The organism is Lysinibacillus sp. ACHW1.5, assembly GCF_022014815.1.
GTDB classification, from domain to species: domain Bacteria; phylum Bacillota; class Bacilli; order Bacillales_A; family Planococcaceae; genus Lysinibacillus; species Lysinibacillus capsici.
The window spans coordinates 461,373-922,745 of record NZ_CP091777.1; the positions used below are offsets into that span (position 1 = coordinate 461,373).

At 37.5% G+C, this 461,373-nt stretch carries 420 protein-coding genes, 3 pseudogenes, 4 riboswitches and 2 other annotated features (2 of these 429 running past the window's edge); of the genes and pseudogenes, 315 read left to right on the forward strand and 108 right to left on the reverse strand.

The window, feature by feature from the left end; all coding sequences use genetic code 11:
- From L6W14_RS02150 to L6W14_RS02175, 6 genes are all read left to right on the forward strand, one after another.
- Window positions 1–113, forward strand: partial view of a VanZ family protein gene (locus L6W14_RS02150; protein ID WP_131520724.1) — the 3' portion only. The gene continues 541 nt to the left of window position 1, outside the view; 113 of the gene's 654 nt are visible here — the last part of the coding sequence; its start codon lies beyond the left edge, outside the window; it ends in the stop codon at window positions 111–113.
- A gap of 326 nt (window positions 114–439) precedes the next feature.
- Window positions 440–1,165, forward strand: coding sequence for a hypothetical protein (locus L6W14_RS02155; RefSeq protein WP_237899204.1), 726 nt, complete (start codon window positions 440–442; stop codon window positions 1,163–1,165).
- Window positions 1,166–1,189: 24 nt separating this feature from the next.
- Window positions 1,190–1,684, forward strand: coding sequence for a Cys-tRNA(Pro) deacylase (gene ybaK, locus L6W14_RS02160; protein ID WP_131520726.1), 495 nt, complete (start codon window positions 1,190–1,192; stop codon window positions 1,682–1,684).
- Window positions 1,685–1,804: 120 nt separating this feature from the next.
- Window positions 1,805–2,440 (forward strand): YczE/YyaS/YitT family protein, encoded by a 636-nt coding sequence (locus L6W14_RS02165; RefSeq protein ID WP_131520727.1) that lies wholly within the window; start codon window positions 1,805–1,807, stop codon window positions 2,438–2,440.
- Window positions 2,441–2,541: 101 nt separating this feature from the next.
- Entirely contained in the window at window positions 2,542–3,618 is a 1,077-nt protein-coding gene (locus L6W14_RS02170) for a nucleotide kinase (protein WP_131520728.1), read from the forward strand.
- Window positions 3,619–3,676: 58 nt separating this feature from the next.
- Entirely contained in the window at window positions 3,677–4,876 is a 1,200-nt protein-coding gene (locus L6W14_RS02175) for a glycine C-acetyltransferase (protein ID WP_193767354.1), read from the forward strand.
- Between the two features lie 131 nt (window positions 4,877–5,007).
- Here L6W14_RS02175 and L6W14_RS02180 read toward each other — a convergent pair whose 3' ends face one another.
- From L6W14_RS02180 to L6W14_RS02205, 6 genes are all read right to left on the reverse strand, one after another.
- Window positions 5,008–6,204 (reverse strand): CaiB/BaiF CoA transferase family protein, encoded by a 1,197-nt coding sequence (locus tag L6W14_RS02180; RefSeq protein ID WP_131520730.1) that lies wholly within the window; start codon window positions 6,202–6,204, stop codon window positions 5,008–5,010.
- Entirely contained in the window at window positions 6,201–7,361 is a 1,161-nt protein-coding gene (locus tag L6W14_RS02185; RefSeq protein WP_237899207.1) for an alpha-hydroxy acid oxidase, read from the reverse strand. Before L6W14_RS02185 ends, L6W14_RS02180 begins: the two co-directional genes overlap by 4 nt.
- Before the next feature lie 14 nt (window positions 7,362–7,375).
- Window positions 7,376–8,155 (reverse strand): enoyl-CoA hydratase/isomerase family protein, encoded by a 780-nt coding sequence (locus L6W14_RS02190; protein ID WP_131520732.1) that lies wholly within the window; start codon window positions 8,153–8,155, stop codon window positions 7,376–7,378.
- A gap of 13 nt (window positions 8,156–8,168) precedes the next feature.
- Window positions 8,169–8,840, reverse strand: a complete 672-nt coding sequence (locus L6W14_RS02195; RefSeq protein ID WP_004225517.1) for a methionine ABC transporter permease — start codon at window positions 8,838–8,840, stop codon at window positions 8,169–8,171.
- Window positions 8,833–9,858 (reverse strand): methionine ABC transporter ATP-binding protein, encoded by a 1,026-nt coding sequence (locus L6W14_RS02200; protein WP_131520733.1) that lies wholly within the window; start codon window positions 9,856–9,858, stop codon window positions 8,833–8,835. Before L6W14_RS02200 ends, L6W14_RS02195 begins: the two co-directional genes overlap by 8 nt.
- Before the next feature lie 106 nt (window positions 9,859–9,964).
- Window positions 9,965–10,795 carry a MetQ/NlpA family ABC transporter substrate-binding protein gene (locus L6W14_RS02205; protein ID WP_131520734.1) on the reverse strand — a complete coding sequence of 277 codons (831 nt, stop codon included), beginning with the start codon at window positions 10,793–10,795 and terminating at the stop codon, window positions 9,965–9,967.
- An 88-nt stretch (window positions 10,796–10,883) separates the two neighbouring features.
- Window positions 10,884–10,988, reverse strand: a riboswitch (SAM riboswitch).
- Between the two features lie 122 nt (window positions 10,989–11,110).
- Between L6W14_RS02205 and L6W14_RS02210 the strand changes: the two genes are divergently transcribed.
- Window positions 11,111–11,614 carry a PPC domain-containing DNA-binding protein gene (locus L6W14_RS02210; protein WP_131520735.1) on the forward strand — a complete coding sequence of 168 codons (504 nt, stop codon included), beginning with the start codon at window positions 11,111–11,113 and terminating at the stop codon, window positions 11,612–11,614.
- A 41-nt stretch (window positions 11,615–11,655) separates the two neighbouring features.
- Here L6W14_RS02210 and L6W14_RS02215 read toward each other — a convergent pair whose 3' ends face one another.
- The gene (locus L6W14_RS02215) at window positions 11,656–12,825 is read right to left on the reverse strand and encodes a pyridoxal phosphate-dependent aminotransferase (protein ID WP_131520736.1); all 1,170 of its coding nucleotides are present in this window, start codon (window positions 12,823–12,825) and stop codon (window positions 11,656–11,658) included.
- A gap of 96 nt (window positions 12,826–12,921) precedes the next feature.
- Between L6W14_RS02215 and L6W14_RS02220 the strand changes: the two genes are divergently transcribed.
- A complete protein-coding gene (locus L6W14_RS02220) occupies window positions 12,922–13,716 on the forward strand; it encodes a carbon-nitrogen family hydrolase (RefSeq protein WP_131520738.1) in 795 nt (264 codons plus the stop codon).
- 52 nt (window positions 13,717–13,768) lie between these two features.
- Here the strand turns inward: L6W14_RS02220 and L6W14_RS02225 are convergent, their stop codons facing one another.
- Window positions 13,769–15,337 carry a PucR family transcriptional regulator gene (locus tag L6W14_RS02225; RefSeq protein ID WP_237899210.1) on the reverse strand — a complete coding sequence of 523 codons (1,569 nt, stop codon included), beginning with the start codon at window positions 15,335–15,337 and terminating at the stop codon, window positions 13,769–13,771.
- Between the two features lie 233 nt (window positions 15,338–15,570).
- Here L6W14_RS02225 and L6W14_RS02230 point away from each other — a divergent pair, with 233 nt between their 5' ends.
- From L6W14_RS02230 to L6W14_RS02295, 14 genes are all read left to right on the forward strand, one after another.
- Window positions 15,571–16,983 carry an amino acid permease gene (locus L6W14_RS02230; protein WP_237899213.1) on the forward strand — a complete coding sequence of 471 codons (1,413 nt, stop codon included), beginning with the start codon at window positions 15,571–15,573 and terminating at the stop codon, window positions 16,981–16,983.
- A 23-nt stretch (window positions 16,984–17,006) separates the two neighbouring features.
- Window positions 17,007–18,536, forward strand: coding sequence for a CoA-acylating methylmalonate-semialdehyde dehydrogenase (locus L6W14_RS02235; RefSeq protein ID WP_237899215.1), 1,530 nt, complete (start codon window positions 17,007–17,009; stop codon window positions 18,534–18,536).
- Window positions 18,537–18,560: 24 nt separating this feature from the next.
- Window positions 18,561–19,913: an aspartate aminotransferase family protein gene (locus L6W14_RS02240; RefSeq protein ID WP_237899217.1), complete on the forward strand. Its 1,353-nt coding sequence runs from the start codon at window positions 18,561–18,563 to the stop codon at window positions 19,911–19,913.
- 483 nt (window positions 19,914–20,396) lie between these two features.
- On the forward strand, window positions 20,397–21,980 hold the full coding sequence (locus L6W14_RS02245; RefSeq protein WP_048393390.1) for a glutathione ABC transporter substrate-binding protein: 1,584 nt from the start codon (window positions 20,397–20,399) through the stop codon (window positions 21,978–21,980).
- A gap of 66 nt (window positions 21,981–22,046) precedes the next feature.
- Window positions 22,047–22,970, forward strand: coding sequence for an ABC transporter permease (locus L6W14_RS02250; RefSeq protein WP_237899218.1), 924 nt, complete (start codon window positions 22,047–22,049; stop codon window positions 22,968–22,970).
- Window positions 22,971–22,983: 13 nt separating this feature from the next.
- Entirely contained in the window at window positions 22,984–23,880 is an 897-nt protein-coding gene (locus L6W14_RS02255) for an ABC transporter permease (protein WP_131520745.1), read from the forward strand.
- 11 nt (window positions 23,881–23,891) lie between these two features.
- Window positions 23,892–24,884, forward strand: a complete 993-nt coding sequence (locus tag L6W14_RS02260) for an ABC transporter ATP-binding protein (protein WP_237899220.1) — start codon at window positions 23,892–23,894, stop codon at window positions 24,882–24,884.
- Window positions 24,877–25,842 carry an ABC transporter ATP-binding protein gene (locus L6W14_RS02265; RefSeq protein WP_237899223.1) on the forward strand — a complete coding sequence of 322 codons (966 nt, stop codon included), beginning with the start codon at window positions 24,877–24,879 and terminating at the stop codon, window positions 25,840–25,842. Before L6W14_RS02260 ends, L6W14_RS02265 begins: the two co-directional genes overlap by 8 nt.
- Before the next feature lie 18 nt (window positions 25,843–25,860).
- Window positions 25,861–26,739: a sugar phosphate isomerase/epimerase family protein gene (locus L6W14_RS02270; RefSeq protein ID WP_112117293.1), complete on the forward strand. Its 879-nt coding sequence runs from the start codon at window positions 25,861–25,863 to the stop codon at window positions 26,737–26,739.
- 13 nt (window positions 26,740–26,752) lie between these two features.
- Window positions 26,753–27,811 (forward strand): Gfo/Idh/MocA family protein, encoded by a 1,059-nt coding sequence (locus L6W14_RS02275; protein WP_237899225.1) that lies wholly within the window; start codon window positions 26,753–26,755, stop codon window positions 27,809–27,811.
- A 1-nt stretch (window position 27,812) separates the two neighbouring features.
- Window positions 27,813–28,694 carry a sugar phosphate isomerase/epimerase family protein gene (locus L6W14_RS02280; RefSeq protein WP_103117394.1) on the forward strand — a complete coding sequence of 294 codons (882 nt, stop codon included), beginning with the start codon at window positions 27,813–27,815 and terminating at the stop codon, window positions 28,692–28,694.
- 14 nt (window positions 28,695–28,708) lie between these two features.
- Window positions 28,709–29,860: an ROK family transcriptional regulator gene (locus L6W14_RS02285; protein WP_237899227.1), complete on the forward strand. Its 1,152-nt coding sequence runs from the start codon at window positions 28,709–28,711 to the stop codon at window positions 29,858–29,860.
- A gap of 18 nt (window positions 29,861–29,878) precedes the next feature.
- Window positions 29,879–30,880 carry an asparaginase gene (locus L6W14_RS02290; protein WP_237899229.1) on the forward strand — a complete coding sequence of 334 codons (1,002 nt, stop codon included), beginning with the start codon at window positions 29,879–29,881 and terminating at the stop codon, window positions 30,878–30,880.
- Between the two features lie 12 nt (window positions 30,881–30,892).
- On the forward strand, window positions 30,893–31,873 hold the full coding sequence (locus L6W14_RS02295; RefSeq protein WP_131520751.1) for an N-acetylglucosamine kinase: 981 nt from the start codon (window positions 30,893–30,895) through the stop codon (window positions 31,871–31,873).
- 56 nt (window positions 31,874–31,929) lie between these two features.
- On the opposite strand, the gene L6W14_RS02300 is transcribed toward L6W14_RS02295, so the two are convergent.
- Window positions 31,930–33,096: an FtsW/RodA/SpoVE family cell cycle protein gene (locus tag L6W14_RS02300; RefSeq protein ID WP_227744921.1), complete on the reverse strand. Its 1,167-nt coding sequence runs from the start codon at window positions 33,094–33,096 to the stop codon at window positions 31,930–31,932.
- 243 nt (window positions 33,097–33,339) lie between these two features.
- Here L6W14_RS02300 and L6W14_RS02305 point away from each other — a divergent pair, with 243 nt between their 5' ends.
- The 3 genes from L6W14_RS02305 to L6W14_RS02315 all read left to right on the forward strand — a co-directional run bounded on the left by L6W14_RS02305 (window position 33,340) and on the right by L6W14_RS02315 (window position 38,123).
- Window positions 33,340–35,010 carry a methyl-accepting chemotaxis protein gene (locus tag L6W14_RS02305; protein ID WP_131520753.1) on the forward strand — a complete coding sequence of 557 codons (1,671 nt, stop codon included), beginning with the start codon at window positions 33,340–33,342 and terminating at the stop codon, window positions 35,008–35,010.
- 351 nt (window positions 35,011–35,361) lie between these two features.
- Complete coding sequence (locus tag L6W14_RS02310) at window positions 35,362–36,315, forward strand: L-threonine 3-dehydrogenase (protein ID WP_004225462.1); 954 nt, start codon at window positions 35,362–35,364, stop codon at window positions 36,313–36,315.
- Window positions 36,316–36,503: 188 nt separating this feature from the next.
- Window positions 36,504–38,123 carry a long-chain fatty acid--CoA ligase gene (locus L6W14_RS02315; RefSeq protein ID WP_131520754.1) on the forward strand — a complete coding sequence of 540 codons (1,620 nt, stop codon included), beginning with the start codon at window positions 36,504–36,506 and terminating at the stop codon, window positions 38,121–38,123.
- A 43-nt stretch (window positions 38,124–38,166) separates the two neighbouring features.
- Here the strand turns inward: L6W14_RS02315 and trpB are convergent, their stop codons facing one another.
- Both trpB and L6W14_RS02325 read right to left on the reverse strand, forming a co-directional pair.
- Entirely contained in the window at window positions 38,167–39,330 is a 1,164-nt protein-coding gene (gene trpB, locus L6W14_RS02320; protein WP_131520755.1) for a tryptophan synthase subunit beta, read from the reverse strand.
- 58 nt (window positions 39,331–39,388) lie between these two features.
- Window positions 39,389–39,588: a binding site (T-box leader), on the reverse strand.
- 68 nt (window positions 39,589–39,656) lie between these two features.
- Complete coding sequence (locus tag L6W14_RS02325; protein ID WP_131520756.1) at window positions 39,657–40,139, reverse strand: QueT transporter family protein; 483 nt, start codon at window positions 40,137–40,139, stop codon at window positions 39,657–39,659.
- 6 nt (window positions 40,140–40,145) lie between these two features.
- A riboswitch (PreQ1 riboswitch) is annotated at window positions 40,146–40,190 on the reverse strand.
- Between the two features lie 321 nt (window positions 40,191–40,511).
- Here L6W14_RS02325 and L6W14_RS02330 point away from each other — a divergent pair.
- The 3 genes from L6W14_RS02330 (at window position 40,512) to L6W14_RS02340 (ending at window position 43,435) form a co-directional block, all read left to right on the forward strand.
- Window positions 40,512–41,534 carry an ABC transporter substrate-binding protein gene (locus L6W14_RS02330; RefSeq protein ID WP_237899231.1) on the forward strand — a complete coding sequence of 341 codons (1,023 nt, stop codon included), beginning with the start codon at window positions 40,512–40,514 and terminating at the stop codon, window positions 41,532–41,534.
- A gap of 85 nt (window positions 41,535–41,619) precedes the next feature.
- Window positions 41,620–42,648 carry an ABC transporter permease gene (locus tag L6W14_RS02335; protein WP_009371612.1) on the forward strand — a complete coding sequence of 343 codons (1,029 nt, stop codon included), beginning with the start codon at window positions 41,620–41,622 and terminating at the stop codon, window positions 42,646–42,648.
- On the forward strand, window positions 42,641–43,435 hold the full coding sequence (locus tag L6W14_RS02340; protein WP_054549124.1) for an ABC transporter ATP-binding protein: 795 nt from the start codon (window positions 42,641–42,643) through the stop codon (window positions 43,433–43,435). Before L6W14_RS02335 ends, L6W14_RS02340 begins: the two co-directional genes overlap by 8 nt.
- A gap of 477 nt (window positions 43,436–43,912) precedes the next feature.
- Here the strand turns inward: L6W14_RS02340 and ilvA are convergent, their stop codons facing one another.
- Window positions 43,913–45,175, reverse strand: coding sequence for a threonine ammonia-lyase IlvA (gene ilvA, locus L6W14_RS02345; RefSeq protein WP_131520758.1), 1,263 nt, complete (start codon window positions 45,173–45,175; stop codon window positions 43,913–43,915).
- 289 nt (window positions 45,176–45,464) lie between these two features.
- Here ilvA and L6W14_RS02350 point away from each other — a divergent pair, with 289 nt between their 5' ends.
- Complete coding sequence (locus L6W14_RS02350; RefSeq protein WP_131520759.1) at window positions 45,465–46,208, forward strand: TerC family protein; 744 nt, start codon at window positions 45,465–45,467, stop codon at window positions 46,206–46,208.
- Between the two features lie 40 nt (window positions 46,209–46,248).
- On the opposite strand, the gene bshB2 is transcribed toward L6W14_RS02350, so the two are convergent.
- The 3 genes from bshB2 to L6W14_RS02365 form a co-directional block, all read right to left on the reverse strand.
- Complete coding sequence (bshB2, locus tag L6W14_RS02355) at window positions 46,249–46,938, reverse strand: bacillithiol biosynthesis deacetylase BshB2 (RefSeq protein ID WP_131520760.1); 690 nt, start codon at window positions 46,936–46,938, stop codon at window positions 46,249–46,251.
- Window positions 46,939–46,951: 13 nt separating this feature from the next.
- The gene (locus tag L6W14_RS02360) at window positions 46,952–47,302 is read right to left on the reverse strand and encodes a YojF family protein (RefSeq protein WP_004225428.1); all 351 of its coding nucleotides are present in this window, start codon (window positions 47,300–47,302) and stop codon (window positions 46,952–46,954) included.
- Window positions 47,303–47,848: 546 nt separating this feature from the next.
- Window positions 47,849–48,130, reverse strand: coding sequence for a hypothetical protein (locus L6W14_RS02365; protein WP_048393429.1), 282 nt, complete (start codon window positions 48,128–48,130; stop codon window positions 47,849–47,851).
- A 196-nt stretch (window positions 48,131–48,326) separates the two neighbouring features.
- Between L6W14_RS02365 and L6W14_RS02370 the strand changes: the two genes are divergently transcribed.
- Complete coding sequence (locus tag L6W14_RS02370) at window positions 48,327–48,875, forward strand: acyl-CoA thioesterase (RefSeq protein ID WP_131520761.1); 549 nt, start codon at window positions 48,327–48,329, stop codon at window positions 48,873–48,875.
- Between the two features lie 43 nt (window positions 48,876–48,918).
- On the opposite strand, the gene thiD is transcribed toward L6W14_RS02370, so the two are convergent.
- Window positions 48,919–49,749, reverse strand: a complete 831-nt coding sequence (gene thiD / locus L6W14_RS02375; protein ID WP_131520762.1) for a bifunctional hydroxymethylpyrimidine kinase/phosphomethylpyrimidine kinase — start codon at window positions 49,747–49,749, stop codon at window positions 48,919–48,921.
- 175 nt (window positions 49,750–49,924) lie between these two features.
- On the opposite strand from thiD, the gene L6W14_RS02380 reads away from it, so the two are divergent.
- The 5 genes from L6W14_RS02380 (at window position 49,925) to L6W14_RS02400 (ending at window position 52,866) form a co-directional block, all read left to right on the forward strand.
- Complete coding sequence (locus L6W14_RS02380; protein ID WP_131520763.1) at window positions 49,925–50,602, forward strand: uracil-DNA glycosylase; 678 nt, start codon at window positions 49,925–49,927, stop codon at window positions 50,600–50,602.
- Window positions 50,603–50,677: 75 nt separating this feature from the next.
- On the forward strand, window positions 50,678–50,854 hold the full coding sequence (locus L6W14_RS02385) for a hypothetical protein (protein ID WP_048393435.1): 177 nt from the start codon (window positions 50,678–50,680) through the stop codon (window positions 50,852–50,854).
- On the forward strand, window positions 50,854–51,120 hold the full coding sequence (locus L6W14_RS02390) for a YwdI family protein (protein WP_131520764.1): 267 nt from the start codon (window positions 50,854–50,856) through the stop codon (window positions 51,118–51,120). Before L6W14_RS02385 ends, L6W14_RS02390 begins: the two co-directional genes overlap by 1 nt.
- Before the next feature lie 26 nt (window positions 51,121–51,146).
- Window positions 51,147–51,527 (forward strand): DUF423 domain-containing protein, encoded by a 381-nt coding sequence (locus tag L6W14_RS02395; RefSeq protein ID WP_048393440.1) that lies wholly within the window; start codon window positions 51,147–51,149, stop codon window positions 51,525–51,527.
- A gap of 163 nt (window positions 51,528–51,690) precedes the next feature.
- Window positions 51,691–52,866 carry an amidohydrolase gene (locus L6W14_RS02400; protein ID WP_131520765.1) on the forward strand — a complete coding sequence of 392 codons (1,176 nt, stop codon included), beginning with the start codon at window positions 51,691–51,693 and terminating at the stop codon, window positions 52,864–52,866.
- A gap of 82 nt (window positions 52,867–52,948) precedes the next feature.
- Here L6W14_RS02400 and gerQ read toward each other — a convergent pair whose 3' ends face one another.
- Together gerQ and L6W14_RS02410 are read right to left on the reverse strand one after the other, a co-directional pair.
- Window positions 52,949–53,284 carry a spore coat protein GerQ gene (gene gerQ, locus L6W14_RS02405; protein ID WP_004227629.1) on the reverse strand — a complete coding sequence of 112 codons (336 nt, stop codon included), beginning with the start codon at window positions 53,282–53,284 and terminating at the stop codon, window positions 52,949–52,951.
- Between the two features lie 22 nt (window positions 53,285–53,306).
- Window positions 53,307–53,732, reverse strand: a complete 426-nt coding sequence (locus L6W14_RS02410; protein WP_004227631.1) for a cell wall hydrolase — start codon at window positions 53,730–53,732, stop codon at window positions 53,307–53,309.
- A gap of 245 nt (window positions 53,733–53,977) precedes the next feature.
- Between L6W14_RS02410 and L6W14_RS02415 the strand changes: the two genes are divergently transcribed.
- On the forward strand, window positions 53,978–54,148 hold the full coding sequence (locus L6W14_RS02415; RefSeq protein WP_004227634.1) for a hypothetical protein: 171 nt from the start codon (window positions 53,978–53,980) through the stop codon (window positions 54,146–54,148).
- A gap of 471 nt (window positions 54,149–54,619) precedes the next feature.
- Here the strand turns inward: L6W14_RS02415 and hemQ are convergent, their stop codons facing one another.
- Entirely contained in the window at window positions 54,620–55,369 is a 750-nt protein-coding gene (hemQ, locus tag L6W14_RS02420; RefSeq protein WP_004227638.1) for a hydrogen peroxide-dependent heme synthase, read from the reverse strand.
- 155 nt (window positions 55,370–55,524) lie between these two features.
- On the opposite strand from hemQ, the gene L6W14_RS02425 reads away from it, so the two are divergent.
- Window positions 55,525–56,358: an octanoyl-[GcvH]:protein N-octanoyltransferase gene (locus L6W14_RS02425; protein ID WP_237899234.1), complete on the forward strand. Its 834-nt coding sequence runs from the start codon at window positions 55,525–55,527 to the stop codon at window positions 56,356–56,358.
- 36 nt (window positions 56,359–56,394) lie between these two features.
- Here the strand turns inward: L6W14_RS02425 and L6W14_RS02430 are convergent, their stop codons facing one another.
- The gene (locus L6W14_RS02430; protein WP_004227650.1) at window positions 56,395–57,045 is read right to left on the reverse strand and encodes an RsfA family transcriptional regulator; all 651 of its coding nucleotides are present in this window, start codon (window positions 57,043–57,045) and stop codon (window positions 56,395–56,397) included.
- Window positions 57,046–57,280: 235 nt separating this feature from the next.
- Here L6W14_RS02430 and L6W14_RS02435 point away from each other — a divergent pair, with 235 nt between their 5' ends.
- Both L6W14_RS02435 and L6W14_RS02440 read left to right on the forward strand, forming a co-directional pair.
- On the forward strand, window positions 57,281–57,505 hold the full coding sequence (locus L6W14_RS02435) for a YuzB family protein (RefSeq protein WP_004227652.1): 225 nt from the start codon (window positions 57,281–57,283) through the stop codon (window positions 57,503–57,505).
- Window positions 57,506–57,706: 201 nt separating this feature from the next.
- A complete protein-coding gene (locus L6W14_RS02440; RefSeq protein ID WP_131520767.1) occupies window positions 57,707–59,014 on the forward strand; it encodes an HD domain-containing protein in 1,308 nt (435 codons plus the stop codon).
- A gap of 79 nt (window positions 59,015–59,093) precedes the next feature.
- On the opposite strand, the gene L6W14_RS02445 is transcribed toward L6W14_RS02440, so the two are convergent.
- Window positions 59,094–59,279 carry a 2-hydroxymuconate tautomerase gene (locus tag L6W14_RS02445; RefSeq protein ID WP_004231516.1) on the reverse strand — a complete coding sequence of 62 codons (186 nt, stop codon included), beginning with the start codon at window positions 59,277–59,279 and terminating at the stop codon, window positions 59,094–59,096.
- A 166-nt stretch (window positions 59,280–59,445) separates the two neighbouring features.
- Here L6W14_RS02445 and L6W14_RS02450 point away from each other — a divergent pair, with 166 nt between their 5' ends.
- Window positions 59,446–59,964 (forward strand): YwhD family protein, encoded by a 519-nt coding sequence (locus L6W14_RS02450; RefSeq protein WP_131520768.1) that lies wholly within the window; start codon window positions 59,446–59,448, stop codon window positions 59,962–59,964.
- Window positions 59,965–60,318: 354 nt separating this feature from the next.
- On the opposite strand, the gene L6W14_RS02455 is transcribed toward L6W14_RS02450, so the two are convergent.
- A complete protein-coding gene (locus L6W14_RS02455) occupies window positions 60,319–62,373 on the reverse strand; it encodes a transglycosylase domain-containing protein (RefSeq protein ID WP_048393764.1) in 2,055 nt (684 codons plus the stop codon).
- Window positions 62,374–62,673: 300 nt separating this feature from the next.
- Between L6W14_RS02455 and speB the strand changes: the two genes are divergently transcribed.
- The 21 genes from speB to L6W14_RS02560 all read left to right on the forward strand — a co-directional run bounded on the left by speB (window position 62,674) and on the right by L6W14_RS02560 (window position 89,402).
- On the forward strand, window positions 62,674–63,546 hold the full coding sequence (gene speB, locus L6W14_RS02460; RefSeq protein WP_004231519.1) for an agmatinase: 873 nt from the start codon (window positions 62,674–62,676) through the stop codon (window positions 63,544–63,546).
- Between the two features lie 164 nt (window positions 63,547–63,710).
- Window positions 63,711–63,986, forward strand: coding sequence for a hypothetical protein (locus L6W14_RS02465; protein ID WP_004231520.1), 276 nt, complete (start codon window positions 63,711–63,713; stop codon window positions 63,984–63,986).
- Between the two features lie 24 nt (window positions 63,987–64,010).
- The gene (yidC, locus tag L6W14_RS02470; RefSeq protein WP_131520769.1) at window positions 64,011–64,643 is read left to right on the forward strand and encodes a membrane protein insertase YidC; all 633 of its coding nucleotides are present in this window, start codon (window positions 64,011–64,013) and stop codon (window positions 64,641–64,643) included.
- A gap of 156 nt (window positions 64,644–64,799) precedes the next feature.
- The gene (locus L6W14_RS02475) at window positions 64,800–65,231 is read left to right on the forward strand and encodes a YwiB family protein (protein ID WP_131520770.1); all 432 of its coding nucleotides are present in this window, start codon (window positions 64,800–64,802) and stop codon (window positions 65,229–65,231) included.
- Window positions 65,231–66,898 (forward strand): arginine--tRNA ligase, encoded by a 1,668-nt coding sequence (gene argS, locus L6W14_RS02480; RefSeq protein ID WP_131520771.1) that lies wholly within the window; start codon window positions 65,231–65,233, stop codon window positions 66,896–66,898. The genes L6W14_RS02475 and argS overlap by 1 nt, the downstream gene beginning before the upstream one ends.
- A 232-nt stretch (window positions 66,899–67,130) precedes the next feature.
- On the forward strand, window positions 67,131–67,520 hold the full coding sequence (locus L6W14_RS02485) for a MerR family transcriptional regulator (RefSeq protein ID WP_227744927.1): 390 nt from the start codon (window positions 67,131–67,133) through the stop codon (window positions 67,518–67,520).
- On the forward strand, window positions 67,513–69,015 hold the full coding sequence (locus tag L6W14_RS02490; RefSeq protein WP_131520773.1) for a class I adenylate-forming enzyme family protein: 1,503 nt from the start codon (window positions 67,513–67,515) through the stop codon (window positions 69,013–69,015). Before L6W14_RS02485 ends, L6W14_RS02490 begins: the two co-directional genes overlap by 8 nt.
- Window position 69,016: 1 nt before the next feature.
- Complete coding sequence (locus L6W14_RS02495; protein WP_131520774.1) at window positions 69,017–70,684, forward strand: acyl-CoA dehydrogenase family protein; 1,668 nt, start codon at window positions 69,017–69,019, stop codon at window positions 70,682–70,684.
- A gap of 57 nt (window positions 70,685–70,741) precedes the next feature.
- A riboswitch (cobalamin riboswitch) is annotated at window positions 70,742–70,925 on the forward strand.
- Window positions 70,926–71,061: 136 nt separating this feature from the next.
- A complete protein-coding gene (locus tag L6W14_RS02500) occupies window positions 71,062–72,030 on the forward strand; it encodes an ABC transporter substrate-binding protein (protein WP_237899237.1) in 969 nt (322 codons plus the stop codon).
- The gene (locus tag L6W14_RS02505) at window positions 72,027–73,028 is read left to right on the forward strand and encodes a FecCD family ABC transporter permease (RefSeq protein ID WP_237899238.1); all 1,002 of its coding nucleotides are present in this window, start codon (window positions 72,027–72,029) and stop codon (window positions 73,026–73,028) included. The genes L6W14_RS02500 and L6W14_RS02505 overlap by 4 nt, the downstream gene beginning before the upstream one ends.
- Window positions 73,025–74,485 (forward strand): adenosylcobinamide amidohydrolase, encoded by a 1,461-nt coding sequence (locus L6W14_RS02510; RefSeq protein ID WP_237899242.1) that lies wholly within the window; start codon window positions 73,025–73,027, stop codon window positions 74,483–74,485. The genes L6W14_RS02505 and L6W14_RS02510 overlap by 4 nt, the downstream gene beginning before the upstream one ends.
- Before the next feature lie 12 nt (window positions 74,486–74,497).
- On the forward strand, window positions 74,498–75,061 hold the full coding sequence (locus L6W14_RS02515) for a cob(I)yrinic acid a,c-diamide adenosyltransferase (protein WP_004231536.1): 564 nt from the start codon (window positions 74,498–74,500) through the stop codon (window positions 75,059–75,061).
- A 361-nt stretch (window positions 75,062–75,422) separates the two neighbouring features.
- A complete protein-coding gene (locus tag L6W14_RS02520; protein WP_237899243.1) occupies window positions 75,423–77,654 on the forward strand; it encodes a heterodisulfide reductase-related iron-sulfur binding cluster in 2,232 nt (743 codons plus the stop codon).
- Window positions 77,655–77,850: 196 nt separating this feature from the next.
- Complete coding sequence (locus tag L6W14_RS02525) at window positions 77,851–79,056, forward strand: acetyl-CoA C-acetyltransferase (protein ID WP_131520777.1); 1,206 nt, start codon at window positions 77,851–77,853, stop codon at window positions 79,054–79,056.
- Window positions 79,056–79,907, forward strand: a complete 852-nt coding sequence (locus tag L6W14_RS02530) for a 3-hydroxybutyryl-CoA dehydrogenase (RefSeq protein ID WP_004269435.1) — start codon at window positions 79,056–79,058, stop codon at window positions 79,905–79,907. Before L6W14_RS02525 ends, L6W14_RS02530 begins: the two co-directional genes overlap by 1 nt.
- Window positions 79,908–79,966: 59 nt before the next feature.
- Window positions 79,967–81,103 (forward strand): acyl-CoA dehydrogenase, encoded by a 1,137-nt coding sequence (locus L6W14_RS02535; RefSeq protein WP_131520778.1) that lies wholly within the window; start codon window positions 79,967–79,969, stop codon window positions 81,101–81,103.
- A 155-nt stretch (window positions 81,104–81,258) separates the two neighbouring features.
- On the forward strand, window positions 81,259–82,395 hold the full coding sequence (locus L6W14_RS02540) for an acyl-CoA dehydrogenase (protein ID WP_016993589.1): 1,137 nt from the start codon (window positions 81,259–81,261) through the stop codon (window positions 82,393–82,395).
- Window positions 82,396–82,398: 3 nt separating this feature from the next.
- A complete protein-coding gene (locus tag L6W14_RS02545; RefSeq protein ID WP_131520779.1) occupies window positions 82,399–83,031 on the forward strand; it encodes a TetR/AcrR family transcriptional regulator in 633 nt (210 codons plus the stop codon).
- A 92-nt stretch (window positions 83,032–83,123) separates the two neighbouring features.
- Entirely contained in the window at window positions 83,124–86,372 is a 3,249-nt protein-coding gene (icmF, locus tag L6W14_RS02550; protein ID WP_131520780.1) for a fused isobutyryl-CoA mutase/GTPase IcmF, read from the forward strand.
- Window positions 86,373–86,822: 450 nt separating this feature from the next.
- Complete coding sequence (gene rpoE, locus L6W14_RS02555) at window positions 86,823–87,365, forward strand: DNA-directed RNA polymerase subunit delta (RefSeq protein WP_131520781.1); 543 nt, start codon at window positions 86,823–86,825, stop codon at window positions 87,363–87,365.
- Between the two features lie 444 nt (window positions 87,366–87,809).
- Complete coding sequence (locus L6W14_RS02560) at window positions 87,810–89,402, forward strand: CTP synthase (RefSeq protein ID WP_048393729.1); 1,593 nt, start codon at window positions 87,810–87,812, stop codon at window positions 89,400–89,402.
- Between the two features lie 51 nt (window positions 89,403–89,453).
- Here the strand turns inward: L6W14_RS02560 and L6W14_RS02565 are convergent, their stop codons facing one another.
- On the reverse strand, window positions 89,454–89,984 hold the full coding sequence (locus tag L6W14_RS02565) for a DUF2529 family protein (RefSeq protein ID WP_237899245.1): 531 nt from the start codon (window positions 89,982–89,984) through the stop codon (window positions 89,454–89,456).
- A gap of 155 nt (window positions 89,985–90,139) precedes the next feature.
- Between L6W14_RS02565 and L6W14_RS02570 the strand changes: the two genes are divergently transcribed.
- From L6W14_RS02570 to L6W14_RS02805, 48 genes are all read left to right on the forward strand, one after another.
- Entirely contained in the window at window positions 90,140–90,499 is a 360-nt protein-coding gene (locus L6W14_RS02570; RefSeq protein WP_004269444.1) for a response regulator, read from the forward strand.
- Between the two features lie 510 nt (window positions 90,500–91,009).
- Entirely contained in the window at window positions 91,010–91,864 is an 855-nt protein-coding gene (locus tag L6W14_RS02575; protein ID WP_004269446.1) for a class II fructose-bisphosphate aldolase, read from the forward strand.
- Window positions 91,865–92,013: 149 nt separating this feature from the next.
- Entirely contained in the window at window positions 92,014–92,664 is a 651-nt protein-coding gene (fsa, locus tag L6W14_RS02580; RefSeq protein ID WP_004269447.1) for a fructose-6-phosphate aldolase, read from the forward strand.
- Window positions 92,665–92,726: 62 nt separating this feature from the next.
- Window positions 92,727–94,013 carry a UDP-N-acetylglucosamine 1-carboxyvinyltransferase gene (locus L6W14_RS02585; protein WP_131520783.1) on the forward strand — a complete coding sequence of 429 codons (1,287 nt, stop codon included), beginning with the start codon at window positions 92,727–92,729 and terminating at the stop codon, window positions 94,011–94,013.
- A gap of 94 nt (window positions 94,014–94,107) precedes the next feature.
- Window positions 94,108–95,064 carry a class II fructose-bisphosphatase gene (gene glpX, locus L6W14_RS02590; protein WP_004269449.1) on the forward strand — a complete coding sequence of 319 codons (957 nt, stop codon included), beginning with the start codon at window positions 94,108–94,110 and terminating at the stop codon, window positions 95,062–95,064.
- Window positions 95,065–95,287: 223 nt separating this feature from the next.
- Window positions 95,288–96,571 (forward strand): transcription termination factor Rho, encoded by a 1,284-nt coding sequence (rho, locus tag L6W14_RS02595; RefSeq protein WP_016992739.1) that lies wholly within the window; start codon window positions 95,288–95,290, stop codon window positions 96,569–96,571.
- A gap of 132 nt (window positions 96,572–96,703) precedes the next feature.
- Window positions 96,704–98,605: an AraC family transcriptional regulator gene (locus L6W14_RS02600; RefSeq protein WP_237899247.1), complete on the forward strand. Its 1,902-nt coding sequence runs from the start codon at window positions 96,704–96,706 to the stop codon at window positions 98,603–98,605.
- A 76-nt stretch (window positions 98,606–98,681) separates the two neighbouring features.
- Entirely contained in the window at window positions 98,682–100,406 is a 1,725-nt protein-coding gene (locus L6W14_RS02605) for an ABC transporter ATP-binding protein (RefSeq protein ID WP_237899249.1), read from the forward strand.
- A 37-nt stretch (window positions 100,407–100,443) separates the two neighbouring features.
- Window positions 100,444–101,238 (forward strand): ABC transporter ATP-binding protein, encoded by a 795-nt coding sequence (locus L6W14_RS02610; RefSeq protein WP_237899250.1) that lies wholly within the window; start codon window positions 100,444–100,446, stop codon window positions 101,236–101,238.
- Window positions 101,239–101,270: 32 nt separating this feature from the next.
- A complete protein-coding gene (locus L6W14_RS02615) occupies window positions 101,271–102,323 on the forward strand; it encodes a FecCD family ABC transporter permease (protein ID WP_054548709.1) in 1,053 nt (350 codons plus the stop codon).
- A complete protein-coding gene (locus tag L6W14_RS02620; RefSeq protein WP_009371943.1) occupies window positions 102,320–103,354 on the forward strand; it encodes a FecCD family ABC transporter permease in 1,035 nt (344 codons plus the stop codon). The genes L6W14_RS02615 and L6W14_RS02620 overlap by 4 nt, the downstream gene beginning before the upstream one ends.
- 123 nt (window positions 103,355–103,477) lie before the next feature.
- Complete coding sequence (locus tag L6W14_RS02625) at window positions 103,478–104,527, forward strand: NAD(P)/FAD-dependent oxidoreductase (protein ID WP_131520787.1); 1,050 nt, start codon at window positions 103,478–103,480, stop codon at window positions 104,525–104,527.
- Window positions 104,528–104,730: 203 nt separating this feature from the next.
- Window positions 104,731–104,934 (forward strand): 50S ribosomal protein L31, encoded by a 204-nt coding sequence (gene rpmE, locus L6W14_RS02630; RefSeq protein ID WP_004269457.1) that lies wholly within the window; start codon window positions 104,731–104,733, stop codon window positions 104,932–104,934.
- Between the two features lie 116 nt (window positions 104,935–105,050).
- Complete coding sequence (locus tag L6W14_RS02635) at window positions 105,051–105,623, forward strand: thymidine kinase (protein WP_048395608.1); 573 nt, start codon at window positions 105,051–105,053, stop codon at window positions 105,621–105,623.
- A gap of 173 nt (window positions 105,624–105,796) precedes the next feature.
- A complete protein-coding gene (gene prfA / locus L6W14_RS02640; RefSeq protein ID WP_004269459.1) occupies window positions 105,797–106,873 on the forward strand; it encodes a peptide chain release factor 1 in 1,077 nt (358 codons plus the stop codon).
- Window positions 106,860–107,720, forward strand: a complete 861-nt coding sequence (prmC, locus tag L6W14_RS02645) for a peptide chain release factor N(5)-glutamine methyltransferase (RefSeq protein WP_131520788.1) — start codon at window positions 106,860–106,862, stop codon at window positions 107,718–107,720. Before prfA ends, prmC begins: the two co-directional genes overlap by 14 nt.
- Window positions 107,721–107,764: 44 nt before the next feature.
- Complete coding sequence (locus tag L6W14_RS02650; RefSeq protein WP_237899252.1) at window positions 107,765–108,358, forward strand: stage II sporulation protein R; 594 nt, start codon at window positions 107,765–107,767, stop codon at window positions 108,356–108,358.
- Window positions 108,359–108,459: 101 nt separating this feature from the next.
- Window positions 108,460–109,494 carry an L-threonylcarbamoyladenylate synthase gene (locus L6W14_RS02655; protein WP_131520790.1) on the forward strand — a complete coding sequence of 345 codons (1,035 nt, stop codon included), beginning with the start codon at window positions 108,460–108,462 and terminating at the stop codon, window positions 109,492–109,494.
- A 163-nt stretch (window positions 109,495–109,657) separates the two neighbouring features.
- Window positions 109,658–110,155, forward strand: a complete 498-nt coding sequence (locus L6W14_RS02660; RefSeq protein WP_131520791.1) for a manganese efflux pump MntP — start codon at window positions 109,658–109,660, stop codon at window positions 110,153–110,155.
- A gap of 22 nt (window positions 110,156–110,177) precedes the next feature.
- The gene (locus L6W14_RS02665; protein ID WP_131520792.1) at window positions 110,178–110,618 is read left to right on the forward strand and encodes a low molecular weight protein arginine phosphatase; all 441 of its coding nucleotides are present in this window, start codon (window positions 110,178–110,180) and stop codon (window positions 110,616–110,618) included.
- Window positions 110,619–110,626: 8 nt separating this feature from the next.
- A complete protein-coding gene (locus tag L6W14_RS02670) occupies window positions 110,627–111,910 on the forward strand; it encodes a methyl-accepting chemotaxis protein (protein ID WP_004269465.1) in 1,284 nt (427 codons plus the stop codon).
- A 327-nt stretch (window positions 111,911–112,237) separates the two neighbouring features.
- A complete protein-coding gene (gene rpiB / locus L6W14_RS02675; RefSeq protein ID WP_237899254.1) occupies window positions 112,238–112,675 on the forward strand; it encodes a ribose 5-phosphate isomerase B in 438 nt (145 codons plus the stop codon).
- 86 nt (window positions 112,676–112,761) lie between these two features.
- Entirely contained in the window at window positions 112,762–113,304 is a 543-nt protein-coding gene (locus tag L6W14_RS02680; protein ID WP_237899256.1) for a TIGR01440 family protein, read from the forward strand.
- 58 nt (window positions 113,305–113,362) lie between these two features.
- On the forward strand, window positions 113,363–114,604 hold the full coding sequence (glyA, locus tag L6W14_RS02685) for a serine hydroxymethyltransferase (RefSeq protein ID WP_237899257.1): 1,242 nt from the start codon (window positions 113,363–113,365) through the stop codon (window positions 114,602–114,604).
- Window positions 114,605–114,888: 284 nt separating this feature from the next.
- Complete coding sequence (locus L6W14_RS02690; protein WP_237899267.1) at window positions 114,889–117,045, forward strand: EAL domain-containing protein; 2,157 nt, start codon at window positions 114,889–114,891, stop codon at window positions 117,043–117,045.
- Between the two features lie 124 nt (window positions 117,046–117,169).
- Window positions 117,170–117,799, forward strand: coding sequence for a uracil phosphoribosyltransferase (upp, locus tag L6W14_RS02695; RefSeq protein WP_237899268.1), 630 nt, complete (start codon window positions 117,170–117,172; stop codon window positions 117,797–117,799).
- Window positions 117,800–117,956: 157 nt separating this feature from the next.
- Entirely contained in the window at window positions 117,957–119,078 is a 1,122-nt protein-coding gene (gene wecB / locus L6W14_RS02700) for a non-hydrolyzing UDP-N-acetylglucosamine 2-epimerase (protein WP_131520796.1), read from the forward strand.
- A gap of 536 nt (window positions 119,079–119,614) precedes the next feature.
- Window positions 119,615–119,986, forward strand: a complete 372-nt coding sequence (locus L6W14_RS02705) for an ATP synthase subunit I (protein ID WP_004269472.1) — start codon at window positions 119,615–119,617, stop codon at window positions 119,984–119,986.
- 36 nt (window positions 119,987–120,022) lie between these two features.
- Complete coding sequence (gene atpB / locus L6W14_RS02710; protein WP_004269473.1) at window positions 120,023–120,733, forward strand: F0F1 ATP synthase subunit A; 711 nt, start codon at window positions 120,023–120,025, stop codon at window positions 120,731–120,733.
- A 63-nt stretch (window positions 120,734–120,796) separates the two neighbouring features.
- Window positions 120,797–121,021 carry a F0F1 ATP synthase subunit C gene (atpE, locus tag L6W14_RS02715; protein WP_004269474.1) on the forward strand — a complete coding sequence of 75 codons (225 nt, stop codon included), beginning with the start codon at window positions 120,797–120,799 and terminating at the stop codon, window positions 121,019–121,021.
- A 172-nt stretch (window positions 121,022–121,193) separates the two neighbouring features.
- The gene (gene atpF, locus L6W14_RS02720) at window positions 121,194–121,715 is read left to right on the forward strand and encodes a F0F1 ATP synthase subunit B (RefSeq protein WP_016992759.1); all 522 of its coding nucleotides are present in this window, start codon (window positions 121,194–121,196) and stop codon (window positions 121,713–121,715) included.
- On the forward strand, window positions 121,712–122,248 hold the full coding sequence (locus L6W14_RS02725; RefSeq protein WP_036076089.1) for a F0F1 ATP synthase subunit delta: 537 nt from the start codon (window positions 121,712–121,714) through the stop codon (window positions 122,246–122,248). The genes atpF and L6W14_RS02725 overlap by 4 nt, the downstream gene beginning before the upstream one ends.
- A 28-nt stretch (window positions 122,249–122,276) precedes the next feature.
- Window positions 122,277–123,785 (forward strand): F0F1 ATP synthase subunit alpha, encoded by a 1,509-nt coding sequence (gene atpA / locus L6W14_RS02730; RefSeq protein WP_004269477.1) that lies wholly within the window; start codon window positions 122,277–122,279, stop codon window positions 123,783–123,785.
- A 47-nt stretch (window positions 123,786–123,832) separates the two neighbouring features.
- The gene (gene atpG, locus L6W14_RS02735; protein ID WP_004269478.1) at window positions 123,833–124,690 is read left to right on the forward strand and encodes an ATP synthase F1 subunit gamma; all 858 of its coding nucleotides are present in this window, start codon (window positions 123,833–123,835) and stop codon (window positions 124,688–124,690) included.
- A 51-nt stretch (window positions 124,691–124,741) separates the two neighbouring features.
- Window positions 124,742–126,157: a F0F1 ATP synthase subunit beta gene (atpD, locus tag L6W14_RS02740; protein WP_004269479.1), complete on the forward strand. Its 1,416-nt coding sequence runs from the start codon at window positions 124,742–124,744 to the stop codon at window positions 126,155–126,157.
- A 24-nt stretch (window positions 126,158–126,181) separates the two neighbouring features.
- Complete coding sequence (locus L6W14_RS02745) at window positions 126,182–126,589, forward strand: F0F1 ATP synthase subunit epsilon (protein WP_016992762.1); 408 nt, start codon at window positions 126,182–126,184, stop codon at window positions 126,587–126,589.
- Window positions 126,590–126,670: 81 nt separating this feature from the next.
- Window positions 126,671–126,910, forward strand: coding sequence for a DUF1146 family protein (locus L6W14_RS02750; protein ID WP_004269481.1), 240 nt, complete (start codon window positions 126,671–126,673; stop codon window positions 126,908–126,910).
- Window positions 126,911–127,375: 465 nt separating this feature from the next.
- Window positions 127,376–128,686: a UDP-N-acetylglucosamine 1-carboxyvinyltransferase gene (murA, locus tag L6W14_RS02755; protein WP_036076091.1), complete on the forward strand. Its 1,311-nt coding sequence runs from the start codon at window positions 127,376–127,378 to the stop codon at window positions 128,684–128,686.
- Window positions 128,687–128,767: 81 nt separating this feature from the next.
- Window positions 128,768–129,706: a stage II sporulation protein D gene (spoIID, locus tag L6W14_RS02760; RefSeq protein ID WP_237899270.1), complete on the forward strand. Its 939-nt coding sequence runs from the start codon at window positions 128,768–128,770 to the stop codon at window positions 129,704–129,706.
- A 37-nt stretch (window positions 129,707–129,743) separates the two neighbouring features.
- Complete coding sequence (locus L6W14_RS02765; RefSeq protein ID WP_048395635.1) at window positions 129,744–130,421, forward strand: M23 family metallopeptidase; 678 nt, start codon at window positions 129,744–129,746, stop codon at window positions 130,419–130,421.
- A 156-nt stretch (window positions 130,422–130,577) separates the two neighbouring features.
- A complete protein-coding gene (locus L6W14_RS02770) occupies window positions 130,578–130,838 on the forward strand; it encodes a sporulation transcriptional regulator SpoIIID (RefSeq protein ID WP_004269485.1) in 261 nt (86 codons plus the stop codon).
- Between the two features lie 210 nt (window positions 130,839–131,048).
- A complete protein-coding gene (locus L6W14_RS02775; RefSeq protein ID WP_004269486.1) occupies window positions 131,049–132,044 on the forward strand; it encodes a rod shape-determining protein in 996 nt (331 codons plus the stop codon).
- 21 nt (window positions 132,045–132,065) lie between these two features.
- A complete protein-coding gene (locus L6W14_RS02780; RefSeq protein WP_237899271.1) occupies window positions 132,066–132,899 on the forward strand; it encodes a flagellar hook-basal body protein in 834 nt (277 codons plus the stop codon).
- A gap of 24 nt (window positions 132,900–132,923) precedes the next feature.
- Window positions 132,924–133,763, forward strand: a complete 840-nt coding sequence (locus L6W14_RS02785) for a flagellar hook-basal body protein (protein WP_237899273.1) — start codon at window positions 132,924–132,926, stop codon at window positions 133,761–133,763.
- Window positions 133,764–133,810: 47 nt separating this feature from the next.
- Window positions 133,811–134,101: a DNA-directed RNA polymerase subunit beta gene (locus tag L6W14_RS02790; protein WP_004269489.1), complete on the forward strand. Its 291-nt coding sequence runs from the start codon at window positions 133,811–133,813 to the stop codon at window positions 134,099–134,101.
- 56 nt (window positions 134,102–134,157) lie between these two features.
- Complete coding sequence (gene fabZ / locus L6W14_RS02795) at window positions 134,158–134,601, forward strand: 3-hydroxyacyl-ACP dehydratase FabZ (protein ID WP_131520801.1); 444 nt, start codon at window positions 134,158–134,160, stop codon at window positions 134,599–134,601.
- 147 nt (window positions 134,602–134,748) lie between these two features.
- Window positions 134,749–135,132, forward strand: coding sequence for a hypothetical protein (locus L6W14_RS02800; RefSeq protein ID WP_004269491.1), 384 nt, complete (start codon window positions 134,749–134,751; stop codon window positions 135,130–135,132).
- Window positions 135,133–135,241: 109 nt separating this feature from the next.
- Window positions 135,242–135,667 (forward strand): hypothetical protein, encoded by a 426-nt coding sequence (locus L6W14_RS02805; protein WP_048395642.1) that lies wholly within the window; start codon window positions 135,242–135,244, stop codon window positions 135,665–135,667.
- 277 nt (window positions 135,668–135,944) lie between these two features.
- On the opposite strand, the gene L6W14_RS02810 is transcribed toward L6W14_RS02805, so the two are convergent.
- Window positions 135,945–136,370 (reverse strand): YwpF family protein, encoded by a 426-nt coding sequence (locus tag L6W14_RS02810; RefSeq protein WP_131520802.1) that lies wholly within the window; start codon window positions 136,368–136,370, stop codon window positions 135,945–135,947.
- A 297-nt stretch (window positions 136,371–136,667) separates the two neighbouring features.
- On the opposite strand from L6W14_RS02810, the gene L6W14_RS02815 reads away from it, so the two are divergent.
- Window positions 136,668–137,066 (forward strand): single-stranded DNA-binding protein, encoded by a 399-nt coding sequence (locus tag L6W14_RS02815; protein WP_131520803.1) that lies wholly within the window; start codon window positions 136,668–136,670, stop codon window positions 137,064–137,066.
- A 244-nt stretch (window positions 137,067–137,310) separates the two neighbouring features.
- Here L6W14_RS02815 and L6W14_RS02820 read toward each other — a convergent pair whose 3' ends face one another.
- Both L6W14_RS02820 and L6W14_RS02825 read right to left on the reverse strand, forming a co-directional pair.
- The gene (locus L6W14_RS02820; protein WP_131520804.1) at window positions 137,311–140,073 is read right to left on the reverse strand and encodes a DEAD/DEAH box helicase; all 2,763 of its coding nucleotides are present in this window, start codon (window positions 140,071–140,073) and stop codon (window positions 137,311–137,313) included.
- Entirely contained in the window at window positions 140,070–141,644 is a 1,575-nt protein-coding gene (locus tag L6W14_RS02825; RefSeq protein ID WP_131520805.1) for a hypothetical protein, read from the reverse strand. Before L6W14_RS02825 ends, L6W14_RS02820 begins: the two co-directional genes overlap by 4 nt.
- Window positions 141,645–141,848: 204 nt before the next feature.
- Between L6W14_RS02825 and L6W14_RS02830 the strand changes: the two genes are divergently transcribed.
- The 3 genes and pseudogenes from L6W14_RS02830 to L6W14_RS02840 all read left to right on the forward strand — a co-directional run bounded on the left by L6W14_RS02830 (window position 141,849) and on the right by L6W14_RS02840 (window position 144,585).
- Window positions 141,849–142,325: an IDEAL domain-containing protein gene (locus tag L6W14_RS02830; RefSeq protein ID WP_004269498.1), complete on the forward strand. Its 477-nt coding sequence runs from the start codon at window positions 141,849–141,851 to the stop codon at window positions 142,323–142,325.
- A 503-nt stretch (window positions 142,326–142,828) separates the two neighbouring features.
- Window positions 142,829–143,488, forward strand: a complete 660-nt coding sequence (locus L6W14_RS02835; protein WP_131520806.1) for a ribbon-helix-helix domain-containing protein — start codon at window positions 142,829–142,831, stop codon at window positions 143,486–143,488.
- A gap of 256 nt (window positions 143,489–143,744) precedes the next feature.
- Window positions 143,745–144,585 (forward strand): annotated as a pseudogene (locus tag L6W14_RS02840) (flagellin).
- A 26-nt stretch (window positions 144,586–144,611) separates the two neighbouring features.
- On the opposite strand, the gene csaB reads toward L6W14_RS02840, so the two are convergent.
- The 5 genes from csaB to L6W14_RS02865 all read right to left on the reverse strand — a co-directional run bounded on the left by csaB (window position 144,612) and on the right by L6W14_RS02865 (window position 152,111).
- The gene (gene csaB / locus L6W14_RS02845) at window positions 144,612–145,691 is read right to left on the reverse strand and encodes a polysaccharide pyruvyl transferase CsaB (protein WP_237899278.1); all 1,080 of its coding nucleotides are present in this window, start codon (window positions 145,689–145,691) and stop codon (window positions 144,612–144,614) included.
- Entirely contained in the window at window positions 145,691–147,604 is a 1,914-nt protein-coding gene (locus L6W14_RS02850) for a DUF5693 family protein (RefSeq protein ID WP_237899279.1), read from the reverse strand. Before L6W14_RS02850 ends, csaB begins: the two co-directional genes overlap by 1 nt.
- A gap of 20 nt (window positions 147,605–147,624) precedes the next feature.
- The gene (locus tag L6W14_RS02855) at window positions 147,625–149,181 is read right to left on the reverse strand and encodes a putative polysaccharide biosynthesis protein (protein WP_237899282.1); all 1,557 of its coding nucleotides are present in this window, start codon (window positions 149,179–149,181) and stop codon (window positions 147,625–147,627) included.
- Window positions 149,178–149,918: a WecB/TagA/CpsF family glycosyltransferase gene (locus L6W14_RS02860; protein WP_227744922.1), complete on the reverse strand. Its 741-nt coding sequence runs from the start codon at window positions 149,916–149,918 to the stop codon at window positions 149,178–149,180. Before L6W14_RS02860 ends, L6W14_RS02855 begins: the two co-directional genes overlap by 4 nt.
- A 342-nt stretch (window positions 149,919–150,260) precedes the next feature.
- Window positions 150,261–152,111: an S-layer homology domain-containing protein gene (locus tag L6W14_RS02865; RefSeq protein ID WP_131520810.1), complete on the reverse strand. Its 1,851-nt coding sequence runs from the start codon at window positions 152,109–152,111 to the stop codon at window positions 150,261–150,263.
- 625 nt (window positions 152,112–152,736) lie between these two features.
- Between L6W14_RS02865 and L6W14_RS02870 the strand changes: the two genes are divergently transcribed.
- From L6W14_RS02870 to L6W14_RS02905, 8 genes are all read left to right on the forward strand, one after another.
- Entirely contained in the window at window positions 152,737–156,030 is a 3,294-nt protein-coding gene (locus tag L6W14_RS02870; protein WP_227744923.1) for an S-layer homology domain-containing protein, read from the forward strand.
- 87 nt (window positions 156,031–156,117) lie between these two features.
- Window positions 156,118–158,508 carry a hypothetical protein gene (locus L6W14_RS02875; RefSeq protein ID WP_237899283.1) on the forward strand — a complete coding sequence of 797 codons (2,391 nt, stop codon included), beginning with the start codon at window positions 156,118–156,120 and terminating at the stop codon, window positions 158,506–158,508.
- Between the two features lie 1,305 nt (window positions 158,509–159,813).
- The gene (locus L6W14_RS02880; protein WP_237899284.1) at window positions 159,814–161,001 is read left to right on the forward strand and encodes an Ig-like domain-containing domain; all 1,188 of its coding nucleotides are present in this window, start codon (window positions 159,814–159,816) and stop codon (window positions 160,999–161,001) included.
- 175 nt (window positions 161,002–161,176) lie between these two features.
- On the forward strand, window positions 161,177–161,530 hold the full coding sequence (locus L6W14_RS02885; protein ID WP_131520813.1) for a hypothetical protein: 354 nt from the start codon (window positions 161,177–161,179) through the stop codon (window positions 161,528–161,530).
- A gap of 96 nt (window positions 161,531–161,626) precedes the next feature.
- Window positions 161,627–161,998 carry a hypothetical protein gene (locus L6W14_RS02890; protein ID WP_131520814.1) on the forward strand — a complete coding sequence of 124 codons (372 nt, stop codon included), beginning with the start codon at window positions 161,627–161,629 and terminating at the stop codon, window positions 161,996–161,998.
- A 230-nt stretch (window positions 161,999–162,228) separates the two neighbouring features.
- Window positions 162,229–163,992, forward strand: coding sequence for a transglutaminase domain-containing protein (locus L6W14_RS02895; RefSeq protein WP_237899286.1), 1,764 nt, complete (start codon window positions 162,229–162,231; stop codon window positions 163,990–163,992).
- A 422-nt stretch (window positions 163,993–164,414) separates the two neighbouring features.
- Window positions 164,415–166,307: a stalk domain-containing protein gene (locus tag L6W14_RS02900; protein ID WP_237899289.1), complete on the forward strand. Its 1,893-nt coding sequence runs from the start codon at window positions 164,415–164,417 to the stop codon at window positions 166,305–166,307.
- Window positions 166,308–166,373: 66 nt separating this feature from the next.
- Window positions 166,374–168,866, forward strand: a complete 2,493-nt coding sequence (locus L6W14_RS02905; protein WP_237899293.1) for an S-layer homology domain-containing protein — start codon at window positions 166,374–166,376, stop codon at window positions 168,864–168,866.
- Window positions 168,867–169,349: 483 nt separating this feature from the next.
- Here L6W14_RS02905 and L6W14_RS02910 read toward each other — a convergent pair whose 3' ends face one another.
- Together L6W14_RS02910 and L6W14_RS02915 are read right to left on the reverse strand one after the other, a co-directional pair.
- Window positions 169,350–170,606, reverse strand: a complete 1,257-nt coding sequence (locus L6W14_RS02910) for an HlyD family secretion protein (RefSeq protein ID WP_237899294.1) — start codon at window positions 170,604–170,606, stop codon at window positions 169,350–169,352.
- Complete coding sequence (locus L6W14_RS02915) at window positions 170,606–171,283, reverse strand: hypothetical protein (RefSeq protein ID WP_237899295.1); 678 nt, start codon at window positions 171,281–171,283, stop codon at window positions 170,606–170,608. Before L6W14_RS02915 ends, L6W14_RS02910 begins: the two co-directional genes overlap by 1 nt.
- 344 nt (window positions 171,284–171,627) lie before the next feature.
- Here L6W14_RS02915 and L6W14_RS02920 point away from each other — a divergent pair, with 344 nt between their 5' ends.
- The 4 genes from L6W14_RS02920 (at window position 171,628) to L6W14_RS02935 (ending at window position 180,206) form a co-directional block, all read left to right on the forward strand.
- On the forward strand, window positions 171,628–175,638 hold the full coding sequence (locus L6W14_RS02920) for a rhoptry family protein (protein WP_237899297.1): 4,011 nt from the start codon (window positions 171,628–171,630) through the stop codon (window positions 175,636–175,638).
- A gap of 199 nt (window positions 175,639–175,837) precedes the next feature.
- Entirely contained in the window at window positions 175,838–176,905 is a 1,068-nt protein-coding gene (locus tag L6W14_RS02925) for a CAP and S-layer homology domain-containing protein (RefSeq protein ID WP_131520821.1), read from the forward strand.
- A gap of 221 nt (window positions 176,906–177,126) precedes the next feature.
- Entirely contained in the window at window positions 177,127–178,038 is a 912-nt protein-coding gene (locus tag L6W14_RS02930; protein WP_009371892.1) for a C40 family peptidase, read from the forward strand.
- Between the two features lie 233 nt (window positions 178,039–178,271).
- Window positions 178,272–180,206: an N-acetylmuramoyl-L-alanine amidase gene (locus L6W14_RS02935; protein ID WP_237899301.1), complete on the forward strand. Its 1,935-nt coding sequence runs from the start codon at window positions 178,272–178,274 to the stop codon at window positions 180,204–180,206.
- Window positions 180,207–180,534: 328 nt separating this feature from the next.
- Here the strand turns inward: L6W14_RS02935 and L6W14_RS02940 are convergent, their stop codons facing one another.
- Window positions 180,535–182,505 (reverse strand): S-layer homology domain-containing protein, encoded by a 1,971-nt coding sequence (locus L6W14_RS02940; protein ID WP_237899303.1) that lies wholly within the window; start codon window positions 182,503–182,505, stop codon window positions 180,535–180,537.
- 276 nt (window positions 182,506–182,781) lie between these two features.
- Window positions 182,782–184,326 (reverse strand): L-glutamate gamma-semialdehyde dehydrogenase, encoded by a 1,545-nt coding sequence (gene pruA / locus L6W14_RS02945; RefSeq protein ID WP_131520825.1) that lies wholly within the window; start codon window positions 184,324–184,326, stop codon window positions 182,782–182,784.
- A 180-nt stretch (window positions 184,327–184,506) separates the two neighbouring features.
- On the opposite strand from pruA, the gene L6W14_RS02950 reads away from it, so the two are divergent.
- Entirely contained in the window at window positions 184,507–185,844 is a 1,338-nt protein-coding gene (locus tag L6W14_RS02950; protein WP_237899304.1) for an AAA-type ATPase lid domain-containing protein, read from the forward strand.
- A 60-nt stretch (window positions 185,845–185,904) separates the two neighbouring features.
- Here the strand turns inward: L6W14_RS02950 and L6W14_RS02955 are convergent, their stop codons facing one another.
- Window positions 185,905–186,879 (reverse strand): proline dehydrogenase family protein, encoded by a 975-nt coding sequence (locus L6W14_RS02955; protein ID WP_036074906.1) that lies wholly within the window; start codon window positions 186,877–186,879, stop codon window positions 185,905–185,907.
- 578 nt (window positions 186,880–187,457) lie between these two features.
- Between L6W14_RS02955 and L6W14_RS02960 the strand changes: the two genes are divergently transcribed.
- The gene (locus tag L6W14_RS02960) at window positions 187,458–188,057 is read left to right on the forward strand and encodes a TetR/AcrR family transcriptional regulator (protein WP_131520827.1); all 600 of its coding nucleotides are present in this window, start codon (window positions 187,458–187,460) and stop codon (window positions 188,055–188,057) included.
- A 38-nt stretch (window positions 188,058–188,095) separates the two neighbouring features.
- On the opposite strand, the gene L6W14_RS02965 is transcribed toward L6W14_RS02960, so the two are convergent.
- Window positions 188,096–189,463, reverse strand: a complete 1,368-nt coding sequence (locus tag L6W14_RS02965) for a S41 family peptidase (protein WP_237899306.1) — start codon at window positions 189,461–189,463, stop codon at window positions 188,096–188,098.
- Window positions 189,464–189,643: 180 nt separating this feature from the next.
- Window positions 189,644–190,963, reverse strand: a complete 1,320-nt coding sequence (gene brnQ / locus L6W14_RS02970; RefSeq protein ID WP_131520829.1) for a branched-chain amino acid transport system II carrier protein — start codon at window positions 190,961–190,963, stop codon at window positions 189,644–189,646.
- Window positions 190,964–191,213: 250 nt separating this feature from the next.
- On the opposite strand from brnQ, the gene L6W14_RS02975 reads away from it, so the two are divergent.
- Window positions 191,214–192,107, forward strand: coding sequence for a C40 family peptidase (locus L6W14_RS02975; protein WP_131520830.1), 894 nt, complete (start codon window positions 191,214–191,216; stop codon window positions 192,105–192,107).
- An 84-nt stretch (window positions 192,108–192,191) separates the two neighbouring features.
- Here the strand turns inward: L6W14_RS02975 and L6W14_RS02980 are convergent, their stop codons facing one another.
- On the reverse strand, window positions 192,192–193,091 hold the full coding sequence (locus L6W14_RS02980) for an accessory Sec system S-layer assembly protein (protein WP_131520831.1): 900 nt from the start codon (window positions 193,089–193,091) through the stop codon (window positions 192,192–192,194).
- Window positions 193,091–195,454 (reverse strand): accessory Sec system translocase SecA2, encoded by a 2,364-nt coding sequence (gene secA2, locus L6W14_RS02985; RefSeq protein ID WP_131520832.1) that lies wholly within the window; start codon window positions 195,452–195,454, stop codon window positions 193,091–193,093. Before secA2 ends, L6W14_RS02980 begins: the two co-directional genes overlap by 1 nt.
- A gap of 225 nt (window positions 195,455–195,679) precedes the next feature.
- On the opposite strand from secA2, the gene L6W14_RS02990 reads away from it, so the two are divergent.
- The 3 genes from L6W14_RS02990 (at window position 195,680) to L6W14_RS03000 (ending at window position 198,685) form a co-directional block, all read left to right on the forward strand.
- Complete coding sequence (locus tag L6W14_RS02990; protein ID WP_131520833.1) at window positions 195,680–196,747, forward strand: glycosyltransferase family 4 protein; 1,068 nt, start codon at window positions 195,680–195,682, stop codon at window positions 196,745–196,747.
- Between the two features lie 456 nt (window positions 196,748–197,203).
- Window positions 197,204–197,650 carry a hypothetical protein gene (locus tag L6W14_RS02995; protein WP_227744924.1) on the forward strand — a complete coding sequence of 149 codons (447 nt, stop codon included), beginning with the start codon at window positions 197,204–197,206 and terminating at the stop codon, window positions 197,648–197,650.
- A gap of 3 nt (window positions 197,651–197,653) precedes the next feature.
- Window positions 197,654–198,685 (forward strand): hypothetical protein, encoded by a 1,032-nt coding sequence (locus L6W14_RS03000; RefSeq protein WP_227744925.1) that lies wholly within the window; start codon window positions 197,654–197,656, stop codon window positions 198,683–198,685.
- 204 nt (window positions 198,686–198,889) lie between these two features.
- Here L6W14_RS03000 and L6W14_RS23170 read toward each other — a convergent pair whose 3' ends face one another.
- The 8 genes from L6W14_RS23170 to L6W14_RS03035 form a co-directional block, all read right to left on the reverse strand.
- On the reverse strand, window positions 198,890–198,952 hold the full coding sequence (locus L6W14_RS23170) for a hypothetical protein (RefSeq protein WP_131520845.1): 63 nt from the start codon (window positions 198,950–198,952) through the stop codon (window positions 198,890–198,892).
- A gap of 172 nt (window positions 198,953–199,124) precedes the next feature.
- Entirely contained in the window at window positions 199,125–199,328 is a 204-nt protein-coding gene (locus L6W14_RS03005; protein ID WP_131520834.1) for a hypothetical protein, read from the reverse strand.
- A gap of 120 nt (window positions 199,329–199,448) precedes the next feature.
- A complete protein-coding gene (locus tag L6W14_RS03010; RefSeq protein ID WP_131520835.1) occupies window positions 199,449–200,192 on the reverse strand; it encodes a LytR/AlgR family response regulator transcription factor in 744 nt (247 codons plus the stop codon).
- Between the two features lie 4 nt (window positions 200,193–200,196).
- On the reverse strand, window positions 200,197–201,306 hold the full coding sequence (locus L6W14_RS03015) for a sensor histidine kinase (RefSeq protein ID WP_237899308.1): 1,110 nt from the start codon (window positions 201,304–201,306) through the stop codon (window positions 200,197–200,199).
- A gap of 185 nt (window positions 201,307–201,491) precedes the next feature.
- Window positions 201,492–201,638: a hypothetical protein gene (locus tag L6W14_RS03020; protein ID WP_193767357.1), complete on the reverse strand. Its 147-nt coding sequence runs from the start codon at window positions 201,636–201,638 to the stop codon at window positions 201,492–201,494.
- Complete coding sequence (locus L6W14_RS03025; protein ID WP_237899310.1) at window positions 201,635–202,237, reverse strand: accessory gene regulator ArgB-like protein; 603 nt, start codon at window positions 202,235–202,237, stop codon at window positions 201,635–201,637. Before L6W14_RS03025 ends, L6W14_RS03020 begins: the two co-directional genes overlap by 4 nt.
- Window positions 202,238–202,705: 468 nt before the next feature.
- A complete protein-coding gene (locus L6W14_RS03030; protein WP_004227597.1) occupies window positions 202,706–203,764 on the reverse strand; it encodes an LCP family protein in 1,059 nt (352 codons plus the stop codon).
- Between the two features lie 147 nt (window positions 203,765–203,911).
- Complete coding sequence (locus L6W14_RS03035; protein ID WP_131520838.1) at window positions 203,912–204,547, reverse strand: YigZ family protein; 636 nt, start codon at window positions 204,545–204,547, stop codon at window positions 203,912–203,914.
- A gap of 165 nt (window positions 204,548–204,712) precedes the next feature.
- On the opposite strand from L6W14_RS03035, the gene L6W14_RS03040 reads away from it, so the two are divergent.
- The 35 genes from L6W14_RS03040 (at window position 204,713) to prfB (ending at window position 238,722) form a co-directional block, all read left to right on the forward strand.
- Complete coding sequence (locus L6W14_RS03040; RefSeq protein ID WP_131520839.1) at window positions 204,713–205,861, forward strand: sensor histidine kinase; 1,149 nt, start codon at window positions 204,713–204,715, stop codon at window positions 205,859–205,861.
- Between the two features lie 35 nt (window positions 205,862–205,896).
- Window positions 205,897–206,571, forward strand: a complete 675-nt coding sequence (locus L6W14_RS03045) for a response regulator transcription factor (RefSeq protein WP_131520840.1) — start codon at window positions 205,897–205,899, stop codon at window positions 206,569–206,571.
- A gap of 285 nt (window positions 206,572–206,856) precedes the next feature.
- Window positions 206,857–207,402 (forward strand): DUF3225 domain-containing protein, encoded by a 546-nt coding sequence (locus tag L6W14_RS03050; RefSeq protein WP_004227588.1) that lies wholly within the window; start codon window positions 206,857–206,859, stop codon window positions 207,400–207,402.
- Between the two features lie 747 nt (window positions 207,403–208,149).
- The gene (locus L6W14_RS03055; RefSeq protein WP_131522742.1) at window positions 208,150–208,992 is read left to right on the forward strand and encodes a DegV family protein; all 843 of its coding nucleotides are present in this window, start codon (window positions 208,150–208,152) and stop codon (window positions 208,990–208,992) included.
- Between the two features lie 44 nt (window positions 208,993–209,036).
- The gene (locus L6W14_RS03060; RefSeq protein ID WP_237899311.1) at window positions 209,037–210,422 is read left to right on the forward strand and encodes an ATP-dependent helicase ComFA; all 1,386 of its coding nucleotides are present in this window, start codon (window positions 209,037–209,039) and stop codon (window positions 210,420–210,422) included.
- Complete coding sequence (locus L6W14_RS03065) at window positions 210,419–211,009, forward strand: ComF family protein (protein ID WP_237899312.1); 591 nt, start codon at window positions 210,419–210,421, stop codon at window positions 211,007–211,009. Before L6W14_RS03060 ends, L6W14_RS03065 begins: the two co-directional genes overlap by 4 nt.
- Before the next feature lie 77 nt (window positions 211,010–211,086).
- A complete protein-coding gene (locus tag L6W14_RS03070) occupies window positions 211,087–211,500 on the forward strand; it encodes a TIGR03826 family flagellar region protein (protein WP_036076801.1) in 414 nt (137 codons plus the stop codon).
- 121 nt (window positions 211,501–211,621) lie between these two features.
- Entirely contained in the window at window positions 211,622–211,882 is a 261-nt protein-coding gene (flgM, locus tag L6W14_RS03075) for a flagellar biosynthesis anti-sigma factor FlgM (protein ID WP_016994952.1), read from the forward strand.
- Window positions 211,883–211,909: 27 nt separating this feature from the next.
- On the forward strand, window positions 211,910–212,410 hold the full coding sequence (locus L6W14_RS03080) for a flagellar protein FlgN (protein WP_131522738.1): 501 nt from the start codon (window positions 211,910–211,912) through the stop codon (window positions 212,408–212,410).
- Between the two features lie 16 nt (window positions 212,411–212,426).
- Entirely contained in the window at window positions 212,427–213,989 is a 1,563-nt protein-coding gene (gene flgK, locus L6W14_RS03085) for a flagellar hook-associated protein FlgK (RefSeq protein WP_237899313.1), read from the forward strand.
- Window positions 213,990–214,014: 25 nt separating this feature from the next.
- Entirely contained in the window at window positions 214,015–214,941 is a 927-nt protein-coding gene (gene flgL / locus L6W14_RS03090; RefSeq protein ID WP_237899314.1) for a flagellar hook-associated protein FlgL, read from the forward strand.
- 93 nt (window positions 214,942–215,034) lie between these two features.
- Window positions 215,035–215,601, forward strand: coding sequence for a DUF6470 family protein (locus tag L6W14_RS03095; protein ID WP_237899315.1), 567 nt, complete (start codon window positions 215,035–215,037; stop codon window positions 215,599–215,601).
- Between the two features lie 31 nt (window positions 215,602–215,632).
- Entirely contained in the window at window positions 215,633–216,073 is a 441-nt protein-coding gene (fliW, locus tag L6W14_RS03100) for a flagellar assembly protein FliW (protein ID WP_237899317.1), read from the forward strand.
- Window positions 216,073–216,294, forward strand: coding sequence for a carbon storage regulator CsrA (gene csrA / locus L6W14_RS03105; protein ID WP_237899319.1), 222 nt, complete (start codon window positions 216,073–216,075; stop codon window positions 216,292–216,294). Before fliW ends, csrA begins: the two co-directional genes overlap by 1 nt.
- Before the next feature lie 77 nt (window positions 216,295–216,371).
- Entirely contained in the window at window positions 216,372–217,532 is a 1,161-nt protein-coding gene (gene fliB / locus L6W14_RS03110) for a flagellin lysine-N-methylase (protein WP_237899323.1), read from the forward strand.
- 204 nt (window positions 217,533–217,736) lie between these two features.
- Window positions 217,737–218,975: a flagellin N-terminal helical domain-containing protein gene (locus L6W14_RS23140; RefSeq protein ID WP_269897325.1), complete on the forward strand. Its 1,239-nt coding sequence runs from the start codon at window positions 217,737–217,739 to the stop codon at window positions 218,973–218,975.
- 135 nt (window positions 218,976–219,110) lie between these two features.
- Window positions 219,111–221,999, forward strand: a complete 2,889-nt coding sequence (locus tag L6W14_RS03125) for a 6-hydroxymethylpterin diphosphokinase MptE-like protein (RefSeq protein ID WP_237899324.1) — start codon at window positions 219,111–219,113, stop codon at window positions 221,997–221,999.
- Window positions 221,996–222,331 (forward strand): DUF8042 domain-containing protein, encoded by a 336-nt coding sequence (locus L6W14_RS03130; protein WP_237899325.1) that lies wholly within the window; start codon window positions 221,996–221,998, stop codon window positions 222,329–222,331. The genes L6W14_RS03125 and L6W14_RS03130 overlap by 4 nt, the downstream gene beginning before the upstream one ends.
- Window positions 222,332–222,348: 17 nt before the next feature.
- Entirely contained in the window at window positions 222,349–223,347 is a 999-nt protein-coding gene (locus L6W14_RS03135) for an NAD-dependent 4,6-dehydratase LegB (protein ID WP_237899326.1), read from the forward strand.
- The gene (locus L6W14_RS03140) at window positions 223,344–224,501 is read left to right on the forward strand and encodes a LegC family aminotransferase (protein WP_237899335.1); all 1,158 of its coding nucleotides are present in this window, start codon (window positions 223,344–223,346) and stop codon (window positions 224,499–224,501) included. The genes L6W14_RS03135 and L6W14_RS03140 overlap by 4 nt, the downstream gene beginning before the upstream one ends.
- A gap of 85 nt (window positions 224,502–224,586) precedes the next feature.
- Window positions 224,587–225,045, forward strand: coding sequence for a polysaccharide deacetylase family protein (locus tag L6W14_RS03145; protein ID WP_237899342.1), 459 nt, complete (start codon window positions 224,587–224,589; stop codon window positions 225,043–225,045).
- Between the two features lies 1 nt (window position 225,046).
- Window positions 225,047–226,168: a UDP-N-acetylglucosamine 2-epimerase gene (gene neuC / locus L6W14_RS03150; RefSeq protein ID WP_237899344.1), complete on the forward strand. Its 1,122-nt coding sequence runs from the start codon at window positions 225,047–225,049 to the stop codon at window positions 226,166–226,168.
- Window positions 226,165–227,241, forward strand: a complete 1,077-nt coding sequence (neuB, locus tag L6W14_RS03155; protein WP_237899346.1) for an N-acetylneuraminate synthase — start codon at window positions 226,165–226,167, stop codon at window positions 227,239–227,241. Before neuC ends, neuB begins: the two co-directional genes overlap by 4 nt.
- Window positions 227,234–227,857, forward strand: a complete 624-nt coding sequence (locus tag L6W14_RS03160) for an acetyltransferase (protein WP_237899348.1) — start codon at window positions 227,234–227,236, stop codon at window positions 227,855–227,857. The genes neuB and L6W14_RS03160 overlap by 8 nt, the downstream gene beginning before the upstream one ends.
- Window positions 227,858–227,860: 3 nt before the next feature.
- Window positions 227,861–228,910 carry a nucleotidyltransferase family protein gene (locus L6W14_RS03165; protein ID WP_237899349.1) on the forward strand — a complete coding sequence of 350 codons (1,050 nt, stop codon included), beginning with the start codon at window positions 227,861–227,863 and terminating at the stop codon, window positions 228,908–228,910.
- Window positions 228,907–229,590: an acylneuraminate cytidylyltransferase family protein gene (locus tag L6W14_RS03170; protein ID WP_216486513.1), complete on the forward strand. Its 684-nt coding sequence runs from the start codon at window positions 228,907–228,909 to the stop codon at window positions 229,588–229,590. Before L6W14_RS03165 ends, L6W14_RS03170 begins: the two co-directional genes overlap by 4 nt.
- A 129-nt stretch (window positions 229,591–229,719) precedes the next feature.
- Window positions 229,720–230,094, forward strand: coding sequence for a flagellar protein FlaG (locus L6W14_RS03175; protein WP_131522097.1), 375 nt, complete (start codon window positions 229,720–229,722; stop codon window positions 230,092–230,094).
- Between the two features lie 30 nt (window positions 230,095–230,124).
- A complete protein-coding gene (fliD, locus tag L6W14_RS03180; protein WP_237899356.1) occupies window positions 230,125–231,678 on the forward strand; it encodes a flagellar filament capping protein FliD in 1,554 nt (517 codons plus the stop codon).
- A gap of 35 nt (window positions 231,679–231,713) precedes the next feature.
- Window positions 231,714–232,079 carry a flagellar protein FliT gene (locus tag L6W14_RS03185; RefSeq protein WP_237899359.1) on the forward strand — a complete coding sequence of 122 codons (366 nt, stop codon included), beginning with the start codon at window positions 231,714–231,716 and terminating at the stop codon, window positions 232,077–232,079.
- 276 nt (window positions 232,080–232,355) lie between these two features.
- The gene (fliS, locus tag L6W14_RS03190; RefSeq protein ID WP_131522094.1) at window positions 232,356–232,766 is read left to right on the forward strand and encodes a flagellar export chaperone FliS; all 411 of its coding nucleotides are present in this window, start codon (window positions 232,356–232,358) and stop codon (window positions 232,764–232,766) included.
- 180 nt (window positions 232,767–232,946) lie between these two features.
- A complete protein-coding gene (locus L6W14_RS03195; protein WP_048392058.1) occupies window positions 232,947–233,330 on the forward strand; it encodes a PilZ domain-containing protein in 384 nt (127 codons plus the stop codon).
- A gap of 90 nt (window positions 233,331–233,420) precedes the next feature.
- Window positions 233,421–233,972 (forward strand): ribosome hibernation-promoting factor, HPF/YfiA family, encoded by a 552-nt coding sequence (gene hpf / locus L6W14_RS03200; protein ID WP_131522093.1) that lies wholly within the window; start codon window positions 233,421–233,423, stop codon window positions 233,970–233,972.
- Between the two features lie 144 nt (window positions 233,973–234,116).
- The gene (gene secA / locus L6W14_RS03205; protein WP_066036288.1) at window positions 234,117–236,627 is read left to right on the forward strand and encodes a preprotein translocase subunit SecA; all 2,511 of its coding nucleotides are present in this window, start codon (window positions 234,117–234,119) and stop codon (window positions 236,625–236,627) included.
- A 325-nt stretch (window positions 236,628–236,952) separates the two neighbouring features.
- Window positions 236,953–237,495 carry a competence protein ComK gene (locus tag L6W14_RS03210; protein ID WP_131522092.1) on the forward strand — a complete coding sequence of 181 codons (543 nt, stop codon included), beginning with the start codon at window positions 236,953–236,955 and terminating at the stop codon, window positions 237,493–237,495.
- Window positions 237,496–237,617: 122 nt separating this feature from the next.
- Window positions 237,618–238,722, forward strand: a protein-coding gene (gene prfB, locus L6W14_RS03215) for a peptide chain release factor 2 (RefSeq protein ID WP_237497242.1) whose coding sequence is annotated in 2 segments (ribosomal slippage) — window positions 237,618–237,692 and window positions 237,694–238,722 — 1,104 coding nt in all. Because the reading frame shifts where the segments join, the coding sequence is not laid out codon by codon here.
- Between the two features lie 43 nt (window positions 238,723–238,765).
- Here prfB and L6W14_RS03220 read toward each other — a convergent pair.
- A complete protein-coding gene (locus tag L6W14_RS03220; protein ID WP_131522091.1) occupies window positions 238,766–239,275 on the reverse strand; it encodes a competence protein ComK in 510 nt (169 codons plus the stop codon).
- Between the two features lie 227 nt (window positions 239,276–239,502).
- On the opposite strand from L6W14_RS03220, the gene L6W14_RS03225 reads away from it, so the two are divergent.
- From L6W14_RS03225 to L6W14_RS03280, 12 genes are all read left to right on the forward strand, one after another.
- A complete protein-coding gene (locus tag L6W14_RS03225; RefSeq protein WP_131522090.1) occupies window positions 239,503–239,751 on the forward strand; it encodes an IDEAL domain-containing protein in 249 nt (82 codons plus the stop codon).
- A gap of 450 nt (window positions 239,752–240,201) precedes the next feature.
- A complete protein-coding gene (uvrB, locus tag L6W14_RS03230) occupies window positions 240,202–242,181 on the forward strand; it encodes an excinuclease ABC subunit UvrB (RefSeq protein ID WP_237899361.1) in 1,980 nt (659 codons plus the stop codon).
- Between the two features lie 7 nt (window positions 242,182–242,188).
- Window positions 242,189–245,056: an excinuclease ABC subunit UvrA gene (uvrA, locus tag L6W14_RS03235; protein ID WP_131522088.1), complete on the forward strand. Its 2,868-nt coding sequence runs from the start codon at window positions 242,189–242,191 to the stop codon at window positions 245,054–245,056.
- Between the two features lie 283 nt (window positions 245,057–245,339).
- Window positions 245,340–246,527, forward strand: a complete 1,188-nt coding sequence (locus L6W14_RS03240; protein ID WP_131522087.1) for a DUF4097 family beta strand repeat-containing protein — start codon at window positions 245,340–245,342, stop codon at window positions 246,525–246,527.
- 241 nt (window positions 246,528–246,768) lie between these two features.
- Window positions 246,769–247,455, forward strand: coding sequence for a cell division ATP-binding protein FtsE (gene ftsE / locus L6W14_RS03245; protein ID WP_016991524.1), 687 nt, complete (start codon window positions 246,769–246,771; stop codon window positions 247,453–247,455).
- Window positions 247,445–248,329: a permease-like cell division protein FtsX gene (ftsX, locus tag L6W14_RS03250; protein WP_004227513.1), complete on the forward strand. Its 885-nt coding sequence runs from the start codon at window positions 247,445–247,447 to the stop codon at window positions 248,327–248,329. The genes ftsE and ftsX overlap by 11 nt, the downstream gene beginning before the upstream one ends.
- Window positions 248,330–248,382: 53 nt before the next feature.
- Complete coding sequence (locus tag L6W14_RS03255) at window positions 248,383–249,690, forward strand: murein hydrolase activator EnvC family protein (RefSeq protein WP_131522086.1); 1,308 nt, start codon at window positions 248,383–248,385, stop codon at window positions 249,688–249,690.
- Window positions 249,691–250,107: 417 nt separating this feature from the next.
- On the forward strand, window positions 250,108–250,740 hold the full coding sequence (locus tag L6W14_RS03260; RefSeq protein ID WP_131522085.1) for a hypothetical protein: 633 nt from the start codon (window positions 250,108–250,110) through the stop codon (window positions 250,738–250,740).
- Entirely contained in the window at window positions 250,737–251,324 is a 588-nt protein-coding gene (locus tag L6W14_RS03265; protein ID WP_131522084.1) for a redoxin domain-containing protein, read from the forward strand. The genes L6W14_RS03260 and L6W14_RS03265 overlap by 4 nt, the downstream gene beginning before the upstream one ends.
- 198 nt (window positions 251,325–251,522) lie before the next feature.
- The gene (locus tag L6W14_RS03270; RefSeq protein ID WP_131522083.1) at window positions 251,523–252,965 is read left to right on the forward strand and encodes a S41 family peptidase; all 1,443 of its coding nucleotides are present in this window, start codon (window positions 251,523–251,525) and stop codon (window positions 252,963–252,965) included.
- 122 nt (window positions 252,966–253,087) lie between these two features.
- Window positions 253,088–254,269: a PDZ domain-containing protein gene (locus tag L6W14_RS03275; RefSeq protein ID WP_237899362.1), complete on the forward strand. Its 1,182-nt coding sequence runs from the start codon at window positions 253,088–253,090 to the stop codon at window positions 254,267–254,269.
- Window positions 254,269–254,490: a DUF2198 family protein gene (locus tag L6W14_RS03280; RefSeq protein ID WP_237899364.1), complete on the forward strand. Its 222-nt coding sequence runs from the start codon at window positions 254,269–254,271 to the stop codon at window positions 254,488–254,490. The genes L6W14_RS03275 and L6W14_RS03280 overlap by 1 nt, the downstream gene beginning before the upstream one ends.
- Window positions 254,491–254,524: 34 nt before the next feature.
- On the opposite strand, the gene L6W14_RS03285 is transcribed toward L6W14_RS03280, so the two are convergent.
- Together L6W14_RS03285 and L6W14_RS03290 are read right to left on the reverse strand one after the other, a co-directional pair.
- Window positions 254,525–254,851, reverse strand: coding sequence for an AzlD domain-containing protein (locus L6W14_RS03285; protein ID WP_048392045.1), 327 nt, complete (start codon window positions 254,849–254,851; stop codon window positions 254,525–254,527).
- Complete coding sequence (locus L6W14_RS03290; RefSeq protein ID WP_131522081.1) at window positions 254,848–255,582, reverse strand: AzlC family ABC transporter permease; 735 nt, start codon at window positions 255,580–255,582, stop codon at window positions 254,848–254,850. The genes L6W14_RS03285 and L6W14_RS03290 overlap by 4 nt, the downstream gene beginning before the upstream one ends.
- Before the next feature lie 124 nt (window positions 255,583–255,706).
- Between L6W14_RS03290 and L6W14_RS03295 the strand changes: the two genes are divergently transcribed.
- From L6W14_RS03295 to L6W14_RS03330, 8 genes are all read left to right on the forward strand, one after another.
- Entirely contained in the window at window positions 255,707–256,258 is a 552-nt protein-coding gene (locus tag L6W14_RS03295; protein ID WP_048392043.1) for a helix-turn-helix domain-containing protein, read from the forward strand.
- 11 nt (window positions 256,259–256,269) lie between these two features.
- A complete protein-coding gene (locus L6W14_RS03300) occupies window positions 256,270–256,908 on the forward strand; it encodes a TVP38/TMEM64 family protein (RefSeq protein ID WP_004227497.1) in 639 nt (212 codons plus the stop codon).
- A 324-nt stretch (window positions 256,909–257,232) separates the two neighbouring features.
- Window positions 257,233–260,742, forward strand: coding sequence for a helicase-exonuclease AddAB subunit AddB (addB, locus tag L6W14_RS03305; RefSeq protein WP_237899366.1), 3,510 nt, complete (start codon window positions 257,233–257,235; stop codon window positions 260,740–260,742).
- Window position 260,743: 1 nt separating this feature from the next.
- A complete protein-coding gene (gene addA / locus L6W14_RS03310) occupies window positions 260,744–264,460 on the forward strand; it encodes a helicase-exonuclease AddAB subunit AddA (protein ID WP_237899368.1) in 3,717 nt (1,238 codons plus the stop codon).
- A gap of 82 nt (window positions 264,461–264,542) precedes the next feature.
- The gene (locus L6W14_RS03315) at window positions 264,543–265,709 is read left to right on the forward strand and encodes a DUF418 domain-containing protein (RefSeq protein ID WP_237899370.1); all 1,167 of its coding nucleotides are present in this window, start codon (window positions 264,543–264,545) and stop codon (window positions 265,707–265,709) included.
- Between the two features lie 124 nt (window positions 265,710–265,833).
- Window positions 265,834–266,736: a fumarylacetoacetate hydrolase family protein gene (locus tag L6W14_RS03320; protein ID WP_048392038.1), complete on the forward strand. Its 903-nt coding sequence runs from the start codon at window positions 265,834–265,836 to the stop codon at window positions 266,734–266,736.
- A 201-nt stretch (window positions 266,737–266,937) separates the two neighbouring features.
- Window positions 266,938–267,306, forward strand: coding sequence for a YisL family protein (locus L6W14_RS03325; protein ID WP_004227486.1), 369 nt, complete (start codon window positions 266,938–266,940; stop codon window positions 267,304–267,306).
- Window positions 267,307–267,489: 183 nt separating this feature from the next.
- Window positions 267,490–268,956 carry an alpha-amylase family glycosyl hydrolase gene (locus L6W14_RS03330; protein ID WP_237899379.1) on the forward strand — a complete coding sequence of 489 codons (1,467 nt, stop codon included), beginning with the start codon at window positions 267,490–267,492 and terminating at the stop codon, window positions 268,954–268,956.
- 50 nt (window positions 268,957–269,006) lie between these two features.
- On the opposite strand, the gene L6W14_RS03335 is transcribed toward L6W14_RS03330, so the two are convergent.
- Both L6W14_RS03335 and L6W14_RS03340 read right to left on the reverse strand, forming a co-directional pair.
- Entirely contained in the window at window positions 269,007–269,864 is an 858-nt protein-coding gene (locus tag L6W14_RS03335; RefSeq protein WP_036076685.1) for a DegV family protein, read from the reverse strand.
- Window positions 269,865–270,006: 142 nt separating this feature from the next.
- Window positions 270,007–270,816, reverse strand: coding sequence for a Cof-type HAD-IIB family hydrolase (locus L6W14_RS03340; RefSeq protein ID WP_066036276.1), 810 nt, complete (start codon window positions 270,814–270,816; stop codon window positions 270,007–270,009).
- 121 nt (window positions 270,817–270,937) lie between these two features.
- On the opposite strand from L6W14_RS03340, the gene L6W14_RS03345 reads away from it, so the two are divergent.
- On the forward strand, window positions 270,938–271,702 hold the full coding sequence (locus L6W14_RS03345) for a prolyl oligopeptidase family serine peptidase (protein ID WP_237899381.1): 765 nt from the start codon (window positions 270,938–270,940) through the stop codon (window positions 271,700–271,702).
- Between the two features lie 53 nt (window positions 271,703–271,755).
- On the forward strand, window positions 271,756–272,064 hold the full coding sequence (locus L6W14_RS03350) for a metal-sulfur cluster assembly factor (protein WP_004227477.1): 309 nt from the start codon (window positions 271,756–271,758) through the stop codon (window positions 272,062–272,064).
- Between the two features lie 60 nt (window positions 272,065–272,124).
- Here L6W14_RS03350 and L6W14_RS03355 read toward each other — a convergent pair whose 3' ends face one another.
- The gene (locus L6W14_RS03355; RefSeq protein ID WP_103117492.1) at window positions 272,125–272,811 is read right to left on the reverse strand and encodes a Crp/Fnr family transcriptional regulator; all 687 of its coding nucleotides are present in this window, start codon (window positions 272,809–272,811) and stop codon (window positions 272,125–272,127) included.
- 269 nt (window positions 272,812–273,080) lie between these two features.
- On the opposite strand from L6W14_RS03355, the gene L6W14_RS03360 reads away from it, so the two are divergent.
- Window positions 273,081–275,207, forward strand: a complete 2,127-nt coding sequence (locus tag L6W14_RS03360; RefSeq protein WP_082148127.1) for an ATP-dependent Clp protease ATP-binding subunit — start codon at window positions 273,081–273,083, stop codon at window positions 275,205–275,207.
- 49 nt (window positions 275,208–275,256) lie between these two features.
- On the opposite strand, the gene L6W14_RS03365 is transcribed toward L6W14_RS03360, so the two are convergent.
- On the reverse strand, window positions 275,257–275,451 hold the full coding sequence (locus L6W14_RS03365; RefSeq protein WP_004227469.1) for a YjzD family protein: 195 nt from the start codon (window positions 275,449–275,451) through the stop codon (window positions 275,257–275,259).
- A 465-nt stretch (window positions 275,452–275,916) separates the two neighbouring features.
- On the opposite strand from L6W14_RS03365, the gene L6W14_RS03370 reads away from it, so the two are divergent.
- From L6W14_RS03370 to L6W14_RS03380, 3 genes are all read left to right on the forward strand, one after another.
- Window positions 275,917–276,855, forward strand: coding sequence for a beta-ketoacyl-ACP synthase III (locus L6W14_RS03370; RefSeq protein WP_048392032.1), 939 nt, complete (start codon window positions 275,917–275,919; stop codon window positions 276,853–276,855).
- 30 nt (window positions 276,856–276,885) lie between these two features.
- Window positions 276,886–278,127 carry a beta-ketoacyl-ACP synthase II gene (gene fabF, locus L6W14_RS03375; RefSeq protein ID WP_048392031.1) on the forward strand — a complete coding sequence of 414 codons (1,242 nt, stop codon included), beginning with the start codon at window positions 276,886–276,888 and terminating at the stop codon, window positions 278,125–278,127.
- A 106-nt stretch (window positions 278,128–278,233) separates the two neighbouring features.
- Window positions 278,234–278,455 (forward strand): YuzI family membrane protein, encoded by a 222-nt coding sequence (locus L6W14_RS03380; RefSeq protein ID WP_016994330.1) that lies wholly within the window; start codon window positions 278,234–278,236, stop codon window positions 278,453–278,455.
- Window positions 278,456–278,457: 2 nt separating this feature from the next.
- Here L6W14_RS03380 and trpS read toward each other — a convergent pair whose 3' ends face one another.
- Window positions 278,458–279,447 (reverse strand): tryptophan--tRNA ligase, encoded by a 990-nt coding sequence (gene trpS, locus L6W14_RS03385; protein ID WP_048392030.1) that lies wholly within the window; start codon window positions 279,445–279,447, stop codon window positions 278,458–278,460.
- A gap of 115 nt (window positions 279,448–279,562) precedes the next feature.
- Window positions 279,563–279,784: a binding site (T-box leader), on the reverse strand.
- 491 nt (window positions 279,785–280,275) lie between these two features.
- Between trpS and spxA the strand changes: the two genes are divergently transcribed.
- The 4 genes from spxA to pepF all read left to right on the forward strand — a co-directional run bounded on the left by spxA (window position 280,276) and on the right by pepF (window position 284,954).
- Entirely contained in the window at window positions 280,276–280,671 is a 396-nt protein-coding gene (spxA, locus tag L6W14_RS03390; RefSeq protein ID WP_025116803.1) for a transcriptional regulator SpxA, read from the forward strand.
- Window positions 280,672–281,104: 433 nt separating this feature from the next.
- Entirely contained in the window at window positions 281,105–281,773 is a 669-nt protein-coding gene (mecA, locus tag L6W14_RS03395; RefSeq protein WP_004227456.1) for an adaptor protein MecA, read from the forward strand.
- A 193-nt stretch (window positions 281,774–281,966) separates the two neighbouring features.
- Entirely contained in the window at window positions 281,967–283,085 is a 1,119-nt protein-coding gene (locus L6W14_RS03400; protein WP_237899383.1) for a competence protein CoiA, read from the forward strand.
- A gap of 51 nt (window positions 283,086–283,136) precedes the next feature.
- Window positions 283,137–284,954: an oligoendopeptidase F gene (gene pepF / locus L6W14_RS03405; RefSeq protein WP_112117412.1), complete on the forward strand. Its 1,818-nt coding sequence runs from the start codon at window positions 283,137–283,139 to the stop codon at window positions 284,952–284,954.
- Window positions 284,955–285,345: 391 nt separating this feature from the next.
- Here the strand turns inward: pepF and L6W14_RS03410 are convergent, their stop codons facing one another.
- The 4 genes from L6W14_RS03410 to L6W14_RS03425 all read right to left on the reverse strand — a co-directional run bounded on the left by L6W14_RS03410 (window position 285,346) and on the right by L6W14_RS03425 (window position 288,150).
- Window positions 285,346–286,155, reverse strand: a complete 810-nt coding sequence (locus tag L6W14_RS03410) for a DsbA family protein (protein WP_004227450.1) — start codon at window positions 286,153–286,155, stop codon at window positions 285,346–285,348.
- The gene (locus L6W14_RS03415) at window positions 286,148–286,555 is read right to left on the reverse strand and encodes a globin domain-containing protein (protein WP_004227447.1); all 408 of its coding nucleotides are present in this window, start codon (window positions 286,553–286,555) and stop codon (window positions 286,148–286,150) included. Before L6W14_RS03415 ends, L6W14_RS03410 begins: the two co-directional genes overlap by 8 nt.
- A gap of 220 nt (window positions 286,556–286,775) precedes the next feature.
- Complete coding sequence (locus tag L6W14_RS03420; protein ID WP_237899385.1) at window positions 286,776–287,534, reverse strand: lytic transglycosylase domain-containing protein; 759 nt, start codon at window positions 287,532–287,534, stop codon at window positions 286,776–286,778.
- Window positions 287,535–287,562: 28 nt separating this feature from the next.
- Entirely contained in the window at window positions 287,563–288,150 is a 588-nt protein-coding gene (locus L6W14_RS03425; RefSeq protein WP_131522067.1) for a CYTH domain-containing protein, read from the reverse strand.
- Between the two features lie 126 nt (window positions 288,151–288,276).
- Here L6W14_RS03425 and L6W14_RS03430 point away from each other — a divergent pair, with 126 nt between their 5' ends.
- From L6W14_RS03430 to L6W14_RS03455, 6 genes are all read left to right on the forward strand, one after another.
- On the forward strand, window positions 288,277–288,660 hold the full coding sequence (locus L6W14_RS03430) for a UPF0738 family protein (RefSeq protein ID WP_004227440.1): 384 nt from the start codon (window positions 288,277–288,279) through the stop codon (window positions 288,658–288,660).
- Between the two features lie 56 nt (window positions 288,661–288,716).
- Window positions 288,717–289,388, forward strand: coding sequence for a GTP diphosphokinase (locus L6W14_RS03435; RefSeq protein WP_004227437.1), 672 nt, complete (start codon window positions 288,717–288,719; stop codon window positions 289,386–289,388).
- The gene (locus L6W14_RS03440) at window positions 289,385–290,179 is read left to right on the forward strand and encodes an NAD kinase (RefSeq protein ID WP_004227435.1); all 795 of its coding nucleotides are present in this window, start codon (window positions 289,385–289,387) and stop codon (window positions 290,177–290,179) included. The genes L6W14_RS03435 and L6W14_RS03440 overlap by 4 nt, the downstream gene beginning before the upstream one ends.
- Window positions 290,154–291,089, forward strand: a complete 936-nt coding sequence (locus L6W14_RS03445) for an RluA family pseudouridine synthase (protein ID WP_131522066.1) — start codon at window positions 290,154–290,156, stop codon at window positions 291,087–291,089. The genes L6W14_RS03440 and L6W14_RS03445 overlap by 26 nt, the downstream gene beginning before the upstream one ends.
- A 423-nt stretch (window positions 291,090–291,512) precedes the next feature.
- Window positions 291,513–292,889: a magnesium transporter gene (gene mgtE, locus L6W14_RS03450; RefSeq protein ID WP_048392024.1), complete on the forward strand. Its 1,377-nt coding sequence runs from the start codon at window positions 291,513–291,515 to the stop codon at window positions 292,887–292,889.
- A 53-nt stretch (window positions 292,890–292,942) separates the two neighbouring features.
- Window positions 292,943–293,344 carry a hypothetical protein gene (locus tag L6W14_RS03455; protein WP_227744987.1) on the forward strand — a complete coding sequence of 134 codons (402 nt, stop codon included), beginning with the start codon at window positions 292,943–292,945 and terminating at the stop codon, window positions 293,342–293,344.
- 62 nt (window positions 293,345–293,406) lie between these two features.
- Here the strand turns inward: L6W14_RS03455 and L6W14_RS03460 are convergent, their stop codons facing one another.
- On the reverse strand, window positions 293,407–293,931 hold the full coding sequence (locus L6W14_RS03460; protein WP_004230953.1) for a CotY/CotZ family spore coat protein: 525 nt from the start codon (window positions 293,929–293,931) through the stop codon (window positions 293,407–293,409).
- Window positions 293,932–294,064: 133 nt separating this feature from the next.
- Here L6W14_RS03460 and L6W14_RS03465 point away from each other — a divergent pair, with 133 nt between their 5' ends.
- The 6 genes from L6W14_RS03465 to L6W14_RS03490 all read left to right on the forward strand — a co-directional run bounded on the left by L6W14_RS03465 (window position 294,065) and on the right by L6W14_RS03490 (window position 296,908).
- Entirely contained in the window at window positions 294,065–294,469 is a 405-nt protein-coding gene (locus L6W14_RS03465) for a YhcN/YlaJ family sporulation lipoprotein (RefSeq protein WP_227744986.1), read from the forward strand.
- Complete coding sequence (gene spoVAC / locus L6W14_RS03470; protein ID WP_004230957.1) at window positions 294,470–294,925, forward strand: stage V sporulation protein AC; 456 nt, start codon at window positions 294,470–294,472, stop codon at window positions 294,923–294,925.
- The gene (locus L6W14_RS03475) at window positions 294,919–295,914 is read left to right on the forward strand and encodes a stage V sporulation protein AD (RefSeq protein ID WP_131522064.1); all 996 of its coding nucleotides are present in this window, start codon (window positions 294,919–294,921) and stop codon (window positions 295,912–295,914) included. The genes spoVAC and L6W14_RS03475 overlap by 7 nt, the downstream gene beginning before the upstream one ends.
- Before the next feature lie 16 nt (window positions 295,915–295,930).
- Window positions 295,931–296,290 carry a stage V sporulation protein AE gene (gene spoVAE, locus L6W14_RS03480; protein ID WP_369700615.1) on the forward strand — a complete coding sequence of 120 codons (360 nt, stop codon included), beginning with the start codon at window positions 295,931–295,933 and terminating at the stop codon, window positions 296,288–296,290.
- A gap of 65 nt (window positions 296,291–296,355) precedes the next feature.
- Window positions 296,356–296,529, forward strand: a complete 174-nt coding sequence (locus L6W14_RS03485; RefSeq protein WP_004230967.1) for a YjcZ family sporulation protein — start codon at window positions 296,356–296,358, stop codon at window positions 296,527–296,529.
- 130 nt (window positions 296,530–296,659) lie between these two features.
- The gene (locus L6W14_RS03490; protein ID WP_004230969.1) at window positions 296,660–296,908 is read left to right on the forward strand and encodes a stage VI sporulation protein F; all 249 of its coding nucleotides are present in this window, start codon (window positions 296,660–296,662) and stop codon (window positions 296,906–296,908) included.
- 120 nt (window positions 296,909–297,028) lie between these two features.
- Here L6W14_RS03490 and L6W14_RS03495 read toward each other — a convergent pair whose 3' ends face one another.
- The 3 genes from L6W14_RS03495 to L6W14_RS03505 all read right to left on the reverse strand — a co-directional run bounded on the left by L6W14_RS03495 (window position 297,029) and on the right by L6W14_RS03505 (window position 298,779).
- Complete coding sequence (locus L6W14_RS03495) at window positions 297,029–297,457, reverse strand: GNAT family N-acetyltransferase (protein WP_054549889.1); 429 nt, start codon at window positions 297,455–297,457, stop codon at window positions 297,029–297,031.
- Window positions 297,458–297,460: 3 nt separating this feature from the next.
- A complete protein-coding gene (locus L6W14_RS03500) occupies window positions 297,461–297,976 on the reverse strand; it encodes a YjcG family protein (protein WP_131522063.1) in 516 nt (171 codons plus the stop codon).
- A gap of 83 nt (window positions 297,977–298,059) precedes the next feature.
- Window positions 298,060–298,779, reverse strand: a complete 720-nt coding sequence (locus tag L6W14_RS03505; protein ID WP_131522062.1) for an alpha/beta hydrolase — start codon at window positions 298,777–298,779, stop codon at window positions 298,060–298,062.
- 113 nt (window positions 298,780–298,892) lie between these two features.
- Between L6W14_RS03505 and L6W14_RS03510 the strand changes: the two genes are divergently transcribed.
- On the forward strand, window positions 298,893–299,474 hold the full coding sequence (locus tag L6W14_RS03510) for a phosphatidylglycerophosphatase A family protein (RefSeq protein ID WP_131522061.1): 582 nt from the start codon (window positions 298,893–298,895) through the stop codon (window positions 299,472–299,474).
- 61 nt (window positions 299,475–299,535) lie between these two features.
- Here L6W14_RS03510 and L6W14_RS03515 read toward each other — a convergent pair whose 3' ends face one another.
- The 3 genes from L6W14_RS03515 to L6W14_RS03525 are packed head-to-tail and all read right to left on the reverse strand — an operon-like array spanning window position 299,536 to window position 304,300.
- Complete coding sequence (locus L6W14_RS03515) at window positions 299,536–301,347, reverse strand: ABC transporter substrate-binding protein (protein WP_237899387.1); 1,812 nt, start codon at window positions 301,345–301,347, stop codon at window positions 299,536–299,538.
- A 12-nt stretch (window positions 301,348–301,359) separates the two neighbouring features.
- Window positions 301,360–302,856: an ABC transporter permease gene (locus L6W14_RS03520; RefSeq protein WP_131522059.1), complete on the reverse strand. Its 1,497-nt coding sequence runs from the start codon at window positions 302,854–302,856 to the stop codon at window positions 301,360–301,362.
- A 13-nt stretch (window positions 302,857–302,869) separates the two neighbouring features.
- Window positions 302,870–304,300, reverse strand: coding sequence for an ABC transporter permease (locus L6W14_RS03525; RefSeq protein WP_131522058.1), 1,431 nt, complete (start codon window positions 304,298–304,300; stop codon window positions 302,870–302,872).
- A gap of 121 nt (window positions 304,301–304,421) precedes the next feature.
- On the opposite strand from L6W14_RS03525, the gene L6W14_RS03530 reads away from it, so the two are divergent.
- Window positions 304,422–306,161 carry an ABC transporter ATP-binding protein gene (locus L6W14_RS03530; protein ID WP_237899389.1) on the forward strand — a complete coding sequence of 580 codons (1,740 nt, stop codon included), beginning with the start codon at window positions 304,422–304,424 and terminating at the stop codon, window positions 306,159–306,161.
- A 133-nt stretch (window positions 306,162–306,294) separates the two neighbouring features.
- A complete protein-coding gene (locus tag L6W14_RS03535) occupies window positions 306,295–306,915 on the forward strand; it encodes a thermonuclease family protein (RefSeq protein WP_237899390.1) in 621 nt (206 codons plus the stop codon).
- 542 nt (window positions 306,916–307,457) lie between these two features.
- On the opposite strand, the gene L6W14_RS03540 is transcribed toward L6W14_RS03535, so the two are convergent.
- Complete coding sequence (locus tag L6W14_RS03540; RefSeq protein ID WP_131522055.1) at window positions 307,458–308,333, reverse strand: glycine betaine ABC transporter substrate-binding protein; 876 nt, start codon at window positions 308,331–308,333, stop codon at window positions 307,458–307,460.
- A gap of 220 nt (window positions 308,334–308,553) precedes the next feature.
- Here L6W14_RS03540 and L6W14_RS03545 point away from each other — a divergent pair, with 220 nt between their 5' ends.
- From L6W14_RS03545 to ssuE, 8 genes are all read left to right on the forward strand, one after another.
- Window positions 308,554–309,126: a manganese efflux pump gene (locus tag L6W14_RS03545; protein ID WP_131522054.1), complete on the forward strand. Its 573-nt coding sequence runs from the start codon at window positions 308,554–308,556 to the stop codon at window positions 309,124–309,126.
- Between the two features lie 313 nt (window positions 309,127–309,439).
- On the forward strand, window positions 309,440–309,967 hold the full coding sequence (locus L6W14_RS03550; protein WP_131522053.1) for a YceI family protein: 528 nt from the start codon (window positions 309,440–309,442) through the stop codon (window positions 309,965–309,967).
- A 187-nt stretch (window positions 309,968–310,154) separates the two neighbouring features.
- Window positions 310,155–311,096, forward strand: coding sequence for an NAD-dependent epimerase/dehydratase family protein (locus tag L6W14_RS03555; protein ID WP_131522052.1), 942 nt, complete (start codon window positions 310,155–310,157; stop codon window positions 311,094–311,096).
- A 105-nt stretch (window positions 311,097–311,201) separates the two neighbouring features.
- Window positions 311,202–312,479, forward strand: a complete 1,278-nt coding sequence (locus L6W14_RS03560) for an AAA family ATPase (RefSeq protein ID WP_131522051.1) — start codon at window positions 311,202–311,204, stop codon at window positions 312,477–312,479.
- Complete coding sequence (locus L6W14_RS03565) at window positions 312,476–313,051, forward strand: RloB family protein (protein WP_131522050.1); 576 nt, start codon at window positions 312,476–312,478, stop codon at window positions 313,049–313,051. The genes L6W14_RS03560 and L6W14_RS03565 overlap by 4 nt, the downstream gene beginning before the upstream one ends.
- Window positions 313,052–313,176: 125 nt before the next feature.
- Window positions 313,177–315,258, forward strand: a complete 2,082-nt coding sequence (locus L6W14_RS03570) for a catalase (RefSeq protein WP_193767415.1) — start codon at window positions 313,177–313,179, stop codon at window positions 315,256–315,258.
- A gap of 198 nt (window positions 315,259–315,456) precedes the next feature.
- Window positions 315,457–316,794, forward strand: a complete 1,338-nt coding sequence (gene lpdA, locus L6W14_RS03575) for a dihydrolipoyl dehydrogenase (RefSeq protein ID WP_237899398.1) — start codon at window positions 315,457–315,459, stop codon at window positions 316,792–316,794.
- 163 nt (window positions 316,795–316,957) lie between these two features.
- Window positions 316,958–317,491 (forward strand): NADPH-dependent FMN reductase, encoded by a 534-nt coding sequence (gene ssuE / locus L6W14_RS03580; RefSeq protein WP_131522047.1) that lies wholly within the window; start codon window positions 316,958–316,960, stop codon window positions 317,489–317,491.
- Window positions 317,492–317,537: 46 nt separating this feature from the next.
- On the opposite strand, the gene L6W14_RS03585 is transcribed toward ssuE, so the two are convergent.
- Window positions 317,538–317,693: a hypothetical protein gene (locus L6W14_RS03585; RefSeq protein WP_193767414.1), complete on the reverse strand. Its 156-nt coding sequence runs from the start codon at window positions 317,691–317,693 to the stop codon at window positions 317,538–317,540.
- A 209-nt stretch (window positions 317,694–317,902) separates the two neighbouring features.
- Between L6W14_RS03585 and L6W14_RS03590 the strand changes: the two genes are divergently transcribed.
- From L6W14_RS03590 to L6W14_RS03620, 7 genes are all read left to right on the forward strand, one after another.
- Entirely contained in the window at window positions 317,903–319,291 is a 1,389-nt protein-coding gene (locus L6W14_RS03590; protein WP_237899400.1) for an aldehyde dehydrogenase, read from the forward strand.
- A gap of 318 nt (window positions 319,292–319,609) precedes the next feature.
- On the forward strand, window positions 319,610–321,076 hold the full coding sequence (locus L6W14_RS03595) for a UDP-N-acetylmuramoyl-L-alanyl-D-glutamate--2,6-diaminopimelate ligase (protein WP_131522045.1): 1,467 nt from the start codon (window positions 319,610–319,612) through the stop codon (window positions 321,074–321,076).
- 135 nt (window positions 321,077–321,211) lie between these two features.
- Window positions 321,212–322,789, forward strand: a complete 1,578-nt coding sequence (locus L6W14_RS03600) for a peptide chain release factor 3 (protein ID WP_237899403.1) — start codon at window positions 321,212–321,214, stop codon at window positions 322,787–322,789.
- A 195-nt stretch (window positions 322,790–322,984) separates the two neighbouring features.
- Window positions 322,985–326,038: an efflux RND transporter permease subunit gene (locus L6W14_RS03605; RefSeq protein WP_237899405.1), complete on the forward strand. Its 3,054-nt coding sequence runs from the start codon at window positions 322,985–322,987 to the stop codon at window positions 326,036–326,038.
- Window positions 326,039–326,057: 19 nt separating this feature from the next.
- Entirely contained in the window at window positions 326,058–327,143 is a 1,086-nt protein-coding gene (locus L6W14_RS03610; protein WP_237899407.1) for an SDR family oxidoreductase, read from the forward strand.
- A gap of 325 nt (window positions 327,144–327,468) precedes the next feature.
- Window positions 327,469–328,224: a TerC family protein gene (locus L6W14_RS03615; RefSeq protein ID WP_048391999.1), complete on the forward strand. Its 756-nt coding sequence runs from the start codon at window positions 327,469–327,471 to the stop codon at window positions 328,222–328,224.
- Window positions 328,225–328,335: 111 nt separating this feature from the next.
- Window positions 328,336–329,691, forward strand: coding sequence for a TrkH family potassium uptake protein (locus L6W14_RS03620; protein ID WP_036075771.1), 1,356 nt, complete (start codon window positions 328,336–328,338; stop codon window positions 329,689–329,691).
- A gap of 342 nt (window positions 329,692–330,033) precedes the next feature.
- Here L6W14_RS03620 and L6W14_RS03625 read toward each other — a convergent pair whose 3' ends face one another.
- Window positions 330,034–331,773: a B12-binding domain-containing radical SAM protein gene (locus L6W14_RS03625; RefSeq protein WP_048391998.1), complete on the reverse strand. Its 1,740-nt coding sequence runs from the start codon at window positions 331,771–331,773 to the stop codon at window positions 330,034–330,036.
- 311 nt (window positions 331,774–332,084) lie between these two features.
- On the opposite strand from L6W14_RS03625, the gene L6W14_RS03630 reads away from it, so the two are divergent.
- Together L6W14_RS03630 and L6W14_RS03635 are read left to right on the forward strand one after the other, a co-directional pair.
- Window positions 332,085–333,452, forward strand: a complete 1,368-nt coding sequence (locus tag L6W14_RS03630; protein ID WP_237899417.1) for an ATP-binding protein — start codon at window positions 332,085–332,087, stop codon at window positions 333,450–333,452.
- A gap of 122 nt (window positions 333,453–333,574) precedes the next feature.
- The gene (locus L6W14_RS03635; protein WP_004224579.1) at window positions 333,575–334,021 is read left to right on the forward strand and encodes a MarR family winged helix-turn-helix transcriptional regulator; all 447 of its coding nucleotides are present in this window, start codon (window positions 333,575–333,577) and stop codon (window positions 334,019–334,021) included.
- Between the two features lie 84 nt (window positions 334,022–334,105).
- Here L6W14_RS03635 and L6W14_RS03640 read toward each other — a convergent pair whose 3' ends face one another.
- From L6W14_RS03640 to L6W14_RS03650, 3 genes are all read right to left on the reverse strand, one after another.
- A complete protein-coding gene (locus L6W14_RS03640; RefSeq protein WP_131521703.1) occupies window positions 334,106–334,798 on the reverse strand; it encodes a hypothetical protein in 693 nt (230 codons plus the stop codon).
- A 61-nt stretch (window positions 334,799–334,859) separates the two neighbouring features.
- Entirely contained in the window at window positions 334,860–335,477 is a 618-nt protein-coding gene (locus tag L6W14_RS03645; protein WP_131521702.1) for a CPBP family intramembrane glutamic endopeptidase, read from the reverse strand.
- A 79-nt stretch (window positions 335,478–335,556) separates the two neighbouring features.
- Window positions 335,557–335,745 carry a YkvS family protein gene (locus tag L6W14_RS03650; RefSeq protein WP_004224583.1) on the reverse strand — a complete coding sequence of 63 codons (189 nt, stop codon included), beginning with the start codon at window positions 335,743–335,745 and terminating at the stop codon, window positions 335,557–335,559.
- Between the two features lie 123 nt (window positions 335,746–335,868).
- On the opposite strand from L6W14_RS03650, the gene L6W14_RS03655 reads away from it, so the two are divergent.
- From L6W14_RS03655 to L6W14_RS03665, 3 genes are all read left to right on the forward strand, one after another.
- Window positions 335,869–336,057 (forward strand): hypothetical protein, encoded by a 189-nt coding sequence (locus L6W14_RS03655; protein WP_016992451.1) that lies wholly within the window; start codon window positions 335,869–335,871, stop codon window positions 336,055–336,057.
- A 92-nt stretch (window positions 336,058–336,149) separates the two neighbouring features.
- The gene (locus L6W14_RS03660) at window positions 336,150–336,326 is read left to right on the forward strand and encodes an aspartyl-phosphate phosphatase Spo0E family protein (RefSeq protein WP_080717115.1); all 177 of its coding nucleotides are present in this window, start codon (window positions 336,150–336,152) and stop codon (window positions 336,324–336,326) included.
- A 299-nt stretch (window positions 336,327–336,625) separates the two neighbouring features.
- The gene (locus L6W14_RS03665; protein ID WP_131521701.1) at window positions 336,626–337,492 is read left to right on the forward strand and encodes an NAD(P)-dependent oxidoreductase; all 867 of its coding nucleotides are present in this window, start codon (window positions 336,626–336,628) and stop codon (window positions 337,490–337,492) included.
- Between the two features lie 68 nt (window positions 337,493–337,560).
- Here the strand turns inward: L6W14_RS03665 and L6W14_RS03670 are convergent, their stop codons facing one another.
- A complete protein-coding gene (locus tag L6W14_RS03670; protein WP_131521700.1) occupies window positions 337,561–337,953 on the reverse strand; it encodes a DoxX family protein in 393 nt (130 codons plus the stop codon).
- 158 nt (window positions 337,954–338,111) lie between these two features.
- Between L6W14_RS03670 and L6W14_RS03675 the strand changes: the two genes are divergently transcribed.
- From L6W14_RS03675 to L6W14_RS03700, 6 genes are all read left to right on the forward strand, one after another.
- On the forward strand, window positions 338,112–338,432 hold the full coding sequence (locus L6W14_RS03675) for a winged helix-turn-helix transcriptional regulator (RefSeq protein ID WP_016992449.1): 321 nt from the start codon (window positions 338,112–338,114) through the stop codon (window positions 338,430–338,432).
- A gap of 203 nt (window positions 338,433–338,635) precedes the next feature.
- Complete coding sequence (locus L6W14_RS03680; RefSeq protein ID WP_131521699.1) at window positions 338,636–339,958, forward strand: MFS transporter; 1,323 nt, start codon at window positions 338,636–338,638, stop codon at window positions 339,956–339,958.
- A gap of 65 nt (window positions 339,959–340,023) precedes the next feature.
- The gene (locus L6W14_RS03685; protein ID WP_048391990.1) at window positions 340,024–340,926 is read left to right on the forward strand and encodes a chemotaxis protein; all 903 of its coding nucleotides are present in this window, start codon (window positions 340,024–340,026) and stop codon (window positions 340,924–340,926) included.
- A 160-nt stretch (window positions 340,927–341,086) separates the two neighbouring features.
- Window positions 341,087–342,634 (forward strand): Ppx/GppA family phosphatase, encoded by a 1,548-nt coding sequence (locus L6W14_RS03690; RefSeq protein ID WP_131521698.1) that lies wholly within the window; start codon window positions 341,087–341,089, stop codon window positions 342,632–342,634.
- On the forward strand, window positions 342,631–344,787 hold the full coding sequence (locus L6W14_RS03695; protein WP_237899420.1) for an RNA degradosome polyphosphate kinase: 2,157 nt from the start codon (window positions 342,631–342,633) through the stop codon (window positions 344,785–344,787). The genes L6W14_RS03690 and L6W14_RS03695 overlap by 4 nt, the downstream gene beginning before the upstream one ends.
- A gap of 29 nt (window positions 344,788–344,816) precedes the next feature.
- A complete protein-coding gene (locus L6W14_RS03700; RefSeq protein WP_237899428.1) occupies window positions 344,817–346,823 on the forward strand; it encodes a GGDEF and EAL domain-containing protein in 2,007 nt (668 codons plus the stop codon).
- Between the two features lie 46 nt (window positions 346,824–346,869).
- Here L6W14_RS03700 and L6W14_RS03705 read toward each other — a convergent pair whose 3' ends face one another.
- The gene (locus tag L6W14_RS03705; protein WP_237899430.1) at window positions 346,870–347,481 is read right to left on the reverse strand and encodes a TetR/AcrR family transcriptional regulator; all 612 of its coding nucleotides are present in this window, start codon (window positions 347,479–347,481) and stop codon (window positions 346,870–346,872) included.
- Between the two features lie 236 nt (window positions 347,482–347,717).
- Between L6W14_RS03705 and L6W14_RS03710 the strand changes: the two genes are divergently transcribed.
- From L6W14_RS03710 to L6W14_RS03790, 17 genes are all read left to right on the forward strand, one after another.
- On the forward strand, window positions 347,718–348,611 hold the full coding sequence (locus L6W14_RS03710) for an NAD(P)-dependent oxidoreductase (RefSeq protein ID WP_131521694.1): 894 nt from the start codon (window positions 347,718–347,720) through the stop codon (window positions 348,609–348,611).
- 15 nt (window positions 348,612–348,626) lie between these two features.
- Entirely contained in the window at window positions 348,627–350,147 is a 1,521-nt protein-coding gene (locus L6W14_RS03715) for a CoA-acylating methylmalonate-semialdehyde dehydrogenase (protein ID WP_131521693.1), read from the forward strand.
- A 63-nt stretch (window positions 350,148–350,210) separates the two neighbouring features.
- A complete protein-coding gene (locus tag L6W14_RS03720) occupies window positions 350,211–351,527 on the forward strand; it encodes a GntP family permease (RefSeq protein WP_131521692.1) in 1,317 nt (438 codons plus the stop codon).
- Between the two features lie 12 nt (window positions 351,528–351,539).
- Window positions 351,540–352,301, forward strand: coding sequence for a 3-hydroxybutyrate dehydrogenase (locus tag L6W14_RS03725; RefSeq protein ID WP_131521691.1), 762 nt, complete (start codon window positions 351,540–351,542; stop codon window positions 352,299–352,301).
- Between the two features lie 15 nt (window positions 352,302–352,316).
- Window positions 352,317–353,501, forward strand: coding sequence for an iron-containing alcohol dehydrogenase (locus tag L6W14_RS03730; protein ID WP_237899432.1), 1,185 nt, complete (start codon window positions 352,317–352,319; stop codon window positions 353,499–353,501).
- Window positions 353,502–353,652: 151 nt separating this feature from the next.
- On the forward strand, window positions 353,653–354,420 hold the full coding sequence (gene fadH, locus L6W14_RS03735; RefSeq protein WP_237899442.1) for a 2,4-dienoyl-CoA reductase: 768 nt from the start codon (window positions 353,653–353,655) through the stop codon (window positions 354,418–354,420).
- A gap of 63 nt (window positions 354,421–354,483) precedes the next feature.
- A complete protein-coding gene (locus L6W14_RS03740; RefSeq protein ID WP_048391979.1) occupies window positions 354,484–354,723 on the forward strand; it encodes a hypothetical protein in 240 nt (79 codons plus the stop codon).
- Window positions 354,724–354,919: 196 nt separating this feature from the next.
- A complete protein-coding gene (gene cbpB / locus L6W14_RS03745) occupies window positions 354,920–355,360 on the forward strand; it encodes a cyclic-di-AMP-binding protein CbpB (protein WP_237899443.1) in 441 nt (146 codons plus the stop codon).
- 68 nt (window positions 355,361–355,428) lie between these two features.
- Window positions 355,429–356,316: a transcriptional regulator CcpC gene (locus tag L6W14_RS03750; protein ID WP_112117431.1), complete on the forward strand. Its 888-nt coding sequence runs from the start codon at window positions 355,429–355,431 to the stop codon at window positions 356,314–356,316.
- A gap of 161 nt (window positions 356,317–356,477) precedes the next feature.
- Window positions 356,478–358,871, forward strand: coding sequence for a DUF7408 domain-containing protein (locus L6W14_RS03755; protein WP_237899445.1), 2,394 nt, complete (start codon window positions 356,478–356,480; stop codon window positions 358,869–358,871).
- Complete coding sequence (locus L6W14_RS03760; protein ID WP_131521688.1) at window positions 358,871–359,806, forward strand: ABC transporter ATP-binding protein; 936 nt, start codon at window positions 358,871–358,873, stop codon at window positions 359,804–359,806. The genes L6W14_RS03755 and L6W14_RS03760 overlap by 1 nt, the downstream gene beginning before the upstream one ends.
- The gene (locus L6W14_RS03765) at window positions 359,803–360,648 is read left to right on the forward strand and encodes an ABC transporter permease (RefSeq protein WP_103117519.1); all 846 of its coding nucleotides are present in this window, start codon (window positions 359,803–359,805) and stop codon (window positions 360,646–360,648) included. Before L6W14_RS03760 ends, L6W14_RS03765 begins: the two co-directional genes overlap by 4 nt.
- 12 nt (window positions 360,649–360,660) lie before the next feature.
- Window positions 360,661–362,094, forward strand: coding sequence for a hypothetical protein (locus L6W14_RS03770; RefSeq protein ID WP_131521687.1), 1,434 nt, complete (start codon window positions 360,661–360,663; stop codon window positions 362,092–362,094).
- 11 nt (window positions 362,095–362,105) lie between these two features.
- Window positions 362,106–363,101 (forward strand): AAA family ATPase, encoded by a 996-nt coding sequence (locus L6W14_RS03775; protein WP_048391973.1) that lies wholly within the window; start codon window positions 362,106–362,108, stop codon window positions 363,099–363,101.
- Window positions 363,098–363,973 carry a DUF58 domain-containing protein gene (locus L6W14_RS03780; RefSeq protein WP_237899452.1) on the forward strand — a complete coding sequence of 292 codons (876 nt, stop codon included), beginning with the start codon at window positions 363,098–363,100 and terminating at the stop codon, window positions 363,971–363,973. The genes L6W14_RS03775 and L6W14_RS03780 overlap by 4 nt, the downstream gene beginning before the upstream one ends.
- Before the next feature lie 11 nt (window positions 363,974–363,984).
- On the forward strand, window positions 363,985–365,730 hold the full coding sequence (locus tag L6W14_RS03785; RefSeq protein WP_237899454.1) for a vWA domain-containing protein: 1,746 nt from the start codon (window positions 363,985–363,987) through the stop codon (window positions 365,728–365,730).
- Complete coding sequence (locus L6W14_RS03790; RefSeq protein WP_237899464.1) at window positions 365,714–368,311, forward strand: VWA domain-containing protein; 2,598 nt, start codon at window positions 365,714–365,716, stop codon at window positions 368,309–368,311. The genes L6W14_RS03785 and L6W14_RS03790 overlap by 17 nt, the downstream gene beginning before the upstream one ends.
- Before the next feature lie 187 nt (window positions 368,312–368,498).
- Here the strand turns inward: L6W14_RS03790 and thiW are convergent, their stop codons facing one another.
- The 7 genes from thiW to L6W14_RS03825 all read right to left on the reverse strand — a co-directional run bounded on the left by thiW (window position 368,499) and on the right by L6W14_RS03825 (window position 375,282).
- Window positions 368,499–368,999, reverse strand: coding sequence for an energy coupling factor transporter S component ThiW (thiW, locus tag L6W14_RS03795; RefSeq protein ID WP_237899473.1), 501 nt, complete (start codon window positions 368,997–368,999; stop codon window positions 368,499–368,501).
- 94 nt (window positions 369,000–369,093) lie between these two features.
- A riboswitch (TPP riboswitch) is annotated at window positions 369,094–369,201 on the reverse strand.
- 66 nt (window positions 369,202–369,267) lie between these two features.
- Window positions 369,268–370,464, reverse strand: a complete 1,197-nt coding sequence (locus L6W14_RS03800; protein ID WP_048391968.1) for an MFS transporter — start codon at window positions 370,462–370,464, stop codon at window positions 369,268–369,270.
- Between the two features lie 488 nt (window positions 370,465–370,952).
- On the reverse strand, window positions 370,953–372,026 hold the full coding sequence (locus tag L6W14_RS03805) for an ABC transporter substrate-binding protein (RefSeq protein ID WP_131521683.1): 1,074 nt from the start codon (window positions 372,024–372,026) through the stop codon (window positions 370,953–370,955).
- Complete coding sequence (locus L6W14_RS03810; RefSeq protein WP_237899475.1) at window positions 372,023–372,820, reverse strand: ABC transporter permease; 798 nt, start codon at window positions 372,818–372,820, stop codon at window positions 372,023–372,025. The genes L6W14_RS03805 and L6W14_RS03810 overlap by 4 nt, the downstream gene beginning before the upstream one ends.
- Window positions 372,817–373,626 (reverse strand): ABC transporter permease, encoded by an 810-nt coding sequence (locus tag L6W14_RS03815; RefSeq protein WP_048391965.1) that lies wholly within the window; start codon window positions 373,624–373,626, stop codon window positions 372,817–372,819. The genes L6W14_RS03810 and L6W14_RS03815 overlap by 4 nt, the downstream gene beginning before the upstream one ends.
- Entirely contained in the window at window positions 373,616–374,722 is a 1,107-nt protein-coding gene (locus L6W14_RS03820) for an ABC transporter ATP-binding protein (RefSeq protein WP_131521681.1), read from the reverse strand. Before L6W14_RS03820 ends, L6W14_RS03815 begins: the two co-directional genes overlap by 11 nt.
- A 17-nt stretch (window positions 374,723–374,739) precedes the next feature.
- A complete protein-coding gene (locus L6W14_RS03825) occupies window positions 374,740–375,282 on the reverse strand; it encodes a helix-turn-helix domain-containing protein (protein ID WP_004224674.1) in 543 nt (180 codons plus the stop codon).
- 406 nt (window positions 375,283–375,688) lie between these two features.
- Here L6W14_RS03825 and L6W14_RS03830 point away from each other — a divergent pair, with 406 nt between their 5' ends.
- The 7 genes from L6W14_RS03830 to L6W14_RS03860 all read left to right on the forward strand — a co-directional run bounded on the left by L6W14_RS03830 (window position 375,689) and on the right by L6W14_RS03860 (window position 381,017).
- On the forward strand, window positions 375,689–376,231 hold the full coding sequence (locus L6W14_RS03830; protein WP_004224676.1) for a peroxiredoxin: 543 nt from the start codon (window positions 375,689–375,691) through the stop codon (window positions 376,229–376,231).
- Between the two features lie 143 nt (window positions 376,232–376,374).
- A complete protein-coding gene (locus L6W14_RS03835) occupies window positions 376,375–376,830 on the forward strand; it encodes a TlpA family protein disulfide reductase (protein WP_004224678.1) in 456 nt (151 codons plus the stop codon).
- A gap of 138 nt (window positions 376,831–376,968) precedes the next feature.
- Window positions 376,969–377,631 carry a potassium channel family protein gene (locus tag L6W14_RS03840; protein WP_004224679.1) on the forward strand — a complete coding sequence of 221 codons (663 nt, stop codon included), beginning with the start codon at window positions 376,969–376,971 and terminating at the stop codon, window positions 377,629–377,631.
- Between the two features lie 6 nt (window positions 377,632–377,637).
- A complete protein-coding gene (locus L6W14_RS03845) occupies window positions 377,638–378,117 on the forward strand; it encodes a hypothetical protein (protein WP_237899476.1) in 480 nt (159 codons plus the stop codon).
- A 131-nt stretch (window positions 378,118–378,248) separates the two neighbouring features.
- Window positions 378,249–379,352, forward strand: coding sequence for a GNAT family N-acetyltransferase (locus L6W14_RS03850; protein ID WP_237899485.1), 1,104 nt, complete (start codon window positions 378,249–378,251; stop codon window positions 379,350–379,352).
- 172 nt (window positions 379,353–379,524) lie between these two features.
- Window positions 379,525–380,040, forward strand: coding sequence for a GNAT family N-acetyltransferase (locus L6W14_RS03855; RefSeq protein WP_237899494.1), 516 nt, complete (start codon window positions 379,525–379,527; stop codon window positions 380,038–380,040).
- Entirely contained in the window at window positions 380,037–381,017 is a 981-nt protein-coding gene (locus tag L6W14_RS03860) for a S66 family peptidase (protein ID WP_131521676.1), read from the forward strand. The genes L6W14_RS03855 and L6W14_RS03860 overlap by 4 nt, the downstream gene beginning before the upstream one ends.
- 37 nt (window positions 381,018–381,054) lie before the next feature.
- Here L6W14_RS03860 and L6W14_RS03865 read toward each other — a convergent pair whose 3' ends face one another.
- From L6W14_RS03865 to L6W14_RS03875, 3 genes are all read right to left on the reverse strand, one after another.
- On the reverse strand, window positions 381,055–381,597 hold the full coding sequence (locus L6W14_RS03865; protein WP_237899496.1) for a GNAT family N-acetyltransferase: 543 nt from the start codon (window positions 381,595–381,597) through the stop codon (window positions 381,055–381,057).
- Window positions 381,598–381,693: 96 nt separating this feature from the next.
- Window positions 381,694–381,897, reverse strand: coding sequence for a hypothetical protein (locus L6W14_RS03870; protein ID WP_004224696.1), 204 nt, complete (start codon window positions 381,895–381,897; stop codon window positions 381,694–381,696).
- A gap of 176 nt (window positions 381,898–382,073) precedes the next feature.
- Window positions 382,074–383,336, reverse strand: a complete 1,263-nt coding sequence (locus L6W14_RS03875) for a dicarboxylate/amino acid:cation symporter (RefSeq protein WP_048391960.1) — start codon at window positions 383,334–383,336, stop codon at window positions 382,074–382,076.
- A 395-nt stretch (window positions 383,337–383,731) separates the two neighbouring features.
- On the opposite strand from L6W14_RS03875, the gene L6W14_RS03880 reads away from it, so the two are divergent.
- Together L6W14_RS03880 and L6W14_RS03885 are read left to right on the forward strand one after the other, a co-directional pair.
- Complete coding sequence (locus tag L6W14_RS03880) at window positions 383,732–385,333, forward strand: ATP-binding protein (protein ID WP_054549826.1); 1,602 nt, start codon at window positions 383,732–383,734, stop codon at window positions 385,331–385,333.
- The gene (locus tag L6W14_RS03885) at window positions 385,334–386,041 is read left to right on the forward strand and encodes a response regulator (RefSeq protein ID WP_048391959.1); all 708 of its coding nucleotides are present in this window, start codon (window positions 385,334–385,336) and stop codon (window positions 386,039–386,041) included. It abuts the gene before it with no gap.
- Window positions 386,042–386,408: 367 nt separating this feature from the next.
- On the opposite strand, the gene L6W14_RS03890 is transcribed toward L6W14_RS03885, so the two are convergent.
- Window positions 386,409–387,656, reverse strand: coding sequence for an MFS transporter (locus tag L6W14_RS03890; protein ID WP_054549827.1), 1,248 nt, complete (start codon window positions 387,654–387,656; stop codon window positions 386,409–386,411).
- 533 nt (window positions 387,657–388,189) lie between these two features.
- Between L6W14_RS03890 and L6W14_RS03895 the strand changes: the two genes are divergently transcribed.
- Window positions 388,190–389,758, forward strand: a complete 1,569-nt coding sequence (locus L6W14_RS03895; RefSeq protein ID WP_237899506.1) for a glycoside hydrolase family 10-like protein — start codon at window positions 388,190–388,192, stop codon at window positions 389,756–389,758.
- A gap of 59 nt (window positions 389,759–389,817) precedes the next feature.
- Here the strand turns inward: L6W14_RS03895 and L6W14_RS03900 are convergent, their stop codons facing one another.
- On the reverse strand, window positions 389,818–392,907 hold the full coding sequence (locus L6W14_RS03900) for an efflux RND transporter permease subunit (protein ID WP_237899508.1): 3,090 nt from the start codon (window positions 392,905–392,907) through the stop codon (window positions 389,818–389,820).
- Between the two features lie 99 nt (window positions 392,908–393,006).
- Here L6W14_RS03900 and L6W14_RS03905 point away from each other — a divergent pair, with 99 nt between their 5' ends.
- Entirely contained in the window at window positions 393,007–393,840 is an 834-nt protein-coding gene (locus tag L6W14_RS03905) for a TetR/AcrR family transcriptional regulator (RefSeq protein ID WP_237899510.1), read from the forward strand.
- Window positions 393,841–393,886: 46 nt separating this feature from the next.
- On the opposite strand, the gene L6W14_RS03910 is transcribed toward L6W14_RS03905, so the two are convergent.
- The 3 genes from L6W14_RS03910 to L6W14_RS03920 form a co-directional block, all read right to left on the reverse strand.
- Window positions 393,887–394,675 carry a protein kinase domain-containing protein gene (locus L6W14_RS03910; RefSeq protein WP_131521668.1) on the reverse strand — a complete coding sequence of 263 codons (789 nt, stop codon included), beginning with the start codon at window positions 394,673–394,675 and terminating at the stop codon, window positions 393,887–393,889.
- 288 nt (window positions 394,676–394,963) lie between these two features.
- The gene (gene rnjA / locus L6W14_RS03915) at window positions 394,964–396,631 is read right to left on the reverse strand and encodes a ribonuclease J1 (RefSeq protein ID WP_004224711.1); all 1,668 of its coding nucleotides are present in this window, start codon (window positions 396,629–396,631) and stop codon (window positions 394,964–394,966) included.
- 5 nt (window positions 396,632–396,636) lie between these two features.
- Entirely contained in the window at window positions 396,637–396,846 is a 210-nt protein-coding gene (locus tag L6W14_RS03920) for a DNA-dependent RNA polymerase subunit epsilon (protein ID WP_004224712.1), read from the reverse strand.
- 436 nt (window positions 396,847–397,282) lie between these two features.
- Here L6W14_RS03920 and L6W14_RS03925 point away from each other — a divergent pair, with 436 nt between their 5' ends.
- Entirely contained in the window at window positions 397,283–398,053 is a 771-nt protein-coding gene (locus tag L6W14_RS03925) for a Cof-type HAD-IIB family hydrolase (RefSeq protein ID WP_054549831.1), read from the forward strand.
- Between the two features lie 58 nt (window positions 398,054–398,111).
- Here the strand turns inward: L6W14_RS03925 and L6W14_RS03930 are convergent, their stop codons facing one another.
- A complete protein-coding gene (locus tag L6W14_RS03930; protein ID WP_131521666.1) occupies window positions 398,112–398,867 on the reverse strand; it encodes a DeoR/GlpR family DNA-binding transcription regulator in 756 nt (251 codons plus the stop codon).
- A 152-nt stretch (window positions 398,868–399,019) separates the two neighbouring features.
- Between L6W14_RS03930 and L6W14_RS03935 the strand changes: the two genes are divergently transcribed.
- The 5 genes from L6W14_RS03935 to phnX are packed head-to-tail and all read left to right on the forward strand — an operon-like array spanning window position 399,020 to window position 404,295.
- Window positions 399,020–399,772, forward strand: a complete 753-nt coding sequence (locus L6W14_RS03935) for an ABC transporter ATP-binding protein (protein ID WP_131521665.1) — start codon at window positions 399,020–399,022, stop codon at window positions 399,770–399,772.
- Window positions 399,765–401,396, forward strand: a complete 1,632-nt coding sequence (locus L6W14_RS03940; RefSeq protein WP_237899513.1) for an ABC transporter permease subunit — start codon at window positions 399,765–399,767, stop codon at window positions 401,394–401,396. Before L6W14_RS03935 ends, L6W14_RS03940 begins: the two co-directional genes overlap by 8 nt.
- Window positions 401,393–402,379: an extracellular solute-binding protein gene (locus L6W14_RS03945; RefSeq protein WP_237899515.1), complete on the forward strand. Its 987-nt coding sequence runs from the start codon at window positions 401,393–401,395 to the stop codon at window positions 402,377–402,379. The genes L6W14_RS03940 and L6W14_RS03945 overlap by 4 nt, the downstream gene beginning before the upstream one ends.
- A gap of 13 nt (window positions 402,380–402,392) precedes the next feature.
- Window positions 402,393–403,493: a 2-aminoethylphosphonate--pyruvate transaminase gene (phnW, locus tag L6W14_RS03950; RefSeq protein WP_131521662.1), complete on the forward strand. Its 1,101-nt coding sequence runs from the start codon at window positions 402,393–402,395 to the stop codon at window positions 403,491–403,493.
- Window positions 403,483–404,295, forward strand: coding sequence for a phosphonoacetaldehyde hydrolase (gene phnX, locus L6W14_RS03955; RefSeq protein ID WP_131521661.1), 813 nt, complete (start codon window positions 403,483–403,485; stop codon window positions 404,293–404,295). Before phnW ends, phnX begins: the two co-directional genes overlap by 11 nt.
- Window positions 404,296–404,336: 41 nt before the next feature.
- On the opposite strand, the gene def is transcribed toward phnX, so the two are convergent.
- The gene (def, locus tag L6W14_RS03960) at window positions 404,337–404,894 is read right to left on the reverse strand and encodes a peptide deformylase (RefSeq protein ID WP_131521660.1); all 558 of its coding nucleotides are present in this window, start codon (window positions 404,892–404,894) and stop codon (window positions 404,337–404,339) included.
- Between the two features lie 394 nt (window positions 404,895–405,288).
- Between def and pdhA the strand changes: the two genes are divergently transcribed.
- The 5 genes from pdhA (at window position 405,289) to L6W14_RS03985 (ending at window position 411,374) form a co-directional block, all read left to right on the forward strand.
- Window positions 405,289–406,404 carry a pyruvate dehydrogenase (acetyl-transferring) E1 component subunit alpha gene (gene pdhA, locus L6W14_RS03965; RefSeq protein ID WP_004224731.1) on the forward strand — a complete coding sequence of 372 codons (1,116 nt, stop codon included), beginning with the start codon at window positions 405,289–405,291 and terminating at the stop codon, window positions 406,402–406,404.
- Between the two features lie 3 nt (window positions 406,405–406,407).
- Window positions 406,408–407,385, forward strand: a complete 978-nt coding sequence (locus tag L6W14_RS03970) for an alpha-ketoacid dehydrogenase subunit beta (RefSeq protein ID WP_004224734.1) — start codon at window positions 406,408–406,410, stop codon at window positions 407,383–407,385.
- A gap of 47 nt (window positions 407,386–407,432) precedes the next feature.
- Window positions 407,433–408,782 carry a dihydrolipoamide acetyltransferase family protein gene (locus L6W14_RS03975; RefSeq protein ID WP_131521659.1) on the forward strand — a complete coding sequence of 450 codons (1,350 nt, stop codon included), beginning with the start codon at window positions 407,433–407,435 and terminating at the stop codon, window positions 408,780–408,782.
- Window positions 408,783–408,787: 5 nt separating this feature from the next.
- Window positions 408,788–410,203, forward strand: coding sequence for a dihydrolipoyl dehydrogenase (gene lpdA, locus L6W14_RS03980; RefSeq protein WP_004224738.1), 1,416 nt, complete (start codon window positions 408,788–408,790; stop codon window positions 410,201–410,203).
- 388 nt (window positions 410,204–410,591) lie between these two features.
- Entirely contained in the window at window positions 410,592–411,374 is a 783-nt protein-coding gene (locus tag L6W14_RS03985; protein WP_131521657.1) for an SDR family NAD(P)-dependent oxidoreductase, read from the forward strand.
- Between the two features lie 52 nt (window positions 411,375–411,426).
- On the opposite strand, the pseudogene L6W14_RS03990 reads toward L6W14_RS03985, so the two are convergent.
- The 3 genes and pseudogenes from L6W14_RS03990 to L6W14_RS23010 form a co-directional block, all read right to left on the reverse strand.
- Window positions 411,427–412,951, reverse strand: a pseudogene (locus tag L6W14_RS03990) (tripartite tricarboxylate transporter permease).
- Between the two features lie 15 nt (window positions 412,952–412,966).
- Window positions 412,967–413,442, reverse strand: a pseudogene (locus L6W14_RS03995) (tripartite tricarboxylate transporter TctB family protein).
- 131 nt (window positions 413,443–413,573) lie between these two features.
- Complete coding sequence (locus tag L6W14_RS23010) at window positions 413,574–413,699, reverse strand: hypothetical protein (protein WP_255501675.1); 126 nt, start codon at window positions 413,697–413,699, stop codon at window positions 413,574–413,576.
- Between the two features lie 162 nt (window positions 413,700–413,861).
- Between L6W14_RS23010 and L6W14_RS04000 the strand changes: the two genes are divergently transcribed.
- Together L6W14_RS04000 and L6W14_RS04005 are read left to right on the forward strand one after the other, a co-directional pair.
- Complete coding sequence (locus L6W14_RS04000) at window positions 413,862–414,308, forward strand: CidA/LrgA family protein (protein ID WP_227744968.1); 447 nt, start codon at window positions 413,862–413,864, stop codon at window positions 414,306–414,308.
- Window positions 414,301–414,978 (forward strand): LrgB family protein, encoded by a 678-nt coding sequence (locus L6W14_RS04005; protein WP_237899518.1) that lies wholly within the window; start codon window positions 414,301–414,303, stop codon window positions 414,976–414,978. The genes L6W14_RS04000 and L6W14_RS04005 overlap by 8 nt, the downstream gene beginning before the upstream one ends.
- A gap of 230 nt (window positions 414,979–415,208) precedes the next feature.
- Here the strand turns inward: L6W14_RS04005 and L6W14_RS04010 are convergent, their stop codons facing one another.
- The gene (locus tag L6W14_RS04010) at window positions 415,209–416,678 is read right to left on the reverse strand and encodes an aminotransferase class I/II-fold pyridoxal phosphate-dependent enzyme (RefSeq protein WP_004224764.1); all 1,470 of its coding nucleotides are present in this window, start codon (window positions 416,676–416,678) and stop codon (window positions 415,209–415,211) included.
- Window positions 416,679–416,824: 146 nt separating this feature from the next.
- Between L6W14_RS04010 and L6W14_RS04015 the strand changes: the two genes are divergently transcribed.
- Window positions 416,825–417,784 (forward strand): NAD(P)H-dependent flavin oxidoreductase, encoded by a 960-nt coding sequence (locus tag L6W14_RS04015; RefSeq protein ID WP_237899520.1) that lies wholly within the window; start codon window positions 416,825–416,827, stop codon window positions 417,782–417,784.
- Between the two features lie 20 nt (window positions 417,785–417,804).
- A complete protein-coding gene (locus L6W14_RS04020; protein WP_048394723.1) occupies window positions 417,805–418,092 on the forward strand; it encodes a UPF0223 family protein in 288 nt (95 codons plus the stop codon).
- Window positions 418,093–418,195: 103 nt separating this feature from the next.
- On the opposite strand, the gene L6W14_RS04025 is transcribed toward L6W14_RS04020, so the two are convergent.
- Window positions 418,196–418,822, reverse strand: a complete 627-nt coding sequence (locus L6W14_RS04025; protein ID WP_237899522.1) for a YktB family protein — start codon at window positions 418,820–418,822, stop codon at window positions 418,196–418,198.
- A 126-nt stretch (window positions 418,823–418,948) separates the two neighbouring features.
- On the opposite strand from L6W14_RS04025, the gene L6W14_RS04030 reads away from it, so the two are divergent.
- Both L6W14_RS04030 and L6W14_RS04035 read left to right on the forward strand, forming a co-directional pair.
- Window positions 418,949–419,146 carry a hypothetical protein gene (locus tag L6W14_RS04030; protein WP_004224768.1) on the forward strand — a complete coding sequence of 66 codons (198 nt, stop codon included), beginning with the start codon at window positions 418,949–418,951 and terminating at the stop codon, window positions 419,144–419,146.
- A 212-nt stretch (window positions 419,147–419,358) separates the two neighbouring features.
- Window positions 419,359–420,153: an inositol monophosphatase family protein gene (locus L6W14_RS04035; RefSeq protein ID WP_004224769.1), complete on the forward strand. Its 795-nt coding sequence runs from the start codon at window positions 419,359–419,361 to the stop codon at window positions 420,151–420,153.
- A gap of 42 nt (window positions 420,154–420,195) precedes the next feature.
- On the opposite strand, the gene L6W14_RS04040 is transcribed toward L6W14_RS04035, so the two are convergent.
- A complete protein-coding gene (locus L6W14_RS04040) occupies window positions 420,196–420,381 on the reverse strand; it encodes a DUF5325 family protein (RefSeq protein WP_004224770.1) in 186 nt (61 codons plus the stop codon).
- Window positions 420,382–420,519: 138 nt separating this feature from the next.
- Here L6W14_RS04040 and typA point away from each other — a divergent pair, with 138 nt between their 5' ends.
- The 5 genes from typA to L6W14_RS04065 all read left to right on the forward strand — a co-directional run bounded on the left by typA (window position 420,520) and on the right by L6W14_RS04065 (window position 425,557).
- Complete coding sequence (gene typA / locus L6W14_RS04045) at window positions 420,520–422,364, forward strand: translational GTPase TypA (RefSeq protein WP_054549845.1); 1,845 nt, start codon at window positions 420,520–420,522, stop codon at window positions 422,362–422,364.
- Between the two features lie 30 nt (window positions 422,365–422,394).
- Window positions 422,395–422,793, forward strand: coding sequence for a YlaH-like family protein (locus tag L6W14_RS04050; protein WP_131521652.1), 399 nt, complete (start codon window positions 422,395–422,397; stop codon window positions 422,791–422,793).
- 215 nt (window positions 422,794–423,008) lie between these two features.
- Window positions 423,009–424,001, forward strand: coding sequence for an ABC transporter substrate-binding protein (locus L6W14_RS04055; RefSeq protein ID WP_131521651.1), 993 nt, complete (start codon window positions 423,009–423,011; stop codon window positions 423,999–424,001).
- A 1-nt stretch (window position 424,002) separates the two neighbouring features.
- Window positions 424,003–424,770 (forward strand): ABC transporter ATP-binding protein, encoded by a 768-nt coding sequence (locus L6W14_RS04060; protein WP_004224774.1) that lies wholly within the window; start codon window positions 424,003–424,005, stop codon window positions 424,768–424,770.
- Window positions 424,763–425,557, forward strand: a complete 795-nt coding sequence (locus tag L6W14_RS04065) for an ABC transporter permease (RefSeq protein ID WP_004224775.1) — start codon at window positions 424,763–424,765, stop codon at window positions 425,555–425,557. The genes L6W14_RS04060 and L6W14_RS04065 overlap by 8 nt, the downstream gene beginning before the upstream one ends.
- A 54-nt stretch (window positions 425,558–425,611) precedes the next feature.
- Here the strand turns inward: L6W14_RS04065 and L6W14_RS04070 are convergent, their stop codons facing one another.
- Both L6W14_RS04070 and L6W14_RS04075 read right to left on the reverse strand, forming a co-directional pair.
- A complete protein-coding gene (locus L6W14_RS04070) occupies window positions 425,612–425,815 on the reverse strand; it encodes a YlaI family protein (protein WP_004224776.1) in 204 nt (67 codons plus the stop codon).
- A gap of 11 nt (window positions 425,816–425,826) precedes the next feature.
- Window positions 425,827–426,327 (reverse strand): molybdopterin-binding protein, encoded by a 501-nt coding sequence (locus tag L6W14_RS04075; protein ID WP_131521650.1) that lies wholly within the window; start codon window positions 426,325–426,327, stop codon window positions 425,827–425,829.
- Window positions 426,328–426,509: 182 nt separating this feature from the next.
- Here L6W14_RS04075 and L6W14_RS04080 point away from each other — a divergent pair, with 182 nt between their 5' ends.
- From L6W14_RS04080 to pyc, 3 genes are read left to right on the forward strand one after another with little or no spacing between them, the layout of a single operon-like run.
- Window positions 426,510–426,791 (forward strand): Fpa/YlaN family protein, encoded by a 282-nt coding sequence (locus tag L6W14_RS04080; protein ID WP_004224778.1) that lies wholly within the window; start codon window positions 426,510–426,512, stop codon window positions 426,789–426,791.
- 60 nt (window positions 426,792–426,851) lie between these two features.
- On the forward strand, window positions 426,852–428,033 hold the full coding sequence (locus tag L6W14_RS04085; RefSeq protein WP_131521649.1) for an FtsW/RodA/SpoVE family cell cycle protein: 1,182 nt from the start codon (window positions 426,852–426,854) through the stop codon (window positions 428,031–428,033).
- A 12-nt stretch (window positions 428,034–428,045) separates the two neighbouring features.
- Window positions 428,046–431,480 carry a pyruvate carboxylase gene (gene pyc, locus L6W14_RS04090; protein WP_131521648.1) on the forward strand — a complete coding sequence of 1,145 codons (3,435 nt, stop codon included), beginning with the start codon at window positions 428,046–428,048 and terminating at the stop codon, window positions 431,478–431,480.
- 265 nt (window positions 431,481–431,745) lie between these two features.
- Here the strand turns inward: pyc and L6W14_RS04095 are convergent, their stop codons facing one another.
- Window positions 431,746–432,669 carry a COX15/CtaA family protein gene (locus L6W14_RS04095; RefSeq protein WP_048394700.1) on the reverse strand — a complete coding sequence of 308 codons (924 nt, stop codon included), beginning with the start codon at window positions 432,667–432,669 and terminating at the stop codon, window positions 431,746–431,748.
- A 336-nt stretch (window positions 432,670–433,005) separates the two neighbouring features.
- Here L6W14_RS04095 and cyoE point away from each other — a divergent pair, with 336 nt between their 5' ends.
- From cyoE to L6W14_RS04130, 7 genes are all read left to right on the forward strand, one after another.
- The gene (cyoE, locus tag L6W14_RS04100) at window positions 433,006–433,923 is read left to right on the forward strand and encodes a heme o synthase (protein WP_131521647.1); all 918 of its coding nucleotides are present in this window, start codon (window positions 433,006–433,008) and stop codon (window positions 433,921–433,923) included.
- 99 nt (window positions 433,924–434,022) lie between these two features.
- Complete coding sequence (gene coxB, locus L6W14_RS04105) at window positions 434,023–435,111, forward strand: cytochrome c oxidase subunit II (RefSeq protein WP_131521646.1); 1,089 nt, start codon at window positions 434,023–434,025, stop codon at window positions 435,109–435,111.
- A gap of 40 nt (window positions 435,112–435,151) precedes the next feature.
- Window positions 435,152–437,035, forward strand: a complete 1,884-nt coding sequence (gene ctaD, locus L6W14_RS04110) for a cytochrome c oxidase subunit I (protein WP_131521645.1) — start codon at window positions 435,152–435,154, stop codon at window positions 437,033–437,035.
- Window positions 437,035–437,661, forward strand: coding sequence for a cytochrome c oxidase subunit 3 (locus L6W14_RS04115; RefSeq protein ID WP_004224788.1), 627 nt, complete (start codon window positions 437,035–437,037; stop codon window positions 437,659–437,661). Before ctaD ends, L6W14_RS04115 begins: the two co-directional genes overlap by 1 nt.
- On the forward strand, window positions 437,661–438,005 hold the full coding sequence (locus tag L6W14_RS04120; protein ID WP_004224789.1) for a cytochrome C oxidase subunit IV family protein: 345 nt from the start codon (window positions 437,661–437,663) through the stop codon (window positions 438,003–438,005). Before L6W14_RS04115 ends, L6W14_RS04120 begins: the two co-directional genes overlap by 1 nt.
- A 181-nt stretch (window positions 438,006–438,186) precedes the next feature.
- Complete coding sequence (ctaG, locus tag L6W14_RS04125) at window positions 438,187–439,110, forward strand: cytochrome c oxidase assembly factor CtaG (protein ID WP_131521644.1); 924 nt, start codon at window positions 438,187–438,189, stop codon at window positions 439,108–439,110.
- A gap of 40 nt (window positions 439,111–439,150) precedes the next feature.
- Window positions 439,151–439,612 (forward strand): DUF420 domain-containing protein, encoded by a 462-nt coding sequence (locus L6W14_RS04130; protein WP_016992774.1) that lies wholly within the window; start codon window positions 439,151–439,153, stop codon window positions 439,610–439,612.
- A 14-nt stretch (window positions 439,613–439,626) separates the two neighbouring features.
- Here the strand turns inward: L6W14_RS04130 and ytvI are convergent, their stop codons facing one another.
- Both ytvI and L6W14_RS04140 read right to left on the reverse strand, forming a co-directional pair.
- Window positions 439,627–440,688, reverse strand: a complete 1,062-nt coding sequence (ytvI, locus tag L6W14_RS04135) for a sporulation integral membrane protein YtvI (RefSeq protein WP_131521643.1) — start codon at window positions 440,686–440,688, stop codon at window positions 439,627–439,629.
- 145 nt (window positions 440,689–440,833) lie between these two features.
- The gene (locus tag L6W14_RS04140) at window positions 440,834–441,235 is read right to left on the reverse strand and encodes a YugN family protein (protein ID WP_004224795.1); all 402 of its coding nucleotides are present in this window, start codon (window positions 441,233–441,235) and stop codon (window positions 440,834–440,836) included.
- A 147-nt stretch (window positions 441,236–441,382) separates the two neighbouring features.
- On the opposite strand from L6W14_RS04140, the gene L6W14_RS04145 reads away from it, so the two are divergent.
- Entirely contained in the window at window positions 441,383–442,537 is a 1,155-nt protein-coding gene (locus tag L6W14_RS04145) for a CAP domain-containing protein (protein WP_237899524.1), read from the forward strand.
- Window positions 442,538–442,688: 151 nt separating this feature from the next.
- Window positions 442,689–444,161, forward strand: a complete 1,473-nt coding sequence (locus L6W14_RS04150; protein ID WP_131521641.1) for a UDP-N-acetylmuramoyl-L-alanyl-D-glutamate--2,6-diaminopimelate ligase — start codon at window positions 442,689–442,691, stop codon at window positions 444,159–444,161.
- Here the strand turns inward: L6W14_RS04150 and L6W14_RS04155 are convergent.
- On the reverse strand, window positions 444,142–444,642 hold the full coding sequence (locus tag L6W14_RS04155) for a PaaI family thioesterase (protein WP_237899526.1): 501 nt from the start codon (window positions 444,640–444,642) through the stop codon (window positions 444,142–444,144). The genes L6W14_RS04150 and L6W14_RS04155 overlap by 20 nt on opposite strands.
- An 87-nt stretch (window positions 444,643–444,729) precedes the next feature.
- Here L6W14_RS04155 and L6W14_RS04160 point away from each other — a divergent pair, with 87 nt between their 5' ends.
- A complete protein-coding gene (locus L6W14_RS04160) occupies window positions 444,730–445,176 on the forward strand; it encodes a YlbF/YmcA family competence regulator (RefSeq protein ID WP_004224800.1) in 447 nt (148 codons plus the stop codon).
- A 108-nt stretch (window positions 445,177–445,284) separates the two neighbouring features.
- Window positions 445,285–446,337: a tartrate dehydrogenase gene (locus L6W14_RS04165; protein ID WP_237899528.1), complete on the forward strand. Its 1,053-nt coding sequence runs from the start codon at window positions 445,285–445,287 to the stop codon at window positions 446,335–446,337.
- Between the two features lie 90 nt (window positions 446,338–446,427).
- Here the strand turns inward: L6W14_RS04165 and L6W14_RS04170 are convergent, their stop codons facing one another.
- Window positions 446,428–447,339: a glycerophosphodiester phosphodiesterase family protein gene (locus L6W14_RS04170; protein ID WP_131521638.1), complete on the reverse strand. Its 912-nt coding sequence runs from the start codon at window positions 447,337–447,339 to the stop codon at window positions 446,428–446,430.
- A 402-nt stretch (window positions 447,340–447,741) separates the two neighbouring features.
- On the opposite strand from L6W14_RS04170, the gene L6W14_RS04175 reads away from it, so the two are divergent.
- The gene (locus L6W14_RS04175) at window positions 447,742–448,014 is read left to right on the forward strand and encodes a YlbG family protein (protein WP_004224806.1); all 273 of its coding nucleotides are present in this window, start codon (window positions 447,742–447,744) and stop codon (window positions 448,012–448,014) included.
- 2 nt (window positions 448,015–448,016) lie between these two features.
- Here the strand turns inward: L6W14_RS04175 and L6W14_RS04180 are convergent, their stop codons facing one another.
- Window positions 448,017–448,406, reverse strand: coding sequence for a DUF7147 family protein (locus tag L6W14_RS04180; protein WP_036077099.1), 390 nt, complete (start codon window positions 448,404–448,406; stop codon window positions 448,017–448,019).
- 56 nt (window positions 448,407–448,462) lie between these two features.
- Between L6W14_RS04180 and L6W14_RS04185 the strand changes: the two genes are divergently transcribed.
- The 3 genes from L6W14_RS04185 (at window position 448,463) to coaD (ending at window position 451,015) form a co-directional block, all read left to right on the forward strand.
- Entirely contained in the window at window positions 448,463–449,884 is a 1,422-nt protein-coding gene (locus tag L6W14_RS04185) for an RNA polymerase II (RefSeq protein WP_131521637.1), read from the forward strand.
- A 71-nt stretch (window positions 449,885–449,955) separates the two neighbouring features.
- Entirely contained in the window at window positions 449,956–450,522 is a 567-nt protein-coding gene (gene rsmD / locus L6W14_RS04190; RefSeq protein WP_048394681.1) for a 16S rRNA (guanine(966)-N(2))-methyltransferase RsmD, read from the forward strand.
- 1 nt (window position 450,523) lies between these two features.
- A complete protein-coding gene (gene coaD, locus L6W14_RS04195) occupies window positions 450,524–451,015 on the forward strand; it encodes a pantetheine-phosphate adenylyltransferase (RefSeq protein WP_237899535.1) in 492 nt (163 codons plus the stop codon).
- A 58-nt stretch (window positions 451,016–451,073) separates the two neighbouring features.
- Here the strand turns inward: coaD and L6W14_RS04200 are convergent, their stop codons facing one another.
- The gene (locus L6W14_RS04200) at window positions 451,074–451,973 is read right to left on the reverse strand and encodes a hypothetical protein (RefSeq protein ID WP_227744967.1); all 900 of its coding nucleotides are present in this window, start codon (window positions 451,971–451,973) and stop codon (window positions 451,074–451,076) included.
- A gap of 118 nt (window positions 451,974–452,091) precedes the next feature.
- Between L6W14_RS04200 and L6W14_RS04205 the strand changes: the two genes are divergently transcribed.
- Window positions 452,092–453,138, forward strand: a complete 1,047-nt coding sequence (locus L6W14_RS04205; protein WP_131521635.1) for a SepM family pheromone-processing serine protease — start codon at window positions 452,092–452,094, stop codon at window positions 453,136–453,138.
- Between the two features lie 44 nt (window positions 453,139–453,182).
- On the opposite strand, the gene L6W14_RS04210 is transcribed toward L6W14_RS04205, so the two are convergent.
- Window positions 453,183–454,394 carry a nucleotidyltransferase gene (locus L6W14_RS04210; RefSeq protein ID WP_237899537.1) on the reverse strand — a complete coding sequence of 404 codons (1,212 nt, stop codon included), beginning with the start codon at window positions 454,392–454,394 and terminating at the stop codon, window positions 453,183–453,185.
- A gap of 167 nt (window positions 454,395–454,561) precedes the next feature.
- On the opposite strand from L6W14_RS04210, the gene L6W14_RS04215 reads away from it, so the two are divergent.
- The 9 genes from L6W14_RS04215 to rsmH all read left to right on the forward strand — a co-directional run.
- Window positions 454,562–455,095 carry a YceD family protein gene (locus L6W14_RS04215; protein WP_004224818.1) on the forward strand — a complete coding sequence of 178 codons (534 nt, stop codon included), beginning with the start codon at window positions 454,562–454,564 and terminating at the stop codon, window positions 455,093–455,095.
- 24 nt (window positions 455,096–455,119) lie between these two features.
- Complete coding sequence (gene rpmF, locus L6W14_RS04220; protein WP_004224819.1) at window positions 455,120–455,293, forward strand: 50S ribosomal protein L32; 174 nt, start codon at window positions 455,120–455,122, stop codon at window positions 455,291–455,293.
- A 163-nt stretch (window positions 455,294–455,456) separates the two neighbouring features.
- The gene (locus L6W14_RS04225) at window positions 455,457–456,224 is read left to right on the forward strand and encodes an enoyl-CoA hydratase/isomerase family protein (protein ID WP_016992547.1); all 768 of its coding nucleotides are present in this window, start codon (window positions 455,457–455,459) and stop codon (window positions 456,222–456,224) included.
- A 110-nt stretch (window positions 456,225–456,334) separates the two neighbouring features.
- Window positions 456,335–456,712 (forward strand): transcriptional regulator, encoded by a 378-nt coding sequence (locus L6W14_RS04230; protein ID WP_004224822.1) that lies wholly within the window; start codon window positions 456,335–456,337, stop codon window positions 456,710–456,712.
- A 376-nt stretch (window positions 456,713–457,088) separates the two neighbouring features.
- Window positions 457,089–457,991 (forward strand): ketopantoate reductase family protein, encoded by a 903-nt coding sequence (locus L6W14_RS04235; RefSeq protein ID WP_237899540.1) that lies wholly within the window; start codon window positions 457,089–457,091, stop codon window positions 457,989–457,991.
- Window positions 457,988–458,383, forward strand: a complete 396-nt coding sequence (locus L6W14_RS04240) for a DUF3397 domain-containing protein (protein ID WP_131521632.1) — start codon at window positions 457,988–457,990, stop codon at window positions 458,381–458,383. Before L6W14_RS04235 ends, L6W14_RS04240 begins: the two co-directional genes overlap by 4 nt.
- A 394-nt stretch (window positions 458,384–458,777) precedes the next feature.
- Complete coding sequence (gene bshC / locus L6W14_RS04245) at window positions 458,778–460,394, forward strand: bacillithiol biosynthesis cysteine-adding enzyme BshC (protein WP_131521631.1); 1,617 nt, start codon at window positions 458,778–458,780, stop codon at window positions 460,392–460,394.
- Window positions 460,395–460,647: 253 nt separating this feature from the next.
- A complete protein-coding gene (gene mraZ / locus L6W14_RS04250) occupies window positions 460,648–461,079 on the forward strand; it encodes a division/cell wall cluster transcriptional repressor MraZ (protein ID WP_048394670.1) in 432 nt (143 codons plus the stop codon).
- 62 nt (window positions 461,080–461,141) lie between these two features.
- Window positions 461,142–461,373, forward strand: the 5' portion of a protein-coding gene (rsmH, locus tag L6W14_RS04255; protein WP_048394669.1) for a 16S rRNA (cytosine(1402)-N(4))-methyltransferase RsmH. It continues 719 nt past the right edge of the window; the window shows 232 of its 951 coding nt (coding positions 1–232); the start codon lies at window positions 461,142–461,144; its stop codon lies beyond the right edge, outside the window.

Below are 461,373 nucleotides of genomic sequence, written 5' to 3' on the forward strand. Positions count from 1 at the left end.
AATTTATTTTTACCGTTGGTTCTGCGGATATTGATGATTTAATTTTAAATACGATTGGTGCATGGCTTGGTTACTTAGCCTATAAAGGTATATTGATTAGACCCAAAAAATGAGAAAAGCAGTCCAGTATGAAGGGGCTGTTTTTTTATGTTGATTAACACCATTTATTTAGTGTATATAGTAATAAATTTATTGAAAAGGGCATGTAGCTAATAAATGAATATGAAAATATTAGATAGATAAGGTTCTTTATACCTATTTTCGGAAATGATTAGTATCTCTTTAGGAGGTTAGTAGTAATTAGTGCTTGAATTTAATAGTGAAAATTCCGATAATGAGTGTACAGAAACTATTTAAATGGTATAGATAGAGTGTGAGAAAGAATGTTCATATCTATTAACTTATTCGCATATGAAGATAGAAGGGTGAGGTGAAAACTATGAAAATATCAAATTTAATGGAACAAGAAAGAATTTCATCCCAGCATAATCGTAAAAAAATACTTCAGCGTAAAGAGGCAGGAGATGCCTATAGAAAAAATGCGATGTATTTTCAGCCAAAGAAAAATCCATTATTGATTGAACTTGAAAATTTATTATTAGGGCGTACTGACCAAGATTTGTATGACCAGCAGCAAGAAGAGTCAAAAGAAGTAACTCCTCAGCAGAAAGCCATAATGGAAGGTTTACAGCAAACAGAAAAGAATGTAAGGGCCCATGAGCAAAGCTATAAAGTAGGAATGAATGATAACGCTGATCTCTCGCATATATCCGATTCAGAACTAGGTAACACAATGCACATTTTAGAGCAGGTACGTAATGCAGCATTGTCATCAGCAGAGCCTTCTACTCAAGATTTACGTGTGGCGCAAAGCATTGATGCTCAAATACAGCATATGTTAAATAATTCAAATTTTGATGAGGTTGCCACAAATGAAAGTGAACCATCTTTTGTGCGTGACATCATTGAAGTGAAGGTTCCTGAACGTTACTCGAAGGAATTGAAATTGGACCCATTTGCAGATACAATTTTCGGTAAGAACTATGAGACTGCATTCAAGTTAAGAGCATTTAAACAGGTATCAGAAAGATATGCGGCTCACGTTCAAATGGCGAAAAATGGCTATCGTCCAGACAAAGATTCTATGTTCTCTTTGATAGCCTGATGCTGTAGATAGGAGATTGTTGACATGGCAAAGGCAAAGCATGCGAAAACGAATGCGATTCGTTTATTAGAACAACAAAAAATTCATTTTGATGTGATGGAATATGAAACAGGGGACGGTCAAGTAGATGGTGTTTCTGTAGCTGAGAAGATAGGACAGCCTGTTGCTCGGGTATTTAAAACATTAGTAGCAAAAGCAAGTGCCCAAAAGTTATTTGTATTTGTTATTCCAGTAGCTGATGAGCTTGACTTAAAAGCAGCCGCGAAGGTAGTTGGGGAAAAGAAAATTGAAATGTTAGCGGTAAAAGATCTACTTAGCCATACTGGTTATGTTCGTGGTGGATGTTCACCAGTAGGGATGAAGAAGTTATATCCAACGGTCATCGATGCATCTGCTCAAGAACAAGGTAGTATAATCGTTAGTGCAGGGAAAATTGGTATGCAAATTCATGTACAATTAGAAGATCTGAAGAATATAACAAAGGCACAACTTGCCTCAATTACAACTACCCATGAGTGAGAGAATGGGTAGTTTTTTTACGCGGTAAGATAAACGGTTTAGTTCAAGCACTATAGCTTAATTTTGGTTGAAAGTATGATACAGTAATAGCAATATTATTCATAGAGAGAAGGATAAGGAATGCGTAGAATAATGGGGTGGCGTTGGACCTTTTTTATTGGTGGCTTAGTGGTGATGTCACTTGGCATCACGATGTCGATAAAGGGGAAAATTGTTGGCACAAGCCCATGGGATGTTTTACATGTAGGTCTATTTCAAAATTTTGGGTTAAGTATTGGCACATGGTCTATTGTAACAGGACTCTTTATAGTTGCTTCAACATCCATTGTTTTGCGTCAATGGCCAAAGATAGGTACTTGGCTCAATATGCTGTTAATTGGCTCGTTCATTGATGTATTTAACTGGATGTTGCCCTCAACGGATGTATTTGGCTTACAAATTACATATTTTATTATTGGCTTATTTGTTTTGAGCTTTGGCTGTGGAATGTATATCGCACCGAATATGGGCGCAGGACCGAGGGATACCTTAATGATGATACTTGTCGAAAAGTTTGGTGGATCTATTAAAACAGCAAGAATGGGAATTGAAGTACTTGTAACCATTATTGGCTGGCTTCTAGGAGGACCAGTTGGAGTAGGGACGGTATTGATTGCCTTAACTTCAGGCTATATTGTGCAATATTCATTACCGTATTGTCGTAAAATATTGATGAAATGTATTGGAAATATGGAGGGCATGAAGCCATTCTATTAAACCATGAAGCTACTTAGATCTGTAAAGGATAGAAGTAGCTTCTCATTTTTTTTAGGGTTCTTTCATATAATGCATGGCATAAGCTAAAGGAGGAACGACATTTGAACGGAAATGTAACGTATTATTTTGGACACGCATTGACTGGCCAAGGTGTGAAGCATTTATATAAAGAAATGATGGAAGAGGCGTCTCTCGTTTATTTTTTGCAAGGGCCTGCCACATTTAAAGGTTCAGAACTGTTAAAAGAACTAGGATACTTCTATGTGAAACAGGGCTTTGCTGTCGAGTGGTTTAAGCATGCTTTATTAGAGGAGGTTGTTGAGGCCGTTTATATAAAAGGCTGTAACAGACTTTTTGTATGGGCATCTGAGTGGAATATCGAGCCAACTTTACTCGGTACAAAGCATCGTGTCATGTCTTTCTATGAATGCTTAGAAGACATACAGCTTAAAAAGGTTGGAGAACAGCTTGCAGAGGCGATGCAAGAGCGTGCAACATGGCGTGAAAAATGCATAGCGAAACTGGATCGAGCAATCAAGCTACATGATGACTGGGAGGTTGTCACACAAAGCTGTATGAACTGGCAGGCATTAAATGAACAGGTGGAAAATTTAAAGTCGGAAGTGTTCCAATCTATTATTCTGAATAAAACAGGTATGCGGACACATCGTTTACTGGGAACGCTAACTCCTAGAGGTGCGGAAAATACAGTGGATAGTATCACCAAAAGTATCACGACTCGCTTCATGATTAAAGGTAAGCCAGGTACAGGCAAATCTTCACTAATGAAAAGCTTAGCCGATGAAGCAAATGCAAGAGGGCTTGATGCACAAATTGTTTGGTGTGGCTTAGATGCGGGATCTGTAGATATGGTCATTATCCCAGAGCTTAATTTCTGTATTTTTGATAGCACAGAGCCTCATATCTTTGATCCAGAGGATGGTAGGTTAGGGGATAAGATATTTGATATTGGTCAACATTGTGCGCTGTCAGAGGAAGCAGAAACGGCGATCGAGGCAGTGCGAGCACAATACAAAGAAGCTATACAGGATGCGATGGGCCATTCCAAACGATATGCAGAAGCTGAATATACCGTTCGTCGTTTATTAGATAATTGTCTATCGGCTTCTTTATGGCGCGAAAAAACAGCGCCACTATTCGAAAGATTAACAAAGTAATGTAGCTAATGGCTTGCATGTGCTAAACTAGGAGCGAGAACAGTTTTCCTAGGAAAGGATGATACGCTTGTCAAAAGTATTGAATGCATTTTTAGATGAAAACCTACAAGCCCTACATGAACAAGGCTTATACAATGAAATCGATCCAGTAGAGGGAGCAAATGGCCCAATTATTCAGGTCCGTGGCAAAAATCTTGTTAACTTATCCTCTAACAACTATCTTGGTTTAGCAACAAATGAAGAATTAAAGCGTATTGCCAAAGAGACAATTGATAAATACGGTGTTGGAGCAGGTGCTGTTCGTACAATCAACGGGACACTTGACTTGCACGTAAAATTAGAAGAAAAGCTTGCTGAATTTAAAGGAACAGAAGCGGCTATTTCTTATCAATCTGGATTTAATTGTAATATGGCAGCTATTTCAGCTGTAATGGATAAAAATGATGCCATTCTATCAGATCAATTAAACCATGCATCTATTATTGATGGATGTCGCTTATCGAAGGCAAAAATCATCGCGTTTAATCACTCTGATATGGGGGATTTACGTGCAAAGGCAAAAGCGGCAAAGGAATCAGGTTTATACAATAAAATCATGGTTATCACAGATGGTGTCTTCTCAATGGATGGTGATATTGCTAAATTACCTGAAATTGTGGAAATAGCTAAAGAGTTTGATTTAATCACGTATGTGGATGATGCACATGGTTCGGGTGTAACAGGTAAAGGAAAAGGAACTGTGAAGCATTTTGGATTAGAAAAAGAAATTGATTTCCAAATTGGTACATTATCAAAAGCCATTGGTGTAGTAGGTGGCTATGTAGCAGGTAAGAAAAATTTAATTGATTGGCTAAAAGTTCGCTCACGCCCATTTCTATTCTCAACAGCATTACCACCAGGTGATGTAGCCGCTATTACAGCAGCCGTGCAAATGCTGATTGATTCAACAGAGCTACACGATAAACTGTGGGATAATGGTAATTATTTAAAAGCGGGGCTTGAGAAGCTTGGCTTTAATATTGGTGCGTCTGAGACACCAATTACACCATGCATCATTGGGGATGAAAAATTAACACAGGAATTTTCAAAACGTTTATTTGAAGAAGGCGTTTATGCAAAATCAATTGTCTTCCCAACAGTTCCAAAAGGTACAGGACGCGTTCGAAATATGCCAACAGCAGCACATACAAAAGAAATGCTTGATGATGCAATTGCGATTTACGAGAAGGTTGGTCGTGAATTAGGCGTTATTCAATAAGAAAAAGGCTTCCTCATGGATGGGGAAGCCTTTTTTGCATGATAGAAAGAAAAAAGTGAAGGATAGAATCAAAAAAGTGACCGATAGAAGCCTAAATCTAATGGATAGCGATCTAAAAATAGGTAATCTCTTTATTTTGCCCCAATTATTTTGCCTGCCTTGAGCTGTTGAATAGCTTGATCAGAAATATTTAATGCCTGTAAAACTTCTTCATTATGTTGTCCTAATGTAGGTGCTGCACTTGTTAGTTGTCCAGGTGTTTGTGAAAACTTTGCTGGGAATCCCAATGTTCTCATTGGTCCGGCAGTAGGGTGTTCATAGGACAGTACCATGCCACGCTCTAGTATATGGGGGTCATTTAATGTTTGGTCATAAGAATAGATTGGACTAGATGGTACACCGTGCTTATCCAACAGTTCGAGCCAGTAGATAGCCTTATGCTTGATTAGCTCGCTTTCAATTTCTGCTTCTAGCTCCCTCACATGTTGGGCACGTGAATAGTTGGTAGTAAAGAGAGGATTGTCTAACCAATCAGGTCGATTGACAACCTTTACCGCAAAAATCTCCCATAGCTTTTGATTGCCAGCACCTACTAGAATATAGTCATCCTGTGTTTTGAAACCTTGATAGGGCGCAGACACACGATGGGCGGTTCCTGTTCGATCAGGTAACTCACCCCTTCCGAAGTAAGCAGCGGCCTCCCAAACAGTCCACGCAAGACCTGACTCCACTAAGGACACATCAATATATTGACCTTCACCACTACGAAGCTTATAAATATAGGCCATTAAAATCGATTGTAAGGCTGTTTGTGCAGCAGCAATATCATTCACCGCAAAGCCAACTTTTACAGGTCGTCCATCTGCTTCACCTGTCATATGCATTAAGCCACTCAGACCCTGAGCCATAATATCATAGCCACCCTTTTGACTATAAGGACCTGTTTGACCATAACCGGAAATAGAGCAGTAAATTAGGCCAGGATTGATGGCTTTTAATGTATCATAATCAATACCAAGCTTTTTCGTGACACCTGGTCGATAATTTTCCACAAGTACATCAACAGATTGGATCAATTCTTTAAATAAAGCCAGTCCCTCAGTCGTTTTTAAATTGATGCAGACACCCTTTTTATTACGATTAACCATCATATACATATGACTTTCTTCATTAACGAATGGACCCATTGTACGGGTATCGTCTCCATTTGGGTATTTTTCAATTTTGATAACTTCTGCACCCATATCTGCTAATACCATGGTGCAATAAGGACCTGCTAAGACTTGTGATAAATCGATAACCTTTAATCCTTGTAATGCTTGTTTCATTTAACCTCAGTCCCATCCTGTTTGACTAATGTGATATTACGTAATCCTTTGACAGAGGTGGAACCTGCTAATGCGATGGAAACCTTTAATTCATCATAAAGATTGGTCATCACCTTTTCGACGCCTTGTTGTCCTTCAAGGGCTAACCCATAGACGAAAGGACGTCCAATTGCAATGGCATCTGCTCCTAAAGCAAGTGCTTTTAAGGCATCCATACCACGATACACACCACTATCTAATATAATAGGAATTTGTCCATTCACAACTTTCGCAATAGCAGGAAGGGCATCAAGTGAACCAATTACGCCATCTAATTGACGGCCACCATGGTTTGATACAATAATGCCATCAATACCATTGTCGATAGCAAGCTTTGCATCTTCAGGATGTAGAATTCCCTTCAATAAAATAGGAAGGTTAGTACGTTTTTTTAACGCTCGAACATGCTCCCAATTAAGCGTTGGGTGGAAGACATTTTGCAAGACACCTTGTACATAGGACTCGAATGAATCATCAGGTAAAGCGGTTGTAAAAACAGGATCATTCATATAATTACCTCTTGCATAGCCTAGCTTCAATGGTGAAAATTGATTGCGTACATCTTCTTCACGCCAGCCAAGCATTACGGTATCGACAGTTAAAACGATCGCTTCAAATCCAGCTTTCTCCGCACGTGCAGCCATACTAAAAGCAATTTCTTCATTAGTAGACCAATATAATTGAAACCATTTTGTTGCGGAAGGGGCAGCTTGAGCAACTTCTTCAAGAGCAAAAGTGGAAACAGTGCTTTGTATATAAGGGATATTTAAAAACTGGGCAGCACGTGCAACGGCAAGCTCACCTTCATCGTGAACCATTCCATTCATGCCTACAGGAGCAAAAAGCAAAGGAGTTGGATATGTTTTACCAAACAAATGAACCGATGTATCAACGTTTGACACATCATTTAAAAATCGGGGAACAATGGAATACTTCTCAAAAGCTGCACGATTATTGCGCAGTGTTTGTTCACCGCCAGCACCTGAACGGATGTAGCCAAAAGGGCCAGCTTCGATTTTTTTCGCTACGGCCTTTTCTAAATCTGCAAAGCAAATGGGAAAGGGGGCTTGTGCAGTGATATTTTTTAAGAGTAGATCGCCATCAGTTATGTTTGTCATCATTACTACCTCACTTATTTATTGAAAATAGGCTTTCTTTTATTTAAAAAGGCTTGTATACCTTCGTTATAATCGTCTGAACTAAATGAATCCAAAACTAACTGTGCCAGCTCATCGTTTTCTTCATTTTCACCATCAACAATTGCTTGGATAATTTTTTTGATGCCTGCGTTTGCAATGGATGATTTACTTAATAAATGTTCAGCGAATTGCAATGTCGCTTCATTAATATCCTCTGGTTCGTGGAGGGCCGTGATTAAACCAATATTTTTTCCTTCTTTAGCTGTAAAAATAGTAGCTGTGTACAAAATTTCCTTTGCCTTAGCAACACCAACAATATTGATGAGACGTTTCGTGCTTTCTAAATTATAGACAATACCTATGTTTGCAGCGGTGATGCCTAGCTTACTCTTAGGTGTTGCTATTCTAAAATCACAAGCGTTTGCTAACTCTAAGCCACCACCAATTGCTAAGCCCTGAATCATAGCAATTGTCGGGTGCGGAAATTTATAGAGAGCATCGATCGCCTTTAGAGCCAATTCATTATAGGCTTTGGCATTGTCTGTAGCATAACGAACATCTAAAAATTCGCTAATATCTGCCCCGGATGAAAAGGCTACTTCATTGACACCGCGAACAATTAAAAGTTTGATGGAAGAATCTACACGGAGTAGCTCTAGTTGGTCTACTATGGCTTGAAACATTGCCCTTGATAAAGAATTTCGTTTATCTGGGCGGTTTAATACTAACGTTGCAATATAGCCATTTTTCTCTACATAAATTTCCTTTGTCATCTTCATTCTCCTCTTAATCTTTTTTCAACTTCGCGGCGAAGCGGTTACCAATGGATTGAATGCTCTGTACAAGGATGATTAAGATAAAGACAGTTGCATACATCACATCAACCTCATAGCGTAAATGACCATAACGATAGGCAAGGTCACCTAAACCACCAGCACCAACCATTCCTGCCATTGCTGTTGCACCAATTAATCCTATTGTGGCAATTGTTAAGCCTAAAATAATAGATGGTCGAGCTTCACGTAATAGGACATGCCAAATGATATGGCGACGTTTAATACCCATGGCTGTGTAGGCTTCTACCACTCCTGAATCCACTTCTAAAAGCGCAGATTCCATCAGTCGTGCAATATAAGGAGCTGTGTAAACAACTAGCGGAACGATTACACCTTTAACACCAATTGTTGTACCTACAATTAACTTAGTAAAAGGTAAGATGAAGAATAATAAAATGATAAATGGAACAGAGCGAACAATATTGATAAATAGATTAAAAAACTGATAGAAAAATTTATTTTCAAAGGATTGTCCTGGTCGTGTTAAAACGATTAATAGCCCTAATGGAATGCCAATCAGAATGGAGAACAATAATGAAATTCCGACCATTTGAAATGTTTCGATAATTGCTTTGCCAATAACATCTGACCAATCTGTAAAGAAACTTTGGATACTACTCATTGAACGCACCTCCTAATTCTTCCACTGCCACGCCATTTTCTGAAAAATACGTTAACGCTTTTTGGACAATCTGCGTCTCGCCATGTAAATGCACCACAATATTGCCGACAATACCGTTTTTTAATTCAATAATATTAGCTGTTAAAATATTTGGTTGCACATCGTATACCTTAGTGACTTCTGCTAATAATGGCTTACCAGTACTTTCACCAAGGAATGTTAAACGGATTACACTTCCTGAAACATTTAATTGCTCAATAAGAGAAGGGGATAAATTACGTTGTGAAATTGTATTCAAAAACTTTCGCGTTGTAGGGTGCTTTGGTTTTGCAAAAAGTTCAATCGCTGTGCCGAATTCTACAACTTTCCCAGATTCTAGAACAGAAACCTCATCACAAATTTTTTGAATGACATTCATTTCATGTGTAATGAGCAGAATTGTAATTCCTAATTCACGGTTAATCTTTAACAACAATTCAAGAATGGCTTCCGTTGTTTCAGGATCAAGTGCACTTGTTGCTTCGTCACTAAGTAAAATTTCTGGTTCCTGTGCTAAGGCACGCGCAATAGCCACACGCTGTTTTTGACCACCTGAAAGTTGATTGGGGTAACTGTCTAGTTTATCTGTTAAACCGACAATTTCAGCATACTTAGCTACTCGGCTTTTTACTTCCGCCTCTTTATAGCCTAGTAGCTTTAAGGGAACTGCAATATTATTGTAAACTGTTGCTGTTTTTAATAGATTAAAGTGCTGGAAGATCATCCCGATTTTTTGGCGTGTTTGACGTAATTCGTGAAGAGAAAGGGTCGTAATGTCTACATTGTCTATCACTACTTTTCCTGCTGTAGGACGTTCTAGTAGATTAACGCAACGAATGAGTGTACTTTTACCAGCACCACTATAGCCGATTACACCATGAATTTGTCCCTTTTTTACGTGAAGATTGATGCCATCCACAGCTTTTATGATGCCTTTTTTCGACTTGAATTCTTTTGAGATATTTTGTAATTGAATCATGCGATTGTATGCTCCTTTCTCTACCTTCTAAAAAGCAAGAATCTGCTCGTTTTCCTATAGAGGAATTTCGGCAGATTCTTCGGCTTATAGAAGCTTCCTGAATGTATTACCAACTAGGGATTACTGAACCTTTGAATTCCTCTTCGATGAATTGACGTACTTCATCAGATTGGTAGGCCTCAACGAACTTTTTAATTGTTGGATCATTTTCATTTTCAGCACGCACGACAATATAGTTTACGTATGGAGAATCAGTAGATTCCAATAAAATAGAGTCATCTTTAGGGTTAATGCCAGCTTCTAATGCAAAGTTTGTATTAATAGCTGCTACATCTACTTCACTAAGTTGTTTAGGAATTTGAGCGGCCTCTAATTCAATGAATTTTAAATTCTTTTTGTTTTCTTCTACATCACGGATCGAGGCTGTTAAGTCTGCGCCCTCTTTTAACTTAATATAGCCAGCTTCCTGTAAAACAAAGAGGGCACGGGCTCCATTCGTTGGATCATTTGGTAAGCCAAACGTTGCTCCGTCAGGAATGTCATCAAAGGATTTATATTTTTCTGAGTAGATACCCATTGGATTTAAAATCGTTTTGCCCACTGGTACTAACTCTGTATCATGATCTTTATTAAATGTATCCAGGAAAGGCTCGTGTTGATAGCTGTTCGCATCAAGATCACCTTCAGCTAAGGATGTATTAGGTAAAACATAGTCAGAAAATGATTTTAGCTCTACTTCTAGCCCGTTTTCTTTTGCTACTTTAGCAGCTACTTCTGCAATTTGTTCGTGTGGACCAGAAGTGACGCCTACAACGATTTTCTTTTCATCAATTCCTTCAGCTTGGCTTTTACTATCTTCTTTAGAGCCACAGCCTGCTAAAGCTGCTACTAATGTTAAACTTGCTAAACCTACTAAAAATTTATTTTTCTTTTTCATGAAAATACCTCCAAGATTGTTTTTATCGGTTTTTTGAAAATAAAAAAACTCTCTTACAAATTAAGAGAGGCTCATGAAAAGATGTCCTCTCTTATCTATCAAACGAAGATCGTTTGCAGGATTTAGCACCTTCCTTTAAAAAGGAGGTTGCCGAGCTTCATAGGGCCAGTCCCTCAGCTACTCTTGATAAGAGATTTATAATATTTTTTTGTAATTCCGATAGAACTAATATAATTTATAGGGTATAGTAAGTCAATAAATAATTTTTAAATTTTTTATATAATTATAATATTTCGACACAAAAGAGGGATAACAATGTCTGTAAGAGTTAATTATGGTATAGGTTCATTTGGTAAGGTTATTAGTGCTCGTTTTCTAACGGGAACAGATATCATTGAAGGGATTGAAGCGCTTTGCGAAGAGAATAATATAGAGTCAGCAACAATTGTAAGCTGTATTGGCAGCTTTCAAAAAAGTAGCTTTGTTTATTTAGTGCCAGATGCAACAGCTCAAATTCATGTTCGTTTTAGTAATGTGATTGAAAAAGAGGGACCACTAGAATTTATTCAAGGTTCAGGTGTGGTGTGTAAGCGAGATGGTGGATATGAGACACATTTCCATGGTTCTATGAGTGATCAATGTGGTGTAGTATCGGGTGGGCATTTAATAAAAGGGGGAAATCCTGTTATAACTGCTGACATCGTGTTGGCAGAGGTACAAGGTATTCAACATATTCGAAAATGGGATGATGAAACAGGTCATGTTCAATTTTATCCATTAGAAGATGGTTTAGGGCAACCAAGGAAAATTGAAAAATAGTAATAATCCTGTAGCTAGAGATAGCTACAGGATAAGGCACATTATCTATTAAACAATTGTAATTGCTCGATTCTATGGATTGCTTCACGTAAGCGCTCCTCACTAACCAGCAACCCTACGCGCACATAGCCTTCACCATATTGACCGAAGCCATTACCCGCTGCTACAGCGATATCAGCTTTTTCGAGCAATAGATCAGCAAACTGTTCACTTGTATAGCCTAGTGGTACAGGGAGCCATGCGAAGAAGGAGCCTTTTGGAGCCGTAACATGCCAGCCAATTCTTCTAGCTTCTTCAATGAGTACATTTCGGCGACGCTCATAAGTAGCTCGTAGTTCATCCGCACATTGCTGGGAAGCTGTCAGTGCTACTGCTGCAGCTTGTTGAATGGCAGGGAACTGACTACAAAACAGATGATCCTGAATAAGATTAATAGCAGCAATAATCTCGGCATTCCCTACAGCGAAGCCTATACGCCAGCCAGCCATATTATAGGTTTTCGATAATGTATACATTTCAACTCCTACTTCTTTTGCACCATTTGCTTGAAGGAAGCTAACTGGTTTATTACCGTCAAATCCTATTGCCCCATAAGCAAAATCATGTGATACGATAATATTGTGTTCCTTCGCAAAGCGAACGGTCTCTTCAAAAAACGCAAGTGATGCTGTACCACCTGTAGGGTTGTTTGGGTAATTTAAGTAAAGAAGCTTTGCCTTTTCTTTCACTTCATCAGGTAATGCATGATAATCAGGTAAGAAATCATTTTCAGCAAAAAGGGGCATTACTTCAAAATTGACGTCTCCTAGTACGACACCTGATAGGTAATCTGGATAGCCAGGGTCTGGTAAGAGCATCGTGTCACCAGGGTTTAACACAGCTAAAGGTAGCTCTACTAGACCAATTTTTGTTCCACCAAGAATCGCTACCTCTGTATCAGGATCTAGTTCTACCTGATATTCACGTTGATAAAAGTCGGCCGCCGCTTGGCGTAATTCAGCGAGACCTCTAAATGGTGAATATTTGTGGTTTTGAGGATTTTCAGCCGCTTCCTGTAATGCTTGAATGATGTGAGTAGGCGTTGGCTGATCGGGATTTCCTTGCCCAAGGTTAATGACATCACGCCCTTCTTCTAGGGCCAAGTTTACTTTTTGAACGAGTGCTGCAAAAAATTGAGTGGGTAGTTGCTGTAGTTTTTTAGAGAATTCCATGCATAATCACCTTTTTCAGAATATAATAATTATTATTGAAGAATATGAAGCAAATAGTATTACTTTTTCTGTTAATTGTCTAGAGGAGGAATAGAGATGAAAATCGGTTGTATTCAATTAAATGTTGGCTTTGGCAAAGTGGAAGAAAATTTTGCACGTGCTGAAGAGAAGATTCGAGAAGCTGCAAAACAAGGGGCAGAAATTATTGTGTTACCTGAAATGTGGAATACAGGCTATGCTTTGGAAAAACTACCTGAGCTAGCAGATATCGATGGTGAGCGGACAAAAGCCTTTTTAGCTAAACTAGCTAAGGAACTAGATGTACATATTGTAGGTGGCTCTGTTTCAACAAAGAAAGGCGACAAATTTTATAATACGATGTATACCTTTGATCGTAATGGAGAGCTTGTAGGGGAATATAGCAAGGCACATCTTTTCCGTTTAATGGACGAGCATCTTTACTTAGAGGCAGGGAATGAAATGAATCGTTTTGCTCTAGGTGACATTGAAGCTGCTGGTGTTATTTGCTATGATATTCGCTTCCCAGAATGGTTACGAGCCCATGCATTACAAGGAGCAAAGGTATTATTTGTACCAGCGCAGTGGCCAACTCCAAGGATTGACCATTGGAAAACATTGCTACAGGCTCGGGCAATTGAAAATCAATGTTTTGTCATAGCCGTTAATCGTATTGCAAAAAAGATAGAAAACTTTAATGGGCAATCCATGATTATTCAGCCTTGGGGAGAGGTACTTTGGGTTGGTGCTGAGGACGAGGAAGTAGCGGTGATCGATGTAGACTTTTCTATTGTTGATGAAGTACGTGGAAGAATCCCTGTTTACGATGATCGCAGACCTGGACTGTATCAGGATGTAGTTGTGAAAGGGTAATAAAGGGCACGCTTATGAGGGGAGATAGCCTTTTAAGCGTGCCAACTTTTTTCTAGCTCTTATCCTCGATCAATGAATTGGCTAGTAGCATAAATTCAAGTGTAATGCGGTTATGCCCATTCATAAAATTTTTGCCTAGTAAACTTTCAAGCTTTTTTAAGCGGTGATAGAGTGTTTGACGAACAATAAATAATTGATTCGCTGTTTGCTGTTTAGAGCCATTTGTTTGTAAATACACCTGCAATGTTTCGAGAAGCTTACTATTATATTTTTTATCGTATTCAATAACGGGCTGTAAATAGTCGTAAATCACTTCCTGTAAATCCACCTGCATTTGTAATTTATAGATTAAATGATATAAATGCAGATCATCATAAAAGAACGAGGACGTTTGTACTTTTCGACAAATATATAAGGTTTCTAGTGCAGTTTGATAGCTTTTAGGAATTTCATCTACATCACAAACGACCTTCCCAATAGCTATCTGATAACCTTGTGCCTGCTGCTTTTTATAGAATTCAGTTTTGACCAAAGAGGAAAACATGTTGTTTAGCATATCACGAATGGCTTTACTATCTTTTGTATGCAGTAAAATAAAAATAACATAGCTTTTTCTTTCAAATAAAAATGGAATAAAGCCATGTTGCTCAAAGAGATTACGATAATAAAGCTTACTATAGACTACATCCTCCTGTGCCTTTGTCAACGTATTAGGAGAAGCCAAAATAAAGACAGTGCCACTAGAATGTGTATAGTTAGCATAATGGGTAACGATAAATTTATAAATTTCCTCTTTAGACAGTTTTTGATCAATCCAATCAGCTAAAATCGAAGCATCCTCAATATTCTTTTTTTCCTCAATATAAAACTCTCGCATTAAAAGCTGTGCCAATGCTGTTGCCGTGCGATCTAATATTAATAATTCAAATTCGGAGAAAAGCCCATCTTCTCGATAAATTGATAAATCGGCATAATGTTGATCAAATAGAAAAATAGGCTCATGTTTAAACTGCTGAGTCGATGTATTCAATGTTAGGAATTGCTGCCGCTTTTTATGAGCCATATTTGGGAAAAAGACAGGTTCTCTTCCCTTAATGGAGAACATAATTTGTATTTTTAATTCATTATACATATTTTGTAAAATGTCATCCGTGTTTTGTCCCAATACTGCATTTTTGTTCAATGTTTGTGAGTAAGCTTCTAGTGAAGAAATTAATAGATATTGCTGATTGATAATTTGGCTATGTAAATCCTGTGTAATACGAACAAAAGGAACTGCTTCATGGAAAACAATAATAGGAAACTGGTGACGGTTGGCAAGTGTTAAAATCGCCTCAGGTACTGCTTGAATAGAGGTGCCATATTCAATACAAAGGGCAGCACAATTTTTTTGAATGATGGCTTCTATAAAGGATACAAAGTCCTCAATACTATGTTGGAGACTAAGCCCTGTAGTTAATACTAACTCTTCACCAACTAAAAAATTATCAACATGTATGATTTCTAGTACATGTGCCCATTTAACGCTCCTTGTTAATCCCTCATGACCTGCAACTACCTCTGCATTTTGAAAATATTTATTCTGTAAAACGTCTAGTACTTTTAGTTGAAATGGGCTCATTTTTGCCCCTCCTTTTGACATGCGTGTCTGTGGTTAGAATTCAATAATTTCTGCTTGGTGCTAAAAATTTACTCATAAAATCGTTTAAAAATTATTTTAAGAATATTTAGTCTATTTTACATTATGTATAAAACAAAAGTATAGAATTTTACAGTTTGTCTATTACTTCAACGTTATGAAAGATGTAAGATTTTTGTAAGCGATCAAGCAATCTACTAAAAGAGGTGACAGATATGGGGCAACAAACGCATTTACAAAGAGGATTAAAGAAGCGGCATATGACGATGATTGCGATTGCCGGTGTAATCGGTGCTGGACTATTTATGGGGAGTGGCTCGGTCATTAACCTAGCTGGTCCAGGGGCAATTTTATCGTATATATTTGCAGGAATTATCGTTGTATTAGTTATGCGTATGCTAGGTGAGATGGCGGCAGTCAATCCAACGAGTGGCTCGTTTGCTCACTATGCACATGAAGCCATTGGTCCGTGGGCAGGTTTTATGATTGGATGGTTGTACTGGTTTTTCTGGGTGATTGCCATTGCTTTAGAGGCAACAGCAGCAGCTGCCATTATTCAATATTGGTATGATGGGATTCCTTTATGGCTATTAAGTCTGTTATTAACTGTAGCACTTACATTAACAAATGTTCTTTCTGTCAAAGCTTTTGGTGAGTTTGAGTATTGGTTCTCTCTTATTAAGGTTGCAAGTATAGTCGTTTTTCTAGGTCTTGGTGCATTTATTATCTTTGGTATTGCTCCAAACTTTACTGCTGTTGGTATGACCAACTTAGTTGAGCAGGGTGGTTTTTTACCAAATGGTTTTGGTGCTGTTCTAATGGGTGTCGTTATCGTTATTTTTTCATTTATGGGGACAGAAATCGTTGCGATTGCTGCTGGTGAATCGGATGAACCGTTAGCCGCTGTCACAAAAGCTACCAATTCTATTACTTGGCGTATTTTAATTTTCTATGTAGGCTCTATTGCAGTTGTAGTGACGCTATTGCCTTGGCATTCCTCAGATATTTTAACAAGTCCTTATGTAGCGGTACTTGATTATATTGGTATTCCTGCAGCTGCACAAATTATGAATTTTGTTGTTTTAACTGCTGTATTATCGTGCCTAAATTCTGCACTTTATGCTACATCAAGAATGGTATTTTCTTTAGCGGAAAAAGGAGAAGCACCAAAAGCATTTTTAAAATTAAACAAAAATGGTGCACCTGTCAATGCCATACTTGCCGCAACATTTTTCTCATATATTGCGGTCATTATGAACTATGTGTCGCCAGATAAAGTATTTATGTTTTTATTAAGTTCTTGTAGTGCTATTACGTTGATTCTTTATTTAATCATTGCCTTTTCACAATTAAGAATGCGACGGAAGATTGAGCAAGAAAATCCAGAGCTATTAAAGGTGAAAATGTGGCTATTTCCATATTTAACATATTTAACAATAGTAGCAACAACAGCATTACTCATTGCGATGTTCTTTATAGAGTCTATGCGCTCACAAATATTATTTACATGCGTTATTGTGGCCATTGTGATGATTTTCTATATGCTGACTCAAAAGAAAAAGGTGATCAAACAAGCCGAAGAATCAAGTTCTCTTTTCACAAAAGACGAGTTTGATTTTGAACAATAAGACGAAAAAAGGAGTGGTCCATTATGACAGTTCAACAAGAAATGAAAACGCTAACACATTTTATCCAAGGAGAAGAGGTCACAGGCACAAGTAACAGATTCTCTGAAGTATATAATCCGTCAACAGGTGAGGTTATTGCAAGAGTACCCCTTGCTTCAAGAGCCGAGGTAAAGCATGCTATTCAGTTAGCTAAGGAAGCCTTTCCAACATGGAAAAAAACATCAATTGGGAAGCGGGTAGAAGTGCTACATCGTTTCCGTCAGCTGTTAGTAGAAAGACAGGAAGAACTTATCAATGTGATTTGCCAGGAAAGTGGAAAAACTAAGGAAGATGCGAAAGGTGAAATTGTCCGTGGGATTGAATCTGTGGATATGGCGATCAGTGCCCCACAACTGCTAAAAGGAGAGTATTCCGTCAATGTAGGTGGAAATATTAATGCTTTTTCTGCCAAATCGCCTCTTGGTGTAGTAGCAACCATTGCACCATTTAATTTCCCTGTTATGGTACCTCTGGCTATTACAAGTATGGCTGTTGCGGTAGGAAATGCCGTTATTCTAAAGCCATCTGAACGTGTACCTATTTCAGCATTATATTTGAGCCAATTATGGAAAGAGGCAGGTCTACCAGACGGTATTTGGACAGTGGTTAATGGAGATAAAGAGGCAGTCGATGAACTATTAGAAAATAAAGAGATTCAAGCCATTTCATTTGTTGGCTCAACGCCTGTTGCTGAATATATCTATCAAACTGGGACAAAGCACAATAAACGTGTCGCTGCATTTGGTGGTGGAAAGAACTTTATGATTGTTATGCCTGATGCCAATTTAGAACAGACAGCAAATGCCTTTTTAGGAGCAGCATATGGCGCAGCATCTCAGCGTTGCATGGCTATTTCTGGTGCACTCGTTGTAGGGAAGGATACGGAGCAACGATTTACAGAAATATTGAAAAATAAAATTTCCCAACTAAAGGTAGGGCCTTATACAGAGCAAGACGTCGATTTTGGTCCTGTTATCACTAAACAATCAAAGGAAACGATTATACGTTATATCGATGGGGCAGTCAGTGAAGGAGCGAATCTTGTCATCGACGGAAGAAATCCAAAAGTATGTGAATCGTCAAATGGTTTTTATCTTGGTCCTACATTACTTAATCATGTCGCACCAGAAATGACGATCTTCAAAGAGGAGGTCTTTGGTCCAGCACGTATTGTAGTAGGGGTTGATTCACTACAAGAGGCTATTGATTTAATAAATGATCATGAGCTTGGCAATGGTGTCACAATGTTTACAAGCAGTGGTGCGGCAGCGCGTAAATTCCAAGAAGAAATTGAGGTGGGCATGGTAGGGGTAAATGTGCCAATCCCAATCCCCGTTGGCTATCATAACTTTGGTGGGTGGAAACGCTCTAAGTTTGGTGAAGGGCATATGTTTGGTCCAGATCAGGCGAGGTTCTTTACAAAGGCAAAAACGATTTCTGAACGTTGGCCCGACGAGACAGAGGATACAACAAGCTCCTTTGCGTTCCCAAGTAATAACGATGCGAAAAACTAAAATAATAATGAGGGGTGTTTGGCGATGACGCAGATCAATCTTAAAAGTGATGTATTAGCAAAGGATGAGCAATATGTATGGCATTCGATGAAACCCTATAATCCACAAGCCACATATGTAGTAGAGAAATCTGATGGCGCAAGAATCACTGATACAAATGGTACGGAATATATTGATGCGATGGCTGGGCTATGGTGTGTCAATGTTGGCTATGGTCGTAAAGAATTAGCGGATGCAGCACATGAACAAATGATGAAAAATGCTTATGCACCTTTATCTCAGGGACATTTACCAGCAGTCGAATTAGCCGAAAAACTTAATGAAATGCTTGGTGGAGATTATGTTATTTTCTTCTCTAACAGTGGTTCAGAGGCGAATGAAACAGCTTTTAAAATAGCTCGACAATACCACCAGCAAAAAGGACAAAGCTCGCGCTATAAAATCGTCTCTCGCTACCGTGCTTATCATGGGAACTCATTCGGTGCATTAGCGGCAACAGGGCAGGCGGAGCGTAAATATAAATATGAGCCTCTATCACCTGGCTTTATCCATGTTGCACCACCTGATCAATATCGTGAGCATGAAAGTGAGACTATTGCGCCATTAGATTTAGCGAGTGTAAAGGCCGTAGACAAAACGATGACCTGGGAGCTGGGCGATACAATTGCAGCAATGATCTTAGAGCCTATTATTACAGGTGGTGGTGTCATTATGCCTCCAGAAAACTATTTAAAAGGTATTGAAGAAGTATGCAAAAAACACGGCGCTTTAATGATTGTGGATGAGGTTATTTGTGGCTTTGGTCGTACAGGGAAGCCATTTGGATTTATGAATTATGGTGTAAAGCCTGATATTATTACAATGGCCAAAGGAATTACAAGTGCCTATTTACCATTATCAGCTACAGCGGTAAAGCGTGAAATATATGAGGCGTTTACTGGATCAGATGCATACGGCTATTTCCGCCATGTAAATACATTCGGTGGCTCACCGGTGGCATGTGCAGTCGCATTAAAAAATATTGAGATTCTTGAGCAAGAGGCTTTATTTGACCGTTCCAAGGAAATTGGTGCAGCAGCACTAAAAACACTGCAACAAGAATTACAGCATCACCCAAATGTAGGAGATGTACGAGGCAAAGGCTTATTGATTGGAATTGAATTAGTGGTAGATAAAGTTTCGAAAGAACCTTTACCTGTAGAGAAAGTGAATGCTGTCATTGCAGCATGTAAAGGGCAAGGGGTCATCATTGGGAAAAATGGAGCTACTGTAGCAGGATTTAATAACGTCTTAACGTTATCACCACCACTTAATATTGCACAAGAAGATCTTGACCGCATACTAAATGTGGTTGTGAATAGTATAAATACGCTATAGCAACTATTCATGTAGGTTCTAAAAGCCATGTAATAAGGGCTTTTAGAACTTTTATATGGGACTTTGGGGCAAGAAAAAATTCTAGGGATAATTATTATAGTTCTATAAAAATAATTATAAAATTCTGAAATTTATTTAAAAAATAGTGGAAATATTAGATTTCGTAGTTTATAGTTGTTAAAAAATAATTAATTTTCTGATAACAAGAAATATCCTAAGAGGGAATATTTTTTTAATCATTTATTTTCAGCAGTGGAATAAATATACCTTGTATGTTGAACTATACTTTCTGATTAAATGCAATTGTGATAGTTGAGGGAGCAGTTTTTCCTGAAATGAATTGTCTAATCGTAAGAAAATATAGTTTATTTTTTGCCTACTTATTTTCAGCAGTGGAGAAAATAACTGTTTTTTGGTAATTATATTTCTTAATTTAAGTTATAAGAAATATTTTTATATATTTTTACAAAGGGAGTAGATGAGATGAATTATGTTAAAAAATTGGTTTTTGTAATTCTATGTACGTTGCTTTTAGCGGCATGCGCAGAGAAAGACAATTCTAACGCATCAAATACTGGGGACAAGTCTACTACAGATTCAGGTACAGCTAGTTCAAAAAATGAACTTGTTATCGCTGTAAATGAAAACTTTATTTCAATGGATCCGCATAACACAGGGGATACGAATTCGAGTTCTGTACAGGAGACAATGCTAGAAGGATTGTTAGGCTTTAATGCAGATGGTCAAATTATTAAGGTTTTAGCAGATGACTACTCAATTAGTGAAGACGCGCTAGTCTATACGTTCAAACTTAAAGAAGGGGTTACTTTCCATGACGGGGAGCAGTTTAATGCTGAAGCTGTAAAGGTCAACATTGAACGAATCATGAATGATGAAAGCTTACGTTTATATTCTCGTGGTTTTAGCTTAATCAGCAATGTTGAAATTCTAGGTGACTATGAAATTAAAGTTACTTTAAAAGAACCATATGGACCAATGATTACGCGATTCGGCGTTGCCAAAATGATTAGTCCAAAAATGATTAAAGAAAATTCAGCAGACATACCTAAAAAACCTGTTGGTACAGGACCATATAAATTTGTTGAATGGGTACAAGGAGACCATTTAACAATTGAAAACTTTGATGGCTATTGGGATGGGGGAGAACGTGTTGCTAAAATCACCTATAAACCAGTGCCAGAAAACGGCTCGCGCGTAGCGATGCTAAAAGCGGGCGATGCTCAGGTTATCTATCCAGTGCCAGCACAAAATATTGATGAGCTTTCTAATAGTAAAGATGTAGAGGTAAATAAGGTTCCTTCTACAATTGCACATTACGTTTCATTAAATACCTATAAAAAACCTTTGGATGATATTAAAGTTCGACAAGCCTTTAACTACGCAGTGGACAAGGATGCTTATTTAAAAGTGGTGAATGCAGGGCTGGGTTTACCATTAGACTCAATTATTCCTTCCAAAACCGTTTATTATAAGCAGCAAAAAATGTATGAACACAATATTGAAAAGGCAAAAGAATTATTGGCTGAGGCAGGCTATCCAGATGGCTTCGATATTGAAATCTGGGGGAACACAAACTCGGATACGATGAAGGGTATGCAGTTTATTCAACAACAGTTAGGTCAAATCGGTGTAAAAGTAGAAATTAAATCAATGGAAGAAGGAACTTTATCAGACGAAATCTATGGTGCACAAACACCAGATGATGCGAAATTACAAATGTGGTATGTGAGTTGGTCAGCGTATGCTTCGGATATAACGAATGCAACAAAGCCTCTTTTCCATAGCGTATCATTCCCACCGAATGGTGCAAATACAGCTTACTATCATAACACGGAGGCAGATCAATTAATGGATGAAGCTAACTCCATTTCAGATGTAGATCGCCAAGCTGAACTATATGAAAAATTACAGGAAATCGTTTATCAAGATACACCTTGGATTTTCTTAGGGGTAGATGAGGTTGTTTACGGTGTACGTTCAAATGTGAGCGGTGTGCTAGTAAACCCTACAGGTGGACTTGATGTGAAGAATGCCAAAGTGGAGTAATGAACAGTTAAAGGAATTGATGCTCGTCAATTCCTTTTCTACAAAAATAGAAAGGAGGAAGGCCACATGTGGAAGTATATAGCAAGAAGAACGATTGAAATGATACCGATATTAATTGTCATTTCCATATTAACATTCTTATTTATTCATTTCATACCAGGTGACCCTGCAAGATTAGTAGCTGGTAAGGATGCCACGCTAGAAGATGTTGAAAATGTACGCCATGAGTTAGGTTTAGATAAACCCATTCTTAAACAATACATGGATTATATGAAAAATCTTGTGACGGGTGAGCTAGGAACATCTTTAACAACAGGACTACCTGTCATAGATATGTTTAAAACAAGGTTTATGCCTTCTCTTCATCTTACTTTCCTTTCCATGTTTTGGGCTACATTAATGGGTTTGGTGATTGGTGTTTTTTCTGCCATCAATAAAAACAAATGGCCTGATTATTTTGGTATGGTAACGGCTGTTTCTGGCATCTCAATTCCAGGATTTTGGTTGGGCTTATTATTAATTCAATTATTTTCAGTGCAGCTAGGGTTATTTCCGACGGGTGGATTAGATGGCTTTTCTAGTTATATTTTGCCCTCCTTGACCTTAGGGGCTGGCATTATGTCAATGATTGCGCGATTTACTCGTTCTTCCATGCTTGAAACGTTACAAGCTGATTTTATAAGAACAGGGAGAGCAAAAGGATTGAAAGAACACACCGTTATTGTGACCCATGCTTTAAGAAATTCCTTGATTTCTGTGGTAACAGTAGCAGGTCTGCAATTCGGATTTCTCTTAGGAGGATCGGTGGTAGTGGAGACAGTCTTTAGTTTTCCAGGAATGGGACGACTTTTAATTGATTCGATTGCCTTTCGAGATTATCCCGTCATTCAGTCTGCACTGCTGTTATTTGCATTTGAATTTATTTTAGTCAATTTAATAGTTGATGTGCTTTATACCGTGTTAAATCCAAAAATCCAATTAAATTCTTAAGGGAGGGAACAAAATGACTTCACCAACTACTGTGCAAAATAGCCAAGTGCAAAATACACAAAGAAAATACTCTCCTCTTAAAGAATTTTGGAAGTCTTTTAAAAAACAAAAGGCTGCTTTGGTAGCAAGTATCTTTATAGGATTGTTAATTGTAGTCGCTATTATTGGCCCTTATATCGCACCTTACGATCCTTTTGAACCGAATTATAATGCTTTATTAGAGGGACCAAGTGCAAGTCATTTGGCAGGAACGGACGAGTATGGTCGAGATATTTTTAGTCGTTTAATAGTAGGCGCAAAAATATCCTTAATGGTGAGTTTCAGTGCCGTATTTTTAGGCTTAATACTAGGAACTATTTTAGGTTTAATTAGCGGTTACTTCGGTGGGTGGGTTGACAAAATCATCATGCGTAGCTGTGATGTGTTGTTTTCATTCCCTGATTTATTATTAGCGATTGCCATTGTAGCCTTATTGGGCCCTGGTATTAATAATGTCATCATTGCTGTGATGATCTTTAGTGTGCCATCTTTTGCTCGTTTAGTCAGAGGTGCTACATTGAATGCGAAGGAGAATGTCTATGTAGAAGCAGCACAATCTATGGGAGCATCGCATGTTAGAGTGCTGTGGAAACATATTTTCCCTGAAACAATTAGTGAGTTAATCATTTTTGTCACAATGCGTATAGGGACAGCCATTTTAGCTGCTTCTGGTTTAAGTTTTTTAGGCTTAGGTGCAAGCCCTGAAATGCCTGAGTGGGGAGTAATGCTAAGTAGTGGGCGCGACTATTTAGGGACATCTTCGCATGTAGTCATCATGCCAGGTATTGCCATATTTTTAACCGTACTAGCATTTAACTTAATAGGTGATGGATTACGAGATGTGTTAGATCCAAAAATAAAAAATAATTAAGGAGAATGCCTATGCCAGAACATGTATTGCGAGTAAGTGACTTAGAAACGTCCTTTACGCGTGATAATAAGGAAATCAAAATTTTAAGAGGTGTCAATTTTTCCATCCGTAAAGGGGAGATTTTAGGCTTAGTGGGAGAATCGGGGAGTGGAAAAAGCTTAACATCGTTATCCATCATGCAATTATTTCACGGTACTACAGGCAAAATCGTCAATGGCTCTATACATTTTAATGGACATGACTTGACGAAAATGTCCGAATCAGAAATTCGGAAGATTCGTGGCAAGCAAATGGCCATGATTTTTCAAGAGCCCATGACTTCTTTAAATCCTGTCTTAAAAATAGGCAAGCAGTTAATGGAAGCAATTGAGATGCATTTGAAGCTGCCGAAAAACGAAAGTAAGCATCATGCAATCCAAATGTTAAAAAGCGTGGGCATAGGAAGAGCCGAGGAAATCATTTATGAATATCCACATCAGCTCTCAGGAGGAATGCGCCAACGGGTAATGATTGCAATGGCTATGGCCTGCCACCCTAATTTACTTATTGCCGACGAACCAACCACTGCGCTTGATGTCACGATACAAGCTCAAATTTTAGAGCTAATGAAAAAGCTAAAGGAAGAAAATGAGACAGCTATTTTATTAATTACACATGATTTAGGTGTTGTGGCGGAAATGTGCGATAGGGTAGTGGTCATGTATGCAGGGCAGGTTGTAGAGGAAGCAGATGTCTTTGAATTATTTGCTAGCCCCAAGCATCCCTATACAAAAGGTTTAATTGCATCTGTACCGAAAATTGGTGATAACAAAGAAGTATTAGATTCTATCAATGGTCAAGTACCATCCCCACAAAATATGCCGAATGGTTGTAAATTTGCTCCACGTTGTAATCAAGCGATGTCTATATGCCATCAGGAGAGTCCACCGACAGTAAAAATTTCGGCTACACGCCAATGTAGCTGCTGGCTATATGTGAAAAAGGATGTGGAAGTAAATGCCTAACAGTATATTAAAAGTGGAGAATTTAAAAAAGAGCTTTCAAATAGCCGGAGGGTTATTTCAAAAAAAGCAATATGTTAACGCAGTTATAGATGTCTCCTTTGAAATAGAAGAAGGTACGACATTTAGTTTAGTTGGGGAAAGTGGTTGTGGGAAATCTACTACGGGCAGATTAATTACTAGATTACTAGCACCAACGAATGGAAGTATCGAGGTGGATGGGAAGGAAGTAGCTACTGCAAAGCCGTCCGAATTAAGGCACTTAAGGCAAACTGTTCAAATGATTTTTCAAGACCCATATGCCTCATTGAATCCAAGAATGAAGGTCAAGGAGCTTGTTGGAGAGCCTTTAGAAATTCATACAAAGCTTTCGAAAGCAGAGCGTGAAAAACTAGTGCTTGAAATGCTGGAAGTCGTTGGATTAAATGCTGAACATGCTGATCGCTATGCACATGAGTTCAGTGGTGGACAAAGACAGCGTTTGGGTATTGCTCGTGCTTTAATTACAAAGCCAAAATTAATCATTGCTGATGAGCCTGTGTCTGCGTTGGATGTATCTATACAATCGCAAATATTGAATCTATTAAAGCAATTGCAGCAAGAATATAAAATATCTTATCTCTTTATTTCTCACGATTTAAGTGTTGTAGAACATATTAGCCATTATATTGGGGTTATGTATTTAGGATCCATTGTAGAAATTGGGCGTAAAGAAACCATATTTAATGAACCAAAGCATCCCTATACACAAGCGCTCATTGCTTCCGTACCGATTGCAGACCCAACATTACGAAAAAAGAAGATCGTTTTAACTGGTGATATTCCAAATCCTAAAAATCCGCCGAGTGGTTGTACCTTCCACACAAGGTGCCCCTTTGCATCAGATATATGTAAGCAAGCTATACCAGAAATGAGGAAAATTAACGAAGAGCAAAGTGTTGCATGTCACTTTGTTAACTAATGGAGAGGATGTTTATAAATGAAAATAGGGTTAAGCACATACAGTATGGTTAAAAAAATGAGACAGGGAGAGATGGATGTTCTAGATGTTTTACAATGGGTAGCAGACAACGGTGGTCAGCATGTAGAATTAGTGCCCTATGAATTTACGGTTGTAGATAACTATGAACTTGCAACTGAAATTAAAGATAAAGCAGCAGAGCTAGGATTAGAGTTATCCGCCTATTCGTTACCAGCTAACTTTATTCAGGATACGGAGGAAGCTTTTTTAGAAGAAGTTGAACGTTTAAAGAAACATATTGATGTAGTACATCATATGGGTATTCACATTATGCGCCATGACGTTACTCTCTTTACCTTACCAAAGGAGCAAACATCCATTCATTATTACAACGAGCATTTTGAAGAAATGGTTAGAGGCTGTCAGTTAATTGCAGATTACGCGAAACAATTTAATATTACGACAACGATTGAAAATCATGGCTTTAATGTTCAAACAAGTGATCGTGTACAACAATTAATTCATGCGGTAAACAGAGACAACTTTAAAACAACTTTAGATATCGGTAATTTTTTATGTATTGATGAAGAGCCTCTCATTGGTGTTATGAAAAACATTCCTTATGCTGCTACAGTGCATTTCAAAGATTTTTATATTCGTCCTTATTATGAAAATCCAGGTGAGGGCGAGTGGTTCCGTACAGTTCATAACAACTACATCAGAGGTGCTATTGTCGGGCATGGTGATATAAATATTCGAGAAATTATTAAACTCGTAAAAGGCAGTGGATATGATGGCTATCTTACTATTGAGTTTGAAGGAATGGAAGATTGCCAAGTAGGTTCAAAAATAGGGATGGATAATGTACGTCGTTTATGGAATGAATGCAAGCTCTAAAGGAGGAAAGCACATGGATAAATTAAAAGTTTGTGTCATTGGCACAGGTTCTATTTCAGATTTTCACTTAGGTTCCTATACGAATAATCCATACGTTGAATTATATGGCGTGTATGATGCTTCCATTGAACGAGGCAAAGCAAAAGCAGCCCAATTTGGAGCAACACATGTTTTTTCTTCAAAAGAAGAGCTATTCGCAGATAAAAATGTGGATGCTGTCAGTATTTGTACATGGAATAATACGCATGCTGAATTGGCGATTCTTGCTTTGGAAAATGACTTACATGTTCTAATAGAAAAGCCGCTATCTATGACTTATGCAGAGGCTCTAAATATCCAAAAGGTTGCAGAAAAGCATCAGAAAGTATTTCAAGTGGGCTATGTAAGACGATTTGCAACAAATACCAAAGTACTGAAAAGCTTCATCGACGATAACAAATTGGGCGATATTTATTATGCCAAAGCTTCCTGCCTAAGAAGATTAGGGAATCCAGGAGGCTGGTTTGCCGAAATTGATAAGTCTGGCGGCGGACCTTTAATTGATCTAGGGGTACATGTAATTGATATATGCTGGTACTTAATGGGTAGACCAAAAGTGAAACGTATAACAGGTCATACTTACAATCAATTAGGAAATCGAAATCATATAGAAAATTTATCCTTCTACAAGGCTGCAGACTATGATGCAACTAAAAACACAGTAGAAGACTTAGCAAATGCCCTCATTACATTTGAGAATGGAGCATCGCTAATGGTAGACGTTTCCTATACACTACATGCTTTAAAAGATGAAATAAGTATTAAGCTATATGGCACGAACGGTGGAGCAGAGCTAGAGCCTGAATTAAAAATTGTAAGTGAAGAGCATAATACAATTTTAAATATTCATCCTCAAATTAACGATCTAACTTTTGATTTTGCGACAGCCTTTCAAAATGAAATTAATTCATTTGTTGATTGTTGCCTTCATCATTATGATTCAGTTGCACCTGTGGAGGATGGGGTAGAAATTATGAAAATCTTAGAAGGTATTTATATTTCTGCAACTGAAGGAAAGGAGGTTGTTTATTAAAATGGTAAAATTGGATAATAAAATCGGTGTGATAGTAGACAGCTTTCGTTTACCTATTCGTGAAGGTTTATTAAAGGCGAAAGAAGTTGGGGCACAGGGGGTACAAATGTATGCCGTTTCAGGTGAGCTGGACCCCGATAACCTAAATGCTGAACAAAGAGCAGAATTGAAGGCGTATATTTTAGGGTTAGGTCTAGAAATCTCCGCCTTATGTGGAGATTTAGGAGGACATGGCTTCCAAGATAAAGCAGAAAATGCCTGGAAAATCAAGAAATCGAAAGAAATACTGCAATTAGCCAAGGACCTAGGAACATCCATTGTTACAACCCATATCGGTATTATTCCTGAAGATGAAAATGACCCAATCTATCAAACAATGCTGGAAGCTTGTGAAGAATTAGGACAATATGCTACATCATTAGATGCTTATTTTGCGATTGAAACAGGGCCAGAAACGAGTAAAACATTAAAAGAGTTTTTAGATAAGCTATCAACGAACGGTGTATCGGTTAATTTTGATCCAGCCAATATGGTGATGGTAACAAAAGATGATCCTGTAGCTGGAGTCAAACTATTAAAGAAATATATTGTACATACACATGTAAAGGATGGTATTCAACTGCAGTCAACGAATCCTAAAGATGTGTACGGGTACTTAGGATACGATTCTGGAACATCTCATGATAAAATAGAAGAAATGGTGGAAAATGGGGAGTTTTTTAGAGAACTTCCATTAGGTCATGGAGATGTCAATTTCGAGCTTTATTTTTCAGCTTTACAAGAAATCGGATACAATGGCTATTTAACTATTGAACGAGAAGTGAGATCAAATCCCGAAAAAGACATCAAAGAAGCTGTACAATTCATAGAAAAGTTTAAATAGGGGTTGAATCTAATTTGAAAAAGCAAGATCAAGTACAAATGCGAAGACAAAATAAATATATTGTGCTTGACGCAATAAGGCAGATGGCGCCAATTTCAAGAATTCAATTATCAAAATATACAAAAATGAGCCCTACGACCATTACTCGTATTGTGCAGGAGCTAGAAGCGGAAGGCTTTATTCTTGAAGGGGTATCGGAAGAAACAGCCATTGGTAGACGTCCTACGTTAATTCATATGCGAGAAGATGCTTTATATACGATTGGGATAGAAATTGACTGTTTTTCTATTCGGATAGGTATACTAGATTTCTTAGGGAAGCTTATTGCCTTTCAGGAAGTCAAATGTAGCATCAAGCATCAATACGAAGAAGCTATATATCTACTTAAACGATCTATAGAAAATATCATGACAGAATATCAGATTGCTCAGGATAAATTACTAGGCATTGGGATAGGAATTCCAGGAGTAATCAATAACGAGGAAGGAATTATCGTTTCCTCTGAGCAATTGAAGTGGGAAAACTGCCCTATAAGAGAAGATTTGAATGGTGTTTTTGGTTGTGAAGTCATCGTAGATAATGAATTAAAAATGCAAATCATTGCTGAAATTGGTGATATCTATACGCCACAGTATTCAAATTGTATTTTAGTCGGAATTGGAACGGGAATAGGAGCATCCATATTATTAAATGGAGAAGTGTATCGTGGCATTCAAAATAAAGCTGGAGAAATAAGTCATATAACGATTAATCCCTTTGGTGAAATGTGTCACTGTGGTAAAAGAGGATGCTTATCGATGTATGTTTCTGAAGTTACGCTGTTAAAAAGAACACCTAAAAATCTTAATATTCAATCAATAGAAGAGATTTTGCAGTGTGTTGATCAAGGTGAGCAATGGGCGATCGATATTCAACAAGATGTAGCTACTTTTCTAGCTATAGCCATCAATAATCTAGTTTGTTTATACGAACCAGAGGCTGTCATCGTCAGTGGAGAAATTATTGAGCACAATGTGACATTTCAAAAACTACTTAGTGAAAAGTGTAAACAGTATATATGGAAGGAATTACAACCCTACTTTGATTTACAGTTTTCCAATCAATTAAAAGAAGGGGTTGTTAAAGGAGCGGCATTACAAGCACAAAAGCAGTTGCTGTCTGTTTAAAGAAAGGTTGGTTGATTCGTGGCTTACTCAGAATTTTTAAAGGAGTATCGTTCAGGATTAATGGAAAATGTGCATTATGGACAAATGAGTGCTGTGAATCTAACGAAGGAAGAATTCGTCTCTGTAGGTCAAGACTATGAGCCTGTGTATTTTCGTTCTGCAGCAAAACCATTTCAAGCCATTCCCATTTTTATGACTGATTTTATAGAAAAATACGGAATTACTTCAAATGAAAGTGCATTATTTCTGGCTTCACAAAGAGGCGAAATTTATCATCAAGAGGCATTAATCTCTTTGCTGGAAAAACTCCCTATGAATGAAAGTGATTTAATTTGTGCAGCATCCTATCCATTAAATGAGGAACCTAAAACACAGTATATTCAACAGGGATTTGAAAAGAGGAAACTCTTTCATAATTGCGCGGGCAAGCATTTAGGATTTTTAACTGCATGTTTAGCAAATGGCTATGATGTCAAGCAATATTGTCATCCAGAACATCCACTGCAACAGATGATAAAAAAATATATTGCCTATTTAAGTGAATATGAGATAGAGAGAATTCGTACAGGGATTGATGGCTGTGGTGCACCTGTCTTTGCAATTCCGCTAAAAAACATGGCCATTGCCTATTTAAAGTTAGCACGACCAGAATTGATTGATGATGAACTAATTCGTGAAGCAGTAATAAAGCTTACAGCAGTAATGAATCAAGAGAATCATATCATTGCAGCACAAAACTTTATTTGTACAGCATTATTAAAGGATTCTAATATTGTGGCGAAGGGCGGAGCACAGGGCGTATACTGTTTTGCTCTTAGAAATGAAGGAGTAAGTTTCGCCTTGAAAATTATGAATGGTTCAGAAAGTCCATGGCCGAATGTAATTGCTTCTGTATTGGAACAAATGCAGTATAAAAATCAAGAAACAATTGAGCGTATTAAAGCATTGTCTCCTGCATTTGTGCATAATGATGCAGGGATAGAGGTAGGAGAAATTGTATCTACAATTAAAATTGTATAGAGGTGAAGGCACTTGCATGTTTTGGCAATAGATGGTGGTGGAACGAAAACGATTGCAACAATCTCAACATGTCATGGGCAAATTATGGCGCTAGCTGAAACAGGCAAAAGTAATCCCACATCCATGAGCTTCGAGCATTTTACAGAGACGATAACAGAATTAATAAATGATTTAAAAAGACAACAGCCTCACGAATTTCAACACATTACAAAGTGCCATGCGGGCCTGTCTGGTGTAACAGAAAATAATAATGAGAAAATTACCTATGCATTATTAACCTCGCTTTTACCGAAAGGCTGTCAACTATCACTATCGAATGATGGAATGAACGCGCTGTATGCAGGAACCTTGGGGCAGCCAGGCATTGTACAAATTTCTGGTACGGGTGCGATTACACTCAGTATAGATGCATCTGGAAGAATTGAACGTACAGCAGGATGGGGTTATATTTTTGATGATGAGGGCAGTGGCTATGATATTGGCATTCGCACATTAAAAGCGGTATTTAAAGCATTCGATAAAAGAGGTCCTGAAACGCTTCTAACAGCAGCGGTATTAGAATATTTTCGATTACAATCCGTTCCGCAGATAATTGAAGTGGTATATGGTGAAGGACATCCGAGGGATACCATATCTCCTTTAAGTAAGGTTGCAATTGAATGTGCTAAACGTGGTGATGGAGAAGCCAATACGATTATTGATCAAGTGTGCCATGTTTTTTATCAAAGTATAGACGCTTGTTATAATAAAAACCCGTTTGCACATAAGCAAGTCAAAGTAGTGCTAGCTGGTGGCGTTTTTAATGAATTGGAGCTATTTACTAAAAAATTAATCGCTATAGATAAAAAGAGTAGTAATCAGTATCACTTCGTGGGTGCTTATAGCTTACCGGTAGGTGGTGCCGCTTTAGCTGCTTTAAAATTACCATATAATGAAGCAAAGCTATTTATTGATCAATATAATGCAAGTATGAAGAAGTTTTTAACGAGTTAATACCCCTTAACTTTGCAAGTAGAGAAAAGCATGTACATGTCTCTACTTGCATTTTGTCAGTCTCCTACTTTAAACATATACCCCTTATATGAATTATGAATGATCATGACGATTCCGATAAGCATAAAATTGGATAATAACGAACTTCCGCCATAGCTTAAAAAGGGTAGGGTGACACCTGTGACAGGTAAAAGTCCAATGGTCATGCCTATATTTTGAGTAATTTGAAAGGCTAGTAAGCTTGAAATACCTGCCCCCATTAAAGTCATAAAGGGGTCTCGCGCTACTACCGTAATAACAACAATACGATAGATAACAAAAAATAGTAGTGCTATTACAAATGCTCCTCCAATAAAACCTAGCTCTTCCGCAATAGTAGAGAATATAAAATCGGTATGTTTTTCTGGTACATAGACATTGTTATGTAGATAGCCCTTGCCCACAAATTCTCCTGATCCGATAGCCATAAAGCCTTGGCGTACTTGAAAAGAAGAATCTGTATATTCATAAGGCTGAAGCCATCCATAAATTCTAGAAATCTGATGTCCTGAGAGAGCACCTAAAACCTTCTCTGTAAAAAATTCATTAAATCTGACATAGAGCACTACCATCGTACTGATGATAACTAGAGGAACGGCCGTAAATATGGCAAGAAGCTTTCTATGAATACCTGAAAAGAAAATCATTGGTAAAATCATTGCCATATACAGCATGACCATACCTGTATCGGGTTGTCTATAAACAAGTAGCGTAGGAGGAAGGACAATTAGCCCGATTTTTATAAGTAACCAAAAATCTGCTAGATAAGAGGGGCGAACATTTTTCTCTTGATGAGCAATAATGACCTTACTCACAACTATTAAAAAAGCGAATTTTAAAAATTCCGATGGTTGGAGAGAACCTAAAAACGGGATCTGATACCATGATTTTGCCTGATTGATCGTTCGAGCAATGCTTTCAGGTGCAACAATAAGACCAGCCGTTAAAGCAACTATTAGGAAGTAAAATGGCCATCCAATCTTTTTCAATTGTTCAATATCAAGCAAGGAAATTCCAAACATGATGGTGAATCCGATGACATAAAATAAAAACTGTTTGATAATAAAGGAACTTGAATACTGTTCAAAATTTACACTACTAGAATGGACAAAAAGGCAACTAATAGCGCCGAGTAAAAGAAGACTTATTACTAAACTCCAATCTAACTTCTTGAATTGCGTCAAATGTAACACCTCCATTCTCTATTAGGAACGCTGACAATGTATGGAAGGTTGCGAATGTTTTCCTAAAAGTAGTATGAATAAGTAGCAACAATCTGGCTAATTTAGCGAGTTAAATTACCTAAATAAAACTAAATGATGGGTATAAATTCTTAATATTTCGATTAAAATTTACAAAAATATAACACTGGCTTTATATCTCTATACTATCATTATTGGTAAGAGTTGGAGGAGGAGCCAAGGATCATGCATTTTTTCCGTTTCATTAAGGTGAAGGACAAGTTACTTGTACTCATGATTGTTTGTGTATTATCGAATGTATTGCTAGGTGTATTCAGTGTAGATTATTTAAGGAAAATGTCGTGGCATGCAAGTGAGAGTTACACACAGGGACTTGTCCCAATTGGATGGCTAAATGAGCTAGAAGAATCACAGCGTCGATTGGATTTTATAGTAGATTCGAAGGGTGACGATAAAGAAATGACAGCCATTTTACAAAACATGGCCCAGCCTTTAGAGCATCTAGATAGCCAAGAAATTGATAAAAAGATGAGTCATCAAATTAAGAAGTATAAGTCATTGCTTAAGAAGCAGGAAGAAGCCATTGAGAATTTTAAGCAATTGAACCATGGTGAGCTAGATCAGTTTTATGTGCAAACATTTTTACCAATTAGTCAGGAGAGTCATGCATTATTAGAAGATACGCAAAATTATTTGGTTCAACGAGCAAAAGATCAACAGCAGGCTTATCAGAAAGATGTGCAATTTGGCTACTTGTTACTAGGTGGTGTATGCTTAGCGGTTGTCTTGCTTGTTATCCTTATCGGTTTTATCGCAACGAAGGCAGTCAATGTGCCAACCCGTCAACTAAAGTCGTTATTAAAACGTGCAGAACAAGGTGATTTCACTGCCAATGCAAGCTATGTAGCTCATGATGAGCTTGGTGAAGTAGTTCTGTCTTACAATCAAATGGTAACAGAGGTGAAACGACTACTCCATACTGTGACAGACAGTGCCTATGAAGTAGAAGAAATGACTGGGAAATTGCAGAAATCCTCTGAGCAATCATCAACAACGACATTAAAAATAGCGAAGGATGTACAATCTATTTCAGAGTCAACGTCTGCTTCTTCTAGTAAATTAGCTTCGAATACGGCTTCCTTAGAGGAAGTTTTAAATGATGTACAGGTTATTTTAGAAAAGGTTCAGGTTGTAGAAAGTTTTGCACAAAAAACGGCCAGAGATGCAGAAAGCGGAACTGAAATTGTACAGGCTAATTTAACGCAAATGCAAGCTATTAAGCAGGCGGTTGAAAAATCTAATACAGCTATCTTTAATTTAGTAGAGCGAGCTGCATCGATAGATCAAATGATTGAAGTAATAGAAAGAATAACAGCGCAAACAAATTTATTAGCTTTAAACGCGTCAATTGAAGCCGCTAGAGCAGGAGAGCATGGTAAAGGCTTTGCAGTAGTGGCTAATGAGGTTCGTAAGCTTGCAGAGCAAACTGTTCAATCGACACAAACGATTACATCCATTGTACAGAACATCCATTTAGATTCGAGTTATGCGGTACAAATGATGGAAGGCGTTTTAGTGGCGACTGAAAAAGGTGTAGCTGTTACAGGACAAACTGCGTCAAGTTTTGATCAAATTTTAGAAAAAGTACATACTATTAAGCCTTATATTATGGAAGTATCTGCTACGGTTCAAGAGATTGCCAATCACACGAAGAAGGTAAGTGAGGATGCAGGTATGCTGACAGCCTTATCTGATACGAATGCCGTGTCTACTAAGCATGTAGCTACGTTAACAGCTGATCAATTAACAGCTCAGCAACAGTTCCATAATTATATTAAGGAATTGCGCAAAGTATCAAAAGTTTTGCAAATAGCTGTCAAACGTTTTTCGATATAATTTAATATTAAAGAATAATATTCGAAAAGGGTCTTCTTTGCAAAAAATAGCAAAGAAGATTCTTTTTTTGCATGGTTACAAAACTAGCTTATGAAAGTGCAAAAGTTTTGTGTTTTTGAGGTGTACAAATGTGTTTTGTATATTTTTGTAGCACAATATTTTTCATGACCTCATATACTGTGAATAAGGGATTGTATGTTCTTTGTAAGGAATATTGTTAATATAATTGTTGTATTTTCAAAACGAACACATTATAATGAATTTCATTGAAAGTGTTATTAAATCAATGTTTATTAATATATTTTTGTACTTTCAGAAAGTACAATTGTTCACATGTGGAGGTTTTGGGAAATGAAAAAGATTATTGTTACTGGAGCACTTGGTCAAATTGGTTCTGAGCTAGTAGAAAAACTTCGTGGTATTTATGGAGAGGACAATATACTTGCTACAGACATTAGAAAGCTTGAACATACTAAGGGCCCATTTGAAATATTGGACGTGACAGATGGACAAAGAATGCATGATTTAGCAAAGGACTTCGGTGCAGATACGATGATGCATTTAGCAGCATTATTATCAGCTACAGCAGAGAGAAATCCATTGTTAGCTTGGAATTTAAATATGGGTGGATTAATGAATGCGTTAGAAGTTTCACGTGAGTTAAATATGCAATTTTTCACGCCAAGCTCAATTGGTGCGTTTGGTCCGTCTACACCTAAGGAAGATACACCACAGGATACTTTGCAAAGACCAACAACTATGTATGGGGTAAATAAGGTAGCGGGTGAGTTATTATGCGATTATTACTTCAATCGTTTTGGTGTTGATACACGCGGAGTACGCTTCCCAGGGCTAATTTCTTATGTAACACCTCCAGGTGGTGGTACAACAGATTATGCAGTAGAAATTTTCTATGAAGCCATCGAACAAGGCAAATATACATCGTATATTCAGGAAGGTACATTTATGGATATGATGTACATGCCAGATGCCTTACAAGCTATTGTAGATTTAATGGAAGCAGACGGTAGTAAGCTTGTTCATCGCAATGCTTTTAATATTACAGCCATGAGCTTCGAACCTTCGCAAATCGCGGCTGAAATCAAGAAACACTTACCAAATTTTACAATGAGCTATCAGGTAGATCCTGTTCGTCAGGCCATTGCAGATAGCTGGCCAAACTCTTTAAATATTGAAGCGGCTCAAAAAGAATGGGGCTTCAAAGCAGAATATGATTTAGCTAAAATGACGGTAGATATGTTAGAAAAATTGAAAATTAAACTGCATAAAAAAGCAATTTCATAATAGATAGGCAACGGGTGAAGACTAGACTTCATCCGTTTTTTTATATTTAAAAGAAAATTATTGGAATATATAGATTAAATTATGAAATTAAAATATAATAATATTCGGAATATTAATAGTATTCAGTTAAATTGATACTATGATAATTTCACAAGGGGAAATTCACAAATGAAGGGATGATGGGTTTTATGATGCAAGCACCATTAGTTTTAACTAGTTTTTTTAAACGAGCAGAGAGCTATTTTGCAAGAAAATCAATTATTTCACGGACAAGCCCACACAAAATACATCGTTTAACATATGGGCAGTGGGCAAAAAGAACGCGTCGTTTAGCAGATGCCCTTACGAAGCTTGGGATGACAAGAGGAACAAAAGTCGGCTCCTTTGCGTGGAATCAGCATCGACATTTAGAAGCTTATTTTGCTGTGCCTTGCTCAGGGGCAATCTTACACATGGTAAATATTCGTTTATCAGAAGAGCATTTGATCTATATTATTAATCATGCAGAAGATGAGATTTTAATGGTAGATGTAGATTTATTACCGATCATTGAAAATATTGCGCCAAAACTTGATACAGTGAAACATTATATCATTATGACGGATGAACCAGCTTTGCCAAAGACTACATTACAAAATGTTTTATCCTATGAGGACATATTAGCTACTGCTGATGAAGAATTTCAATTTCCAGAGGATATTGATGAAGAAGCACCTGCCGGTATGTGCTATACAAGCGCCACAACAGGGAATCCAAAGGGGGTTGTCTATTCCCATCGGGGTTTAGTATTACACAGTATCATGCTGAGTATGTCTGACTCTATGGGAATTGCGGAAAGAGATGTCGTGATGCCGATTGTACCCATGTTTCATGCAAATGCATGGGGCTTGCCTTTTGCTAGTGTCAATGTGGGTGCTACACAAGTTCTACCAGGTCCACAATTTACTTCAGCATTAATAATGGATTTAATCGAACAAGAAAAGGTTACATTAACTGCTGGTGTTCCAACCATTTGGATAGGTGCCCTACAGGAGCAGGAAAAGAAAGAACGAGATATTAGTTCTTTAAGAGCGATATGCTGTGGTGGATCGGCTTCACCAACTCGACTCATTCGGACATTTGAAGAAAAATATGGGATTCCTTATATTGTTGTCTACGGCATGACGGAAACTACACCAATCGTGGCATTGTCTAATTATATGTCATGGATGGAAGATTGGCCGATTGAAAAGCGTATTGAAGCTCGAGCGATGCAAGGGATGACAATGGCAGGTATCGAATCTAGTATTATTAATGAGGCGGGGGAGGTACCTTGGGATGGCGAAACAATGGGGGAATTACGTTTAAAAGGCCCATGGATTTCCAACGAATACTATCGTGATGAGCGAACAGCAGATGCCTATCGAGATGGTTGGTTATATACTGGTGATATTGCTGTACGAACAGCAGATGGCTTTATTAAAATTACGGACCGTACGAAGGATCTTATTAAATCAGGTGGGGAATGGATTTCCTCTGTTGATTTGGAAAATGCGCTGATGACTCATGATGCCGTTTTAGAAGCGGCTGTCATTGCCATGCCCCATGCTAAATGGCAGGAGCGTCCATTAGCTTGCGTTGTATTGAAAGAGGGACAATCAGTAACTGAACCAGAGCTTCTTGCTTTTTTAGAAAATCAATTTGCCAAGTGGTGGGTACCAGATGCAGTCGTCTTTCTAGAAGAAATTCCAAAGACATCTGTCGGAAAATTCCTGAAAGCGAAGCTGCGAGATAATGTAGCAGAAATTTATCCTAAATCATTGGTATAGGTAAAAGAGCGATTTCCGTAAATGGAAGTCGCTCTTTTTTGAGTTATTTAGTTAGCATATGGAAGACTTGTTCAACGTCTTTATCGCCACGACCAGAGATATTAATAATAATGCTTTCCCCAGATGATAAAGTTGGTGCTAATTTTAGAGCATGTGCGACTGCATGTGAGCTTTCAAGAGCAGGAATAATACCTTCAACCTTAGAAAGTACTTGGAAGGCATCTAAAACCTCTTCATTTGTCACGGTCACATACTCAGCACGGCCGATTGTTTTCAAATGGCTATGCTCAGGTCCCGCACCTGGATAATCTAAACCAGCTGCTATTGAATAGGTAGGGAGTGGGTTACCTTCTGCGTCCTGAAGTACTAAACATTTGAAGCCGTGTAGCTCTCCTGGTGTTCCTTCGTTTAAGGTAGCAGCTTTGTCTGGCTCTATTCCAATAAGACGAACATCTTCGTCTGCAATATAATCAGCAAATGCCCCAATGGCATTACTACCGCCTCCTACACAGGCAAGAACAGCTGTCGGCAGCTTTCCTTCCTTTTCTAATATCTGTTCACGACTTTCGCGGCTAATCACTGATTGAAAATGTTTAACCATTGATGGGAAGGGATGTGGTCCAACTGCTGAGCCTAATAAATAGAAGGTTGTTTCATAGTTTTCTACTAAGTCAGCGAATGCCTCATCTACTGCATCCTTTAAGCGGCCTTGCCCTTTATCGACAGCTACAACTTTCGCGCCGAGAAGTTCCATGCGAAATACGTTCAATGCCTGACGTTTTGTATCTTCCAAGCCCATATAAATCGTGCAATCCATTCCAAACATGGCACACGCTGTAGCTGTTGCTACACCATGTTGACCTGCCCCTGTTTCGGCAATCACGCGATTTGCTCCCATACGTTTAGCTAGTAAAATTTGTCCTAATACATTATTGATTTTATGGGAGCCTGTGTGGTTAAGGTCTTCACGTTTTAAATAGATTTTTGCGCCACCTAATTGCTTTGTTAAATTCTCTGCAAAATAAAGAGGGGATTTACGACCGACATATTCACGGAAATAGTAATCTAATTCTTGCTTAAAATCATCATCCTCTTTATACTTTTGAAAATTCTCATCTAGTCTATTTAAAACATTTTGAAGCTCCTTTGGAACAAAGCTTCCACCAAATTCACCGAAATATCCCTTTTTTTCTACTACTGTACTCATCTTAACTCGACTCCTCTATGCTAATTTTTCCAAAAAAAAAGCCACTCCAATCCCTCATAAAAAGGACGAGTAACCGTGGTGCCACCTTCATTCGCAATTTTTGCGCGCTTTCCTGCTCCGGTAACGGGGAGCGAAACGGCCTTACATTTGATAAGGCTGCTCTGAAGTCCATTCACAAGTCTGTACTACTGGTTTGCACCAACCACCAGCTCTCTAAAAGTAACAATGCTTGCTACTACTCTTCTTCCTTGCATTTATTAGAAAGAATTGTAGAGTATTTTCAGAATAGTGTCAAGAAAAAAGACGAATCTAAAAAGATCCGTCAGTTAAATCAAATTTTTAAAGTCAAGGCGTTTGTTTAATACATACATAATCGGTGCACCTACAGCTAATACAACAAATTCACCCGCCGCGACGGTTAGCCAAGTCCAGAAAAATGGCAACTCTAAAGCCAAGTTCAGCTCAAAGGCAATGATAAACATAGTACATGTAAAGAGCAATGTATTAATAATTAAACGTGCCCAAATATTTTTGACAAATTTACAGATTAAAATAAACAGGCCAAGAGTAATCATTGAATGACCTACACCAAACACTAAATCGTAAATGCCAAGTGGTGAAAAGAGATTAGAAATCAATACACCAATAATAATCCCTACGGCAAAGCGTGGATTAAAGGCCACTAAATGGTTAAACATCTCAGATACTCGGAACTGTACCTCTGTAAAACCAAATGGGGCAACAAGCATGGTTACAGCTATATATAGAGCTGCAATGATACCACTTGCTGCTAAAAATTTTATTTTCATATTCATTTCTCCTTAGTTTTTTTTCGTGGGATGGTTACGAACCACGGTGCTTTCACACAAGTAAATATTCTATTATAGATATCTAGTAGAAGTCAAATGTCAGACTTTGTCTATAATGTCCTATCGTCGCAAAATTGTCATAAATATTTTTTACTATGTTGAAAAAAGAAATCGATTAACTAAAACAGCGTAGTTTAGCGGTTTAAAGCGCCAAATTAAATGAAAAACTAAAATATTTTGTCACTTTTAAAAGTCAGAACATTCATAATGTTGTTGACGGAGCTCGATAATAACGATAATATAGCGATACATTCACACTTTGTTTGGATAAAGTGCGATAGATATTCGAGAATATAATCGGGGGGATTATTTGTGAAAAGCAATGTAAAGAAGTTGTCATTCCTTCTTTTTGGATTAGTGTTGCTTCTTGCTGCTTGTGGTAGCGGTGGCTCAGGTACAGCAGATTCAAAAGGAAATGAAAAAAACAATGCAAGTGAGAGCGGAAATGCAGACGATAAAACATATAAAATCGGGATTACTCAAATTGTTGAGCATCCATCGTTAAACGCAGCAACGGAAGGCTTTAAAAAAGCAATTGAAGATGCTGGCTTAAAAGTTGAATACGATCCACAAATTGCACAGGGAGATAACAGCCTTAACACAACGATTGCTAACAATCTAGTGAGTGCAAACGTAGATTTAATTTTTGCTAACTCTACACCTTCTGCACAAGCAGCTGCAACAGCAACAAGTGATATTCCAATTATTTTTACATCGGTTACAGATGCTGTTGGTGCACAGCTAATCGACTCAATGGAGAAGCCAGGGAAAAATATTACAGGCACAATTGATCTACATCCTGAAACGATTTCTAAAACAGTAGCATTCTTAAAAGACCTTGGTGCGAAAAAAGTAGGGATGGTCTACAATGCGGGTGAGCAAAACTCAGTTGCCCAAGTTTCAGAAGTGAAAAAGGTTATGGATGAACAAGGTTTAACGGTGGTAGAAGCATCAGCATCCACTTCAGCAGATGTAAAGCAAGCGACAGAATCTCTAATTGGTAAAGTAGATGCTTTCTATATTATTACTGATAACACAGTAGTTTCTGCTTTAGAATCGGTAATTGATGTTGCCAATACGAATAAATTACCATTAATCGTAGGAGAATTAGATTCTGTGGCACGTGGTGGTTTAGCGGCTTATGGATTTGAATATTTCGATATCGGTTATGAAGCAGGTCAAATGGCTGTGAAAATTTTAAAAGGTGAAGCAACACCTGCTGATACACCAGCACAATATCCTCAAAATCTGAAACTATTAATCAATAAAAAAGTAGCGGATGATTTAGGCATCGAAATGAAAGATTCTTGGGGTGCAGAAATTCTAGAACAGTAAAACGAAGCGGGGGAGAACTATCCCCGCTTTATCTTCATTTTACAAGCGATATAAATAATAAAGAGATTTAGGAGATGATTCAACGATGTTTTTAGCATTATTTGGCGCAGTGGAGCAAGGAATCATCTATGCAATTATGGCACTTGGTGTATATTTAACATTTCGGGTGTTAGATTTTCCGGATTTAACGGTTGATGGAAGCTTTGTAACAGGGGCGGCAACTGCAGCAACAATGGTTTTGCTTGGCTACCACCCAATCTTAGCGACTTTAGTGGCAATTGTTGCTGGATTTATTGCTGGATGTATGACAGGAATTCTTCACACGAAAGGAAAGATTAACCCGCTTTTATCAGGAATTTTAATGATGATTGCTTTATATTCAATTAATCTACGTATCATGGGGTTAACTGCAGAAAATACGATAGGTCGCCCGAATATTCCACTACTAAACTCTGAAACAATCTTTTCAAAGTTTCAATCTTTTTGGAGTAATTTAGGGATCGATGATGCTATCAATAACCTATTAAAAAGCATAGGCTTTCAGCATGTACCAGGTACATGGAGTGTGCTGATTGTTGTATTAATCATCACGATTTTAATTAAGTTAATAGCAGACTGGTTCTTAAAGACAGAAGTTGGGCTAGCTATCCGAGCAACTGGTGATAATAAACGAATGATTCGCAGCTTCTCTGCAAATACAGATACACTTATCATTTTGGGGCTAGGTCTTTCCAATGCGCTTGTCGCATTTTCTGGAGCTTTAATCGCACAATATTCGAAGTTCTCTGATGTTAGTATGGGGATTGGTATGATTGTGATCGGTCTCGCATCCGTTATTATTGGTGAAGCTATTTTTGGGACTAAAACTATTATCCGTACAACGTTTGCAGTTATTGCAGGAGCCATCATTTATCGTATTATATTAGCTTTAGCATTACGTGTAGATTTCCTTGATTCAGGAGACATGAAATTAATTACAGCGATCATCGTTATTTTGGCGCTGATCTTACCGCAATTTATTAATAAGAGTAAAGAACGTAAACGTAAAGCTAAACGTGCTGCAGAACTTTCACAAGTAAAAAAAGTAGAGCAGGGAGGTAACGGCCTTGCTTAAATTACATGGTATTAATAAGGTATTTAATGAAGGAACACCTGATGAGAAGATTGCACTTGCGGAGATCAACCTACATTTAAAGCCCGGTGATTTTGTGACAATTATAGGTAGTAATGGTGCAGGTAAATCAACGATGATGAATATGATTTCAGGTGCTTTAACACCCGATTTCGGTACAGTATTGATTGATGGTAATGATGTGACAAGTTTGCCTGAATATAAACGCTCTCAATACATTGGGCGTGTCTTCCAGGACCCAATGGCAGGAACTGCACCTACGATGACAATTGAAGAAAATCTAGCATTAGCATACTCTCGAAATAAACATAGAGGGCTACGCAATGGTGTGGACAAAAAGCGTCGTGAATTTTTTAAAGAATCGCTAGCGATGCTTGGTTTGAATCTTGAGAATCGTCTTTCTGCTAAGGTAGGTTTACTTTCAGGTGGGGAACGTCAAGCTTTGTCGCTCTTAATGGCTACCTTCACAAAGCCATCTATTTTATTGCTAGATGAGCATACAGCTGCACTTGATCCATCACGTGCAGAATTAATTACCCGTATTACGAAATACTTAGTGGAAAAAGATAATTTAACCACATTAATGGTAACGCACAATATGCAGCAAGCATTAGACTTAGGGAATCGTCTTATTATGATGGATAAAGGCCAAATCATTTTAGAAGTTGGTGAAGATCGCAAACATGAATTAACAATCCCTGATTTAATGTCCGAGTTTGAACGTATTCGTGGGGAAAAAATGAATTCAGACCGTGCTCTATTAGGTTAATATCGAAACGCTCATACACTTGTATGGGCGTTTTTTTATAGTGTTAGAAAAGTATTTTTATGAATGGTGAAAATACTTGATTTCTTAAGTGGGATTCCGTTCTATCTCATGGGAGTCAAGTAGCCCTCCAATCCAGCTCATCAATTTAGCAAAGGTCCTCACTACTCTTTATGGAGGGGCGTTGTCACACATCGTTTTTCCACAGTGTTAGTATGATAGAAAATGAAAGGACACAGTTTCAAATGGGTTGATTGGAGAGGAGTCAGCTCTTAGGGGATTTAGCGGCTCATCAGATGCCACCTGGACGCTGGCGGAACAGATATCGATCCCTCGCCTTGCCAGAATGTCTCTTTCCGCAGACGATATTGTTTTTTCAACATCAACTAGTTTTAATAATTTTTATTTAGGGAAATAAAACGATTGATAAATTTTATCACATAAAAAAGCCTCACTTTCAGAGAAGTGAGGCTCTTGATTTTAAACGAGTAAGCCAAATAGTTGAATATCGTTGTTTACTTCTTTGTATTTGAAGCCGAATTCATCCATTCGGGCAAGTAGTCCTTCATATTCAGCACGATCACCTAACTCAATGCCGACTAGTGCAGGGCCACTTTCTTTATTATTTTTCTTGGTATATTCAAAGGTAGTAATGTCATCGTTTGGTCCAAGTACACTAGTGAGGAATTGACGTAATGCTCCGGCACGCTGAGGGAAGCTGACGATGAAGTAGTAAAGTAAGCCTTCGTGTATAAGTGACTTTTCTTTAATCTCCTGCATTCGTCCAATGTCATTATTCCCACCACTGATGATGACAACGACTGACTTACCTTTAATTTCTTCTTTATAAAAATCAAGAGCTGCCACTGATAATGCTCCTGCAGGCTCAGCGATAATCGCATGTTTATTATATAGATCTAGAATGGTCGTACATACCTTGCCTTCAGGTACAAGAACAATATCATCTAAATAGCGACGGCAAACATCATAAGTATGATGACCGACGCATTTTACTGCAGCACCATCAACGAATTTATCAATCCAATCAAGAGCAACTGCGCCACCTTCAGCAAAGGCAGCCTTCATACTACCAGCACCAGCAGGCTCCACACCAATAATTTTACTAGTAGGAGAGAGATTTTTAATGTAGGCAGACACGCCTGACATTAAGCCACCACCGCCAATACTTCCGAATACGTAGTCGATTGGCTCCTCCATATCATTCATAATTTCTACCGCTACCGTTCCTTGACCAGCAATGACATCAAAATCATCAAATGGATGAATGAAGATTTTACCATGCTCTTCACAATAGCTCAACGCGCTTTCAGCAGAATCATCGAATGTATCTCCTGCTAAAATAATTTCCACATATTCACGACCAAACATACGTACTTGGTCTATTTTTTGCTTCGGCGTTGTTTGTGGCATAAAAATGCTTGCTTGAATTTTTAATTGGGCACAGGCATAAGCTACACCTTGTGCATGATTGCCTGCACTTGCACAGACAACCCCAGCATTGCGCGCTTCATCCTCGATTTTTTTAATTTTATAATAGGCACCACGAAGCTTGAATGAGCGTACATGCTGTAAATCTTCGCGTTTAATATAAATATTAGCTCCGTATTTCTCGGATAAATAGTCGTTTTTTTGTAGTGGTGTGTGCACAACTACATCTTTTAAAAAATGATGTGCAATCAGGACATTCTCCACTTGCACGGTTCTAGTATCAGCAACTTCCATAGTATTCATCCTCCGTTATACGTTTAAAACATTTATCTATGATAGCACACTTTATTTGCTTTTTGTGATTAATTTTTAGTAAATTCTAAATTTTCCGTGTCTATTTTATGATGTAAGCGTTTTATCTTGATATAGCTAATTATTTTATAAAGAAGCAATGTCTCAGACCTAGAATTAGCTCAATTTAAGGGGAGAAAATCTGTTGTTTCAAATCTAAAAAATACGACTCTCATAACAAAAATGGTCAAGCATATACTAGATTAGCTTAGGACAAGTAGGAGGGTATGTAGTGGAAATCATTCAAGGGATTTTATCAACATATTGGAAGTTTTTTGATTTGGCGATGTGGCAAGAAGTACTAATGGACCCTGTCTCCTGGGGACTAATATCCTCATTAATTATTATAGAAGGTTTGCTGTCGGCAGATAATGCACTGGTATTAGCGGTACTAGTGAAACATTTACCAGATAAACAGCGAAAACGGGCATTAATGTATGGTATGCTAGGTGCCTATTTTTTTAGATTTTTATTTATTGGCATAGGTGTTTATCTAGTAGAATTTTGGTTTATTAAAGTATTAGGTGCTTTGTATTTAGGTTGGCTTTGTGTAGCTCATTTCCTTCACATAGGGAATGAGGATAGTGTAAAAGAGGTAAAGAGGTCAGGATGGATGGTGCGTCTTTTCGGCACGTTTTGGGCAACTGTCATTTCTGTTGAGCTAATGGATATTGCTTTTTCAATTGACTCAATCTTTGCTGCGTTTGCGATATCAGATCAGGTCTGGGTGCTTTTAATTGGAGGGATGTTAGGCATATTAATGATGAGGACGATTGCAGGTGTTTTTTTAATCATCATTGAAAAAATACCAGAGCTTGAAGCAACAGCCTTCATAATTATAGGTGTCATCGGCTTAAAAATGTTAGTAAGTGTTTTCAATATCCACATCCCTCATTATTTATTCTTTCTTTTCTTAGTGATTGCTTTTTTCATCACGATCATTGTGCATATGATGAAGAGGGTAAGAGCTGCCTAATTAAAAAGTACTGTTCTCCAAAATGAGAACAGTACTTTACTTATTTTACATATTTATCTGGGTCAACAATATAGAACTTTTCAACATTAAGCCAGCTCTCGCTCATTGGTTCGCCGTCATCAATACGCTTTTCAGTCTCCTGCATCATCCAACCAGTCTGAGACGCATGGGCTTGTAATGCTTTTAATTTGTCCATTCGCATTTCCCGAATATCATAGACCACATGTGGTTCACCATTTTTTTCAATCGTATCATTGGCGAAGGCACAACCGAATATTTGTGGACGAGCAGCCTTTGGCATACGACGTACAGCTTCAACTACAGCCCGTGCTGTTGCTTCATGGTCTGGGTGAACAGCAAAGCCAGGTAAAAATGTGAAAATTAAAGAAGGCATTAGTTCTTCGATTAGCCCTTCCATTAATTTTACCATTTTCTCATCATCTTCAAATTCTATTGTTTTATCACGTAGACCAAGCATGCGTAAATCTTGAATACCCATTGCCTCTGCCGCTGCAACCAATTCCTTACGACGGATTTCAGGTAAAGACTCGCGTGTAGCAAAGGGTGGATTGCCTAAATTACGTCCCATTTCGCCTAATGTTAAACAGGCATATGTAACAGGTGTATTCATTTTCTTTGTATAGTAGGCGATGGTTCCCGCAACTGAGAAAGCCTCATCATCTGGGTGAGGGTACACAATTAAAATATGACGTTGTGGTTGTAAATTCAAATAGTCGTCCCCCTTAGTAAGTAAATGGCGTTTCACTAATTTCAAGCGCAATCGCCAATTTTCCAGAGTAGTCTAGTCCAGCCATTAATAAACGGCCTAAATCATCTAATTCAAAATGTGTAATGCCTTGAGCATAAACCCAGCCATGAGGTAATTTTAAACCCACACGATGAGGTGCATTATCTACAACCTTAGCAAGCTCATAGTTAATTTTAGCATTGCGAATAAAAGCACCTGCATTAAAAAACTGTTCATCATAGTGTGCTGCATAAGATCCGTTTGTCGTCTCAAGATGAATATAAACGTCTTTGTTGGCGAAAGAATTCAGCAATTTTTGCAACGTCTCTACTTGTACTTCTTGCATCTTAACACTCCTCTCGATCATTTCTCCTTTAAGTATAGTAAAAAAAATTCGCAAAGGGAAATTGATTGCTTTGATAAAAAAATTGATGATTTATATTTACAAACCTTAGCGCCATTTGGTCCAAATTTTTTGAAAGTGTTAGCATCCAGGGAAATAAATCATCATCTCTAAATCTATGACAAGTCCTTAAGCAATATTCTTGAAAAAATTATTGTAATGTATCAATATAGGGAGTGTGAAAATAAATATGTACAAACTGTGTCGTTTCGCATTGTATCCGTTTTCACATATAAAAAGATATTGCAACCATGACTTCTTCCTAATTCGTGTGTGTAAACAGCTCCACCTGTTGAAGTAGTATTATTTCGGAAATAATGAATTCTATCTTGGTACAATAGATGACGTTCCTTGAACAGGTGATGCAAGGTAGCTGTGAAAAAGGGAAGAAAAATGAAGCTCATTATCATAGTATAATAAAAACCGCGACTCTCTTTATGACGGAGAGTCGCGGTTTTTTATTGAAAATTAATGTAGGCTATGTATTTGTTAGTATCGATTGAGCTTTCGTTCTATTGTATCTAAACGATTATTAACATTTTGTAATTGTTTAAACATTTGCTTCATATAAAGATTTTGATCTTGGGTTTCAGTAGTTTTGGCTTGTGCCAATTCTTCCTCCTCCTGCAGAGCCAATATTGTGGCAAGGGTGGATAATGAGTAACCAAGTGTTAATATGATGGAGGCAATTACTTCAACTTTTGAAGAGGTGATTTCTCCAGCTAGTAAACCTGATTCTTCCGTTAAGTCTTCTACCTTGTTTTTTTTCATTTTTTCCCCTCCCATACAGCTAATATATGGGGTATGAGGCATTAACGTATCTTGTCCAATTTTAATCTTTATCGGATAAATACTCATCATTAAATAATTGTTTAGTATTTGTAATTTTCTAATAATTACATTGATTTTTCCATTTAAATATAGCATTATAGTAGGAATAAACAAGATGTTTAGAGGGGGAACTGGAGTGAATAAGGACTTTAAATATTGTAAGGAATCAAGAGTGATGCGTACAAGTCGTGTATTTCCAAACGATGTGAATAATCATAATACATTATTTGGCGGACGGTTGATGAGCGATATTGATCAAGTTGCTTCCATTTCAGCTGCAAAGCATAGCAGAAGAGATTGTGTTACAGCCTCAACTGATTCAGTCGATTTCCTACATCCCATTCGCCCAACAGATTCGGTTTATTTCGAATCCTATGTAGCTTGGACGGGAAGATCTTCTATGGAGGTTTTTGTCAAAGTCATTTCTGAAAACTTGAAAACTGGGGAGAGAAAGGTGGCAGCGACTGCATTATTAACTTTCGTGGCATTGGATGAAAATAACAAACCAGCACTGGTCCCACGAGTAATTCCTGAAACAGTAGAAGAGACAAAATTGCATGAAACAGCTTCAGAACGAGCGAAGGCCCGTGCAGAACGTAAAAAGGAAAGTAAAGCGTTAGCGCAATTTATATCTATGAATGATCCATGGGATTATCGGCTAGAAATGATGGAGAATTATATGTAAAAAAAGGGATGTCTCAAATGACTTTGAGACATCCCTTTCATCCTTATATTTCTGTTACTGTTACGTGTGGAGCACCAAAGCGAGATTTCGCACCATGCATGACAGGACCTACATATTCATTTAGCGCCCAGCCATGTGCAATAGCTGCGGATACAAACTCTTTTGCTTCAATAACAGAATCTTTAATAGTAAGACCATTCGCAAGGTTCGCTGTGACAGAGGCAGCAAAAGTACAGCCTGCACCGTGGTTATTTGTAGATGGAACTTTTTCAGATTCTAATAAGTAGAATGTTTCACCATCAAAGAATAAGTCTATTGCTTTTTCAGTAGCTAGAGCTTTTCCACCTTTAATGACAACAGCTTTAGCCCCTAGTTCATGGATTTTACGAGCGGCAATCTTCATGTCGTCAATGTTTTTGGGTGTACCTGTGCCAGCTAATTGTCCAGCTTCAAAAAGGTTTGGTGTTGTTACTGCTGCTAGTGGTAAAAGATGCTGAATCATGGCATCTGTGTTACCTGGATTCAGTACTTCATCGTCACCTTTACATACCATAACAGGATCGATGACAATATTTGAAGTCCCTGAATTTGCAATAGCCTTTCCAGCAATACGAATAATTTCTTCTGTGGAGAGCATCCCTGTCTTAATGGCATCAATTCCTGTGGAAAGAGCTGTGTCAATTTGTTTTTGTAGTAAATCGGTTGGCAAAGGTGTGACGTTATGTGTCCAGCCATTAGGGTCCATTGTTACGACAACTGTTAATGCCACCATCCCATATGTACCGTGCTCTTGGAATGTTTTAAGGTCAGCTTGCATTCCTGCACCGCCTGATGTATCTGAACCTGCAATTGTTAATGTTTTTTTTAGAGTCATGTAAAGGATCTCCTTTATCGTTAAGAGTTATAAAATTAACATCTAGTATAGTCCGATTCTGATTCTATAAAAATAGCCAGAATACTATATTTTTATATGGTCAGTTTCAACTGATGCTTGAATTCATCTTTCATTTTTTGTACCGTTGTAAGAAGAGAAAGGGGCTTAAAGAACGATGAAACAAGTATTCCCGAATGATTGGCAAGAAGTACTCAAAGAAGAATTAGAAAAACCATATTATCAAAAACTACGTCAATTTGTCGCAAATGAATATTCGACACAAACTATTTATCCACCAATGAATGATGTGATGAACGCATTTTATACAACAGCATATCATGATGTGAAGGTTGTTATTTTGGGACAAGACCCTTATCATGGGCCTAATCAAGCGCATGGGCTAAGCTTTTCTGTTAAACCAGGTATTCCACATCCTCCTAGCTTACGGAATATGTTTCAAGAGCTACAGGATGATTTAGGCTGTCCAATTCCTCAAAATGGAACGCTAACAAAGTGGGCTGAACAGGGTGTTATGCTATTAAATACGGTTCTTACAGTTCGAGCAGGACAAGCGAATTCCCATAAAGAACAAGGGTGGGAGCAATTTACCGATGCTGTTATCGATCTATTAGCTGCAAGGGAAGAACCACTAATTTTTGTATTGTGGGGCAAACCAGCGCAACGCAAAAAGCAATTAATCCGAAAATATAAAACACCACATGTCATACTCGAAGCGCCACACCCAAGTCCATTAAGTGCTTATCGAGGATTCTTTGGTAGTAAACCTTATTCAAAGATTAACCAACAATTAGTGGAGTGGGGCAAGCAGCCGATTGATTGGTGTTTAGAATAGATTGGCACAAATCGTTTGCTTTATACGCTTTAGCAATCATGTTACATTTAATATAGAAGAAAGTGAGGGACATTGATGAAGGTGAATTGTTTTAAGTGTCAATTTTTTAAAGTAACCTGGGACCCTCAAAACCCACGCGCATGTGCAGCTTATGGCTTTAAAACAAAGCAAATACCATCCGTTGTTGTGAAGCAATCCTCGGGTGTAGATTGTTTAAAATTCGTACCAAAAGTAGAAAGCGGGAGAATGTAATGATTTCTTATCAGGCCGTTATACAGCAACTTGAAAAACAATTATCTAACGCAACAAATGCGGGGAATGATCAGCAAATTCGTGAGGCACTTACAGCCATTCGAGCATTATGTGATGTGGTGTTAGATTCTTCAAGTGATGCACCATCTATCACTCCTCATAAGCATGTACCGCAAATGCTTGTGTCAGAGTCAAAACCATCCACTTTATATACAACAAAGATTGAAGAAGATGGAGCAAATGGTGATTCCATTTTTGATTTTTAATCCATTTTAAAGGTAGGGTAACGAAAATGAAAAGATTTATCGTGACAGGTGCTCTTCATGGCCTATTAGCAGTAGCATTCGGTGCATTTGGTGCACATGCTTTAAAGGAAATTTTAGATGAATATAGTCGAGGTATTTGGGAAACGGCTGTTCAATATCAAATGTTTCACGCTACAGGATTACTAATCATTGGTCTGTTAATGAGCTCTAAACTATTAGGTGAAGTGAAACAATTAAATCTAGCAGGTATTTTCTTTAACCTTGGTATTGTTTTCTTTTCTGGGAGCTTATATGTTCTGGCGATAAGTGGTATTAAAGTATTAGGAGCTATTACACCAATTGGTGGCGTACTATTTTTAGCGGGATGGCTACTTATTATTTTAACTGCTCTCAAGCATGCTCGCTAATTTTAAGCTGACTCTCTTACATTATTTGTAGGGGGGTTTTTCTTTGTTATGAGTCATCTTTCAAAGATAGGGATTTAAATCCTATCCATTTTGTAAGAATTTATAGTACACTACTAATATTACTTGCAATATTTCGAAAATACCAAAAGTGAGGTTACGTAGTATGGAAAAACTATTTACATTACTGGATGCTAACTATAATGAGATGGTAGGGATTCGTCGCCATTTACATGAATACCCTGAATTATCCTTTGAAGAAGTCGAAACGCCATCCTATATAGCTACTTTTCATAGAGAATTGGGTCATGTGGTTCGAGAAGGAGTGGGAGGACGTGGCGTCGTAGCGATATTACGTGGCAGAAAGCCTGGCAAAACGGTGGCATTACGAGCTGACTTTGATGCATTAGCGATACATGAAGAAAATGATGTACCTTACAAATCTAAAATAGCTGGAAAAATGCATGCATGTGGACATGATGGACATACAGCTACATTGCTTGGGCTAGCTAAGGCATTGAATGCGATGAGGGACCAAATTGAAGGCACTATCGTATTTATTCATCAGCATGCAGAGGAAGTGGCGCCAGGTGGAGCTAAGCCAATGATTGAGGATGGTTGTTTAGAAGGAGTAGATGTTATTTTTGGTACACATTTATGGGCACCTACACCATTAGGAGAAATATTAGTGAAAGATGGAGCCATCATGGCTGCCGCGGATAAAGTAGAAATAACGGTTCAAGGAAAGGGTGGTCATGGCGCAGAGCCTCATCATTCTATTGATGCAGTTACCCTAGCCTCCCAATTTGTCGTCAATGCTCAACAGCTTGTTTCAAGACGAATTGACCCATTGAAATCAGCTGTTTTAACAATCGGTCATTTTGAGGCAATTAATCCGTTTAACGTTATAGCTGATCGGGTAGTTTTAGCGGGGACAATTCGTACATTTGAAGAAGAAGTACGCATACAAATGGAGCAAGAGCTAGAAGCAGTATTAAATGCGACTTGTCTGGCATTTGGGGCAAGTTACGAATATCGCTACACAAGGGGTTATCCACCTGTTTATAACCATCAGAGAGAAACTGAGTTTTTGGCACAATTGGCGTCGACTGTACCAGGGGTAGATCAAGTAATAACATGTCCGCCATTTATGATTGGGGAAGATTTTGCGTATTATTTAGAAAAAGTACCAGGCACATTTTTCTTCACAGGAGCTAAAAAGCCAGAATGGGAAACGGCCTATCCGCATCATCATGCACGCTTTGATTTTGATGAACGTGCTATGCTAATTGCAGCAAAAACCTTAGGTAAAGCAACCTTAACGTATTTAAATGAAAATTGAACATAGCGAAGGATAAAAATCCGCATACGCCCATCGACTTTTGGTCAGTGAGTGTATTGCGGATTTTTACTTAGAGATAGAATTATGGATTTTGATTAAAGTAAGCCATTTCCTCATCATACTCTGCAAAATCGAAATAAATCATAGGGAAAAGAAAACGATGATTAGACTTAAGCTCACGAATAATGACATGATCTCGACCAGCTGCTTCTACCACACCCCGAACAGTTTTTGTGTTTTTTCCCTGCTCTACTGCGTGCTCAAAAGAAAAATGGAAGGTAGCTGGTTTTCCACGGTTCAAACGTAAAATATTTTCTATATAGGACTCCTCACGGCCGGGTGGTCGTCCGCTCGGAAGTGTGACTGGGGGAGGAGTCATTTGTTGTTGCGTTGTTGGTGTCCAATAATAAGGCATCATCAATTATCAACCTACTTTCTTTTTAAATTTGAGGACAATCTTGTTCAGTTGGCGAGAAAAAACAATGGGATTTGAACCTGCCAGTATTCCATTGGCCATACCATTGTGCAGGACAATCACCTGCTGGCATGAAAAACCACAAAGAGCGGGTAGCTGGATGAAATCTTTCACCCTGAATCACCCTTTTAGCTAGTCGAATATCTTGATCACGTGCTCGTTGATAAAAATAACCCTTTTGTGTTGCCTCAAAGCCTCCCGGACGCTGATAAACCATTTGTTCAATTGTTCGAATATCACCAAAATCTAAACAATCACCTCTTACACGATTAACGCCAACATTCCCAACCATCAGCATGCCTAACTCTCCTTCGCCTTCTGCTTCGGCACGCATTAGTCTTGCGAGTAGGGCTGTCTGTGCATCATTCGTCTTAATAACAGCGATTTTCATACCTCCTCGCAGACAGTATATGCATGAAGGTATAGTAGTCATGTTCAATTTTGTTAAGAAAGACAATCACATATTAAAGTTACTATGCATATAGTAGTAATAACGACAAGTACGTAGAAAATACTTCAAATCCTGCAAGTCCCGATAGTTTTTATAGCAAAAAGGGTAAATAGAAAAAAATAGATTTAGGGGAACGTGAGATCAATGAATTGCATGTGTATCTAATACATGTGAGGTGATGGCTTATGGAAATTGGCGTTTGGTTTGGGATCTTATTAAGTGCAGTGCTGGCATTTTTATTAGGGGAGTTTTATGGACAGCCGCTCCATTGGTATCTCTTTATTGTTATAATAGTGATTGGTTTTTTTATTCAAACGGTCATCTTAATTTTAAAAGTAAAGAACGAGAGCTCTTAATGAAGTATGTAGAAGAAACGTGTTAGGGGGGAAGAAAGTGTCATCGCTAAAAGATGGCACTTTTTTATATTGTGAGTATAAATTTGCTAGTATGGAAAGCAAAGCATTAGCAAAAATGACTTTACAATGCTTGTTTTAGCTGCTATTCAATAAGACATAATTATTCTTACCTAGTAAGTATATTAAAAATATAGCGTGACATACTAAAAATGACTTTATTTTTGCTTTTATGAAGGAGCGTTTCCATGCGTATTTTTAGTATGTTTGTAGCAATCATCATCAGCGCTTTTCTGGCAGTTGGAATAGCAGAATATTATCATCAACCATATAATTGGTATTTAGTTTTTCTTATGATTCTAACTGGGATTTTTATTCATATTATTATTTTAATATTCGAATCCGAGAATGCAGAAGAAAACGAAATTTAAAAATGCGAGTCCGTCAATATGGACTCGCATTTTTAATTAGATTTTAAACAGTTAAGAATTTAACCAATTTATCTTTATCCAGAAGGTTTCCGACGAAAAATTCCCCGAACTCGCCATAGCGTGCTGACACTTCGTCAAAGCGCATTTCATATACTAATTTTTTGAATTGCAGTACGTCATCAGCAAATAAAGTTACGCCCCATTCGTGATCATCGAAGCCTACAGAGCCAGTGATAATTTGTTTTACTTTACCAGCATAGCCGCGACCAATCATTCCATGTGAACGCATTAATGATTTACGCTCATCCATTGATAGCATGTACCAGTTGTCGTTTCCTTGACGGCGTTTATCCATTGGATAGAAGCATACATATTTAGCGCGCGGAAGTTCAGGATATAGACGCGCACGTACATGCGGATTTTGGTAAGGATCTTCATTTGACTCGCCAGCTAAATAGTTTGAAAGCTCTACAACAGATACATAAGAATATGTAGGAATTGTAAAATCTGCAATAGCTAATTTATTGAATTCTGCTTCAAGCTCTTGTAACTCATCCATTGTTTCACGCAATGTCATAATCATAAAGTCAGCTTTTTGACCAACAATTGCATAGAAAGCATGAGCACCTGTTTTAGCTACGTCTGCTTCGTTCAGTTTTTCTAAATAAGCAATAAATTCCTCTACTGCTGCTTGACGTTCCTCAGCAGAAACAAGTTTCCAAGATGCCCAATCAATTGAGCGGAAATCATGTAAAGCGTACCAACCATCTAACGTAATTGCTGCTTCATTCATTATTGAAAACACTCCTTTATAAGTGAATACCATTCAAAAATAGTTTATCATAGTTTGTACAAAATCCCTAAGTTCATGATAGTAATTCACGAATTTGACACCATCTTAAGATCATGTATTCTAAAGAGAAGAGATGTAATAAGAGGAGTACCAATATGAAACATATTTTACAACAGCCAATTTGGCGTTATTATGATCAATCCATTAGTGCGAAGCAAAGATCACCGCTTGAATCTTTTGCGACGGACGATACATTGTGCCAATTAGTCGGCCAATTGATGTCCCCGCCAACAATTCGTACATGGGTTCATGAGGCATCTGTTGTGCTAGGTATTCAAGACCATCGTTTACCTTATGTTCAGCAAGGTATGGAATTACTAGAATCTAGAGGCTATCATCCTATTGTTCGTAATTCTGGTGGACTAGCGGTTGTGCTAGATGAAGGGATTCTTAATATTTCCATTGTATTGTCTGAACAAAAAGAGTCGCTCAGTATAAATGATGGCTATGATGTAATGGTGGACCTTGTGAAGGGGTTGTTCCCAGAAATAGCTGAAAAAATTGAGGCTTATGAAATAGTGGGCTCTTATTGCCCAGGTTCGTATGATTTAAGTATTGATGGGAAAAAATTTGCAGGTATTTCACAAAGACGCTTACGTCAAGGGGTAGCAGTGCAAATTTATTTATGTATTGAGGGGAGTGGCTCGCAACGCGCGGCACTTATCCGTGACTTTTATGAAGCAAGCTTGCAACAAGAGGAAACAAAATTCGCTTACCCTCAAATCGTGCCTGAAGTCATGGCTTCGCTATCAGAGCTTATAGACCCTCATTTAACAGTAGAAGCAGTTGTTATTCGTCTACAGCAACTACTTAATCAGTGGGCCGAGGAAGTACGTCCACAGTCCTTTTATGACGAAGAATTAACGTTGTATGGTTTTTATTTACAGCGCGTTTTTGAGCGCAACACCAAAATGCTTGAACGTAAGTAAGTTGGTTGATTATATGAAACAGAAAAAGCGATGCGGCTAATTTAGCGCATCGCCATTTTCTGGTTGATAAATAGAACTGCTAGTGACAAGATTTCCGTTCTTCTCCATTTTAAAAACAGGTGCAATTCGCTCTTCCTCTTCATCAAGCGTAACAAGACGTCTAGCACGATTCATAATTTGAACAAATTGCTCGTAATCTTTGCGAATCGCTCGATTTTCCTCTTCTAGTTTTGTAATGGTTTTCTCTAGTTTTTTATTTTTCTCAGATGTTACATGTACAAGTTGTCGCCATTTTGAAGATTCATTTCCTACTTCACCAGAATGCTGTAAACGTAGTAAATAAGCTATGACAATATCAAGAGAAAGGGCAGATAGCGGAATTGATTTTCCTTCTGCAGCACTATTATTTACGGTAAACATACTAGAAGCACGGCGTCTTGCTGGCGCTCCTAACACTCGCATTCTCTCTTTTCTTTCCTTTTTAGCTTCTGCTAATTGTTCCTCGTATTCTTTACGAACAACGGCATTCCAACGAAAACCGCATGCTGCCGCAGTACGATTTAATGCATCGCCCGCTTCCTCAAAGGCATTAAGCTGTGTGCTTCCTTCTGTTACATGACGGATTACAGCCTCTGCTAGTAATTCATCGTTTTCTTTTAACCAAGCATCTTGTCTTACTTTACTCATATTAAAATCCTCCCACCTTTATCTGGAACTTGTTATTTAAGACTAGCATGACCAATCTTTTAACCTTTTATTCATCTATGTAGAAGGAATTATGCTTGAATAGAAGGGGAAAAGTACGATACAATACCCGATGTAGGTTTGTGCACATGCTGCATACTTAAATATGTGAAGGTCATGTGTGCAATAGAGCGAGATTATGTTTGAAAAATACTATATAGAAAGGGTTGTTGACAAAATGGCAAACGAATTTAAAGTTTGCGATGAATGTCAGGCCGTTAACTTAAAGACGTTAATTCCAAAATTAAAGGAAATCGATCCTGATGCAACCATCGAAATTGGCTGTCATTCTTACTGTGGTCCAGGACGCAAAAAGACTTTTACCTTTGTAAATAGCCGACCTGTTGCTGCATTAACAGAAGATGAACTAATGGAAAAGGTTTTAGCAAAATTAAAAAAGTAAAACTAAAAGCTATCTCTACTTGGGGGATAGTTTTTGTTTTGCTTTTTTATATGTTGAGAAATTAGACCAATATAAATATAAAAATAATGATTAAGGTAATTGAAATAGGTTGTTAATATCTATAGAAAAATGGCAATAAGTATGCTAGTCCAAGATTTATCGCATATAATAGAACTATAACAAAATGGGGGTGCTATCAAAATGACATATGCAAACGCTAAATTAGAAGAAGAAAAGGTATTTAAAGATCCAGTACACCGTTATGTGCATGTTCGAGATCAAGTGATATGGGATTTAGTGGGTACAAGAGAATTTCAGCGTTTACGTAGAATTCGTCAACTAGGTACCACATTTTTAGTATTTCATGGAGCAGAACATAGCCGCTTTAGTCATTCTTTGGGGGTTTACGAAATTGTACGTCGCATAGTAGATGATATCTTTGTAGGGCGTCCAGATTGGGATGAAAGTGAAAGATTATTAGTGTTATGTGCAGCCCTTTTACATGATTTAGGTCATGGCCCATTTTCCCATGCCTTTGAAAATGTATTTGAGCTTGATCATGAATATTTTACAAGGCAAATTTTGCTGGGAGATACGGAAGTAAATGCGATCTTAAAAAAAGTGGCAGCTGATTTTCCTGAAAAGGTATCCCAAGTAATTGAAAAGACATATCCAAATAAGCAAGTAATTAGTTTAATTTCGAGCCAAATTGATGCAGATCGTATGGATTACTTACAACGTGATGCTTATTTTACAGGTGTAAGCTACGGTCATTTTGATATGGAACGGATTTTAAGAGTAATGCGTCCAAGAAAAAACCAAGTAGTCATCAAAGCAACAGGCATGCATGCGGTGGAAGACTATATAATGAGTCGCTATCAAATGTACTTACAAATTTATTTCCATCCTGTTTCACGAAGTGCAGAGGTAATTTTAAATAATATATTAAAAAGAGTAAAACAATTAAGCTTAGCGGGCTATACATTTAAGCATGAGCCTACTCATTTCCTAGCATTTTTCCGAAATGTTATTACATTAGAGGATTATCTTGCGTTAGACGAGAGTATACTTTTTACATATTTTCAGTTATGGATGCAAGAGGAGGATGCCATTCTAAGTGATCTAAGCCGTCGCTTTGTGAATCGTAAGCTATTTCAATACATTGATTTAGACCCGGGAGTAGAGCTCAATAAATATCAAAAACTCCAAGAGCTTTTCAAAAAGGCAGGATTAGACCCCGATTATTATCTTATACATGATACAACAGCAGATCTGCCATATGATTTTTACAGACCAGGAGAGGAAGAAGTGCGTGTACCAATTTTTTTAGAAATGAAAAATGGTGAGCTACGGGAGCTTTCACGTGAATCCATTATTGTGGATGCTATCTCAGGGCGTATGAAACGAGATCATAAAATCTATTTCCCATTAGATTTCTTAGAGGACGATTCTTCACATCCAACGATCAAACAGCAAATACTAATGATGTTAGGTAAAGATGAAAAATAAGTTGTGTCTGACAATATTACTCCCATGAAATCTTATAAAATAGGGTAGAGCGCTCTCTTGTGCTCTACCCATCTTACTATTATTTGTCGCTAAAACGAACGCCTGCAACGCCGTAATGGTTTTTAGACATTTCTTCAATAAAAACTGTTACATTTTCTGCAGGTGCATTAACGGTGCGAGATACTGCTTCTGTTACTTCTTTTACAAGAGCACGTTTTTGTTCCTCTGTACGACCTTCAAGCATTTTCACTGTTACGTATGGCATAATATTGCCTCCTTTATAGAATAATGTTGTATAGTTAGTTTATAAGAAAGTATAAACTTCTTACTTGCGTTGAGGCATATACGCAATGGTGAAAATAGTGATTGTTTCGACAAAATATGCGTGGATATGCTTTCCTTTATAATAGCAGAATGGAGGATATTTAAGTATGACAAATGAAGAAAAACCAAAACAAAAAATGGGTTTTACCATTATAAAAAATGATCCAACAGATGGACATAAAGGATTTGGTATCGGTTCACTTTCATTAGAGAATGTATCGCCTGTAATAGTGGATGTAGAAGAGGGGACAGCTTCTGTTGAAATTGGTGCCATGCATGCAAGAAGTGACGTAGAGCGTGGTATTAAATTTACAATGGACCGTGCTGATTCAGAGGGTGGAAAACCGTATTGGCTAGTATGGGTGACTATCGATCATAAAGAGGATGGGCCATATTATGCAGGTGTAACGGCTTGTGAAATGGTCGTTAATCGCGAAAAGCGTCGTGGTTATAAAATTTTAGCTGACCATGTAAACAAAATGGATAAATCTATGAAACGTCATATTATTGTAGAGCATATGGATGCACCCTCTAAAAAAGTGTTAGCTTCTTTCCTTAAGCAACTTAATCCAGAATTGTGGGAACGTAGTGAGGAGCAATTGCGTCAAGACTTATTTGTCGAATAGACTCGTAATGATTGAACAATCTGTGACATTTTGCAATCGCTTTCGATATTAGGTTGAAAGTGTGTTTGAAACAAAGTACACTTGAGGCAGAGCTTACATTTTAGTAAGCTAGGACACTTGGTATCGCGAATGTGATGAGCGCTATGCGGCATTTGAACAACCCAAACCCAAGCCAAATGCCCCATGATGCTCATACTTCGCGGACCATAAAAAAGAAAAGCTTTCTGTTCCCACGGACACGTCTCCGGGGAAGAGAAAGCTTTTCTTATTTTTCGTATATCAGTTACTTTGTCGAGAGCCTTCATTGCTTAAAACGTATTAGGTTTAAAAAGGTTTCCGACATTACTTTGTTTTTTAGTCCTTAAATATAGAGAACGGTAGCATATTCCAAAATTCTCCCCATGTATTACTGTCGAGAATATCGAAGTTTGTACATTTTTCAGTTGGTACATCCTTCGACTCTACATAGACTAGACGCTGTTTAGGACAAGCGTCAGTCGCTAATTTACCTGTTTCAATATCAATGACAACGCCCTCTACACCTTTAGGTTTTTTGAAATCCTCATTTTTTGTACCTTTGTTGACAGTTTCCATAAAGTCAATCCAGATTTGCTTTGTGGCAGCAGTATCTTCCTTCGTGGTAAGGTTTTTACCCTGATCATAGCCATTCCATACACCAGCAGTTAGTTTTGGTGTAAAACCAATTAACCATTGATCACTATTCGTAGAACCTGATTTAGCAGCATATGTGTGTGTCATACGTGAACGAATACTGATTCCTGTAGCGGGTGAATAGTCACTGAAAACCGGATCAAAAATACCTGTCATCATTTCTGTTAAGATGTATGCATTTTCTTTAGAAATGGCTGTTTCAGCTTTGCTTGCTACATCTTTGTTTTCATAGATAACATCTCCATGTGCATTTTTAATGGATACAATGGTTGTTGGTGTTGTTTGCTGTCCTTGCGACGCCAAAATATTATATGCATTTGTCATCTCGTATAATGTCGTTTCAATCGTTCCCAGTGCAATGGATAAATTATCCTTCGCGCCAATTCCTACATTAAAACGGTTTGCCATATCATGAAACTCTTTGAAGCCAATGTCCTCTAAGGTTTTTACTGCGTAAATATTATCTGAGATAGCAATAGCTTGTGCCATCGTCATATCATGATCTGCAAATTGACCGTTGACGTTTTTAGGTGCATAAGTGCCACGTCCATTATCATAAGTAAAAGTTGTTTCACCAACATCTAAAAAAGTTAGTGGCGTGTAACCATTTTCTAGCGCCGCTGCATATAAGATCGGCTTAATTGTAGAGCCTGGTTGACGTTTAGCTTGTGTAACTCGGTTAAATGAGCTTACTGAATAATCACGACCACCGACTAGCGCGGTGACAGCTCCTGTTTTAGATTCCATACTTACAAACGCAGATTGCAGATCATTGGCAGGCATATTTTTGGCTACTGCTTCTTCAGCTGCTTTTTGATGCTCCAGATTAAGCGTTGTTTGAATCGTCCAGCCACCTTCACTAATATCAAGGTTTTTGGATTTTAAGATTTCACTGGCTTCTTGCCAAGCCACATCCAGGAAATAAGGGGCAACAGATTTGGTTGCAACCCAGCTATCATTTTTTAAGACGAGCTGTTCATTTTCAGCGCGCGTTTTTTCTTCTTGTGTAATGGCTCCTTGGTCAGCCATAAGTTTTAAAATAACATGTTGACGATTGGTAGCCTTATCTAAATTGGCAATTGGTGAGTAAATACTTGGTCCTTTTGGTACGCCTGTTAGCATTGCTGCTTCAGCAAGCGTTAAATCACTGGCAGATTTTCCGAAATAAAAACGACTGGCAGCTTCTACTCCATACATGCCATGACCGTAATACACAGTATTTAAATAGCCCTCTAGTATTTCGTCCTTGTCATAAAAAACTTCTAATCTATAAGCATATAGGGCTTCGTTTAATTTACGTGTCCAAGACTTTTCATGGGAAAGATAAAGGTTACGAGCATATTGTTGCGTAATGGTACTAGCGCCTTGAACCTTGCCGCCAGCCTTAATGTCCACTAAAATGGCACCAGCAATACGTGAATAGTCGAAACCGCCATGTTGATAGAAATCTTTATCTTCAACAGCAACAACTGCTTCCTTTAAGTAAGGTGACATCTCATCGAGACCGACCCAATATCGTCGTTGATTTGTAAAGTGATCCCCAATTTGGTTCTCATTTTCATCTAAGAAAATAGAAGCCTTTGGTACGGTTAAAGGCGGTGCACCAGCCACTTGAACATAGATGCGGAGTGCGACAAACGCTACGACAATTGCAGATGTAAAGGCCACAAATAACGTAAGGCTTTTGCGTGTGCGCTTTACACGTTGTTGCTTTCGATGATAGCTTTTTCGTTTCATCCGACTTCACCTCGTTTTCTCACAACTTCGAACTTAGCTTTAGTATGTGTTCGAACATTCATCTTTAATCGAAATTCTAACTAAAAACTATTGCACTTTATTCAAAAACATCTATACTTTTTTTGTACTACTTGAAATGCTGGCATTCGACAAAAAATCGCACCTTGTAGATTTTAATCGAAATTTGCTAGACGTTCCAATAATGTATACGAGGATAAAAGGATACAGGTTTCATTACAATCCTGTAAGCCATAATAGAAGAAGACGAAAAATGATGATTAATTATATGGAGGGCTAGCAATGAGATTTGATGAAGCTTATTCAGGAAATGTTTTTATAAAAAGTCATCCTACATATGACGATGCACAGGCAGTAATTTATGGCATGCCAATGGATTGGACAGTAAGTTACCGTCCAGGATCACGTTTCGGTCCACAGCGCATCCGTGAGGTATCCATTGGTCTTGAAGAGTACAGTCCCTATCTAGATCGTGAGCTTGAGGAAGTAAAGTACTTTGATGCAGGAGATATTCCACTACCATTCGGTAATGCACAGCGTTCTTTAGATGAAATTGAGAAATTTATAGAGAAATTATTAGCGGATGGCAAGATTCCTGTCGGCATGGGTGGCGAGCATCTAGTGTCTTGGCCAGTAATGAAGGCTGTATCAGCTAAATATGATGACCTTGCTATTATTCACTTTGATGCACATACGGATTTACGTGTGGAATATGAGGGAGAGCCACTTTCGCACTCTACCCCAATCCGTAAAATTGCGGAACATATAGGACCTAAAAATGTCTATTCATTTGGAATTCGTTCCGGTATGAAAGAGGAATTTGAATGGGCAAAGGAAAACGGCATGCACATTTCAAAATTTGAAGTACTTGAACCGTTAAAAGAGGTCCTACCAACACTAGCTGGACGCAATGTGTATGTAACAATTGATATCGATGTTTTAGATCCAGCACACGCACCAGGCACTGGTACAGTAGACTGTGGTGGTATTACTTCGAAAGAATTACTCGCTTCCATCCATGCTATTGCAGCAAGTGGTGTAAATGTAGTAGGTTTCGACCTAGTTGAAGTAGCACCGATCTACGATTCTTCAGAAATGACAGCAAACACAGCTTCAAAATTATTACGTGAAATGATTTTAGGCTGGGTAAAATAAATAAGATTGGTTGAATGGGGTTTAGCTATGAGCTAGCCCCATTTTATATTTTTGAAATGAAGAATGAACCTTAGCATAAAATTGAAACTTATTTTACTTTGAAGCGTAAATAAGTTAGGTAAAATGTATGTTTCTTCAATTTTAATAAAGGGAGGAGGAGTATTATGATTTGGTCACTTCTCATGAATGATTTATTTATTTTTGTCAGTACAATGGAATACTTTTGGCTATTAGCATCTTTGGTTTTAACTGTATTAAGTGTTCATTTGCATCTGTATCTCGTCAATAAAATAACCGTTCAAGATGTGAAGGACGAGGAGTTTGAAGTTGACTATACTATCACGAATACTTGGACTCCACCTATGCTAACGTGGTTTGTACTGTGTATTAGAATGTCCGAAGACAATGAGGAAGAAAGTGTATCTCCTAGTTTGATTTAAACTTTAAAACTAGGAGGACAACCATTGTTAACATTTTTAGCACAACCTATTATTAACCTCATTCATTTCATCCATTCTTTTACAGGTAGCTACGCACTTAGTGTCATTGGCATTACGATTGCAGTCAGATTAATTCTTATGCCGTTATTTATTCGTTCAGCAAAGCACCAAAAGCACTCAAAAGAATTAATGACGACCATTAAGCCTGAATTAGATGTGCTTACAGACAAATATAAGAAAAGTCAAAGCGAATCTGAAAAAAGAATGGTACAGCAACAAATCCAAGAGCTAACTTCAGATTCATTGAAAAGCTCTTTACTAGGTTGTTTACCAATCATTATTCAATTACCGATATTATTTTCACTGTACTACGCAATTAAGCTAGATTCAGTGATTGCCAGTGAAAATTTCCTTTGGATGAATTTAGGGACGATTGATATTGGGATTTCGATGATTGCTTGTTTGATTTATTTCATTCAAAGTTGTATAGCCCTAGAGAAAAGTCAACCTTTAAATATGAAGATAATGGTATTTATTAATCCAATCATGATCCTCATTTTTAGTCTGTTCAACCCAGCGATTATCCCGATCTATTGGACTGTCAGTGCTTTATTGTTAATAGTTCAACAATTGATTATAAAAAAATGGTATAGATAAAATAAAAACCTTTCTTTCCGTTATTGGGAGGAGAGGGTTTTTATTTTCTCGAATAAACTTGTTGAGGCGCTTTACATCACTTCTATCTTGAAAAACCATAAGTATTCATCCTATAATAAAAAGGTTATAGTAAAAGACTAAAAAGGGGCATCCGTTATGGCGAACGAAGTAAGATCGCAAGTGAACATAAAGCTCATTTCTACTATTCGTCCAAGTGATGGGGAGTCCGAAAGTTATGAAATGTGGCTCAAAGGGCAGCTACTTGAAAAGGCAGGAAGCTTGTATTTGAAATATGATGAGGTGCAGGAGGATAAAACCGTCCGCACAACGATGAAGTTAGGTCATGAGAAGGCACTAATTATGCGTGCTGGAGCGGTTAATATGCGATTACCGCTGAACATAATCGAACAACAAAAAGGGCATTATGAAAGTGAGTTCGGTTCTATGCCCCTCGTGATTGATACGAAAAATATGACGTTTACAAAACTGGCAACAAGCGGAGATTTCCATGTACAGTACGATTTACTAATGGGTGGGCAATCCGTTGGCAACTATACATTAGATATTACATTTACGGAGGTACAATGATGAACGCAGTAGAACAAGTACAACAGGCTATTAAAACAGCGATCGTGCAGGCTGTTGAAAAAGCTGGTCTCGTTGAGGCTGGCACAGAATTATCGATTCACCTAGAAACACCAAAGGATAAAGCAAATGGTGACTATGCAACAAACATTGCGATGCAATTAACGAAGTTAGCTAAAAAGCCACCACGTGCTATCGCCGAAGCTATTTTAGAAAATCTTGATACAACAGGCACAGATATTGAAAAGATTGATATTGCTGGCCCAGGCTTCATGAATATCACAGTGCGTAAAGATTTCCTAACAGAGGTAGTGACACAGGTGCTTGAGCAAGGTAAGGACTATGGCCGCTCAAATGCTGGCGCTGGGGAAAAGATTCAAGTAGAGTTCGTTTCAGCAAATCCTACTGGAGATCTTCACCTAGGACATGCTCGTGGCGCTTCTGTTGGTGATTCCTTATGTAATGTGTTGGATATGGCTGGTTACAGTGTCTCTCGTGAATATTATATTAATGATGCAGGCAATCAAATTAATAACTTAGCTTATTCATTAGAAGCGCGTTATAAACAAGCATTAGGAATGGAAGCTGAAATGCCAGAAGACGGCTATCATGGGCAAGATATTATTGATATTGCAGGTAAATTAGCAAAAGAGCATGGTGATGCAATTTTAGCAAAATCAGATGATGAGCGTTTTGCCTTCTTCCGTCAGCACGGTTTAGCTTTAGAATTAGATAAATTAAAAACAGACCTAGCAAACTTCCGTGTAAATTTTGATGTCTGGTATTCTGAAACGTCACTATATGAAAACGGGAAAATCGAAGTAGCTTTAGATAAATTAAAAGCTAATGGACATGTGTTTGAAGAGGATGGTGCTACTTGGTTCCGCTCTACAACATTTGGTGATGATAAAGATCGTGTGCTAATTAAAAATGATGGGTCATTCACATATTTAACACCAGATATTGCTTACCACGAAGACAAAATTGTCCGTGGCTTCGATAAATTAATCAATATTTGGGGAGCTGATCATCACGGATATATTCCACGTATGAAAGCAGCGATTCAAGCACTTGGTTATGATCGAGATACGTTAGAAGTGGAAGTTATTCAAATGGTTCAGCTTTACAAAAACGGTGAAAAATTTAAGATGTCTAAGCGTACAGGGAATGCAGTAACAATGCGTGAGCTTGTAGAAGAGGTTGGCCTTGACGCAGTTCGTTACTTCTTTGTAAAAACAGCTGGCGATTCTCATATGGACTTTGATCTTGACCTTGCAGTATCACAATCTAATGAAAACCCTGTGTACTATGCACAATATGCACATGCACGTATTTCATCTATTTTACGTTCAGCAAATGAACAAGGCTTTGCTGCTACAACAGAACATCTCAATTTGTTAACAGCAGAAAAGGAAATTGATTTACTGAAAAAGATTGGTGATTTTCCGAAAGTGGTAGCGGAAGCAGCGAAACACCGCACACCGCACCGTATTGCAAACTATATTCAAGAAACAGCAGCTGCATTCCACAGCTTCTACAATGCAGAAAAAGTATTAGATGCTTCAAACAAAGAGTTAACAGAGGCTCGTTTAGCATTAATTACGGCTGTCCGCACAACAATTGCGAACGCACTACGCTTAATCGGCGTATCTGCACCTGAAAAAATGTAATTAAACTTTAGGCTCCTAACATGAAAAGTGTTAGGGGCTTTTTTTAATGGATAGAAGGCTGAAGATGAGAGATAAAGTTCCGAATGTGTTGGATAGAAGGTCAAAAGAAACGAATAAACCGTGGGAAATTAGCTGTCCCAAACTTTATTTTTCTGTTAATTCCGAAAATTTTGTTGAAGTTTACGTTAACGTCAATGGTATACTGTTGCCAATTAGGAAAGGGGAGATGGTTTTGAAGACGATTCAGGAGGTAGCAAAGGAGTTTAATGTGTCTACGCGGACAATTCGTTATTATGAGGAACTTGGACTTCTTTGCCCCCATCGTTCATCTACCAACCAACGAATCTTTTCAAAAAAAGAATTAGCGAAACTCAAGCTTATTTTCAGAGGCAAGCGGTACGGATTTTCGTTGGAGGAAATCAAAGAGATGGTTTTACTATTTGATTTTGATCGCTCAGGAATTCAGCAATTAGAGCGAACGGTTGAATACGGGGAACAAAAAATTCAAGAGATTGACAGTAAAATAGCTGAGCTGACGCAGATGAAGCGTGAGTTACAACAAATGCATGGCATGTTTAGCGAAAAATTAGCGACTTTAAAGGGAGAGATGCAAGATGAATAGTTCCAATTTATTAGCACGTAATGCCCGTAAGTATTCGAAAAATGAAGCCGTTATTTGTCATGGCAGAAGAGTAACCTACCAAGATTTAGATAGGCAGGTGACACGTTTTAGTCATGCTTTACTAGAGCAGGGAGTAAAGCAGGGGGATAAGGTTTTAATTTTTATGCCAAACGTTTTAGAGTTTGTTGTCTGTTACTTTGCTATTCAGCGTATTGGAGCGATCGTTGTGCCAGTCAATGCAAAGTTTACATTGCAAGAAGTAGAGTACGTGGCGCAGCATGCCGAAGCGAAGGCAATTGTCGTACATGAGGTTATTTTTGCAGTAGTTGAACAGCTAGCTGGTATTCCGTTGAAAATTAAAACAGGTCAAGAAAAAGTGGGATGGTATCAGTATGAATCAATGCTTCAAAATGCAAGTACACAAACGATTGATTGTCAGTTACAAGAGGATGACCCTTCCACGATTTTATATACATCTGGCACGACAGGAAAACCAAAGGGTGTGTTATTTAGCTACCGTAATATTTTAACAGTGGCGCAAATGATAGCTGTTGAAATGGAGGTAAAGCCTGAGAGCCGTATTTTGCTTATGATGCCATTAACACACTCTGCACCATTACATTTATTTTTAATGGCGGGTGTATTGGTAGGCTCAACAAATGTATTAACACCAACTTTTACACCCGATTTATTCATTGATTCCATTGAAAAGGAGAAAACAACACATTTCTTTGGAGCACCTGTTGCTTATTTATTAACGGCACAGCTGCCAAGGCTACATTCGGCAGATTTGTCTTCTATGAAATGGTGGGTCTATGGTGGAGCACCGTTATCTCAAAGTGAGGTTCGATTCATTCAGCAGGCATTCCGCACAAATAATTTGACTTGTGTATATGGATTAACAGAGGCAGGTCCAAGTGGTTCATTATTATTTGGCAAGGAGCATGAAGCAAAGGCAGGAAGTATTGGCCAGCGGGCGCCACTTGGTACAGAGTTGCGTATTGTGAATGACAGTGGAGAAGATGTAAATGTAGGCGAAGTGGGGGAAATTGTCTTATTAGGTGAGGGTAACATGCTTGGCTACTATAAGGATGAAGTAGCAACTAATGAAGCCTTTATTGACGGTTGGTTAAAAACAGGGGATCTAGCTCGCAAGGATAAAGATGGTTTTATTTGGATTGTAGATCGTAAAAAGGATGTCATTATTTCGGGTGGTGTCAATATTTATCCGAAAGAAATTGAAGATTGTTTATTGAGTTTTGAAGGGATATTCGAGGTTGCAGTAATTGGTGTACCACATCCGCAATGGGGGGAAACTGTAAAGGCTGTGTATTGTGCTAAACAAGATATTGATGAGGAAGCTTTGAAAGCTTATTTAGAGGAACATCTTGCAAAGTTTAAAATACCACGTATTTTTGAAAAAGTGGAAGCGCTCCCACGCAATGCATCAGGCAAAATATTAAAACAAAATTTGAAGGGGCAAGAGGTGAGATAGCATGAAAGTATTACAACAAGAAGCAATGCGTACTACGAACTTTTTTACGGAAGATGACACGCTTCAAAAAATAGTAGAAATGATGTTAGATAAAGAGTTTTTATCCTATGCCCAACGAGAGTTAACAGATTTTGGTGAGCTATGTGCAGGTGATATTGATGCGAGGGCAAAACATACAGATCGACAGGGTGAGCCTCGCCTTCAAAGATATGATGCCTATGGTGAAGAGATATCGGAGGTTTGGGTTAATGATGGCTATAAAAAAACGATTGAAGAGACATATAATACTGGGATTGTAGGCTATGTACACAAGCATATTCCGCAGCTAGGCCACAAGGGGAATTATGTTTATAGCTTTGCACAAGGTTATTTGCTATCCCATGCAGAACCTGGTTTTTATTGTCCCGTAACATTGACGATGGCTACTGCCTATCTATTAGATCATTATGCAGATGAAGAGGTAAAGCAGCGTTTTTTACCACATGTTTGTGCAACAGGTGACACAGATTTATATGAAGGTGCGACCTTTTTAACAGAACGTCAAGGAGGCTCTGACGTCGGTGCAAATGTGGTGGAGGCGAGAAAGGATGGCACTGCGTATCGTCTATATGGTGAAAAATACTTTGCATCCAATGCGGGCATGTGTGGTGTAGCGATGGTATTGGCACGACTAGAAAGTGCACCAGCAGGTTCCAAAGGCTTAACGTTGTTTGCAGTTCCTTGGCGTAAAGAAGATGGAACAACAAATCATCTACGTATTCGCCGACTGAAAGATAAGCTAGGCGTTCGGGCAGTTCCCTCTGGTGAGGTAGAATTTGATGGTGCTCTTGCCTACGTTGTAGGGGAGCAAAATAAAGGGATTTATTATATGCTAGAAGCACTAAATCTCTCCAGAATTTGTAATGCAGTCGCTTCAATTGGTATTATGCGTCGCGGCTTCTTAGAGGCGAAACATTATGTAAGCAATCGACATGCATTTGGCAAGCCCTTAACACAATACCCTATGATTCAGGATACTTTAGGGAAATTTGCAGCTAAGTTGCACGTGGAAGTAGCGACAGTTTTTGATCTTATTCAATTATACGATAAAGTGACAAGTGGACAGGGCACACAGCAAGATCTTATTATGAATCGTTTATATATTGCCATTATGAAAAAGGAAACGGCAGAGCAAGCTGTTCACTATGCTAGTGAGGCAATTGAATTACATGGAGGTAATGGCTATATAGAAGACTTTGTAACGCCTCGCTTATTAAGAGATGCGCAAGTATTGACGGTGTGGGAGGGGACGGCTAATATTTTGGCCTTGGAACTCATTCGTTTAGTAGATAAGTTTCATGCCCATGAACTGTTTGTACAGGAGATGGAGGAACGATTAGACAAATTAGCTAACAGTTCATTAGTACAAATTGTTAAAGAACAATTGGCGAATATGTCTGTGAAACTCCAAATTTTTAGCGCTTTAGACGAAGCAACGAAAACTTTTGAAGCAAAAGGTGTGGCGGAAAAAATGGCGCACCTTTATGAAAGTGTCATAGCGGTTGAGTGGGCACATAAATTTGGTGGGAAATATGAAAAACTAGCGGACATTTATTTAGAGCAGACATGGTCATTAAGAGAAATGGGTGCACAAATGAAAACAGTTCAATACTTTTCTGAAATTGTATAATGGCCGGGGAGTCGTCTTGAATGGAGGCGACTTCTTTCATTTTCATGTATAATGAAATCAACTGAATATTATAAAGGTTCTTTACTTAAGTAAAGTGAAAAGGGAAATCGGTGTAATTCCGATGCGGTCCCGCCACTGTAAGTGTGAGTTTTTTCAAATGATGCCACTGAAGATTTCGGGAAGGCTTGAAAAATCGCAAGTAGCACTAGCCAGGAGACCTGCCTTTATAACGACATGACAACCTACGAGGATAGGGTGGTGGATTTTGTATCAGTTTTTTTGGTGCGATTTTGCCCCCTCATCGATCAAAGATGAGGGGTTTTATTTTGATGTAGAATAAAGCGAAATGTCGCACGGATCAACGAAGGAGGATTCACATGAAGAAATTTTGGAAAATAGGATTATCAGCATTTTTAGCAGTAGGCTTGCTAGCTGCTTGTGGGCAGGAAGCAAAAGATAACAAGCCATCTAACGAGCAGCAAACACAGCAAGAAACAGCCCAGGTGGATGAAGCAACATTCCCAATGACGATAACAGATGCCCTTGGTAAGGACATTACACTTGAAGCACCTCCTGAGAAAATTATTTCACTTATTCCGAGTAATACGGAAATCCTTTTTGGACTAGGTTTAAATGATGAAATAGTTGGTGTTACGGACAACGACGATTATCCGCCAGAGGCAGCTGAGAAGGATAAGGTTGGCGGTATGGAATACGATATTGAAAAAATTATTGCTTTAAAACCAGATATCGTTTTTTCACACGAATCTAGCATGTCTCTTTCAGAAGAGGCTATTGCACAGCTTGAATCAGCAGGTTTGAAAGTATTTGTTGTAAAAAATGCACAAGACTTTAATGAAACATATACAACAATTGAGCAACTGGGACGTGCTACAGGGAAATTACCAGAGGCAGAAAAAATTGTCGCGAATATGAAGGCAAAAGTAGAAGAAGTTTTGTCTAAAGTCAAGGATGTTGAACCCAAAAAAGTGTTAGTTGAAGCATCAGATGAGCCAGATATTTATACAGCTGGCAATGGTACATTTATGAACGCGATGCTTGAAATGATTAATGCAGAGAATGTAGCTGTAGATGGCGATAATTGGTATAAAATTGATGCAGAACAAATTATCGCAAAAAATCCAGATGTCATCGTGGTGACATATCATTATGTACCAGATATTTTAACGAAAATACCAAAACGTGCGGGCTTTGATACGATTAATGCCGTAAAAAATAATGCGATTGTGCAGGTAGATGAAAGTACGACAAGTCGTCAAGGGCCACGTTTAGCTGAAGGTCTAGAAGAATTAGCAAAAGCAATCTATCCTGAGGTATTTAAGTGAAAAACATAGCACTAGCCTATACATTAACATGTACGCTTCTTCTTATTAGCATCTGGTGTGGCGTAGCGATAGGCTCGGTTCATATTCCATTAGAAGTATTGTGGAATAAGGCGGTTGATGAAACAGCCGCCAATATCTTTTGGAAAATTCGTTTGCCTCGCGTGTTATTAGCGGGACTAGTAGGCGCATCTCTAGCTATTGCTGGAGCAGCTTTCCAAGGTTTATTAAAAAATCCATTAGCAGATCCATATACACTAGGGGTTTCATCAGGGGCTTCTGTTGGTGCTGTTTTAACGATCTTTTTTAGTATTTCTATACCTGTTGTCGGTTTGTATGCGCTGCCAACCTTTAGTATGATTGGTGCTATCATTACGATGGTAGTTGTTATGAGCTTTGCTAGACTCGTAGACCGCTCATTAAAAATGGAAACGTTGATATTAACAGGTGTTATTTTTAGTTCATTTTTAGGTTCCCTCATTTCATTAATGATTGCCTTATCTGGTGAAGAATTACGTCAGGTAATAGGCTGGCTACTTGGTTCTGTTTCGATGCGTGGTTGGCCATATGTCCAAATGATCATTCCATTTGTGATTGTAGGTTCAATAATGCTATGGACACAAAGACGAGAATTAAATGTCTTGTTGTATGGTGAAGAGCGAGCAAAACATTTAGGTGTTAATGTAAAGCGTAGTAAATATTTGATATTAGCAGGTGGCTCCATGCTAACTGGAGCAGCTGTAGCAGTTTCTGGCACAATTGGCTTTGTAGGATTAGTGGTGCCGCATATGACAAGGATGATTTGGGGTTCTGATCATCGCCACTTATTACCATTATCTTTTTTCAATGGTGCAACATTACTCATTATTTGCGACTTAGTAGCACGAACAATCATTGTGCCAAGAGAGCTACCAATTGGTGTCATTACGGCATTTATTGGAGCACCTGTTTTCTCCTATATTTTTTATAAGCAGCGAAGAAGCAAGGGGGTACGGGCATGATTGTTGTTGAACATCTATCAGGTGGCTATGAAGATGTACCAATCGTCAGGGACATTAGTTTTACTGTTGAAAAAGGAAAAATTCTTGGCATTCTAGGGCCGAATGGTAGCGGGAAATCCACATTATTAAAAGTAATGAGTGGTATTTTACCAGCTACTGCTGGAACCGTTTCGATTGATGGACAAAATATTCTTTCTTATCATGCTCGTGCTTTGGCAAAAAAAATGGCTGTATTACCACAGCTTCATGCAAATGCTTTCTCGAACAGTGTGAGAGAGGCAGTTTCACTGGGGCGCTACCCGCATCAAACAGGCTTTTTCTCGAGTTGGTCTGCACAAGATGAGAAGGCAGTTCAACATGCAATGCTTCAAACAGGTGTAAAGCGATATGAGCATACACCGATGGAATTTTTATCTGGCGGTGAACAACAAAGAGTTTTTGTTGCACAGGCATTAGCTCAAACAGCTGAAATCTTACTGCTGGATGAACCAACGAACCATCTTGATATTGCACACCAACGTCAAATTTTAGATATGGTTCGGAAGGAAGCCATGGAGTGTGGTTTAACAGTCGTTATGGTACTACACGATATGAATTTAGCCTCTCTTTATTGTGATGAATTATTGCTGATGGAAAGCGGACAAATGAGAGCACTTGGTGCACCACATGAAGTATTAATTGCCTCCCAAATTGAAGAAGTTTATCAAGCACGGGTGACTACATATGCTCACCCTGAAATACCAAAACCTCAAATTACAATGATGCCCGCAGCTACAGACTATCAGCAGCGAGCTGTCATCAAAAAAGAGCACTTTACGATAACTGAACAATATATCCAACTTCAATCAGAGCTTCCTCTGAAGACCGTATCTTCTGCAGTTCATAACCCAGGTATTGGCTGGCATAATTGCTTATTAAATCGCTCAGTTCCTGGTGATTATGTCATTAGCGATGTGAAACGAGAAGTTAAAGAATTTTTGAAAAGGGAAAATTTTTCATCTACAAATACTGTTGTTATGCTAACAGCAGTACCAACAGCTCTAGTGGCCATCAATGAATTTTCTGCACCTTTTGGCAGTATAATCGTAGCTGTAACAGCTGGCGTAGGCAATGCAGTTGATGTATCTCGAGTACACGAAAGACAAGATGAACCATATATTGGTACTATTAATACATGGGTTATCGTTAATGGTTGTTTATCGGAAGAGGCATTTTTTCAGGCATTGATGACAGCAACTGAGGCAAAAACAAAGGCGTTGCAATCAGAAAATATTCGTGATGAGCGGAGTGGAACAATTGCAACAGGTACTGCTACAGATAGTCTGTTAATTGCTGCAACTCAAAAAGGAGTAGAAATGCTGTATGGTGGCCCAATTACGGAAGTTGGTAAAATGATTGCAAAGGGTGTCTATGAAACAACAGTTCAGGCGATTAGGAATTATAAAAACCATTTTTAGGAGATGAGAGAAATGAAGCTTTACACGAAAACAGGCGATACGGGGAAAACAAGTCTAATTGGAGGACGGGTTGATAAAGATAGTTTACGTGTGGAAACATATGGGGCAATTGATGAATTAAATTCCTTTATTGGAAAGGCTGTAAGTGAATTAGATCAAGCGCTTTTCAAGGATATTTTAACAGACCTAGAGACAATTCAGCATGAGTTGTTCGATGCTGGTGGAGACCTTGCTAATGTGATGAAAGAACGTCATTATAAATTAACAGAACAACCGATTGAAGTACTTGAAGCTCGTATAGATGCTTTATCAGACGAAGCGCCACCTTTACAACGTTTTATTTTACCAGGAGGTGCACCAGCAGCGGCAACTTTACACATTGCACGCACGGTTGCACGTCGAGCAGAACGTGAAATGGTGACACTTATGAAAGAAGTTGAAGATGTACCAAAGGTTGTACAAAAATATTTAAATCGCTTATCGGATTATTTATTTGCAGCTGCACGTGTTGTAAATGCTCGCTTAAACGTAGCAGATGTTGAATATATTCGCAGTGGGAATGTTTTTAAAAAATAAAGTTTGATTTAAAAAATGTTTTTGTACAAAAAGTAAATTGCCAGGTATTAAGCTACGGGGTGGTATAGTTTGTGTGCAATTTTAGCAGATGTTCAAATGTCTACTGAATATGCGACATCCTACTAAGTAAAATAGTTAAGGAAAGTAAAAAAATGCTACTTTGAAAAAATTCAGGGTGGCTTTTTTTCTTGTAAAATGTAAGAATATAAAATTATCAGAAATATTTCCGTTTTATGTTGACTGAATGCTCACTCATTTATTAGAATAGGAATATAATGATAAAGTGAAGTACATTTCTGTATGAACTAGCAAATTCGTCACAAAGAGAGAAAATTACGACAAACTAAAGGGGGGACCAACCATGAGTCCATTATTAATTGCTAACATTGTCTTAACAGTCGTGGTTGTGCTTTATGCAGTAGGATTGTTCTTCTACCTGTTGAAAACACGCTATAAGTATGTGCAATTGGGGAAAAAGGTTGAGTTTGATGAAAGTGTTAAAGAACGACTTCGTTATATTATGGTCAATGTATTTGGTCAAAATAAGCTATTAAAGGATCCAAAGAGTGGTTTAATACATGTTATGTTTTTCTATGGATTTTTGATGGTACAGTTAGGGGCCATTGATTTAATTTGGAAAGGACTAGCACCTGAGTCACATCTGCCACTAGGCATTTTCTATGGTGTCTTTACATTCTTCCAAGAGCTAGTAGTTTTAATGATTTTAATCGCGGTAGTGTGGGCATTTTACCGCCGCTATGTTGAAAAGCTAGTACGTCTAAAACGAGGATGGAAAAACGGCCTTGTATTAATTTTCATTGGTGGCTTAATGGTATCTACATTAATCGCTAATGGTATGGGATTAATTTGGCATGGTGAGGGATTAACTTATACGGAGCCAGTTGCTTCAAGTATAGCTGCCATTTTTGGCTTCCTACCTACATCTGTGGCCGCTGTTGTGTTTTATGTAATGTGGTGGGCACATCTTTTAATTCTATTAACATTCCTGGTATACGTACCGCAGTCTAAACATTTCCACTTAATTGTCAGTCCACTTAATGTTTACATGAATCGTTTAGATCGTACGGGTACATTAACACCAATTGATTTTGAAGCCTTAGAAGAAGCTGGAGAAAATGCTGAAAGCGAAGAGGATATGCCTTCTATTGGGGTAGGACGCATACAGGACTTCACACAAAAGCAAATGCTCGATCTCTATTCTTGTGTAGAATGTGGACGTTGTACAAACATGTGTCCAGCAACAGGAACAGGAAAAATGCTGTCTCCTATGGATTTAATCGTAAAATTGCGTGATCATTTAACATTTACGGGCGCAGTTGTAACAAAACAAAAACCATGGGTGCCTTATCAATTCTTTGCCAATACAAAGGGTAACCAGCTTGCAATGGCAGCTGGTGCTGAAGGTGCTGTAATTGACGATATCTACAGCCCATCTTTAATTGGCGATGTCATTACAGAAGAGGAAATTTGGGCTTGTACGACATGTCGTAACTGTGAGGATCAATGCCCTGTAATGAATGAGCATGTTGATAAAATTATTGATCTACGTCGTTATCTAACAATGACTGAAGGGAAAGTAAATCCCGATGCTCAACGTGCAATGACGAATATCGAACGACAAGGTAATCCTTGGGGCTTGAACCGCAAAGAAAAAGAAAATTGGCGTGATCTAGATCCAACAATCCAAATTCCAACTGTAAAAGAGCTGAAAAAATCTGGCGAGGAAATGGAGTATTTATTCTGGGTTGGTTCGATGGGAGCTTTCGACAACCGCTCTCAAAAAATCGCTTTAGCATTCTGTCGTCTATTAAACGAAGCTGGTGTGAAGTTTGCAATCTTAGGTAATAAAGAGAAAAACTCTGGGGATACACCTCGCCGTTTAGGGAATGAATTCTTATTCCAAGAGCTAGCTACAGCCAATATTGATGAGTTTGAGAAAAATGACGTGAAGAAAATTGTAACAATCGATCCTCACGCCTACAATATCTTTAAAAATGAATATCAAGACTTTGGCTGGAAAGGTGAAGTGTATCATCACACTGAGTTATTAAATCAGTTGATTGAGGAAAATCGTCTAGCGCTAAACTATGAGGTTCATGAAACAATTGTCTTCCATGATTCCTGTTATTTAGGCCGCTACAATGATGTGTACGATGCCCCACGTGAAATTCTTCGAGGAATCCCTGGCGTGAAGCTTGTTGAAATGGAACGTAACCGTGAAACTGCGATGTGCTGTGGAGCTGGTGGTGGATTAATGTGGATGGAAGAACATGTAGGAAATCGCATTAACGTAGCGCGAACAGAACAGGCTCTTGCAACAAATGCATCAGTTATTTCATCAGGCTGTCCTTACTGCCTAACAATGCTAGAGGATGGTACAAAGGCTAAAGAGGTTGAAGACTCTATTGGAACATTTGATGTTGCAGAATTACTAGAACGTTCGGTGTTTGGTGAAAAAGTAAAGGCAGTTAATCCTTCTTCCGAAGAAACAGAAGAAACATACGAAGAAGTGGTGGCGTCTATAGAAAATGTTCAACAAGACGAGAATACGGAAGCGAACGCAGGAAAATGATTGCTATTGCAGAAATATTTTAGTTATCTGAAAAATATAAATTGCACAATAAAAAATTGTTTTGTAGAATAAGATTAAATGGGAATGGGAGTTGAGATAGTAAACTCCCATTTTTCCTCGATAGAAGTCGAGCGAGCGTTCAGTCAATAATGCTTTGCAGCTTCATCGAGAACGTAAAACAAAAGGGGTGTTTTACTTGAATAGAGCTGTAATTTTAGCAGGAGCAAGAACTGCGTTTGGTAAATTTGGCGGTTCATTATCAGCATTACATGCAAGTGATTTAGGTGCGATTGCCATTAAAGGGGCATTAGAGAAGGCAAATCTTGCTCCTGAGCAAGTGGATGAGGTAATTTTAGGTTCTGTTTTACAAGGGGGACAGGGGCAAATTCCTTCTCGACAGGCTGCGCTGAAGGCAAATTTACCAACAGCAGTAAAAACAGAAACAATCAATAAAGTTTGTGCTTCAGGGATGCGTGCGGTGACATTAGCAGATCAATTGATTCGTTTAGGGGACGAAGAAGTGATTATTGCGGGTGGCATGGAATCTATGTCCAATGCACCATATTATCTTCTGAATGGTCGAAATGGGTTGCGTATGGGAGATTCTACAATGGTAGATGGCATGCTATATGACGGCTTAACATGTGCTTTCGATAAAGCAAGACCGCATATGGGTAGCTATGGTAATGCAACAGCTAAAGAGTTCTCGCTAAGTCGAGAAGAACAGGACACTTGGTCAGTACGCAGTCATGAACGCGCGCTAGCCGCAATTGAAGAAGGTTACTTTGCTGAAGAAATCGTACCAGTGGAGATTCCTCAACGAAAAGGTGCACCACTTATTGTTGATACAGATGAGGCACCAAGAGCAGGAACTTCTTTGGAAGTACTGGCGAAGCTAAAACCAGCCTTTGACAAGGATGGCACGATTACAGCAGGTAATGCACCTGGGGTTAACGACGGTGCATGTGCACTTGTCGTCATGAGTGAAGAACGTGCAAAACGTGAAGGTAGAGAACCATTGGCAGTAATCATTGGTCACGAAGAACTTGCGATTGAGCCAGAAAACTTCCCGCAAACACCTGGTCTTGTTATTAATAAATTACTGAAAAAGACTAACAAATCATTAGCAGATGTTGATTTAATTGAAATCAATGAAGCCTTTGCAGCGGTAGCTTTAGTCAGCAAGCAGTTGGCAGATTTAGATGCAGAAAAAGTGAATGTTAATGGCGGTGCAGTTGCATTAGGTCATCCTATTGGGGCATCTGGTGCACGTATAATATTAACACTTGCACAGGAATTGAAGCGTCGTGGCGGTGGCATTGGCATTGCCGCAATTTGTTCAGGTGGCGGCCAAGGTGATGCAATTATGATTGAAGTACCAAAAACAGGGGGACTGAACTAATGGGAATTCAAAAGGTAATGGTCATTGGTGCAGGGCAGATGGGCTCTGGTATTGCCCAAGTTTGTGCACAAGCAGGCTTTGATGTGAAATTGAACGATATCAAACAAGAATTTTTCGAGCGTGGATTAGGGGTTATTACGAAAAATTTATCACGTGATGTAGAAAAGGGTCGTAAAACAGAAGATGAGAAGGCTGCTGTTCTAAGTCGAATTAGTATGTCACTAGATTTACAGGATGCTAGTGATGTAGATATTATCATTGAAGCAGCTGTGGAAAATATGGAAATTAAGCAATCCATCTTTAAGCAACTTGATGGCATTGCGCCAGCACATGCTATTTTAGCTACGAATACATCTTCACTGCCTATTACAGAAATTGCAGCAGTAACAAAGCGTCCAGAGCAAGTAATTGGTATGCATTTTATGAATCCTGTACCAGTTATGAAACTTGTTGAAATCATTCGAGGCCTAGCAACAACAGATGAAGTGTACAAAGCTGTTGAAGAGATGACGGTTAAATTATCGAAAACACCAGTAGAAGTGAATGATTTCCCAGGATTTATTTCAAACCGAATCCTACTACCGATGATTAATGAAGCGATTTATGCACTTTACGAAGGTGTGGCGACAAAAGAAGCAATTGATGATGTGATGAAGCTTGGTATGAATCATCCGATGGGGCCATTAACATTGGCAGACTTCATTGGTTTAGATACTTGTCTTTACATCATGGAAATTTTACATGAGGGTCTTGGAGACAGTAAATATCGCCCTTGCCCACTGCTACGTAAATACGTTGCAGCTGGCTGGCTAGGTAAGAAATCAGGAAGAGGTTTTTACGTTTACGAATAATCCTATGGGGATGGGGTTATTTAGATGTTTCGGGACAACTTAGAGGGGTGACATTATAGATGCATTTGCAATTTACAGATGAGCAAATTATGATGCGCGATATGGTTCGTCAATTTGCTCAGGAAAAAATTCAACCATGGGTGGAGCGAATGGAAGCAGGAGAATTTCCACGTGAGCTTCTACAGCAAATGGGTGAACTTGGCTTAATGGGGATTACGACTCCAGAAGACTTAGGTGGCTCTGGCATGGATTTTACATCTTATATTATTGCGATTAATGAACTATCAAAAGTAAGCGCTGTAATGGGTGTTATTTTATCCGTCCATACTTCAGTTGGAACGAATCCAATTATTTACTTTGGGAATGACGAACAAAAGAAACGTTATGTACCAAAGCTTGCAACAGGCGAATATTTAGGCGCATTTTGTTTAACAGAACCAAGTGCAGGCTCAGACGCTGGCTCTTTACAGTCAAAGGCAGTGCGTGATGGCGATGAATATGTGATTAACGGCTCCAAAGTATTTATTACAAATGGTGGAGAAGCTGATGTGTATATTGTATTCGCATCTACTAACCCAGCTGAAAAAACAAAGGGTATCTCAGCATTTATTGTTGAAAAGGGAACATCTGGTTTAATCATCGGAAAAGATGAGCATAAGATGGGCTTGCACGGCTCACGTACAGTTCAGCTGACATTCGATAATTGTCGCATTCCAGCCGACAACCTACTTGGGGAAGAGGGAGAAGGCTTTAAAATTGCGATGGCCAATTTAGATGTTGGACGAATCGGCATTGCTGCACAGGCGTTAGGAATTGCTGAGGCGGCACTAGAGGCGTCTGCTGCTTATGCTAAAGAACGCATTCAATTTGGCAAGCCGATTGCCGCACAACAAGGTATTGGCTTTAAGCTTGCGGATATGGCAACGGCTGTTGAATCTGCAAAACTGTTAGTCTATCGTGCAGCTGATTTACGTGCAAAAGGTTTACCATGTGGAGCAGAAGCTTCAATGGCTAAACTTTTCTCATCACGAACAGCGGTACAAACGGCAATAGAGGCTGTTCAAATATTTGGCGGCTACGGCTATACGGAGGATTATCCAGTAGAGCGCTATTTCCGCGATGCAAAGGTGACAGAAATCTATGAAGGTACAAGTGAAATTCAACGACTAGTCATTAGTAAACATTTACTGAAATAAAGCCTGATATAAAGCGATGGGAACCGTTCCAGAGTGAGGGGAAAACGTTTCTAGAGGGTGTAGAACTGCTCTGAAATAAGGCAAATCTTCCTAATCCAAACTAACAATAATCAGGTAACACAAAACAGAGTCTAACTAAAAAGGGGAAATGGACAATGAACTTTCAGTTAACAGAAGAGCATGAACAATTACGTGAAATGATTCGTGATTTTGCTATAAATGAAGTGGCGCCAACAGCTGCTGAACGTGACGAAAATGAAGAATTTGACCGTGCGATTTTCGACAAAATGGCGGAGCTTGGGCTTACTGGTATTCCATGGCCTGAGGAATATGGTGGTGCAGGATTTGATTACCTTGCATATGTCATAGCTGTTGAGGAACTTTCACGTGTTTGTGCTTCGACTGGGGTAACTTTATCTGCACATACTTCACTGGCAGGTTGGCCACTCTACAAGTTCGGTACAGAAGAGCAAAAACAAAAATACCTTCGTCCAATGGCTGAAGGCAAACATATTGGTGCATATGGTTTAACAGAACCAGGCTCTGGCTCTGATGCGGGTGGCATGAAAACTTATGCAAAACGTGATGGCGATGATTATATTTTAAATGGCTCAAAAATCTTTATTACGAACGGTGGAGTAGCAGATACATATATTGTATTTGCAGTAACAGATCCAGAAGCAAAACATGGCACATCCGCATTTATCGTGGAAGCTGGATTTGAAGGTTTCTCTGTAGGGAAGAAAGAAAAGAAATTAGGAATTCGTTCATCTCCAACAACAGAGATTATTTTTGATAACTGTCGTGTTCCAAAGGAAAATCTATTAGGGGCTGAAGGAGAAGGCTTTAAGATTGCCATGACGACACTAGATGGTGGACGTAATGGTATTGCGGCTCAAGCAGTAGGAATTGCACAAGGAGCACTCGATGCAGCAGTTGACTATGCCAAAGAACGTGTGCAATTTGGTAAACCGATCACTGCAAATCAAGGCATCTCCTTTAAATTAGCCGATATGGCAACTCAAATTGAGGCTTCTCGACTACTTACATACCAAGCGGCATGGTTAGAATCTAATAACCTACCATATGGTAAGGCATCTGCAATGGCGAAATTAATGGCTGGCGATACAGCGATGAGTGTGACGACAGAGGCGGTTCAAGTATTTGGTGGCTATGGTTATACAAAAGATTACCCTGTAGAGCGCTTTATGCGTGATGCTAAAATTACACAAATTTACGAAGGTACGCAGGAGATTCAACGTCTTGTTATCTCGCGTATGCTAACGAAATAATTGATGACTGATAAAGATAAAAGGCCCCAAGTACAGTCAACCGTAAAAGATGAAAATCTAATCGCCATTCGTCGTGAACAAATGATCCAAGGAGCTATTAAGCTATTTAAAGAAAAGGGCTTTCACCGTGCCACGACGAGAGAGATTGCAAAAGCTGCTGGCTTTAGTATCGGTACTTTGTATGAATACATCCGAACGAAAGAAGATGTTTTATACCTTGTTTGTGACAGTATCTATCACCATGCAATGGAGCGTCTTTCAAGTTATGAGGTTAAAGCAGGAACAATTGATGAGTTAAAAGAAATGATTCGGGAATACTTCCTGCAAATCGATAGTATGGTTGATGAGCTAACAATCATGTATCAAGAAACAAAATCATTGTCAAAAGAAGCACAACGCTATGTTTTTAGTAAAGAGTTTGAAATGGTTGCCACATTTGAACGCTTGTTACAGCGATGTGTGCAGTCTGGCGAACTAACTATGACAGATAAGCAAATCCATTTAGCAGCCAATAACTTAGTTGTTTCAGGACAAAGCTGGGCGTTTCGCAAATGGGCTTTACATCGTCAGCATTCTATTGACGAATTCATTGACATGCAAATCACCTTGTTCATTTCAGGCATAAAGGGGTTTTAATATTTTGTAAGGGGTTTGTCGGCAATTGCATATAGCGATATTGCAATTGCTGGCTTTTTTTATTCAAAAAGGGGAGAAAGTGGGGATTTCATATGACAAAGGTAGAAGTATATCGTCCAAAAAATCACGTACGTTTTGTGACAGCATCGAGTCTTTTTGATGGACATGATGCTTCAGTCAATATTATGCGACGCATTTTACAATCGAGCGGTGTAGAAGTAATACATCTAGGTCATAACCGCTCTGTTGAAGAAGTCGTGAATGCTGCGATACAAGAAGATGCACAAGGGATTGCTGTTTCTTCCTATCAAGGCGGACATATGGAATACTTTAAATATATGTATGATTTACTGCGTGAAAAAGGAGCACCACATATTAAAATTTATGGCGGTGGTGGAGGAGTCATTTTACCTCGTGAAATTAAAGAGCTTCATACGTATGGCATTGCAGGGATATTCTCACCAGAGGATGGCCGTGTTTTAGGGCTACAGGGAATGATTAATGAGCAAATTAAAGGAACAGATTTCCCGACTGCAACAGGTAATTATTTAGAGAAATTAAAGGCTTTAACGACAGAGACACCTGAAATTTTAGCCAATCTAATAACAGCAGCTGAGTCAAATGACGATGAAGCTACGAAAGAAATGCTAGCAGAGGCAAGAAAGCTTTCAAAAGGTACGCCTGTAATGGGGATTACGGGAACAGGTGGTGCAGGGAAATCATCCTTAACGGATGAACTGATTCGCCGCTTCCTAAAAGAATTCCCAGATAAACGTGTAGCCATTCTATCAGTCGATCCAACAAAGCAAAAAACGGGTGGAGCATTGCTTGGGGATCGTATTCGCATGAACGCTATTTTTAATAACCGTGTTTATATGCGTAGTTTAGCAACACGTGGCTCACGTACAGAATTATCTGCATCAATTGGTGATGTGCTAGATGTAGTACGTGTAGCAGGTTATGACTTAATCATCGTAGAAACAAGTGGAATCGGTCAAGGTGATGCCGAAATTACAAAATACACGGATCTATCTATGTATGTCATGACAAGCGAATTCGGTGCACCTACACAACTTGAGAAAATTGATATGATTGACTTTGCAGATGTTATTGCGATCAATAAATTTGAGCGAAAAGGCTCAGAGGACGCCCTTCGACAAGTACAAAAACAATATCAACGTTCCCGCGAGCTTTGGGATGAATCACTTGATAACATGCCAGTCTACGGTACAATAGCTAGCCAATTTAATGACAAAGGCACAAATGCGTTATTCGCCGCCCTCGTTAAAATAATTAACGAAAAAACAGGTTTTAATTGGGAAACAAGCTATGAGCAATTTGCGAAAACGCAAAAGCAAGATGTTATCATTCCAAACGATCGCCGTTATTATTTACGTGAGATTACGGACACTGTCCGTGGCTATCATAAAAAAACTGAGCAGCAGGTGGCATTTGCGCGTCGACTATTCCAATTAGAAGGTGCTATTGCAGCTGTCCAAGAAAAAGCGCCAGATGATGTGCTTGTGGCATCGCTTACTTCTTTAGCAGAAGGTGTTAGAGATGAATTAACAGCAGAATCCAAGCGTATATTGGATAATTGGCAGGCATTAAAAGAAGCGTATGCTGGCGATGAGTTTGTGACTAAAGTTCGCGATAAAGAAATTCGTACCATCTTAAAAACAACTAGTCTTTCTGGCACGAAAATTCCAAAAGTAGCATTACCGAAGTTTGAAGACTATGGGGAAATCTTGCGTTGGGTTTATAAAGAAAATGTTCCTGGCGAATTCCCATATACGGCGGGTGTATTCCAATTCAAACGTGAGGGTGAAGATCCGAAGCGTCAATTTGCTGGCGAAGGCACACCAGAACGTACAAATAAACGCTTCCATTATTTATCCAAAGATGATGATGCAAAACGTTTATCTACAGCATTTGATTCTGTAACCTTGTATGGGGAAGACCCAGATTACCGTCCAGATATTTACGGTAAGGTTGGAGAATCAGGTGTATCGATCTGTACACTAGAAGATATGAAAAAACTTTACGCAGGCTTTGATTTATGTGCACCGTCTACATCTGTATCAATGACTATTAATGGACCAGCACCTATTATTTTAGCAATGTTTATGAATACAGCAATCGATCAACAAGTCCAATTACGTGAGCAAGAGCTAGGACGAACTTTGACAGTTGAAGAGTTTACCGAGACACGTGAAAAAACATTGCAAGTCGTACGTGGAACAGTACAAGCTGATATTTTAAAAGAAGATCAGGGCCAGAATACATGCATTTTCTCAACAGAGTTTGCTTTGCGTATGATGGGCGATATTCAGCAATACTTTATAGACCATAAAGTACGTAACTATTATTCTGTTTCCATTTCTGGTTATCATATTGCGGAAGCTGGAGCAAACCCTATTTCCCAATTAGCCTTCACCTTAGCTAATGGCTTTACGTATGTAGAGTATTATTTAAGTCGTGGCATGAATATTAATGACTTTGCACCAAATTTATCATTCTTCTTCTCAAATGGACTAGATCCAGAGTATACAGTAATCGGCCGTGTGGCACGACGTATTTGGGCTATTGTAATGCGTGATAAATACGGTGCTAATGAGCGCGCTCAAAAGCTAAAGTATCATATTCAAACGTCTGGGCGTAGTTTACATGCACAAGAGATTGATTTTAATGATATTCGTACAACATTACAGGCTTTAATGGCATTACAAGATAACTGTAACTCATTGCATACAAATGCCTACGATGAGGCCATTACTACACCTACGGAGGAATCTGTAAGACGTGCTATGGCAATTCAAATGATTATTACAAAAGAGCATGGTCTAGCAAAAAATGAAAACCCACTACAAGGTGCGTTTATTGTTGAAGAATTAACAGATCTTGTGGAAGAAGCGGTTCTTGAAGAGTTTGATCGTATCAATGATCGTGGCGGTGTGTTAGGTGCTATGGAAACACAATACCAACGTGGTAAAATTCAAGAAGAATCTATGTACTACGAAATGTTAAAACATTCAGGGGAGTTACCAATCATTGGTGTTAATACTTACTTGAACCCAAATCCACCTTCAGATGCTGATATAGATAATATGGAAATTGCACGTGCATCTACAGAAGAAAAAGAGACGCAAATTCAAAATTTACAAGCTTTTTGGAAAGCACATGAAGAGGAAAGTGAAGCTGCAATTGCACGTCTACAAGAAGTGGCTGTCAATAATGGTAATATTTTTGCTGAGCTGATGGAGTCAGTAAAAGTAGCAAGTTTAGGGCAAATTACAAAAGCTTTATATGAAGTTGGCGGACAATATCGACGTAATATGTAAGCAAGGTTGATCAAAACTTCTTGTTTTCTATTTCAAGTATCCTGCTTCTCTAATTTCTAGTGTCTAGTCTTAAGATTAGGCACTTCTTTTTATTTTCGTTATAATAGAAATGTAAAAAAAGGGGAGGCGCAGTAGAGGATGAAATCAGCTATTCACTACATAATTATATTAGCTTTAGTATTGGGAGCCTTTTTCCTGTATAATAAGCAAATTGGCGCTATTCCTTTACTACTATTATCTGTCTATTTGTTTTATCTTGGAATAAAAAAAATGCGTAATATAAAAAACAGTAATTGAAGCTAGCAAAGGGGCTAAAACTTTGTATATAATGGGTATTATGCTTATTGTATGGAAAGAACCTTTTGCGTGGCCTTTTTTGCTGCGCTTGGAGAATAAAGCACCATGTAATTTTAAAACGTCCATTGTGATGAGGGAAAGGAAGTGCACGAATTGAATTTTCGTGAAATGACAAAGGAACAATTAACAGAAGAATCGTTAATTAACTTAGCTTATGCAATTTTAAATGAAAAACGTGCCTCAGTGTCTTTTAATGATTTATTAAAATTAATTCAAGAGCTTGTGGGCTATAGTGATGCAGAAATGAAATCCCGTCTGTTACAATTTTATACAGATATCAATATTGATGGTCGCTTCTTATATAATCAAGAAGCAGGCTGGGGCTTACGTGAATGGTTTAAAGTAGAGCAAATCGAAGAAGAAACAGCTCCTTCTGTTAAGACTCAAAAGAAAAAATCTAAAGCTGCCTTTGATGATGAAGATCTTGATGAAGAGGTAGACTTAGATGAAGAAGATATCGACTTTGATGAAGACTTTGAAGAGTTCATTGATGAAGAAGAACTTGATGAAGAAGAAGATGATAAAGAAGATATTGACTTTGACGATGAAGATTTAGAAGAAATTGATGAAGAAATCGATGAAGAGTTTATTGATGAAGAGGAAGAAGAATTTGAAGAAGAAGAGGAAGAGATTTAATACAGTACTCTTAGAATTTTCTTTCTTTTAAGCTAGAAGCAAAAAATCTTGACTTCTATCACGGTTACGTTTAATCTTTTACTTGGGCTCCTTAAAAGAAGGAGAAAGACCGTGTATATAATACGCTCCCCCTGCAAACCTATGCAGGAGGAGCGTTTTTTTGTTTTTAACTTTAATCATTTTAGTTCTCCCATACTTTTAATATCGATATGAATATAAATGTTTTTAATTATTCATGATGTATAGTAAAAGGTGACTGAATAGTTATTAGAGTTTTATGGTTTAAAGGAAAGTGGAAAAGAGATAGAACCGATTACAGCTTCGAATCGACTACATTGTGTAGACATTCTCGGCTTTTCTTTTTTTAGGGTATTAGAATGTAAATGGTTCTGATCCCCCCTAAACGCACTAATATTTTAGAACATCATAAGGAGGAATTTATTCATGACGAAGTATATTTTTGTAACAGGTGGGGTTGTATCATCACTTGGAAAAGGGATTGTTGCAGCATCTTTAGGCCGTTTATTAAAAAATCGTGGGTTAGAAGTGACGATTCAAAAATTTGACCCATATATCAATATTGACCCAGGTACGATGAGTCCTTATCAACATGGTGAGGTTTTTGTAACAGATGATGGTGCTGAGGCTGATTTAGACTTAGGACACTATGAACGTTTTATTGATATTAACCTAGGGAAACATTCTACAGTAACTTCAGGTCGTGTTTACCAATCTGTATTACAGAAAGAACGTCGTGGAGATTATAATGGTGGAACAGTCCAAGTAATTCCTCATATTACAAACGAAATCAAAGATCGTATCCAACGTGCTGGTCGTGAAACAAATGCAGACGTTGTAATCACAGAAGTTGGTGGAACAGTAGGTGATATTGAATCATTACCATTCCTAGAAGCCATTCGCCAAATGAAAACAAATTTAGGGCATAACAATGTAATGTATATTCACTGTACACTTATTCCCTATATTAAAGCAGCTGGTGAACTTAAAACAAAACCTACACAGCATTCTGTTAAAGAATTACGCTCTTTAGGTATTCAGCCAAATATTATCGTAGTTCGTACTGAACAAGAAGTACCACAAGAGATGAAAGAGAAATTAGCATTATTCTGTGATGTTCAACCACATGAAATTATTGAATCTCGTGATGCTGAGCATTTATATGAAGTACCATTAAACCTACATGCGCAAGATATCGATGATATCGTTTTGGATCATTTTGGTATGGAAGCTCCAGAAGCAGATATGGAAGAATGGCGTGACCTTGTAGAAAAAGTGAAAAACTTACCAAATAAAAGAAAGGTAGCATTAGTAGGGAAATACGTAGAACTACAAGATGCTTACATTTCTGTAGTTGAGGCATTAAAGCATGCTGGATATGCATTTAATTCTGATATTGAAATTGACTGGATTAATGCAGAACACGTTGATGCTAACAATGTGGCCTCTCTATTAAAAGGTGCTGACGCTATTTTAGTACCAGGCGGCTTTGGTGATCGTGGTGTTGAAGGTAAAATCTTAGCAACACAATATGCACGTGAAAATAATGTTCCTTTCCTAGGCATTTGTTTAGGTATGCAATTAGCAACAGTAGAATTTGCACGTAATGTACTTGGCCTAAAAGGTGCTCATTCTACAGAGCTTGATGCAAATACGGAGTATCCAATTATCGACTTCCTACCAGATCAAAATGATACTGTAGATATCGGTGGTACTTTACGTTTAGGTTTATACCCATGTAAATTAAAGGATGGTTCAAAAGCTAGCCAAGCCTATGGTAAAGAGCTTGTTTATGAGCGTCATCGTCACCGCTATGAATTTAACAATGAATATCGTGAGGCAATGGAAGCAGCTGGCCTTGTCTTCTCAGGTACAAGTCCTGATGGCAAATTGGTTGAAATTATTGAGCTACCAGAAAACAATTTCTTTGTAGCATGTCAATTCCACCCAGAGCTAGTGTCACGTCCAAATCGTCCACAACCATTGTTCCGCGATTTTATCGGCTCAACATTTAAATAATTAAAAAGAGTTGTCTCGTTATATACGAGACAACTCTTTTTAATTTGATGACTACAATTCTTCTTCATCCAACCCAAGCATTTCATCATAAGCAATTTTGACAGCTTCATATACAAAGAGTCCTGCAAGTGCATGTGGTACAACAATACGTTGACCTAGATCATTTGGTATTAAACCGCCTTTAATGCGTGTAGAAACATACGTATAGGCTAAATCTGCAAGAGGGTTCTCTACATTAGCTGCTTCACTAGCTATAGCAGCAAAGGGAATAAATTGAGTATTTAATTTTTGTGCTAAGACGAGTGCTTCCTCATCATATGCACTACGAGTAAAAATGCAAACCCGATCAGCTTCTGTTAAGCTTGTGTCTGTAGTCCAAGGTGCTAACTTGCTAAAGGGTTCGATTGCTTGAAGTGCATTTAATGCCACAACCTGCATTTCTCCAAAGCAAGCAAAATAGACATTTCCTTCGCCGATTGCGGCTTGTGCTAATAACCTTGCTGTTTCCTCGATAGCATCTTCTTCATTTTGTATAATTCTTTGTAATAATCCACTTAATTGTGTTGTTAGAATTTTTGACATGTTCCCACCTCTATTCATATTATAGGGGGGTAAAAGGTAGAAAGCAAAAGCAGATAATTTATAATACTAGAAGGTATTAAGCTGAAAAAGGAGAATTATACATAATAAAGAAAGTTTTTGTGTAAGAATAAAACAAAAAAAGGGCGGAATGCGATGTGAAACGATTACTAATTGTCGATGATCAGCAGGGAATTCGTTTACTTTTAAATGAAGTGCTGAAAAAGGAAGGATATATTACATATTTAGCAGCGAATGGTTCAGAAGCATTAAAGTATGCAGACGAACAAGAGATGGATTGTGTTTTACTGGACATGAAAATTCCAGGAATGGATGGTATTGAAATTTTGAGACGTTTAAAAAAGAAGTTTCCGAAGCTGCCTGTTTTTATGATGACAGCATACGGAGAATTGGATGTTGTGCAAGAAGCGTTAGAATTAGGAGCCATTCGTTACTTTACAAAACCGTTTGATATTTTCGAAGTGCGTGATGAAGTAAATAAAGCTTTACAAGTTTAAAAAGCAGGCAGTGGACACACGGCCTGTTTTTTTATGTAGATCAATTTTCAAGTGAGAGGACTTCGTTGCGTTATACTTCACTTCTCGCCCCTGCCGCTACGTTCCACTCCGCTTTCGGGTAGAAAATAATAGCCCCTGCTTTTCAGGAGAGAGGACTTCGTTGCGTTATACTTCACTTCGTCAGCCCCTGCCGCTACGTTCCACTCCGCTTTCGGGTAGAAAATAATAGCCCCTGCTTTTCAGGGGAGAGGACTTCGTTGCGTTCCACTTCACTTCGTCAGCCCCTGCCGCTACGTTCCACTCCGCTTTCGGGTAGAAAATAATAGCCCCTGCTTTTCAGGGGAGAGGACTGCGTTGCGTTCCACTTCACTTCGTCAGCCCCTGCCGCTACGTTCCACTCCGCTTTCGGGTAGAAAATAATAGCCCCTGCTTTTCAGGGGCTATTATTTTTGCTATGATTGAGGAGCATGTTTATGTAGAAAGAATAGTCCTATGAGGAGGATTTTTAGTATGGCATTAGTATCTATGAAAGAGATGTTAATTAAAGCAAAAGCAGAAGGTTATGCTGTTGGTCAATTCAACATTAATAACCTTGAATGGACTCAAGCAATTTTACAAGCAGCTGAAGAAGAAAAGTCTCCAGTGATTCTTGGTGTTTCTGAAGGTGCAGGTAAATATATGGGCGGATTTATTTCTGTTGTTCATATGGTAAAAGGTTTAATGGAATCTTACGGTACGACAGTTCCTGTAGCAATTCACCTTGACCATGGTTCTAGCTTTGCAAAATGTAAAGAAGCAATTGATGCAGGCTTTACTTCCGTGATGATTGATGCATCACATCACCCATTTGAGGAAAATGTGAAAATTACTTCAGAAGTAGTAGAATACGCACATGCTAAAGGCGTTTCTGTGGAAGCAGAATTAGGAACTGTTGGTGGAGATGAAGATGGCGTAATCGGTGGTATTATTTACGCTGATCCAGAAGAGTGTCGCAAAATGGTTGAACTAACTGACATTGACTGCTTAGCGCCAGCACTTGGCTCTGTACACGGTCCTTACAAAGGAGAGCCAAACTTAGGCTTTAAAGAAATGGAGGAAATCTCTAAATTGGCAGACCTTCCACTTGTTTTACATGGTGGTACTGGTATCCCAACAAAAGATATCCAACGTTCTATTTCATTAGGTACGGCTAAAATCAACGTCAATACTGAAAATCAAATTGAAGCAACAAAAGTAATTCGTGAAATTCTGGACAACGATAAAGTAGTTTACGACCCACGTAAATTCCTTGGTCCAGCACGTGAAGCCATCAAAGCTACGGTTATTGGTAAAATTCGTGAATTTGGAAGTGCACAAAAAGCATAATTTTTGCATTTAATATGTTACAAAAGCATAGATAAATACACATAATAAGAGAAGTGTTGATGCTTTCAATCGACCTTCTCTTGTTTTTGACATAAAGAAATTTTGGAAAATATTTAATAATATAAGAAAAATGATCAGGAGGAAATAATATGAAATTTTTCATTGATACAGCAAACTTTGAAGAGATTAAAGAGGCACATGCATGGGGTATTTTATCAGGAGTGACAACAAACCCATCGTTAGTGGCTAAAGAAGAGAATGTTTCTTTCCATGATCGTCTTCGCGAAATCGCTGAGCTTGTTGATGGCTCTGTAAGTGGGGAAGTTATTGCACTTGATGCAGAAGGTATGATTAAAGAAGGTTTGGAATTAGCTGCGATTGCACCAAACATCACCGTAAAGCTTCCTATGACACCAGCTGGATTAGAGGCATGTCGTTTCTTTGCAAACAAAGGTATTAAAACAAACGTGACATTAATTTTTAGTGCTAACCAAGCATTAATGGCTGCGCGTGCAGGTGCTACATACGTATCACCATTTATCGGCCGTTTAGATGACATTGGTCAAAATGGTGTTGAGTTAATTGAAACAATTGCAGATATTTTTACAATCCATAATATCGATACTCAAATTATTGCTGCCTCTGTCCGTCACCCGCAACACGTTACAGCAGCAGCTTTAGCAGGTGCACATATCTCAACTACTCCGTTTAAAGTATTAAAGCAGCTTTTCCACCATCCATTAACTGAAAAAGGAATTGAAGGATTTTTAGCGGATTGGAATAAGAGAAAAGGCGAATAATAAGATTATAAAGTGTGCAAATTGCAAAAATACTACTTTCCAATCATGAGGGAGAACGCAAAATGGATGTTTATAAAATTACTGGCGAAAATCGTCTACAAGGTACAATTAAAGTTAGTGGTGCAAAAAATAGTGCAGTCGCCTTAATTCCTGCATCAATTTTGGCGAACTCTCCAGTGACTATTGGAGGGATACCCGAAATTTCAGATGCTTGGACGTTAAAGGCTCTACTAGAGGAAATTGGTGGGGAAGTTTCATTTGAGAATGGGAAAATGACAATCGATCCAACAGAGATGATTGCATTGCCCTTACCAAACGGCAACGTTAAAAAGTTACGCGCTTCCTATTATTTAATGGGTGCTATGCTTGGACGTTTCAAAAAAGCAGTTATTGGTTTACCTGGAGGCTGTTTTTTAGGACCTCGACCTATTGATCAACATATAAAGGGCTTTGAGGCTTTAGGAGCCAAAATTACTAATGAACATGGAGCCATTTATTTACGTGCAGATGAGTTGATTGGGGCAAAAATTTATTTAGATGTGGCAAGTGTTGGGGCTACTATTAATATCATGCTTGCTGCTGTCCTTGCTAAGGGACGTACTGTCATTGAAAATGCTGCAAAAGAACCTGAGATTATTGATGTGGCGACACTTCTAACAAATATGGGTGCCAATATTAAAGGTGCAGGTACAAGTGTTATTCGTATCGAAGGAGTAGAAGAGCTACATGGTACTGAACATACGATTATACCTGATCGCATTGAGGCTTCCACATTTTTGATTATGGCTGCAGCAGTCGGTGATGGTATAACAATTGATAACGTTATTCCACTGCATTTAGAAGCAGTTATTGCCAAGCTTCGTGAAATGGGTGTGAAAATTGAGATTGGTGAAGAAAGTATTTATGTACCAAAAACAGACCTCTCAACATTACAGGCAGTGGATGTCAAAACATTGGTATACCCTGGATTCCCAACGGATATTCAACAACCACTTGCTGTGTTAATGTCACAAGCATTCGGTTCCTCAAAAGTAACAGATACTATTTACACAGCTCGTTTCAAGCATATTGATGAGCTTCGTCGTATGAATGCAGATGCTCGTGTAGAAGGAAACACAGCAATTATTAAAGGGCCGAGTAGATTACATGGCTCAACTGTAACAGCTACAGATCTTCGTGCTGGAGCAGCTTTAGTGTTAGCTGGACTCTTAGCAGAAGGAGAAACTGAGATTCAGGATATCTATCATATCGAACGTGGCTATAGCTCACTTATTGAGAAATTACGTGATTTAGGCGCTGATATTCGACGTGAAACAATTGTGGCACGTGTAGCTGAGACAAAGGAATAATGAGAGCTAAAAGTTTTCAACCAATTATGTTACAATAGAGGTAATTTGAATGTTTTGGCACGAAAAGGTGCCGATAACGGGAGGCAAAGCAACAATGGAACGTAGTTTATCGATGGAAGTAGTACGAGTAACAGAAGCAGCAGCAATCGCATCCGGGAAATGGATGGGGCGCGGTTTGAAAATTGAGGCAGATGATGCAGCAACAACAGCGATGCGCAAAATGTTCGATACAATTCCAATGCATGCTACAGTAGTAATTGGTGAAGGCGAAATGGATGAAGCACCAATGCTTTATATTGGTGAAGAACTTGGTTTACGAAATGGTGGTCCTAAAGTAGATATTGCAGTGGATCCTTTAGAAGGTACAAATATTGTAGCCAAAGGTACAAATGGTGCTATGACAGTTCTTGCTATTGCAGATAAAGGGAATCTGTTAAATGCACCAGATATGTACATGGAGAAAATTGCTGTAGGACCGGAAGCGGCGGGCAAAGTGGATATCAATGCTTCCGTCACTTATAACTTATTACAAGTAGCAAAAGCTAAAAATAAAGATATTTCTGATGTTGTAGCTACTCTTTTAGATCGACCACGTCACCAAGCGATTGTTGATGAAATTCGTGAGGCTGGTGCACGTATTAAGTTTATCCAAGATGGCGATGTTGGTGCAGCAATCAATACGGCCTTTGATGAAACAGGCATTGATATTATGTTTGGAACAGGCGGTGCACCTGAGGGTGTTATTGCAGCAGTAGCTTTAAAATGCCTTGGTGGTGACTTCCAAGCAAAACTAGTACCAGAAGATGAAGAGCAATTAGAACGCTGCACAAAAATGGGTGTGGATGTTGAAAAAGTTCTTTATTTAGATGACCTAGTAAAAGGTGACGATGCTATTTTTGCAGCGACAGCTGTAACAGATTGTGAGCTTTTAAAGGGTGTTCAATATAAAGGTGCTTATGCCTTAACTCATTCAGTAGTTATGCGTGCTAAATCTGGTACGGTTCGCTTTGTTGAAGGCCGTCACGCTCTTGAGAAAAAACCTAGATATTAATGTTATTTTCTTCTAAAATATACCTAGTACATCTATTGTGCTAGGTACCTTCTTCTTTAAATAACCATCCCATATTTTTAAGGCAATGTTTAGTTATATGGTGGAAGTATTTCAATAGATATTATTAAAGGCAACCATATAAGCGTTAGCAGAGCCAAGCGTAAACTTCAATGATAACCCCTTTAAATTGAATTATATTTTGAAAAAGACTGGAGTTGTGCATATGTCTGCATTGACAATCGCTCAATTAGAAAACATGACGTTAAAAGAGCTTTACGCCCTTGCACGCCAATATAAAATTTCTTATTATAGCAAGCTAACGAAAAAAGAATTGATATTTGCTATTTTGAAAACGCGTTCAGAGCAAGAGGGCTATTTCTTTATGGAAGGCGTACTAGAAATTGTTTCGCAAGAGGGCTTCGGCTTCCTTCGACCAATCAACTACTCACCAAGTAAAGAAGATATTTATATTTCTGCATCCCAAATCCGTCGCTTTGATTTGCGTAACGGGGACAAGGTGTCAGGAAAGGTGCGTCCACCGAAGGAAAATGAGCGCTATTATGGCCTATTACAAGTAGATGCTGTCAATGGCGAAGATCCTGAAGTAGCGAAAGAACGAGTTCATTTCCCAGCACTAACACCTTTATATCCAAATAGACAAATTAAACTAGAAACAACACAACGCAATTTATCTACACGTATAATGGATTTAGTGGCACCAGTAGGCTTTGGACAACGTGGATTAATTGTAGCTCCGCCAAAGGCAGGGAAAACGTCTTTATTAAAAGAGATTGCGAACGCTATTACAACCAATCATCCGCAAGCGGAGTTAATTGTCCTACTGATTGATGAACGACCTGAGGAAGTGACAGATATTGAACGTTCTGTCAATGCAGATGTTGTCAGCTCCACATTTGATGAAGTACCTGAAAACCACGTAAAAGTGGCTGAAATAGTATTAGAACGCGCACGACGTTTAGTTGAACATAAGCGTGATGTAATTATTTTAATGGACTCTATTACACGTTTAGCTCGTGCTTATAACTTAGTAATTCCACCAAGTGGACGTACACTATCAGGTGGTATTGATCCTGCTGCATTCCATAGACCGAAACGTTTCTTTGGTTCGGCTCGTAATATTGAAGAAGGCGGTAGTTTAACAATTTTAGCGACGGCTTTAGTAGATACAGGTTCTCGTATGGATGAAGTTATCTATGAAGAATTTAAGGGAACAGGGAATCTAGAGCTTCATCTTGATCGTCAGTTAGCAGAACGCCGTATATTCCCTGCGCTTGACATTCGACGTTCGGGTACACGTAAAGAAGAGCTTCTTTTGGAGCCAGAACAACTTGAAAAGCTATGGGCAATTCGTAAAACGTTTTCTGATGCACCGGATTTTGCAGAGCGCTTCCTGAAAAAAATACGTACAACAAAATCAAATGAAGAATTTTTTGAAAAGCTAAACGAAGATATGAAAAAAGCAACAAAGGGTAAGGGGCTTTTATAAATGGCATCACCATTGACAAACAAATTGTCAGTGGTGATTTTTTTTTGTATATGTTTATTTTATAAATGTGTATTGAAATTGATAATCATTATCAATATAATGGTAAGTAAATATATTCTGAAGGAGACGAAGATGAATTATGATGCCTATATGCTTCTTTGGCAAAATGCATTTATCCAGTTGAAGCAAATCGATTACATAAATAAATCAGACATTCATGTGTCAAAGGTTTTAACATATAGCTCGTTACTTATTGTCACAGCAGGCGGTGCACAGATTGTCATTGACGATCAATCTTATCATGTGCAGCGCTTCAGTATTTTTCATATAGGTAAATCTCAATGTCTTCACATTAGGGCGCAGCAGAGTGTAAGCTATTTTCTTATTAGCTATAAGGGAGATGTCATATACAAAGACGCCTTTATGCAGCATTTGCACATGCACTATCAACCATTCCAAACACATTTCTCTTGTGTACCCGCAAATCCGATAGTCATTCATAACATCCTTCAAGATATGTTTGGCAAATGGCAATCTGGCTCTATACAAGAGCATTTATCTGTAAGGGCATCCTTCTATGAGCTTATCTATCATGTCTTTCGAGAATTAGCAGAAGGACAAGGGAAACCACATGAAATGGATAAGGCAGAAGCCGCACGATTATTTATAAAGCAACACATTCATCAACCATTATCTATCCAGACATTAGCAGATATGCTTCAGATTAGTACACGACATTTATTACGCATCTTTAAAGCTCGCTATGAAATAGGTCCACAAATATATTTACAACAATTGAGAATAGAGCAGGCTAAGCAGTATTTATTAACCAATCAATATGGCATAAAAGAAATTGCCATATCTCTTGGATTTGAAGATGAATATTATTTTAGTCGTGCTTTTAAAAAAGCAACAAAACTGGCTCCAAGTAGCTTTAGGCTGAAATATGCATCTAATATGTCCGAAATTGCCATTACAAATGAGAATCATTTTCAATACAATAATAATCAGCTCGCGCAAGCAAAACGATTTGAGAATGGAGAAAATGAAATCATGATGAAGAAGAGGATTCACCATATAAAGCTACCTTTTTTATTAAGCCTGTTCGTTTTACTGGCAGCGTGTAATGAAGAGACAAGCCAATCTAAGGTTGATGAACCAACTTCGCCCGAGAAGGCAGAGACTAGAACCGTAACAGATGATAGTGGACGCGAAGTAGAAATTCCAATGCAGGCAGAGAGAGTCGTAACTGATTGGTATCTGGGGCAAATTTTAGCGTTAGATGTTGTACCAGTTGGAGGCGTAACGGCTAACCTTGATTATGCTGCTTTCTTAAAGCAACACTATAAGGATGGTGAAATTACGAATATTGGTACAGATGGTAAGGTGTCATTAGAAAAAGTTTTAGAGTTAAAGCCAGACTTGATTATTACTTGGAATATTGAGGATGTAGCGAAATATGAAAAAATTGCCCCGACAATTGTCTTCGCTGAAGATGCACATCAATCAGCGATTGAGGAGATTAAGGCAATGGGGAATTACTTAGGAAGACAAGAAGAGGCTAAGGCCTTTACAAAAGAATTTGAAGATCGGATCGCAAAAGCTAAAGAAAAAATCATGGATGTGATTCCAGAGGGAGCCACATTTACTATTTATGAAATGTTTGAAAAAAATGCAACGATTGTAGGGCAATCAAGTGTATCGGGCGGTAGAGCGCTCTATCAAATTTTGGGCATGAAACCTCAAGAAAAGGTGCAGGAGATTTTTGATACAAAGGAAGCAAGTAATGGACGCTATGAGATTTCCTATGAGGTAGTAGGTAACTATGTAGGTGACTATAACTTCATGATTAATTTCTTTAACAAAGATGGCCAGTTGCCAGCAACATGGACAAACTTAGATGTCGTTAAAAGTAATCAAGTATTAGTGCTTCCATCTGAATATTATTTTGCTTCTGATCCGCTCTCTGGCTTACACCAAGCTGAAGAACTAGCTGACAAAATAGTTGAATTTACAAAGGCTCATCAACAATAACTGAGATAACAGGAGAGCTATTGTAGATAGCTCATTTATAGATACGTAAAACGAGTTCACGATAGGAGGCTACACCATGTTATTACGGCGATTTTTTTCATATTATAAGCCCTATAAAGGCTTATTTATTTTAGATTTTAGCTGTGCCATATTAGTGGCACTAATAGAGCTTGCGTTTCCGATTGTTTTAAATAAAGTAATTGATGATATTCTGCCAGATGGGGAATTGAAGTGGATTATTATGGCGAGTTTATTGCTGTTTGGATTATATATTTTTAACTCCATTCTTCATTTTATTGTTTCGTATTGGGGACATATGCTGGGCATTAATATTGAGACGGATATGAGAAAAGAATCCTTCAGCCATGTACAAAAGCTATCCTTTAGATATTTTGATAACAACAAAACAGGGCATCTTGTTTCTCGTTTAACAAATGATTTGATGGATATTGGTGAACTTGCTCACCATGGTCCAGAGGATATCTTTATTGCAGCGATGACGATTATTGGAACATTTGGTGTCATGTACTATATTGATCCAACCTTTACGATTCTTATTTTCTTGCTTGTACCGATTATCTTATTCTTAACTATTATTTTCGGGAAATTAATGTCCAAGGCATTCCGTCAAATGTTTGGAGATATTGCAGATTTCAATGCACGTGTTGAAAACAATGTAAGTGGTATTCGTGTTGTACAAGCTTTTACAAATGAAGATCATGAGATTAAACGCTTTAAAGTAAATAATGAAAGATTCCGTATGACAAAGCTGTTTTCCTATAAAGTAATGGCTTGGAATGAAGCTATTTCAGGCATACTCACGAAGGTATTATCACTCTTTACTTTATTTGTTGGGGCTTATTTTGTATTAAATGGGCATTTAACAAATGGCGATTTTATCGCATTTATTTTACTTTCAGGTATTCTCTTAGGTCCAATTAACAAAATCAATATGTTTATAGAAAGCTATCCAAAGGGCATGGCAGGTTTTAGACGCTATATCGAATTCCTCGAAACAGAGCCCGAAATTGCGGACCGTCCAGAAGCGAAAACAATCGATGAAATTGATGGTGAAATTACTTTTTCTAATGTATCGTTTGGCTACGCTGCCAATAATCGTGCCTTACACCAAATTAATTTAAAGGTACGTCCTGGTGAAACGGTTGCCTTAGTAGGACCTTCTGGTGCAGGGAAATCTACGATCTGTAGCCTATTGCCCCGTTTTTATGAGGTAAATGAGGGTTCCATTAAGATTGATGGTGTTGATATACGAGATTTTAAACTGCAATCTTTACGTTCACATATTGGGATTGTCCAGCAAGATGTCTTTTTATTCGATGGTACCATTCGTGAAAACATAGCCTATGGTGATTTAAATGCCAGTGAAGAAGATATTTGGTATGCCGCACAACGAGCACAACTGACGGATGTAATCAATGCTTTACCAGAGGGCATGGATACACGCATTGGTGAACGTGGTGTCAAATTATCAGGTGGACAAAAACAAAGATTATCAATTGCACGTATTTTCTTGAAAAATCCAAAAATCTTAATACTAGATGAAGCAACATCTGCATTGGATACAGAAACAGAACAAGCTATCCAGCAAGCCTTAAACGAGCTTTCTATCGGTCGTACTACATTAGTAATTGCCCACCGTTTAGCAACGATTAAGGATGCAGACAGAATTGTTGTGGTATCGAAAAAGGGCATTATTGAAGAAGGCACACATGAGCAATTAATGGAACGCCAAAATGCTTACTATGGCTTGTATACAGCCCAATTTGGTTTACAAATTTAAAAGTAATAGCATTCTCAAAAGTGAAAGGAAGTTAAAGATGTCAGTACTTGAAATAGATCATGTTGCGATTGGTTATTCTTCAGCGCTCATCGTCAATGATTTAAGTGTGGAGATTCCAAAAGGGGAGATCTCCACGATTATCGGTCCAAATGGTTGTGGCAAGTCTACTTTATTAAAGGCTGTAGCACGTGTATTACGCACACAAAATGGAGCTGTCTATTTAGATGGCAAAGCTATACATCAATTAAAAACAAAAGAAGTGGCCAAAAGAATGGCTATTTTACCTCAAACAGCAACAGCACCAGGAGGATTAACGGTTTTTGAACTGGTATCCTATGGTCGTTTTCCTCATCAAGTAGGGTTTGGTTCATTGCAAAAGGAAGACTATGAATATATCCATTGGGCTATTGATGTTACGGGGCTAAGAGAATTTAGTGATCGACCAATCGAAGCATTATCAGGTGGGCAGCGTCAGAGAGTATGGATTGCCATGGCATTGGCGCAAGGCACGGATATTTTAGTACTGGATGAACCAACAACTTATTTAGATTTAGCACATCAGCTCGATATTTTATTGTTGCTACAAAAGCTAAATAAGGAAGAAGGACGAACAATTATCATGGTATTACATGATTTAAATCATGCATCACGCTTCTCTCATTTTATGATGGCCATGAGAGACGGCAATTTAATGGTGAATGGCAGTCCAAAAGAAGTGATGACAAAAGAAAATTTACAAAGGGTATTTAATATCGATGCAGAAATGGCTGTATGTCCCTATAGTGAAAATCCAATCTGCCTATCTTATCAGTTGTACGATATGAAAAAATAAAAGCTAGTTGGAAGTTATGAGGAGGAAATAAAATGACTACGTCGACAGGAGTAGGAGAGCTCCACGATTTAGAAGAGCTACAGAAGCGATCTCATCCGATCCGTGGAGTAGTGGCTTTAATCGTAGGAGTAATTGGATTAATAGTTGCCATTGGCTTATCAATTTCTTTTGGTGCAGCAGATATTTCATTGGGTACTGTTTGGACAGCGGTTACCCATTTTTCACCAGAATTAACAACACATCAAATTATCCATGATATTCGCTTACCACGGGTACTTGGAGCAGCATTAGTCGGTGCAAGCTTTGCGGTAGCGGGTGCGATTATGCAGGGGATGACGCGTAACCCTTTAGCAGACTCAGGGTTATTAGGCTTGAACTCAGGAGCTGCCTTTATGTTAGCCGTATGTTTTGCCTTTTTCCCTGGGTTGCCTTATATGTATTTAATTTTATGGTCCTTTGTAGGTGCAGGGCTTGGTGTGGCCATCGTTTATGGTATTGGCTCGCTTTCTAAAGGTGGCTTAACACCTATGCGACTAGTTTTAGCAGGAGCTGCTGTTAGTGCGTTACTTGGGGCGCTCGGAGAAGGAATTGCTCTTTATTTTCGGATCGGACAAGACCTCGCATTTTGGTATGCGGGAGGGGTTTCAGGCACAAAATGGAGCCATCTACAAATCTTATCTCCATGGATACTTGTTGCGATGATAGGAGCTCTTATCCTATCGCGTTCCATCACCGTACTAAGCTTAGGTGAAGAAATTGCAGTTGGGCTAGGGCAACGTACTGCTGTGGTAAAAGTATGGGGAATGATCATTGTTTTAGTTCTAGCGGGTGCAGCAGTTTCTGTTGTCGGTGCGGTTGGTTTTGTAGGGTTAATTATCCCTCATTTAACCAGATACATAGTTGGTCATGATTATCGCTGGATCATCGCTTGTTCCTTGGTATATGGAGCATTGCTTGTTGTGTTAGCTGATTTAGTAGCACGTGTTATTAATCCACCTTATGAAACACCCATTGGTGCGCTCATAGCCTTTATTGGAGTACCATTCTTCCTTTATTTAGCGCGAAAAGGAGGGAAAGAACTATGAGTAACAGCTATTTAACACCAAGTCAGCTAAAGGCGAAAAGGAAACATTTTTCCATTCTTGCTACGCTCATTGTGTTAATCGTTATTACCTTTGTCATAAGTATGAATACAGGTGTCATTAAACTGACACCAATGGAGGTTCTTCGGACTCTTTTTGGTCAAGGTGATGCACAACAGCAGCTTATCTTATATGAATTCAGACTTCCAAGAATTGTGATTGCTGTATTAGTAGGTATGGGGTTAGCTATATCAGGCGCTATTTTACAGGGCATTTCTAAAAATGCCTTAGCAGACCCAGGAATCTTAGGGATTAATGCGGGAGCAGGACTAGCGGTTATGCTCTATGTGTCATTTTTTCCAACTACGAAAGCAGCACCTGTTTATTTACTGCCTATACTGGCTTTTGTAGGAGCAGGTTTGACAGCTGTACTGATTTATTCACTTTCTTATCGACGCCATGAGGGGATTACACCAATGCGTTTAATCTTAACTGGGGTAGCTGTGGCAGCAGGGATTAGCTCGGCTATGATTGTGCTAACACTACGTCTATCGCCAGAGAATTATCAATTTGTAGCAACATGGCTAGCAGGTAGCATTTGGGGCTCAAATTGGAGATTTGTTCTGTCGTTATTACCATGGTTAGTTATCTTATTGCCATTCGTCTATTCAAAATCACGTGTATTAAACATATTGAATTTAGGTGAATTAACAGCAGTAGGACTAGGTGCCTCGATAGAAAAAGAGCGACGCTGGTTGTTGGCTGCTGCTGTTGGATTGGCTGGAGCTAGTGTTTCAGTAAGTGGTGGAATTGGTTTCGTTGGCCTTGTTGCGCCACACTTAGCTCGACAGCTTGTTGGGGCTAAACACCAGTTTTTATTGCCAACCGCAGCATTATTAGGAGGTTTTTTAGTGTTAATGGCTGATACAATCGGTCGTTCCATTTTAGAACCTTCAGAAATTCCAGCAGGGATTGTGGTAGCAGTTTTAGGAGCACCTTATTTCTTGTATTTACTAGCACGATTAAAAGAGTAAATGGCACTTTTTCCTTTGTGTGTGAATAGTATTGCCATGAGAGGAAAGAATAGACGGTTATTAGATTAATTCTTGTCAAACAATTTACGTTTGAATAGATTAGAAGGGGATGGAGAAGAGGAAATGTCAGAGGAACTATATGATGTAACAATTGTTGGTGGTGGTCCAGCAGGGCTTTATACTGCCTTTTATAGTGGAATGCGAGATTTAAAAACGAAAATTATCGAGTATAGCTCACAGCTAGGTGGTCGTATGCTAATATATCCTGAAAAAATGATATGGGATGTAGGTGGAGTAACACCTATTTTAGGTGGTCAGCTTATTAAACAACTTGTGGAGCAAGCTGAAACCTTTGATCCAACGATTGTCTTAAATCAAAAAGTGGAAAAATTAGATAAGCAACAGGATGGAACATTTATTTTAACATCCTCTACAGGAGAAAAACATTATTCCAAAACGGTTATTTTAGCAGTAGGCTATGGCGTCCTTTCTATGCAAAAGCTTGAAATTGAAGGAGCGGATCGCTACGAAGTAACGAATTTACATTATACAGTTCAGGAATTAGAAATCTTCCGAGACAAGCATGTGTTGATTTCAGGTGGTGGTAATTCTGCGGTTGATTGGGCAAACGAGCTAGAGGCAATTGCCGCAAGTGTCACGATTGTTCATCGTCGAGATGATTTTGGTGGACATGAAAAAAATGTCTTACGTATGAAAGAATCCTCAGTTCATGTAAAAACACCCTATGAAGTCGTTCAATTGCATGGGGACGGAGATTTAATTCAATATGTATCTATTGTCAATAAAGATACCGATGAAATGGAACGAGTGAAGGTAGATGCTGTCATTGTAAATCATGGTTTAAAATGTGATTACGGTGCGCTTGAAGAATGGGGATTAAACATTCAGAATGGCGTAGCGATTGTTAATGAGAATCGGGAAACGAACGTAGCAGGTATCTATGGAGCTGGTGATTTTATTGATCATCCTAGTAAAGTTAGATTAATAGCTGGTGCATTTACCGATGGAATACTAGCATTAAATAGTGCAAAACTATACTTGGAGCCAGATGCACCGAAAGTAGCCTATGTATCTTCACATAATATTCGCTTTAAAGAGCGAAATGAGAAAATTGGGTTAGTAGACAATGATTATCGTGAAGTTCGCGGTTAGGTATTAGGGATGGTTTACTTTTAATATTTTTTACTTGAAAATGATAAAATATCTATGCTATACTTCAAAAGTATGCAACGTGTACATATGTAGCTGACGTTCCACTTCGACACAAATTTTGTAGTCGACATATTCGGGCTATGTAAGGTACAGTTCGATAATACTCTGTTCCAGATGGTTCAGGGCGAGAGGAGAAAACGAATATGAAACAAGGAATTCATCCAGACTACAAAGAAGCAACAGTAACTTGCTCTTGTGGGAACACTTTCAAAACTGGTTCAGTAAAAGAAAACATCGTTGTCGAGTTCTGCAACGAATGTCACCCATTCTACACTGGCCGTCAAAAATTCGCGTCTGCTGATGGTCGCGTGGATCGTTTCAACAAAAAATACGGTCTTAAAAACTAATGTTAGTTTAATACCTGCCAAGCATGCGCTTGGCAGGTATTTTTTTCAGTAAATAATACACGTTGATGCAAGTCTTTTCAAAATCCAGATTGACACAAAGAAAGGGAGAAGACAAAATGGCACAGCTATATTTTAAACATGGTGCAATGAATAGTGGGAAGTCAATAGAAATTCTAAAAGTTGCCCATAATTATGAAGAACAACAAAAACCTGTAATGATGTTTACTTCAGGTCTAGATACGCGTGATGAGGTGGGCTTTGTTTCCAGTCGAGTAGGTTTACGACAACAAGCCATTCCTGTTTATGAAGATACAAATATTTTTGAAATAGTGAAAACTAATGCTGTCAAACCTTATTGTGTGCTTGTGGATGAAGTTCAATTTTTAAAAAAAGCACATGTTTTACAGCTAGCTAACATTGTGGATAAATTGGACATTCCCGTAATGGGCTTTGGTTTAAAAAATGATTTTCAAAATGAGCTATTTGAAGGTAGCCAGTACATGCTTACATATGCAGATAAAATTGAGGAAATGAAAACAATTTGCTGGTTCTGTCATAAAAAAGCAACCATGAATTTGCGCGTAGATGAAAGTGGAAAGCCAGTTTACACAGGAGATCAAATTCAAATCGGTGGCAATGATTCGTATTATCCTGTTTGCCGAAAATGTCATGCAAATCCACCGCTATAAAGCTAAGTAGCTTTGTTACAGCGCTAAGAAAAAGTAGCATACATGTGAAAATTTCCTTATACTAAGTAGTGGAATAAGAAATGAAAAAACCATTACGCCTTAGCGTAATTTTGATGAAAGCGGCTTCTCTGTAAAAAAGGAGCAATTTAAAAAACTAAATAGAGGTGAAATCCATGTTTGATCGATTACAGGCAGTGGAAGATCGTTATGAAAGGCTTACTGAGCTTTTGAGCGATCCGGATATTGTTAATGATAGTAAGAAATTACGCGAATATTCTAAGGAACAATCAGATATCCAAGAGACAGTAGATACTTATCGTGAATATAAAAGTGTGAAAGAACAGCTAGTAGATACACGAGAAATGTTAGATAGCGAAAAAGACCCTGATATGCACGAAATGGTAAAGGAAGAATTTAACCTTTTAAAAGCACAGCAGGAAGAGCTAGAAGAGCGATTACGTATTTTATTAATTCCAAAAGATCCGAATGATAATAAAAACGTTATTATGGAAATCCGTGGGGCAGCTGGTGGTGACGAGGCTAATATTTTTGCAGGTGACTTGTTCCGTATGTATTCTCGCTATGCAGAAACGCAAGGCTGGAAAATTGATATTATGGAAGCTACACCAAACCCAATGGGCGGCTATAAAGAGGTAATCTTTATGATTAATGGACAAGGAGCCTATTCAAAATTCAAATTTGAAAATGGCGCACACCGTGTACAACGTGTCCCTGCTACAGAATCACAAGGTCGAATTCATACATCAACAGCAACAGTTGCTTGCTTACCTGAGGTTGAGGAAGTAGATGTTGAAATCCATGAAAAAGATATCCGTGTAGATACATTTGCATCATCTGGTGCAGGTGGTCAATCTGTAAATACAACGATGTCTGCTGTTCGTATGACCCATTTACCGACAGGTGTTGTGGTTTCGATGCAGGATGAACGTTCACAAATTAAAAACCGTGAAAAAGCAATGAAAATTCTTCGTGCTCGTGTTGCAGATATGTATATGCAGGAAGCACAAAAGGAGATTGATGCTACGCGTAAATCAGCTGTTGGATCTGGTGATCGCTCTGAGCGAATTCGTACTTACAATTATCCACAAAACCGCGTAACCGACCACCGTATCGGTTTAACGATTCAAAAGCTAGATCAAATCGTTGAAGGCAGACTAGACGAGATTATCGATGCTCTTATTTTAGAAGAACAAGCATCGAAGTTAGAGCGTTTAAATGATGACTTATAAAAATGTGATGGAGGCCCTTGAGTGGGCTTCTTCTTTTTTAGTGGATAATGGTTGTGAACAAACAGCAGCGCGGATTGTTATGCAACATGTGCTTGGTACTAGTTATGGAGAAGTTATGTTGCATTTGCAAGATGAATTAACAGCAGCGCAGCAAATGAAATTTAATGAGCTCATAGAAGAACATGCCAATGGTCGACCTGTCCAATATTGTGTTGGGTATGAGGAGTTTTATGGTCGTTCATTCTTAGTCGATGAATCTGTCTTAATTCCACGACCTGAAACAGAGGAATTGGTGCTTGGAACAATTAATCGACTACCTAAAATATTTACAAAGCAAACATTGAAGCTGGCTGATATCGGTACAGGTAGTGGAGCCATTGCTATTTCAATGAAGCTGGAATGTCCAGCATTAACGGTCATAGCTACCGATTTATCAGAAGCTGCACTAGCAACTGCTCAAAAAAATGCAAAGCAATTAGAGGCAGATATTGATTTTAGATTGGGAGATTTAGCTGCTCCACTTGCAGGAGAAAAATTTGATATTGTTTTATCGAACCCGCCGTATATTGCATTTGATGAGGCACAAGCAATGTCAAGCGTTGTGCTAGAGCATGAGCCGCATAGTGCCCTCTTTGCCGAGGAAGATGGTCTTATTTTATATAGAAAATTAGCCGAACAATTACCAGCTTATATGAATAGGCCAGCGTTGATTGGATTAGAAATCGGTTATACACAGGGGGAGAAAGTAGCTAAATTCTTCCAAGATAGTTTTCCACAGGCAACAGTTTCAGTAGAAAAAGATATTAATGGTAAACCTCGAATGATTTTTTGTGAGCTACATGTATAAAGTTTCTTGATCTTGCCAACAATGTTGAGCAAGGAGGGATTTTTATGTTAAACGAATACAAGATTATTAGATTACCTAAACAAAATATCTTTCTAGCTTTTGCTAGACTAGTATTAATTGCGATTGTTTTACAGTTATGTGTTTTATATATTCCAACATTAGTAGGTTTGGCGAAGGAATCTTCCAATGATGTGCAAGAAAAAGATTTTCGTATACGTGTTATTGCAAACAGTAATACAGCACAAGATCAGCTAGAGAAACAGCAGCTTGTTCAAGATTTGAAGCCATACTTTTTACAAGTTGGTACCGCTGGATTTGCTGGGAATGAGCAAATTCTTTTGTTAAAACAACAAATTGAAGCTGAACTGAGCGAAAATTATCCACAATTGGATACACAGGTTGTTGTTGGGGATAATTTATTCCCACCAAAAAGACAAGATGCTGTACTTTATCCTCAAAATGTCTATCAATCAATTGTTGTAAAAATTGGTGATGCACGCGGAGATAACTGGTGGTGCAGTATCTTCCCATCGATCTGTGAACCTGATAAAGAAGAGGTAAAAGAAGAAGTAGAAGTAGAAGAAAAAGAACAAGTTACATTCTTTATATGGGAATGGATTAAAGGACTTTTTGAATGAATTGTGCACAAATTCAGACAACTTATACACATTTTTTAATAAGTTATAAACAATATGTGGATAATTCAGTGAAAACGAATAATTGAAGGTAGGTATTAATCATGAAAACTGTTTGTAAGGTTGTGGACAGTAATGTGAATAGTCAGATTAATTATACACAAGCTGTGGATATCTTAAATGCAGGAGAGGTAGTGGCATTTCCCACAGAGACGGTTTATGGCTTAGGAGCGATTGCCACAAATGATCTGGCTGTTAAAAAGATATTTGAAGCAAAAGGTCGACCTTCAGATAATCCTTTAATTGTCCACGTTGGTACAAAAGAGGAAGTAGCGATCTATATCGACCATATTTCTGACATAGCTAAACAATGCATGGATTTATTTTGGCCAGGACCATTAACACTGGTGATGCCAGCGAAGCCAAATGTATTAGCTAAAAGTGTCACAGCTGGGTTATCAACAGTAGGCATTCGAATGCCTGATCATCCAGTAGCGCTTGCCTTACTACAACAGCTCCAAAAACCGCTTGCTGCACCGAGCGCTAATCGTAGTGGAAAGCCCAGTCCTACAGAAGCCGTTCATGTTTTAGATGATTTAGAAGGGTACATACCTTATATTTTAGATGGAGGTTCTACAGGCATTGGGCTTGAGTCTACTGTACTAGATGTGACACATGAACCTCCAGTAATTTTACGTCCAGGTGGCATTACGAAGGAAATGCTTGAGGCTAAGATTGGCCCCGTGATTCAACCAACTAAAATAGAACAGAAGCTAGACGCAACGCCTAAGGCACCGGGAATGAAATATACGCATTATGCACCAAATGCTCCCGTGTATTTAATAGACTGTGATGTTGAGAAAGTCAACGAAGCTGTTCTACATCTACAAAGACAAGGGCATAGTGTAGCACTACTGGCACCTGAGAACTTTGAGGGAATTAAAGTGGATTTTTACTTCTCTATTGGTGAAGCGGGAAGTAAAGAAGAAATGGGTGCGGCCTTATATAATGCACTTAGAGCATGTGATAAAACTACCGCTACCGTAATATTAGCAACAACTACTTCAATAGAAGGAGTAGGTGCAGCTATTATGAATAGACTTGAAAAAGCCTCTGGAGGTAAATGGTATTCATTATAATAGAATAATTATAGGCAAAAGACATTGAAGAACCACATGTTTTTTGTCTTTTTTTGTCTAATTATTATATGTTAAAAACGAAAAACAAATAGTAAACAGTTATGATAATAATGTATTTTCGAGCATAAAATGATAAAATATTAGGGAGTGAAGGAGTGCGTTCTTGCAGGGAATTCTTGCAGGTATATTAACGTCTGTTGATGTGATTGGTCTATATGTTTTGCTGCCAAATGTTAGATATCGATTATTTTTATCATTATGGACGGCTGCATTACATATGCTTTTTCCTTTATTAGGGTTTGAATTAGGAAGCTATTTAGTTCGATTTCTATTAGAATGGGGACAATGGATTTCAAGTATTTTATTATTTTGTATCGGTATGCATTTATTATTATTTTCTCACAGAGATGAAAAAGTAACGATTTCACCTGTACTTTTAGCAGTGACTGCAAGCCTAGACACCTTTTCAGTTAGTGTTTCTTTTGGTATGCTTAACTTAGAAAAAACGATTTTTATTATGAGTGCAGGCTTAAGTGCATTAATTTGTGCTTATGGGTCATTAGTTATAGCACGTAGGAGCCAAGTCTTTTTTGGCAATAAAATTCAAATCGTTGCCGGCATTATATTTATAATCATGAGTATTCTAGCTATTCAACAATAGATAAAATTGGAGAGTGATAAGTGTGAAAATATTATTTGTTTGTACAGGCAATACTTGTCGCAGTCCGATGGCAGAAGCTATTTTAAAACATAAACAAATAAACAATGTAGAAGTGCGTTCAGCTGGTATTTATGCGATGCCTAATGCACAAATGTCAGCACTTGCACAACAAGTGTTGAATGAAGCCCAAATGTCCCATCAACATTTTGCGACGCAATTATCCCAAGCTGAAATGGCATGGGCAGACTTAATTTTAACAATGACGACTGCTCACAAAGATACCGTCATTTCCAATTATCCAGAAGCTGAGCATAAGGTATTTACCTTGAAAGAGTATACAAATGAGGGCAGTTTAGAAAATGTAGTGGATCCTTATGGTGGTAATAGAGCAATTTATGAAGCAACATTTGCAGAATTAAAAGAACTGGTCAATCAATTAATACAAAAACTCGAAAAGAATTGAGGGGTCCTATGAAAAAACAATTTGGTTTACGCCTAAAGTTGGTGTTATTTGTTAGTGTTCTTGCACTAATCACCTACAGTGTCAGTTTTATATTCATTGAGTTTTTACAACCTACCTTCTTCCCTGACACAAATCGAAAAGTTTTTGAAGTGATTACGTATGCGTTAGGGATAACTTGGTCAGGGATATTAGCTGCCTTTTTAAGTGTAATCCTCATCAAGCCTTTACAGCAGCTTGAGCATTCAGCAACACTTGTGGCGGAAGGAAAAATAGGACAGGATGTACAAATGCCTAATACAAATGATGAGATTCGATCTGTGGCAGAGGCATTCCAACAAATGGTGTTAAATTTACGTCAAATGGTGGAAAGTATTGATCACAACTTCCAACAAACAAATCAATCGATTATCCAGCTTTCAGATGAAGCAGGAGTGGCAACTAGAAAGGCAGAAGGCATTGCGTCTACTGTAAAGCATATTTCTACAGGAGCAGAAGCATCTGCAACAGCTGTACAAGATACTGCTGAAGCGATTGAAGATGTAAGAACGCTTGCAACAGAGGTAAATAGTAGGGCAGAGGCATCAGCATCACAAACTAAAGAGATTCTACATAATTTATCGACAACAACAAAAGCCATTGAAACATTAGTGAATAGTATTCAACAAATTGCGACAGGTAATAATGAGGCATTAAAAAGCATTCATGCGCTAGAAGAGAATGCTGGACAGGTAGAACGAATAATTAGCTTAGTTGGTGACATTGCAGCACAAACCAATCTGTTGGCACTAAACGCCTCTATAGAAGCTGCTCGTGCTGGAGAACATGGAAAGGGCTTTGCAGTAGTAGCTGAAGAAGTTCGTGGTTTGGCTGATGAAAGTGCAAAAGCAGTGCAAGGAATTACTGCTTTAATTCAAACTATGCAGCAAAACGTAGAAGTAGTTGTGAAACAAATGAACGAACAAGTTGCCTTTGCAACAAAGGAGGCCGATCGAGTTTCTGAAACAACGACAGCAGTAGAAAATATGGCTTCTAATGTACATGAAATGGCAACATCAATTGTTGAGATTTCTTCTTTAATCGAACAGCAAATGCATAATATTGAAACGACAGCTCGACAGTCACAGGAAGTTGCTGCCATTGCGGAACAAACGTCAGCAGGTGCACAGGAAGTTCGTAGTGCAGCTGAAGAGCAAGCCTATGCAATTGAACAAGTCGAGCATCTAGCTCAAAGTTTGAAAAAGCAATCGGAAGCATTGCATAAAATGATCCAACAATTTGATAGACAAGCATAGTCCTGAAGGTTATACATAAATCCCATGAAAAATCGGATTTATGTATAACCTTTTTTATTAAAGGACAATTTATGTCCACTGTAAGTAAAAAGCTAAAAAAACTTCAGTAGATGGAATATTACAACAAAAGACCATTATCCGAACTTATTAACATGATATTCACATTATCCACAAAAAATAAGTTTAAAAGTGAATAATTTTGTGTTAACATACAATTAATGTTCGTCTTTCAGGAAAAATCAACGTAAAAACATAAGAAAAATCGTGTTATTCTTCAGAAAGAAGTGGTACACTAAGGTTGACTATAATTCGAAAAGAGGGAACCCAGTGAGAATAGCAATTTCTTCTGATCACGGAGGCAATAACTTACGTCGTGAGATTATGCAGCTATTAGATGAACTTCAAATTAGCTACGAAGATTTTGGTCCACAATCTTCGGATTCAGTAGACTATCCAGACTATGCAAAACCTGTATCTGAGGGTGTTGCTAACGGAGAATTTGATAAAGGCATTTTAATTTGTGGCACAGGAATTGGTATGTCCATTGCCGCTAATAAGGTCAAGGGCATACGTTGTGCATTAGTACATGATGTATTTAGTGCCAAGGCAACGCGTTGCCATAATGATTCAAATATTTTAGCAATGGGCGAACGTGTAATTGGCCCTGGCCTTGCACGTGAAATCGTACAAGCATGGCTAGAAACCGATTTTGAAGGTGGCCGCCATGTACGCCGTATTGAAAAAATTACTGAACTAGAGCAATAATAGTTTTGTTATTCCATATATGGCATTCGTATAGGATGTCATATATGGCATGATTTTAATGGATATAGATGAAGGAGCTGAGCTTAATGGTTGTAAAACAAATACGAACACATTTGACTCAGTTACTCAGTGAATTTGAAGAGCAAGTAACATTACGACCCCATACAATTTTTGTAGTAGGGTGCTCTACATCTGAAGTGATTGGTCAGAAAATTGGCACAGCGGGAGCATTGGAGATAGCAGAAGCCATTTTTGAGCCGTTACAAGAATTTGCAGCAAAGCATCATTTGCTTTTAGCATTCCAAGGTTGTGAGCATATAAATCGCGCCATTACTATGGAAGCATCAACAGCTGAAAAATTTGGCTATGATCCAGTAGCGGTTGTCCCAGTACGTACGGCAGGCGGCTCAATGTCAGCATATGCCTATACGCAATTTGATAATCCAGTGATTGTTGAAACAATACAGGCACATGCAGGTATTGATATTGGACAAACATTAATCGGTATGCATTTGAAAGCAGTAGCTGTACCTGTTCGAACATCGGTAAAAATGGTAGGAGAAGCTGTTGTGACGATTGCAACAACACGTCCTAAGCTAATTGGCGGAGAACGTGCAGTATATAAATAATTACCACCCTATTTAGTGGTAGAGATGAATAACGATACTTTAGGAGGCTTTTTCAAACATGGCATATGAAAAATTAGCAGTACAAGACAAAGCAGTACTAGATGGAATTCTTGCAGAAAAAACACGTCAGCAAGCAAATATTGAATTGATTGCATCAGAAAACTTTGTATCCGAAGCAGTGATGGAAGCGCAAGGATCAGTACTGACAAATAAATACGCTGAAGGTTATCCTGGTAAACGCTATTATGGTGGCTGTGAGCATGTAGACGTAGTAGAGGATATTGCACGTGATCGTGTAAAAGAACTCTTCGGAGCAGAATATGCAAATGTGCAACCACACTCAGGTGCACAAGCAAACATGGCTGTTTACCATACGATTCTAGAACCAGGTGACACAGTTCTGGGTATGAACCTTTCACATGGTGGTCACTTAACACATGGTTCTCCAGTAAACTTCTCTGGTATTCTATATAATTTTGTAGAGTATGGTGTAACACAAGATACACAAGTGATTGATTATGAAGATGTACGACAAAAGGCTTTAGAGCATAAACCGAAACTGATTGTTGCTGGTGCATCTGCTTATCCACGTGAAATTGACTTCTCTAAATTCCGTGAAATTGCAGACGAAGTCGGAGCCTATTTCATGGTGGATATGGCACACATTGCTGGACTTGTAGCTGCTGGCGAACATCAATCACCAGTGCCATATGCTGATTTTGTTACATCAACTACACATAAAACATTACGTGGACCACGTGGTGGATTAATTCTTGCTTCAAAAGAATGGGAGCAAAAACTAAATAAATCTGTATTCCCAGGCATTCAAGGTGGCCCATTAATGCATGTTATCGCTGCAAAAGCTGTAGCATTTGGAGAAGCTTTACAACCAGAATTTAAAGACTATGCAAAACAAATTAAAGCCAATGCAAAGGCTTTAGCAGAAGTATTAATTGCTGAGGGAGTTGAAATTGTTTCTGGTGGTACAGATAATCATTTATTACTGCTAAATGTTAAATCTCTTGGTTTAACTGGTAAAGTAGCAGAGCACGCACTAGATGAAGTGGGTATTACAACAAATAAAAATACAATCCCTTACGATACTGAATCTCCATTTGTCACTTCTGGAATTCGTATTGGTACTCCAGCGGTCACTTCTCGTGGCTTTAAGGAGGAAGATATGAAAGAAGTAGGAGCGATTATAGCAGCTGTTCTTAAAAACCCTGAAGATGAAACAGTTAAAGCAGATGCAAAAGATCGTGTGAAGGCATTAACTGATAAGCATCCACTATATGTATAATCAATAGAATAATAGCTGTGTTTAAAGTACAAAATTTACTTTAAATACAGCTTTTTATTTTGGAAATCGAGGATTAAACTGTAAAAAACATCTTTTTTCTAACAAAGTAGAATAATCCTCTTATTTTTGAATAAATTTACATAAAAACGGTATAAAGGGATATATTATAGAAGGCAGAGGACAGATAGTGTCCTAGAAAAGAAGTTTTTTTAATAAAAGTGAAAATTTAATTAAATTTTATGTACAATGGAAATGAGATGAATTGATAGAAAAGGAGGGGTTGGATGGTCACTAAATCGTTAAACACAGATTATGATGTATTATTAAACAGCATTCGCAAATTAGGGAATAATTCGAAAGAAAGCTACGTTATTTTTGATGCAACGAAGCATCATTACATAGTAGAGTGTAATGATTCATTTTGTATGCTTACTAATGCTGCACGTTCACAAATCTTAAATACTGAGTATTTTTCATGGCTATCAATGGACGAAAAAAAGACAACCATTGAAATGATGAAAGAAAAAATACATAACGGCATAATGGTGCAGGCGAAGCTATATCATAATGGCATCGATAAACCTCCCTTTTGGGCAGAAATACAAGCATTACCTTTTTGCAATGAGGCAAATATAACGCAATTTGTTTTAGTATTTGTGAAGGATGTTACATATTATCATACGGAAGACTTCTTAATGCGTTTAGAAAATGATATGTATAGGGCGATTGAGAAGGAGTTTTCTTTTGAGCAAAAGATGAAGCTTATTTGTCAAGGACTCGATGAATTTTTTATGCCAAATATTGCAAGTATGGTGCTCATAAAAACAGAAGTAAACCAATTACAAGTTTTCATAGGAGGTAATCAAACAGAGAGCGTACCAAGATGTTGTGCAAACAATGATTTCTTTAAGAAGGTCATGGAATCAGAAACGTCTACTTTCATAGAGAATTTAGATGAAGTGAATATTCCGAAAGAACATAAGCAATATGCTTCGCTAGCTAAAAAGTCACATGGATGGTTTATCCCTATACGTAATCAACAGCGGCAAGTAATAGGTGTTTTTTCAATATTTAGCCAAAAAACACAAAGTGACCAAATGCTTAAAAATATGTTTCGAAAAATGGGTGCTCTTGTTGCATTGGCTTATTCATATGCAAGGACGCAGAAAAAAATTTGGGATTTAGCCTATACAGACATTACAACAGGTCTACCTAATCGTCACAGCTTTGTTAATACGATTGAAAGGGAAGTCCAGCAGGGGCAAAGCGGCTTTATTAAAATATTAAAACCTAGTGAATTTCATCAAGTAGTTGAATTGTACGGTCGTGAAATTGGTGATGAACTTTTAAGACAACTTGCCAAACGTCTTGAGCAAGACAAGTCAGAAAGTAATGAATATGTTGCTAGATTTACTAGCTCTAGTTTGATTATGACTACAATGTCACTTCATGAAGATTTGAATGATTATGAGATGAGAATAAAAGAAACGATTCGCCAGCCTTTTATCATAGGAGGAAAGCAAATCTATATTACATTAAAAACAGGAATTGCTTCATATAATGAAGACATAAATATTAATGATGCGATTCGTTTTGCAGATAATGCGTTATCCTTTGCAATCGATAGGCCAGGCACACATACAGAAATATTTACAACAGAGAAAAACGATGTGCTGGTACAGAAGATGACGATCTTAAATCATTTGTCAGAAGCCATCAAAAATAAAGAAATAACAGTCCACTTACAGCCTAAAGTAGATTTACGCAATGGGGAAATTCAAAGTATTGAAGCACTTGCAAGGTGGATTTCTCCAAAATTGGGCTTTGTTTCACCAGCACTCTTTATTCCAGTAGCAGAGAGTGCTGGTAAGGTGCGAGAAATTGATGTGCTTATTTTAGAGACGGTACTCTCATGGCTTTCAGAACGACAACGCCTGGGAAAGAAATTAGTGAAAATTGCTGTCAATATTTCGCCTGATCATTTTTACTACACGCATTTTGTTCAAGATACACTGAAACTTGTACGGAAGTATAATATTGACCCTAGCTATATTATCTTAGAGGTGACAGAAAATATTGGTTTAGTAGATTTTCAATCAGCCTATAAGATCATTCAAGAGCTAAAGAGCTATGGCTTTAAAACATCCGTAGATGATTTTGGAACAGGTTTTTCTTCATTAAGCTATTTGCAACAGCTACCGTTTGCTGAACTAAAGATTGATCGAAGCTTCATCAATGCTATTGAAGATCCAGCAACTCTGGCTATTGTTCGCTCTATTATTCAGTTAGCATTAAATTTAGGAATGATTTCAGTGGCAGAGGGCATAGAGACAGAGGAACAGGTTGAGATTCTACGTGCGCTAGGATGCACAGTAGGACAAGGATATTTCTATTTCAAGCCAATGCCAATTGAACAATTAGATATAATTCTTGATCAATAACTTAGTTTTGACAAAAGAATAGATGATAAAGGGAGTTGTCCTAAATTTATTTTTGAGGCAACTCCTTTTTTCTGTTATACTAGTTGAGATAAAAATGAATCCGAACGGTGAGGAGAGAATCCCTTTGAGCAAAGTCTATGTATTTGATCATCCACTAATCCAACACAAATTAACTTATATTCGCGACAAGAATACAGGAACAAAAGAATTTCGTGAGCTAGTAGACGAAGTGGCAACACTCATGGCATTTGAAATTACACGTGATATGCCAGTAGAGGAAATTGAAATTGAAACACCTGTAACAATTGCAAAAACAAAAGTACTTTCTGGTAAAAAACTTGCAATCGTACCGATTTTACGTGCAGGTATCGGTATGGTAGATGGCGTATTAAAGCTTATCCCTGCTGCAAAAGTTGGTCATATTGGTCTTTACCGTGATCCAGAAACATTAAAACCAGTTGAATATTACGCAAAACTTCCTGCAGATGTTGAAGAACGTGATTTCATCATTGTAGATCCAATGCTTGCAACTGGTGGTTCTGCAGTGGAGGCAATTCTTTCACTGAAAAAACGTGGAGCTAAAAACATTAAATTCATGTGCTTAATCGCTGCACCAGAGGGTGTGAAAGCTATTCAAGAAGAACATTCGGATGTAGATATTTATATTGCTGCTCTTGATGAAAAATTAAATGACCATGGTTATATTGTACCGGGCTTAGGTGATGCTGGAGACCGTCTATTCGGTACAAAATAAAAATCCATACATGAAATTTCCTCATTTAGGAAACTAATAACTTGTGAAAGCGTCCTTCAAATTGAAGGGCGTTTCATAGTATGTGTAGGTAAGTAATCCTTCATCAACAGGAGATTGGTCTTACCCTACAATAACAAAAAGGACGGTGCAGATCGTTTTGACAAAAAAATGGAAAGTAATGACGATTTTTGGTACAAGACCAGAAGCAATTAAAATGGCTCCTCTTGTTTTGGAGTTACAAAAGTATCCTAAGCAAATAGAATCTATTGTAACTGTAACAGCACAGCATCGCCAAATGCTCGATCAAGTATTAGAAACGTTTAGTATTACACCAAACTATGACTTAAATATAATGAAGGATCGCCAAACATTAATTGATGTAACGACAAACGCATTACAGGGTTTAGATCAAGTAATGAAGGAAGCACAACCAGATATCGTTTTGGTACATGGTGATACAGCAACGACTTTCATTGCAAGTCTCGCTGCGTTCTATAACCAAATCGCTATAGGCCATGTAGAAGCTGGACTTCGAACATGGAACAAATATTCACCATATCCAGAGGAAATGAATCGCCAACTAACAGGTGTGATGGCAGATTTACATTTTGCGCCAACTGAAGTATCTAAAAAGAATCTTTTAGATGAGAATAAAAATCCAGCGACGATTTTTGTTACAGGTAATACAGCAATAGACGCATTAGCAACAACAGTCAGTGAACACTACTCACATCCTGTTTTAGATAAAATCGGGAAAGATCGCATGATTTTATTAACAGCACATCGTCGCGAAAATCTTGGTGAACCAATGCGCCATATGTTTAAAGCGATTACTAGAATACTCGCAGAACATGAGGATGTTCAAGTTGTTTATCCTGTTCATATGAACCCGGCTGTAAGAGAAATTGCTAATGAAATTTTAGGGAATAATAAACGAGTACATTTAATTGAACCGCTTGAAGTATTTGATTTCCATAACTTTGCGGCTAATTCCTATATGATCTTAACGGATTCAGGCGGTGTACAAGAAGAGGCACCTTCATTAGGAAAGCCAGTGCTTGTTCTTAGAGATACGACAGAACGTCCAGAGGGAATTGCAGCAGGAACATTAAAGCTAGCAGGAACAGAAGAGGAAACAATTTACGCCTTAGCAAAGGAATTACTAACAGATAATAATGCCTATGAAGCAATGGCTAAAGCATCAAATCCATATGGGGATGGACATGCATCTAAGCGTATTGTTGAAGCATTGCTAGGATTTTTACAAAAAACTAATTAATATACTATATTTTATATTAAAAATAAGTCTAATGTACCTGTTGAAATGGGTAAGCTAATTTACGAGCATAATCTTGTCGTAAATTAGCTTTTTTAATGCGTGAGAAGGTTGAGAAATTTTGAAACTATGAAATTTCATACACAAATTTGTCAACAATTTGACAAGAGTATAGAGGCTGTGAAGTTTTTCTCCTTTACCAATTGACTTCAAATATCACCTATTGTATGCTTACAAAGGGTAAGAATGATAAGGGTTTCTGTTCATAAATAGGACGTTGAAACACTTGTTATATCAACTTTCTACTAAATTGACAGTTCAAAATAAGACTGTCGATTTGCAACGTTTTGTGCGTTTCGGTTTTTACCGAGTCGGTAAGGGGTGTAAGTTATTTTTTGGGCATTTACACCTGTAATTGAAATGACTCTCCCATTACTATTCCGCTGTGAGTAGTGCTTTTCACTGCTCTTTTCTGATTTCACATAGTGGTCAGCAAACGTTTTCATTACTCGAAAAAATGATTCAGGAGATTACAACCAATGCTAGATTTGCATCACATTTTTGCTGTGCAGAAGAGGGCGTTATTTTTTTTGCTTGCACTCTGCGCATTAGGCTGGGGATTTACCCCCTATCAAACTGTTTTTGCGGGCATCGCAGTCGGTGCATTCTTTGGTACGTATAATTTTTGGATTTTAGTTCGACGTATGGAGAAGTTTGACAGATCCATTAGTGAAGGGAAGAAAATAGGCTCACTTGGTACAGCGCTTCGCTTTGGATCAGGTGTTGCGGCAGTCGCAATAGCCATTTCGTTGCCAAACTATTTTCACTTAATTAGCACGGTTATAGGGCTAATGATTCCGTACGTTTTTCTCTTTGTCGAGAGAATTGTGTCACATGTAAGGAACCGCTAATGTGCTTTAAATTAGAAAGAGAGGTGAAAAATAACAATGAATCATGAAGCTCCGTTACTAGAAGTCGGTTTTTTAACATTTAACTTATCAACAGTTATGATGTTACTAGTTGCAGCAATTATCGTATTTTTAATTGCCTTTATTTCAACTAGAAGCCTAAAGTTAAAACCTACTGGTATGCAAAACTTTATGGAATGGATTATGGATTTCGTTAAGAATATCATTAAAAGCAACATGGATTGGAAAACTGGTGGTCGATTCCACGTTCTAGGCATCACACTAATTATGTTTATCGCAGTATCTAACTTACTAGGTCTTCCTTTCTCAATTGTCTATGGGCATGAGCTATGGTGGAAATCACCAACAGCTGACCCTACAGTAACGATGACATTAGCAGCAATGATATTAGTCTTAACGCATTTCTATGGTGTAAAAATGAAGGGTACAGGTCATTATGTTGGTACATTCTTCAAACCAATGTCATTCATGTTCCCACTTAAAATAGTAGAAGAATTTGCAAACACATTAACATTAGGTTTACGTCTTTACGGTAACATTTATGCGGGTGAGATTTTACTTGGCTTACTTGCAGGTTTAGCATCATCAGGTGCTGTGGGATTCATCGGGGCAATCGTTCCAATGATGGCATGGCAAGGTTTCTCAATTTTCATCGGCTTTATCCAAGCCTTTATCTTCACAATGTTAACAATGGTTTACATGGCTCATAAAGTGAGCGATGACCATTAATATAAAGCATATACCCTATGCTTGAACAACAAAAACAAACAATTCCAAGGAGGAAATTTTCAAATGACAGGTTCATTAGGTTTATTAGCAGCAGCAATCGCAATCGGTTTAGGTGCACTTGGTGCAGGTATTGGTAACGGTCTTATCGTATCAAAAACAGTAGAAGGTATCGCTCGTCAACCAGAAGCTCGTGGCGTTCTTCAAACTACAATGTTCATCGGGGTTGCATTAGTTGAGGCCCTACCGATCATCGCAGTAGTAGTAGCATTCATCGTAATGAACAAATAATTCAGTTGAACACTGAATTTTACTAGTGGCGAAGCAGGATTCTCCAGATGAAACTTCGCCCTTCATTTTGGAACTGATAAAAGCTATGTGTAAATATAGCTTTTTAAAATAGGTAGTTTTTTAGTCACTAAATTATGTTGAAGTTAAAGCTCTTGAAGGGAGTGAAACAATCGTGTTTTTAGATAATCTTGTACTAGGTGCAGGCGGTGCTTCGTTAAATAGTGGAGATATCATCGCAACATTAGTTATTTTCATCGTATTAATGTTACTACTTAAGAAATTCGCTTGGGGTCCACTTATGGGCATTATGCAACAACGTGAAGAATTAGTAGCGAGTGAAATCGAAGCAGCTGAAAAAGCGCGCAAAGAATCGCACCAATTTTTAGAAGAACAAAAGAGCCTTCTTAAGGAAGCTCGTACAGAAGCACAATCGATTGTTGAGGGCGCTAAGAAGCAAGGCGAATTACAAAAAGAAGAAATTCTTACTGTAGCTCGTAATGAAGCAAATCGCTTAAAAGAATCGGCTTTACGTGAAATTGAGTCTGAAAAAGAAAAAGCTATTGCAGCTGTACGTGATGAAGTCGTTTCATTATCTGTACTTGCAGCATCTAAAGTCCTTAGCAAAGAGATTTCTGAGGCAGACAACCGTGCTCTAATTGAAGAGACGATTGCGAAGGCAGGGGAAGCTCGATGAGTAATTCAACTGTAGCAAAACGTTACGCTCAAGCGCTTTTTGAATTGGCGCAACAAAAAAATATTCTTACTGAAGTTGGAGCAGACTTAAGTGAACTAACAAAAGTAGTAAAAGAATCTCCTGATTTTTTAACGCTTTTAAATGCACCTAAGTTCTCCGTTGAACGAAAAAAACAAATGGTAGCTGATATCTTTAACGGTGCAACACCAGAAGTTTTACACACTGTTCAACTTCTAGTTGAGAAAAAACGTGTAAACGAGATGACACAAATTGCTAAGGCATATGCTGAACTTGCTGCGCAAGCACAAGGCACTGCAGATGCAACAGTATTTTCAACACGTGCACTTTCTGCAGAAGAAAGCGCTAATATTTCAGCAGCGTTCGCGAAACTTGTTGGAAAACAATCATTAAATATTACAAACGAAGTTGATCCATCTTTACTTGGTGGTATTCGTGTTCAAATCGGTAACCATATTTATGATAGCTCAGTAGCAAACAAACTAGAGCGTCTAAAACGTGAATTAATCGGTTAATAATTTAGAAATGTGAGAGGTGACATACATGGGCATCAAGGCTGAAGAAATCAGCAGTCTGATTAAACAACAGATTGAGAATTATGAATCTGAACTTAAAGTAAGCGAAGTTGGTACAGTTATCCGTATTGGTGACGGTATTGCTCTTGCTCATGGCCTCGACAACGCCATGGCTGGAGAACTACTAGAGTTCTCTAATGGTGTTATGGGTATGGCTCAAAACCTAGAAGAAGGTAACGTTGGTATCGTAATCTTAGGTCCATACACTGACATCAAAGAAGGCGATGAAGTTCGTCGTACAGGTCGTATCATGGAAGTACCAGTTGGTGAAGAACTAATTGGTCGTGTTGTAAACCCACTTGGACAACCAGTGGATGGACAAGGTCCAATCAACACTACAAAATCTCGTCCAATCGAAAGTCCAGCTTTCGGTGTAATGGCTCGTAAATCAGTACACGAACCACTACAAACTGGTATTAAAGCGATTGACGCATTAGTGCCAATCGGTCGTGGTCAACGTGAGTTAATCATCGGTGACCGTCAAACTGGTAAAACATCTGTAGCTATCGATACAATTCTTAACCAAAATGACCAAAACATGATTTGTATCTACGTAGCAATCGGTCAAAAAGAATCTACTGTACGTGGTGTTGTAGAAACTCTTCGTAAACATGGCGCTTTAGATTACACAATCGTTGTGACAGCTTCTGCTTCTCAACCAGCTCCATTATTATTCTTAGCACCATTTGCAGGTGTATCTATGGCTGAAGAATTCATGTTACAAGGTAAACACGTATTAATCGTGTATGATGATCTTTCTAAACAAGCATCAGCTTACCGTGAACTTTCACTTCTTCTTCGCCGTCCTCCAGGTCGTGAAGCATATCCTGGTGACGTTTTCTACTTACACAGCCGCTTACTTGAACGTGCTGCGAAGTTAAATGAAACATATCAAAATGGTTCAATTACAGCTCTTCCATTCGTTGAGACACAAGCTGGGGATATCTCTGCATACATCCCAACTAACGTAATCTCAATCACTGATGGACAAATCTTCTTACAATCTGACTTATTCAACTCAGGTGTACGTCCAGCGATTAACGCCGGTCTTTCTGTATCACGTGTAGGTGGATCTGCTCAAATTAAAGCGATGAAAAAAGTTGCGGGTACACTACGTCTTGACTTAGCTGCATTCCGTGAGCTTGAATCATTTGCTCAATTTGGTTCAGATTTAGATAAAGTAACACTTGCTAAACTTGAGCGTGGTAAACGTACGGTTGAAGTTCTTAAACAAGACCTTAACAAACCACTAAAAGTTGAAAAACAAGTTGCAATCCTTTACGCATTAACTAAAGGTCACTTAGATGATATTCCAGTACAAGATATCGTTCGCTTCGAATCAGAATTCTTAAGCTGGTTAGATTCAAACCACACAAACGTTTTAGATCATGTTCGTACTACTAAAGAGCTTGCTCCTGATGCGGATTATGAAGCAGCAATCAATGCATTCAAAAAAACTTTCGCTAAATCAGAATAAGTCTTAGCTAGTCACTTGATTAAAAAACAGAAGGTGGTGAAATACCAGTGGTAAACTTACGCGAAATTAAAGGTCGTATTACTTCAACAAAGAGTACGAAGCAAATTACAAAAGCAATGCAGATGGTTTCTTCTTCTAAGTTACGTCGTGCAGAGCAAAATGCTAAAGCTTACGTTCCTTACATGGAAAAAATTCAGGACGTAGTAGGCGCGATCGCTTCAGGGACAAAAGACAGCGGACATCCAATGTTAACTGCTCGTCCTGTTAAGAAAACGGCTTACTTAGTCATTGGTTCTGACCGTGGTCTTGCAGGTGCTTACAATTCAAGTATCCTGCGTCAAGTACAACGTACGATTAACGAGCGTCATAAATCAAAAGACGAATACGTTATCTTAGCAGTAGGTCGTGTAGTTCGTGACTACTTTGTGAAACGTGATCATAATGTCATCAGTAATGTTGTCGGTCTACCTGACCAACCAACTTTTGCTGATATTAAAGAAATCGCTCGTAATGCTGTTGGTATGTTCATTGATGGTACGTATGACGAACTTTATATGTACTATAATCACTTTGTCAGCGCTATTGCTAGCGAAGTGACAGAGAAAAAACTTCTTCCATTAACAGATATTGCCCCTGCAAGCGGTACTGCTTCTTATGAATTCGAGCCATCTGGCGAAGCAATTCTAGAAGTGTTACTTCCACAATATGCGGAAAGCTTAGTTTATGGCGCATTATTAGATGGAAAAGCAAGTGAACATGCTTCTCGTATGACGGCTATGAAAAATGCAACAGATAACGCAACTGATCTTATTTCAGACCTTTCTTTGCAATATAACCGTGCACGTCAAGCGGCGATTACACAAGAAATTACAGAAATCGTTGGTGGAGCTGCAGCCTTAGAATAGGCAAGCAGCTTCCCAATGTCGTATAAGAATACGATAGGAGGGTACACAGTAATGAATAAAGGACATGTTATTCAAGTAATGGGTCCAGTTGTTGACGTTAAATTCGACAATGGCCAATTACCAGCAATCTATAACGCTTTAACAGTTAAGATTGAACGTCCTAATGAAGAACCAACAATTCTTGCATTAGAAGTTGCGCTTCATTTAGGTGATGATTCTGTTCGTACAATTGCGATGTCATCTACTGATGGCTTACAACGTGGAGCAGAAGTAACAGACTTAGGAAAAGCTATCTCAGTACCAGTTGGTGAAGTTACACTAGGTCGTGTATTCAACGTACTTGGAGAAGTAATTGACTTAGGTGAAGAAATTCCAGCAGACGCACGTCGTGATTCAATTCACCGTGAAGCACCAACTTTCGAGAATCTTTCAACTACAGTTGAAATTCTTGAAACAGGTATCAAAGTAGTAGACTTACTTGCACCATATATCAAAGGTGGTAAAATCGGTCTATTCGGTGGTGCCGGTGTAGGTAAAACTGTATTAATCCAAGAATTAATCAACAATATCGCACAAGAGCACTCTGGTATCTCTGTATTCGCTGGTGTAGGTGAGCGTACTCGTGAAGGGAACGACTTATTCTTCGAAATGAGCGATTCAGGCGTTATCAAGCAAACAGCGATGGTATTCGGTCAAATGAACGAGCCACCTGGTGCACGTATGCGTGTTGCTTTAACTGGTCTTACAATGGCGGAATACTTCCGTGATGAGCAAGGTCAAGACGTACTTTTATTCATCGACAATATCTTCCGTTTCACACAAGCAGGTTCTGAGGTTTCTGCCCTATTAGGTCGTATGCCTTCTGCGGTAGGTTACCAACCAACACTTGCAACTGAAATGGGTAAACTACAAGAGCGTATCACATCTACGAACAAAGGATCTGTAACTTCTATTCAAGCGATTTATGTACCAGCCGATGACTATACTGACCCGGCTCCAGCTACAACTTTCGCCCACTTAGATGCAACAACTAACCTTGAGCGTAAATTATCTGAAATGGGTATCTACCCTGCGGTTGACCCATTAGCTTCGACTTCTCGTGCATTATCACCTGAAATCGTAGGCGCTGAGCACTACGCAATTGCTACTGGTGTACAACGTACAATCCAACGTTACCGTGAATTACAAGATATCATTGCAATCTTAGGTATGGATGAATTATCTGATGAAGATAAACAAACAGTAGAACGTGCTCGTCGTATTCAATTCTTCTTATCACAAAACTTCCACGTAGCGGAACAATTCACTGGTCAAAAAGGTTCTTATGTACCTGTAAAAGAAACTGTTCGTTCATTCAAGGAAATCCTTGATGGCAAATGGGATCACCTACCAGAAGATGCTTTCCGTCTAGTTGGTTCAATTGATGAAGTAGTTGAAAAAGCGAAAAGCATGGGCGTAGAGGTTTAATACTAGGGACGAGGAGGAAAAAATATGAAGACAGTTCTAGTCAATATTGTCACTCCCGACGGCCCAGTATACGATTCTGAAGTATCAATGGTAATCGCTAAAACAACTTCAGGAGAAATCGGTGTTCTTGCAGGCCATATTCCAATGGTGGCTCCACTTGCAATTGGTGCAGTGAAGCTTAAAAAAGAAAACGGTTCGACTGATATTGTTGCTGTAAGCGGTGGTTTCATTGAAGTTCGTCCAGAAAAAATCTCAATTTTAGCGCCGTCTGCTGAAATTGCTGAAAACATCGATGTTCAACGTGCTAAAGAAGCCGTTAAACGTGCTGAAGGACGTCTTCAAAGTAAACAAGACAACATTGATTTCAAACGTGCTGACCTAGCATTAAAACGTGCGTTGAATCGTATCAACGTTCATGAGGGTAATATCTAATTCATTTTTAACGGGCAGATATCGCATCTGCCCGTTTTTTAAGGTGAACAAACATATTGAAGGAGAAATGGAGGATGCTATATGGAGATATATGAAGCAATTGGACAAGAAGCTTTATTGGGTATTTTATCCCACCTATTTTTTATTGCTATTACTTTTTATGCTTTACAAGCTTTTATGATCGAAAAACTCTTTAAAAAGAATCGAGTTTTTCAAATTCAACTCATTTATATTTTACTTAGTATTGCGATAGGCTCAGCAGTATCTAATTTCTTTCTTCAAATATCTAGTTGGTCAGGTAAACTTCCTTATTTATTTTAAAAGAATTCGTTTCTTTCTTTCATAAATTTATAGGTCTACATACTTCAAAGGACTTTATAATACCATTTGTGTGGCCCTTTGAACTATGTAAAAAGACGCTAATACATTAAATTCTTATGAATTTTACGCTATTAGCTATCAAGATACCCATTGATAAATGTACGATAATAGGTACCTTCCACTTCATTTTTTATAGAAAAAAGTGAAAAGTTGTTTTTTATTCATATATCTTTGGGTATGTATTAGAAGCGAACGGGTTATTGGTCATTCACAAAAAAAATTTAGCAGCGTACAATAAATAAATAGCAAAAAATCTAATAATGGCTTAAAATAGTGATTTGGACGCTTGAACGAGCGTTAGAAAAGTTGTACTATAGAGTTGTTTGTTTACTGATTATGACATTATACTTCTTTATTAAAATAAAAATTTGGTAGGTTAATAGATTGAATTCGGAGGGACATAGGGTGGATAAAATAATAGTGACTGGCGGCCAAAAACTACAGGGAAAAGTACGTGTAGAGGGCGCAAAAAATGCAGTGTTACCAATCCTTGCAGCAGCTTTACTTGCTTCAAAAGGAGAAAATGTAATTAAAGAAGTCCCTAATTTAGCAGACGTCTTTACAATAAATGAAGTACTTAAAAGTTTAAACGCAGCAGTTACATATATACCTGAAGATAATGCCGTATATATAGATGCAACAAAAGAACTTTCAAGTGAAGCTCAATTTGAATTTGTTAGTAAAATGCGTGCATCTATTTTAGTAATGGGATCTCTACTTGCTCGTAATGGCTATGCTCGTGTAGCACTTCCTGGAGGCTGTGCAATTGGATCACGTCCGATTGAATTACACTTAAAAGGCTTTGAAGCAATGGGTGCAAAAATTTCATTTGGCCATGGCTATGTTGAGGCGAAGACAGAGGGTCGCTTAAAAGGGGCTAATGTGTATTTGGATTTCCCAAGTGTTGGGGCAACTGAGAATATTATGACAGCGGCATCTTTAGCTGAGGGGACAACTGTAATTGAAAATGCCGCGAAAGAGCCTGAAATCGTGGATCTTGCAAACTTTATTAATAGTATGGGTGGCCGTGTAATCGGTGCGGGTACAAATACGATTCGTATCGAAGGAGTCGATACATTATATGGTGTAGAGCATCATATAATTCCTGACCGTATTGAAGCTGGTACATTTATGGTAGCAGCAGCTATTACGAGAGGAGATGTGGTGATTGAAAACGCAGTTCCTGAGCATATGACTGCTTTAATAGCTAAAATGCGTGAGATGGGCGTAGAAATTACTGAGTTGGATGAAGGAATCCGTGTACGAGTTCCTCAAACACTAAAAGCAGTTGATATCAAAACAATGCCACATCCTGGTTTCCCAACAGATATGCAATCACAAATGATGGCGTTAATGCTTACTGCTGAAGGTACGAGTATTATTACAGAAACGGTATTCGAAAACCGTTTTATGCATGTTGAGGAGTTCCGTCGCATGAATGCTGGTGCTAAAATAGAGGGACGTTCTGTGTTTATCGAGGGGCCTGTGGATCTTCAGGGAGCTGAGGTAATGGCAACGGATTTACGAGCTGCGGCTGCATTAATTTTAGCGGGTCTTGTATCAGAAGGAATGACACGTGTCACAAAACTTCATCATTTAGATCGTGGTTATGTTGATTTCCATGGAAAATTAGCATCTCTTGGTGCTAATATTGAACGTATTACAGAAGAAGTAGTGACAATTGAAGATGTAACAGTTGAATTGCCTACAAACTAAATAGATTGTAAAACCCTTTGCTTTTTGTGCAGAGGGTTTTTGTTTTCTCATAACTACAAGAAATCTAGCATATTATTTCTTATGAAAAAATGGATGATTAGTATAGGTGTCATTTGCTTGATTGGGGCATTATATATGCTTCCTATAGTAGGGTTCAGTGAAAGACAAGAGGCTATCATACCTCAAGCTAGTGATAAGAATGCTTGTGAAATATTTATAGAAGTGGAGGGGCAAGAAGAAAAAATCCCTTTGGAAACGTATATTACAGGGGTAGTTGCTGCAGAAATGCCCGTTTCTTTTAAAAAAGAGGCACTGAAGGCACAAGCTATTGCAGCCCGCACATATGCGTTGAAAACGACAAATTACGGTAAAATTGCGATTGCTCCAACTGTGGCAAAGCAAGTCTTCTATGATGAAGAACAAAGAAAGGCGAATTGGGCTAGCAATTTCCTGGGAAATGAAAAGAAAATTGTCGAAGCTATCAATGAAACAAAAGGACAAGTTATTCTTTATAATAATGAATTGATTACAGCCATGTTTCATTCAACAAGCAATGGTAAAACAGAAAGTGCTTATGGATATGGTGGAAATGATATTCCATATTTGCAAAGTGTTACAAGTATATCTGATCAAACATCTCCTAAGTTTGAGGCTGAGCAAGAATGGACATTATCTCAATGGAATAAGCTCTGGCCTATACAATGGCAACCTAGTGATTTTAACCGTATCCAGTTATTTTATAATGATTCTGGGCGAGTAGAACGTTTACAGCTAGGGAATAACGTCTGGACAGGGAGAGAGGTAAGAACGCTCCTTGGTATTCCATCAACTGATTTCACAATCATCTTTAATGCCAATAAAAGAAAGGTTCATGTGAAAACCCAAGGCTATGGGCATGGAGTGGGCATGAGTCAGTATGGAGCTGAGGCAATGGCAAATGAAGGGAAAACAGCTGCCGAAATTTTACACTATTATTATCAAGATATTGAAATAAAAAAAATAGATGCATGTTTAAAATAACTTCTAGTTGTTCACACTGCAACTAGAGGTGATGAAAATGAGAGAGGATAAAAATAATAAAGCTTCTCAAAACCAAGATCCAAATCAAAAGGAAAATGGCCAATTACAAAAGAAACCGTGGTTTTGGCCAGTAGTTTACACAGGTGGTGCACTTGTTCTAGCAGGATTGTTATTTGGTTACAATAGTCTCGTATCAAAAGTAGAAGAGGCTCCTTTACCAGATTTAGCTGAAGTAGATCCAGGTCCTGTAGTGGAAACTAATGCACGAACTGAAAACATGAAGTATCCATTCAAAGAAGAGAATTTTAGTAAAGTACAAGTCTTACAAGAATTTTACGAGTTAGAGGCAAATGAAGAGTCTCGTGAAAATGCACTAATGGTATTTAATCAAACATTTACTACATCTTCTGGAATCTCTATTGCTATGAATGGTGAAGAGTTTGAAGTACTAGCTGCTATGAGTGGTAAAGTACTAGAGGTAAAACTAGACGCATTTACAGGCAATAAGATCGTGATCGAGCATCCAAATGGTATGCAGACACATTATAGCTCTGTGAAGGATATCGCTGTTAAAGAAGGCGATGAGGTTACACAAGGTCAAGCATTAGGAAAAGCGACAGACAACGAGTGGAATCAAGCGGCTGGCGTCCACATGCATTTCGAAATTCTTGAAAACGGAAAATATATCAATCCGAAAAAATTACTAGCTTTTTAATGAGAAAAGCTAGTAACGCATAAAAAGTCAGCATTTTATCAAGAAAATGCAAAACGTGTTCTGAATAGCTTTGTCCTCACATAAGGTGAAGAAATGCGCAAATGTGCATCTGATTGCCAAAGCATTTTGTGAAATTGTGTGGAAAGGACGAAGAACGTGCATGAGCACATTCGGAAGCGCTGCATACGCCTCGGTGAATTACTGATTGAGACGCGTGAGACTGTGCGTGTCCTCGCGAAAATGACTGGTTATTCAAAAAGTACGGTGCACAAGGATTTAACAGAGCGATTACCAACAATTCATGAAGGATTAGCTGACCAAGTGAAAGAAATACTCGCCTACCATAAGGCCGTACGTCATATTCGCGGAGGAGAAGCAACGAAAAACAAGTGGAAAGAAAGAGCGAGTCAAGAATGATTCGTTCTTTTTTGTTGTGTTGGACAAGCATAAGTGGTGATTTTCTAAGGAATAGTAATTCTATATTATAGCCGTTCACTGCCTAAAAAGAAAACAGTCTTATTCACTAAATTTAGGTGAAATTACCAATAGAATATGATAAAATATTCTAGATAAAGAGATAAAATGAACGTTATGTAGTTGGAACTGGCGGGAAGGAGAAATTATAAAATGTTTTCGAAAGATATTGGCATTGACTTAGGGACTGCGAACGTATTAATCCACGTTAAAGGAAAAGGGATTGTCCTCAATGAACCATCTGTTGTGGCGATCGATAAAAAGACAAATAAAGTATTAGCGGTAGGGGAAGAAGCCCGCCAAATGGTAGGGAGAACGCCAGGTAATATCACAGCTATTCGTCCACTAAGAGACGGAGTCATTGCAGATTTTGATGTGACAGAGGCGATGTTAAGACATTTCATCAATAAATTAAACGTAAAAGGATTTTTGGCGAAGCCACGCATATTAATTTGTTGTCCAACGAATATTACGAGTGTTGAACAAAAGGCAATTCGTGAAGCTGCTGAAAAATCCGGCGGTAAAAAGGTATATTTAGAGGAAGAGCCAAAAGTAGCAGCAATAGGTGCTGGAATGGATATCTTCCAACCAAGTGGAAATATGGTAGTCGATATCGGGGGCGGAACAACAGATATCGCAGTTTTATCAATGGGTGATATCGTAACAAGTGAATCCATTAAAGTAGCAGGCGATGTGTTTGATAACGATATTTTGCAATATATTAAAAAAGAATATAAATTGCTGATTGGTGAACGTACTGCAGAGGCAATCAAAATGACAATAGGTACAGTTTTCAAAGGTAGTCGCAATGATACAATGGATATTCGTGGCCGTGATATGGTAACAGGTTTACCACGTACAATTACAATTGAGTCTGAAGAAATTGAACGTGCACTACATGAATCAGTAGCCATGATAGTCCAGTCAGCTAAAAATGTCTTAGAAAAAACACCACCTGAACTATCAGCCGATATCATTGATCGTGGAGTGATTATAACTGGTGGCGGGGCATTGTTACATGGAATGGACCAGCTATTAATAGAAGAGTTAAAGGTACCGGTTTTCATTGCAGAGAGACCTATGGATTGTGTAGCCATTGGTACAGGTATCATGCTTGAAAATATTGATCGTGTGCCAGCATCCTTATAAAAATAAAATGAGGTGATTTCTTTGTTTAAAGGATTTTATACAGTTGCAACAGGTATGATCACGCAACAAAGAAGAACAGAATTACTTACCAATAATTTATCAAATGCAAATACACCAGGATTTAAGGCAGATCAATCTACGATTCGCTCATTTCCAGATATGCTAATGTCTAGCATTGGAAAAACAAATGCTCCTGCTCACCAACAAGCTGGCGCTGAATATATGAGTCAAGTAGGAGCTTTAAATACAGGGACATATTTACAAGAAACATTGCCAAATTACATACAAGGCCAAATCTATAACACTGATTTTACAACAGATATGGCATTGATTAATGGAAACTTACCACAAAATGAAGATGGGGTTATGGGTTCAATTTTCTTCCGACTAGAACATCCTGCTGGTGGTGAGGCTTACACACGTAATGGTAATTTCACGTTAGATGGGCAAGGCTATTTAGTTAACGGTCAAGGATTATATGTACTAAATGATGCTGGGCAACGTATCCAGCTACCAAATGATGATTTCCGATTAGATGAAAGTGGCGCTATCTTTGTAAATAATCAGCAAGTGGCTCGTGTTGGTGTATCATTTGCCGCAAACCCGAACATGCTACAAAAACAAGATAATGGTCTTATTCGTACAGAAAATGGTGAGAACTTGCCAACAGCTTATGGAGCGAATGGAGTTTCCTTTACACTACGCCAAAACTTTTTAGAAGGGTCAAACGTAGATTCTAGTCGCACCATGACAGATTTAATGACGGCCTACCGTGCATTTGAAGCAAATCAAAAAGTATTACAAGCTTATGATCGTAGCATGGAAAAGGCTGTGAATGAAATCGGAAAAATTTAATGGGCGAACAGGAGGCTTTTATCAATGCTACGTACAATGATTACAGCTACAAACACAATGGGGCAATTGCAAAACAAATTGGATACAATTAGTAATAACATTGCTAACAGTAATACAACGGGCTATAAAACAAAGGAAGCATCCTTTAATGAATTACTTTATCAGCAATTTAATAATGATAAGCAGGATCGAGCAGAACGTCAAACACCTGTTGGTATTCGCTATGGATCTGGTGCAATGGTTGGGCAAATTAAATCCAATGAAAAGCAAGGTTCATTACAAACAACTAATCGTGATTTAGACTTAGCTTTCACAAAAGCAAAACAATATTTCAATATTTTGATGCCAGATGGTGAAAATGGAACTAAAACAGTGTATACTCGACAAGGTGACTTTTATTTATCTCCATTGAATAATGGAACAGCTATGCTTGTAACAGCAGAGGGTTATCCAGTAGCGAACGCTGCAGGACAAGCTATTACATTACCAGACACGGTTCAAAAGTTTGCTGTTCGAGATGGTGGCGTATTAGAAGCATCTTATCCAAATGGGGATATTATTCGTACGGATTTAGCTGTAACAGAATTCCAAAAACCGCAATTAATGGAACATGTTGCTGGTTCTTATATGGAATTACCAAATAATTTAGCTGAACTTGGCTATACGCAGGCAGAAGTTTTGACAGAGCTTGTGGGAGCCAACCGTCAGCAAATTGGCATGCAAAGTGGTACACTAGAAATGTCCAATGTTAACCTCTCAAAAGAAATGACAGAACTCATTCAAACACAACGTTCTTATCAATTCAACGCAAGAGCGGTGACATTAGCAGATCAAATGCTTGGACTAATTAATGGCATTCGATAGGAAGTTATCCAAAAACGCATAGTTAGGAATGAAGAGGAGTACAATCTATGACAAACGATTCACGTCGACGTTCTGTGCCGACACAAGAAACCGATACGCAACCGCAACCAGAAAAGAAAGAACGCCGCTCTACTGGAGAGCAACGCGAGGTTCGATGGGTGCAAATCCGACTGATTCCGATTTGGTTACGCATTGTAATTGTTCTCATTTTAGTCGTTGTTGCCGCAGCATTAGGCGCAATGTTTGGCTTTAGCGTTATTGGAGAAGGCAATGCTATGGATATTTTTAAACGAGAAACATGGCAGCATATATTTGATATTATGAATGGTAAAGAATAACATTATTCTTTACCTTACTTTGTGTATACATACTTAATTTTTGAGGGGGAAATGACATGTTAACAGCAGAACAAATTCAAGCAATTTTACCACACCGCTATCCTTTTTTATTCGTAGATCGCATCATTGAATTAGAAGACGGGAAACGTGCAGTAGGATTAAAAAACGTTTCAATTAACGAAGATTTTTTTAATGGGCACTTCCCAGGTTATCCAGTTATGCCAGGTGTATTAATTGTGGAAGCTTTAGCTCAAGTAGGTGGAGTGGCTTTATTAAATGCTGAAGAATTTAAGGGTCGTTTAGCGTTTTTAACGGGTGTTGATAATTGTCGTTTCAAGCGTCAAGTTGTACCTGGCGACCAACTTAAATTGGAAGTAGAATTTGTAAAACTTCGTGGTGCAATGGGGAAAGGTCATGGTGTAGCAACTGTAGATGGAGAACTTGTATGTGAAGCCGATATTCTATTTGCAATTGGGCCTGAACAGCCTAAACAAGCTTAATTTGCATTTGTAGACCAAAAGATATAAAATAGATAAAGTCAAGTCAAAAATTGATTAGTAGGTTCTTAAATTGCGATGGTAAATAAGCGATTGTGAATTGAAATAGATGTAATTTTTAGGTTTTACAAACGTAGGAGGATTATTAAGATGTATAAGGAATTGTCTTCAGGTATTAAAATTAGCATTACTCGTTCGATTTCAACATCTTTTGAAACATACTTAGCAAGTATTGGTTGGGATGAAGAGCGCTTTTCCATGGAAGACTTCATTGCAAGCTGGCAGACTTATTTTCAGGAGAATGCCGCATGGATCGAAAAAATCCCTGCTGATACATTGATGAGTGCACAGTTTCATGAAGAAATGGCACAAAAAATCGATGAGGTTATTGCCAAAATTTTAAATGAAGAACCAACAGCACAGCAAGTCGAAACAATCGAGGCATTGCAAAAAGAGCTAGGCACAAACTATAGCTACGACTGTAAAGCAGAGGCAGCATATATTGAACAGTTATTAAAAGAAAAACAAAAATAGTTTGTACAAAAATCGGATAGTTCCCTCCTTTCTCGGGCAATCTATGTAGGATCACAAATACAGTAGATGTATTTGATGACATAGTACCCAAGAAAGGAGGTTTTTTACTATGTGGAAAATGTCATTTTTAACCATCATTCTTGCAACTGCATTCCTTGGAGGTTGTAACTGGGGAAATAATGCAGTAGAAGATCACCCTGTTCGAGAAGTCGAGAATGACGTACGTCGAGGAGTCGACGATGTCGAGGACGCATTAGATCCGAATAATCGTGACGATGCATACGATCGCAATAATGTAAATGGGAATGGTGTAGATCGAGGTACTGTTAACGATAATACAACATTACCTGAAGCAACAACACCTGGTTCAAATGCCGATATCAACAGCACAAACGGCTATGACAACACACCAAATGCAAACGGTGTAAATGGTGTTGAACGTAATGACAACATGAACGGTAACAATAATAATGATGTTGTCGACGATAAAGTAAACAACACTGAAAAATACCGTGATGGTATGAATAACCGATAACATAAAAAGAGTGTTTCCTCTGCGGAAAACACTCTTTTTTATACCCATGGAAGCGGGAAATGCCAGAAGCAGAATACTCATGAAGGGTAACTAATCACTAATCAAGCATGGCCCTGAGAAAATTCCTATACTCCTATAATGACAAAACGAACATCTCCAACAGCCTTAAAGGCCTCCCCCTCATAGCAATAACCAAATGTAACCCAGCATCTTTAATTGTATTGTCCAGTAAACATAACAGTTGTCCAACAAAAAAACGATGCAAAAATTCGCATCGCTAGTCATTTTTTAATTTGGGCCGCTTTTTCATATCTTGTGTAAAGCGATCCAGTAAATCCTCTAAAGAAACACCCTCAGCAAGTAGCTCGGAAAGTAATTGTTCTGCATATTTTGATCGTTTAATTTTAAGCGTACCTTTTAATAGGACTGAAACATGATCACCGATTTCTTCAACCGTATGTACGATTACCTGAAAAGGAGCGGGTTCATTATCTGGAAATGAAATAACTGCACGTACATTGAAGACGGTAGCATTCGCTAAGAGCTCATCAAAGGTTGAGCGATATTGTTTTTCCATAAACAATTCAAGTACCCATGATTGATGGCTATTTTCCTGATTAATAATGATGCCATCGATTAAAGGGAATGGTTGCACGCCATCTTTCGTGACAAGGTCAAAGGAAAGCATTTTAAAAGTTTTCAATATGTATATTCCTCCTAAGTCTGTCATTCTTTTAGTATAACACATGAGGCAGCAGTTGTTTGTGATGCGCACCTGTGACGGTTTTTCAAAAACTGCGAAATTGCAGATTTCATGAAATAGCATTTGCCATTACAGCCTAAAGCATTCAGCTAAAAAATGAATAAAAAATAGAAAAATAAAAATGCTAATTTACCCAATTTATGCACAAAAACTGAAGGAAATTAACAATACTGATTTTTGCGAATGCTGGAATCATTTTGTAAGATGAGAGCAATCAAAAGCAAAGGAGGTGAATGAATGAATCAAGTCGGATTGGTTGGAAGGTTTACAAAAGATCCGGTGTTACGTTACTTATCTGGAAATCGTGTGCAAACTCATTTCTCACTAGCCATTAATCGTAATTTTAAGAACAATCAAGGAGAAGTAGATACAGATTTTGTTTTCTGTACAGCTTGGGGAAGGCTTGCAGAGAATATCGTTAAATATTGCGGTAAAGGTTCATTAGTCGGTGCCACTGGCCGTATTCAAACAAGGTCATTTGTAAATGAGGAAAGCACTAAGATTTTTATGACAGAGATAGTGGTTGAAGATGTTAGATTTTATCAACTTAAACAAAGAGATAGTGACGAAGCAGTTACGGTACCGCCGCAGCCACCGAATGAACAGGAACACTTAAAGGATTTTGTTTTACCTTAGCAAGTATAGTTTACATACGGGGCAAGAGAACATTCATTGTCTGATCCGCCATTCTCCTTATATTTCTTGCACCGTAACAAACAGAAAGGAGTGATGTGTAACCCTAATAAAAATTGCTGAAGACCGCACAGCAATGAAATTTTCAACACAACTAAATACGAATAATGAAGTAAGTAGGGAAAAGAAGTAGCAAGTTCCACTAAAAGAGCGCCAAGAACTATTTGCTCTTGGCGCATCTCATTTATTATAGATCTAATGTTATTAAATCGCGGAGTTCTTGATCTTCTAACTCGGTCAACCATTGGCTTGATTGAATAAGCTCCTCAGATAATGCAGATTTCTGCACCAGCATTTTATCAATTTTTTCCTCGATCGTGCCAATTGTCACAAACTTATGGACCTGCACAAATTGTGTCTGTCCTATTCGATATGCTCGATCTGTCGCTTGGTTTTCAACAGCAGGATTCCACCAGCGATCTGCATGTAAAACATGATTAGCTGCTGTTAAATTAAGTCCTGTTCCACCAGCTTTCAAAGAAAGGATAAATATAGGGAAATCTCCTGCCTGGAAAGCCTCTACTAAGCGGTCTCGCTGCTGCTTAGGCATGGCACCAGTTAAAAACGGTGCATCTACATTATATATTTCACTAAAGCAATGTTGTAGCAATTGTCCCATTCCAATATATTGTGTAAAGATGAGGCATTGCTCTCCATTGTCCACAATCTCAGCTGCCATTTGTACAATGCGCTCTAGTTTAGTCGAACGCGCAAGCATTGTTTCGGCATCCTCGAAAGGTTCCTTTAAATATAAGGCAGGATGATTACATAGTTGCTTTAATTTACTGAGCATCTTTAAGACGCGACCCTTTTTTTGAAAGCCTGTTAACTGCTCCAGCTGATCAAGCGTCTCTAAAATATAGCCCTCATAGAGTGAGGCTTGCTCTGTTGTTAATGGACAATATTCATTTGATTCTAGCTTATCTGGTAAGTTCAGCTGTAAATGTGGATCTCGCTTTGTACGACGCAATAAGAATGGCTGAATTTTAGCTCGAAGCTTCTGCTTATGCGACTCTGATTCATCCCGTTCAATAGGCAAAATAAATTCTTCATTAAAGCGACCAAAGCTACCTAGATAGCCCTTATGAATGAAATCAAAAATAGCCCATAACTCAGATAAACGATTTTCTACAGGAGTCCCAGTAAGAGCAATGTGATGGTCACCTAGCAATTTACGAATGGCTTTCGATTGTAAAGTTTGCATATTTTTTATGTTTTGTGCTTCATCAAGTACTACCGTTGCCCATTCGATATCCTGTAAAAATTCAGTATCCTGTGACACAGTACCATAGGTTGATAAAATGACATGTGGCCTTTCTGCAGTCACTAGCTTTTTAAACTCTTCATCCTTTGCTCGATTTGCTTGATAATGTGTATGCACAATCAGGGACGGGGCAAATCGAGCAAGTTCTTTTTGCCAGTTCCCAAGTACTGAAGTGGGACAAATAATGATGGATGGCTTTGTGTAAGTGGATGACTCATAAATATGAAGCAAATAGGTAATCAATTGAACCGTTTTTCCAAGGCCCATATCATCAGCTAGACATGCACCGAAACCTTGTTGGCGCATAAAGACTAACCATTCAAAGCCCTCTAATTGATAAGGGCGTAATTCGGTTTGTAGGGACAATGGAATCGAGACGGCAGGCAAGCCTTTCTTCTCCAAAAGTTGCTCCATGTATGATTTTAATGATTGTTGTATTTCCAATGCAAAGATTGGATCATCTCTCAGTGCATCATCTGCATCTTCTTCCTCAAGAGGGGCAGACAGGTCTTCTGGTAACTCCCTAAATAATAATTCTCGAACAGTCCAACTTTCGTCTTCTGCCTGTTGCATCAATTCACGCATTTCTTGCATCCAATTAGCATCTACTCGGAACCATTCAGTGCCAATACGAATAAATTCACGTTTCTCATCCACAAGTTTTTTAAATTGCTCAGCTGAAATCGTTTGTCCGTTCATAGAAAACTGCCATTTAAACGTTAAAATATCATCTAAACCTGCTACCTTCCTTGTAGAAACATTGCTAGTTGTAACGCGTACTCGAATTTTGGATTGTTTTAAATCCTTTAGCCATGCTGGCAGTACAACATCAAAACCAAGTGCCTGCAATCTAGCAAGATCCTCACGTAAAAAAGAGCGAACTTCTAAATCTTCCAGTGTCGCACGAATAAAGATATCACTATTGATTGTATCGGTGGATAGAAGTTCTACAATTTGCTGTTGTTGCTGCGTAATTTCAGTTGCAAACATTCGCCACTTTGTAGGTAGTGCTTCTTCTATAGGTAAGGATTGTTTACGAATAGCAGGTGTCCAGTAGTTTTTTGTTGTAGCAGTGCTTAGGACAGTTTCTAATAACCATACATCGGCATCTTCTTCTGGCTCACTTAACCGTAAAGAAACGGAAACGGCTCCCGCTTGACGAGCTTGATCCAATGGCCAGCCTCCACGTAGGAAAAAGGGAAGTAACTTTGGTAAATCAGCTAGTATTAGCCCAACCTGTGAAAGCTTCTGCTGTACAGCTGTTTCCAATAATGCTGAATCTACATGATCAATAGGGAAAGTTAATGATGAAAAATCATCTGCAATCACAGCATGTGACCAAAGTGATGGCTCTTGCCAGTATGCTTGTAATGCGTAAACTTTTTTTAACCATTCTATACTTTCTTCATTTGCACCACTCCAATTGATGAAAGGGTGCTGGAAGCTTGTTGAAAAAATATCGAGTAACTCAGCTGTAGAAACTTCAATTGTAAAATCAGCTCGATTTGTTAATAATCCATAAACATTTGCCTCATAAGTAAAGAATAGCGAAGAAATTAATGTATCAACATCGATTGTTGTACCATTTGCAGTAAAACCCTGCAACGTAAAATATCCTTCCCGAGCTACTTCAATACGGAGCTGTTGTGTTTTGGAAAAAGGGGAAGGAGCATTTATTGTCATCATACTAAGTTTCCTTTCTCAATTTCTTCTTGTAACGCACGCAGTCGTTTATATTCTGCACGAATGGTTTGCATATATGTTTCAAAATAAGCTGCTTTACCAGCTCGCTTTGCAGCACTACGCATACTTTTCCAAATACGCACAGCCTGTTTATAATTTAAGCGTGATTTTTGCGCAATTTCAGCCATTGCATAGACATGATATAAAGGTAAAACAGTTGCAGGTTCAACCTGTAATACATCCTTTAATCCACACATTTCTAAGTAGGAGAGGGATGATGGGTTTAGTTGATGTAGAGCTGCCCATTCCCGATAGCGACCTTTTTTAATTAAAAAACTTGAGAACGGCTGTAGTCCATACACACCAAAGGCACTATACAGCATTGCTTCCTCTTCCTCCGAAAGCTGAATCTCGTCAAATAAAAGTTGAAATTGCCTTACGTATTGGGCACGCTGAACGACTGGAACGACCTCCTGTAGAAATACTTCAGTCAAAGGTAAGATTGCTCGTAAAATGACTGCTAATGAATAGAACTCTCCGGCACGCTGAGCAAAAGTAGCTAGTTCAAACAAATCCTGCATTTGTGGTAAATCAATCTGTGCCAAACTTTCAAGCAATAAATCCTCTTTCTGTAATAGCACATAAAATAATAATTTTAGTGATTGTAGAGAAATTTCTGCTGAAGAGTGAACAAGATTATTTATAAATGCCAATTCCTGTTCACGTCGAGGCTTCTCATAAAAAAGCACTGCCCATAGTAGCATGTATAGACGAAGGCGATTCGCGAAAAGCCCTTGTCTTTCTAATAAAAATTCTCTTACTAGCTCTTGGATGGCATCATAAAATGGATCTGTCGCAAATAGTCGTGATCGATTAGAAAGCTCTGTAAGAATGCTCTCAAAAGATTGTGTGCTTTGCTCGATAAAATATTTCATATAAGGTGAATCTAACGAATGTCCAGGTGTTTCATTTAAATGCCGCCATATCGAATTAAAAATGGCTAGCTCCATATAGAGCTTATAAAGAGGTTGCCATTCACGCTCAAAGGGCATATGTCGACGAAGACGCTCCAAAGCATCGGTTCTTACAGCGGAAAGCCCATAGCCTTCTAGTATGCGCCCAGGTGGTAATAATCGTTTCATCACCTCATCCACCATCATTGACCAGCTTTGCGGGCTGCGTTCATCTGCTAAAGATTTTAATTGAACTGATTTTTGTGCACGCCAAGCACTCGACCAATTTTGAACCGAGTCAAAATATTGGTAGAGAGCGAGTAAAGCACCTACTTGATGTCGACACCATTTTGCTTGAGGACAGCTACAATGTAGCTCTTCCTTTGAAAAATCAATTTCAACAGAAGCGGGTCTGACATCTTGAACACTTGCATATAATATAGAACTTGCTCCATTAAATCGTTCAAAAACAATGGATTTATTTCTTACTGAAAAGACAGCACGGCGCACTAGTTCCTCATCTTCGGTAGAGGAAGGATGTAACCCTTGTTCAGCTTCTTTTAATTTTGTCAGCACAAATGCTTGATGCTCCTTAGCTAATTGCGATATAGACAATGCCATAACCTCACTCCTTTCATCATGTATGGCTATAGTTAACATTGTTAAATGTAAAAAGGAAAAAAAGACTGTCCTTCCATTATACGATTAAAATGCAGTAATGATAAGCTGAATGATCAGAAAGAAAAAAATGAGGTAAAGATAGTTAACAAGACTTTTAATTTGTGTTAAAATCTGAATAATCAGATAACTAAGGAGGGATGAAGGATGATGCAAGTTCAATACATGAAGCCGTTTTACACAAAAGTTACGGGAGATAAATTACGTCTCGTATTTGCTTATCAATATTTCTCTATTTTAAAAGAGAATGAGATTTTCCATTTCATTCCCATAGAAGGTAAAGAGATGATCATCAACATGAAGACACAGCAGATTGAAAATTTATCTGAGGTTTTTGTTTTCCAAAAAGGAAATCGCTTTATTCGGTTACCACTTTATCAACTATTGCTTATTACCAATGTTCATGAGCATTTAGCACCAATACTTGAAAGCGCTACACCAAAGCAACAAATTCCGATGGTTTCTACTGTGACAGTCGGTGAAATCGATCAGCTTATTGCAGAGCTAGAGGAGAAAAATTTGGATCATTTGATTGATCAGGCATTACTAGAGAATGATAAAGAACTCTTTTTCGAATTGCTACAGCAAAAGAGCCATCAACTTGGGGGTTTCAAAATTGAATAGATGGAATGTCCAGTAAGCACCTACTTATCATAAATGACAAGCAGGTGCTTTTATTTTGTATACGCTGATGTGATTAATCTTACTATAGCTATTAATAGTGAATTGCCAAACAGGACTGGCTAACAGTGTTGAATGCGCCACTTCAGGATGTTTCTTGAGCGAAATGTAAGCAATATATGACGTAATTATCAATGTTCTTGTTAAAACTCAATAATTTTTACTATGGAAATACAATTGTCACAATACAAAAGTTAGTCGCAAAAAAAGATGAAGTATATTGTAAAGCATGTTAACCATTAGGTCTTAACTTTAATAAAAGAAACGAATTAAATTCCCCTTATTATGTTGTTTTACATATTAATACGCTCATTTATTGACTAAGATGTTCCATTTTATAGCGCATAATAAATTAATATTATAATACATATATATATTAATATTAATTAACATATGTATTAATATATGATAGTATTGAGGTATAAAATGATATAGGGGGCTTTAATATGGTTAATTCACTCCAAGAAAGTATAAGAAGGAAATTGAGTGCAGGAAAAGAAGAAGGTGCTAATAAGCAAATTTCTCTTACACTTAATGAACACACACTGCAAAAGGCAGATGCTATTGTGGAACAATTTAAAATATTAACAGACGGTAATGGAGATTTACCTTCTTCTCGTAATCAACTAATTGAAGATGCTATTGAAGAATATGTAAATGCTGCATCAGATGTATTATTAAAAGATTATATGATCAACATAGAGGAAACTATGGATAAAGATGCCGATGATAATGAAGATTCAGCTGTAAGTACAGATTGGGATTTATTCTTTTGCCCAGCAAGAAATGAGGGATTTGAAGAAGTATTTTTAGGAAAAAATCAGTGGTATTCGGTTCGTATTGCATCTTGGCGCATTCCTCAAATAAAATATATTGCTTGTTATCGAGGGGCTCCTTATAGTGCAATCACCCACTATGCGAAAGTAAAAGAGATCAAACTATACGATGATGGAAAGTATATTATTTATTTTGATGGAGAAGCAATCCCTTTGGAAAACCATGTTATTCTTGGGAATAGTAATGTTATGACAGTAAGAAAAACACGATATACAAGTTTGGAAAAACTGAGAAGTGCTACAGAAGTATCTGAACTTTGGTTAGACTAATAAAAACGGTTTAATAATTCAATTGACGAAAAGGCTATCAAAAATTAAGTGATAGTCTTTTTTGACTTCTAAGAAATATTTAAGGATTTATATAAAATAATTCATTTCAAATTTCCAATTGCCTTAGATTAAAATTCATTTAGTTATATTTTCACTTTCGATTATACCAATTACTCTTTTTTAGAAAAAAATTACAGTCCATTGATTAGTAGAGTAAAGAATAGAATGATATATAAGTCAAGAAGGTGGTGAAATCATGCTTGGTAAGTGGTCGGCAACAGGGATGGCAATCCTGAATAATATGAATCGTCATTATGGGGCGATGAGTAAAGCTATGCTCCGAATTTCTTCTGGATATCGAATTAATAGTGCCGCGGACGATCCAGCTGGACTGGCGATTTCTGAAAAAATGCGTGCTCAAATTCGTGGCTTGAATATGGCAGCTAAGAATATACAGGATGGTATTTCGCTTGTGCAGACGGCACAGGGGGCACTGAATGAGACACATGCCATGATTCAGCGAATGCGTGAGTTAGCAGTGGAGGCAGCCAATGATACATTAACAGATGATGATCGTAAAAAATTAGATTTGGAATTTCAGGAATTAAAAAAGGAAATCCAGCGCACATCGACCGATACCGAATTTAATACGAAGACATTACTCAATGGGAATTATGAAACAACTGGCATCAAGATCCAAGCAGACGCCAATGCAGGGCAGAGTATCGAATTACTTATCAACGGGATGGGGTCCGAGTCACTTGGGTTGAAGGATGCTTCCATTACTACTCGTGAGGAAGCGGAAAAAGCCATGTCTTCGATGGATGAAGCCTTAAAACGTGTTTCTAATGAGCGCTCACGTCTTGGGGCCTATCAGAACCGCTTGGAACTATGCCTATAATGCCAATGTGAACACGGCTGAGAATTTACAAGCAGCAGAGTCTCGTATTCGAGATGCAGATATCGTAAAAGAGATGATGAATATGGTGAAGGCGCAAATTTTAATGCAAGCAGGTCAATATGTTTTAGCCATGCATATGCAACAGGCCCAGTCCATTTTAAAAAGAAGTAGGAAAAAAATGATGAATTTCAATTAACATTGAAATTCATCATTTTTTAATATTTATTTTGACAAAGCATCAATTGCTAATTTAGCAGTTGCAGTTGCTTCATCTTGCAATGGGATGACGGCCTGGCGCATTTTTTCTTGAACTGTTGTATAGGATTCAAGAATTGCTACAGCTTGTTCAAACAATGTTACACCATTCCAATCATCAACCTCGACATGACCGATGACAGGCTGATCAACGATATCAGCAAAAGCATCAATTTTCGGATCATACGAAATGGCAATAAACGGTGTTGCATAGATTGCCGAGAAAATTAAGGAATGTAGTCGCATACCTATTAATAGTTGAGATTGACCAATCACTGCGATTTTTTCCTCAATAGATAAATCAGCAGGAGCAATCAAGCTCTTTTCCTTCATAAGTGCTGCTACTTCCTGTGAAGTCACTAAATCATGCTCACCATGCATAGGCAGGAAAACGATTTGCTCACCCTGACGTACTAATTCATCTAGGCTGTGTGCAATTTTTTCCTTGTAGGCAACAGCGGAAGGCCAATCTCGAACGCTTACAGAGATATAGCTATCGGCTGACAAAGATACATTTTCTAGCCAATCACAATGAAAGTCATTACCGTTAAGTCCCATAACAGGATCTGGTACGATCTTGGTTTCTTTTCGTACACCGATCTCTGTTAAAAGAGCTAGAGAGGCTCTATCTCTAACCGTAATTTGCTCGACCTTATTAAAGACTGTACGAACAATGAATTTACTAAGCGGGTGATTGATTGGACCCATGCCTTGGGCGTAAACAAATACTGGCTTCTTCAACCATTTTGCGATTTGAATAACGCCCGCATAGTAAGGAATTGTTTTCATGCCTGTTTGATCCTGCATGAGACTACCACCACCACTAATCAGTCCATCAGCTGTTTTAAGTAATTGACGAATTTCTTTCATTTTCCATCGGTTGATGGCTTTGACACCATATGTTTGCTCAGTAGCTGCTGGGTTATTAGATAGTACCGTGATTTCTATATCACTTTGCCACTTTTTTAAAGATTGGATAATGGACAGTAAAATGGCATCATCTCCGACATTATCAAATCCATAATAGCCAGATAAAACAACGTGCATTATGACCACCTCGCGATTGCCTTAGAAACCCAACGATAACCGATTTTGAAGATTAGGATAAACACAAGTCCTACTACAAGACCTAGAGATACACTGTATAGTGTACGTAATACAGAAACAGCTACTGGGATGTGTAGGTGAGTAAATGTATTCATGATGGATAAGAAACCGATAACACCTGGTACTAGGAGAATACTTCCCCATTTGCGATTAATACCCATTACATATAACGCTAAAATGAAGAATGGGAAACCAATTAAAAATTCCTTTGTTCTTGGTCGAACATACAATGTATTTTCTAGCCATTGTCTAAAGGCTAATTCCATATCACTTACAGAGCCAGAGTTCCCTGTTCGGCTAATGTAAAACAATCCGACACCTGCCAACACAACGAGTAGTAGCACATGCCAATATTTTAACTCTTTATTTAACAATGTTACCGTATTCGATAAAGAGTTCTTAATGTTTTGTTCAGCTAGTCGGTTTACCTCAATCACTGTAAATAGTAAAACACCCATAATTGGAATAAGATAAACAAGCTTAACCCCTTTAAATACAGCAAAGCCTGTCATAAAGGCATTACCATTCAATAAGCCAATGACAATAACAATGCCAATTACACTAATTGCTACTGCCTTTAAGTATTGGACCAATATGTTAGACACCTTCGTAGAACCTTGCGCTGATTTGATAACTGCATAGGTTGGTGCAAGGACTGCAATAATGAGTGCAAATGCTTGTAAGAATAGAGTACTTTTCAGAATAAAGTACGCAATTGCTAGTACAGCCATAAAGCCAGCTGCCGCGATACGAAGAGGCATCCATTTTACTAATTCTGAAATGATAAAGGTAAATAAAATACCTGCTACTAATACGGCTGCTGTGACCCAAGCTGGCACTACTACTTTATCAAATAGCTTTGGTTCACCTGCTTTGAAATGATCTGGCATTGTGTCATGCACACCATTTAAATAATCAATCGTCTCTTCTACATTTTCTTTGGCATTACCTGTTGTTTTAATATGATAGAAGATGGAGCGAATATTACGCTCTTTGACAGCTCGTGTTGTACGATCAATACTTGCATTTAGCTTTAATTTAGTCTCTCTGTTGACATTGATACTATGCAAACGAATCATATTGTAATCCGTCATTTGAGCGATTTTACTTTCACCCTTAAGTGGGTTACTTTCAATTGTGTAGAAGTAATAGCCAGCCTCATTTAATTTTTCAACTAATTGATGGCCGTCTTCTTGTCCAAAACCAATAGCTTCATCACCTTGACCAAGTAAGCGGCCTGCCGAAGCCTCTTTTAAAGCGACTAATTGATTAACTAACTTTTCATTAGCTACTTCATTATCTGCATTTTCCACCTTAAAGATGTGGGCTAGTCCATGCTTACTAATCATGTCAATAGCAGGCTGATCATAGCCAATTGGTGTTTTTAAATCAAAATTGTGGTTAGAAGTAGGGAGGAAATAAAAAGGCTCTTCTCCTATTTGTACTTCCTCTGGTTCAACGCTCTCCATGATCAGCTTTTGGTAGCTTTCATTTTCAGGCACTCGAATATAATAGCCGCTATTAGAGATATCAACAGCATCTTTATAGGGTGTAAACAATAATTGGGCTGCTAACTCACTTTCTTTATAAACAGTAATTAAGTTTTGCTTTTCCATTTCCTTTAATGTTAAGGGCTCTAGACTCACAGTATTCAGCCCAGCATCCTTTAAGGAGGAAAGAATTTCATCCATTGTTAGGTCGCTATTTTTTTCTGCGGTTTGTATTTCATCATAGGGAATAACAATCTCATAAGCATCATTCGATTGCTCCGCATTCCACCTCTTCATGATACCTGTAGAGGAAACGACGAGTAAAAGAACAATGATTCCCCAAAGCCATTTCTGTTTTGACATAAGTGTCCTACCTCTCTTATTTATGAAAATCTTTTTCCGATAACAGGGATTTTCTTTAAATCTTGTTTATGAATAGCTTTCATCAGCCATAGTAGAAGGAAGTAAAGAGCGCCACCAACTACGATTGCGACAGTAAGATAGCCCATTGCCGACATTCTTGACCAATGTGTAAAGTCAAGCCAAAGTGTTGGTAATCCAACTGCTGCTCCCATTACAATGGAAGACACAATCATTTTCACCGTATCCTTTCCAAGGACAGTAAAGCGAATCGTACGATAAATGAAGACAGAATTCACAATAAATAACACAAAATACACTAGTAAGGTTGCATAGGCAGCACCATCTAAACCAAATGCTTGAATAAGGAAGATGTTAGAAAACACCTTAAGGACAACACCGCTCAAAATAATGAGAGCCCCTGTTTTGGCAGCATTCATACCCTGTAGAATACCTGTTCCAAGCAAGGTCAGTGATGTAAAGACAGAGCTTAGATTGATGATGGCTAACATTAAGCTTCCCTCTAAGTCTTTAAAAAGAGCTAGATTTAAAGGCAAGGTTAAGGCTAGTAGCCCAATCGCAGCTGGCCATGAAATAAGGTGTGTCATACGATGAGTTTGCTCAATAATAGTGCGTGTTTCATCCAATTTACGCTCAGCTAGCTTCGTTGTAATCAACGGCACAAGCGGCAAGATAATTGAAGAAGCAAAAACAGTCGTAATTTGAACTAATGTTAGTCCTCGACCATAAATACCATAAAGGTAGCTAATTTCACTCGCATCTGCACCAGCACTTCTTAAGCCATATGTAACCGTAAAGGAATCAACAAAGTTAAAGAGTGCCATTGTCACAGAACCGATCGCAATGGGAATCGAAATTTTTAAAATGGTTTTACTGTATTGAGAGAAATCTTTACCAGAATATTTCTCCTTACTCGTCACTTTTACAGAAGAACGGAAATATTTAAAGAGTAAATAGAAAAGTGATCCGAGGGCTCCTAATACAGAGCCTGCCATAATTCCACCAGCTACGATATCATTTGAATAATCCATTGCTACGAGGAAATACGCTACAATTAAAATTAACGCAACACGTACTAACTGCTCAATCACTTGAGAGATGGCAGTAGGGCGCATATCCCCAAAGCCTTGGAAAAATCCACGATAGACAGCCATATAAGGAGCTACCAGTAATGTAAGGGCAACAATAATTAAGGCAATCTCTGTTGAGGGCCCACCAAGTGCATTCGCTATCTGCTCTGAAAAGCCGTAAATGATTGTAAAACTAATGACGCCAAAGGATAATGCAAGGATTCTTGCAGTCACATAAATTTTCTTAATTTTGGCAGTATCATGACTCGTCCTAGCTTCCGCAATCAGCTTAGAAATAGCGATAGGGATACCCGCAACGGATAAATATAGTGCTACCATATAAACAGGATAGACAAGACTAAAAATACCAAGTACTTCATCACCAGCAATATTTTGAAGTGGTATACGGAAGATACTACCGATTACTTTTGAAAGTAAAGTGGCAATCGTTAGGATAAGTGTGCTTTTAACAAATGTTGACTGACTCATTTTGTTTTGCCCTGACCTTTAAGCTTTAATGCAAATACTTTTAAAGCAAAGCGAGGGAGTACAAGCATTCTGCCAAATCGACTTGGCTGGCGTAACAGTCGATAGAGCCATTCAAGATTTAACTTTTGCCAAAGTACTGGTGCACGTTTTACAGTACCAGCGATGACATCGAAGGAGCCACCTACGCCGATAAATACACCCTTTGAAAATTTTTCAAGGTTTTCGGTTATCCATTTTTCCTGTCTTGGTACACCTAATGCCACAAATACAAGATCAGGCTGTAAAGTTGCAATTTCATTTGCAAAATCATTATTATGCCAGTCGAAGTAGCCATCATGATAGCCAACAACATCAACGTTTGGATAGTTCTTATGAATATTGGCAACCGTCTTTTCGATAGTTTCCTTTTGCGCACCTAATAAATAGATTTTAAAGTGCTTTTGCTGACCAACTTCCAACAGACGTACCATCGTATCATAGCCAGTTACACGCTCAGGAAGTGAATCACCAAGGATTTGTGCAGCCTTAACGACACCAATGCCATCTGCACAAATGTAAGTTGCCTGCTTTAAGTAATTCATGACAGCTGGATTTTCATTTGCCTGCATGACAACTTCAGGATTGGCTGTCACAACGAAAGTTTTTTCTTGCTGTTCAATACGATTAACGAGTAAATCAACAAACCCTTGCTGACCAATATGTAAAAAGGGTACGCCCATAATCGTTACATGCCTCATATAGTGTTCAAACCTTTCTGTAATTCCATTTTCACTGCAATCTATCATACCACAAAAGCAATATTGACAGGAAATTTTCGATAATGGGTTTAACGATGATTACCTAAAGTATAGCTCTGTTCAGTAACGATTTTTACATGGTATAGCAATTGTCCTATTAAGCTTTTTTAGGACACTATTTCGACGTAGAATTTACTAAATTTTAGGGGGATAGTTTGAAAATTATATCCTAAAATTTCGAGTTTCTTCTATTATATAGCGCTTTCATCTCGGTGATAAAAAGAGATGAACAAAAAGAGTGCGAATCATCATCGCACTCTTCTTTTGCGCATCCTATTAAAATCATTTTTTTACAATATAATCGCCATGTACCCAGCCTGTTTTTCCGTTGTAAAGCACCTGATACCAGGCACCATTTTTTATGAATTCACCTTTATCGTCTACAGCCCCGATAATAAAGCCATTTGGTTTAACAGTACCTAAAATAGCACTTGTCGTAGATGGTTCGCTTCGAACATTAAGTGTAATATTCATATTAACAATTTGTAAGCCATTTTCAAGACTTACATAATCATCAATCACCCAGCCCTCTTGTCCATTGACACTTACTTTCAACCAACCACCATTTTCACCAAGAACTTTAAAGGAGGTATCCTTTGGCAAATTCGTCATAATCGAAGCATTATCTGCTGTATTCGGATACGTTCTCATATTGAGATTAATCGTCGTCTTCCCAGTTGCTCCAGCTAACCCTAAATCCAATGCGTATTGCTTCGATGGACTCGGTAATGAAGGAGCGGAAGATTGGCTTTGATAGGCAGGCACATCAAACACTAGATTTGTTGTCGTATGAGCACCAATTAATTCATAAATATCATAGATCTTTTTCGCTTGAATGACAGCCCACATCACATGTGTTGCATACTGGTGAACTGTCGGATTATCAGGATTCCAACGCATTTTATAGAGCGTATCCTGACCCCTGCTAATATACTGATCCTTGACAAATTGGGCACCTCCGATAATGGCATCCTGAACAGTAAACCAGCCATTTGTATAAGCGCGCTCCGCACCATACTTATTAGCATCTGCATCAATAGCGCCAATACCGTAAGCATTGTAGGTTGTCTTAATAGCAGTTAATTTATCACGATTTTCTGGTGTTGCTACCATCGGCTTGCCATTTGTATCTAAGCCAACCTCGATCCCTTTAATTAGTGCAGAACCACCATTCGCTGTTTCATGTAAGGCATGGGAGACTAAATAAATAGCATTGATCTTATTGTCTACACCAGCTTGAATGAAGGCATCCGCTGTACCTGCTAAGCTTCCTTTATTGGCAAGTACTTTATCATTTAGCTCTTTAGCACTCAGATTATTGACGACAGTAGATAATTTTAGGAATTGATAATAAGATGGGCTATCCTGCATAAAGCTTTTTGGGTGTACATAGTATGACACTAGTGCCTCGCTAGCCGTGAAATTGCCCGCACCATCGACCTTTGGATTATTCATTGTTTGTTTACTCACTACAGAGGAGTAATCATGTGAGTAATTCGTCGTCATATATTGCTTACCACCTGTCCCAGGCGCCTCTAAATGGATTAAACGATAGAGCACGGTAGCTGCCTCAGCGCGAGTTGTTTGAGCAAGAGGTGCAAATTGATTATTTGGCTTCCCAACAAGTAGTCCTGTTGTGACGACAGCTTGTACATCTGCATAGGCCCATTTGGCAATACGCGCATTATCACTAAAAGCAATAGGGGAGGAAGAAGTATTGATGTTTTGATAAGTAAGAGCTCTTTTTAACATAGCCGCCATTTCCTGACGATTAATGTGGTTATTCGGATGGAACTTGCCTTGCTCGTCACCTTTAATTAGCCCGTGATAGCTTGCTTGTTCAACTACCCCATAATACCAGTCACCTTTTTTTACATCTGTAAAGGTTGCCTGACTAGAAGCTGCTGGCAAGTTCAGTGTTCTAACAAGAAAGGCTGCAAATTCAGCACGAGTGACAGCATCATTCGGACGATAATGGCCGAATTCGTCACCCTTCATTAAATCGTTGGTAATAAGATAGTTCATTTCATGGTAGGCCCAGTGCTTCGAAATATCTTCTGCTGAAGCAGAAGTTGGCGCAAGATATAACATGCCTGCTAGCACGGCCCCGTAAAGAGGAAATTTACGTTTCATTTTTTAAGCTCCCTTCCATAGCTGATATGTTCTATCAAACTATCAAAAGTGTAGCATAAAAAGTGGCAATCTATTATTACAACATGGGGACATTATTTACTTAATAAAGAAGAAACTCATAAAGTTGGTGAGGAAGAGACAGAATTCGCTAAGAAACGCCTTCTATATTTCTGTTTCTTTACAATTATAACTAAAATATTACGGGAGTCTTTAATTTTTGACAATTTAGTAACCATTCCAGAAAATGCTTGGTTATTATTGAGAGTAAGGTATAATAGGTAACGGAACTATATGTTACCAATACATTTTAGACAATAAATAGATGGTAGCTTATTGGTATCTATTATATACCATAATAGGTATGGTAAAATAAGCTTTCATAACTAAATTTATGTCCCAGTGCTTGAATTTAGGAAAAGTTAGTGTTATATTATTGTAGAAAGTGAATAAACTTACTAGAATGGTATTCTACTACTCTTTTTCTAGTAAATTTACTAACAAATTTGCTTTAGTTTTGTATTATTCAAGAAAGCTATAATACATACATTTAGGTAACTAATAAGGCGGTACTATAGTTTTCGTTGGATTAATATCAATTTAAGGAATTTTAGGGAGGAATACATTAATGGCAAAGCAAAACAAAGGCCGTAAGTTTTTCGCGGCATCAGCAACAGCTGCATTAGTTGCATCAGCAATCGTTCCTGTAGCATCTGCTGCTCAATTAAATGACTACAACAAAATCTCAGGTTACGCGAAAGAAGCGGTTCAATCACTAGTTGACAACGGCGTAATCGAAGGTGATGCTAACGGAAACTTTAACCCACTAAAAACTATTTCTCGTGCAGAAGCTGCAACAATCTTCACAAAAGCATTAGAATTAGAAGCTGATGGATCTGTAGATTTCAAAGACGTTAAAACTGGCGCTTGGTACTACGATGCAATCGCAGCAGCTGTATCAAACGGAATTTTTGAAGGTGTTAGTGCAACTGAATTCGCACCTAACAAATCATTAACTCGTTCAGAAGCAGCTAAAATCCTAGTTGACGCTTTCGGTTTAGAAGGTAGCGAAAGCCTAAGCCAATTCGCTGATGCTTCTTCAGTAAAACCATGGGCTAAATCTTACCTAGAAACAGCTGTAGCTAACGGAATCTTCACTGGTTCTGAAACAAACGGTAAATTAAACCTTAACCCTAACGCATCAATCACTCGTCAAGACTTCGCAGTAGTATTCGCTCGTACGCTTGATCTAGCTGTTGAAACAGTTGACGCTTCAATCAAAGCTATCAACAACACAACTGTTGAAGTAACATTCGACGAAGAAGTGAATGTTGATGACGTAAAAGCTTCAAACTTCAAAATTGATGGTTTAGAAGTTAAAAACGCTTCTGTTAAACAAACAAACAAAAAAGTTGTTGTTTTAACTACTGAAGCTCAAACTGCTGATAAAGACTACGTTTTATCTTACAAAGATGAAGAAATCGGTAAATTCAAAGGTATTGCAGCTGTAATCCCTACGAAAATCGATGTAACAACTGCATCAGTACAAGGAGTTATTGGTAAAGAAGTAACTCTTAAAGCTCAAGTTACTGTAGCTGACGGTCAATCTAAAGCTGGTATCCCAGTAACATTCAACATCGTAAGCGATAACGCTAACGTTAACGCTAAAATCGAAGTTGAAGCTTTAACTGATGAAAATGGTGTAGCTACTTACTCTTACACTCGTTACTACGAGCACAACGATAACGTAGCAGCTTACGCTACTAGCAAATCTTCAGTTTCTTCTACTGGTAAAGTATACTGGGCTAACAAAATTCAATTAGCAGTTTCTGAAATCACAACTGGTAATGAATTAGCTAACAATACTAAAAAATCATACAAAGTAGTTGGCGCTAAAAACACAACTTACTATGTAGCAGTTAAAGAAAACATTGATGTAAACCCAGATAAAATCACAAACCTTTATGTACAAGATCATGCAAACTCAAACAACTTTGTAATTCCTTACGAATTAACAACTGGTTCTGAGAAATTTGCAAAAGTTCAAACAAACGCTAACGGTGAAGCAACATTTACTGTTTACGGTTCTGACTTAACTGCAACACCAATCGTTTACTTACCATCATCAGTAAACAAAACTGCAACTGATTTCTCTTACTCTAAGCTTGCATTACAAGCTGAAGCACCAGCAGTTAAATTCTCAAAAATCGATAAATTAGCGATTACTGTTGCTGCTGAAGGTAAAGCAGATTCTGCAGAATTCTTAAATACACCAGTAGCTTATGACCAAAACTCTGTTGGTGGACGTAACTATACTGTTACTGTAACTGACAAAGACGGTAAATTAGCTCCAGAAGGTACAGCTGCTTATGTAACATTTGATAAAGAAAACCTTTCTTCTATCACTACTGATGCAGTTTACTTCTCAACAGCTAAAGAAAACTTTGTTAAAGTAACAGCTGGTACAGTTTACAAAGTAACTGTAGGTAAAGAAGGTAAAGCTCAATTCCGCGTAGCTGGTAAAGGTTCTACTGCTTTCGCAAAACCAACAGTATTCTTAAACACAGCTGGTAAAACTGCTCCTGTAGAGCTTGACAAAGCTGACGTTCAAGCTGTAGCTGAAGTAACTTACTTCAAAGCTCCAGAAGTAACAAACGCAACATTAAAAGTTACTGATGAGTATGGCCGTACAATTACATCTACAACTGCTGGTAAAGATGCAATCTTCACTTACCAATCTGTAGATCAAAACGGATTCGACTACCGTCCAAATGGTTACAACTCAACTGGTCAAACAACTCAAATCGTTTGGAAACCAGTTACTCAACCAGATGGTACAATCGTATGGGTACAAGAAGTTATCACTAACCCAGGTAACACTGTTTACGAATATGCTTTAGCATTCGATGTAACTTCTACATTCGGTAATGCAAAAGTAACAAATGCTGCTGGTACAGTATTAAACCCATCTCAAAACTTAGGTAACACTAAAACTTACCAAGTGAAATCAGATGCATATGGTAAAGCAATTGTACGTGTTACATCTGACACTGCTGATACAGTAAGTGTAAACGTAACAGGTGCTAGCAACATCCTACCAACTCAAACTGCTTCTGTTTCATTCACAAATTCAACAGTTGTTCCTGCACTTTACACTGGTGTAGTAGAATCATTTGATTCTATCAAACAAACTCTTAAATTTGTTGGTAAAGATTCAGTATCTTATGTTGGTGAGAAAGTATACTACCGCGGTCTTAACAACACACCAATCGCAACTGCTGATGACTTCGTAAAAGCATTAGAAAACGCTACTGGTACTGTTCAAGTTACTTATGAAGTAAAAGACGGCGTAACTACATTCTACATCTACAGCATTGCTGCAACAGGTAACAAACCAGTTGAAACTGGTGCTACAGCAACTTCAGAATTAGCAAAAGCTATCCAAGCTGCTGACGCTGTAACAAACACTGGATACACTCAAGCTTCTTGGGATGCATTCCAAGCTGCATTAACTAATGCTAAAGCAATCGCTAGCAACAGTGCTTCAACTGATGCACAAAAACTTGCTGCTAAAGATGCTTTAAACACTGCACGTGCTAACTTAACTGTACAAACAGGTGAATTAACATCAGTAGTAATTACTTCATTCGAAGCAAAAGCTGCTAACTCAGTTGCTGCTGCATTAGGTATCTACTCTGAGTACGCTGTAGCAGGTACTGTAGCTGACACTGCTATCACTTCTGTGGAACTTGTTTACACATTAGAAGATGGTACTACTGTTCCAGCTCGTACAGTAACAGTAACAAACGGTGCATTCACTGATGCATTACCAGTATCAACTGGTACTGTTAAATCAGTTAAAGCTCAAGTTGGTGGCAAAGCTACTGCTGACAAAGCTGTTACAGTAAAAGTACAACCTTAATTATCATAATTGAATAAAGATATAAACCATTTTAGGTTTATATCTTTATTTTTAATAAAAATTGCCTAATTATAGGAGGACATAGTAATGAAAAAAGGATTTAAAGCGGTAACAGCTGCAGCATTAGCTATCTCGGCATTAACGCCAGTTGCAGCATTTGCAGCAGAAAACACTGTAGAAAACGGTGTTTATACAACTACAAACTTCTACTCACTTGACGCTTTCAAAAAACTTTCAGGCTCAGCTAAAGCAGCAGCTTTAACATCTGAAGGTGCTGTAATCGTTGTGGCTGGTAAAGTTTACACTGGTGCTAACGTACTTAGCCTAAATGATACACAATTAGATGCTTCTGCAGTTACTGTTGATGCTTATAATGCAGCTAATGATAACAAATTAGTTTCAGGTAAACCAATTGGTGGAGGGGATCAAACTGCTGATTTCAAAGTATCATCAGTAAGTGCGATTAATCCAACTACTGTTGAAATTAATTTTAACACAGCAGTTGTTGCTAGCGATGCTGAAGGTGCAACGCCAAGTAATACAACTAACTTATCTAAATTTAGCATTGGTAGTAACAACCCGACTGATGTAAAACTTTCTGAAGATGGCAAAAAAGCAACTCTTACATTTGCAGCATCTGTTGAAGGTGAAAACTTAGCAGTTGTAGTAGAGCCAATCACTACAAAAGCAAATGATAACGTAAAAACTGAACGTTATGCAAATACTTTAACATATAAAGATACTGTAAAACCAACAGTAACAAAAGTTGAGTCAGTTACAGGTGGGGACCAAGCAACTACAGCTACATTAACATTCTCAGAACCTGTGGCATCTGTAGGCGCAATTAAGTTAAATGGTGTGGCGCTAGTATCAGGTACTAATTATACTTTAAATGCTGGTGACACGGAACTAACGCTTACTGGTTTAAATTTAGACTCTTCTAAAGAACATACATTAGAATTAGTAACTTTAGAGGATCAAGCAACAAAAGCTAACGTTACAGATTACATTAAGCAAACTTTCAAACCTGTTGTAGATAAAGTAACTCCTGTAGTAACAGCAGTAGAGGCAAAAAGTGATACTGCATTAGTATTTACTTTCTCTAAGAAAGTTGCTATTGATACAACTGCTAATGCATCAACTTATATTAACTTATATGATGCAAATTTAGCTGATCAAACTGCATTATTAGGAACTGAAAAGTTCTCTGAAGTAGCTGGTTCTAACGGTACAAAGTGGGAAGTTACTATTGGAAACCCATTCACTGGATCTGCCAAATCAGCTGACTTAACAGTAAAAGTTTTAGATAAAGTAATTAGTGATCCACAAGGAAATAAAATCGCACAAGTTCTTAAAAATGTAAAAGTAAGTAAAGATGAAGTAGCACCAAAAATTACAGATGCTAAATATCGTACAGCAGCTGATGGAAAAGTTAAAGAACTAGTATTTACATTTGATGAAGATGTAACTTTAACTACATCAGCAGCCCTTACAGATTTACTATCTGATAAATCTGTAAATGTTGAAAACAGTGTATCAGGTGATTTAGCGGACGCATTAGGTGGATCACTACCAGCAGGAACATTCACTGTAAAAGATAATACAATTACATTTACACTAACAACTCCAATAGCACTTTCAGGTAAATATAGTCTTGAAGTAGCAGCTGGAAAAGTTGCTGATAAATCATTATCAACTAATGCTAACAAAGCGCATGCCTTTACATTAGATTTTGGTGCTGAAAAACAAGAAGAAACGTTTAAAGTTAATACAGCATCAGCAACATCAAATGTAATCACTGTTGCATTTGATGAAGCTGTAAAAGGTGGAACAGGTGCAGGTTCAGCTACTCTTCTTAGCGCATACAAGTTAAACGGTCAAGCGTTACCAGCTGGCACAACAATTACACTTGATAGTACACAAACAACAGCAACAATTACATTACCTGAAGGAACAATTAAAGATTCAGATACAGCAGCAATCTTTGTTGCTGATAATATTGCTTCAAAAGACGGTAAGAAAAACCTTGAGAAATATACTGGTACAATTTCAATTGTTGATAATGTAGCACCAGAATTAACGGGTGTCACATTAACTACAGATAATAACTTAATTGTTACATTCTCAGAAGCATTAAATGGTAATCCAGATATTGATGATCTTGAAATCAGCATTAATGGGACTGTAGTAGACAATACAACAGATGGTCTTACTATAACGACTGGAACTGGTTCAGATTCAGGTAAATATATCATTAATTTAGCTGATCTTATTAAATATGATAATGCATCATCAGGATTAACTGAAGTTGTATTAACTAATGGTAATATCGAAATTGCAAATTCAGATGTAACTTCAACATTCAAATATGCAACTTCTTCTGTTATTGATAGTATCAAAGTTAAAGTTGTAGGAAATGCAACTGAAGACAAAGCTACTAACAAACTTGTAAAAGATACAGAAATTACTGTGAAATAAGATTTAATTCAATATAAGTTCCTAACCAGAGGAATTAAATTAAAAAGTTTATTGGGGAGAAATCTTTGTTAGACTTTCCGTCTTAATAACTAGATTATTAGGCAATTTATAATTTTTTTGATTGAGTACAACTACCATTTATGGTGGTTGTACTTTTTTATTTTTATTGATACTCTAATCTGACTTACATAACTAGTAATAAAAACTTTAAATAGGAGATACAAAAATGGTTCTTCTTCAAAGTGTTTCTAGAATAATATTTACGTTTATTAAATCATCCGAATTCTTTATGCTTATTTTAATATAATTTTTTAGAGTTGTAACTGCTTAATTGTTGGTCTATTAGGATAAAATTTCATATATTGGAATCATTATTAAAATGTTATTTCACAATAAATAAAGTATATTGATTATCCAAGGAATTAAATGGTGCTTTTTTGATTTTAGTTTTTGATTTAGCTTAAATGACCTTTTATAAAACTGCAACATTTTATTAAGAATAAATGTATTATAATTTTATTAAATTTATAAGGTATCTCAATGTCTAAATTTACTTGCGATACACTATAATCCGTTAATTAATGGATGTTATAACCACTACTTTTACTAAAAGTTAGTTGGTTTTTTTCTTTGTTTTGGTTTTTGGAAAATAAGAAAGAGTCACTAATAGATTGTCAGCTATGGTGAATTTATTGTGAATGATTTATTTTGTGGATTTGAGTGGAATCATATTGAACGAGGAGATATTTCTCTTAGCTTGGTAGTTTGTTTTTTTCTATGCTAAGCATGAAGAAGCTTCATACATTAAATCAACAGATAAAACGCTGCAAAATCAGCGAAAGAATAAATTGGAGTATTGAAGGGTCTAATAACATAGTGATAGACTTTAAGGTCTGAGCAAAAGAAGGAAGACTGATAGGATGTTTAGGATGTTATTGAATAATAAGCATTGAATTAACTTAAATGACTTACTGATGGTAGTCAAATGGGGTTTTAAATATGATGTGGTTTAACATTCAATCAAGGAGTAACCCTTAATGTCTAAACATTCAATAAGTGTATAAATTGAAGGAAGTCCATTGAAAAAGGAGAGATTGTGGATAGACAATAAACGATATCACTTATAAGTTTCTTCTATATAATATATAAAATTCTTTCAATTACTCATCTCTAAATTGCTAGATTGAAAAGTATAATAGTGATTTAATTTACTATATATTACATGGAACCGATTGTATTTTAATTATAATTATGTAAAAATTACATATAATGTTGTCAAATTGAAATGATCAATGAGGTGAGTTTTTGAGGAAATTAGTGTTATTAAGTTGCTTGTTCTTATTCTTTGTAATAAATCCACATACTATTTTTGCAAGTGAACCGACCTTTATAAAAGAGAATGTTCCATTAGATAAAGTGTGGACCATTACGTTTAATCAAGAGGTTGATTTTTCGACAGTCAACAACGAAAACATTTATGTAACGGATCGTTACGGGAATAAAATCAGTACTTTTTTCGGAAATGAAATGAATCCACCTAAAAATCAAGTGAAGATATCTAGTACCAGTGGATATGCCTATTCCACTGAATATCAATTGCATCTCACACAGAATCTAAAAGACAAGAACGGAAATAGTCTGAATAAACCTACCGTCCTAAAATTTAAAACGGTCGACAATCCAACCATAGGTGATATAAGTAATATACATACAGCTGAAGAATTGTCTAATTATCTAAATGCTCATTATTCAGTGCTCGATACTGCGGTAGGAAAATGGGGAATGAAATTTACATCATCAGGATCACCGAACAGTAAATTAAGGATTGTTACGAGTTGGCAAGGTGGTTCACCTTATACCTTGCATTATGATGATGATGAGCTAGAAGCTTTGGAGTATGGTAGACCGATCACTAATGAAGAAGCTACCTTGGTGAAGAAGCAGTTGCGAGACTTCCAACGAGAAGTTGCGACAATTGCGATGGCTGTTTTTCCAAATGCAGCCATCGAGGGTGGCTATTATCAGGGTGGTTATAAATATCCTAACTTACAAGTTGGCTATTGGAGTGTACCTTTTCTAAGTTGGAAAAATTTTTATGGTGATGGTTATGATACTACCAATACCTCCAGGGATTTTCATTGGTATCCTAAAAATGATGATTACAACTTTGTAACGAATCAGCCCATAAAGAAAGTTTATGTGATTGATCCAACTACAGGTAAATATATCGCATATGAAGATACCAACAAAGTTATCAAGATAAAAAAGGGTGAACAAGTTCAATTTGCCTTTGACATTCCAATAGATTCCAATTTAACGTATTCCGAAATTGGCTTAAGTTATACCTATTCCGATTACGCTAAGAAAAATATCATTTCTATCGATGAAATGGGCAATATCACTGGTAATAAGGCAGGAGAGCAAAGTATAAGTGTATCTTACTATTGGGACCCTTACGTCTACCATTACTTTACGATTAAAGTAGAAGAATAAGGTTGCTTGTTAATCTCTCAATCATTCCATTTTGAAATGGTATATTTTTTACACTAATATACCAACCATAAATTAATGTAATTTCATTATTTAGCCAATACTGTTCTTGTGGAGAGAGAGAATATCGTTTAAAATATACAATATCAGTAAGAAATAAATTAGCAGGAGGATACGTATGAAGAAAAATATAGGTGTACTATTTTTAGCGATTTTCATGCTTACTACGATTCTTTTACCTACTAGTAATACCGCTTCTGCTGCAAGTGATACGTTAGAGGTTGGTATTTACGTTGATGGGAAGTATCATATTAAATTTGCAGACTTTAAAAAGTTAAAGACTGCTGATAAAGCTAAGTTACTTATGAAGAATGGGGTTTACGTTTCTTTAGGAAAACAACTTGTTGAAGCCAAAAATATTTTTACAATGAATGATAAGCAGTTAGAAAGTTCTAAAATTACTGTAGCCGAATATTTAAACATAATTGGGGGAGGGCAGACCTCAGAATTTAAAGTAGAATCAATTGAGTAATAATTTGAGACCAGTTGAGGAGAAAATCTTCAACTGGTTATTTCATCTTGGTGAAATGAATTGATGTAGACCATATAGAGATAGGAAGTTTTAAAAGTGAAATTGAAATGGATGAGTGCCCTCATGATGGTATTCCTATTAACAACAGGATGTACAGATGATAAAACACCACAGAAGCAGGAAAAGGAAGCTGAAGAATTTCTAGAGCAATTAGAAACTACTAAAAATGAAACACTTGAATCGCAAGTGGAAAATGAAAAGGCGATTATAGAGCATCAACTATTTATTATGGAAAAATTAGATATTGCAGGTGGGAAATTTGTTGTAGGGAAAGAAGTAAAAGACGACGAGGCAAAACATCTTGCAGAAAAATATGCGGAACAAATGAAAAAAGAATATCCCAATCTCTCAGTAGTTATTACCATTATCCGTGATGGAAAAGAAATCACGAGTGTAGAGTTAGATTAATTGGCAGAATAGTGTAAAGTCAATGAAGGGTGTGCGTATTTAAATCGCCGCCCTTTTAGTAGTTTGTTATGAGTACCTTAATATTACTTCTCATACACCGTTGATTAAATAAGCTGGTGAATCATTTTAATTACTTAATCGATTTACCGATAATAAAAGTATTAATAGATAGATTAATCATTTAATAAATTCAGAAAATTTAGTTTTATAAATTAAGGGAGGATCTTCCATTGAACAAACGAAAATTAGCACTGTCTGCCTTTATGACTGTCCCAATCGTAGCAGTATCAGTTGTTCATCCAATAGAGAGTCTTGCGGAAAATCAGGATTGGGTTAATGAAGAAAGTGAAGTAATCGCGAACCCCGACATGAATGGCGTGAATGCTTATAGCGATATACAAGTATTAGCTGAAAGTGTACCGACTTTAACAGCTTCGACAGTTCAGGAACTTAGCGCACTTATTGAGAGTGGAATGAATCAATTTCAGACAAATGTGTCTATCCAATACACAGGCGATAGCTCAATCATTATGGAACAAATTAATGGCATCATAAAAAACAACCTACGCAACAATGATTATTTAAATGGAACAGTTGCAAGTTGGAAATATGGCTATAAGGGTACTGCTAATAATGTTGTCATTAGTATAAATTTCAACTATCATACGACAGCAGATCAGGAGGCCTTTATTCAGTCAGAGGTGAGACGGATTGTACAAAAAGAAATTAATCCATCAATGTCTGATTTTGAAAAAGTAAAGGCTATCAATGATTATATTGTATTAAATTCAACATACTCCTATAATTCATCGACAACACCCCATGCAGCCTATGCCATTCTTAATGAAGGGAAAGGGGTATGTCAGGCATACGCACTACTAGCCTATCGTTTATTGCAAGAGGCTGGAATGGAAGTACGCTATGTTACTGGCTGGGCTGGTGAGGCACATGCATGGAATATCGTAAAGGTAGATGGTCAATGGTATCATCTAGATACAACTTGGAATGATCCAGTATTCTCCGCAAGTGCGGGAGATATGTCTGATTATGTTAGCTATAAATACTTTTTAATCTCGGATAATGCTATTTTCCAAGACCATCAGATTGATGATTTAGGCTATCCAAGTGCAACAAGTGAGCGTTTTGTGGCAATGAGAAATGTAGAAAGCCCAATACAAATTAATAAAGTTTTATATTATCCAAATGGCGCTGACAATCAAAAATTATATAAGATCGATTTAGGGAATATGAATTTACAAGAAGAGAAGGTATCTGATACCCGTGTACAACATTTGTTTTATGCAAATGATTGGTTATATTTTAGTAACTATTCAAATGGTGGATATCTCTATAAAATGAAGGCTAATGGCTTAAATAGTACGATGCTTGCAAACAAACGAGTGACAAAGATAACACGTGAGGATAGCGATTTAGTAGCTTATAATAACAATGTTGAAATCTATCGTGAAAGTTTACAAGAGAATCCTATTGATGATACGAAAATTAACCAAGTTACAGAATTGACGAATCAAATCGTATTTCTCAGCAAAAATTTTAAAATGAAGGCAGAGCAATTAGTTTCATTATTTGGTGATCTCTCGCAATCTGAGCAATCCCGACTTTCAGATGGAGTACAGCAGCGCATTAAGCTCATACAAGAGAAGTATCAAAAAATGGAGTCACTTACCTTTAATGATACAACAGCTTGGATATCTGTGCCGAAGGTGAATGATGCAAAGAAGCCTTGGACAATTCAGTTAAGCCAAGAAGTGTTAAACACACCTGAAAACTTAAAGCACATTGTATTACTTGATATGTTTGGCGACCCAATAGATATTTCTGTTCGAATAGATGGCAAAAAAATTACGGTGACGCCAACTAACAATTATATAGAAGGTATCCCCTACACGCTTGTCATCAATTCCAAATTGAAAAACGCAAATAATCAAACGTTAGATAAAGGCATCCATTTACAATTTAACTATCAAAAATGATTGAATTAAGAGAGAAGAAAATAAGAGTTTCGTGGCCAAATGCGTCACGAAGCTCTTATTTTTTATGGTACAAGCTTGTAGTTTACATTCGTTTGAAGTATTCAGAAGATGGTATTTCAAACACTGCAATACGTCGCAATTGTTCAATTTCTTAAAAGGAAATTAATAATTATGTAACTTTTTGCGGCTATGACAAGTCTACTTTAAAGGGATGTACTAATAGTGTGAAAGCAACCAAAATAAGTTTTATAGAAAATATTCATGGTATTTTAGAATATCATTTGTTCTACATGAAGCTTTTGAAGGAGAAAGGCTAGCACTCTAGTACCGAATTCTACTTTATTCGATAAAAATCCCACATTTTGGGCTTTGTTCATGTTAAGATGGTAGAGACGATTTTAAGAGGAAAAAAGGAGATTGAGATGTTTAGAAAACTAAAGACTACATGTATTGTATCAGCAGTTGCATTGGCTACGATTTTGCCAGGACAAGCGTCTGCATCAGCTACTAGTAACAATGGAATTCAGATAAAAAATAATGTTTCGATTACGATTAATGGAGAGACGATTCAAGTCAATGATCCTATTTTAAATAAATCGGATTTCTTATTATTACCAATGCGTGCATTGTATGAAGCGGTTGGTGCAAGTGTGGATTGGGATAAGGAAACGTTGACGGCATCGGCGATTCGCAATGGTAAGATGGTTGATTTAACGATTGATTCGAATACGGCTTTAGTAGATGGTCAAGAGGTTGCAATGGATGTTGCGCCATTTATGTATAAGGATCGTACCTACATGCCATTACGTTTCGTCAGCGAAAACTTTGATGGTGTTGTTAATTGGGATGAGACTACTCAATCGGTAGATATTACATTATCAGATGAAACAACAGCACCACCGCAGGAAGACCCATATATCTTACATATCAATAACAAACGTATTGTCATGAAAGATCCGATTGTTACAAAGGATGGAAGAACATATCTACCTGCTAGCTATATTTATGATTATTTAGATGATTCATCTGGCACTTGGCAACCTGATGGTTCCTTTGAATTGCTAATTGGTGGTATGAGTTTTATTTTCAATGATAACAGCAATCAGGCTTTGATTAACAATGAGGCAGTGACAATGATCGAAAAGCCATTTATACAAAAAGGCAAAATGTATGTTCCTGCTAAGTTTCTAGTGGATGCATTAGGCGGGAATTTGCGTTATATCACAGAAAAAAAAGAAATGTATATTTATGTATATCGTTATATGTATACAAGCTCTTTCCTTGAAAAATCATACGGCACTACGTCATCGCCAGAGGTTATTCCTTCTGCTCGTTTAGAAGGGGATCGTGATCTATTTATTAGTGATAATCCAGAAACATTAACACGCAAGCTTGTACCAATAAATAATGTAACACTTGCACAATACGACGTGAAGCCAACGAAAGCAATGAACAAGCACCGTGTCTTTGGCTGGCACTATAACACGCTAGGAACAGATGTCAATATTGGTATTACTGTTCAAAACAAGTCTATGATAGAGAGCATTAAAGTGACTGATTCGAAAGGCATTAACCAAAAAACAGGTAACAGCTGGGTAGGTCATGATATTGGTTTAACAATTGCTGATGCTGAATTAAATAATAAGCTAAAAAAATCAGAGAGTAGTGGCATTGTTATCGCACCAGGTGAAACGAAGCTAATTGAAACATATGACCTACACTATGATTATATTATTGGTTTTTTACATGATTTAGATATTCAAGCAGTCAATGGTGGAAAGCCAGAATATACAATACGTACAGTGCTTTCAAAGGATAATACGGATTTAACAACCATCCATTCGGACCAGGTTGCGGTTGATGAGTATGCGAAACACCCAAGAGGTGCGTGGCCAAGTGCTTCAATTCTAGCAGAGCTACCAGCCTATACTGTAGATTCGCCTGAAGTAGGCTATAACATTTCCAATGGCCGTACAGACCATCTTCAAACGGCTGAAAATTCACTTTCTCAAATCAATGGAGCGGTTGGGAACCCAGGTCACTTCGGTATGAACTATAAAGTATCTATTCCTGTTGTCAATCCAACAGGCTCTACAAAAACGATTAAGCTGAAGTTGGCTGGTCGAGGAGGTTTATACAGCGGAGCGATTAAGGTGAATGGCAAAGTGTATTTAGTGCCTTCTTTAAGAGTCGGGGCAGAGTATGTTGAATTACCAGATTTTAAGATGAAGGGCTCGAAAGACACGATTGAATTAGAGCTAATGCATGCTGGTGGTGTCAACCTTCCAGTAGCAATCTATGTAGAAACAAAATAAAAAAGTCACTGGCACGGGCCATGTGACTTGGTACGTGCCATACTTTGAATTAATTCGGAGTGAAAAATGGCAAGAAAACTAATAACGATTATTGTAGTCCTTTTCATGCTTACACTAACAGTTAGCCCCATCAATGGACAAGCTGCTGGTTTAGGCAATAAAGTCAGTGAAGTTAAAACAGAGGTTTCACCACAGGTAATACATTCACAGCAAAACTATACGTCAGGTTCAATACGTCAGTTTGTAAATGTTTTAGATGTTAATTTAAATAATACATATACAAAACTAGAAATTGGTATGCCAAATCCTATTAATTCATTAAAAACAACATCAGCGATGGCTAAGCAAAACACAGTTGATGGGCATCGTGTTGTTGGGGCTGTCAATGCCTCTTACTTTTTAGGAAATGGTATGCCTGCGAACTTGTTAGCAGAAAACAATGAAATTGTGAACTATGGTATTTTGGGAGATACATATGATAGTCCAACACAAAAGCCAGTTGCATTTGGTTTATCGAAATCAGGGAAAGCGATTGCAGATTATTATTCTACAAATCTAACTTTCCAAGTGAATGGCAAAAGCTATCCTATTGATCTTATTAATAGTGAACGAGGAACAAATAAAAACGTTTTATATACACCAGAAAAAAGATCAACAGGGACAAATACATGGGGTGTAGAACTTGTTGTGTCAGGCGCTAGCCAAGATACAAGCACCCTGCATTTTGGTGATCAGTTCTCAGGTACAGTATCTCATGTAACAGCCTATGGAGCAGAAGGTAACTCTTCTGTACCAGCAGATGGCTTTGTTATCTCTGTACAAAATAAAGAGTTAGCCGCTGAATTAAGTAGCATTACAGCAGGTACAAGCGTGGATGTCAGCTTATCGATCGATCAAAAATGGATGGATGCACAGTTCATTTTAGCTGCTGGACCAATGCTTGTGCGTAACGGCAAAGTGGATATTTCTATGCCAACGAATTCAGGGTTTGCTTCTACACGTAGTCCGCGTACAGCAGTAGCTATAGATGCTACAGGTACAAAGGTATCTCTTGTGACGATTGATGGTCGCATAAGTGGTCATAGTAATGGTGTTAATTTATCGGATTTAGCTGCTCATTTAATTTCAGTGGGTGCTGCTTCGGCTATTAACCTAGATGGGGGCGGCTCTACAGCAATGGTGGTGCGTAATCCAGGAGGTTATTTCGCTAATTTAGTGAATAGACCGTCAGAAGGTAGTGAACGTCGTGTATCTGCCATTTTACAGGTAGTGAATACAGCGCCACCAGGGAAAGTAAAATCAATTACGTTAAGTAGTGTTGGTCAAGTAATGAAAGGATCTTCTGTAGATATGCAAGTTGCAAGGGCTTATGATCAATACTTGAATCCAATGACCATCAACCCAGCAAATATGAACTGGACAGTTGAAGGAAATATCGGCAAAATGGACGGTGCAACCTTCACAGCAACACAAAAGGGTGAAGGGAAAATTATTGGGGAGTATGATGGAATTCGTACGTCTGCGGCTGTGAAAGTAGTAGATTTAGCAGAGAAACCAATTGTACTAGATAGCTTTGATAATACTTCTTCTTGGACAACAGAAACAGCGAAAGCCAATGCTTCATTAGCAAGCTCTAAAGAGTATGCTAGACAGGGAACTGCTAGCTTACAAGTAAACTATGATTTTACAACAGCAGGTACAGGCACAAAAGCAGCCTATATGGTTGCGAAAACACCAATTGCTATTTCAGGGCAGCCTAAAAATATCGGTCTTTGGGTATTTGGCGATGCTGGTAAACATTGGCTAAGAGGCGTTGTGATTGATGGTGCTGGAGCTAAGCATACAATTGATTTCACAAGTCAGGGCGGTTTAGACTGGAGTGGCTGGAAGTACGTGACGGCAGATATTCCAAGTGATCTACCACAGCCACTAAAATTCGAACGTTTGTATGTTGCTCAGCCAACAGCTTCTCTTCAAAAGAAAGGTCAGCTGTATTTCGATCAATTACAAGCAGTATATAAAGACAATCATGTGGAATTAGTTTATACAGATGTAACAAAAGGGCATTGGGCATTTTCCGAAATCCAAAGCTTATACGATCAATCTCTTATTAAAGGATACTCAAATGGAACGTTCAAACCTGAGGCATCCATTACACGTGCTGAGGCAGCTACGATCATCGCTAGGGCTTTAAATCTAACTACAACGAAGGATTCCAGCTTTAAAGATGTGAGTAAGAGCCATTATGCATACAGTGCCATTGCCGCAGTTGAGCAGGCTGGCATTATTAAAGGGCAAGAGGCAGGGAAGTTTAATCCAAACGGACAGCTTTCACGTGCTGAAATGTCTGCCATTTTAACAAGGGCCTATAAATTAACAGGTACAAGCAAAGTAAGCTTCTCAGATGTGAAATCAACACATTGGGCGTACAGCCATATCCAAGCACTTGTCGCAAATGATTTAACTGGCGGCTTCCCAGATAACACATTTAGACCAGATGCACAAATTACACGTGCTCAATTTGCAAGCTTCTTAAATAGATGTTTATCATTAAAATAAAGAAGACAAATCCTCTGTAACAGCTACAGAGGATTCTTTATGTTGTCTTGAAAAACAAAACAATTAACAGAATTTTTGTGAAAGGTGAAGTGGATATCCGTTGCTTGCTTACCTGTGGGCTAGCGAAAAGCACAACAACCCACAACTTTTTATAAAGGTTTTCAAATCATTTTATTGAGGAGTGCTGTCACTCAACATTTCTCCACATTTTTCACTACTGTTAGTATGAAAGAAAAGGAAAGACACATTTTCAGAGAGGTTGATTGGAGTGGAGTCAGCGACACTCCTAGGGAATTGAGCGTCATAGATGAGACCCTGGAGCGAACGTAAGTGAGTGAAGCGGCTCATCGGACGCCCCCTGGAAAGGACGCTGGCGGCACGGAAATCAACCCATCGCTCGCTTTGCTAAATGTTTTTTTTAGTGTTATCTTCTTTTCTAACAAAAAAACCGCCTTGTCCATAAAAGGACGAGGCGGTTTTAGATTAGAAAACGATATATTTCACATATTGCTTCCAAGTTAGCTCTTTAAAATGGCTCCAATGTATTTTCTCAACAGGTAATGTTCTGAAGGTATAGGCTTCGAGATTACGTTTCTCATTCGAGAGCATTGGCGTACCTTCATCAAGATAATCCATAAAGATAGCTGACTTAGCCGTTTTAAATTGCACATTGACATCAATTAGCTGTATTTTACCGTCCTGATTGATGATATACAATTTTTTGTTCCCTTTTTTAGCTGTAGCTAGCCACGATTTATCGACTTTATAAGAATCGAATGCTTCGTTAACAATAATAGAGGCTTTGCCAGTTGTTGAAAATGGAATGTCCTCAAGTGGGGCATCCTGCTGTAAGGTCACTTCATAATTAGTTGGTTGTGGCAAGGCAGCCGTTTTAGCTAGCTCATTTGCCCAAACTGTCTGATCGTCAGTAGCAATCGTTTGTTTTTCTAATACGATGCCAGATAGATCATCCTTGACATGCTTCACCTTGAAATCTACAGTTTGTCCTTCCTCCACCTTTTGCCATTCCTTTTCTGATAAATAGGCATACATTGCTTTTTCATTCGAATAGATTTCAAAAGTTAGCGCACCAGCTTCTTCCTTAATCGCTGCCACCACACCATCAATAGGGCTGATAATACCCTGACGAGATTGAATTTGTGTAATTTGGGCTTCAAGTAACGCAATTTGACGATTTGTTTCAGCAATATGTCGATTTAACAGGGCAACTGCTGTAGATGCTGAATTTTGTTGAGCAAGCTCTAATTTTAGCGTTACAGATAGCTTGTCATTGATTTGATCCGTATTAATGGAGCTTTTTGGATTTGAATCGTCTCCATATTCATCCTCAATTTGATCAAGTGCATCCTGTAAATCTTGTAATTCTGTTTCATAGGCAGTGCGTTCAGATTCAAGCTTTGTTAACGCCTCATCCACCTCATCCGTTTTATAGGTAGCAAGTACATCATTCATCATCACTTCTTGGCCACGCTTTACATTCACAGCTGATAAGTTAGTTGCATCAGCAGTAATCGTGTATGTCTCAGCAGGTGCTACAATCGTTTCCTTATGAAGACGCTCTGTATTCGTGCCGATATAAGCTTTTTGAAATTCATCGATAAAGTAGGATCGTGTCACGTTGCTATTATCTTTAAAGACAAAATAAGCATTTATGCCGATTACTAGCATTGCTAACACGATGGTCGTAGTTGTCCATGGTCTTGTTTTGAGAAATGTCATCATCCTAACCCCCTAGCAATCCATTCTTTAATTGGTAGTACACTAATCAAACCAACAAATATGGCCATAAATAGCTGTACTCCAATCAATTTGACTACTAACATTTTTCTACTAGCTTCTTCCTCCCATTTTGATAAGAAGAGAAACTGTACAATAGTGATTAAAACCGTTGTTACCGTCAATTGATTGAGGGTAAATAACACGAAATCTGTTTCAATCACCTGTAGGGCAGCAGGAGCTAAGGAGAAGAAAGAAAACATGGTTGTATAGCCTACTGCATAGAAAACAGCAAAGAGGATTGCTTTTTCAATTAATAGAAAGGCTACAACATAAAGCTGGACTTTTTTTATCCAAGTATAAGGAATGTCCGTTAATAGATGTAATAGATAGGTAACACCATAATAGTGGAAGCAAAAATAGACGATTGCCCATAAAACGGCACCAAGCATCGAAAGGATACGTGCTACATAGTATTCATTTTGTAAATCCATTGCGAATAAGGATGTTAAATTTTCTGTCCCCATTCCCCAATATTCGCGAGCAGCAAACAACAGGATGAAAAGAATGAACACCGTTAGTACTCGTTTTTTATATCCGATGACCTCGCCTTCCTCTACGATGCTAGTAAAGTAGGTAGGATTTTTTAAGCTATGCCAGAACTTATAATGGTAAAACATAAAACAGCGTCCTTTCTTCCAAAATAGGATATCAAAGTTGTAGTATACACCTTGTAAAGATATTATGACATATGAAAAAAGCTGTTTTTTTCCAATAAATTCGAAAAAACATATTTTCTTATTATATGTCGATTGGTGAAAACCTCATATAACACCATTGTATAGTATAATTGAAATAACTTCCTGTTTTTCTAGCTAGTAATTTAGAAAAATTACTTTTGATATGTCTCATTTTGTAAATATATTAGAATGGCTTGAAATCAAGCAATTTACACCGATACTAAAGTCATAAATTCTAAATGAAAATGAATACAATCATTTTCCTATACATAAACGATGAAAGGGTGGTTCGATTGAATCGAAAATTGACAGCAGGGGTCATAACGGGTCTTTTATTGGCACCTACGGCTATAGCGAACGCACAGGAAAATGATGCACAATCTCGCGTCACAACACATACAGAGCAAGTTGCCTATATGAATGAGGTAGCGGCTGCCACGACAAGAGAGCAGCTTATTGCTCAATTTGGTAAGCTGTCAGAGAACTCATCGGCTGATGACATGGTCATTGCAAAAGGAGATCTTCAAGTTTTAAGTGCAGCAGGTTTTAATGAACACGAAGTTGCATTTATTGAAGCGAAGTATCGCTATGTGGAGGAGCAGCGTAGCTTATTAAGTGAGCTACAAAAATTAGGAAAAGAAATGACGGGAATCTCGTTTACAAGTAAAACATTTATTGCAGAGGTAGCCGCTTACGATAAGAAATATGATAACTTTTTAAATATCGGCACGGATAATCTAAAAGCGTATGTAACTGTTCAAAAGGAATTTGAAGCAGCTGTCAATGAGGCGCTAGTGAATAATGCAAAAGACATTGCCAATACAATTCGCGGCACATCTTTACAATACGGCTATACTGATGCAGAACGCAATGCCTACTTTAAAGGCAAGGGAATGGATGTTGACAAATTAAATAAGTTAAAAGTGGATGCGACTAAAGCAGAAGGAGTAGCTACAGAATTAGTTCTGTTAGTTGAGTTATTGGAAAAATCCTCAGATTACTCAGCTGTTTTGCCTAAAATAAATAGTTTTACCGCGAATTATAATGGGTTGACAACAGAGCAAAAGAAAGTAATTGAAGCGTACAATCCAAATGATGATAAGGTTACACCTTTTAAAAAGTATAAGGATGCATTAGCAGGTTTGTCTGCTCTAGAAAAAGTGACTTCTAGTATTGCCGAGCTAAAAGGCAAACAGCCAGCAGATTTCACTTCAGCATCAAGCTTAATTAATGCGGTAGCAGCAATTGATAAAGCCTACAATAATCTGGATGCAGCGTCTAAAAATTTAGTAGAAACAGAATATAAGAGCATTGAACAATATCGTCAGGCGGCCAATATTTCGAAAAGCATTTCTACATTACGTGTATCCAAAGATGACGCTTATCGTATTGCAGTTAATGAGCTAAAAACAAAATACGACGGCCTAACAATTAATAAAGAATTTGTTAAAAATGCGAGTGAATTACAATCATCAATTGACAATATTACTGTGGCTGAAAGTATCGAAGCCCTTATAAAATTGATTGAGCCTAAAGCAGACAGTGAAAAAGTAGCTGCCATTAAAGCAGCACGTGCAGCTTATGATAATCCACCTGCTCCAACTGGAATAACAATCAATCCAAGCAATGTAAAAAAAATCGTCAGTAATTTAGCCGAGCTGACATCTTGGGAGAAAAATTTAGGTGCTGCGTTAAAGGTAGATAAGTTAATTGATAGCTTAAATCCAGCTGAAAAAACTTTTGAAAGTAAGACACTCTCTGCCTGGACTGCCTTTAACAAGTTAAATGAAAATGATAAAGCGTTAGTGCAAGGAGCTGCAAAACTAACACTGTTTCAAAAATACGCTGATCTATCAAAAACAATCAATACATTAAAACCTTCAGCAGATTACAGCGCACAGCTTGCCGCAATAAGAAACCAAGTAGATAAATTAGATGCACAAGGTAGTGGCTATGAAGAAGCTCTTAATAATTTAAAAACACAGCTGATTGTAAAAATAGATGCTTTAATTGATGAAGAAAAAGCGGTAAAAGAAGTTATAGTGGAAATTGATCTGCTAGATAAAAATATAGCTATTGAAAAAATATTAACCGCACGAGCAAACTATAATGCGTTATCACCAACAGCTAAAAAGCGCGTAACGAATATTAAAGAGCTAACAGATTTAGAGAAATCCTATAAATCGGTTGTTAATGTCATCTCTCAATTTGAAAAATTGGATCCTTCCTCTAAAAGCTATATTTCTAAAGCAAAATCAGCTTATACGGCTTACTCCAAACTAGATAATGCTAATCAGGAGTTTGTTTTAAATTATAAGGGCTTGAGTAAAAAAGTACCTGTTATAGATGTTATTGTTCAAATTGATGCTTTAAATACTTCAAAAAAGACCTATAAAGATGATGTGCAAAAGGCAACGGGTGCTTATAACGCATTGAATAATATAGAGCCAAAACTTCAAGACGAGGTCATCAATTATGTACACCTAACAAACGCACAAGGCTATATCAATACGGCCAAAGCATTTGATGACCGTATTATAGCCTTAGCAAATGAAGGCCCTGACACATTTGTCAAAAAGGTAGCCGAACTTACATTAGAATATAAAGCAATGGATAAGAACGCACAGAAGCTAGTGGAGCAAGCCAAAATGTTAAGCTCCTATGAAAAGGATAACAAGGCAGTAATCAAGGTGATTCAAATGATTGATGCCTTAAATCCAACAAATAAGGATTATACAAAAAGGGTTCTTGATGCACGTAAAGCCTATAATGCACTTGATCAAGTTTCCCAAAAGCGTGTAACAAACTATGCTAATCTCACTGCTGTAGAGGATGTTGCTTCCTTGATTGGTCTTATTGCGTCGTTAAAACCAACGAGTAAAACTTTCTATCAAGATATGAAAACAGCGCGCGAGCTTTATGATTCCTTGCCAGCAGAGAAGCAGCAAGCGATCGTAAACTATGATGCACTGGTAGCAGCAGAGAATGAACAGGGGTTAGCACAGAGTGTAGTCGAGCTAATTAACTTAACCGAAGTGCAAGATGCAGACTACTTAACGAAGCTGATGAATGCTCGTGTAGCATATGATAAGCTATCATCTAACCAAAAGAAATTAGTGACAAATATTAAAGATTTAACAACTCGTGAAAAAGCAGTTAAACCAATTTTAAGTGTGATGGTTCAAATTAATGAATTAGATCCAGAATCAACAAGCTTTGTTAGTAAGGTAAACTCAGCACGTAAAGCGTATGATAAACTATCGAAGGAGCAAAAAAAATACATCGATAATATTGATATTCTCTTAAAATTTGAGCCTGTCTCTAGTATAATGGAATTAATTGGTAAATTAAAATCTTCAAGTAACACATTCCTTCAAGATACATCACGAGCACGCTCACTTTACGATGCACTACCTGACGATATGAAGCAATACGTGACCAACTACTACTTATTGCAAGCAGCTGAGTCTAGTATTTTAGGTGCTGGAAATGTTATGCAAATGATTAATGACTTACCGTCCATTGATCCAAAGCAGTATGTGAAACGTATTCAAGAAATCCGTGCTGCATACAATGCTTTACCAAAAGATCAGCAACGGGCTGTTCAAAATTATAAAGTGCTACAAGATCAGGAAAAGCTAATAAAGCCTGTAATGAGTATTGTAGAAGATATCGATCGATTACTAACGGCAAAAGATATGAATAGCCAATACCAAAAGATTTTAAAAGCCTATGATAAGCTTAATGCGGATCAACGTCGCTATGTTTATAACGACCAGCTATTGCTTTCGCTAGATAATGTTATCAAGGTTTATAATAATATTGCTAAATTGAATCCAAAGGATAAATATTACTTTGGCATGGTGGAAGCGGCGCGTAAAGAATATGATAGTTTGAATACGACAGATAAACAACGTATCTCCAATTATTCTCTTTTACTCGAAGCAGAGAAAAGTTTAGCTGATGTGAAGAAGGTTGTGGAGATCATAGCGGGACTGTCTCCAAGCTCGTCGACGTATATTGAAGATGTGGCAAATGCCGTTGCTGCCTATAAGGCATTGGACTCTAAAATTAAAGGACAGGTCATTAATGAGGATGTCTTAAAGCAGGCTGAAAAAGATGTGGCTGCCGTTCTCAAAGTTGTTCAAGCAATCGGCAATATTGATCCAGATAGCTCATCATTCGAGAAAAAAGTGCTAGCAGCTCAAAAAGATTATAGTAATTTGTCCATTGAGCAACAGGGCTTAGTATATAATTACCGCATTCTAGAAGACTATCTTAAAATGATTCAATAGTATGATAAAAAAGGAGTTTTCCCAATGAATATAACGGGAAAACTCCTTTTATAAGTAAGAAAAAATGAATCCTAATATTAATTTCCAAAAAAGTGAAACTATATCATCTGAAATTCGTATCTTATAGTATAAATGGTCGCTTTGATGGGGAGGTACCATTCATACATTTTTATTTTGCCAACGTGAGGAGGTCGCCCTGTTGAAAAAATTATTGAGTATAATGGTACTTTCAATAGCTGCAACCGTAGGAAGTTTAACTAGTTTTAGTCAAGTAGAAGCAGCGTCTGCTAAGGCAGTAGATGTGACAAATTCATACTGGGCAAATGCTTCGATTCAACATATGCTCACAAAACAATATATGACTACATATAACGACAACACTTTTAAGCCAGAGCAAGCTATTACAAGGGCAGAGGCTGCTGCTGCCATTGCTCGATCCCTTCAAACAAACATTGACATTGAGAACCCTGTAAAATTCAAGGACGTTCCTACAACGCATCCATATTACAAGGAAATTTGCCAGCTTGTTAAACTGGGAGTTATTCAAAAAAGTGATGCCTTTCATCCAGAAGAGCCTTTAAAGCGTATGCAGGTGGCAAAAATGCTAGCTCTTGCGTATCAACTTAGGGTAGATAGCAAAAATAACAGTCAATTTGCGGATATTACACGTACGCATTGGGCAAAAGATTATATCGAATCCTTAGCAGATATCGGCATTATTAGTGGGGTAGATGCTAAGCATTTTGCTCCTGACCAATTGGTAACACGTGCGCAGTTTGCTGTATTTGTTGAGCGTAGCATGGCTTTTCAACAAAAAATTAAGGCATTGGAAGTAGCCTATGACTATCTAGCAAAGGATTATATCCCAACTGTAAACCTTTCTTCTGAGTGGTCAAAAAAGGTGATTGAATTAATAAATGTTGAAAGACAGAAGAATAAGCTAGAACCTGTTGCTTATGATTCGGAACTGACACAAATTGCCATTATCAAAGCACAGGACATGGTAAATCGCCATTATTTTGAACACGTTTCTCCATTTTATGGAGCACCTTGGGATTTAGCGACATTATTTGATTACAACTATACAAGTTTTGGAGAGAATATTGCTAGAAATATTAAAACTCCTGAAATTGCTGTTAAGGCATGGATGGCTTCACCTAGCCATCGAGATAATATTTTAAAAGAGCACTATACGAACACAGGTGTTGCAATAGCACAGGATAGCAAAGGAAATTACTATTGGGTCCAAATGTTCTCTAGTCAATAAGTTGTTGTGTAACAAAGAATCGCTAATATTACAGAAATGTTACGAAAGTTCCAAATTACGATAAAAAAATCCCCTTTTTAACGCTGGAAATACCGCCAAACGTTGGTATTACAGCGTTTTTTTGCTGTCTAAAACCGTTACACAATTGAAAAATAACATTCGCCTCTTTTGTGATAGTCTATGTATAGGCAAAAAAGTTTTGAGAGGGGTATAACAAAAGTATGAATAAGAAATGGTTATTACCGATTTTTGCATCATTTATGTTATTTTCAACTACTAATATTAATACTGCTGAAGCAGCGTCTAAAGCAGATTTAACTGATACAGCTTCTAAATATTTAGGTGTTCCATATAAATATGGCGGTACTACAACTAGCGGTTTTGATTGCTCTGGCTTTACTTCTAAAGTATTTTCAGACTTAGGCATTCAATTAAACCGTACGTCAGGATCTCAATATCAACAAGGTACTGCAGTTGCCAAAAGTGATCTTCAAGTTGGCGATTTAGTATTTTTCAATACAAGTGGTAGTGGTATTTCACATGTGGGGATATACATAGGTGATGGTAAAATGATCCACTCTCAAACTGGTCAAGGTGTAAGCTACTCAAATGTTAATGACCCATATTATTGGGGCGATCGTTATGTAGGTGCTAAACGTGTGGCAACATTTGATGCTCAACAACAAGCTGAAGTAAAACAAGCAGCTATTGACTTTTCCGTATATGCTTCTCGTGCAGAGGTAGCAGTACAAATTGCAAAAGCTTTAAACTTAGATACATCTGATACTACTACTAGTTTCGTAGATGTAAAACCTACATATGCGCATGCAGGTGCTATTGCAGCTGTAGCAAAATTAGGTATCTTTGAAGGCGATGCAAATGGTAAATTCAACCCGTCTTCACCGATTACGCGTGCCCAAATTGCTAAAGTATTAGTGTTAGCGTTTGGTCTTGAAAATAATGGTGGAAGTGTAGCATTTAGTGATGTGCCTCAAAAGAGCTGGGCTAATGAATATGTTTCTACTCTAGCGTCAAATGGCATTACAAATGGTGACGGAGACGGTAGCTTCGGTTCCGATGAATTACTAAAAATCGAACAATTAAAAGTTTTTATTGAAAGAATCCAACAATAAGTTCATAAAGTTAACACTTTAATTGTGTCATAGATTGCAAGAAATGATCTTTTGAATAGCGTATAATGGAAGAAGGGTTTGCAATAGCAGACTCTTCTATTTTTATGATAATTTTGTAGGAAAGGATGTGAATTGGAAAATTAAATTTTAACAGTTCTATTGTATGATGCTTTATTTAGCTAATTTTGTTAAAATGGACACGTTAAGAGAACAAGAAGGGAGGAAATAAGACATTGAACATCAAAAAAATTAGTCTTATCTTGTGCGTCTTATTCATTTCGGCTTCTATGTTTACGATACATAGTGCAAGTGTCAGTGCAGCTAACAATTCGAATATAACATTTGAAGATGTTACTAAAAATCACCCAGCCTATGAAGAAATCAATTATTTAGTAAATTTGGGGGTAATTCAAGGTTACTTTGTGAATGGTAAGAGAGTCTTTGGCCCAAATAATAGTGTAACAAGAGGACAAGCAGCCAAAATGGTTGTTGTTGCCTCTGGTAATAAACCATTAGTGGTAAATAAATCTAGCTTTTCAGATGTGACAGTCGGCACTGAAATGTCAGGTTATATAGAACGTGCTGTACAGCTAGGATTTTTCGACAAAAATATAAAAGGTCAATTCTTACCAAATAAGCCTCTAACTCGTGGAGAAATGAGTTATGTATTAACAAAGGCTTTTAATTTAGATACTAGTGAGTATGAGGGGATCGACTCACCTTTTACTGATGTAGGAATCACACATGAATATGTGAAATACATCAATACAATCTATTATAATGGCATTACCAACGGAACAGGTAATACGTATTTACCGAATGGCACTGTAACACGTTCCCAATTCTCACTATTCGTTGCACGTGCAAACAGTGAAAAATATCGCTTAGAGCTTCCTGTAAAAGGTGTACAAGTTCCAGATACATCACAAGTCATTGGCTTAGTGAAGGTCACTACAGATGGGTTAAACATCCGTAAGACAAAAGATTCTACTTCAAGCACGAACATTGTGGGCAAAGTCAATACAGGCGGTAAATTATCAGTCTACGCTGTTGAAAGTAATTGGCTAAAGGTTACTTATAAAGGCGCATATGCCTATATCTATAAGCAATATGCAGAATTTGTAGATGCAGATGGCAATGCGTTAGGAACAGTCGAAAAAGAAGTAACGACAAAAAATGCTGTCAATTTATATGTGAAGCCTACATCTTCAGCAAAAGTCATTTCATCGATTAAAGCGAACGAAAAGCTTCCTGTTTACAAAACAATTGGTGGCTACTATTTAACACAAGTAAATGGTTTACCAGGTTATATTGTAGCGAATAGCACTACGGATATTGTGGAAGAAGAAAAGCCAAATCCAAATCCAAATCCGAATCCAAATCCAGATCCAACGCCACCAGCTTCTGGTGATGTGCTAGGTAGAGTCACAGTGGCTAATTTAAATGTTCGCAGTCAAAGTAACTCTACATCAGCCGTGTTATTTAAGCTGAATAAAGGGGAGTATGTCCAAGTTAATAACATCAATGGTTACTGGGCAGAAATCACCTATAATGGCCAAACAGGCTATGTTCACAAGTCTTATTTGAAACTATTAAATCAAACAGCTAAACCTTTACAAAATCGTATTATCATCCTAGACCCAGGTCATGGTGGTAAAGATCCAGGTACAGTAAAGGGCTCTGCTTCTGAAAAGAACATTACATTAAAAGTCAGCACACAAGTGAAACAATTACTAGAGAATGCTGGTGCAAAAGTTTATATGACACGTACTGGTGATACGTATCCATCCTTACAAGATCGTGTAGACTTTACTCAAGCAAACTATGGTGAAATTTTTGTAAGTGTTCATGTCAACTCTGCTGCTAATACGTCAGCGTCTGGTACTGAAACATATTATGCAATATCTACAGGAGATATGTATCAGGAAGACATTGATTTAGCGACATATGTTAATAATCAAATTGTCAACAATTTAAATATGAAAAATCGTGGTGTCAAGCAAGAGCAATACTACGTAATTCGTAATATGGTGATCCCGTCTATTCTAGTAGAACTTGGTTTCTTAACGAATGCAGAGGATAACAGTAAAATGACAAATGATCAATACGTTAAATTATTTGCAGAATCTATTTATAATGGTATTTTGCAATACTATAAAAAACAATAATTGATTAAAGAGACGATTCCAAAGGTGTACGAGCCTTTGGGATCGTTTTTCTTATTCTCTATATACCCACATAAGAGAAAGACAAACTAATTGATAAAATTAGCTATAAAATTTTTCTAATCATACAAATAATGGGCTAAATTGATCGCTACGGCAAAGATAAGGAAAAGACACATTTGCACATATGATTGGAGTGGAGCCAGCGTCACAGATGAGTACCTGGCGGAACGGAAATCAACCTCCTGCCTTATGAAACGGCCTTTTTCCGCTAGTGACTTTATCAAAAAAAGTAAATGACTGCCTCCTTTATAAGAGGCAGCCATTTACGCTATTTCACGGTATTGATGAATTTAATATAATCCTTACTTATATATCCAGGTTCAGTGTTTAGTTTATCGGAAACAACTTGATACCAACCATTTGAGCTTGTATCTGTAACGATGACAGGCATATTACTTTTACTAAATGTGAAAAGTGGACTTTGACTTGTTGATGCATCTGCACGAACATTTAGTCCAGCTGTTGTTGTGAGAGCAATTTTATAAGGATTATTCGCATCTTTAAAGCCTAAAGCTTTTTCTGCACGATAGTAATGTCCTGCAATTTTTGCGCCCCAGAATGGATCTGAAGCGTATTTTACGTTAAAGCCGATAGCCTTAGAACCAACAACTGCACCATTCGTATAGCGTCCACCTGGCGTAATATAATTTGGCTGAAGGAATTTTTCAACTAGCTCATTAATATTGGCTTCCACACTATCAAACTTCTTGTTTAATGGATTTGTATCATAGACATATAATCCAAATAGATTGTTTAGATTTTGAGCGTGATCACTCATACCATAGGCACTCTCATGCTGTGCTAAGGATAAAATAAGCATAGCATTGATATGAGAATTGGCTTCCACTTCTTTTAATACAGAACCTAAACCAAGTAGTTTACTTTTAGTTGTGGCATTTTTATAAATCGTAGCACCTGAGCTTTCAACCTCTGCTAATTTTCCCACAATATATTGATCTAGCTCTTCTACAGTATATTGAGTTGTTGCACGAGCTGGTAAGAATTGATAGTAGTTATAGGCTTCTCCCTTTGAAGAACCATCAGCATTGGTAAAGTTGATGCCATCCCAGCTAAAGTATTTCTCACCCTGCTTCATAAAGCTAGGTGCCTTTCCATACACGTAACTAGCAGAATATTTATTAGTTTTATAATCATACAAAGTATGTTTTATTTCACCGTACTCATTTGTGTAATAAGAACGGCCTTTCACTAAAGCAGAAGGAATTAAGGTAACGTCAGCCTGCTTTAAATAGCCAGTATGACCAGCTAAGCGTACTTTTACTTGTGTGGCATCGCTACCTAGATATTCCATTTCTGTATTACCAGCAACTGCAATTTGATCCTTAATCGTTTCAGAATTTAGAGCAACATAATTATTCGTTACAACATAACCTGAAGTCATTTTAATAATTTTATCATTTTGAGTAATCACTAAGGAACTAGTCGTCATCGCCTTTTCTGCTGCTTCAAAGCTAGTAAAGGTTTGTTTGTCTACCAAGTTACCATTGGAAACTTCTTTGACGATATAGGCGGTAGTATGACCGTTATTACCAGTATTATTGTTGTTCCCATTATTATTGGTATTACCGTTATTTTCGGAGTTACCATTGTTTTCATTTTTACCAGCGTCAACCTGATCAGCAAGAAGAATTAACCGTAGAATAAATGTCGATGCCTCACCAATTGTGGCATTGTCTCTAGGTAAAAACATGCCGTTGGAGCTTCCTTTAATAAGTCCTAATTGCGCACCGATTGCAACATCCTGTCGGAAATCTTTAAAAATAGTTGCATTGTCTTTGAAGGTAATAGAAGAAGTACCTTTTGGTATTTTTAAATAATCAACTGCTCTAATTAGCATAACTGCCATATGCTCTCTTGAAATACGGTCATCTGGTTTAAATGAGCCATCCGTATAGCCAGTAATAATTCCAGCAGTAGCAGCAAGCTTAATTTCATTTGCAAATAAATATGTGTCTGACACATCTGTAAACGTTATCTCGTTCTTTGTGTCCAAATTTAATGCTTTTGCTATGTATGTGGCGAATTCACCGCGTGTAACCGTAGCATTTGGACGATAGCTTCCATTTGCATCCTTCAGTAATGCATTTTTCTGAATTAAATAGCGTAGACCACTTTCATGCATATGTCCTGATAGCTCGTCTGCATAGGCAGATTGAGGCTGCCAAATGACTAGACTAACAAGCATCATGAGTAACATAAAAATTGATAGTTTTTTCATAGTTTTACCCTCCTAAACTGATATCATTTTAACAAAGTTACACAATCAAGATAAGGGTCAAATGTTAGAAATGCCATAAAATATACCAGCGTTTTATAGGCAATAAGTATGCTTTTATAATTTGATGTGACGGTTAGTTTTAAAGAGGGGAAGAAAAGTGAACCGAAATTCACATGAGTTTCTTCTATTATATATGTCGTTTGTGTTACCCCCAAAAAAATAATGCCGTACATTGCTTACTAAGAAACAATGTACGGCATTTTATTGAAATAATTATTAAAGCATTTCTGAAGTTGTTTTTGCTTGCATATGCAGTTGTAGGTAGTCTGGGCCACCTGCTTTTGAATCTGTACCTGACATGTTGAAGCCACCAAATGGTTGATAACCAACGATTGCACCTGTACAGCCACGGTTGAAGTAAAGGTTTCCTACATGGAATTCTTCACGCGCTTTTTCTAGGTTCATGCGGTTTGTTGTGATAACAGCGCCTGTTAAACCGTATTCTGTATCGTTTGCAATTTCAATCGCATGGTCGAAATCTTTTGCTTTTGCAATGGCTACCACTGGTCCGAAGATTTCTTCCTTCATAATACGAGCAGAAGGATCTACGTCCGCGAACACAGTTGGTTGTACGAAGTAGCCAACTGAATCGTCTGCTGTACCACCAGCTACTAAACGACCTTCGCCTTTACCGATTTCAATGTACTCTGTAATTTTATTGAATGCTGCTTGGTCAATTACTGTTGCCATGAAGTTGCTGTAATCAGTTGGGTCACCCACTGTTAAAGCGTTTGTTAACTCTTCTACGCGATTTACCACTTGCTCATACACATCTTCTACGATGACAGCACGCGAACATGCTGAACATTTTTGACCTGAGAAACCAAATGCTGATTTCACGATGGATTGGGCAGCTAATTCTAAATCTGCTTCTTTATCCACTACGATTGTATCTTTACCGCCCATTTCAGCGATGACACGTTTAATCCAAATTTGGCCTTCGTTTAATACAGATGCACGTTGGTTGATACGTAAGCCAACATCACGTGAACCTGTGAAGCTGATGAAGCGTGTTTTTGGATGATCGACTAAGTAGTCACCTACTTCAGCACCAGAACCTGGTACGAAGTTCACCGCACCTGCTGGAAGACCAGCCTCTTCTAATACTTCGATAAATTTATACGCTACAACTGGCGTTGTAGAAGCTGGTTTTAATAACACTGTATTCCCTGTTACTAAAGCAGCTACTGTTGTACCAGCCATGATTGCAAATGGGAAGTTCCAAGGAGAAATGACAATACCGATTCCTAATGGAATGTAGTCATAACGGTTGTATTCACCTGGACGGCTTTCGACTGGCTGACCGTTTTTAATGCGTAGCATTTGGCGGCCATAGTATTCTAGGAAGTCGATTGCTTCCGCTGTATCTGCATCAGCCTCTGCCCATGGTTTCCCCGCTTCTTTTGTTAATAATGCAGAGAATTCATGTTTGCGACGACGGATAATCGCTGCCGCTTTGAAAAGAACGTCCGCACGAATGGCTGGATCAACTTTTTTCCACGTTTTGAATGTTTCATCTGCCGCTTGCATCGCTTTTTCAGCTAAATCTTTGCTTGCTTTCGAAACGCGACCAATGACTTCTGTTTTCTTTGCAGGATTGTACGAAACGATTTTATCTTCTGTTGTAATGCGCTCGCCACCAATAATTAGTGGGTAGTCTTGACCTAAATAACCTTCAACTTTATTTAAAGCCTCTACATAAGCATTGTAGTTTGCCTCTTGTGAAAAATCTGTGAATGGTTCGTGTTTGTATGGAATCATGTCAGTTTCCTCCCAGGTATAAGTAGTGCCAAATGATTATGCACCTTTTTAGATTGTGTTAATTATATAATGCAATATAATTTGGCATTAATCAACTCAAACTTTTAAAACTTTTTTAATTTTTGCATCTGCTTTTCATATTGGTGTTAGAATAAGCTTAATGGAATACAGGAGGACAAAATGGATAACAATGTACTACTAAGTATTTATAAATACGTCATTGAAAAAGGCGATATGGGAATTTGTGTGGTAGACACAGAGGGCAAATTGCTTATATACAATAAAAAAATGAGAGAATTAGAAGGCGTTAATGAGGATGAATTTGAGGAGAGGCGAGCCTTAGAGATTATTGATTTTGAAATCGAAAAAAGCGATATTTATAAGGTCCTCAGCTCTGAAACGCCAGTGCACAATATAAAAAAAACGTATTGGAATAAAAAAAATCAAGAAGTGACCTACATAAGCAATATTTATCCGTTGCACTATGAAGGCTCTTTAATAGGCGCTGTGGAATTTGCCCGAGATATTACACAGCTTGAATACATGATGTATCAGCCATTGAGAAGGTATGGCGCTCCATTGACATTTGACATCATCACGGCTGTATCACCAGTCATGAAGGATGTCATTGAAAAAGCAAAAATTGTGGCACTAAGTAGAATGCCTGTTGTGTTAATAGGGGAATCAGGTACTGGGATTGATATGGTTGCAGAGGGAATACATCATGATCTAAAGGTACAAAATGATATGTTTATTGCTTTAATTTGCCGTCGAGATGAGAAAACGGTATTAAAGCAATTTGAAAAATATATTGTGGAAAAGGAGAAAATAACCTTCTTTGCTGAGCGCATTGAATATTTATCTCTAGAAGCACAAGAAAAGATTGTTGAACTTTTTAATAATCATCCTAATCATCAGCATGTTTTAATTGCTAGTGTTGGCAAAGATCCAATTGATTTGATTCAAAAGCATGAGCTATCCAAAAAGCTTTACAGACTTTTTTCGGGTATTACGATTTATGTACCTCCTTTACGAGAAAGAAAAGAAGATATTATGCCTTTTATCGATGATTATTTCAAAAGACATCGTGATAGCTTTGGCTCATCTATTCACGGGCTTTCAGAAGAAGTGCGAGATACCTTTTTAAAATATGATTGGCCAGGAAATTTAAAGGAATTAGAAGTACTGCTGGATGAAATAACCTCATTGATCACCAATGAGACGATAGTTGAATCACATATGCTGCCAGTGCATTTCAAATGGAAAATCCAAAGCTCTTGTGAGGAGACGAAAAAAGAGGTTTCTACGAGTGACTTGTTTGTCATTAAAAATCAACAGGATATTCGACCATTAGATGTCTATATGAAAGAGGTAGAGGAGTACTATATTTCAAAGGCATTGGATTTTCATCAAGGCAATATCTCCAAAACAGCTGCTGCCTTGGGGATTCGTCGACAAAGTTTACAGTATCGAGTTAAAAACTATAAGCTCAATAAAAAAAGCGAAAACAATGATTAACAATGTTTTCGCTTTTTGGATAGGTTCCTGAAACTGATGGATAGCTTCATGCTTGTATAATTATTTTCCTTTTTTCGAAAGGCGACCAAGCGCAAATGCTGCTGCTCCTAAGCCGATTGCCATGTTCGTTTTTTTGTTAAACACTTGTTTTGTCACAAGTGCTACATTTTGTGGACGCTCAGCTAAACGGCGCATAAAGTAACCGTACCAATCATTACCGAATGGTAGGTATGTGCAGAAATTATAGCCCTCACGAGCAAGGTCTAGCTGCATTTCTTTACGGAAACCATATAGCATTTGGAATTCGAATTTTTCATTTGGAATATTGTGTTGTTTCACAAATTGTTTTACATGGTTGATCACATTATGGTCGTGTGTTGCAATCGAAGTAAATTTACCATGTAGCAAATGATATTCAATTAGTTTTAAGTAATTATGGTCAATATCAGTTTTAGATTGATAAGCCACATTCTCAGGTTCTTTATAAGCGCCTTTTACAATACGTAAGCGGAAGTTTTTATATTTCTCAATATTTTCCTCTGATTCGAAGAAGTAAGCTTGAATAACTGTCCCTACGTTATCATACTCTTTGTGTAATTCCTCTAATAACTCAAAAGAGCTATGTAAACGCTCGTAGTTTTCCATATCAAAATTCACGAAAATATTATATTGATGTGCAAGAGCTACGATTTCTTTTAAGTTTTCATAGCAAAATGCGTAATCAATATCTAAACCCAGTTGTGAAGGTTTAAGAGAGATGTGTGCATCAAGCTGTTCATCATGAATTGCTTGTACAACAGCTAAAATATTATTTTTGGCAGCAGTTGCCTCTGATTTTTCGTAGACGAACTCGCCTAGATTATCGACTGTACAAGAAATATTGGCCTTGTTTAATTCTTTAATCGATTGCACAACTTCTGGTAGACTTGTGCCAGCAACAACACTTTGCGCACCCATTTTTAAACCATATTTTTGTGCAGCGCTGTTTAATAATTTGTTCTCTGATAAGTAAATGAAAAAGTCACGTAATACCATCATATGCCTCCAAAAATGAAAAATTTAAATTCTTGGCGATTATAACACTTTTTTTGAAAAGTAAAATAGTTTGATTTTCAGAAAAAATATTTTTCAAAGTCAGTTAGTGAGATAAACTATTGCAGTCATTGACTTTTTCATAAAAAAATTTTTCATAAAAAAATTTTTTTCAAAAAAAAAGGACTTTTCAAAATAGTAGATTTGCTTTATGTTGATTAGTATATGTCTAAATTTGCGCATATGTATAATATAGGGCTTTTTGATAGTGGGTTACTTGAATGGCAAGAGAGTATTTAGACTTAAAATATAGAACTATTAGTTTTTTAATATAATTTATTGGTGGGTATTCTTAGAAGTGATTCTTAGATATCCACTTTTTCGTTTTTCAATTTAAATATCATATTAATAGTAGTTTATAGTAAAAAAGGACAGGGTGTATTATAATAAAATGGTATATAATCAAGATTAAATTATGTACGTTTTGTGAATTTATAGTTACTTTTGATTTAGAATAGTGTGTCTATATAAGCAATACAAAAGGGAAAATGACTACTCTAAACTAAGATAAGGTGGAAAGTATGGCAAGAGGCAGAAAAGTTAATTCAAATGGCGAACAAAGTAAACAACTATTACTTGAAAAAGCGATAGAGCTATTTTCTGATAAAGGTTATCATCACACAAAAATTAGTGACATTGTAAAGGCTGCCAATGTAACTCAGCCTACCTTTTATCTCTATTTTAAAAGCAAGGATGCCCTTTATAACGATTTGAATGCGCAATTTCAAAGCGGATTCTTGGCAGTAATGAATAGTAAGTCAACTGACATTATTGAATATGGATTACAGGGTTTTATCACGCTCTTAGAGCAAAAGTTATTGAACTTGTTCGTATACATAATTGAAAATCCTGAATTAACAAAAATAGGTTTTATTGAATCCAAGCAAGCACATTTGGTAAAAAACCAAATGACACAGCAATTGATCCACCTTATTTATCTGCATGATTGTGACAAAGATCTACAATTGTATAGTGTGGATATAAAAATCATGATCGATAGTTTAGTAGGCTCAGTAGAAAGACTCATCATCACGAATTTATTAGAAGAAAAAAGGTTACCTGCAGAACTTGCGAATGATATTGTACAATTATATTTTTGGAAAACCAAAAAAGTGATATAAAAAACTGTCATCGATACTTATTATCGATGACAGTTTTTTTAATTGCTTATTTTTATATGCTGATAGTAGCCCTTCTGATCTTTGCTCTTTGGGTGAATAAGTAGCATATATTCCTGATTCGCTAATAAAGCACTCTTAGGTGTAACAGTTATTGAACGCCCTTCAATTTTAACTGCTACGGGTACTTCCTTAGCTCCTAGAGCAGCCAGTTGAATGTTGCTCTTAGCGATTTGTGAAGTAAGCCCAGCAGGAATTTTTACTGTAAATTTTTGTGTATCAGCTATATTTTTTACCGTGGATAGTTGTTTATATTTAGGATATTTCTCCTTCAATGCATCATAATGTGCCTGGAAAATAGGTGCTGTTGTGGTTTGAACATTTGGCTTAACGCCTACTTCATGAATAGTATGACCCGCAGGACCTGTAAATTTACCAACTGTAAGCTTTAAATAGCTTCCATCCTGTAATGTGTAAAAGCCTTGCATAGCACCTTTCCCATAGGTTGTTTCTCCGTATAAAATAGCAGCCTTTTGGTCTTTCAATGATGCGGAAAGCATTTCAGAAGCACTGGCACTATAGCGGTTTACAAGGATACGGGTATCTTTAGGAAACTTTGTATCTTGTTGAACTGCTGGGATGGTATAAGAGTTATGCGCTTCTTCTAATAAATACGCCACTTTAGCAGATTGGAATAATCCTGTTAGTTCTTCAGCTGTTGTCACATAACCTCCACCATTATTTTGTAAATCTAAGATAAACGATGTTGCACCCCGTTTTTTTAAATCTATCAGTGCATTTTTAACAAGCTGTGCACCATCCTCTGAAAAGGAAGCCAACGAAATATAGCCCACATTCCCAAATAGCAGGTCAGTTTGTACATTCGGTAATGTGAATGTTTTACGTGTAATAGTTTTGGTAGTGTTTGAACCGTCACTATTCTTTAATGTAATTTCCACCTTAGTCCCTTCATTACCGATTAAAAGGGAAGAGGCCTCTTGTGTAGAACGCCCGATAATGGATTCACCATTAACGCCAATTATGATATCTCCAGCCTGAACACCAGCCTCAAATGCGCCACTGCCTTCGATTACTTGTAAAATATGAATTCCATCTTCGCGTTCTTCAATCACCACACCTATACCTATAGTAGCTAGGTTGATGCTATTCATATAATTTTCAAATTCTTGTTTAGTGAAGTAGGTTGAGTAAGGATCAAGCATACTCATGATTTCAGAGATGGATGTAGCCTTCTCTAAGTTTCCATTAATTGTTCCAACGTAAGTATCTTTCACAATCTCCTTAATTTCCTTGATAAGCTGTTGATCATTTTCAGCAGCGTGAGTAGTTGTAAAAGGGAGAAGGAAGAAGCCTAGAACAAATACGAATGACCATAATAACTTTTTCATTGGACACCTCTTTTCTAGAACTCAAAATAGAATGTATCCTTATTAGGTATTAAATGGATGGTTACATTATGCAATTGAGTATCTATTTTTTATTATACATGAAGCCATAGCTATAGTGGTGGACTTATATGAGATAGAAAAAGATCTACTTGTCGCTATGGGCAAGTAGATTCTTGTAAATTATTTTTTTATCAATTTATGAATAATAATACCAATTGATGCACCAACAATAGCTGGTAAAAGCCAGCCTAAATTTTGTTCATACATTGGCAATGCTTTTAGGATAGTTTCATAAGGTGTAATTTCAACTTTCATTTGTTTTAAGCCATCATATAGACTGACAAGGAAAGTTGGAACGAGCGCTAAAATATAAACAATTTGTCCACCTTTAAAGAAATGATCTGCTAGTGACAAGACCATCAATACCATAGCTAAAGGATAAATAATTAATAGTACAGGTAGTGATGCACTAATTATTGTTGAAAGTCCCACATTTGTAATAGCTGTACTAAAAATAGTGAAGACAACTAAAAACGTTTTATATGAAATTTGAGGGAATAGCTTATGGAAAAATTGTGCATTAGCAGTTAATAAACCAACAGCTGTGGATATACAAGCTAGTAAAATAGTCGCAGACAAAATAATACTTCCAAGATTTCCAAAGAGCACCTCAGCTGATTTTGCAATAATATTTCCGCCATTATCAGAAATACCGATTGCATTGATACTTGTATTACCAATATGCCCTAGAGAGATATAGACAAAGGATAAACCTATTGCAGCAACGACCCCCGCAAAAATCGTTGTTTTAACTTGTTTTCTTGTATCTTTCATACCCATATCACGCAAGGCCTGTAAAATGACGATACCAAAAACAAGAGCACTTAGAACGTCCATCGTTAAGTAACCTTGTACAAATCCTTCAGCTAAAGGTGACACTTTATAGTTTCCTACAGCTTCTCCTGGTTCTCCCATAGGAGAAATAAAACTTTTAACAGCAAGCAATAAAATAACGAAAAGTAGGGCAGGTGTCAAAATTTTTCCTACTCGATCAACGAGCTTCGAAGGATTAATAGATAAATAGAGAATTAACGTGAAAAACAAAATAGATGTGATAAAAAGTGGTGCCCAATGATCCCTCATACCTTCAGAGAGAAACGGAGCAATGCCTATTTCGTAGGACACAGATCCTGTTCGTGGTACAGCAAAGAACGGTCCAATTGCTAAGTAAACAATGGAGGTGAAAATCACCCCAAAAGCAGGACTAACACGGTTAGCAAGCAGTTGTAAATCGCCTCCTGCTTTGGCAACAGCAACAATCGCTAACAGTGGTAGACCAACACCTGTTATCAGGAAACCAATCATGGCTACAGTGACGTTTTCACCTGCTTGTTGGCCTAATAATGGTGGGAAAATAATATTACCAGCACCCAAGAACAAGGCAAATAGTAGTAATCCTACTGCTAAATTTCCTTTGATGAAATGCAAGATGTTTTTCATAAGTATATTAACTCCTTTAAGATTGAAAAGATAAAACTTTCTAAAAATTTTAAATACAGAAATGTATGTTATCATAGGAACACTAATCTTGCAATGAAAACAGTATTTCAATATAGTCGGATTTCGTCGTATTCTATAAGTTTCCTATAATGTTTGAAAAATAGTCAGTTTTTCCGATTTTTCATGCAATAATTATCTAGTATGATAGACACACAAGAGAATATTCTAGCACGAACGGAGGCACTTTGGTATGCAAAAGACAAAAAAATGGAGAATTCTTGTTCTAAGTACTTTAGCAACTTCATTTTTAGCATTACAAACAGCAGAAGCAGCAACATATACTGTACAAAAAGGAGATACTTTAACGAAAATCGCTCAAAATCATCAAGTCACGATTGGGGATATTATGAAGTGGAATAATCTATCGAAAGATACGATTTATGTAGCTCAAAAGCTTGAGATTCCAAAACAATCATCGAATGAGGAAGTAAAGCCTTCCACTCCATCAACATCTGGAAAACCAGCAGCAAGTTCTCATACAGTAGCTAAAGGTGACACATTATCAAAAATCGCAAAGCTATATAATGTGACAATTAAGGAGATAATGGATTGGAATAAGCTTGAAAAAGACACAATTTTTGTTGGGCAAGTGTTGAAGCTTTCTCCAGGCGCAGTAATACCCGATGGCGGTACTATACATAATAATGTGACTTCAGGTACGGGCACTCCGTCAAAAGTAACTGCGAAAGACCCTACAGCTAATGGACAAGCGATTTATAACAAAACAGTGGAAGTTGCCAATACATTGGTTGGAACACCCTATCTATATGGTGGAAATACACCTGTAGGGCTTGATTGCAGTGGTTTTATTTTTTATGCCTTTAATCAAGGCGGTTTAAAAATAGGAAGAGCAAGCAGTGAGGGCTATTTTTACGGGAATACTACCCATGTAGAAAATCCAGTACCTGGCGATTTAGTATTCTTTGAGAATACGTATAAAGAAGGTATTTCTCATATGGGAATATATCTCGGTGATAATAAATTCATTCATGCAGGTACAGATGGTGTAGAAGTTTCGGATGTTACGTACTCTTACTGGTCTTCTAAATTAGTAGCATACAAACGTTTTGATAGCGTGAAATAAAAAGTAGCGATTTTTGTCTAGGCAAAAATCGCTTTTAATTTTAGTAAAACCCCCTTCTCTTTTTTAGGAGAAGGGGGTTTTAGGTTATTGTGTTACACGTGCTGTCCAACGAGAGAGGTCAGCGTCTTTAGCATTCACAAGTTCTGCTGGGAAAATAAACGTCCAAGGCTTTGTAGAGTTTGGTTGAACAGTTAAAATTGGATTCATTTTAAATGAACCTTTTGCAATTTGTTTTCCTGTTGCATCAATAATTTCTAACGGTAATTGCTCTAAATTGATTGCTTTCTTATGCCCATTGCGGATAAAAATGGTTGCATTTAAATTACCATTTTCAGCTAGTTTTGCCTGTAAACCAGTGAAGTTTACCTCTGTTTCGCCTAACTCTGGTAAAGTTTTGACGATTTTCGCAAGCTCTTCTTTTTGTGCTTCTGGTAATTGTTCTTCCCATGATGGATCTAATTCTAATTGATGACCACGAAGGGAAACTAGGTTAAAGGCAATTTTCCAACCATCTTCTGGCACTTCATCTGCCTTAATTGTAGCATTTTCAAACTCAAACACCCATGGACGGGCACTTTCTGCTGGAATTGTACCTAGTGCTTTAAAATCGAATTTTTTAGATGCTACAAGCTCATCGTTTTTATCCAAGATGAAAAGCTCAATTTCACCTAGTTCAATTGCTTGGGGTAAGGATGAACGGAAAAATGCACGAACAAGCCATTTACGAGTGAGTATGTCTTCTTCAATACTAATAGAAGATAGTGATAATTGATTTGGTTTCAATGGTTCTAGCTCATTCGCTAGGAAGTTAAAAATGTATTTTTGTTCTTGTGGCACATCCCACTCAGGATGGAATGATAATTTTGTTTCTACATCACGATTATCACCCGTGTTTTTTGCAGTATTTCCTAATAAATCTTTTGAATCAATTGTGTTTTCCTGAACAACTTTATCAGATTTTTTAAAGAATGAAAATAAGCCCATTATTGTGCCTCCTGTTGTGCCTCAACTGTTTTCATGAAGCCTGTAATTTCAATGATTATTGAACGACGTAATTCCTGGAAGTTTTTACCGAATAATTCAAGTCCTTCACGTTGGTAAATACGCATTGGATCTTCTTGCTGATAGTGACGTAAACCGATTCCTTCTTTTAAATGACTCATTGCCTCTAGATGCTTTACCCAACCACTATCAATATGGCTAAGCATGATTTGAGGAAGTACTTCCATTACTCTTTCGTTTTCAGCAAATTTCTCCATATGACTTAACAGTTCTTGTTCAGAAGGCTGAACATCCATTAAAATTTGCTTTACTTTTCCAACTTCGCGATCGATTGTAACGGGTGTGATGAACAGGGAGTTAAGTGCGTACTCCATTTGATCATAATCCCAATCAATAGAAGATACATCTTCAGGTGCAGCGTCATGAACAGCAAATTCAACGGTTTCACGAAGCATTTTTTTTAGCTCACCCATCAAGTCTTCACCAGCTAAAATTTTGTCGCGTAAGCCATAAAGAACCGCACGCTGGTCATTAATGACATCGTCTAGCTTTAAGTTGTATTCACGCATGCTGTACTGTGAACCTTCAACAATACGCTGTGTACGGTCTATAAGCTCTTGTACCTCTTTATTTTGAATAATGCCCTTATCATCTACAATCATTTTTGCAGAGAATTTTTCTACTTCTTCTTTTGCGTAGCGTCGGAACATATCATCTTCAATAGAGAGAATGAAGCGGCTTTCACCTATATCACCTTGACGACCTGAACGTCCACGTAACTGATTGTCTACACGGCGACTTTCATGTTTTTCAGTCCCGATTACATATAAACCTCCAAGTTCATGGACATCATCACCTAGCATGATATCTGTACCACGACCAGCCATGTTTGTCGCTACAGTAATACGACCCTTTTGACCTGCCTGTGAAATAAGTTCAACTTCTTGTTCAACTGTTTTTGCATTAAGTAATTGGAATGTTAATTTTTCCTTTTTCAGATAGTCAGCTACAGTTTCAGACTGTAATATCGATGTTGTTCCAATAAGAATTGGCTGGCCTTTTTCGTGGCGCTTTTTCACCTCAGCTGCAACATACTTATATTTTGCTTCTTGTGTGCTAAAAATAATATCAGGCTGATCAACACGTTGACGTGGACGGTTTGTTGGAATTTGGATAACTTCCATGCCGTACACTTCGCGAATTTCCTTTTCCTGAGTTTTCGCTGTACCTGTCATCCCAGAAAGCTTAGGATACATACGGAAATAGTTTTGAATAGTAATTTGCGCTTGGGATTTATTTTCATCCGTAATGACTACGCCTTCTTTAGCTTCAATTGCTTGATGTAAGCCATCAGAAAGTGAACGACCTTCTAAAATACGACCAGTAAACATGTCAACAAGCTCAATTTTGTCTTCTTTTACAATGTAATCAACATCGCGCTTAAACATAACATGTGCACGCACAGCTTGGATTACATAATGGAAAAGTGTTTGATGCTCTAAGTCATACAGATTGTCTACATTGAAGGCTGCTTCAACCTTTTCTATTCCTTTATCTGTAAGAGAAGTAGCCTTTGTTTCTTCATCGAAATCATAATCTTCGTCTGCTTTAAAGCGTTTCGCTAACATAGCAGCAATACGATGCAATTCATCGTTAGAGGGCATTTTACCTGCGATAATTAACGGTGTTTTTGCTTCATCGATTAATACACTATCCACTTCATCAATAATAGCAAAGTGATAAGGACGCTGTACTTTATCTGCTAAGCTATAAGCCATATTGTCACGTAAATAGTCGAAGCCAAACTCAGTACCCACACCGTATGTAATATCTGCATTGTAGGCTTCTTTCTTTTCACCAGGTTCCATCATCGGTACATTTAAACCGACAGTTAAGCCAAGGAAACGATGGATTTGACCGACTAGCTCATAGTCACGTTTCGCTAGGTAATCATTAACTGTAATGACATGAACACCTTTACCTTCTAATGCACGCACATAAGAGGGGAGAGAAGCAACAAGTGTTTTACCTTCACCAGTAGGCATTTCAGCAATATTACCTTCTGTTAATACTAGACCACCGATAAGCTGCACATCAAAATGACGCATTCCTAATACACGCTTTGAGGCTTCGCGTACTACAGCAAATGCGTCTGGGATGATTGATGTAATAGGCTCACCTTGTTCTAATTGATCTTTGAAAATAAAAGTCATTTCTCGTAATTCGGCATCTGACTTGTTAACATATTTTTCTTCAAGATTGTTAATTTGATCTACTATTTTGTAGTAGCGTTTTAATTGACGAGCACTAGTTTGCTCTTTATTACTTTTGAAAATTGAGAACATGAAATATACGCTCCTTTAAAGTTGTCTACATGCTAGACACTCCATTATTCTATCAAATTTTGCGAATGGTGACTACATTTGACTGTATAGGAATCTATTAATGCTAAAATGTACAAAATATTTGTGAAATCGTGGAAAATGTTTAGAAAAAGTATATTTCAATGCTTGTTCATGCTATAATCAATTTGGATTTCAATGTAGATTATTTATTTGAGGAGGAGAGACATGCTTTACGTGTCTTTAATAGCAGCATTTGTTGCATCCATTTTGTTAACTCCATTAGTGAAACGTTTAGCGTTTAGAATAGGTGCAGTCGACGCACCAAACTATCGAAAAGTACATGCTCGAATTATGCCAAGACTTGGTGGTTTAGCCATTTTCCTTGCCTTTATTATTGGCGTGACGATTTTATACTCATTTTTAGTTCATACAAAACATGGTAGTAACGAGGCTTTATTAGCTATCATTATTGGTGCTTGTATAATCGTTATCACGGGTGTTATTGATGATATGCGTGAGATTTCTGCGAAAGCAAAAATGCTTGGTCAACTAGTTGCAGCACTGATTGTTGTTTTTGTAGGCGGTATTGAAATTGAAATGGTTAATCTACCGTTCTTAGGTACATTAGACTTTGGGTTACTGAGTATTCCATTAACGATTATCTGGATCATCGGTATTACAAATGCCATTAATTTAATTGATGGCTTAGATGGTTTAGCGGCAGGTGTTTCTACGATTGCGCTGATAACAATAGCTGTCATGGCGTTTATTTTGAGCAATGTGTTTGTTTTAGCGTTAGCAGCCATTTTAGCTGTAGCTTCACTTGGTTTCTTATTTTATAATTTCCACCCTGCCAAAATTTTCATGGGTGATACAGGAGCATTGTTCCTTGGATTTATGATTTCCGTGTTAGCGTTACTTGGTTTCAAAAATATTACATTCGTAGCTTTAATCATCCCAATTATTATTCTTGGTGTTCCGATTTCTGATACATTCTTTGCGATTGTTCGTCGTGTTCGCATGAAGAAGAAATGGTCTGACCCAGATAAATCCCATTTACACCATCGATTACTCGATATGGGCTTTACACATCGACAAACAGTTCTAATTATTTACGGAATTGCAGTAATGTTTGGATTAGCAGCTATCATTTTCTCTATGGCAAAGGTTTGGGGAGCTATATTACTTGTAGCGGTCATCCTAACAGCTATTGAAATCTTTGTAGAGGTCATCGGATTGGCTGGTAAAAACTATAAACCATTATTAAATTTTGTACGGATATTTAGTAAATAAAATATAAGCAATCATACAATTTGTATGATTGCTTTTTTGTATTTATAAATAGCGTGGATATAAGGATTTTATCAAATTGAAAACCCTGAACTATATATGAAATGTTCATTTATCGTTTCGTTAGAGTTAGAGATTCTTATTAATATTGCTTAGTTAATGTTATTTATCCATATTCAATAATAGACAAGTTACTAAAACCCAGTTAATAATAAGTACAAAAATACTTATATATGTTTAAAACTAGTAATATGATAATTTCAAATTTCTTTAAAGTGTTTTTCATTCATAATGAATGCGGATAGGATTAAAAAAATCGCAGTTAAGAGAAGAACACCCTTTTTTTTCTATAAATGTTAAAATATTTTTAGTTCTATAATGTTATAGGATGAATGAAAAAATGAAATTGAGAGAAAAGAAAGGAAGATTAGAATGAAGAAAAAAAGTATTTTACGTAGCATGGCAGCTAGCATGGCAGTTGCGGGAATGATGTTTGCTAGTATTCCAGCTTTGGCTGCTGAATCGCCAGAATCGCCAGAATTGCCAAAGTCAATTACTATTGATGGCAAAGAGTATGTCATGGATGAGACAGCAGGTGGTGGAAGCGATACGGCAACACATGACAATAGTATGAGTAAGGTTCAAACTTTTGCTTCTTATAAACTTTTGGGTAGTGACGTTGGGTTATACATTAATCAAAATAACCATGGTGGTGATCATTATGCGTATGGCTGGGTAAGAACAACAGCGCCAACTTTCACAGCTCGAGCTGAAATTTGGTCCAATGGGAAGGTTAACACTACAGGTCCAAATAAGTTAAATTCAGGTGATATCGCCTATGCATTTTCTAATCAAGCTATAGGTCTGGTTCCAAATGCGACACCTCGTATTTTTTATGCTTGGTAATAAATGGTAAATTTATTGTTGCGCTTAGTAAAACCTATTTATTTCATTATAGGAATGATGCTACTTGTTATGTTGATAGCATGTAGCAAAACAGATGAAGTTAGTGTATCAGATATACAACAAACTCAGACCGAAACAGTTGTACCGGAAGAATCCCAAACTATGACACTTGAACCTCCGACATTTGAAGATTACAAGGATTACATAAATTATATCTCTGGCATACCTGCATTTGAACCGTACTATAAAACCGTTTTTGCTTTTGAAGAGGTTTCCGGTGGTATAACAAATGTTCCAATTGATGAGGTAAAGGCTATGTATGAGGAAATGAAATCAACTTTTGATTATATTCATGTGGCCGAATATCCCTTAATTTATAGGGGGTATTATGGACGCAATAAAAGTTTTGTGGATGGATATGATCAGAATCAAACTTCTAATGCTGAGATGGTGACTTCAAACCTAATTAATGTTGTGAAGCAAGATAGGGAAGGCAATGAAATTTTAACGACACCACTAAAGACGGTTTTATTAAGTGAAAGCATTTTCGATCGCTTCGATGACAGTATTGATGAGGGAAGAAACCTTCGGACGTCTGATTTTACGCTTACGGCACCGAGTGAGCCAATTAGTGTTGTATTGGGAAGTGCATATAAGGATATTTATGAACTCGGCGATACGTTTTCCTTGGAAATGATTTCTGAAGTAATGAATTTTCAAGTCGTTGGTTTTTATAAGGCAGGCGTTGGTTTTTCAAATGATGTTGGGGCATTCCATCATGTGAATTTTGATCATACTATAGTTATGCCACATTTTATACCAGAGTACGAACCTGTTGGTGAAGCAGCTGTATTTCAACATGCATTCCACCTCGGTGAATTGCTATCAGGTTATATTCGAATTCCAGAATCAATTGATAAAATTAATGATGTTACCTATGATCATACAGTTGATTTAATGGAAGAGATAGCGGAGAGGAATAATCTCTCTGGTCACTATAAAATTGCAAATTGGCCGGTGGGATTTGTTTGGTAAGACAGAAAAAATGGCTATATCAGTATTAAAAAATTATTTGTAACTGGACTGAAAAAAACGAAGGTTAATGGTATAACTGTATTTGTTATAGCTAGTTCCGAATCAAATTCATTTTTATGTAACCCATAAAAAACTGCGAATAAATTTGGGACTAATCCCTTTATATAAGACAGGATGAACCGGCAACTGGTTGTTTAATTTCGTTTATATTCGAATATAGTTATAATAATTTATATAATCTTTGACGTTTTGTTCTACGATGGCTATTGTAGTACGCTTTCAATTTTCTAAGTAGAACGTTTCAGACATTAATGCAGAAATGAAACGATTTGATTGAGGCATTATCAGCCGGTGTACCTTTACAGGACATGCTGATAATGCCTTTCCCTTTTAGGCTTATTGGTAACGATAGATGTGTATACCGAGCATTAATACTAGGCTACGTACAACCTTCAGGCAAATGATTTAGTTGGGTTAATGTATGCAACACGAAAATCGTATCATGGTGCTCACCAATTGAATAAGCGTTAATCTCACCATTATATAAATCTTGAATACTTGAAAGGTCCGTTGTCGCAAAGTCACGATTGAATAAATTCATGGCGATATAGTAGGGTTGTCTTGTTTGTTTATGTTTTTTCACTTTCTCATAAAAAAGCACCTCCTAATTGAAGTTTAAGTTTTTAATCCCAAATTCAATCCAAGATGCTTTTTTATTTGTATTATTTTATTGGGATCAGTCCCGTTACTATTTAAAGGTTTTTTATAGGACGCGTATATGAGTATTTCTTTTTATGTTTTTTGAATACCTATATGAAACTAAACATTCATGTCCATTATTCATTAGTAGAGATCCACTTTTAGGAGTAAATTCTTTTACATATTCAATATTAATTAAATAGCTATTATGACATCTACAGAATCTACTATCAAGTTTTTCCAATTCCTTTAATTTACCATAGAATTCATAAATTCCGTTTTTTGTATGTAATTTTATTTTATGGGCTACTGAAGCTGTTTCGAAATAATAAATATCTTCAAACTTAATATTTTTAATGCTATCACCAATCTTGATTTGTATGATGTTAGCAGTTTGGGTTTTACCTAAACTTAGGTACCGTTTATAAGCAGTATCTAGAGCTTCAGTAATATTTTTAGATAGAATAGCCTTATCTATTGATTTAACAATATAATCCATAGCAGCTATTTTATATTTAAAGGTCAGTTTTAGTTTATTGGCAAATGCAGTAATAAAAATAATATTAGCAAGTGGATTTTTTTCTCTAATTAATCTAGCTAACTCTAAACCATTCATATCACCTTCTAACTCGATGTCTAAGAAGTAACAATCTCCTTGAGTATGACTAGTATAATTAACAACATCTTCTGCGTTGGAAGCTATTAAGGCAATTTCAATACTAGGTAAATGAAAACTTGCATACGTTTTTATCTCATTTTGAATAAATTGACGCTGAGAATAGTCGTCTTCACAAATGATAACTCTCATTAAATCACTTCCTATTTGTTAATTCGAGTTCCTGAATAAATCTATTATTTTCTAATCTTGTATTTAAAAAAAGGTTCGGATAACCTTTTTTTATATCTAAAACATTTTTTAAACCGTAGCCCCGATTACCACCTTTTGTGGAAAAGCCTTCTTGGAAAATTTTACTAATATCAACTTCTCCATTGAAGGAGTTTTCAAGGACAAATATACAACTATTTGGTGTTTGTAAAAATACGATATTAATTTCTGGTTCATTGGATTTTTCACTAGCTTCTATTGCATTATCAATTAAAATACCTAAAATTCTAGAAAAATCTATTATATCCATTGAAATATCTTTGATTTTATCCGGAATTTCAATCTGGACATTGATATCCTTTTCTGTCGATAAAATAAGTTTTGTCGTTAGTAGCCCTTTTAGCTCAATGATTTCTAAATTGCTAAAGTCTTTCATCATCAAGTTTTTTTTAAATGTTTCTTTTTCCACTTTTATAATTTTATGATTAAAGTAATTTTTTAGTTGTTCCATATCTTCGTTTGCAATATAACTAGATATCGTTGTTAGAATGTTTAAATAATCATGTCTAAACATTTGCATATCACTATTAACTTTTTCTAAAGATTTCATGTAATCGTTGAATTGGGAATGTTTTATTTTTTGGTATTTTAATCGTCTTTTTTCTTTATTATTTTTAATTAGAAACATTGATACTACGAAAATGATAAATAAATAACTTAATTGAATAATTAAATTAATTTTGGTTAATTGCTGTTCTTCAAATGTACTAGGTACAAAAATATTTAAGTAAAGGACAATAATAGTTATACAAGATAATAAGGAAAGGAATACCTTCGAAATAGTTGCTAGAGATGTATATTGATTATTTGTATAAAATTTATGTACAAAAAATTGTAATAGATAAAACAGAATTAGATAAAAGCAAATGAAAATTAATAATTGCAAGTAGTCATTATTTATAGCACTTGTACCTGATATAATTTGGGCTAAATGGTCTGATACCATCCCAATAAATATAATTTCAGTAAAGTCTAAACAAATTTTAAAAAAGCTAGAATTGAGTAATAAAGCAATGAAACTTGTACAAAAAAACACGATTATAGCCATCCAGGGTACAAGAAATACGTAGGTTATCACAGTCAATATACAAATACTTACACTAATTAAAAATGTAATTCTGCTAGGTTTTAATTTTTGCAAATAGAAAAGTGATATTCCAATAGTAAGAAACTCCAATAAAATTGTAAAAACAAGCTTTTCTTCGATTGGTCTTCCTCCTACTATTTGTTAAATTCATGTTGATTTCGTAAAGACTCAGGAACATCTAACTCATTAAATAAAAAAGTACAGCCAAGGACTGTTGCTGAACTTGCAAATAAAATTACCAGACCTGATATTTTATTAAGAATTGTTTTTTTTATTTTCATTTTAGTTTACCTCCTGCTAGTTTTTGAAAAAGAACGAATACTGCTATTAAAGTAACGCCAAATGAAATAAAGTTCGTAATGACATTATTATAGAGTACAAAAATTATTGCCCAAATAATTAATAAACGAATAAGTAACTTCTTTCTTAAAAAAGTTTTATGGCGCTGATTATATACAGGCCTTTTCTTAGTTTCGGCCGGAGCAAATATAGCTAGAATTAGCGATGAGATTGCAGATACTATTGTCATATATTCTTGAAAATAATTCATATTCTTGATGATGTAAACGCTAATTGGTAAAGTTGTGATACTTGCAATTAAGCAAACGAGATTATTTTGAAAGTGAAATCCAAAACAAACTTGCCTTAAGAAATAAAAGACTAAATGTGCTACCAAAGTTGCTAAGAAACAATCTAACAGCATAGCGATTATATATACGATAATAAATTTCCAAAAATCATTCAGTATCATCCTGACACCGAATAAAATTTTCTCCCGTTCAACTTCAAAATGACTTTCTTGAATAAGTATATTTGTAATTCGTTTCTCTAAACTAGAAAAAATACATGCAGCCCCCTTTATAAATAACAAATAATTCAAATTATGACAATTTTTATATTACTAAATAAACTTCTAACAATCAATCTTATTTATAGTAATAAGTGGTAAAACTTTATAATGTTATTTAGTATAGTTTCACAATACGTTTGAAGAGTAGAGCTCTCTTATGGTTATTAGACAAGACAGAACAGTAAGGTTAATTTTAAGATTGGAAAATTAGCGGATAGTGAATATCACTAAACTTTCTTGTAGATGATAAGAAATTATAAATTATTTTGTTTGTTTAATAATGTATCCACTTAGCTGTTGGGCTTTGATCAGCAGTTAATTATGGGGCTATAAAAACTGTCAAGAGGTGAGTATAAGAGGCAAATAGACGGATAGCACTATCTTGATGATGAAATAAGCGTTCTTAGAGTGACTGTTGTTAATACATTGGAGTAGTGTCTAATAAGAGTTCATATAAAAAAGCCTTTCCATGAATTAAAATGGAAAGGCTTTTTAGATTTATTGAGGTTGCTCATTCGTCGAAGATTCTTCGCTTATGGCATTTCTTTCAGTACGGTTACTAGTAAGACTTGATGAAGATTCATTTAATCCAAGATGATTTTTTAATGTTTCTTTCACTTCATTAACAGATTCTTGATTTAATTGATAATAATATATCCCAGTTGATGTATCATTAGTACCATCTAATGTTAAAGTATCGATTCGTGGTACACCCTCTGATAAATAGGACAAGAAAGATTTCATTTCAGTAAATGTCATATTAGTCTTCATGTTATCACCAAGTGCCTTAATAACATCATCGTATTTTGTTATTGTCTTAACAGAGGCAACTTTTTTGATAATAGCTGAAAGAATCTCTTGTTGACGTTTACCGCGCTCAATATCATTATCTTGTTTACGTGTTCTTGCAAGTGCAAGTGCTTGGCTACCGTTTAACTGTTGTAAACCTGGTTGTAGGTTGATTGTATACTTGTCGAATTCATCTAATTCATGTAAAGCATAAGGTACTTCAGCTTCAATACCGCCTAATGCATCAACTACATCAATAAAAGCATTGAAATTCATACGTACATAATAGTCAATTGGAATATCTAATAATTTTTCAACAGTATCAATTGATGCCAGTGTGCCACCATATGCATGAGCATGGGTAATTTTATCTTTATAGCCTACTTCAGGAATATAAACGTATGAATCACGGGGTATGCTTAGCATTTTAATAGTCTGTGTTTTATTATTTAATGTAGCTAAAACGAGTGCATCGGAACGTGAATGGTCCGAACCCTGTCCTCGATTATCACTATCATCAACCCCGACAAATAAAATGGATACATTATCATGTACTGGCTCTACTTTTTCTTCGCGAAGTGTAGAAACTTCTCGGCCTTCTAATTCTTCATGTGCAGAATCGGCAGCATGCTCTACCTGTTTAGTCAGGTAAACAGCATAAGCCGTTACACAAATTACCAAGCTGGCAACTAATAGAAGTGTAACTTTTATAATTAATGAAGCTTTAGAAGACCTCTTTTTAGTCGGACTAACAGATCTTTTTTTCATAATAGATATATTCTCCTCTAATTATTGGGAATAATAATGCGATAAAGCTAACTTTTATTCAATTTTAACTAAGTAATTGTGTGGACAATAAAATAGCTTAACAAAAAAATTATACTATGCATATTTAGTTTCGACAATTAAAACTATTTAATTGACAATAAATTCTACAAATTGAGCATCTTCGAAAGTGATGGAAGCTTGTCCATTAGTCATTTCTGTTATCCAACTTCGGAACTGTTCCTCGTCCTCTTTTAGCACAGAAACAATGATTTCAACACCCTCCAAATAACGTATTTCCTCTAAAGAATATGATGAACTTCTTATTTCATTTTCGACTTTTCCTAGCCATGTATAATCAATAGCTACTTTCATGAAATGATGCAATTTACGTTCAACTATCTGTGCAGCAATTAATCCCTCTGTAGTTGCTTTTCCATAAGCACGAATAAGGCCACCACCGCCGAGCTTAATGCCTCCAAAATAGCGGGTCACAACAACGACCGTATCTTTTAACCCTTGTTTTTTTAAGACCTCTAACATAGGGACGCCAGCAGTACCACTAGGTTCCCCATCATCATTTGCCTTTTGAATATGATCATGCTCTCCAATAATATATGCGGAGCAGTTGTGTGTTGCATTATGATGCAATTTTTTTATACCATCTATAAAAGAAATTGCATCCTCTTCCGTTTCTGCACGTTCTATATAAGTGAGAAAGCGAGATTTGGAAATGACAATTTCGCTTTCACCATATCCTTTTACTGTTAAATAGTTTTCTCTCATTCGTATCAATCTCCTTTTAACTAGAGTTCTATTCTATAATTTTCATGAAGAAAAAGCATTAAATTTTAGCATGGTAATGCTATAATAGGTGTAGACTATGGAATATGTGATTTTAGTCTATTAAATTAGTAAGTAATCATAAGACATTAGACTGGGGAGTATACTATGTTTTCAAATGATACCTTCGATTTAAAGTCGCTTGATGACATTTTTAATCGAATGTTAGATACAATCATGAGCTCAAAGGATGATATCTTTATTATAAGTGAACAAAGCCGCAGAAGCTTTGAAGATATGCAAAAAGAGCTGGAAATTGTTCGAAAACAAATATCAATCGTAATTGATGATGGCGATGCATTGGAAAAAAGTACGCAGCTTGCTAAGCAACGACTTGTGCTAGTGAGTAAAGCTTTTGATAATTATACCGAAGAACAAGTTAGAGAAGCCTATGAAACTGCACATGATTTTCAAGTAAAGCTCTCCGTTATTAGAACACAAGAAAAACAGCTACGGGATAAAAGAGATGATCTAGAGAGAAGATTAAGAGGATTACTCGATACAATTGAACGTGCTGATCATATTGTTAATCAGGTAAATGTCGTTTTGAATTACTTAACTTCAGATTTAAGAAATGTTGGTTTAGCCCTTGAACAAGCAAAAATGAAGCAGGATTTTGGGATACGTATTATTGCAGCTCAAGAGGAAGAGCGTAAGCGTTTATCGAGAGAGATTCACGATGGACCTGCTCAAATGCTTGCAAATGTCCTTATGCGCACTGATTTAATAGATAGAACGTATCGTGAAAAAGGTATTGAAAAGGCTTTGGCTGAAATTGCCGATTTAAAGAAAACGGTACGTAATGCTTTATCTGAAGTGCGACGTATTATTTATGATCTACGACCAATGGCACTTGATGATTTGGGAATTATTCCGACATTAAAGAAGTATTTATCGACAGTGACTGAATATAATCCAGGTGTTGAAATTCATTTCCAATCGAGAAGTACAGAAAAACGTATACCTTCAAATTATGAAGTATCCATTTTCCGATTAGTACAAGAATGTGTAACCAATGCCATGAAGCATGGAAAGTGTAAAGACATTTGGGTAAAGCTTGAATGGTTAAAAGATGCCGTCAACATTGTTGTAAAAGATGATGGCATAGGCTTTGACCCACAAGTAGTAAAAGATCATTCCTTTGGGATTTTAGGAATGAAAGAACGTATTGAAATTTTAAATGGTACAATCACCATTACGAGTGAAATCAATCGAGGGACAACGGTGTTATTTAAAATACCGTTTGAAGTAGAATGATGTAACTGTCGCAGAAATCTAGGGGGTAAAGACAAATGACAAAGATTATTATTGTAGACGATCACCAGCTATTCCGCGAAGGAGTAAAACGCATTTTAGATTTTGAAGATACGTTTGATGTAGTAGCAGAAGGTGATGATGGTACAGATGTGGTTACGTTATATGCTGAAAATGAACCAGATGTTGTACTTATGGATATTAACATGCCAGGTAAAAATGGAGTGGAAGCAACGTCAGAGTTAATTACTGAATTTCCAGATGCAAAAGTGATTATGTTGTCTATACATGACGATGAAACATATGTTACGCATGCATTAAAATCAGGTGCTCTTGGTTATATGTTAAAAGAGATGGATGCAGATGAAATCGTTGAGGCGATTAAAGTTGTTGCCAACGGCGGTTCTTATTTACATCCAAAAGTAACGAAAAACCTAGTAGCAGAATTTAAGCGACTTTCAGAACATGAAAATAAAGGAAACTTCCATCAAACTGAAATTCGTCGTCCATTCCATTTGCTAACTAAGCGTGAATGTGAAGTATTACAATTATTAACAGATGGTCAATCCAACCGTACAATCGGTGAGACACTGTTTATCTCTGAGAAAACGGTTAAAAACCACGTATCAAGTATTCTACAAAAAATGAATGTGAATGACCGTACACAAGCAGTTGTAACAGCCATTAAAAATGGTTGGGTTGAAGTACGCTAATTGCTAAAACTGTTTTTAAAAGCTACTTTTTATTGAAGTAGTTTTTAAAACAGTTTTTTATTGTTTTTTGGTAATAATTTGTATTGGGCTAACTTGATGAAGAATAGGTCATTCACAATTTTGTAACATTACTATTCATTAGTATTAATATGATAACTAGCAATTCGTGCAACATTTTACAGCCTAATGCGTCATAAGGAAGATGTAGCACCTAAATGTTGAAAATGCACAACAAAATTCCTACGAAAGCATTTATATGCTACAATATGCGCGGGAGGTTTTTTGATGTTAAAGAAAAGTTTTCTAGCAGTTCTAATCTTATTAGTATTGACTGCCTGTGGTAATAAAGATGAGAAGATGAGTGATGAAGAACGAGATAAAGTAATAGAGGATGGTACAGTTGGCTTTGAAATGATGGGTGGAAACGTAGAAAAGGCTGATAATGTACCAGCGGAAGATGAAAAGGCGATTTTAGCATCTTTTGATGAGTATATTGCTGCATTAAATGCTGAAGAAATTGATCGTTATATGAATACAATCTCGAAAAACCCAAAAGGTTTTAAATACGATGAAGAAAAAACATATGCATCAGAAGTATTTGATCAATTTGATATTAAGCGTGAAGTAGAAAATGTAACAATTGCAAAGTATGAATCAGAAGAGGCGCAAGTTTTTGCCAACATGAAAATGCACTCACTTCAGCTTGAGACAAATGTCGAACATGAAAGTGCAGGACGTCAGGTAACAGTCTTTGTGAAAGAGGACAATGATTGGAAAGTGACGAGTGTCTTTTATATTGGCGATGACTCACAGTCAAGTACAGGAAATTAACAGAAGCTATCTTCATTCAACATAACAATTGAGTGAAGATATGCCTATTATACATAGACAATGAATGTGAAATGAAAGCTGCTTACTAGCACAACTCAAGAAGGGCGAGAACGGGAATCCGGCGTTCGTCATTCATTTCACATTCATTTCTTTTTGTTTTCCGTAATTTATGCAAAAGCGCCAGCAACAACAGGTTTTGTCTGTGCGAAAGCAAAGCGCCAGCAACAACAAGATTTTGTCTGTGCGAAAGCGAAGCGCCAGCAACAACAGGTTTGTCTGTGCGAAAGCGAAGCGCCAGCAACAACAGGTTTGTCTGTGCGAAAGCGAAGCGCCAGCAACAACAGGTTTGTCTGTGCGAAAGCGAAGCGCCAGCAACAACAGGTTTGTCTGTGCGAAAGCGAAGCGCCAGCAACAACAGGTTTGTCTGTGCGAAAGCGAAGCGCCAGCAACAACAGGTTTGTCTGTGCGAAAGCGAAGCGCCAGCAACAACAAGATTTTGTCTGTGCGAAAGCAAAGCGCCAGCAACAACAGGTTTGTCTGTGCGAAAGCGAAGCGCCAGCAACAACAAGATTTTGTCTGTGCGAAAGCGAAGCGCCAGCAACAACAGGTTTGTCTGTGCGAAAGCGAAGCGCCAGCAACAACAAGATTTTGTCTGTGCGAAAGCGAAGCGCCAGCAACAACAACGAACAACAATTGCACCAAGTAGAAATAGATTGTAAACTAAGAATTATAGGAGAGTGGACATGGATGAGGACGGCAATCGTAACAGATAGTACTGCATATATTACAGCTGAGGAACGTGCACGCTTAAACATTCATATGATACCTTTAAGTGTTAATATCTCAGGTCAATTATTTGCAGAAGAAGTAGATATCACAGCATCTGAATTTTATGATAAGGTGCGTGGAGCTAAAGAATTTCCTAAAACAACACAGCCTCCAATTGGAGAATTTGTGGCTCTTTTTGAAGAGCTAGCAAAGGATTACGATGAGATAATTTCCATCCATTTATCGAGTGGTATTAGTGGAACATACCAAGGTGCAGTACAGGCTGGTGAAATGGTGGAAGGCATTAATGTTCATGCCTTTGACAGTGAAATATCCTGTGCGGTTCAGGGCTTTTACGTATTAAGAGCAGCGGAAATGGCGAAAGAGGGCCATTCAGCAAAAGACATACTTGCAGCATTAGCGGACATGCAGCAGTCTATTCGTGCTTACTTCATTGTAGACGACTTAGCACATTTACAGCGTGGTGGGCGTTTATCTTCTGCAGCTGCATTAATCGGTGGCTTATTACAAGTAAAGCCTGTTTTACATTTTGTGGATAAGGTAATTGTACCTTTCGAAAAAATCCGAACACGTAAAAAGGCATTAAAGCGTGCAGAAGAATTGCTAGCAGTGGATGCAAAAAAGTATGCAGCGATGGACGCTGTTGTCATTCACGGCAATTGCCCTGCTGAAGCCCAAGAATGGCTAGAGCAATTAGCCGAAACGTACCCAAACGTAAACTTTAAATTGAGCTATTTTGGTCCTGTTATTGGTACTCATTTAGGTGAAGGGTCGATGGGATTAGGATGGACAAAAAAATAACGAATTGTGAGAAGTCTCTACAGCAAAAGTAGAGGCTTTTTTCTATGAAAGGGGAGATTTTGATGAGATATAGGGGTTGGTTGTTGCCCCCAGCATTACGTGATTTTCATGAAGGTCGCATTTGGTTAAAAGAACATTCGCCATTTTCATCTGAAGATATTGAGAAAGCAATACAGCGAAAATACGTCTGTATAATAGAAGGAATTCAAATGAAGCCAGTTATAAAATGCAATCGATGCCACAATACAGATCCGCACCTATTCATAAAATTCGATTGCTCAAAATGTCAGCAACAATGTGTGTACTGCCGACACTGTATTAAGATGGGGAGAGTCAGTAGTTGTACACGATTGATGATTTGGACAGGTCCCAAGACGATAAAAATTAACAAGCATTCATTAAAATGGACCGGGCAATACACTGAACTCCAGCAACGGGCAGCTAATGAAACCTTGGCAAGTGTGAAAGTAAAACGATCCCATTTAATTCATGCAGTTTGCGGTGCAGGCAAAACAGAGATACTTTTCCCATCTGTGTATGATGCATTAAAGCGGGGGCTACGTGTTTGTATTGCTACACCACGAACAGATGTAGTGTTAGAACTGTATCCACGCTTTCAACAGGCTTTTCCTGAAACAGTTATTCATGCTTTATACGGTGGAGCTCCTTACCAAAATGGCTATGCCCAGCTTGTTATAGCAACGACCCATCAGCTCTACCGATTTGACAAGGCATTTGATGTCATTATTGTAGATGAGGCAGATGCTTTTCCTTATACATTTGATGAAACTCTACAAAGAGCAGTAGAAAAGGCTAAAAAGGAAAAGGCTCCTCTGGTATTTGTGACAGCAACCCCATCAGCAGCATTACGCCATACTTTCCAGCAAGAAAGCTACTCTTTTATTCCAAAACGCTATCATAATCATCCATTACCAGTCCCACAAGTGCGTTCTTTATGGGGCTATGAAAAATGCTTCAAGCGAGGTAAAATCCCTAAAAGGTTAAAAAAGTGGGTGGAGGAGCGCTTACATCAAAAGGACCCCTTTTTACTATTTTTCCCGACAATTGATTTAATGAAACGTGCAACACCTCTTGTTCAAGAGTTAAATGAAGACATATTAGCTGTACATGCAGCTGACCCTGAGCGGAAGGAGAAGGTGTTAAAGCTACGAAATAAAGAAGTTCCGGGCTTATTAACCACTACGATATTAGAAAGAGGCATTACAATCAGCAAAGTACAGGTGGCTGTTATTGGGGCAGAATCATTGATATTTACCGCCAATGCCCTCATTCAGATTGCAGGCCGAGTTGGACGAGATGTTCAATTTCCAGATGGGGAGGTCTTATTCTTTCATCACGGCATCACGGCAGAGATGGATGAGGCATGCGCAAAAATTCAATTTTATAATAAGAAGGGATTTTCTGAATGAATAAAATAGAATCTCATTGTTTAATGTGCACCCAGCCGTTAAAAATAACTATTTCCTGGAAAATGATTCTAACCAAGCAATTCTCGCCGACTATATGTGAAAGATGTGCTGCTCGTTTTGTGCCTTCTCAATCTGCTACATCCCTTTATCAATATAATGAGGCGATGAAGGATTACTTACACCAGTTAAAGTTTCTTCAAGATGTGGCTCTTGCAAAGGTATTTCGGCAGGAGCTTCATAATCGTCTCACCAAAGAAAAAGCGATAATTCTACCCATTCCAATGCACCCTCTCAAACAACAGGAGCGTACATTCTCGCATACGGATGAACTATTAAAGGCAGCGCATATTCCTTTTATACAATTATTAGAAAAGACAACGACAGAAACCCAAAGCTCCAAAAATAGAGAGCAACGTATACAAGCAGCTCCACTTTTTCGCTTAAAGGAGGGTGCAGAAGTCGAACATAAAAATTATCTTCTTTTTGACGATATAAAAACTACGGGGACAACTTTACAGCATGCTGAACAGGTTTTAATGCAATCGGGTGCTAAAAATGTCCAATACTTCACATTAATTGAAGGATGAAAATACCAATACATTATGTATAATAGTTAATGAGACAGCATTCGTAGATAAGTTTTCTAGAAAGAGGAGGAAGGCCAATGGCAGAGGTTCGTAATTGTCCGAAATGTAATGAATTTTTTAATTATACGGGAGTCCGAGAAGTGTGTCATAAGTGTGCACAATCAGAGGAGGAGCTTTATCAAATCGTTTATCGTTTCTTACGTAAACGTGAAAACCGTGCGGCAACAGTAGAACGAATTGTGGAAGCAACGGGGGCAGATAAAGACTTACTGTTTAAATGGGTTCGTAAAGGCCGTTTACAGCCAGCTATGTTTCCAAACCTAGGTTATCCATGTGATAACTGTGGTCATCTAACGACTACAGGAAAGCTCTGCTCGAAATGTCAAGATGAATTAAAAGCAGACTTACGGACATTTGAAGCTGCCAAAGAGTTTCGCCAAAGTGTTGAAGAACGTGACCGTGTAACCTATCACTCAGATCGTAAACGTTAATTACGCTAAGTGTGTTAATTTTAAACAAAATTAGCACACTTTTTTCTATGTGAAAACTTAACATTATGTGAGACAATCCGAAATAATAGTAAGATAGGATTTAGAGATGGGGGGTATTGAAATGAAAATTACATCTTATGGAGTTAATGCAGTAAACGCCTATAAAAACCAAGTACGCAATGCAAAATCAAATACAAACAAGGCATCTTTCGCCGATAAAATTGAAATTTCAAAGGCTGCGCAGGAAATGCAAGGGGTTTCAACATACAGTACAGAGCGAGCAAACCATGTTCAACAATTGAAAAAGGATATCGCTTCTGGTGAATACAAAGTAGACGCTCGTAAAGTGGCAGAGGATATGCTGAAATATTATCGTTTCTAGGGAATAGCAGAAAGGGTGTATAACGATATGTCTGTAGAAGCAATTAGTTCTACACTAACAATGCTAGAGAGAATGCATAAAAGCTTACTCGAACTAGCCTTTAAAAAAACAGAAATTATTAAAAGTGGCGATATCGAAGCTTTAGACCAATTGCTCAAGGACGAGCAGGCACATGTAGCGGCCATCGATAAGCTCGAGCAACAGCGTCAGAAACAGGTAACGGACTACCTTGAAGCAAAGGGACTTGCTTCATCTGACAAAACAACTGTCGCGGATGTCATCGAGGCTGCTGAACAACAAGCTGACAAAGCAACACTATCAGCAGTTCGCGAACGTTTAATGCAAATTATCAATGACCTACGAAAACAAAATGATCTAAATCAAAAACTTGTTTTCCAATCCTTACAAGTCGTCAACCTAACATTAGATGCAGTAAGACCCCGTACAGAGCAAATGAACTATTCCAGCAACGAAGTACGTGGAACTAATACCATAGCTAAAAAATCATATTTCGATTCACAAGCATAACAAGGGAGGAAGAAAAATGCGCTCAACATTTATGGGCTTAGAAGCTAGTAAACGTGGCCTCTTCACACAGCAAACTGCTTTATATACAACAGGTCACAATATTTCCAACGCCAACACATTAGGCTACTCTCGTCAACGAGTAAATATGCAAGCTACACCAGGTTTCCCAACGGCTGGTTTAAATTCACCTTACTATCCTGGCCATCTAGGGACTGGTGTCGAAGCAACATCTATCCAACGTATTCGCGATGAGTTTATTGATCGCCAGTATCGTCAGGAAACAAATCGACTAGGTTATTGGGAATCCACAGTAAAATCTATCTCGCAAATAGAAGATGTAATGAATGAACCCTCTCAATATGGAATTAACCAGGCATTCACTAATTTCTGGAAATCTATGGAAGATATTACTAAAGATCCACAATTAATGGCTGGGCGTCAGGTGTTGCTTGCTGAAGGAAGAACTCTTGCAGACTCCTTCAATTATATGGATCGGCAATTAAAGAAGATTCAAGGGAATATCGGGAATGAAATAAAGGTTACAACAGACGTCGTCAACTCGCTTCTTAAACAAATTGCTCATATTAATAAGCAAATTGAAGAGGTTGAACCGAATGGCAATGTGCCGAATGATTTATATGATGCACGGGACTTGTTGGTAGATGAATTAAATAAAAAATTGCCTGTGTCCATCCAACGAGAAAAATCTGGTGGGTTAGCAAACGATGTAGCAGAAGGTACTATTACAATTACCTATGAACCATCAGATGGTAGTCCACCAATCACCTTAGTAAACGGCAGGGAATATGCAACACTTGCTGCTGTGGATAGAAACGGTAATCGTATAGATGGTGAAGAAGACGATCCAGCAACAGGAAGTTTTGCAGAGTTTTTGGAGTTTAGAATTTCTGATATTGGGGAACCACCAACTGATCCGATGGTAGGTCCTTCTACTATTAGCTTTGGTCAACTGCATAAAGAAGGTGGGGGTTTTCGAGCGTTAATCGAAGCTTATGGTCACAGTTATAATAATGGCACAGGACAAGGACTCTATTCCGAAATGATAGCTAATCTGGATAAGTTAGCTAATGAATTTATTACCGAATTTAATGCGATTCATCGAGCAGGTTTTGGACTAAACGACACTGTTGGCAATCGTGATTTTTTCAGTGGTACAACAGCCCGTGATTTTAAAATAGTAATTACAAAACCAGAAGAAGTGGCTGCGTCTGATACAGCAGGTGAATCTGGTAATAATAAAAATATGCTTAAATTAGCAGAGTTACAGTCAAAGACAAATGCCAATTTAGGCCAAGCCACATTCCAAAACTTCTATAGAGGAATAACAGGGGACTTAGCTGTCAAAGGAAAAGAGGCAGAAACTAATTTTAAGAACTCACAGGCATTACATTTACAAATCGCTAATAATCGAGCTGCGATGAGTTCAGTTTCTTTAGATGAAGAGATGACCAATATGATTACATTTCAACAAGCATACAATGCTAATGCACGTATGATTACCGTAGTGGATGAAACACTAGACAGAATTATTAATGGAATGGGACGAGTAGGACTATAATCGCTACCTGAAAGGAGAGTTATCGATGCGTGTTACACAATCCATGTTATCTAATAACATGTTACGGAATTTAAATAACAGCTATGGAAAAATGTCCAACTATCAAAATATGTTGACTTCTGGTAGGAAATTCAACAAACCATCTGAGGATCCTGTTGCAGCAGTGGTGGGCATGGGATACCGTGTAGATCTCGGTAAAAACGAACAATACCAACGTAATCTAAGTACAGCGAATTCATGGTTGGATTCAACGGATTCAGCATTTAATGAAGTTGGTTCTGCATTAACCCGTGTCAAGGAACTGATTGTCCAGGCTGCAAATGATACAAATGGGAAGGAACGTCAAAAAATTAATGCAGAAATGAAACAAATTAAGGAGTCTCTCCGAGATGTTGGTAACACACAAATTGCTGGGAATTATATTTTTTCAGGTACACATGTAGATCAGCCGCTCTATACGGATAAAATAAGTCCACAAAATCCAGCTATTACAACATTGGGAAAAGAGAAAAATATTGAGATTGATGTGTTTGACGGAATTAGAATGTCAGTGAATACACCAGGTGCTGAGTTATTCGGGGAACTCGATGACTTTATGGCTCATGTGATAGCTACTTTAGATGATGATACTAAAACAAGTGATGAAGTGAGCGCAGCACTTGGCTTACAAGTAACAGATGGTGGTGGGGCAACAATCCCGGCACTAGATAGTGTTCATGAAAAGACATTGAAACTACAAGCTGATGTTGGAGCACGTCAAAATCGAGTTGAACTGATGGGAAATCGTTTGAAAATTGGTGAAGAACATGCCACAAAGCAAATGTCGCTAAACGAGGATACAGAATACCCTGAAACGATTACCAATATGGTAACACAAGAATCTATTCACCAGGCAGCTCTATCCGTAGGAGCAAAAATTATTCAGCAGACTTTAGTCGATTTTATTAGATAAAATCGACTAAAGCTCTTTTAAAAAGTAATATAGGATGAATTAATCGATTATCCAAATGATGAATTTAGATATTTTAAGAAAGATGTGATGCGTATGAAATTGCCACAAATTCAAATTCGCACAACAGATATTCAAATGGATTGGCAAAAACAGGATCCTATCCAATACATTAAACAACCTTCAGCTGAATTATCTATTTCTCAGCCAGCTGCAATTCTTGAAATGAGTACAACACCAGGTAAATTGACAATTGACTCTTCGGATGCAAGAAGAGATTTAGGATTTTTTCCAACTGGTGAAATGATAGAGCGCTATGCACAGGAGGGGAAGAACGAAGCTGCAAAAGGTCTTGTGCGCCGAATGCAAGAAGGACGACAAATGAGAGAAAGTGCTGGTAAAGGTCAAGAAGGCGCTGTTATTCAACAAATCGCTAAACAAAATCATGGTCCAAAAAGAGCAGGTCCATATAATATTGAATTTGTTCCTTCTGTCGGTTCAGTGAAAACGAATTATCACCCTGGCAAACTAGACATAAATATTACACGTCGTTATCCACAAATTAATGTACAAGTAAACAAAGTAATACATGCTTACACACCTGGTAAAATAACAGGAACAATGATACAAAGACCACGTGTTGATATCGATGTTCTTCGTTAAAGAGAAAATACACAAAAGAAGGGTTTCTATAATGAAAATAAATTCGATTTTTTTGGGGGAAATAGAAATTGCGGAACAAGATATATTAGTTTTTGAACATGGCTTAATGGGCTTAGAGGAGTATAAGAAATTTGTTCTTCTCCCTCTGGATGTTGATTTACCATTAATCCTATTGCAATCAATAGAGTGTGCAGAAATTAGTTTTATTCTTGCGTTTCCTTATGCTTTTAAAATAGATTATCATTTTGATATAAGTGAAGAGGATAAAAAGGAGCTACAAATTGAAAAAGAAGAGGATGTAGTTGCTTATGTAATCATTACATTCAAAGAACCCTTTGAACAATCTACATTGAATTTATTAGCACCAATCGTTATGAATAATAACAAAAAGCTTGGTAAACAAATAGTACTACACGATAAAGATTATCCGCTGCGCTATCCAATCCCAGTGTTAAAAGGTAGGGATAAATAATGCTCGTATTATCAAGGAAAAAAGATGAATCTATTATGATTGGTGATCAAATTGAAATAAAAATATTAGCTGTTGAAGGAGAACAAATAAAGCTTGGGATTATCGCTCCAAAAGCAGTAACCATCCATCGTAAAGAAATATTCGAAGATATTCAAAGACAAAACAAAGAGGCATTAGTATTAAATGTTGATTTATTAGATCAATTAAAAAAATATAAATAATATGGACAAAGGAAGCCTGAAAGATTTCTTTCGGGTGTTTCTTTGTGTGGTAAATACTAAATGAAAGAGGATTAACAATGAAGAAACAAGTATTGCAGCCTACTTATTTTGAAAAATTCTCTTGTATAGGTCCAGCGTGTGAGGATACTTGCTGTGCGGGATGGAAGTTAAGTGTTGATAAACGCACTTTCCAAATGTATCGAAAAGTAACAAGTGGATCGATTGCTAAAGATTTACGCACGAACGTAACAAGAGAGCGCGCAAACCCATCAGATAGTAACTACGCTAAAATAAAATTAGACGAAAATATGAACTGTTCATTTTTAAATGAAGATAAATTATGTAACATTTTTATTGAGCTCGGAGAAAATTTTTTGTGTGATACATGTACATTTTTTCCAAGACAAATTTCAGCTATCGAGCAGCGTGTAGAAAGAGATTTGAGTGTAGCATGCCCTGAAGCTGCGAGATTAATATTGTTAAATCCAGATGGCATTGACTTTGTGATGATGGAAGATGAATTTGCTAAACATACACTATTTGCATACCCGGATGTGACGAGTCGTTTTTGGGATATGCGTATATTTGTTATTCAAATACTTCAAAATCGCCAAGCTTCCATTGAATCTCGTTTACTAGTATTAGGAATATTCATGAGAAAAATGCAAACTACTGAAGAGGGTGACTGGGAACAGCGGCTACCTCTTTATATAAGCGAATGTAACGATATTTTAAATCGTGCAGCGTCTTTTGGTATACACAAATATTTACCAAGCGATGAAGAAATGATTAATATTATATACCGCCTTCTAGAATTCCAAAAAGAATATGAGCTATTTAATCGCCGTTTCGATGAATGTATCGCACAGTTAGAAGAAGGTTTACAATTAAATGGTGGGGATACAGTAGAGCAGTCAGTTGCTTTGTACAAACAGTCCGTACAAAACTATTACAAACCTTTCTTTGAAGAAAAAGACTATATTTTAGAAAATTATTTAGTGAATTATGTGTTTAAAAATAGCTTACCACAAAGTCAAATGAGCTTTGTGAAGGAATATGAGCAATTGTTTATGTGGTTTTTATTTATTAAAGGTACGTTAATAGGTTTGGGAAGTTATCATCAAGGCTTATCGGAGGAAATCGTATTAAAATTCATCCAATCTTTTACGAAGACATTAGAAAATAATAAGGATTTTAGAAAACTAATGAAAAGTATATTGGAGAGAGAAAATGACTAGCATTCGATCACCATATAAATGAATGTCTATGTTTGACGAAGTAGTGAAGTTTGAAATAAATTAATAAAATAATTTATTAAATATATTAAACATTTTAAAAGCATGTCGATATAGAAATTGTGGGAAATAAAAAGTTGAAAAACGCTTTGTTTCCAAACAACCACAAGGACGTGGAAATAAAAAACATTCAAGGAGGAATTCCAAATGAGAATTCAAAATAACATTGCAGCGTTTAACGCACACCGTAACTTAGCAAACAATACTACAAATACGAGTAAACACCTTGAGAAATTATCTTCAGGTTTCCGTATTAACCGTGCTGGAGACGATGCAGCAGGTTTAGCGATTTCAGAAAAAATGCGTGGACAAATCCGTGGTCTACAAATGGCTTCTAAAAACGCACAAGATGGTATTTCATTAATCAAAACTGCTGAGGGTGCGTTAGAAGAAACACACGCAATTTTACAACGTATGCGTGAGTTAGCTGTTCAAGCATCTACTCAAACGAATGAGCGCGGTGATGATGCTACTAAAGCAGCATCAGCAGCAGCAAAAACAGCATCAGCAGCATCAAAAACAGCATCAGCAGCAAGTAAGGGAGCGTCAGCAGCTACTAAATCACAATCTGCTTCAAAAAAAGCAGCATCAGCAGCATCAAAAACAGCATCAGCAACAGTTAAAAAAGCATCAGCTGACGCAATGAAAGCAGCGGGAAGCCTTGCATCAGCAGCAGCTTTAGAAGCATCAGCAGCAACACTTAACGGTTCAGCATCGACAATTAATGGTTCAGCAGCTGTACTTCAACAGTCAGCAGCAGAACTTAAAGGCTCAGCTGATAACATCAATGCATCAGCAGCTGTACTTAAAGCATCAGCAACACTTATTTCAGGTAAAGGTGCTGGGAATAAAGATACTGTAGCAAATAAAGACGTAGGTAAAATTCAAGAAGAATTATCAGCATTACGTAATGAAGTAGATCGTATCGCTGAACAAACTGAGTTCAATAACATGAAGTTATTAGATGGTACGTACCAAGGTAAGAAATTCCACATCGGTGCAAACACAGGTCAAAACATTGAAGTAAATATTGCTGAAATGGGTCTTAAAGGTCTTAATTTAACAGATGATCAAGGTAAAAATTTAATGGAAATTACTTCTCGTGCAGATGCGGATGCAGCAATCAAGAAAATCGATGATGCTGTGACAAAAGTATCTGTTGAGCGTTCTCGCTTAGGGGCAGTACAAAACCGTTTAGAACATACAGTGAAAAACTTAGGTACATCAGCTGAAAACTTACAAGATGCTGAATCTCGTATCCGTGATGCTGATATGGCAAAAGAGATGATGGGCTTCACGAAGAACAACATCTTAATGCAAGCAGCACAATCTATGCTTGCACAAGCAAACCAACAACCTCAAGGTGTTCTTCAATTATTACAATAAGAAATTTAGAAAAAGCCTTCTTTTTGAAGGCTTTTTCTTTATATTTATAAGAAATAACCGATATACATAGGGTAGTAAGGTGAATTTAATTCATTAATACATAAAAAATTAGGAACGTGAAGGAGAAGAGAAAAGGTGGCACATTTAGAATCAATCATTATTCCTGCACACCATACAATATGGAATGGCTATAATAAAAGAGAGTTAAGAATCGAATTTGCGCTACCTGAAAAAGGGACGAACGAGGAAACCGGATTCTTTATTTTTGCTCCTGGTTTTGGTGGACATATCGACTCTAACGTTTATAAAAAAATGCGGAGTCAATTTTCAGATTTATATAATGTAGTGACAATACAATGTGATTATTTTGGGAATCGTTTTATGCAAGGCGTTGACAGATTTACATTTAACGATGAAACTGCTTTTTTAGCTAAAATATTTTTAGATCATGAAATTGCACAAATCCAAAATGATTCATCAAATTTAATACCATTATTGCAAAATAAAGATGCAGAATTTCCTGTCTATGCAAAATTAGACGAAACTTTAGATGAATTTGCGGATATGAGTTATATGCAGGCAATCGACATTATAACCGCTATTGAAGCTGTTAAAGTTGTTTTAACTAAAAATGGTTTTCAATATAATGAACAGCGAATTATCGGATTTGGACAATCGCAAGGGGCCTATTTACTGCATCTTAGCAACCGCTTAGTGCCGCATTTGTTTTCTCATATTGTTGATCTAGCAGCGTGGGTCTCCCCAGTGTATTTAAAGTATGAGAGATGCCTATATACACAAAAATTATGTGTTTCCTTCAATTACTTAGCAAAGGATATTATTCAAGATCAAGAGGCATTAACGTTACACCAACTTTATAAAAATTTTGAAAATGGGGCATTTATTTATTCAGCTAACGGCACAACAGATAATTTAGTGAATCTGGCGGATAAGAAAAAAAGTTTAAGCGAGTTACAACACGTTCAATTTGAAATTATTGACAATACAAAAGTAGATAATGTAATTTTTAAATCGACAAATCACGGTATGGATGCTGATTTCCTTGAACTTGTAAAGTATGTATTAAAAAAGAAACCCCAACATCATAATATAAATGAACGCCAACTATGCTATACAGTTACGAGTGCTAATACGAAAATCCATGTAGATTATCGTTATGGGTTACCACTCTTTCAGTTAGAAGATGGATATGTGAATATAGATGTAGCACTAGATGAGTTGGCAAAACAAACGAAGCGAAATACAAAGGCTTTGGAAGACTATACATTGAAATCGAAAAATATTATTGCAGAAATAAAACAACAACAACCGACAATAGAATATATCGATACAAAAATTGGTTCTCCAACGATTGCATTAGGTGGTTATTTATTACATAGTAAATATGACCCTATAAAAGAGGCAGAAAAAATAGCTGAAAAGGAAATCGAAGAAGATTATTTACATGTATTATTCGGCTATGGCTATGGCTATGTTGCACAAGCGTTAAAAGCGAAATTAAAGGATGCCCCATTACTCGTTTACGAGCCTGCCATGAGTGGCATTGAAAAAACAATGACTGTTGAAGGTGTGACAGTCATTTCTAATAAAAAACTGTTCCAAGAGCAGGTTAGAGCTTATCACAATGAATATGATACAAATATGAAATTAATTTGTTCTCCTAACTATGATAAATTGTTTCCGATGGAGCAGCGCAATATAAATTTAATTGTGAAAGAAAGCTACTTAGCAGATCGAATGAGAAGAAATACGATTAGTTTCTTTAGTGATATTTGGCAACAAAATGTTCGCCGTAATCTTCAATACTTGAATGGTGCAGAAAGCTTGAATCGTTTATATAAACGCTATACACAGCCTGTTATTGTCGCTTCAGGTGGGCCATCATTAACAAAGCAGCTTCCTTTACTAAAGAAAATTGCAGATCAAGTTGTCATTATCGCAGCAGGTTCTACGACTAAATCCTTACTTGCAGCAGGCATTGAACCAGATTATGTCTTGACAATTGACGGTGCACAAATTAACTATGATTTGCATTTTAAAAACCTAGAAATAGGAAAATCAAAATTAATTACGGCGCTTAGTAGCCATTACAAAATAACTGAGAAGTATCAAAATAATTTGTATTTTTATGGTATGGGGATAGAAGATACAATTTTAGATTATTGCGAGGAAAAGTTAGGGATTAAAATACCGATTATGCTCAATGGGGGGAGCTGTGCACATACAGCGCTCCATGTTGCTACGTTTATCTCAAGTGGTCCTGTCGCATTAATTGGACAAGATTTAGCATTTACAAATAATCAAACACATGCAGCAGACAATGCTGGGTATGTAGAAATTGATGAAAATTGGCTAATTAGAAATCATGCTTATGAAGTAGAAGGGTATAATGGAGATAAAGTTTATACAGATTTAACGTTTAATTCAATGCGCCAGCAATTCGAGGAAATTTATGAAGTGTTAAAAAACAACCATGTCATTTATAACTGTACAGAGGGTGGCAGTAAAATTGAAGGAATGCCGCAAAAAACATTCCAAGATTTTTGTCAGGAGTATGCGGACCTTTTACAAACGAAAGAATTGCAAGATGCCAGCTATGAGAAACAAACAGTCTCTTTAACGCAATTAAAAAAATTCTTTGAAGATGAAATGGATGTATATCGTCAATTGGAACATCAACTTCAAAGAGCACTTTCGATATTAAGGGAAAAGAAATCTAACATTCAATTTACAAAACCTGTTCTCAAAAAGCTAGATAAAATTGACGAGAAATTAATTGAATTGTATGATCAAGTACTTCTAGATAGTGTCATATACCTTATTATTTTAGAAACGCGTAAAGATTATAAGAAAGGAAAAAATGAAACACTAGAACAGACATATGAGCGTGTTTATAATCAAAGTAAAGCATTATATGAAAAATTATTAGTGGTATTCCAGAAAGCTAGACGTTATACACAAGAAGTATTATTAGAAATCGAAGAGAGAGGTACACGTTCATGACAGACTTACAAGAAGTGATTGCAAGTTATAATGAGTATATTTACAATATCCCCCACGGTGCACAGTATATAGCAGAACAATTAGCAGCTGGGAAGCATGATGAAGCACTATTAGCTATTCAAGATTTTTCTGAAGGTATGTTATGGTTGATGGAGTTAAAACCATTGTTGAAGGAACATAATATTGAACTTAATTTTCCTATAGAGCAAATTCAAATGTTTTTAACGGAAATTAATGAAGGATTGAGTAAAAAAGATTGGGTGTTAGTAGCAGATTTATTTGAATATGAAATCACACCATTCTTTGAAGAAGAAGTGCAAATAATACAATAATAAGCAGGGGATTTTTTATGGCGAAAATATTAATCACTGGCGCCGACGGGTTCATCGGCTCACATCTAACAGAGCAGCTTGTACGTGAAGGTCACGAAGTACGAGCATTTGTTTACTACAATTCATTTAACTCTTGGGGATGGCTTGACCAAGCGCCGCAAGATATTAAATCACAACTTAACGTATTCTCTGGAGATATTCGCGATCCTTACGGTGTGAAAGAAGCGATGAAAGGCTGTACACATGTGCTAAATTTAGCGGCACTTATTGCAATACCTTATTCATATCACTCACCAGCGACGTATGTTGATACTAATGTAACTGGGACGTTGAATATCGTGCAAGCGGCAAAAGAATTAAATGTAGAAAAGGTTGTCCACACATCTACGAGTGAAGTATATGGTACAGCTATGTACGTGCCAATTGACGAGAATCATCCACTACAAGGACAGTCGCCGTATTCAGCATCGAAAATTGGGGCAGATCAAATGGCGTTATCATTTTATCGCTCATTTGACACACCTGTTTCTATTATTCGTCCCTTCAATACGTATGGCCCACGTCAATCAGCACGCGCGGTAATACCGACAATTATTAGCCAGCTCGCGAGTGGTCAAACGACAATTAAGCTTGGTGCAGTGAGTCCGACTCGTGATTTTAACTATGTGAAAGATACTGTGCAAGGCTTTATTTCTGTTATGCAATCTGAAAAGTCGATTGGGCAAGTTATTAATATCGGTTCGAACTATGAAGTATCGATTGGTGAGACAGCTGAAATGATTGCTGACATTATGGATGTAGATTTGACGATTGAGACAGATGAACAACGCCTACGTCCCGAAAAGAGCGAGGTTGAGCGTCTTTGGGCCGATAATCAAAAAGCGCGAGAGCTATTAAATTGGACACCACAATACGGTGGGAAAAAAGGCTTCCGACAAGGACTAGAAGAAACGATTGAATGGTTTACGAATCCTAAAAATTTAGCACAATATAAGGCGGATGTGTATAACATATGACGAAACAATGGATAGAATTTGCTCATAACATTAAACAGTTATACGGGAAAGAATTTGTTCCATTACACGAACCAACATTCAATGAAAAAGAAGTCGAATACGTAACAGACTGTATAGAAACTGGCTGGGTGTCGTCTGTGGGGGCATATGTCACACGCTTTGAGGAAGACTTGGCGAAATTTGTCGGTGTGAAACGTGCGGTAGCTGTCGTGAACGGTACGGCGTCACTGCATATCGCCCTAAAGGCAGTTGGAGTTGAGGCTCAAGATGAAGTACTCATGCCTTCTTTAACATTTATTGCGACAGCGAATGCAGTGAGTTACTTGCAAGCTGTGCCGCACTTTGTGGATGTGAATGAAGAGACACTTGGTGTAGACCCTGTGAAGCTTGAGCAGTACTTAGTACAAATTGGCGAAATGCGCGGTGGTGTGCTTTTTAATAAACAGACGAACCGTCGTATAAAAGCACTTGTGCCAATGCACACGTTCGGTCACCCTTGTATGATGGACGAGCTCGTCGCTATTTGTGAAAAGTATCATATTGTTCTCGTAGAAGATGCGGCAGAATCACTTGGTAGCTATTATAAAGGGAAGCATACAGGGACATTTGGTAAAGTAAGTGCGATGAGCTTTAATGGCAATAAAATTATGACGACAGGTGGCGGCGGTGCAATTTTGACAGATGACGAGGAGCTCGCTAATTATATGAAGCACATCACAACAACTGCCAAAGTGCCACACAAGTGGGAATTTGTCCACGATGAAATCGGCTATAACTATCGTATGCCAAATATTAATGCTGCGCTGGGGTGTGCACAGTTAGAAAAGCTCCGAATATTTATTGAGCAAAAGCGTTCGCTCACAAACTTCTATGATGAGCTTGTCGCAACTATAGATGGCGTGCGCTTAATGAAAGAACCGGTTCATACGTCAAGCAATTACTGGTTACAGACGATAGTGCTTGATGAAACGTATAAGCGAGATGAAGTTTTACAGTTATTAAATGATGAAGGTATCATGAGTCGACCTATTTGGACGCCGATGCATGAGTTAGGGATGTATAAAGGTTGTCCGAGGATGGATTTGATGGTGACGGAGAAATTAAAGAGAAAGGTTATCAATATACCTAGCACAGCAATTGAGGTGAAATTATGAATAAATTTGATGAAACAAGTCAATGTAACTGAAATTAAAAATAAGAGTGATATTTATTCATATGAGATGAATGAATATAGACGTTATGTCAAATATTTATTTAATTTTTATTGGTCAGAAGCAAAGTCGTCCTTATTTAGAGAGGAAAGTAACTTCTATTTATCACACACTTGAAAACTTTATAGAAGAATTTTATTTATCAGAGAGAGAAATTCTTGAGATGGATGCTAGTGGTATGTCTATAGGTGTTCATAGTGTGAATCACTTACCATATGAAGGGAATCCACAGGGTTTTTATGATAAAGAAATACGTGGTTGTAAAAACTACTTAGAAAAATTATTGAATAAAGAGGTGAAACTGTATACACCGTCTTTTGGTGGTGGTGAGCAGTCAATTCAAATGCAAGTGGAATTGTTGCCGATTTTAATTGAGAATGGTTTTATTTTAGGATTCACTACAGAAAAGGGTTTTACAGATATGAGAAATGGATTTTGGCATAAGCGAATTGATTGTAATCAATTAATTCTAAATGGAGTTGTTTGATATGAAAATATGCGTTATGACAGGTACAAGAGCAGAGTACGGTTTATTATATCCATTGATGAAGAAGATAAAAGAAGATGATGCATTCCAGTTGCAGTTAGTCGTAACTGGGATGCATTTATCTCCTGAATTTGGCAATACATACGAACAAATTGAACGTGATGGCTTTGTGATTGATGAGAAAGTAGAGATGCTGCTGTCGGGGGATAGTGCGAATAGCGTGGTAAAGTCAATAGGGCTTGCGACGATTGGCTTTGCGGATGCCTTCACTCGATTACGACCAGATTTACTCATTATATTAGGTGATCGCTTTGAAATGTTAGCTGCTGCACAGGCCGCTCTCATTATGCAAATCCCAATTGCACATCTGCACGGGGGAGAGTGTACGTACGGCGCATATGATGATGCGATACGGCATTCAATTACGAAAATGGCAACATGGCACTTTACGAGCACAGCATCTCATCGCAAGCGTGTTATCCAACTTGGTGAGAATCCAGAGCGTGTGTTTAATGTTGGAGCGATTGGCATAGAAAATGTTATGACTATTGACTTATTAACAAAAGCTTCGTTATATGAGCAGCTTTCTGTAGATGAAAATAAACCATTGTTTTTAATTACATATCATCCAGAAACGAACGGGGAAACGGGAGGAATCTTTAAGCTTTTAGCAGCATTAGAAAATTATCCAGAAGTTAACTTATTATTTACAAAATCAAATGCAGATAATGGTGGCAGAGCGATCAATGAAGCGATTCAGCAATTCGTTAATGACCACCCAAATGCGCAATTATATGATTCATTAGGGCAATTGCGCTATTTAAGCGCTGTAAAACATGCACAAGTTGTCATTGGTAATTCTTCAAGCGCATTAATCGAGGTTCCATACTTGGAAACACCGACAGTTAATTGTGGGACAAGACAAAAGGGACGAGAGCGACCAAGTTCCGTGTTCGATGTGGCTTTAAGAACGGAAGATATCGTGGATGCGATTGAACAAGCCCTATCATTTAATGAGCCGTATGAACAAATATTTGGAGATGGTCAGGTGTCTAAAAAAATTATAAAAATTTTAAAAGAGTTACCGTCATTTACAGTAGTAAAGGAGTTTTATGATCTATGACTAAAACATACATCATCGCAGAAGCCGGTGTAAATCATAATGGTTCGCTAGAGTTAGCAAAGGAGCTCGTCCTTGTCGCAAAAGATGCAGGCGCGGATGCTGTAAAGTTTCAGACATTCAAGGCTGAAACTTTAGTGACGAAAGAAGCACAACAAGCAGACTATCAAGTTGAAAATCTAGGTGAAGCTACATCACAATATGCGATGCTCAAAAAACTTGAGCTAACATTTGACGAATTTGTAGAACTTCATGCATTTTGTGATGAGCAAAACATCGCTTTTTTATCGACACCTTTTGATTTTGAAAGTGTCGATTTTTTATTAGACCAATTAGCGATGCAGACTGTGAAAATTCCATCTGGTGAGCTAACGAATTCGCCCTTCATCCATTACATTGCGACAAAGCAACGTCCAATTATTTTATCTACAGGTATGGCGACGGTGGATGAGATACATGAAGCACTAGCGTTTATTGCATATGGTCTAGCTTATCCACAGCAGAGTGTTGATACTACTGAAGTTGAAGCGTTTTATAAAACATTGATAGCGAAAGAACTGCTACAAAAATATGTAACAGTGCTACACTGCACAACACAATACCCAGCACCTGTACATTCTATTAACTTAAAGGCTATGGATGCAATACGTACAACATTCCAAGTGCCTATTGGTTTTTCTGATCATTCGGAAGGCATTATTATACCCATCGGAGCTGTAGTTATGGGTGCAACAGTTATTGAAAAACATTTTACTTTAGATAAGAAAATGGAAGGACCTGACCATGTCGCATCATTAAATCCACAAGAATTGAAAACGATGGTACAGGGAATACGTGAAATTGAAGAGGCACTCGGCGATGGTGTAAAAGAGCCGACAGCAGTTGAGCTGCAAAATCGCCAGCCAGCCCGTAAAAGCTTAGTCGCGAAAAAGGCGATACAAGTAGGAGAAGTATTCTCAGAAATGAACTTAACCGTGAAACGTCCCGGTAATGGGATCGCGCCATCAAAGTACTGGGGATATATTGGTAAAACTGCTACTAAAAATTATGCAGAGGATGCGATGATTGATGAATAAACCGCTTATTATTATTGGCAACGGTGGACATGCATCGGTTTTAACAGAAACATTACTAGCGCAAGATGAGAAAATTATTGGCTTTACCGCACTGAATGAAGAAGATAATTCTTTTAACCTTCGTTATTTAGGGCAAGACGATATTGTGCTGCAATATAATCCAAAAGAGATTGATTTAGTGTTAGGAATTGGTATGGTGGGACCTAACAGTTTACGCACTAAAATTTATCAACATTTTACACAGTTAGGTTACAGTTTTAAATCTGTCATCCACCAGACTGCCATTATCGCCTCTTCTGTTACTTTAGGCGAAGGTGTACAAATGATGGCAGGTACAATTGCTCAAACAAACGTCAAAATTGCCGATAATACTATTATTAATACAGGTGCTCAAATTGATCATGATTGCATGATTAGAGAGCACATACATATCGCACCAGGGGCTGTATTATCTGGTGCAGTGACTATAGGTGAAGGGACGCATATCGGTACAGGCGTTACTGTTATTCAAAATATAACGATTGGAAAAGGCTGTTTAATAGGAGCTGGAGCAGTCGTTTTGAAAAATATAGAAGATAATAAGACGGCGTATGGTGTGCCAGCGAAGGAAGTGTAAATAATGAAACAGTGGCAACAAATTATTGTGAAAAAAAATTATACACTACTAGAAACAATGCAAGTTATTGATGCATCTTCACTTCAGTTTGCAGTTGTTGTAGACGACGAACAGCATTTGCTTGGTACTGTGACGGACGGGGATATTCGGCGTGGTATTTTGCGCGGTGAAGGGCTAGATGTATCGATTGATGAAGTGATGAATACAACACCTATTACCGCTCTAGCTGGGCAAAAACCTTATAAGTATAAACAGTTGATGCAAAAAAAGAAGCTGAAGCAGCTACCGATTGTAGATAGTGCAAAACAATTAATCGATATTGTATTTTTTGATAAGTGGCAAAATATTGGTGAAAATAAAAATAGTGTTATTTTAATGTTGGGTGGTTTAGGCACACGTCTACGTCCATTAACGAATGACGTACCGAAACCGATGTTGAAAGTGGGGAATAAGCCAATTGTCGAAACAATCGTTGATAGCTTCAAGCAACATGGCTACACGAACTTTATTTTTTCGGTTAATTATAAAAAAGAGATGATTCAAGAGTATTTCCAAGATGGTGAGCCTTTTGGAATTTCGATTGAATATATAGAAGAACAAAAGAGGATGGGGACAGCCGGGGCATTGTCGTTATTAAAAGAGCGCCCGGTAGCACCTTTTTTTGTCATGAATGGCGATTTGCTGACACAAATTAATTTTGATCAACTCATGCAGTTTCATAAAGAGCACGAAGCGATTGCGACGATGTGTGTGCGGGAGTATGAGTTTCAAATTCCGTACGGTGTGATTGAAACGAACGGCGCGAATCTTGTCAATATAAAAGAGAAACCTATACATCGTAGTTTTATAAACGCAGGTATTTATGTTTTAAGTCCTGAGGTATTAGATTTTATACCACAATATGAGTTTTATGATATGCCGACATTGTTTGAGCAATTGATGGCAAGAGGTAAAAAAACAGCAGCATTTCCAATTCATGAATACTGGTTGGATATTGGGCAGATGGATGATTTTTATCGGGCGAATGAAGAGTTTGGGAGGTTGGATATATGACTGCAAGATGTTTAGCTGTAATTCCTGCGCGTGGAGGATCAAAAGGAGTACCGGGTAAAAATATAAGACTACTAGCAGGAAAGCCACTCATTGCTTGGACAATTGAAGCGGCTAAAAGATCGAAATATATTACGACAACAATTGTTTCGACGGATGATGAAGAAATTAGTACAGTCGCTATTGAATACGGTGCAGAAGTTCCTTTCATTAGACCCGCCCATTTAGCTGAGGATGATACACCAGGTGTAGCGCCCATTTTGCATGCGTTAGAACAATGTCCAGATTACGATTATGTAGTAGTGCTCCAACCAACTTCACCATTAAGAACAGCTGAAGATATTGATGGGACTATCGAAAAAATGTTTAAAAATGATGGGGATTTTTGTGTTTCTGTTGCAGAGGCGTCACAATCGCCATATTGGATGTACACATTAAATAAAGATGATGTTATGCAACCATTAATAGATTCGCCATTAGTAGTAAGAAGGCAAGAATTACCGAAAGCATATATTTTAAATGGCGCTGTATATGTGGCGAAAGTGGAAGAATTAAAGAAAACGGAAAGCTTTATTACCTCAGAAACAGTTGCATATGAAATGCCAGAAGAACGATCTTTTGATATTGATGTGGAGAAAGATTTTTTGGTTTGTGAGAATATCATGCAACCGCTCGTTGAATAAAATATAATTCCTGTGGCGCTTCCTGAAAATTGTGGGGAATTTAGCCGTTTCGCAAAAAAACATGAAACTTATAGAAATTACTTCCGATAATAGAAGCAAGTAAAAAAATATATATGTGAGGTGAATTCAATGCGTATTACATCGCAAGGGCAGCCTACAGAAGGAGGCAACGTAACTCCAACCAAAGCATCAGAGAAAATAACATCTACCGATTATACTCATATAAGTTCAACACCAAGTGGAGAAACAGCGTTAGTTACTGTAGAAGAAAAAGAAATTTCAAAAGAAAAACTACAACAAGCAGTTGATACGATGAATAATGTGTTGGAGGCAAACAGCAATACGGCAAAATTTGTTTATCATGAAGGGTTAGATCGCTTTTATGTAACGGTTGTAAATAAGGAAACGGATCAGGTTGTAAAAGAGATTCCACCTAAAAAGTTATTAGATGCCTTTTATGAAATGCAAAAGATGCTTGGGTTGATAGTAGACGAAAAAATCTAAACGTATTCAATATTAAGGAGGAAAATGATTATGGTAAATCGAATTGGCGGTTTGGTCTCGGGAATGGATATTGATGGACTTGTACAAAAAATGATGAGAACACAACGAGCACCATTAGACAGACTATTTCAAAATAAGCAAATAGGGGAATGGCAACGTGATGCTTACCGAGCTGTTAATACAAAAATCAGAGCATTTGATACGTATATGGCTGACAATTTAGTGTTAAAGGAACTTAATAGCAAGACGGCTTCTAGTTCTAACTCTAATTTAGTCGATGCTAAAGCAACTGGAAGTGCGTCAGGTACAATAAGTATTGAAGAAGTAAAACAATTAGCAACTGCAGGTCGTCTAGTAGGAGCAAAAACAGTAAAAACTGAAACAGCAACTGGCTCAACAAAATTAAGCGATTTGGGTGTAACTAGTTCAACGATTGATATTAAAGCGATTCAAAATAATGGGACACTTGCAAAAGAAGCTACAAAAATTAGCATTATAGAAGATATGACAGTGGATCAGTTTATTAATAAAGTTAATACTAGTAATGCTGGTGTGACAGCCATTTTTGAAAATGGCCGATTCTCCTTTACCGCTAAAAATACAGGTGATGTAATAAATGGGGAGGAAATCGAGCTTGTCGGTGCAGATGCTCTAGGATTTTCAGCAGCTGATTTTGCTAATCCAGATATAAGTAAAAAAGCTAGTGCAACAGCGGGACAAAATGCTGTTTTCACAGTTAATGGTATCGAAACGGAACGTACATCCAACACCTTCTCCATTTCTGGTTATAACATTACATTAAAGGAGAAATTTGACCAAGGTCCTGCTGTTACAATCACTGCGACAAGCAATGTAGATGAGATGGTAGATAAGGTGAAAGATTTTGTGAAAACCTATAACGGGTTTGTCAAAGACTTAATGGATCAAACAAATGAAACAAGATACCGAGATTATCCACCACTAACAGATGAACAAAGGAAAGAGCTGTCTGAGAGTGAAGTAAAACTTTGGGATGAAAAAGCGAAAAGTGGTTTACTAAGTAGAGATAGTATTTTGCGCGATGGTTTATCTAATATGCGTTCTTTACTCTACCAGTCTAATCCTGCAGTAGAGGATACAAACTATAACACCCTTTATAAAATTGGGATTACTACAACTCAAAATTATAACGATGGTGGTATGATTGAGATTAATGAGGAGAAATTGCGTCAAGCCTTAACAGAAAATCCAGATGCTGTTGAGCAGCTCCTTACAAGTACTGGAAATAAAAATGGTACTGTGACAAAAGTGAACCCAGATACTGGTGTAGAGGAGACCATTACAACAGATACACGTGGCTTTGTTAAAAAACTACGTGATTCATTGGAAGGTTTTAAACTTGCTATTGAGGATAAAGCTGGACGAGCAAACATGGCCGATGAAAAATTTAGTATTGGTCGAGATTTGAAAGCAACAACTGAGCGAATGGATAATTTAAAAAGAAGATTAGAAACGATTGAACAAATGTATTGGAAACAATTCACAGCTATGGAGCAAGCAATGAACAAAGCCAGTGAACAATCAAGTATTTTTATGCAAAGGTAAATAAGAGTCGTCATTAAGTGAAATAGAGGTGTACTATGCAACTAGTAGAACAACTATTACAAGTATCGACGAACTTATATAAAGTTTTAGACGATACACTAATTAGTGAAGAACGTGATGAATATATTGCCCATATACATGAGCTTCTGGATCAACGTAAAATTATTATAGAAATGTTAGTACAACAAGAAGGTGGTTTTCGCTTTGACAAGCAAAATCGTATTCACTGTAAATTACTAGAATTAGATAATGGAATTAAAGAAAGATTGGAGATTGTAATAAATTCTATTAAGAAGGATTTAACAAATCTACAAAAAGCTAAAAAAAATGAATCACAATATTATAATCCTTTTGCAAGTGTGCGAGTAATGGATGGGATGTATTATGATAAAAAAAATTAGTAAATTTAAAGATGTGATGTGACTTACTTTTGAATAATCACACATAACATTTAGATAACCAAAATCATATAATCACTGAATTTAGATAAGGAAATTGATGAAGTATAGATAGGGATAAGTGCAAGTTGTACAAATCAATGTTTAATGAATTTATATCTTACAGTCATTTCATTATTCTCAAAAAAGTAAAGACTTAATGGGAGAGTTTTGTGATATATTATGATAATATTCGTAAAAATAAATGTGAATATATTCTAAAAAAGGGGTTGACCTTGTATGTCAGCTAATTTATCGGCGCAAAATGCCTATAAACAAAATACGGTTTCTACTGCTTCTCCAGGAGAACTAACACTGATGCTTTATAATGGTTGCTTGAAGTTTTTACATCTGGCTAAGATAGCTACTCAAGAAAAAAAGATTCAAGCTAAAAATACCAATATTCAAAAAGCGCAAGCTATTATTCAAGAGTTAATAGTGACATTAAACATGGATTATGCTATTTCAAAAAATATGTTAGCATTATATGAATATATGAACCAACGTTTAATGGAAGCTAATATGCTAGATGATGTAGCCATTATTGAAGAAGTGGAAGGATTTGTGACAGAATTTCGCGATACGTGGAAGGAAGTTATTCGCATTAATCGACAACAGCAATTTGGTCAGGGAAACAGCGGACAAATTTAGACACAATTAGAGACCATCGAAAGTGATGGTCTCTTTTTTGTTAATCGCTATTATCATGAAATAGTCATAAATTAGGCTATTCAAAGGTAAAATATGTTACTTATTCCCTGTGGCTGTTAGTTGGGTATCATGGCATAATCAAAGCAATAAACATGTTTAAAAGAGTACTGGGGTGGGAATATGATCTTTAAGCGTCAAGAAGGTTTCCGATTTAAATTTAAGGAGCCTATTCAAATAACTTTTGCTATTTATGAGAATGGAAAGGTCAATCATGGACAAACGGCTATGGCTGACTTGTTGGATATAAGTCCACGTGGATTAAAGATGTTTACGGAAGTGGATTTAGGTATAAATCCTCCTCCACTAGATATCCATTTTGTGCTTGATACACAAGAAGTACGAGCGTATGGAGAAGTGATTTGGAGTCGTCCATTTGGGAGTGGCAAGCAATATGGCATCTATTTCAATAATCAAGGACCCGTGGAAGATTTGATTGTTGAAGAACTAAAGCTTCGACGAAAAAAGGAAGCAGCAGAAGCGAAAAAACAAAATAATAATTTATAAAAATTTTTGTAAAAAAAAGAATGATTTTAGAGGAATTTCACACACTTGTGTAGAAATAGATAGTATAGCAGTTATAAAGGAGGAGTTTACATGTTAAACTTTAACATTCGTGGTGAAAATATTGAGGTAACTCCAGCTATTCGAGAGTATGTTGAGAACAAAATCGATAAAGTTGAACGCTATTTTAACGAAGATGTTAATGCCAACGCTAATGTCAATTTAAAGGTTTACAATGACAAACAAACGAAAGTGGAAGTCACTATTCCAATGAAGAACCTAACTCTTCGTGCTGAAGAGCGTCATAATGATATGTATGCTGCTGTTGATCTAATTGTTGATAAATTAGAGCGTCAGATCCGCAAGCATAAAACAAAAGTAAACCGTAAATTCCGCGAGCGTGAAGGTGCAGGCCTTTATTTTGCTACTACTCAAGCAGCCGCTGATGCTGTGACAGAGGAAGAAGAATACTCAATTGTTCGTACAAAGCAATTTGATTTAAAACCGATGGATCAAGAAGAGGCAGTTCTACAAATGAATATGCTTGGACATGATTTCTATGTCTTTACCGATGCTGAATCGAACGGCACAAATATTGTATATAAACGTAAAGATGGAAAATATGGCTTAATTGAAACAACTTAAAACTTCATGATGACGAAGGCTCTCGCGATGGCGAGGGCCTTTTTTTGGTATGACAATCATATGTAGCTGGGGTGACAGTTTGCATGAAACTGTTACACAATGGTAAAATGAAAGTTGAATCTATATAGGAAGTGAAAAACATTCATGGCAAACCTATTAAATAAATTATTTGATTTCAATAAACGTGAGCTAAAAAAATTAGAAAAAATCGCTGACCAAGTTGAGCGTTTCGCTTCTCAAATGGAACAGCTTTCAGATGATCAATTACAAGCGAAAACAGATGAATTTAAAAAGCGTTATGCTGAGGGTGAGCATTTAGAGTCGATTCGGGCTGAAGCTTTTGCTGTTTGTCGAGAAGCGGCAAAACGTGTATTAGAGATGTACCCATTCCGCGTTCAAATCATGGGGGCTGCTGCTCTTGATGAGGGGAATATCGCAGAGATGAAAACCGGGGAAGGTAAAACTTTAACAGCGACAATGGCTGTTTATTTAAATGCCATCACTGGTAAAGGTGTACATGTTGTAACAGTCAACGAATACCTAGCGAGTCGTGATGCTGCTGAAATGGGACAACTTTATAATTTCTTAGGCTTATCTGTTGGGCTTAATCTGAATAGCCTTTCAAAAGATGAAAAACGAACTGCTTATGAGGCTGATATTACGTATAGTACAAACAATGAGCTAGGATTTGACTACTTACGTGATAACATGGTGCTTTACAAAGAGGAACGTGTCCAACGTCCATTGCACTATGCTGTCATTGATGAGGTGGATTCGATCTTAATTGATGAAGCGCGTACGCCATTAATTATTTCGGGTCAAGCTGGGAAATCAGCACAGCTTTATAAACAGTCGAATGCGTTTGTACGTATGTTAAATGCAGAGACAGACTATACGTATGAAGAGTCAACAAAAGGTGTTACGTTAACAGATGCAGGTGTGGAAAAAGCAGAAAAAGCATTCGGCATTGATAATCTATTTGATTTGACACATGTTCGTTTAAATCATGCGATCAATCAATCATTAAAGGCGCATGTTAGTATGCATAATGATGTCGATTATGTTGTGCAGGATGGCGAAATTGTGATTGTTGATGGCTTTACTGGTCGTTTAATGAAGGGTCGTCGTTATTCTGATGGCTTACACCAAGCAATTGAAGCTAAAGAAGGCGTTGAGATTCAAAATGAATCGATGACTATGGCGACAATTACCTTCCAAAACTACTTCCGTATGTATCAAAAGCTTGCAGGGATGACAGGTACAGCGAAAACAGAGGAAGAGGAATTCCGTAATATTTACAATATGAATGTTGTCGCTATTCCGACGAATAAACCGATTGCTCGTGATGATCGTGCTGACTTGATTTTTGCAACGATGGAAGGGAAATATAAAGCAGTTGCTGCTGATATCGCAGAGCGTCATAGAGCTGGTCAACCTGTTCTTGTTGGTACAGTTGCTATTGAAACGTCTGAGATTATTTCTAAACTATTGGATAAACATAAAATTCCTCATAATGTATTAAATGCGAAAAATCATGAACGTGAAGCTGAAATCATTGCGAACGCTGGTACAAAGGGTGCAGTGACAATTGCAACAAACATGGCTGGACGTGGTACAGATATTAAACCTGGCGAAGGAGTACTTGAAATTGGCGGTTTAGCGGTAATCGGTACAGAGCGACATGAATCACGTCGTATTGATAATCAGCTTCGTGGACGTTCTGGTCGTCAAGGGAATCCAGGGGTTACACAATTCTACCTATCCCTAGAGGATGATTTAATGCGTCGTTTTGGCTCTGATAATATGAAGTCGATGATGATGCGGTTAGGTATGGATGATTCCCAGCCATTGCAATCTAAAGTTGTGTCGAGAGCTGTAGAATCAGCGCAGAAACGTGTCGAAGGTAATAACTTTGATGCGCGTAAACGATTATTACAATATGACGATGTATTACGTCAGCAACGTGAGATTATATATAAAGAGCGTTATGATGTGCTTGAAACAGAAAATATGCGGGTGCTTGTTGAGTCTATGATTCAAGAAACAATCGATAATGTTGTTAGCCTGTATACTCAAGGTGAACAGAAGGATTGGAACCTAAAGGCTATTGAAGACTTTGTAGCGGCTAATCTTTTAGAGGAAGGTCAACTTAAAGTATCTGATTTCCAAGGCAAGTCTGCTGAAGATATTAATCAGTTAATCTCTGATGCTGTTCATGTTCGTTATGATGAAAAAGAGGCAGAACTGACACCAGAACGTATGCGTGAGTTTGAAAAGGTTATTTTATTACGATCAATCGATACAAAATGGATTGATCATATTGATGCAATGGATCAACTACGTCAAGGTATCCATCTGCGTGCTTATGGTCAAAACGATCCTCTTCGCGAATATCAACAAGAGGGCTTTGCAATGTTTGAGGATATGGTAGCCTCTATTCGTGAGGATGTTGCGAAATATGCGATGAAAGCAGAAATCCGCAATAATCTGGAGCGTGAAGAGGTGGCGAAGGGGCAGGCTGTTAATCCAAAAGAAGAAGGTGGCTCTGCGCCGAAAAAGCAACCAGTACGTAAAGCTGAAAACATTGGCCGTAATGATTTATGTCCATGTGGTAGCGGCAAGAAATTTAAAAACTGTCATGGCACAGCTCAATAATATCTAGGTGAAAAAATCATTTTAACTACGTGTTGAAATGATTTTTTCTTTTTTAAAATAACTCAAAAATGAAGAAATTTTAGTAAAAAAAGTCAGAATTTATAGACAATTGAAAAATATGGGTATACAATAGCTGTAATAATAGGTATTTAGTACAAGTTATTTATCCTATTATTATCCTGAATTATTGATTGTGAGACTAAGTCTTAAGAGAGATTGGAATTTTTAAGCAATCTTACTCATTGAAAATAGCGGGAATGTAGAGTAGTATATTCCTTTTTATTTTGACTGGAAGCAACATAAAATGTATGAAGGGGGACTATAGATGCATAAAAAAGATATTATGAATAGTGAAACAATGATGTATATGCCTGTGTATGATTCCTTTGGAAATTTATGTACGCAGGTGTTTGAGAAAAATAATGAGTATATATCTACGCTACCACCAACGAAATTATTGGACTTTAATCTGCGTTATTTTGGTTCTAGTTTAAGAGGAGCGTTCGATGGTTCAAAAATGATCCTAGGCAAGCTTAATAAAAATCCTATTGTCGTGCACGAACGTTGTAATATTTTATGGTTCCCTAGTAGGTCTCCTCTACATCCTGACTGTATCTGGTTCGCTGTCCATCATATAGATGACTATGTCGCTGTGGATAAAAAGATGACAAAGGTTACTTTTATGAATGGCAAGGAATTTATTGTGGATGTCAGTGTGAATGCGTTAGAGTCTCGGATTCAAAGAGCTTTTTTATTAAAATATAGACTAGAGAAACGAACAAAATATTTACTTGTTCAGTATGACCGTGTGAAAGTATTTCAACGTCTTGCCAAAAATATGTTTGAGGACGAGACGCAGGATAGTTGACTTAATTGCACAAAACATCTGCTATATAGTATGTTTTCGTTTCTAAAAACGTTATAATAAAAAGATACGGGGCTTTATGAATAAACTGTTAGCTCCATGACTAACGTTCGGAGGATTTAACGATGATTGAATTAGCAGATGTACGCAATGTGTTAGACACTACAGCCAAAAAATTGGCGGACTTTAGGGGGTCTCTTTGACTTAGAGAACAAAGAGGCACGTATTCAGGAGCTAGATGAAATGATGCTAGAGCCAGGCTTTTGGGATGATCAGCAGGGTGCTCAGGTGATTATCAATGAAGGAAATGGCTTGAAAGCTATTGTCAATGAATATAAAGATTTAGTGGAAACACATGAAAATTTAGATATGACACTGGAACTTTTACGTGAAGAACCAGACGAAGAATTACAAGAAGAACTAGGCAAAGAACTAGCAGAATTCCAACAAAAGATGGCTGATTTTGAGCTTCAATTACTGCTAAGTGGCCCATACGATCAAAACAATGCCATTTTAGAGCTGCATCCTGGTGCTGGTGGTACGGAATCACAGGACTGGGGTTCAATGCTATTGCGTATGTATACACGATGGGCTGAGAAGCGTGGATTTAAAGTGGAAACAGTGGACTATCTACCAGGAGATGAAGCCGGAATTAAATCTGTAACATTGTCGATTAAAGGTCACAATGCTTTCGGTTATTTACAAGCGGAAAAGGGTGTGCATCGTCTAGTACGTATTTCTCCATTCGATTCGTCTGGTCGCCGTCATACGTCTTTTGTTTCCTGTGATGTTATGCCAGAGTTTGACGACAATATTGAAATCGATATTCGTACAGAGGATTTAAAAATTGATACGTATCGTGCTACAGGTGCAGGTGGTCAGCATATTAATACGACAGATTCTGCCGTTCGTATTACGCATATTCCTACTGGTACGATCGTACAATGTCAAGCTGAGCGCTCCCAGATTAAAAACCGTGAAAAAGCGATGACGATGTTAAAAGGGAAGCTATATCAATTAGAACTTGATAAACAGCAGGCACAATTAGATGAAATACGTGGTGAACAAAAAGAAATAGGCTGGGGCTCCCAAATTCGTTCGTATGTCTTCCACCCATACTCAATGGTGAAAGATCATCGTACAAATGAAGAAACAGGTAATGTGGGTGCAGTGATGGATGGCGATTTAGATCCATTTATTAATGCCTATTTACGTTCAAAAATAAATTAATACCCAAATTCCCCAAGAGTGAGATGCTCTTGGGGAATTTTTGTTAAAAGGGTGGGTGATAGGGTGCATCTTGGCTAAGCTGTTTTCGTTCATTCATGTAATATTTATACAGCATAGAAGCGTTAAGAAATTGTTTACTAATAGAAGCATATCGAATAGGTAGTTCGATTTGTTTATTATTTTTTAACGTTACAATACACCCCATTTCACTAGGTGTAATATTAATAATTGCATGAAGCCCTATCCATATATTATGAATGGAGCTGGGAGAATAAGTTGGCAGAAAAATACAGGGATAACCATAATCAAAGGCCACGACGATTGGTAGCTTGTGTTGATTGCCGAAAAAACGTTTAGCCGATTGTTTTGCGGCTTCATAGGTAGATCCTAATGAGAGACAGGATTTTCGAAGGACATGCATCGGTTTGCGTGTAACAATCAGCTCATTATGCTTATCAATCACATGCGTGAAGACTTTGGAGTCATGCTGAATAGGTTGCAGCAAATAAGTATTGAATGACATTAAGTAGCCGTTTACAAAGTTAGTTGTCATATAGGGAGTGCCTCCTTTTTTCTAGTGATAACGGTAGTGTAAAACAAAATATGACTTTCTTAAATTGGATGAAATAGTTGAAAATCGTTCATAAAAGCACGAAATGCCTAGAGAATTTGCTCTAAATATCAATTGATTAATAGCTAATCTAAGATATTTTCGAATCGTAAGCATTGCTTTTTAATTTCAATTTTCATATAATTTAGAAAAGGATCGAGGTGAGATCGTTGGATAAATATTATTCGTATACCGATTTTCTGAAAGCCGTTGGTCAGTCGAAAAAAGTTGATGAGGCAGAGAAATTATTAAACGAGATTTATTTAGATTTATTTTTAAATCGTATCCAGCGTATGCATCGGCAAGAGCAGCTCATGGTTCTGATAGATAGAGCACTCGATGAAAAAGATGAAAACGCATTTTATCAATACGCATCCGAACTAACTTCCTTACTCCAAACAGAAGAAGAATCATATTGACGAACCCGCTCTCCATATCTATTGGAGAGTGGGGTTTTTTTGCTTTTGAAAATAGTTGCAGTGGAAGTAAAGAGTGTATGTGTTGGCTAGAAGAAGTGGTTTTGCTTATAGAATGAGGAAAGTCATTCAAAAAGTTTGAGCCTCTGTTTATAAAAAAGTGAGAGCGCTCCGATAAAGTAGAATCCGCTCATAAAAGGAGGAGAGCCAGGCTCCTGAGAGAGTATGAGCTACACATGAAGCAAAAAGGAAATCCCATCCATCGATGAAGCTTGAAAATCTAATAAAACGGCTATTATAAGAGTAACAAGTTAAATGGACCTTATTATTATGTAATAAAAATTTTAGAGATGAAAAAAAATTTTACAAACATTCGTTCGTTAAATGTTCGAAATTTTAATATTGCTATGCTAAAATATATGTACAAATTGGAAGGAAAGGACGTGGACATGAGTGCAATCATTTGATTTACAAGCGCCATATCAGCCTAACGGGGATCAGCCACAGGCCATTGCGGAATTAGTGGAGGGTGTGAAAGCAGGCAAACGTCATCAAACATTGCTTGGTGCTACTGGAACAGGTAAGACATTTACCATCTCGAATGTCATCCAGCAAGTTAAAAAACCAACACTAATCATGGCACACAATAAAACACTAGCTGGCCAGTTATATAGTGAATTTAAAGAGTTCTTCCCGAATAACGCCGTAGAATATTTTGTCAGCTACTATGATTACTACCAACCAGAAGCTTATGTACCGCAAACAGATACCTATATAGAAAAAGACTCTAGTATTAACGATGAAATTGATAAGCTGCGTCACTCTGCTACCTCTGCATTGTTTGAGCGTGAGGATGTCATTATTATTGCATCTGTGTCCTGCATTTATGGTTTAGGTTCTCCCGAAGAATATCGAGAAATGGTTGTTTCCATTCGTACAGGTATGGAAATTGAACGTAATCAGCTATTACGCAAGCTTGTAGACGTTCAGTATGAGCGAAATGATGTTAGTTTTACACGCGGAACATTTCGGGTACGTGGAGATGTAGTGGAAATCTTCCCAGCCTCTCGTGATGAGCATTGTATTCGTGTGGAATTTTTTGGGGATGAAATCGATCGTATCCGTGAGGTAGATGCACTAACGGGAGAGATTTTATCGGATCGAGAGCATGTTGCTATTTTCCCTGCATCCCACTTCGTTACACGAGAAGAGAAAATGCGTAAAGCGATTGAAAACATTGAAAAAGAATTAGAGGAACGACTTGCTTTATTACGTGCAGAAGATAAATTACTAGAGGCACAACGTTTAGAACAACGTACACGGTATGATTTAGAGATGATGCGTGAAATGGGCTTTTGCTCTGGGATTGAAAACTATTCACGTCATTTAACATTGCGTGAAGCAGGTGCCACTCCATATACGTTGCTAGATTATTTCCCCGAAGACTTTTTACTTGTGGTTGATGAAAGTCATGTAACACTCCCACAGGTTCGAGGAATGTACAATGGTGACCAAGCGCGTAAAGGTGTGCTCGTAGAACACGGCTTTCGCTTGCCATCAGCACTTGATAACCGTCCTTTGCGTTTTGAAGAGTATGAAAATCGTGTACATCAAGCAATTTATGTATCAGCCACACCTGGTCCATATGAGCTGGAGCATACACCAGAAATGGTAGAGCAAATTATCCGACCAACTGGATTATTAGATCCATTAATTAATGTACGTCCTATCGAAGGGCAAATCGATAATTTAATTGATGAAATACAAGATCGAATTGCGCGAGATGAGCGAGTTTTAGTGACAACGCTAACGAAGAAAATGTCTGAGGATTTATCGGCCTACTTGAAGGAAATGGGCTTAAAAGTAGAATACCTACATTCAGAAATTAAGACACTAGAGCGTATTGAAATTATCCGTGAGCTACGCAAAGGAACGTATGATGTGCTAATTGGTATTAATTTATTGCGTGAAGGTCTTGATATTCCTGAAGTGTCCCTTGTGGCCATTTTAGATGCTGATAAAGAAGGATTTTTACGTTCAGAGCGTTCATTGATTCAAACCATTGGTCGTGCTGCTCGTAACGCGAATGGTCATGTCATTATGTATGCAGACCATGTAACAGACTCGATGAAAAAGGCAATTGATGAAACGAAACGTCGTCGTGCGTTACAAATGGCTTATAACGAGGAGCATGGCATAACACCTCAAACGATCATTAAGAAAATCCCAGATGTGATTCGCGCAACACAAGTAGCAGAAGAAGAGGAATCCTATGTAACAAAGGCCACGAAAGGCAAAAAGCTGACAAAGGCGGAAAGAGAACAGCTCTTGGCTTCTCTAGAAGTCGAAATGAAGGAAGCAGCAAAAGCGCTTGACTTTGAACGTGCGGCTGAGTTACGAGATACAATATTTGAATTGAAGGTAGAAGGGTGAATGACTTGTGAAAAATACTGAAATCGTCGTGCAAGGTGCACGTGCTCATAATTTAAAAAATATTAATGTCACAATTCCGCGTGACCAATTAGTCGTTTTAACAGGATTATCGGGCTCCGGAAAGTCTTCTTTAGCATTTGACACAATTTATGCGGAGGGCCAGCGTCGTTACGTTGAGTCCCTTTCCGCCTATGCCCGTCAATTTCTTGGACAAATGGATAAGCCAGATGTCGATGCGATAGAAGGTTTATCGCCTGCTATTTCCATTGATCAAAAAACGACAAGTCGTAACCCACGATCTACTGTCGGTACGGTAACGGAAATCTATGATTACCTACGTTTACTTTATGCCCGCATTGGTAAACCTATCTGTCCAAATCATGGTATAGAAATCACTTCCCAAACAATTGAGCAAATGGTGGATCGTTTATTAACCTATCCTGAGAGAACTAAGATGCAGCTCCTTGCACCAATGGTTTCTGGACGTAAGGGTACCCATGTTAAACTGCTAGAAGATTTAAAAAAGCAGGGGTTTGTTCGTGTACGAATTGATGGAGAATTGCGTGATTTAGATGATGCTATCGAACTTGATAAAAATAAAAAGCATTCCATCGAAGTAGTAGTGGATCGTGTTGTTATGAAGGAAGGGATTGCTGCTCGTCTGAGTGATTCTTTAGAAACGGCTTTACGTCTAGCAGATGGACGTGTGCTTGTCGATGTGATGGAACATGAAGAGTTACTATTTAGTGAGCATCATGCCTGCCCATTATGTGGTTTTTCTATTGGTGAGTTAGAGCCTCGTATGTTTTCATTTAATAGTCCGTTTGGTGCTTGTCCAAGTTGTGATGGCTTAGGTTCAACACAAGAGGTGGATTTAGATTTAGTGGTGCCTGATTGGGATCGTTCCTTGTTAGAGCATGCCATTGCACCATGGGAGCCAACTAGTTCGCAGTACTACCCACAATTACTAAAAGCTGTATGTGATCATTACGATATTCCAATGGACGTGCCTGTGAAGGATTTGCCAAAGGAAAAGATGGATAAGGTTTTATATGGCTCTGGAAAAGACAAGATACACTTCCATTATGAAAATGAGTTTGGCAATGTGCGAGATCAAATGATTGAATTTGAAGGTGTAGTGCGCAATGTTGAGCGTCGTTTTAAAGAGACGACATCCGATTATGTTCGTGAGCAGATGGAAAAATATATGGCACAGCAGGCTTGTCCTTCATGTAAAGGGTATCGTTTAAAGCCTGAAACGCTAGCAGTGAAAGTAGCAGATAAACATATCGGTGAGGTTACACAATATTCGATTCAGGAAGCAGACACATTCTTCAAAGAGCTTGACCTCACTGAAAAGGATATGCAAATTGCTCGATTAGTTTTACGAGAAATCGAAGAACGATTGGGCTTCCTTGTGAATGTTGGTTTAGACTATTTAACATTGAGTCGTGCAGCAGGTACATTATCTGGTGGAGAGGCACAACGTATTCGCCTTGCTACGCAAATTGGTTCACGATTAACAGGAGTCCTCTATATTTTAGATGAGCCTTCGATTGGTTTGCATCAGCGAGATAATGATCGGCTGATTAGCACGTTACAAAATATGCGTGACATTGGGAATACGCTGATTGTGGTAGAGCATGATGAAGATACGATGCTTGCAGCAGATTATCTCATCGATGTAGGACCTGGAGCAGGCGTCCATGGCGGTCAAATTGTGGCAGCAGGAACACCGCAGGAAGTTATGAATAATGCAAAATCCTTAACTGGACAATATTTAAGCGGTAGAAAGTTTATTCCTTTACCAATAGAAAGACGCCAACCAAATGGTCGAAAGCTGTCTATTAAAGGTGCCAAGGAAAATAACTTACGCAATGTTAAAGTAGACGTTCCACTAGGCTTATTTGTAGCAGTGACAGGCGTGTCTGGTTCAGGGAAATCTACACTGATAAATGAAATTTTATATAAATCTTTGGCACAGAAGCTCAATCGTTCAAAGGTTAAGCCTGGCGAGCATAAAGAAGTGACAGGTATCGATGAGCTTGAAAAAGTAATCGATATTGACCAATCGCCAATTGGGCGTACACCTCGTTCAAATCCAGCAACTTATACAGGTGTTTTTGACGATATTCGCGATGTTTTTGCAGCAACAAATGAAGCAAAGGTACGAGGCTATAAAAAAGGACGCTTTAGCTTTAATGTCAAGGGCGGTCGCTGTGAAGCATGTCGTGGTGACGGCATTATTAAAATTGAGATGCATTTCCTTCCTGATGTTTATGTACCATGTGAAGTATGTCACGGCAAACGTTATAACCGTGAAACACTTGAAGTGAAGTATAAAGATAAGAGTATTGCAGATATTCTCGATATGACGATTGAGAATGCAGTAGTGTTTTTTGAAAATATTCCAAAGATCCAGCGTAAGCTACAAACGATTGTTGATGTTGGGTTGGGCTATATGAAATTAGGGCAACCAGCCACAACCTTATCGGGTGGTGAGGCACAGCGTGTAAAACTAGCCTCTGAATTACACCGACGCTCAACAGGGAAATCCTTTTATATTTTAGATGAACCAACAACAGGATTACATGCCGATGATATTGCTCGTTTACTTGTCGTGTTGCAGCGACTTGTTGAAAACGGTGATTCGGTATTAGTTATTGAGCATAACTTAGATGTGATTAAAACAGCTGATTATATCATTGACTTAGGTCCAGAAGGTGGAGACAAAGGTGGTACGATTGTTGCAACTGGTACACCTGAAGAGGTAGTAGAAGTAGCTGGCTCCTATACAGGCAAATACTTAAAACCAATTCTGGAACGTGATCGTATGAGAATGGATGCATTGCTAGCAGAAGCTTCTAAATCTTAAGGATTTTACATTCGAACTGAAATGATTAATCTGGATTGAAAGGTGATCGGAAATTGGAGAAAGTCGCTCAATCCAGATTGAAAATAATCCAAAATGGGAAGAACCCGCTCAAATAAAGGTTAGAAGTGATCCAACTAATCTAAAAAACGAGCAATAAAATCTTCATAGGTAAAAGCCTGACGATGTTGGAATGAAAAGACCCCATTTATTCAATTTTGCAGTGAAACTTTTCACATGATGAATCGTATAAATAGTATAACGAACTGAGGGAGGCTATTTATTTATGCAAAATGAACGTCAACGAATTTTAGAACTTGTAGAAAAAGGAACAATTTCGGCACAAGAGGCGATTACATTATTAGAAGCATTAGAGCAACCTGGCAAGTCTACTCAACATGTTATGAATGATGTGTCGAAAGAGACGCAATCCTTTTCAAGTGAAAAAGAGCCATTATTTGAAGAAAAATCAAAAGATGGTGACAAGAAAAAAGATGATTTTATGAAATACTTCCAAGATGAAATGCAAGATTTTCGTAAAGATTTAACACAAATCGGTTCTCTTTTTATGGATATGATGAATACGGCTGTTAAGAAGGTAAAGGAATTTGATGTAGCTTCTCCATTTGGAGATAAAATTGAATTTACCCATACAGAAGAAGTGGCTGCTGCCAAAGTGGACAATATTATCGCTGAATTACCTAATGGTAACTTCTCATTGGAATCCAGTGAAGGAGAAACGATTCAGGTGATTTGCAAGGTAAAGGCACCTTTGATGAACGAAAGTGAAGAAGAAACTCGTAATCACTTCTTAGAGCAATTTGTTGTGAAAGAGGAAGAGCAATCACTTCGTATTTTGAGCCAATTAAAGCTTGTTCAAGTGAATGTGAAGGTGCTAGTACCAAAGGATAAACTTGAAAAATTATCTGTTCGTCTAATGAATGGTAGTGTTTCATTACAGGATACAGAATTTGAAGAATTAAAAGTGAAAACGTTAAACGGTGCCATTAAAGGAACGAAGTTTAATTTTGGAAAAGCTGAAGTGGATTCTTCTAATGGTTCCATTGAATTAACGAATGTTCGAGGTAAGGATTTAGAGGCTGAAACATTGAATGGACGTGTTTATTTGGATGGTGCATTGGATGAAGTTGAAGCTAAGTCTGTCAATGGACATGTAGTCGTCACAACATGCTCGACAAATTCTTCAAAAATTAAAGCGCAAACAGTTGCTGGGGCAGTAGAATTGTATGTCCCACGAACAATTTCATTGAGCGGTAAAGTCGTAACGAATTTCGGTAAAGTGGATGTGGGGATCCAGGATGTTTCTAAAATAGAGTCGCAAGATCAATTCTTATCCAAAGTAGTCCGTTTCGACAAAGAAGTTGAAAATGCGAATCGCCTATTTATCGAAGGTGAATCGAAAACTGGTGCTGTTTTAGTGCGCTACACAACAACAGATGAACAACAAATTTAACAGTAGGAGCATTCAAGTTAAAGCTTGAATGCTTTTTCTTTTCAAACAGGATTCGGCCTAGCATATAGAGGCGAATCTTGTTTTATTTTTGTCATATTCTTAAGGATAATGGCAAGGAAAGAATGAAATAGAAGGAACTGCCACGGATTGAAATGAAACTGTAATAAAAAAACAGAAATAGAGTGCTATAATAGTAAAAGAAATACCTCTTACATAGATGAGAGTTTTAGGTGGTTTAATCATGATAGAAATGAAAAATGTGACAAAGAAATACCCAAACGGTGTTGTTGCGACAAATGGTATTTCCGTTAATATAAAGCAAGGCGAATTTGTGTATGTAGTTGGCCCAAGTGGGGCAGGGAAATCCACATTTATTAAATTGATGTACCGTGAAGAAAAAGCAACATCAGGACAAATAATTGTAAATGGTATTGATTTAGCAACTTTAAAGAATAAGAAGGTCCCTTTTTTGCGCCGTCAACTTGGTGTAGTTTTCCAAGATTTCAAATTGCTACCTCGTTTAAATGTTTATGAGAATGTAGCGTTTGCGCTTGAAGTAATAGAGGAAAAGCCTGATGAAATCCGACGTCGGGTTATGGAAGTTCTAGAACTAGTTGGATTGAAGCATAAAGCGAGAATGTTTCCAAATGAACTTTCAGGTGGAGAGCAGCAACGTGTATCGATTGCTCGTTCAATCGTCAATGTTCCAAAAGTTGTGATTGCAGATGAACCTACAGGGAACCTTGACCCTGAAACATCATGGGAAATTATGAATTTATTTGAGGAAATTAATGCACGTGGGACAACGATTGTAATGGCAACCCACAACCGTGAAATTGTAAATACGATTCGTCGTCGTGTTATTGCAATTGAAGGCGGCTTAATTGTCCGTGATGAACACGGAGGTGAATACGGCTATGAAATTTAGTACAGTAAAGCGCCACTTCCGGGAAAGTATCAAATCACTTGGTCGAAATAGCTGGATGACCATTGCCTCTGTCAGTGCCGTTACCGTTACGCTCATTCTAGTAGGTGTTTTTGCGCTTATTATGATGAATTTAAATAAAGTAGCAACGGATTTAGAAAACGATGTCGAAATTAAAGTGTTAATTGATGAAACAGCAGATGAAGCTGCGGAAAAAGCACTCATCGAAAAAGTCAAAAAATTGCCTGGTGTCTCCGAGATGACGTATTCCACTAAGGAAGATGAGTTAACCAAGCTAGTAAAAGACTTCGGTGATGATTTTAAACTATTTGAACAGAGTAACCCTTTACGTAACGTTATTTATGTAAAAGCCGCTGATCCACAGCAAACAGCAAAAGTTGCGAAAACCATTGATAAATATGAGTATACATATGATGTAATGTATGGCGAAGGAAAAGTTGAAAAACTATTTAACTTCTTAAATATTAGTCGTAATGTAGGAATCGTACTTATTTTAGGGTTATTATTTACAGCAATTTTCTTAATTTCGAATACAATTCGTATAACGATTATAGCTCGTCGTGATGAAATAGAAATTATGAAACTTGTAGGGGCTACAAATTCATTCGTGCGTATCCCATTCTTATTAGAAGGTATGTGGCTTGGAATTTTAGGTTCAATTATTCCGATTGCAGTTGTCACAACCCTTTACCACAATATATATAAAATTATTGCACCACGTTTACAAGGAGAGCTTGTTCAATTACTAGATTTTTCTCCACTTGTGTATCAGGTAAGCGGTCTTCTGTTACTCATTGGTGTACTGATCGGTATTTGGGGAAGTTTCATGTCAGTACGTAAGTTTTTAAAAATTTAGGGACAACGGATATTTGTGAAAAAGAAAAGAATAGTCGAAGGGGAGTTCAATCGGTGAAAAGTAAGGCGAAAAACACATTAAAAACACTTGCAGTAGCATCTGCTCTAATTCTTTTTATCCAAACTCCATCAGCATATGCAACAAGTCTATCGGATTTAAAAGAAGAAAAGAAACAAGTTGAGACAAAGAAGAATCAGTTAAATTCATCTATCAGCAATAAATCAAATGCAATTACAGCTAATCAAGAAAAGCAACAACAAATCTTAGATCAAATTCAGGCATTGAACGCTGAAATCGACAAAACTAATAGTAATATTAAAAAAGTACAAGCAGATATTCGGGCAACAAATGAGGAAATTAAAAAGTTAGAAGCTTCTATTGAAGAGCTTTTGCATAAAATTGAAGAGCGCGATTTATTGTTACAAGAACGTGCACGTGCCATTCAAGCTGGGGGCTCTGTTAGTTATTTAGATGTATTGCTAGGCTCTAATAGTTTTGTAGACTTTATTGATCGTTTCTCTGCAGTTAATGCATTATTGGAAGCGGATCGTCAAATTATTCAAGATCAAAAAGATGATAAACAAAAATTAGAAGAGCAAAAGCAAATTGTAGAAGAGAAACGTAAAAACTTAGAGGGTAAAAAAGCTGAGCTTGAACGATTAAAAGCATCATTAGATAGTCAAAAAACTGAGAAAAATAAACTAGTCGACCAATTAGAAAAAGAGCAAGAAAAGCTGAAATCAGAAAAGGTATTACTTGAAAAAGAATACTCAGAGGCTTTGGAAGTAAGTCAGGAATTGCAAGATCAAATTATTGCTGAACAAAATCGTTTGGCTGAAATTGCGCGTCAGCAAGAGGCGAAACGTAAAGCAGCTGCAGCGGCCGCGGCAGCAGCTGCTGCTAACAATGGTGGCGGATCATCTGGTGGTACAGTCCATGCGCCTCAATCAAACGGAACTTGGATTAAACCAACAAATGGTCGCTTAACATCACCATATGGTTGGCGAAATCTTGGAGCAGGTCCTGAATTCCATTATGGTGTCGACCTTGCAAATGCAACAGGAACACCAATATGGGCAGCAGCAGATGGCGTAGTTTCTTACGCAGCACCACTTAGTTCGTATGGTAATGTTGTCATTCTGACGCACTCTATCGACGGACAAATTTACACAACTGTTTATGCACATTTAAGTGCATTTAATGTTAGTGTAGGACAAGAAGTAACACAAGGTCAGCAAATTGCAGCCATGGGTAGTACAGGTCGCTCTACTGGCCCACACTTACACTTTGAAGTGCATATCGGTCCTTGGAAAGGACAAGCAGTCGGCAGTGTAAATCCACTGAAATATATTCCGTTGTAAGCATAAAAGCTATACACTAGCATTTTCTAGTGTATAGCTTTTAATATTTCATCGAATGTTTCACCATTCACACTTATAGGTCTACCCATTAATAAGCAATAAACCCTTTTTGCCCTTTTTGAATATGTAATAGCCAATTAATAGGCAACATCAGCTTATTTGTTATTTAATAAGGTTCTTTTTACTCCCCAAGTAATTAAGTCGCTTTGAAAGTATAACTCCTCCCTTTTCTCATTTTGCGAAATATTCGATTGAAAGTTTCATCGCTATTATAAGATTCTAAATAATGTTATGATGAATATATACTTAGTGGGGTATTTTTATTATTGTTATTTCTGAAGATTTTCTTAAAACAGTGTGAAATAGTCTTTTTTTAAAAAGGTTCTATGCTATGCTTTCGGAGGAGGATTCGTTGAATTGATAAATACAGAGTGGTACTCAATCCGAACATTAACTTTACCAGCTACTGCAGTCGCTTTACTAATTACTTTTTTCATTGTGTGGCTTATCTTGCGCTTACAATTTTCTAAAAAGTGGTCTGAGCTATATAGTGATGCCATTTTCACCTTTATTATTGTTTGGAAGTTAAGTTTGCTTGTGACAGATTTCAAAACAGTAGTAAACAATCCAATTACATTGCTTTATTTTAATGGCGGAACAATGGGTGTTCTTCTCGGTGTCATCGTAGCATCTTTGCAAATATTGAGAAAGCGACAGAGTATACAGCTTGAGGAACAAGAGATGATAGCTGGTAGCTGGGCTATTATTCTAACACAATCCATTTATCAAATGCTTGCTGTGCTACTTAATGACAACAACACATCGAGTGAAGTTATAACATTAGCTGTGCTAAGTGTAGTCACGCTCGTCATATTATGGAGATTAGTAGCGGTGAAACAAGCTCTCATACTCTATACAATTAGCTATTTGATCGTGGCTATCTTACAGCCGCTTGGTATAGGGCAAACAGCTGTAGGTGTCAGTGTCATACTACTTTGTTTGGGCTTAACTATACAGCATGAACGAATCAATGTGGGAGGTAAGAAATGAAAAAAAATATTGGACTGCTGGTCGTTGTGCTATTAGTGGTTGCGATGATTGGTACATATGTAAAACAACAAATTGACGAAGAACGTGCCATAGATAAATCGGCTCTAGGTAAGGATATGGAGGAGCTAGAAACCGGCTTAAGCAAAGGCGATATACCGCCTGATTTCACCTTAACAAGCTTAGATGGGGAAGATATCACGTTAAGTGATCTTCGTGGAAAAAAAGTCGTTTTAAATTTCTGGGCGACATGGTGCCCACCTTGTAAGGCGGAAATGCCGCATATGCAAAGCTTCTATGATGAGTATGCAAAAGAGAAAAACGTTGAAATTATAGCGGTCAATTTAACAGAAGCTGAACGTGATGTGACTGCTGATGCCAAAGTGGACACAGTGATGACATTTAGAGATAGCTTCGAGCTAACGTTCCCTATTTTATTGGACCCAGACAATGAAGCTGGCTTGAATTATCAAGTCATCACGATTCCAACCACTTATTTTATTGATTCCAAGGGTCTCATTCAACGCGCCATCAGAGGACCAATGGACGTGGATATGTTAAATGATTATGTAGATGCACTAGATTGATTGATAAAAAATCTGTTCGTTTTCTATAGTGGAAACGAGCAGATTTTTTTTATTTTTCATGAACAAGGTATATCCATGCGAATCAACAACCAACGTGCATGTGTAAAGTGAAATATTCTCTCTTAACAAATTTGAAAGGTAATTTTGTATGTTTGAAAAAATAGAGTCATACAGTAAAAGAGACGGAGGAGGGAAGATTTGCGCAAATTAACAGCCGGTGTCGGAGTCCTACTTAGTAGTTTGGTGGTGGGCAGTGGTATTTACTTTGATTGGTTTAATATTGGCGATAAAAAGGAGCCTGTTACGGAGGTTGATACTATTGGTGAGGCTATGACAATCATTGAAGAAAAATCAGTATACAGTACAAAAAAGGATGCATTGGTGGAGGGGGCTCTTCGTGGGATGGCTGATGCCATTAAAGATCCTTATAGCACGTATTACTCCAAGGAAGAGGCTGAGCAACATCGGCAAATGCTAGCGGAGGAACGGGTAGGCATCGGTATTGAACTAACAGAAAATAAAGGGAAGTTTATCGTTGTGTCACCTGTTCGTTCGTCACCAGCAGAGAAAGCGGGCATGCGTTCACTCGATGAAATTGTACAAGTTGATGGGGTACGGATAGATGGGAAAACAATGAGTGAATTAATGCATTTAATTCAAGGTGAAAAGGGAACGAAAGTAACCATTGTTGTCTATCGTCCAAGTGAAGATAAGCATATTAAGATGACGATGGAGCGCGCAGCAATATCTAATAAAACGGTAACTAGTGAGGTAGTGAAGGTAGAAGATACAGCTATTGGCTATGTAGTGATCTCATTATTCGGTGAAAAAACCGCCAATGAATGGGTGGCAGAAACGAGTAAATTACTTCGTAAAGATGTGGAAGGAATTGTCATCGATGTACGGGATAATCCAGGTGGTTATTTACATAGCGTCGCAGCGCTACTGAGCACAGTATTGGACAATGGCAAAGTATTTGCATATATGCAAAATGCGGAAGGTGCTATGGAACCATTAAAAACGCAAACAAAAGGCTTTGATGAAAAATATATAGAAACGATGAATAAAATTCCAATTGTTGTTTTGCAAAATCAAGGGAGTGCATCTGCTAGTGAAGTATTGAGCGGTGCTTTAAAAGGCTGGGGACGCGCTTCACTTGTTGGAGTTAAGAGCTTTGGAAAAGGGACTGTACAAGAATCTTGGGAGCTTTCCAATGGCGGGGAGCTTAAATTATCAACCAACAAATGGCTAACACCAAAACGTGAATGGATTCATGGGCAGGGCATTGAAGCCAGTTTAATGATCGAGCAAAATGAATTATTTGCTTTTCAACTTCATCCACTAACAGGTAAGTTTAAAGTGGGCGATATGAGTGAAGAGATTTCCTATTCACAAAACGCCTTGCAGAAACTAGGCTATCAAATCGATCGTTTAGATGGCTATCTGGATGAAACAACCGCAGAAGCCGTTAATCTTTATCGTAAACAGAAAAAATTAAAGCTAGCAGAGGACGAATTTTATATGGACACGACTTTCTTTAATAGTTTAAACGAAACGTTAAAGGATTTTAAAGCCGATCGTCAAAATGATCAACAATTCCAAATGGCCACTAGTTTTTTACTGCATACGATTGACCAATAAAACTTGCTGACAGAACAAAAATACTATAATACAAAGCTTTCTATGAGTTTGTACTACGCAAGCGTGTAGTCCTTTGATACAATAAATTCATAGTATTCAAGATAGAAATGGCGGGTGTTCGTATGGTTAGTGAGATATTAATAGAAATTGTAACAGCGATTGGCCGCTTTTTGCTCAACCCATTACTGTATATAGTCATAATATTTGCTATTATTTTAGGTTATCGTCGAGTAAAACAGGAGCGTAAATATTTTAATAGACGTATTATTTGGGGCTGGACGGAGCTAATCGGACAATGGAAAGATGGGTGGCTCTATGCACTAATTATTTCTATCATTAGTATTGGAGCAGGTCTAACTGTCCCAAAGGAATTTTTAATCATTTTAACGGCAGTTTCTATAGTAGCACTTATCTTGTTTGTCATGAATGCAATGTCGCCTATTTTGACAATGGGGATTGCCACACTTGCCATATGGGGTATGTCCTATTACAATTGGTCATTTTCCTGGTGGAAAATTTCGGTAGAGGCTGTCCATTTAGAGAGTGGCGCAATTGTGACAATTACCATTCTTGCGGGCCTTTGTGTTATTGCAGAAGGGCTATTAATTCGACGTATGGCGATGAAGGTTACAACACCTTGTATTGAGAAAACGAAGCGGGGTATGCAGGCAATTGTCTATCGGTCAAAAAATGTATGGGTATTACCTATTTTCTTTGTTATTCCTGGTGATGCGATTTCGGCTATATTCCCATATTGGCCACAGTTTACGATAGGTCATAATAGCTTTGCACTTGTGTTATTTCCACTTGTCATTGGCTTTACTAAACTGACAAGAAAGGAATTACCAGCTTACATGTATCCAAAAATTGGCCGACCTGTCTTTTTACTTGGACAGCTTATTTTAATAGGAGGATTGGCTGCATATTTTGAGCCAGTGATTGGCTTCATTACACTTGCTGTTGGTGTAGTTATCCGGATTATAATTGCTATCTACTTTGCACAACAGGAAAAAACAGATCATTATGCAGTTGCGCCAAGTACGAAGGGTGCTATTATTGCAGCCGTTCTTCCTGATTCACCTGCTGAGAAGATGGGCTTACTTGCAGGAGAATGTATCCGCAAAGTAAATGGTGTGTCAATTTTTACAGAAAATGAGTTATACGAAGCACTGCAATTAAATGCAGCTCATTGTCGTCTAGAGGTTTTAGACAGAAACAATGAATTACGTTTAACACAACATGTGATTTATAGCAATGATCATTACCGTATTGGCTTATTATTAGCTGAGCCGAGGGAAGTATAATGGACGTTTTTGGGAAAATGCTGCTAGCATTATTCATACCAGCTTTATTGGTATTACTATTCACTAGAATTACCTATAACCGCTATGTTGCATTATTATTAGCCATTGCACTTATTGCTGCCTCTGTATATGCAGGCTATACATCCCCACCTATTATTTTCGTTATCGATGCATTTTCATTAACAGTAGGCTTTTGGCTAGCAAGTAAAATGAATAAATAAGGAAAGGTCAGTCCAGGCAATAGGACTGACCTTTTTACATGAAAAATCGCACGGCTGCCATAATGATTACTCCTGCAACTACTGTAATCGATAAGCTTTTTGTGACAAGGGCAATAATAAGAGTAGGAACAAATGTAATAAAGACTGGCCAATCAAGTGTCACTACTTTGCCGCTTTCAGTATCTATTAAATTTTCAATGACAAGAGCACTTAATATACAAACAGGAATAAAACTAAGCCATTTTAGCACAACATCAGGTAGTGTTACACTACGCACAAAAATAAATGGAATGACACGCGGTAGCCATGTTACAAGTGCGCAGCCGATAATAAGCCAGACCATATAAGAAGTTGTTGTCATTTATCTGTCACCACCCCAATTGTTGCGACAATCACAGTTGCCAGTAGTACAGCAACATGTGAAGGGACTACATAAGAAAGACCGTACATAATAACCGCCATATAGCCAATTAACTTGATATAATGCATGATTCTACTTTTACCAACACTGCTCAATTGCAAAACTAAAAGTGCAACAAACATGGCAACCAAGGCAAAATCTAAACCCCATTTTTCAGGATTTGCTACCCACTGTCCTAAAAAGGCACCCGTAACACAGGAAAGAATCCAAAAGATATAGGCTGTTATATTTAACCCATCCATCCATTTACCATATAATTTACCTGTTTGCATTTGCTTTGTTACGGCTACACCAAAGGTTTCATCCGTTAATAATGTACCAAAGCCAACATTTCTAAGCATGGAGTAGCGCGTAAAGTGAGGTGCTAATGTTAAACTCATTAATAAATGGCGTAGATTCACTACGAAAATGGTTACAATGATAGCAGAGGCAGGGCTACTTGTTAAAAGTAGTGCACAAAAAATAAATTGTGCAGAACCTGCGTAAATCAGTATCGTTAATAGCGCGATTTCAAGGACAGATAACCCTGAAGCGGAACCTACAACCCCAAATGCAAGTCCTATACTAATATAACCGAGTAATGTAGGCACGCAATCTTTCACGCCTTGTAAAAAACTGTCATTGGAAGAGCTTGTTGTGTCATCATGTTGAAGCTCTGTTGTACTTGTCATAAATAGGTCATCCTTTCTTGATAATTTCCATGTATACTATTGATGGAATTGTTTGATAGTTCTTGATGTTTATTAAAGTATACATATGTCTGATAAAATAAACAATAGAAATTGGTGAGTAAAGATGGAACAAATGAGTCGAAATTTAGCATTTCAATTAAAGAAAATTAGACAGCAACGTCATTTAAGTCTCGATGATGTGGCCAAAGCGACAGGTGTCAGTAAAGCACAGCTTGCACAAATCGAAAAAGGGGAGGCCAATCCGACTGTTTCAACAATTTGGAAAATTGCAGCGGGTATGCGTATGTCATTCTCTTCATTATTACAGCCGCCAACTGCCCATTACATGCGTTATAGCAGTAAAGATGTACCACATGTCGATGAGGATGAGGGACGCTATCGTGTTTACTCTATAATTCCGTATAATCCAGAGCGAGGCTGGGAGTTTTATAAGGTTGAAATGGAGCCAGGGGCAGTTAGTAGGAGTGAAGCCCATACAGAAGGGGTAGAGGAAACTGTAATGGTTATTAAAGGACAAGCAGTTATTTCTGCTGGAGACATGCATGAATTACTAGATGAAGGGGATACACTAGTATTCTCAGGGCATCAACCCCATGAATATCGCAATACTTCAGAAGGGTTAACAATTTTTCATTTAATTTTACAGTATAAATAGAGGTGTCGATATTGAATGAATGGTTTACTGTAGAAAATATTGAACAGGTTGCGGCACAGTATCGAACGTTCGGCCCAATCATTGGTTTACTGCTCCCGTTTTTAGAGGCGTTTTTACCATTCCTACCATTAGTCGTATTCGTTGTGGCGAATGCCAGTGCATTCGGCTTATGGCTAGGATTTCTATTATCTTGGCTAGGCTCTGTAGCTGGCTCCTATGCAGTTTTCTTACTTGTGCGTCATTTTGGCAAACATCCAAGATTACAATTTTTAACAGGTAGTAAAAAAGTACAGAAGCTTATTAAATGGGTGGATATGAATGGCATCAGCCCTCTTTTTGTCCTCCTCTGCTTCCCTTTTACACCATCTGTGATTGTCAATATTGTAGCGGGATTGTCACATATCCATAAAAAATTTTACTTAATCGTTTTGCTTGCAGGAAAGTTTGTTATGATTTTAGGTATGAGTGTATTGGGCTATGATTTAAAATCGCTTTTGACAAGCCCAGTGAGATTGATAATTGCAGCTGTGGCCATTGTTATTTTATGGTGGGTTGGGAAGTTGATAGAGAAGCGTTTGAATGCCCGTGTAGAAAGAGATTTAAAGCAAGCGCGAAATTTGACGAAAAAGCAGGATCACCATGCCAGTTAGTAAAAATTTGTAGCCTCTTTCATTATCTGAAGAGGCTGCTTTTTTGTGTAATAAATTAACCTTTTTATAGGTAGGTGAAGGTTGATAGATAGTATTTACTAGTTTTTTTCGATAGAATTTAAGATAGATGATTTATGTTGTTTTTAGTAGGCTGGGAAAACTGCTTCACCATAGATGAGAAGCGATCAATAGTCTGGAGAAGCCGCTCCAAAATAGATGAGAAGTAATCAATTCAGTGAAAGAATCGCTCAAATAAAAGTATAAATCTTTATTTCATTAAAAGAGACACTCGCAACAGCAAGTTAATGAGGAGGGGGAAAGCAAATGACATTGCGTATTGTTTCAGGACGTTCGGGAACAGGGAAATCGGCATTTATTCATCAGGAAATTGTTGAGCAATTAAAGACGGATCCATTGGGGCATCCGATTTTCATGATAGTGCCTGACCAAATGTCTTATTCTACGGAATATGAGCTGACAAATAAGCATGGTTTACAAGGCTTGATTCGAGCACAGGTGATGACGTTTAAACGTTTAGCATGGTTGGTTTTACAGGAAACAGGAGGTATTGCTCGTAAAGAAGTAAATGGCTATGGCTATCGAATGCTTATTCGTAAGCTTTTGGAGGAACAAAAAAGCGAGTTTTCCTTATTTCGACAAGCAGCAGGAAAACGTGGCTTTACGGAGGAAATTGAAACCCTTTTAAGAGAATTTAGTCGCTATAGCGTCAATAGCTCAGTCTTGGCAGAGGTAACGGAATCGTTAAAGGCTATAGATGCACCAAATACATTGCAGGCGAAAGCGAATGATTTACATGTTGTTTTGCAGGCACTAGAGGAACGACTTGGTACGACGTATGTTGACAGCGAGGGCTATTATCCGATTTTAACGGAGCACCTGAAATATGCAGAAACGATGAAGCAAGCGACCATTTATATTGATGGTTTCACCGCTTTCACTGTGCGAGAGTTAGAACTGGTTCGTGAATTGTTGAAGGTAACGAAGCAAGTAACGGTCGTCCTTCCCTTTGATCATATGGATGAAGCCTTTGATGAACAAGCTTTATTCCATGAAGCAGCCTTAACGAATCAACGTCTTCATGATATGGCAAAAGAAGAGGGCATTGATGTTGAATTACCATTACATTTTTATAACACTCAAAGATTTCATTCTAAAGATTTACAGCATGTGGAGGCAAAATTTGCTGATTTGGAGCCCCAAACGAAAAAAACTTCAGGAGATGTAACCGTGCTTGAAGCATCCAATCGTCGAGCAGAGATACATGCGATTGCCCGGGAAATAACAAAACTGACAAGAGAAGACGGTTTTCGCTATCAGGATATCGTACTTTTGTATAGACAAGCAGATCTCTATGATCCACTTATTACAAGTATTTTCCAACAATATGAAATTCCTATTTTTACAAATACAAAAAAGACAATGCTACATCATCCATTAATAGAGCTAAGTCGTTCAGCCTTGGAGGTTATGACCTCGAATTGGAAATATGAGCCAGTTTTCCGTAGTGTTAAAACCGATTTGTTTTTCCCATTACAAGCGGAGCTAACAATTTGGCGTGAGCGAGCAGATCGATTAGAAAATTATTGCTTGGCACAAGGCATCTATGGTGAACGATGGTTTGAGGAGGCACGTTGGTTTTATAAAAAATATCGAGGTCTAGAATTCCATTCGCGTGTACAAACAGATGAAGAGCGTGCAATGCAGGCAGAAATCGAGGCCATTCGAGATGAAATTCGCCAACCTCTAAAACTTTTACAAGACAAACTTGATAGCGCCAAGAATGGCAGGGATATTGCGACTGCTTTATTTGAACTTATAGAGTCATTACAGGTATATGATAAACTACAAGCCATGAAAGACCGTGAGCTAGAGCGAGGTGACGCATTAGCTGCAAGTGAACATGAACAAGCTTGGAATGAATGGATTGCTGTTCTGGACCAATTCGTTTATATGTTTGGTGAGCAGGAGATGTCTGTAGAGCAAGCAGCCAAAATTCTTGATGAAGGCTTTGATACATTAGAATTTTCAAGAATTCCGCCAACCCTTGATGAAGTAATGGTGGCTACTGTTGATTTAGCTCGTTTATCCAATATCAAAGTCGCTTTTGTAATAGGAATGAATGATGGTGTTTATCCAACTCGGATGGAGTATGAGGGCTTGTTGTCAGATATCGAACGTGAATGGTTTAGTCAAATTGGCTATGAACTTGCCCCTACCTCTACTAATCGTTTATTACAGGAAAATTTCTTGTTCTATCGTGCTATTACAACGCCATCTAACAAATTGTATATGACCTATCCCACGGCGGATGAGGAAGGTAAGGCACTCCTAGCCTCACTTTATATGAAGAAAATAATAGGAAATGACAAAAAGGCTGGGTTATTAAGTGGTGTATCAATAGAACGAGTGGTAATCGACCCGATTGAATTACTAGATGGAGATGTTTTACCATATTTACGCCATCCAAGGACTGCATTGGCACATCTAATGGTACAGCTACGTCAAGCTGAACATAGCCGTGAACTAGCTCCAGAATGGCTAGCTTTACAAAGATTTTATAAACAAGATCCTTATTGGGCACTCATTTTCGACCGCGTACTTTATCCAATTACCCATAAAAATGAGGCTGAGCCACTTGAAACCTATATTACACAGGAATTATATGGTCAGAAGCTAACATCCAGTGTGTCGCGAATTGAGAAATACTTCAGATGTCCTTTTTCTCATTTCACTACGTATGGCCTACGTCTAGAAGAGCGAGCTGAGTATCGTCTAGAAACGTTTGCAATGGGTGACTTATTCCATGAGGCATTAAAGTGGATTACAGAGGAAACACATCGTCAGCAATTATCTTGGATTCGTTTAACAACAAAGCAAATTAAACAATTAGCACGTCAAGCAGTAGAACAAATTGTTCCAGTCTTTTCCCATCAAATCCTATTATCCAGTGCCCGCTATCGCTATATTCAGCGTAAGCTAATTCGAATTGTTGAGCGTACAATGACAGCACTGACACAGCATGCAAATGTATCACACTTCAAACCAATTGCAATTGAGGCGTCGTTTGGTCCTGGACAACATGAACAGCTACCACCACTAGAGATTGATTTGACTGGTGGCAAGAAAATGTTTATGCGTGGACGTATTGATAGAGTGGATAGTGCAACGATAGATGACCGCTCTTATTTGCGGATTGTCGACTATAAATCCTCAGCTCGTGACCTTGATTTAAATGAGGTTTATTACGGATTATCCTTACAGGTCCTAACGTATTTAGATGTGGCAATGGAAAATAGTTCATACTGGCTATCAGGTGAAGCAGAACCAGCAGGGGTACTGTATGTCCATGTCCATAATCCGATGCTGAAGCTGGATAAAGATTTGACGGACAGTGAAGTAGAAGAGGATCGTTTAAAGCAGTATAAAATGAAAGGTTTGCTATCTGAAAATGCTGAAGCGATTTTATCGATGGACGAGCAATTGGAAGAAAGTAGCGGACATTCAAAAATCATTCCTGTCTATATGAAAAAAGATGGGACACCGTCTGAGTCACAATCGCGTATAGTTCCTGTCAATGATATGAAAAAGTTGCAGCATTTTGTTCGTCGTAAACATCAGGAGGCAGGGAATGGTATCTTATCTGGTGATACGGCCATTAGCCCCTATAAATTAAAAGCCAAAACGGCATGTGATTATTGTCAATTTGCTGCGGTTTGCCAGTTTGATCCATCAGATGGTAAACAAAACTATCGTCAATTAATGCAAGCAAAGCCGAATGATATTGTCGATAAAATTCGGAAGGAGATAGAATAGCATGGTACAAACAATTCCTGTTAAGCCAGTAGATGTCACATGGACAGACGATCAGTGGAAGGCTATTTATGCTAGCGGTCAAGATACACTCGTTTCGGCTGCAGCAGGGTCGGGGAAAACAGCGGTTCTGATCAATCGTATGATTGAAAAAGTCATTGCTACTGAAAACCCGATCAATGTAGATGAACTATTGGTAGTGACCTTTACAAATGCCTCAGCCGCTGAAATGCGCCATCGTATGTCTGAGGCATTAGAAAAGGCGATAGCAGAAAATCCAACATCTAATCATTTAAGACGGCAGCTAAGTCTTGTGAATAAAGCACAAATTTCTACGCTACATTCCTTCTGTTTAGCAATTGTGAAGCAATATGCGTACTTACTTGATATAGACCCAGGCTTCCGTATTGCCAATGAAGCAGAAATAGCATTATTGCGAGATGATGTTTTAGCAGAAGTTTTAGAAGATGCCTACGATGCTGAGGATGAGGCTCACGTACAAGCCATCTATCGTCTTGTCGATAGCTTTACCTCAGATCGTGATGATCAAGCCATCGAAACGCTGATTAGTAAACTTTATGATACGTCTCGTGTCCATGCAGAGCCTCAAAAATGGCTTTGGAGCCTGCCGAAAGCATATGAATTAGCTGAGGAAGTGACAATCGATGATTTAGAGCTATCTCAATATGTCAAATTAACCGTACGTCATAGCCTGGAAGAGGCGTTTATGTTAATTTCTGAAATGCGCGCAATTACATTACAGCCAGATGGACCTGCACCCTATGCAGAAACGGCAGAGGTAGATTTTGCTATGATTCAGGAAGGTATTCGCATTAGTCAAAGTGGGACATGGCAGGCGCTATATGATTATTTTGCTACGGTAAAATGGTCTACCTTAAAGCGGGTATCGAAGGATGCACTAGTTAATGTAGAGCTACAGGAGCTCGCGAAGAAAAAACGAGAAGCAGCCAAAAAAATGATGAATAAAATCAAGGAGACATATTTTGTTCGTACGCCTGCACGGCTACTTGAGGAAATAAGGTTAATGGCACCGACCATTACTACGCTAGTTGGATTGACCACTACATTTAGTGAACAATTTCGACTAGCCAAGTTAGAACGGGGAATCATTGACTTTTCAGATTTAGAGCATTATGCACTTCAAATTTTAACGGTAGAGATAGATGGTGCACTTCATCCATCACCGGTTGCGCTAGATATGAAAAAGCGTTTTAAAGAAGTACTTGTGGATGAATATCAGGATACCAATATGCTACAGGAAACCATCTTACAGCTTGTCAAAACGGGTGAAGAACAAGATGGCAACCTTTTTATGGTTGGGGATGTTAAACAAAGTATTTACCGTTTCCGATTAGCTGAGCCAAAGCTTTTTATGAGAAAATATAGTGAATACTTGGAGTCACCTAGTGTAACGGGGATGCGTATAGATTTAAACGCTAATTTCCGTAGTCGAAAAGAAGTATTAAATGCTACAAACTACGTTTTTGCACAAATTATGGGTGAGCGTGTTGGTGAGATTTCGTATGATGACAATGCGTCACTAAAGCCTGCTGCGCCCTATGATGATAAAGAAATACCTGTTGAGCTGGTCATATTGCATCCACCACAGGAAGAGGAAACACCAGAAGAACTGGAAGAACAAGGTAATGAGGAAACGGAGCTAGAGGAATTAAAAAAATCACAATACGAGGCACGATTTATTATCGATCGTATACGTCAGATGATGGAAGATGGAACAACCGTATACGATACGAAAACAAAAACAGAGCGCCCATTAAAGTATAGTGATATTGTGATTTTAATGCGTTCGATGACATGGTCAACAGACTTAGTGGAGGAATTTAAGCTGGCAGGGATCCCACTCTATGCAGAATCCTCTAAAGGCTATTTTGACGCACTTGAAGTAATGATTATGTTAAATGTCCTGAAGGTAGTCGATAATCCCTATCAGGATATCCCCTTAGCCTCTGTACTGCGCGCACCGTTTGTTGGTTTAACGGAAAATGAGCTGGCGAAAATCCGTTTAGCCGATCAAAAGGTACCTTTTTATGATGCTTTACGACAATTTATTCGTAGTGAAGGACATGGTGTGCAAACCACTACATTTGAGAAGTTGCAACGCTTTATGCTGGCCTTTGAAAATTGGCGTGATTTAGCACGTCGTGGATCATTATCAGATTTAATTTGGAAAATTTATTTAGATACACATTATTATGAAATGGTTGGGGCAATGCCGAATGGCAAACAGCGTCAAGCAAATCTACGCGTATTACATGATCGTGCGTTAATGTATGAAAAAACGGCATTTCGTGGACTATTCCGTTTTTTACGCTTTATTGATCGTATGCGTACGCGTGGCGATGATTTAGGTACTGCCAAATCAATTGGCGAAAAGGACGATGTAGTACGTCTGGTGACAATCCACTCTTCCAAGGGTTTAGAATATCCAGTCGTCTTTGTTGCAGGAATGGGACGTCCGTTTAATAAAATGGATTTTCATCAGCCCTATTTGTTTGATCAAGATTTTGGACTAGCTGTTAAGGCCATTGATCCCGAAAATCGTATCACCTATACATCGTTACCGTTTTTAGCATTGAAGGAGAAAAAAGAACTGGAGATGCGTGCAGAAGAAATGCGTGTCTTATATGTTGCGATGACTCGTGCGAAGGAGCGTTTGATTTTAGTAGGCTCAGTGAAGAACTGGGAGAAAACACGCGACAACTGGCAGGACGCCCAAAGTTTACCAATGGATGCACCGCTTCAAGAATATTTACGTGCAAGAGCTAATAGCTATTTGGACTGGGTTGGCCCAGCAGTAGCAAGACATGGAGATTTTGCAGCAGTAGCAAGCACATCTTATAAAGAAGTGGAGGATCAATCACATTGGTGGGTTCAAGCCATCGATACAAAGCATTATTCATATGAGATAGAGGCGATGGGCGATGAAGTACAGCAAGTGCTTGCGATGCAAGAGGATGAGGACTTGCTGGCTGAAATCACTACCCGCTTTCAAGCGCAGTATGTCTATCAAAAATCTACAAGAAAGCGCTCCAAAACATCTGTTAGTGAAATAAAGCGATTAGAAAATTTACAGCGCCAGGAGGAACCTGAATTTTATTTTGCCTCTCCTATCAAGCAAAAGGCTTCGTCCATTGCACCTCGACCCGCTTTTTTACAGGAGCAACAGCTAACTGGTGCTGAAATTGGTACAGCTGTGCACACAGTGATGCAGCATGTTCCTCAATATGGCTTTAGTCATATCGATGCTGTAAGGGACTTTGTGGAGGATTTAGTGGCAAGACAGCTTTTAACAGAGGCGGAGGGCAAAGTAGTTCCGCAAGCGAAAATTTATCGTTTTTTTGAGACAGAAATAGGGCAACGCTTTCAACGCGCAAGGCAGATACGTAGAGAAATGCCGTTTACAATTAGTAGAATCGATGAAGATGGTGATGCTCAAATTGTGCAAGGGATCATTGACTGCCTATTTGAGGATGAATACGGTAATTGGGTCTTGTTGGATTATAAAACGGATCATATACAATCTCATTTTGCGCAGGAGCCAGCCCTGTCAAAGGAAATACTAGGTCGTTATGCCGTACAGCTTCGTGTTTATAGCGAAGCCATTGAATCTATTTTACACATCAAGGTGAGCGATAAAGTATTATTTTTATTCGATAATGAACAGACAATACATGCATAAAGAACTTGTTACGGGCAAAGTAGGGCAAAGTTTTTTCTTGCCCTGCTTTCACCATAGCTGCTAGTTAAGAGGAGGCTATTTTGTGGAGTTAAAACCAACAATGTTGCAGGAACGAATAGCAACATTAGATATTTTACGAGGTATTAGTTTAGTAGGTATCTTACTTGTAAATATGTATACCTTTTATTTGCCAATGCCGCATATTGATTTGGCATCATGGTTTACAACCCCATCGGATATTGTTTGGCAGAAAAATATTGATATTTATGTGCAAGGTAGCTTTTACCCGCTTTTTGCCATGCTATTTGGTTATGGGCTAGCCATGCAGTGGCAAAAGGCACAAAGTCGTGACCAAAACTTTTATACGCTGGGGCTTCGTAGACTGTCCATCCTGTTTGCCTTTGGCTTTATCCATGCTGTGCTAATTTGGTGGGGCGATATATTAATGATGTATGCATTTTGTGGCGTTTTCTTAGTGCTTTTACTACGTTTGAGTCCTATCTGGCTATTAGCGAGTGCTTTGATTATTAATGGCTTGATGCAAGCTTTTATGCTCTTTGTAGTAGGGATTGTAAATTTTAATACAAAAGTAGATGATTACTTAGATATCGTATCAGTAGAGAAGGCCATCACGGCTTATGGGACAGGGAACTGGGTAGATGCCTTTATGCAACGCTTAACAGATTTATCGACGCAGGCAGGCATCGAGATGTGGTTTGTTGCACTGTTCACGATTTTACCGTATATGTTAATAGGTGCTGCTGCCTCTAAATGGCGTTTAGTAGAACGGGCTAAAGAATTGAAGTGGCTCTGGCTGACGTTTGCAATTGCTGGATTGGTCATCGGTATTGGTATAAAAAGCTTATCTATAATGTTTACAAGAACATATTTACTAGATTATTTAAAAGTATACATAGGGGGACCAGTTCTATCGGTGGGCTATATTGGGGTTATTGTGTTACTTTGCTTAGTGCCAATAATGCCAAAACTACTTAGTCCTTTTGCTAAAATTGGACGCATGTCATTAACGATGTATATTCTTCAATCTATTATAGGTACTTGTTTATTCTACCAATTTGGCTTTGGTTGGTATGGTAAAGTAAGTGTAGAAACAGGGGTATTAATTGCTGTCGGCATTATTGTTGTGCAAATGATCATAGCAGAAATTTGGTTATCTAAGTGGAAACAAGGGCCGTTAGAGACAATATGGCGTAAATTAACATATAAGCAAAAAATAGAAGTGCGTTAATATATTCCTCTTTACATGCATATTTTATGAAGATATAACAACTTATAAAAATGTTGTCGCAAAAATGAGGTAATTTCTATCATATTGTTGTATTATGTAGAAAAAAGAAGGAGCTCTTTCAATCATGAAAATTTTATCATTCAAATTAGGTGGACATGTAAGCTTTGGACCAAAAGTAAAAAAAGAAGAAGCGGTATGGGATGTACTCGCTATTCAAAGTGAACTTCAAGTTCTCCCTTCTTTTTCAAGTTCAATCGTGGATGGCATTGCTTTAGGCTTTGATTTTGTGGAACAGATTCGTAAATTAGTAGAAGCAGCAGAAAAATCAGATAATGCTAATAGTTTTAAACGTGAATTTACAGAGATCGAATGGCTTTCACCAATTCCACGTACCCCTAAAAATATTATGTGTATTGGTAAAAACTATGATGAACATGCAAAGGAAATGGGCGCAGAGGCAGCACCAACGGATTTAATGGTATTCACAAAATCACCAACTGCAATTGCTGCAGATGGACAAACAATTTCCATTCATGCAGATCTTTCTTCAAAAATGGATTATGAAGGTGAGCTAGCTATCGTTATTGGTAAACGTGGCAAAAACATTCCTAAAAACTTAGCGTTTGATTACGTATTTGGTTATACAATTGCCAATGATGTAACAGCTCGTGATTTACAAGAGAAACATAAACAATTCTTCTTGGGTAAAAGCTTGGATGGTACTTGCCCTCTTGGACCATACCTTGTGACAAAGGATGAGATCCCAAATCCACAAGACTTAACAGTAGTGACAAAGGTCAATGATGAAGTACGTCAAAATGGCTCTACGAAAGATATGATGTTCTCTGTTGAAACGTTAGTATCCATCCTATCTCAGCATGTAACATTAGAGCCAGGAGATGTGATTTTAACAGGTACGCCAGCTGGTGTTGGCAAAGGGATGAACCCGCCGCAATTCTTAAAAGCTGGAGATACAGTAAAAGTATCTATTCAAGGAATTGGTACTTTAGTCAACCATTTTGAATAATGATGATATCAATCCGCGAGAGTCTATACTCCGCGGGTTTTTTTACTGCTTTAAGGCATAGTAACAGAAGTAAAAACTATGAGATGCAAGGATTCCAAGTTTTAAATGATGTAAATTGTGTGAACACTATTGTAATATTTGAAACCCTTTCCATCGCATGGTAGGATAGAGTTTGATAGAAAAAGAATGAGGGGGACAAACATGAGTTTTTTAACTAGCCAAACGCATTTGCATATTACTACGTGGGTAGTAGGTATTGTCATCTTTTTAATTGCGGCACTAATGGGCAAGCAATCAAAAGGCTTACATATGACATTACGTCTGTTTTATGTACTAATAATCATCACAGGTGGGGCATTATTTATCGAGGCAATGGACTATGGTAAAGGTATGCTTTACGGATTTAAGTTCTTAGGTGGCATACTTGTAATTGGCATGATGGAAATGGTCTTAGTGCGTCAAAAGAAAAATAAACCAACAGCTATGTTTTGGATTTTATTTGCAGTATTCCTATTAATCACTTTGTTCCTAGGATTCAAACTGCCAATGGGTCAAGATTTCTTAGCATAATGATTTAAAAGTCGTGAAGTAGTTGCTTCACGGCTTTTATTTTGTAAACGAAAACGGAAGACGGAATTGACACCTTTTTGTCGTAATTTATTCGCTTTTACGCAAAATCTTTGGAAAAGATAGCGACGTGACAGAGTTATTTGGTAAAATGACGTTGATTGGTTTGAAAGAGAGGGAATAACAGTGAAATTTAAGAAGTGGATAAGTGCGACGGCTGCATCACTTTTATTAGCAACTTCATTCGTAAGTACTATACCAGTAGCACATGCGGATGAATCAGCGACTAGAACAATAGCAGAAGAAAGCATCTATGATTTACTCGTTGACCGTTTCTTTAATGGCTCGGGCACAAACGATTTTGATACAAATACGCAGGATCCTTCGAAATTTGCGGGGGGCGATTTTACAGGTTTACAGGATAAACTGAAATTTATCGGTGAGATGGGCTATACAATTGTTTCCATTGGGCCTATTTTTTCTACAGAGAAGTATGATGGATCAATGCCCACAAGTTATACTACAATTGAACGTCATTTTGGAACAACGGAAGAATTCCAAAGTATTGTAGAGGCCTACAAAGCTAAAAATATGTCCATTATGGTGGATTTTCCACTTACAAATGTGAGTCCAAATCATGAGTGGGCAAAGGATGCATCGAAAGCGGATTGGATTGCATCTACCAATGATGGACAAGTACAGTGGGATTTATCGAATAAGGATGTGCAAGAAGCACTTATTCAAGCAGTAACTGAATTTGTTTCTACATATGACATCGGTGGTATTCGTTTAACAAATATCGCAGGGGCTGATACAGCGTTTATCAATGCAGTAATAGCTGCATTAAAAGAGACAAAAACATCACTTTATGTGATAGCAAATGAAGAAAGCGATGCTGATTTTGATGCAACTTTCTCACCTGTAACGGCAGATATCTATCGTAATATATTTAAAAACGTGGATATGGATTCTTCAAAATTAATGGAACCTTTCACAGGAGAAAAACCGACACAAATTATGGTGGATTCACTTGAAACCCATCGTTTTACATTTGACTCTGCTAATGAAAATATGTTCCCACCTACCCGCTTAAAAATGGCGATGGGTGCTTTATTTATGCTACCAGGAATTCCTGTCGTACAATACGGGACAGAAATTGCTATGAATGGGGAAGCAAAACCAGATACACACCAGCTTTATAACTTTAAAACAGACGAAGAACTGATTGATTATATTAAAAATGTTCAATCTTTACGTAATCAATCAGCTACTTTACGTAATGGTGATTTTGAAGTCATTACAAATGAAAATGGCCTTCTTGTCTTTACACGTTCTTCTGACGAAGAAAAGTGGGTAATCATGGTTAATAATACTGGTAAAACACAACGCGTCGACTTAACACCTGAACAACTTGGTGAAGGGAAGATGCTGAACGGTATTTTACATGAGGAAAAAGTTCGCATAAATGAAAAAGAAGTCTATCCTGTTATTTTAGACCGAGAAATGGTTGAAATTTATCAAGTTCGCAATGATGAAGGCTTAAACACGCCTTATATGGTGGCTCTTGGCTTAGTATGGGTGATCTTTATTGGCTTTGTTGTCATCATCATTAAACGAGGGAAAGTTCGTCGTCAGGAGCAAGACGTCCACTAATAATAACACGATAAAAAAGCATGCCAGGAGACATCCTAGCATGCTTTTTATTAGCCTTCAAAGCTTTTATTTGTGAAGAAAATCGCAATAGTGCCAGGTCCGACATGTGAGCCGATCGCGGAACCTATCATGGTAATTTGCACAGCTTGGGGTGAAAAACGCTCCTGTATAGAGGCTTTTGCTTCATTCGCAAAGGCAGCGTCGTCACTATGGCTAATACCTACAATTTTATTTGTAAAGCTGCCACCACGCTCCTGCATTAAATCTAACATACGATTAAGTGCTTTTTTTCGACCGCGCGACTTCTCAATCGGTACAAGTTTGCCATCTTCTACATTTAAAATAGGCTTAATGCTAAGAAGACCGCCTAAAAATGCACTTGCTTTTGATACACGACCACCTTTTGCAAGGTAATCTAAGTCTTCTACTGTAAATAAATGCTCAACCTGAGGTGCAAGGGTATTTATTTTAGAGGCCATATCTTCTAGAGATACTCCTATATTTCGCAGTCGAACAGCTTCTTCCACGACAAGGCCATGTCCTAGTGATGCGCATTTAGAGTCGATAATGACTAATTTTAAGGAAGGATACTGCTCAAGTACCTGATTGCGAATCATTTGAGCAGTACTATATGTGCCTGATAATTCTGATGAAAACGCGATATAAATACCTTCTTCATCATTTTTGGCTAACTCCTCAAAATGCTTCAAAAAGAGCTCAGGTGACACTTGTGATGTTTTTGGCTGAGCACCTTGGCGTATTGCATCATAGATCTCTTTGGAATCAATTGAAATCACATCTTCATATTCTTTGTTGTTCAATTGCACTCGTAAAGGGAGTAGCACGACATCATTTTCTTCATAGTAAGATTTTGGTAGATCACATCCACTATCCGTAAAAATCTTCATTCTCTTGTCCCCCTAATTTCAACTTACTTTTAAAGCTTTTTAACTTTCTTCAGTAGATACTCACTTTAGATAAATAGAAGGGGTACCACTGAATAAAGTTAAACTGGTAAAAATGGAATGTTAACTTGAACTTACTACTTAACTATGATAATTTCAAGCGTTCAATGAGTATTTTTGCAATTCCATCATCATTATTCGTTGTCGTAATTTCATTGGCAATGTTTTTAAGACTTGAAATACCGTTCCCCATCGCTACACCAAGTCCAGCATATTCAATCATTTCTAAATCATTGTCTTCATCACCAAATGCGATGATGCGCTCACGAGGAATACCTAAATCTTTTGCCACATGTGCAATACCCACAGCTTTATTTAAGCCGCGACGCACAATTTCAATAATATGAAGTGGCGCGCCCCATCGACGATGTTCAATGACTTCTGCGTGCACAGCCTGCAAATGATCACGTATAATAACTGAATTCGCTTCATTTGCCTGAATTAATAAACTTGTGGGATTATCCAGGAGGTGTGTGTATAAATCCCCAAGTGTAATTTTTGGATTACCCATATTAAAAATATTTAAAATACGATCGTCTTCTGTGTGGACATAAATATCATCTTTTACCTCAGCGATAATATTTTCGTATTCATAACTGTTAATAGAATCAACGACATCATGTACGACACTTAAATCAATTGGTGTGTGCATATGTTGCCAAGAGACATTTTTAGGATGATGCACATATGCGCCATTAAAATTAACAATGGGTGTAGTGAGCCCAAGTTCATGATAATAAAGATCGCTTGCACGGTATGGACGTCCCGTCGCAATCATCACTTGATGCCCTTGTTCCTTAGCCTGCAATAATGTTTTTTTCGTTTTTGCAGAAATTTGCTGTTGATCTGTTAATAAAGTTCCATCTAAGTCTAATACGATTAAATGCGGTTTCATAGCTCGTTGCCCCTTTCCTATAGTTTGAATAGTATCTCTTTGTCTTACATTCGTCAAAATTTTGTCACAGTGAAAAAAGTTTGCTAACATAAAGATGAGAGAATAGTTGGGAGTGACAATAATGTTTGTAGAAAAAGAAGTGTGGGGAAATATTCCTTTATTACATATACATACAGACAATATGAATGAAGAAACCCCGGTAGTCATTTTTTTACATGGCTTTATGAGTGCAAAAGAACATAACTTACACTATGCATACCAATTGGTGCATGAAGGGGTGCGTGTCCTATTGCCAGATGCAAAATTTCATGGTGAACGTAGCGAAGGCCTAACGGAAATGCAAATGAATTTAAATTTTTGGGACATTGTTTTAAATTCTATTCATGAAGTACAACAATTATATGATGAATTAAAGAATAAAAATTTATTAGCTAGTCATAAAATTGGCATAGGAGGCACTTCAATGGGTGGCATCGTGACATCAGGCTGTCTGAAACTTTATGATTGGATACAAACTGCTGCAATATGCATGGGTGCACCTGGTTTTATTAAACTGGGTGAATACCAATTGCAACAATTTTCTAAAAGTGGAGTTAATTGGCCAATGTCAGAGAAAGACGTTGAAAAAATTAATGAAGCCCTTGCTAAATATGATGTCAGTTTAACACCAGAAAAATTCGCGGGTCGCCCTGTGTTCTTTTGGCATGGAGAATTAGATAAAACAGTTCCGTTTCACGAAACGTATAAATTTTATGAAACATTACGGGAATACTATGAAGCAAACCCTGAATATTTAAAGTTTATGGTGAACAAAAGGGCTGGACATGCTGTACCGCGTGACGGTATGCTAGCAGCTACAGCATGGCTTGCACAGCATTTGGCATAACAGGATGCATCTGCTATGATAAGGTTAACACTATGATGGAAGGAGAAATACAAATGGATCAGGATATGAAAGATAGCATGTTAGGTGCTTTAGAAAACGTAATTGATCCTGAGCTTGGCATTGATATCGTCAACTTAGGTTTAGTATATGATGTGGAATTAGATGATGAAGGTGTTGCAACTGTTACGATGACACTAACTTCTATGGGCTGCCCACTTGGTCCAGTCATTGTGGATCAAGTGAATACAGCGTTAGGTGAACTTCCTGAAGTAAAAAGTACAAATGTTAATATTGTATGGAATCCACCGTGGTCGAAAGATAAAATGTCACGCTATGCCAAAATGGCATTGGGCGTACGTTAAAATGGCTTATTTAAAACCCTGCTTATTGAAAAATAAGCAGGGTTTTTGCTTGTAACGAAACTAATCGATACGGCATATTTGTAATGGACAATTTTCACAGGCAATTTCATTTTTTAAAAATTGTAAATCATGAATGGTAATAAATCCTTTATCAAAAGTGATAATCTCATGTTTTTTTAAATCATTCAGCATACGATTAATCATTTCCCGACTTGTCGCACACAAATTTGCAATTTCTGTATTTGTTAGCTGAAAATCAATAAAAATCGAGTCATTTTCTACAGGTTTACCATACGTATTGGACAGCCGAATGAGCGTTGAAAATAGAGCACCTTTTTTACCGTTTAACACTAAATCGCGCAAACGACTCTGATGCTTTAAGTTTTCTGTTTGTAGCCACTTCATGTATTCCACCATAACTGTCGGCTGCTCTTCTAATAAATGCTCCAAAGATTTACGACTCAAAACATACAACGTAGAGGGTTCTAAAACTTTGGCAGTCATCGAATTATAGACGAGATTACAAAATAACGAACCTTCTCCTATTATGCTGTCAGGGCCACAAATACGAATGGTTAATTCCTTACCCGTCTCGGATTCTTGGCTAATCGAAATAACTCCTGATTGGATGTAATAAATTTCTTTTGCCCGTTCACCCTCTAGAAAAATTTTATTTCCTTTATTCACTTTGATAAAAACACCGTGGTTTTGAAAAAGATCTTTAATTTTTTCAAACATATTATCCATTAAAACCATATCTCCAACACATCGCTTTCTTTTTGTAATAAATGGCGATTATTACAAAAGGATAGTGGATTTCGATACTAAAACATAGAAACATACCATTATTATAACGTAAACTTCCATAATAAGTGAAAAAATTTTAGGGCGATTTCTTTGCTAAGCATTGTCGAGTGATGTAAAATAAAGTTAGTCAAAAAAGGTCAAACTTTTTTTCTAATGAATAAGAATGGGTATATAAATAATGAGAAATATGAAAAAAAGGAGTGCTAGCTATGCAATTTCAACAAACAGACAATAAAAAACCATTAGAACAATTTGGACGCAATTTAATTGAAGAAGTAAAAAACGGCAAGATGGATCCTGTTATCGGGCGTGATGAAGAAATTCGAAATGTAATTCGTATTCTAACACGTAAAACAAAAAATAATCCTGTATTAATCGGTGAACCAGGAGTTGGTAAAACGGCAATTGTGGAAGGTTTAGCACAGCGTATTGTTAAAGGTGATGTACCAGAAGGCTTGAAGGAATGTGTATTATATGAATTAGATATGAGTGCGTTAATCGCTGGTGCAAGTTATCGTGGACAATTTGAAGAACGCTTAAAAGGTGTGCTAAAAGAAGTAAAAGAATCAGAAGGACAAATCATTCTATTTATTGATGAAATTCATACGATCGTAGGCGCAGGAAAAACAGATGGCGCTATGGATGCAGGAAATATGCTAAAACCTATGCTAGCACGTGGTGAATTACACTGTATTGGTGCTACTACCTTAGACGAATATCGTATGTATATTGAAAAGGATCCTGCCTTAGAACGTCGATTCCAGCAAGTACTAGTGCGTGAGCCATCTATAGAGGATACGGTATCCATTTTACGTGGTTTAAAGGAACGCTTTGAATTACATCACGCAGTACGTATTCATGACAGAGCAATTGTTGCGGCAGCAGAGCTATCCAATCGCTATATTACAGAACGATTTTTACCTGATAAGGCCATTGATTTAATTGATGAGGCTTGTGCAATGATTCGTACAGAAATTGATTCAATGCCACAGGAATTAGACGCAGTCACACGTCGTATTATGCAGCTTGAAATTGAGGAACAGGCATTGCGTAAGGAAAAGGACGAGGCAAGTAAAAAACGTCTGGAGCAATTACGCGAAGAATTAACAAAGTTAAAAGAGTCATCTAAGGGCATGCGACAACAATGGGAAGCAGAAAAAGAAAAACTACACGATATTCAGAAAAAACGTGAAACATTGGATAAATATCGTCGTGATCTAGATGAGGCAGAAAGTAAATATGATTTAAATAAAGCTGCTGAATTACGTCATGGTAAAATTCCCACACTTGAAAAAGACATTCAGGTACTTGAAAAGGAATTAGAGAACGGTGCAGAATCGCGTATTTTACGTGAAGAGGTAACAGCAGATGAAATCGCAGCAATTGTTTCACGTTGGACAGGAATCCCTGTAACAAAATTAGTAGAGGGTGAGCGTGAAAAATTATTACGTTTAAAGGATACATTACATGAACGTGTGGTTGGACAAGATACAGCAGTTCAATTAGTGACTGAAGCGGTATGGCGTGCACGTGCAGGTATCAAAGATCCACATCGACCTATTGGTAGCTTTTTATTTTTAGGTCCAACTGGTGTAGGTAAAACAGAACTTGCCAAGGCACTTGCTGCACAGTTATTTGATTCAGAAGATCACTTTATACGTATTGATATGAGTGAATACATGGAGAAACATAGTGTGTCTCGACTTGTTGGGGCTCCTCCAGGCTATGTGGGCTATGAGGAGGGTGGACAACTAACGGAAGCAGTTCGCCGAAATCCTTATTCGGTGGTGCTACTAGACGAGATTGAAAAAGCTCATCCTGATGTGGCGAACATTTTATTGCAAATTTTAGATGATGGGCGCATTACAGATAGTCAGGGACGAATGGTGAATTTTACAAATACAGTAGTCATTTTAACTTCGAATATCGGATCGAGTTATTTAATGGAGGCAAAGGAAAATGATGCGGCTGTGGAGGACTTAGTCATGTCAGCCCTACGACAACATTTTAAACCTGAGCTATTAAACAGAATGGATGATATCATCTTCTTCCATGCATTATCTACTAAACATTTTACTGCGATTGCCTGGAAGTATGTGGAGCAATTGATTAAACGTGTCGCAGAGCAAGAAATTACTTTATCTGTCGAGCAAGAAGTCATTGATTGGGTAGTAGAGCAAGGTGCAGATGCCCAATTTGGAGCAAGACCACTAAAACGCTTTGTACAGCGACATATCGAAACAGCCGTTGCTAAAGAACTATTACGCGGAGAAGTTTTACCAGGGGAGACGTTGCATGTGAAAATGCATGAGGGTCAATGTGTTGTGGAAAAATAACAGAAAAAACCTGTTCGGCATGAAGCTGAACAGGTTTTTTCTAGCTGAATTAATGATGGTCTGCAGCTTCTGGTGTAGGGTCGTTTGGAATGATTGCTCCAATAATAAAGATAAGGATGGAGAATACAACAGAAACGATTGCCCCAGTTTTGAAATCAAATGGTACACCAAGTACAGAGCTGACTACGTAGTTTAACATAGAAACTAGTAGGAATGACCATATGAACGTTACGATATATTGCATTAATTTCACCTCAACCGAACTTTTTTCATCATAAGGTTTTACTCATATTCATTATCATATCATAACATAAATCAAAAAAAAATGAACCATTTATGTGAAACATGGCGATTTTGTCACAACAAATATGAGATTTAGTATTTTATGTTTAGTAATGTAAAGTATTTAGGAACAGCTGAGAAATAGGGGAATGCGCTCCTACGCTGGTGAAAAGCGCTCCAAAAGGGAAGAACACCGCTCATATATGATGCAAGGTGCTTTGAAAAATAATGAACAAGCTCAACAAAGTACGATAGATAAAGCTCTAAACAGAATAACCTCATTCCATAAAATTCTTCACTTCTATATGCAAAGAACACTACCCTCAGCCGCATAAATTTTAAATCATCTTGCGTCATTCCTTTTATATGCGTTATAATTATGACCAGTTACTAATAATTGATAGTAAGAAAGCTGAGGGGTTGCTATATGAACGCTGGTATTATAGGAATAGGCAAATATGTTCCTGAGAAGGTCGTTACAAATTTTGATTTGGAAAAAATCATGGATACTTCTGATGAATGGATTCGTACTCGAACAGGCATTGAAGAACGTCATTTTGCGGCAGATGATCAGGAAACTTCAGATTTGGCAGTAGCTGCTGCAAAAGAAGCTATTGCAAATGCGGGGATTACGCCTGAGGAAATTGGTTTAATTCTTGTAGCAACTGTCACGCAGGATCAAACTTTTCCAAGTGTAGCTTGTATGATTCAGGAACAAATCGGAGCAGTTAATGCTGCAGCAATGGATCAAGCAGCAGCATGTGCAGGATTTATATATAGTTTAGTGACAGCAAAGCACTTTGTTGAGGCAAATGCTTATAAATATGTCTTAGTAGTAGGTGTTGAAAAGCTGTCGAAAGTCGTTGATTGGGAAGATCGCAATACAGCTGTATTATTTGGCGATGGTGCCAGTGCAGCTATCATTGGGCAAGTCTCTGAAGGTAGAGGTATTCTATCCTTCGAACTTGGTGCAGATGGTACAGGCGGAAAGAATCTTTATTTAACGAAGCAAGATACAATTGCGATGAATGGTCGTGAAGTGTTTAAATTTGCTGTTCGACAAATGGGTGAATCGGCTGTTAATGTATTAGAGAAAGCTGGTTTAACAAAAGAAGACGTTGATTTCCTAGTGCCACATCAGGCAAATATACGTATTATGGAATCTGCACGTGAGCGGTTAGAGCTACCACCAGAAAAAATGTCAAAAACGATTCATAAATATGGAAATACTTCAGCAGCATCTATTGGTATTTCCTTGGTAGATGAGCTCGAAGCAGGTAAGATTAAAGAGGATGATTTATTAGTCCTTGTAGGTTTTGGTGGCGGCTTAACATGGGGTGCCGTAGCCATGAGATGGGGAAAATAAGTAGGAAAAATGCTTGAGGGGAGTAAGACAATGAGTAAAAGACGAGTAGTAATTACAGGAATTGGCGCAGTTACACCACTAGGAAATAGCATCGAAGAAACATGGGCAAACATTAAAGCTGGTAAATCTGGCATTGGTGAGCTGACACGTTTAAATAAAGATCTTTTTGCCGCAAAAATCGCCGCAGAAGTAAAGGACTTTGATATTGAAAAATACATTGATCGTAAGGAAGCACGTAAAATGGATCGTTTCACACAATACGCATTAGCGGCTTCTATTATGGCAATGGAAGATGCACAGCTAACAATTGATGAAGAGCTAGCTCCACGTGCAGGTGTATGGATTGGTTCTGGTATCGGTGGAATGGAAACATATGAACAACAATTTTTAACATTCCAAGAGCGTGGCGCAAGACGTGTTAGTCCTTTCTTTATCCCAATGATGATTCCTGATATGGCATCAGGCCAAGTCTCTATTCACTTTGGTGCAAAGGGGATTAATTCTTGTTCTGTAACGGCATGTGCTTCAGGCACAAACTCTATTGGTGATGCCTTTAAAGTAATTGAGCGTGGAGATGCTGATGTTATGATTTCTGGTGGTGCTGAATCACCAATCGTAACAATGGCGGTTGCAGGTTTTTGTGCCAATACAGCATTATCATTAAATCAAGATCCACAAGCAGCATGTCGCCCATTCGATAAAAACCGAGATGGCTTTATTATCGGAGAAGGAGCGGGTATCGTCATTTTAGAAGAATATGAACATGCAAAAGCTCGTGGTGCCAAAATCTATGCGGAAGTTTTAGGTTATGGTGCAACTGGGGATGCGCATCACATTACGGCTCCAGCTCCAGAGGGTGAAGGTGCAGCACGTGCGATGACGCAAGCGTTAACAGATGGTGGCGTAGAGCCTTCACAAGTTGACTATATCAATGCCCATGGTACAAGTACGCCATATAACGATTTATTCGAAACACAAGCTGTGAAAACTGCTTTTGGTGATCATGCGTATAACCTTGCGATGAGCTCAACTAAATCTATGACGGGTCACTTATTAGGAGCAGCGGGTGGTGTGGAAGCTATTTTCACAGCATTAGCCCTTAAAGAAGGGATTTTACCACCTACAATCAATTTAAAAGATCCTGATCCTGAATGTGATTTAGACTATGTTCCAAACGAAGCAAGAGAAGCAAATATTCAATATGCAATGAGTAATTCTCTTGGTTTTGGTGGTCATAATGCAAGTCTTCTATTCAAAAAATATGAAGCATAATAGATAAACATAAAAAAACGTCAGCCAAATTTAAATGGCTGACGTCTTTTTTTATAGTTTTGTGAATAAATGATAAGTAAGAAGAAATAGAAAGGATGCCATTACTATGTTTCGTCTCTTTTTATTTTTAGTAAGTTATGGCTTAATGATCCTCTCTGTAGGGAATCTCATATTGTATTTAAATTACCGCACACTAGGTTATTCATGGAAGGTTGTTTTCAAATTTATTTTTCAAACAACAGAATTTTATATGGCGGTAGGAGCCTGTATCATCATCTGCGCAGTTGTGCTTGATTTGGGCTTTGATCGATCCTCAGACAAGCCGTAAGTTTAGCGACGTGCGCGACCAAGACCCATAGCATCTTCCATACGTTTTAATGTAGCACTAGCAATCGCATTCGCCTTTTCAGCACCTTCATCTAGAATGACATCTAATTCTGATGATTCTACTAGATGATAGAATTTCTCTTGAATAGGTGTTAGGTGTTCAATTACTGCTGTTGCTACACCCTGCTTGAATCCACCATAACCAATTCCCTCATATTTTTTGACTAAATCTTCAACGGCTACCCCTGAAATAGCTGATTCGATTGTCAATAAATTTGAAACACCTGGTTTATTTTCCACATCAAATGCAACGATGCCATCAGAGTCAGTTACAGCTGATTTAATTTTTTTCTCAATATCTTTCGCAGTATCTAATAAACGGATTGTCGCTTTCGTATTTGGATCTGATTTACTCATTTTCTTTGTTGGCTCTTGTAAGGATTTAATGCGTGCGCCTGCTTTAGGTAATTGAATTTCTGGAATTGTTAAAACATCGCCAAAGCGTTTGTTAAAGCGTTCTGCAAGGTCACGAGTTAGCTCAATATGCTGCTTTTGATCATCGCCGACAGGGACAATATTTGTGTTATAAAGTAGAATGTCTGCAGCCATTAGCGGTGGATATGTTAACAGAGCAGCAGATACGCTTTCCTTACCATGTGATTTATCTTTGAATTGTGTCATACGTTCTAGCTCACCGATAGACGCAACACATTGTAACATCCATCCTGCCTGAGCATGCGCTGGCACCTCTGATTGGATAAATAATGTCGATTTTTTAGGGTCAATGCCAGTAGCAATATAGGTAGCAGCAAGCTTACGAATACTTTCTCGTAATTCTTTCGGATCTTGTGCAACAGTGATGGCATGTTGATCAACGATACAATAAATAGCGTTTCCTTCATCTTGTAGTGCCGGGAACTGCTTGAATGCTCCTAAATAGTTCCCTAATGTTACGATACCTGTAGGCTGTACGCCAGAAAAAATAGTTGTCATTAAAAATTCCTCCTCGAATTCAATTGCTGTAACTTGTGTCACAGCGTTGTTTTCACCTTTCCACTTGGTGATGAAGACAAAAAAACATCATGCGTCCTCATTAGATTTTTTCTAATGAAGGGACGAATGATGTTTGAATCCGCGGTACCACCCAGCTTGCCTAAAAAGGCCACTCAGCTTCGTAACGTGAAGGGACGAGCTTTGCTAATAGCTTCAAGTAGCGTTCACAAAGCTAACTCGGAAGTCCATTCCACATGCATCCACGATCTGTTTACAGCAACCACAGACTCTCTATACGTGAATTAGCATATGTACTACTCTTCGTCAGCGTTTTTCTCAATTTAAATTGTTCAAATTGATTTGATTGCAAAGAATTATATTATAAAGATTCCTTTGTGTAAAGTCAGACTTTTGACGGTGTTTTTTTTCTAGAAAAAATTATATGCTTTTTTTGTTATGTAATTTTGTTATAAATTTATAATTTTTTATTAAAAAATTGTTTAGATGTACACGTGGGATTGACAATTTTCTCGATTATTTTTCTTAAATGAGAACAACTGAGCTATCTGTTTAGATGTTTAAAATGCTTTAAAAATGGGAATGGTAGTAGTAGCACATAAGTTTGAAGAAAATACACCATATTTGAAAGCTGTATAAATAGACAGAATTTTTATGGATAGTTTCAGATTTTTTTTATTGGAACTATATTCAAATACAGCGGAGTACTGTATAATGGTACTGTGTATTTTACATTACATTAATTCTAATTTAACACATTGGTTCTGGTTTATAGATAATAATTTTGAAATGAAAGGATGTGTCAGAATGATCGTAACCCTATTTACATCACCAAGTTGTACCTCTTGTCGTAAAGCGAAAGCTTGGTTAGAGGAGCACGAAATTCCATATACAGAACGTAATATATTTTCTGAACCGCTTAGCATAAGTGAAATAAAAAAAATTTTACGTATGACAGAAGACGGAACTGATGAAATTATTTCCACTCGTTCCAAAATATTCCAAAAATTAAATGTGGACGTTGAAAGCTTACCATTACAACGTTTATATGAGTTAATTCAGGAATATCCTGGCTTACTACGTAGACCAATCATTTTAGATGAAAAACGTCTGCAGGTTGGCTACAATGAAGATGAAATTCGTCGTTTCTTACCTCGAAAAGTTCGAGCATATCAATTACAAGAAGCGCAACGAATGGTGAATTAAACCTTTCTATTCTGAATAATATATGTAATAGATGTTACAGATGTGGAATACATGTTGTGACATCTTTTTTTTATGTTTTACTTCTGTAAAACCTTCTATATGAAGTATAATAATTAATAGGGAAAAGTCATATATTTCCGTAAAAGTATGTTAAACTTGATTTAAGTTAAATAGTTTACTACAATTTCAATAATTCAAATATCTTCTGTGAAACGGTGTATATCCTTTTCATTTTATGACAGAACAGCATACAATAGAGTTAGAGACAACTGTGAACACAAAAATTCATGTTGACAGTTACTCGATGGTTTTACTGTAGTGTGGTCAAAGGTTGAAAAACAAATGCAGTATGAAGGTTAAAAACAAAGAATAAAAGCATACTAATGAAACAAACTGTTTTTCGACATATGACAGTGAAGGGAGATGAGGTCTAGTGGACATCGAACGTGTAAATGAAAATACACTCAAGCTCTTTATTACGTACAATGATATAGAGGATCGCGGCTATAGTCGTGAAGAAATTTGGTACAATCGAGCAAAGGGTGAACAACTTTTTTGGGATATGATTGATGAAGTAAACACGGAGGATTATTTTGATGTAGAGGGTCCGATTTGGATTCATATCAATGCATCTGAAGTAGGCTTAGAAATCATTGTCACACGTGCACATATTTTAAAAGACGGTGAAACATTAGATGGTCATTCGAATTTTGATGAACACAAAGATATGTTTGCACCATTCGATGAAGTTGGAGAGGATCTTCTTAGCCAACTAACTCAATTTGGTGACATGGATGAGTCAGAATTATTTATGGATACAGACATTTATGTTTATAAATTTAAAGATATTGATGAGTTAATCCCTGTCGCAAAACGAATGACAGACGAATTAGTGGATTCCTCATTATTCAAATATGAAAATTGGTACTATCTAGTTGTTGATTTCGGAAACGCAGATGAGGATTTAAATCGTCATGATAGAAATGCAGTTATCAAGGAATTTTTAACACCATCCAATTTTACAATTCATCGTCTAGAGGAGTACGGTGAAAAGATTATGGAATTCAATTGCTTTGAAACAGTTCGAAAATACTTTGCATAGGCAATGAAACACTAATTATTTTAGACTGTAGTGAAACTCGTAAATGAATCGAGTTTCGCTACAGTCCTTTTTTATGTTTTCAGCATCAAAGAGCTTGAATAAGAGCGCATTTTTAAAATTTCAAGAAAAAGGTGCTTTATTTTTGTTAGTGAAAATCCATTCTATTATAGTTGGCTAAAAAGGAGCTGATACTATGCTGATTGCCTATAACAATCAACAGCAACTATTTCTCCCATATCAATATACGAGGAAAGCTTTACAGCGATATAGGCGGCAAATGAAATTTTATTGCCCTCAATGTTTAGAACAAGTTCAATTGAAAATAGGTAACTATAATATTCCCCACTTTGCTCACTTCACAAAAAATCAATGTTCACAGCTGTTCGCAGAAGGTGAATCTAAAATACATTTACAAGGTAAAGTGCAATTATATGAGTGGCTCCAAAAGCATGGACATCAGGTGAAACTAGAACCATATTTACAGGAGCTTTCTCAGCGCCCAGATTTGCTTGTTACACTCGATAAGGAGCAGTTTGCAGTTGAATTTCAATGTAGTACTATCTCTCATGAAAAATGGCACCAACGAACAATGGGCTATGAAAGAAACGATATACAAGCAATTTGGCTTTTTCAAACTCCGCAAGGCAAAGAAGCTGTCAACGGCATCAGAAAAATTAGAATCTCTCCACTCTTGCAAAAAGCGTTTATAACGACAACGGATTTACCCTATTTATTGACGTACAACCCGGTGACAGCCCAGTTTGTTTATTGGACGAATCTTCTTCATGTTCATGGGCATACTTTCATAGGTAAAGTACAGAAAATTTCGGTCGATCTACAACATTTCCCTTTTTATAGACCTCAACGTATTACCCCAGAAGAATTTCAACGCTATTGGCAGCTCTATAAACAGACTTGTAGGCAATTTGCGCATAGTCGTCTTTTACATAGCAAGAAGGGGACACAAGATCCATTTTTACGTAATTGCTATGAATTAAATCTTTCTCTTACTGCTCTGCCACCATACATTGGTATTCCAGTGAAAGAAGGAGCAGCTATCCCTTTGTTTACGAGCGAGTGGCAAATAATGCTGTTTTATTTTAGTAAACAATTAGGACGTCTTCCATTTGAATTAACAAAGGGGCAGATGGAAAACTTTTTATGTAAGCATCAGCTCGAAGTAACCGAACAAGCACTCAGGGCTATTCAAAATTATGGGTATCTTCTTAAGGGTATGCATCATGAGGATGGTTTACTAGATAATTGTGAGCAAGTCTATGTACATTTATTTGCAATTGCCACAATATACTGAGAAAATATGAGAGTAAAAGGAAAAAAGCACATATAAAGGGGGCTGGCATATATGGCTAGTAACAGTAATCAGGTTTTGGTTCGAAAAGAAGTACCAGAAGAATTAACATGGCGCTTAGAAGACATCTTTGCAACAGATGCAGCTTGGGAAGAGGAATTGAAGGAGGTTGCAGAGCTTGCTAAACAAGCACCTAGCTATGCAGGTACTTTAAATAATGGGGCAGAGGCATTATTAGCAGCTTTACAGTATCATGATCATATATATGAACGTGCAATGAAGCTCTACACATATGCTCATATGCGCTATGATCAAGATACGACAAATAGCTTTTATCAAGATATGAACAGCCGTATTCAAACATTGGCAACGAGTATCTCAGCTGGCCTTTCCTATTTAACGCCAGAAATTCTGTCATTAAGTGAAGAAACGATTGAACGCTACTTAACAGAAAATCAAGACCTACAACTATATAAGCAATCTTTAAAAGAAATTACAATGGCACGTCCACATGTATTACCAGCAGAACAGGAGGCATTGCTAGCGCAAATGTCTGAGGTGACAGGTACAGCTTCGAATACATTCAGCATGTTAAACAATGCCGATATGGTATTCCCTCATGTGAAAAATGAAGAGGGAGAAGAAGTACAACTTACGCATGGTAATTATATCAAGTTTTTAGAGAGCAAGGATCGCTCTGTACGTGAAGGCGCATTTAAGGCTATGTACGAAACATATGGCAAGTTTAAAAATACGTTCTCAGCTACGCTAACTGGTAATGTAAAGAAGCATAATGTAAGTGCTCGAATTCGTCATTATGAATCTGCACGCCACGCTGCCATGTCTAATAACTTCATTCCTGAAAATGTCTATGATCAGCTGGTGGAAACAATTCATAAGCATTTACCAGCTATGCAACGTTATATTTCGTTGCGTAAGAAATTATTGGGTGTAGACGAATTGCATATGTGGGATTTATTTGCGCCACTAGTTAAAGAGGTGGAAATGAAGGTCTCTTATGATGAAGCGAAAGATATTTTAGTAAAGGCTTTAGCTCCATTAGGGGAGGAATATCAAAGCATCGTTCAAAATGGACTGGATAATCGCTGGGTCGATGTTTTAGAGAATAAAGGAAAGCGTAGTGGAGCCTATTCTTCAGGCGCCTATGGTACGAATCCGTATATTTTAATGAATTGGCAGGATAATGTGAACAATCTATTTACATTAGCACATGAATTTGGCCATAGTGTTCATAGTTATTATTCACGCAACAACCAGCCATTTGTTTATGGAGACTACTCTATTTTTGTGGCAGAGGTCGCTTCTACTTGCAATGAAGAGCTATTAAATGACTATTTACTGAAAACAATTGATGATCCACAACAAAAAATATACTTATTAAACCATTGGTTAGATGGCTTCAGAAGTACGGTATTCAGACAAACAATGTTTGCAGAGTTCGAACACCTTATTCATCAGATGGATAAGAACGGTGAATCCTTGACAGCAGATCGTTTAACAGAAGTTTACTATGAATTAAACAAAAAGTACTTCGGTGATGATATGGTGGTAGATGAGGAAATAGGCTTAGAATGGGCTCGTATTCCACACTTCTACTATAATTACTATGTTTATCAGTATGCGACTGGTAAATCAGCCGCTACAGCATTGAGTAAACAAATTTTAGAGGAGGGTGCACCAGCTGTAGAACGTTATATTAATAACTTCTTAAAAGCGGGATGCTCTGATTTCCCTATTGAGGTATTAAAGGCAGCAGGCGTTGATATGAACGTAGCTAAGCCAATTGAAGATGCATGTAAAGTATTTGAAGAACGTTTAAATGAATTAGAAAAATTATTGTTAAATAACTAATTGATTGGGCTATAGGAACATTCCTATAGCCCAATTCTTTTTATTAACCGCATAAATTAGAAGGAAAGAATAATGTTTTTTTTTGATTTCTAAATAGTTTAAAAGTGTGCATCTTGGAAAAATACTGTTTGTAATCGCTTTCTATTTGACAAATTTGTGAATCTAGTATTGGTTTCATTGCTAAATATATTATTCCATGATAGAGTAATTCTTGTGAAATAAATCACAAAACAAACATACACCCCTTTGTTTGAACGTGAACATTTCTCCCATCCCCTTTGTGAAAAAGAAGCGTCTCTATCGGTCGAGGATAGAGGCGCTTCTTTGTATTTTGCGTTAGCTTGAAAAAGGGACTCCATCATGATGATTGGAGTCCCTTTTGTTTATTTTATTATTTAAGACGCCATAACGTAGCGTGAGTAGTCTGGATTCGTTCGATCTTTTGTTGCAGCATGCGTTTCTTTAATTCACGCTCTGCTGCTTGCTCTGTTAATGAATAGATAAAAGCTATTTCATTTGTAGAAAGAGTATGGAATTTAGAAAATAAGTCCTCTATTGATGGTAAAGGCTGACGGACAAGCTGTTCGTTCAGCATTTCTTGTAAAATATGTTCATAAACTTCATAGGAATAGCTACCACTAACTTTTAGTCCCTCATCTTCAATACATTCATTGAAAAATACGATACTTGGTACTTCATCTACTTCCATTTCGCGTTTAATATATAAATCGCATTGGAAAGCACGTGCTGCCTCTTTTGAACCAAAGTCAACAGTAAACTCATTCATATCGAGTTGAACATCCTCAGCTATTTTTAAAAGCGTTGCATAGGAGTTTACATCTTGATGACTTAATAATACGTATTCTTGTAGTTTCGATAAATAACGTGCACCTGCACGTTTCCCCTGCAATTCAGCTGCTTTAATAGCGATAGAAGGTAAAACAGGGTGATTAATATCAAGTTCGATTCCTGAAATACAGCCTTTGACACGTTTACTTAAGCAATTTAAAGAAGTAAGTTCTGTACTTAAAACAAAGCGCCATGTGAAGTAATGGTTGTATTCAAGCTGTAATTTACGAAGAGTTGCTTGCATACTGAAAGCTTCAGGGCAGAGTGGATCTACGAAAATATACAATTCAATTGGCTTGTTTGCAGTAGAAATCGTTGGCGTTGGCTCTTGCAACATTTGAATATTATTCACGTAACAATTCCCCCTCATCGTCATTTGGCGTATTAACCATGTGATGAGCTGTTAATACTAAACGTTGATAATAAGTTTCACGGAACTTCCCTTCCAAACCTACCTCATCCATTGCTTCTGACATACACTCTAGCCAAGCTTGAGCGCGGTCAGGTGTAATAGGAAAATTCATGTGACGTGCACGCATCATCGGATGACCATGCTCCTCAGTAAAAAGATTTGGTCCCCCTAAATACTGTGTTTGAAATTGAATTTGTTTACGGGCTGTTTCTGTTAAATCCTTTGGAAAGATTGGAATAAGATCAGGATGCTGAGCAACTCTTTTATAGAACGCATGAATGAGTTCTGACAGTTTTTCAGCTCCCAGCTCCTCATAAGGAACAGTGTATTTTCGACTCATAAGTTATATGCTCCTTTAATTCTTTATATCGTAAAGTACCATTTTGTATACTTCATCCTCATCAAATTGTGAAATTCTTGTGACTACCTTCATTCTATCAACGTCTTTTCGTTAACACAAACAAAGAGCTCTTTCGAATTGCTGTTCGCTACAAAAGCACAAATTTCACCACTATGGGTGAAATTTGTTGGAAATGACATAGATAACGGGAAAGATGCGATTACACTGTAAAGTAATTCATCACTTTTTTGACATAATTCTGTGTTTCTTTGAAAGGAGGGATTCCTCCATATTTCGTAACACGAGATGCGCCAGCATTATAAGCTGCTAATGCTAGTGAAGGGTCATTATTAAACTTATCTAGCATTTGCCGCAAATATTTTGCACCAGCCATAATATTCTGCTCTGGATCAAAAGCGTCAGTCACACCCAAATATTGTGCTGTTTTGGGCATGAGTTGCATTAAACCTTGCGCCCCCGCATGGCTTACTACAGTTGGATTAAAATTAGATTCTTGTTTAATAACCGCCGCAATAAGCTTCGCGGGTATCTGATAAGTAGCTGCTGCTTTTTCAATAATGGCAGTATACTCATTTGATCCTGCTAGTGAATTGGCATATGCTGTAGAGCCTATTACATCGTCTGAAACATAGGAATCAAGTTTGTTATTAGCATATGTGTTTGCTAAAGCTTGTTTGACTGATTCAGGTATAAACACAGCATTAGAGCCTTTGTAAAGTAATGATTCTACTGGATTTTGCTCCAAAGTAGTCAATTTGTTGACGAAATTTGAATTATTTGCTGTTCCTGTAGCAAGCAAGCTTGATAATTTAGCATTACTTGCTGTCGAAGTTTCTCCTAATAATTCGTTAATCATGTCAGAAAAAATAGACTCATTGTCTGTGGGTGAACTTTCGCTAGATCCAAGTGTTTGCAATGCCCGAATTTCTAATAAAGATTTGAATGATTGAATATCCAAGGAGTCAGACACCTTCCTTTTTCTACTTTTATAAATTTTGTGCTTTTAGTGCCTTCATAAAACGGGCAATTTTTTTATCAGTTGGTTGCTTATCAATACCATATTGTTGTAAAAATTCGTCGAAAATTATATTTCCTTTTATTGCATCTTTTGCTTCATATTCTACCTCATAATCGTCGCACTGCAAATAGAAAGAATGATCAAAAACGAGAAGTCCCTCTTTGTAGGGGATTTCGACACGATCTGTAGTGAGAGAACCAAATACATGCAATTGTTCTAAAGGAATGTTATAAAGAGCTAATCTTTTAGTTACCTCTTGAGCATAAAATCCATTGCCATCTAACATTTGTTGCGCCTCTCTTGCTGTTATTTCATCCGTCGTTTCAAGGTGAGCATGCTCGGCGTTTTTTTCTTTGAGCGTGCATTCGAAATAATCACCAATTTGTCTAATACGAAGACCACTTTGTAGGTTGCGAATTGCTTGATTAGGTGTGTCAAAATAATGATTTGTTTGACGATGAATAGCATTTTGACTAATGTGGAACTCTTGTAATAATTGCTCGTATTGTTGTTTTGTTAATAGATTTTTAAATTCAATTTCAATTTCTTGTGTCATTTATAGTCACCTATTTATTTTTTATTTTTCATCCGTTGTTTCGCTCGAATTAATATTTACACACTGCAACTATTTACCCTGTGTGCTAAAATAAGAGGAAGAGTACAACGAAAAGGGGAACCGCATGTGCGTAAAATTTATACAATAGATACATCGAATTTTGAACAAGATCAACTTCATTTTAGTTTAAACGACAATGAAGTAAATTTACAGTTAAAACCTGCTGGACAACTCATTGCAGATTCAGATGATTTTGCATTCATTTATTTACTTGATGCAGGTGAAGACTATCATTACTTGCGTTTTCCACCGAGTAGTTGGGAGAATCTTGTACATATTTTACAAAAAGGGAAAAATCCATTGCTACGAATAGGTGAAGAAGTGATCGAACTGACAAATTTCTACGAGGAATTAGAAATGCTCGTGTATAATATTGAAGGAAATTACAATTATGGGGCAGAATTTGTCCAAGCAGTGGAACAACACTTCAAGGCTATTCTCGCTGAATAGAAAGACAAAACGAACAGACGGTGGTGTTCGATACCGATTGTCGGGAGGTTTTTACAATGGGACAATGGGAAATTTTTTTAAGTCCTTATAAACAAGCAGTAGACGAATTAAAAGTAAAATTAAAGGGCATGCGTTCGCAATTTGGTATTGTTAATGCCAATTCGCCAATTGAATTTGTCACAGGACGTGTCAAGCCTTTAGCAAGTATATATGACAAAACGTTAGAAAAAGGACTAGCTTTTGAGCCTTCTAAACAACTTGGTGATGAACTTGGTGATATTGCTGGCCTTCGGATTATGTGTCAATTTGTTGATGATATTTCAACGGTAACTGAGCTAATTCGTCAGCGAAAAGATATGCGTGTAGTGGAAGAACGCGATTATATTACACATAATAAGCCTAGTGGTTATCGCTCCTACCATATGATAGTGGAGTATCCTGTTGAAACAATTCAAGGAAAAAAAGTAGTATTAGCGGAAATACAAATTCGAACACTAGCCATGAATTTCTGGGCTTCAATAGAGCATTCTTTAAATTATAAATATAAGGGCATGTTCCCAGAAGAAATTAAGAATCGCTTGCAAAGTGCTGCAGAGGCAGCATTTCGGTTGGATGAAGAAATGTCATCCATTCGTAGTGAAATTCAAGAGGCACAGGCCTACTTTAGCGAATATAAAGAAGCATCGAATCCTAATTTACTAACGGAGAAGGAGCGTGACGCACAATGAAATTTTCGATTCAATCACGTAGAGATGCACAATCCAACGAGCTGATGGAACTTGCTAAAACCTATTTACAGGATTTTGGCTTGACCTATGATGAAGAGACGCCAGAAATTGTTGTTTCGATTGGAGGAGATGGCACACTATTGCATGCCTTTCATCGATACTCCCATTTATTAGATCAGGTAGCCTTCGTTGGTATCCATACAGGGCATTTAGGATTTTATGCGGATTGGAAACCATCTGAATTAGAAAAATTAGTTTTGTCCATTGCTAAGAAGGATTTTAATGTTGTGGAATATCCACTGCTGGAAGTAAGGGTAGAGCATCATAATGCCGAATCAAATACGTATCTGGCTTTAAACGAAGCAACCGTCAAATCGCCAGATGTTACACTTGTGATGGATGTAGAGTTAAATGGCAATCAATTTGAGCGTTTCCGTGGTGATGGTCTTTGTGTATCCACTCCCTCGGGTAGTACGGCTTATAATAAAGCTCTAGGTGGAGCCATCATACATCCTACACTAGCGGCACTCCAAGTCACTGAAATTGCCTCAATTAATAACCGGGTTTTCAGGACAGTAGGATCGCCATTAATCTTACCAGCACACCATCATTGTGTATTGCGTCCTGTAAATGAACAAAATTTTAATATGACTGTTGATCACTTGCAAATTACGCAAGGTGATGTCAAAGCCATTGCGTTTAATGTAGCAAATGAAAGAGTACGTTTTGCCCGTTTCCGACCATTCCCATTTTGGGAGCGAGTGCATGAATCATTTGTTGCAAATGAATAACGTGGATACAAGATTTACATTACAATTTGAGGCGAAGAAAAATGGCCAATTATTACGAGAGGCTCTTCAAGAGTGGCGTATTTCTAAGCGAGCTCTAACAGCTATTAAGTTTGATGGTGGCATGTTGACTGTAAATGATGTCGAACGTAATGTAAGACATATCCTGCAAGTTGGAGATTGTGTGAGAGTAACGTTTCCTCCTGAAGAAAAAAGTGAAGGGCTTGCTATCGAGCATGGAGATTTGTCCATTGTATACGAGGATGATGCCATCATAGTGATCAACAAACCAGCTCATCAAAGTACGATACCCTCACGAGAGCATCCAACCAACAGCATTGCAAATTTAGTTTGTGGCTATTTTCAGCAACAAGGATTGGCCTCTACGGCTCATATTGTTACAAGGCTAGACCGAGATACATCAGGTTTACTATGCATAGCTAAGCATGCTCATATTCATCATTTAACAGGGCTTGCTCAGCGTAAGAGAGAGATTTCAAGACAATATGAAGCCATTGTACATGGACATATCGAACAAAACTTTCAATCGATTATAGCTCCGATTGGTCGTAAAGAAGCTAGTATTATTGAAAGAGAAGTACGAGAAGATGGGCAATATGCACATACGGATGTAAAGGTTCTGAAGCGTTTTTCACTGGGTGCTGAACCAATGACATATGTACGACTTCAACTGCATACAGGGCGTACACATCAAATTCGCGTGCACATGTCGCATCTTGGACATCCACTTGTGGGGGATGACCTTTATGGTGGTAGTCGTCTTCAAATTGATCGACAAGCATTACATTGTGTATCTTTAAGTATGGAACATCCTTTAACAAGTGTGCCATTACACTTTACAAGTATGCTAAATGAAGACATGCAAAGATTACTGAAGGAATCTTCAGCATAAATTTTTGATAAAAGGAGGTGTTCGCGCAATCGAGCATCTCCTTATCATTTTTTGATTTAGGTTAAACTGCGTATTTCTTCACGAGGGAAATTCTTAACATCACAGGTCGTATGGTCGACACATTGGGGAAAATAGGACGTATCGTTTATCTGCGTGTCAACGAAAATTATCCTGGGGTTTGCTAGAGAAGTAGATTATTTACACCTTTTTCATAACAACGTGACAAAGGTAAGGTATAGTAAAATAGAATCGTCATGATTTTAGGCGTAATATTGAATTTTATAAAAATCTGCCCAATTGCTCATAAATATAACTTAAAAAAGAGTTTGCAGAAAAGGTACATTACACTCTATTATATAGAAGGTAGATTTACGGCAGGTATTGCCCGTAAAATGATTGAAAGCTCGGAAGGAGGGGACAAGCATGATAGAGGAAAGAAATGAAAAGGATGATGTGCAATTTGATGAGGCACATCTACGAGAAATGCTAGAAGCACATAATATTGACGCATTCCGTGATGAGTTTTTAGAACTTCATCCATATGATCAGGCAACGTTTTATGAAAAGGTGGAACCTGATATAAGGAAAATCATCTATTCGTTCTTGTCTCCAACAGAAATGGCTGATATTTTTGAGGCAATCGATATTGAAGATGATGAGTATAAAGCATATCTTGCTGAAATGGATCCATCATACGGTGCAGAAATGCTATCTCATATGTACGCGGATGATGCGGCAGATGTCTTAAATGAACTGGATACAGCACAGCGCGAAAGCTATTTAGAAATGATGGATGAAGAAGCGGCAGAAGATATTAATGAGCTACTAAGCTACGATGAATATACTGCTGGCTCTATCATGACCACTGAATATGTCGCTATACCAGAAAATTCAACAGTTCGTTCAGCTATGGCCATTTTGCGTAAAGAGGCACCAGATGCTGAAACTGTTTATTATATTTTTGTAGTGGATGAAGAACATCGTCTGACGGGTGTGATATCGTTACGAGATTTAATCATTGCTGATGAGGATACACTTATTCGTTCCATTATGAATGAACGTGTCGTGATGGTACATGTAGGCGATGACCAAGAAGAAGTCGCGCAAATTATGAAGGATTATAATTTCTTAGCGACACCTGTTATTGATGATAAAGGAGAATTACTTGGTATTATCACAGTTGATGATATTATTGATGTTATTGATGAAGAGGCTTCTGAGGATTACTCTAAATTAGCCGGTATTTCGGATATGGATAAATTTGATGTAACACCATTCCAAGCGGCTAAAAAACGTTTGCCTTGGCTAGTAGTTCTACTGTTTCTAGGTATGTTAACAGCTAACCTAATGGGGCAATTTGAGGATACTTTAGATAAGGTTGCCTTACTAGCTGTCTTTATTCCATTAATCTCAGGAACTTCAGGTAATAGTGGAACACAGGCATTGGCCGTGGCCATTAGAGGGATTGCAACAGGTGATGTAGAAGAACATAGTAAATTGAAGTTACTATTACGTGAAGCAGGTACTGGCTTAATGTCAGGCATTGTTTGTGGATTAATTGTTATTGGGATCGTTTATTTTTGGAAACATGAACTTGTCCTAGGTATGTTAGTAGGGGCAGCGCTTTGTGGTTCTATTTTAGTGGCAACATTAGCTGGTTCATTTATTCCATTGTTAATGCATCGACTAAAAATTGACCCTGCTGTTGCATCAGGACCCTTTATTACTACATTAAATGATATTACAAGTATTTTAATTTACTTGGGCTTAGCGACAGTTTTCTTAAGCCAAATAGGCTAAGAACCAATTTGCTTACTTTCGCATATTGTATGGAAAAAAGGGAAGTGAGTAAAGTGGATCAAGAACCACGCTTGTTTATAAAATCACCATCATATTTTTTAAATATTTCTAAGGTGTTACATGAACTTGATTTGGATGAAAGTACATCTGTCTATGTAAAGGACACTATGTTCGATGAGCAAATAGCTGAAGAAAAAAATGAGGCAGTGGATGAAGTACAAATAGATCCTTATTTACTGAAACAGCTCCAGTTTTTAGAAAAACCATTTCGTCAGAGAGCCTATCAGCCATTATTAGTTTGTTTAAAGGATGGTAGAAAATTAACTGGGACAGCTTCAGATGTACAGAATGATTCTTTAATGCTCACATCATTAGAATTAAAAATACAGGAAATCATTCATTTTGAAGATATACAGCAAATACTTTGGCGCGGAAGAAAATTGCCAACTTTATAAAAAAAGTGTACAGCAGAGGATGCTGTACACTTTTTTATGTGTGTGTGTCAAAGGTGAAAGAATTAGTCACAAATCCCTAAGTCAACATCAGCGATACATTGTACAGCGCAGAAGCAAGATAAATCCACAGTAATACAGCTATCTGTTGAGCTCCAGTCATCTACTTTACAGATTTTCTTCATGTTGATACAACAACCATCTTTGCTTAGTAAGTCTACTGTACTTTCACTAGAGTCAAATGTACATAAAGGCTCTAAAACACGTAAAGTAGCACAGCATTCATCAAACATATCTTCTACGCGGAAGAATACGGATGTACAAATACAAGGATCTGCTGTTGGAGAGTTAAAGAATGCTTTGAAAGGAGTACCATCTTTTGTAATTAACATGAAAACACGTGTATCTGCTTGTGAGCGAGCAGGACTAACAATCCCGCCTAGTGGCTCTAAGAAACAGTTTGCTGTACATGGAGAACACTCATCTCGCACCGCTTGATTTTGAATATCTAAAATAGCGCGAACTACGTCACAAACGCAGCCTGCTGAATGGATTGGTCCAATAGGATTTGTTGGCTTACCACAACCCATATTGTCACCCCCTTTCCTTGTTACTACTTCTACAATATGTACTTTTGAAAACTGGACTCGGGCTTTTGTGTATTTCTTTGAATGAATAGTTTTTTTATGTGTGGAGAAACTGTAAAGAAAAGGAGGGTAAAACTTGAGGCTACTAGGAATGACGTTACCTCTCTTAGTTGTTTTATCGCTGTTAAATGGTTGTGCTGAAAAGGAAAAATTTATCGTCTATGGGTCTCCACAAAATGAAAGTGAAGTCGAAACCCTTATAAAAGAAGAAGACTATGTTGATCGCTCAACGGTTATCCAATATGACGATAGTATGCTTATTGCAGTACAAATTAAACCATGGGAAAAGTGGAAAAAAACTAAGTTAGAGAAAAAATTGCAAAAGAAATTTGAAGAGAAATATCCAAACAAAGATGTGTTTGTCTCCGCTGATTACAAAATTTTTTATGAAGCCAATAAAATAAAAAAGGATCAGATGGAAGATAATAAATTAAGCGATAAAATTACAGAACTAAAAGAGCTTGCAAAGGAGGAGACATAAATGGAAAAAGAGCAATATCAACAGTTAGAGCAAAATGTTACACCAAAGCCCCCTTATTTAAAGAATGTAGCAAAAGCCTTTTTCGTTGGCGGTTTTATTTGTGCAATTGGTCAAGCTGTGTCTCTTTTTTATATTATTTTCTTCAATTTTACAGAGGCAACAGCAGGAAATCCAACTGTTGCAACGATGGTATTTTTCGCCATGATATTAACAGGTCTTGGCCTTTATAAAAGAATTGGTCAATTTGCTGGGGCTGGATCGGCAGTTCCAGTAACAGGCTTTGGGAATGCTGTTATTTCGGCAGCTATCGAGCATCGTTCTGAAGGGCTAGTCTTGGGAGTTGGCGGAAATTTATTTAAATTAGCAGGATCAGTTGTTTTATTTGGCGTAGTGTCAGCATTTTTTGTAGCGCTCATTAAATATATCCTCGTAACGATAGGAGTGGTTTCATGGTAATTGTATTTCAATCGAAACCCTCTCTTTTAGCTGGTGGAGTGGTAGCGGGTCCTTTAGAAAATCGGAGTGTTTTTAGTCAGTATTTTGACTCCGTTTATGATGATGAACGTTGGCAAATGAAAACAAATGAACAGGGTCATCGCAAAATGATTGAAGAAGCTTGTGAATACGCTATGAAAAAAATGGGCGTGCAAAAAGGTGATATCAATTATTTAATGGGCGGAGATTTAGTCAATCAAATGACACCAACTAATTTTGCCGCTAGGGATTTAGAAATCCCTTTTATTGGACTATTCTCTGCATGTGCCACTTCCGTATCTTCAGTCATTATTGCATGTCTGTTAACTGAGTTAGGTGCTGCTAATTTTTCATTAGCAGGTGCCTCTAGTCAACATAATGCAATTGAACGCCAATTTCGTTACCCCATCAATTATGGCGCTCAAAAACCGCAAACAGCCCAGTGGACTGTAACTGCTGCTGGTTATGCGTTAATTGGGAAGCATCGCGAGGAATATCCTTCTATAGAAGCGGCAACAATTGGCAAGTCTGTTGACTATGGTATGGATGATCCTTTCCATATGGGTGCTGCAATGGCACCTGCTGCTTTCCAGACGATTCAATCTCATTTACAACAGAGAAATCAAAAAATTTATCATTACGATTTAATTTTAACAGGCGATTTGGGACAGCTTGGCTTAAAGCTATTGAAAGGTATGCTTGTGGAAAATGGCGTAAAAAATGAAGAGCTCTCATTATTACGTGATGCAGGTGCTGAATTTTATGGACAGGATGAAGCATTCCAATCTGGTGCAAGTGGAGCAGGCTGTTCGGCAGCTGTTTTTTTTAGTTATGTTATTCAACAAATGCGTGCAGGGAGCTATAAGCGAGTTTTACTAGTAGCAACGGGGGCGTTATTATCTCCGCTATCCTATCAGCAAGGCGAGACGATTCCATGTACAGCACATGCGATAGAAATTACGATGAAATGAGGCAAAAAACATGGTTATGACTTTTGTATTTGCATTTATTGTTGGAGGCATTATTTGTGTCATAGGCCAATTATTAATGGATGTTGGTAATTTAACACCGGGCCATACACTAAGTACGTTAGTGGTTGTAGGTGCGATTTTGGATGGTATGGGCTTATACGAGCCATTAATTAATTTTGCTGGAGCAGGGGCGACAGTGCCCATTACATCCTTCGGGAATTCATTAACACATGGTGCTTTGGCAGAGGCGGAAAAACATGGACTTGTTGGCGTATTAACAGGCATGTTCGAAGTAACAAGCTCAGGAATCAGTGCTGCTATTGTGTTCGGCTTTATTGGTGCCTTAATATTTAGACCAAAAGGGAATATTGACTAGACGAATACCCCTCCCATTTTTACGACCGAAACATATTATAGGTTGTAGAAGGGAGGGGTGCTTTTATGGGATACCAAGGCTGGGGCTCACAACCGTACGGAAATAACGTTGGTGGGTGGAACAATAGCTACTGCGGAGGATACTCTGGAGGCAACAACAACTATGGTTATGGTTCTACATTTGTTCTAATTGTTGTACTATTCATTCTATTAATTATTGTTGGCGCTACTTACATCTAATTTGATGAACATAATAAAGGCTTTAGCTTTTATTTAGGAAATTCTAAATAAAGTTAAGGCCTCCACCATTTGCGAAATGTTTCGTGCAAGACGCAAGGTCATTTTGAGTTTTAATGATAGGAGGGAAAACATGCATCGCTCGTTTTTTAATTCGATTGAGCAAAAAACAGGTGTATCGATGGATGAAATCTTCGCATTAGCCAATGCCATTCAACATGCGGATTTTACCAGTGAAAAACAAGTAAGAAAAATTGTACGACGTGTTGCTAAAATATCTAACAGATCGATTACGCAAGAGTTAGAAGATAAATTAGTACAATCTATTATTCAAGATGGAGCATCACTAGATTTCGATAAAATCACTAGAATGATGAAGTAGCGCATGGCATATCTACTTGGCAATGCAGCTTGTTACGATAGAGTAGATGAATGGTGGCAAGCGAATTCGTCTCATAAAAAAGGGGTGTTACGACATTATAAATATCGTAACACCCTTTCATTAAATATTTTTCTCCATAGCACGGTGGGGAATACCTGCATCCATAAACTCAGGTGAGGTAACTGTAAAGCCTAGCTTTTCGTAAAAGGGAATTGCATAGCTTTGTGCATGAAGTTTTAAGGTTTTTTTATTGATGGAAATGGCATGCTTCTCCATTTCCTTCATGATTAACGCGCCTAATTTTTTGCCGCGTTGAGATTGTAAAATACAAACACGCTCAATTTTAGCTGTATTGTTGTCAATACTGCGTAAACGTGCTGCACCTACAGGCTCATCGTTATCATACATAATGAAATGTGTTGCAGTTGCATCCTCAGCATCACATTCTAGATGAAGCGGAACACCTTGCTCTTCAACAAATACTTTTTTGCGAATAGCAAAGGCATCATCGTGTTCTTGCTTTGTTTCAACAATTTTAACGTTATACAACAATCACTCAGCTCCAGACAAACGGAATGTTTCGTAAGTTGTCCATGAACCATCTTCTAATTGATATAAAAGATGAATGCGATCAATTGTATCTTTTTCATCAACGCCTGTCATGCGTAATTGACCAAAAATATCATCATGCTCTGAATCTGACATTTTTTGAGCGATTGTAATGTGTGGAACAAATACATGCTTCATTTCCCCATAAGGGATTTTTTCTTGAAGTTCATGTTGAAATGCTGCTAATTGTTCTGTTGGTTCAATGCGGAAGTAAATCGCATTTGTTGTAGGGAAAAACGAACTAATGCGAGATGCATGAATGTTTAAAGGTGCATATTTAGCAGCAAATTCATCTAATTGCTTGACGATGGTTTGAATCTCTTCTTCAGACGCATCGAAGCTGTCTTTTAATGTCATATGCGGTGTAATCTTTGCATAATGAGGATCGTATCGTTTGCGATAAGTATTCGCTAAATCTTGCAATTTTTTTGATGGAAATGCCACAATACCGTACTTCATAGTCCATTACCTCCCGAAAATAAACAATTTTTCTCATTAAGTATAACAGAAATTTCAGTTTTCGTAATTTGAATCGCCTAATATTAATTGAAATTTTCAATTAATGCACGACGAAGGTCTGGTTTCCAATATTTCCATGTATGATTGCCATCAAACTCGTCATAAAATGTAGTAAACCCTTTATTTATCATGAGATCATGCAATTGACGATTAGGTGTTAAAAAATCTTTGATGGTTTTATCCATTGTCACAACCTGATCTTCGCCTTTACCGACGATATGGTAGATAGAAATAGATCCTGGATCTTTAAAATTTTCCACAGCCTTTAATACATCCTCATCTACATAAGGGGATTGTAGTATGACTTTGCCAAAGATACTTGGATATTTTAAAGCAGCCATTAAGGAAGCAGTAGCAGCCATAGAGTCACCAATCACTCCACGACTCATACCCATTTGGTAAGTGGCATACTCCTGATCTAAATACGGCACTAGCTCATGTGCTAAAAAGCGAAGATAGGCTTCATGTTGCTCACCGCTCGGGATATATTTATGACGTCGATCTTTTATGTCTTTGTAAGGAACAAATGCAATAATTAAATTTTCGATTTCATAGTCATCAATCAGTTCATCAGCTAGCTTGGTAATACCACCAAGCTGGAAATAATCTTTACCGTCTGATGCGATTAAAATATTGTATTTATATAGTGGAGAATAATTTGCAGGAACATAAATATAGAGCTGTAATTCTTCCTGTAATGACTCACTGTAAAATGTTAAATCCTGTACTGTTCCCTTATCCAATGATGACACTCCTTCTTGTGTTTGTAACAAAATTGTACCATATTACGTAAGTAAAGGTATAATAGGTTGGGCTAGCATTATACTAGCAATAAAAATCGAAATGAGGGTTAATTATGCATAATAAAAGTATTCGTGTGCACTCTGACGAAGTAGCAAAGGCAGCTCAAGCCGCGTTAATTCGTAGAGGTGTAGCGATAGAGGATATCGCTGAAATTGTTTACGAAATGCAAAAAACCTATAATGAAGGTTTAACACTAGAGCATTGTGTTCATTCTGTTGAACGTGTATTACGTAAGCGAGAAGTGCAACATGCTTTATTAGTAGGAATTGAATTAGATGAATTAGCAGAGAAGAAGTTATTATCTTCACCACTACAACAAATTATCGAATCAGATGAAGGTTTATTTGGTGTAGACGAAACAATTGCACTAGGATCTGTATTTACATATGGCAGCATTGCCGTTACCACTTTTGGTCACTTAGACAAGCAAAAAATAGGGATTATCAAAAAACTAGATACAGAACCTGGACATCATGTCAACACGTTCTTAGATGATTTGGTTGCTAGTATAGCAGCTTCAGCGGCTTCACGTATTGCACATCGTATGCGTGATTTAGAAGAGGAAGGCGAAACATTTGCTGATATCGAACCTGAAGAGCTAGGGCCAAAGCCAAAATCACATAATGAAATATAAAATGAGTTTCTTCCATTAAAAAAGAGCCTTCTCAAATTTTTTGAGAAGGCTCTTTTTTGTATTACTTATGATCATTATATGCTTTTACAAATTCTTTTACTTTTTCGCTGTCTGCTTCAAGTTTTAAACCTGTATCAATTAATGGAGAAACTGTGGATACAGCTGGTTTTTTATTGCCTTGATAATAGCTAATGAATTCATCTTGGTTAATAGAGTATAGAATTGCTTTACGTAAATCTGCTGAATCAGACACCGCACGGCCAGATGTATTCATTTGTAGGTACGACACAGCATTACTATCTGCCGTGTTTAATGTTAGTTTAGCATCTGATTTAACAATATCCAGTTTTGTTTCTGGTACTGTTTGTAGAACATGAATTTCACCATTACGTAATGCAGATAGGGCGCTATCGACATCAGAGATAAAACGGACATTGATTTTAGCAATTTTTGGCTCATATTCGCTGCCAGCTCGATAAGCAGGATTTTTCACAAACTGTGCTTCATAATCATTTTTATTCACTAAAATGTAAGGACCACTTGCATATAATTGGTTATTGAATGTAGCTGAACCTTCCGTTACAGTAGCTTGATCACCATAGGCAATGTCCTTGTCAGGGTTGTAGTTAGCCACATCATACGTATTAATACTTGTTACTTGTTTTTCAGATACGATACCACCAGATTGGTGGGCTAAATAGTTTAATACTTGTGGGAAAGGTGTAGGTGTTGTAATTTTAATAACTTGGTATGCACCTGCTGCATTATTAACAGCACCTTTATCTTTTGCTAATTGCGCTACAGAAGCAGGTAGATTTTGTGATAATGCTTCTAAAACGGATTGCTCAGAGCCTGCTACTTTTTTATTTTGTAATTCAGTTAAATCAGAAACGATTTCGACTGTTTCAATGTTTTCATGAATGCTGTAAGTACGATGATCTGGTACTGAATTAGCGTCTTTCGCACGGTTTAATGAGAAGACTACATCTTCAGCTGACACTAATTCACCTGTATCAACAGCTGCACCATCTTTCACTGCTGCAAAATTAATATCATCGCGTAAAAGGAAGTAATATTCTTGATTACCTTCAGCCATTACATGGTTATAAGATAATGAACCATCTGACACAACTTCATCAGTGTCTGTTAAGTTAACAAGACGAACATACATATTTGTGTTTAATGTGTTGATTGAACCATCATTCCCTTTGATCGGGTCTAGTGAAGTAAGAGAATTGATTGTTTGGTGTAAAATTAAAGGTTCTGTTGCATTTTTAGATGTATCATTAAATTCGATTTTTTCCCAAACTTGTGCACGAGATTTTGGTAAAAGAACTGTTTTAGGGTTTACTAGTTCAGAGTAGATCCCTTGATACTTATTGGAAATATATAAAGGCGCAATATAAGCCTGATCAAATACTAATAATTGTTCTAAATCTTTATATTTGGCTGCTGCTTCTTCACCAGTCAATGTGCTCGCTTCATCAATTAATGCATCTAATTTTGAATCTGCCACCACACTGTAGTCACCGCCAGTTTTAAATAAACCACGAACAGCATAATCAGGGTTCCCTGTAACTGTCGTCCAGCTTGATAGGGCAAGGTCATAGTTACCTGCTTCTTTTTGAGCAGAGAAAGAACCGTAATCTGGTTGAATATTTAGCTTTACCTCAAAACCATTTTTTACTAATTGGTCTCGTACAATATTCATATCTTCTTCAGAAGCTGCCATTCCTAATACTTCAATGGCAATTTTGTCATTGCTCTTGTCACTATCTTTTGAATCTTTACCGCCTTCTACGTCAGTTTTTGTTTGTACACAGCCAGCCAAAGCTAGTACTGCAACGAATAAAAATACAAGTAATTTCTTCATAGTTACCTCCGATTAATTTGTTTTTGGATCTAAAGCATCTCGTAAACCATCTCCTAAGAAATTAAAGGAGAGGACAAGAAGCATAATACAAAGACCTGGGAAAATAGCGACATATGAATGTGTTTCCAGGTACGTACTACCAACTTTTAAAATATTGCCCCATTCGGGAATATGTGGCTCAATACCAAGCCCTAAAAAACTCAAGCTACTTGTTGAAATAACAGCTCCGCCAATCGTTAATGTTGCTTTCACAATCATTGGTGCTAAAGAATTGGGGACAATGTGCTTGAAAATAATAGCTGCATCAGATGCACCTAAAGCTCTAGCCGATTCTACAAACTCATAATTAGCAAGCTGCATAACATTTGCCCGCATTGTACGGGCATAGGTTGGAATGGCTCCAACACTAAGTGCAATAATTAGATTTACCGTATTAGCACCAAATGCAGCAATAATAGCAATGGCTAACAATATCCCAGGAATGGCATATAAAATATCGAGACTTCGCATGATGATATTATCAGTGGATTTACCATAATAGCCTGAAAATGCTCCTAATGCGCCCCCAATAACTGCGGGGATAATCGTGGAGAAAAATCCGACGATTAATGATATTTGTGCCCCAAACACAATACGAGAAAATAAATCTCGACCATAATTATCTGTGCCTAGTGGATATTCTAATGTCGGTATTTGTAGCAATGCTCCATAATTATTTTCAGTAGCGAAATCATAGTCGAAAGTCCAAGAGCTTGTCACGGATAACGAGAACATGAAAATAATGAAGAATAAGCCGAAAACAGCCATTGTATTGCGTAAAATCTTCTCCCATATTTTTTGCCATTTCTCAATAGAAGATGGATTTGCTTTTCGAGCCTTTTGGATGAGGCTATATCCTAGTAAAGTCGCAAATAGATTACCAGTGAAAGTCGCCAATAGGAGGACAATACCTGGAATAAGCATCCATTTAGGTGCCTCAGTTGCTGTAACATACTTTGTACATAAAATGGCCATCACGATATAAAGAAGCGAGAGTACTAGGAAAACGCTCATTGCTAGTAAAAACGTATCTGTTACATATGGCTTAAATAAATTCAATGCTGCAATACCTAAGATAAATAGCTGTGTTATAAAGGCATAGGCAGCAAAAGTATATTCTGCAGTCTTTCTTTTTGACACAAGCATAAATGCAAAGGATGTCGAAAAAATATTGCCTGACAGTATCGTTATTAAAAGGGGATAGCCAAACATTCGAGTATTATTTTGAATGGCACCATGCGTTGCTAAATCCCTTTTAATTCGTAAATTGACGAAGGCAACATATGCCGTAATAATGGCATAAATAACAAAAAGAAGCAGAACCACTGGTCGCCAGCTATTGCTGGAAAAATTATAGCTATAGGCTAGAAATAGTAAAGAAAACAGTAAGGAAAAGACAAAAGTAAAATGAGAATTGACATATTCCTGTGTAATCTTCAAGAGTAGTTTGACATGTAAGATGTTTTTCACAGGTGATCCTCCTTTAAGACTTCTTCATTTTCGAGCGAATGCGTGGATCAAAAAAGGCATACATGATATCAATGAATAAATTGACAATCGAAATGGTGATGGCGATATAAACAACGCCGCCAAGAATGGCCGGAATATCAGGGATAAATTGTTTATCGACGATATAGCTACCAATCCCACTAATGTTGAATACCTTTTCTGTTACAGATGCGCCTCCCAACATACCTCCAAAAAGAAGTCCAATCACCGTAATAATCGGAATCATAGCATTACGAATGGCATGTTTTGAAATCACTTTGAATTCATTTAAGCCCTTAGCTTTTGCTGTAATAATGTAATCCTCATGAATCACCTCAAGCATACTTGACCTTGTCATCCTAGCAATAGATGCCGTAATGGATGTTCCTAAGACGACAATTGGCATGATGAGCGATAGCCAATTATGAGGATTATAGGTAGCTGGAAACCATTGTAGCTTTAGAGCAAATGTCAAAATAAAAATTAAACCTTGCCAAAAGCTTGGGATGGATAAGCCAATTAAAGCAATGAACATAAATGTGTAATCCAAATATGAGTTTGGACGAACAGCTGAAATAATCCCGACTGGAATGGCAATAGCAATAGCCATTAGCAACGACAATACGGCAATTTCAAGAGTGACAGGAAATTTTGTAGCAATGCTATGTGTGATATCTTCTTTACCTGCAAAGGATGTACCTAAATCAAATGTAAATAGACCGGATAATGCGTTCCATAGCTGTGATAAATAAGGTTGATCCAAACCATGAATGCGATTAAAGTTTTCTATTTGCACAGGTGTTGCTTCAACTCCGAGTATGTTTCTTGCTGGATCAAAAGGTGATAAATATAAAATGGTAAACACTAATGTAGCCACACCAACAATCACAATGAAGCTTTGTAAAATACGTTCAATGATAAATTGCAGAAATGGATTCGCAAATAAGATAAGTACTACATAAAATAAAACAGCTGGTAGAAAGGTAAGAGCCACAAAACGTTTGTTAGTTAGTTGCTGATTAAAAAATTGGGCATAGGATAGTTGTTGTATGTCCTCTTTTTGTAAATCCTGATCCACTTGCTGCTGAAGCTTTCTTTGAGCTAAGTGTTTGGCTGTGAGCTGAATTTGTGATTCCAATACAGCCTCTTTAAAAAATGTAGCTTTTGCTATTTCTTGTTGCTCAAATTCCTTTTGCCACTGGGCAACCAATCCATGCTCTATATAGTACTGACTACGCAATGCAAAAGCCTGATCATAAGTGTTTGAAAGTTTCCTTTTCCGATAGATAAAGTATGTAAAAGGGTGAACTAAAATACTAAAAAGAAAAAGAAGTAGATGATAAGGCTTTTGATGCATTAGTTTTTGATAAACCGTAGAAAAGAAAATAAATTTCTCGGGTTTTAAATGATTTTTTGAAGTAACCATGCATTTCCTCCAAACGTAAATAAAATATTCAGCATTATATTGTATAATTCCTATCAGTATTGTAAAGTATGGATTATACTTGAAAGTAAGTCAATCACAAATTTTAAAAAGGATGGGTCGAATGAGTGAAAAGCTTTTAGAAATCAATAATCTTCGCGTATCCTTTATCACAGGGGAGACAGAATTTGAAGCAGTTAAGGACGTTAGCTTCCATTTAAATAAAGGTGAAACACTAGGAATTGTGGGAGAGTCTGGAAGCGGGAAAAGTGTAACGGCTCGCTCCATTATGCGTTTATTACCATCGCCACCTTCATTTTTGAAATCTGGCTCAATTGTGTTTAAGGGGCAAGAACTCACTGAATTTAATGAAAAACAAATGGAAGGGATACGTGGACAAGATATTAGTATGATTTTCCAAGATCCGATGACATCCACAAACCCTACTATTCGAATAGGTGATCAAGTGGCTGAAAGTTTAATCAAGCATCAGTCAATGTCAAAAACCGAAGCCTATCAACAAACAATAGAATTATTAAAACTGGTTGGTATTAGAGATGCAGAAGAACGGTATCGACAATACCCTCATGAATTTTCAGGTGGTATGCGTCAACGCGTAATGATTGCTATGGCGCTTGCTTGTAATCCCTCACTGCTTATTGCAGATGAGCCAACAACAGCACTGGACGTTACTATTCAAGCTCAAATCCTAAAATTGATGCGCGATATGCAAAAGAAAATGGGAACGTCTATTATTTTAATTACACACGATTTAGGCGTTGTTGCAGGTATGTGTGATCGCATCATAGTGATGAAAGAAGGAGAAATAGTTGAACAGGGCACAACAGAAGAAATTTTTGCAAATGCCCAACATCCGTATACCCAGAAATTATTGAATGCCTTACCAAAACTGCATGAGAAAAAGCAGCCAAAAGAGATTGCTACTATTCAGCCAGGTATCGATCGACATAAGCCGTTAATAGAAGTGACCCATCTATCCAAAGAATTTCCATTAGGTCGTGGTCAAGCGTTGAAAGCAGTGAATGATTTATCGTTCTATATATATCCTGGTGAAACATTGGGCTTGGTTGGTGAATCTGGTTCAGGTAAATCGACTACAGGTAGGACGATTCTTCAACTTCATCAACCTACAAATGGAGAGGTTCTCTATCAAGGGATACCTGTAACAAGGCTATCGAAAAAACAGCTAAAGGCAATGCGTCGCCATATGCAAATTATTTTCCAAGACCCCTATTCATCGTTAAATCCTCGCAAAAAAATCTTAGACATTATTGGCGAGGCTCTAGATATTCATGGTCTGGTGAAGACACATGAGGAGAGGCGACAACGGGTAGAGGAATTGCTTGAACTTGTTGGTTTGAAAAAAGAGCATGCCATGCGTTATCCTCATGAATTTTCAGGAGGTCAGCGTCAACGAATTGGTATTGCGAGAGCATTGGCGGTTGAGCCAAACTTTATTGTTTGTGATGAACCCTTATCGGCACTGGATGTTTCCATTCAAAGGCAGATTGTTGATTTATTAAAAGAATTACAACAAAAGCTTGGATTGACGTATTTATTTATTGCCCATGATTTATCCATGGTAAAGCATATCAGCGATCGTGTAGCCGTCATGTATGGTGGAAAGATTGTAGAACTGGCAGAAAGTGAAGAGCTATACGCTAACCCACAACATCCATATACACGTGCATTATTACGTTCTATTCCTATTCCAGATCCTGCAATAGAGAAGCAGAAATATAATGAAGCTGAACATGCAGAAGATGTGAAAATACGTTATGAGGTAGAAAATAGTCAACTAGTAGAGGTTACTCCTAATCATTGGGTAGCTGTGAATAGATGATAGCTTGAATGTAGTAGCTTGATATTTTACAATAGAAACATCGTGTAACTTGTCATCTTCTTGATGATGAGGTGCACAACTTATACGAATCGTAAGTATAAGAAATGATGATTAGTTGTGAGGGGCCTACTACATGAAAATGCAAGACATAAAAACATTAATAACAAGTGGTACGATTATTTTGGCTGTAGCATTGTACATGATATTTGGCAGATCACCTGCGGAAGATCAAGATACTAAATCAGTTACAGATCAGCAAGGTACTATTACCATTGAACAAGTGGAAGAAAAAACAGGTAATAAACGCTTTGAGATAGACTATATTAAAGCATATGATGGGGATACGATTCAGGCGACAATTAATGGTGAGAAACGAAAAATTCGTCTATTAATGGTGGATACTCCTGAAATGAATTACAACAAAGGTGGCGCTCAGCCATATGCGGAAGAAGCAAAAGAGTATACGATCAATTTATTGGAAAGGGCTAATAAAATTGAAGCTGTCTATGATGTTGGACCAGAAACAGACAATTATGATCGCCTTCTAGCCTACGTGTTTGTAGATGATGTCTTATTACAGGAATCTTTATTAAACGAAGGGCTTGCAGTTGTACGTTATATTCATAAGCCAAACAATACATTTGAAGATGCATTTGGAGCTATTCAACAAAAAGCTCAGAATGCAAAATTAAATATTTGGTCACATAAGGATTACTTCCAAAAAGATGGTTTTCACCCTGAAGTAGTTCAATAATCTATAAATTCTTTACTATATGCTTTTAATTTTAGCTAGGAAGCTGCTGCCAGTATCTTATAGGTAGCAGCTTCCTATTTTAAATTTCCTATTCAAAAGCTTTTGGCATGGTGAGAGGTCAAGGTCGTCTCTCTGTATGTAATGCATGATATTGGTCGTAAAAATCTACTGTAGAGGTTCAGTACACGGTTGCGGAGAAGGCGATCTCACAAAGGAAAGCAAGCAGCCAACCAGGAATGTTTTATTTTCCGAAAAACGGAAGATAGCTACTGATAAATGAAAAAATCATTTTTATGAATGTTGACAATCAATATGATAATGATTATCATTATCATATAAAGAATATTCCTTGTTCTACAATACAGTGTAGAGAGGATGAACTTTAGCTACTTTTCTCCAGAAGTTTGCTAGTTCATGATTACGCTCCTGAAACCCCCCTCATTTTTGGGAACGTTAAAAAATGTAGACGGCTCATTCTATTATAGAATGAGCCGTCTACAATCTGAATCTATTTACTAATGAGTAGTAAATGGGTTCTCTTTTTATGCTTGTACATCTTTCGTCCATTCGGCTACTTTATCTTGATTGTTAGCAATCCATTTTTTCGCAGCATCTGTGGCACTCATGCCTTCCATTATATCAAACATTACACTTTCTATATCTTCAGCACTCCAGTTGAAACGGTCAAGGACACTATAGGCTTCAGGGGCATCCTCTTTGAAACCATTCCGCGTAAAAGTGCCAATATATTCTTCTGTTCCATACAAACCTTTGGGGTCATCTAAGTATTTTAAATCATAGGCATTAAAGATCCAGTGTGGTGACCAGCCCGTGATGATGATTTCTTCATTATTAGAGATAGCTTGACTGAGGGCTGCGGTCATTGCACCAGCAGACGAGGTCAATACATTCCAACCTTCCAGATTCTTATATTCCTTATAGGCATTTTCTGTCGTAGCCATCATATTAGCTCCTGGTTCAATGCCTGTAATGGTTTGATTAGCTTGGGTTGTTAAATCTTCAATAGAATCGACATCCATATAACTTGGTACAACCAAACCAATCTTAGCACCAGTTAGGTTTTCTCCTAAGTTCTCTATCTTATTGTTGTATTTTTCTACTTGTGGGGCATGTGTTTGTGGCAACCAAGCAGATACCATACCATCGACCTCTCCGTTTGCAAGTGCTTCCCACATGATCCCATTGTCTAAAGGTGTCAGTGTTACCTTATATCCTAAATCTTCTAGTACTTGTCCTACTACATGTGTAGATGCAACCTCAGTATCCCATTCAACATATGCTAAATTGATTTCACCTTTATCCGTATTCTTTGTGTCCTCATTTTCCGAACCACATGCAGTTAACACAATAAGGCATATAAATGCTATGCCTATTTTCAATAACTTGATGAGTTTCATAGTACATCTCCTTTCTATTATTTCTTACATAAACGTATAAATATTAACAAGTAACAACTTAATTCTATAAACAAGTTGTCACTTTTGTCAAATTGATGGTTTAGTCATACCGTGTTAAAAAGATGGAACATAATCAACTAAACTTCGTTGTGCCCATTAATTTTTTTATTGTTGTCATACGATAGGTGAAAATGGAGTCGGAGATTTGAGGAGGCTTAGTATGCATTGGATTACAATTATCTTAATAGGAATCGCTGCGAATTTAGATAACTTGGGGATTGGTCTAGCCTATGGAGTTAAACAAGTTAAAATTCCAATTTTATCAAATGCTGTGATTGCTATTATGTCGATGATTGTCACATATGTCGCAGTAACAGCTGGTAGCACAGTTGTTGAGTATATTTCACCGCATACTGCCAATTTACTAGGGAGTTTACTACTGTGTGTGATTGGTCTATGGACTTTGATGTCCAATAATTTTTCTAATCAGCGGATAGCAGGAAATCCCGAATTATTTGATGAAGATAAAAATCTAGTAATCTCAACAAGAGAAGCAATGGCACTTGGCTTTGTCTTGTCAGCGAACTGTTTAGCAGGAGGTATTGCAATAGGCGCAAATGGCATCTCAGCCCTTTGGACAGTCATTTCCATCGGCGTATTTTCCTTTATCACAGTTGGAGTGGGAAGTAGATGTGGCTCTTTACTAGCAAAAACGTTTATTGGCAAGCATTCTACAGCAATCTCAGGATGGCTACTTATCATGATTGGTATTTTTGAGGTTTTTGCAAAATAATATATTGCTGCGGCTAAATATCACCAAATATTGGTGATATTCTTTTTATTACATAGAGAGGGATGTACCGATGACTCGACTTTTTTTTATGTTTAAAAAAATTTATTTTTAATTACTTGACGTAACTAAATTATTAATATATAGTAGGTTACAGAAAGTAATTAAAAACTTTTCATAAGCTAAGATGTAAACAAATAAGTAACTACAAATGTTTATCCTATCCAATTTTGGGTAACATAAAAGATGTAGTTGCTTCATATTTTAAAATATATCTCGAAATCGAGATAAAATCAACCAATTGGAGGAATTTATAATGGCAAAATGGAACATTGATTTAGGACACTCAGCAATTAACTTTCAAGTAAAACACATGATGGTATCAAAAGTTAAGGGTGTATTTGACAATTACTCAGCAGATATCGAAGCAGCAGATCTTGCAGATTTAACAACTGCTACTATTAGTTTTACAATTGATCCAGCGAGCATAAATACACGTAGTGAAGATCGCGATAATCATTTAAAAGCAGCAGATTTCTTTGATGCCGAAAAATATCCAACGATTACGTTTAAATCTACAAACATTGCTAAAAAAGCAGGCGATGAATATGCAGTAACTGGTGATTTAACAATTAAAGACGTTACAAAATCAGTAACATTTGATACAGAATTTAATGGGAAAGGCACAAATCCATGGGGTCAAGAAGTATACGGCTTTGAAGCTGAAACAACAATTAATCGTGAAGACTTTGGTCTAACTTGGAATGCAGCATTAGAAACTGGTGGAGTCCTTGTTGGGAAAGATATTAAAGTAACGGTTGAATTAGAAATTAATCCAGCTTAAAAATAGATAGCTAGGGCATGTTTGAAGTAACCTTCAAACATGCTTTTTATGTAGCTCAAAATAGATCCTTATGGAATGAAGCAATCTAGCAAAAAGAATTTGAGAAAAATTACCAGTAAATAAGTTTCTTGCATATTTTTAGTAATTACTGCATATAAATCATCATATTGTTTTTGGGGGCGATAGGATGAATGTATTAGTGACAGGCGGCTATGGTTTTATTGGCAGTGCAGTAGGTAGGCGTTTTTTTGAAGAAGGTGCAACGGTTTATATTATTGATAATTTAAGTACAGGGCATCTACGGAATGTTGACTTTGAGCATAAATCCTATCTTTTAAATGTTGAGGATGAGGTTTGCGAGCATCTCTTTAAGGAAATAAACTTTGATGTGGTCGTCCATTGTGCAGCGCAAACGAGCGTGCAGCAATCTATCCAGGAGCCAGTAAAGGATATTTTGACAAATATAGTTGGACTTAGCCAAATGCTTTTTTTATCATCGAAGTATAAGGTACAGCACTTTGTCTTTGCCTCCTCAGCAGCTGTTTACGGGGATAGTCACTATCCTCCATTAGAGGAATCAGATGTCTGTGAACCAATATCTATGTACGGATTAAACAAGAGCATTGGCGAAACCTACTGTGAGAAATGGCAAAAAGATTATCGTTTGCCCGTTCTTATTTATAGATTTGCCAATGTTTTCGGGCCAAGACAGCAAATGCAAGGTGAAGCAGCTGTGATTCCAAGTATGTTAAAAAGTAGTATGGCAGGTAAACCATTTACAATTTATGGTGATGGTGAACAAACGCGAGATTTTATTTATGTAGACGATATTGCTGATGCTATATACGCAGGTGTATCTGCACGTTTACAAGGCACGTATAATGTATCCACTAATGAGGCTTGGTCTATTCACCAGGTCATCTTACTGCTCCAACACTTAAACCATCCACTTGAAATTCAATATGCTCCAGCACGAGAAGGGGATATTGAGCATTCGTTTTTAAATAATAATAAGTTAGCCAATGCAATTGGTTGGAAGCCTAAAATTTCTTTTGCAGAAGGCATTGAACGTACATTGCATGCGCTACAAAATGAATCATTAGCAGAAATTCAACAAAAAAGTGGATAAAGGGACAATAAAGTAATAAGACATATTACATTGCGTAATATGTCTTTTTCTATGTCTATAGTATAATAATTCATTAAAGAAATGGTTGTGGACGGAGGCTTACATATGCTTGTAGATTTTAGAGTAAAGAATTGTTTAAGTTATAAAGATGATACGTTGTTTTCAATGGTAGCTGGAAGTCGCCTACGAAAATGGAAGGATACCCATACAATTCAGTTTGATACACTTCGTCTTGTAAAAAGCGCATTTATTTTTGGTCCAAATGGAAGCGGAAAATCTAATCTGTTTACGGCTATTAAAGTATTACGTTCCTTGCTTTTTAATTTTGAAAACTTAAATAATGTAAAGCAGTTACGTCTACCCTATCAACCGTTTAAGTTAGGAAGTCAGCAAGACAAACCAACAGAGTTTATGATATCGCTTTTTTTGGACGGAGCTTTCTATGATTATGAAATACAGTATAATGCTTCTCAAGTTCTCTATGAACGTCTTGTGAAAACGAACAAGTCACTGAAGGAAGAGCTATTTGTCAGACAATGGGATGGTACAGAATATTCTTATGAGACATTTCAAACAGCTTCACAGGAATTGACAAAATATACACGTAATAATACAGCCTTTCTATCCGTATTACATGTTTTTAATGATCCAGACGCTTTAAAGATATTCGATTGGTTTTTACATAAAATTCTTTTCCTAGATGAAGCAAATCGGTTATCAAGTCATCCCCTTATTCGTAAACTTGAAGAGGAGCCCTTTAAAAAGGAAGTGATCAAACTGCTAAAAATTGCAGACCTCTCTATTCAAGATGTCACGGCTAGACGTGTGGAACGCAGAGAGAAAAATACAATTGGCTATGAATTTGATTCGCCTGAGGTGATTCAAGAAGTAGATATTGATCTACATTATTTATCATTTGATGAAGCAGGTGCACCGATAGGGACAAAAACAATTAATTGGACAATGGATTCTAAGGGCACCGTGCGAATGCTACATTTAGCCTGTGTGATGGTGGATGCTTATAATAAAGGAAAAACCATTTTTATAGACGAATTCGACACAGCCTTCCATGTATCGATTTGTGAGTTTTTAATGGCCATTATGAATAGCAAACGCAATAGCAGTAATCAATTTGTCGTGACAAGTCATGAAATAGAATTACTTGATCAGCCACTACGCGCCGATCAAATTTGGTTTGTTAATAAAAGCTTTAAAAATGAATCGGAACTATATTCCTTATTTGATTTTGCAGATTTACAAAAGAAACGTGGAGATCTTTCTTATGCGAAACGCTATATGAAAGGGGAATTTGGTGCAACGCCTGTCATTAATGAGTATTTATCTGAACAATACTTAGAAGAAGCGGAGGTATCTGAGCAGTGAGAGTACGTCAACAAGGGAGCCGAACACTGCGTAAAACTATTTTAATTTATTGTGAAGGTGAAACAGAACGCATCTATTTTGAACAAATGCGTATTTTAAAGCGCTCTAAGATGGTTAGCGTCAAAATAAAAAACGTTAAACGTTCAGCGATCAAGCTTGCCCAACATGCTTATCGAGATTCCAGCTACCAATACTTTGATGAAGTTTGGATTGTATTTGATAAGGATGATCTAACTGAAAAGCAACTAGAGGAAGTAAATCAATTTTGTGAGGAAAAAAGTATTCATATTGCGTATACAAATGAAGCATTTGAATTGTGGTTACTCTTGCATTTTGAGGAAGTTGATAGTACAGAAAAATATCCCCGTGCTGTCCTCAATGACAAAATGGAACAGCACCTTGGTGTGAGTCGTTATTTCCGGCATAAGGCTGATGAATCCATCATAGCCCCTATTGCATTACGACATGAGGTAGCAATTAAAAATTGCACAGATATGATGGCACTCCGAGAGACAGAGAGCCGTGACAACCCATACTGTAACATACATGAAATGATACGATACATATTTTAAGATTGAGCAGGTTTTCTATTAACAAATAGAAGCCTGTTTTTATCTTTCCATAATGCTTCGTCGAAAGGAAGGCATGTTTCTTTTTCCAAAACATATAGTGTATATGGAGCGAAATTAGTACATGTATGAAAGGGGATTGCGTGGATAACTCAAAGTCGAATCAATCCAAAAATGTAGAAGGAAACCCAAAGGATCATCAATTAGAGCAGTTTCGTGTCGAGAATGAGGGTACGAAAATGACAACGAATCAGGGACTAAGGGTGTCCAATGATGAGGATTCGTTAAAGGCAGGTGTTCGTGGTCCGACAATTATGGAGGATTTTCATCTTAGAGAAAAAATTACCCATTTTGATCATGAGCGTATTCCAGAGCGTGTTGTACATGCCAGAGGTTTTGCAGCACATGGCGAGTTTGAATTATATGAATCCATGTCGGAATATACGAAGGCAAAATTTTTGCAGGATCCGAAAAAGAAGACACCTGTTTTTGTCAGATTTTCGACAGTGGTAGGGAGCTTAGGTTCAATGGACACAGCTCGTGATGTACGTGGGTTTGCCACAAAATTTTATACGGATGAGGGGAATTATGATTTAGTTGGTAATAACATCCCTGTATTTTTTATTCAGGATGCCATTAAGTTTCCCGATTTAATTCATGCCGTAAAGCCTGAGCCTCATAATGAAATGCCACAAGCAGCCTCCGCACACGATACTTTTTGGGATTTTGTAGCCAGTAATCAGGAAATTGCACATATGGTAATGTGGGTAATGTCTGACCGTGCCATTCCTCGAAGCTTTCGTATGATGGAAGGTTTCGGTGTGCATACATTCCGTTTCGTCAATGATAAGGGAAGATCAAGATTTGTGAAATTTCATTGGAAGCCTGTGCTAGGAGTGCATTCTCTTGTTTGGGATGAAGCCCAAATAATTGCAGGGAAGGATCCAGATTTTCAACGAAGAGATTTATGGGAAGCCATCGAAATTGGAGATTATCCAGAGTTTGAGTTAGGCATACAGATACTAGAGCCTGAGGATGAATTTAAATTTGATTTTGATATTTTAGATGCGACTAAGCTTTGGCCGGAGGAACTAGTACCTGTGAAGAAAATTGGAAAGATGACCTTAAATCGCAATGTGGATAATGTCTTTGCTGAAACAGAGCAAGTTGCCTTTCATCCAGGTAATGTTGTGCCTGGCATAGATTTTACCAATGATCCTCTACTACAAGGTCGATTGTTCTCCTATTTAGATACACAATTGATTCGATTAGGTGGACCGAATTTTGCTGAAATTCCTATTAATCGCCCGATTTGCCCCGTGCATAACAATCAACGTAATGGCTTTAGTCGACAGACCATTAATTTAGGCAGGGTAAGCTATCATAAAAATTCATTAGCAAATAATACACCAGCCACCTCTACTGCAAGAGAAGGCGGATATGTTCATTACGAGGAAAAGGTTGAGGGAAGAATTACGAGAGCGCGGAGTAAATCCTTTGACGATCACTTTTCACAAGCAAGGCTATTTTGGAACAGCATGTCTCCACCTGAAAAACAACACATTATCGATGCCTTTAGCTTCGAAGTAGGAAAAGTGAAAAGTAAATCTGTTCGACAGCAAGTAGTGGATATGTTTGTTCATGTGGATAAAGTAATGGCTACCACAGTAGCAGACAACGTTGGTGTTAATCGACCTAATGGTGAGCAGTCTAAGGTAACGGCCTCTTCACCTGCACTGAGCCAAGCCAATACCGTTAAATTGCCTTATACGCTGAAAGTAGGCGTTTTAATTGGTGATGGCTTTGATGCAAATGAAGTCGGGGAAGTATTGAAATATTTAACAAGACAAGGTGTGCGCTATAGCATAATCTCTGATCGACTAGGTGTGGTAATAGGGAATAATGGTGTGCAATTAACGGCTACTGACACATTTATTACAACCGATGCTGTATTATTTGACTCGTTATATGTTGTTGGAGTAAAGGCAAGTAATCAGGCGAAATTCAATACTTATATCGTCAATTATATAAATGAAGCATATCGTCACTTTAAGCCTATAGGATTTGCTGCATCTGGCACAACCTTCTTTAATATGTCGAATGCCAATGTAGGGCCGGGAATCATTTTGGCTACAGGTAATAAAGATTTTCCGAAAAAGTTTGTAGCTGCCATTGCTCAGCAACGATTTTGGCAGCGAAATATTTATTAAATCAATGAGCGTCGAATACTCACGAAAGAGAAGCGAATACCCACGGAGAGTAAGCCTCATACCTGCGAAAGAGAAACGAATGCTCATAAACGTTAACAAATAAGTCAAAAGGCCTTTCGTTGTAATGAAAGGCTTTTACTATGTCTGTCATTGCATTCAAAATTTGCAAATGATATGGTGGTACATGAGGTGAAAATTATGGAAAATTTTGATATTGCTATTATTGGTGCGGGACCAGGTGGCTATGTGGCTGCCATACATGCCGCCAAGAATGGCAAAAAAGTAGCACTTATCGAACGAGATAAATTGGGAGGAGCCTGCTATAATGTTGGCTGCATCCCATCAAAGATTTTATTGGAGCATAGTAAACTTGTGCAGGAAATAAAAAGAGGGAATAGCTGGGGAATAGAAGTGCCTAAAGTGAAAATTAATTTTCCTCGACTAATGCAACGGAAAGATACAATTATTCATGAACTACTAACAAACATTGAGCAATACATTATCGATAATCATATAACTTTATATCGTGGTGAAGCTTCAATCGTAAAGGACTTAACGATAACTATCGGGAATGAGACGATAATGGCATCAGATATAATTTTAGCGACAGGTAGTAAACCCTTTGTTCCACGATTCGAAGGGTTAGAGACATCCACCTACTATACGACGGACACATTTTTTGAGATAGACAAGCTTCCAGCCCAGCTAACAATCATTGGCGGGGGCGTAATTGCCATTGAAATGGCGTTTAGTTTAGCACCACTTGGTACAAAGGTAACAGTGCTTAATCATAGCGAGGATATTTTACAAACGGAAGAGGCGGATGCAAGACCGCTGATTCGAGAAAAGATGAAGAAACTTGGTATTGAACTTGTGACAGATTTTCAATTTGAAAAATTTGAAGGTAATAGCATTCATACATCTAAAGGATCTTATACATATGAAAACCTTTTATTTGCAACTGGACGTCGTCCCAATATAGAAATTGCTGAGCAACTAGGATTAGCTTTTGATGGTCGATTAATCGCTGTCAATGAGCATTTTGAAACAAGCCTGCCGAATATTTATGCGATTGGTGACTTAGTGGGTGGTTATCAACTTGCACATTCTGCCAGTGCTGAAGGAATTTACGTTGTCGATTATATTGTAGGAAATCAACCAATACCAATTGATCAAACAAGCATTCCACGTTGTGTTTATACAAACCCTGAAATTGCTACATTTGGTTTACTAGAAGAGCAAGTCAAAGCACCGTACATTGTAACCAAAATGCCACTACAAACAAATCCAAAGGCATTAATGGAGGGGAATACGGAAGGCTTTGTGAAGCTAATTTCATCGAAGGATAATGGGGAAATTTTAGGGGCTTGCGTAGTAGCTGATGGTGCAACAGAAATGCTTAATGCCCTATTAGCAACAAAAAATGCTGGTGGTACAGCTCGATCACTTGCGCATATGATTTTTCCACATCCTACTGTATCAGAGCATATTGGAGATGTAGCTAAAGCTGTGTTTGGGAAAGCAATACACCAATAAAAAGCTGTTGACATTCTAGAAATTCATGATAAATTAATTTTATAAGAATACTAGGGATTTTAAGTTAACTAGACATCTAGAGGCTTCTATTTTACAAAATGATGTTTCATCAATTTGTAGAGTAGGGGCCTTTTTTATAATATTGATAAAAGGAGTGGGCAAGATGACAAAAGCAGTCATTATTAATGGAAGTAATTCGAAAAATTCTAGAGTTACCGCCATTCATGAAAAGGTGGAGAATCATTTCATTGCACAAGGAGTAGAGGTTCACTCAAATTATATACATGAGCTCCCAGCTACAGATTTAGTAACAGCGAATTTTTCTAGTAAGCAAATACAGTCTGAAAATGAGCATGTTAAGGAAGCAGATTTTATAGTTATCCTTACACCAATTTATAAAGCATCCTATACAGGGATTTTGAAGACTTACTTGGATCTACTGCCGCAAAAAGCCTTGCTCGAAAAGGCTATACTCCCCATTGCTGTAGGCGGTTCGATCAGTCATTTGTTAGCATTGGAATATGCATTAAAGCCAGTGTTAGCTATATTAGGAGCCACATCCATTACTAATTCTGTTTACATTGTAGATAAACAAATTATACGTTTGGAAGAGGGCGGCTTTGCGATTGAAGAAGAGGCCATCAGTAGACTTAAAGCACAATTAGATCAGTTGCAACAAGTATGCATTGTTAATTAGAATAAATGAAAACGCATTATAGGGGCATCCTATAATGCGTTATTTTTTAATTTCCTTCTGGAATTTCTTCATTCTCCACAGGTATTGTAGAGAGATATAAGAAAGCCTCATCTTGCAATAGCAATATTTTTTCTTCACAAATTCCATGCGATAATGGTCCAGAAAAAATGGACTCCCACCATGTTCCTGTTGTTGTTGTCATTCATCTACGCCCCCGTTTCGGTTTTAATATGTAGTTGTATATTTCCCGAGATGAAAAAACTAAAACATTTCATTTCACATATTGCTATTTCACCCCCTCGATGTAGAAAGAGGATTTTTGCCTCTCGATGTTGTATCGTATAGACAAAGATAGTTTGTTTCAAAATGAAAAAACTATGTATGCCATTTTAAAAAAGGGGTGCTTTATTGATGAATTTTACGTCACAAGATGTGGAAAATATGATTACAGAGCAACGTCAATTTTATTTTTCCCGTGCTACAAAAAGTGTGAAATTTAGAAAAGAGCAATTAAAGAAATTAAAAACATCAATTTTAAAATATGAGAAGGAAATATTGAATGCGCTTTACTTAGACCTTCGTAAAAGTGAATTTGAAGCGTATGCAACAGAAATTGGCATTGTATTAGATAGTATTTCATATATGGTAAAACATGTAGAAGAATGGATGGAACCAGAAGCAGTCAAAACACCGATACAATATCAAATGGGCAAGAGCTTTATTGTTCGTGAGCCCTATGGCGTAACATTAATTATCGGGCCATTTAATTATCCATTCCAACTTGTAATGGAGCCACTAATTGGTGCTATAGTTGGAGGAAACACAGCAATCGTCAAACCATCAGAAACCTCTGTACACACAGCAGCCATTGTGAAAAAAATCATTGAGGAAACATTCCCGTCTTCATATGTACGTGTTGTGGAAGGTGAAAAGGAAGAGGTTACGGCTCTTATTCATGCTTCTTTCGATTATATCTTTTTTACAGGTAGTGTAGCCGTTGGTAAAGTAGTAGCAAAAGCTGCTGCAGAACGTTTGACACCAGTTGCTTTAGAGCTTGGTGGCAAAAGTCCAGCAATTGTCGATCAAACAGCAAATCTAGAGGTAGCGGCAAAGCGGATTGTATGGGGTAAATTTACTAATACTGGACAGACATGTGTGGCCCCTGATTATCTGCTTGTACACAAAGATGTTTATGATCGTTTTATGAAAATATTAAAAGAAACAATCCGTTCATTTTATGGCAAAAATCCTTTAAAAAGCCCTGATTATGGACGTATCGTCAATTTAAAACAATTTGATCGTTTACAGCAAATAATTGTGGAAGAACGTGATGCCATTACATATGGTGGACGAATAGATCGGGATGATTTATATATTGAACCTACAATCGTTGAATATGTAAAATGGACAAGTCCATCCATGCAGGAAGAACTATTTGGTCCTATCTTACCTGTTATGATGTATAATGATTTGCCACTTGCTATTCATCAAATCCGGCAATTACCGAAGCCTTTAGCGGCATATTTCTTCTCAGAACATGAAAAAGCCATGCAATACTTTTTAGAAGAATTACCATTTGGTGGGGGATGTATTAACGACACTATCACACATGTTGGGAATTTACATTTACCATTTGGTGGTGTAGGTCCATCAGGTGTGAAAGCATACCATGGCAAAGCAAGCTTTGAAAACTTTACTCATCCGAAATCTATCTTGAAAAAATCTTCCAAGCTGGAGACAAATGTGCTATTCCCGCCATATAAACAGAAAGTGAAAATTGTGCGCTCAATTATGAAATAGCTTAGCAATGGAGGTATCAGAAGATACCTCCATTGTAACTATAAGCTTAAGATGCATAGACAATTGTTCTCTAAATAACCCTTTCTCGTTATGTCGAAAAATGCCGATTGGTGATTATAATTAAAAATTTAAAGAAAACATGATTTTTTCTTCAAAATGAAAGCGTTTTCGTTGAAAAAATACAAGAGAGGCATTTTATTTATTATGAAATAAGTAGTAAAATAAGTTCAATAGAACGTGGGGGATTTCATATTGTCGTTTTTTGTCGATTATTAAAAATGATGACATGAGTGTAGAGATTGATTGGAGGACTATGAAATGTATGCAGAGGAATTGTTAAGCGCATTACCTTTGAAAAAAATAATTGGCGTGCTGCCTGATCAGGTTAGCGATATCGTAGTAGATTCAAGAAGTGTGCAACCAAATAGCATGTTTGTTTGTATCAAAGGTTATACAGTAGATGGGCATGATTATGCACAAAAGGCTGTAGATGGTGGCGCAACAATTGTTGTGACGGAGCGAGAATTACCGCTAGGAGAGACGATTGCACAAGTCATTGTGAAAGATACAGATCGTGCAGTAGGTTTACTAGCTGCGAAGTTCTTTGATTATCCTTCTAAGGACATAACAATGATTGGTGTAACAGGAACGAATGGTAAAACATCCGTAACAGGAATTATTCAAAATATCATGCATGGTATGGGCGAGAAATCAGCTTTAACCGGCACAATTGGCTTTAATTTAAATGGAATTTTATATGAATCAGCTAATACAACGAGTGATGCGTTATCGACACAACAAATGATTTTCCGTGCAAAAATGGAAGGCTGTCGATTAATGACAATGGAAGTTTCATCACACGGGTTAGCACTTGGACGTTTAGCAGGTGTTGATTATGATATCGCTATTTTTACGAATCTAACGCACGATCATCTTGATTTCCATGGTACGATGGAGGAATATGGGCATGCAAAAGGTTTATTATTTTCCCAACTTGGACAAGATTTAGAAAAAAATAAATTTGTTGTATTGAATGCTGACGATGCTTGGGCAGAGCGATATGCTGCAATGACACCATTTCCAGTGTGGACATATGGTTTAAAAAATGAAAATGCTGATTTCCGCGCCATTAACTGTGAATATCACGACTATATGACATCATTTGATGTGGAAATGCCTGAAGGAATTTATCGTGTAAAAATGAATCTGCTTGGGGAATTTAATATTTATAATGTATTGGCAGCCATGATTGCGTTTTATGGTAGGGGCTATTCAATGGAGTCCATTATTGAACAAATTGAGCAACTACCGCCAGTCAAGGGTCGTATGGAGAAAGTATGTTCAGATCTACCTGTGCAAATTTTTATTGATTATGCCCATACTCCAGATGCAATTGAAAAGGCAATTGAAGCAGCGCAACCTTATAAAAAGGGCAAGTTGATTTTCTTAGTTGGAACAGGTGGCAATCGTGATAAATCGAAGCGTCCTGCCATGGCTGAAAAAGCGTCTGCTGCGGAATATGTCATTTTAACGACAGATGATCCACGCTATGAAGACTACGATAGTATTACAGGCGATCTTGCTAAAGGTATGCTTCATGATAATTATGCTTGTATTGGAGATCGTGCAGAGGCAGTGCGCCATGCGATTGAAATTGCTGAACCGGGTGACATGATTATTTTTGCTGGTAAAGGCCATGAGGATTATCAAATTATCGAAAATACCAAATTTCCACATAGTGATGCAGAAATTGCGATAGAAGCAGGCCGATTAAAATTCGTATGATGAAAGCTAAATTCTTAGGAAACCCTTTTAGTTGTAACTAAAGGGTTTTCTTTTTTGAGATTTCATGTAAAAAGGTTGTACGAAAGGCAAGTCTTCTTTTATTATTATTAAGTATGAAAAAAGGAGAATGACGAGATGAATTCAAATTTAGAACAAGATATACTATCGCGTCGTACTTTTGCCATTATCAGTCACCCTGATGCTGGGAAAACGACGATTACAGAAAAGCTTTTACTTTTTGGTGGTGCCATTCGAGATGCAGGTACAGTAAAAGGGAAAAAAACAGGTAAATTTGCAACATCAGACTGGATGGAGATCGAAAAACAACGTGGGATTTCGGTTACTTCATCTGTCATGCAATTCGATTATAACGGCTCTCGTGTGAATATTTTGGATACCCCTGGTCACCAAGATTTCTCGGAAGACACATATCGTACATTGATGGCTGTAGATAGTGCCGTCATGGTAGTGGATGCTGCGAAAGGGATCGAGGCACAGACTTTAAAGCTATTTAAGGTTTGTAAAATGCGTGGTATACCTATTTTTACATTTATTAATAAGTTAGACCGTCAAGGGAAAGAGCCGCTTGAATTGATCGAAGAGCTTGAAGAGGTATTAGGTATCAATGCATATCCTATGAACTGGCCAATCGGTATGGGTAAAGAGTTCCTTGGTATTTATGATCGTTACAATAAACGCATTGAACAATTCCGTACAGATGAAGCGGAACGTTTCTTACCAATAGACGACAATGGGGAGCTTGCTGTAGAGCATCCAATGAAGGTGACTTCTTATTATTCACAGGCAATGGACGATATTTTACTTTTAGATGAAGCGGGGAATGCCTATTCTGAGGAAAAAATACGTCGTGGGGAATTAACACCTGTATTCTTTGGTTCAGCATTAACGAACTTTGGTGTTCAAACTTTCCTGGAAACCTATTTACAATTTGCACCGACGCCGCAGCCAAGAATTACTGAAGATGAGCAGTTTATTGATCCTGTGGAGCATGATGAGTTTTCAGGTTTTATTTTCAAGATCCAGGCCAATATGAATCCAGCACACCGTGATCGTATTGCCTTTGTACGTATTGTTTCTGGTAAATTTGAACGTGGAATGAATATGACGTTATCTCGTACAGGAAAGTCATTTAAAGTCACACAATCTACACAGTTCCTTGCAGACGATCGTGAGACAGTAGATGAAGCAGTTGCTGGCGACATTATTGGTTTGTACGATACAGGAACATACCAAATTGGTGACACAGTTGTAGGTGGTAAGAAAACTTTCCAATTTGAAAAATTACCACAGTTTACACCAGAATTATTCGTCCGTGTCACGGCAAAGAACGTTATGAAATCAAAGCAATTCCATAAAGGGATTTTACAATTAGTGCAAGAGGGTGCTATTCAATACTATAAAACGCTGCATACAGAGGAAGTTATACTTGGAGCAGTTGGTCAATTACAATTTGAAGTATTTGAACATCGTATGAAAAATGAATACAATGTGGAAGTAAAAATGGAGCCAATTGGTTCGAAAATCGCACGCTGGATTGAAAATGAAGAGGAAGTCAAAGAATCAATGTCATCAGGTCGATCAATGCTTGTAAAAGACCGTTTTGACAATCTTGTTTTCCTATTTGAAAATGAGTTCGCTATGCGTTGGTTTGCAGATAAAAACGAAAGCATTAAACTTTATAGCCTTTTATAATTATAAAACACGAATCGACAATTTTGCGATTCGTGTTTTTTTGCAAGGAAAAATGACACTGTTTGTAGAATATATACATTATTAGGAAATATAAGTTTCCTTAGAGATAGTATCTCAATAACGGGAGCTTATTTATAAAATAATCTCCTTTTCGGCTATCATAGAAAGGAAGAGGTAGAAAAGGAGTTTGTTTATATGAATATTAGTCATTTTTCTATTAAAAGACCTGTCTTTACGATTGTTACTATGCTTTTTGTCATCATACTAGGCGGTGTATCTTTATTAAAAATACCGATTACGTTAATTCCAGAGTTAAATCCACCTATTGGAGTGGTTGTCACCTCTTATCCTGGGGCAAGCCCGACGGAGGTAAATGAAAAGATAACGAAGCCATTAGAGGCTACACTTGCCACCTTACCTGGTATCAAAAAAATCCAGTCAACCTCCCAGGAAGGCTCCAATTTAATTGTGCTTGAGTTCAACTGGTCCACAAATATGGATGTTGTCCAACTTGATATTTTACAGCGAATTGATATGACCCCATTGCCTAATGATGCTGGCAAGCCTAGTTTCCTAAAATTTGATCCGTCTCAATTTCCTATTATTCAGCTGTCTTTACGTGCGGAAAATAATCAAGTAGATGTACGTGTATTAGCAGAGCACTTAGAGAAGGAACTGCTACGGACAGAGGGTGTTGCCAGTGTGAATGTTTCTGGCAAATTGATTGATGAAATCCAAATAGAATTGGATGAAGCAAAGCTAGTTGAAAAAGGCTTGACTCAGACAGACGTGATGCAAATAGTTCAAGCGAATAATGTGTCTCTTCCTGGTGAGCCTGTTTCAACAGATGCTGGCAAAATGCTAACAACACGTATAGTTAGCACATTATCTTCTCCGGAGAGCATTGCCAATTTAATTGTTTCGGTGGACCCTTTAACGGGCAAATCATTAACCATTGGTGATCTTGCAACCGTTAAGAGGACAGAACAACAATCTATTACCACAACACGAGCAAATGAGCTTCCAGCAGTTCTTATGTCTGTATTACAGGAATCTGGTGCAAATACGGCAGAGGTTTCTAAGGATTTCCAGAAGGCCTTAGAGACATTACTAAAGAAAGATCAGTATAAAGGTATCACAGCAGATATTTTAATTGATCAAGGTAATTATGTGGATTTAGCGATTAGTAATATTGGCTCTTCCTTACTTTTAGGTGGATTATTTGCGATGTTCATCCTATTTGTTTTTTTACGTAGTGTAAAGAGTCCAATCATTATTGGTATTGCGATTCCTTACTCCGTTATTGTCACATTTGTTTTGATGTTTTTTGCGGATTTTTCCCTCAATATTATGACATTAGGTGCTCTGGCACTTGGAATTGGTATGCTTGTGGATAATGCCATAGTCGTTATTGAGAATATAGAAAGACATCTAGGACTAGAAAAAGACCCGATAACTGCAGCAAAGGAAGGAACAAAGGAAGTAGCCCTTGCCATTACAGCTTCTACTTTAACCACAATAGCAGTATTCATTCCTGTTATGTTCATCGAAGGATTGATTGGTCAAATATTTACAGAGTTTGCCTTAACAATCTCATTCAGCTTAATTGCATCTTTAGTAGTTGCGCTTACAGTCGTTCCGATGCTAGCAAGTCGACTTTTAAAAATGAAAAACAATAATTTTTATGTACAACGCAGTAAATCACGTTTTTATAGGCATTACAAGGCGTCAATTGTATGGGTACTAAAGCATCGAATGCTTATACTGTTTTTTACAGTGGTTTGCTTTAGTCTTTCTTTGTTTGGACTGACTAGAATAGGTACTGAATTTTTACCGCCTACAGATGAGGGGTTCACCTCTATAAGTGTCAATCTTGAAAAAGGTGTCGCTGTATCAGAAACAGAAAAGATTGTTAAGCAAATTGAGGAACGTTTAAAGCAGGAAAAGGATGTAGATGTGTATGTTAGTTTAATTGGCGGTACACAACAATCCCAAGCACGTGGACAAACTAGCGCCAACCAAGCTGAGATATATGTAAAGCTTGTCCCATTAGCAGAAAGGCAACGTTCCATTTTTAAATTTGTAGAAGAGCTAGAACAAGATATACAGGGAGAGCTTGAAGAGCAAGCTGAAATTACATTTAATGTATCGACAGCTACAGGATCGTCACCACACACCTTAACATTCCGTTTAACAGATTCCGATGAACAGAGGCTACAGCAAACTGTTAAGAAAGTGCAGCAGGAACTACTAGCGATTCAGCAAGTGACAAATGTCTCTACGGATTTAGATAATACTGTTCAAGAGATTCAAATTGAGGTTAATCGTGAAAAAGCAAAAGACTATGGTTTTGCTCCAGCACAAATCGCTCAAACTGTAAATCAAATGACAAAAGGTCAATTAACGTCCCAATTGATTACTGATGACGGCGCAGTATTACCCGTTTATACAGGTTTTGGGCAGTCATTTAATACGAGTATAGATGCTTTAAAAGCCATGCAGCTGCGTTCGCCAGCAGGATTATTTGTAAAATTAGAGGAAGTGGCTACTGTTTCTATACAAGAGGGGCCGGTATCCATTCGTCGTTCTGATCAAGCAGCAGCAGTGGCCTTTTTTGTAGATTATGAAACAAAGGAATCGTTGGGAGGAATCTCTGCAAAAGTAGATAAAGCATTAGAACAAGTTAATTTACCATCTACTACTCAAGTTGTGTTCAGTGGGGACAGAGAGCTCTATGATAGTGCAATTGATGATATGTTACTAGCTGTGATGCTAGCCATCGTGCTTGTATATATTGTGATGGCAGCTCAATTTGAGTCATTTAAATATCCGTTTGTTATCATGTTTACTGTTCCATTAATGATCATTGGTGTGGCGATAGCTATGTTCCTAACAAATACTTTAATTGGTGTAACCTCAGTTATCGGTATCCTAGTACTAGTAGGAATAGTCGTAAATAACGGTATTGTGCTGGTAGATTATATTAATCAGCAAAAGGCAATGGGCATGCCAGCTTATGAGGCAATTTTACTTGCTACCCAAGATCGGCTTCGTCCAATTTTAATGACAGCCTTAACAACTATTTTAGGGCTTTTACCACTCGCACTGGGCATTGGAGAAGGGACCGAGATGAATCAGCCAATGGGGATTGCTGTTATCGGAGGGCTTGTGACCTCAACTTTACTGACGCTGTATATTGTACCGATCATTTACAGTTTAATGGATAAAGATACAAGAAAGATGCACTAGGTTCAAGGGGGAATGGGAGATGAAGGTTCATTTTTTTACAGGTTTTCCTGGTTTCATTTCGAGTCAACTAATTCGAGCATTATTTCAAAAGAAACAAGCACAACAAGTAATTACCATCGTATTGGCTGGTGAAACCATAAAGGCACATAAAGAAAAAAACAAAATATTAGAGGATTTTCCTGACTGTTCGATTCGAATTGTGGAAGGCGATATTACACTACCAAACCTTGGATTAGAAAATCAAATCATCAAAGAAATTGTACCGCAAATTGAAGTGCTTTGGCATTTAGCTGCTATCTATGATTTAGCTGTACCACGTGATATTGCCTGGAAGGTAAATGTTCATGGTACAACAATGGTTAATGATTTTGTTCGCACCTTACCAAATTTACAGCGCTATATGTATTTCAGCACTGCCTATGTGGCTGGTACACGTGAGGGCATACTGCGTGAAAATGAATTAATTCGACCAAGAGCATTTAAAAACCACTATGAGGAAACAAAATATGAGGCTGAGCACCGAGTAGAAGATTTAAAATCGGAAATACCATTGACAATAATTAGACCTGGAATTGTTCGTGGCCATTCCCAAACTGGTGAAACCATTAAATTTGATGGTCCTTATTTCTTCTTAAACTTAGTTGAACGTTTAAAGGGTTTACCTTTTATTCCGTACATTGGTCAAACTTCATCGACAATTAATGTAGTGCCAGTTGATTATATTATAAATGCTTCTACTTTTCTGGTTAGTGAACAGAGTGCAGAAGGGAAGACACTTCATTTAACTGATCCTAATCCTCACCCTGTACAGGAGGTATACCGTACAATGGTGAAACTAGTTACAAATTCTTATCCAAAAGGACGTTTACCATTTACATTGGCTAAGCTTTCATTGCAGATTCCATTTATTCGAAAAAAATTAGGTGTCGAACAAGAAACATTAGATTATTTAACATGGAATGCCTCATTTGATACGACTGAAGCACATCATATCTTACAAAAAGGTGGTATTACATGCCCTGATTTTTTACAGACGATGCCAAAAATGATTGAGTTTTATTTAGCACATAAGGAAGAGAAGAGCTATCAAATTCAGATTAAGTAACGAAAAAAACATATAGATATTTTTGTCAGTTGTAAATGATAGTGCTATAATATTTGAAAGAAGATACCTTCGACAATTTGTCAAAGGGGAGTAGCTAACAGGTAATTAACTTTCCCTGGTTTCACATTCGTCAAGACATGGTACAACCATCGGGTGTGATAGTGAATGGCTCTATACGTATGACGTGTAGATTGAAGTACCATAAATAGAAAGGGTACGAATTTACTTAGCGAGACCTTTGCCTGAATTAGGGCAGGGGTTTTTTTCTTTTATACTTGAATGACAGGGTCATTGAGGGTATAGAGAGCTTAGAGGAGGCACTAGAATGGAAGCGATTTTATTACAATATGGCTGGGTGTTAATTGTCCTTGTTGTATTAGAGGGATTACTTGCAGCTGATAACGCGGTAGTAATGGCTGTTATGGTGAAGCATTTACCACAAGAGCAGCAAAAAAAGGCGTTATTTTATGGACTATTTGGAGCATTGATATTCCGATTCTCCGCATTATTTGTTATTACAGTTTTAGTAAATTATTGGCAAATCCAAGCAGTCGGTGCAGCTTATCTATTGTTTATGTCTGCAAAAAATATATATGATTTACGAAAACATAAAGATGAAGAAGAAGCAGCAACCGAAAATGGTGGAAAAAAGGGTTCTGGTTTCTGGTTAACAGTACTAAAGGTAGAGGCGGCCGATATAGCATTTGCTATTGATTCGATGCTAGCAGCCGTTGCAATTGCCGTCACTTTGCCACACTTAGGTGAATTTGATATTGGTGGCATCAATGGCGGTCAGTTCATTGTGATGCTCCTTGGCGGATTTATTGGTGTCATTATGATGCGGTTTGCGGCCCAATGGTTTGTAAAAATATTAAATGATTACCCCTCACTTGAAACAGCGGCATTTCTAATTGTTGGCTGGGTAGGTGTGAAGCTAGTTGTCTTAACATTAGCACATGAGAAGGTGGGAATATTGCCTAAAGAATTTCCACATTCCACGGCATGGGAGTTAACATTCTGGATTGTCCTAATAGGTATTGCTTTTGTCGGCTATTTAGTCGGTGTAAGAAAGAAAAAATAAGTAGATGAACGTTGGAGGAATAGTGACCACTATTCCTCTTTCTTTTTTTATGTATTTTTTCTATACTATAATTTATCTAGTTGGGCATCATATGTGGGGGGAGTTGTTAAAGTGCCTTGGAAAAAATCATCAAATAAACTAGTAACACCATTTCAGGTACTTGTTTCTTATTATTTTATAGCGATAGCGATTTCCTTCCTGTTACTACGGCTTCCAGGCGTTCATCAAGAAGGTGTAAAAGTCTCTTTTTTAGATAGCTTGTTTACGGCAGTGAGTGCAGTAAGTGTTACTGGGTTAACAACGATTAATATTTCGGAAACCTATACTACCTTTGGGCTTGTAATGATTCTTGTTATTTTACAGTTAGGAGCCATTGGTATTATGTCACTTGGTACCTTTGTGTGGTTGCTTGTTGGGAAAAAAATAGGCATGCGTGAGCGCCAGTTAATCATGATTGATCATAACCAGTACAGTGTCTCGGGTGTTGTTAAATTAATCCGAGAAATTTTAAAAATTTTATTTGGCATTGAATTAACGGGTACCATTATTTTAACGCTACATTTTACCAATTATTTTGATACTTTAGAAGAAGCCTTTTTACATGGAATTTTTGCCTCTATTTCTGCTACGACAAATGGTGGATTCGATATAACGGGAATGAGCTTACTCCCATTCCATGATGATTATTTTGTACAGATGGTTACCATGGTACTCATTGTATTAGGTGCTATTGGATTTCCGGTGTTAATTGAATTGAAAACTTTTTTGCTTAATCGACGCGAGAATTTCCGTTTTAGTTTATTTACTAAAATCACTACTTCAACATACGCTATTTTATTCATAGTTGGTGCGCTTGTCATTTTACTACTTGAATCATTCCATTCTTTTAAGGAAATGTCTTGGCATGAGGCATTATTTTCAGCAATGTTCCATTCCGTATCAACGAGATCAGCTGGACTGACTACTTACGATGTCACGACTTTTAGTGAAGCTACAGATATATTCATGAGCTTCCTGATGTTCATTGGCTCTTCCCCAAGCTCAGTTGGTGGAGGTATTCGTACCACAACTTTTGCCTTGGCCATTTTATTCTTAATTACCTTTGCTAGAGGTAGAGAGGATATTCAAGTATTTGGACGAGAAATTCATTTGATTGATGTCTTCCGATCATTTGTTGTAATTTTATTAGCCTTTTTCATGGTATTAGTTGCAACCCTTATCTTGCTTATAACAGAGCCACAAGCATCTCTTATTCAAATTATTTTTGAAATTACTTCAGCGTTCGGTACATGTGGTATGTCATTAGGCATAACATCTGATTTATCAGTGGTTGGTAAAATCATTATCATTATTTTAATGTTTATTGGTCGAGTTGGATTAATATCATTCCTTTATACTCTTGGGGGTGGCGGAAGAGGAAAGAAATCAGGCTTCCACTATCCGAAGGAACGAGTAATCATTGGTTAAATTTTTAAAGTATGTGAGGCATTAAGTAAGGAATAATTCCATCGTAAACCTCATATAAAAGTAAAAATTAATATCTTGTCATAAAATATTCAAAAAATTTAAACTTTTATTTCCTGATTGGATAGATTGTTTTTTGGGCATTTTTTACAAAGTTTTATCAATCTTTGTTTAAGGAATTTGACCTAGATTTGTAAGAAAGGCTATGAGTACTTAACTAACCAAAAGAATGAAGCGCAGAAGGAATAAATTTAGTAGTAGTTACTGTTACTATGAGGATTTAAGAATCGTTTAAGTAATAAAAAAAGCTAGTCCTGATAGTTATAACAGGACTAGCGTTTCTTATTAGTTTGAGTAGATTGTTGCAAAGTAAGGTGCTTGACCATGTCGGAAATAGGTTAACAGATAGCCATTTTTTTGTACAATTTTGCCATTTGCGAACTCTTGGTAGTCAAGAGCATGAGGGATAATCAAGGTATGCTTAAACAATTCTTTTTCTGTTAACTTAAAGTTAGCAAATTCCTCGCCTGCGATAGCTGGATCTTCTCGTAAAGCGTGATAAAGGGCTTTTTGTTGCTCTTCTGTAGGACGCTCATTCCACCATAGCTTCCGTGGTTGGAACTGCTGAGCCATTAAATAATCAAGTTGCATTAAACTCTGGACAATGTTTAAATTCACATCATCAATCGTTTCTAAAAACATTAATAAACGACGGAATAAATCCTCTAGCTGATGGCCAATACGAGACCAACCTTTTGTTTCCCAATATGTTCCGAAGTTTTGGAAGAAATCAAATGGTGTATCAAAGACCTCTGTAACCAAGTATTCAATCGTATGATCCATACGGTGATCATTCCAATACTTTTCAAGAACATCCTCTGCATGTTTAATGCGAACGATATCATCAAATGTTAGAACATTATTTGAGAAGATTTCGTAAGGAGATAGATCCACATAGGTATAGCCAAACTTTTCGGCTTCTAATCGAAGTCCAGTGCCGCGTAAAAGTTTCAAAAATCCAAGCTGTAATTCCTCTGGCCGCATTGCAAAAACGTCATTAAATGTTTGACGAAAACTAGCGTAATCTTCCTCTGGTAAACCAGCAATTAAATCTAAATGTTGATCTATTTTTCCGCCATCTTTTACCATAGTTACTGTTCGCTTTAGTTTTTCAAAGTTTTGACGGCGTTTTACAAGGGTATTTGTTAAATCGTTCGTAGATTGAACACCTATTTCGAATCGGAACAAACCTTTTGGTGCATTATCATTTAAGAATTGGATGACTTCAGGGCGCATTATATCAGCCGTGATTTCAAACTGGAATACAACACCTGGTTTGTGTTCATCAATTAAAAATTGGAACATTTCCATTGCATAGCTACGACTGATGTTGAAGGTGCGATCCACAAATTTAATTGTACGAGCCCCATTATCCATTAAGAAACGAATATCCTCTTTTATTTTTTCACGGTTAAAGTATCGGACGCCAACTTCAATAGAAGATAAACAGAATTGGCAGCTAAATGGGCAGCCTCGGCTCGTTTCAATATATTGAATTCGCTTTCCTAGATAGGGAAGATCCTCCTCAAAACGAAAAGGACTTGGTAATTCGCGTAAATCAATTTTAGGAGGCATAGCGTGAATCTTAACTTTCTCGTCCTCTAAATAACAAATACCAGGAACATCTTCTAACAATATTTCACCATGGAAGTAGCGCAGTAATTGTTTAAATGAGGTTTCACCTTCACCCATTACAATGAAGTCTACCTCAGGTATTCGACGTAACCAATGGTGGCAATCATAAGATACCTCAGGCCCCCCGAGCAGAATTTTAACATTTGGACAGACAGTTTTTAACATCTTGATAACGTGTATGGTTTCTTCGATGTTCCAGATATAGCAACTAAATCCAACAATATCAGGTTTTTTTTGGAATAAATCTGATACAATATTAAAAGCAGGGTCTTTAATAGTATACTCTGCTATAATTGGATTAAACTCCGGTAAAGCTGCACCTTTTAAATAACGCAATGCTAAATTTGTGTGAATATACTTTGCATTCAAAGTAGTTAAAATAGTATTCATGCGATAATCTTCCTTTCAACATCCTATTGTATCAGTCAAGTATCTGACATACAATATAATTCTTTTTACCTATTTATTTTGTGAACGGTTCGTGAAATAATTTAAAATACTTAAATTTACTAAATTTTGTAATAATAGAATCGTGCTGTCATAAAGTATAGTAAAGGCTCAAAATTCGATTTTAGAGGTTTTTTACTCTTTTGAAAGGTTCGGTGAGAAAGTTGAAGCAAAATGATATTAATCAATGTTTTGGAAATCTTATGAAAAGTACTTCGTCACCAACACTTATACTCAATAAAGCAGGGAAAATTTTGAACGTCAATGAGGCTGCTATCAAACTTTTCAATCTTAATTTAACCTATATTGGCTATTTAGCTATGGACGAGCCATCTAATTTTAAATGGACTAAGTTCGTCAAACAGTTACAGAATGATTTACGTTCAGAGGAAATTTTCAATATTCGCACAGTTGGAAATGAATACGAAATGTTATCTTTCAAATGTTTTTACGATCCCAATACAGAGGAAATTGTTGCGCAAATTTCAACATTAAATGATGATGTTGCCCATAAATTATATGTTAGCCAAGCACATGAAAGAGCGCAATCTTTTAATGCCTACGATTACTTACCTTATGCTGTTATTGTTAGTGACGCTAGCGGTATTATTCTTGGGCTTAATAAATATGCCGAAATGTTTCTGAAAGTTGAAAATTCACAGCTCCTTCATAAAGCACATCAGCATATATTTGATTCATTTACATTAAAAAAAGGGCAAATTACATCCTACCTTTCTAAGTTAATGGGTGAAAAACATGCAAGCATTCATGTAGTCGATGAAACACAAGTGAGCAGAACTTGCTATTATGAAATTTCAAGTATTTTTGACGAATACAATAATATTATTGTCACTGTAATTAATGATGAAACAGAGAAAAAGCAACTTCAGCATAAAGTTGAGCATCAGCAAGCATTAAACGTGGTTGGACAGATGGCTGCGAGCATTGCACATGAAATACGTAACCCATTAACCTCTTTAAAGGGTTTTACTGAATTACTAAAGTTAAATGCTGATGATGAATCACGCATGTATCTCTCTGTTATTGACAGTGAGCTTCAACGGATGGAGCAAATTTTATCCGAATTATTAGTATTATCTAAGCCAACAACGATGAAAGTGGAATTATTAGAACTGGATCATATTGTAAAGCAAGTCATTGAGTTTATGCTACCAGATGCACTCATGAAAAATATTATGATTCAGTATATTTCAACCTCTACTCAAGTCTATATTGGTGGCAACGAGAATCGACTAAAGCAAGTGCTGATGAATTTAATTAAAAATGCAATGGAATCCATGAATAATGGTGGTACGATTACCGTCGAAATGGCAACAAATGACTGTGCGATTGTCGAACTGATGATAAAAGATGAAGGTGTTGGTATGGACAGCACGACACTTCAAAACCTATTCCAGCCTTTTTACACGACAAAATCAACAGGGACAGGACTGGGCCTTGCTTTCGTGAAAAAGGTAATTGAAGAACATGAAGGTGTAATTGGCGTTAGTAGTGAACTACAGAAGGGGACATGCTTCCATCTGCAGTTTCCAATTTACACATTTAATCAGATGGATACAATGGAAGTATCCACAAAGGATTCTGCTTATTTAGTAACATAAAGAAAGTAAAAATGGTTCCATAATGGACAACAAAACCTTCTAAATCATATATTGCTTTTGACAATGCTTTTCTAATGTCGCTATAATGTCATGTATAAAGAGCGAAGTGAGAGGAAAAGAATATGCCGTCAGAAGATCTAAAACAATCTTTAAAATTATATATTGTATTATCACGTGCACTAAAAGCAATTAATGAAACAACACATCAATTATTTCAGGATAATGGTTTAAACCCAACTGAATTTGCTGTTCTAGAACTTCTCTATCATAAAGGAAGACAGCCATTACAGCAAATTGGCAATAAAATTTTGTTAGCCAGTGGGTCTATTACGTATGTCATCGATAAGCTGGAGAAGAGAGGTTACTTATTAAGAGTATCTTGTCCTGCTGATCGTCGTGTTACGTATGCAGAAATCACCCCTGAAGGTGAAGCTTTTATGGGAGAGCTGTTCCCAAAACATGAACAGCATTTGCATGAATTAATGAGTGTACTATCCCCAGAAGAAAAAGAACAAGCGATTACGTTATTGAAGAAAATTGGTCTTTCTATAAAGGACCTATCTTATTAAAAAAGTTGTCTCATTGATTTGAGACAACTTTTTTATGATCAAATAGAAGGACGATAGACTTTGTCTATCGTCCTTAGCATTTTATTATTTTTTAGATATAGTCGCTGCCATATTAAGCATAGCATCTGTTAAATCCTGTTCATCATTATCATGAATAGTTAATTTTGTAATGAGACCATCTTTCTCAAGGACGACTCCAATTACTTTCTCAGTGTCGAAGTCCACAACATAACCCTCGATATTTTGAACATCTTTGAATGCTGCTAATTCCTCAGCAGTTAGAGCTACTGTTTCACCTACTGCGTTCATATAATCTTGCATAGTTGTTTTTACTTCTTCAAAGCTTGATTGTGAAGCTTCAATTGTTTCAATACGCATAAACACTTCGTCATCATCATTGGACACTAACATGTCTTTACCAGGCTCTTCTTGTGTCAGTGTAAATCCAGGAAGCTGTTGTAGTTTATAGCTTTGATCAACACTTGCTGATTCAGTTGCCTTTTCTGTTTTATCTACACCATTTTGGACGTATTTTACATCTTGTTGAGGCTGTTTAGAAGCATCCTCTGTATTTGTTTCATTGGATGCAGGTGTCTCTTCTTCTTCCTCGTTTGATTCACCTGCTGTATCATCTCCAGATGGTTTTTGATCGGCAGCAGTATTTGATGGCTCATTTTGTTGAGCATCTGAATCCCCTGTTTTATCAGATGTATTACAACCTACAACTAATACGGCTGTTAGTAATAATGCAAGAATAGAAATTAATTTTTTTTGCATAAAAAACCCTCCTTTTCTAAATTAAACGTTAGTAAAGATAAAATGTTTCCAAATATTAATGTTATGATGTTAAAGGCAACACTAAAAATAATAATAGTACAAAAACGACATGAGCTACAATAACAAGTGGCATACTTTTACGCCATTCATATAAGAAGCCCCAAACAATGCTTGTTACCAATGCAGCAATGACACCAAGCATAAATCCGCTAAGGGCAATTGATACAGCACATAATACTGCGGTAACTATGACAGCCAGCGGAGGACGCATAAAACGTTTTAACTGTTGTTGGATATAACCACGCCAAAATAATTCTTCACCTATGGCGACGATAAATACGAGTAAAACATAGTGCCAAATATTTTGTGGTCCGTAGCTTGCTAAAAATTTTTGAACGGATTGTACTAAGTTATTATTAATATATGGAGCGAGCCAGTAACCAAAGCGAATAATACCATATGTGATGGTACCGTATCCAATACCGAAGAGTAAAAATTGCCATGTAGGTAATTGATCTTCAATGGAGCCAGCTAAAATGGCAATGGCAATACATACTAGTAAAGTGAATGCATACATGTACCAAAATACAGCTTGGTTAGCAAAGGTAAAAGCAAGCATGCCATAAACGAATAATAAAGAAAGGAGAAATAGTATTGTTTGTTTCGAATTTGTTAGCATATTCGACCTCCATACCTTAATCTTATCAAAAAAATAGTCCCTTATCATCTATTAAGACAAATAGGGACTATTCAGACTATTAAGCTTCATTAGTATATAAAATTTTATATCGTTTATGATTGACGACCGTTTTTTCTTCAATTTCAAGGGAATCAAAATTCTCCATATATGTTAAATTAACGATCACCGAATTTTCATTTACCTTTTCTACAATACCTTGGAGACCATTTTTAAACTCGATAATATTTCCAACTTCAGCTATTTTCACAGACAGTCAGCTCCTTCATCGACTAATAATATACAGTTTGCATGAAAAATTGGTAAACGTAAAGCTTTTTTTAAATAATTCATAATTTATTACACAAATGAGGCAAAGAGAGGAATAAAGTTCATGGAAAAATACGAAAATATGCTTAAACAATTACAAAATGGGGAAAGGGAAAGTATTGAAATTCAAAAGGAAGAATTTTACGAATTTCGTGAAATTCTTGTAAAACACCCATTATTTAAACATTTCAGAGGTGAGGCCAAGCAAAATGGGCGAATTATCTATACTTATACTGAAACACCTAGAAGTTAATTTGTCGAACATTGTCGTAAGTTAATGCTGTAAGAAATGAAATATAAATGTATAATAATGGTATGATTATTTGTGTGTGGAGGGTTGTATGAATGGTCAATCTACTCTTGAAACAAATGGAACAAACTCGTGAGATGATGATTCGCTCAGGTGTAGAAAACGGGTTACAAAATGCAAAAACCATTCAACTGAGTCGCAGATTAGATCAGTTAATGAATACTTATTATAGACAGATGGCATTTGAAGAAGAAAAAGACCAAGAAAACTAAAAAAGATTGTTCCAGTATTCAGAGTAAAAAACATTTTAACATATATGTTTAAAATGCATTTCAATGGGGAATAACTTACTATGAACACAGCAACATTCTCATTTCCCCCTTTAGAGCAGTGATCCCCCAATCACTTGCTCTCTTTTTTTGCTTATTCGGTATATATGCCCTACATATAAATTTTAGTACAAGTTGTGGGAAGAGTTTGAATTATTCCATTCATTCACCTAAACTGAAAAGATAGAGAGTTGGACTCCCACGGAGAGTACACACATTCTAAAACAAAGGAGCATGTACATATGACAAAGAAACGTATTGCATTTATTGGAACTGGAGTAATGGGTGCTAGTATTATTAAGCATTTATTAAAAAATGGTCATGAAGTAACCGTCTATACTCGTACGCAAGAAAAAGCAGAGCCTCTTGTTGCTCTAGGGGCTTCATGGGCAAGCTCACCTGCTGAAGCATTTAAAAATCATGAAATTGCCTTTACAATGGTTGGTTATCCTTCAGATGTAGAGGAAGTATATTTTGGGGGAAATGGCCTCTTCCAAACAGCAGAACAAGGCAACATTGTCATTGATATGACGACTTCAGAGCCATCTTTAGCAAAGAAAATTTATATGCATGCTCAATCCATTGGTGTAGAGGCTTTAGACGCCCCTGTTTCAGGTGGGGATATTGGTGCACAAAATGGCACTTTGTCTATCATGATGGGTGGCGATCAGGACACATACGACAAGGTATTGCCCATTATGAAGCAATTTGGTGAAAATATAATTTATCAGGGTGAAGCAGGAGCTGGGCAGCATGCAAAGATGTGCAATCAAATTGTCATTGCCTCTGGTATGATTGGCGTGTGTGAATCACTAGCTTATGGACTAAAGGCAGGATTAGATTTACCGACCGTATTACAATCGATCTCTTCAGGTGCAGCAGGTTCATGGTCTTTAAGCAATTTAGCCCCACGTATGATAAAAGAAGATTTTGCACCAGGCTTTTATATTAAACATTTTGTAAAGGATATGAAAATAGCTTTAGATGAGTCAAACAAAATGGGCATCACATTACCAGGACTTGCATTAGCCTATGAAATGTATGAGAAATTAATCGCAGCAGGCTATGGTGATAATGGTACACAAGCACTCTTAAAGTATTATAAATAATTCTCGATGCGAATATGAATAGGAAACCTGAAGACTCCTTAAATGGAAGACCTTCAGGTTTTTTTGTTTTACTCTTTCCCGAAAAGTTGAGAATCCAGTGAGAAGTTTGATGCGCCTGCGAGAGCAAAGTAAAGAGCTATTGCACCTAAAGCTAAATCTAATTCATAACCAGCCAATCCATCTGCCCCGATAAAGCCGATGCTAAGTTTTGCTGTAAAGATCGCCACAATCATTGTAATGGTTAATAAAGCACCAAATATTCTTGTTGCTAAACCTAAAATAATTGCAATTCCACCTACTAATTCAATAATTGCCACGATATACGCCATAAATCCTGGTATACCTAGGCTTTCAAAGAAGTCAGCTGTATAGCTAATACCACCTTGAAATTTTTGGAAACCATGCACTGCAAAAATAACGCCTAGAACGATACGTAAAATTGTTGAACCAATATTTTGCATAATAAAGTAACTCCTTTTCTTTTTTTGCTTACAATTCGTAACTTAGTTTATTTTTAAAAACAACTTTTGTCAAGTAACTTAATGTATTTTTAGAACAGGCTTTTTAAAAAAGTGATATACTGTTAAATAGGAACTAATATACAAAGGGGGTAAGTGATTTGGATCAAAAAAATATTTGTCCACGATTTGAAAAAGCACTCATGATATTAAATCATCGTTGGAATACACTACTTATTTATCAGCTACTAGATGGTCCGCAAAGGTATTCGACTATTAAAAATCAGCTGAATATTAGTAGTCGTGTATTAACAGAACGTTTAAAGGAGTTAGAGACTGAGCAAATAGTGCTACGTACAGTAATTCCATCAACACCAGTTGTCATTGAGTATGAACTGACGGAAAAGGGGTATGCTATTGCACCCGTGTTAAAAGCGATTGAGCAATGGTCCTCTGAATGGGTGACAATAGATATAGAATGATAAAAAGGTATTCAAGCGAGGGGCTTGAATACCTTTTTTGATTTTACACAGAAAACAAGTGTTCAATTATCGACCATTTGGCAGTTATTTTTCAGTGAATTTACTGTTATATTGTAAATAATATTAATTTTCTTTAAAAAAAGGTATTTTTTATTTCAGAGAGAAATTAATTGTTTATTATAGAGAATGGAGAGGAGGGTTTTATGAAGAAGAGTACAGCTATAGACGTACAACATCGAAGTCAATTAGCCATTTATTTATCATTACCGATACTTTCATGGGCATTTTATGATTTTGCGAATACAATTTTTTCTTCAAATATAAATACAATATTTTTTCCCTTTTACATGGATGAGGTTTTAGGAACAAATGAAGTCATGCAACAAGTTGCGAGCACCTTTATATCTTATGCAAATGCCATTGCAAGCTTGTTGCTCGTTATCTTTTCACCACTTTTCGGTGTGTGGATTGATAACACAGGTTATAAAAAGAGATTTATTGTATGGTTTGCTTCCATATCTATTGTGTTTACGTTTATGATGGGAATATTTGCGAATGTACAAACCACTGTCAATTACTCTGGTGTGCCTCTTAGTTTATTTTTGGTAGTTGCAAGTTTTGTCATAGCAAAATTTTTCTTTAATTCAAGTTTAGTATTTTATGATTCTATGATGGGCGATCTAGGAACAAAAGAAGAGATGCCACTCATTTCAGGGTATGGTGTTGCAATTGGGTATCTTGGTACACTTTTTGGATTACTTGTTTACTTGTATGTTGGTAACAGCGATTTTCATCGGGCGTTTATTCCAACAGCCATTCTGTATTTACTCTTTTCATTGCCATTATTCTTAATTAATAAAGATACACCGATCCCAAAGTCACAACGGAAGTCCTTAAAGTTTTTAGATGGTTATAAAGAAATCATTCAAACATTTAAAGATATGAAGCAATATAAAGCAATCTTTACCTTTATGATTGCTTATTTCTTTCTAAATGATGCCATTGCTACAACGATTGCTATGATGGCTGTTTATGCGACAACAATTGTTGGCTTTAGTTCTGGCCAATTTATCGTTCTTTATTTGGTCTCTACTGTCTCAACAATCATTGGGTCACTTGCCTTTGGGTATATTACGAAATCAATAGGCGCTAAACGTGCCATTACAATTGTTGCCCTTATTATGATTGTTGCTTTGATATTCGCTGTTTTTGCTTCAGCACAATGGATGTTCTGGCTTGCTGGTAGTCTATTTGGTATATCACTTGGCTCAATGTGGGTGACATCTCGGACCTATATTATTGAATTATCACCGAATGAGAAACGTGGACAATTTTTTGGGTTGTTTGCTTTTTCAGGTAAAGTTTCATCCATTATTGGTCCAGCCATATATGGAACGGTTACATTGTGGATGAAGGATTATGGTACTATTGCTAGTCGTGTAGCATTATCAACGTTGATCGTTATGACTGTCGTTGGTCTATTGGTACATCTAAAAGTTAATGATAAAAATGGAAATAGCAAGTAGGAGAAATGTATTGCCTATGATACAATTGAATTATAAACAGATGTAGAGAAAGGAGCGGGGTTGCATTGGAACATAAAGGAATATTATTAGAAAGTGGCACAAATGAGCTAGAGATTGTTGAATTTGAAGTAGCAAACAATAAATTCGGCATCAATGTTATTAAAGTAAAAGAAATTATTCAACCGATCCCAGTAACGTTTATCCCACACGCGCACCCGCATGTAGAAGGAATCATTCAATTACGAGGTGAGGTATTACCTGTTGTAGATATGCTACGAGTATTAGGGATTCAAGGTGCTGAGCGTAATCCACAACAAAAATATATTGTAGCAGAATTTAATAAACAACGTGTCGTTTTCCATGTAGATAATGTAACACAAATTCATCGTATTTCTTGGAATCAAATTGAAAAGCCTTCAGATATGTATCAGGGAGGTACATCGCAAGTAATCGGAGTGATTAAACAGAATGAGCAAATGATTCTATTACTAGATTTCGAAAGAATTATGGTGGATATCAATCCTGCATCAGGAATTAGTGTGGAATCTGTTAAAAAGCTCGGTAAACGTGAGCGATCTGGAAAGCGAATTTTAATTGCAGAAGATTCACCGTTATTACGTAAATTACTGTTCGATACAATGAGTGAAGCTGGTTATGACAATGTTGAATTCTTTGAAAATGGCCGCGATGCTTATGAATATTTAGAGGGAATTGCAAAGAGTGGTAGTGACATAGCTGAGCATATTCAATTGGTGGTAACGGATATTGAAATGCCACAAATGGATGGCCATCATTTAACACGAAAAATCAAAGAGCATCCCGATCTTCAAAAGCTTCCTGTTATCATTTTTTCAAGTCTAATTACAGATGACCTTCGTCATAAAGGTGATCAAGTAGGGGCTGAGGATCAAATAAGTAAGCCAGAAATTGCAGAGCTCATTTTACGTGTTGACCAACTTATTCTGTAATCACCATGGCTTGATACTTCTCAATTTTAATAATGGGTATCCTGCAAGTATAAATAAATGAAAGTAAAGTCGGATGCCTGAATTAAGAGGGTCCGATTTTTTGTATATGTCCAAATAATATGAACAAAATAAATGGTAGATGCTTGAAGGATGTGATTATTTGAATGAATTAAAAACAGCTATTATTGATATCGGCTCCAATACGATCCGATTAGTATTATATCAATATGCTAATGAAGAGGGACTTCGTGAGCTTGGAAATATTAAAACGGTAGCACGATTGCGTACATATTTACAGCCCTCAGGAGAGATGTCTGATGAAGGTATTCAAGTGTTATCAGAAACTTTATTAACATTTAAAGCCATGCTTGAGGATTTTGAAGTAACAGATGTAAAAGCTGCGGCGACTGCGGCTATTCGACAAGCCACTAATCGAGACAAAATTATAGAGGAAATGAAAGAACGGACTGGTATCCAAATAGAGCTTTTATCAGAAGAGGAAGAAGCCTATTTTGGCTACGTTGCTGTTGCCTACTCCATGGGTACGAAATCGGCCGTAACGATCGATATCGGTGGGGGTAGTACCGAAATTACGCTGTTTGAAAATAAAGAAATTCAGCAATCACATAGTTTTCCTTTTGGGACAGTTTCTTTAAAGCAACGTTTTGTAAAAGGTGACATTATCAATAGTAGTGAGAAAAAAGAGCTTCTTACCTTTGTCAAAGAGCAGTTCCAAACACTCCCTTGGATAAAAAATGTTGCGCTACCTATTATCGCAATTGGTGGTAGTGCGCGGAATATTGCTCAAATACATCAGCAAAAGCATGATTACCCTATTGCCAGCGTTCATGGTTATGAAATGACAAAGGAAAATTTGGATGATTTAAGCTTATTTTTAGGGCAATTAAGCTTTCAGGAATTGAAACAATTGGATGGTCTCTCATCGGACCGTGCAGATATCATTGTTCCCGCATTAGAGGTATTTAGAGTGTTGATGGAGGTAGTTGGTAGTGAGACTTTCCAACTGACAAAGCGAGGTTTACGTGAGGGACTCATTATTGAACGGATTTTGCAAACAGATACGCAGGCATTTGATAAATATAATGTCTTTGAAGGAAATGCTAGAAGCTTAGCACGGCAGTATGGTCGGAGTGAAATGGAAGTAGATTATTTAATGCATTTAGCAGACCAATTGTATCGTGAATGTTGTCATTTAGGCTATTTGCAATATCATCCAGATGATTTGCATTTATTGGCAAAAGCGGCGAAGGTTTTTAATATAGGAGAGTATATCGAATTAAGCTCTTCAAGCCAACATACTTTTTATTTAATTGCGAATCAATCTATTGATGGTTTAAATCATTTAGAACGAGTAAAACTAGCACTTCTTGCCTCTTATAAAAATAAAGATTATTTCGAACGATTTGCTGCTCCATTTGCTACATGGATGAGTCGGGAGGAACTTCGTAAAATAAGAGATTTCGGAGCGCTATTAAAATTTGTCTATGCATTAAATGTTTCAAAACGCAACATAGTACATGCTATTGAAATGCACACCGAAGAAGATCATGTTCAGCTTAATATTTATGTAAAAAAGAATGCCGCGGCTGAAAAGTATCAAGCCAATCGACATAGAAAGCATTTAGAACGTGCATTAAAAATCCCAATGAAGATCAATTTTATTGAAGAAGGGTGGAACAATGGATGACAACTGAAGTAACGAAAAACGAGCTACATGGGGAAGAATTTTCCGAAAACTACAATCTATTGTTAGAGGAAATTGCAAAGCCTCAATATTATAATAATCGTGAATTAAGCTGGCTTGCCTTTAATGAGCGAGTGCTAGAGGAAGCAGAGGATATTAATAATCCTCTGCTCGAGCGTTTAAAATTTTTAGCTATATTTAGTTCCAATCTAGATGAATTTTTTATGGTACGTGTGGCAGGCTTACAGGATCAGGTACGTGCTGGTTTTCATAAGCCTGAAAACAAATCTGGCTTAACGCCGAAGGAACAGTTGGCCAAAATAGCAGAACGCACACAAGCATTAGTGCGACGACAAACTGAGGTATATAGACATTTAATCTATGATTTACTACCTCAACAAAATGTACATATTGCGGATATGAAAGATTTAAATAGCAAGCAAAAATCATTTATCAATGAAATGTTTGCAGAAACTATCTTCCCTGTTTTAACACCTGTTGCAGTGGATGCCTATCGTCCTTTCCCAACTTTACTTGGTAAAACTTTGAATTTACTAGTGCTGTTAGAGCAGGATGAGTCAGATCTTGAAAGTCGTGAAAAAGTGGCGATTGTCCAGGTTCCATCTGTGTTAGATCGCTATATAAAAGTACCGTCCGAAGAAGGAAAGACAGTTGTAGTTTTATTGGAGGATGTGATAGTAGCGCATATTGAAAAGCTGTTTTATGGCTATAGCGTAAAATCAGCACAAGCCTTCCGCTTAACAAGAAATGCAGATTTAACTATCCATGAAGAAGGGGCTCGAGATCTTCTTGTGGAGATCGAAAAAGAACTGAAAAAGCGAAAATGGGGTCTAGGAAGCCGTTTAGAAGTTCGAGTTGGAGAAATGAACGAGGAAGTGCTGCAATACTTACTAGATGAATTCGAAATAGAAGAATCTGATGTATTCCATATTGATGGTCCTTTGGATTTAACGTTTATGTTCTCTTTTGTGAAAGGTATTTCAGTAGGTCGTGAGCATTTAGAATATGAAAGCTTTATCCCACAGCCACCTTTAGATTTACAGTCTGACGAAAATATTTTTGAGAAAGCACTTCAACAGGATATATTTTTCCATCATCCATATGAATCTTTTGCCCCTATTGTTGATTTTATTTCTGAGGCCGCTGTCAACCCGAATGTGCTGGCTATAAAACAGACATTATATCGAGTAAGTGGGAATTCACCGATTATTCAAGCGTTAAAGCTTGCCGCTGAAAACGGTAAACAAGTAACGGTATTAGTGGAGCTAAAGGCTCGCTTCGATGAAGAAAACAATGTGCACTGGGCAAAACAATTAGAACAAGCAGGTTGTCTTGTGATTTATGGGATGAATAATTTAAAAACACACTCAAAAATCACGCTAGTCGTTAGTCGTCGTAACGGCAAAATTGAACGTTTTGTCCACTTGGGTACAGGAAATTATAATGATGCTACTGCAAAAATCTATACGGATATGGGCATAATAACGACAGATAAAGAGTTTGGCATTGATGCGACAAATTTCTTTAACTACTTAAGTGGCTATACAGAAAAGCCAACCTTTAATCATTTAGTCGTTGCTCCATTTGATATACGAGATGAATTTATTCGTTTAATGGATGAGGAAATTGCCTGTCATAAAAAATATGGAAATGGTTTTATTCGTGCAAAAATGAATTCATTGACAGACAAAGATTTAATGATGAAGCTTTATGAGGCATCAATTGCTGGTGTAAAGGTCGAACTTATTATTCGTGGTATATGCTGTATTAGACCAGGAATCCCAGGTATTAGTGAAAACATTACCGTAACAAGTATTGTTGGTCGTTTCCTTGAGCACTCTCGTATTTATTGGTTCCATCATAATGGGGAAAATAAAGTATATTTATCCTCTGCGGATATGATGACACGCAATATGATTAAACGTGTAGAAATTTTATTCCCTGTATATGCAAGTGAAGCAAAAACTCGTATTATTGACATAATGAATGCACAATTAATGGATACTGCCAAAGCCCGTATTCAAGACTCTAATGGTAAGTATCATTATAAAGAGTTTGATCGTAGCGAAGATCCATTAAATAGCCAGGAAATTTTCTTGAAGGATGCATTAAAGCCTACGCTAGACGAAGAATAGAGCAAACACGCTACTTAGTGAGGGATAGAATGAAAAAATGTAGAGAAAATGTAGCGCCATTTGCAGAATATCAACAGCTCATGCAACTAAATCCATTTGATGCAATCATTTGTTTGAGACAAGTTGATAAGACAGTGTTTGAGGTCGTTGAATTTAATGAAAAGCTATCGTCAATGATTGAGTTGGAGGATATAACAGCCAAAAACGCTGAGAACTTTTTTACTAAGCAATGCTGGCTGCAATTGTCGGGATTTCTAATTGAAGAAATCAATAAACAGCATACTCTAAAATTAGGTAACGGTCATCAAGAGAAAACATTTATGCTTCATGTTCAGCACTTTTCTGAATCAATAGTTGCCATTATTCTTCGAGCGACACCATTTGAAGAAAATCCCTATTTACAGTTCATTGAACAACATATAAGTCCAGTGTTAACGACAGATTTACAAGGTCGAATAATTCATCAAAATATTGCTGCTACTGCTACACTATCGAGAGAGCAGCACAGTCTAATTGGACTAGATATTTTTTCATTACTCGAAAGTAAATATCTCAATGAGTTTAAACTATTATTTACCAAAACAATCGAAGGTTCAGCGTTTGGCATGCCTAAATGCTTATTGAAAGGTGATTTACTAAGCAAAGAGCCCTTTTATTTAAGAACGCATCCAACCTATTATAATGGTGAAGTTGTGGGTGTCCACCTATTTGTTAAAGATGCTAATTCATTTATGAATGATCATGAAGCATTCTATTACCTAGCACTAATGGATGAATTAACAGGTATTTGGAATCGAAAAGCTTTTAAGGAGCATTGGCTACAGCATTTAAATGATAAAAAGCAAGAGCATAAGCAAGCCGCTCTTATTTTAGTTGACATTGACCGTTTTAAAAAGTTTAATGAATCCCTTGGCGAGAGCAAGGGAGATGATTTGATGCGTATGTTTAGTCATAGGTTACGGGAGCTTTGCTACTCAAAGTGTTCGCTATATCGATATAATAGTGATGAGTTTATTTTTGTGCTAAAAGATGCAACCATCCAAAAAATTGAACGAACTGCAAACTTGATTATGGACGTATTAAAACAGCCATTTATGATAGATGGACAGGAATATTTTATTAGCGTATCGATTGGGATTTCACTTAGCCCAGCAGATGGTAAAGATATCGAGACACTTGTACGGAAAGCAGATAAAGCTTTATTTTCTGTTAAAGAACATGGTCGTTCACATTATCGCTACTACCGTGAAGATATGACGGCCATTTTTCCAAACGAAGCATTAATGGAGGCACATTTACGTCGAGCAATTGAATTTAATGAGCTAAGTCTTCATCTACAACCGCAAATGGATTTAGCAAATAATAGCATCAATAGCTTTGAAGCATTATTACGATGGAATAACCGTAAATTTGGTTTTGTATCACCAGCACAATTTATACCTATTGCGGAAGCCTCAGGGTTGATTATTGAAATTGGTGATTGGATTATTGATGAGGTATGTCGTTACCAAAAAGAATGGCAATCGAAAGGATATCGTCCTGTACGGATTGCAGTCAATATATCCCCAAAACAGTTTAGAAAAGAAAATTTTGCCCGAAAAATTAAAACAGCTTTAAAGACATATGGTGTACCACCTGAATTGTTAGAAGTAGAAATTACTGAAAGTTCTATGACAAATGTTCATGAAACATTTTCGATTCTTACAGAACTGAAGCAATTAGGTGTTTATGTGTCTGTGGATGATTTTGGGACAGGCTATTCCTCATTAAGTTATCTCAAGCGTTATCCGATTGATATTATTAAAATTGATCAGTCATTTATTGCAGATATAGCAAAGGATGACAAAAATGAAGCCATCATAAAAGCCATTATTTCGATGTCTCATAATTTAGGATTAGAGGTCATTGCTGAGGGAATTGAAGAACCAATACAAGTTGATTTTCTCAAACGCCATCGTTGTCAAAAAGGGCAAGGCTATTTGTATAATAAACCATTACCAGTTGAAACGATTGTACAACAATATTTTGTAAGCTAGAAAACGGGTAGCACTTTCATCACAAAATAGATGAAGTGCTACTTTTTTATTTGCCGTTTTTAAGACCGTTTAAGACAATTGCTGTGAATTGCGACATTTCAGAGGCTAGGTCAAAGTCTTCACTATGTATCAACCAATCATAGACATTCGCACGCATACAGCGCTGAATAAGTGTTTGTATGGTAGCAGCAGAAACATCTTGTCTAAATTCCCCATGTTGAATTCCTTCCTCGATATATGTATTCATTATCTGAAAAATCTTACGTTGTGGATTGATTAAATAATGATCCTGTTCTACTTGGTTTGTCATAGCAGCCGTATATACTGTACGTAATAAATCCTTTCCCACAATATTGGTTAAATATCTCATTTGCTCTTGATACACTAAGAGTATTTTTTCACTTGCTGGTAATGTGGGATCAATATTTTTTTCAACTGTACGATAAAAATTATCAAGCTCCTTAAATTTTTCTAAAATAACATCATATTTAGATGGGAAATGTGTATAAAATGTACCCTTTGAAACATTACATGCCTTTGTAATTTGTTCAACAGAAACATGTTCATAACCATGCTTGTTAAATAAATCTAAAGAAGTTTTCAATAATTTTTCACGTGTTTCTAATGCCTTTTTCTGTCTGCTTGTGAGTGTTTCCATTGGTAGCTAATACCTCCTATATTAAATATTGTAAAATATCTTTTGTAAAAAAATATTCTGAAAATATTAATTTTTTAATTGACGAGATGGATTTCGATTGATTATGATTTAAATGACCGAAGTCAATGACTGCGGTCAATGATGTTATCTCGTTACTAATGTTACTTTAAAAAATGAAAGTTGGCTAGTAGATCATCAAGTTTTCTGTTGTATTTTCAAGGAATGGGGAGGTCACAATGAAGGAAAAATTAGGCTTTATTGGCTTAGGAAATATGGGTTTACCGATGGCTATTAACTTATTAAAAGCAGATTATCAGGTATATGGTTTCGATACGAATACGAAAGCAATGGAACAATTCACAGCTGCAGGTGGTTTCGCCCTTGAGACAGCTCTGGATATCGCGAAGCAATGTGATGTTATTATGACAAGCTTGCCTACCCCTCAGGTTGTAGAATGGGTTTATCAGTCAGAGCAAGGAATTTTACAACATGCAAAGAAAGGGTGCCTACTGATTGATTTTAGTACTGTTAATCCCGAATTGAATGATACGTTACATACAGAAGCTATAGCTTCGGGATTACGTTATTTGGGAGCACCTGTCAGTGGGGGTGTCATAGGGGCTATCAATGCGACATTAACTATTATGGTTGGTGGTGACACAGATGATTATATAAGTGCTAGCGAAATATTCAGAATAGTCGGTAAAAATATTTATCATTTGGGCACATCTTCAAGTATAGGAACGCGAATTAAATTACTCAATAACTTAATGATTGGCTTTTACACAGAGGCAGTCGCTGAAACGATTGTACTTGGCGAAAAAATGGGTATTCAGGCAGACACGCTCTATGAAGTATTAAACAATAGTTATGGGCAAAGCCGTATTTATGAACGTAATTATTTGGAATATATGAAAAATGATAATTATGAGCCAGGCTTTTCGACAAATCTACTATTAAAGGATTTGAAGTTAGCTAAGGAAATGGCGGATGAAGCAGGCGTATCGCTGCGAATCGGCGAAAAGTTAGTGGATCTTTATAGTGAAATTGCTCAGCAGGGCTATGGAGAAAAAGATATGTCTGCAGCTTATTTAAGCTTAAAGGAAACATGTAAACTAGAACAATTTTAAGAGGAGGAAATGGATATGACAACAGCACAAGAGGTTAAAACATTAACACATTTTATTGGTGGCAAATTGGTTGAAGGAAAAAGTGGCCGATTCGGTTCGGTATTTAACCCAACAACAGGTGAAGTCATTGCTAAGGTACCCCTTGCAACAATAGAAGAAACACAAGATGCAATCGAGCAAGCTCAAGCAGCATTTCCAGCTTGGCGTGATACTTCAGTGGCTAAGCGTGCAGAAATTGTACTAAAGTTCCGTAACCTTATCACTGAAAATATGGAGGAACTATTAAAAATCATTTGTACTGAAAGCGGTAAAACGATTGAAGATGCTAAAGGTGAAATTACACGAGGACTTGAATCTGTTGACTTAGCCATTGGTGCACCACACTTAATGAAGGGAGAATACTCTGTAAATGTTGGAGGTCAAATAAATGCTTATTCTGCAAAATATCCATTAGGGGTTGTGGCAGCAATTTCTCCATTTAACTTCCCTATCATGGTGCCTCTAGCACAAACGAGTATGGCCATTGCTGTAGGAAATGCGGTTGTTTTAAAGGCATCAGAGCGTGTGCCAATGACAGCATTGTATGTTAGTGAGCTTTGGAAGAAGGCGGGATTGCCTGATGGTATTTGGACAGTAATCAATGGTGATAAAGATGCGGTCAATGAACTTTTAGAAAACCCAGCTGTGCAAGCGATTTCATTTGTTGGATCAACACCAGTTGCAAAATATATTTATGAAACTGGATCAAAATATGGAAAGCGTGTTACAGCGCTTGGTGGGGGTAAAAATAATATGGTTGTAATGCCTGATGCCGACCTTGAACAGGTAGCCAATGCCTTTATTGGAGCAGCATATGGGGCAGCCTCACAACGTTGTATGGCGATATCTACCATTATGCCTGTAGGAAAGGATACTGCAGATCGTCTCGTGGAGATTCTGAAGGAAAAAATCGCGAATCTGAAGGTTGGCCCTTATACAAATCCTGATTCAGATTTTGGCCCTGTTATTTCTCAACAATCAAAAGAAGCAATTCTTACTGCAATTGATCGAGGGGAAGCCGAAGGAGCTTCAGTAATTTGTGACGGACGAGAACTTGATATTGTCAAAGAGTCTAAAGGGTTTTATGTAGGGCCTACATTATTAGATCATGTAAAACCAGGCATGGAAGTTTACGAGCAAGAAATATTTGGTCCAGCTCGCAATGTTGTTCGTGTAGATTCCTTAGAGGAAGCTATTACACTAATAAATAAGCATGAGCTAGGTAATGGTGTCACAATCTTTACGAATGATGGATTAGCAGCTCGAAAATTTACAACAGAAATTGATGTTGGCATGGTTGGTGTCAATGTACCAATTCCAATTCCTGTTGGCTACCATAACTTTGCAGGCTTTAAAGGCTCTCGCTTTGGTGAGGGGCATATGTTTGGTCCAGACCAAGCACGATTCTTCACAAAAACTAAAACAATTTCAGAGCGTTGGATGGCTGGTAATGCCTCCTCAGCATCCACATTTGCATTCCCAAGCAATAACGACTAATAAAACCTAGAGCTGTAGAGTTATACAGCTCTTTTTCTAAAAAAGGGGATGGGTGGGGTGTAAATGTTAGCGTATATTGGTCTTTTTGGTAGTTTAGCATTATTAGTTTATTTAACAATGAAGGGTGTAAATCTACTTATTTCAGCACCGTTAACTGCGCTGTTAGCAGCCTTAACAAACGGTCTTGCATTTTTTCCTCAAACAGCTGATAAAGATCAGGCAAACTTTCTAACGAGCTATATGGATGGGTTCACCGGATTTGTTGGTTCATGGTATTTAATGTTCATGGCGGGTGCCATTTTCGGTAAAGTCATGGAGGATACAGGCGCTGCAGATAGTGTCTCAAAATGGATTGTAGAAAAAATAGGGGTGAAATATGCCACATATGCTGTAGTTTTAGCTGCAGCAGTACTCACATATGGTGGTGTTTCAGTTTTTATCGTAGCCTTTTCTGTTTATCCAATGGCTATTAGTTTATTTAAACAAGCAAACTTTCCACGACGTTTTATTCCTGCTGCACTGGGCCTAGGTTCTGTCACATTTACGATGACATCAGCAGGCTCACCTGAGATTCAAAATTGGATACCAATTCCATACCTTGGTACAACTCCATATGCAGGTTGGCAAGTTAGTATTGTCGTGGCTATTTTTATGGCCGTTGGTGGCTCGCTTTGGCTGAATTGGATGATTAAACGCGCTGTTAACAAGGGGGAAGTTTTTATTGAGCGCTCTACCGATCCAGTAGCTGATGCAACACGTAAGCTACCGAGTCCCCTTTTGAGTCTTGTACCATTATTAGTTGTTTTAGTCATTTCTTATATTTTCCATGATTCACTTGGAACCTCTGCTTTAATTGTAGCCTTAACTAGTGGCTGTATCGTGGCTTATTTAGTGAGTTACAAATATGCAAAGTCAGTTGGTGCAACATTAGCAGCAGGTGCAATGGGTGCTATTATTGCCATTGCAAATACGGCGGCTGTTGTCGGTTTTGGCGGGGTAGTAAAAGCAACACCATCCTTTGTTGCAACTGTTGATGTAATGACCAATATCCCTGGCAGTCCGCTAATTGGAGGAGCCTTAGCCATTGCGGTTATTGCTGGTTTAACAGGTTCAGCATCAGGGGGACAAACAATTGCTATGCCCTTACTAGCACCGCATTATATCGAGATGGGTGTAGATACAGAAGCGTTGCATCGGACAATCGCTATAGCATCTGGTTCGCTAGATTCATTGCCACACGGAGGATATGTGGTGACAACCATCAATTCAGTATGTAATGAAAAGCATAAGGATGCATATATGCCATTTGGAGCTTTGACGGTTATTATCCCTATTATAGGTACAATACTTGCAATCATATTATTCTCATTAGGGATGTAGGAGGGATGAAGTATGCAAGGAAAAACGGTTTTTATTACAGGGGCAGCTCGTGGTATTGGTCTTGCTATGGCACAAGCATTTGCTGAGCAAGGGGCTAATGTTGTAATAACAGATAAAAATGAACAGCTTCTTGAGGAAGCCGTCGCACAATACCCCTCTTTAACTTCCTATATATGTGATGTGACAGAAGAACAAGCCATAAGAGAAGCCATTGATTTTACGATTCATAAATTCTCAACCTTAGATATTTTAATCAATAATGCAGGATTTCAACATGTGTCGCTTATTGAGGATTTTAAGACAGAAATTTTTGAGTCAATGCAAAAAGTGATGGTCGTTGCTCCCTTTGTGGCGATGAAGTATGCGTTACCACATATGAAAAAGAATCAATTTGGTCGTATTATCAATATGGCCTCCATCAATGGCGTCATTGGGTTTGCTGGGAAGGCAGGATATAATGCAGCAAAGCATGGTGTGATTGGGCTTACTAAGGTAACGGCACTAGAGGTGGCGACAGAGGGAATTACGGTAAATGCTATTTGTCCAGGGTATGTTGACACGGAATTAGTACGTAATCAGTTTATGGATTTAGCACAAACACGGGGAATTCAAGTGGAAGAAGTTCTTGAACAAGTGTTATATCCACTTGTACCGCAAAAACGTTTACTTGATGTCTCAGAAATTACAGGACTTGCATTATATTTAGCAAGTGATGTAGCAAAGGGGTTAACCGGCCAGGCCATTCTATTAGATGGTGGCTATACAGCTCAATAGCTTAGGAGGGAAAATATGATTCAAACAAAAACCATCTTTACTGTTCATTCACCAGGTACGATTGTATATGGTCGAGATTCATTTGAAGAAGTAGGAGCGTATGCGAAAAAACTAGGTTCAAAGGCATTAATCATTAGTGATCCAATTATGGACAGTTTAGGCTTTATCAAGAAATGCCATACACTGTTAAAGACCCAAGGGATAGACGTCGTTTCATATATAGGGGTGACAACTGAGCCAGATGATACGTATGTAGCAGAGGGATTGCAGCTTTTTCAGAAAGAAAACTGTGATGTCATTATTTCTGTTGGTGGTGGTAGCTGTATTGATACGGCGAAGGCGATTGCAGTAGTGGCTACAAATGGCGGCTACATAGGAGATTATATGAAAATGGCAAAGGTTGCAGCTAATGCACCAATTCCACACATTGCGATACCAACAACAGCAGGTACAGGCTCTGAAGCAACAGATGCCACTGTTATTACCAATACAAAAAGTGATGTGAAAATGATGATTAAGCAACCAGCTTTTATGCCCACTATAGCGATTGTTGATCCTATATTAACCATTACTTCACCTCCAGCAATTACCGCAGCAACTGGAATAGATGCATTGAGCCATGCCATTGAGAGCTATTTATCGCGTTTAGCTCACCCTTATTCGAATGTGCTCGCCTTATCTGCTATGGAATTAATTGTGAATAACATCATAAGGGTTTATGAATATGGAGATGATGTTGATGCTAGGGAAGCGATGTCATTGGGTTCGATGCAGGCAGGGCTGTCATTTTCTAATGCTTCTGTTGCCCTTGTACATGGAATGTCCCGTCCGATTGGGGCACTTTTCCACGTACCGCATGGCATCTCCAATGCGATGCTTTTACCAGCTGTACTAGATTATTCAAAAGACGCTTGTATAGATCGATTGGCAGATTTAGGACAATTTTTTAATAAAACAAAAGAACGTTTATCGCAAGAGGAACTTGCTCAGCTTGCTATTACGTCCATTAAAGATATGTGTAAGTATATGAAAATTGGCAATTTAAAGCAGTGGGGAATCGAGGAGCATGCTTATTATCAGGCCATTCCTAAAATGGCCGAGGATGCACTTGCAAGTGGGAGTCCTGGTAACAATCCGAAGATACCAACTTTAGAAGAGTTAATGGAGCTATATAAAATTGCCTATACGTATGAGTTTTAATGATATTGGAGAGCTATTCATTGAATGAATGGCTCTTTTATATTTTTTCAGAAAATAAACTCGCATTCTATAGAATTAATATGACATATTCGAGAATATATAGTAAACTTTTAGTGAATCACCATTCATTTTTAACAAAGGGGGAAATGGAATGTTGCAAGGGAAGACAATTATTATTACGGGTGGATCAAGTGGTATGGGGCTGTATATGGCAAAGCAGTTCGTAACTGAGGGAGCTAATGTTGTCATAACAGGTCGTAACGAAGAACGATTAGCAGAGGCAAAGAAATTTATAGCGGAGGCTGGTCCCTCTATTGAGACATTCCAAATGGATGTACGTGTACCTGAGCATGCTGAGGCTATGCTCGCATTTGCTATTGAAAAATTTGGTCAAGTGGATGGGCTTGTGAATAATGCAGCAGGTAACTTTATTGTACGTGCAGAGGATTTATCACCGAATGGCTGGAAGGCTGTTGTAGATATTGTATTAAATGGTACATTCTATTGCTCTTCAGCAGTAGGCAAGTATTGGATTGAGAATAAGACCAAAGGGTCTATATTAAATATGGTAGCGACGTATGCTTGGAATGCAGGAGCAGGTGTGATCCATTCAGCTGCAGCAAAAGCAGGGGTACTATCATTGACGAGAACGCTAGCTGTTGAGTGGGGGAAACAGTATGGGATTCGGGTTAATGCTATTGCACCAGGCCCGATCGAGCGTACTGGTGGAGCCGATAAGCTTTGGGAATCAGAAGCAGCGGCAGCTCGTACACTAGATTCTGTTCCACTAGGCCGTATAGGAACACCAGAAGAAATTGCTGATTTAGCTACATTTATGATGTCTAACAAAGCAAGTTATATGAATGGAGAATGTGTAACTTTGGATGGTGGGCAGTGGCTCAATCAATATCCATTCTAAAAATCTTTGCATAACGAATAGCTGGGTTGACGCATACTAAGGGTAAAGAAAGGAGTTTTGCCGATGGGTATGTGGTTAATACCAGCAATTATTGCCATTGTGATCATTTCTGCTATTTCGTTTGTTTATACGTTAAAAATAGCTAAAATGACTTCTGAACGGAAATCTGAAAATGATACCCCTATTTCAGAAACAGTTGAAGAATATGCAACGATGTTGAACCCAATTGTTTGGGTCTATGCAATTTTTTTACTTTTTTTAGGGATCATGATTTTTTACTACTGGAGTAAGGCTGGCTATTAGTTAAGAACCATCTTCATTCGGTCACGAAAAACTTGACTGGATGAAGATATTCTAAGTTTTTGCTGTAAAGGCTAAAATAATTCATTGTTCATGAAAACTCTTCTCGGCCTGGTCATGGTCATACATAGAAAAGTTGTGATATGATGAAAGGGAAGGACTGTTCTACACAGTGAGGACAGAAAAGGAGAAGAAGTTCATGATTTCAACTAACAGCAAAGACTTATTAGCAATGCCAATTAGTGATTTTATCATTTCCTCTGAAAAAGTTGCGCATGTACAAAGTGGAAATAGTGCGGAACATGCACTCCTTGTACTAACACGTACAGGGTACTCGTCCATACCTGTATTAGATTTGAAATATCGACTTCAAGGTTTACTTAGCATGAAAATGATTACCGAATCGATTCTTGGACTTGAGCATATTGAATATGAAAAGCTACCTGATATTAAGGTTGACTCTATTATGGAAAAAGAGATCGCTGTATTGAAGCTGACGGATAGTTTCCAGCGTGCTTTGGATTTAGTTATTAACCACGCCTTTTTATGTGTAGTGGACGAAGATGGTACATTCGCAGGGATATTAACAAGACGTGTTATTTTAAAGCAATTGAAAAAATATATTTATCAAAAAGAGTAGTAGCTTAAGAGGGAACTCAGATGAAAATCATGAGGCCCTCTTTGCTTGTATTGGAGGTTTACAGATTGATGGCAACAGAGGCAGAAATTTTAAAAATCTTAGCTGAAGAACGCAATATGCGGAAAGCAGCAGAACGTCTATTTTTATCCCAACCAGCCCTTTCACAACGATTGCAAACGATTGAGAAAGACTGGGGTGCACAATTATTTATTCGTTCACAAAAAGGTTTAACAGCAACACCTGCTGGTGAACAAGTTATTGCTTATGCAAAGGAAATGCTAGCCAAAAAGGAAGAAATATTTGAAACGATTCAATCCTTAACGACAAAGGTAAACGGGACATTGAAAATTGCTTGTGCTTCCATTGTTGGTCAGAACTGGCTACCAAAAATCTTGCAGGATTTTGTGTCAAAATATCCAGAGGCTAAAATATCACTGATGACGGGCTGGAGTTCTGAAATTGTGAAGGCTCTTTACGAGGGCGAGGCCCATGTAGGCATTGTACGAGGCCAAGTTGACTGGAAAGGAGAAAAGATCCACCTTTTCAGAGATACTCTTTATTTAGTGGACAAAGAGGTTAAAACAATTGAAGATGTGTTAAAAACAGACCGTCCATTTATTCAATATAAGAGTGATTCCAACTATTATCAAGAAATTCAGCAATGGTGGCAGCAGCATTTTGCCTCGAATCCAAGAAAACAAATTTTAGTGGATCAAATTGAAATTTGCAAGCAAATGGCATTAAATGGTATCGGTTATGCAATCTTGCCTTCTATTACATTAAATGACCACGATGCCATTCATAAAATTCCTCTATCAAATGATGAAAAAGAGTTTGGTCTTACACGCGATACTTGGCTAATTGGTTATGAATCCTCTTTTGAATTAAGACAAGTAGAGGCATTTGTTGAAGTAGTGCAGGATCATGCACGATGTTTGTTTGATTATACTAAATAGAATATCAGGCAGCTCTAGGTTGTTTTGGAGTTGCCTTTTTGCATTGTAGAATTCTTAAGAGTTTATGAATATTAATGAAGATAACATAAGAAATGGAACAAAATGCAATATAAATCGTATAATTATGTAACCATCTATTTACATAAAAAGGGGTTGAGCTTTTGAAAAAGACAAAATGGACGGCACTGACCTTACTAGTCATGCTTGTAATGAGCTTTATCTTGCCTACAACTCAGGCGAGTGCTGCTGCTACACTAGAGGTGAAAGCAACAGCTGGTGTTTCTGGTAAAGCGAAATATCAATCAGTAGTACCACTCCAAGTTACAGTGAAAAATAATGGAGCTGACTTCTCAGGAGATATGGCGATTAATTCATCAAATTCTTATGAGGCAGCTTCAGCCCTTGTCGTTCCAATAGATATAGCAGCAGGAGAGGAAAAGACATTTACTTTCTATCTTGATGGTTTAGCTGACTATAGTTACTCGGACACAGATTTATTTGCCTTTTATGAGGGAAACATTGAAAAAGGAAAAAAGATTGCCTATAAGGGAACTAAACGTCTGCAATCAAATTTTTTAGATCCCTCATCAACATTCATTTATACATTAACAGATAAAAGTGATCGACTTTCAGCACTATTACGTTTATCAACATTTGTAGCTCAAAGTAATGTGGAAGTATTTAATATCAATCAATTAAAAGATTATACACTTCCAGAAGACTCGCAGGGACTTGCGATGGCCAATGTCATTGTTGTAGATGAAGTGGCTATTGCTGATTTAACACCGAAACAACAAGAAGCATTACTAAAATGGGTACAGGATGGTGGTACCTTACTTCTAGGTGCTGCTGACCAAATCAATGCTACAGCAGGGATTTTTAAAGAGTATTTACCTTTGTCATTATCACAAGAAACGACTGCGATTTCTGCAGAAGCTTTAACTAAATTGTCAGGTGGCGGCATTTTTACACAGCCGATTTCAGTTTATGCAGCTACTAGTAGTGAAGGAAGTTTACCTGTACTAACAGAAAATAATGCAGTGTTAGCAGCAAAGAAAAAAGTGGGTAGCGGGGAAGTGATTCAAACAACCTTCTCTTTAGGTGATCAACCACTTGCTTCTATGGACGGCTACGGAGCACTTTTAGCCAAAGTGATGAATATTCAAAGTATTTCACAGCAAGGAATGATGAGACAGGGACAATCTCCTCTCGATCAAATATCTTATGAGCTTCGTAACATTAATGAACTATTTCCATCTTTCGAAGTATCAGTGAGCTATATGCTAATTGTCATTATTCTTTATATTTTAATAATCGGGCCAATCCTTTATTTTATCTTGAAAAAAGCGGACAAGCGTGAGCATGCATGGTGGATAATACCGTCCATCTCTGTTGTTCTTTCCATTGTTCTCTTTATTGTCGGAGCGAAGGATCGTATTGTACAGCCACAAGTTCAACAATCTGCATTCTATAAAGTAAATGAAGACAATAGTGTAAATGGCTATTATGTAGAGTCCATTCTAACGAATCGCAGTGGGGATTTTGTGGTCAATGCTGACCAAAATACAACTGCCGTTGCATTAAGAAATTATAATAACTTCACAGGCACGATGGGGCCATTACATGAATCTTCTTATATAAAAGAAAATGCTAGCGGTTCAACACTAACATTACGTGATTTAAGCTACTGGTCTGTGCAATCCTTTGGTGGAAAAACATCAGCACAAAATATCGGGAAGATGGATATAGATATAACACTGAAAAATGAAAAACTAACAGGAACAGTTAAAAATAATTTCCCGTTTGCATTAAAAGATGTCACATTAATCTCGGGTGTGAAAGAAGTAAAACTAGGTGATATTGAAGCAAACGGAACATTACAGGTAAATAAGGGACTGAAAACAACGGTTCTTCAAAAACCATCTATTTTCAATAATTATAATTATAGTTACCCATCGAAAAAGGATGAGGTAGACCCAATGCGGATTGAACGAATGAAAACTTTAGCATTGCCGCTTGTCGAAAAGGATAACCAACCAATACTTACAGCTTGGACAGATCAAGCGGTGGTAGGAGTTGAATTAGAAACAAGTGCCAATATGTCACCAATTACGATGCTTGTTCAACCATTTAAAGGAAAAGTTGAGCTAACAGGTCCATTTACAATGAAGCGTAATAACTTCTCGTATTCAGTAGAGCCACTATCAGCAAATGGCTATTATGAAAAGATCGAGGAAGAATTGAATAAATGGTACCTATCTGAAGGGTTGTACGAAGTAACGATGACCATGCCAGATCAATTTATGGATGCCGTTGAATCACTTAATGAGCTGACAATTTCTAATAAGGATGTCTCACGTATGCAGCTATCCATTTGGAATAATGAAACGAATATATATGAGCCTTTAGTCGATACAAAGCAAGTGTTTACAGACAAAGTTTCAACATACTTTAATCAAGATGGAGAGCTTCGAATTGAAATCAAATATGGTCCCGATCCATCAGGAGAACAAACGAAATTACCAGACATAGAGCTGAAAGGAGTGGCAAAATAATGATTGAAATTCGTGATTTAACGAAACGATATGGCTCCTTTACAGCATTAGATCATTTAAACTTATCTTTAGAAGAAGGCGTTGTATTTGGATTTGTTGGCGCAAATGGAGCAGGGAAATCAACGACATTCTCTATTTTAGCGACCCTATTGTCACCGACTTCAGGAGATGCTCTGATAAATGGCAAAAGTGTTGTGAAGGAACCTAAAGAAGTTCGAAAGCAAATTGGTTATATGCCCGATTTCTTTGGTGTATATGATCAGTTAAAAGTAGATGAATATTTAGATTTTTATGGAGCGAGCTACGGTATCCAATTAGCAGAGCGTCAAGTGTTAATTCCACAATTATTAGAACTAGTGAATTTATCAAGTAAACGCTATGAATATGTTGATTTATTATCACGTGGTATGAAGCAACGCTTATGTTTAGCTCGTGCACTTATCCATGATCCAAAGGTACTGATTCTAGATGAACCTGCTTCAGGACTAGATCCACGTGCTCGTGTGGAAATGCGAGATATTTTACGAAATTTAAAGTCTATGGGAAAAACAATTTTAATTTCGTCGCATATTTTGCCTGAACTTGCTGAGATGTGTGATGAAATCGGTGTTATTGATAATGGTAAATTAATTGCACATGGAAATGTAGCCGCGATTCAGGCCCAGCTACAAGGAGAAAAGCGTATTGTATTAAAAGTGACAGATCAATTGGATGCAGTACGAGCGTTTTTAGAGGAAGATCCGCATATTTCATCAATTGATGTCATTGAAAGTCGTTTAGAAATAGCCTTTAACTATCGAGGAACAGATGCTGAGCAGGTGGCATTGCTAAAAAAAGCTATGCTTACAGATTTACCAATCTATGCATTAAGTGAAGAAGAGAAGGATTTAGAGGATGTCTTTATGGCGATTACGAAGGGAGCGGACAATCAATGATGGAAAGATTTTATAATCCAGTACTTGTTAAAGAATTGAAGTTACGCTTCCGTTCTTTTAAAAGCTTTTCAGGTTTAATGTTTTATTTAGCTGTACTGTGTATTTTCATTGCAGGGTTTTTATTGCTTACAACTGAATTTACTGGCAGAGGCTTCTTTAGACCAGAGACAAGCTTTATGATGTTTGCTGTGCTAACCATCTTGCAAATGGCATTAGTTCTTTTCATTACACCAAGTTTGACTGCAGGTGCTATCAGTAGTGAGCGCGAAAAGCAAACATTAAATATTTTATTAACAACGACACAAAGTTCTACACAAATTGTTATTGGAAAATTACTATCCTCCGTAGCATTTCTAGTATTGATGCTGGTAGCAGGATTACCACTATACAGTCTAGTGTTTCTATTCGGTGGTGTGTCGCCTTCACAGCTTATTTCTATATTTTTATTTTATTTAGTCACTGTAGTAGCAATAGGTAGTATAGGCGTGATGTTTTCTACGATTACTAAGAGGACTATTGTTGCCATGATTGCCACATACGGCTCAATCATTTTCTTAGGAGGTATTACAGCATTCTTCTTCTTTTTAACAATGGCCTTCCATCAAATGGGCAATGCCATTGGAACAGGTGCCTCCTTTATGACCTATTTCTGGGCATCTATTAATCCAGGTGCCTTGATGCTGACACTTATTTCTCCAGAGATGGGGGATGCATTAGCAGAGCTTTCGGGTGTAGAACTACCTGTATGGATTACTTATTTAATTGCTTATGTATTCATCATTGTGCTTTGTTTAACGATTGCGATTAAAAAATTGCGTGCCAACATGAAAAGTAACCGATGAGGAGGAATTGGTATGGAGCGTCGTAAGCAATTACGAAAATATATTCAGCGTGCAAAATCGAGATTAACTCTTGAAAGAAGCATTCCCATTGCACAATACGGTTTGTTTTTGGCATTGCTTTCGAGTGCTTCTCTCGTACTTATTTCCCGACTATTTGTCTGGCCATATTATCGCCAAATAGCATTAGGAGCCTTTATTACCGTTATTATTGCAACCATTGCTTATATTTGGTGGAAACGGGTCAAAGAGAAAGAGGCATTGCATAAACTGGATCATTATTTCTCACATAATGAATTAGTGACAGCTTTATCATTTAAAGATGATCAGGATCCTCTTGTTCAATCATTATTATCGAAAGCTATCCAAAATGCTGAAAAAGCTTTCGCAGACTTTAAGGCTCGAAAGAAAAATTTATTTCGTCCAAAGGCGTTTATCGGATTATTTATTACAACAGTTGTACTAGCCATTCTTTATATGTTCCCAGCAGCTACGCAAATTGAAGCGATAGAGGTTGAAAAGGAGCAAGCAGTTATCGAAGATATGAAGAAGGAAGTTGCTGAATTAGAGAAGAAGGCGGAAACAAAAGAAGTAAAGGAGCAATTGCAAGAACTTCAAAATACTTTAAAAGAGGCTGAAACAGCAGAAGAAGCTTTACGAGAAGTTGTCAAAAAGCAAAAGGAGCTAGCATTAAAGGAGCAGCAATTAAAGGATAAACAAACGGCTAGTCAAGATGGCACAACAGAAGGCCAAGGATTATCGAAGGAAGAGGTTGAGCAGCTAAAAGAGCTTGCCCAAATGCAGCAAGGGCTGACAGAAAATGCAAATGCCACACAAACTGCTATGAGTAAACTTGGTAAACCAGCAAGTAACTCCTTACAAAATGCAATTGCGAGTGCCAATAATGCCAGCAGCCACAATCAAAACAGTCAACAGTCATCTGGTAATTCCCAACCTAGTAATCAACAAAGCCAGTCTAGTCAAAATAATGCTCAAAGTGGTTCTCAACAGCAAAATGGTAGTAGCCAGAGCAATGGTCAAGGGCAGGGACAAGGTCAAGGACAGGGCCAAGGCCAAGGTCAAGGACAAGGACAAGGCCAAGGACAGGGACAGGGACAGGGACAGGGTCAAGGACAGGGCCAAGGCCAAGGTCAGGGACAAGGTGGTCAAGGAGCAGGTAGTGGCCAAGGCGGTCGGAATTTGCTAACGACACCGAATCGAATAGGTGGGGCAAGTGAGACATCAGTAGATGGTGGCGCATTAGGAGATGGTTCCCATGTATCTGAGCAACAAGGAAATGGTCCGATAACAAAAGGTTCTATTCGACCTTATGAAGAAGTAATTGGCTCATATAAAGACAGCTACTTAGAGAGTTCAGAGCGCTTACAATTACCGAAGGATTTACAAAATGTCGTGCAATCTTATTTCACGTCAATTGAGTCGCAGTAGGAGGAAAAGAAATGGCCTTTACAGAGCAACAGTATGTAGATATGAGTACGAAATTACAGCAAGTTAAAGAAGAAATTCATCGCTTCATTGTTGGACAGGAAGAAGCAATTGATTATACCCTGTATGCAGTATTAGCGGATGGTCATGCATTGTTAGAAGGTTTACCTGGTTTAGGAAAAACGATGTTAATTCGTACCATTTCAGAGGTACTGGATCTGTCGTTTTCACGTATTCAATTTACACCAGATCTTATGCCAGCAGATATAACAGGTACGAGCATGATTGAACGTACACCCGATGGGAAGCAGCAATTTACCTTTCAACCTGGGCCAATCTTTAGTCAAATGGTATTGGCTGATGAGATAAATCGCGCAACACCCAAAACCCAAAGTGCCTTGTTGGAAGCAATGGGAGAAAAAACGGTAACCATATTAGGGGATACAAAAAAAATGGCGAGACCATTTTTCGTGTTGGCAACTCAAAACCCTATTGAAATGGAAGGAACATACCCATTACCAGAAGCACAGATGGACCGTTTCCTTTGTAAAATTCTTGTACCCTATCCAGAAAAAAGCGAACTTATGGAAATTATGAAGCGAACGACAGGTGCCCAGGAGATTGGTTTACAGAAACAGATGGATACAGATGCTCTCATTCAAGCTCAGCAAATGGTAAAGGAAGTGATGGTTGCTGATGAAATGCTAGAGTATGCAACTGATCTAGTAGTGGCTACGCATCCTGAGAGAACAGATGCGCTTGATGAGGTTAAACAATATGCAATGTATGGCAGTGGTCCACGTGGTTTGCAGAGCTTAATCAAATTGGCAAAGGCAAGAGCTTTAATGAATGGTCGTTTTCATGTTTCTGTAGCGGATATTAAATCTGTTGCTAAGCCTGTTTTACGTCATCGCATGCTGTTGAATTATGAAGGGGAGGCTTCAGGAAAAACAGCAGACGATGTGATTGATGTTATTTTAGAAAAAGTTCAGCAAGGTATTAGCAAGTGACAGCAAAATACTTATTGCCCGAAGACTGGTTAGCGAAAATCAGTCGCTTTCAAGTAGCGACGGCCTCCAAACTACGCGGGCAACATAAGGGCTCGCACCGTTCTCAACGCTTCGGGGCATCCCTTGATTTCTCGGATTTTCGAGAATACCATTTAGGAGATGATGTACGCCAAGTGGATTGGAACGTCTTTGCTCGTACAGATAAATACTTTATAAAAAGGTTTTTAGATGAGCAAGAGATGCGTGTACATATTCTACTAGATGCTACCAAATCGATGGGGCAACATGCTAAGTGGTTATTTGCTCGCCAAATTGTGGCCTCCCTCGGTCTAATGGTATTAGGTCGAGATGATCGTCTATCTTTTTCTTTTGTCCAAGATGAAGTGAAGCCACCATTTCGACGGAAGGGTACCATGTATCGCCGAGCTTTTTTACAGCTAGTAACAGATATAGAGGAAGCTAATTACTCTAATCGTTTTGCCAAGGATGCACTTAAAGCTTTACCTAAAGATAGTACCGTATTATTCATTGTTACAGATGGATTAGAGCCAATTGAGGAATGGGAACAGCTATTAAAAAGGCTACCACGCTATGCTGGAGATGTTCGCATTTTGCAAATTGTAACGCAAGAAGAACTGTCACCAAATTATTCGGGTGATGTACGTCTCCTTGATCGTGAAACAGGTAATGATGTGAATGTGACGATGTCCTCTAAAGTATTAGAGTCCTACCATGCAAGACGCATACTACATGAAGAAGAATTTGAAGCCATTTGCCGTCGCTTTGGTGTTCGAAAATTACAATTGAAAGTGGAAGATGGATTGCAACATGCGATTTTCCAGCAATTATTAAAATCACATTGGATTAGGTGAGGTGAGCCGTATTGGGCTTTAGTCAAATTATATTTAGCTGGACGGCCATCATCCCGGTCATTGTCCTACTTTATTATTTCTTTCGAAAAAAATATACAGATCAAACAGTTTCTTCGACGCTTTTTTGGTCGGAGATTATGCAGGAAACGCGAGTATCGCCTTATTTAAAGCATCTACAAAAAAATGCCCTACTATATTTACAGCTTCTTGCTTTAGTGCTACTTGTTTTGGCATTGATGAATCCTTATATAAAAAAATCAACCATTGTTGGTGCACAAACCATATTTATTGTAGATACTTCAGCCACAATGCTGGCAGGTAAAGAGCAATCAACCTTTGACGCTCATAAACAGGAAATGCTGAACTTGATGAATGAATTGAATGGTCGACCTGTCACATTAATTACAACTGGTGCTGCACCAAAAGCTGTTTTACAGCAAGAAACAAACACGAGTGAAATAAAAAAAGCTATTCAAGATTTACAAATAACCTATGAAACTGCTGAAATGAATAAGGCGCTGGATGTAGCACAGGCATTTGTGGGCGATACACCAACTTCTATCTATGTTTTTACAGATACACTTGATAAAAAGCAATTACCGATGGACAAGGATTCTGTGAAATGGCTAGTAAGAGGTGCTACAAAAGACTTAACAAATATCGCTATCACCCGCTTTGCTGCTACGACAGATGGACAAGCTACGCTGGCACTTGTACAACTCCATAATGATACAAATACCGAGCAAAAGGTAACACTCGCATTGAATAATGCAGAGGGTGAGGAGCTGGTAGCAGAAAGTGTCGTTGTGCCTCCAAATGAAGCCATTACGAAAACATTTAAAGATTTGCCTTTAGCAAAATCCATGACAGCTATTATTGATGCAAATGATGATTATGACATAGACAATCAACAAACAGTTTTACTACAAACGACTACGTCAAAAATTATTGTTGATCAAGGCTTGCATCAACTGATACAGAAAGGTTTTCAAACAGTTAGTAGTGGCGTAAAAATCGTCCCTTCCTTGCAAGTAGCTGACAATCAAGATGCTACCATAATCACAAACCAATCAGCCTTATTGGAAAAGATGGACAATCCCCTCGTATTATTTGGTCGTGATGATGCAGAAAAAGTAGATGCGAATGGGACGGTAAGCACTAGAAGTGATGCATTATTTGCCTTTAGTGAACTAAAGGATGTTTATGTTAGTGCTGTTTATCCTGGCTTTGCGGACTATGAAACGATTGCTTCTGTTGGAGAAGAGCCGTTCATCCAACGCTCCCCAAAAGGAGATATCGTTGTTTTAGCCGATATTGCTGATACAGATTGGCCTTTACATCCATCATTCCCACTATTTCTATGGAGTACAGAGCAGCAGCTAACAGAATCAGTTGGGTCACTTGGGATTTTTTCACCCAATGAACAACGTGCAGTTGCTTTAGCGCAAGGAGACTGGAATGTTTATTCGCAAGAAGACGAGTTTCTTTCGTCTGTTACGAAGGGGATGCTAACTGCGCCCAAACAGCCAGGCATTTATATGGTACGCTCAAATAATGAGGAAAAACAATTGATTGTCCAATTGCAAGCACAAGAACGTGTCATTGAACAAGGAACAAGTTTTACATTAGGTGATATTTCAGACAATGGAAAGGAAGAAGTGTCGATGACCTCTTTCGTGCCTTGGCTAATTGTAATTATTTTACTATTGCTTGTTTCAGAGTGGGAGGTGCAACGACGTCGTGGATTTACGAATTGATATGCCGTTAGTATTGTTGTTACTCCTTCCATTATTCTTGTATTTTGGATGGACATACTTTCATGAGCGACAGCGACTTAAAAGAAGTCATATTGTTGTACTTACTATTCGCATAGTGGCAGCAGGCTGTTTAGTTTTTGCACTCGCAGGTCCATATCTATTATTACCAATCAAAGAAGAACAAATTATTTATTTAGTAGACCGTTCTGCTTCTATGAATGGTACGGAAGATGAGATGGTTCAGTTTATACAGGAGAGCCTCCAATCAAAAAAAGAACCACAGCTTGCGGGCATTTATTCATTTTCCTCTACTTTACAAACAGAGGCCATTTTATCTAAAACATTAAAGGAAGTACCGAAACTAACTGAAATTAAAGCTACCGATCAAACAAATATAGAACAAAGTCTACAGCTTGCTTCAGGGATTATAGATCCTAAAAAAGCAACTCGTCTTGTGCTATTAACAGATGGTAATGAGACAAAGGGCGATGCTTTAGAATTTGCTACGAAGTTGAAAGGCTCTAATATTAGTGTGGATATTAAGCCTTTTAGTCAACCAGTTGTCAATGATGTATCACTAAAAAGCTTTGTATCCCCTCAGGTTGCTTACGTTGGAGAGCAACAACAATTAGTGACAGACATACATGCAACATCAGCAGGCCAAGGCGAGCTATTACTATATGAAAATGATGAGCTTATTCATAAAGAGGCAGTTGAGCTGACTGAAGGCACGAATGTGTTTACCTATAAACATGCAGCAACAGCTGAAGGACTTGTAAAATATGAAGCCGTTGTTCAAGTTGGTCAGGATGCCATTTTTGAAAACAATAAGTTAACTAGTGTCACAATGGTTCAAAGTGAACCACATTTATTAATCGTTAATGGTTATGAAACAGCTTCACCCATCGCAGCAGCACTTGGTAGTCAATCCATTGCCTATGATGTTGTAGCGCCCGACAGTCTACCAAATGAACTGTCCAGCTATTTGCAATATAATGCTATTATTTTCGACAATGTGCCAGGTCATTTAGTGGGTGAAGCAAAAATGAGTGTTATTGAGCAAGCAGTCAAAAACTTTGGGGTTGGTTTTACAATGGTGGGTGGAGAAAATAGTTTTGGTCTAGGCGGCTATTTTAAAACACCGATTGAAACCTTATTGCCAGTGGAAATGGAAATTAAGGGCAAAGAGCAATTACCTTCCTTAGGGTTAGTGATTGTACTTGACCGTTCTGGCAGTATGCAAGGCTCGAAGCTTGAGCTTGCTAAGGAAGCAGCGGCACGTTCTGTTGAGATGTTGCGAGACGAGGATACATTAGGATTCATTGCCTTTGATGATCGTCCTTGGGAGATTATAGAGACAGGGCCTCTTAGCAGTAAAGAAGAGGCTGTGGATACTATTTTATCAGTAACACCTGGTGGGGGAACAGAAATCTATAGTTCATTAGCTAAAGCCTACGAGAACCTTGCTGATTTAAAGCTCCAACGTAAGCATATTATTCTCTTAACAGATGGGCAATCACAGGCAGGGAATTATGAGGATTTAATTACTGAAGGAAAAGAAAATGGTATAACCTTATCGACAGTAGCGATTGGACAAGATGCTGATGCGAACTTATTAGAAGCGCTTAGTGACATGGGTAGTGGACGTTTCTATGATGTCATAGATGAGCAAACCATTCCGTCTATTTTATCTCGTGAAACAGCTATGATTTCCCGCACCTATATTGAGGACAATCCATTCTATCCAGCAATTTATAATGCAGCAGGATGGAACTCGCTGTTTGCAAATGGGGTCCCACAAATGAATGCATATATTGGGACAACGGCAAAACAGGGGGCTACTGTTGTAGCAGAAAGCGAGAAGGAAGATCCTGTGTTAGCGCAGTGGCAATATGGTCTTGGTAAAACATTTGCCTTTACATCTGATTCAACGGGTAAATGGACAGGAGATTGGGCAAGATGGCAGAATTGGGGAGCATTTTGGCAAACACTTATTTCTCAGATGCTACCAAGCTACAATGATGTAGCCTATGATGTAAGATTGGAAGCAGATGGTTCCTTTATGATTACAGACCCTACAAATGAAGCTGCATTTTTAGATATTGTAGCGGTAAATGAGGCAGGGGAGGAGCTAGAAACACAACTTGAAACCATTTCCGCAACCCAAGTTCGAGCTGTAGTACAAGCTGAACCTGGATTAATTTTCTTCCGTGTAGCAGATGAAAAGAAGGCCATTTATCAGGCAGGGCTAAGTGTTCCTTATAGTGCTGAATACGAACTACTCCCTGTAAATAACCAACTGATAGAAGAGTTAACTAAACGAACAGGAGGCACTGTTTTAAAGGAACCACAAGATGTTTTCCGTGACTTTACGACAAAAGGAGCAGATCGGCAAAATATTGCCACATGGCTACTCTTAGCAAGTATGCTTCTTTTCTTTATTGATATTACCATAAGACGCTTTGGTTGGAATTTCCTAACGAATGTGAAGAGAAAAGAGCCGCTGGTTGAGGAAAAAACTATACAAGCAGAAGATACAAATGTAGCACAGTTGTTAAAAGGCATGAAAAAACGATCTTAAATAGAGGAAGCAGTGCAAACTCGAATAGTTTTGCACTGCTTTTTTTATGTTGCTTGAAATAGAGAGTTATCCCCTTTGTAGAGAGGGGAAGATGATCTACAAAGTGGACTCTTTGCTCATAAGGAGGAGAAAGGCGCTCCAAATTGGACTGCCCGCAGCTCAATGAATGCTCATAATCCAATACCTCTTAATAAAGAGAAGAATTAAATCTCTTTACGAGCTCTGTTTTACGCAAGCTACTCGCAACCATTACACCTAAAATAGCACCGATCGTACTTGATGTTAAAAAGGCTGGTAGGAAGAAGAATGCTGCTACAGATGTTCCCATGAATAATTTTGCATAAGGGACGGCAATAAGTGAAGCCAGAATGCCCGTTCCGATAACCTCTCCGATACCAGCTAACCACATTTTATTGCTATTTTTATAGGCAAGAGCAGCACAGACCGCACCGATGATACTACCAGGGATAGCTAGTAGAGAGCCTGTTCCAGTAAGGATACGAATGATGGCAGTGACAAAGGCAACTATAACAGTTGGTACAGGCCCAAGTATAATGGCTCCTATCACATTAATCGCATGCTGAACGGGGTAAGCACGTGCGATGCCTGTTGGGATGGATACGAAAGTAGAGCCTGCAACAGCAACGGCTACTAATAAAGCCATGACTGTTAATTTACGAATTGACATAAAGTTCACTCCTTTTGGTAAAGTTCGTGAGGAAAAATAAAAAGGCCACCCCCTTTAAACAATAGGAAGCGGCCTTGCGTGTATATAGTGACAACAGCAAGTAGCGCCACTTCCCTCCGCTAGTGTGAACTAGATCAGGTTCAAAGGGTCCGTATATTACCATATACGTCTCAGCCTTTTAAAGACTCCCCTAGTGGTTAAAATCATTCAATTTTGTGAATCAACAATAATGTACCATACTGCTAAAAATAGTCAATGATTTTTCAGACTATTTTGTATCGGGATGCATTAAATGAGGTGCTTTTTTCACTGTCCAGATGAGCGCAAGGAAGAAACAGGCTAATAATATGATAGAACCGAAAATATATGGGCTATTCATATTCCAGTCAAATAATAAACCTGCCAAAGCGGGTCCAATCATATTTCCGAGGCTCATATAGGCATTATTCAAGCCCGCAGCAAATCCCTGCTCTTTCTCTGCAAGCTTTGAGATGAGTGTATTAACAGCTGGACGAATTAATGTCGTTGCTGTAGAGAAAATTGTTGCTACAACTAAAATAAGGGCAAAGCCAGAAACAAATAATATTAAGAAAATAGCAACGGATGCAATAAATAAATTTACTAGTACTACTTTCATTTCACCATAACGATTGAACAGTGGTGTAATAATAAACATTTGTACTACTACTCCAAAAGCACCACCAACAACTAATATAATCGCTATATCTACAGGTGTGTAATTAAACTTTTCTGTCACAAATAATGACAATGTCGTTTGGAAATTTGCAATTCCAAACGAGAACACCAGCATAATTATGAGCATAACAAAATAAGGCATATGTATGGAACGAGCCATTTGCTTCGCCAGATTGTCTTGCTTTTGTTTCTGTTGCGCAGTGTTTGGTTTGGTAGAAGGTAATAAAAAGTAAGATAAAATAGATGCTACAATGGCTGCAGCTCCAGCTGTGAAAAATGGGAAATGTAAGCTTACCTTTGCTAAAAAGCCACCAATACCAGGTCCAATCATAAAGCCAAGAGACATAGCGGCACCCAACATCCCCATACCTTTCCCACGTTCTTCATAGGTTGTGACGTCAGCGACAAAAGCCATAATAGGAGGTGCAACAAATGCGGAACCTAGACCACCTAAAAATCGTGCTAAAAAGAGCATCCATACATCTGTAGCAAGGCCAAATCCGATTTGTGCAAGACCTGTTACGATAAGACCGAAAATAATTAAATTTTTTCGTCCGTACTGATCTGAAAGATTCCCAGCAATAGGAGAAAATACGAATTGAGCTAAGGCGAACGTTGCGATTAGCATACCTAGAACTTGTCCTGCTGCACCAAATATTTTTAAATACTCTGGCATGACAGGAATAATAATGCCAATACTTCCCATTGCGATAAACATATTAAACATTAAAATATACAAAGCCGCCTTATTGGACTTCTGCTGGGTCATCGAATGAACCCCCTTTTTGTAATCAAATATAGTACAGTCTATCATAAAGAATTATTGCTTGGCTAATAGTTAAGATTATCGTACTGGTTCTATATTTAGAATGGTTTTCCACAAAAGTTTTCATCCGCGCACCTATGCATGAAGAAATAATAGATGTTAGTCATAAAAATTGAGGGGAAAAGAAGCTATGGGGATAAATTAGTAAAGCAACAACAATCTATGGACTTCTCTTATAAAGTGAGAATTAAAAAATGTGAGAGTCTGTCTGTAATGGCATAAAGCATGGCTATAAATTGTAGCGATGTTATAGCGCATCAGAAGGAATATCACAAGAATACTGATGTGAAAATCTATTAAAATTCAGACAAAATATTTTCTAAATATAATAATGCAAATAGTCAATTGAAAATGTTCTTATTTAATAGTCAGTTAAATAAGAAGAGAAAAAAAACTAGCGAATTGATGTAAAAGTCAATTCGCTAGTTGAATTATCGGATACCCATTTTAAATTCTAAAAATAATTCGTTGTATTTCCCTAAATAATCAGGTCCTAAGTTTTTGTAGACCTCTAATGTATCGCGTTGTTCTTCAGAAGGATAGTAGCGTTCGTCAGAAACAACTTCTTCGTCCATTAAGTCCATAGCTGCAAGATTAGGCGTAGAATAGCCTACAAAATCGGCATTTTGAGCACCTGATTCAGCACTTAGCATGAAGTTTATAAAGGCGTGGGCACCATCAATATTCTTCGATGTCTTTGGGATGACCATATTATCAAACCATAAGTTTGAGCCTTCCTCAGGTACAGCAAAGTCTAACTCTTCATTTTCATACATCATGTCAGCTGCTTGGCCAGACCACGTAAGGGCAACGGTTGCTTCATTATTGATCATTAATGGTGTAATTTCATCTCCAATGATTGCTTTTACATTTGGTGCAAGGGTGATTAGTTTGTCAGTAGCTTCACGAAGTTCCTGATCATCTAGTGAATTCAGAGAATAGCCAAGACTGTTTAAGCCCATCCCAATGACTTCGCGCGCACCATCTACTAAAAAGACTTTTCGCTTTAAAGAAGGGTCCCATAAATCATCCCAAGAGGAGAAGTCTAAGTCTCCAACAAGGCTTGGATTGTAGACAATACCTACTGTTCCCCAAAAATAAGGGACAGAATATTTATTGTTAGCATCGAATGGTAAATCTAAAAAGTAAGGATCAATATTTTTAAAATTAGGGATTTTCGTTTTATCTAAAGGAATCAATAATTCTTCTTCCTTCATCTTCTCAATCATATATTCAGAAGGGACAGCAATATCGTAGGCTGTTCCGCCTTGCTGAATCTTTGTCATCATAGCTTCATTGGAATCGAATGTTTCATAGATGACATGAATGCCTGTTTCTTTTTCAAATTCTTTTAACAAATCAGGATCAATATATTCTCCCCAGTTAAAGATGGTTAACGTGTCTTTTCCACTTTTACCGCCACCCGCACTTAAGGCATCAGCCGCATAGAATAAAAGGGCTGAAACGACAAGGATGGCGATGGTAGCTTGAATTAGTGACTTCATCGTTGCCCCTCCATTCTTTTACTCGTACGACTTGTCATGAAATAATAACCAACAACAACTAAAACCGTAACGAAGAATACTAAACCTGAAATTGCATTCACTGTTAGAGAAATTCCTGCGCGGGCCATTGAATAAATTTCTACGGATAAAGTACTAAAGCCATTACCTGTTACAAAGAATGTCACGGCAAAATCATCTAATGAATACGTAAGGGCAAGGAAGAAGCCTGCAAAAATCCCTGGCTGAATATAAGGAAGAATGACACGCATCATAACGTCCTTTTTCGTTGCCCCTAAATCTAATGCTGCATCGATTAATGAGTTATTCATTTCTAGTAGCTTTGGTAAAACCATTAATACAACAATCGGTACACTAAATGCAACATGTGCTAATAAAACAGATGCAAAGCCCAGTTTAATACCTACCATTGTAAATAAAATTAAAAAGCTAGCCCCGATAATTACGTCTGGGCTGACGATTAAGACATTGTTTAAGGATAATAAAGTATTACGCATTTTAGAATCCTTAACCGTCACAATTCCAATTGCTCCTAGCGTACCAATAATAGTAGAAATGAGAGCAGAAAGTAATGCCACGATGACCGTATTTATTAATATAACAAGAAGACGCGAATCTTCAAAAACAGCTTGATAATGCTCCAAAGTAAAGGATTCAAAATTATTCATGGAGCCGCCACTATTAAACGAGTAAAAGATTAAATAGAAAATTGGAGCATAGAGAACGATAAAAACAATTGTTAAATAGACTTTGGCTGAAGCAGATAGTTTGTTCATCGTACGCGACCTCCTTTATCCTTTTGTCCCGTAATTAGCATGATAATCACCATGAATAAAATTAAGAATACAGCAATAGTGGAACCCATACCCCAGTTTTGCGTCACAAGGAATTGCTGTTCAATCGCTGTGCCTAGAGTAATGACACGGTTCCCTGCAATTAAGCGAGTAATCATGAACAGGGATAGGGCAGGGATAAAGACAACTTGAATACCAGATTTAACGCCATCCATTGTCAATGGTAAAACAACACGGCGGAAGGTTGTAAAAGCCGAAGCACCCAAATCCCGTGCTGCATAAATGAGCGTTGGGTTTAAACGATCTAAAGAATTGAAGATCGGTAAAATCATAAATGGAATAAAAATATAGACCGACACAAAGACAAAGCTAATATCAGTAAAGAGCATTTGCTTTGGATCGAAGCCAAATACTTCGATAAATGCATTAATAGGCCCGTATAACCCAAAGATGCCGATAAAGGCATATGTTTTTAACAAAAGATTAATCCATGAAGGAATAATAATAAGTAGAAGCCAAAGTTGTTTATGCTTGGTCTTCGTTAAAAAATAGGCAGTTGGGTATGAAATTAATAGTGTAAAGAATGTAATTAAAAATGCATACCAAAACGAGCTCAAAGTCATCTTTAAGTAAACAGAAGAGAAGAACGCTTTGTAGTTATCGAGCGTAAAGTTGCCATGTAAATCAAGCAGGGAATAATAAACAACGAGTGCAATTGGCGCGATAACGAAAAAGGCAATCCATAACACATATGGAAATAACGCTGATTTCGATGTTTTAGTTTGCATCTTCATCGTCTCCATACGATTCTAATCGTTTATCAAACTCTTCCTCTGTTTCGTTTAAGCGCATTACGTGAATTGCCTCAGGATCAAAGTCTAAGCCAATCTCAGTCCCTACTTCTGCTTTCTTCAATGAATGGACTAGCCACTCATTACCATCTTTATCGTATGTGGATAATTCATAATGTACCCCTCGGAATAATTGTGTATCCACTTTTACCACAAGTTTGCCTTTATCAATTGTTGTCATTTCTAAATCTTCTGGACGAATGACAATATCTATTTTTTCATTTTGCTTCATCCCTTGGTCGACACATTCGAAAACTTTGCCAGCAAATTCAACCTTGAAATCCTCAATCATCACGCCAGGTACAATATTGGATTCACCTATAAAGTCAGCAACGAAGCGGTTAATCGGTTCATCATAAATATCCACGGGTGTACCTGACTGCTGAATTTGGCCTTCACTTAAGACAAAAATTTCATCACTCATAGCAAGTGCTTCTTCTTGATCATGTGTAACAAAAACAAATGTTTTGCCAAGACGTTGCTGTAATTCACGTAGCTCATATTGCATTTCTGTACGTAGCTTTAAGTCTAAAGCTGAAAGTGGCTCATCCAGTAAAATTACTTCAGGGTCATTGACAATGGCACGTGCAATCGCGACACGTTGTCGTTGTCCACCAGACATTTCAGATATTTCGCGGTTACCATAGCCTGCTAAATTGACAAACTTTAAGGCTTCAGCTACACGCTCTTTTATGTCCTTTTCAGGAAGCTTTTTAATACGTAGGCCAAATGCGACATTTTCAAACACATTTAAATGAGGGAACAGCGCATAATCCTGAAAAACAGTATTTACTTGACGTTCATTGGCAGGAACTGCATTAATCTTTTTATCATGGAAAAATACATTTCCTGTTGTAGGTTCTGTAAATCCTGCAATAATTCGTAAAATGGTTGTTTTACCACAACCTGATGGACCAAGGAGTGTATAAAACTTCCCTTTTTCAAGCTCCAAATTGATATTTTTTAAAACGACGGTACCGTCGCTATATGACTTTGAAACATTTTCAAAGCGGATAATTGAATTGGTTGTCATGGATGCGCCTCCTTAAGCTATAAATAAGAATCTGTTGCGACAAGTAAAATTTTTGTTTCATCATCATGTGCATTAAAAATCTGATGATGGTCTGTCGCGTCATAGTAAAGTGCATTGCCTTCACTTGCGATATACTGTTCATTCCCTAATACGAGACGAATACGCCCTTTAACCACATAAATAAATGTTTCAGAGAGCGAAGGCTCAAACTGTTTGAACTCGCCATCTGCAGCAAAGGTTAAGAAAATGGGTTCCATTTCTTTTTCATTTGAAGTAGGAATCAGCCATTGAATTTCATATTTTTTTTCTTCATCTGTATAGGTAGATTGATCTTCCTCTGTATAAACAACCTTCTGTTCAGGTGATTCATCATCAAAAAAGTCTTTGGGTCTCGACCCTAAAACTTCTAATATTGAAAATAATGTTTCAATTGAAGGTGAGTTTAGATCACGTTCTAATTGGGAAATATAACCTTTACTTAAATCTGTACGTTCTCCAAGTTCCTCTTGGGTAAGACCTTTTTTTAAACGAAGCGCTTTAATTTTTGCTCCTATTTGCATCTTTTCCCTCCTAAGAGAAGTTTAGCAATGATAAACTTTTGAAATATGAAGTTTACTTTAACGAAACTTTTAGTTTACTAAAACCATTACAATTATACATAATAATAAAAAATTTGCAATCGTTTTTCGTGAAAAAAATAGCTATAAAAAGTTGAAAAATGGGGTATAAATGAAAGTGAGAAAAATTTTGAATAGTGTAGAATATTATTGTCAAAAATAGCTTGTAGATAGACAGTAGCAATAATTCCAGTTATGGATTTGACGAATTTTTGTCAATCCATTTCAATCATCCAAACGGGCGGAGTTTACTTGTTTGAAAAACTGCGGTTACTCTGCTATCGTAGAAGACGAGTTCGCTAGTGCGAATGGAATATATAAACTACATATTTATTCGGAGGGATTTATTATGGCAGAACGCATGGTAGGTAAACAAGCACCTGACTTTACAATGGAAGCAGTACTTTCAGACAAATCATTTGGTAAAGTATCACTAGAAGATATTAAAGCACAAGATAAATGGACAGTTCTTTTCTTCTACCCAATGGACTTTACATTTGTATGTCCAACTGAAATCACTGCAATGAGCGATCGTTATGACGAGTTCGAAGACTTAGATGCAGAAGTAATCGGTGTTTCTACTGACACAATCCATACACACTTAGCATGGATTAACACAGACCGTACGCAAAATGGTCTTGGTGAATTAAAATACCCATTAGCAGCTGATACAAACCATCAAGTATCTAAAGAATATGGTGTATTAATTGAAGAAGAAGGTATCGCGTTACGTGGTTTATTCATCATCAACCCAGAAGGCGAATTAAAATACCAAACAGTATTTGATAACAACATCGGCCGTGATGTTGATGAAACACTACGTGTACTTCAAGCACTACAAACTGGTGGTCTTTGCCCAGCTAACTGGCGTCCAGGCCAAGCAACTCTATAATTTAAATAGAGGATTATGCGAAAAATTAAAAGTCCCCACGACAAGTTTGTGGGGACTTTTAACTGAATTTTTGTTTTGGGAAAGAGTTTTTATACCGTTATCTAAATATTTGAAGACAAACGATCTTTTAGAGGAGGATTTTTATGAAACTTCGTGAACAAATGCCTGAATTAGTTGGCGCAACGACTTGGTTAAATGGTGAAGTAACGAAAGCAGAATTAGTAGGCAAAAAACCAACATTAATCCACTTCTGGTCAGTAAGCTGTCATTTATGTAAAGAAGCAATGCCAGATGTGAACAATTTCCGCGATCAATATAAAGATGAATTAAACGTTGTAGCAGTACATATGCCACGTTCTGAGGCAGATACTGATTTAGACACAATTAAAGCAGTAGCAGCAGAGCATGATATTGTGCAACCAATCTTTGTAGATAGTGAAATGAAGCTAACAGATGCTTTTGAAAACCAATATGTTCCAGCATATTTTGTGTTCGATAAAGATGGTCAGCTGCGTCATATGCAAGCTGGTGGTAGTGGTATGAAAATGCTAGAAAAGCGTGTAAACCGTGTGCTAGATGAGATGCGTAACGCAGAATAATAATATGTTGAAGACGGGGATTAAGGTCCTCGTCTTTTTTGTTGTCCACCATTGACGAATTGGCTCTTGTTTTGACAATACATATCGCAGAGAATAGGCTACAATGGTGGTATAGTAGTTTTCGGAGGGATTTTTATGATGAAAAAAGAGTTTGCAGTCATAGGGCTTGGACGTTTTGGAGGCAGTATTGTTCGTGAATTAATGAGTCAGGGCGCACAGGTAATGGCCATTGATCATTCTTCAGAGCGTGTAGATGAGTTTGCTTCCATTGCTACACAAGCTGTTATTGCAGATTCAACCGATGAATCGGTGTTGAATTCATTAGGTATTCGTAATTTTGAGCACGTGATTGTAGCAATTGGGGAAGATATTCAAGCAAGTATATTAACAACAATCATTTTAAAGGAAATTGGTGTTGAGCAAATTACAGTAAAAGCTCAAAACGATTACCATGAAAAGGTTTTACGTAAAATTGGCGCAGATTTTGTCGTCCATCCTGAGCGAGATATGGGTATTCGTATTGCTAATAATATGTTGTCGAATACTGTTCTAGATTATTTAGAGCTATCAGATGAACACTCCATTATGGAATTAAAGGCTAATGATGCGATTGCTGGCTATTCCATTATGGATTTAGATATTCGCGCTAAATATGGCATCAATATTGTAGGAATTAAGCGTGGGGCTGATATTATCGTATCTCCACAGGCGAGTGACAAGATTTTATTAGGAGATATTATGCTTGTTATAGGCGCTGATGTTGATATAAATCGCTTTGTTAAAAAGGCCTTGAACGGGTAAGAGCAAATGACGAAACGCAGATGGAGACTTATTATATTCGCTGGTATTTTATTAATTGGTGCTTTTATTATGCAAAATAGAGAAAAAAGTGAAGATGAAGCAATTTCTTTTGTTCTAGATCATGCCACAGAAATTGACGACATTGAATTATTCCAAGGAGATCAATCACTATTTCATACTACAGGCGATGAAGCACAAGACTTTATTGAGAAATATCCTTTAAGTCATGTAAGGAAGCTTTCCAAAAAGGAAAGAACTATTTTTGAAGAAAAGCCTGTATATCATATCGTTTATAAAATGAAGGATAAGCCTCTTTATGAGGTAGAAATATTAAAAGTGGCTATTAGTTCTGAACTTGATGAAGAGTTACAGCAAATGGTTTTTCGTGTGGATGATGCACAATATTTGGTTTATTGGGCAAAAGAGAAAAAGGTACTCGAACAATCGACCAACACGCAACGATTACTTGAACAATACGGGCAATAATGCAGGTAGTGATACAGCAATTCATGCTGGTCACTACTTTTTATTCTATTTTTAATAAAAATTGGAAAAAATATTTGATTTCATCGAGAGAGTTCGATTAAACTTTGACATAAAGAAGGGGGCTAGATGTAATGAAAATCATGTCAACTAATTGTGTAATCGAACAATTACAACCAGAGCATTTTACAGATATACAAAAACTCTACTCTAATAAACAAGTTCGAACTTATCTCGGTGGTGTTCCATCAAACAGCTATATAGAAGCATCTTTTAAAGGCATGCTAGAAGCGCCATTCCCTAATACATATTTATATATTACTTTAAAGGAGACAGGTGAATTTATAGGTCTTGTCTCGATCGATGAATACCATGATAAGGAGTTATATGAGCTTTCCTATCAATTTTTACCTCAGTTTTGGGGGAAGGGGTTAGCTTTTGAAGTGCTCACGCAGGTAATTCAGGATGGTTTGAATTATCTGAATATAGAATCTATTGTGGCAGAAACACAAACAGCGAACAAGGCATCATGTCGCTTGCTCGAAAAATTAGGAATGAAGAATGTACAGATGTTAGAAAGATTTGGGCAGGAACAAGCTGTCTATGAATTAAGTAAAAATAATGAATCGATAAGACAAATCATCGCCCTATCAGGTGGTGGGTTTTCTCAGCAGAACCCTTCATTTATCGATGAGTACATTTTACGACAAACGCAGAAAAATGAACGAGTTAAAATTTGTTTTATTCCCACAGCAAGTAATGATGCACAAGGGTATATCGAGAAGTTTTATGCAGCATTCCATCATTGTGATGCAACCCATATCTTGCAAAAAGATATGCATGATAGAAGCATTCGAGAAAAAGTACTAGCGCAGCATATTATCTATGTGGGTGGAGGGAATACAGGATATCTTCTTGAAAAGTGGCGAGAATATGGTTTTGATGAATTGTTAAAGGAAGCTTATCAAAAAGGAATTATATTAGCTGGCATCAGTGCTGGGGCAATGTGTTGGTTTGAAAAATGCTATAGTGAAAATACATATGATGGTTTTGAGGAATGGAATGGCTTAGGGTTATTATCAGGTACCTATTGTCCCCATTATAATAATCAAGAGAGAAGGTGGGCATTTGATCGCTGGATAGAAAATCATCCCACATTACAAGCATACACACTCATAGATACTGAGACACTCCATTTTAGAGATGAAAAACTAGTAGCTAAAATTCAAACCTACTAGAAGGGACGAAGAAAAGTATGAGAATTCCAGCAAAACTAACACTGGGTGATGAGATACGTGTAATTGCTCCAAGTAGTAGTGTACAAGTTTTAAAAGTAGAGTTGGTTGAACAAACAATACAAAAGAATTGAGCATTGAAGTGACTATATTTTAGAAGGAGAGCGTGTTCAACATGATCATACGAGAAGCAACCCGACATGACAGTGAACGAATTATAGCTGTTATGGCAAATGCAGAGGCATCAAATTTTATGTTATTTGGACCAGGTGAGCGCAATTTAGCACCTAAGCCATTTGGAGAGTATATAGACAAGTTATATCATAGTCACCACTCAGCTTTGTTCATAGCTGAAATGGATGAGCAGGTTGTGGCGTACTTAATTGTACAAGGCAATGAGCCGTCAAGAATTGCTCACCGTGCTTATCTTGTCATAGGCATACATAGTGACTATAGAGGAAGAAAAATTGGAACAGCTTTATTTCAACACGTAGAAAATTGGGCAATAGTGAATGGTGTACATCGTCTAGAATTAACCGTCATGGAAAATAATGAGGCTGGTGTTGCTTTGTATAAGAAAATGGGCTTTGATATCGAAGGAACGAAGCGGGCTTCGCTGTATGTAGATGGACAATATATTAATGAATACTACATGTCAAAACTATTGATTGGGAAAGGAACTACCGTATGACTTCAAAAATAAACATCGGCATTTATTCCCCGTCCTCCCCAGCAACGGTGACGGCTTTGGAACGATATGAACGTGCTAAAGCATTTCTCGAGAATAAAAATTTTCAAATAGTGACAGGTTCTTTAACTGGTAAAACTGATTATTATCGTTCAGGTTCGCCAAAAGAAAGAGCAGAAGAATTGAATGAGTTATTACGTAATCCAAATGTGGATATGATTATGTCTACGATAGGGGGCACCAATGCTAATAGCATGCTACCTTATATTGATTATGAGGCTTTTCGTCAACATCCCAAAATGGTCGTAGGTTATTCGGATGCAACGGCCGTTCTACTGGCACTTTATGCAAAGACGGGAATCTCAACTTTTTATGGTCCAGCCCTCGTACCTTCCTTTGGTGAGTTTGAACCATTAGTAAATGATACCTTCAAATTTTTTGAGCATTATTTCTTTAAGCCTCAAGCATTACCATACGAAATTCCAATGCCTTCTTATTGGTCGGATGAACCTGTTAATTGGCTAGAGAAGACAGTGGATAAAAAACTCAAGAAGAATGAATGGTTAGCGATTCAGGATGGGGTTGCTGAAGGAAGGTTAATTGGCGGGAATGCCAATGCCATGTATGGATTTATTGGTACGCCGTATTTCCCTAAAATTGTGGAAGGTGATATTTTATTAGTGGAGGACTGCTTAAAAAATGCTGCTGTTGTTGAAAAGAATTTTGCAATGCTAAAATTGCATGGTGTCTTTAACAAAGTTAGTGGGATTATTTTGGGGAAACATGAATGCTACGATGATTTAGGAACGGGTCGACAGCCATATCATATTCTACTTGAACAGTTGGATGGAATAAAGATTCCTATATTAGCAGAGGTGGATATTTGTCATACACATCCTATGCATCCAATTGCGATAGGCAAACGAGTAAGGATAGATGCCACAGCTAAGAAGATATACTGTTTGGAAAGATGGTTGTAATGATAAAGCCTTGCAAATCGTAGCAAGGCTTTATTTTCTAGAGGTTCCTATAATCATCATCAGTGATAGCGTACATTTTTACATGTTGGTATTGTCCCTTAACAAGCATACTTTTCCGTAATAACCCTTCAAACTGCATACCTGACTTCTCCATAACCTTTTGTGAGCCAATGTTTTCTTCAAAGCATCGTGCTTGGATACGTACTAAATCTAATTCATTAAAACCGAAGTCAATGAGTTTTTTTGTTGCTTCTGTTGTGAACCCCTTATTCCAAAAATCCTCAGAAAGCACATAGCCAATTTCCGCGTATTTATGGGTGTCATTAATCGTCACAAAATCAATCGTTCCAATAATTGTGCCTGCATATTCAATACCCCATAACATCAAATTACCTTGCTGATAGCCATTAAAAATTAATGCCATAAAAGCCTTTGTATCCTCTAAGCTCGTGTGTGCTTGCCATGTCACATAACGCGCCACATTTTCACTGGAAGAGTAGTCATACATTGCTTCTAAATCCCCATGTGTAATAGGTCTCAATAGTAACCTTTCCGTTTTCATAATTGGTATTTTACTCATGATTTACCCCCTTTAACAAATAGTATATAAAAAAGTCGACCCATAATTATGAATTAGGTCGACTTTTTATATTTATTCATTTTTGCAGCGTTGACATTATGGATAGCGCTTATCTGTTGCAGAGGAATCCTTCGTTTTGGTTTTATGTTGTTCATCTTTCACTTTTTCATTCAATTCTTCGACAGGTATTGGATCTACTGTTTTCATGTCCTCGTGTTTATCAAAAATGCTTTCTTTATCTGTATCCAATACATCAGGGTTATTCGTATTACGTGTTTTTGCCTGTTTTTTATCATTCATTCACTATCACCTCTTACTATTAACTTTCACTTTTTTACTAGAGTGTAAACATTTTATTTTGGGTGATAGTGTAAGCTAATTGTTTGTTGTCAGCATCAATCCATAAGGACATAGCTTTTACTCGAATGATAATGAGTATAGTGAAACAGAGATGGCTATCATTTCTACCATTTTTCTTAGGAAGATATAGTGGTCTTTCCCTGAAGTGCACGTTCTTCCATAGCTGTGTCAAACTCTTTTTCAGATTTTGACACGACAACACAAGCTACGCCATTACCAATTAAATTTGTAACAGCTCGAGCCTCAGACATAAAGCGATCTACACCGATTAACAGCGCTATTCCTTCCACTGGTATCATTGGGAAGGCAGCCAAAGTTGCTGCTAATGTAATAAATCCTGAGCCTGTTACACCTGCTGCACCTTTAGAAGTAATCATTAAAATTCCGAGCAGTGTAATGATTTGAATCCAAGTTAGTTCCATTCCATATGCTTGTGCGATAAACAATGCAGCCATGGACAGGTAGATGGAAGTCCCATCTAGATTGAAGGAGTACCCGGTAGGAACGACTAAACCTACAACCTGCTTCGAGCAACCATAGTTCTCAAGCTTTCGCATCATAGATGGCAGTGCTGATTCAGAAGAGGAAGTCCCAATTACTAAGAAAATCTCATCTTTGATATAAGCGATAAATTTAAAAATGTTGAATCCAAAGAACTTTGCAATGGCACCTAAAATAAAGACAACAAATAAAAACATTGTTATATATACGGCAGCCATTAATAAACCTAGATTACCTAAAGATTTTAAACCAAAATTTCCAATTGTATAGGCCATTGCACCAAAAGCTCCGATTGGTGATATTTTCATAACCATACTTACGATCTTGAAGAATATCTCTGCTACTTGCTCAAAGAATGTGATGACTGGTTTTGCGGGTGCACCGATTGAGGCAGCTGCTAAGCCAAATAAAACAGCAGAGAATAGGACTGGTAATAATTGACCAGTTGCCAATGCACCAACTACATTTTCTGGAATAATACTAGAAATGAAGGCACCCAAGCCTTGCTCAGATTCAGCTGCAGCAGTTGTATATTTTGAAATATCAGCATCAGATGCACCTGATGTATCCAAGCCTGTACCAGGACTTACGATTAAAGCAACAGCAATTCCGATTGCTAATGCAATTGTGGAAACTATTTCGAAGTAAAGCAATGCCTTACCTCCGATTTTCCCGACCTTTTTCATATCTCCCATACTGCCGATTCCAATAACAACTGTTAGGAAAATAATAGGAGCAATTAACATTTTAATTAATTTGATGAATAAATCTGCTAAGATTTTCAAGCTGGCACCGAACTCGGGGAAAATGGCTCCGACAATAATCCCAAGTATGATAGCCACTATAACCTGAACAGTCAAATTTTTCAGTAACTTCATTTTTTGCTACCTCTTTTCTAAATTTTCTCTTTGATATCGCTTTCACTAAAAGTATCATAGCGAATATTTCTTTAAAAAAGAGATTTAGAAAATAAGAAACATATCGTTCATTAAGTACATTTACTTACATTTACATATAAATATAGTAATATCAATAACTATCTCTGTTATGGTACGCTATAGTTAATTAATTATTGTTATAATACAAAAACATAGAGTGATAATTAAGTTCTTTTTAAATTATCAGTTTATAATATTGTTCATTAAATTCAATATTTTCTGCTACTTAGATAGACTAAATATGTTGTCAAAAGATTTTTTTGCAGATAATCTTAAAACTAAATATGTGTGCCACTGATTACGAGAATGCAAATTTGAAAGGAAGGAATTTTTTAATGATGAAAATGCCTGTGAACGGCAAAATACTGTTAGTGACATTTTTAATCATTGCACTCTCCTTTTTACTAGGTGGTATTTTTTTACTCGGTAACCTATTATCTGAACAGGAAAAAGATTTTGGACAGCGAGCAATGCTTGTGGCAAGAACTGTATCAAATGTACCAGAGCTTAGTGTACATCTGGAAAATGCCAATATAAAAGAATCAGCAAAAAATATTAATAAAATTGTAGATGGCATTAGAGTGATTCATAAGGCCGAGTATATTGTTGTAATGAATATGGAGCGTATTAAACTATCACACCCAGTAAGTAAGGAAATAGGAAAACGCAGTGAGTCCCAGGATTTAAACGCCGCATTTAGTGAACATTATTATGTATCAAAGGCACGTGGAGAATCGGGTGTTATGATACGGGCTTTCGTGCCAATTATTAATGATAAAAGGGAACAAGTGGGCATTGTAGTCGTTGGCTATTCATTACCAGATTTTCTGGAAATGTTACAAAGTTATGAGCGAGAAATTATGATAACTATTGTTATATCACTGATTTTCAGTATTTTCGGTGCCTATACACTAGGACGACATATAAAAAAACAAATGTTTGGGCTTGAACCCCATGAAATTGCAAAAATGTATGTGGAAAGAACAGAAACCTTTAATGCTATGCATGAGGGAATAATAGCGGTAGATAAGGAAATGAATATCACCATTTTTAATGAAAAAGCGGCCGATATTTTAGGTGTTACTAGGAAAATAGAGGACTGTATTGGACAAAAGATTTATGACGTTTTGCCTGATACCCGTCTGCCTGAAATTGTTGAAACAGCAACACCTGTTTATGATCAAGAGCTTTACATTAATCATCATAGTATCTTAAGTAATCGTGTACCTATTATTGTGAATGGAGAGCTAGTTGGTGCAGTTGCTATGTTTAAAGATTTAACAGCTGTGAAAAAGCTTGCGGAGGAAGTAACAGGTGTAAAGGCCTTTGTTCAAGCATTACGTGTACAAACCCATGAGCATAAAAATAAGATTCATACGATTGCGGGACTACTGCAATTGGGACATACAAAGCAAGCACTTGAATATGTTACTGTTACTACTGAAAATGAAGCCTCATTGACGAAGTTTTTAAATGAACGCTTTCATAATGAAAATATTTCAGGTTTGTTATTAAGTAAAGTAAGTTATGGAAAAGAACTGGGTATCGAGGTTGAAATTGATCGGAAAAGTCATTTTAAACGCTTTCCACCTCTATTAGATCATCATGATTTTGTTGTGTTGTTTGGCAATTTAATTGAAAATGCTTTTGAGGCTTTAAATGTACTTTCTAAGGAAGATAAATATGTAGCCATCTCTGTAGACGAGCATGATGGCGTCTTAGCGATTGCAGTTACCGATAACGGGATTGGCATGACCAAAGAGGTGCAGGAGCGTATGTTTGAAAATGGATTTTCGTCAAAGGCTAGTGAAAATCGAGGCATTGGCTTGCATTTAGTCTATGAAATTGTAAGAAAAGGCAATGGAGATATTGAAGTAACAAGTGAATTTATGAAAGGAACCAGTTTCTTAATTTTATTTGAGTTAGGAGAAGTATAGATGGATGTAATAAATGTCTTATTGATTGAAGATGATCCAATGGTACGAGAAGTGAACAGACAATTTATTGAACAAATCAAAGGTTTTTCATTAGTTGGCTATGCTAGCAATGGAATTGAGGGAATTCAAAAAATTAAACAATTAACCCCAGAGCTTGTCTTTATGGACATTTTTATGCCAGAGCAGGATGGCATTATTACGTTAGGGAAAATACGAGAAGAGCATCTTCATGTTGATGTTATTGCTGTAACAGCTGCGAATGATATGCCCACTGTGCAGCGAATATTACACTTAGGTGTCTATGATTATATTATGAAGCCCTTTACGTTTGAGCGGATTGAGCAGACTTTAAAAAATTATCAAAGCTATAGAAGGAAAATAAGCGGCATGCAAGATTTAACTCAGCATGATGTCGATCATTTAATGCAACAACGTCTTCCTGAACAAATTGTAGTAGAAACAACAGGAATGGATGCCATTCTTATAGAAGAACTCCCCAAAGGGTTTAATCGAGCTACCTTAGATAAGGTACTTGCATATATAAAAAAAAGTGGCGAGGCAGTATCAGCGGAGGAGGTATCAGCTTATATAGGTACAGCACGTGTTACAGCTAGACGCTATCTAGACTTTTTAGAAAAGCAGAAACTATTAAAAGTAGATATACAATATGGAAACGTAGGACGTCCTATTCATCGTTATTATATTTAGTTCAATTAGATTAAAGTGCGTATTTTAAATAAGTTATGGTGAAAAATGTACAGATAAATTCTAAGCGTCCTATTTCCTAATACATATCTTTAAATTCCTTTAAGGGCAACATCTAAAATTTTTGGATACCGAAGTTGTTGCGTATTGGAAGAGATCTTCATGACCATTTAAATTTTAAAGCAAATAATTATAATTCAGATATTGTGGGAAGCAAGATGCTAAAGCACAAAAAATTCCCAAGACATAAATAAAGACGAAAAAAGCCCTGCATAAAGCAAGGCTTTTTTAGCGTCAACGTTGTTTGAGATTGTGGATAGGCTAAATTTAAATGTTATTTTTTATTAACAATTTTCTTGAAATAAAATCTTCACTTTTTTTCTAGCGAGTCAACATGCTCAGCAGTAGGTTTACCAGCTTTTAATAAGACTTTACTGCCCAGAAGGAAAAATCCTTGGATGAAGAGTAATAATCCTGTACCGATGAGTAGCCACTCAATAGCAATAATATCAGCTATTGGCCCGAAAATTAGCATTCCTAAAGGCATCATAGAGGTAGATATCATACTAAGAATGCCAAATACTCTTCCCATATAGTCACTTTCCACTTTTTCTTGTAATAACACCGTTGCAGGTGTATTAAAGATTGGCATGGCTATGCCAGTAATGGCCATGATTCCGAGGTACAACCAAAAAATAGGAATGACGCCGAGAGCTATTGTACAAAGACCAAATAACAAAGCGGATAATGTCATTGTATGCACTTTATTTTTAAAGCCACCCCATGTTGCGATTGCGATACCACCGATTAACATCCCAATGGCAAAGGCCATTTCGATGGCAGTCAAACGCCATACATCATTGCCAAAAGTTCGTGTAACTTGTAAAGGCGTTAAAAAGGCAGCAGGTGCAGCAAGCAGCATGAAAAAGGCAAAGAACAAGAATAATTGTTTCAAGAAAGCATGCTCTTTAATATAGATGAAGCCTTGTTTCATATCACTAAAATAGCCTGTTGTTTGTGGCTGATTAGCTTTTGCATGTGCAGGGATATGCAGAAATAATAAGAAGATAGCGATGGCAATAGCCGCTGTTGTCACATCAATAAAGAAAATGGATTCAATAGAAGCCATCGTTAATAATGCACCACTTGCCATAGGTGCAAGAATCATGATGAAGGCTTGAATACTACTATTTGCACCATTAACCTTCATTAAATGCTCTTCAGGCACAAATTGTGGCAAAATTGCGCCCACTGCTGGTGTTTGAATACCTGCACCAACTGCGCGTACGGCTGATATAACAAATAGTAGCCAGAGCTCATCATAGCCGATTAAAAATAAAATAGCTAGAATTAGCGTAGATAAGGCAATCATTCCATCTGCTAAAATAATAAGCCATTTACGGTTATAGCGATCTGCCCAGACACCAGCAATAGGTGCTAAGAAGAAGGTTGGTAAAAAGCCACAAATGATCGCGATGGTCATCATGCTGCCTGATTGTGTTGTAAGTGTGATATACCATGTAATGGCATATTGCACAAGAGCAGAGCCAAAAAGTGAAATCGTTTGACTACTTAAAAAAAGTATTGTGTTACGTTTCCAATGTTCCAATTTCGTCATCCCTTTCTAACAGTAGTGCCTGTGTGGAAAGTAAAAGACAACACAAAAAAAGAGGGGAGTAGAAGCCCCCTCTTTTCAAGTATTCCTAAAACAGACTAGACCTAATTCCATTTCCCTTGCACAGCAGGCAAAGCGTACACATATTTAATTAGTAAGATGAAATCGTAGTCTAATTGATGCTGTCATTGGGAATACCCTCCGTTCTATATAAGTTGTGTTGATTGTAGCATAAAGTTCATCTTTGCGTAAAGAAGGAATGAAGCAAAAACTAGGTTGAATTTTAAAAATATGGAAATTGTGAAATTCATCTAATAAAATGACATATTTATCGATTTCTTTAAAGGAAAAGTACGATTCATCGCCTTTTCAGTAGTTTTTAATGGTTAGTATACATATTTTGAATCTATCGGGAACGTTTGTTAGAGTTGAAACTAATTATCTGCTTCATTGATTCCGATAAAGTTGCTTTGGAGACGTGCATATAGCGAGTACTTGTCATATACTAAAATAGAAAAATAGCAAATGGAGGAAATATGAGAAAGAAAAATAGTAAATGGAGAATATTAACTTTAGTCGCGATGATTTTTGTGTTATGTCTATCGACAATCCCTACAAAGACTGCTTTGGCAAGCACGACACAGCCAAAAAGGGAAATGAGGGCTGTCTGGATTTCAACCGTTCTTAATCTTGATATGAAAGCAGGTATGACGAAGGAGCAGTACACGACTTGGACACGCCAAACATTGGATCAACTAAAAGCCAATAAATTCAATACTGTTATTTATCAAGTAAGACCAACAAATGATGCAATGTATGCCTCTGATCTAGCGCCATGGTCATCTTACATAACAGGCAAAAAGCAAGGCACAAATCCAGGCTACGATCCTCTTGCGATCATGATAGAGGAAAGTCATAAACGGGGTATGGAGCTGCATGCTTGGATGAATCCTTATCGTGTAACAATGTCTGGACAAAAACTGACAGACCTTGCTGCTGATAATGTGGCTAGAACACATCCAAACTGGGTTATCAAATATGGTAAGCAATATTATTTAAATCCTAGTTTACCAGAAGTTCAAGACTATTTAGTTGAAGTAGTAAGAGAGCTAGTAGGTAATTATGATATTGACGCAGTGCATATGGATGATTATTTTTATCCATATAAAATTGCTAATGAAGTTTTTCCAGATCAAGCAGCTTTTAAAAACTATGGTGCTTCCTTTAAAAAGGTGGAGGATTGGCGACGAGATAATGTCAACCGTCTTGTAGAAAATCTTTACACGGCCATTAAAGACACAAAACCATATGTTCAATTTGGTATTTCACCATTTGGTGTATGGCGCAATAAATCGCTAGATAAAACAGGAAGCGATACAAGGGCTGGTGTTAATAATTACGATGATTTATATGCAGACGTAAGAACATGGATTCAAAATGGCACAATTGATTACATTACACCACAGATTTATTGGTCAAGAACATTATCTGTTGCGAAATATGGAACGCTGCTAGATTGGTGGAGCCATGAAGTGCAAACCTACGCAACAACACACCCTGTGCATCTATACATTGGGCTTGCTGATTACAAAGTTGGCAATGATAGTGATGCAGCATGGAAAAATAAAATGGAGTTACCAAGTCAAATACTAGCGAATCGTTCGGAAAAGGTAGCTGCTGAGGGGCAAATGCATTTCTCCTTAAGAAGCTTTCAAAACAATAAACTAGGCTATGCAACGATTGTTAGTCAACAATTGTATAATTACACAGCACTGACACCCGAAACAACTTGGGATGATGACACAGTGCCGAACGTACCGACTTTTGTGCAAGTGACGAAGGAAGCGGCAGGTCGCAAGATAGAGATTATAGACGAAAATGAACCACAGCCACGCAAGTATGTCATTTATCGTTTTACAGGAAACAAAGAAGGTTCTTATGATGACCCTCGAAATATCGTGGATGTTGTTTATAATATGGATGGCCTCACTAAATTTGTGGACAAGTCAGCTCTTACTAAACATAGCTATACATACGGCATTAAGGCTGTATCAAATACAGGTGTGGAAAGCAAGGAAGTTTTTGTAGTAATAGAAAATCAATAAAAAGATTAGGATAAAAACAACCACTCACGCAAAGATTGCATGAGTGGTTGTTTTTTTTATTAATTTTCTTCAATATCTTTACGGTTTTTCTTTAACATTTTAGATAGCATTTCATAAACAATTGGTACAACAACAAGTGTTAATAGGGTAGAAGATAATAAACCGCCAATTACAGTAATAGCTAAGTCTTTGGAAATTAATCCACTACCGCCAGTACCAAGTGCCATTGGAATCATAGCACCAATTGTAGCGATGGCTGTCATCAGGATAGGACGTAAACGTGTTGCTCCTGCTTCAAGGATCGCCTCACGCATGGAAAGACCATCATGTTCCATATGAATGATACGGTCAACTAATACGATGGCATTTGTGACGACGATACCAATCAACATCAATAGACCCATCATGACAGATACAGAAATAGTTTGCCCTGTAACGAATAATCCAATGAATGCACCAATTACTGTGAATGGTAGTGAGAAAAGAATAGCGAATGGAGCTAAACCTTCTCCGAATGTTACCACTAGAATGAAGTAAACAATGGCAATGGCTGCTAACATCGCAATACCAAGCTTAGTGAATGTTTCTTGCATATCAGCAGCAACACCAGCAACACCAAGTGTTACACCTTTTTGTAAATCTAATTTATCAATTTTTTTATCAGCAGCAGTAGTGGCTTTTGAAATATCGTCACCGATAATCGTTCCAGATACTGTTGCGAAATATTCACCTTTTGAACGAGATAATGAGTTAAGTGTTGTACCTTCCTCAACATCTATTAGTTCTCCGATAGTCATTGTTGTACCCAATGCTGTTTTAATTTCAGTGGCTAAGACATCATCAAGTGAAGTCGCAGCTGCTTTAGCATCTCGTTGAACGATGACATCGATATCTTTACCATCGTTTTTCACGGTAGTTAATACTTCTTGTGATGTATTTGAATTTAATGCCATCACGATTTGAGCTGTCGTTAGCCCGTATTGAAGGACATTTTTTTGTTCAACTTTTAGCACATGCTCTACATATGGATCTTCATTATCAGATTTAATATCTTCTAAGCCATCCACTTCTTTTAGAGCGCCTTCTACTTGTTTCACAGCATCTCGAAGTTTATCTAAATCATCACTATACAGTGTATAGCTGACTTCGTTTGATGACATCGACATAGAAGAGAAGTTTTGAGACTTCCATTCTCCTGATTGCCCGATGTTAAATACATAGTCTTCAACCTCTTCACGAGCTTTAGGGAAGTCTTCCATATCCGGATCAAAGATAAGGTACATTAAGGCACCGCCAGCACCTCCACCCATCATCATTGCTGATGGATCGACATTGTTCGCATCTGTAATGGAAACTTGTAAAATATCAACATCTTTACGTTTCATTAATTCTTTTTCTACTTTTTCAACATTAGCTGCCGTTTCGTCAGCCAGTTCTCCCGTTGCAGGCGTATACGTTAAGTACATAACTTTTTCTTCTTGTGAGCCCATAAAACTAAAACCAATAAGTGGTGTTAATGCAAGAGAGCCAACAAGTAAAAGAATCGCAAGGACAGATGTAATAATTTTGTGATTTAATACTTTTTCTAAGACACCTTTGTACCAGATAGCAAGTTTACCAACTTCTTTATGTTGGCTTTCAGTCTTCTCACCGTATAACTTTTTACGGAATAAGAAGTGAGATAAAGCAGGTACGATTGTGATCGCAACTAATAATGATGCACCTAATGCAAATGTCATTGTAAGGGCAAATGGCATGAATAATTCGCCTACCATACCACCTACGAAAATAAGAGGAGCGAATACAGCGACCGTTACCAATGTTGAAGAAAGAATTGGTTTGAACATTTCAATTGTTGCTTCACGAATTAGGGCACGACCTGTAAGTTTTTCTTGTTTTAAGTGAATTCGTCGGTAAATATTTTCTACAACTACGATTGAGTCATCGATAACACGACCGATTGCGACGGTAATCGCGCCGAGGGTCATGATGTTTAATGTGATATCCATCCAGTTTAATAGGAGTAATGCCATGAAGATAGAAACTGGGATAGAAATAATTGAAATAATCGTTGATTTGAAATCACGTAAGAATAGTAAAATGATTAATACGGCAATTGCGCCACCAAAGACTGCTTTTTCGATCATTGTAAATACAGAATCTTCTATTGGGGCACCTTGGTCAAGAGAGATCTCTACGTTTAAGCCGTCTAATCGTTTTTCCTCATCCTTCATAAGGTCTTTTACTGCATTAACAACTGTTACGGTATTCGCATCTTGGCCTTTAACGATTTGAATAGCAATGGCATCTTGACCATTTGTACGTGAAACAGATTGCACTTTACCTTCTACTTCAATTTTTGCAATATCACCTAGACGAACGAAAGGTGAAGGATTCGTAGCTGAAGGTGTAACTGGAATTAATAAGTCTTTCAGTTCATCCACTGATTTTACCTTACCGTCTACTGAAACGGCTTGTTCCCCGACAGTAAATTGATATAAACCAAGTGACAGTGACATATCACTTGCTTGAATCATTTGTTTAACAGTATCCTCTGTTAAACCAAGTGCTGCCATTTTTTCTTCATCATATTTAAACGATACTTGTTCAATATGCTGACCTGTGATGGTAGCGGATGCAACACCATCAATCTTTTCGATTTTAGGCAGTAAAACATCTTCAACTGTTGAAGTTAAATCAACAATATCTTCCTTAGAGCTACTTACAGATAAAGCGACTACAGGCATCATGTTCATGCTGATTGCCATAATAGTAGGCTCTTGAGCACCTTCAGGTAGTTTAAGATTATCTAAAGCTGCTTCTAATTGTCGTTTTTTCTCATCCATATCAATTCCATAGTCGTATTCCACTTGAACTTGTGCTACGTTGGAAGAGGAAGTTGAGTAAACAGCCTTCACATCTTCTAAACTTTCTATGGATTTTTCGAACGGAATGGAAAGATCATTCATGACTTGTTCAGGCGTTGCGCCAGGATATACGCCCATGACAATTAAATACGGGATCGAAATATCGGGTATCGATTCCATTTTCATCCGTGTACCCGAATAAATACCAGAGACAGTGATGATAATTGTTAATAACCACACTGCCAATTTGTTCTTTAATACGAAATTAACTAAACCTTTCACCTTCACACCTACCCTTTATTGACTATCTAAATTCAATTATTTATACTAATGACTAATCGGTCATTTGTCAACGAAATGCATTAGGAGAGAGTTAAAAATATGTTAAAAAAGCAATTAATTATGGAGAAAGCGTTAGAACTGTTTTCTGAACAGGGTTTTGAAGCTACGTCAGTACAACAAATTACAGAACGCTGCGGGATTTCTAAAGGTGCATTTTATTTATCCTTCAAAACCAAAGATGAGCTTGTAATATCAATGGTTGATTACTATTTACAGCAGTTTATTGCAGATGTTGACCAAGTAGTCAGAGGAACGTATAACAAAGAAACTGTTTTGGTTGAATTTTATAAAAGCATTTTTCAAGCATTCAAAGACCATTCCGCATCCGCACGTGTATTCTTTAATGAAAAGGTCTTTTTAACAAAAAAAGAGCTATTTCATAAAATAACAGCGTATGAAGCAGAAATGTCGAAATCAATTCTCTATATGCTTGAGCAGCTTTATCAGGATCAATTACAAGAAACGAAATATGATGTAATGTACTGCATAAAAGGATTTATGAAGAGCTATGCTGAGCTTTTTATTTTTTCAGATATGCCACTTGATTTAGAGCAATTAGCTAAATCTTTAGCAGAAAAGACAGATATTATTGCCCATCATACAACCATTCCATTTATTACAGCAGATCTTGTGCCGTTTATTGCAAAGCCGTGTGAGCAAGACGTGTCAAAAGATGCTTTACTACAATTATTGGAGCAAAATATAAATCATACTGAGGATTCTATAGAAAAAGAATCCATTGAGTTGTTAAAGCAAGAAATAGAAAATCCTACTTATGGTAAAGCAATCATTAAGGGGCTAATTGAAAATCTACGTGTAGACCCAGCGTATCATTGGATTGCATATGTAACTGCAAAATACTTTAATATTTGAACTCTAGGATAGAATTGTTCACGATTGGCGGTGAACAATTCTATTTTTAATGGTTTTTATCTATGAATGGGGGCATAGATTGCAAGGCCTCTAAAGCACTTGCGAAGGGTTCTTGAATCCATAATAAGCGCTCTAGAAAATCTTGGACTTCGATTGGTAATTTTAATTCCTGCTGCCAAGCTTTCTCTTTTTTCTTGCTTGGCTTGTAGTCTGAGTATAGTAAAAATAATAAAAAATGGCCGACAAAATAAAGATCGCTTATATGATTTTCAGCACGTTTTGGATTTTCAATCGTAGAGATATCGATTTGCTTTTGATAAGTGGTAGCTAGACCAAAGTCAATAATATGCAATTGTTGACCCACTAACAATATATTTGGAATACGTAAATCTCGATGTACAATACCATAATTGTGTAACTGTACAATTTGTTCTAATAGTTGCTTTGTAATAGCAAGGGATTGAGCGATTGTAAATTTGGCACCGTTCTGAAAAATAAGCTGCTCAAAAGTTTGCCCATTAACATAGTCCATGATAAAAAATGGGCTGTCTGAAATTGTTCCTGCTGAATGGATGGTAGGAACATAGGACAATGAAAGTTGCTGGAGTATGTGAATTTCTTGTTGAAATTTATGAATGGTTTTCTGGTGGTGACGATGTTTGGGGCGCAAGCATTTTAAAACAAATAGACTTGCTGATGAGCAATCTTCAATTAAATACGTACGACCATATGAGCCATAGCCAAGAAATTTTTTAAAAGAAAAATCGGGATGCTCTGCTATGTAAAGTTCCACAGCCTGGTCAAAACTTTTTTCGGAAAGTCGTTTCCACCACATTAGCTACTAAAGAAACTCATAGAGCTGAAAAAACTGCGTGAGCTTTTACGAGAGCTACGCTTATAATGCTTGTGACCATAATAATTATGTCGCTTTGAATACCTACTACGGCTACTTGATGAAGAATAATGGCGTTTGGATTTACTATTGAATAAGGAATGAAGAATTTTATCTAGCATAAAAACGCTCCTTTTTGATGTTGTTATTACTATATACGCAAAAATAAAAAGGAGGTTTCAAAAATAAAAAAGAAACTATGTAAATTTTACATAGTTTCTTTTTACGAGGTTAAACCTCCATAATAATCGGTAAGATCATTGGACGACGTTTTGTTTTTTCAAATAGATAAGGTCCCAAAACGTCTGTAATTTCATTCTTCAATTCTGTCCATTGAGGAGTTTTGCTTTGAATTGTTTCATTCAGATGACGGTTTAGCATTTTTTGTGCCTCGTTGATCATCGTACCTGATTCACGCATGTAGACAAATCCACGTGAGATGATGTCAGGGCCAGAAACAATTTTTTGGTTTTCCATATCAACACTTACAACTACAATCACTAGACCTTCTTCAGAAAGAATACGACGATCACGTAACACGATATTACCGATATCGCCAATACCATTGCCATCAATGTAAACATCTCCTGAAGGAATACGCCCAGCTACATGTGCTTCATTGGCACTTAGTGCTAGAACATCACCATTTTCCATAACAAATGTATTGTCTAGTGGAACATCGCAATCTTCAGCTAAATGTGTATGCATTTTTAACATACGGAATTCACCATGGATAGGCATAAAGAACTTAGGCTTCATTAAACGAAGCATCAGTTTTTGTTCTTCTTGAGATCCGTGACCAGATGTATGAATGTTGTTTAATGCACCATGAATGACTTCTGCACCTGCACGGAACAATAAATTAATGATTTTATTAACACTCACGGTATTACCTGGTACTGGTGAAGAAGAAAAGATAACTGTATCGCCAGGCTGTATTTGAATTTGACGATGTGTCCCGTTGGCAATACGTGACAAGGCAGCCATTGGTTCACCTTGAGAGCCTGTACATAAAATCATCACTTCGTTTGCAGGAAGTCGATTGATGCTTTGAGCATCAATAAATGTATCCTTTGGAGCAGTAATGTAACCTAGCTCACGACCAATCGTAATAGCATTGTCCATTGAGCGACCAAAGACAGCAATCTTTCTTCCGTATTTTACGGCTGCGTCTGTGGCTTGCTGTAAACGGTGAATATTTGATGCAAAGGTAGCAAATATAATACGGCTATCCACCTTACGGAAAATCTCATCGATACTTTTTCCAACTGTGCGCTCTGACATTGTGAAATTAGGCTTTTCAGCGTTCGTACTATCAGATAGTAAGCAAAGTACGCCATCACGTCCAATTTCAGCCATCTTTGTTAGGTTGGCTGGTTCACCCACTGGTGTAAAGTCAAATTTAAAGTCACCTGTGTGAACGATATTACCAGGTGGTGTTTTAACAACAATTCCATAAGCATCAGGGATACTATGTGTTGTTCTAAAGAAGCTAACAGATGTTTTTCTGAATTTAATAACATCCTCTTCTTTAATTTCAATGAGTTTTGTTGTACGTAGCAAGCCATGTTCTTCTAATTTATTACGTAATAAGCCAAGTGCAAGCTTACCACCGTAGACAGGAATATTTACTTGACGTAAAAGGTATGGAATACCCCCAATATGATCCTCATGTCCATGGGTAATAAAAAGTCCTTTAATTTTATCGACATTACGTACTAAGTACGTGTAATCAGGAATAACATAGTCAATGCCGAGTAAGTCGTCTTCTGGAAATTTAATACCGGCGTCAATTAAGATAATTTCATCTTGAAATTGAACGCCATAAGTGTTTTTGCCGATTTCGCCCAGTCCGCCGAGCGCGAAAACAGCTGCTTGGTCATTTTTAACAAACTTCATGTTTGTTAAATTTCCTCCAAGACGAAGTTCGGGCTTGCTTGTTCGTACTCTAAGTAGTTACCCTCAAGCAGTTGAATGAACTCGATGTTGTAGTTTCGGTCTTTTAGCTTTTCACGTACTTCACGTTCTGAAGTAGCTTCTAGGTATAGACTTTTAGTATTTTCGCGAACTGGAATCTCATTTGCATTTTCTTGATAATAAACTTTGTAAATCATAGTTTGCTCTCCTTTAATTGCGTACAATTTTCTTGCACCTTTGACTACTACCACACACGTGCTACAAGAAAACAACGAATTTCTTTTATTGAAGAAATGTACGTTTGTAATACTTGTATCTCAATGCTTCAGATGTGCACTATGTTATAAAATTGTATAGGAAGTAGTGAGACAGTGGTTGCGTATAGCCAAATAAATGCATTTCCTTTATATTATCACGCACTTCCTCTAAAATAAAGAAAAGCCCTTCAAATAATGAAGGGCAAATGTTAGGCAATTGATTTTTTTCCGAGTACGCCGCGAAGTTGCTTCAACAATTTCCGTTTGAGTTTCTTCAGCATGGCACATCACTCCTTAGGATCATTATAATTAAAATTATTGTCTATGTAAAGTCATTTAGCTTGAAAGGATAATATTTATGGAAAGGGTTAATAGAATGAACAAAATTTTATTTTTTGATGTCGATGGTACTCTCTATAACAGTGAAAAAAAGTTACCTTCATCTGCAAAAGAGGCACTTTTGACAGCACGACGTAATGGTTATGAATTGGCGATTGCTACTGGTCGAGCACCATTTATGATTGAGTCATTGCTAGAAGAATTAGAGATCGATACGTATGTTACCTTCAATGGCCAATATGTTGTCTATAAAGGTGAGGTTGTCTATACAAATGGGATTGCGAAAGATGAACTAGCTAAAATTATTGCCTTTGGTGAGGCGCGTAACGAACCGGTAGTGTTTTTAGATGATAAACGGATGATTGCCTCAGTTGGCGATCATCGTATGGTAGCTGAAAGCTTAGATACTCTTAAATATCCGTATCCAGAATTAGACTCATCTTATTATATGCAGAACAATGTATATCAAACACTTATTTTTATGGAAGAAAAAGATGAACCTTTATATAATGAAACATTCCCAAATGTTCAATTTGTACGTTGGCATCGTTATTCTTGTGATATTTTGCCAAAGGGAGGTTCGAAGGCTGCTGGTATTGAAAAGGTGCTTGAAAAAATGGGCATCACTTTACAAGATGCCTTTGCTTTTGGCGATGGCATAAATGATATTGAGATGCTACAGGCAGTTGGGACAAGTGTGGCTATGGGAAATGGCCATGAGCGAGTGAAGGCAGTCGCTCATCATATTGCAGACCATGTAGACGAGGATGGCCTCTCTAAAATAATGCGTAAGCTATCCATTATTTAAAAATGAAAAACAACTAGTTGTGAAATTTACAACTAGTTGTTTTTTATTGATTAATGGTCTATGCCATATTGACGGCTTTTATTTGAACACCTTTTTCCGAAAAATGTTGAATCGTCTTTTTGGATAGTGCGTCATCTGTGATAATGACATCTACGTCATCCACTGGACAAACTTGAATCGCTACATCTTTACTAAATTTTGAGGAATCTGTAGCTACGTAGACTTTTTGAGAGATAGAAATAATTTGCTTTCTAGTAATCGCTTCATCCAAGCTAAAATCAGATATGCCTTTTTCAATTGAAACGCCACTAGCGCAAATAAAAGCTTTATTGATATTAAGATGCTCGAAGCGAAATAAAAATTCATTTGATGTCACTGATTTTTCAGAATGGCGTACTTTACCCCCAAGCAGTATAACCTCAATGTTAGAGCCGATTAGATCAAATGCTACAGGTAGTGAATTTGTCACCACTGTTAGTTTTTCCTTGTCCAATAAAAATGGTGTCATTTGATAGGTAGTTGTTCCGCTATCAATGAAAATACATTCCCCATCTTGAACGAGCGAAGCACATGCTTTGGCAATGGCGATTTTCTCTGTTAACTGTTCGTGAAGTCGGTGATCCATTAGTCCTTCTACTGGCTCAATATATTTAACGCCCCCATAAAATTTTTCAATTTTTTTGTCTTGCATCAACTGTTGGACATCACGACGGATCGTTTCCATTGAAACGTTAAACTCTTTTGTAAGTGTTACTAATTTTACTACCTTATGTTGACGTATAAACTGCAAAATTTGGTGTTGCCTTTCTATCATATACATTTCATCACCTCTACTAGATATTTACTCAAAACAATCATAACTTTGTCAACAGTTTGTCAGAATTTACTCAACATTTACACGAATAAGCATTTTCCTTTACAAATAGTCTCTATACTGAAGCTAAGAACTGAGTGAGGTGACCCAATTTGTTAGAGCTAAAAAATATCTCAAAAAGCTATAAAAATAAAAAAGTTTTAGTAGATATCAATGTAACCATCGAATCAGGTGAGATTATTTCATTGCTAGGGCCGAGTGGCTGCGGTAAAACTACTTTGCTTAATATCATTTTAGGACTTGTAGATCCAACTGCTGGTCAGCTTGTCTACAATGGACAAGATATTTCCAAGCAATCAATGCAAGAAAGAGGATTTAATATAGTGTTTCAGGATTTTGCGTTATTTCCTCATTTAAATGCATACGACAATATCATTTATGGATTAAAAAATAAAAACGTGAAAATGTCCAAAGAGGAGATACAAGAATACATTGATTTTTTAGAGCTAGCTCCTCATTTGCATAAGAAGATTCATGAATTGTCTGGTGGGCAAAAACAACGCGTTTCCATTGCAAGAACACTCGTGATGCAACCTAAAATTCTATTATTAGACGAACCACTAAGTGCACTAGATGGCGTTATAAAAGAATCTATAAAGGAGCGTATTAAATCTATCGCCAGTGAATTTAATTTGACGACAATTATCGTGACACATGATCCAGAAGAAGCCCTTACCTTATCAGATAAAGTCATCATTATTAATGAAGGTACAGTTGCTCAATTTGGCACACCTCATGAAATTGTTACAGCGCCCAAAAATCAATTTGTAGAGGATTTTATCTTAAGGCAGCTTCATATTAAGCGCCATAACATCTATCAATTATTTGGAGAAACATATGCTTAAAACGAATAAAATAATGAAATTAATTTTTCTACCGATTCTACTATTTTTTCTATTCTTTTTAATTGTGCCATTGCTTTATATGTTTTGGCAGTCATTCAAAATAGGCAATGTCGTGACCACTCAAAATTATATAGAAGCTTTACGGAATATCGAAATTCGTGAAGCTTTTACGAATAGTTTTAAAGTTTCTTTTGTAGCATCAGTGATTACAACCATTTTAGCCTTTTGGTTGGCCTATGCTGTTCATTTTACTACGATGCATCGCCATACAAAAAAGCTAGTTCAAATTGGAATAACCTTGCCGATGCTACTGCCAACCATCACCTATGGCTTTGTATTGATTTATACATTTGGGAATCAAGGAATTCTAACAAAATTAGTGGGGCAGCCTCTTTTTACAATCTATGGGTATAACGGCTTGGTGATCGGTTACGTCTTATACACATTACCAGTTGCTTTTATATTAATGCAAAACTCCATGCAATATATCGATAAGCGGTTTTTACTTGTTTCAATATTAATGCATGATCAGCCAATGCGTCGTTTTTATCATACCGTATACCGCCCTATGGTTGGGACAATTGGCGGGGCATTTATTTTAACATTTGTTTTAAGCTTTACAGATTTTGGAATCCCTGCATCAGTTGGTGGCAATTACAGGGTAATAGCTACTGAGCTCTACCAAGCCATGTTAGGTTCCATTGTACATTTTGAACGTGGAGCAGTCATTTCGGTGTTAATGCTAGTACCTGCTGTATTAGGTGTTGTCATGCTAACGATTTTAGAGCGCTTCAATTTTCAATATAAACAGGTTGGGCAAAGTGAACTTGTAAAGCATCGTTTACGAGACGCGCTATTTACAATTTATTCAATTCTCAGTGTAACAGCTGTATGTATTATTTTTTCACCCATGTTTATTGTGCCTTTTACCAAAGGCTATCCGTACGATTTCAGCTTTACATTAGAGCACGTTCAAAATGTACTTGCAGAAAAAGATTTAACGAAGGTTTATATCAATTCTCTCATCGTAGCGGTTCTAACAGCCATATTCGGTGTGGGCATAACATTTATGTCGGCGCTTCTTAATACAAGGACACCATTAAAGGGAAGAAAAAGCTTAGATGTAACTTCTATGATGACAAATACAGTTCCAGGTATGGTACTTGGATTATCCTACTTATTTTTCTTTAATGGAAGTTCTTTAAAGGGTACTTTTCTGATCATTATCGCATGTAATATCGTGCATTTTTTTACGACACCTTATTTAATGGCGAAAAATTCATTGCAAAAAATGGATCCTACGTGGGAAGTGACAGCTGAGCTGTTAAAGGATTCGTGGTTAAAAACCGTGATACGAATTATTTTACCGAATATTAGGCCAACGATTTATCAAATGTTTAGCTACTATTTTTTAAATGCGATGGTTACAGTAAGCGGTGTTATTTTTCTTGTCAGCACAAAGACAATGCTTGTATCGACAAGGATAAAAGAGCTACAGCATTTCGCAAAGTACACTGATATTTTTGTTTTATCGATATTCATTTTATGTACAAACCTCATTGTGAAATTAGGTTGTGATTATATAGCAGCACATAAAGAAAAAACGGAGGAGATTACAAAATGAAGAAGTCAACAGGCATGATGTTAGGGACAGTAAGTGCAGCAGCAGTCGTTTTAGCTGCATGTGGAGGGGTAGCAGCAGATTCCAAAGAGCAAGTTATCATTTATTCAAATGCTGATGATGAAGCTATTGAAGTGATGGAAACTACATTGGATGACAAGGGCTATAAAGGTAAGTATTTAATCCAGTCGTTTGGTACTTCTGAGTTAGGTGGAAAAATGATGGCGGAAGGGACAGATATTGAAGCAGATGTTGTAACAATGGCTTCTTATTTTATAGAAAGTGCACAAACCTCAAAATCCATGTTTGTGGATATTTCTTCAGACTTAAAGCCTCTTGATGGGAGTGTTACGTATGCATTACCGATTTTAGGCAATGTAGGCTCTATCTTTATTAATACAGAGGTATTACAACAAAAGGGGCTATCTATTCCGAAATCCATTAAAGATTTGACAGACCCTGCTTATAAGGATTTAGTGTCATTCCCAAACATTATGGACTCCTCAACAGGGTGGCTTCTAGTACAAGCTATTATAAAGGAATATGGTGAAGAGGAAGGGAAAAAAGTTCTAGCAGAGTTAATTAAAAATGCAGGACCACATATTGAAAGTTCAGGCTCTGGCCCTATTAAAAAGGTGAAAACAGGAGAAGTTGCTGCAGGCTTTGGTTTACGTATCCAAGCTATTGATGCCAAAAACGAAGGGTTACCGATTGATTATATTGACCCGACAGAAGGAAATTTCACTTTAACGGAATCTGTCGCTGTTGTAGATAAAGAAGGTGAGGAAGCATTAGCAAAAGAAATTGCAAAGGTAATTGCAACAGAGGCTCGTGATGGTCTTCTAGAGCAATATCCTGTAGCTCTATATGAAGGAGAACAAGTAAAGGACGAGCACGTTCCTGCTTATTTGAAAAAATGGGATACAACCTTAACCGTAGATTTATTAGAAAAACACCAAGCCTTCTTTAAAGAAGCGCAGCGATAAGGAGTTATAGCAGATGAGTAACTATAAATTATTGACGCCAGGTCCATTGACAACAACTGAAGCAGTGAAACGAGAAATGTTAAAAGATCGTTGTACATGGGATGATGATTATAAAAATGTGACACAAGTGATTCGTAAGCAACTCTTAAAATTAGCAAAAGTTGATGAAGCTGATTACACTACGGTACTAATGCAAGGAAGTGGAAGCTTTGTAGTAGAGTCTGTACTCACAACAGCAATTGGTGAAAATGATAAGTTGCTGATACTAACAAATGGTGCTTATGGTGAAAGAATTGTTGAAATGGCTAAAGCCTTAAAGTTACAGCATGTTGTTTATAGTGCTCCTTTTGATGAACAGCCCTCCTTGTTAGAAGTTCAATCCTTCCTTGAAAGAGATAGGAGTATTACTCATGTAGCTCTCGTACATTGTGAGACGACTACTGGTATTTTAAATCCTATTAAAGAAATTGGGGAAGTTGTTCATTCGTTCAACAAAACGTTTATTGTAGATGCCATGAGTAGCTTTGGAGGCGTACCAATGGATTTATCAAGCTTGCATATTGATTTTTGTATTAGTAGTGCCAATAAATGTATTCAGGGTGTGCCAGGCTTTGGTTTTGTTATCGCGAATACAAGAGCACTGGAAAAATGTAAGGGACAAGCTCGAAGTGTTGCATTAGATTTGCATAGTCAGTGGGAAGTAATGAAGCAAGATGGGAAATGGCGTTTCACATCGCCTACACATGTAGTGGCAGCTTTTGCTAAGGCGCTTGAAGAGTTGAATGAAGAAGGCGGAATTCATGCCCGCTACAAACGCTATGCGTATAATAATCAACTACTTCGCTCTCGCTTGTCAGTGCTGGGATTTAAAGCGTATATTTCGGAGGAGCTTCAATCACCAATTATCACAACATTTTTATTCCCGTATAAAGAGTTTTCTTTTGAGCATTTTTATCAAGAAATAAAAAATGCAGGTTTCGTTATCTATCCAGGTAAGCTGACGGATGCCGATACATTCCGTATTGGCAATATTGGTGATATTCATGAGGAAGATATTCTTGCATTATGTGAAAGCATTGAAAATTATATGGTGGTGAAAAACAATGAAAATTGAGACGGTTATTTTGGACTGGGCAGGCACAGCAGTTGACTTTGGTTGTTTTGCCCCTGTTAATGTTTTTTTAACAATTTTTGAAGATGCTGGTGTAATAGTTACACTGGAAGAGGCTCGTAAACCAATGGGGATGCTGAAAATTGATCATATCCGCACCATGCTAGAAATGCCAAGAATTAAAGCAGAATGGCATCGTGTACATGGACAATCCTTTACTGAAAAGGATGTACATGTATTGTATAATCATTTTGAAACAAAATTAATGGAGTCTTTGGCGACCTATACAGATCCTATCCAGCACGTGAAAACAACCGTACAGCAATTAAGAGATGCAGGTATTCGAATAGGCTCTACAACTGGCTATACAGATGCAATGATGGAAGTAGTGACAAAGCATGCTACTGACAAGGGCTATCAACCTGATTTTCTTGTAACACCAACACAGGTTGGTGATAAAGGGCGACCATATCCATATATGATTTTTAAAAATATGGAGGCATTAGGTTCGCAAGCGACGAAGCGAGTTGTGAAGGTTGGCGATACAACATCAGATATAAAGGAAGCCTTAAATGCAGGTGTTTGGGCTGTTGGCGTTATTATTGGAAGCTCAGAAATGGGACTATCCGAAGAAGAATTCAATGCCCTATCTTCAGAAGAACAGCGACAAATCATAGAGAAAACAAAATGTGTTTTTGAAGAATCTGGCGCTCATTATACAATTGAAACAATGGCGGAGTTGCCAGCATTAATTGAAACGATCAATGCTCGGTTAAATATGGATAGACAATTAGAATATAAATAATAATTAACCTCGGCAGAAGTAAAAAACTGCCGAGGTTGTTTTTAGTCGCGCTCATATGGGATTGAATCTGGTATTTCTGCAAATGGATTCTTTTCATTAATGCGGTCATAAAACATAACGCCATTTAGATGATCTAATTCATGCTGAAAGGCAATCGCTGGCAAGCCCTTAAGGCGCATTTTTTTCTCTTCACCATCAACTGTTTTAAATTTTACTGTGATACGTGCATGGCGAGGTACATACCCAGGAATATTACGGTCAACAGAAAGACAACCTTCTCCTGATGATAGGTATGTGTTTTCAACAGAATGGCTAACGATCTTTGGATTTATGGCTACAAAGCTTAATTGTTCACCAGCCTCATCTTTTAAATGAAGAGCAAACATACGCTGTAAGCTATTTACCTGATTGGCAGCCAAACCAATGCCACTACGCAAATTATATTTTTCTGCCATTTCAGGATCTTGGCTGTTGATTAAATATTGAAGCATATCCTCAGCAAGCTTTCTTGTTTCTTCAGTTAAAGGGAATTTAACTTCCTCTGCTTTTGTGCGTAAAGTCGGATGACCTTCGCGGATAATATCATCCATTAAAATCATAATAGTAATCTTCCTTTCAACTTTGTAGTGCTTACTAATAAGTATACATCACGTTTTCGTACAATCCCATGAAAAAAGTCCTTATTTGAATATACTCAAAAAATTTTTCTAATGCTATTAGATTTTCGAGAATGGGGTATTCTACTAGGGGAAAACCTGTTGGAAAACGTAAGAGTTGTATGGTGTGAGTAAGGTGTTGTAATACAGAATTTGAATATTAGTAATACAGTATAGGACAGCGGTGTTTGATTGTTATTCTAGAAAAAATCTTTGTATATAGCAGTAATAGATGATTGACCGACAGTATTTTATTCAGTATACTGAGTGTCAAGAATAAGTTGTACTAGTTAAAAAGGTGATTTATTTTAATACAGCTGAAAGGGAGATGTGACAAATGAGCAAGAAAAACAATAATATTTTTGATGCTAAACAAACGCTAACTGAAATCGAAGATAAGTTTGAAATGTTTCAAATTTTGAATGAAGAAGGCGAAATTATAAATAAAGAGGCAGATCCGAAATTATCAGATGAGGAACTAGTTGAGTTAATGACACGTATGGTTTACACACGTATTTTAGATCAACGTTCAATCTCATTAAATCGTCAAGGACGTTTAGGCTTCTATGCACCGACTGCTGGTCAAGAAGCTTCACAACTTGCTTCTCACTTTGCATTAGAACAAGAAGATTGGATTTTACCAGGTTACCGTGATGTACCTCAAATTGTATGGCATGGCTTACCTCTTGAAAAAGCATTTTTATTCTCACGTGGTCACTTCATGGGCAATCAGGTTCCTGAAGGTGTAAACGTTTTAGCTCCACAAATTATTATTGGAGCACAATATATTCAAGCTGCTGGGGTAGCACTTGGTATTAAAAAACGCGGGAAAAAAGCTGTTGCAGTAACTTATACTGGTGACGGTGGTTCTTCTCAGGGAGACTTCTATGAAGGCATTAACTTTGCAGGTGCATTTAAATCTCCAGCAATCTTCATCGTACAAAATAACCAATATGCAATCTCAACACCTCGTGAATTGCAAACAGCTGCTAAAACAATTGCACAAAAAGGTGTAGCAGCAGGCTTACCAAGTATTTTAGTAGATGGAATGGATGCGCTTGCAGTTTATGTAGCAACTCGTGATGCTCGTGAGCGTGCGGTTAATGGTGAAGGCCCAACATTAATTGAAACAATGTGTTACCGTTATGGTCCTCATACAATGGCTGGGGATGACCCAACTCGTTACCGTACTTCTGATACAGATAATGAATGGGCTCAAAAAGATCCTCTCGTTCGCTTCCGTAAATACCTAGAAGCAAAAGGTATATGGGATGAGAAAAAAGAAGAAGCAGTTATTGAGCGAGCAAAAGAAGAAATTAAAGAAGCAATCAAAAAAGCAGATGCTGCTCCAAAACAAAAAGTAACAGAATTAATGGAAAATATGTATAAAGGCGAAATGCCATCTAATCTAAAAGAACAGTATGAAATCTATAAAGAGAAGGAGTCGAAATAACCTATGGCACAAATGACGATGATTCAAGCAATTACAGATGCACTTCGCACAGAATTAAAGAATGATGAAAACGTTCTTGTATTCGGGGAAGATGTAGGTGTCAACGGTGGGGTATTCCGCGCGACAGAAGGCCTACAAAAAGAATTTGGGGTTGACCGCGTATTTGATACACCATTAGCAGAATCAGGTATTGGTGGCTTAGCAGTTGGCCTTTCTCTTCAAGGATTCCGTCCAGTTCCTGAAATTCAATTCTTTGGTTTCGTTTATGAAGTAATGGATTCAATTAGTGGCCAGCTAGCACGTATGAGCTACCGTAGTGGTGGCGTCTACAATGCTCCAGTAACAATCCGTTCACCATTTGGTGGTGGTGTACACACACCTGAAATGCACTCAGATAGCTTAGAAAGCTTAATGACAGCACAACCAGGACTAACAGTTGTTGTTCCATCAACACCATATGATGCAAAAGGTTTACTTATTTCTTCTATTCGTAATGACAACCCAGTTATTTTCTTAGAGCATTTAAAACTATACCGTTCATTCCGTGAAGAAGTGCCTGAGGAAGCATACGAAATTCCACTAGGAAAAGCGGATGTAAAACGTGAAGGTACTGATTTAACAATTGTTGCTTACGGTTTAATGGTTCATGAAAGCTTAAAGGCTGCAGAAGAACTTGAAAAAGAAGGACATTCTGTAGAAGTAATTGACTTACGTACAATTCAACCAATCGATGTGGAAACAATTATCGCATCTGTTGAAAAAACAGGTCGTGCAATCGTTGTCCAAGAAGCTCAAAAACAAGCAGGTATCGCTGCGAACGTAGTAGCAGAAATTACAGAGCGTGCAATTTTAAGCTTAGAGGCTCCTGTTCTTCGTGTGGCTGCACCAGATACTGTGTACCCATTCCCACAAGCTGAAGGTGTTTGGTTACCAAACTACAAAGATGTAATGGAAACAGCGAAAAAAGTTTTAACATTCTAATAAAGCTTCTAAACTTGAACAACAGTAAATAGAAAGGATGGGTACACATGGCATTTGAATTCAGATTACCGGATATTGGCGAGGGTATTCACGAAGGCGAGATTGTGAAATGGTTCGTTAAAGCTGGAGATACAGTAAAAGAAGACGATATTCTTTGTGAAGTACAAAATGATAAAGCAGTAGTAGAAATCCCTTCACCAGTTGAAGGAACAGTAGAGGAAGTTTTAGTAGGAGAAGGAACAGTTGCCGTAGTTGGCGATGTTTTAATCCGATTAGACGCACCTGGCTATGAAGACTTAAAGCTAAAAGGTGACGATCATGCCGAAGCAAAAACAGAGGCACAAGTTCAAGCAACTGCTGAATCTGGTCAAAACGTAGAAAAAGCTCCTGCTAAAGAGGAAAAGGCACCAGAAAAAGCTCCTGAAAATGCTCCAGAAAAAGTGGAGACAGTAGTTGATGAAACAAAACGTGTGATCGCGATGCCTTCTGTACGTAAATTTGCCCGTGATAACGATGTAAATATTCGTGAAGTGAAGGGTACAGGCAAAAATGGTCGAATCCTTAAAGAAGATATTGAAAACTTCTTAAAAGGTGGCGGCACTGTAGAGGCTGAAACTGCAAATATCGAAACATCAGAAGATACAGTTCAACAAGAAACGTCTACACCAGCAGCACCAGTAGTTCTTGAGGGGGATTTCCCAGAGACTCGTGAAAAAATGTCAGGTATTCGAAAAGCGATTGCAAAAGCAATGGTACACTCGAAACAAACGGCTCCTCATGTTACACTAATGGATGAAGTCGATGTAACAGCTCTTGTAGCACATCGTAAAAAATTCAAAGATATCGCTGCCGAAAAAGGTGTTAAATTAACATACTTACCATATGTAGTGAAAGCACTTATTTCAACTTTACGCGAGTTCCCAGAATTTAATCGCTCTTTAGATGATGCAACACAAGAAATTATCCAAAAGCATTACTATAACATTGGTATTGCAGCAGATACTGAAAGAGGCTTACTAGTACCAGTTATTAAGCATGCAGATCGTAAATCTGTATTTGCAGTGTCTAATGAGATTAATGAATTAGCGACAAAAGCCCGTGAAGGTAAGCTAGCACCACATGAAATGAAAGGTGCTTCCATGTCCATTACGAATATTGGCTCTGCAGGAGGACAATGGTTTACACCAGTTATTAACCATCCTGAAGTAGCAATTCTAGGTATTGGTCGAATTTCAGAAAAACCTGTAATAAAAAATGGTGAAATTGTAGCCGCACCTGTGTTAGCATTATCATTGAGCTTTGATCATCGTATGATCGATGGAGCCACTGCGCAAAATGCTTTAAATCATTTAAAGCGTTTGTTAAGTGAGCCAGAATTATTATTAATGGAGGCGTAACAAAAATGGTAGTAGGAGATTTCCCAATCGAAACAGATACTCTTGTCATTGGTTCAGGTCCTGGAGGATATGTAGCAGCAATTCGTGCAGCTCAAACTGGCCAAAAAGTAACAATCGTTGAAAAAAATGTACTTGGTGGAGTGTGCTTAAACGTAGGTTGTATCCCATCAAAAGCATTAATTTCAGTAGGTCACCGTTTTGAGCAAGCTAAACATTCAGATGACATGGGAATCATCGCTTCTGATGTGAAATTAGACTTCTCAAAAGCACAAGCATTTAAAGACAGCGTTGTTAAGAAATTAACTGGCGGTGTTGAAGGCTTACTTAAAGGTAACAAAGTTGAAATTGTACAAGGTGAAGCTTATTTCGTTGACGCTCATTCAGTGCGTATCATCAATGGTGAATCTGCTCAAACTTACACATTTAACAATGTCATTATTGCAACAGGTTCTCGTCCAGTTGAAATTCCAACATTCAAATTCACTGATCGTGTATTAAATTCTACTGGTGCACTTTCTCTACAAGAAGTACCTGGTAAATTAGTTGTTATCGGTGGCGGTTATATTGGTACTGAGCTTGGATCAGCTTATGCGAACCTTGGCTCTCAAGTAACAATTATTGAAGGCGGAAAAGATATTTTAGCTGGCTTCGAAAAACAAATGACGCAAATCGTGAAAAAAGGCCTTAAAAAGAAAGGCGTTGAAATTGAAGTTAACGCATCTGCAAAAGGCGTAGAAGAAACTGAAAACGGCGTAGTAGTAACTTATGAAGTAGGCGGAGAAGAGAAAAAAGTTGAAGCTGATTACGTATTAGTTACTGTAGGACGTCGTCCAAATACAGATGAAATGGGCCTTGCTGAAATCGGAGTTGAATTCGGTGAACGTGGTCTAATCAATGTTGACAAACAATGTCGTACAAATATTCCAAACATCTATGCAATCGGTGATATCGTAGCAGGTCCTCAGCTTGCACATAAAGCATCTTACGAAGGTAAAGTTGCTGCTGAAGCAATTGCGGGTGAAAAATCAGTTGTTGATTATCTTGCAGTGCCAGCTGTATGTTTCACAGATCCAGAAATGGCGACAGTTGGTTACAATGAAGAACAAGCAAAAGCTGAAGGCATTGAATACACTGCAGCGAAATTCCCATTCGCAGCAAATGGTCGTGCTCTTGCATTAAACCAATCAGAAGGTTTCGTGAAACTTGTTGCTCGTAAAGAGGATGGCTTATTAATTGGTGCTCAAATCGTAGGTGCTGGTGCATCTGATATGATCGCTGAAATGGGCTTAGCGATTGAAGGCGGAATGACTGCTGAGGATATCGCATTAACAATTCACGCTCACCCAACATTAGGTGAAATTACAATGGAAACTGCTGAAGTATTACTTGGCAACCCAATCCACATTGTAGCGAAAAAATAATTTGAATAAAGGAGTGTAGATAAAGCGGGATCATTCGCTTATCTACACTCCTTTTTTGATGCCACTGTATTATTAAGAACAGATGGGTGAGTAAGAAAGGGTAACAACTCGAAAATGTGCTCTCCGATTGAAGTGAAAAACGGAAATTTTTATTATAAAAACCGTCATTAGAAATCTAAATCTTTTTATGAACAATTAATTTTTATATTAGCTTGTTCCCATAACAGGCTTTAATGATAATGAAAAGTAATAAGTAGCTCTTCATGAAAAATTCCGTCATTATAGCTTTCAAATCGAATTTCTATCATTTAGAAGCTCCTTTGATTATTCTGAATAATCGATAAATGCTATAATGATAGCATTGTAGAAAGTAAGGGAGGATTTAATAATGGAGCTTAATTTAACGGGGAAAGTAGCAATTATAACAGGATCGAGTAAAGGAATTGGCTATTATACAGCCATGCAGCTTGTTAAAGAGGGTGCACAGGTTGTACTTTGCGCTCGTGGTGAAAAGCAACTGCAAGTGGCTGCAGGATGTATAAAAAACGAAACAGGCGTAGATGTATTAATTGTTCCAACTGACATTACAAAAGAAAAAGATTGTAAGTATCTCATTGAGCGTACTGTAGAGCATTTTGGACGTGTGGATATTCTTATTAATAATGCTGGTACAGCTTCAGCGAATTCCTTTGAAACGGTGAGTAGTGAGCTGTGGCAGGCAGATTTAGATTTAAAGGTATTTGGTGCTATTCATTGTTCAAAATATGCTGCTCCATATATGCGAAAGGCTGGTGGCGGTGCAATCGTTAATGTGACTGCTGTGATGGCTAAAACTCCACCTGCAAGCTCACTTCCTACTACTGTAAGCCGTGCTGCGGGGCTTGCCTTGACGAAAGCGATGAGCAAGGATTTAGGGAAGGATAATATTCGAGTAAATTCTGTATGTATAGGACTTATTCGTAGTGATCAAATCGAAAAGAAATGGAAAAAGGAAGCACCAAATTTATCGTGGGAAGATTATTCTCGTAAAGTGGGACAAGCAATTCCACTTGGTCGAGTAGGAGATACACAAGAAGCAGCAAACGTGATCGCTTTCTTAGCATCTGATGCGGCGAGCTATGTTACAGGAACAGCTGTTAATATTGATGGTGGCTCTGGTCACGCATTATAAAATAGTAAAGATCCACTATACAAATAGAAGTATAGTGGATCTTTAAGAAAAATTACCCTTCTTCATTAATAAGAACATTTTTACCACGTATTTTCATAATCAGTGGTATAAGTACCATGAAATGGAAATCACTAAAAATAGTAATGATAAAGGCATTGTTATAAAAGTAGAAAAGTCTCCATACGAAATGGTTAATGCACGGCGCATATTATTTTCAATCATTGGCCCTAGTACCAGTGCAAGGACTAAGGGAGCTACTGGGTAATCATTTTTAGCAAATAGATAACCAAGAACACCACAAGCTACTAATAAAAATACGTCAAATGTGGCGAATTGCACGGCATAAACACCAAAAATTGAAATGGCAATAATTATAGGCAATAGATATTTTTTAGGTGTTTCGATGATTTTGGCAAAAATGCGGACTAAAGGCATATTTAATACTAGTTACATTAAATTTCTAATGAACATACTGGCAATTAATCCCCAAGCAACTTGAGGATGTTCATCAAATAATAATGGACCTGGCTGAATATTATACATAATAAGTGCACCCATTAAAATATCAGTAGTACCTGAGTCGGGAATTCCTAATGTTAGTAATGGGATCATTGCACCGCCTGAGGCAGCATTGTTCGCTGATTCTGGCCCAGCTACACCCGCAATATGACCTTTTCCGAATTGCTCGGGTGTTTTACTAAATTTTTTTCAGTAATATAAGAAATGAATGAGGCAAGTGTTGCACCTGCACCGGGTAATACGCCAATGAAAAAGCCTCATAAGGAGCCGCAAGCAATAGGAACAGCACTATCCTTTAAATCTTCCTTTGTTGGTAATACACAATTAATTTTGGCTAATTGACCATCCTCTTCTTCTTTTTCAAGAATGGTTTTAAATACTTCGCCTAATGCAAATAAACCAACAACGATAGTTATAAATACAATGCCGGAGAATAACATTGGCTGACCAAATGTAAAACGTTCGATACCTGATACGGCATCAATACCAACTGTCCCGAGCATAAGCCCTAAAACAGTCATAATTAAAGCTTTGGTAATAGAACGTCCTGCTAGGCCACTAACTACTGCAAGTCCTAATAACATCAAAGAAAAATATTCTGCGGGTCCAAATTTAAGTGCTAATTTTGACAATGGATTTGCCAATAATATCAGACCTAGTAGCGCTACAACGCCCGCACAAAATGAGCCAATGGCCGCGATCGAAAGAGCACTTCCTGCACGGCCTTGTTTAGCCATTTGATAGCCATCCAATGTTGTCACAACTGATGACGATTCACCAGGCGTGTTTAATAGAATGGAGGTTGTTGATCCACCATACATGGCCTCGTAGTATACCCCTGCAAGTAAAATAATGGAGCTTGTAGCAGCAGCCTCAGTAGGTAGTCCAGTTGTAATAGTTGCTGTAACAGGTATTAATAATGCAACTCCACTCATTGGACCTATACCTGGAAGTACACCAACTGCTGTACCAATTATGACACCCACAAGAGCGAATAAAAGGTTTTGCCATTGAAGGGCAACTGCAAAATCATCAGCTAAAAATTGCAATGTTGACATATGTTCACTCCTGTACTAAAAAATTGGGAAACTAGGTAATGATCCTCCTAGTAAACTTGTAAATAAATAATAGATGCCGAGTGAAAATCCAGCTGCAATAATAATTGAATAAGTAAGTTTAGTAGTTCCATTGTTTGGAAACTAATACACAAAAATAAAAATGTTGTGATTATATAGCCAATTTTTTCAAGGAAAAATACATACGCAAGAGCGCTACCTAAAATGATTAAGAACTTTTTGAGCTCTGTTGAAGCTATTTTAGAAGAAGTAGTTGATCCTCCTGTGACTCGCTCTCTCACAGCTTTTTTCCATGATTCATAAAATAATTGAAGACTTAATAAACCTAAAATAATACCTAAACCTAATGAAAAAATTTTAGGCCCAACTGTAGACCCATAAGCACTATCAGAAATCTGAGTTGCTTGAAAAATAAACAAAATGCTAAGTGCTAAGAGGATAATGCTAGATGTTATATCAAATGTATAGCTCAACCGTTTTACACCTCCGTTGAAAATAGAATAGAGTTACACAAGTAGTTCTATATTTAATGGAAATACTTGTGTCTTTTTTTAAAAAACGATTCGTTATTTTTGCATACCAAGAGCTGTTAGTAGTTCAATGATTATTTTATTTTGATTGTCCGGTATTCTGCTTGCCAACCATTACGGGTCACCTCAGCTTGCCATTCTTTTGATTCAGACATTGCCTGTAATTTTTCAGACCAATAGGCAATCGCATCTTCACTCATATTTTTGAGTCTTATGAAGTTCTTGTAGAATAGGACTTTTAATACTGTTTTATAGAATTGGTTGGATATTTCTCCATTTGATTGTTATTTTTATAAAATTATAATAGACAGAAAATTCCTACAGATGTAGAATGAACGATATAGGGGGTGAAAAGTGGCGAAATGTTGAACGAAAATTTTGCTGCGTTGTTGTTACGAGTTGTTCGGATTATTGTGCAAATTGGTATACTTACTATTTTCTATTACATGGGGGTTGGCATTGTTTCTTATTTGCACATACCTCTTCCAGGAAGTGTCATTGGCTTACTTTTATTAGCACTTTCACTCAATTTTAAAATTATTAAGGTCGAATATATACAAGATGGAGCAGGTTTTTTAATTGGCATCTTAACGTTGTTTTTCATTCCAGCAACTGTAGGTGTTATTGATTATCCAGAGCTCATGTCAATCACTGGTCTGCTCATAATTCTAGCAGTTATTGCTAGTACATTAATCTCTATTTATGTAACAGGATTGCTGACACAACTCATTGAAAAAAGAGAATTGGCGAAAAAGGAAGGTACGAAAATTACGGGAGAAGAAGGAAAGGGGGAATTGACTGTTGATTGAAGTAACGGTTGTCCTTAGCACCATCATCATGTTTATTTTATTTACAAAGCTCTATCTACGATTTCCCCATCCTATCATGATTCCCTTGGTCACGACTACGATTGTCAGTGCAGTGATTTTACTTGTGTTTGATATTCCATATTCAACTTATATGCAAGGTGGGGAATGGCTTCAGAAAATGCTTGGGCCAGCTGTTGTGGCACTTGCATATCCTCTCTATAATCAACGGGCAATTATTATGAAATATAAGTATTCTATTTTATCAGGACTTGTAATCGGCATGATAACAGGCTTAGTGACAATTTTTGTGTTACTAAAATGGATCGGTGTAGAACCAAGCTGGATGCTGACAGCCTTACCTAAATCATTAACAACGCCTGTTGGAATGCAGGTGAGCGAAACGATTGGGGGCATTCCTCCTTTAACGGCTGTTTTCGTTATGATTGCAGGGTTTGTAGGGGCCATTATCGGACCGTTAGTCATTAAGTATGGTAAAATCGACTCTGCTGTGAGTAGGGGAGTGGCAGTAGGAAGTGCCTCACATGGGGTAGGTCTTGTGAAATTAAGAGAATATGGGGAACAGGAATTATCAGTTGGTTCCTTATCAATGGGCTTAACGGCTGTTATCGGAGCTTTCTTCTGCCCTTTATTTGTGTATTTATTTTTATAATAGAATCGTGCTTTGTGGAAAAAGGAGCTGTCCCAAAAAAGATAGGAACAACCCTTTTATTGTAATAATTGGTTATTTCTAGAAGCGGTTAGTCATTGTGAAAATCAACTAAAAAAATACTTCAGATAATATTCTATTATAGCGATTTTGTAATGAAGAGAATGTTTACTAATCTGTATTTTATAAATATAAAAGCTAGCCCATCTTATTGAAGAGCTAGCTTTTATTTTTTAGAAAATTGGCTTACGTTCTTTGATAACACGAATTGTTTTTAATGTTGTATCCTCTGGTCCTTGAACGGGTAAACCTGCTTCAATATTCATTTGAATATAATGAATATTTTCTTGAGTAATTATTTCCCCGGGAATAAAAATAGGAATCCCAGGAGGATATACCATAATAAATTCTGCACAAATACAGTTATCTGCTTCTGCAAGAGGAACGACTTCTGTATCTGCATAAAAAGCATCACGTGGAGACATGGCGAGAGCTGGAATTTCTGGAACATTTACCAAAGCCTCTGTTATAGCCGCTTCAGAATCAAATGCTTTAGACATACGAGTTAACGCATTTATTAAAAGATTAATTTCCTTTTTTGTATCTCCTAAAGTCACTAAACATAAGATATTATAAAGGTCAGACAATTCGACTTCAATATTGGCATTATAACGCAACCATTCCTCAGCTCGATGACCAGAAATACCTAAATCTTTCACACTAATCAGAAGTTTTAATGGATCCATATCATAAGTTGCAGAAGAATGTAACTTTTCCTTACCTGCACACTTTAAATGTGGGATTTGATTGATACGTTTACGAGCATCCTTTGCTAAACGTAATGCATCGTCAATTAAATCGTATCCATGAATGGCTAGCTGACGTCGAGCTGTGTCAAGTGAAGCAAGTAATGGATAGGATGTCGATGTAGTTGTTAACATAGAAAATACAGCTTGTACACGTTTTGCAGAAACAAGACCCTCACGTACATTTAAAATAGACGTTTGTGTCATGGAGCCACCAAGCTTATGAACGCTTGTTGCTGCCATGTCAGCACCTGCTTCCATAGCTGAATATGGAAGGTCATCATGGAATTTTATGTGTACACCATGCGCTTCATCTACTACTACCGGAATATTACGGTCATGAGCAATCTCCACAATACGCTTTAAATCAGCTGTAAAGCCAAAATATGTTGGATTAATAACAAGTACTGCTTTTGTATCTGGGTAAGCATTTAATGCTTTTTCAACAGCTTCAGGGGATATGCCATGAGAAATCCCATATTCGCTGTCAACTTCAGGATGAATAAAAATTGGAATGGCACCAGCGAATACAATCGCCGACATAATAGATTTATGAACATTCCGTGGCACTAGAATTTTATCACCTGGACCGACGACGGTCAGAATCATCGTCATGATGGCGCCACTAGTACCTTGAACGGAAAAGAATGTATGATCAGCACCAAAGGCTTCAGCTGCTAAGTTTTGCGCTTCTTTTATAGCACCCTTTGGTGAATGTAAATCGTCTAGTGGAGCAATATTAATTAAATCGATTGATAAAACGTTGTCGCCGACGAATTCTCGGAAAGCAGGATCCATCCCTTGCCCTTTCTTATGGCCTGGAATATGGAACTGAATGGGATGTCTGTTCCGATGTTTTAGTAATACGTCGAACAATGGAGTCTCTAATTGTGACAACGCAGGTACCACCTCACTTTATAATATCTAAGAAAACAAATGAATTATAGCACCTAACGACACGAAAAAATAGGCTTTTCCTAAAAAAATAAAAGGATTTTTTTCAGGATACCGAGAAAATAGTATTGTACGAAAGGGGAGGTACTATGAATTGGAATACACGTGTGACGGATCTTTTACAGGTTAAATATCCAATTATTCAAGGGGGATTAGCCTATTTAGCATATGCTGATTTAGCTGCAGCGGTGTCGAATGCTGGTGGTTTAGGGCAAATAACGGCTATGAGTTTACGAGATCCTGAATTATTACGAGCAGAGATCCATAAGGTAAGAACATTAACAGATAAACCATTTGGCGTAAATTTTGCGATTGGTATGCATGGTACAGGCTATGAGGATATGGTGCGTGTGGCAATCGAAGAAGAAGTTCCAGTTGTTACAATGACGGGGGGGAATCCAGCGCCTATATTTAATTTGCTGGCAGGCACAGCGATAAAAAAATTAGTCCTTGTAGCTGCTCGTAGACAAGCTCAAAAGGCTGAACAGCTTGGGGCAGATGCTGTAATGGTAGTGGGTCAAGAAGGTGGCGGTCATCTGGGGCGTGATGATGTCGGTACAATGGTTCTTGTTCCCCAAGTTGTTGATAGTGTAAGTATTCCTGTCATTGCTTCTGGCGGAATTGGCGATGGACGGGGCTGGATGGCTGCTCATGCATTGGGAGCTGAAGGCATTGAAATGGGCACTCGTTTTATAGCAACACGAGAGTGTGTTGATGCTTCAGAGGCTTATAAAGAGGCACTAGTTGCAAGTACTGAGGCAGATACAACCATTATTAAGCGCTCGATTGGTGCACCAGCTCGTGCATTACGCAATGAATTTACTGAAAAGATTTTGGAAATTGAGGAAAAGACACCAACATATGAGGCGTTGAAAGAATTTATAAGTGGTTCAGCAAATAAACGCTTTATTTACGATGGTGATAAGGATCAAGGCTTTGGCTGGGCTGGACAAGTGACTGGAATGATTCACGATATCCCAACCGTTGATGATCTTATTAAGCGAATGGTTGCAGAAGCTGAAAGTATACGGTTAAAATGGGGGCAATAACGTAAAGGTGGTTTTGTCGAATGGAATACTCTTATCCGTTTTCAACTGATTGGTCCACAGAGGAGATTGTGGATGTTGTTCAATTCTTTGAGGGAATTGAGAAAGCTTATGAAAAAGGCATCAAGCGTGAAGTTATGCTAGCTAAATATCGACGCTTTAAAGAGATTGTTCCTTCCCAAGCGGAGGAAAAATCAATTTTTCGCGAATTTGAAGAGGCGAGTGGCTACATTAGCTATCCAGTTGTAAAACAAACAAAGGAAGCCGAAGATGGAATGATTATAAAAGTTACCCCAAGAAATGGCCGTTAAAAAAAGTGGATGTGAGATCAACTCACATCCACTCTTTATTTTTTTGTGTTAAAAAACGACATATTGCATAAACTACATCAATAAAAAACTTTATAAGGTTAGCCTATTTTCCAACAATAATATTGTAAAGAGGAAGTAAGCTGTTAAATGTGTCTTCTGTTAATTGATGTAATTCGCTTACTGTTAGTTTGGTTGCTTGTTCTTTTGGAATATGACGCCCAATTAAGAACTCACCCTTTTTGACATCTCGTAGGCGAATAAGCAGTTCTTCAAGCTTGTCTTCTCTTGCCTCTTCGAGAGAAACAGCCTCAGGGGACATATGGTCTCCTGACACGATAAAATCATCTGGAAGCTGCTCAATTAAAGATTTATGAGCTAGTAAACGCTCAGCCATAACATTTTTTTGAGGCGCTTCATAAATAATAGCTAAGACGATGAATAAATGTGTGTGCCATAGACCAATCTGAAAGTGAGGCAATGATTTATAACCTCTTTTATAAGGGGCGAAGGCAACCCAGCTATCTTTTGGAGGGTTAACGGTTCTTCGAGCATGTTTAGCCACATGCGGGAAGAATTCTTCACCTAATTGGCTAGAGAAATATGCTGAAAAATCTTCACCTAGCTGATTAAACTTTGGACGTACATGTAAATTTAAAGCATCCATTCTCTGTTCTAAACCGTCTATTGTAAAAACTTTAAAGTCTTTGTTTGTCCACTTTATTTTTGGCAATTTTATTTTACTCCTTTCGTTTTATAAGGTTTATTTTACGCTGAATTTGGGAAAAAATCTTATAACAAGAACTTTATCAAATGAGCAAAGTTTTTGTAAAAAAATTTAAAAAAGGAAGTGTTTTTTATGAAACCGTTCGTAAAAATTATACGTAAAGTTGACATTGAAAAGCAATATGAGCACATTTTACAATTAGAATTAGATTATGAATTAGCTTCACTCTTTGCAGCAATGAATGAAAAAAATGACATGGAAATTGAAAAAAGTAAAAAACGTCTGGCAGAAATTCAGATGGAACTTGAAAGTTTGCACGCCTATGCGTAATCAAAATCTAATACCCATTTAAAAAATCACTTGCTGAATATTCCGACAGCAGGTGATTTTTATTGTGACAAAGGGTAAAATAGAAATTATATCATAAGGTAGTACTAGGTTTTATATAGCAAAAGTTGTGATGTAGTGGGAAAAGGTAGCATAAACATACGAGAGCGATTTATATAAAAGGCCTTTTCTTATATTCGAAGGGTGGGTTATGAGTGGATTTACAACAAATTGATAAATTTGCAAAAGATATTATTTTTGAAGCTGGGCGACGTATTCGGGAGGCTTTTTCGTATAATCTAGTAATTGAGACAAAATCAGGTGCAAATGACCTCGTTACTAATATTGATCGAGAGACGGAGTTATTCTTTATTGAGCAAATTAAAGCCTTTGATCCAACCCACAAAATTCTAGGGGAAGAAGGAATGGGCGAACAGGTTAAATCACTAGATGGGGTAGTTTGGATTATTGATCCAATTGATGGAACGATGAATTTTGTTAAACAGCATCGTCATTTTATGATTTCTATCGGTATTTTTGTCAATGGCGTAGGAAAGTTAGGTTACATATTTGATGTCATGCGGGAGGATTTATTTAGTGCCATAGAGGGGCAAGGGGCATGGTATAATGATTCACCATTGCGTAAACTACAGTCTGTTACAATGGAGGAGTCTGTCATTGGCATAAATGCACATTGGGTCGCACCTAATCGACATATTCACCATGAAAAGGTGATTGATATGGTTCGAAAAGTCCGCGGTACTCGGTCCTATGGCTCCGCAGCAATGGAAATTGCATTTGTTGTAAGTGGCAAATTAGATGCCTATGTCTCTATGCGTTTAGCGCCATGGGATATTGCAGGAGGGACCATCATTGCTCAGGAAGTTGGAGCAGTTGCTACAAATCTACATGGTGAAGGCTTTGATTTCCTTCATCAGGATACATTTATTATTGCTAATCCCGCTATTCATAAAGAATTATTAGAAAAATATATAGTGCCATATGAATAAAAAGGAGCCGTCTATTTATTAGACAGCTCCTTTTTATGTTCTTTAAAGTAATCCTTGCGCACGTAGTTTACGCTTCATTTTAAAGGCTGTCATGAAAATGACACAAGTAGCCACAATACCAGCTATTACACCAAATACATTACTAGCTGCAACAGAGTAGCCGATAGAACACATTGCTAATACAGCTGCCAATGCATAGATGGCCATTACGATTTTTGCACGATTCATAGCCTAGCCTCCTATATAAAAAATTTGTCGATCAAATATATTTTTTAGAATGATGGAAATTCTAATAAGGACATTTCTATCCTTCTTGTGCTATAATATCACAGTTAAACATTCGAAAAAAGAATATGGAGTGGAATAATGACAAACTTACGTCAAGATCTTCGCAATATCGCAATTATCGCCCACGTTGACCATGGTAAAACTACTTTAGTCGACCAATTATTAAAACAATCAGGTACATTCCGTTCAAACGAACATGTTGAAGAACGTGCAATGGACTCTAATGATATTGAACGCGAACGTGGTATTACAATTTTAGCAAAAAATACTGCAGTAAACTATAACGGAACTCGTATTAACATCCTTGATACGCCTGGACACGCCGACTTCGGTGGTGAGGTAGAACGTATTTTAAAAATGGTAGATGGCGTTTTACTAGTTGTCGATGCGTATGAGGGTTGTATGCCGCAAACACGCTTTGTACTGAAAAAAGCGTTGGAACAAAAGTTAACACCGATTGTAGTTGTAAACAAAGTTGATAAAGATTCAGCTCGTCCTTTAGAAGTAGTAGATGAAGTATTAGAATTATTCATCGAGCTAGGCGCTGATGATGATCAATTAGATTTCCCTGTTGTGTATGCATCAGGTGTAAACGGTACAGCTTCTCTTGATGCTGATCCAGCAAAACAAGAAGAAAATATGCAATGTCTATTTGAAAAGGTAATTGAAGCAATTCCTGCACCAGTAGACAACTCAGCAGATCCATTACAATTCCAAGTGGCATTACTTGACTACAATGATTATGTTGGTCGTATTGGGATTGGACGCGTATTCCGCGGAACAATTGAAGTAGGGCAACAAGTTGCTTTAATGAAGTTAGATGGGACTGTGAAACAATTCCGTGTAACGAAACTATTTGGTTTCTTTGGTTTAAAACGTGAAGAAATCCAATCAGCTAAAGCTGGTGACTTAATTGCTGTTTCAGGTATGGAAGACATCAACGTTGGGGAAACAGTATGTCCGGTGGAACATCAAGAAGCTTTAACACCATTACGTATAGACGAGCCAACATTACAAATGACTTTCTTAGTGAATAATTCACCGTTTGCAGGTCGTGAAGGGAAATGGGTAACTGCTCGTAAAGTAGAAGAGCGTTTACGTTCGCAACTTCAAACGGACGTATCTCTACGTGTAGAAGATACAGATTCACCAGATGCATGGACGGTTTCTGGACGTGGTGAGCTACATTTATCAATTCTTATTGAAAATATGCGCCGTGAAGGCTTTGAACTACAAGTATCAAAACCTCAAGTTATCATTCGTGAAATTGATGGTGTAAAATGTGAACCATTTGAACGTGTACAAATTGATGTACCAGAAGAAAATGTAGGTTCGGTTATTGAATCGATTGGTACGCGTAAAGGTGAAATGTTGGATATGGTGAACAATGGCAATGGCCAAGTACGTTTAACATTCCTTGTTCCTGCACGTGGTTTAATTGGATATACAACAGAATTCATGTCTATGACGAAAGGTTTTGGTATCATTAACCATACATTCGATTGTTACCAACCATATATTCCAGGCCGTATTGGTGGACGTCACCAAGGTGTTCTTGTATCAATGGAAACTGGTAAATCGACAACTTATGGTATGATGCAGGTAGAGGACCGTGGTACACTATTTGTTGAGCCAGGTACTGAAATTTATGAAGGTATGATTGTTGGTGAAAATACACGTGATAATGATATCACTGTAAACATAACAAAAATGAAGCAAAAAACGAATGTTCGTTCTGCGACAAAAGATGCAACAAACGTTATTAAAAAGCCACGTCTATTAACACTAGAAGAAGCATTAGAGTTCTTAAATGATGATGAGTATTTAGAAATCACTCCAGAATCTATTCGCCTTCGTAAACAAATTCTAGATAAAAATGAACGTGAAAGAATAGCGAAAAAACTAAAAAACGCTGAACAATAATTTTTTGCTTCCACGAAAGGAAGAGGAGTCTTGGATCTGAAGTCCGCTTTATTGGGTGAACTAAATGTTATTCAAGTTGCTGCACAGGCAGGTACAGATGAAACAACACGAGTTTATGGGAGAATGGCTGGTATCACTAGATTTTTATATGAAAATTTACCAAGCTATGAAATAGCAGGTTATGTTGTATTTCTTCTTGTATTTGTACTTTCTGCCATTGTCTATAAACTAGGCTTTGCCAAGAAATTAAAGTTATCTCAAAATATTATTATTTATGCGTTCCTATTTTTAGGTTGTATCATGCTTACATTCTTCGCCCTATTCTTACCAATGATTGAAGGTCTGATTGTAGCGGCCTTAATTCTAATTGTCTATAAAACAAGACTTTGGCGTGAAAAAAGAGAAGAGCAACAAGCTACCAATCAATAACAATTACGTACTTTATAATAAGAACTTTTTATCTGTTATAAACAGTCTTAGCGGTTTTAATGCTAAGGCTGTTTTTTTGTACGTTTTCCCTGTAGTCAAGCTGAAGAAAACACCCACACTCTACACAAATTAAAAAATGATAGGCACCGAAATCTTCTTATGTGAATAAGTTAATGTCGATAGGCTTATTTTCAACACATCAAGGAGGAAAGGGAATGCGTTGGCTTACAAAAGGTTTATTATTAGGTGTCATTGCTTTGTTACTCCTTTCTTTGACGGCATGTAATAAAGCAGAGCTAGAAAAAGTCAAAGTAGGAGAAGTAACTCGTTCAATTTTCTATGCGCCTCAATATGTAGCACTTGAGAAAGGTTTCTTCGAGGAGGAGGGTCTTTCAGTTGAGCTACAAACGATTGCAGGTGGCGATAAAACGATGACGGCGTTACTGTCAGATGGAATTGATATAGCTTTAGTTGGGTCGGAGACGTCTATTTATGTCACATTACAAGGTGCAAATGATCCTATTCAAAATTTTGCACAGTTAACACAAACGGATGGTACCTTTTTAGTGGCAAGAGATAAGATAGATAATTTTTCGTGGGATCAATTGAAGGGCTCAACGTTTTTGGGGCAACGTAAAGGTGGAATGCCACAAATGGCAGGTGAATTCGTGCTGAAAAAACATGGCATCGACCCTGTAAATGATTTAACGCTCATTCAAAATATTGATTTTGCCAACATTGCTACTGCTTTTGCATCAGGTACTGGTGACTATGTTCAATTATTTGAACCTACTGCGAGTGTCTTTGAGAAAGAAGGAAAAGGTTATATTGTAGCTTCGTTTGGAACGGAGTCTGGTAATCTTCCTTACACGTCCTTTATGGCCAAAAGTAGTTATTTAAAGGATGAATCTTCAACTGTTCAAGCTTTTACAGATGCCTTGAAACGAGCACAGGATTTTGTGCAAAATGAGAGTGCTGCTGACGTAGCAAAGATTATTCAACCGTATTTTGAAAATGTGGATATAGAGATAATTGAAACTGTAATTGAGCGATATAAAGCACAAGGCTCTTATGCTACTGACCCAATCCTTGATGAAGGAGAGTGGGATAACTTGCAAACAATTATGGAGGAAGCAGGTGAACTTCCTCAACGAGTGGAGTATGGAAAACTTGTGAACACTACTTTTGCCAAAAAGGCTGCTGAGTAATATGGAATTTTTACAGCTGGAGAATATTCACCATAGTTATTTTTCAAGTACACAGGCAAAGGAAGTATTACGTGATATCAGTTTAGCCATTCATGAAGGAGAGTTTGTTTCGTTTATTGGGCCGAGTGGCTGCGGTAAAACCACATTATTATCAATTATTGCAGGATTATTCCCTGCCACTGAAGGCAATGTTTATATAGATGGTGAAAAGCTATCAGCAAGTAATCAATCAAGCATTGGCTATATGCTTCAGCAGGATTATTTATTTCCTTGGAAGACCATTGAAGAAAATGTCACAATTGGCTTGAAAATAATGGAGAAAAGTCATAAAACACATAAAGTAACGGCCAATGCGTTATTACAGGAAGTAGGATTACCGCATGTGGGGAATAATTATCCTCGAGAATTATCAGGGGGTATGAGGCAACGTGTCGCCCTTGCCCGTACCTTAGCTGTAAACCCGAAAATTTTATTATTAGATGAACCATTTTCTGCATTAGATTATCAGTCGAAATTAAAGCTTGAGGATTTAGTGGTGGAAACATTAAAAACTTATAAGAAGACTGCTATTCTTGTGACACATGATATTGGCGAGGCAATCGCAATGAGTGAGCGTGTAGTTCTATTTTCTGCAAATCCGGGGACAGTTCACAAGGTGTTTGAAATTCCTAAAGCCCTTAATGAACTATCACCTTTTGATGTAAGACAGCATCCAGCCTATGCAGATATTTTCCAAACTATTTGGAAGGAGCTGGAGAGCCTTGGATAATACATTATTTAAGCAATATCAGCAATTGTTAAAAAAAGAAAAACGCTATGTTCGAGTGTATCAGCTTATTATTTTACTGCTATTCTTTGGAGGATGGGAGCTGCTTTCAAGATTAGAATGGATTGATCGGTTAATTTTTAGCTCGCCAACTCATGTATGGCATACATTTATTGAAAAAGTCAGTGATGGTTCTTTAACATTGCATGTGAGTGTTACATTAATGGAGACCGTAATTGGCTTTTTAGCGGGGACTTTATTAGGAACATTGATAGCTGTTGTCTTGTGGTGGTCTCCGTTACTATCAAAAGTACTCGATCCCTATTTAGTAATTTTAAACGCGATGCCAAAAGTTGCACTTGGTCCGATTTTGATTGTGGCACTCGGTCCAGGTTATTTTTCCATCATAGCTATGGGTGCATTAATATCCATCATTATTACAACGATTGTTGTATATACGGCATTTAAAGGTGTCGATCCAAATTATAGTAAGGTTTTACAAACCTTTGGAGCGACAAGATGGCAAATCTTTCGTGAGGTCATTTTGCCTGCCTCATTTCCTACGATCATTTCGACCTTGAAAGTGAATGTTGGTTTATCATGGGTAGGGGTTATTGTAGGGGAATTTTTAGTAGCTTCAAAAGGACTTGGTTATTTAATTATCTATGGCTTCCAAGTATTTAATTTTAACCTTGTCCTTATGTCACTTCTGATCATTGCCTTTTTTGCTACCATTATGTATCAAGTTGTAGAATTAGTTGAAAAGACGATTATTAAAAATAATGCATAGTAGAAAAAAGAGGTGTCCCAAAATAGAGGCACCTCTTTTTAATCTGTTCTTTAGTTAAAATTCTTTATCCATCTGGGGTGAAGTACGATAAAAACGGAAATTGCCTGTTTCCATTCGTGCTACAGTATTTTCCGAAATGCGATCATGACAAATATTGCACATATAAGTATGAATTGGTCGATTACGCAATTTTTTGGCTAAAGGTAAATTATCATCTAAATTATGAATCGTATCGCAAATAACGCATTTAACGCGCATTGCATTCCCTCCTATTCAGCGCGAATGGCTGATACGTTTTTAATAGGATTGTCAATATTTGAACCGTCTCTTAGTAATACATGGATTGGACCGTCTTCTAAAAGAGGCTTACCGTCTTGGCTATATTTTAAAATAAGTGTATAAGCTTCTTCAATTGTGAAAGGATATTCTTGCCCATCTTTGCAAGTTAAGACGATTGTTGTCGCTTCTGGTTTAATTTCAGCATTTTTCAAGAAATGACTTAATTCGATACCAAATGTACCTGTCTCCATTCCTTTACGGTCAAATTTCCTTTCTGATTTTAATGTAGGTGGGAATGTTGCTCCTTCCATAATTTCACGTGACCAGTGTGCTCCTACTTCACGCATATATTTGACGTCAGCATCTTCCTCAACATTTTGAGTAGTGAAGTAAGTGTTTAAATCTAATTTACGATCATCGAAAATCCACACAGTAGGATCTAATGTTAGTTGGTATGTGACTGCACCTGTGATAGGAATTATTGTTTCCATAATAGAAATCCTCCTCAAATCTTGTATATCCATGACATAGTATAACGCTAATGCCTAGAGATAATAAAGAAATATAATTCGAAATCTCTATTTTCCAATGAAGACACTTGCATTTTTATCGACTAAAAGATAAACTTTATTAAGATAGAATCGAAGAAATATCAGATAATGGGGGCGTCCTCATGGATACGAAATCACAAACTTCTTTTCAAGAGAAGGCTTTGGAGCTATTAGTTGCTGATGCAGATAAGATTGCTCGCCTTATTCGAGTACAAATGGATCATTTAACAATGCCACAATGCCCTTTATATGAGGAAGTATTAGATACACAAATGTTCGGTCTATCACGTGAAATTGACTTTGCTGTGAAGCTTGGATTGATTGAACGTGAAAAAGGCAAAGAAATTCTCGATTCACTCGAGAAGGAACTTTCTGTACTACACGACGCGTATACAGACAAATAAAAAGAAAAACTCAAACGCTTCTTTGCGCTTTGAGTTTTTTTACTAGAACGAGGTTTTCCAATGAGACAATACTTAAAACGCTATGCACAAAATTTTGATTACCCCTTATTTTTTACGGTCCTATTATTAAGTTTATTTGGGTTAATAATGATTTACAGTTCAAGTATGATGGTTGCTATTGCACAGAAAGAACAGGCACCTGATTATTTTTATCAAAAACAAGTGACTAATTTAATGGTGGCTTTCCTCGGCTTTATAGTGACCGCCTTTTTCCCATATAAACATTATGCGAATAAGAATATTATGTTGTTACTAACGGTCGTATTGGCGGTGTTATTCACATGGTTAAAATTATTTGGTCATGGGGCAGATGAAGTAGGCTCTCAAAGTTGGATTGCTATCCCAGGATTAGGGAATTTCCAGCCTTCGGAGTATGCGAAACTATTTATAATTTTATATTTTGCAGCTGCTTTTTATCGAAAAGCGCAAAAATATACGTTTGAAAAGCTACAACCTACTGAAATTTTTTATCCAATTTTTCTATGGATTTTAGTAGTTGCTGGGGTAGCCTTTGAAACAGACTTAGGAGCAGTCATTATTCTATGTGGTATTGCTGTTTCAGTGGTAGCTTCAAGTGGTATTCCATTTAAAACATTTTGGAAATTTTTCGGTGTATTAGGTGCATTTGGTACAGCTATTCTTGGTATTCTATGGGTATTTAAGGGAGAGCTACTAACAGGAAATCGAAAAGGACGGATATTATCTTACTTAAATCCGTTTGAATATGAGGATGGTAGTGGTCATCAAGTGGTGAATAGTTATTATGCCATTGGCGGAGGCGGCTTAGAGGGACGTGGTCTAGGTCAATCCATTCAAAAACTAGGTTACTTACCTGAACCACAAACAGATTTTATTATGGCAATTATTATGGAGGAATTAGGAATATGGGGAGTTTTAATTGTCCTAGGTGGTTTAGGATTTATTGTATATAAAGGTTTTTCTATTGCATTGCGAACAAAAGATCCATTGGCACGCATGATTGCGGCTGGTATTGCGAGCTGGATAGGCTGGCAGTCGTTTATTAATCTTGGGGGTGTAACCGGGTTAATCCCGTTAACCGGTGTAACGTTACCTTTTATAAGCTATGGCGGTACATCTATAATCATTCTATCTTTAGCGATGGGAATATTGATCAATGTTTCTATGTTTGAAAAGGTAGAGAGGAAAAAAACACAATCATAAAGGGGGATACCTATGGAATCAATCAACAAAATTCTCGTAGCCAATCGAGGAGAAATTGCAATTCGTATTTTCCGTGCTTGTACGGAGCTGAATATCCAAACTGTTGCCATCTATTCAAGAGAAGATAGTGGTGCTTTTCATCGCTTTAAGGCAGATGAAGCTTATTTAGTGGGAGCTGGCAAGAAACCAATCGATGCTTATTTAGATATTGAAGGTATTATTGCCATCGCAAAAGATGCAGATGTTGATGCGATTCATCCAGGGTATGGTTTTTTATCAGAAAACGTGGAATTTGCACGTCGCTGTGAGGAAGAGGGCATTGTCTTTATCGGACCAACTTCTCAGCATTTAGATATGTTCGGAGATAAGGTCAAAGCACGTTCTCAAGCCATTGCGGCTGAGATTCCTGTTATTCCTGGTACAGATGGCCCAGTAGCCGATCTAGCAGAGGTCGAGACGTTTGCTAGCAATTATGGCTATCCAGTTATGATTAAGGCAGCACTTGGCGGTGGTGGTCGAGGGATGCGTCTAGTCCATACGCCAGAGGATCTTGCTTCCTCCTATGAAAGAGCAAAATCTGAGGCAAAGGCTGCTTTTGGTTCCGATGAAGTATATGTAGAAAAAGCAATCATAAAACCCAAACACATTGAAGTACAAATTATTGGCGATAAACATGGCAATATTGTGCATTTATATGAGCGTGATTGCTCAATTCAGCGTCGTCATCAAAAAGTGGTAGAAATTGCGCCATCTCATTCGATTTCACAAGAGTTAAGAAATCGTATTTGCGATGCTGCTGTGAAATTAATGAAGAATGTCTCGTACATAAATGCAGGGACAGTGGAATTTTTAGTCGCAGGAGACGATTTTTATTTCATCGAGGTAAACCCTCGCATTCAAGTAGAACATACAATTACAGAAATGATTACAGGTGTTGATATCGTCCATGCCCAAATTAAGGTAGCGGCAGGCTATGGACTTCACAGTGAAGAAATTCATATGCCAAAGCAAGAAGATATGCCAATGATTGGCTATGCCATTCAAGCCCGTGTGACAACAGAAGACCCTGCAAATGACTTTATGCCAGATACAGGAAAGTTAATGGTTTACCGTTCAAGTGGTGGTTTTGGCGTGCGATTAGATGCTGGGAATGGGTTCCAGGGTGCTGTCGTAACACCATACTACGACTCTTTGTTGGTGAAAATTTCCACTTCGGGTATGAACTTTAAAGAAGCTGCTGCGAAAATGGATCGTAATTTAAAAGAATTCCGTATTCGTGGCGTTAAAACAAATATTCCGTTTTTAAATAATGTGGTGACACATGAGAAGTTTTTATCAGGTGCCTTTGATACTAGCTTTATTGATACAACACCAGAGCTTTTCGAGTTTCCTGTCCGTAAAGACCGTGGAACAAAGCTGTTAAGCTACATAGGGAATGTGACCTTAAATGGCTTCCCTGGTGTAGAGAAGAAGTCAAAACCTATCTTTGTTCAGCCAAACCAACCTAAAATTGATCCTTTAATTGTACCTCCAGCAGGTACAAAGCAAATTTTAGATACACAGGGAGCAGATGGCTTAGTGCAGTGGATTTTAGCACAGGAAGACGTACTACTTACAGATACTACATTCCGTGATGCACACCAATCTCTACTTGCAACACGTGTTCGTTCTCAGGATATGTATCAAATTGCAGATGCAACAGCTCGCATGATGCATCAGTTATTCTCGCTGGAAATGTGGGGCGGTGCAACATTCGATGTAGCGTATCGCTTCTTAAAAGAAGATCCATGGGAGCGACTAGCGAAACTGCGTGAGCAAGTGCCGAATGTGCTATTCCAGATGTTACTGCGTGGAGCTAATGCTGTTGGTTATACAAACTATCCTGACAATCTAATCCGAGAATTTATCGCTGAATCAGCTTCATCAGGAATTGATGTATTCCGTATTTTCGATAGCTTGAATTGGATTAAAGGCATGGAAGTAGCAATAGATGCTGTGCGTCAATCAGGAAAAATTGCTGAAGCGGCAATCTGTTATACAGGGGATATCCTCGATGACAGCCGTGTGAAATATTCGGTGCAATACTATAAGGATATGGCGAAAGAGCTTGAAGCAGCTGGCGCCCATATTTTAGCTATTAAAGATATGGCTGGTTTATTGAAACCAGAAGCGGCGTACCGTTTAATTTCTGAGTTAAAAGAGACGACAAGTCTGCCAATCCACTTGCATACACATGATACTAGTGGCAATGGAATTTACTTATACGCTAAAGCGATAGAAGCAGGTGTTGATATTATTGATACAGCGCTTGGATCTATGGCAGGCCTAACATCTCAACCGAGTGCAAACTCCTTGTACTATGCAATGAAAGGCGGCAAGCGTGAGGTACGAGCAGATATCGATGCATTAGAAAAATTATCGTACTACTGGGAAGATGTTCGTAAATACTATAAAGATTTTGAAAGTGGCATGATCAGCCCACATTCTGAGATTTATGTGCATGAGATGCCTGGTGGTCAGTATAGTAACTTACAGCAGCAAGCAAAAGCTGTAGGGCTTGGTGATCGATGGGAAGAAGTGAAACGCATGTATTCCCGTGTAAATCTACTATTTGGAGATATTGTTAAAGTTACACCATCTTCAAAAGTGGTAGGTGATATGGCTTTATTTATGGTGCAAAATGATCTAGACGAAAATACGGTCTTAACAAGAGGAAAAACGATTGACTTCCCAGATTCTGTGATTGAATTCTTCCAAGGTTATCTTGGGCAGCCACATGGCGGGTTCCCAGAGGCATTACAACAAGTAGTGTTAAAAGATCGTGAAGCAATTACAGTTCGTCCAGGAGAATTATTAGAGCCTATTCAGTTTGATCAATTAGAGGCTGTACTAGAGGAAAAGTTAAATCGTCCAGTTACGAAAAAAGATGTACTAGCTTATGCACTTTACCCAAAAGTCTTTGAGGAATATGCGAAAACAGCAGAATCCTTTGGCAATATTTCAGTTCTTGACACACCGACATTCTTATATGGCTTAAAGCTTGGAGAAATTATTGAGGTCGAAATTGAAAAAGGCAAAACATTGATTATTAAACTCGTTTCAATCGGGGAACCACAACACAATGGAACACGTGTCCTTTACTTTGAGCTTAATGGACAATCGCGTGAATTGGTGATTCAGGATATGACAGTTGAAGTTGATGGTAATCTAGCATTAAAAGCCGATCCAAGCAATCCAAACCAAATCGGTGCTACAATGCCAGGTACTGTGCTGAAAGTTGTTGTTTCTAAAGGTAGTCCTGTTAAACGTGGTGATCACCTGTTAATTACAGAAGCTATGAAAATGGAAACAACTGTACAAGCACCTAAAGATGGTATTGTTAAAGAGGTATACGCAAGTGCAGGAGATGCCATTTCAACAGGGGATCTATTAATTGAAATTGAATAAATAGTCGTGAAAAAAGGTTATATAGATGCTTTTATTAGCATCTATATAACCTTTGTTATTGTGTGTAAGCGATAAATTATTATTATACCGACTCGTAACGTTAATTTGTCTATATTTTGACATTTCTTTTCCAACATTTTTTTAGGATTATGCACTAGTGTCCATGATTATCTTCATTGTTGGAATTATAGAAGCTATGAAGAAACCAAAATTGTCATAGAAAAAAGATTCGACACATCGTTGGTGGCGAATCTTTTTTAATGGGCTATTTCTTTTTCTCATTATAATTACTTCGAGCAACTAGCATGATCATATAGCATAATAAACCGAATAAAAGGGAAATAAATAATGAATGCAGTAAAGCTACCGTTAAATTCAGTTTAGTAAGGACTACTAACATACCTGCAATAACTTGTAAAACTACTATAGTAAAGGCAATTATCCATCCATAGTATATAACACGTTGATGTTTATATTCCTTTACAGCGTGCCAAGTTATGTATGCAATCCAAATGAAAATAATAAGAACAGCTAATCGATGTCCCATTTGCACCCATTCATACATATTATTCGGGGGTGCTAATGGTGTTTCATTATAGCAAAATGGCCAATCAGGACAAATTAAGCTCGAATCTGTATGACGAACTAGCGCCCCAGTATAAACGACTAAATAAGAATAAATTGTGACAGCAATTGTATGCCAACGTAACTTTTTACCGATAAATACGTTATCGGCATCAAATTTCCGATCGACTTCAAATACAATCATAGAGAGAAGAAGAACCGCAGCAAAGGAAATCAGAGATATCCCAAAATGAAGTGCTAAGATGAAATCACCTTGCCCCCATAATACTTGAGCTGCTCCAATAAGAGCTTGCGCGATTAAGAAAAACATTGCTAAGAAACCTAATAGTTTTACTTCGCGAATATGTCCGAGCTTACGCCATGTCCAAACGGTTAATACAAGAATTGAAATAGATACAACTCCTGTTACGAGACGATGTGAGAATTCAATAAGGACTTCTGGTGTAATCTCCTTTGGAATAAGAGATCCATTACAATCAGGCCAGTTTCGACCACAGCCTAGGCCACTATCTGTTTTGGTAACGAGAGCCCCACCTAGTAATATAAGGAGCATCCCTACTGTAGCGGCAACAGCAAACCACTTCAAATACCTGTTGTGTTGCATAAAATGAGTCACCTACTTTATCTATCAACATTACAAGAACGTAATGTTTCTGCTACTAGATAATATCGAAAATACGTATAAAAAACAACTTGTAAAGAGAAGGGACTACTAGATGTCGATTCCATTTCACAAATTGTTCATAATTTCGTGCTTTAACCTTCACAATTCATTTTAGAAAATGTTTTACTATAGATATGTTGTTTTTAATTATATTTCTAGACAAAACTAATTTTTACAACTTCATCTAAATTTCACTTAATGTCTAGAAATCAATCGCAAATTTCGCTATAGTTATTGTTAGCGGAATATGCTTACAAAAATGAAAGGAGAGGTATTATGTCAAACGGTCGTACACTGGCGGCTACTAGAAATCCTGGTCCAGAAACAACATCTGTTGTAAAAGATTTCTTAGCACTAATAAAAATTGGAATCGTTAACTCGAATCTTGTCACAACGTTTACAGGGATGTGGCTGGCTTTTCAGTTTACTAGTAGACATTTCTTGCAAGAGCTTGATGTCATATTTTACACCATGCTGGGTGCGGCATTAATCATTGGTGGCTCAGGTGCAATGAATAACTTCATTGATCAGGATATAGATCCAATCATGAAAAGAACAAAGGCAAGACCGACAGTGACAGGCAGATTTAAGCCAAACCTTGTGTTGACCATTGCCCTCTCATTTTTAATTGTAGGTGAAATTTTGTTATTTGCGGCATCGTTTGCAGCCGGCATGTGGGGACTAGTAGGAATATTTGCTTATGTCGTTCTGTATTCAATGTGGTCAAAGAGGAAGCATGTTAGTAACACGGTTGTAGGTAGTATTTCGGGGGCTATTCCTCCTGTTATTGGATTCGCAGCGATTGAGCCTGCCTTAGGTCCAGGAGCACTAGCCTTATTCCTTATCATGTTTGCATGGCAACCACCACATTTCTATGCGCTTGCAATGAAACGGACGGAGGAATATCGTGCAGCTAAAATACCAATGCTACCTGTTATAAAGGGATTTAAACGTACAAAGTACTCAATGTTATTCTGGATTCTTTTATTATTACCGTTACCTTTCCTTTTAACAGAGCTTGGAATTGGCTTTTTAACTCTTGCTACTGCATTGAACTTGGGTTGGTTAATACTAGCTCTGAAGGGCTTTACAACAAAAGATGATATGAAATGGGCAAATAAAATGTTTATTTATTCGTTGAATCATATGACCATACTATTTGTATCCATCATAATATTTGCGGTGTTTAGCTAAAGTTAGGGATTCTTTCTTTTTATAAGAATTCATATAGACAGAACTGATGTCCTAGGTACACATGAAAATACAACAAAGAAAGAGGGGTTTAATTAAGCTATGATGAAAGGGCTTAAAAAATGGCGTCTTTTTTCACTTCTAGCAGTGATGATGGTTTTCCTTTCAGGTTGTGGTGAAGATTATCTTTCTACACTAAAACCATCTGGAGAAGTAGGTAAACAACAATTGAATTTATTACTGTTAACTACTGTAATTATGACGCTAGTAGTAGTAATAGTATCCGTTATTTATTTACTTGCATTCCTAAAATACCGTCGCTCACGCGTTGGTGAAAATGTTATCCCTAAGCAAGTAGAGGGTAGTCATACTTTAGAAGTGATTTGGACAGTTATTCCGATTATTTTATTATTAATTATCGCTGTACCAGTTGTTACAACTACTTATAAATTTGCAGATGTAGCTGCAATGGATGAAGTAGATGAAGAAGGGAACAAAACAGCCCTAACGATCAATGTAACGGCAAAATTATACTGGTGGGAATTCGAATATCCTAACCAAGGTATCGTAACGGCTCAAGAGCTAGTGGTACCAACAGGTGAAAAAGTTTACTTTAATTTAAAAGCTGCCGATGTTAAGCACTCATTCTGGATTCCTGCTGTAGGCGGTAAAATGGATACAAACGTAGAAAACTTAAACAAATTCTACTTAGTATTCGATAAAGAATCAAAAGATCTTAAAGATGGCGTATTTTATGGAAAATGTGCTGAATTATGTGGACCTTCACATGCATTAATGGACTTTAAAGTAAAAACGTTAAGCCCAGATGCATTTGACGCATGGGTTGATGCAATGAAAGCGACAGAAGGACAAACAGCTGACAAAGCTTCAACTGATCTTGGTGAAGCAACTTTTGCTAATAGCTGCTTAGGCTGTCATGCTATCTCTGGTTCTGGAGCAGGTGGTACACCAGGTCCAAACTTAACTACGTTTGGTGACCGTAACCGTGTTGCTGGTTTCTTAGAGCATAATGAAGAAAGCTTAAAAGCTTGGATTAAAAACCCTGAGGAATTTAAACCAGGTAACTTAATGATGAATGCTGAAGGCACTGCGCCTATCTACGGTGATTTATCTGATGAAGAAATTGAAGCTCTTGCAACTTACATCATGGGCTTATCAGTAGAAAAATAATTTTCGTTCTATGTAACAAATTTTGAGGGAGGTAAAAGTTGTGAGCTCATACACACAGAAAAAGGGCTTTGGAGCAGCTGTCTGGGATTACATCACTACTGTTGACCATAAAAAGTTAGCAGTGATGTATTTATTAGCCGGTACATTGTTCTTCGCTATCGCTGGTTTTGAAGCATTATTAATGCGTATTCAATTAATGAAACCAAATAATGATTTCATATCAGCTGGTTTTTTCAATGAATTATTAACGATGCACGGAACAACAATGTTATTCCTAGCTGCTACGCCACTACTATTCGCATTTATGAACATGCTTGTACCATTACAAATTGGTGCGCGTGACGTTGCATTCCCGTTCCTTAACTCATTAGGGTTCTGGTTATTCTTCCTAGGTGCAGTATTCCTTCACCTGTCATTCTTTATGGGTGGCGCTCCTGATGCGGGCTGGACTTCTTATGCATCATTATCTTTATACTCTCCAGGACATGGTATTGATTTCTATGTTCTTGGTTTACAAATTTCGGGGGCAGGTACTTTAATTTCAGGTCTTAACTTTATCGTTACGATTATTACAATGCGTGCTCCAGGTATGACATTTATGCGTATGCCATTATTCACTTGGACTGCTCTTGTATCAAGTGCATTAATTTTATTCGCATTCCCTCCATTAACAATTGGTTTATTAATGATGTTATTTGACCGTATGTTCGGTGGTAACTTCTTTGACCATACAATGGGTGGTAACACAGTAATTTGGGAGCACTTATTCTGGATCTTCGGACACCCAGAGGTTTATATCTTAGTATTACCGGCATTCGGTTTATTCTCTGAGATTATTCCAGCGTTCTCTCGTAAGCGTCTATTTGGATACTCTTCAATGGTATTCGCTACAATTTTAATTGGTTTCTTAGGGTTCATGGTTTGGGCTCACCATATGTTTACAGTTGGTCTTGGGCCAACAGCAAACGCAATCTTCGCTGTTGCAACAATGGCAATTGCGGTTCCAACAGGTATGAAAGTATTCAACTGGATCCTAACTATTTGGGGTGGATCAATTAAAGTTACGACACCAATGCTTTATGCACTTGGTTTCATCCCGTCATTCGTTGCGGGTGGTGTTACAGGGGTAATGCAAGCATCTGCACCTCTTGACTACCAATTACATGATTCTTACTTTATCGTTGCTCACTTCCACTACGTAATCGTTGGTGGTATCGTTACAGCATTATTCGGTTCAGCGCACTTCTACTGGCCAATTTTCTTCAACCGTATGTTAAACGAAACGCTTGGTAAGATTACTTTCTGGGTATTCTTTATCGGATTCCATTTAACATTCTTCCTTCAACATTTCTTAGGTTTGATGGGTATGCCACGTCGTGTATTCACTTACATGGATGGTCAAGGTTGGGATCAATTCAACTATATCTCTACAATCGGTGCATTAATGATGGGTGTAGGGGTTATCTTAATGGTAATCAACTGCTTAATGTCTATTAAGGGCAAACCAGCAGGTCGCGACCCATGGGGTGATGGACGTACTTTAGAATGGTCAATTCCACAACCAATTCCATTCTACAATTTCCGTCAAACACCACTTGTTCGTGGTTTAGATCCATGGTGGATTGAAAAACAAGAAGGTAATAAAGAAGTTACATTTGCTGAGCCACTAGGTGATATCCATATGCCAAATAACTCAGCGATTCCATTCGTTATTTCATTAGGTATGTTTATTGCAGCATTCGGTGCACTTTACAATCCAGATGCAGATAAACCATGGTCAATCTATGTATTAATCATTGGTTTAGCGATTACATTTGGTGCGATGATTGCTCGTTCTGTTAAAGACGATCATGGCTTCCATTTACACAAAGAAGAAATTCTTGAAATTGAAGAACATCTTTACGGCAAAGGAGGAAATAAATAATGGATTTCAATACTAAATTTACTCCTCATACTTGGCCAGATCATCCTGAACAAGCTACGATGGAAGGTAAAAATAAAGTCGTTGGTTTCTGGATTTTCCTTGCCTGTGAAGTTGTACTTTTCGCAAGTTTATTCGCTACTTATTTAGCGCTTAAGAACAAAGGGCCAGCTGGCATGGAGTTCACAACTCAAGGTTTATTTGAATTACCATTAGCATTTGCTATGACGATGTTATTATTAACATCATCACTAACATCTGTTTATGCAATTTACCATATGCGTAACTTTAACTTTAAAGGTATGCAAACTTGGTTAGCGATTACATTAGCTTTAGGTCTTGGATTCTTAGCACTTGAAATCTATGAGTTCAACCACTATGTGCACCTTGGTTTTACATTTAATCAATCTGCATTCGCAACAGCGTTTTACTCTTTAGTTGGGACACACGGTTTCCACGTAACTTTAGGTCTTGTATGGATTGGTACTTTAATGATCCGTAATGCTAAACGTGGATTAAACCTGTACAATGCACCTAAATTCTTCGTTGCTGCTTTATATTGGCACTTTATCGACGTAGTTTGGGTATTTATCTTTACAGTAGTATACTTGATGGGAGTGATCGGATAATGTCTTCACACGATACACCTATAGTTGCTAAGTCACAGGCACAGTATGAGTATGATCGTCATCATAATGCCGTTCATATGCGTAAACAAGTAATCAACTTTGCGATTATGATTTTCTTCACTTTTATCGCCTTCGCAGTAGTTGCAGCTGATTTTTCTAAATACTTAATTATGCCATTCGTATTATTATTGGCTGGCGTTCAAGTTGTACTTCAACTTTATTCTTTCATGCACTTAGAAGATAAAAAAACTCACTTTGGTGGCGTTATTGGTTTCTTCATGTGGATGGGAATTTTAATCGCATTTACATTCTTCTTAGCATTTTTAACAATCATTTGGTGGTAATCACCAAAAAAAGCACGTTCGTTATTTTGTACGAACGTGCTTTTCCTATGTTTTGAGGTTATGTAGGTATCGAAAGAGGCAAACACTGTTAAACTTAACATTTGTTCACCTTTCGTTCATTGCAGTATAGCTGTAAGCGTTTTATAATAGGAGTACTGAAGTTTAAAGGAGTGCGTTCTATATGCCACTTAGTATATTTGGTTTCCAAGCATTGTGGAGCCCGTATTTAATAGGGGTTCTTGTTTTTATAACAATCATCTATTTTTTAGTCACAACAAAGTGGCGTAAAGATTTTAAAGTAAGTGAACCTTTGAAAAAAGGCGAAGCTATTTACTTTGTTTTAGCTATGATTACCATCTATATTATCAAAGGATCTCCTATCGATTTAATGGCTCATATTATGTTTACCATGCACATGGTGCAAATGGCTATTCTGTTATTGCTAGTCCCTATTTTCTTAATTAAAGGGATTCCTTGGTGGGTTTGGAAGGTGGCTATTGAAGCACCAGTAGTTAGAACATTGTTTAAAGTGCTAACATTACCAGTTGTTGCTGTCTTTGTATTTATCGGTCTATTTTCTTTCTACCATTTACCGTCCATATTGGATTACATTAAATTAAACGAAACATTACATGGAACCTATACATTTGTATTATTTCTATCTGCGGTGTTTATGTACTGGCCTTTAATTCAAAATATGCCAAATAGTAATCAAATGAAGCCTTTGCATAAATTGGCGTATATTATTGCTAATGCCGTTTTAATTACACCTGCTTGTGGATTAATCATCTTTGCCCCAAATGCAATGTATGAGACATACACAAACGGTGATGCATGGTTAAAGGCAATGGAGCTTTGTGTACCAGCCTCTACATTGTCAGGATTATCTTTATCTGGACCAGAGCTATTTACAGACATGAAACCAGTTGCAGATCAGCAATTAGGTGGCGTATTAATGAAAATCCTACAAGAGCTTATTTTTGGTGTACTAATTGGTACAATCTTCACAAGATGGTATCGATCCGAGCAAAAAGATCCAGATAAAATCACTGCTGACGCTTTAGCTGCCCACCAAAAGAAGTGGGAAAGTCAACAGCAACATTAATTGAAGAATAGAAATTTACTTTGTGTAAGGGGTTTTGACAATGGAATTGCAAATTTTGCCTACTATTAGTACATCGTTTATCGTTATTAGTGCTGTACTAGTAGCGATAGGGTGGGGCTTAATTATAAAAAGAAATGTAGAGGGACATAAGAAAGTGATGCTTGCTGCAGGTGTTGCGGCACTTATTTTCTTTATCATCTATGCGTCCCGTACAATCTTTATTGGAAATACAGCTTTTGGCGGTGGAGAAGATTTAAAACCATATTATACGTTCTTCTTGATTTTCCATATTATTTTAGCGACATCTGGAGCTGTGTTTGGTATCGTTAGTATTATTTCAGGTTTGAAAATGAACATAAAATTACACAGACGAATTGGGCCAATTACAAGTATTATTTGGTTCTTTGTTGCCATAACAGGTGTATTAGTTTATTTATTATTGTATATTTTATTTGAGCCTGGTGAAACAACATCAGTAATTAAAGCCATTTTAGGATTTTAAAAAAATCTCCCTCCTTATTTCTGTGCAGGAGGGAGATTTTTTATCGTTGGTTGGAATAGTGAAAGCACTACGACAACCAGTAATGGACCAATTAATATTCCAATAAATCCAAAGATTTTAAAACCAATAAACATGGCAATAAAGGTATTCAAGGAAGAAAGTCCAATTTTATCGCCAATAATTTTTGGCTCAATCATTCGTCGGACTAGAAATTGTCCAATGGTTAGTAAAATTAAGACAGCTGCATATAAATAATCGCCAGCAAAGACCTGATAGACTGCCCATGGGACTAATAAAATAAATGAATCAAGAAAAGGGATAAAGTCTAAAACAACAAGTAAAAGTGCTAACAGTATAGGAAATGGTGTTTTTAAAAAATAAAATGCAGCGAATGATATAGCAAAGATCCCTATCCCTACAAGTAATTGAGCTTTCAGAAATCCAAATAAGGCTAGCTTAACACGTTGGCCAATAAAGATAATTTTTTGATGGTAGTGAAAAGGAACGGGCGATAATAATTTACGATTAATTGTTGGTAATTCTAAAAGCAACATATACAACACAATCCAATAGACAAATATATCAAAAAGACGTGTGGGAATATATGTCAGTAAAGTTGACCAAACATTGACGTTCGTTAAGGATAAAGAAAATTTTTCGATGGATGCTAATGCTTTTGCAATCATAAATTGAATTTGTGAAACTAGCTCTACAGGTAAATGATAGGTGTAATTGCTGAGCTTAGATTGCATTTGAATCCATAGTGCGGACAATTGATTGAGATAATCAGGTATATCAATAATAAAGGATGAAAATTGTTTCCAGCTTATATAGAGGATAAGTGTACATAATAATAAAGATATACTTAGAAAAAACAAAAAAAAGAAGAAGACAACGATTTTTCGTTTTTTTCTAAACCGTTTACTCATTCGAACGATGATTGGTTCTAACAATAACGCGGTTAAGTAGGCAAGTAAAATTGGTAATGATATGGAGATGGACCAAAGGATCAGTATACCCATTGCGATAACAATAATGGGATGACGAAAAAAAGGACGATTAAAAAATGATAACATTTTTCTCACCTACATCTTGTAATAGATATAGGTAGTATGAGAAAAAAAATATTTTTTACTCAAAATAAAAAAGACTGGACCACCAGTCTTTTTACAACCATGAAGCTATTTACGCTTTCTTGCAGTCACTTCAATGTACGAAAGATTAGCGTGCGTTAACAGGTTCAAAGTTATTTTTATTTGTAGGCTCGATTGAGAATTGATCTAACTCTAATTTAACCTTTTTTAAGATTTCTTCACATTTTTTTACAAGGTGTGCTGGATAAACCTCGTCATCGCCATATTCAACACCATGTGGATAATAGTATTTACCAAGGACTGGTTTCATTAATGTAAGGATGGCATCGTGTGCACCTACGTCACCAGAAATAGCATATGCGAATACGCGTAGGTAATAACGACCTTCACGAGTATCGAATCGTTTATCGAATGTCATACGCTCGTAATCCCAGCCGCCATCACATTCTAAACCATGCTTTTTCATAATGCTGACAAGTAGCTCTTGATCAGCTGTTAAATTTTCAAGGTTAGTATTTTCAAAATACATGTATAGTCCTCCTTTAGGTTCTCGTACAAAGTATACGCTCATTTTTATAATAGAGCATATTCGACATTGTTGCAATGACAACATTGTGTCAACCCAATTACAATTGATATAATAACTTACAATAATGGTGATGAAAAGGAGTCCTCTATGAAAGCTTTATTCCGCATTTTAATGGTTTGTGGTGCAGTTGCATTAATTGGCTTTATGTTTTTTAATACCCCTAAGGAAAATGAGCCACTAGAAGGCCCAAATACCAATTCGAATATCATACCTCAAACACAGCTAAAGCAGGAATCTGCAATAGGAGCAATGACACGTCCACAAACGGGTATATCCACATTGATAGGAAAAGGCACACAAGCTGTTTTAGAACGATATGGGGAGCCTGCAAGAAAGGAGCCGTCTTCATTTGGTTATCAATGGTGGGTCTATAATGAAGATGTTTCAACTTTTTTTATGATTGGTATTGATAATAATATTGTGACACAAATTTACATAGCAGGACAAGAAATTGATGCATTTCCTTTTAAAGTGGGCCAAAAACGTGATGAAATATACAGAATGACAATCATTGATTATGAGGTAGCCGCCACTGTAGGCGAAAATATTTTCATTTTCTCCATGAGTGAAGAAGATATGCAAACAAGGCTACTTATCAAATTTGATGGTCTTTACGCACAGCTTTACATAGATCGGGAAACAAGTGAGTTGCAGGGGATACGATATACAGATAGTGAAACACTTGTCCTTCATCAGCCATATGAAATGAGCTATCAAGGGGAGCTTGTTAGACGTACTCCTCCTTCCTCTTTCTTACAGCAAGAAATTGATGTGGCTAGCGCTAAACAATTAGATGATTTGCTAAATGTAACAAGAGTCCATCATGATTTACTTCCTTTAGAAATGGATGAATCATTGGAGGAAGCAGCAAGAATGCATAGTGAGGACATGAAGGTGCAAAATTTTTTAGCGCATGAATCTCCAACCTATGGCGATCTAAAAAAACGATTACAGACGCAAAAAATCGAGTATAGTGAAGCGAACGAAAACCTGGCAACTGCCTATTTTGATGCGATTGAAGCCATGCATGGCTGGACAAATTCTCCTGAACACAGAAAAGTTCTTTTGAATGATCGATATACCCGCGTTGGTTCTGGCGCCTTTGTAGATTATTATACGCAAATATATCTTGAACCTACTACACAAGGAGTGGGTAGAGAAGAGCAAGATAATGAAGAGACGAAAAATGAAAAACAAGATAGCGAAGAATCTACAGATAAATCAAATCAAACCTTACCATAACAGAAGAATATTCAGATGAAGACAAGCTTTCAACAAACGGGCTTGTCTTCATTTTTTATGTGGAGTTTCTCCTTCTTTTAGGCTTCTACATTTTTCGTCACACCGTTACAAACGCCGTCATATGATAGAGAACTGAAAGGGGGAATGAGGTTTGCAATTAGCAGAGTTATTAAAAGACTGGCCATGTAGCGTGACGGGAGGATCTATACGGACAGAAATTACTGGTGTAGAGGACTATGCGCAGGCGGTACAACCTGGTGATATATTTATTGTGCGAAAAGGTAAAAAAACATCGGGAAGTCGGTTTGTCAAAGAGGCATTGGCACGTGGAGCTGCTGCCATCGTTTCAGAAGAAAGTATCTCTTTGCCAATTATAGATAAAGAAATTCCTTTTGTATGGGTTCCAAATACAGCATTATTTTTATCGTATGCAAGTGCGAAGCTTGCTGCTTTTCCAGCAGAAGCTTTAACTGTTATCGCCATTACAGGTACAAATGGAAAGACGACAGTGAGCCATTTTGTTAGTCAGCTTCTAAATGCACTACATAAACATGCAGCAGTTATTGGAACGGTTGGCTTTTTCATCAATGGTGAGAAACAACAAACGGCTTATGAGCAATTAACAACATTGCAAGCTAAAGAATTACAGCCCATTCTTAAGCAATGTGTGCGAAAAGGTGTGACCCATGTTGTATTAGAAGCTTCTTCAATGGGGTTGCAGCAGCATAGGCTCGATCATTGTGACATTGACTGTGGTGTATTTTTAAATTTATCAGAAGATCATTTAGAAGATCATGGAGGGTTGGAAGCTTATAAACGTGCCAAGAAACGTTTAGCGGATTTATCAAAAAAGCTAGTATTAAATGGAGATGATAATTTTTGCCGTTCTGTTGGCATTTATGATAAGAAAAAATCTTGCTCATTTGGTTTTGATAATCACAATGATTTACATATCCAAATCGTCAGTGAATCAGTTGGAAAAACCGTACTATGTTTACAGACTTCCGCGAGTGAGCATATTGTAGAAATTCCTTTTGTCGGTAAATACCATGTGCAAAATGCTGTTGCCTCCTTAATGGCTGTATGGCGCTTAGGTGTCCCTATGGAAGATATAGTTGGACATATGTGGTCATTAAGGCTACCAGAGGGCAGGCTAGAGAAAATTGAAAATCCATTAGGAATTGATGTTTATGTAGATTATGCCCATACAGCAGAAGCTTTACAAGCGGTATTGCAAACCTTTGATCGCTCTAAAACAATTTACCTTGTCTTCAGTTGTGGAGGAAATCGTGATAAGGCGAAACGCTTTGCAATGGGGGCAGTAGCAAGTAAATACGCTGATGTTATTTATTTAACAACAGATAATCCACGTGATGAAGATCCTATTGTGATTAATGAAAGTATTATTGCTGGTTTTACAGAGCAACAATATTATGAAATTTATTTAGATCGCAAACTTGCTATCCATCAAGCATTAGCAAAGGCAGAAAAGGGTGACATTGTCCTTGTTGCCGGAAAAGGGCATGAACAAACACAGCAAATTAAAAATCAAAAGTTCCCTTTTTCCGATCAACAATGTATTAAAGACTATTTTGCGAGTTTAATTACGGACGACGCTGAATAACGAAGAACGATCCTGTAGCAATGGCAAGCCTGCGACCAGTCTCATCTTCAATATCACATTCCATGACTAGCGTTTGGCGTCCCTTATGAACAAAGCGACCACGTGCAATCAATTCTTTATTTGTAGTGGTAGCAATATACGATACATTCATATTCGTAGTAACTACATTATAGCCCTCGGGTACAGAGCGCGAAGCAAGCCCTCCCATAGCGGCATCAGCAATCGTTGCAACAATACCTCCGTGCGGCACCTTTATCGTATTGTGGATGACCGGTGTAATAGGGATACTGACCTCACTGACCTCAGCCTCAAATTTACCTACCATATGTAAAGTAGCATTAATATAACGACGGTGAATGCCTTGCTGTTTCTCCCGTAGGCCATTTAAAAGATGTAATAAAACTTCTTCATCTTCCTCGGTACTGTCTTGTAAAATCTCAGCCACTAACTGTTCAACCTGCTCCTTAGATGTAGTCATCATTTGGAAAACCTCTTTCATTAAAATTATCATTAATGTAAAATTACCATAAAATCTGTTATGATGGGAAAGAGATTGGGGGAATTAAAGATGATGATGACCTCTGACTGGGTAATCATTTTGGATGAGGCGGAAGCGCTTTGTGAGATGATTCTTTCCTCAGAACCTGCGATGGCGCTACAACAAGCGTATGAAGCTGTATATAGTGATGCACAAATTGTAGAGGCTATATATGCATTTAATCGCATGAAAGAGCAGTACGAAGATGTACAACGTTTCGGAAAATATCATCCGGACTACCATACAATTATGAAGTCGATTCGCCAACAGAAAAGGGCACTTGACTTAAATGAGAAAGTTTCAGCCTTGAAAATTGCTGAAAACGATTTTCAGGATTTATTGGATGAGATTAGCCTATTAATAGGAAAAACGGTCTCTGAAGCGGTAAAAGTTCCTGTTAGTAATCCATTCTTTGCATCTGGTTCATCTTGCGGAGGTGGATGTGGCTCGGGCGGGTCATGCTCTTGCTCAGCGTAAATAGGATGTGTATATAACATATCTCTTCTAGACTGTAGACAACTCGAAGGCAACAACTGAGTTAGTTTACAGTCTTTTTTAATAATTAAATTGAAGGAGGAAACATTAATGAAAACTTATCGAATTGCTGTAATACCTGGAGATGGAATAGGCAAAGAGGTTGTGCCAGCTGCAATAAAAGTTCTTGACCAGGCAGCGTTGTTAGATGGACGCTTTCAATTTGAATGGACAACTTTTCCATGGGGCTGTGAATACTATTTAGAGACAGGGAAAATGATGCCTGATAATGGTATTGAGCTGTTAAAACAGTATGATCAAATATTTTTAGGTGCAGTCGGAATGCCTAACTTGGTTCCGGATCATGTATCATTATGGGGCCTGCTCATTAAAATTCGACGTGAGCTACATCAATCTATTAATGTACGACCTGCAAAGCTACTTCAAGGGTTACCATCACCTTTACGACAACCAAATGATTTTGATTTTATAGTTGTCAGGGAAAATTCTGAAGGGGAGTATGCTGAAAGCGGAGGAAGGATACATAGTGGTCAAGATGAGGTGGCAATCCAAAATGCTGTTTTTACAAGAAAGGGTACAGAACGCGCGATGCGCTATGCATTTGAACTAGCCAAAACACGTAATGGACATGTAACAAGTGCTACCAAATCAAATGGGATTACATATAGCATGCCTTTTTGGGATGAAGTGTTTAATCAAGTAGGAAAAGAGTATGAAGAGGTAGGTCAAGCCTCTAATCATATTGATGCACTAGCGGCATTTTTAGTGATGAAGCCAGAAAATTTTGATGTTATTGTAGCATCCAATCTATTTGGGGATATTTTGACAGATCTAGGAGGTGCCATTATGGGAAGCATAGGTATTGCACCTGCTGCAAATTTAAACATTGAAGGGCTATATCCATCAATGTTTGAGCCTGTCCATGGTTCTGCACCAGATATAGCTGGTCAAGGAATTGCCAATCCTATTGGACAAATTTGGACAGGTAAGATGATGCTCGATTTCCTTGGTTATCAAGATGTGGGAACAAGGATATTAAATGCTATAGAGCAAACATTAGCGCGGGGTATAAAAACGCCTGATTTGGGTGGGGCTGCCACATTACAAGAAGTATCGGATGCAATTATAGATTATTTAACATAAGTATTACTGTAATGGGAAGTAATAATGGGTCTAACATTTACATGAAAGGGAAGCACATCAGTTCAGTGTGCTTCCCTTTCATACCTTGTCTTATTTAGACTCTTGAACTTCTAATAACTCAACAGCTGTATCCGGACGATCGGTAATAATACCCTTTGCCCCATTATTGAGTAATTTTTTCATCGTATCTATGTCATTGATTGTCCAATAGTGGACAGGTATATTGAGGTTGTTTAAAAACTGAATAAATTTAGGAGAATCTAATGCAATAACCCCTGACCTTGGAGGAATTTGAAAAACATCCACTTTAGGGTGATATAAATGTCCAAACTGACTTGAGAAGGAAGCAAATGCTTTTCTGACATCTGATTCACCTGCACCAAGTGCTACTTGATTTTGAGCATATAAATTAAAACGATCTATTTGCTCACCATAAAAGCTTGTCACAACAACACGTTGTTCAGCTTGTAGTTCTTCAATTAAGCGCCAAAGTTTAGAAGGCATGAGACTCCCTTCGTAAGTATCTGGAGCATCTTTGATATCAATGTTGATTAACATGTTTGGATAGGTTTCAAGCAACTCACGTAAAGTTACGACATCTAATTTTTCCTCTCGATATGGGAAATTTCCTTCTAAATCTTCAAATTGGTAGCCATGATTTAAGGCATTGATTTCTGCCAACGTCATATCTGCAACGAGCCCATAGCCATCCGTTGTACGTTCAACTGTCTCGTCATGGAAAACAATAATTTCCTCATCTTTCGTTAGGCGAATGTCGATTTCAAAGCCATCAACACCTAGCTGTGCAGCTTTTTCAAATGCGACCATTGTATGTTCTGGTGCTAAAAGAGCTCCGCCACGATGTGCAAGAATTATGGGGCGTTCGAATTGTAATGCTTGTTTACCTTCACGTTGCTGTGGTTTTGAAATAGCTTTACTGCCTGCCCAAGCTGCTGCACTTGCTGCTGCAATTGCAAGCGCAATTTTTGTTTTCTTACCCATATTCGTCCTCCTTAACAATTATCTCATATAAAAAGTAATAGTGAATTCATTGTTTAATCAATAGTAGTAAATACAGGGTCTACTATTAAAATTAGTTACTAGTATAAGTGAATGATGATTTTTTTATGCCGATTTTTTCCATCATATTGAAAAACAATCATTATGGAGGTGCAAATGTCTTGTAAAGTGTTCATTTGAGGCATGATCATCTTTCAGCATTCTTCTGTTCCTGTAATGATGCTACAATTGAATTTAATTAAAACAACTGATTCATCTTCACGATGTTCAACGTCGTATGCTTTTCCATTATAACGGAAAATTGAGCGTTCTGTCAGCTAAACTCTGTTGCTATCATTTTCTGGTCTATGGTATTCTTTTATGTAAGAAATGAGGGAATCCACTATGAACGAACGACAAGGGCTAATCGTTTACGTCCATCAATTAAAACATGCGAAGTCACTTCGGAAATATGGTCATGTTCTTTATATTTCTAGAAGGCAAAAATACGTAGTGCTTTACTGCGATCGTGAGGATATTGACATGATGACAACAAAACTACAACGCCTTCCATTTGTGAAAGACGTTGTGGCGTCTTATCGTCCTTTTGTAAAAACTGAATATGAAAATGCAAAACCAGATAAAGCAAAGGAATATGACTATAAAGTAGGTCTATAAACTTATGTTAATGCGGGTATATAGTTATTTAGTCTTAATATACCTATTAAGTATTGATAAAATAGTTTTGATTCCGAAAATATAGATGAGTGCTTTATTTCTACAACTACTGCTTTTCGACCGAGTTGTTCTATTTGTGCTTCAAACATTTTTTGTCGCTGTGTTGGCTGTTCTTCATTGTATGGGATGCCCTCTCGACAAATATAAATAGGCATGAACTTACTTTCGCCGACTGGTTTAAGAGCGACAGCTAAAGAAATCACCTTCTTGTCTTCTTTTGTAGATGTTAGTAAAAAGGCTTGATGAAAACGTTCCTGGTTGGTTTTAATAATTTCGAGTAGCTCGTAAACATCACCATAGCCTTCACCTAATTCTATAAATTGTTGTGGCATAATAATTGCACATCCTTTCCACTACTCATAGTATCATGCTGCGGGAGGTCAAGCACATGAAATTTGCATTAAGCTTTTTTTCTATTTTAGCACTAATCATTACAGGAACGGTATTTTTTCAATACCATGCTTATTCATCTGATTTAGAAACAGGCATAGGGGATTTTCATTATTCTCAGGAAATAGAAATTGTCTATCGCGAAAATAGCTTAGATATTCGACAACATTTTAAAAACCTACCAAATCAAAAGGTGAAAATTAAATGGCCTGAAAAAGCAACAAACGCGAGTTGCTTTATTGAAAATGAAAAAAGCTGTGATCGTTTATCAGATGAAGTTTCTTACTTTGCAAAAGGGGAGACAAAATCACAATCTGTATCATACATAATTCCAATTGAGGGTGGCTTAAAAAATAAGATGCTCCTTCAAAATGTTTTTGCTACACTAATAAATGGTGAAGCATCGTATTCAATTGTTTCAATTTCTACAGACAGTAAGGTGAAAGGACAATGGGTTACAGGTTTGCCCCTAGTAGGTCAACAACAACTTGTACTTGTCAATTACACAATGTTTAGAGGAAACGGTACTATTCAAGATTTATATTGGCAAGCCGGGGAGCTTAAAGCGCAAGAACAGACACCTGTGTTATCAATTTATGCCCAGCAAAAAGTCCCTCATGATTTTCTAAAGTCATTAGAAAATTTACAGCTTCTAAGTGATGAGCATATTGCAATTATTCAAGAAAAAAGTCCAGTAGCAGTTCATGACGAAAGATTGTTATTTTTACCAACACTTACTGAACAAGCTGTAGAGCAAGAAGTGATTTTATCACAAATTAAATCACAATATAATTTTGTAGATTCCCCAGAATGGTTGTCTGAGGTTGTGGCATCCTATTTAATAAGCGATCCCATTGGTGGAGAAAAAACAAAGAAAATCATCAAGACATTAAATAATTACATGACGGATACTCAACAACAAGCTTGGCAGGAAACATTAAAAAAGCTTGGAGATGAAACGATTTCACCTGATACAATGGACAAGTACTTATCACAGGTATTAGATGCCAAGACATCTTATTTTGCATTAAATGCAGCTCAGCAAAATGGAACCTATCCACTTTTATTTGAGGATGCACGTGATGTCTATGTGGATGATACATTGAAGGAAGATGTTCATGTAATTCTCTATGAGGGACAGGTGTTGTATACGGCAGATACATTATTGCCTTACCTTGGCTACTCAGCTGAGGAAGGAAAGAATGGCTATTATGTAAATAGCGAGCATCGTACATTCCGCTTCCCTAAAGAGCCTGGATTTTATGTATTCAACCAGCGTAGGTATTCATCAATCTCTGAACCAATCATAAAGATAGCTGATCATTATTATGTAGAAGAAGCTTGGTTACAGCGATTATTCCTAGTGGAACTACAAAAAAAGGAAGAACGCATTCAAATATTAAAACAAGAGCAACAATAACTTTTGCAGCGGAGGGCCAACCTTTCGCTGCAAAATACTTTATATAGACGAAAGTACGGTGAGATGCTGATATGAGAGTTGTAGCAGGAGAGCGCAAAGGAATGCCGCTAAAAGCAATAGCAGGAAATACGACAAGGCCTACAACTGACAAAGTAAAGGAATCCATTTTTAATATAATTGGGCCATTTTTTGATGGAGGTTTGGCGCTAGATCTGTTTGCTGGAAGCGGCGGCTTGGGGATTGAATCATTAAGTAGAGGAGCAGAACGTGCTATTTTTATTGAGAAAGATCCAAAAGCATTCCAGGTGCTACAAGAAAATATAAAAAAATGCCGTTATGAAGAATATACAGAGCTTTTTCGTATAGATGCAAAGCGCGCTGTGAAAGCGCTATTAAAGCGTGATATTACATTTAAACTCGTTTTTTTAGATCCACCTTACCATCAGCAGGAGTATTATGACCTCGTACAGATTTTGGTCGATAACCGTAAAATACAACAAGATGGTATTATTTTATGTGAACATGCAAAAGAGATAGGATTACCTCAAAATTTTGGGGAGTTTGTTTTAACAAGACAAGAAACCTATGGCGGAACAATTATTTCTGTTTATCGCTGTACAGAGGAAGAGGGAGAATAAGTTGTCTGAAAAAATTGCTGTAGTTCCTGGAAGTTTTGACCCTGTAACATTCGGCCATTTAGATATAATTAAACGTGCGGCTGATGTGTTTGATATCGTATATGTAGCAGTATTAAACAATTCAGCAAAGAATCCTTTGTTTTCTGTAGAAGAACGTATGGCTTTGATGGCTGAAGTGACAAAAACCTTACCTAATGTTCGTATAGAGAGTTCTTCAGGCTTATTGATTGATTATGCTAAGGAAAAAAAGGCGAGGGCGATTGTTCGTGGTTTACGAGCAGTTTCGGATTTTGAATATGAGATGCAAATTACATCCATGAACCGTTTCCTAGATGAAACAATCGAAACATTTTTCATCATGACGAAAAATCAATATTCGTTCCTAAGTTCTAGTATAGTAAAAGAGGTTGCGAAATATGGTAGTGATGTTAACGAGCTAGTCCCTACATGTGTCGTAAAGGCTTTAAAAGAAAAATATGGTTTTACACATTAAGGATGCAGAGGATGTCAAAAGATCGATGACATCCTCTTTTTGATATTTAGAGCGATTGTTATTTTAGAAAAAACAGAGCATAAATAGTGGGTACAATGATTATGCTAAGGAGGCGGAATTTAATATAAGGTCGTACAGAAAGTTTTGCAGATTTGGCGATAACAAAAATTTGTAAGTGAATACTTATACTTTGCATCGTTAACAAAATCACAACAAGTAAATGGATATACGGAAGATCTGGAAATGCTGTAACTGTCATTTTAAGACCGTTCGTTACCTCCAGAACAGCTGCTATGGAAAGCTCAATCGTATAGGGAAGCTTTGGTATAAGCTGATCTAAGCCTTGTTGTACAATGGTTTGAATCGTTGTGAAAAAGATGATGGTTGTACCAACTAGCAGAATGGTTGGGGCAGTTTCTTTAATACTTTCCGAAAATGGAGCACTATAGAGTGGTGTGTTGTGTACGGAGATATTAGGTGAATCAGTTTTGCGAAAGAAAAAGTAGCCAGTTACTAGGCAACAAATATTAAACGTATGTAGTAAACATAAAAACAACCATCCAAACGTATTACTGTGTAATAAATCAAGGCTTACAAAACCTAATACAAAAAGTGGACTGGGTGCATGACAAACAGCTAGCAAGAAATTTGCCTCTTTAGGGTGTAATTGACCACTATTTTTCAAATAAACAATAGTAGTTGCGCCAGTTGGATAGCCTCCAAGGGCACTAATAATGTAGGCTTGTACGTATAAAGAAGCCCTTTTTGTTTTGGTACGCATAGGGGCTGTTAAACGCAGAAGCCATTGTGTTAACACAAGATACGGCAATAAGTACGGAAAAAGTGCTTCCATGAAAAGATTTACGCCTAAATCAGTACCACTGTGAGCAGTTTGTGGGAATAACAAGAGTAAGAGAATTAGAATTACGCAGAGCACTATTTGAATTGTAGCAAACATGTTATCATCTCGTTTCAACTTTTTGTCATTCACATAGGCAAATGCTAAAATCAATATATGTGAGAAAGGCAAAAACATGAACGTATGGTTTTGCAAGCGTCCTAGGAGGTGTTTTCAAGTGAAGAAAAAAATTGGTATTTATGCAGTGTTAATAGTCGTGATTTGTTGTATGATGTTATACCGACTAGACGCGTATATTATGAAACCTGGAAGTGCCTACGATGTCAGTAAATTTGTTACTGTGGATAGTAAAGAGGCAGATAGTAAGGGGTCTTTAAGTTTAATGACAGTTGCTATGCAGCAAGCCACACCATTTTCGTATTTGTGGGCAAAAGTTCAAAAATATCAAAAGCTAATGGATATTGAACAAGTACGAAATCCTTTAGAGGATGATGAGGAATATAATATTCGACAGTTAAAGTTAATGTCCGATTCACAATTTAATGCCAAATATGTAGCCTTTCAAAGAGCAGGGCTAGAGACAAAGGTTCTTTTTAATGGTGTATTTATATTAAACGTTTTAGACGGAGGAGCTTCGGACGGTATTTTAAAAGCTGGAGATGAAATTGTTGAGGTTGATGGTCAAAAAATAACTAGCCAGCAAATGCTTGTGGATCTATTAAAACCTAAGCAGCTTGGCGATAAGGTAACCATTCAATTTATACGTAATGAAGAACAACATCAGGAGACTATTACACTACAGGAAATTCCTAACGCCCAAGAACATAGAGCGGGTTTAGGTATTTCCTATACTGAAAGCAAATCGATTGAAACTAATCCGAAGGTAACGATGAAAACAGAGGATATCGGTGGACCTTCTGCTGGACTGATGTTTACACTTGAAATATTAGACCAATTGCTTGATGAAGATTTAACAAAAGGCTATGCAATTGCTGGTACAGGTGAAATGCTAATAGATGGATCCGTTGGCAGGATTGGTGGAATAGACTATAAAGTTATTGCCGCTGATCGTGACGGCATGGAAATCTTTTTTGCACCAGATGATGAAATCTCTCGAGAAATGAAGGCGAAGTATCCAGAGCTAGAATCGAATTATGCAACGGCTGTCAAAACGGCAAAAGAGATTAAAACAAAAATGAAAATCGTTCCAGTGAAGAGCGTTGACGATGCTATCAATTATTTAAAGCAACTTCAACCAAAATAATATAAAGGGATGCTAAGAGGACCTTAGCATCCCTTTTGATGCCTTTAGCAACGAATAGGTGGTGTTTGATAATCCTTCGGCAGCGTAAGATTCTTTGTTCCTTGCTCGATACTTAAATTATAAAGCTCTGCTGCATGTATATCGATAGCTAACATCGCATCATTGGTAGCTGCAACTCGACTGATTAAGGGTAATTCTATATTCTTTTTTTGCTGTCCTAAATAAGCTTGTCCCATCGAACTCATACCCAATAGCCGAATAAAGGAGGGCGCGTTAAAACTTTGAAGCTGCTGTTTGGTAAACCCTGTATAAATATGTGTTATCATCCGTTGAAGGCGGGTCCAGGTATAACGCTTAGATTTTATTTTTTCCATAAAGCTATAAAATGTAGAACTGGTTTTGGCAGCTTTGACAATTGCGTTTTCTATGCCCTCAGTTACTTCTGCATAACGAGTAAGCTCTGAAGGAGCATGTCTTACAATGGTGAACTGTAATAACGGCCAAAATGTTTCCCAGCTTGCAAATTGGTTATACTTTGTATGCCAGTCAGTTAAATATTCAAAAGTAGCAGTAGGAACAACATTTTGTACACTTTGTAAAGAATTTGTAGAGGCAAGGGCTTTACGTATGCCAGTGGCACTGGCGATTGATGCATCTTCCTTTAAAGCATCATGATATCCTGCTGCAACGCGAGGAATTGTTAGTGGTTTAATGTTGCTGTTAAGTGTCCTCGCTGCTTCAAGATAATGAAAGCCCAATATATTATTTGGTTGTGCAAGATCGATGTATGGAGCAGGGTACATCTGAGAAAGCTGTTCATAGGCGTAATGTAGGCTTTTTGGGTAGCTGGCACCTGTTTTAAGGCTGTCTTTAATGAACTGGTCATATTCTGTACGGTGGCTGTCAATCAGCTCAAAAGTGTTTAGAAAGGGCTGAATAGAGCCGTCTTCACTTCCAAAGGCAAAAGAGTTGCAACCAACAGCACTTAATAAGGAAATGGCTCCTTTTGCGAAATCTGTGGCAGGTGCTGTACTATAGACATAAGGCAGTTCAATAACAATATCTACACCGCCAGAAAGCGCCATTTTAGTACGTGTCCATTTATCTACCATGGCAGGTTCTCCACGTTGTAAAAATGTGCCGCTCATAACAGCGATTACGAGATCTGCCTGTGCTGCTTTTTTAGCCTGTTCTAAATGATAAGCATGTCCGTTGTGAAAAGGATTATATTCTACAACAATTCCAACTGCTTGCATGCTTCTCCCCCTTATAATTTGTGTCTTTATTTTAAACTGTTAGGAGTAAATACACTTCTCATAGTATATAATTATAGGTGGGTTTTAAAGTGGTGACAAGAAATTATCTTGACATCTATTTTTACACATTATATAATCAACAGTGTTGTCTCGAGGTGATTAAACGAATGAAATGGTCAATTCATCAATTATCTAAATACCGCCAAAACGGGATGCCAATCGATGCCTTTGTCCAGCTGGACGAAGTGATGGAGCGAAACCAGGATATTCGAGCAATTTCGCCCGTTCATGTAAAAGGGCTATGTACTTTTGGTGCATCGCAAATGACATGTCAGTTAACTGTGACAGCAACGTTAACACTACCATGTGCTCGCACATGGGAGGATGTTGAGTTTCCAATTGAAGTTGAGACAGTTGAAATTTTTAGCTGGATTGACGAAGATAAACGAGGAGACGATGACGGAGACATTCACTATATTGACGGTGAAGTCATCGACATGAAACCGGTTCTTGAGGAATTAGTTTTGCTTGAGGTACCAATGCAAGTGTTCAAGGAAGATTCTGAAGGACAAGTGCATGGTGGTAAAAATTGGTCTTATGCAACAGATGAAGACGTAGAGCTACACAAAAAAGCTGACGAACAAAAAGTGGATCCAAGACTAGCTGCTCTAGCTAAGTATTTTGATCAAACAGACGAATAGACGATCTGTAAGGAGGTGCCATCAATGGCTGTACCATTTAGAAGAACTTCTAAAACTGCAAAAAGAAAGCGTCGTACGCATTTCAAATTATCTGTACCTGGTATGGTAACTTGCCCTAACTGTGGTGAGGCTAAATTATCACACCGTGTTTGCAAAGCTTGCGGACAATACAAAGGTAAAGAAGTAGTAAGCAAATAATACAGTGTTTGCTCACTTAAAAGGCTAGTAGAGAGACCATGGCTCTTTACTAGCCTTTTTGTTTGCTTAAAAAGACGGAATATTTCGTTGATTATGAAGTTCTTTACAATAGTGAAATAATTGTGTGATACAATTTATTCATTGCGACAAAGGGGGTAGTGATATGTCTTATACGATTGACAATCATGATGGCATTATGACGTTTACCATTAACCGTGAAGAGAAACGGAATGCTGTCAATGATGAAGTGATGAACGGTCTTCAAGAAGTCATTACATATATTCGTGGGCATGAAGATGTGCGTTTCTTAGTAGTGACTGGTGCTGGCGATAAATCGTTTTGCTCAGGAGGGGATTTATCTGAGTTTCATTCATTGGAAACAGAGGATGAGGCATTTGGTATGTTAAGTAAAATGGGGAAAATATTATACGACCTTGCTACGCTTCCTGTACCAACTATAGCACTTATAAATGGTACTGCTGTTGGAGGGGGCTGTGAGATTGCAACAGCTTGTGATTTTCGTTTAGTAGCTAGCCATGCGAAATGCGGATTTATTCAAGGGACACTAGCCATTACAAGTGGCTGGGGTGGTGGTACATATTTATTTGAACGAGGTTTGCGTCATGATCGTGCAATGAAGATGCTAGTGGATGCGAAGCCTTACCCTGCGCAATTATTATATGAGATAGGGTGGGCTATGCGTGTTTTTGAAGGCTCAAAAGAAGATGCCTTGAACGATTTTATTGAACATATGCGAAAGATTCATCCTTCTGTTCATAAAGCTTATAAGGAGATTGAGCTTCGAAAGTGGCGTGAACGAAATATGTATGAGCGTGTGATGGAAGAAGTTCGTACCTGTGCAAAGTTGTGGGAAAGCGAAGCGCACCATCAAGCGGTTAATAATTTCTTGACAAAGAAGAATAATAAGTAATGTATAAAGACAGTGATGTGAGTAAAACATCATCACTGTCTTTTTTCATGCAATGATTCTATTTTGCTTGCTTTTGCATATAGTAGTAAAAAATGCGAGGGTGATAGATTATGGAATTGAAAAAAAGAAAAGATCAATGGACAAAGGAAGATGATGAAAGACTAGCAGAAATCGTATTGCATAATGTGCAAAATGGCAAAACACAGCTAGAGGCCTTTGAAATGGCGGCCATAGAACTAGGTCGTACAAAACAAGCGTGTGGTTTCCGTTGGAATAAAACATTGCGTGGTCAATATAGTCAGTCACTATTAGCTGTGCGAAATCAGCCCCAACAATCTATGCGAAGTCATTTGAAATTAGCGTTGACAAGTTTTGACGAATTAACGGAGGCTTATCAAACGCTTGAAATGAAGCATCGTGAATTGCAAAATGAGCATGAGAAGCTAGTGAAATGGCTTCAGCAAGGTTATTCATTAATGAAAGATTAAAAATATGATTACGTGGCTGTAGAACATGAATTACATTGCTTTTCTTTTATGGACATAAAACCCTTTCTGTATATCGTCAATAATCAGTCTATCCTGTATAATAAAAGAACCTGCGTAGAAGGTGCCTTAGATGTATTCTAAGGCACCTTATTCTTATAGTTTTATGAATGTATGCTATTCGGAGGTGAAGCATTATATGGTTGTTTTAAAGTCTGCTGATATAGGAGGCACGCCAAAAAGTGCGTCATCCTCTTTAATGGTGTGAATAATATCGTGTTGCTCTAAAGTATCACAGAGTGTTTCGAGTTTTTTGGACAATCTGGATGTAATGACGCCGAGGTAACAATGATCAGTAAAGATGGAAAGGGTGTAGACAATGAAAGTAGCGATAATTGGGGCAGGGGCAGTTGGTCAATTAACAGCAAGTTTTTTAGCGGAGTCTGGTGTACCAGTAACGTTGGTTGCCAGAAGGCAGGAACAAGTAAATGAACTAAATGCCAAGAAGTTAACACGTATCAACGTTGATGGGACTAAAACTGTGCAAAGGATTGTTGCTACTACAGATTTGGCTAATCTACCAAAGCAAGATTTACTAGTGATTGCTGTTAAATACGGACATTTGCAAAAGCTCTACAATCAATTAGCCTTATTTCCAAGTGATATGCCGTTGCTTTTTATGCAAAACGGCTTAGCGCATTTGGAGGAGGCGCTACTCTTGCCACAACAAAATATCGCCTTTGGTTCAGTGACCTTTGGAGCTCAATTGATGAACCAATCGACGGTTCAGCATAGAGGAGTAGGACTATGTAAAATAGCGATAGAACGAGGAGAACACCAGGCTTTTCAACAGCTACTACAATTACAACATTCCTTATTTCCTATTGAATTGGCTAGTAATGCAGAGCAAATGCTTTTTGCAAAAGCGGTGCTTAATAGCTTAATTAATCCATTGACAGCTGTATTGCAAGTAAAGAACGGAGAGTTAGTGACTAATCAACAAGCATTTTTACTGCTAGAACATATTTATCGAGAGCTTACAGAAGCTTTTGAAGAAATTGAACACACCATATCTTTTAGTGATGTGATAGACTTATGTAGGAAAACAGCCAACAATACTTCATCTATGCTAGCGGATCGTCTGCAGGGTAGAAAAAGTGAAATCGAAACAATTGTTGGTGTCATACTAAATAAAGCTTTAGCAAACGGTCATAATTTACCTACTTTGCGTACTTTATATCATCAAGTGCTTGCAATAGAGGAGAGCGGTGAAAGAAGTTGAAAGACCTTTTACATATAGTTATTAGTATCCTTATTTTTTGTCCAATTGTTCTTTTCGTAATTGTTTATCTGGTTGGCAGGAAAGTTAAAATTCGTGGCACACATGCTTTTGGAGCAGCCTCTGATGTTACGACATTGTGCTTGTTTTTTTCTGTTCCGTTAGCCATCGGCGTACTTTGGCGTGTGAATGTTGGGGCTCTTTTGGTGATACTCGCGATAATGATGGCTATGATTTTTACATATATTGATTGGCGAACTAAAAAGGAAATAGAAGTAAAGCCGTTATTAAAGAAAATTTGGCGTTTTTTATTCTTAATACTTAGTACAGCTTATCTAGTGATATGTATCGTGGGTGTTATTCAATCCATTATGGAATATTTACAGGTTGTCTAAGCATTTTCTTTTCATGTTGAAGCTTTAAGCGTTAAAATAATAGCATTAAAATAGTTATAAAAATCATTCTATGGGATGAGAATATGGATTGCATTCATAAACCTTCGTAACTAGAAGCGTAGTTCAGTGACATGAGGAAGTGAACCAGCACATGTTTTTTGTACCGAAAGCAAAGTTAGGTATAGAAAATCCTTCTCGAGGGAGAGCAATGGCTTTTAAATCGAAATGTCTGCTGCAACATTGTTGCCTAAAAGCCGCTAATAGATGCCGCGGATTTTTTGAGCAATTTGAATGTCAAGGCGACATTGAAAGCCTTATGTGCATAGTATGAATGAAATTCAATTTCTTGTTATGAGTAAGGAAATGATTTAGTGAGTAGAGGAGTTTATGTTAAATGAAACTGGAGTCAATCCAAGTACCTATAAAAAATCATGTACTAGCAGATTACTGGTCGCCAAATACTGCCATTCATCAATTTTTTGAGTATGAATACAATGATCAAGCTTTTGAGAAAAGAGCGGAGCATTTAGCGCGAAATTCCCGTGATCAAAAAGAATTAACTACAATCATCCGTCAATTTATGGAGCCGCTGGGGTTATCAAAAAAAGCGAATGAACATTTAGAACAACTAGAGCAAGGAGCTATGGTAATAGTTGGTGGACAACAGGCAGGTATCTTAACAGGCCCTCTTTACTCCGTTCATAAAGCTATTTCAGTTATTGCATTAGCGAAAGAGCAAAGTACGAAGCTTCAACAGCCTGTTATTCCTGTTTTCTGGATAGCTGGAGAAGATCATGACTTAGAAGAAATCAATCACACCTATACGGTCCATGGGGAATTGCTGAAAAAAAGAGCTTATGGAGAGCGCTCTAGACGTAAAACGATGGCTTCTGCAACAACCCTAAACAAAGAGTCGATGACGCAATTAATTAATACAATTATTCGTGATATTGGAGAAACAGAGTATACAGAAACGTTGATTAAGCAATTAGTTGACGCATTGAACAATAGTGAAACATTTACAGATTTCTTTGCCTGTCTAATGAATCAATTATTCAAAGAAGAAGGCTTATTATTAATCGATGCCGCCAACTTTCAATTCCGTCAATTTGAACATAAATATTTTGCTCAAATCATTCAATCCAATGAAGAAATTGCTAGAGTAGTAACGGAAAAGGAGCAAGAGCTTGAATGTGCTGGCTATGGTAAGCCTATTTTAGCAACATATGAAGCCGCTAATTTATTTTACGTAGAAGATGGGGAGCGACATCTTTTAGAAAGAAAAAATGATCTGTTTGTTAATTTAGCGGCAAACCTTAAATTTACACAAGAAGAGCTATTAGAAGTGGCGCATAATCATCCTGAACGTTTAAGTAATAATGTAGTAACTCGCCCGTTGATGCAGGAGATGACATTGCCAGTATTGGCGTTTGTTGGTGGCCCGGGAGAGCTAGCTTATTGGGCGACACTGAAAAATGCATTTTCAGTGTTAGATTTACAAATGCCGATTTTTGCTCCGCGCCTACATATAACTATTGTCACTCGTCATGTAGAGCAATTATTACGCGAGCATCAACTAACTGTTACTGACGTATGGGAAGGGAAAGCATTACACCTGAAAGAACGTTTTATTGCAGATGTACAGGACAGTGAAGCCAAACGCCAAATTCAAGCTATGCAGCAGTTGTTAGTAGAAAAATATGAAGAGCTAGCCTCCTATTTAGAGAAACAGCATCTGCAATTAGATAAGATTCTTGAAAAAAATCAAGAAAATCATGCGAAGCAATTTGACTATCTACAGCAAAAAATTGAACAAACTGTATTGGGTAAGCATGAAACGACGATTCGTAAATTTATGACACTGCAAAATGAATTATATCCTAATGATGGTTTCCAAGAGAGATCCTTTAATCCGTATCAATATTTCAATGAGTTTGGACCTATGTTAATTACTGAAATGCTGAAGCAAAATTATAGTATCGGTAAACACCACTATTTACTTTATTTATAAAAATAAAAATAGATACTTTTTACCTAATTAGTAATTTGATATCCTGTGAATTTGATGAATAATGTCGAGATAAATAGTATTTAAAGAGCTATCCTACCAGGGGTGGCTCTTTTTTTGTATCATTTAGCACATGTCAAAAAAATTCCTAAAGGTCTAATTGCATATTAAGTGATAAAATGTCAAGTTTTTTTTAAAAAAAGTGGAGGAAAGTGGGGGGATGTGGTACATTATTTAATAAAGTGGGGTGAGTAGTATGTTCATGGGAGAATATCAACACTCCGTTGATGCGAAAGGGCGATTAATCGTACCGGCAAAATTTCGTGAAGCTTTAGGCGAAACGTTTGTTGTCACAAGAGGTCTCGATAACTGTCTATTTGGCTATCCTATGAATGAATGGCGAAAACTCGAAGAGAAATTAAAAGGTTTACCAATGACCAAAAAAGATACACGAGCATTTGCGAGGTTTTTCTTTTCTGGAGCAACAGAGGTAGAGATAGACAAGCAGGGGCGTATCAATATTCCAACTACCCTTATGCAACATGCGCATTTAGTAAAAGAATGTGTGGTGTTGGGTGTTTCAAATCGAATCGAGATTTGGGCTAAGGATGCTTGGGAAGCTTACTTTAGTGAGTCTGAACAATCTTTTAATGAAATTGCAGAAAATATGATTGGCTTTGATTTTTAACTTGTAATAGGCATTACAACGTGATAGTTGAATGAGGTTAAGGCCTGAGAGGAGCGAGTGGTATGTTCGATCATACAACCGTGTTATTAAAAGAAACTGTTGATGGGTTGAACATAGATCCTGATGGTGTATATGTGGACTGTACACTAGGTGGTGCGGGACACAGTGAATATCTAGTACAACAATTATCAGATAAAGGCCGCTTAATTTGTTTTGATCAAGATATGACGGCTATTGAAAATGCGAAAATTCGATTAGCACCTTATATAGAGCGTGTTACATTTATCCATTCGA

Coding starts and splice junctions, on each gene's coding strand:
- L6W14_RS02155 (WP_237899204.1), top strand. CDS start 440: ATGAAAATATCAAATTTAATGGAACAAGAAAGAATTTCATCCCAGCAT.
- ybaK (WP_131520726.1), top strand. CDS start 1,190: ATGGCAAAGGCAAAGCATGCGAAAACGAATGCGATTCGTTTATTAGAA.
- L6W14_RS02165 (WP_131520727.1), top strand. CDS start 1,805: ATGCGTAGAATAATGGGGTGGCGTTGGACCTTTTTTATTGGTGGCTTA.
- L6W14_RS02175 (WP_193767354.1), top strand. CDS start 3,677: ATGATACGCTTGTCAAAAGTATTGAATGCATTTTTAGATGAAAACCTA.
- L6W14_RS02180 (WP_131520730.1), bottom strand. CDS start 6,204: ATGAAACAAGCATTACAAGGATTAAAGGTTATCGATTTATCACAAGTC.
- L6W14_RS02185 (WP_237899207.1), bottom strand. CDS start 7,361: ATGACAAACATAACTGATGGCGATCTACTCTTAAAAAATATCACTGCA.
- L6W14_RS02190 (WP_131520732.1), bottom strand. CDS start 8,155: ATGACAAAGGAAATTTATGTAGAGAAAAATGGCTATATTGCAACGTTA.
- L6W14_RS02195 (WP_004225517.1), bottom strand. CDS start 8,840: ATGAGTAGTATCCAAAGTTTCTTTACAGATTGGTCAGATGTTATTGGC.
- L6W14_RS02200 (WP_131520733.1), bottom strand. CDS start 9,858: ATGATTCAATTACAAAATATCTCAAAAGAATTCAAGTCGAAAAAAGGC.
- L6W14_RS02205 (WP_131520734.1), bottom strand. CDS start 10,795: ATGAAAAAGAAAAATAAATTTTTAGTAGGTTTAGCAAGTTTAACATTA.
- L6W14_RS02210 (WP_131520735.1), top strand. CDS start 11,111: ATGTCTGTAAGAGTTAATTATGGTATAGGTTCATTTGGTAAGGTTATT.
- L6W14_RS02215 (WP_131520736.1), bottom strand. CDS start 12,825: ATGGAATTCTCTAAAAAACTACAGCAACTACCCACTCAATTTTTTGCA.
- L6W14_RS02220 (WP_131520738.1), top strand. CDS start 12,922: ATGAAAATCGGTTGTATTCAATTAAATGTTGGCTTTGGCAAAGTGGAA.
- L6W14_RS02225 (WP_237899210.1), bottom strand. CDS start 15,337: ATGAGCCCATTTCAACTAAAAGTACTAGACGTTTTACAGAATAAATAT.
- L6W14_RS02230 (WP_237899213.1), top strand. CDS start 15,571: ATGGGGCAACAAACGCATTTACAAAGAGGATTAAAGAAGCGGCATATG.
- L6W14_RS02235 (WP_237899215.1), top strand. CDS start 17,007: ATGACAGTTCAACAAGAAATGAAAACGCTAACACATTTTATCCAAGGA.
- L6W14_RS02240 (WP_237899217.1), top strand. CDS start 18,561: ATGACGCAGATCAATCTTAAAAGTGATGTATTAGCAAAGGATGAGCAA.
- L6W14_RS02245 (WP_048393390.1), top strand. CDS start 20,397: ATGAATTATGTTAAAAAATTGGTTTTTGTAATTCTATGTACGTTGCTT.
- L6W14_RS02250 (WP_237899218.1), top strand. CDS start 22,047: ATGTGGAAGTATATAGCAAGAAGAACGATTGAAATGATACCGATATTA.
- L6W14_RS02255 (WP_131520745.1), top strand. CDS start 22,984: ATGACTTCACCAACTACTGTGCAAAATAGCCAAGTGCAAAATACACAA.
- L6W14_RS02260 (WP_237899220.1), top strand. CDS start 23,892: ATGCCAGAACATGTATTGCGAGTAAGTGACTTAGAAACGTCCTTTACG.
- L6W14_RS02265 (WP_237899223.1), top strand. CDS start 24,877: ATGCCTAACAGTATATTAAAAGTGGAGAATTTAAAAAAGAGCTTTCAA.
- L6W14_RS02270 (WP_112117293.1), top strand. CDS start 25,861: ATGAAAATAGGGTTAAGCACATACAGTATGGTTAAAAAAATGAGACAG.
- L6W14_RS02275 (WP_237899225.1), top strand. CDS start 26,753: ATGGATAAATTAAAAGTTTGTGTCATTGGCACAGGTTCTATTTCAGAT.
- L6W14_RS02280 (WP_103117394.1), top strand. CDS start 27,813: ATGGTAAAATTGGATAATAAAATCGGTGTGATAGTAGACAGCTTTCGT.
- L6W14_RS02305 (WP_131520753.1), top strand. CDS start 33,340: ATGCATTTTTTCCGTTTCATTAAGGTGAAGGACAAGTTACTTGTACTC.
- L6W14_RS02310 (WP_004225462.1), top strand. CDS start 35,362: ATGAAAAAGATTATTGTTACTGGAGCACTTGGTCAAATTGGTTCTGAG.
- L6W14_RS02315 (WP_131520754.1), top strand. CDS start 36,504: ATGATGCAAGCACCATTAGTTTTAACTAGTTTTTTTAAACGAGCAGAG.
- trpB (WP_131520755.1), bottom strand. CDS start 39,330: ATGAGTACAGTAGTAGAAAAAAAGGGATATTTCGGTGAATTTGGTGGA.
- L6W14_RS02325 (WP_131520756.1), bottom strand. CDS start 40,139: ATGAAAATAAAATTTTTAGCAGCAAGTGGTATCATTGCAGCTCTATAT.
- L6W14_RS02335 (WP_009371612.1), top strand. CDS start 41,620: ATGTTTTTAGCATTATTTGGCGCAGTGGAGCAAGGAATCATCTATGCA.
- ilvA (WP_131520758.1), bottom strand. CDS start 45,175: ATGGAAGTTGCTGATACTAGAACCGTGCAAGTGGAGAATGTCCTGATT.
- L6W14_RS02360 (WP_004225428.1), bottom strand. CDS start 47,302: ATGCAAGAAGTACAAGTAGAGACGTTGCAAAAATTGCTGAATTCTTTC.
- L6W14_RS02365 (WP_048393429.1), bottom strand. CDS start 48,130: ATGAAAAAAAACAAGGTAGAAGACTTAACGGAAGAATCAGGTTTACTA.
- thiD (WP_131520762.1), bottom strand. CDS start 49,749: ATGACTCTAAAAAAAACATTAACAATTGCAGGTTCAGATACATCAGGC.
- L6W14_RS02380 (WP_131520763.1), top strand. CDS start 49,925: ATGAAACAAGTATTCCCGAATGATTGGCAAGAAGTACTCAAAGAAGAA.
- L6W14_RS02385 (WP_048393435.1), top strand. CDS start 50,678: ATGAAGGTGAATTGTTTTAAGTGTCAATTTTTTAAAGTAACCTGGGAC.
- L6W14_RS02390 (WP_131520764.1), top strand. CDS start 50,854: ATGATTTCTTATCAGGCCGTTATACAGCAACTTGAAAAACAATTATCT.
- L6W14_RS02395 (WP_048393440.1), top strand. CDS start 51,147: ATGAAAAGATTTATCGTGACAGGTGCTCTTCATGGCCTATTAGCAGTA.
- L6W14_RS02400 (WP_131520765.1), top strand. CDS start 51,691: ATGGAAAAACTATTTACATTACTGGATGCTAACTATAATGAGATGGTA.
- gerQ (WP_004227629.1), bottom strand. CDS start 53,284: ATGATGCCTTATTATTGGACACCAACAACGCAACAACAAATGACTCCT.
- L6W14_RS02410 (WP_004227631.1), bottom strand. CDS start 53,732: ATGAAAATCGCTGTTATTAAGACGAATGATGCACAGACAGCCCTACTC.
- L6W14_RS02415 (WP_004227634.1), top strand. CDS start 53,978: ATGGAAATTGGCGTTTGGTTTGGGATCTTATTAAGTGCAGTGCTGGCA.
- hemQ (WP_004227638.1), bottom strand. CDS start 55,369: ATGAATGAAGCAGCAATTACGTTAGATGGTTGGTACGCTTTACATGAT.
- L6W14_RS02425 (WP_237899234.1), top strand. CDS start 55,525: ATGAAACATATTTTACAACAGCCAATTTGGCGTTATTATGATCAATCC.
- L6W14_RS02430 (WP_004227650.1), bottom strand. CDS start 57,045: ATGAGTAAAGTAAGACAAGATGCTTGGTTAAAAGAAAACGATGAATTA.
- L6W14_RS02435 (WP_004227652.1), top strand. CDS start 57,281: ATGGCAAACGAATTTAAAGTTTGCGATGAATGTCAGGCCGTTAACTTA.
- L6W14_RS02440 (WP_131520767.1), top strand. CDS start 57,707: ATGACATATGCAAACGCTAAATTAGAAGAAGAAAAGGTATTTAAAGAT.
- L6W14_RS02445 (WP_004231516.1), bottom strand. CDS start 59,279: ATGCCATACGTAACAGTGAAAATGCTTGAAGGTCGTACAGAGGAACAA.
- L6W14_RS02450 (WP_131520768.1), top strand. CDS start 59,446: ATGACAAATGAAGAAAAACCAAAACAAAAAATGGGTTTTACCATTATA.
- L6W14_RS02455 (WP_048393764.1), bottom strand. CDS start 62,373: ATGAAACGAAAAAGCTATCATCGAAAGCAACAACGTGTAAAGCGCACA.
- speB (WP_004231519.1), top strand. CDS start 62,674: ATGAGATTTGATGAAGCTTATTCAGGAAATGTTTTTATAAAAAGTCAT.
- L6W14_RS02465 (WP_004231520.1), top strand. CDS start 63,711: ATGATTTGGTCACTTCTCATGAATGATTTATTTATTTTTGTCAGTACA.
- L6W14_RS02475 (WP_131520770.1), top strand. CDS start 64,800: ATGGCGAACGAAGTAAGATCGCAAGTGAACATAAAGCTCATTTCTACT.
- argS (WP_131520771.1), top strand. CDS start 65,231: ATGAACGCAGTAGAACAAGTACAACAGGCTATTAAAACAGCGATCGTG.
- L6W14_RS02490 (WP_131520773.1), top strand. CDS start 67,513: ATGAATAGTTCCAATTTATTAGCACGTAATGCCCGTAAGTATTCGAAA.
- L6W14_RS02495 (WP_131520774.1), top strand. CDS start 69,017: ATGAAAGTATTACAACAAGAAGCAATGCGTACTACGAACTTTTTTACG.
- L6W14_RS02500 (WP_237899237.1), top strand. CDS start 71,062: ATGAAGAAATTTTGGAAAATAGGATTATCAGCATTTTTAGCAGTAGGC.
- L6W14_RS02510 (WP_237899242.1), top strand. CDS start 73,025: ATGATTGTTGTTGAACATCTATCAGGTGGCTATGAAGATGTACCAATC.
- L6W14_RS02515 (WP_004231536.1), top strand. CDS start 74,498: ATGAAGCTTTACACGAAAACAGGCGATACGGGGAAAACAAGTCTAATT.
- L6W14_RS02520 (WP_237899243.1), top strand. CDS start 75,423: ATGAGTCCATTATTAATTGCTAACATTGTCTTAACAGTCGTGGTTGTG.
- L6W14_RS02530 (WP_004269435.1), top strand. CDS start 79,056: ATGGGAATTCAAAAGGTAATGGTCATTGGTGCAGGGCAGATGGGCTCT.
- L6W14_RS02535 (WP_131520778.1), top strand. CDS start 79,967: ATGCATTTGCAATTTACAGATGAGCAAATTATGATGCGCGATATGGTT.
- L6W14_RS02540 (WP_016993589.1), top strand. CDS start 81,259: ATGAACTTTCAGTTAACAGAAGAGCATGAACAATTACGTGAAATGATT.
- L6W14_RS02545 (WP_131520779.1), top strand. CDS start 82,399: ATGACTGATAAAGATAAAAGGCCCCAAGTACAGTCAACCGTAAAAGAT.
- icmF (WP_131520780.1), top strand. CDS start 83,124: ATGACAAAGGTAGAAGTATATCGTCCAAAAAATCACGTACGTTTTGTG.
- L6W14_RS02560 (WP_048393729.1), top strand. CDS start 87,810: ATGACGAAGTATATTTTTGTAACAGGTGGGGTTGTATCATCACTTGGA.
- L6W14_RS02565 (WP_237899245.1), bottom strand. CDS start 89,984: ATGTCAAAAATTCTAACAACACAATTAAGTGGATTATTACAAAGAATT.
- L6W14_RS02575 (WP_004269446.1), top strand. CDS start 91,010: ATGGCATTAGTATCTATGAAAGAGATGTTAATTAAAGCAAAAGCAGAA.
- fsa (WP_004269447.1), top strand. CDS start 92,014: ATGAAATTTTTCATTGATACAGCAAACTTTGAAGAGATTAAAGAGGCA.
- L6W14_RS02585 (WP_131520783.1), top strand. CDS start 92,727: ATGGATGTTTATAAAATTACTGGCGAAAATCGTCTACAAGGTACAATT.
- glpX (WP_004269449.1), top strand. CDS start 94,108: ATGGAACGTAGTTTATCGATGGAAGTAGTACGAGTAACAGAAGCAGCA.
- rho (WP_016992739.1), top strand. CDS start 95,288: ATGTCTGCATTGACAATCGCTCAATTAGAAAACATGACGTTAAAAGAG.
- L6W14_RS02600 (WP_237899247.1), top strand. CDS start 96,704: ATGAATTATGATGCCTATATGCTTCTTTGGCAAAATGCATTTATCCAG.
- L6W14_RS02605 (WP_237899249.1), top strand. CDS start 98,682: ATGTTATTACGGCGATTTTTTTCATATTATAAGCCCTATAAAGGCTTA.
- L6W14_RS02610 (WP_237899250.1), top strand. CDS start 100,444: ATGTCAGTACTTGAAATAGATCATGTTGCGATTGGTTATTCTTCAGCG.
- L6W14_RS02615 (WP_054548709.1), top strand. CDS start 101,271: ATGACTACGTCGACAGGAGTAGGAGAGCTCCACGATTTAGAAGAGCTA.
- L6W14_RS02620 (WP_009371943.1), top strand. CDS start 102,320: ATGAGTAACAGCTATTTAACACCAAGTCAGCTAAAGGCGAAAAGGAAA.
- L6W14_RS02625 (WP_131520787.1), top strand. CDS start 103,478: ATGTCAGAGGAACTATATGATGTAACAATTGTTGGTGGTGGTCCAGCA.
- rpmE (WP_004269457.1), top strand. CDS start 104,731: ATGAAACAAGGAATTCATCCAGACTACAAAGAAGCAACAGTAACTTGC.
- L6W14_RS02635 (WP_048395608.1), top strand. CDS start 105,051: ATGGCACAGCTATATTTTAAACATGGTGCAATGAATAGTGGGAAGTCA.
- prfA (WP_004269459.1), top strand. CDS start 105,797: ATGTTTGATCGATTACAGGCAGTGGAAGATCGTTATGAAAGGCTTACT.
- prmC (WP_131520788.1), top strand. CDS start 106,860: ATGATGACTTATAAAAATGTGATGGAGGCCCTTGAGTGGGCTTCTTCT.
- L6W14_RS02650 (WP_237899252.1), top strand. CDS start 107,765: ATGTTAAACGAATACAAGATTATTAGATTACCTAAACAAAATATCTTT.
- L6W14_RS02655 (WP_131520790.1), top strand. CDS start 108,460: ATGAAAACTGTTTGTAAGGTTGTGGACAGTAATGTGAATAGTCAGATT.
- L6W14_RS02670 (WP_004269465.1), top strand. CDS start 110,627: ATGAAAAAACAATTTGGTTTACGCCTAAAGTTGGTGTTATTTGTTAGT.
- L6W14_RS02680 (WP_237899256.1), top strand. CDS start 112,762: ATGGTTGTAAAACAAATACGAACACATTTGACTCAGTTACTCAGTGAA.
- glyA (WP_237899257.1), top strand. CDS start 113,363: ATGGCATATGAAAAATTAGCAGTACAAGACAAAGCAGTACTAGATGGA.
- L6W14_RS02690 (WP_237899267.1), top strand. CDS start 114,889: ATGGTCACTAAATCGTTAAACACAGATTATGATGTATTATTAAACAGC.
- L6W14_RS02705 (WP_004269472.1), top strand. CDS start 119,615: ATGCTAGATTTGCATCACATTTTTGCTGTGCAGAAGAGGGCGTTATTT.
- atpB (WP_004269473.1), top strand. CDS start 120,023: ATGAATCATGAAGCTCCGTTACTAGAAGTCGGTTTTTTAACATTTAAC.
- atpE (WP_004269474.1), top strand. CDS start 120,797: ATGACAGGTTCATTAGGTTTATTAGCAGCAGCAATCGCAATCGGTTTA.
- L6W14_RS02725 (WP_036076089.1), top strand. CDS start 121,712: ATGAGTAATTCAACTGTAGCAAAACGTTACGCTCAAGCGCTTTTTGAA.
- atpA (WP_004269477.1), top strand. CDS start 122,277: ATGGGCATCAAGGCTGAAGAAATCAGCAGTCTGATTAAACAACAGATT.
- atpD (WP_004269479.1), top strand. CDS start 124,742: ATGAATAAAGGACATGTTATTCAAGTAATGGGTCCAGTTGTTGACGTT.
- L6W14_RS02745 (WP_016992762.1), top strand. CDS start 126,182: ATGAAGACAGTTCTAGTCAATATTGTCACTCCCGACGGCCCAGTATAC.
- L6W14_RS02750 (WP_004269481.1), top strand. CDS start 126,671: ATGGAGATATATGAAGCAATTGGACAAGAAGCTTTATTGGGTATTTTA.
- spoIID (WP_237899270.1), top strand. CDS start 128,768: ATGAAAAAATGGATGATTAGTATAGGTGTCATTTGCTTGATTGGGGCA.
- L6W14_RS02765 (WP_048395635.1), top strand. CDS start 129,744: ATGAGAGAGGATAAAAATAATAAAGCTTCTCAAAACCAAGATCCAAAT.
- L6W14_RS02775 (WP_004269486.1), top strand. CDS start 131,049: ATGTTTTCGAAAGATATTGGCATTGACTTAGGGACTGCGAACGTATTA.
- L6W14_RS02785 (WP_237899273.1), top strand. CDS start 132,924: ATGCTACGTACAATGATTACAGCTACAAACACAATGGGGCAATTGCAA.
- L6W14_RS02790 (WP_004269489.1), top strand. CDS start 133,811: ATGACAAACGATTCACGTCGACGTTCTGTGCCGACACAAGAAACCGAT.
- fabZ (WP_131520801.1), top strand. CDS start 134,158: ATGTTAACAGCAGAACAAATTCAAGCAATTTTACCACACCGCTATCCT.
- L6W14_RS02800 (WP_004269491.1), top strand. CDS start 134,749: ATGTATAAGGAATTGTCTTCAGGTATTAAAATTAGCATTACTCGTTCG.
- L6W14_RS02805 (WP_048395642.1), top strand. CDS start 135,242: ATGTGGAAAATGTCATTTTTAACCATCATTCTTGCAACTGCATTCCTT.
- L6W14_RS02815 (WP_131520803.1), top strand. CDS start 136,668: ATGAATCAAGTCGGATTGGTTGGAAGGTTTACAAAAGATCCGGTGTTA.
- L6W14_RS02820 (WP_131520804.1), bottom strand. CDS start 140,073: ATGATGACAATAAATGCTCCTTCCCCTTTTTCCAAAACACAACAGCTC.
- L6W14_RS02825 (WP_131520805.1), bottom strand. CDS start 141,644: ATGGCATTGTCTATATCGCAATTAGCTAAGGAGCATCAAGCATTTGTG.
- L6W14_RS02830 (WP_004269498.1), top strand. CDS start 141,849: ATGATGCAAGTTCAATACATGAAGCCGTTTTACACAAAAGTTACGGGA.
- L6W14_RS02835 (WP_131520806.1), top strand. CDS start 142,829: ATGGTTAATTCACTCCAAGAAAGTATAAGAAGGAAATTGAGTGCAGGA.
- csaB (WP_237899278.1), bottom strand. CDS start 145,691: ATGCACGTTGTTTTATCTGGCTATTATGGATTTGATAATGTCGGAGAT.
- L6W14_RS02850 (WP_237899279.1), bottom strand. CDS start 147,604: ATGTCAAAACAGAAATGGCTTTGGGGAATCATTGTTCTTTTACTCGTC.
- L6W14_RS02855 (WP_237899282.1), bottom strand. CDS start 149,181: ATGAGTCAGTCAACATTTGTTAAAAGCACACTTATCCTAACGATTGCC.
- L6W14_RS02860 (WP_227744922.1), bottom strand. CDS start 149,918: ATGAGGCATGTAACGATTATGGGCGTACCCTTTTTACATATTGGTCAG.
- L6W14_RS02865 (WP_131520810.1), bottom strand. CDS start 152,111: ATGAAACGTAAATTTCCTCTTTACGGGGCCGTGCTAGCAGGCATGTTA.
- L6W14_RS02870 (WP_227744923.1), top strand. CDS start 152,737: ATGGCAAAGCAAAACAAAGGCCGTAAGTTTTTCGCGGCATCAGCAACA.
- L6W14_RS02875 (WP_237899283.1), top strand. CDS start 156,118: ATGAAAAAAGGATTTAAAGCGGTAACAGCTGCAGCATTAGCTATCTCG.
- L6W14_RS02885 (WP_131520813.1), top strand. CDS start 161,177: ATGAAGAAAAATATAGGTGTACTATTTTTAGCGATTTTCATGCTTACT.
- L6W14_RS02900 (WP_237899289.1), top strand. CDS start 164,415: ATGTTTAGAAAACTAAAGACTACATGTATTGTATCAGCAGTTGCATTG.
- L6W14_RS02905 (WP_237899293.1), top strand. CDS start 166,374: ATGGCAAGAAAACTAATAACGATTATTGTAGTCCTTTTCATGCTTACA.
- L6W14_RS02910 (WP_237899294.1), bottom strand. CDS start 170,606: ATGACATTTCTCAAAACAAGACCATGGACAACTACGACCATCGTGTTA.
- L6W14_RS02915 (WP_237899295.1), bottom strand. CDS start 171,283: ATGTTTTACCATTATAAGTTCTGGCATAGCTTAAAAAATCCTACCTAC.
- L6W14_RS02930 (WP_009371892.1), top strand. CDS start 177,127: ATGAATAAGAAATGGTTATTACCGATTTTTGCATCATTTATGTTATTT.
- L6W14_RS02940 (WP_237899303.1), bottom strand. CDS start 182,505: ATGAAAAAACTATCAATTTTTATGTTACTCATGATGCTTGTTAGTCTA.
- pruA (WP_131520825.1), bottom strand. CDS start 184,326: ATGATTCCATACAAACACGAACCATTCACAGATTTTTCACAAGAGGCA.
- L6W14_RS02950 (WP_237899304.1), top strand. CDS start 184,507: ATGGATAACAATGTACTACTAAGTATTTATAAATACGTCATTGAAAAA.
- L6W14_RS02955 (WP_036074906.1), bottom strand. CDS start 186,879: ATGGTATTACGTGACTTTTTCATTTACTTATCAGAGAACAAATTATTA.
- L6W14_RS02960 (WP_131520827.1), top strand. CDS start 187,458: ATGGCAAGAGGCAGAAAAGTTAATTCAAATGGCGAACAAAGTAAACAA.
- L6W14_RS02965 (WP_237899306.1), bottom strand. CDS start 189,463: ATGAAAAAGTTATTATGGTCATTCGTATTTGTTCTAGGCTTCTTCCTT.
- brnQ (WP_131520829.1), bottom strand. CDS start 190,963: ATGAAAAACATCTTGCATTTCATCAAAGGAAATTTAGCAGTAGGATTA.
- L6W14_RS02975 (WP_131520830.1), top strand. CDS start 191,214: ATGCAAAAGACAAAAAAATGGAGAATTCTTGTTCTAAGTACTTTAGCA.
- L6W14_RS02980 (WP_131520831.1), bottom strand. CDS start 193,091: ATGGGCTTATTTTCATTCTTTAAAAAATCTGATAAAGTTGTTCAGGAA.
- secA2 (WP_131520832.1), bottom strand. CDS start 195,454: ATGTTCTCAATTTTCAAAAGTAATAAAGAGCAAACTAGTGCTCGTCAA.
- L6W14_RS02990 (WP_131520833.1), top strand. CDS start 195,680: ATGCTTTACGTGTCTTTAATAGCAGCATTTGTTGCATCCATTTTGTTA.
- L6W14_RS02995 (WP_227744924.1), top strand. CDS start 197,204: ATGGCAGCTAGCATGGCAGTTGCGGGAATGATGTTTGCTAGTATTCCA.
- L6W14_RS03000 (WP_227744925.1), top strand. CDS start 197,654: ATGGTAAATTTATTGTTGCGCTTAGTAAAACCTATTTATTTCATTATA.
- L6W14_RS03010 (WP_131520835.1), bottom strand. CDS start 200,192: ATGAGAGTTATCATTTGTGAAGACGACTATTCTCAGCGTCAATTTATT.
- L6W14_RS03020 (WP_193767357.1), bottom strand. CDS start 201,638: ATGAAAATAAAAAAAACAATTCTTAATAAAATATCAGGTCTGGTAATT.
- L6W14_RS03030 (WP_004227597.1), bottom strand. CDS start 203,764: ATGAAAAAAAGATCTGTTAGTCCGACTAAAAAGAGGTCTTCTAAAGCT.
- L6W14_RS03035 (WP_131520838.1), bottom strand. CDS start 204,547: ATGAGAGAAAACTATTTAACAGTAAAAGGATATGGTGAAAGCGAAATT.
- L6W14_RS03040 (WP_131520839.1), top strand. CDS start 204,713: ATGTTTTCAAATGATACCTTCGATTTAAAGTCGCTTGATGACATTTTT.
- L6W14_RS03045 (WP_131520840.1), top strand. CDS start 205,897: ATGACAAAGATTATTATTGTAGACGATCACCAGCTATTCCGCGAAGGA.
- L6W14_RS03050 (WP_004227588.1), top strand. CDS start 206,857: ATGTTAAAGAAAAGTTTTCTAGCAGTTCTAATCTTATTAGTATTGACT.
- L6W14_RS03055 (WP_131522742.1), top strand. CDS start 208,150: ATGAGGACGGCAATCGTAACAGATAGTACTGCATATATTACAGCTGAG.
- L6W14_RS03060 (WP_237899311.1), top strand. CDS start 209,037: ATGAAAGGGGAGATTTTGATGAGATATAGGGGTTGGTTGTTGCCCCCA.
- L6W14_RS03065 (WP_237899312.1), top strand. CDS start 210,419: ATGAATAAAATAGAATCTCATTGTTTAATGTGCACCCAGCCGTTAAAA.
- L6W14_RS03070 (WP_036076801.1), top strand. CDS start 211,087: ATGGCAGAGGTTCGTAATTGTCCGAAATGTAATGAATTTTTTAATTAT.
- flgM (WP_016994952.1), top strand. CDS start 211,622: ATGAAAATTACATCTTATGGAGTTAATGCAGTAAACGCCTATAAAAAC.
- L6W14_RS03080 (WP_131522738.1), top strand. CDS start 211,910: ATGTCTGTAGAAGCAATTAGTTCTACACTAACAATGCTAGAGAGAATG.
- flgK (WP_237899313.1), top strand. CDS start 212,427: ATGCGCTCAACATTTATGGGCTTAGAAGCTAGTAAACGTGGCCTCTTC.
- flgL (WP_237899314.1), top strand. CDS start 214,015: ATGCGTGTTACACAATCCATGTTATCTAATAACATGTTACGGAATTTA.
- L6W14_RS03095 (WP_237899315.1), top strand. CDS start 215,035: ATGAAATTGCCACAAATTCAAATTCGCACAACAGATATTCAAATGGAT.
- fliW (WP_237899317.1), top strand. CDS start 215,633: ATGAAAATAAATTCGATTTTTTTGGGGGAAATAGAAATTGCGGAACAA.
- csrA (WP_237899319.1), top strand. CDS start 216,073: ATGCTCGTATTATCAAGGAAAAAAGATGAATCTATTATGATTGGTGAT.
- fliB (WP_237899323.1), top strand. CDS start 216,372: ATGAAGAAACAAGTATTGCAGCCTACTTATTTTGAAAAATTCTCTTGT.
- L6W14_RS23140 (WP_269897325.1), top strand. CDS start 217,737: ATGAGAATTCAAAATAACATTGCAGCGTTTAACGCACACCGTAACTTA.
- L6W14_RS03130 (WP_237899325.1), top strand. CDS start 221,996: ATGACAGACTTACAAGAAGTGATTGCAAGTTATAATGAGTATATTTAC.
- L6W14_RS03135 (WP_237899326.1), top strand. CDS start 222,349: ATGGCGAAAATATTAATCACTGGCGCCGACGGGTTCATCGGCTCACAT.
- L6W14_RS03140 (WP_237899335.1), top strand. CDS start 223,344: ATGACGAAACAATGGATAGAATTTGCTCATAACATTAAACAGTTATAC.
- L6W14_RS03145 (WP_237899342.1), top strand. CDS start 224,587: ATGTCAAATATTTATTTAATTTTTATTGGTCAGAAGCAAAGTCGTCCT.
- neuC (WP_237899344.1), top strand. CDS start 225,047: ATGAAAATATGCGTTATGACAGGTACAAGAGCAGAGTACGGTTTATTA.
- neuB (WP_237899346.1), top strand. CDS start 226,165: ATGACTAAAACATACATCATCGCAGAAGCCGGTGTAAATCATAATGGT.
- L6W14_RS03160 (WP_237899348.1), top strand. CDS start 227,234: ATGAATAAACCGCTTATTATTATTGGCAACGGTGGACATGCATCGGTT.
- L6W14_RS03165 (WP_237899349.1), top strand. CDS start 227,861: ATGAAACAGTGGCAACAAATTATTGTGAAAAAAAATTATACACTACTA.
- L6W14_RS03170 (WP_216486513.1), top strand. CDS start 228,907: ATGACTGCAAGATGTTTAGCTGTAATTCCTGCGCGTGGAGGATCAAAA.
- L6W14_RS03175 (WP_131522097.1), top strand. CDS start 229,720: ATGCGTATTACATCGCAAGGGCAGCCTACAGAAGGAGGCAACGTAACT.
- fliD (WP_237899356.1), top strand. CDS start 230,125: ATGGTAAATCGAATTGGCGGTTTGGTCTCGGGAATGGATATTGATGGA.
- L6W14_RS03185 (WP_237899359.1), top strand. CDS start 231,714: ATGCAACTAGTAGAACAACTATTACAAGTATCGACGAACTTATATAAA.
- fliS (WP_131522094.1), top strand. CDS start 232,356: ATGTCAGCTAATTTATCGGCGCAAAATGCCTATAAACAAAATACGGTT.
- L6W14_RS03195 (WP_048392058.1), top strand. CDS start 232,947: ATGATCTTTAAGCGTCAAGAAGGTTTCCGATTTAAATTTAAGGAGCCT.
- hpf (WP_131522093.1), top strand. CDS start 233,421: ATGTTAAACTTTAACATTCGTGGTGAAAATATTGAGGTAACTCCAGCT.
- secA (WP_066036288.1), top strand. CDS start 234,117: ATGGCAAACCTATTAAATAAATTATTTGATTTCAATAAACGTGAGCTA.
- L6W14_RS03210 (WP_131522092.1), top strand. CDS start 236,953: ATGCATAAAAAAGATATTATGAATAGTGAAACAATGATGTATATGCCT.
- L6W14_RS03220 (WP_131522091.1), bottom strand. CDS start 239,275: ATGACAACTAACTTTGTAAACGGCTACTTAATGTCATTCAATACTTAT.
- L6W14_RS03240 (WP_131522087.1), top strand. CDS start 245,340: ATGCAAAATGAACGTCAACGAATTTTAGAACTTGTAGAAAAAGGAACA.
- ftsE (WP_016991524.1), top strand. CDS start 246,769: ATGATAGAAATGAAAAATGTGACAAAGAAATACCCAAACGGTGTTGTT.
- ftsX (WP_004227513.1), top strand. CDS start 247,445: ATGAAATTTAGTACAGTAAAGCGCCACTTCCGGGAAAGTATCAAATCA.
- L6W14_RS03265 (WP_131522084.1), top strand. CDS start 250,737: ATGAAAAAAAATATTGGACTGCTGGTCGTTGTGCTATTAGTGGTTGCG.
- L6W14_RS03275 (WP_237899362.1), top strand. CDS start 253,088: ATGGTTAGTGAGATATTAATAGAAATTGTAACAGCGATTGGCCGCTTT.
- L6W14_RS03280 (WP_237899364.1), top strand. CDS start 254,269: ATGGACGTTTTTGGGAAAATGCTGCTAGCATTATTCATACCAGCTTTA.
- L6W14_RS03285 (WP_048392045.1), bottom strand. CDS start 254,851: ATGACAACAACTTCTTATATGGTCTGGCTTATTATCGGCTGCGCACTT.
- L6W14_RS03290 (WP_131522081.1), bottom strand. CDS start 255,582: ATGACAAGTACAACAGAGCTTCAACATGATGACACAACAAGCTCTTCC.
- L6W14_RS03295 (WP_048392043.1), top strand. CDS start 255,707: ATGGAACAAATGAGTCGAAATTTAGCATTTCAATTAAAGAAAATTAGA.
- addB (WP_237899366.1), top strand. CDS start 257,233: ATGACATTGCGTATTGTTTCAGGACGTTCGGGAACAGGGAAATCGGCA.
- addA (WP_237899368.1), top strand. CDS start 260,744: ATGGTACAAACAATTCCTGTTAAGCCAGTAGATGTCACATGGACAGAC.
- L6W14_RS03320 (WP_048392038.1), top strand. CDS start 265,834: ATGAAAATTTTATCATTCAAATTAGGTGGACATGTAAGCTTTGGACCA.
- L6W14_RS03325 (WP_004227486.1), top strand. CDS start 266,938: ATGAGTTTTTTAACTAGCCAAACGCATTTGCATATTACTACGTGGGTA.
- L6W14_RS03335 (WP_036076685.1), bottom strand. CDS start 269,864: ATGAAGATTTTTACGGATAGTGGATGTGATCTACCAAAATCTTACTAT.
- L6W14_RS03340 (WP_066036276.1), bottom strand. CDS start 270,816: ATGAAACCGCATTTAATCGTATTAGACTTAGATGGAACTTTATTAACA.
- L6W14_RS03345 (WP_237899381.1), top strand. CDS start 270,938: ATGTTTGTAGAAAAAGAAGTGTGGGGAAATATTCCTTTATTACATATA.
- L6W14_RS03350 (WP_004227477.1), top strand. CDS start 271,756: ATGGATCAGGATATGAAAGATAGCATGTTAGGTGCTTTAGAAAACGTA.
- L6W14_RS03355 (WP_103117492.1), bottom strand. CDS start 272,811: ATGGATAATATGTTTGAAAAAATTAAAGATCTTTTTCAAAACCACGGT.
- L6W14_RS03360 (WP_082148127.1), top strand. CDS start 273,081: ATGCAATTTCAACAAACAGACAATAAAAAACCATTAGAACAATTTGGA.
- L6W14_RS03365 (WP_004227469.1), bottom strand. CDS start 275,451: ATGCAATATATCGTAACGTTCATATGGTCATTCCTACTAGTTTCTATG.
- L6W14_RS03370 (WP_048392032.1), top strand. CDS start 275,917: ATGAACGCTGGTATTATAGGAATAGGCAAATATGTTCCTGAGAAGGTC.
- fabF (WP_048392031.1), top strand. CDS start 276,886: ATGAGTAAAAGACGAGTAGTAATTACAGGAATTGGCGCAGTTACACCA.
- L6W14_RS03380 (WP_016994330.1), top strand. CDS start 278,234: ATGTTTCGTCTCTTTTTATTTTTAGTAAGTTATGGCTTAATGATCCTC.
- trpS (WP_048392030.1), bottom strand. CDS start 279,447: ATGACAACTATTTTTTCTGGCGTACAGCCTACAGGTATCGTAACATTA.
- L6W14_RS03400 (WP_237899383.1), top strand. CDS start 281,967: ATGCTGATTGCCTATAACAATCAACAGCAACTATTTCTCCCATATCAA.
- pepF (WP_112117412.1), top strand. CDS start 283,137: ATGGCTAGTAACAGTAATCAGGTTTTGGTTCGAAAAGAAGTACCAGAA.
- L6W14_RS03415 (WP_004227447.1), bottom strand. CDS start 286,555: ATGAGTCGAAAATACACTGTTCCTTATGAGGAGCTGGGAGCTGAAAAA.
- L6W14_RS03425 (WP_131522067.1), bottom strand. CDS start 288,150: ATGACACAAGAAATTGAAATTGAATTTAAAAATCTATTAACAAAACAA.
- L6W14_RS03435 (WP_004227437.1), top strand. CDS start 288,717: ATGGGACAATGGGAAATTTTTTTAAGTCCTTATAAACAAGCAGTAGAC.
- L6W14_RS03440 (WP_004227435.1), top strand. CDS start 289,385: ATGAAATTTTCGATTCAATCACGTAGAGATGCACAATCCAACGAGCTG.
- L6W14_RS03445 (WP_131522066.1), top strand. CDS start 290,154: ATGAATCATTTGTTGCAAATGAATAACGTGGATACAAGATTTACATTA.
- mgtE (WP_048392024.1), top strand. CDS start 291,513: ATGATAGAGGAAAGAAATGAAAAGGATGATGTGCAATTTGATGAGGCA.
- L6W14_RS03460 (WP_004230953.1), bottom strand. CDS start 293,931: ATGGGTTGTGGTAAGCCAACAAATCCTATTGGACCAATCCATTCAGCA.
- spoVAC (WP_004230957.1), top strand. CDS start 294,470: ATGGAAAAAGAGCAATATCAACAGTTAGAGCAAAATGTTACACCAAAG.
- L6W14_RS03475 (WP_131522064.1), top strand. CDS start 294,919: ATGGTAATTGTATTTCAATCGAAACCCTCTCTTTTAGCTGGTGGAGTG.
- spoVAE (WP_369700615.1), top strand. CDS start 295,931: ATGACTTTTGTATTTGCATTTATTGTTGGAGGCATTATTTGTGTCATA.
- L6W14_RS03485 (WP_004230967.1), top strand. CDS start 296,356: ATGGGATACCAAGGCTGGGGCTCACAACCGTACGGAAATAACGTTGGT.
- L6W14_RS03490 (WP_004230969.1), top strand. CDS start 296,660: ATGCATCGCTCGTTTTTTAATTCGATTGAGCAAAAAACAGGTGTATCG.
- L6W14_RS03500 (WP_131522063.1), bottom strand. CDS start 297,976: ATGAAGTACGGTATTGTGGCATTTCCATCAAAAAAATTGCAAGATTTA.
- L6W14_RS03510 (WP_131522061.1), top strand. CDS start 298,893: ATGCATAATAAAAGTATTCGTGTGCACTCTGACGAAGTAGCAAAGGCA.
- L6W14_RS03515 (WP_237899387.1), bottom strand. CDS start 301,347: ATGAAGAAATTACTTGTATTTTTATTCGTTGCAGTACTAGCTTTGGCT.
- L6W14_RS03525 (WP_131522058.1), bottom strand. CDS start 304,300: ATGGTTACTTCAAAAAATCATTTAAAACCCGAGAAATTTATTTTCTTT.
- L6W14_RS03530 (WP_237899389.1), top strand. CDS start 304,422: ATGAGTGAAAAGCTTTTAGAAATCAATAATCTTCGCGTATCCTTTATC.
- L6W14_RS03535 (WP_237899390.1), top strand. CDS start 306,295: ATGAAAATGCAAGACATAAAAACATTAATAACAAGTGGTACGATTATT.
- L6W14_RS03540 (WP_131522055.1), bottom strand. CDS start 308,333: ATGAAACTCATCAAGTTATTGAAAATAGGCATAGCATTTATATGCCTT.
- L6W14_RS03545 (WP_131522054.1), top strand. CDS start 308,554: ATGCATTGGATTACAATTATCTTAATAGGAATCGCTGCGAATTTAGAT.
- L6W14_RS03550 (WP_131522053.1), top strand. CDS start 309,440: ATGGCAAAATGGAACATTGATTTAGGACACTCAGCAATTAACTTTCAA.
- L6W14_RS03555 (WP_131522052.1), top strand. CDS start 310,155: ATGAATGTATTAGTGACAGGCGGCTATGGTTTTATTGGCAGTGCAGTA.
- L6W14_RS03560 (WP_131522051.1), top strand. CDS start 311,202: ATGCTTGTAGATTTTAGAGTAAAGAATTGTTTAAGTTATAAAGATGAT.
- L6W14_RS03570 (WP_193767415.1), top strand. CDS start 313,177: ATGAAAGGGGATTGCGTGGATAACTCAAAGTCGAATCAATCCAAAAAT.
- lpdA (WP_237899398.1), top strand. CDS start 315,457: ATGGAAAATTTTGATATTGCTATTATTGGTGCGGGACCAGGTGGCTAT.
- ssuE (WP_131522047.1), top strand. CDS start 316,958: ATGACAAAAGCAGTCATTATTAATGGAAGTAATTCGAAAAATTCTAGA.
- L6W14_RS03585 (WP_193767414.1), bottom strand. CDS start 317,693: ATGACAACAACAACAGGAACATGGTGGGAGTCCATTTTTTCTGGACCA.
- L6W14_RS03590 (WP_237899400.1), top strand. CDS start 317,903: ATGAATTTTACGTCACAAGATGTGGAAAATATGATTACAGAGCAACGT.
- L6W14_RS03595 (WP_131522045.1), top strand. CDS start 319,610: ATGTATGCAGAGGAATTGTTAAGCGCATTACCTTTGAAAAAAATAATT.
- L6W14_RS03600 (WP_237899403.1), top strand. CDS start 321,212: ATGAATTCAAATTTAGAACAAGATATACTATCGCGTCGTACTTTTGCC.
- L6W14_RS03605 (WP_237899405.1), top strand. CDS start 322,985: ATGAATATTAGTCATTTTTCTATTAAAAGACCTGTCTTTACGATTGTT.
- L6W14_RS03610 (WP_237899407.1), top strand. CDS start 326,058: ATGAAGGTTCATTTTTTTACAGGTTTTCCTGGTTTCATTTCGAGTCAA.
- L6W14_RS03615 (WP_048391999.1), top strand. CDS start 327,469: ATGGAAGCGATTTTATTACAATATGGCTGGGTGTTAATTGTCCTTGTT.
- L6W14_RS03625 (WP_048391998.1), bottom strand. CDS start 331,773: ATGAATACTATTTTAACTACTTTGAATGCAAAGTATATTCACACAAAT.
- L6W14_RS03635 (WP_004224579.1), top strand. CDS start 333,575: ATGCCGTCAGAAGATCTAAAACAATCTTTAAAATTATATATTGTATTA.
- L6W14_RS03640 (WP_131521703.1), bottom strand. CDS start 334,798: ATGCAAAAAAAATTAATTTCTATTCTTGCATTATTACTAACAGCCGTA.
- L6W14_RS03645 (WP_131521702.1), bottom strand. CDS start 335,477: ATGCTAACAAATTCGAAACAAACAATACTATTTCTCCTTTCTTTATTA.
- L6W14_RS03655 (WP_016992451.1), top strand. CDS start 335,869: ATGGAAAAATACGAAAATATGCTTAAACAATTACAAAATGGGGAAAGG.
- L6W14_RS03660 (WP_080717115.1), top strand. CDS start 336,150: ATGGTCAATCTACTCTTGAAACAAATGGAACAAACTCGTGAGATGATG.
- L6W14_RS03665 (WP_131521701.1), top strand. CDS start 336,626: ATGACAAAGAAACGTATTGCATTTATTGGAACTGGAGTAATGGGTGCT.
- L6W14_RS03670 (WP_131521700.1), bottom strand. CDS start 337,953: ATGCAAAATATTGGTTCAACAATTTTACGTATCGTTCTAGGCGTTATT.
- L6W14_RS03680 (WP_131521699.1), top strand. CDS start 338,636: ATGAAGAAGAGTACAGCTATAGACGTACAACATCGAAGTCAATTAGCC.
- L6W14_RS03695 (WP_237899420.1), top strand. CDS start 342,631: ATGACAACTGAAGTAACGAAAAACGAGCTACATGGGGAAGAATTTTCC.
- L6W14_RS03700 (WP_237899428.1), top strand. CDS start 344,817: ATGAAAAAATGTAGAGAAAATGTAGCGCCATTTGCAGAATATCAACAG.
- L6W14_RS03705 (WP_237899430.1), bottom strand. CDS start 347,481: ATGGAAACACTCACAAGCAGACAGAAAAAGGCATTAGAAACACGTGAA.
- L6W14_RS03710 (WP_131521694.1), top strand. CDS start 347,718: ATGAAGGAAAAATTAGGCTTTATTGGCTTAGGAAATATGGGTTTACCG.
- L6W14_RS03715 (WP_131521693.1), top strand. CDS start 348,627: ATGACAACAGCACAAGAGGTTAAAACATTAACACATTTTATTGGTGGC.
- L6W14_RS03720 (WP_131521692.1), top strand. CDS start 350,211: ATGTTAGCGTATATTGGTCTTTTTGGTAGTTTAGCATTATTAGTTTAT.
- L6W14_RS03725 (WP_131521691.1), top strand. CDS start 351,540: ATGCAAGGAAAAACGGTTTTTATTACAGGGGCAGCTCGTGGTATTGGT.
- L6W14_RS03730 (WP_237899432.1), top strand. CDS start 352,317: ATGATTCAAACAAAAACCATCTTTACTGTTCATTCACCAGGTACGATT.
- fadH (WP_237899442.1), top strand. CDS start 353,653: ATGTTGCAAGGGAAGACAATTATTATTACGGGTGGATCAAGTGGTATG.
- L6W14_RS03740 (WP_048391979.1), top strand. CDS start 354,484: ATGGGTATGTGGTTAATACCAGCAATTATTGCCATTGTGATCATTTCT.
- cbpB (WP_237899443.1), top strand. CDS start 354,920: ATGATTTCAACTAACAGCAAAGACTTATTAGCAATGCCAATTAGTGAT.
- L6W14_RS03750 (WP_112117431.1), top strand. CDS start 355,429: ATGGCAACAGAGGCAGAAATTTTAAAAATCTTAGCTGAAGAACGCAAT.
- L6W14_RS03760 (WP_131521688.1), top strand. CDS start 358,871: ATGATTGAAATTCGTGATTTAACGAAACGATATGGCTCCTTTACAGCA.
- L6W14_RS03765 (WP_103117519.1), top strand. CDS start 359,803: ATGATGGAAAGATTTTATAATCCAGTACTTGTTAAAGAATTGAAGTTA.
- L6W14_RS03770 (WP_131521687.1), top strand. CDS start 360,661: ATGGAGCGTCGTAAGCAATTACGAAAATATATTCAGCGTGCAAAATCG.
- L6W14_RS03775 (WP_048391973.1), top strand. CDS start 362,106: ATGGCCTTTACAGAGCAACAGTATGTAGATATGAGTACGAAATTACAG.
- thiW (WP_237899473.1), bottom strand. CDS start 368,999: ATGTCAATTCGTAAATTAACAGTCATGGCTTTATTAGTAGCCGTTGCT.
- L6W14_RS03800 (WP_048391968.1), bottom strand. CDS start 370,464: ATGACCCAGCAGAAGTCCAATAAGGCGGCTTTGTATATTTTAATGTTT.
- L6W14_RS03805 (WP_131521683.1), bottom strand. CDS start 372,026: ATGAAGTCACTAATTCAAGCTACCATCGCCATCCTTGTCGTTTCAGCC.
- L6W14_RS03810 (WP_237899475.1), bottom strand. CDS start 372,820: ATGAACAAACTATCTGCTTCAGCCAAAGTCTATTTAACAATTGTTTTT.
- L6W14_RS03815 (WP_048391965.1), bottom strand. CDS start 373,626: ATGCAAACTAAAACATCGAAATCAGCGTTATTTCCATATGTGTTATGG.
- L6W14_RS03820 (WP_131521681.1), bottom strand. CDS start 374,722: ATGACAACCAATTCAATTATCCGCTTTGAAAATGTTTCAAAGTCATAT.
- L6W14_RS03825 (WP_004224674.1), bottom strand. CDS start 375,282: ATGCAAATAGGAGCAAAAATTAAAGCGCTTCGTTTAAAAAAAGGTCTT.
- L6W14_RS03830 (WP_004224676.1), top strand. CDS start 375,689: ATGGCAGAACGCATGGTAGGTAAACAAGCACCTGACTTTACAATGGAA.
- L6W14_RS03835 (WP_004224678.1), top strand. CDS start 376,375: ATGAAACTTCGTGAACAAATGCCTGAATTAGTTGGCGCAACGACTTGG.
- L6W14_RS03840 (WP_004224679.1), top strand. CDS start 376,969: ATGAAAAAAGAGTTTGCAGTCATAGGGCTTGGACGTTTTGGAGGCAGT.
- L6W14_RS03845 (WP_237899476.1), top strand. CDS start 377,638: ATGACGAAACGCAGATGGAGACTTATTATATTCGCTGGTATTTTATTA.
- L6W14_RS03850 (WP_237899485.1), top strand. CDS start 378,249: ATGAAAATCATGTCAACTAATTGTGTAATCGAACAATTACAACCAGAG.
- L6W14_RS03855 (WP_237899494.1), top strand. CDS start 379,525: ATGATCATACGAGAAGCAACCCGACATGACAGTGAACGAATTATAGCT.
- L6W14_RS03860 (WP_131521676.1), top strand. CDS start 380,037: ATGACTTCAAAAATAAACATCGGCATTTATTCCCCGTCCTCCCCAGCA.
- L6W14_RS03865 (WP_237899496.1), bottom strand. CDS start 381,597: ATGAGTAAAATACCAATTATGAAAACGGAAAGGTTACTATTGAGACCT.
- L6W14_RS03870 (WP_004224696.1), bottom strand. CDS start 381,897: ATGAATGATAAAAAACAGGCAAAAACACGTAATACGAATAACCCTGAT.
- L6W14_RS03875 (WP_048391960.1), bottom strand. CDS start 383,336: ATGAAGTTACTGAAAAATTTGACTGTTCAGGTTATAGTGGCTATCATA.
- L6W14_RS03880 (WP_054549826.1), top strand. CDS start 383,732: ATGATGAAAATGCCTGTGAACGGCAAAATACTGTTAGTGACATTTTTA.
- L6W14_RS03885 (WP_048391959.1), top strand. CDS start 385,334: ATGGATGTAATAAATGTCTTATTGATTGAAGATGATCCAATGGTACGA.
- L6W14_RS03890 (WP_054549827.1), bottom strand. CDS start 387,656: ATGACGAAATTGGAACATTGGAAACGTAACACAATACTTTTTTTAAGT.
- L6W14_RS03895 (WP_237899506.1), top strand. CDS start 388,190: ATGAGAAAGAAAAATAGTAAATGGAGAATATTAACTTTAGTCGCGATG.
- L6W14_RS03905 (WP_237899510.1), top strand. CDS start 393,007: ATGTTAAAAAAGCAATTAATTATGGAGAAAGCGTTAGAACTGTTTTCT.
- L6W14_RS03910 (WP_131521668.1), bottom strand. CDS start 394,675: ATGTGGTGGAAACGACTTTCCGAAAAAAGTTTTGACCAGGCTGTGGAA.
- rnjA (WP_004224711.1), bottom strand. CDS start 396,631: ATGAAGTTTGTTAAAAATGACCAAGCAGCTGTTTTCGCGCTCGGCGGA.
- L6W14_RS03920 (WP_004224712.1), bottom strand. CDS start 396,846: ATGATTTACAAAGTTTATTATCAAGAAAATGCAAATGAGATTCCAGTT.
- L6W14_RS03925 (WP_054549831.1), top strand. CDS start 397,283: ATGAACAAAATTTTATTTTTTGATGTCGATGGTACTCTCTATAACAGT.
- L6W14_RS03930 (WP_131521666.1), bottom strand. CDS start 398,867: ATGATAGAAAGGCAACACCAAATTTTGCAGTTTATACGTCAACATAAG.
- L6W14_RS03940 (WP_237899513.1), top strand. CDS start 399,765: ATGCTTAAAACGAATAAAATAATGAAATTAATTTTTCTACCGATTCTA.
- L6W14_RS03945 (WP_237899515.1), top strand. CDS start 401,393: ATGAAGAAGTCAACAGGCATGATGTTAGGGACAGTAAGTGCAGCAGCA.
- phnW (WP_131521662.1), top strand. CDS start 402,393: ATGAGTAACTATAAATTATTGACGCCAGGTCCATTGACAACAACTGAA.
- phnX (WP_131521661.1), top strand. CDS start 403,483: ATGAAAATTGAGACGGTTATTTTGGACTGGGCAGGCACAGCAGTTGAC.
- def (WP_131521660.1), bottom strand. CDS start 404,894: ATGATTTTAATGGATGATATTATCCGCGAAGGTCATCCGACTTTACGC.
- pdhA (WP_004224731.1), top strand. CDS start 405,289: ATGAGCAAGAAAAACAATAATATTTTTGATGCTAAACAAACGCTAACT.
- L6W14_RS03970 (WP_004224734.1), top strand. CDS start 406,408: ATGGCACAAATGACGATGATTCAAGCAATTACAGATGCACTTCGCACA.
- L6W14_RS03975 (WP_131521659.1), top strand. CDS start 407,433: ATGGCATTTGAATTCAGATTACCGGATATTGGCGAGGGTATTCACGAA.
- lpdA (WP_004224738.1), top strand. CDS start 408,788: ATGGTAGTAGGAGATTTCCCAATCGAAACAGATACTCTTGTCATTGGT.
- L6W14_RS03985 (WP_131521657.1), top strand. CDS start 410,592: ATGGAGCTTAATTTAACGGGGAAAGTAGCAATTATAACAGGATCGAGT.
- L6W14_RS23010 (WP_255501675.1), bottom strand. CDS start 413,699: ATGAGTGAAGATGCGATTGCCTATTGGTCTGAAAAATTACAGGCAATG.
- L6W14_RS04000 (WP_227744968.1), top strand. CDS start 413,862: ATGTTGAACGAAAATTTTGCTGCGTTGTTGTTACGAGTTGTTCGGATT.
- L6W14_RS04015 (WP_237899520.1), top strand. CDS start 416,825: ATGAATTGGAATACACGTGTGACGGATCTTTTACAGGTTAAATATCCA.
- L6W14_RS04020 (WP_048394723.1), top strand. CDS start 417,805: ATGGAATACTCTTATCCGTTTTCAACTGATTGGTCCACAGAGGAGATT.
- L6W14_RS04030 (WP_004224768.1), top strand. CDS start 418,949: ATGAAACCGTTCGTAAAAATTATACGTAAAGTTGACATTGAAAAGCAA.
- L6W14_RS04040 (WP_004224770.1), bottom strand. CDS start 420,381: ATGAATCGTGCAAAAATCGTAATGGCCATCTATGCATTGGCAGCTGTA.
- typA (WP_054549845.1), top strand. CDS start 420,520: ATGACAAACTTACGTCAAGATCTTCGCAATATCGCAATTATCGCCCAC.
- L6W14_RS04055 (WP_131521651.1), top strand. CDS start 423,009: ATGCGTTGGCTTACAAAAGGTTTATTATTAGGTGTCATTGCTTTGTTA.
- L6W14_RS04060 (WP_004224774.1), top strand. CDS start 424,003: ATGGAATTTTTACAGCTGGAGAATATTCACCATAGTTATTTTTCAAGT.
- L6W14_RS04070 (WP_004224776.1), bottom strand. CDS start 425,815: ATGCGCGTTAAATGCGTTATTTGCGATACGATTCATAATTTAGATGAT.
- L6W14_RS04075 (WP_131521650.1), bottom strand. CDS start 426,327: ATGGAAACAATAATTCCTATCACAGGTGCAGTCACATACCAACTAACA.
- L6W14_RS04080 (WP_004224778.1), top strand. CDS start 426,510: ATGGATACGAAATCACAAACTTCTTTTCAAGAGAAGGCTTTGGAGCTA.
- L6W14_RS04085 (WP_131521649.1), top strand. CDS start 426,852: ATGAGACAATACTTAAAACGCTATGCACAAAATTTTGATTACCCCTTA.
- pyc (WP_131521648.1), top strand. CDS start 428,046: ATGGAATCAATCAACAAAATTCTCGTAGCCAATCGAGGAGAAATTGCA.
- L6W14_RS04095 (WP_048394700.1), bottom strand. CDS start 432,669: ATGCAACACAACAGGTATTTGAAGTGGTTTGCTGTTGCCGCTACAGTA.
- cyoE (WP_131521647.1), top strand. CDS start 433,006: ATGTCAAACGGTCGTACACTGGCGGCTACTAGAAATCCTGGTCCAGAA.
- coxB (WP_131521646.1), top strand. CDS start 434,023: ATGATGAAAGGGCTTAAAAAATGGCGTCTTTTTTCACTTCTAGCAGTG.
- L6W14_RS04115 (WP_004224788.1), top strand. CDS start 437,035: ATGGATTTCAATACTAAATTTACTCCTCATACTTGGCCAGATCATCCT.
- L6W14_RS04120 (WP_004224789.1), top strand. CDS start 437,661: ATGTCTTCACACGATACACCTATAGTTGCTAAGTCACAGGCACAGTAT.
- ctaG (WP_131521644.1), top strand. CDS start 438,187: ATGCCACTTAGTATATTTGGTTTCCAAGCATTGTGGAGCCCGTATTTA.
- L6W14_RS04130 (WP_016992774.1), top strand. CDS start 439,151: ATGGAATTGCAAATTTTGCCTACTATTAGTACATCGTTTATCGTTATT.
- ytvI (WP_131521643.1), bottom strand. CDS start 440,688: ATGTTATCATTTTTTAATCGTCCTTTTTTTCGTCATCCCATTATTGTT.
- L6W14_RS04140 (WP_004224795.1), bottom strand. CDS start 441,235: ATGTATTTTGAAAATACTAACCTTGAAAATTTAACAGCTGATCAAGAG.
- L6W14_RS04145 (WP_237899524.1), top strand. CDS start 441,383: ATGAAAGCTTTATTCCGCATTTTAATGGTTTGTGGTGCAGTTGCATTA.
- L6W14_RS04155 (WP_237899526.1), bottom strand. CDS start 444,642: ATGATGACTACATCTAAGGAGCAGGTTGAACAGTTAGTGGCTGAGATT.
- L6W14_RS04160 (WP_004224800.1), top strand. CDS start 444,730: ATGATGATGACCTCTGACTGGGTAATCATTTTGGATGAGGCGGAAGCG.
- L6W14_RS04165 (WP_237899528.1), top strand. CDS start 445,285: ATGAAAACTTATCGAATTGCTGTAATACCTGGAGATGGAATAGGCAAA.
- L6W14_RS04170 (WP_131521638.1), bottom strand. CDS start 447,339: ATGGGTAAGAAAACAAAAATTGCGCTTGCAATTGCAGCAGCAAGTGCA.
- L6W14_RS04175 (WP_004224806.1), top strand. CDS start 447,742: ATGAACGAACGACAAGGGCTAATCGTTTACGTCCATCAATTAAAACAT.
- L6W14_RS04180 (WP_036077099.1), bottom strand. CDS start 448,406: ATGCCACAACAATTTATAGAATTAGGTGAAGGCTATGGTGATGTTTAC.
- L6W14_RS04185 (WP_131521637.1), top strand. CDS start 448,463: ATGAAATTTGCATTAAGCTTTTTTTCTATTTTAGCACTAATCATTACA.
- rsmD (WP_048394681.1), top strand. CDS start 449,956: ATGAGAGTTGTAGCAGGAGAGCGCAAAGGAATGCCGCTAAAAGCAATA.
- L6W14_RS04200 (WP_227744967.1), bottom strand. CDS start 451,973: ATGTTTGCTACAATTCAAATAGTGCTCTGCGTAATTCTAATTCTCTTA.
- L6W14_RS04210 (WP_237899537.1), bottom strand. CDS start 454,394: ATGCAAGCAGTTGGAATTGTTGTAGAATATAATCCTTTTCACAACGGA.
- L6W14_RS04215 (WP_004224818.1), top strand. CDS start 454,562: ATGAAATGGTCAATTCATCAATTATCTAAATACCGCCAAAACGGGATG.
- rpmF (WP_004224819.1), top strand. CDS start 455,120: ATGGCTGTACCATTTAGAAGAACTTCTAAAACTGCAAAAAGAAAGCGT.
- L6W14_RS04225 (WP_016992547.1), top strand. CDS start 455,457: ATGTCTTATACGATTGACAATCATGATGGCATTATGACGTTTACCATT.
- L6W14_RS04230 (WP_004224822.1), top strand. CDS start 456,335: ATGGAATTGAAAAAAAGAAAAGATCAATGGACAAAGGAAGATGATGAA.
- L6W14_RS04235 (WP_237899540.1), top strand. CDS start 457,089: ATGAAAGTAGCGATAATTGGGGCAGGGGCAGTTGGTCAATTAACAGCA.
- bshC (WP_131521631.1), top strand. CDS start 458,778: ATGAAACTGGAGTCAATCCAAGTACCTATAAAAAATCATGTACTAGCA.
- mraZ (WP_048394670.1), top strand. CDS start 460,648: ATGTTCATGGGAGAATATCAACACTCCGTTGATGCGAAAGGGCGATTA.